This window comes from Gordonia sp. L191, from assembly GCF_030077625.1.
Taxonomy (GTDB): Bacteria; Actinomycetota; Actinomycetes; order Mycobacteriales; family Mycobacteriaceae; genus Gordonia; species Gordonia polyisoprenivorans_A.
Map to the genome: position 1 here is coordinate 1,723,433 of NZ_CP125996.1, position 461,373 is coordinate 2,184,805.

At 67.3% G+C, this 461,373-nt stretch carries 409 protein-coding genes, 5 tRNA genes, 3 rRNA genes, 1 other RNA gene, 8 pseudogenes and 1 riboswitch (1 of these 427 running past the window's edge); of the genes and pseudogenes, 274 read left to right on the forward strand and 152 right to left on the reverse strand.

Annotated features, from left to right (window positions below; translation table 11 throughout):
* From QNM97_RS07735 to QNM97_RS07745, 3 genes are all read left to right on the forward strand, one after another.
* Window positions 1-948, forward strand: the 3' portion of a protein-coding gene (locus QNM97_RS07735) for a DAK2 domain-containing protein (RefSeq protein WP_283822252.1). It extends 696 nt beyond the left edge of the window; 948 of the gene's 1,644 nt are visible here — the last part of the coding sequence; its start codon lies beyond the left edge, outside the window; the stop codon is at window positions 946-948.
* Window positions 948-3,350 carry an ATP-dependent DNA helicase RecG gene (gene recG / locus QNM97_RS07740; RefSeq protein ID WP_283822253.1) on the forward strand — a complete coding sequence of 801 codons (2,403 nt, stop codon included), beginning with the start codon at window positions 948-950 and terminating at the stop codon, window positions 3,348-3,350. Before QNM97_RS07735 ends, recG begins: the two co-directional genes overlap by 1 nt.
* A gap of 76 nt (window positions 3,351-3,426) precedes the next feature.
* Entirely contained in the window at window positions 3,427-4,074 is a 648-nt protein-coding gene (locus QNM97_RS07745; protein WP_502875003.1) for an HNH endonuclease family protein, read from the forward strand.
* 46 nt (window positions 4,075-4,120) lie between these two features.
* On the opposite strand, the gene QNM97_RS07750 is transcribed toward QNM97_RS07745, so the two are convergent.
* A complete protein-coding gene (locus QNM97_RS07750; RefSeq protein ID WP_283822254.1) occupies window positions 4,121-4,792 on the reverse strand; it encodes a fasciclin domain-containing protein in 672 nt (223 codons plus the stop codon).
* A gap of 244 nt (window positions 4,793-5,036) precedes the next feature.
* Between QNM97_RS07750 and QNM97_RS07755 the strand changes: the two genes are divergently transcribed.
* The 12 genes from QNM97_RS07755 to holA all read left to right on the forward strand — a co-directional run bounded on the left by QNM97_RS07755 (window position 5,037) and on the right by holA (window position 17,883).
* Window positions 5,037-6,623: a molybdopterin-dependent oxidoreductase gene (locus QNM97_RS07755; protein WP_283822255.1), complete on the forward strand. Its 1,587-nt coding sequence runs from the start codon at window positions 5,037-5,039 to the stop codon at window positions 6,621-6,623.
* A gap of 138 nt (window positions 6,624-6,761) precedes the next feature.
* Window positions 6,762-8,033, forward strand: coding sequence for a glutamate-5-semialdehyde dehydrogenase (locus tag QNM97_RS07760; RefSeq protein WP_283822256.1), 1,272 nt, complete (start codon window positions 6,762-6,764; stop codon window positions 8,031-8,033).
* A 14-nt stretch (window positions 8,034-8,047) separates the two neighbouring features.
* Entirely contained in the window at window positions 8,048-8,974 is a 927-nt protein-coding gene (locus QNM97_RS07765) for an AAA family ATPase (protein WP_283822257.1), read from the forward strand.
* Window positions 8,974-10,401 (forward strand): vWA domain-containing protein, encoded by a 1,428-nt coding sequence (locus QNM97_RS07770; RefSeq protein ID WP_283822258.1) that lies wholly within the window; start codon window positions 8,974-8,976, stop codon window positions 10,399-10,401. Before QNM97_RS07765 ends, QNM97_RS07770 begins: the two co-directional genes overlap by 1 nt.
* Before the next feature lie 61 nt (window positions 10,402-10,462).
* On the forward strand, window positions 10,463-11,218 hold the full coding sequence (gene nadD, locus QNM97_RS07775) for a nicotinate-nucleotide adenylyltransferase (RefSeq protein ID WP_283822259.1): 756 nt from the start codon (window positions 10,463-10,465) through the stop codon (window positions 11,216-11,218).
* Window positions 11,219-11,279: 61 nt separating this feature from the next.
* The gene (gene rsfS, locus QNM97_RS07780) at window positions 11,280-11,651 is read left to right on the forward strand and encodes a ribosome silencing factor (RefSeq protein WP_283822260.1); all 372 of its coding nucleotides are present in this window, start codon (window positions 11,280-11,282) and stop codon (window positions 11,649-11,651) included.
* On the forward strand, window positions 11,648-12,361 hold the full coding sequence (locus tag QNM97_RS07785) for a histidine phosphatase family protein (RefSeq protein WP_283822261.1): 714 nt from the start codon (window positions 11,648-11,650) through the stop codon (window positions 12,359-12,361). Before rsfS ends, QNM97_RS07785 begins: the two co-directional genes overlap by 4 nt.
* Before the next feature lie 59 nt (window positions 12,362-12,420).
* Window positions 12,421-13,182, forward strand: a complete 762-nt coding sequence (gene octT, locus QNM97_RS07790; protein WP_283823132.1) for a diglucosylglycerate octanoyltransferase — start codon at window positions 12,421-12,423, stop codon at window positions 13,180-13,182.
* A 46-nt stretch (window positions 13,183-13,228) separates the two neighbouring features.
* Window positions 13,229-14,092 carry a DegV family protein gene (locus QNM97_RS07795; protein ID WP_283822262.1) on the forward strand — a complete coding sequence of 288 codons (864 nt, stop codon included), beginning with the start codon at window positions 13,229-13,231 and terminating at the stop codon, window positions 14,090-14,092.
* Window positions 14,093-14,203: 111 nt separating this feature from the next.
* Window positions 14,204-15,379 carry a ComEA family DNA-binding protein gene (locus QNM97_RS07800; RefSeq protein WP_283822263.1) on the forward strand — a complete coding sequence of 392 codons (1,176 nt, stop codon included), beginning with the start codon at window positions 14,204-14,206 and terminating at the stop codon, window positions 15,377-15,379.
* The gene (locus QNM97_RS07805; protein ID WP_283822264.1) at window positions 15,380-16,918 is read left to right on the forward strand and encodes a ComEC/Rec2 family competence protein; all 1,539 of its coding nucleotides are present in this window, start codon (window positions 15,380-15,382) and stop codon (window positions 16,916-16,918) included.
* Complete coding sequence (gene holA, locus QNM97_RS07810; RefSeq protein ID WP_208791755.1) at window positions 16,906-17,883, forward strand: DNA polymerase III subunit delta; 978 nt, start codon at window positions 16,906-16,908, stop codon at window positions 17,881-17,883. Before QNM97_RS07805 ends, holA begins: the two co-directional genes overlap by 13 nt.
* A gap of 170 nt (window positions 17,884-18,053) precedes the next feature.
* On the opposite strand, the gene rpsT is transcribed toward holA, so the two are convergent.
* Window positions 18,054-18,314 carry a 30S ribosomal protein S20 gene (gene rpsT, locus QNM97_RS07815; RefSeq protein ID WP_208791754.1) on the reverse strand — a complete coding sequence of 87 codons (261 nt, stop codon included), beginning with the start codon at window positions 18,312-18,314 and terminating at the stop codon, window positions 18,054-18,056.
* A 347-nt stretch (window positions 18,315-18,661) separates the two neighbouring features.
* Between rpsT and QNM97_RS07820 the strand changes: the two genes are divergently transcribed.
* Window positions 18,662-19,807 carry a sulfotransferase family protein gene (locus QNM97_RS07820; RefSeq protein ID WP_283822265.1) on the forward strand — a complete coding sequence of 382 codons (1,146 nt, stop codon included), beginning with the start codon at window positions 18,662-18,664 and terminating at the stop codon, window positions 19,805-19,807.
* Window positions 19,808-19,893: 86 nt separating this feature from the next.
* Here the strand turns inward: QNM97_RS07820 and QNM97_RS07825 are convergent, their stop codons facing one another.
* A complete protein-coding gene (locus QNM97_RS07825; RefSeq protein ID WP_244332170.1) occupies window positions 19,894-20,061 on the reverse strand; it encodes a hypothetical protein in 168 nt (55 codons plus the stop codon).
* 61 nt (window positions 20,062-20,122) lie between these two features.
* Between QNM97_RS07825 and QNM97_RS07830 the strand changes: the two genes are divergently transcribed.
* Genes QNM97_RS07830 through QNM97_RS07840 form a run of 3 tightly spaced genes read left to right on the forward strand, consistent with a single transcriptional unit; the run spans window position 20,123 to window position 23,573 of the window.
* On the forward strand, window positions 20,123-21,748 hold the full coding sequence (locus QNM97_RS07830; protein WP_283823133.1) for a circularly permuted type 2 ATP-grasp protein: 1,626 nt from the start codon (window positions 20,123-20,125) through the stop codon (window positions 21,746-21,748).
* Window positions 21,745-22,728: an alpha-E domain-containing protein gene (locus tag QNM97_RS07835; protein ID WP_208791751.1), complete on the forward strand. Its 984-nt coding sequence runs from the start codon at window positions 21,745-21,747 to the stop codon at window positions 22,726-22,728. The genes QNM97_RS07830 and QNM97_RS07835 overlap by 4 nt, the downstream gene beginning before the upstream one ends.
* Window positions 22,725-23,573: a transglutaminase family protein gene (locus QNM97_RS07840; protein WP_208791750.1), complete on the forward strand. Its 849-nt coding sequence runs from the start codon at window positions 22,725-22,727 to the stop codon at window positions 23,571-23,573. Before QNM97_RS07835 ends, QNM97_RS07840 begins: the two co-directional genes overlap by 4 nt.
* On the opposite strand, the gene QNM97_RS07845 is transcribed toward QNM97_RS07840, so the two are convergent.
* Complete coding sequence (locus tag QNM97_RS07845) at window positions 23,574-24,038, reverse strand: type II toxin-antitoxin system PemK/MazF family toxin (protein WP_283822266.1); 465 nt, start codon at window positions 24,036-24,038, stop codon at window positions 23,574-23,576.
* Window positions 24,035-24,700: an alpha/beta hydrolase family protein gene (locus QNM97_RS07850; protein ID WP_283822267.1), complete on the reverse strand. Its 666-nt coding sequence runs from the start codon at window positions 24,698-24,700 to the stop codon at window positions 24,035-24,037. Before QNM97_RS07850 ends, QNM97_RS07845 begins: the two co-directional genes overlap by 4 nt.
* A gap of 165 nt (window positions 24,701-24,865) precedes the next feature.
* Between QNM97_RS07850 and lepA the strand changes: the two genes are divergently transcribed.
* The 8 genes from lepA (at window position 24,866) to QNM97_RS07890 (ending at window position 34,411) form a co-directional block, all read left to right on the forward strand.
* Complete coding sequence (gene lepA / locus QNM97_RS07855) at window positions 24,866-26,791, forward strand: translation elongation factor 4 (protein WP_502875004.1); 1,926 nt, start codon at window positions 24,866-24,868, stop codon at window positions 26,789-26,791.
* Window positions 26,788-28,863, forward strand: a complete 2,076-nt coding sequence (locus QNM97_RS07860) for a M3 family metallopeptidase (protein WP_502875005.1) — start codon at window positions 26,788-26,790, stop codon at window positions 28,861-28,863. The genes lepA and QNM97_RS07860 overlap by 4 nt, the downstream gene beginning before the upstream one ends.
* Window positions 28,864-28,867: 4 nt before the next feature.
* Window positions 28,868-29,773 (forward strand): cation diffusion facilitator family transporter, encoded by a 906-nt coding sequence (locus QNM97_RS07865; protein WP_283822269.1) that lies wholly within the window; start codon window positions 28,868-28,870, stop codon window positions 29,771-29,773.
* A 134-nt stretch (window positions 29,774-29,907) separates the two neighbouring features.
* Window positions 29,908-30,108 carry a hypothetical protein gene (locus QNM97_RS07870; protein WP_208791745.1) on the forward strand — a complete coding sequence of 67 codons (201 nt, stop codon included), beginning with the start codon at window positions 29,908-29,910 and terminating at the stop codon, window positions 30,106-30,108.
* Window positions 30,109-30,488: 380 nt separating this feature from the next.
* Complete coding sequence (locus tag QNM97_RS07875) at window positions 30,489-31,541, forward strand: sulfate ABC transporter substrate-binding protein (RefSeq protein WP_283823135.1); 1,053 nt, start codon at window positions 30,489-30,491, stop codon at window positions 31,539-31,541.
* Window positions 31,538-32,422 carry a sulfate ABC transporter permease subunit CysT gene (gene cysT / locus QNM97_RS07880; RefSeq protein WP_208791744.1) on the forward strand — a complete coding sequence of 295 codons (885 nt, stop codon included), beginning with the start codon at window positions 31,538-31,540 and terminating at the stop codon, window positions 32,420-32,422. The genes QNM97_RS07875 and cysT overlap by 4 nt, the downstream gene beginning before the upstream one ends.
* Window positions 32,419-33,414 (forward strand): sulfate ABC transporter permease subunit CysW, encoded by a 996-nt coding sequence (gene cysW, locus QNM97_RS07885; protein ID WP_283822270.1) that lies wholly within the window; start codon window positions 32,419-32,421, stop codon window positions 33,412-33,414. The genes cysT and cysW overlap by 4 nt, the downstream gene beginning before the upstream one ends.
* A 1-nt stretch (window position 33,415) precedes the next feature.
* Window positions 33,416-34,411, forward strand: coding sequence for a sulfate/molybdate ABC transporter ATP-binding protein (locus QNM97_RS07890; RefSeq protein ID WP_283822271.1), 996 nt, complete (start codon window positions 33,416-33,418; stop codon window positions 34,409-34,411).
* Window positions 34,412-34,466: 55 nt separating this feature from the next.
* On the opposite strand, the gene QNM97_RS07895 is transcribed toward QNM97_RS07890, so the two are convergent.
* The 5 genes from QNM97_RS07895 to QNM97_RS07915 are packed head-to-tail and all read right to left on the reverse strand — an operon-like array spanning window position 34,467 to window position 40,027.
* The gene (locus QNM97_RS07895; RefSeq protein WP_283822272.1) at window positions 34,467-35,207 is read right to left on the reverse strand and encodes a sirohydrochlorin chelatase; all 741 of its coding nucleotides are present in this window, start codon (window positions 35,205-35,207) and stop codon (window positions 34,467-34,469) included.
* Window positions 35,204-36,532, reverse strand: coding sequence for a sulfate adenylyltransferase subunit 1 (locus QNM97_RS07900; RefSeq protein WP_283822273.1), 1,329 nt, complete (start codon window positions 36,530-36,532; stop codon window positions 35,204-35,206). The genes QNM97_RS07895 and QNM97_RS07900 overlap by 4 nt, the downstream gene beginning before the upstream one ends.
* Entirely contained in the window at window positions 36,532-37,476 is a 945-nt protein-coding gene (gene cysD, locus QNM97_RS07905; protein WP_244332168.1) for a sulfate adenylyltransferase subunit CysD, read from the reverse strand. The genes QNM97_RS07900 and cysD overlap by 1 nt, the downstream gene beginning before the upstream one ends.
* A complete protein-coding gene (locus QNM97_RS07910) occupies window positions 37,473-38,222 on the reverse strand; it encodes a phosphoadenylyl-sulfate reductase (protein WP_283822274.1) in 750 nt (249 codons plus the stop codon). Before QNM97_RS07910 ends, cysD begins: the two co-directional genes overlap by 4 nt.
* Window positions 38,219-40,027, reverse strand: a complete 1,809-nt coding sequence (locus QNM97_RS07915) for a nitrite/sulfite reductase (protein WP_283822275.1) — start codon at window positions 40,025-40,027, stop codon at window positions 38,219-38,221. The genes QNM97_RS07910 and QNM97_RS07915 overlap by 4 nt, the downstream gene beginning before the upstream one ends.
* A 271-nt stretch (window positions 40,028-40,298) precedes the next feature.
* Here QNM97_RS07915 and hemW point away from each other — a divergent pair, with 271 nt between their 5' ends.
* A complete protein-coding gene (hemW, locus tag QNM97_RS07920) occupies window positions 40,299-41,645 on the forward strand; it encodes a radical SAM family heme chaperone HemW (RefSeq protein WP_283822276.1) in 1,347 nt (448 codons plus the stop codon).
* A 13-nt stretch (window positions 41,646-41,658) separates the two neighbouring features.
* On the opposite strand, the gene QNM97_RS07925 is transcribed toward hemW, so the two are convergent.
* The gene (locus tag QNM97_RS07925) at window positions 41,659-42,117 is read right to left on the reverse strand and encodes a MarR family winged helix-turn-helix transcriptional regulator (protein ID WP_244332166.1); all 459 of its coding nucleotides are present in this window, start codon (window positions 42,115-42,117) and stop codon (window positions 41,659-41,661) included.
* Window positions 42,118-42,143: 26 nt separating this feature from the next.
* Between QNM97_RS07925 and QNM97_RS07930 the strand changes: the two genes are divergently transcribed.
* Window positions 42,144-43,238 carry a substrate-binding domain-containing protein gene (locus QNM97_RS07930; protein WP_283822277.1) on the forward strand — a complete coding sequence of 365 codons (1,095 nt, stop codon included), beginning with the start codon at window positions 42,144-42,146 and terminating at the stop codon, window positions 43,236-43,238.
* Here the strand turns inward: QNM97_RS07930 and QNM97_RS07935 are convergent.
* Window positions 43,229-44,368, reverse strand: a complete 1,140-nt coding sequence (locus tag QNM97_RS07935) for an AAA family ATPase (protein WP_283822278.1) — start codon at window positions 44,366-44,368, stop codon at window positions 43,229-43,231. The genes QNM97_RS07930 and QNM97_RS07935 overlap by 10 nt on opposite strands.
* Before the next feature lie 159 nt (window positions 44,369-44,527).
* Between QNM97_RS07935 and QNM97_RS07940 the strand changes: the two genes are divergently transcribed.
* Window positions 44,528-45,565, forward strand: a complete 1,038-nt coding sequence (locus QNM97_RS07940; RefSeq protein WP_283822279.1) for an aliphatic amidase — start codon at window positions 44,528-44,530, stop codon at window positions 45,563-45,565.
* Between the two features lie 24 nt (window positions 45,566-45,589).
* Here QNM97_RS07940 and QNM97_RS07945 read toward each other — a convergent pair whose 3' ends face one another.
* A complete protein-coding gene (locus tag QNM97_RS07945) occupies window positions 45,590-46,048 on the reverse strand; it encodes a type II toxin-antitoxin system VapB family antitoxin (protein ID WP_283823136.1) in 459 nt (152 codons plus the stop codon).
* Window positions 46,049-46,204: 156 nt separating this feature from the next.
* Here QNM97_RS07945 and hrcA point away from each other — a divergent pair, with 156 nt between their 5' ends.
* From hrcA to QNM97_RS08010, 13 genes are all read left to right on the forward strand, one after another.
* A complete protein-coding gene (gene hrcA, locus QNM97_RS07950; protein WP_283822280.1) occupies window positions 46,205-47,239 on the forward strand; it encodes a heat-inducible transcriptional repressor HrcA in 1,035 nt (344 codons plus the stop codon).
* 138 nt (window positions 47,240-47,377) lie between these two features.
* Entirely contained in the window at window positions 47,378-48,535 is a 1,158-nt protein-coding gene (gene dnaJ / locus QNM97_RS07955; RefSeq protein ID WP_283822281.1) for a molecular chaperone DnaJ, read from the forward strand.
* 10 nt (window positions 48,536-48,545) lie between these two features.
* Window positions 48,546-49,295, forward strand: coding sequence for a 16S rRNA (uracil(1498)-N(3))-methyltransferase (locus QNM97_RS07960; RefSeq protein WP_283822282.1), 750 nt, complete (start codon window positions 48,546-48,548; stop codon window positions 49,293-49,295).
* 34 nt (window positions 49,296-49,329) lie between these two features.
* On the forward strand, window positions 49,330-50,100 hold the full coding sequence (locus tag QNM97_RS07965; RefSeq protein WP_283822283.1) for an alpha/beta hydrolase family protein: 771 nt from the start codon (window positions 49,330-49,332) through the stop codon (window positions 50,098-50,100).
* A 127-nt stretch (window positions 50,101-50,227) separates the two neighbouring features.
* Window positions 50,228-52,402 carry a PhoH family protein gene (locus QNM97_RS07970; RefSeq protein ID WP_502875006.1) on the forward strand — a complete coding sequence of 725 codons (2,175 nt, stop codon included), beginning with the start codon at window positions 50,228-50,230 and terminating at the stop codon, window positions 52,400-52,402.
* Window positions 52,399-53,001 (forward strand): rRNA maturation RNase YbeY, encoded by a 603-nt coding sequence (gene ybeY, locus QNM97_RS07975; RefSeq protein ID WP_208791728.1) that lies wholly within the window; start codon window positions 52,399-52,401, stop codon window positions 52,999-53,001. The genes QNM97_RS07970 and ybeY overlap by 4 nt, the downstream gene beginning before the upstream one ends.
* Entirely contained in the window at window positions 52,998-54,428 is a 1,431-nt protein-coding gene (locus tag QNM97_RS07980; protein ID WP_283822284.1) for a hemolysin family protein, read from the forward strand. The genes ybeY and QNM97_RS07980 overlap by 4 nt, the downstream gene beginning before the upstream one ends.
* Window positions 54,425-54,784 carry a cytidine deaminase-like protein gene (locus QNM97_RS07985; RefSeq protein ID WP_208791726.1) on the forward strand — a complete coding sequence of 120 codons (360 nt, stop codon included), beginning with the start codon at window positions 54,425-54,427 and terminating at the stop codon, window positions 54,782-54,784. The genes QNM97_RS07980 and QNM97_RS07985 overlap by 4 nt, the downstream gene beginning before the upstream one ends.
* Entirely contained in the window at window positions 54,781-55,692 is a 912-nt protein-coding gene (era, locus tag QNM97_RS07990) for a GTPase Era (protein WP_208791725.1), read from the forward strand. Before QNM97_RS07985 ends, era begins: the two co-directional genes overlap by 4 nt.
* A 56-nt stretch (window positions 55,693-55,748) precedes the next feature.
* Window positions 55,749-57,263, forward strand: coding sequence for a YhgE/Pip domain-containing protein (locus tag QNM97_RS07995; RefSeq protein WP_283822285.1), 1,515 nt, complete (start codon window positions 55,749-55,751; stop codon window positions 57,261-57,263).
* A 12-nt stretch (window positions 57,264-57,275) separates the two neighbouring features.
* Window positions 57,276-58,067, forward strand: coding sequence for a DNA repair protein RecO (gene recO / locus QNM97_RS08000; RefSeq protein ID WP_283822286.1), 792 nt, complete (start codon window positions 57,276-57,278; stop codon window positions 58,065-58,067).
* Window positions 58,048-58,869 carry an isoprenyl transferase gene (locus tag QNM97_RS08005; protein WP_283822287.1) on the forward strand — a complete coding sequence of 274 codons (822 nt, stop codon included), beginning with the start codon at window positions 58,048-58,050 and terminating at the stop codon, window positions 58,867-58,869. The genes recO and QNM97_RS08005 overlap by 20 nt, the downstream gene beginning before the upstream one ends.
* Window positions 58,866-59,276, forward strand: coding sequence for a hypothetical protein (locus QNM97_RS08010; RefSeq protein WP_283822288.1), 411 nt, complete (start codon window positions 58,866-58,868; stop codon window positions 59,274-59,276). The genes QNM97_RS08005 and QNM97_RS08010 overlap by 4 nt, the downstream gene beginning before the upstream one ends.
* Here QNM97_RS08010 and QNM97_RS08015 read toward each other — a convergent pair.
* Both QNM97_RS08015 and QNM97_RS08020 read right to left on the reverse strand, forming a co-directional pair.
* Window positions 59,249-59,692, reverse strand: a complete 444-nt coding sequence (locus QNM97_RS08015) for a Fur family transcriptional regulator (protein WP_283822289.1) — start codon at window positions 59,690-59,692, stop codon at window positions 59,249-59,251. The two genes, QNM97_RS08010 and QNM97_RS08015, sit on opposite strands and share 28 nt — an antisense overlap.
* Window positions 59,689-60,099: an ArsR/SmtB family transcription factor gene (locus tag QNM97_RS08020; RefSeq protein WP_502875048.1), complete on the reverse strand. Its 411-nt coding sequence runs from the start codon at window positions 60,097-60,099 to the stop codon at window positions 59,689-59,691. The genes QNM97_RS08015 and QNM97_RS08020 overlap by 4 nt, the downstream gene beginning before the upstream one ends.
* 129 nt (window positions 60,100-60,228) lie before the next feature.
* Between QNM97_RS08020 and QNM97_RS08025 the strand changes: the two genes are divergently transcribed.
* The 4 genes from QNM97_RS08025 to QNM97_RS08040 all read left to right on the forward strand — a co-directional run bounded on the left by QNM97_RS08025 (window position 60,229) and on the right by QNM97_RS08040 (window position 64,572).
* Window positions 60,229-61,095: an oxygenase MpaB family protein gene (locus QNM97_RS08025; RefSeq protein ID WP_283822291.1), complete on the forward strand. Its 867-nt coding sequence runs from the start codon at window positions 60,229-60,231 to the stop codon at window positions 61,093-61,095.
* A 141-nt stretch (window positions 61,096-61,236) separates the two neighbouring features.
* The gene (locus QNM97_RS08030; RefSeq protein ID WP_283822292.1) at window positions 61,237-62,637 is read left to right on the forward strand and encodes a glycine--tRNA ligase; all 1,401 of its coding nucleotides are present in this window, start codon (window positions 61,237-61,239) and stop codon (window positions 62,635-62,637) included.
* Window positions 62,638-62,753: 116 nt separating this feature from the next.
* Window positions 62,754-63,257 (forward strand): cold-shock protein, encoded by a 504-nt coding sequence (locus QNM97_RS08035; RefSeq protein ID WP_208791717.1) that lies wholly within the window; start codon window positions 62,754-62,756, stop codon window positions 63,255-63,257.
* Window positions 63,250-64,572 carry a deoxyguanosinetriphosphate triphosphohydrolase gene (locus QNM97_RS08040; protein ID WP_425324073.1) on the forward strand — a complete coding sequence of 441 codons (1,323 nt, stop codon included), beginning with the start codon at window positions 63,250-63,252 and terminating at the stop codon, window positions 64,570-64,572. Before QNM97_RS08035 ends, QNM97_RS08040 begins: the two co-directional genes overlap by 8 nt.
* Before the next feature lie 42 nt (window positions 64,573-64,614).
* On the opposite strand, the gene QNM97_RS08045 is transcribed toward QNM97_RS08040, so the two are convergent.
* Window positions 64,615-66,882, reverse strand: a complete 2,268-nt coding sequence (locus tag QNM97_RS08045) for a glycoside hydrolase family 3 C-terminal domain-containing protein (RefSeq protein ID WP_283822293.1) — start codon at window positions 66,880-66,882, stop codon at window positions 64,615-64,617.
* A gap of 331 nt (window positions 66,883-67,213) precedes the next feature.
* On the opposite strand from QNM97_RS08045, the gene QNM97_RS08050 reads away from it, so the two are divergent.
* Window positions 67,214-68,527, forward strand: coding sequence for a PE-PPE domain-containing protein (locus QNM97_RS08050; protein ID WP_283822294.1), 1,314 nt, complete (start codon window positions 67,214-67,216; stop codon window positions 68,525-68,527).
* A 67-nt stretch (window positions 68,528-68,594) separates the two neighbouring features.
* Complete coding sequence (gene dnaG / locus QNM97_RS08055; protein ID WP_283822295.1) at window positions 68,595-70,511, forward strand: DNA primase; 1,917 nt, start codon at window positions 68,595-68,597, stop codon at window positions 70,509-70,511.
* Window positions 70,512-70,533: 22 nt separating this feature from the next.
* Here the strand turns inward: dnaG and QNM97_RS08060 are convergent, their stop codons facing one another.
* A complete protein-coding gene (locus QNM97_RS08060) occupies window positions 70,534-70,698 on the reverse strand; it encodes a hypothetical protein (RefSeq protein ID WP_283822296.1) in 165 nt (54 codons plus the stop codon).
* Window positions 70,699-71,255: 557 nt separating this feature from the next.
* Between QNM97_RS08060 and QNM97_RS08065 the strand changes: the two genes are divergently transcribed.
* Genes QNM97_RS08065 through QNM97_RS08075 form a run of 3 tightly spaced genes read left to right on the forward strand, consistent with a single transcriptional unit; the run spans window position 71,256 to window position 76,407 of the window.
* Window positions 71,256-73,502: a glycerol-3-phosphate 1-O-acyltransferase gene (locus QNM97_RS08065; RefSeq protein ID WP_283822297.1), complete on the forward strand. Its 2,247-nt coding sequence runs from the start codon at window positions 71,256-71,258 to the stop codon at window positions 73,500-73,502.
* Window positions 73,499-74,986 carry an HAD-IB family hydrolase gene (locus QNM97_RS08070; RefSeq protein WP_283822298.1) on the forward strand — a complete coding sequence of 496 codons (1,488 nt, stop codon included), beginning with the start codon at window positions 73,499-73,501 and terminating at the stop codon, window positions 74,984-74,986. The genes QNM97_RS08065 and QNM97_RS08070 overlap by 4 nt, the downstream gene beginning before the upstream one ends.
* Window positions 74,983-76,407: a wax ester/triacylglycerol synthase domain-containing protein gene (locus tag QNM97_RS08075; RefSeq protein ID WP_283822299.1), complete on the forward strand. Its 1,425-nt coding sequence runs from the start codon at window positions 74,983-74,985 to the stop codon at window positions 76,405-76,407. Before QNM97_RS08070 ends, QNM97_RS08075 begins: the two co-directional genes overlap by 4 nt.
* A 42-nt stretch (window positions 76,408-76,449) precedes the next feature.
* Here the strand turns inward: QNM97_RS08075 and QNM97_RS08080 are convergent.
* The 5 genes from QNM97_RS08080 to QNM97_RS08100 all read right to left on the reverse strand — a co-directional run bounded on the left by QNM97_RS08080 (window position 76,450) and on the right by QNM97_RS08100 (window position 81,321).
* Window positions 76,450-76,522 (reverse strand) — tRNA-Asn (locus QNM97_RS08080).
* 123 nt (window positions 76,523-76,645) lie between these two features.
* A complete protein-coding gene (locus QNM97_RS08085; RefSeq protein ID WP_079930210.1) occupies window positions 76,646-78,244 on the reverse strand; it encodes a regulator in 1,599 nt (532 codons plus the stop codon).
* Window positions 78,245-78,332: 88 nt separating this feature from the next.
* Window positions 78,333-79,025 carry a cysteine hydrolase family protein gene (locus tag QNM97_RS08090; RefSeq protein ID WP_283822301.1) on the reverse strand — a complete coding sequence of 231 codons (693 nt, stop codon included), beginning with the start codon at window positions 79,023-79,025 and terminating at the stop codon, window positions 78,333-78,335.
* A gap of 39 nt (window positions 79,026-79,064) precedes the next feature.
* Window positions 79,065-80,513 (reverse strand): allophanate hydrolase, encoded by a 1,449-nt coding sequence (locus tag QNM97_RS08095; protein ID WP_283822302.1) that lies wholly within the window; start codon window positions 80,511-80,513, stop codon window positions 79,065-79,067.
* Between the two features lie 115 nt (window positions 80,514-80,628).
* Window positions 80,629-81,321 (reverse strand): GntR family transcriptional regulator, encoded by a 693-nt coding sequence (locus tag QNM97_RS08100; RefSeq protein WP_283822303.1) that lies wholly within the window; start codon window positions 81,319-81,321, stop codon window positions 80,629-80,631.
* A gap of 193 nt (window positions 81,322-81,514) precedes the next feature.
* On the opposite strand from QNM97_RS08100, the gene QNM97_RS08105 reads away from it, so the two are divergent.
* Together QNM97_RS08105 and QNM97_RS08110 are read left to right on the forward strand one after the other, a co-directional pair.
* Window positions 81,515-81,588, forward strand: a tRNA-Ile gene (locus QNM97_RS08105).
* Window positions 81,589-81,639: 51 nt separating this feature from the next.
* Complete coding sequence (locus QNM97_RS08110) at window positions 81,640-82,065, forward strand: pyridoxamine 5'-phosphate oxidase family protein (protein WP_283822304.1); 426 nt, start codon at window positions 81,640-81,642, stop codon at window positions 82,063-82,065.
* An 18-nt stretch (window positions 82,066-82,083) separates the two neighbouring features.
* Here QNM97_RS08110 and QNM97_RS08115 read toward each other — a convergent pair whose 3' ends face one another.
* Window positions 82,084-82,836 carry a GntR family transcriptional regulator gene (locus tag QNM97_RS08115; RefSeq protein WP_283822305.1) on the reverse strand — a complete coding sequence of 251 codons (753 nt, stop codon included), beginning with the start codon at window positions 82,834-82,836 and terminating at the stop codon, window positions 82,084-82,086.
* Between the two features lie 163 nt (window positions 82,837-82,999).
* Between QNM97_RS08115 and QNM97_RS08125 the strand changes: the two genes are divergently transcribed.
* On the forward strand, window positions 83,000-83,857 hold the full coding sequence (locus QNM97_RS08125; RefSeq protein WP_283822306.1) for an Rv1363c family protein: 858 nt from the start codon (window positions 83,000-83,002) through the stop codon (window positions 83,855-83,857).
* Window position 83,858: 1 nt separating this feature from the next.
* Here QNM97_RS08125 and QNM97_RS08130 read toward each other — a convergent pair whose 3' ends face one another.
* Window positions 83,859-85,028 (reverse strand): TetR/AcrR family transcriptional regulator, encoded by a 1,170-nt coding sequence (locus QNM97_RS08130; RefSeq protein ID WP_283822307.1) that lies wholly within the window; start codon window positions 85,026-85,028, stop codon window positions 83,859-83,861.
* Window positions 85,029-85,209: 181 nt separating this feature from the next.
* Here QNM97_RS08130 and QNM97_RS08135 point away from each other — a divergent pair, with 181 nt between their 5' ends.
* The 5 genes from QNM97_RS08135 (at window position 85,210) to QNM97_RS08155 (ending at window position 90,616) form a co-directional block, all read left to right on the forward strand.
* Complete coding sequence (locus tag QNM97_RS08135) at window positions 85,210-86,037, forward strand: enoyl-CoA hydratase-related protein (RefSeq protein WP_283822308.1); 828 nt, start codon at window positions 85,210-85,212, stop codon at window positions 86,035-86,037.
* A gap of 90 nt (window positions 86,038-86,127) precedes the next feature.
* The gene (fadD5, locus tag QNM97_RS08140) at window positions 86,128-87,732 is read left to right on the forward strand and encodes a fatty-acid--CoA ligase FadD5 (protein WP_283822309.1); all 1,605 of its coding nucleotides are present in this window, start codon (window positions 86,128-86,130) and stop codon (window positions 87,730-87,732) included.
* A gap of 237 nt (window positions 87,733-87,969) precedes the next feature.
* Window positions 87,970-89,100, forward strand: coding sequence for an NDMA-dependent alcohol dehydrogenase (locus QNM97_RS08145; RefSeq protein ID WP_283822310.1), 1,131 nt, complete (start codon window positions 87,970-87,972; stop codon window positions 89,098-89,100).
* A 27-nt stretch (window positions 89,101-89,127) separates the two neighbouring features.
* A complete protein-coding gene (locus tag QNM97_RS08150; protein WP_283822311.1) occupies window positions 89,128-89,973 on the forward strand; it encodes a serine hydrolase domain-containing protein in 846 nt (281 codons plus the stop codon).
* A gap of 124 nt (window positions 89,974-90,097) precedes the next feature.
* Complete coding sequence (locus tag QNM97_RS08155; RefSeq protein ID WP_006371495.1) at window positions 90,098-90,616, forward strand: DUF3145 domain-containing protein; 519 nt, start codon at window positions 90,098-90,100, stop codon at window positions 90,614-90,616.
* A gap of 320 nt (window positions 90,617-90,936) precedes the next feature.
* On the opposite strand, the gene QNM97_RS08160 is transcribed toward QNM97_RS08155, so the two are convergent.
* From QNM97_RS08160 to aceE, 6 genes are all read right to left on the reverse strand, one after another.
* Entirely contained in the window at window positions 90,937-92,388 is a 1,452-nt protein-coding gene (locus QNM97_RS08160) for an acyl-CoA carboxylase subunit beta (protein ID WP_283822312.1), read from the reverse strand.
* 29 nt (window positions 92,389-92,417) lie between these two features.
* Window positions 92,418-93,689, reverse strand: a complete 1,272-nt coding sequence (locus QNM97_RS08165) for a KasA/KasB family beta-ketoacyl-ACP synthase (RefSeq protein WP_208791699.1) — start codon at window positions 93,687-93,689, stop codon at window positions 92,418-92,420.
* Window positions 93,686-93,991 (reverse strand): meromycolate extension acyl carrier protein AcpM, encoded by a 306-nt coding sequence (gene acpM / locus QNM97_RS08170; RefSeq protein ID WP_208791698.1) that lies wholly within the window; start codon window positions 93,989-93,991, stop codon window positions 93,686-93,688. Before acpM ends, QNM97_RS08165 begins: the two co-directional genes overlap by 4 nt.
* A gap of 133 nt (window positions 93,992-94,124) precedes the next feature.
* A complete protein-coding gene (locus QNM97_RS08175; protein ID WP_283822313.1) occupies window positions 94,125-95,033 on the reverse strand; it encodes an ACP S-malonyltransferase in 909 nt (302 codons plus the stop codon).
* Between the two features lie 195 nt (window positions 95,034-95,228).
* Entirely contained in the window at window positions 95,229-96,500 is a 1,272-nt protein-coding gene (locus QNM97_RS08180; RefSeq protein ID WP_208791696.1) for a PucR family transcriptional regulator, read from the reverse strand.
* 110 nt (window positions 96,501-96,610) lie between these two features.
* A complete protein-coding gene (gene aceE / locus QNM97_RS08185) occupies window positions 96,611-99,409 on the reverse strand; it encodes a pyruvate dehydrogenase (acetyl-transferring), homodimeric type (RefSeq protein ID WP_502875049.1) in 2,799 nt (932 codons plus the stop codon).
* A gap of 216 nt (window positions 99,410-99,625) precedes the next feature.
* Between aceE and QNM97_RS08190 the strand changes: the two genes are divergently transcribed.
* The 4 genes from QNM97_RS08190 (at window position 99,626) to QNM97_RS08205 (ending at window position 102,374) form a co-directional block, all read left to right on the forward strand.
* Complete coding sequence (locus QNM97_RS08190; protein ID WP_283822315.1) at window positions 99,626-100,321, forward strand: Rv2240c family protein; 696 nt, start codon at window positions 99,626-99,628, stop codon at window positions 100,319-100,321.
* A gap of 142 nt (window positions 100,322-100,463) precedes the next feature.
* Window positions 100,464-100,901: a DUF3052 domain-containing protein gene (locus QNM97_RS08195; protein WP_283822316.1), complete on the forward strand. Its 438-nt coding sequence runs from the start codon at window positions 100,464-100,466 to the stop codon at window positions 100,899-100,901.
* Entirely contained in the window at window positions 100,898-101,380 is a 483-nt protein-coding gene (locus tag QNM97_RS08200) for a peroxiredoxin (RefSeq protein WP_283822317.1), read from the forward strand. The genes QNM97_RS08195 and QNM97_RS08200 overlap by 4 nt, the downstream gene beginning before the upstream one ends.
* A 109-nt stretch (window positions 101,381-101,489) precedes the next feature.
* On the forward strand, window positions 101,490-102,374 hold the full coding sequence (locus tag QNM97_RS08205; RefSeq protein WP_502875050.1) for an SGNH/GDSL hydrolase family protein: 885 nt from the start codon (window positions 101,490-101,492) through the stop codon (window positions 102,372-102,374).
* 26 nt (window positions 102,375-102,400) lie between these two features.
* Here the strand turns inward: QNM97_RS08205 and QNM97_RS08210 are convergent, their stop codons facing one another.
* The 10 genes from QNM97_RS08210 to QNM97_RS08255 all read right to left on the reverse strand — a co-directional run bounded on the left by QNM97_RS08210 (window position 102,401) and on the right by QNM97_RS08255 (window position 117,458).
* Complete coding sequence (locus tag QNM97_RS08210; protein WP_283822319.1) at window positions 102,401-105,295, reverse strand: acyltransferase family protein; 2,895 nt, start codon at window positions 105,293-105,295, stop codon at window positions 102,401-102,403.
* A 542-nt stretch (window positions 105,296-105,837) separates the two neighbouring features.
* Entirely contained in the window at window positions 105,838-107,895 is a 2,058-nt protein-coding gene (locus QNM97_RS08215; RefSeq protein ID WP_283822320.1) for a protein kinase domain-containing protein, read from the reverse strand.
* 52 nt (window positions 107,896-107,947) lie between these two features.
* Window positions 107,948-110,560 (reverse strand): protein kinase domain-containing protein, encoded by a 2,613-nt coding sequence (locus tag QNM97_RS08220; RefSeq protein ID WP_283822321.1) that lies wholly within the window; start codon window positions 110,558-110,560, stop codon window positions 107,948-107,950.
* 169 nt (window positions 110,561-110,729) lie between these two features.
* The gene (locus QNM97_RS08225; protein ID WP_283822322.1) at window positions 110,730-111,647 is read right to left on the reverse strand and encodes a YfaP family protein; all 918 of its coding nucleotides are present in this window, start codon (window positions 111,645-111,647) and stop codon (window positions 110,730-110,732) included.
* A gap of 75 nt (window positions 111,648-111,722) precedes the next feature.
* Window positions 111,723-111,794, reverse strand: a tRNA-Val gene (locus QNM97_RS08230).
* 91 nt (window positions 111,795-111,885) lie between these two features.
* Window positions 111,886-112,638 (reverse strand): CPBP family intramembrane glutamic endopeptidase, encoded by a 753-nt coding sequence (locus QNM97_RS08235; protein ID WP_283822323.1) that lies wholly within the window; start codon window positions 112,636-112,638, stop codon window positions 111,886-111,888.
* A gap of 4 nt (window positions 112,639-112,642) precedes the next feature.
* Window positions 112,643-113,713 (reverse strand): NAD(P)H-binding protein, encoded by a 1,071-nt coding sequence (locus QNM97_RS08240; RefSeq protein WP_283822324.1) that lies wholly within the window; start codon window positions 113,711-113,713, stop codon window positions 112,643-112,645.
* A 96-nt stretch (window positions 113,714-113,809) separates the two neighbouring features.
* The gene (locus QNM97_RS08245; protein ID WP_283822325.1) at window positions 113,810-114,793 is read right to left on the reverse strand and encodes a helix-turn-helix transcriptional regulator; all 984 of its coding nucleotides are present in this window, start codon (window positions 114,791-114,793) and stop codon (window positions 113,810-113,812) included.
* Window positions 114,794-114,856: 63 nt separating this feature from the next.
* Window positions 114,857-116,509, reverse strand: coding sequence for a protein kinase domain-containing protein (locus QNM97_RS08250; RefSeq protein WP_283822326.1), 1,653 nt, complete (start codon window positions 116,507-116,509; stop codon window positions 114,857-114,859).
* A 13-nt stretch (window positions 116,510-116,522) separates the two neighbouring features.
* Entirely contained in the window at window positions 116,523-117,458 is a 936-nt protein-coding gene (locus tag QNM97_RS08255; RefSeq protein ID WP_283823139.1) for a CE1 family esterase, read from the reverse strand.
* Window positions 117,459-117,707: 249 nt separating this feature from the next.
* Between QNM97_RS08255 and QNM97_RS08260 the strand changes: the two genes are divergently transcribed.
* Window positions 117,708-118,526 carry a maleylpyruvate isomerase family mycothiol-dependent enzyme gene (locus QNM97_RS08260; protein WP_283822327.1) on the forward strand — a complete coding sequence of 273 codons (819 nt, stop codon included), beginning with the start codon at window positions 117,708-117,710 and terminating at the stop codon, window positions 118,524-118,526.
* Between the two features lies 1 nt (window position 118,527).
* Here the strand turns inward: QNM97_RS08260 and QNM97_RS08265 are convergent, their stop codons facing one another.
* Window positions 118,528-119,382 carry a spermidine synthase gene (locus QNM97_RS08265; RefSeq protein WP_283823140.1) on the reverse strand — a complete coding sequence of 285 codons (855 nt, stop codon included), beginning with the start codon at window positions 119,380-119,382 and terminating at the stop codon, window positions 118,528-118,530.
* 68 nt (window positions 119,383-119,450) lie between these two features.
* On the opposite strand from QNM97_RS08265, the gene QNM97_RS08270 reads away from it, so the two are divergent.
* Both QNM97_RS08270 and QNM97_RS08275 read left to right on the forward strand, forming a co-directional pair.
* Complete coding sequence (locus QNM97_RS08270; RefSeq protein ID WP_283822328.1) at window positions 119,451-120,083, forward strand: Type 1 glutamine amidotransferase-like domain-containing protein; 633 nt, start codon at window positions 119,451-119,453, stop codon at window positions 120,081-120,083.
* 16 nt (window positions 120,084-120,099) lie between these two features.
* Window positions 120,100-121,056, forward strand: coding sequence for a cobalamin biosynthesis protein (locus QNM97_RS08275; protein WP_283822329.1), 957 nt, complete (start codon window positions 120,100-120,102; stop codon window positions 121,054-121,056).
* Between the two features lie 218 nt (window positions 121,057-121,274).
* On the opposite strand, the pseudogene QNM97_RS08280 reads toward QNM97_RS08275, so the two are convergent.
* The 4 genes and pseudogenes from QNM97_RS08280 to QNM97_RS08295 form a co-directional block, all read right to left on the reverse strand.
* Window positions 121,275-122,943: pseudogene (locus QNM97_RS08280) on the reverse strand (HNH endonuclease signature motif containing protein).
* A 346-nt stretch (window positions 122,944-123,289) separates the two neighbouring features.
* The gene (locus QNM97_RS08285) at window positions 123,290-124,330 is read right to left on the reverse strand and encodes an SURF1 family cytochrome oxidase biogenesis protein (RefSeq protein WP_283822330.1); all 1,041 of its coding nucleotides are present in this window, start codon (window positions 124,328-124,330) and stop codon (window positions 123,290-123,292) included.
* 119 nt (window positions 124,331-124,449) lie between these two features.
* On the reverse strand, window positions 124,450-124,932 hold the full coding sequence (locus QNM97_RS08290; protein ID WP_283822331.1) for a low molecular weight protein-tyrosine-phosphatase: 483 nt from the start codon (window positions 124,930-124,932) through the stop codon (window positions 124,450-124,452).
* Window positions 124,925-125,608 carry an HAD hydrolase-like protein gene (locus QNM97_RS08295; protein ID WP_208791666.1) on the reverse strand — a complete coding sequence of 228 codons (684 nt, stop codon included), beginning with the start codon at window positions 125,606-125,608 and terminating at the stop codon, window positions 124,925-124,927. Before QNM97_RS08295 ends, QNM97_RS08290 begins: the two co-directional genes overlap by 8 nt.
* A gap of 33 nt (window positions 125,609-125,641) precedes the next feature.
* Here QNM97_RS08295 and cobC point away from each other — a divergent pair, with 33 nt between their 5' ends.
* The 6 genes from cobC to QNM97_RS08325 all read left to right on the forward strand — a co-directional run bounded on the left by cobC (window position 125,642) and on the right by QNM97_RS08325 (window position 131,376).
* Window positions 125,642-126,712 carry an Rv2231c family histidinol phosphate aminotransferase CobC gene (cobC, locus tag QNM97_RS08300; protein WP_283822332.1) on the forward strand — a complete coding sequence of 357 codons (1,071 nt, stop codon included), beginning with the start codon at window positions 125,642-125,644 and terminating at the stop codon, window positions 126,710-126,712.
* Window positions 126,699-127,850 (forward strand): Nif3-like dinuclear metal center hexameric protein, encoded by a 1,152-nt coding sequence (locus tag QNM97_RS08305; protein WP_283822333.1) that lies wholly within the window; start codon window positions 126,699-126,701, stop codon window positions 127,848-127,850. Before cobC ends, QNM97_RS08305 begins: the two co-directional genes overlap by 14 nt.
* Before the next feature lie 102 nt (window positions 127,851-127,952).
* Window positions 127,953-128,690 carry a zinc ribbon domain-containing protein gene (locus tag QNM97_RS08310; RefSeq protein WP_283822334.1) on the forward strand — a complete coding sequence of 246 codons (738 nt, stop codon included), beginning with the start codon at window positions 127,953-127,955 and terminating at the stop codon, window positions 128,688-128,690.
* 47 nt (window positions 128,691-128,737) lie between these two features.
* Complete coding sequence (locus QNM97_RS08315) at window positions 128,738-129,355, forward strand: histidine phosphatase family protein (RefSeq protein ID WP_283822335.1); 618 nt, start codon at window positions 128,738-128,740, stop codon at window positions 129,353-129,355.
* Window positions 129,356-129,456: 101 nt separating this feature from the next.
* Window positions 129,457-129,863: RNase P RNA component class A (gene rnpB, locus QNM97_RS08320), an RNA gene on the forward strand.
* A gap of 100 nt (window positions 129,864-129,963) precedes the next feature.
* A complete protein-coding gene (locus tag QNM97_RS08325; protein WP_283822336.1) occupies window positions 129,964-131,376 on the forward strand; it encodes an RNB domain-containing ribonuclease in 1,413 nt (470 codons plus the stop codon).
* A 28-nt stretch (window positions 131,377-131,404) separates the two neighbouring features.
* On the opposite strand, the gene QNM97_RS08330 is transcribed toward QNM97_RS08325, so the two are convergent.
* The gene (locus QNM97_RS08330) at window positions 131,405-132,898 is read right to left on the reverse strand and encodes a CYTH and CHAD domain-containing protein (RefSeq protein ID WP_283822337.1); all 1,494 of its coding nucleotides are present in this window, start codon (window positions 132,896-132,898) and stop codon (window positions 131,405-131,407) included.
* A 49-nt stretch (window positions 132,899-132,947) separates the two neighbouring features.
* Entirely contained in the window at window positions 132,948-133,922 is a 975-nt protein-coding gene (gene pip / locus QNM97_RS08335) for a prolyl aminopeptidase (protein ID WP_283822338.1), read from the reverse strand.
* A 212-nt stretch (window positions 133,923-134,134) separates the two neighbouring features.
* Here pip and QNM97_RS08340 point away from each other — a divergent pair, with 212 nt between their 5' ends.
* On the forward strand, window positions 134,135-134,317 hold the full coding sequence (locus QNM97_RS08340; RefSeq protein WP_283822339.1) for a hypothetical protein: 183 nt from the start codon (window positions 134,135-134,137) through the stop codon (window positions 134,315-134,317).
* A gap of 48 nt (window positions 134,318-134,365) precedes the next feature.
* Here QNM97_RS08340 and panB read toward each other — a convergent pair whose 3' ends face one another.
* Window positions 134,366-135,292, reverse strand: coding sequence for a 3-methyl-2-oxobutanoate hydroxymethyltransferase (gene panB, locus QNM97_RS08345; protein ID WP_283822340.1), 927 nt, complete (start codon window positions 135,290-135,292; stop codon window positions 134,366-134,368).
* Window positions 135,293-135,540: 248 nt separating this feature from the next.
* On the opposite strand from panB, the gene glnA (QNM97_RS08350) reads away from it, so the two are divergent.
* The 4 genes from glnA (QNM97_RS08350) to QNM97_RS08365 all read left to right on the forward strand — a co-directional run bounded on the left by glnA (QNM97_RS08350) (window position 135,541) and on the right by QNM97_RS08365 (window position 141,597).
* Complete coding sequence (gene glnA, locus QNM97_RS08350; protein ID WP_208791658.1) at window positions 135,541-136,881, forward strand: type I glutamate--ammonia ligase; 1,341 nt, start codon at window positions 135,541-135,543, stop codon at window positions 136,879-136,881.
* A gap of 78 nt (window positions 136,882-136,959) precedes the next feature.
* Window positions 136,960-139,968, forward strand: coding sequence for a bifunctional [glutamine synthetase] adenylyltransferase/[glutamine synthetase]-adenylyl-L-tyrosine phosphorylase (locus tag QNM97_RS08355; RefSeq protein ID WP_283822341.1), 3,009 nt, complete (start codon window positions 136,960-136,962; stop codon window positions 139,966-139,968).
* Between the two features lie 2 nt (window positions 139,969-139,970).
* Window positions 139,971-140,906, forward strand: a complete 936-nt coding sequence (locus QNM97_RS08360) for an endonuclease/exonuclease/phosphatase family protein (RefSeq protein WP_283822342.1) — start codon at window positions 139,971-139,973, stop codon at window positions 140,904-140,906.
* Window positions 140,907-140,955: 49 nt separating this feature from the next.
* Window positions 140,956-141,597 (forward strand): biliverdin-producing heme oxygenase, encoded by a 642-nt coding sequence (locus QNM97_RS08365; RefSeq protein ID WP_283822343.1) that lies wholly within the window; start codon window positions 140,956-140,958, stop codon window positions 141,595-141,597.
* A 37-nt stretch (window positions 141,598-141,634) separates the two neighbouring features.
* On the opposite strand, the gene QNM97_RS08370 is transcribed toward QNM97_RS08365, so the two are convergent.
* Window positions 141,635-142,450 carry a TetR/AcrR family transcriptional regulator gene (locus QNM97_RS08370; RefSeq protein WP_283822345.1) on the reverse strand — a complete coding sequence of 272 codons (816 nt, stop codon included), beginning with the start codon at window positions 142,448-142,450 and terminating at the stop codon, window positions 141,635-141,637.
* Window positions 142,451-142,547: 97 nt separating this feature from the next.
* Between QNM97_RS08370 and QNM97_RS08375 the strand changes: the two genes are divergently transcribed.
* The gene (locus QNM97_RS08375) at window positions 142,548-144,083 is read left to right on the forward strand and encodes an MFS transporter (protein WP_283822347.1); all 1,536 of its coding nucleotides are present in this window, start codon (window positions 142,548-142,550) and stop codon (window positions 144,081-144,083) included.
* A gap of 19 nt (window positions 144,084-144,102) precedes the next feature.
* On the opposite strand, the gene QNM97_RS08380 is transcribed toward QNM97_RS08375, so the two are convergent.
* Complete coding sequence (locus tag QNM97_RS08380) at window positions 144,103-144,279, reverse strand: hypothetical protein (protein WP_014360397.1); 177 nt, start codon at window positions 144,277-144,279, stop codon at window positions 144,103-144,105.
* Window positions 144,280-144,463: 184 nt separating this feature from the next.
* On the reverse strand, window positions 144,464-145,897 hold the full coding sequence (gene glnA, locus QNM97_RS08385) for a type I glutamate--ammonia ligase (RefSeq protein WP_208791653.1): 1,434 nt from the start codon (window positions 145,895-145,897) through the stop codon (window positions 144,464-144,466).
* A 341-nt stretch (window positions 145,898-146,238) separates the two neighbouring features.
* Here glnA (QNM97_RS08385) and QNM97_RS08390 point away from each other — a divergent pair, with 341 nt between their 5' ends.
* On the forward strand, window positions 146,239-146,736 hold the full coding sequence (locus QNM97_RS08390) for an RDD family protein (protein WP_283822348.1): 498 nt from the start codon (window positions 146,239-146,241) through the stop codon (window positions 146,734-146,736).
* A 40-nt stretch (window positions 146,737-146,776) separates the two neighbouring features.
* A complete protein-coding gene (locus tag QNM97_RS08395; protein WP_283822349.1) occupies window positions 146,777-148,228 on the forward strand; it encodes a 9-bladed beta-propeller domain-containing protein in 1,452 nt (483 codons plus the stop codon).
* 46 nt (window positions 148,229-148,274) lie between these two features.
* Here the strand turns inward: QNM97_RS08395 and QNM97_RS08400 are convergent, their stop codons facing one another.
* The 6 genes from QNM97_RS08400 to QNM97_RS08425 all read right to left on the reverse strand — a co-directional run bounded on the left by QNM97_RS08400 (window position 148,275) and on the right by QNM97_RS08425 (window position 155,396).
* Window positions 148,275-149,021, reverse strand: coding sequence for a DUF4191 domain-containing protein (locus tag QNM97_RS08400; protein ID WP_208791651.1), 747 nt, complete (start codon window positions 149,019-149,021; stop codon window positions 148,275-148,277).
* 64 nt (window positions 149,022-149,085) lie between these two features.
* Window positions 149,086-150,240, reverse strand: coding sequence for a lipoyl synthase (gene lipA / locus QNM97_RS08405; protein ID WP_283822350.1), 1,155 nt, complete (start codon window positions 150,238-150,240; stop codon window positions 149,086-149,088).
* On the reverse strand, window positions 150,237-151,001 hold the full coding sequence (gene lipB, locus QNM97_RS08410; RefSeq protein WP_283822351.1) for a lipoyl(octanoyl) transferase LipB: 765 nt from the start codon (window positions 150,999-151,001) through the stop codon (window positions 150,237-150,239). Before lipB ends, lipA begins: the two co-directional genes overlap by 4 nt.
* Window positions 150,991-151,878, reverse strand: a complete 888-nt coding sequence (locus QNM97_RS08415; RefSeq protein WP_283822352.1) for a TIGR01777 family oxidoreductase — start codon at window positions 151,876-151,878, stop codon at window positions 150,991-150,993. Before QNM97_RS08415 ends, lipB begins: the two co-directional genes overlap by 11 nt.
* A gap of 6 nt (window positions 151,879-151,884) precedes the next feature.
* A complete protein-coding gene (sucB, locus tag QNM97_RS08420; protein ID WP_283822354.1) occupies window positions 151,885-153,681 on the reverse strand; it encodes a 2-oxoglutarate dehydrogenase, E2 component, dihydrolipoamide succinyltransferase in 1,797 nt (598 codons plus the stop codon).
* Window positions 153,682-153,845: 164 nt separating this feature from the next.
* Window positions 153,846-155,396, reverse strand: coding sequence for a leucyl aminopeptidase (locus QNM97_RS08425; protein ID WP_283822355.1), 1,551 nt, complete (start codon window positions 155,394-155,396; stop codon window positions 153,846-153,848).
* Between the two features lie 138 nt (window positions 155,397-155,534).
* Here QNM97_RS08425 and QNM97_RS08430 point away from each other — a divergent pair, with 138 nt between their 5' ends.
* The 3 genes from QNM97_RS08430 (at window position 155,535) to QNM97_RS08440 (ending at window position 158,512) form a co-directional block, all read left to right on the forward strand.
* Window positions 155,535-156,146 (forward strand): CHAP domain-containing protein, encoded by a 612-nt coding sequence (locus QNM97_RS08430; RefSeq protein WP_283822356.1) that lies wholly within the window; start codon window positions 155,535-155,537, stop codon window positions 156,144-156,146.
* A 50-nt stretch (window positions 156,147-156,196) separates the two neighbouring features.
* On the forward strand, window positions 156,197-157,306 hold the full coding sequence (gcvT, locus tag QNM97_RS08435) for a glycine cleavage system aminomethyltransferase GcvT (protein WP_208791644.1): 1,110 nt from the start codon (window positions 156,197-156,199) through the stop codon (window positions 157,304-157,306).
* Window positions 157,307-157,405: 99 nt separating this feature from the next.
* Window positions 157,406-158,512: a branched-chain amino acid aminotransferase gene (locus tag QNM97_RS08440; protein WP_283822357.1), complete on the forward strand. Its 1,107-nt coding sequence runs from the start codon at window positions 157,406-157,408 to the stop codon at window positions 158,510-158,512.
* Window positions 158,513-158,519: 7 nt separating this feature from the next.
* Here the strand turns inward: QNM97_RS08440 and QNM97_RS08445 are convergent, their stop codons facing one another.
* The 4 genes from QNM97_RS08445 to QNM97_RS08460 are packed head-to-tail and all read right to left on the reverse strand — an operon-like array spanning window position 158,520 to window position 162,384.
* Window positions 158,520-159,056: a hypothetical protein gene (locus QNM97_RS08445; protein ID WP_283822358.1), complete on the reverse strand. Its 537-nt coding sequence runs from the start codon at window positions 159,054-159,056 to the stop codon at window positions 158,520-158,522.
* A gap of 41 nt (window positions 159,057-159,097) precedes the next feature.
* Complete coding sequence (locus QNM97_RS08450) at window positions 159,098-159,886, reverse strand: adenosylcobinamide-GDP ribazoletransferase (RefSeq protein ID WP_283822359.1); 789 nt, start codon at window positions 159,884-159,886, stop codon at window positions 159,098-159,100.
* A 7-nt stretch (window positions 159,887-159,893) separates the two neighbouring features.
* Complete coding sequence (cobT, locus tag QNM97_RS08455; protein ID WP_283822361.1) at window positions 159,894-161,696, reverse strand: nicotinate-nucleotide--dimethylbenzimidazole phosphoribosyltransferase; 1,803 nt, start codon at window positions 161,694-161,696, stop codon at window positions 159,894-159,896.
* Between the two features lie 4 nt (window positions 161,697-161,700).
* Window positions 161,701-162,384 carry a DUF3043 domain-containing protein gene (locus QNM97_RS08460; RefSeq protein ID WP_283822362.1) on the reverse strand — a complete coding sequence of 228 codons (684 nt, stop codon included), beginning with the start codon at window positions 162,382-162,384 and terminating at the stop codon, window positions 161,701-161,703.
* Window positions 162,385-162,498: 114 nt separating this feature from the next.
* Here QNM97_RS08460 and QNM97_RS08465 point away from each other — a divergent pair, with 114 nt between their 5' ends.
* From QNM97_RS08465 to QNM97_RS08475, 3 genes are all read left to right on the forward strand, one after another.
* Window positions 162,499-163,560: a glycerate kinase family protein gene (locus QNM97_RS08465; RefSeq protein ID WP_283822363.1), complete on the forward strand. Its 1,062-nt coding sequence runs from the start codon at window positions 162,499-162,501 to the stop codon at window positions 163,558-163,560.
* 188 nt (window positions 163,561-163,748) lie between these two features.
* Window positions 163,749-164,108, forward strand: a complete 360-nt coding sequence (locus tag QNM97_RS08470) for a HesB/IscA family protein (protein WP_006370552.1) — start codon at window positions 163,749-163,751, stop codon at window positions 164,106-164,108.
* Between the two features lie 136 nt (window positions 164,109-164,244).
* Window positions 164,245-165,210 carry a carbohydrate kinase family protein gene (locus QNM97_RS08475; protein ID WP_283822364.1) on the forward strand — a complete coding sequence of 322 codons (966 nt, stop codon included), beginning with the start codon at window positions 164,245-164,247 and terminating at the stop codon, window positions 165,208-165,210.
* Between the two features lie 12 nt (window positions 165,211-165,222).
* Here QNM97_RS08475 and asnB read toward each other — a convergent pair whose 3' ends face one another.
* On the reverse strand, window positions 165,223-167,148 hold the full coding sequence (asnB, locus tag QNM97_RS08480) for an asparagine synthase (glutamine-hydrolyzing) (protein ID WP_283822365.1): 1,926 nt from the start codon (window positions 167,146-167,148) through the stop codon (window positions 165,223-165,225).
* Window positions 167,149-167,585: 437 nt separating this feature from the next.
* On the opposite strand from asnB, the gene ctaC reads away from it, so the two are divergent.
* Together ctaC and QNM97_RS08490 are read left to right on the forward strand one after the other, a co-directional pair.
* On the forward strand, window positions 167,586-168,653 hold the full coding sequence (gene ctaC / locus QNM97_RS08485) for an aa3-type cytochrome oxidase subunit II (RefSeq protein ID WP_208791635.1): 1,068 nt from the start codon (window positions 167,586-167,588) through the stop codon (window positions 168,651-168,653).
* Window positions 168,650-169,066 (forward strand): cytochrome c oxidase subunit 4, encoded by a 417-nt coding sequence (locus QNM97_RS08490; protein ID WP_208791634.1) that lies wholly within the window; start codon window positions 168,650-168,652, stop codon window positions 169,064-169,066. Before ctaC ends, QNM97_RS08490 begins: the two co-directional genes overlap by 4 nt.
* Window positions 169,067-169,130: 64 nt before the next feature.
* Here the strand turns inward: QNM97_RS08490 and QNM97_RS08495 are convergent, their stop codons facing one another.
* From QNM97_RS08495 to ctaE, 6 genes are all read right to left on the reverse strand, one after another.
* The gene (locus QNM97_RS08495) at window positions 169,131-170,372 is read right to left on the reverse strand and encodes an alpha-amylase family protein (protein WP_283822366.1); all 1,242 of its coding nucleotides are present in this window, start codon (window positions 170,370-170,372) and stop codon (window positions 169,131-169,133) included.
* A gap of 99 nt (window positions 170,373-170,471) precedes the next feature.
* Window positions 170,472-171,989 (reverse strand): bifunctional phosphatase PAP2/diacylglycerol kinase family protein, encoded by a 1,518-nt coding sequence (locus QNM97_RS08500; protein WP_283822367.1) that lies wholly within the window; start codon window positions 171,987-171,989, stop codon window positions 170,472-170,474.
* Between the two features lie 135 nt (window positions 171,990-172,124).
* Window positions 172,125-173,744: a cytochrome bc1 complex cytochrome b subunit gene (gene qcrB, locus QNM97_RS08505; RefSeq protein ID WP_208791631.1), complete on the reverse strand. Its 1,620-nt coding sequence runs from the start codon at window positions 173,742-173,744 to the stop codon at window positions 172,125-172,127.
* A complete protein-coding gene (gene qcrA, locus QNM97_RS08510) occupies window positions 173,741-174,916 on the reverse strand; it encodes a cytochrome bc1 complex Rieske iron-sulfur subunit (protein ID WP_123927811.1) in 1,176 nt (391 codons plus the stop codon). Before qcrA ends, qcrB begins: the two co-directional genes overlap by 4 nt.
* Entirely contained in the window at window positions 174,913-175,845 is a 933-nt protein-coding gene (gene qcrC, locus QNM97_RS08515) for a cytochrome bc1 complex diheme cytochrome c subunit (RefSeq protein WP_208791629.1), read from the reverse strand. The genes qcrA and qcrC overlap by 4 nt, the downstream gene beginning before the upstream one ends.
* A gap of 108 nt (window positions 175,846-175,953) precedes the next feature.
* Window positions 175,954-176,571: an aa3-type cytochrome oxidase subunit III gene (gene ctaE / locus QNM97_RS08520; RefSeq protein ID WP_170320210.1), complete on the reverse strand. Its 618-nt coding sequence runs from the start codon at window positions 176,569-176,571 to the stop codon at window positions 175,954-175,956.
* Between the two features lie 140 nt (window positions 176,572-176,711).
* Between ctaE and QNM97_RS08525 the strand changes: the two genes are divergently transcribed.
* Together QNM97_RS08525 and trpD are read left to right on the forward strand one after the other, a co-directional pair.
* Window positions 176,712-177,233, forward strand: a complete 522-nt coding sequence (locus QNM97_RS08525) for a hypothetical protein (protein WP_283822368.1) — start codon at window positions 176,712-176,714, stop codon at window positions 177,231-177,233.
* 62 nt (window positions 177,234-177,295) lie between these two features.
* Window positions 177,296-178,363: an anthranilate phosphoribosyltransferase gene (gene trpD, locus QNM97_RS08530; protein ID WP_283822370.1), complete on the forward strand. Its 1,068-nt coding sequence runs from the start codon at window positions 177,296-177,298 to the stop codon at window positions 178,361-178,363.
* A gap of 4 nt (window positions 178,364-178,367) precedes the next feature.
* Here the strand turns inward: trpD and QNM97_RS08535 are convergent, their stop codons facing one another.
* Together QNM97_RS08535 and QNM97_RS08540 are read right to left on the reverse strand one after the other, a co-directional pair.
* A complete protein-coding gene (locus QNM97_RS08535; RefSeq protein ID WP_006370539.1) occupies window positions 178,368-178,646 on the reverse strand; it encodes an Lrp/AsnC family transcriptional regulator in 279 nt (92 codons plus the stop codon).
* A gap of 4 nt (window positions 178,647-178,650) precedes the next feature.
* Window positions 178,651-180,495 (reverse strand): DEDD exonuclease domain-containing protein, encoded by a 1,845-nt coding sequence (locus tag QNM97_RS08540; protein ID WP_283822371.1) that lies wholly within the window; start codon window positions 180,493-180,495, stop codon window positions 178,651-178,653.
* A gap of 637 nt (window positions 180,496-181,132) precedes the next feature.
* Window positions 181,133-181,302: riboswitch (cyclic di-AMP (ydaO/yuaA leader) on the forward strand.
* Between the two features lie 16 nt (window positions 181,303-181,318).
* Here QNM97_RS08540 and QNM97_RS08545 point away from each other — a divergent pair.
* From QNM97_RS08545 to QNM97_RS08560, 4 genes are all read left to right on the forward strand, one after another.
* A complete protein-coding gene (locus QNM97_RS08545; RefSeq protein WP_208791626.1) occupies window positions 181,319-181,906 on the forward strand; it encodes a C40 family peptidase in 588 nt (195 codons plus the stop codon).
* A 141-nt stretch (window positions 181,907-182,047) separates the two neighbouring features.
* Window positions 182,048-183,127, forward strand: coding sequence for an NlpC/P60 family protein (locus tag QNM97_RS08550; RefSeq protein WP_283822372.1), 1,080 nt, complete (start codon window positions 182,048-182,050; stop codon window positions 183,125-183,127).
* A 25-nt stretch (window positions 183,128-183,152) separates the two neighbouring features.
* Entirely contained in the window at window positions 183,153-184,631 is a 1,479-nt protein-coding gene (locus QNM97_RS08555; RefSeq protein ID WP_283823141.1) for a peptidase MA family metallohydrolase, read from the forward strand.
* 19 nt (window positions 184,632-184,650) lie between these two features.
* Window positions 184,651-185,778 carry a glycosyltransferase family 4 protein gene (locus QNM97_RS08560; RefSeq protein WP_283822373.1) on the forward strand — a complete coding sequence of 376 codons (1,128 nt, stop codon included), beginning with the start codon at window positions 184,651-184,653 and terminating at the stop codon, window positions 185,776-185,778.
* A 72-nt stretch (window positions 185,779-185,850) separates the two neighbouring features.
* Here QNM97_RS08560 and QNM97_RS08565 read toward each other — a convergent pair whose 3' ends face one another.
* The gene (locus QNM97_RS08565) at window positions 185,851-187,653 is read right to left on the reverse strand and encodes an AMP-dependent synthetase/ligase (protein ID WP_283822374.1); all 1,803 of its coding nucleotides are present in this window, start codon (window positions 187,651-187,653) and stop codon (window positions 185,851-185,853) included.
* Between the two features lie 138 nt (window positions 187,654-187,791).
* Here QNM97_RS08565 and QNM97_RS08570 point away from each other — a divergent pair, with 138 nt between their 5' ends.
* From QNM97_RS08570 to QNM97_RS08595, 6 genes are all read left to right on the forward strand, one after another.
* A complete protein-coding gene (locus QNM97_RS08570) occupies window positions 187,792-188,214 on the forward strand; it encodes a hypothetical protein (RefSeq protein ID WP_208791622.1) in 423 nt (140 codons plus the stop codon).
* On the forward strand, window positions 188,214-188,651 hold the full coding sequence (locus QNM97_RS08575) for an SRPBCC family protein (RefSeq protein WP_283822375.1): 438 nt from the start codon (window positions 188,214-188,216) through the stop codon (window positions 188,649-188,651). The genes QNM97_RS08570 and QNM97_RS08575 overlap by 1 nt, the downstream gene beginning before the upstream one ends.
* Window positions 188,652-188,671: 20 nt before the next feature.
* Window positions 188,672-189,850, forward strand: a complete 1,179-nt coding sequence (locus tag QNM97_RS08580) for an ArsA family ATPase (protein ID WP_283822376.1) — start codon at window positions 188,672-188,674, stop codon at window positions 189,848-189,850.
* A 121-nt stretch (window positions 189,851-189,971) separates the two neighbouring features.
* Entirely contained in the window at window positions 189,972-190,472 is a 501-nt protein-coding gene (locus tag QNM97_RS08585; protein WP_283822377.1) for a hypothetical protein, read from the forward strand.
* On the forward strand, window positions 190,472-191,449 hold the full coding sequence (locus tag QNM97_RS08590) for an ROK family protein (protein ID WP_283822378.1): 978 nt from the start codon (window positions 190,472-190,474) through the stop codon (window positions 191,447-191,449). The genes QNM97_RS08585 and QNM97_RS08590 overlap by 1 nt, the downstream gene beginning before the upstream one ends.
* Before the next feature lie 160 nt (window positions 191,450-191,609).
* On the forward strand, window positions 191,610-192,317 hold the full coding sequence (locus tag QNM97_RS08595) for a lysophospholipid acyltransferase family protein (RefSeq protein ID WP_208791617.1): 708 nt from the start codon (window positions 191,610-191,612) through the stop codon (window positions 192,315-192,317).
* A gap of 41 nt (window positions 192,318-192,358) precedes the next feature.
* On the opposite strand, the gene QNM97_RS08600 is transcribed toward QNM97_RS08595, so the two are convergent.
* Window positions 192,359-193,690 carry a glycosyltransferase 87 family protein gene (locus QNM97_RS08600; protein WP_283823142.1) on the reverse strand — a complete coding sequence of 444 codons (1,332 nt, stop codon included), beginning with the start codon at window positions 193,688-193,690 and terminating at the stop codon, window positions 192,359-192,361.
* A gap of 68 nt (window positions 193,691-193,758) precedes the next feature.
* On the opposite strand from QNM97_RS08600, the gene QNM97_RS08605 reads away from it, so the two are divergent.
* Window positions 193,759-194,250: a polyadenylate-specific 3'-exoribonuclease AS gene (locus QNM97_RS08605; RefSeq protein ID WP_283822379.1), complete on the forward strand. Its 492-nt coding sequence runs from the start codon at window positions 193,759-193,761 to the stop codon at window positions 194,248-194,250.
* 114 nt (window positions 194,251-194,364) lie between these two features.
* Window positions 194,365-195,771 carry a class II 3-deoxy-7-phosphoheptulonate synthase gene (locus QNM97_RS08610; RefSeq protein WP_283822380.1) on the forward strand — a complete coding sequence of 469 codons (1,407 nt, stop codon included), beginning with the start codon at window positions 194,365-194,367 and terminating at the stop codon, window positions 195,769-195,771.
* Between the two features lie 54 nt (window positions 195,772-195,825).
* Here the strand turns inward: QNM97_RS08610 and QNM97_RS08615 are convergent, their stop codons facing one another.
* Window positions 195,826-197,007: a protein kinase domain-containing protein gene (locus QNM97_RS08615; RefSeq protein WP_283822381.1), complete on the reverse strand. Its 1,182-nt coding sequence runs from the start codon at window positions 197,005-197,007 to the stop codon at window positions 195,826-195,828.
* Window positions 197,008-197,107: 100 nt separating this feature from the next.
* Between QNM97_RS08615 and QNM97_RS08620 the strand changes: the two genes are divergently transcribed.
* Window positions 197,108-197,473 carry an Rv2175c family DNA-binding protein gene (locus QNM97_RS08620; RefSeq protein ID WP_283822383.1) on the forward strand — a complete coding sequence of 122 codons (366 nt, stop codon included), beginning with the start codon at window positions 197,108-197,110 and terminating at the stop codon, window positions 197,471-197,473.
* Between the two features lie 3 nt (window positions 197,474-197,476).
* Here the strand turns inward: QNM97_RS08620 and mptB are convergent, their stop codons facing one another.
* Together mptB and QNM97_RS08630 are read right to left on the reverse strand one after the other, a co-directional pair.
* Window positions 197,477-199,030 (reverse strand): polyprenol phosphomannose-dependent alpha 1,6 mannosyltransferase MptB, encoded by a 1,554-nt coding sequence (gene mptB, locus QNM97_RS08625; protein ID WP_283822384.1) that lies wholly within the window; start codon window positions 199,028-199,030, stop codon window positions 197,477-197,479.
* A gap of 3 nt (window positions 199,031-199,033) precedes the next feature.
* Window positions 199,034-200,191 carry a polyprenyl synthetase family protein gene (locus tag QNM97_RS08630; RefSeq protein ID WP_283822385.1) on the reverse strand — a complete coding sequence of 386 codons (1,158 nt, stop codon included), beginning with the start codon at window positions 200,189-200,191 and terminating at the stop codon, window positions 199,034-199,036.
* Between the two features lie 145 nt (window positions 200,192-200,336).
* On the opposite strand from QNM97_RS08630, the gene QNM97_RS08635 reads away from it, so the two are divergent.
* Window positions 200,337-201,296: a methylenetetrahydrofolate reductase gene (locus QNM97_RS08635; protein ID WP_283822386.1), complete on the forward strand. Its 960-nt coding sequence runs from the start codon at window positions 200,337-200,339 to the stop codon at window positions 201,294-201,296.
* A gap of 42 nt (window positions 201,297-201,338) precedes the next feature.
* On the opposite strand, the gene QNM97_RS08640 is transcribed toward QNM97_RS08635, so the two are convergent.
* From QNM97_RS08640 to QNM97_RS08650, 3 genes are read right to left on the reverse strand one after another with little or no spacing between them, the layout of a single operon-like run.
* Window positions 201,339-202,382, reverse strand: a complete 1,044-nt coding sequence (locus QNM97_RS08640) for an LppM family (lipo)protein (RefSeq protein ID WP_283822387.1) — start codon at window positions 202,380-202,382, stop codon at window positions 201,339-201,341.
* Window positions 202,379-204,049, reverse strand: coding sequence for a phytoene desaturase family protein (locus QNM97_RS08645; protein WP_283822388.1), 1,671 nt, complete (start codon window positions 204,047-204,049; stop codon window positions 202,379-202,381). Before QNM97_RS08645 ends, QNM97_RS08640 begins: the two co-directional genes overlap by 4 nt.
* Window positions 204,046-204,774 (reverse strand): GNAT family N-acetyltransferase, encoded by a 729-nt coding sequence (locus tag QNM97_RS08650; protein WP_283822389.1) that lies wholly within the window; start codon window positions 204,772-204,774, stop codon window positions 204,046-204,048. The genes QNM97_RS08645 and QNM97_RS08650 overlap by 4 nt, the downstream gene beginning before the upstream one ends.
* A 305-nt stretch (window positions 204,775-205,079) precedes the next feature.
* Between QNM97_RS08650 and QNM97_RS08655 the strand changes: the two genes are divergently transcribed.
* From QNM97_RS08655 to ileS, 22 genes are all read left to right on the forward strand, one after another.
* On the forward strand, window positions 205,080-205,547 hold the full coding sequence (locus tag QNM97_RS08655; protein WP_283822390.1) for an SAV_6107 family HEPN domain-containing protein: 468 nt from the start codon (window positions 205,080-205,082) through the stop codon (window positions 205,545-205,547).
* Between the two features lie 221 nt (window positions 205,548-205,768).
* Window positions 205,769-206,188, forward strand: coding sequence for an SCO2097 family morphological protein (locus QNM97_RS08660; RefSeq protein WP_208791607.1), 420 nt, complete (start codon window positions 205,769-205,771; stop codon window positions 206,186-206,188).
* 434 nt (window positions 206,189-206,622) lie between these two features.
* A complete protein-coding gene (gene mraZ, locus QNM97_RS08665; RefSeq protein WP_208791606.1) occupies window positions 206,623-207,063 on the forward strand; it encodes a division/cell wall cluster transcriptional repressor MraZ in 441 nt (146 codons plus the stop codon).
* A gap of 324 nt (window positions 207,064-207,387) precedes the next feature.
* Complete coding sequence (rsmH, locus tag QNM97_RS08670) at window positions 207,388-208,347, forward strand: 16S rRNA (cytosine(1402)-N(4))-methyltransferase RsmH (RefSeq protein WP_283823143.1); 960 nt, start codon at window positions 207,388-207,390, stop codon at window positions 208,345-208,347.
* A complete protein-coding gene (ftsL, locus tag QNM97_RS08675) occupies window positions 208,344-209,213 on the forward strand; it encodes a cell division protein FtsL (RefSeq protein ID WP_283822391.1) in 870 nt (289 codons plus the stop codon). Before rsmH ends, ftsL begins: the two co-directional genes overlap by 4 nt.
* A 21-nt stretch (window positions 209,214-209,234) precedes the next feature.
* Complete coding sequence (locus tag QNM97_RS08680; RefSeq protein ID WP_283822392.1) at window positions 209,235-211,130, forward strand: peptidoglycan D,D-transpeptidase FtsI family protein; 1,896 nt, start codon at window positions 209,235-209,237, stop codon at window positions 211,128-211,130.
* A gap of 202 nt (window positions 211,131-211,332) precedes the next feature.
* Window positions 211,333-212,982, forward strand: coding sequence for a UDP-N-acetylmuramoyl-L-alanyl-D-glutamate--2,6-diaminopimelate ligase (locus tag QNM97_RS08685; RefSeq protein ID WP_283822393.1), 1,650 nt, complete (start codon window positions 211,333-211,335; stop codon window positions 212,980-212,982).
* Window positions 212,979-213,626, forward strand: a complete 648-nt coding sequence (locus tag QNM97_RS08690) for a UDP-N-acetylmuramoyl-tripeptide--D-alanyl-D-alanine ligase (RefSeq protein ID WP_283822394.1) — start codon at window positions 212,979-212,981, stop codon at window positions 213,624-213,626. The genes QNM97_RS08685 and QNM97_RS08690 overlap by 4 nt, the downstream gene beginning before the upstream one ends.
* Before the next feature lie 16 nt (window positions 213,627-213,642).
* Window positions 213,643-214,740, forward strand: a complete 1,098-nt coding sequence (gene mraY / locus QNM97_RS08695; RefSeq protein ID WP_208791601.1) for a phospho-N-acetylmuramoyl-pentapeptide-transferase — start codon at window positions 213,643-213,645, stop codon at window positions 214,738-214,740.
* A 4-nt stretch (window positions 214,741-214,744) separates the two neighbouring features.
* The gene (murD, locus tag QNM97_RS08700) at window positions 214,745-216,370 is read left to right on the forward strand and encodes a UDP-N-acetylmuramoyl-L-alanine--D-glutamate ligase (RefSeq protein WP_283822396.1); all 1,626 of its coding nucleotides are present in this window, start codon (window positions 214,745-214,747) and stop codon (window positions 216,368-216,370) included.
* Window positions 216,367-218,340: a putative lipid II flippase FtsW gene (gene ftsW / locus QNM97_RS08705; protein WP_283822397.1), complete on the forward strand. Its 1,974-nt coding sequence runs from the start codon at window positions 216,367-216,369 to the stop codon at window positions 218,338-218,340. Before murD ends, ftsW begins: the two co-directional genes overlap by 4 nt.
* A gap of 84 nt (window positions 218,341-218,424) precedes the next feature.
* Complete coding sequence (gene murG, locus QNM97_RS08710) at window positions 218,425-219,642, forward strand: undecaprenyldiphospho-muramoylpentapeptide beta-N-acetylglucosaminyltransferase (protein ID WP_283822398.1); 1,218 nt, start codon at window positions 218,425-218,427, stop codon at window positions 219,640-219,642.
* A gap of 71 nt (window positions 219,643-219,713) precedes the next feature.
* Window positions 219,714-221,354: a UDP-N-acetylmuramate--L-alanine ligase gene (gene murC, locus QNM97_RS08715; protein WP_283822399.1), complete on the forward strand. Its 1,641-nt coding sequence runs from the start codon at window positions 219,714-219,716 to the stop codon at window positions 221,352-221,354.
* Entirely contained in the window at window positions 221,354-222,052 is a 699-nt protein-coding gene (locus QNM97_RS08720) for a cell division protein FtsQ/DivIB (RefSeq protein ID WP_208791596.1), read from the forward strand. The genes murC and QNM97_RS08720 overlap by 1 nt, the downstream gene beginning before the upstream one ends.
* 184 nt (window positions 222,053-222,236) lie before the next feature.
* Window positions 222,237-223,406: a cell division protein FtsZ gene (gene ftsZ, locus QNM97_RS08725; RefSeq protein WP_006370500.1), complete on the forward strand. Its 1,170-nt coding sequence runs from the start codon at window positions 222,237-222,239 to the stop codon at window positions 223,404-223,406.
* 2 nt (window positions 223,407-223,408) lie between these two features.
* Window positions 223,409-224,176, forward strand: coding sequence for a peptidoglycan editing factor PgeF (gene pgeF / locus QNM97_RS08730; protein ID WP_283822400.1), 768 nt, complete (start codon window positions 223,409-223,411; stop codon window positions 224,174-224,176).
* The gene (locus tag QNM97_RS08735) at window positions 224,173-224,904 is read left to right on the forward strand and encodes a YggS family pyridoxal phosphate-dependent enzyme (protein WP_283822401.1); all 732 of its coding nucleotides are present in this window, start codon (window positions 224,173-224,175) and stop codon (window positions 224,902-224,904) included. The genes pgeF and QNM97_RS08735 overlap by 4 nt, the downstream gene beginning before the upstream one ends.
* A 98-nt stretch (window positions 224,905-225,002) precedes the next feature.
* Entirely contained in the window at window positions 225,003-225,776 is a 774-nt protein-coding gene (locus QNM97_RS08740) for a cell division protein SepF (protein ID WP_283823144.1), read from the forward strand.
* Window positions 225,777-225,912: 136 nt separating this feature from the next.
* Window positions 225,913-226,230 (forward strand): YggT family protein, encoded by a 318-nt coding sequence (locus QNM97_RS08745; protein ID WP_283822402.1) that lies wholly within the window; start codon window positions 225,913-225,915, stop codon window positions 226,228-226,230.
* 274 nt (window positions 226,231-226,504) lie between these two features.
* On the forward strand, window positions 226,505-227,326 hold the full coding sequence (gene wag31, locus QNM97_RS08750; RefSeq protein ID WP_283822403.1) for a DivIVA-like cell division protein Wag31: 822 nt from the start codon (window positions 226,505-226,507) through the stop codon (window positions 227,324-227,326).
* A 24-nt stretch (window positions 227,327-227,350) separates the two neighbouring features.
* Complete coding sequence (locus QNM97_RS08755; protein ID WP_283822404.1) at window positions 227,351-228,190, forward strand: hypothetical protein; 840 nt, start codon at window positions 227,351-227,353, stop codon at window positions 228,188-228,190.
* A gap of 324 nt (window positions 228,191-228,514) precedes the next feature.
* Window positions 228,515-231,784 (forward strand): isoleucine--tRNA ligase, encoded by a 3,270-nt coding sequence (gene ileS / locus QNM97_RS08760; RefSeq protein ID WP_283822405.1) that lies wholly within the window; start codon window positions 228,515-228,517, stop codon window positions 231,782-231,784.
* 84 nt (window positions 231,785-231,868) lie between these two features.
* On the opposite strand, the gene QNM97_RS08765 is transcribed toward ileS, so the two are convergent.
* A complete protein-coding gene (locus QNM97_RS08765; protein WP_283822406.1) occupies window positions 231,869-232,306 on the reverse strand; it encodes a MarR family winged helix-turn-helix transcriptional regulator in 438 nt (145 codons plus the stop codon).
* 372 nt (window positions 232,307-232,678) lie between these two features.
* On the opposite strand from QNM97_RS08765, the pseudogene QNM97_RS08770 reads away from it, so the two are divergent.
* The 4 genes and pseudogenes from QNM97_RS08770 to QNM97_RS08785 all read left to right on the forward strand — a co-directional run.
* Window positions 232,679-232,906: pseudogene (locus QNM97_RS08770) on the forward strand (MFS transporter); the annotation flags it as partial.
* Window positions 232,907-232,985: 79 nt separating this feature from the next.
* Window positions 232,986-233,876, forward strand: a complete 891-nt coding sequence (locus QNM97_RS08775; RefSeq protein ID WP_283822407.1) for an MFS transporter — start codon at window positions 232,986-232,988, stop codon at window positions 233,874-233,876.
* On the forward strand, window positions 233,816-234,262 hold the full coding sequence (locus tag QNM97_RS08780) for a hypothetical protein (RefSeq protein WP_283822408.1): 447 nt from the start codon (window positions 233,816-233,818) through the stop codon (window positions 234,260-234,262). The genes QNM97_RS08775 and QNM97_RS08780 overlap by 61 nt, the downstream gene beginning before the upstream one ends.
* Window positions 234,263-234,292: 30 nt before the next feature.
* A complete protein-coding gene (locus tag QNM97_RS08785; RefSeq protein WP_283822409.1) occupies window positions 234,293-235,237 on the forward strand; it encodes an alpha/beta hydrolase fold domain-containing protein in 945 nt (314 codons plus the stop codon).
* On the opposite strand, the gene QNM97_RS08790 is transcribed toward QNM97_RS08785, so the two are convergent.
* Entirely contained in the window at window positions 235,220-235,957 is a 738-nt protein-coding gene (locus tag QNM97_RS08790; protein ID WP_283822410.1) for a TetR/AcrR family transcriptional regulator, read from the reverse strand. The two genes, QNM97_RS08785 and QNM97_RS08790, sit on opposite strands and share 18 nt — an antisense overlap.
* A gap of 76 nt (window positions 235,958-236,033) precedes the next feature.
* Here QNM97_RS08790 and QNM97_RS08795 point away from each other — a divergent pair, with 76 nt between their 5' ends.
* Window positions 236,034-236,477, forward strand: a complete 444-nt coding sequence (locus QNM97_RS08795; RefSeq protein ID WP_283822411.1) for a PNPOx family protein — start codon at window positions 236,034-236,036, stop codon at window positions 236,475-236,477.
* Window positions 236,478-236,543: 66 nt separating this feature from the next.
* Window positions 236,544-238,100 carry a DNA polymerase IV gene (locus QNM97_RS08800; protein ID WP_283822412.1) on the forward strand — a complete coding sequence of 519 codons (1,557 nt, stop codon included), beginning with the start codon at window positions 236,544-236,546 and terminating at the stop codon, window positions 238,098-238,100.
* Window positions 238,101-238,134: 34 nt separating this feature from the next.
* On the opposite strand, the gene QNM97_RS08805 is transcribed toward QNM97_RS08800, so the two are convergent.
* The gene (locus QNM97_RS08805; RefSeq protein ID WP_283822413.1) at window positions 238,135-239,124 is read right to left on the reverse strand and encodes an asparaginase; all 990 of its coding nucleotides are present in this window, start codon (window positions 239,122-239,124) and stop codon (window positions 238,135-238,137) included.
* 193 nt (window positions 239,125-239,317) lie between these two features.
* On the opposite strand from QNM97_RS08805, the gene QNM97_RS08810 reads away from it, so the two are divergent.
* Window positions 239,318-239,869 (forward strand): WKL family lipoprotein, encoded by a 552-nt coding sequence (locus QNM97_RS08810; protein WP_006370485.1) that lies wholly within the window; start codon window positions 239,318-239,320, stop codon window positions 239,867-239,869.
* A gap of 99 nt (window positions 239,870-239,968) precedes the next feature.
* On the opposite strand, the gene QNM97_RS08815 is transcribed toward QNM97_RS08810, so the two are convergent.
* The gene (locus QNM97_RS08815; protein WP_502875051.1) at window positions 239,969-240,901 is read right to left on the reverse strand and encodes a hypothetical protein; all 933 of its coding nucleotides are present in this window, start codon (window positions 240,899-240,901) and stop codon (window positions 239,969-239,971) included.
* A gap of 99 nt (window positions 240,902-241,000) precedes the next feature.
* Here QNM97_RS08815 and lspA point away from each other — a divergent pair, with 99 nt between their 5' ends.
* The 5 genes from lspA to QNM97_RS08840 all read left to right on the forward strand — a co-directional run bounded on the left by lspA (window position 241,001) and on the right by QNM97_RS08840 (window position 248,647).
* Window positions 241,001-241,831: a signal peptidase II gene (gene lspA / locus QNM97_RS08820; RefSeq protein ID WP_502875008.1), complete on the forward strand. Its 831-nt coding sequence runs from the start codon at window positions 241,001-241,003 to the stop codon at window positions 241,829-241,831.
* Complete coding sequence (locus QNM97_RS08825) at window positions 241,824-242,750, forward strand: RluA family pseudouridine synthase (RefSeq protein WP_208791586.1); 927 nt, start codon at window positions 241,824-241,826, stop codon at window positions 242,748-242,750. The genes lspA and QNM97_RS08825 overlap by 8 nt, the downstream gene beginning before the upstream one ends.
* A 187-nt stretch (window positions 242,751-242,937) precedes the next feature.
* Entirely contained in the window at window positions 242,938-246,486 is a 3,549-nt protein-coding gene (dnaE, locus tag QNM97_RS08830) for a DNA polymerase III subunit alpha (RefSeq protein ID WP_283822415.1), read from the forward strand.
* Between the two features lie 82 nt (window positions 246,487-246,568).
* Entirely contained in the window at window positions 246,569-248,239 is a 1,671-nt protein-coding gene (locus QNM97_RS08835) for an NAD-binding protein (protein ID WP_283822416.1), read from the forward strand.
* A gap of 141 nt (window positions 248,240-248,380) precedes the next feature.
* Complete coding sequence (locus tag QNM97_RS08840) at window positions 248,381-248,647, forward strand: hypothetical protein (protein WP_283822417.1); 267 nt, start codon at window positions 248,381-248,383, stop codon at window positions 248,645-248,647.
* On the opposite strand, the gene QNM97_RS08845 is transcribed toward QNM97_RS08840, so the two are convergent.
* Window positions 248,590-249,591 (reverse strand): SMP-30/gluconolactonase/LRE family protein, encoded by a 1,002-nt coding sequence (locus QNM97_RS08845; RefSeq protein WP_283822418.1) that lies wholly within the window; start codon window positions 249,589-249,591, stop codon window positions 248,590-248,592. The genes QNM97_RS08840 and QNM97_RS08845 overlap by 58 nt on opposite strands.
* Before the next feature lie 275 nt (window positions 249,592-249,866).
* On the opposite strand from QNM97_RS08845, the gene ilvA reads away from it, so the two are divergent.
* Window positions 249,867-251,267 (forward strand): threonine ammonia-lyase IlvA, encoded by a 1,401-nt coding sequence (gene ilvA, locus QNM97_RS08850; RefSeq protein ID WP_283822419.1) that lies wholly within the window; start codon window positions 249,867-249,869, stop codon window positions 251,265-251,267.
* A gap of 9 nt (window positions 251,268-251,276) precedes the next feature.
* Here ilvA and treZ read toward each other — a convergent pair whose 3' ends face one another.
* Window positions 251,277-253,031, reverse strand: coding sequence for a malto-oligosyltrehalose trehalohydrolase (gene treZ / locus QNM97_RS08855; RefSeq protein WP_283822420.1), 1,755 nt, complete (start codon window positions 253,029-253,031; stop codon window positions 251,277-251,279).
* A gap of 401 nt (window positions 253,032-253,432) precedes the next feature.
* On the opposite strand from treZ, the gene QNM97_RS08860 reads away from it, so the two are divergent.
* The 9 genes from QNM97_RS08860 to QNM97_RS08900 all read left to right on the forward strand — a co-directional run bounded on the left by QNM97_RS08860 (window position 253,433) and on the right by QNM97_RS08900 (window position 263,017).
* Window positions 253,433-254,230: an MlaE family ABC transporter permease gene (locus QNM97_RS08860; protein WP_208796196.1), complete on the forward strand. Its 798-nt coding sequence runs from the start codon at window positions 253,433-253,435 to the stop codon at window positions 254,228-254,230.
* A gap of 1 nt (window position 254,231) precedes the next feature.
* Entirely contained in the window at window positions 254,232-255,098 is an 867-nt protein-coding gene (locus QNM97_RS08865; protein ID WP_208791580.1) for an MlaE family ABC transporter permease, read from the forward strand.
* A 9-nt stretch (window positions 255,099-255,107) separates the two neighbouring features.
* Window positions 255,108-256,451 carry an MlaD family protein gene (locus tag QNM97_RS08870; protein ID WP_283822421.1) on the forward strand — a complete coding sequence of 448 codons (1,344 nt, stop codon included), beginning with the start codon at window positions 255,108-255,110 and terminating at the stop codon, window positions 256,449-256,451.
* A complete protein-coding gene (locus tag QNM97_RS08875) occupies window positions 256,448-257,479 on the forward strand; it encodes an MCE family protein (RefSeq protein ID WP_283822422.1) in 1,032 nt (343 codons plus the stop codon). Before QNM97_RS08870 ends, QNM97_RS08875 begins: the two co-directional genes overlap by 4 nt.
* An 8-nt stretch (window positions 257,480-257,487) precedes the next feature.
* Window positions 257,488-258,468 (forward strand): MCE family protein, encoded by a 981-nt coding sequence (locus QNM97_RS08880; RefSeq protein WP_208791577.1) that lies wholly within the window; start codon window positions 257,488-257,490, stop codon window positions 258,466-258,468.
* An 8-nt stretch (window positions 258,469-258,476) separates the two neighbouring features.
* Window positions 258,477-259,583, forward strand: a complete 1,107-nt coding sequence (locus QNM97_RS08885; RefSeq protein WP_502875009.1) for an MCE family protein — start codon at window positions 258,477-258,479, stop codon at window positions 259,581-259,583.
* Between the two features lie 89 nt (window positions 259,584-259,672).
* Window positions 259,673-260,758, forward strand: a complete 1,086-nt coding sequence (locus QNM97_RS08890; RefSeq protein WP_349632360.1) for an MlaD family protein — start codon at window positions 259,673-259,675, stop codon at window positions 260,756-260,758.
* Window positions 260,755-261,927 (forward strand): MCE family protein, encoded by a 1,173-nt coding sequence (locus tag QNM97_RS08895; protein ID WP_014360325.1) that lies wholly within the window; start codon window positions 260,755-260,757, stop codon window positions 261,925-261,927. The genes QNM97_RS08890 and QNM97_RS08895 overlap by 4 nt, the downstream gene beginning before the upstream one ends.
* 109 nt (window positions 261,928-262,036) lie before the next feature.
* On the forward strand, window positions 262,037-263,017 hold the full coding sequence (locus tag QNM97_RS08900; RefSeq protein WP_283822424.1) for a hypothetical protein: 981 nt from the start codon (window positions 262,037-262,039) through the stop codon (window positions 263,015-263,017).
* A 15-nt stretch (window positions 263,018-263,032) separates the two neighbouring features.
* Here the strand turns inward: QNM97_RS08900 and treY are convergent, their stop codons facing one another.
* The 4 genes from treY to QNM97_RS08920 form a co-directional block, all read right to left on the reverse strand.
* Window positions 263,033-265,402, reverse strand: a complete 2,370-nt coding sequence (gene treY, locus QNM97_RS08905) for a malto-oligosyltrehalose synthase (RefSeq protein ID WP_283822425.1) — start codon at window positions 265,400-265,402, stop codon at window positions 263,033-263,035.
* A gap of 4 nt (window positions 265,403-265,406) precedes the next feature.
* Window positions 265,407-268,157, reverse strand: coding sequence for a glycogen debranching protein GlgX (gene glgX, locus QNM97_RS08910; protein WP_283822426.1), 2,751 nt, complete (start codon window positions 268,155-268,157; stop codon window positions 265,407-265,409).
* Window positions 268,158-268,243: 86 nt separating this feature from the next.
* Window positions 268,244-270,436, reverse strand: a complete 2,193-nt coding sequence (locus QNM97_RS08915) for an acyltransferase family protein (RefSeq protein ID WP_283822427.1) — start codon at window positions 270,434-270,436, stop codon at window positions 268,244-268,246.
* A gap of 69 nt (window positions 270,437-270,505) precedes the next feature.
* On the reverse strand, window positions 270,506-271,075 hold the full coding sequence (locus QNM97_RS08920) for a TetR/AcrR family transcriptional regulator (protein ID WP_283822428.1): 570 nt from the start codon (window positions 271,073-271,075) through the stop codon (window positions 270,506-270,508).
* Between the two features lie 178 nt (window positions 271,076-271,253).
* On the opposite strand from QNM97_RS08920, the gene QNM97_RS08925 reads away from it, so the two are divergent.
* From QNM97_RS08925 to QNM97_RS08955, 7 genes are all read left to right on the forward strand, one after another.
* Window positions 271,254-272,546, forward strand: coding sequence for an adenosylmethionine--8-amino-7-oxononanoate transaminase (locus QNM97_RS08925; RefSeq protein WP_283822429.1), 1,293 nt, complete (start codon window positions 271,254-271,256; stop codon window positions 272,544-272,546).
* A gap of 2 nt (window positions 272,547-272,548) precedes the next feature.
* Window positions 272,549-273,739, forward strand: a complete 1,191-nt coding sequence (locus QNM97_RS08930) for an 8-amino-7-oxononanoate synthase (RefSeq protein WP_208791568.1) — start codon at window positions 272,549-272,551, stop codon at window positions 273,737-273,739.
* A 62-nt stretch (window positions 273,740-273,801) separates the two neighbouring features.
* Window positions 273,802-274,569 carry a dethiobiotin synthase gene (bioD, locus tag QNM97_RS08935; protein ID WP_283823146.1) on the forward strand — a complete coding sequence of 256 codons (768 nt, stop codon included), beginning with the start codon at window positions 273,802-273,804 and terminating at the stop codon, window positions 274,567-274,569.
* Window positions 274,566-275,606, forward strand: a complete 1,041-nt coding sequence (bioB, locus tag QNM97_RS08940; protein WP_283822430.1) for a biotin synthase BioB — start codon at window positions 274,566-274,568, stop codon at window positions 275,604-275,606. The genes bioD and bioB overlap by 4 nt, the downstream gene beginning before the upstream one ends.
* A gap of 47 nt (window positions 275,607-275,653) precedes the next feature.
* Entirely contained in the window at window positions 275,654-275,914 is a 261-nt protein-coding gene (bsaP, locus tag QNM97_RS08945; protein ID WP_208796193.1) for a biotin synthase auxiliary protein BsaP, read from the forward strand.
* A complete protein-coding gene (locus QNM97_RS08950; protein WP_283822431.1) occupies window positions 275,911-276,534 on the forward strand; it encodes a DUF2567 domain-containing protein in 624 nt (207 codons plus the stop codon). The genes bsaP and QNM97_RS08950 overlap by 4 nt, the downstream gene beginning before the upstream one ends.
* Window positions 276,535-276,773: 239 nt before the next feature.
* On the forward strand, window positions 276,774-277,490 hold the full coding sequence (locus QNM97_RS08955) for an NUDIX hydrolase (RefSeq protein WP_283822432.1): 717 nt from the start codon (window positions 276,774-276,776) through the stop codon (window positions 277,488-277,490).
* A gap of 43 nt (window positions 277,491-277,533) precedes the next feature.
* On the opposite strand, the gene QNM97_RS08960 is transcribed toward QNM97_RS08955, so the two are convergent.
* Window positions 277,534-277,992 (reverse strand): response regulator transcription factor, encoded by a 459-nt coding sequence (locus QNM97_RS08960; RefSeq protein WP_283822433.1) that lies wholly within the window; start codon window positions 277,990-277,992, stop codon window positions 277,534-277,536.
* A gap of 261 nt (window positions 277,993-278,253) precedes the next feature.
* Here QNM97_RS08960 and nadA point away from each other — a divergent pair, with 261 nt between their 5' ends.
* The gene (gene nadA, locus QNM97_RS08965) at window positions 278,254-279,315 is read left to right on the forward strand and encodes a quinolinate synthase NadA (protein ID WP_283822434.1); all 1,062 of its coding nucleotides are present in this window, start codon (window positions 278,254-278,256) and stop codon (window positions 279,313-279,315) included.
* Window positions 279,316-279,319: 4 nt separating this feature from the next.
* A complete protein-coding gene (gene nadC / locus QNM97_RS08970; RefSeq protein ID WP_283822435.1) occupies window positions 279,320-280,219 on the forward strand; it encodes a carboxylating nicotinate-nucleotide diphosphorylase in 900 nt (299 codons plus the stop codon).
* 92 nt (window positions 280,220-280,311) lie between these two features.
* On the opposite strand, the gene QNM97_RS08975 is transcribed toward nadC, so the two are convergent.
* The 5 genes and pseudogenes from QNM97_RS08975 to QNM97_RS26620 form a co-directional block, all read right to left on the reverse strand.
* Window positions 280,312-280,452, reverse strand: a complete 141-nt coding sequence (locus QNM97_RS08975; protein ID WP_283822436.1) for a hypothetical protein — start codon at window positions 280,450-280,452, stop codon at window positions 280,312-280,314.
* Window positions 280,453-280,463: 11 nt separating this feature from the next.
* Window positions 280,464-281,072, reverse strand: coding sequence for an alpha/beta hydrolase (locus tag QNM97_RS08980; RefSeq protein ID WP_283822437.1), 609 nt, complete (start codon window positions 281,070-281,072; stop codon window positions 280,464-280,466).
* Window positions 281,073-281,221: 149 nt separating this feature from the next.
* Window positions 281,222-282,001, reverse strand: a complete 780-nt coding sequence (locus QNM97_RS08985; protein WP_283822438.1) for an IS3 family transposase — start codon at window positions 281,999-282,001, stop codon at window positions 281,222-281,224.
* Window positions 282,002-282,112: 111 nt separating this feature from the next.
* Window positions 282,113-282,331, reverse strand: a complete 219-nt coding sequence (locus tag QNM97_RS08990) for a transposase (protein WP_502875070.1) — start codon at window positions 282,329-282,331, stop codon at window positions 282,113-282,115.
* A gap of 6 nt (window positions 282,332-282,337) precedes the next feature.
* Window positions 282,338-282,430 (reverse strand): annotated as a pseudogene (locus tag QNM97_RS26620) (transposase); the annotation flags it as partial.
* Window positions 282,431-282,765: 335 nt separating this feature from the next.
* On the opposite strand from QNM97_RS26620, the pseudogene QNM97_RS08995 reads away from it, so the two are divergent.
* Window positions 282,766-282,963 (forward strand): annotated as a pseudogene (locus QNM97_RS08995) (SDR family NAD(P)-dependent oxidoreductase); the annotation flags it as partial.
* An 89-nt stretch (window positions 282,964-283,052) separates the two neighbouring features.
* Window positions 283,053-283,397: pseudogene (locus tag QNM97_RS09000) on the forward strand (SDR family NAD(P)-dependent oxidoreductase); the annotation flags it as partial.
* A 212-nt stretch (window positions 283,398-283,609) separates the two neighbouring features.
* On the opposite strand, the gene QNM97_RS09005 reads toward QNM97_RS09000, so the two are convergent.
* On the reverse strand, window positions 283,610-284,638 hold the full coding sequence (locus tag QNM97_RS09005) for an alpha/beta hydrolase (protein ID WP_283822439.1): 1,029 nt from the start codon (window positions 284,636-284,638) through the stop codon (window positions 283,610-283,612).
* A gap of 245 nt (window positions 284,639-284,883) precedes the next feature.
* Between QNM97_RS09005 and hisD the strand changes: the two genes are divergently transcribed.
* The 21 genes from hisD to QNM97_RS09110 all read left to right on the forward strand — a co-directional run bounded on the left by hisD (window position 284,884) and on the right by QNM97_RS09110 (window position 310,157).
* The gene (gene hisD / locus QNM97_RS09010; protein ID WP_283822440.1) at window positions 284,884-286,224 is read left to right on the forward strand and encodes a histidinol dehydrogenase; all 1,341 of its coding nucleotides are present in this window, start codon (window positions 284,884-284,886) and stop codon (window positions 286,222-286,224) included.
* 98 nt (window positions 286,225-286,322) lie between these two features.
* Entirely contained in the window at window positions 286,323-287,456 is a 1,134-nt protein-coding gene (locus QNM97_RS09015; RefSeq protein ID WP_283822441.1) for a histidinol-phosphate transaminase, read from the forward strand.
* Entirely contained in the window at window positions 287,457-288,107 is a 651-nt protein-coding gene (gene hisB, locus QNM97_RS09020) for an imidazoleglycerol-phosphate dehydratase HisB (RefSeq protein WP_283822442.1), read from the forward strand.
* Window positions 288,104-288,745, forward strand: a complete 642-nt coding sequence (gene hisH / locus QNM97_RS09025) for an imidazole glycerol phosphate synthase subunit HisH (protein WP_283822444.1) — start codon at window positions 288,104-288,106, stop codon at window positions 288,743-288,745. Before hisB ends, hisH begins: the two co-directional genes overlap by 4 nt.
* Entirely contained in the window at window positions 288,742-289,014 is a 273-nt protein-coding gene (locus tag QNM97_RS09030) for a hypothetical protein (RefSeq protein ID WP_006371438.1), read from the forward strand. The genes hisH and QNM97_RS09030 overlap by 4 nt, the downstream gene beginning before the upstream one ends.
* 18 nt (window positions 289,015-289,032) lie before the next feature.
* Entirely contained in the window at window positions 289,033-289,776 is a 744-nt protein-coding gene (gene priA / locus QNM97_RS09035; protein ID WP_208791555.1) for a bifunctional 1-(5-phosphoribosyl)-5-((5-phosphoribosylamino)methylideneamino)imidazole-4-carboxamide isomerase/phosphoribosylanthranilate isomerase PriA, read from the forward strand.
* Window positions 289,773-290,624 carry an inositol monophosphatase family protein gene (locus QNM97_RS09040; RefSeq protein ID WP_208791554.1) on the forward strand — a complete coding sequence of 284 codons (852 nt, stop codon included), beginning with the start codon at window positions 289,773-289,775 and terminating at the stop codon, window positions 290,622-290,624. The genes priA and QNM97_RS09040 overlap by 4 nt, the downstream gene beginning before the upstream one ends.
* Window positions 290,621-291,421: an imidazole glycerol phosphate synthase subunit HisF gene (gene hisF, locus QNM97_RS09045; protein ID WP_283822445.1), complete on the forward strand. Its 801-nt coding sequence runs from the start codon at window positions 290,621-290,623 to the stop codon at window positions 291,419-291,421. Before QNM97_RS09040 ends, hisF begins: the two co-directional genes overlap by 4 nt.
* Before the next feature lie 4 nt (window positions 291,422-291,425).
* Window positions 291,426-291,791, forward strand: coding sequence for a phosphoribosyl-AMP cyclohydrolase (hisI, locus tag QNM97_RS09050; RefSeq protein ID WP_208791552.1), 366 nt, complete (start codon window positions 291,426-291,428; stop codon window positions 291,789-291,791).
* A gap of 52 nt (window positions 291,792-291,843) precedes the next feature.
* Complete coding sequence (locus tag QNM97_RS09055; RefSeq protein ID WP_006371433.1) at window positions 291,844-292,023, forward strand: tautomerase family protein; 180 nt, start codon at window positions 291,844-291,846, stop codon at window positions 292,021-292,023.
* On the forward strand, window positions 292,020-293,606 hold the full coding sequence (locus tag QNM97_RS09060) for an anthranilate synthase component I (protein ID WP_283822447.1): 1,587 nt from the start codon (window positions 292,020-292,022) through the stop codon (window positions 293,604-293,606). Before QNM97_RS09055 ends, QNM97_RS09060 begins: the two co-directional genes overlap by 4 nt.
* On the forward strand, window positions 293,599-294,351 hold the full coding sequence (locus QNM97_RS09065; RefSeq protein WP_283822448.1) for a TIGR02234 family membrane protein: 753 nt from the start codon (window positions 293,599-293,601) through the stop codon (window positions 294,349-294,351). Before QNM97_RS09060 ends, QNM97_RS09065 begins: the two co-directional genes overlap by 8 nt.
* 110 nt (window positions 294,352-294,461) lie before the next feature.
* Window positions 294,462-295,280, forward strand: a complete 819-nt coding sequence (gene trpC, locus QNM97_RS09070) for an indole-3-glycerol phosphate synthase TrpC (protein WP_006371430.1) — start codon at window positions 294,462-294,464, stop codon at window positions 295,278-295,280.
* 47 nt (window positions 295,281-295,327) lie between these two features.
* Complete coding sequence (gene trpB, locus QNM97_RS09075) at window positions 295,328-296,734, forward strand: tryptophan synthase subunit beta (RefSeq protein ID WP_283822449.1); 1,407 nt, start codon at window positions 295,328-295,330, stop codon at window positions 296,732-296,734.
* Window positions 296,731-297,552 (forward strand): tryptophan synthase subunit alpha, encoded by an 822-nt coding sequence (gene trpA / locus QNM97_RS09080; protein ID WP_283822450.1) that lies wholly within the window; start codon window positions 296,731-296,733, stop codon window positions 297,550-297,552. The genes trpB and trpA overlap by 4 nt, the downstream gene beginning before the upstream one ends.
* Window positions 297,553-297,626: 74 nt before the next feature.
* Entirely contained in the window at window positions 297,627-299,153 is a 1,527-nt protein-coding gene (gene lgt, locus QNM97_RS09085; protein WP_349632351.1) for a prolipoprotein diacylglyceryl transferase, read from the forward strand.
* Window positions 299,154-299,338: 185 nt separating this feature from the next.
* A complete protein-coding gene (gltB, locus tag QNM97_RS09090) occupies window positions 299,339-303,910 on the forward strand; it encodes a glutamate synthase large subunit (protein WP_283823147.1) in 4,572 nt (1,523 codons plus the stop codon).
* Window positions 303,903-305,408 (forward strand): glutamate synthase subunit beta, encoded by a 1,506-nt coding sequence (locus QNM97_RS09095; RefSeq protein ID WP_283822452.1) that lies wholly within the window; start codon window positions 303,903-303,905, stop codon window positions 305,406-305,408. Before gltB ends, QNM97_RS09095 begins: the two co-directional genes overlap by 8 nt.
* Before the next feature lie 200 nt (window positions 305,409-305,608).
* Complete coding sequence (gene pyk / locus QNM97_RS09100; RefSeq protein WP_283822453.1) at window positions 305,609-307,042, forward strand: pyruvate kinase; 1,434 nt, start codon at window positions 305,609-305,611, stop codon at window positions 307,040-307,042.
* Between the two features lie 250 nt (window positions 307,043-307,292).
* Window positions 307,293-308,171 carry an acyl-CoA thioesterase gene (locus tag QNM97_RS09105; RefSeq protein WP_283822454.1) on the forward strand — a complete coding sequence of 293 codons (879 nt, stop codon included), beginning with the start codon at window positions 307,293-307,295 and terminating at the stop codon, window positions 308,169-308,171.
* A 153-nt stretch (window positions 308,172-308,324) separates the two neighbouring features.
* Window positions 308,325-310,157, forward strand: a complete 1,833-nt coding sequence (locus QNM97_RS09110) for an AMP-dependent synthetase/ligase (protein WP_283822455.1) — start codon at window positions 308,325-308,327, stop codon at window positions 310,155-310,157.
* Here QNM97_RS09110 and QNM97_RS09115 read toward each other — a convergent pair.
* The 3 genes from QNM97_RS09115 to QNM97_RS09125 all read right to left on the reverse strand — a co-directional run bounded on the left by QNM97_RS09115 (window position 310,115) and on the right by QNM97_RS09125 (window position 312,051).
* Entirely contained in the window at window positions 310,115-310,819 is a 705-nt protein-coding gene (locus QNM97_RS09115; protein ID WP_283822456.1) for a DUF998 domain-containing protein, read from the reverse strand. The genes QNM97_RS09110 and QNM97_RS09115 overlap by 43 nt on opposite strands.
* Window positions 310,820-310,990: 171 nt before the next feature.
* Complete coding sequence (locus QNM97_RS09120; RefSeq protein WP_283822457.1) at window positions 310,991-311,311, reverse strand: SDR family oxidoreductase; 321 nt, start codon at window positions 311,309-311,311, stop codon at window positions 310,991-310,993.
* A gap of 107 nt (window positions 311,312-311,418) precedes the next feature.
* Window positions 311,419-312,051 (reverse strand): TetR/AcrR family transcriptional regulator, encoded by a 633-nt coding sequence (locus QNM97_RS09125; protein ID WP_283822458.1) that lies wholly within the window; start codon window positions 312,049-312,051, stop codon window positions 311,419-311,421.
* Between the two features lie 43 nt (window positions 312,052-312,094).
* Between QNM97_RS09125 and QNM97_RS09130 the strand changes: the two genes are divergently transcribed.
* A complete protein-coding gene (locus tag QNM97_RS09130) occupies window positions 312,095-313,270 on the forward strand; it encodes an oxygenase MpaB family protein (RefSeq protein WP_283822459.1) in 1,176 nt (391 codons plus the stop codon).
* Here the strand turns inward: QNM97_RS09130 and QNM97_RS09135 are convergent.
* Both QNM97_RS09135 and QNM97_RS09140 read right to left on the reverse strand, forming a co-directional pair.
* The gene (locus QNM97_RS09135; protein ID WP_283822460.1) at window positions 313,216-314,160 is read right to left on the reverse strand and encodes an MBL fold metallo-hydrolase; all 945 of its coding nucleotides are present in this window, start codon (window positions 314,158-314,160) and stop codon (window positions 313,216-313,218) included. The genes QNM97_RS09130 and QNM97_RS09135 overlap by 55 nt on opposite strands.
* A 3-nt stretch (window positions 314,161-314,163) precedes the next feature.
* Window positions 314,164-314,982, reverse strand: coding sequence for an SDR family oxidoreductase (locus QNM97_RS09140; protein WP_283822462.1), 819 nt, complete (start codon window positions 314,980-314,982; stop codon window positions 314,164-314,166).
* A gap of 160 nt (window positions 314,983-315,142) precedes the next feature.
* Here QNM97_RS09140 and QNM97_RS09145 point away from each other — a divergent pair, with 160 nt between their 5' ends.
* Window positions 315,143-315,535, forward strand: coding sequence for a YchJ family protein (locus tag QNM97_RS09145; RefSeq protein ID WP_283822463.1), 393 nt, complete (start codon window positions 315,143-315,145; stop codon window positions 315,533-315,535).
* A 31-nt stretch (window positions 315,536-315,566) separates the two neighbouring features.
* Here QNM97_RS09145 and pcaC read toward each other — a convergent pair whose 3' ends face one another.
* From pcaC to pcaH, 4 genes are read right to left on the reverse strand one after another with little or no spacing between them, the layout of a single operon-like run.
* Entirely contained in the window at window positions 315,567-315,914 is a 348-nt protein-coding gene (pcaC, locus tag QNM97_RS09150; protein WP_283823148.1) for a 4-carboxymuconolactone decarboxylase, read from the reverse strand.
* 32 nt (window positions 315,915-315,946) lie between these two features.
* Window positions 315,947-317,152: a lyase family protein gene (locus tag QNM97_RS09155; RefSeq protein WP_283822464.1), complete on the reverse strand. Its 1,206-nt coding sequence runs from the start codon at window positions 317,150-317,152 to the stop codon at window positions 315,947-315,949.
* 3 nt (window positions 317,153-317,155) lie between these two features.
* Window positions 317,156-317,707: a protocatechuate 3,4-dioxygenase subunit alpha gene (gene pcaG, locus QNM97_RS09160; protein ID WP_208791536.1), complete on the reverse strand. Its 552-nt coding sequence runs from the start codon at window positions 317,705-317,707 to the stop codon at window positions 317,156-317,158.
* Window positions 317,707-318,489 carry a protocatechuate 3,4-dioxygenase subunit beta gene (pcaH, locus tag QNM97_RS09165; RefSeq protein ID WP_283822465.1) on the reverse strand — a complete coding sequence of 261 codons (783 nt, stop codon included), beginning with the start codon at window positions 318,487-318,489 and terminating at the stop codon, window positions 317,707-317,709. The genes pcaG and pcaH overlap by 1 nt, the downstream gene beginning before the upstream one ends.
* Before the next feature lie 84 nt (window positions 318,490-318,573).
* Between pcaH and QNM97_RS09170 the strand changes: the two genes are divergently transcribed.
* Window positions 318,574-319,326, forward strand: coding sequence for an IclR family transcriptional regulator (locus QNM97_RS09170; protein ID WP_208791534.1), 753 nt, complete (start codon window positions 318,574-318,576; stop codon window positions 319,324-319,326).
* 57 nt (window positions 319,327-319,383) lie between these two features.
* On the opposite strand, the gene QNM97_RS09175 is transcribed toward QNM97_RS09170, so the two are convergent.
* From QNM97_RS09175 to QNM97_RS09185, 3 genes are read right to left on the reverse strand one after another with little or no spacing between them, the layout of a single operon-like run.
* Entirely contained in the window at window positions 319,384-320,016 is a 633-nt protein-coding gene (locus QNM97_RS09175; RefSeq protein WP_283822466.1) for a DUF2461 domain-containing protein, read from the reverse strand.
* A 36-nt stretch (window positions 320,017-320,052) separates the two neighbouring features.
* Window positions 320,053-320,757 carry an ATP-binding protein gene (locus QNM97_RS09180; RefSeq protein ID WP_283822467.1) on the reverse strand — a complete coding sequence of 235 codons (705 nt, stop codon included), beginning with the start codon at window positions 320,755-320,757 and terminating at the stop codon, window positions 320,053-320,055.
* Between the two features lie 43 nt (window positions 320,758-320,800).
* Complete coding sequence (locus QNM97_RS09185) at window positions 320,801-321,364, reverse strand: GNAT family N-acetyltransferase (RefSeq protein WP_283822468.1); 564 nt, start codon at window positions 321,362-321,364, stop codon at window positions 320,801-320,803.
* 233 nt (window positions 321,365-321,597) lie between these two features.
* Between QNM97_RS09185 and QNM97_RS09190 the strand changes: the two genes are divergently transcribed.
* The 3 genes from QNM97_RS09190 to QNM97_RS09200 are packed head-to-tail and all read left to right on the forward strand — an operon-like array spanning window position 321,598 to window position 324,011.
* Window positions 321,598-321,849, forward strand: coding sequence for a BatC protein (locus tag QNM97_RS09190; protein WP_283822469.1), 252 nt, complete (start codon window positions 321,598-321,600; stop codon window positions 321,847-321,849).
* A 9-nt stretch (window positions 321,850-321,858) separates the two neighbouring features.
* Window positions 321,859-323,094 (forward strand): cupin domain-containing protein, encoded by a 1,236-nt coding sequence (locus QNM97_RS09195; protein ID WP_283822470.1) that lies wholly within the window; start codon window positions 321,859-321,861, stop codon window positions 323,092-323,094.
* Complete coding sequence (locus tag QNM97_RS09200; RefSeq protein WP_283822471.1) at window positions 323,091-324,011, forward strand: ferredoxin family protein; 921 nt, start codon at window positions 323,091-323,093, stop codon at window positions 324,009-324,011. The genes QNM97_RS09195 and QNM97_RS09200 overlap by 4 nt, the downstream gene beginning before the upstream one ends.
* On the opposite strand, the gene QNM97_RS09205 is transcribed toward QNM97_RS09200, so the two are convergent.
* Complete coding sequence (locus QNM97_RS09205) at window positions 323,988-324,677, reverse strand: MBL fold metallo-hydrolase (RefSeq protein WP_283822472.1); 690 nt, start codon at window positions 324,675-324,677, stop codon at window positions 323,988-323,990. The two genes, QNM97_RS09200 and QNM97_RS09205, sit on opposite strands and share 24 nt — an antisense overlap.
* Window positions 324,678-324,914: 237 nt before the next feature.
* Here QNM97_RS09205 and QNM97_RS09210 point away from each other — a divergent pair, with 237 nt between their 5' ends.
* The 3 genes from QNM97_RS09210 (at window position 324,915) to QNM97_RS09220 (ending at window position 326,992) form a co-directional block, all read left to right on the forward strand.
* Window positions 324,915-325,259 (forward strand): hypothetical protein, encoded by a 345-nt coding sequence (locus QNM97_RS09210; protein WP_283822473.1) that lies wholly within the window; start codon window positions 324,915-324,917, stop codon window positions 325,257-325,259.
* 182 nt (window positions 325,260-325,441) lie between these two features.
* Window positions 325,442-326,773: an ammonium transporter gene (locus QNM97_RS09215; protein ID WP_283822474.1), complete on the forward strand. Its 1,332-nt coding sequence runs from the start codon at window positions 325,442-325,444 to the stop codon at window positions 326,771-326,773.
* Window positions 326,774-326,992 carry a hypothetical protein gene (locus QNM97_RS09220; protein ID WP_283822475.1) on the forward strand — a complete coding sequence of 73 codons (219 nt, stop codon included), beginning with the start codon at window positions 326,774-326,776 and terminating at the stop codon, window positions 326,990-326,992. It begins immediately after the preceding gene.
* Window positions 326,993-327,007: 15 nt separating this feature from the next.
* Here QNM97_RS09220 and QNM97_RS09225 read toward each other — a convergent pair whose 3' ends face one another.
* Window positions 327,008-329,041, reverse strand: coding sequence for an amidase (locus QNM97_RS09225; protein ID WP_283822476.1), 2,034 nt, complete (start codon window positions 329,039-329,041; stop codon window positions 327,008-327,010).
* Window positions 329,041-330,072 carry an agmatine deiminase family protein gene (locus QNM97_RS09230; protein ID WP_283822477.1) on the reverse strand — a complete coding sequence of 344 codons (1,032 nt, stop codon included), beginning with the start codon at window positions 330,070-330,072 and terminating at the stop codon, window positions 329,041-329,043. Before QNM97_RS09230 ends, QNM97_RS09225 begins: the two co-directional genes overlap by 1 nt.
* Window positions 330,073-330,277: 205 nt before the next feature.
* Here QNM97_RS09230 and QNM97_RS09235 point away from each other — a divergent pair, with 205 nt between their 5' ends.
* Together QNM97_RS09235 and QNM97_RS09240 are read left to right on the forward strand one after the other, a co-directional pair.
* The gene (locus tag QNM97_RS09235) at window positions 330,278-331,783 is read left to right on the forward strand and encodes a purine-cytosine permease family protein (protein WP_283822478.1); all 1,506 of its coding nucleotides are present in this window, start codon (window positions 330,278-330,280) and stop codon (window positions 331,781-331,783) included.
* The gene (locus QNM97_RS09240) at window positions 331,780-332,418 is read left to right on the forward strand and encodes a TetR/AcrR family transcriptional regulator (RefSeq protein ID WP_283822479.1); all 639 of its coding nucleotides are present in this window, start codon (window positions 331,780-331,782) and stop codon (window positions 332,416-332,418) included. Before QNM97_RS09235 ends, QNM97_RS09240 begins: the two co-directional genes overlap by 4 nt.
* 40 nt (window positions 332,419-332,458) lie before the next feature.
* Here the strand turns inward: QNM97_RS09240 and QNM97_RS09245 are convergent, their stop codons facing one another.
* The 3 genes from QNM97_RS09245 to QNM97_RS09255 all read right to left on the reverse strand — a co-directional run bounded on the left by QNM97_RS09245 (window position 332,459) and on the right by QNM97_RS09255 (window position 335,800).
* Window positions 332,459-333,460 (reverse strand): poly(ethylene terephthalate) hydrolase family protein, encoded by a 1,002-nt coding sequence (locus QNM97_RS09245; protein WP_283822480.1) that lies wholly within the window; start codon window positions 333,458-333,460, stop codon window positions 332,459-332,461.
* A gap of 62 nt (window positions 333,461-333,522) precedes the next feature.
* Entirely contained in the window at window positions 333,523-335,106 is a 1,584-nt protein-coding gene (locus tag QNM97_RS09250; protein WP_283822481.1) for a protease-associated domain-containing protein, read from the reverse strand.
* Between the two features lie 4 nt (window positions 335,107-335,110).
* Window positions 335,111-335,800 (reverse strand): TetR/AcrR family transcriptional regulator, encoded by a 690-nt coding sequence (locus QNM97_RS09255; RefSeq protein ID WP_283822482.1) that lies wholly within the window; start codon window positions 335,798-335,800, stop codon window positions 335,111-335,113.
* A 698-nt stretch (window positions 335,801-336,498) separates the two neighbouring features.
* On the opposite strand from QNM97_RS09255, the pseudogene QNM97_RS09260 reads away from it, so the two are divergent.
* Together QNM97_RS09260 and QNM97_RS09265 are read left to right on the forward strand one after the other, a co-directional pair.
* A pseudogene (locus QNM97_RS09260) lies at window positions 336,499-337,560 on the forward strand (IS630 family transposase).
* Between the two features lie 172 nt (window positions 337,561-337,732).
* Complete coding sequence (locus QNM97_RS09265) at window positions 337,733-337,912, forward strand: hypothetical protein (protein ID WP_283822483.1); 180 nt, start codon at window positions 337,733-337,735, stop codon at window positions 337,910-337,912.
* A 999-nt stretch (window positions 337,913-338,911) separates the two neighbouring features.
* On the opposite strand, the gene QNM97_RS09270 is transcribed toward QNM97_RS09265, so the two are convergent.
* Window positions 338,912-338,988 (reverse strand) — tRNA-Leu (locus tag QNM97_RS09270).
* Window positions 338,989-339,134: 146 nt separating this feature from the next.
* Here QNM97_RS09270 and QNM97_RS09275 point away from each other — a divergent pair.
* The 9 genes from QNM97_RS09275 to QNM97_RS09315 all read left to right on the forward strand — a co-directional run bounded on the left by QNM97_RS09275 (window position 339,135) and on the right by QNM97_RS09315 (window position 349,250).
* Window positions 339,135-339,761, forward strand: a complete 627-nt coding sequence (locus tag QNM97_RS09275; RefSeq protein ID WP_079930031.1) for an ANTAR domain-containing response regulator — start codon at window positions 339,135-339,137, stop codon at window positions 339,759-339,761.
* A gap of 163 nt (window positions 339,762-339,924) precedes the next feature.
* Complete coding sequence (locus QNM97_RS09280) at window positions 339,925-341,151, forward strand: branched-chain amino acid ABC transporter substrate-binding protein (protein WP_283822484.1); 1,227 nt, start codon at window positions 339,925-339,927, stop codon at window positions 341,149-341,151.
* 88 nt (window positions 341,152-341,239) lie between these two features.
* Window positions 341,240-342,286 carry a branched-chain amino acid ABC transporter permease gene (locus QNM97_RS09285; protein WP_283822485.1) on the forward strand — a complete coding sequence of 349 codons (1,047 nt, stop codon included), beginning with the start codon at window positions 341,240-341,242 and terminating at the stop codon, window positions 342,284-342,286.
* Window positions 342,283-343,488 carry a branched-chain amino acid ABC transporter permease gene (locus tag QNM97_RS09290; RefSeq protein ID WP_208791507.1) on the forward strand — a complete coding sequence of 402 codons (1,206 nt, stop codon included), beginning with the start codon at window positions 342,283-342,285 and terminating at the stop codon, window positions 343,486-343,488. Before QNM97_RS09285 ends, QNM97_RS09290 begins: the two co-directional genes overlap by 4 nt.
* Entirely contained in the window at window positions 343,485-344,462 is a 978-nt protein-coding gene (locus QNM97_RS09295) for an ABC transporter ATP-binding protein (RefSeq protein ID WP_244332096.1), read from the forward strand. The genes QNM97_RS09290 and QNM97_RS09295 overlap by 4 nt, the downstream gene beginning before the upstream one ends.
* A gap of 82 nt (window positions 344,463-344,544) precedes the next feature.
* Window positions 344,545-345,273 (forward strand): ABC transporter ATP-binding protein, encoded by a 729-nt coding sequence (locus QNM97_RS09300; protein ID WP_283822486.1) that lies wholly within the window; start codon window positions 344,545-344,547, stop codon window positions 345,271-345,273.
* Between the two features lie 39 nt (window positions 345,274-345,312).
* A complete protein-coding gene (locus QNM97_RS09305; protein WP_208791505.1) occupies window positions 345,313-345,879 on the forward strand; it encodes a GNAT family N-acetyltransferase in 567 nt (188 codons plus the stop codon).
* A gap of 72 nt (window positions 345,880-345,951) precedes the next feature.
* Window positions 345,952-348,693: a DNA polymerase I gene (gene polA / locus QNM97_RS09310; protein WP_283822487.1), complete on the forward strand. Its 2,742-nt coding sequence runs from the start codon at window positions 345,952-345,954 to the stop codon at window positions 348,691-348,693.
* 47 nt (window positions 348,694-348,740) lie between these two features.
* A complete protein-coding gene (locus tag QNM97_RS09315) occupies window positions 348,741-349,250 on the forward strand; it encodes a hypothetical protein (protein ID WP_283822488.1) in 510 nt (169 codons plus the stop codon).
* A 19-nt stretch (window positions 349,251-349,269) separates the two neighbouring features.
* Here the strand turns inward: QNM97_RS09315 and QNM97_RS09320 are convergent, their stop codons facing one another.
* Genes QNM97_RS09320 through QNM97_RS09330 form a run of 3 tightly spaced genes read right to left on the reverse strand, consistent with a single transcriptional unit; the run spans window position 349,270 to window position 353,051 of the window.
* Window positions 349,270-349,881 (reverse strand): TetR/AcrR family transcriptional regulator, encoded by a 612-nt coding sequence (locus QNM97_RS09320; protein WP_283822489.1) that lies wholly within the window; start codon window positions 349,879-349,881, stop codon window positions 349,270-349,272.
* Between the two features lie 35 nt (window positions 349,882-349,916).
* Window positions 349,917-351,512 (reverse strand): amidohydrolase, encoded by a 1,596-nt coding sequence (locus QNM97_RS09325; RefSeq protein WP_283822490.1) that lies wholly within the window; start codon window positions 351,510-351,512, stop codon window positions 349,917-349,919.
* Window positions 351,513-351,533: 21 nt separating this feature from the next.
* Window positions 351,534-353,051, reverse strand: a complete 1,518-nt coding sequence (locus QNM97_RS09330; protein ID WP_283822491.1) for an APC family permease — start codon at window positions 353,049-353,051, stop codon at window positions 351,534-351,536.
* Window positions 353,052-353,209: 158 nt separating this feature from the next.
* Between QNM97_RS09330 and QNM97_RS09335 the strand changes: the two genes are divergently transcribed.
* From QNM97_RS09335 to QNM97_RS09355, 5 genes are all read left to right on the forward strand, one after another.
* Window positions 353,210-354,304 carry an isocitrate/isopropylmalate dehydrogenase family protein gene (locus tag QNM97_RS09335; protein WP_283822492.1) on the forward strand — a complete coding sequence of 365 codons (1,095 nt, stop codon included), beginning with the start codon at window positions 353,210-353,212 and terminating at the stop codon, window positions 354,302-354,304.
* Between the two features lie 125 nt (window positions 354,305-354,429).
* Entirely contained in the window at window positions 354,430-355,359 is a 930-nt protein-coding gene (locus tag QNM97_RS09340) for an ABC transporter substrate-binding protein (protein ID WP_283822493.1), read from the forward strand.
* Window position 355,360: 1 nt separating this feature from the next.
* Window positions 355,361-356,329, forward strand: a complete 969-nt coding sequence (locus QNM97_RS09345) for an amino acid ABC transporter permease (protein ID WP_283822494.1) — start codon at window positions 355,361-355,363, stop codon at window positions 356,327-356,329.
* Window positions 356,316-357,098, forward strand: a complete 783-nt coding sequence (locus QNM97_RS09350; protein ID WP_020171012.1) for an amino acid ABC transporter ATP-binding protein — start codon at window positions 356,316-356,318, stop codon at window positions 357,096-357,098. Before QNM97_RS09345 ends, QNM97_RS09350 begins: the two co-directional genes overlap by 14 nt.
* A gap of 69 nt (window positions 357,099-357,167) precedes the next feature.
* The gene (locus QNM97_RS09355) at window positions 357,168-357,581 is read left to right on the forward strand and encodes a nitroreductase/quinone reductase family protein (RefSeq protein ID WP_283822495.1); all 414 of its coding nucleotides are present in this window, start codon (window positions 357,168-357,170) and stop codon (window positions 357,579-357,581) included.
* A 21-nt stretch (window positions 357,582-357,602) separates the two neighbouring features.
* On the opposite strand, the gene QNM97_RS09360 is transcribed toward QNM97_RS09355, so the two are convergent.
* From QNM97_RS09360 to QNM97_RS09370, 3 genes are all read right to left on the reverse strand, one after another.
* Window positions 357,603-358,448: a class I SAM-dependent methyltransferase gene (locus QNM97_RS09360; protein WP_283822496.1), complete on the reverse strand. Its 846-nt coding sequence runs from the start codon at window positions 358,446-358,448 to the stop codon at window positions 357,603-357,605.
* Window positions 358,449-358,496: 48 nt separating this feature from the next.
* Window positions 358,497-359,738: a lipase family protein gene (locus QNM97_RS09365; protein WP_283822497.1), complete on the reverse strand. Its 1,242-nt coding sequence runs from the start codon at window positions 359,736-359,738 to the stop codon at window positions 358,497-358,499.
* Between the two features lie 208 nt (window positions 359,739-359,946).
* Entirely contained in the window at window positions 359,947-360,510 is a 564-nt protein-coding gene (locus QNM97_RS09370) for a 2'-5' RNA ligase family protein (RefSeq protein ID WP_283822498.1), read from the reverse strand.
* 207 nt (window positions 360,511-360,717) lie between these two features.
* Between QNM97_RS09370 and rpsA the strand changes: the two genes are divergently transcribed.
* The gene (rpsA, locus tag QNM97_RS09375; protein WP_026920065.1) at window positions 360,718-362,193 is read left to right on the forward strand and encodes a 30S ribosomal protein S1; all 1,476 of its coding nucleotides are present in this window, start codon (window positions 360,718-360,720) and stop codon (window positions 362,191-362,193) included.
* Between the two features lie 86 nt (window positions 362,194-362,279).
* Here rpsA and QNM97_RS09380 read toward each other — a convergent pair whose 3' ends face one another.
* A complete protein-coding gene (locus QNM97_RS09380) occupies window positions 362,280-362,462 on the reverse strand; it encodes a hypothetical protein (RefSeq protein WP_283822499.1) in 183 nt (60 codons plus the stop codon).
* A 78-nt stretch (window positions 362,463-362,540) separates the two neighbouring features.
* On the opposite strand from QNM97_RS09380, the gene QNM97_RS26625 reads away from it, so the two are divergent.
* Entirely contained in the window at window positions 362,541-362,795 is a 255-nt protein-coding gene (locus QNM97_RS26625) for a hypothetical protein (protein WP_502875012.1), read from the forward strand.
* On the opposite strand, the pseudogene QNM97_RS26510 reads toward QNM97_RS26625, so the two are convergent.
* A pseudogene (locus QNM97_RS26510) lies at window positions 362,774-363,336 on the reverse strand (linalool dehydratase/isomerase domain-containing protein). The gene QNM97_RS26625 and the pseudogene QNM97_RS26510 sit on opposite strands and share 22 nt — an antisense overlap.
* A 159-nt stretch (window positions 363,337-363,495) precedes the next feature.
* On the opposite strand from QNM97_RS26510, the gene aztD reads away from it, so the two are divergent.
* From aztD to QNM97_RS09400, 3 genes are read left to right on the forward strand one after another with little or no spacing between them, the layout of a single operon-like run.
* Window positions 363,496-364,734, forward strand: coding sequence for a zinc metallochaperone AztD (gene aztD, locus QNM97_RS09390; protein ID WP_283822501.1), 1,239 nt, complete (start codon window positions 363,496-363,498; stop codon window positions 364,732-364,734).
* A gap of 53 nt (window positions 364,735-364,787) precedes the next feature.
* A complete protein-coding gene (gene coaE, locus QNM97_RS09395; protein ID WP_283822502.1) occupies window positions 364,788-365,693 on the forward strand; it encodes a dephospho-CoA kinase in 906 nt (301 codons plus the stop codon).
* A gap of 35 nt (window positions 365,694-365,728) precedes the next feature.
* Window positions 365,729-366,436: a hypothetical protein gene (locus QNM97_RS09400; protein WP_283822504.1), complete on the forward strand. Its 708-nt coding sequence runs from the start codon at window positions 365,729-365,731 to the stop codon at window positions 366,434-366,436.
* A 7-nt stretch (window positions 366,437-366,443) separates the two neighbouring features.
* Here QNM97_RS09400 and QNM97_RS09405 read toward each other — a convergent pair whose 3' ends face one another.
* Window positions 366,444-367,010: a ribonuclease FAU-1 family protein gene (locus tag QNM97_RS09405; RefSeq protein ID WP_283822505.1), complete on the reverse strand. Its 567-nt coding sequence runs from the start codon at window positions 367,008-367,010 to the stop codon at window positions 366,444-366,446.
* A 76-nt stretch (window positions 367,011-367,086) separates the two neighbouring features.
* Here QNM97_RS09405 and uvrB point away from each other — a divergent pair, with 76 nt between their 5' ends.
* Complete coding sequence (uvrB, locus tag QNM97_RS09410) at window positions 367,087-369,249, forward strand: excinuclease ABC subunit UvrB (RefSeq protein WP_208791487.1); 2,163 nt, start codon at window positions 367,087-367,089, stop codon at window positions 369,247-369,249.
* A gap of 136 nt (window positions 369,250-369,385) precedes the next feature.
* Window positions 369,386-369,829, forward strand: a complete 444-nt coding sequence (locus QNM97_RS09415) for a universal stress protein (protein WP_014360229.1) — start codon at window positions 369,386-369,388, stop codon at window positions 369,827-369,829.
* 85 nt (window positions 369,830-369,914) lie between these two features.
* On the opposite strand, the gene QNM97_RS09420 is transcribed toward QNM97_RS09415, so the two are convergent.
* The 4 genes from QNM97_RS09420 to QNM97_RS09435 form a co-directional block, all read right to left on the reverse strand.
* Window positions 369,915-372,236, reverse strand: coding sequence for a HelD family protein (locus tag QNM97_RS09420; protein WP_283822506.1), 2,322 nt, complete (start codon window positions 372,234-372,236; stop codon window positions 369,915-369,917).
* Entirely contained in the window at window positions 372,233-372,823 is a 591-nt protein-coding gene (locus QNM97_RS09425) for a hypothetical protein (RefSeq protein WP_283822507.1), read from the reverse strand. The genes QNM97_RS09420 and QNM97_RS09425 overlap by 4 nt, the downstream gene beginning before the upstream one ends.
* Before the next feature lie 131 nt (window positions 372,824-372,954).
* On the reverse strand, window positions 372,955-373,743 hold the full coding sequence (locus QNM97_RS09430) for a DoxX family protein (RefSeq protein WP_283822508.1): 789 nt from the start codon (window positions 373,741-373,743) through the stop codon (window positions 372,955-372,957).
* Window positions 373,744-373,890: 147 nt separating this feature from the next.
* A complete protein-coding gene (locus tag QNM97_RS09435) occupies window positions 373,891-374,577 on the reverse strand; it encodes an MBL fold metallo-hydrolase (RefSeq protein WP_283822509.1) in 687 nt (228 codons plus the stop codon).
* Window positions 374,578-374,750: 173 nt separating this feature from the next.
* Between QNM97_RS09435 and uvrA the strand changes: the two genes are divergently transcribed.
* On the forward strand, window positions 374,751-377,630 hold the full coding sequence (gene uvrA, locus QNM97_RS09440; RefSeq protein WP_283822510.1) for an excinuclease ABC subunit UvrA: 2,880 nt from the start codon (window positions 374,751-374,753) through the stop codon (window positions 377,628-377,630).
* 48 nt (window positions 377,631-377,678) lie between these two features.
* Here the strand turns inward: uvrA and QNM97_RS09445 are convergent, their stop codons facing one another.
* Window positions 377,679-378,101 (reverse strand): nuclear transport factor 2 family protein, encoded by a 423-nt coding sequence (locus tag QNM97_RS09445; RefSeq protein ID WP_283822511.1) that lies wholly within the window; start codon window positions 378,099-378,101, stop codon window positions 377,679-377,681.
* A 4-nt stretch (window positions 378,102-378,105) separates the two neighbouring features.
* The gene (locus QNM97_RS09450; RefSeq protein WP_283822512.1) at window positions 378,106-378,435 is read right to left on the reverse strand and encodes a PspA/IM30 family protein; all 330 of its coding nucleotides are present in this window, start codon (window positions 378,433-378,435) and stop codon (window positions 378,106-378,108) included.
* 114 nt (window positions 378,436-378,549) lie between these two features.
* Here QNM97_RS09450 and QNM97_RS09455 point away from each other — a divergent pair, with 114 nt between their 5' ends.
* Window positions 378,550-379,350: a carbon-nitrogen hydrolase family protein gene (locus QNM97_RS09455; protein ID WP_283822513.1), complete on the forward strand. Its 801-nt coding sequence runs from the start codon at window positions 378,550-378,552 to the stop codon at window positions 379,348-379,350.
* Here QNM97_RS09455 and QNM97_RS09460 read toward each other — a convergent pair.
* A complete protein-coding gene (locus tag QNM97_RS09460; protein ID WP_283822514.1) occupies window positions 379,283-379,906 on the reverse strand; it encodes a LysE family transporter in 624 nt (207 codons plus the stop codon). The two genes, QNM97_RS09455 and QNM97_RS09460, sit on opposite strands and share 68 nt — an antisense overlap.
* Window positions 379,907-379,974: 68 nt before the next feature.
* Between QNM97_RS09460 and QNM97_RS09465 the strand changes: the two genes are divergently transcribed.
* Complete coding sequence (locus tag QNM97_RS09465) at window positions 379,975-380,409, forward strand: Lrp/AsnC family transcriptional regulator (protein WP_283822515.1); 435 nt, start codon at window positions 379,975-379,977, stop codon at window positions 380,407-380,409.
* Between the two features lie 76 nt (window positions 380,410-380,485).
* On the opposite strand, the gene QNM97_RS09470 is transcribed toward QNM97_RS09465, so the two are convergent.
* Complete coding sequence (locus tag QNM97_RS09470; RefSeq protein WP_079929906.1) at window positions 380,486-380,923, reverse strand: DUF1844 domain-containing protein; 438 nt, start codon at window positions 380,921-380,923, stop codon at window positions 380,486-380,488.
* Between the two features lie 243 nt (window positions 380,924-381,166).
* Here QNM97_RS09470 and infC point away from each other — a divergent pair, with 243 nt between their 5' ends.
* The 38 genes from infC (at window position 381,167) to QNM97_RS09660 (ending at window position 425,198) form a co-directional block, all read left to right on the forward strand.
* Window positions 381,167-381,814, forward strand: a complete 648-nt coding sequence (gene infC, locus QNM97_RS09475) for a translation initiation factor IF-3 (protein ID WP_079929905.1) — start codon at window positions 381,167-381,169, stop codon at window positions 381,812-381,814.
* Window positions 381,815-381,925: 111 nt separating this feature from the next.
* Complete coding sequence (rpmI, locus tag QNM97_RS09480) at window positions 381,926-382,120, forward strand: 50S ribosomal protein L35 (RefSeq protein WP_006371199.1); 195 nt, start codon at window positions 381,926-381,928, stop codon at window positions 382,118-382,120.
* Between the two features lie 34 nt (window positions 382,121-382,154).
* Complete coding sequence (gene rplT / locus QNM97_RS09485) at window positions 382,155-382,535, forward strand: 50S ribosomal protein L20 (RefSeq protein WP_006371198.1); 381 nt, start codon at window positions 382,155-382,157, stop codon at window positions 382,533-382,535.
* Between the two features lie 44 nt (window positions 382,536-382,579).
* The gene (locus tag QNM97_RS09490) at window positions 382,580-383,395 is read left to right on the forward strand and encodes a TrmH family RNA methyltransferase (protein WP_283822516.1); all 816 of its coding nucleotides are present in this window, start codon (window positions 382,580-382,582) and stop codon (window positions 383,393-383,395) included.
* Window positions 383,396-383,599: 204 nt separating this feature from the next.
* Window positions 383,600-384,676: a phenylalanine--tRNA ligase subunit alpha gene (gene pheS / locus QNM97_RS09495; RefSeq protein WP_208791476.1), complete on the forward strand. Its 1,077-nt coding sequence runs from the start codon at window positions 383,600-383,602 to the stop codon at window positions 384,674-384,676.
* Window positions 384,677-384,720: 44 nt separating this feature from the next.
* Entirely contained in the window at window positions 384,721-387,192 is a 2,472-nt protein-coding gene (pheT, locus tag QNM97_RS09500) for a phenylalanine--tRNA ligase subunit beta (RefSeq protein ID WP_283822517.1), read from the forward strand.
* An 87-nt stretch (window positions 387,193-387,279) separates the two neighbouring features.
* Window positions 387,280-388,317 carry an N-acetyl-gamma-glutamyl-phosphate reductase gene (gene argC / locus QNM97_RS09505; protein WP_283822518.1) on the forward strand — a complete coding sequence of 346 codons (1,038 nt, stop codon included), beginning with the start codon at window positions 387,280-387,282 and terminating at the stop codon, window positions 388,315-388,317.
* Window positions 388,314-389,573: a bifunctional glutamate N-acetyltransferase/amino-acid acetyltransferase ArgJ gene (argJ, locus tag QNM97_RS09510; protein ID WP_208791474.1), complete on the forward strand. Its 1,260-nt coding sequence runs from the start codon at window positions 388,314-388,316 to the stop codon at window positions 389,571-389,573. The genes argC and argJ overlap by 4 nt, the downstream gene beginning before the upstream one ends.
* Window positions 389,570-390,565, forward strand: a complete 996-nt coding sequence (gene argB / locus QNM97_RS09515) for an acetylglutamate kinase (RefSeq protein ID WP_283822519.1) — start codon at window positions 389,570-389,572, stop codon at window positions 390,563-390,565. The genes argJ and argB overlap by 4 nt, the downstream gene beginning before the upstream one ends.
* Window positions 390,562-391,767: an acetylornithine transaminase gene (locus QNM97_RS09520; protein ID WP_283822520.1), complete on the forward strand. Its 1,206-nt coding sequence runs from the start codon at window positions 390,562-390,564 to the stop codon at window positions 391,765-391,767. The genes argB and QNM97_RS09520 overlap by 4 nt, the downstream gene beginning before the upstream one ends.
* Window positions 391,764-392,687, forward strand: a complete 924-nt coding sequence (argF, locus tag QNM97_RS09525) for an ornithine carbamoyltransferase (protein WP_123928248.1) — start codon at window positions 391,764-391,766, stop codon at window positions 392,685-392,687. The genes QNM97_RS09520 and argF overlap by 4 nt, the downstream gene beginning before the upstream one ends.
* Window positions 392,684-393,196 carry an arginine repressor gene (locus tag QNM97_RS09530; RefSeq protein ID WP_208791470.1) on the forward strand — a complete coding sequence of 171 codons (513 nt, stop codon included), beginning with the start codon at window positions 392,684-392,686 and terminating at the stop codon, window positions 393,194-393,196. The genes argF and QNM97_RS09530 overlap by 4 nt, the downstream gene beginning before the upstream one ends.
* A gap of 134 nt (window positions 393,197-393,330) precedes the next feature.
* Window positions 393,331-394,533, forward strand: coding sequence for an argininosuccinate synthase (locus QNM97_RS09535; RefSeq protein ID WP_208791469.1), 1,203 nt, complete (start codon window positions 393,331-393,333; stop codon window positions 394,531-394,533).
* Complete coding sequence (gene argH, locus QNM97_RS09540; protein WP_283822521.1) at window positions 394,526-395,968, forward strand: argininosuccinate lyase; 1,443 nt, start codon at window positions 394,526-394,528, stop codon at window positions 395,966-395,968. The genes QNM97_RS09535 and argH overlap by 8 nt, the downstream gene beginning before the upstream one ends.
* 122 nt (window positions 395,969-396,090) lie before the next feature.
* Window positions 396,091-399,078 (forward strand): AMP-binding protein, encoded by a 2,988-nt coding sequence (locus QNM97_RS09545; RefSeq protein WP_283823149.1) that lies wholly within the window; start codon window positions 396,091-396,093, stop codon window positions 399,076-399,078.
* Between the two features lie 58 nt (window positions 399,079-399,136).
* Window positions 399,137-399,352 (forward strand): Trm112 family protein, encoded by a 216-nt coding sequence (locus tag QNM97_RS09550; RefSeq protein WP_283822522.1) that lies wholly within the window; start codon window positions 399,137-399,139, stop codon window positions 399,350-399,352.
* A gap of 64 nt (window positions 399,353-399,416) precedes the next feature.
* Complete coding sequence (tyrS, locus tag QNM97_RS09555; protein WP_283822523.1) at window positions 399,417-400,718, forward strand: tyrosine--tRNA ligase; 1,302 nt, start codon at window positions 399,417-399,419, stop codon at window positions 400,716-400,718.
* A 467-nt stretch (window positions 400,719-401,185) separates the two neighbouring features.
* Window positions 401,186-402,710, forward strand: a 16S ribosomal RNA gene (locus QNM97_RS09560).
* Window positions 402,711-403,153: 443 nt separating this feature from the next.
* Window positions 403,154-406,292 (forward strand): 23S ribosomal RNA (locus QNM97_RS09565).
* A 156-nt stretch (window positions 406,293-406,448) separates the two neighbouring features.
* Window positions 406,449-406,565 (forward strand): 5S ribosomal RNA (gene rrf / locus QNM97_RS09570).
* The 16S, 23S and 5S rRNA genes sit together here, the layout of an rRNA operon.
* Window positions 406,566-406,697: 132 nt before the next feature.
* Entirely contained in the window at window positions 406,698-408,761 is a 2,064-nt protein-coding gene (locus QNM97_RS09575; protein WP_283822524.1) for an HAD-IIA family hydrolase, read from the forward strand.
* A gap of 13 nt (window positions 408,762-408,774) precedes the next feature.
* Window positions 408,775-409,068 (forward strand): hypothetical protein, encoded by a 294-nt coding sequence (locus tag QNM97_RS09580; RefSeq protein ID WP_208791464.1) that lies wholly within the window; start codon window positions 408,775-408,777, stop codon window positions 409,066-409,068.
* 29 nt (window positions 409,069-409,097) lie between these two features.
* A complete protein-coding gene (locus QNM97_RS09585; RefSeq protein WP_208791463.1) occupies window positions 409,098-410,024 on the forward strand; it encodes a TlyA family RNA methyltransferase in 927 nt (308 codons plus the stop codon).
* 30 nt (window positions 410,025-410,054) lie between these two features.
* Entirely contained in the window at window positions 410,055-411,140 is a 1,086-nt protein-coding gene (locus QNM97_RS09590; protein ID WP_283822525.1) for an NAD kinase, read from the forward strand.
* A 2-nt stretch (window positions 411,141-411,142) separates the two neighbouring features.
* Entirely contained in the window at window positions 411,143-412,891 is a 1,749-nt protein-coding gene (gene recN, locus QNM97_RS09595) for a DNA repair protein RecN (protein ID WP_283822526.1), read from the forward strand.
* A gap of 95 nt (window positions 412,892-412,986) precedes the next feature.
* Complete coding sequence (steA, locus tag QNM97_RS09600) at window positions 412,987-414,174, forward strand: putative cytokinetic ring protein SteA (RefSeq protein WP_079929894.1); 1,188 nt, start codon at window positions 412,987-412,989, stop codon at window positions 414,172-414,174.
* A gap of 3 nt (window positions 414,175-414,177) precedes the next feature.
* On the forward strand, window positions 414,178-415,119 hold the full coding sequence (locus QNM97_RS09605; RefSeq protein ID WP_094600640.1) for a copper transporter: 942 nt from the start codon (window positions 414,178-414,180) through the stop codon (window positions 415,117-415,119).
* Window positions 415,120-415,301: 182 nt separating this feature from the next.
* Complete coding sequence (gene pyrG, locus QNM97_RS09610) at window positions 415,302-417,065, forward strand: CTP synthase (protein ID WP_283822527.1); 1,764 nt, start codon at window positions 415,302-415,304, stop codon at window positions 417,063-417,065.
* Window positions 417,062-417,721 (forward strand): NUDIX domain-containing protein, encoded by a 660-nt coding sequence (locus tag QNM97_RS09615; RefSeq protein ID WP_283822528.1) that lies wholly within the window; start codon window positions 417,062-417,064, stop codon window positions 417,719-417,721. The genes pyrG and QNM97_RS09615 overlap by 4 nt, the downstream gene beginning before the upstream one ends.
* Before the next feature lie 59 nt (window positions 417,722-417,780).
* A complete protein-coding gene (xerD, locus tag QNM97_RS09620; protein ID WP_283822529.1) occupies window positions 417,781-418,710 on the forward strand; it encodes a site-specific tyrosine recombinase XerD in 930 nt (309 codons plus the stop codon).
* A 129-nt stretch (window positions 418,711-418,839) separates the two neighbouring features.
* Complete coding sequence (locus tag QNM97_RS09625; protein WP_079929888.1) at window positions 418,840-419,805, forward strand: ParA family protein; 966 nt, start codon at window positions 418,840-418,842, stop codon at window positions 419,803-419,805.
* On the forward strand, window positions 419,802-420,656 hold the full coding sequence (locus QNM97_RS09630; protein WP_283822530.1) for a segregation and condensation protein A: 855 nt from the start codon (window positions 419,802-419,804) through the stop codon (window positions 420,654-420,656). The genes QNM97_RS09625 and QNM97_RS09630 overlap by 4 nt, the downstream gene beginning before the upstream one ends.
* Entirely contained in the window at window positions 420,653-421,501 is an 849-nt protein-coding gene (scpB, locus tag QNM97_RS09635) for an SMC-Scp complex subunit ScpB (protein WP_283822531.1), read from the forward strand. Before QNM97_RS09630 ends, scpB begins: the two co-directional genes overlap by 4 nt.
* Before the next feature lie 3 nt (window positions 421,502-421,504).
* Complete coding sequence (locus tag QNM97_RS09640; protein ID WP_283822532.1) at window positions 421,505-422,584, forward strand: pseudouridine synthase; 1,080 nt, start codon at window positions 421,505-421,507, stop codon at window positions 422,582-422,584.
* Complete coding sequence (gene cmk / locus QNM97_RS09645) at window positions 422,581-423,264, forward strand: (d)CMP kinase (RefSeq protein WP_283822533.1); 684 nt, start codon at window positions 422,581-422,583, stop codon at window positions 423,262-423,264. The genes QNM97_RS09640 and cmk overlap by 4 nt, the downstream gene beginning before the upstream one ends.
* Window positions 423,265-423,269: 5 nt before the next feature.
* Window positions 423,270-424,718: a ribosome biogenesis GTPase Der gene (der, locus tag QNM97_RS09650; RefSeq protein WP_283823150.1), complete on the forward strand. Its 1,449-nt coding sequence runs from the start codon at window positions 423,270-423,272 to the stop codon at window positions 424,716-424,718.
* 47 nt (window positions 424,719-424,765) lie between these two features.
* Entirely contained in the window at window positions 424,766-425,032 is a 267-nt protein-coding gene (locus QNM97_RS09655) for a GlsB/YeaQ/YmgE family stress response membrane protein (RefSeq protein WP_006368449.1), read from the forward strand.
* 92 nt (window positions 425,033-425,124) lie between these two features.
* Window positions 425,125-425,198: transfer RNA gene (locus QNM97_RS09660), tRNA-Pro, on the forward strand.
* 138 nt (window positions 425,199-425,336) lie between these two features.
* Here the strand turns inward: QNM97_RS09660 and QNM97_RS09665 are convergent.
* The 7 genes and pseudogenes from QNM97_RS09665 to QNM97_RS09690 all read right to left on the reverse strand — a co-directional run bounded on the left by QNM97_RS09665 (window position 425,337) and on the right by QNM97_RS09690 (window position 428,791).
* Window positions 425,337-425,675, reverse strand: coding sequence for a hypothetical protein (locus tag QNM97_RS09665; RefSeq protein ID WP_283822534.1), 339 nt, complete (start codon window positions 425,673-425,675; stop codon window positions 425,337-425,339).
* Between the two features lie 108 nt (window positions 425,676-425,783).
* Entirely contained in the window at window positions 425,784-425,999 is a 216-nt protein-coding gene (locus tag QNM97_RS09670) for a MerR family DNA-binding transcriptional regulator (protein ID WP_283822535.1), read from the reverse strand.
* 18 nt (window positions 426,000-426,017) lie between these two features.
* Window positions 426,018-427,076 carry an MFS transporter gene (locus QNM97_RS09675; RefSeq protein WP_349632361.1) on the reverse strand — a complete coding sequence of 353 codons (1,059 nt, stop codon included), beginning with the start codon at window positions 427,074-427,076 and terminating at the stop codon, window positions 426,018-426,020.
* A gap of 64 nt (window positions 427,077-427,140) precedes the next feature.
* Window positions 427,141-427,212 (reverse strand): annotated as a pseudogene (locus QNM97_RS26630) (hypothetical protein); the annotation flags it as partial.
* Between the two features lie 63 nt (window positions 427,213-427,275).
* Entirely contained in the window at window positions 427,276-427,533 is a 258-nt protein-coding gene (locus tag QNM97_RS09680) for a hypothetical protein (protein WP_283822536.1), read from the reverse strand.
* 51 nt (window positions 427,534-427,584) lie between these two features.
* Window positions 427,585-428,019 (reverse strand): MarR family winged helix-turn-helix transcriptional regulator, encoded by a 435-nt coding sequence (locus QNM97_RS09685; RefSeq protein ID WP_283822537.1) that lies wholly within the window; start codon window positions 428,017-428,019, stop codon window positions 427,585-427,587.
* A 193-nt stretch (window positions 428,020-428,212) separates the two neighbouring features.
* Window positions 428,213-428,791 carry a TetR family C-terminal domain-containing protein gene (locus QNM97_RS09690; protein ID WP_283822538.1) on the reverse strand — a complete coding sequence of 193 codons (579 nt, stop codon included), beginning with the start codon at window positions 428,789-428,791 and terminating at the stop codon, window positions 428,213-428,215.
* 75 nt (window positions 428,792-428,866) lie between these two features.
* Between QNM97_RS09690 and QNM97_RS09695 the strand changes: the two genes are divergently transcribed.
* Together QNM97_RS09695 and QNM97_RS09700 are read left to right on the forward strand one after the other, a co-directional pair.
* A complete protein-coding gene (locus QNM97_RS09695; protein WP_283822539.1) occupies window positions 428,867-429,274 on the forward strand; it encodes a VOC family protein in 408 nt (135 codons plus the stop codon).
* Window positions 429,275-429,410: 136 nt separating this feature from the next.
* Window positions 429,411-429,866 (forward strand): pyridoxamine 5'-phosphate oxidase family protein, encoded by a 456-nt coding sequence (locus QNM97_RS09700; protein ID WP_283823153.1) that lies wholly within the window; start codon window positions 429,411-429,413, stop codon window positions 429,864-429,866.
* Here QNM97_RS09700 and QNM97_RS09705 read toward each other — a convergent pair.
* A complete protein-coding gene (locus QNM97_RS09705; RefSeq protein WP_283822540.1) occupies window positions 429,772-430,569 on the reverse strand; it encodes a DUF1684 domain-containing protein in 798 nt (265 codons plus the stop codon). The genes QNM97_RS09700 and QNM97_RS09705 overlap by 95 nt on opposite strands.
* A 170-nt stretch (window positions 430,570-430,739) precedes the next feature.
* On the opposite strand from QNM97_RS09705, the gene QNM97_RS09710 reads away from it, so the two are divergent.
* The gene (locus QNM97_RS09710) at window positions 430,740-431,708 is read left to right on the forward strand and encodes an exodeoxyribonuclease III (protein ID WP_283822541.1); all 969 of its coding nucleotides are present in this window, start codon (window positions 430,740-430,742) and stop codon (window positions 431,706-431,708) included.
* Here the strand turns inward: QNM97_RS09710 and QNM97_RS09715 are convergent.
* Window positions 431,659-432,534, reverse strand: coding sequence for an SDR family oxidoreductase (locus QNM97_RS09715; protein ID WP_283822542.1), 876 nt, complete (start codon window positions 432,532-432,534; stop codon window positions 431,659-431,661). The genes QNM97_RS09710 and QNM97_RS09715 overlap by 50 nt on opposite strands.
* A gap of 204 nt (window positions 432,535-432,738) precedes the next feature.
* On the opposite strand from QNM97_RS09715, the gene QNM97_RS09720 reads away from it, so the two are divergent.
* The 3 genes from QNM97_RS09720 (at window position 432,739) to QNM97_RS09730 (ending at window position 434,954) form a co-directional block, all read left to right on the forward strand.
* On the forward strand, window positions 432,739-433,215 hold the full coding sequence (locus tag QNM97_RS09720) for an OsmC family protein (protein WP_283822543.1): 477 nt from the start codon (window positions 432,739-432,741) through the stop codon (window positions 433,213-433,215).
* Window positions 433,216-433,329: 114 nt separating this feature from the next.
* Complete coding sequence (locus QNM97_RS09725) at window positions 433,330-433,752, forward strand: nitroreductase family deazaflavin-dependent oxidoreductase (protein WP_283822544.1); 423 nt, start codon at window positions 433,330-433,332, stop codon at window positions 433,750-433,752.
* A gap of 44 nt (window positions 433,753-433,796) precedes the next feature.
* Window positions 433,797-434,954, forward strand: coding sequence for a GTP-binding protein (locus tag QNM97_RS09730; protein WP_283822545.1), 1,158 nt, complete (start codon window positions 433,797-433,799; stop codon window positions 434,952-434,954).
* Between the two features lie 43 nt (window positions 434,955-434,997).
* Here the strand turns inward: QNM97_RS09730 and QNM97_RS09735 are convergent, their stop codons facing one another.
* From QNM97_RS09735 to QNM97_RS09745, 3 genes are all read right to left on the reverse strand, one after another.
* The gene (locus QNM97_RS09735; RefSeq protein WP_283823154.1) at window positions 434,998-436,371 is read right to left on the reverse strand and encodes an NADP-dependent succinic semialdehyde dehydrogenase; all 1,374 of its coding nucleotides are present in this window, start codon (window positions 436,369-436,371) and stop codon (window positions 434,998-435,000) included.
* A 151-nt stretch (window positions 436,372-436,522) separates the two neighbouring features.
* Window positions 436,523-437,296, reverse strand: a complete 774-nt coding sequence (locus QNM97_RS09740) for an acetoin reductase (protein ID WP_283822546.1) — start codon at window positions 437,294-437,296, stop codon at window positions 436,523-436,525.
* A 138-nt stretch (window positions 437,297-437,434) separates the two neighbouring features.
* Window positions 437,435-438,529, reverse strand: coding sequence for an alpha/beta hydrolase (locus QNM97_RS09745; RefSeq protein ID WP_283822547.1), 1,095 nt, complete (start codon window positions 438,527-438,529; stop codon window positions 437,435-437,437).
* A gap of 77 nt (window positions 438,530-438,606) precedes the next feature.
* Here QNM97_RS09745 and QNM97_RS09750 point away from each other — a divergent pair, with 77 nt between their 5' ends.
* The gene (locus QNM97_RS09750; RefSeq protein WP_283822548.1) at window positions 438,607-439,482 is read left to right on the forward strand and encodes a hypothetical protein; all 876 of its coding nucleotides are present in this window, start codon (window positions 438,607-438,609) and stop codon (window positions 439,480-439,482) included.
* Window positions 439,483-439,550: 68 nt separating this feature from the next.
* On the opposite strand, the gene QNM97_RS09755 is transcribed toward QNM97_RS09750, so the two are convergent.
* Window positions 439,551-440,657 (reverse strand): threonine aldolase family protein, encoded by a 1,107-nt coding sequence (locus QNM97_RS09755; RefSeq protein WP_283822549.1) that lies wholly within the window; start codon window positions 440,655-440,657, stop codon window positions 439,551-439,553.
* A gap of 74 nt (window positions 440,658-440,731) precedes the next feature.
* Between QNM97_RS09755 and QNM97_RS09760 the strand changes: the two genes are divergently transcribed.
* A complete protein-coding gene (locus QNM97_RS09760) occupies window positions 440,732-441,751 on the forward strand; it encodes an LLM class flavin-dependent oxidoreductase (RefSeq protein ID WP_283822550.1) in 1,020 nt (339 codons plus the stop codon).
* A gap of 20 nt (window positions 441,752-441,771) precedes the next feature.
* Here QNM97_RS09760 and QNM97_RS09765 read toward each other — a convergent pair whose 3' ends face one another.
* Window positions 441,772-443,643, reverse strand: coding sequence for an acyl-CoA thioester hydrolase/BAAT C-terminal domain-containing protein (locus QNM97_RS09765; RefSeq protein WP_283822551.1), 1,872 nt, complete (start codon window positions 443,641-443,643; stop codon window positions 441,772-441,774).
* A 112-nt stretch (window positions 443,644-443,755) separates the two neighbouring features.
* Here QNM97_RS09765 and QNM97_RS09770 point away from each other — a divergent pair, with 112 nt between their 5' ends.
* The 5 genes from QNM97_RS09770 to QNM97_RS09790 all read left to right on the forward strand — a co-directional run bounded on the left by QNM97_RS09770 (window position 443,756) and on the right by QNM97_RS09790 (window position 450,114).
* Window positions 443,756-444,751 (forward strand): hypothetical protein, encoded by a 996-nt coding sequence (locus QNM97_RS09770; RefSeq protein ID WP_283822552.1) that lies wholly within the window; start codon window positions 443,756-443,758, stop codon window positions 444,749-444,751.
* A gap of 83 nt (window positions 444,752-444,834) precedes the next feature.
* The gene (locus QNM97_RS09775) at window positions 444,835-447,276 is read left to right on the forward strand and encodes a Tex family protein (protein WP_283822553.1); all 2,442 of its coding nucleotides are present in this window, start codon (window positions 444,835-444,837) and stop codon (window positions 447,274-447,276) included.
* 7 nt (window positions 447,277-447,283) lie between these two features.
* Window positions 447,284-447,745, forward strand: a complete 462-nt coding sequence (locus tag QNM97_RS09780) for an NUDIX hydrolase (protein ID WP_208791419.1) — start codon at window positions 447,284-447,286, stop codon at window positions 447,743-447,745.
* A complete protein-coding gene (locus QNM97_RS09785) occupies window positions 447,745-448,554 on the forward strand; it encodes a shikimate 5-dehydrogenase (RefSeq protein ID WP_283822554.1) in 810 nt (269 codons plus the stop codon). Before QNM97_RS09780 ends, QNM97_RS09785 begins: the two co-directional genes overlap by 1 nt.
* A 195-nt stretch (window positions 448,555-448,749) precedes the next feature.
* The gene (locus QNM97_RS09790; protein WP_283822555.1) at window positions 448,750-450,114 is read left to right on the forward strand and encodes a glycoside hydrolase family 183 protein; all 1,365 of its coding nucleotides are present in this window, start codon (window positions 448,750-448,752) and stop codon (window positions 450,112-450,114) included.
* 37 nt (window positions 450,115-450,151) lie between these two features.
* On the opposite strand, the gene poxB is transcribed toward QNM97_RS09790, so the two are convergent.
* From poxB to QNM97_RS09805, 3 genes are read right to left on the reverse strand one after another with little or no spacing between them, the layout of a single operon-like run.
* On the reverse strand, window positions 450,152-451,903 hold the full coding sequence (gene poxB / locus QNM97_RS09795; RefSeq protein ID WP_283822556.1) for a ubiquinone-dependent pyruvate dehydrogenase: 1,752 nt from the start codon (window positions 451,901-451,903) through the stop codon (window positions 450,152-450,154).
* A 45-nt stretch (window positions 451,904-451,948) separates the two neighbouring features.
* Window positions 451,949-453,073: a baeRF11 domain-containing protein gene (locus QNM97_RS09800; RefSeq protein WP_283822557.1), complete on the reverse strand. Its 1,125-nt coding sequence runs from the start codon at window positions 453,071-453,073 to the stop codon at window positions 451,949-451,951.
* Between the two features lie 58 nt (window positions 453,074-453,131).
* Window positions 453,132-453,554: a PIN domain-containing protein gene (locus QNM97_RS09805; RefSeq protein WP_283823155.1), complete on the reverse strand. Its 423-nt coding sequence runs from the start codon at window positions 453,552-453,554 to the stop codon at window positions 453,132-453,134.
* 95 nt (window positions 453,555-453,649) lie between these two features.
* Between QNM97_RS09805 and QNM97_RS09810 the strand changes: the two genes are divergently transcribed.
* The gene (locus QNM97_RS09810) at window positions 453,650-454,000 is read left to right on the forward strand and encodes a VOC family protein (protein ID WP_283822558.1); all 351 of its coding nucleotides are present in this window, start codon (window positions 453,650-453,652) and stop codon (window positions 453,998-454,000) included.
* A 19-nt stretch (window positions 454,001-454,019) separates the two neighbouring features.
* Window positions 454,020-454,598, forward strand: coding sequence for a G/U mismatch-specific DNA glycosylase (gene mug, locus QNM97_RS09815; protein ID WP_283822559.1), 579 nt, complete (start codon window positions 454,020-454,022; stop codon window positions 454,596-454,598).
* A gap of 21 nt (window positions 454,599-454,619) precedes the next feature.
* On the opposite strand, the gene QNM97_RS09820 is transcribed toward mug, so the two are convergent.
* The 4 genes from QNM97_RS09820 to QNM97_RS09835 all read right to left on the reverse strand — a co-directional run bounded on the left by QNM97_RS09820 (window position 454,620) and on the right by QNM97_RS09835 (window position 457,442).
* Window positions 454,620-454,919, reverse strand: a complete 300-nt coding sequence (locus QNM97_RS09820) for a DUF503 domain-containing protein (protein ID WP_283822560.1) — start codon at window positions 454,917-454,919, stop codon at window positions 454,620-454,622.
* A 73-nt stretch (window positions 454,920-454,992) separates the two neighbouring features.
* On the reverse strand, window positions 454,993-455,823 hold the full coding sequence (ppk2, locus tag QNM97_RS09825) for a polyphosphate kinase 2 (protein WP_006368082.1): 831 nt from the start codon (window positions 455,821-455,823) through the stop codon (window positions 454,993-454,995).
* A 57-nt stretch (window positions 455,824-455,880) separates the two neighbouring features.
* Complete coding sequence (locus QNM97_RS09830) at window positions 455,881-456,873, reverse strand: malate dehydrogenase (protein WP_283822561.1); 993 nt, start codon at window positions 456,871-456,873, stop codon at window positions 455,881-455,883.
* Between the two features lie 50 nt (window positions 456,874-456,923).
* Window positions 456,924-457,442, reverse strand: a complete 519-nt coding sequence (locus tag QNM97_RS09835; protein WP_283822562.1) for an META domain-containing protein — start codon at window positions 457,440-457,442, stop codon at window positions 456,924-456,926.
* Between the two features lie 166 nt (window positions 457,443-457,608).
* On the opposite strand from QNM97_RS09835, the gene secA2 reads away from it, so the two are divergent.
* Genes secA2 through gcvH form a run of 3 tightly spaced genes read left to right on the forward strand, consistent with a single transcriptional unit; the run spans window position 457,609 to window position 461,223 of the window.
* On the forward strand, window positions 457,609-460,149 hold the full coding sequence (gene secA2 / locus QNM97_RS09840; RefSeq protein ID WP_283822563.1) for an accessory Sec system translocase SecA2: 2,541 nt from the start codon (window positions 457,609-457,611) through the stop codon (window positions 460,147-460,149).
* Window positions 460,146-460,790 (forward strand): CDP-alcohol phosphatidyltransferase family protein, encoded by a 645-nt coding sequence (locus QNM97_RS09845; protein ID WP_283822564.1) that lies wholly within the window; start codon window positions 460,146-460,148, stop codon window positions 460,788-460,790. The genes secA2 and QNM97_RS09845 overlap by 4 nt, the downstream gene beginning before the upstream one ends.
* Window positions 460,791-460,818: 28 nt before the next feature.
* Window positions 460,819-461,223, forward strand: a complete 405-nt coding sequence (gene gcvH, locus QNM97_RS09850; protein ID WP_283822565.1) for a glycine cleavage system protein GcvH — start codon at window positions 460,819-460,821, stop codon at window positions 461,221-461,223.
* The last annotated feature ends 150 nt before the right edge of the window (window positions 461,224-461,373 follow it).

The window sequence follows — 461,373 nt, forward strand, 5'->3', positions numbered from 1 at the left end:
TCGGGGTCCTCGGAGATGGATTTCGAGGTGATGTACCTGCTCGACGGCGCCGCGGGCGAGCACATCGGTGCCCTGCGCGGCGAACTCGACCAGATCGGCGACGCCGTCGTCATCGTCGGCGACAGCTCCAGCGGCGACGGCGAGCGGTTCTCGGTGCACGTCCACACGTGCGAACCGGGCAAGGCGGTGCAGGCAGGTCTGGCCGCGGGGCAGATGTCGGACATCCGGATCAGCTGCTTCGCCCTCGACGCCATCCGGTCTCAGGTCGACTCCGCCGAACCGCCGCCCCGATACAAGCGGGCCATCGTCGCGGTGGTCAAGGGGGAGGGAGCCGCCACCCTGTTCGCCGACGCGGGCGCCGCGGTGGTGCGCGCCGACGACGGGGTGAGCACCGACGTACTGGCGCAGGCGATCCGTGACACCGATGCCGCGCACGTCATCGTCATGGCCAATGGTGCGATGACCAGCCAGGATCTCGTCTCCGTCGCCGCCGACGTCCGATCGCAGCAGCGGTCGGTGGTGTCACTACCGACGCTGTCGATGGCCCAGTGCCTGGCCGCGTTGGCCGTACACGATCCGGGTGAGTCCGCCGACGCCGATGCCTACGCGATGGCCGAGGCCGCGGCCGGTGCCCGATGGGGGTCGCTGCGCCGCGCCGAGGGCCGCATGATGACCCTGGCCGGCACCTGCGAGATCGGCGACATTCTCGGCCTCATCGGTTCCGACGTGCTTGTGATCGCCCCGGATCAGACCGAGGCCGCGACCGCACTTCTCGACCTGATGCTAGCCACCGGTGGCGAGATGGTGACGGTGCTCGCGGGTTCGGAGGTCGACGACGCCGCACTGGACACGCTGGCCGAGCATGTGCGGCGCAACTATGCGGGTATCGAGTTGAGCGTGTACGCCACCGGTCAGGGCGACGACCTGATCCAGGTCGGGATCGAGTAGTGGCGGCCAGGCGCACCGCGACCGGTCGGTCCGGACGTACCCCGGCGGCGACGGACGACGCCGTCACGGTTCCGTCGGTGACCCCCGGGACGGTCACGCTGTCCGACGAGTTGACCGGTGTCCTCGGCCCGGAAACGGCCGCGGGGCTGGCGAGCTTGGGGATCTCGACCGTCGGCGAACTACTCCGTCATGCGCCGCGCCGTTACGTGCGACGCGGCCAGCCATCAGCCTCCGAGGAACTCGAGGAGGGGGAGTGGGTCAGCATCGTCGGCCGGGTCACCAAGGCGAACATGGCGAATATGAAGTCGCGTCCGGGGAAAATCCTGCGGCTGGCGGTGATGGACGAAAAGCGAACCTTTGAGGTGAGTTTCTTCAATCCCTACAGCGTCGCGCGCGCGCTCACCATCGGCACCCGGGTAATGCTGGCGGGGACGGTCAAGTTCTTCCAGGGCCGCCCGCAACTGACGCATCCGCAGTGGCTGGCGCTGCCCGAGGACGGTGACGACGCGGAGAAGGTCATCGGCAGCCCGATGATGGCGGAGATGTTCGAGATAGAACGCGCCGCAAGCGAATCCGATCCCTCGGCGCCCAATCCGATGCTTGCACTGTTTGATCGGTCGATCATTCCGATGTATCCGGCGACGAGTACCTGTCAGACATGGGAGATCTGGAGCGCCATCCGGCGTGTCCTCGACCTCGTCGGGCCCCTGCCCGACGCCCTCGACGACGCGCAACGTCGCGAACGGTCGCTGATCCGTACCGACAACGCGGTTCGTTCGGTCCATTTGCCCGAGGCCGACGGCGAGATCCGCCCGGCCCGTGAGCGCATGAAATTCGATGAGGCACTGGCGATCCAGCTGGTTCTCGCGCAGCGGAGGCTCGCCGGTCGTACCGACAGCGCCCCGATCTGCCCGCGCGTGCCGGGGGGCCTCGAAGATCAACTGCTCGCCCGGCTGCCGTTCACGCTGACGACCGGACAGCAGGCTGTCGGCGAGGAGATCGGTACCGACCTCGGTCGCGGAGAGCCGATGAGCCGGCTCCTGCAGGGCGAGGTCGGCTCGGGCAAGACGTTGGTGGCGTTGCTCGCGATGCTGCGCGTCGTGGACAACGGCCACCAGTGCGCACTGCTCGCGCCCACCGAAGTGCTTGCCGCCCAGCACTATCGAACGATCTCGGCGATGCTCGGCGATCTGGCCTCGGCCGGGCGGCTCGGCGCCGCAGACGGTGCCACCCAACTCGCACTGATGACCGGATCGATGAAGACCAAGGACAAACGCGAAACCCTCCTCGACGTCGTCACCGGGCAGGTGGGCATCGTGATCGGCACCCACGCCCTGCTCGAGGAGAACGTCAGCTTCTTCGATCTGGGCATGTTCGTCGTCGACGAGCAGCACCGGTTCGGTGTCGAGCAGCGCGACACCCTCCGCGGACGTGGCCGCGACGGCGTCGCACCGCACGTGCTGGTCATGACGGCAACACCGATCCCGCGCACCGTCGCGATGACCGCCTTCGGTGATCTCGACACCTCGGTACTCACCGAATTGCCCGCCGGTCGTCAACCGATCACCACCAACGTCGTGCCCATGGGCAAGCAACGGTGGGTCGAACGGGCCTGGGAGCGCGTCGACGAGGAGGTTGCCGCGCACCGTCAGGTCTACGTGGTGTGCTCACGCATCGGCGACGATCCCGACGCGCCGGCGCCGAAGAAGGCGGCGCCGAAAAAGGCGACAGCGCGCAAGGGCCGCAAGCCCGCACGCGCTGCCGCCGCCGACGGTGACGGGCCCGAAGAAGAGACCGTCGCGGTGATCGATCAGTTCCACGAACTGCTCGCGGGTCCGCTCGGTGGGCATCGGATCGCGATGCTGCACGGACGGATGCCGGCAGACGAGAAGGCCGAGACGATGGATGCGTTCGGCCGGGGTGAGATCGACATCCTGGTGTCGACGACGGTCATCGAGGTCGGCGTCGACGTGAAGAACGCGACGACGATGGTGATCGTCGACGCCGAACGCTTCGGGGTCAGTCAGCTGCATCAGTTGCGCGGACGTGTGGGCCGTGGTGGCCTACCCGGCCTGTGCTTGTTGATGACCAGGGTGTCGCCGGGTTCGAAGTCGATGGAACGACTCGGGGCGGTCGCTGCGTCCAATGATGGATTCGAGCTCGCCCAGATCGATCTCCAACAGCGAAGGGAGGGTGATGTCCTCGGTTCGCTGCAGTCCGGCGGCAAGACGTCACTGCACTTCCTGTCGCTGCTCGACGATGCCGAGATCATCGCCGACGCGCGGGATTTCGCGCAGGACATCATCGCTGCGGACCGGACACTGGCCGACCACCCTGCGATGGGTGCTCTGGTGGACGCGATCCTGGTACCGGACAAGATCGCTTACCTGGAAAAGTCGTAACGGACGGGCCGGTCGGCTCCTCGTACCTGCCGGGGTCGCCTGGCCGCTGCGCCGTTGGGTACTCCTTCTCGCGGTGGTGGCCACCGCGGTGGGCGTCGCGGTGGCCGTACATCTGGACCGACCGTCGCCCGATGTGGCCGTGCACGCCGATGCCCGCCGCGCCCTGCACTCGCTGGCCGCGATGACGGTGGTGGCGCACCGACCCGATCGCGACGACTATCATCGCTCGGCGTTCGGTGCGGCGTGGACCGACGCGGTTTCGGTCACCGGCGGACACAACGGCTGCGACACCCGAAACGACATCCTGTCGCGTGATCTGTCCGACGTCACCGTCGGGCCGGTGCGCAGTTGTCCGACGGCCGTGCTGACCGGCGAGTTCCGCAGCCCCTACACCGGTGCGACCGTGGTCTTCCGCCGGGACCGCTCCGCGCTTTCCGTACAGATCGATCACATTGTGCCGCTGTCGCTTTCGTGGGACCTGGGTGCGTGGTCATGGCCGGCGGAGCGTCGCGTCGAGTTCGCCAACGACCCCGCCAACCTGGTCGCGGTCGATGCCGCATCCAATCAGGCCAAGAGTGACGGCGAACCGGCCGTGTGGATGCCGCCGCTGCGGGCATTCCACTGCCGGTATGCGATCGCGTTCGTCGCGGTCGCCGACACCTACCGGCTGGCCGTCGATGCGGCCAGCCGGCGAGTGCTCACCGAGGTACTCGATTCCTGTTGAGGACCGACCCTGTTGGGCGGTCCGGTATTTCGATTCCGCAGCAGGCTCAGCTCGGGGGCATCAGCACCGAATCGACCAGGTAGACGGTCGCATTCGCGGTCTTGATGCCACCACAGACGACCGAGGTGTTGTCGTTGACCTTGATGTCGTTGCCCGACCCGGTGACCGTCACCGTGCCACCCTCGAGCGACTTGTGCTGGCCATCAATGTCGGCCGGCGGAATCTGGCCGGACACAACGTGATAGGTGAGAATCTTGGTCAGCAACGCCGAGTCGGTCTTGAGCTGATCCACGGTGGCCGCGGGGAGTTTGGCGAAGGCGGCATCGGTCGGCGCGAACACTGTGTACTGGCCGTTGTTCAGCGTGTCCACCAGGTTGACCTGCGGATTGAGCTTGCCGGAGATGGCCTGGGTCAGTGTCTTCAGTTCGGGGTTGGCTGCCGCCGCGGTGGCCAACGGCGCCATGGCCATCCCGTTCACCGAGGCCGGGCCACTCGGGTTGGCCTGTGCGTAGGCGGCGCAACCGCTTCCGACGAGATCGGCGGCGGGCGCTGCGCTTTCGCTCATGCTGGTCATGCCGCTCATCCCGGACATGCTGCTCGTCGCGGTCGACGTCGACGAGCTGGAGTCGTCACTACTGGAACATCCGGTCACCAGGCCGGCTGCGAGTACGAAACCCGATGCGGCCAGGGTGATTCGGGTTGCTGCGGTGCTACGCATGTTCTTCCTCACTGTGGACGGAATGAGCCTGCCCGAGTGGGCGTGCTCACACAGTCATTCGCACCCCCCGGCGTCGCGGATGGGTCACGCGCCGAGAAACTTTCCGGTGCATCGCGCGGTGCGTTCCGGGCGGTGCGTTCAGATGCGTTGAGACGCGGACCCATCCGGTGGGTGGCACCGTGCGAACCCTCCGACGACGCGGCCGGCTGATCGGTCGGCGCGCGAACTCGGCGAGAGGTCGATCATGCATCGAACCGCAGGACGATACCTACGGGCGATGACGGTGGGAGTGCTGTCGGTCGGGGTGGGTCTCGGTGCCGGTGAGCTCATCGCGGCCCTGGCCGTGGCGCCCGCATCGCCGGTGGGTGTGGTGGGCGCGCAACTCATCGACCACACACCATCGGCGATCCGCGAGTGGGCCATCGACACTTTCGGCACCTCCGACAAGACCGCGCTACTGAGCGGAATCGCGGTGGCCGTCGTCATACTCTCGGCGATCGCCGGCGTTCTGCAGGTGCGCAGACCGCCGTCGGGCGCAGCGGTGATCGGCGCCTTCGGCCTCGTGGGAGCCGTGTGTGCGATGACCCGACCGACCGGCACCGCGCTCTATGCGGTGCCGTCGTTGTGCGCAGGCGTGATCGGCATTGTCGTGCTCGTCGTCCTGTGTCGGCGTGCGATCGGCAACCGTGGCCAGTCAGAACCCGAGCCCCCCGAACTCGAGCACCCGGTCCCCGACGACGCTCGACCTGTCGCAACCGTCGGGTGGTCGCGCCGTCGCTTCGTCGTGGTGTCGGGTGGGATCGCCGTGTTGATCGCCGCATCCGGCTATGCCGCCCGCCGGATCGCCGCGACCGGCGGCGCGGTCGCCGAACGCATGGGACTACGCCTGCCCGCGGTTCGTGATGGCGCACCGCCCATCGCGGCCTCGATGAACCTGGACGTCTCCGGTGCCACCCCGTTTCTGACATCCGCGGACGACTTCTACCGGATCGACACCGCGCTCGCGGTTCCGCAACTCACGACTCAGGAGTGGCGATTGCGCATCCACGGCATGGTGGCCCGTGAACTCGTCCTCGACTGGGACGATCTGATGGCGATGCCCGCGCGTGAACGCGTCATCACGTTGACGTGCGTGTCGAACGAGGTGGGCGGCGACCTCGCGGGCAACGCCCGATGGCTCGGCTATCCGATGGCCGACATCCTGGCGCGGGTCGGCGTGGAGACCGACGCGGACATGCTGTTGTCGACGAGCGTCGACGGGTGGACCTCGGGCACACCGCTGTCGGCGATCACCGACGGCCGCGACGCGATGCTGGTGATCGGGATGAACGGGTCGCCGCTGCCGCTCGAGCACGGATACCCGGTACGCCAGGTGATCCCCGGCCTGTACGGGTTCGTGTCCGCGTGCAAATGGGTGATCGATTGGGAGATCACCCGATTCGACCGCGCGCAGTCGTACTGGACCAAGCGCGGCTGGGCCGATAAGGCACCGATCAAGACGGCGTCGCGCATCGACCGGCCGGCACCCTTCGCCTCGCTGCCGAAGGGTCCGGTGGTGGTCGCCGGAACCGCCTGGGCCCAACATCGTGGCGTGCGTTCGGTGCAGGTCCGCGTCGACGACGGGCCGTGGCAGGAGGCGACGCTCACCCAGGAGTACTCGATCGACACCTGGCGACAATGGACCTGGACCTGGGATGCCCAACCAGGGCAGCACACGCTCTACTGCCGGGCCACCGACGCCACCGGCGCGACCCAGCCGGACACCCGCGTACCGCCCATTCCCGACGGCGCGACGGGCTGGCACAGCCGGGTGATGACCGTGCAGAGCTGAGGTGTCGTCGGCGGGTGAGCCCGACGTGGGAAGCCGTCGGTGGCCGGACGTACTCTGGTGATCGTCATAGACGCCGATCGTCACCGCCGCACAGGCGACGAGGGAACACGCACCGCCGCACACCTACCGGGAGAATTCATGAGCGCACCCGCCGTCAGTCCCACCGACAGCGGTGTCGAGCAGACCGTCACCGAGTTGGCCACGGCCGCCAAGAGCGCATCCCGCGCGCTCGGCCGGCTGACCACCGCGGCCAAGAACGAGGTGCTCACCGCCGCGGCCGAGCAGATCGAGGCCGCGACCGAGTCGATCATCGCCGCCAACGCCGAGGATCTCGCCCGCGCCGAGGAGTCGGGGATCGAAGCCAGCCTGCTCGACCGGTTGCGGCTGACCCCCGAGCGGGTGGCCGGGATCGCCGCAGGGCTGCGTCAGGTGGCCGCACTGCCCGACCCGATCGGGGAGATCGTCGCGGGCAAGACACTGCCCAACGGACTGCGACTGCGTCAGGAACGTGTCCCGCTCGGGGTGGTCGGCATCGTCTACGAGGCGCGGCCCAACGTCACCGTCGACGCCTTCGGGATCGCCTTCAAGTCCGGCAACGCGGTGCTGCTGCGCGGCTCGTCGTCGGCAGCGGCATCGAACGCCGAGCTGGTCCGAATCCTGCGGGACACCTTGCGCGCCAACGGGGTCACCGCCGATGCGGTGGCGTTGCTGCCCAGTGAGGACCGGGCCAGCGTGACCGCGCTCATCCGGGCGCGGGGACTGGTCGACGTGGTGATCCCGCGCGGCGGAGCGGGGTTGATCAACGCCGTCGTCGCCAACGCCACCGTGCCGACCATCGAGACCGGTACCGGCAACTGTCACGTCTACGTGCACGCGCTCGCCGACGTCGACGTCGCCACCCGCATCGTGCTCAACGCCAAGACCCGGCGGCCCAGCGTGTGCAACGCCGCCGAGACGGTGCTCATCGACAAGGCGATCGCCGCCGAGGCGATGCCCAAGATCAGCCAGGCCCTCCGGTCGCAGGGAGTCGTCATCCACGGCGACGAGGCCGACATGGAACCCGCCAGTGACGCCGACTGGGCCGACGAGTACCTCTCGCTCGACATCGCGATGAAAATCGTCGACGACCTCGACGCGGCCGTCGCCCACATCGACACCTACGGCACCGGCCACACCGAGGCCATCATCACCACCGATCTGGCCGCGGCGCAGGAGTTCACCGACCGCATCGACGCCGCCGCGGTGATGGTGAACGCCTCCACCGCATTCACCGACGGCGAACAGTTCGGATTCGGCGCCGAGATCGGGATCTCGACGCAGAAACTGCATGCGCGCGGTCCGATGGGTCTGCCCGAGCTGACCTCCACCAAGTGGGTCGTCTGGGGCGACGGCCACATCCGCCAGGCGTGAGAGGAGTCCCTGCCGTGAGCACAACACCCACCGACACCGACACCCGCTCGACGGTGCATCCGTCCTTTGCCGACGTTCCCGACGTGGCCGCCCGTCTGCGCGGCACCGGCTACCTCGCCGACGACGCCACCGCGACCGCCACCTTCCTGGCCGACCGGCTCGGCAAACCGCTGCTGGTCGAGGGTCCCGCCGGTGTCGGCAAGACCGAGCTGGCCCGGGCCATCGCCGCCGCCACCGACGCCGAACTGGTGCGGCTGCAGTGCTACGAAGGCATCGACGAGGCGCGGGCGCTCTACGAGTGGAACCACGCCAAGCAGATCCTGCACATCCAGGCGACCGGAACCCGGGACTGGGCGGATGCCAAGACCGACATCTTCTCCGAGGAGTTCCTGCTGCCCCGTCCGCTGTTGACCGCCATCTCGCGGCCCGGTGCCACGGTGCTGCTCATCGACGAGATCGACAAGGCCGACGTCGACATGGAGGGCCTGCTGCTCGAGGTGCTCAGCGACTTCGCGGTCACCATCCCCGAGATGGGTACCGTCGTCGCCGCCCGGCGTCCGATCGTGCTGTTGACCTCCAACGCCACCCGCGAACTGTCCGAGGCACTCAAGCGCAGGTGTCTCTACCTGTACATCGATTTCCCGGATGCCAAGCGGGAGAAGGATATTCTCGCATCCCGGGTGCCCGCGCTCACCGAGTCGCTGGCGGCCGAACTCGTCCGGGTGGTCGGCGTCCTGCGTACCCTCGACATCCGCAAGAAGCCGTCGGTAGCCGAGACCATCGACTGGGCGAACACCCTGCTCGCCCTCGGTGCCGGAGAACCGACCTCCGGGTCGTCGGCCCGGGGCCTGGACAACGGGCTGATCGCTCGCACCCTCGGTGTGGTGCTCAAGCATCGGCCGGATCTGACCACAGCCATCAAAGAACTCAAACTCGGCTGATGTCGGCTGCGCCGGAAACCGCACCGTTCGTCGCACACCTCACCGACTTCGTCGACGAACTGCGCCGACGCGGGGTGGTGGTCGGGCCGTCGAACCTGATCGACGCCGCATGCGCCGTCGAGGTCCTCGACCTGCTCGACCGCAGCAGTCTGCGAGAGGGGCTCGCGGCGACGCTGCTCGACAACCACCTGCACCGGCCGGCCTTCGATCGGCTCTTCGACCTGTGGTTCCCGGCCGCGCCCGGTGCGCGCACCAGCACCGAGGATCTGCCACGCACCGCCGATGGCGAGGTCGACATCGCCGCCACCCGCGACGCGCTGGCCGCCCTGCTGGCCGACCCCGACTCGGAGTCCGACGGCCGTCTCGACGCGATGGTCGCCGAGATCGTCGAAATGCTCGGGCGGTACGAATCCGCCCGCGGTGAGGCGTATTCGGCCTATCAGGCGCTGTCCTCGATCGACCCGCAAACCCTGATCGCCCGGATCGCGGCGGCGATGGCCGGCGGCTCGCCGTCGGATCTCGATCTGGGTACCGAGCCGATGTTCCGCCGTGCCGCCGGTGATCGGGCCGCAGCGGTCCGCGCGGCGATCGAACGCGAAACCCAACGGCGGATGTCGGCGCGCAACGGTCGCGAACGCGTCGGCGAGTACGCGGTGCCCAACCTGCCGGAGAACATCAATTTCCTCACCGCGGGCGCCAGGGAACAGGCCGAACTGCGCCGCACCATCGACCCGTTGGCCCGATTGTTGGCCTCGCGGTTGGAGATCCGGCGCCGACGCGCCCACCGCGGTCCCGTCGACGTGCGGACCACCCTGCGCGCGTCGATGTCGACCGGCGGGGTGCCCATCGAACTGCGCCACCGCAAACCCCGGCCCGGACGGCCCGAACTGATCGTCATCTGCGACGTGTCCGGCTCGGTCGCCGGGTTCTCCCAATTCACCCTCAACCTCGTCTACGCACTGCGCCGGCAGTTCTCGAAGGTCCGGGTGTTCGCCTTCATCGACACCGTCGACGAGGTGACCGACCTGTTCGACCCGCGCAACGACGCCGACGCCGGATTCGGCGGGGATGCCCGGGCGGCGATGCATCGGATGATCTCGACCGCCCGGCTCATCACCCGCGACGGGCACTCCGACTACGGCAACATGCTGCGCGGCTTCGTCGACGAATACGCCGAGACGCTCACCCATCGCGGCGCACTGCTGATCCTCGGCGACGCCCGGACCAACTTCGGCTTCCCCCGCACCGAATTACTCGCCCAGCTCGTCGAACGCGCACGCCACGCCTACTGGCTCAACCCCGAGGCCGGCGCCGAATGGGGCACCGGCGACTCGGCCGCCGACGACTACGCGGAGATCATCGACATGTTCGAATGCCGCAACGCCCGCCAGCTCGCCACCGTCATCGCCGACCTGCTACCGGTATGACGATGCGCCCGCCCGCCGTCGCGACCGGCTCGCCGGGTCCCACCGCGTAGACTCACCCTTCATGTCCACCGACCGCCCGCAGGCGCGCCGTCGCATCGGCGTGATGGGTGGCACGTTCGACCCGATCCACAACGGTCACCTGGTGGCGGCCAGCGAGGTCGCACACCGGTTCTCGCTGCACGAGGTGATCTTCGTACCCACCGGCCGGCCCTGGCAGAAACTCGGCGAGGACGGTGGATCGGAGACCGGCGGGGATGACCAGCGCCGCAGTGCTGATCAGCGCCGCAGTGCCGATCAGCGCCGCAAGGACGACGAGCGCAGCAAACAGGTCTCGCCCGCCGAGGACCGCTACCTGATGACGGTCATCGCGACCGCATCCAACCCGCGCTTCTCGGTGAGCCGCGTCGACATCGACCGCGAGGGATACACCTACACCGTCGACACACTGCGTGATCTGCACGCGATCCTGCCCGACGCGGAACTGTTCTTCATCACCGGCGCCGACGCCCTCGAATCGATCCTCTCCTGGCAGAACTGGGAAGAGCTGTTCGAACTGGCCAACTTCATCGGCGTCAGCCGGCCCGGCTACGAACTCAATGCGAGTCACCTCGCCCAGCATCTGCAGGACCTGCCGCCGGAAACACTGCAGATGCTCGAGATCCCGGCCCTGGCGATCTCCTCGACCGAGTGCCGGGCGCGCGCCGCGCAAGGGCGCCCGGTCTGGTACCTCGTTCCCGACGGCGTCGTGCAGTACATCGCCAAGCGCCGACTCTATCGACCGCTGCGCAACAACTCCGCCCGGGTGTCGGCGCCGTGACCGAACCCGCCGATCGACATCACGTCCCGCTCGGGGCGACCGCCGTAATGAAAGGACCTGTGTGACTGCATCAGCCGAGGCATTGGCGATGGCGCGAGTGGCTGCCCTGGCGGCCGAGGACAAACTCGGTCACGACGTCGCCGTCATCGACGTCTCCGAACAGTTGGTGATCACCGACCTGTTCGTCATCGCATCCGCCGACAACGAACGTCAGGTCAACGCCATCACCGACGAGGTCGAGGACAAGCTGCGCGAGGCCGGCTACAAACCGGCGCGCCGTGAGGGCACTCGTGAAGGCCGTTGGGCGCTCCTGGATTACATCGACATCGTGATCCACATCCAGCACACCGACGAGCGCGCCTTCTATGCGCTGGAAAGCCTGTGGAAGGACTGCCCGACCGTCGACGTGACCGGCGATCAGGACCCCGAGTGAGCGGCGGTCCCGACAGCGGCGACACCTCCGTCGAACGTCTCACGCCGATCGTGCGCCGGTTGATCCTGTTGCGGCACGGGCAGACCGGTTACAACGCCACCAGCCGGATGCAGGGACAGCTCGACACCGATCTCTCCGAACTCGGTGTGCAGCAGGCAAAGTCGGCTGCAGCCGCGCTGGCCGACAAGAATCCGATGGTGATCCGGTCGTCGGATCTACGGCGCGCCCGCGACACCGCCGAGGCGTTGGCACTGGCGACCGGACTGACGGTCGACACCGACGAGCGGCTGCGCGAAACACACCTGGGGCAGTGGCAGGGCCTGACCCATCTGGAGGTCGACGCGCAGGCACCCGGTGCCCGGGCGATCTGGCGTGATGACGCCACGTGGGCGCCGCCGGGCGGCGAGAGCCGCACCGACGTCGCCGCCCGGGCGGTACCGGTCGTCACCGAACTCGTTGCCGCACTGGATGACTGGGGGACAGGCGCATCACCTGAGGCGCCGGTCGTGCTGGTCGCGCACGGCGGGGTCATCGCCGCGATGACCGCCGCCCTGCTGGATCTGCCGGTGGCGCGGTGGCCGATTCTCGGCGGCCTGGCCAACACCAGCTGGGTGCAGTTGTCCGGGCATGCGGCACCCGGGGAGCGTCCGCGGTGGCGCCTGGACGTGTGGAACGCCTCGGCCGAGGTGGCCGACGCGGCAATCCAGTGACCGTGCCCGATCCCGCGGGGCCCGAATCCGCGGGGCCTGATCCCGCGGGGCCCGATCCCATACCGGCCGCGGGCACCGACGGTTGCCTGCTCGTACTGTCGGACTCCCTCGCGTACTACGGTCCCGGTGGCGGCCTGCCCGCCGACGATCCGCGGATCTGGCCGAACCGTCTCGGCGCACACGTCGGCCTGTCGACGCGGCTGTTCGGCCGGGTCGGGTGGACCAGCCGTGACGTGTGGTGGGCGCTGACCCAGGATCCCAACATCTGGTCGGCGGTGCCGTCGGCGCGTGCGGTCGTGCTGGCGATCGGCGGGATGGACAGCCTGCCGTCGCCGCTGCCGACAGCCCTGCGCGAACAGATCCGGTACCTACGTCCGCCGCGCCTGCGGCAGGTGGTGCGCAGCGGATACCAGTGGTGGCAGCCACGCGCGTCGCGTCTCGGCTGGCCGGTGGCGCTCCCACCGAAAGTGACCGTCGAGCATCTACACAAGGTGGTCGACGCGCTCACCCGACTGCGGCCCGATCTGCCGATCGTGGTGTGTCTGCCGCCGACACACCGCAGTCCCTACTACGGGAACGTCCATTCCGGTCGAATCCCGACGACGGCGGCCATGCAGCAGTGGGCATCGTCGGCGGGCCTGCCGACCGTCGAGTTCTACTCGATCACCCGGGCCCACTTCGCCGACCCCGACGCCGAGATGAACCCGGACGGGATTCACTGGGGGTTCGACTGTCACCGGCAGATCGCCGATGCGGTCGCCGGGGTCCTCGATCCGATCCTGACGAACACGGAGCACGGTGGCCGAGCACACCCGGAGTGACCCGCACCGGCGTGGGACGCCCGGATGCAACGGCTAACGTAGAGCCGTGCCTGTCGTCGTCGTCACCGATTCCTCGGCCCGCCTCCCGCAGGCGATCGCCGAGCACTACCGGATCGCGGTGGTCCCGTTGCACCTCGCGCTCGACGGTATCGACTACCGCGAGGGCATCGACGACATCCCCGACGATCTGATCACCCGATCGGGTGTGACGACCTCGGGTGCCAATCCGCAGGAACTCGCCGCGGCATTCGATGCCGCGGTGGCGGCGAGCGACGGTGCCGGGGTCGTCGCGGTGATGATGTCGCGGCGCCTGTCGGGGACGTGGGGTGCCGCGCGGCTGGCCGCCGAGAACCATCCCGGGTTGATCCGGGTCGTCGACAGCCGCTCGGTGGGGCTGGGGCTGGGCTTCGCCGCGATCGCCGCCGCGCAGGCTGCGGCCGCCGGCGCCGACCGCGACCGGGTGTACGAGTCGGCGATCCGGCAGGCCTCCACCGCCGAATCACTGATCTGCGTGCAGAGTCTGGACAACCTGCGCAACAGCGGCCGGATCAGTGCGGCGGGCAAACTCCTCGGGTCGGCGTTGTCGATCAAACCCATCCTCGCCATCGACGACGGCATCCTCACCTTGCGTGAGCGGCAACGGACGTTTTCGCGGGCGGTGGCGAAGATGACCGACACGGCAGTCGAATTTGCCGACGGCCGGGCGGTGACGCTGGGCGTGCAACACTGCCAGATCCCGGACGCCGCACACGATCTCGCCATCGCCGTCCGCGAACGTCTGCGTGTGGTGACCTCTGCGCTGACCGTCGACCTCGGTCCGATCCTCGGTAGTCACATCGGACCGGGCGCACTCGGCCTGACGGTGACCACCCATCTGGATCCGATCGAGGGTGCCGACCAGGTCGACTGACCCGCCGGCTTTTCCCGATCCGCAGTCCACAGATCCGCGACACTGCACAGATCGCCGGCGACGACGGCGCAGGCGACCTCAGGGGCTGTGAATCGACTTAGGCTCGCCGCCATGAGTGACACGTCACGAACACCGCGTCGGGCCGGCGTCGAGGACTCCCACGCCCGCTCCCGGCGTCGTTCGGCACTCGACCGACTCTCCGGGCTCGAGCGCATGAGCGGCGGTGCGCTTGCTCCTGCTGTCGAACCCGATGATTTTGCGCCGCAACGCGATACCTCCGAGACCCCGGAGAGCGACACGTCACCGACGCGGACCGCGGTCGACGACGGGTGGGGTGCGGTGGCACTGCCGGGTTGGCTCGATCCGATCGCCACCGATCCCGCCCCGGTCCGCCCGAACTCCGACGGCGCCGCTCACGCCGGTGCCGGCAACCGTCGTCCGGGTGACGGTGATCGGTATCCCGATGAGGACCTCGTCCCCGATCCCGACGACGACATCGAGGACGGACTCGACGACCGTCCGCGTCGTCGCTTCGCCGTCGCCCCGCCGGCCGCGATCGCCATCATTCTCGTCGGCGTCGTGGCATGTGTGATCGCCGGATTCGGCCTGTTCGGCGATTCCGGGGCGGCACCCGCGGTGGACTTCGGCGCACCGGGCGGGCCGGCCACGTCGTCGAACCCCTCGGATGCCGTATCCGCGCCGTCGCGCGCATCCGCCTCGGACGCGGGGCAGCCGCCCGTCGCCACTCCCGAGGTGGTCGTCAGCGTCGTCGGACTGGTCCACCGGCCAGGTCTGGTCCGGCTCCGCAGCGACGCCCGGATCGCCGACGCACTCGCCGCCGCCGGCGGCACGCGTGAGGGCGCCGACACGGTGTCGTTGAATCTGGCGCAGCCCGTTCGCGACGGCGACCAGATCCTCGTGGGCTACGCGGCCCAGGAGGGCAGGCTCGCATTGCGCAGCGCGGTCGTGCCCTCGGCTGGCACATCCACCGCCGCCGGCACCGCGGTACCGTCGGGGACCGGTGCCATCGCAGGGCAGGCCTCGACAGGTGCGGGCGCGTCGTCCCCGGCCGCCGGCGCCGCCGGGAACGCGGGCGGTCCGGTCAATCTGAACACCGCATCGGAGTCCGAACTCGACGCACTACCCGGTGTCGGGCCGGTCACCGCGCAGGCGATCATCGACTACCGCACGCGCAACGGCACTTTCAGCTCCGTCGAGCAGCTCGGCGAGGTCGACGGCATCGGGCCGTCGCGGCTGGCCAAGCTGCGCGGACTGGTGACGGTGTGAATGCGTGATCAGGATCTGCGCCTGCTGTCACCGGCGGTGGCGGTGTGGATCATCACCGCGGTATGCCTCGGCGCCACGGTGCAGGTGGCGGTGATGATCGCGGTGTCCTCGACGGTTGTCGCGGTCGTCGTCGTGCTGATGTGGCGGACACGGCGTCTGCGGTGGGAGATTGCCGGCCCGGCGGTGGTGTGTGCGGTGCTCGCCGCCACGTGCGCGACGGCGATGGCGTTGCGGCTGGAAACCCGTGACCGTCATCCGGTGCACGAGATGCGTGGCAAGGCGACGATGTGGCTGACGCTGCGTGAGGATCCGGTGGCGTTCGGACCCGCCGCGGCAGGCATGGTGCGGGCCCGCGTCGAGATCGACGCCGTCGCACGGCGATCGGTGTCCACAGCTCCGGCCGAACTCGTCGGACGGATGCAGTCGTGGGCGGGTGTGCTTCCGGGGCAACGTGTTCGCGTCCTGGTGACGGTGCGTCCGCCGCCACCCGGAGAGCTCGTCGTCGCGCGGTTGACCGCGTCGGGCGCGCCGACGCTGCTGGGCCGGCCCCCACCGCATCAGCGGTTCGCCGGCCACATCCGGGAACGGTTGCAGCGCAGTGCCACACGGGCGCTGTCGCCGGAGGCATCGGGATTGTTCCCGGGGTTGGTCCTCGGCGACGAGAGCGCGCTGTCCTCGGAGGTCCGCGACGACTTCCGGGCCGCCGGTCTGATCCACCTGACCGCGGTCTCCGGGGCCAACTTCGCGGTGGTGTGCGGTGCGGTGATCTTCGCGTTCCGGTTGGCCGGCGCGTCACCGAAGGTGGTGGTCGTCGCCGGTGCCCTGACGATCATCGGCTTCGTCATCCTCGTGCGGCCGTCGCCGAGCGTGCTGCGCGCGGCGATGATGGGCGGGGTGGGCCTGCTGGCATTGCTGAGCTCGCGGCGTTCGCAGGCGTTGCCGGCGCTCGGCGCGGCCGTCATCGGGGGTGTGTTGTGGTGGCCGGAGCTGGCCCGAGAACCGGGATTCGTGCTGTCGGTCGTGGCCACGGCGGGCCTCGTGATGGTCGCCCCCGGTATCCGGGATGCGCTGCGGGCCGTTCGGGTGCCCGCCGGGATCGCCGAGGTGACGGCGATGGCTGTTGCCGCCGCGGTGACCACCTGGCCGATGATCGCGTACCTGTCGGGCACCCTCAGCCTGGTGACGGTGGTGGCGAATGTGGCGGTCGCGCCGGTGGTGGCCGTCGTCGGGATCGTCGGCACCGCGGCAGCGCTGATCGGGGCGGCCGGAGGGGCCGATGGCGTGCCGATGATGTTCTCGGAGTTGATGATCCGCGCGATGGCACCCGAGGTGTGGTGGATGATCACGTGCGCCGATCGCCTCGGGTCGTGGCGATGGGCGGTGATCGCGATACCGGAGGGCTGGCCCGGGGTGATGGTGTCGTTGACGTGCTCGGCCGTGATCGTCGCCGTCGCGGCGGTTCTCCGGCGCATCGACGCCGACGCGGTGCGGATCGCGGTGCTCCGGTGTCGGCGGGGTCTGGCACGATGGGGCCCGTGACCGAACGTCTGCATCTGCTCCTGGGGGACGACGACTTCCTCACCGGCCGTGTCATCGACGATGTGGTGGCGCAGCGGTCGGCGGCCACCGGGACCGACGTCCCGGTGACCAGGGTGCGTGCCGGTGACGTCACCGGCCCCGAACTCGCCGAATTGCTGAGCCCGTCGTTGTTCGCCGACGAGCGGGTGGTGGTCGTCGAGTCGGCCGCCGATGCCGGTAAGCAGCCGGCGGCGCTGATCTCCGAGACCGCACGGGAGTTGCCCGAGGGCGTCACGCTGCTGGTGGTACACACGGGTGGCGGCCGCGCGAAATCGCTTGCCGCCGATCTCCGCAAGGCCGACGCCACCGTGCACGAGTGTGTCGCGCCGCGGTGGCCGTCGGAGCGTATGACATTCGTCCGCAACGAGTTCCGGACCCTGGGCGTGCGGGTCTCCAACGATGTGGTGGAGGTGATCGTCGAATCCGTCGGCGCCCAGTTGCGTGAACTGGCGGCCGCGTGCAGCCAACTCGTCGCCGATACCGGTGGCAAGGTCGACGAGGAATCGGTGCGGCTGTACTACCAGGGCCGCCCGGAGGTCAGTGGCTTCGAGGTCGCCGACAAGGCGGTCGCCGGAGACCGTGCCGGTGCACTCGAGTCGCTGGCGTGGGCGTTGCACCACGGTGTCCCGCGGGTGCTGCTGGCCGATGCCCTGGCCGAGGCGGTGCATGCGATCGCCCGTGTGCGTGCGCTCGGGAACGTCGATGCCTCGGCGGCAGCCGAATTGGGGATGTCGCCGCGTCGGGTGAAGAACGCCCAGGCGCAGGGACGGGCGTGGGATTCGGAGTCGATCGCCGAGGCGGTGGTGGTCGTCGCCGCCCTCAACGGGGATGTGAAGGGGCAGGCCGCAGACGCGGACTTCGCGTTGACCGATGCGGTCGCCCGGGTCGCCGGGCTGCGACCCGCGGGTCGCCGGCGCGCGGGCTAGGACCGGGTGCGCCCCACGCACTTCACCCCGGTGACCGCGTGGGGATCACCGGGGTGAGGTACAAGAGCTGCGTCCGAATTCTCCGGACTGCAGCAGCCGTTTCAGGCGCTCGCGGTCGGGAGGGCTCGCCGGCGGTTCGATGCCGCCGGCCGGTCAGGGTTGCCGACGATTCAGAGCTTATTGAGAGCCAGCGCCATCGCCGACTTCTTGTTGGCGGCCTGGTTTGCGTGGATGACGCCCTTGCTGGCGGCCTTGTCGAGCTTGCGACTGGTGGTGACCAGCAGGTCGCCGGCCTTGTCCTTGTCGCCGGCGTCCACGGCCTCACGGAAACCGCGGATCGCGGTGCGCAGGGAGGACTTGACCGACTGGTTGCGCTGCCGACGGATCTCGTTGCTGCGGTTGCGCTTGACCTGGGACTTGATGTTTGCCACGCGTGTGTACCTCGTCTGTGTAGTTCGTGTTCGTGCTCGGTGTTCGTACTTGCGGTCGTGTCTCGTCGGGTTGCGATGAACCCGACGAACCCCGATCGGTGATCGATGGGCTCGGGACGGATCTCCAGACGCTCCCGAGCAGGCCGGACCCGATTCCGAATGGTCGGGGTCGGGCGACACTGCGACAGCGATCGAGTTTACCAGCCGGACACCTGCCCCCAAAATCGCGACGGCGAGGAGCGTGCGTTGCTTCTCCCGCCCGCCTCATCGATGAGCCGACCCCCCAGCCGATACCCAGCATCGCATCACCGGCATCGGAGATTTCGGGCACTATCCTGACGATCATCATGTCCGTCGTCTACATCCACATCGGGTTGCCCAAGACCGGCACCACGCATCTGCAGGACCGGCTCTGGCACAACCGGGACCTCGCCCTGCAGGAGTCGGGTCTGCTCTACCCGGGCAACGAGATCTCCGACCACTTCCATGCCGCGGCACATCTGCAGCCGGACCGCTACCTCGACTGGGTCGATCCGGCCCATGCCCGGACCTGGGCGTCGATGGTCGGGCAGATGCGGCCGTGGCCCCAGACCTCGCTGGTCTCGCACGAATTGTTCGCCACCGCCACCGCCGATCAGGCGCGGCGCCTGGTGGCGGACCTCTCGTTCGCCGACGAGGTCCATGTCATCGCGACCGTCCGAGATCTGGCGCGTCAGTTGCCGTCGGTGTGGCAAGAGAACGTCAAGAACCAGCGGCGCGCCTCGTTCGACGAGTTCGTGACCTCGGTGCGGGCACATGCGGCGTCGCCGGGCGGCGTGGCCGGGGCGTCCGCTGCTCTGCCGGAGGAGGAGCCCTTCTGGGAGTTCCAGGACCATGTGCGCATCCTGGCCCGCTGGGCGGAGGTGGTCGGCGCCGAGCGGGTCCACGTGGTGACCGTGCCACGCACCCGTGGCGTCGGCGACGGACTGTGGGAACGGTTCCTGTCGGTGCTCGGTGTCGACCCGACGCCGTTGACCGTTCCGGTCCCGAACCTCAACACGTCATTGTCGGCGGCCCAGACGGAGATGCTGCGACAGCTCAACACCCGGTTGCAGCCCGACGTCGTGGACTGGCAGCGATACGAGCGGGTCCTCAAGGAACAGGTGGTCGCCCACATCATGTCGGGCCGTTCCGACGGGGCTCCGCACGGCTTGTCACCCGAACAGCGGGCATGGGCCGCCGATCGGTCCGCCGAGATGATCGCCGGGCTGCGATCCGCGGGCTATCCGGTCGTCGGCTCACTCGACGACCTGCAGGTACCACGCGAGCGTGACGACGCCGCGGCGGCACCTCACGCCGACGAGGTCCTCGCTGCGGCGCTCGACACGCTGGCCGAGATGATCATCCGGGCGCCGATGCCGGTGACACGCCCGGCTGCGCAAACGCGTGCGATGAATCTGGTGCGTCGCGCCCGCCGACGGGTCCTGGCCCTACGGCGCACGATCGGCGGCTGAGTCCCGCCTGGGCCGATCGCCCGGGCCGGCAACGGCGTCGGGGTCTGCCGACCACCATGCCGAATCGCGGAATCTGAGGCAACATGTCAGGTTATGAGCCCTGCATCGACGGACACGCCCGCGAAGAAGGCGCGTAAGACCTCTTCGGCGAAGACGACCGCGAATCGCTCGTCGACCGCGAAACCGGACGGCAAGCCGGCGTCGAATGGGCGGGCGGGCAAGGCGAAGACCGCCACCACCTCTGTAAAGCCCACGGAAACAGGGATTTTCGCGGACTATGAGGTGGCCAAGTCGTTCGGCCGGGCCTACGACGAGATGTTCGACCACCAGGGTGAGGTCCGGTCGGCCTACCGCGGGATCTTCAAGGTCATGGCCGAATCCGAGCGCGCCGACATCGAGGGCCGTATCGACGCGCTCGGCCGCGCCTTCATCGACCAGGGCATCACCTTCTCCCTCTCGGGCAAGGAACGACCGTTCCCGTTGGACGTTGTGCCGCGGGTGATTTCGGCATCGGAATGGTCCAAACTCGAAGCCGGTATCACCCAGCGCGTACAGGCGCTCGAGTTGTTTCTCGACGACGTCTACGGCGAGCAGGAGATCCTGCGCGACGGGGTTCTGCCCAAACGGCTGGTGCATTCCTGTGAGCACTTCCATCGGCAGGCCGCAAACATCCGGCCGCCCAACGGCGTCCGGATCCACGTCGCCGGAATCGACCTGATCCGCGACGCCAACGGCGATTTCCGGGTACTCGAGGACAATCTACGGTCACCGTCGGGTGTGTCGTACGTGATGGAGAACCGGCGCACCATGGCGCGCGTGTTCCCGGATCTGTTCTCCTCGCACAAGGTCCGCGCGGTCGCCGACTATCCGAGCCATCTGCTGCGGGCGCTGCGGGCCTCGGCGGCCTTCAACGAGGCCGACCCGAACATCGTGGTGCTCACCCCGGGCGTGGCCAACTCGGCCTACTTCGAGCACTCGCTGCTCGCGCGCCTCATGGGCGTCGAACTCGTCGAGGGCCGTGACCTGTTCTGCCGCGACAACGTCGTCTACATGCGCACCACCGAGGGCGAGCAGCGTGTCGACGTCATCTACCGGCGCATCGACGACGACTTCCTCGATCCGATGCAGTTCCGGCCGGATTCGATGCTCGGCGTCGCCGGCCTGCTCAACGCGGCGCGCGCGGGCAACGTGGTGATCTCGTCGGCGGTGGGCAACGGCGTCGGTGACGACAAGTTGATCTACACCTACGTGCCGGAGATCATCGACTACTACCTCGGCGAGAAACCGATCATCGCCAATGTCGACACACTGCGGTGCTGGCTTCCCGAGGAATGCGAGGAGGTCCTCGATCGCATCGACGAGCTGGTGGTGAAACCCGTTGAGGGATCGGGTGGTTACGGAATCGTCTTCGGTCCCGACGCGACCCGGGCCGAACTCGACACATTGGCCCGTAAGGTGCGCAACGATCCGCGCGGATGGATCGCACAGCCGGTGGTGCAGTTGTCGACCGTGCCGACCAAGGCCGGAGACAACCTCAGCCCGCGTCACGTCGACCTGCGTCCGTTCGCGGTCAACGACGGCGAATCGGTGTGGGTGCTGCCCGGCGGGCTGACCCGGGTGGCATTGCCGGAGGGATCGCTGGTCGTCAACTCCAGCCAGGGCGGCGGATCGAAGGACACCTGGGTGCTCGCAACCCGCAGCTCCGAGGGTGAGCGCGAGCTCGCCGGCGCCAAGGTCGTCACCAAGAGCGGTGTCGCCGCGGCCCGACCGGCCGAGAGCGCGCCGGATCCGTTGGTGGCGCAGACCCAACAGCAACAGCAGCAGCAGGGTGTCGGCACGCACTCGGCACAGACGCACACACTGGGGTCGATGACCCAGACGCAGATGATCCAGAAGCAGTCGTCACGATCGGTGCCGACCCAGGACGGTGATGCCCGATGATGTTGGCCCGCAACGCCGAATCGCTCTACTGGATCGGTCGCTACGTCGAGCGTGCCGACGACATGGCACGCCTGCTCGACGTCGCGATCCACCAGTTGCTCGAGGACGCCACCGCCGACGTCGACTCGTCGGTGCGGCTGGTCATCCAGGTCCTGGGACTCGACGCACCCCCGAGTGGAACCGAACTCGATGTCTGGTCGCTGACCGAACGCGTCGCCTACGCCAAGGAGTCGACCGGATCGATCGTCGACCTCATCCGTTCGGCCCGCGAGAATGCCAGGGGTGCACGCGAAGTCACCTCCAGTGAGATGTGGGAGTGCCTCAACACCACCTACAACGGTCTGGCTGACGCCGAGCGTCGATCACGCCGCCTGGGCCCTCACGAGTTCTTGTCGTATGTGAAGAATCGCGCCGCGATGTTCGCCGGACTCGCCGACGCCACGCTCAGCCACGACGACGGTTACCGCTACCTGCTGTTGGGCCGCTCGGTGGAGCGGGTCGACATGACCATCCGCATGCTTCTCGCCCGAGCCGGGGACCGGGCCGGGTCGCCCGCGTGGGTCAACGTGCTGGTGTCGGCGGGCGCACACGACACCTTCCTGCGCACCTACCGCGGCGTCATCAACGCCGAGAACATCGTCGAATTCATGTTGCTGGACCGGCTTTTCCCGCGATCGGTGTTCCACGCACTCAGCGTTGCCGAACACAATCTGGCCGATCTGGAGAAGGGTCCGAGCCGGACCGGCGCCCAGGCCGAGGCGCTGCTCCTACTCGGGCGTGCCCGCAGTTCGCTGGAATTCCTGGAGCCGGGCGATCTGCTCGACGGGTTGCAGGAGCGGCTACTCGATCTGCAGGACACCTGTCGCGCGGTCAACGAGGCGGTCACCGCCCAGTACTTCCATGTGTCGCCGTACGTGTCGTGGGCCGATGCCCGCGTCAGCGACGGTGAGGAGCATGTCATCGAGGAGAGTGAACTGTGAGCTGGCGACTGAGGGTCGTGCATTCGACGGGCTTCGCCTACCAGAGCCCGGTCACCTCGTCCTACAACGAGGCCCGGCTGACACCGCGCAGCGATAGCAGGCAGAACGTCATCGTCAATCGTGTGGAGACTGTTCCGGCGACTCGCTCGTACCGTTACACCGACTACTGGGGGACCGCGGTCACCGCCTTCGATCTCCATGCGCCCCATGAGGAACTCGAGGTCTCGGGCATGTCGGTGGTGGAGACCGAACCCGGTGAACGACCGGAGGACGACCGCAAACGCGATTGGGACGGCATCCGTAACGAGGAGGTCGAGGACCGCTACGACGAGGCGCTCTCGAACACGCCGTACGTGCCCCGCAACCGCAGTCTGGTGGCGACCGCCAAGCGGCTGACCAAGGGCCTCGATCCCGAAGAGGCCGTCGAGGCGGTATGCCGCTATGTCTACGACGAGATGCAATACGTCCCGGGAACCACCGGTGTGCACACCACCGCGGTCGACGCGTGGAACGAACGCAAGGGCGTGTGCCAGGACTACGCCCACCTGACCCTGCTGATGTTGCGCGGCCTGGGGATCCCGTCTCGCTATGTGTCGGGGTATCTGCATCCGAAACCCAATGCGGCCGTGGACAAGACGGTTGAAGGTCAGAGTCACGCGTGGATCGAGGCCTGGACCGGTGGGTGGTGGGGCTTCGACCCGACCAACTTCACCGAGATCACCGAACAGCACGTCTCGGTCGGCGTCGGCCGCGACTACTCCGACGTCTCGCCGCTCAAGGGCATCTACACCGGTGGTCAGGCCACCGACCTCGATGTCGTCGTGGAGATCACGCGGCTGGCGTGATCACCGCCAGCCGAACCGATCACGCAGTTCCGTTGCGACCCTGTCGAATCGGGCTCGGTCCAGGATCGCGCCCTCGCGTCGGATGCCGTCGGCGTCGACGACGAGAACGCGGTCGAGACGGATGAAGCTCTCGCGATGGTCGGAGTCCCAGCCGCCCACGCCGATCGAGAGCCAGTTGTCGTCGTCACGGTGATGGTCCTTGCTGGACAACATGAGTGCGAGGACCAGTTCCGACGTGACGTCGGTGGAGCCGGCCTCACCCGCGGGGTCCTCGGCCGGGTCGCGGCCGACGACGAGCACCGGGCGATCCTTGCCCTGTGACGGATCCTCCTCGAATTCGACCCAGGTCCAGACGATCTCACCGGGATCGGCATCCCCGTCGAGGTCGGGGGAGTAGCTGATGGCGCGGGCCGCCTCGGTGGTGGGGCGCATCGCGTGGCGGTTCATGCGCCGATCTCCCATCATGCGCCGATCTCCCCGAGCAGGAAGTGCTCGACCGCGTCGGCGGCGAGGGGAGCGGTCGGCTTCTTCGTCGGATCGAGGTTGTGGCCTGCCTTGGCGATCTCCACCAGCCGGGTCGGGGCGGGGATCAGGTCGATCGCCGCCTCGATCTCGTCGGTCGTGGCGAACGGGTCGGTGCTGCCGTGGACGACGAGCGTCGGGACGGTGATCGAGGGCAGATGTTCGGTGCGGGACTTCTCGGGTTTGCCCGGCGGGTGCAACGGGTAGGAGCTCAACATCAGGCCGTCGGCGGCCTCGGCGCCGTCCTCGGCCAGCACCATTGAGGCCTGTCGTCCGCCGTAGGAGTGGCCGCCGACGATCAGCGGGCCCGTCGACAACGACCGAAAGGCCGTGCAGGCGGCGCGCACACCATCACGGTCGGCGGCCGCGGTCGACGGACTCGGCGGCCCCTTGGGGCGGCGCTGACGGTAGGGCAGGTCGATCCGGGCCACGGCAAATCCGCGGCCGGAGAGTTCGCTCGCGTAGGCGAGCAGGATCGCGGTGTCCCGGTTGCCCCCGGCGCCGTGTGCCAGGACGACGGTCGCCCGCGGTGTCTGCTGGGGATGATGGATGGTCGCGACGACCGAGCCCTCGTCGTACGGTTCGGTTCCGGTGTTCTCCGCCACAGCGACACGGTATCGCGGGCGGCGCGCGCCGAGCGCTGTCGAGGGTGGGGAGGGCGCTGTCGGCGGATAGAAGAGCGCTGTCGGCGGATGCAAGAGCGCTGTCGGGGGGTGGGGAGGGCGCTGTCGGGGGTTGTGGGGTGATCGGGTCGGGGCCGCACCGAGGTCGTGACCAAGCGAGGTCATGAGAAACTGGTACGACGCAGCACCGTGTTACCACCGAGGAGTAGTCCGATTCCCACCTTCGCCGACACCACGTTCACCGATCCCGCGCAGATCAGGAACTTCTGCATCATCGCGCACATCGACCACGGGAAGTCCACCCTCGCCGATCGCATGCTGCAACTCACCGGCGTGGTCTCCGATCGGGACATGCGGGCGCAGTACCTCGACCGGATGGACATCGAGCGCGAACGCGGCATCACGATCAAGGCGCAGAACGTGCGGCTGCCGTGGACGGTGACCGGCGCGGACGGCACCGAAGAGAGGTACGTGCTGCACCTCATCGACACCCCCGGCCACGTCGACTTCACCTACGAGGTGTCCCGCGCGCTCGAGGCCTGTGAGGGTGCTGTCTTGCTGGTCGATGCCGCGCAGGGCATCGAGGCGCAGACCCTGGCCAATCTCTACCTCGCGATGGACAACGATCTGACCATCATCCCGGTGCTCAACAAGATCGACCTGCCCGCGGCCGATCCCGATCGCTATGCCGCGGAGATCGCCCACATCATCGGGTGCGAGGCCGACGAGGTGCTGCGTGTCTCGGGTAAGACCGGTGCGGGTGTGCCCGCGCTGCTCGACGAGGTGATCCGCCAGGTACCGGCGCCGCAGGGTGACCCGGACGCACCGGCGCGCGCGATGATCTTCGACTCCGTCTACGACACCTATCGGGGCGTGGTCACCTACGTGCGTGTGGTCGACGGCGCGATCGTGCCGCGCGAGAAGATCGCGATGATGTCCACCGGCGCCACCCATGAACTGCTCGAGGTCGGCATCGTCTCGCCCGAGCCCAAGCCGTCCAAGGGGCTCGGCGTCGGCGAGGTCGGGTATCTGATCACCGGCGTGAAGGATGTGCGGCAGTCCAAGGTCGGCGACACGGTGACCACGGCCCGGCACGGCGCGAGTGAGCCGCTCACCGGATATCGCGAGCCCCGCCCGATGGTCTACTCCGGCCTGTATCCGGTGGACGGATCGGACTACCCGGTGCTGCGCGATGCGCTGGACAAGCTGCAGCTCAACGACGCCGCACTCACCTACGACCCGGAGACCTCGGTGGCCCTCGGATTCGGGTTCCGCTGCGGGTTCCTCGGCCTGCTGCACATGGAGATCACCCGTGAGCGACTCGAGCGCGAATTCGATCTCGACCTGATCTCCACGGCGCCCAACGTGGTCTACCGGGTGGTGATGGAAGACGGCGCCGAGCACATCGTCACCAACCCATCGGACTGGCCGGAAGGCAAGGCACGCAACATCTTCGAGCCCATCGTCAAGACCACGATCATCGCGCCGAGCGAGTTCATCGGCGCCATCATGGAGTTGTGCCAGTCGCGGCGCGGCGAACTCGGTGGCATGGACTACCTCTCGGAGACCCGGGTGGAGATGCGCTACACCATGCCGATGGCCGAGATCATCTTCGACTTCTTCGATTCGCTGAAATCCCGGACCCGCGGATATGCCAGTCTCGATTACGAGGAGGCCGGTGAGCAGGAGGCCGATCTGGTCAAGGTGGACATCTTGTTGCAGGGCGAGGCGGTCGACGCCTTCAGTGCGATCGTGCACCGCGACGCCGCGTACACCTACGGCAACAAGATGGCGATCAAGCTCAAAGAACTCATCCCGCGCCAGCAGTACGAGGTGCCGATCCAGGCCGCCATCGGGTCGAAGATCATTGCGCGCGAGAACATTCGAGCGATCCGCAAGGACGTGCTGGCCAAATGCTACGGCGGTGACATCAGCCGTAAACGCAAACTGCTCGAGAAGCAGAAAGAAGGCAAGAAGCGCATGAAGACCATCGGGCGGGTCGACGTGCCGCAGGAGGCGTTCGTGGCGGCACTGTCCACCGATTCGCAGGGCGACAAGCCGAAGGGGAAATGATGACCGCCGGTGGACTGAGTATGAATCCCGTTCTCGCAGTGAGTGATCTACCGCACGGACTGCCGGACTTCGCGTCGATCTCCGACGAGGATTTCTTGCCCGCCTTCACCGAGGCCATGGGCACCCACCTCGACGAGGTCGCCGCGATCGCCGACAACCCGCAACCGCCGACCTTCGCCAACACCGTTGAGGCGCTCGAGTTGTCGGGCCGCGATCTGGCCCGTGCGGCGGGCGTCTTCTTCAACCTCGTCGGCCCTGACACCAATCCGCGGCGCAACGAGATCTCCCAGGAGTTGTCCACGCGGCTGACCGATCACGCGAACACCATCGCGATGAACCCGGCGCTGTTCGCCCGGATCTCGGAGCTGCACGGTCGCGCCGACGAGCTCGGGCTCACCGAGCCGCAACGCCGCCTCCTCGACAAGAGCTACCGCGATGCCGTGCGCGCGGGTGCGGGTCTCGATGCGTCCGGGCAGGCCCAGATGCGTGAGATCTCTTCGCGCCTGGCGTTTCTGACGACCACGTTCTCGCAGAAGATCCTCGATGACACCAACGCCTCGGCGCTGCTCGTCGACGATGTCTCCGAGCTCGACGGACTCGGTGCCGGCCAGATCACCTCGGCGCGGCGTGCCGCGGCCGAGGCGGGTCACGAGTCCGGCTACCTGATCAGCCTGGAACTGCCCACGAGTCAGTCGGTGCTGACCGAACTGTCCGACGCGCAGACCCGCCGGCGGGTCTGCGACGCCTCGATCTCCCGCTGCGCGCGCGACAACGAGTTCGACACACGGGAGTTGCTGCGCGAGATCGTCGTGCTGCGGGCCCGGCGCGCACAACTGCTCGGCTATCGGGATCACGCCGACTATGTGATCGCCGAGCAGACCGCGCCCGATGCCGCGGCCGTGGAGGAGTTGCTCACCGAGTTGATCGGCTCGGCGACGGCTGCGGGCGAGCGGGAGATCGCCGCGCTGACCGAGTTCGCACGCAGCACCGACCCGGCCGTCCGGATCGGTGCCGCAGATCTCACCTACTGGCTTGCGCGGCAACGTCGTTCACGATCCGAGGTGGACCTCGACGCGTTCGCCGACTATTGCGAACTCGACACCGTGATCACGCGCGGCGTGTTCTACGCGGCCGGCGTCCTCTACGGATTGAGCTTCACCGAGCGCCCGGATCTGCGCGCCTACCACCCCGATGTGCGCATCTGGGAGGTCTTCGACGAGTCCGGCGGCAGCATCGGACTGTTCCTGGGCGACTATTTCGCGCGGCCGTCCAAGCGGGGCGGGGCGTGGATGAACAACATCGTCGATCAGTCGTCTCTGCTCGCGACCCAACCCGTCATCGTCAACGTGCTGAACATCCCCAAACCCGATGCGGGACAACCCGCTCTGCTGAGCATCGATCAGCTGACCACGCTGTTCCACGAGTTCGGCCACGCCCTGCACGGCCTGCTCTCGGCCGTCGCATACCCGTCGCAGTCGGGGACGTCGGTGCCGCGGGACTTCGTCGAATTCCCCTCACAGGTCAACGAGATGTGGGCGCTGCACCCCGACGTCCTCGCCCACTATGCGCGCCACCACGAGACGGGGGAGCCGATCCCCGCCGAACTCGCCGACGCCGCACGGGCCAACGCCGGCGCCGACACCGCCCACGGCACCATCGAGTATCTCGCCGCATCGGCGCTCGATCTGGCCTGGCACCGACTGTCGGTCGCCGACGCCGAGGCAGTCACCGACGTCGAGGCATTCGAGACCGATGCATTGCGTGCGGCGGGTATCGGAACCGACCTGATCCCACCCCGCTACCGCAGCGCCTACTTCAATCACATCTTCGGCGGTGGTTACTCGGCCGGCTATTACTCCTACATCTGGTCGGAGGTGCTCGACGCCGAGACCGAACGCTGGTTCCTCGCCGAGGGTGGTTTGCGTCGGGAGAACGGCACCCGCTTTGCCGCGTCGACGCTGTCTCGCGGCAACAGTGTGGATCCGCTTGTGTCGCATGAGAAGTTGATCGGGCACAAGCCCGAGATCGGGCCGCTGATGCGACGGCGCGGGTTGGTCACCGAGGACGCGTGAACCCATGGCGCGCGGGGATCTGACGCGCTACGCGCTGCTCAGTATCGTCACCGCGATCGTGGTGATCATCATGAAGCTGCTCGCCTGGCGGGTCAGCGGGTCGGTCGGACTGCTGTCGGATGCCCTGGAGTCGCTGGTCAATCTGGCGGCGGCGGTCGCGGCATTCCTCGCGCTACGGGTCGTGGCGCGTCCGGCCGATGCGGAGCACAACTTCGGCCATTCCAAGGCCGAGTACTTCTCGGCGGTGTTCGAGGGTGTGCTCATCATCGCGGCCGCCGTGGCGATCGTGGTCGCGGCCGCCGAGCGACTCGCGCACCCGGCCGAACTCGACTCGGTGGGGCTGGGCCTGGTGATCTCGGTGGTCGCCACGGTCCTCAACGGTGCCGTCGCGGTGCTGTTGCTGCGGGCGGGCAAACGGTACCGATCGATGACGCTGGAGGCCGACGGCAAACATCTGCTGACCGACGTGTGGACGACGGTCGGGGTGGTCGTCGGTGTGTTCCTGGTCATGGTGACCGGATGGCAACCGTTGGATTCGATCGTGGCGATCCTGGTCGCAATCAACATCGTGTTCGTCGGTGGTCGCCTGGTGTGGCGATCCGGTGACGGTCTGCTCGATGCGGCGCTTCCGGCCGCCGACCTGGTGAAGATCTCCGGCGTCCTGGACCGATTCCGTTCGGAGAAGGTCGATTTCCACGACATCCGCACTCGAGAGGCCGGGCACGAGCGCTTCGTCCAGCTCCACATGCTCGTGCCGGGGGAGTGGACGATCGATCGCGGCCACGACCTCGTCGAGGCCGTGGAGGACGAGTTGCACGCGACTCTCGACCACCTCCGGGTGACGATTCACCTGGAGCCGATCGACGACCCGCGCGCCTACGAACCCTGGCGGCTGGACGCGCCGGACTGAGTGGGTCGGGTCGGGGCATATGATGGCGTCCGGCCCGGGGCCGGCGCCGAGCGAGTCCGGATCGCACGATCCGAGAGTTCGAATCACGCTGATCAAAACCCCGGGACGACCGGCGGCGGATGAGGTGATCACTGGTGAAGGGGCTACTCGCCTGGTGGGACGGGGTGGAGGAATGGCTGACCGGCCTGGCCTTCGTTCCGCAGCTCCTGGTCACCCTCGTGGTGTTGGTGCCATGCGCGATCGTCGTGGCCATCGCGTTGAACGCACTGGTAAACGCCGTGATGTCGGTGATCGATCGTCGTCGGTTCGCCGATGACGACAGGAAGGGTTTGTAGTCGGTGATTCGTTCACGTGTGACCTGGGCGTTGCTGGCGCTCATCGTTCTGGTCCTGCTGGCCTGGCTCCTGACTCGATAGCATCGTCGCCCGACGGTGTAAAGAGGCGGTGTGTGACGTGCGGCCCGCCCGTGTCGGCGTTGCTAGCGTGAGTCGGTCCGCCGGACGGTACAGACCCACCGATGTGGTGCGTCTTCGTTGCCCGGCGAGCGCGATTCATGCCCAGCCCGTCATGTCCAGCCCGTCATGTCCAGTCATGGCGACCTCAGTCACGGAGGAACGTGTCAGTGAGTAACGTGCCTGGGACCAGCGTGCCCAGCAGTGCTGCCGCCGTCACGCGACGCAGCGCACCGGTGCTGGTGTGTCTGCTGGCGCTCGCGATGGTCCTGATCTCCGGGTGCGCCGGCGGTTCCACCGACGAACCCGACGGTGTCGACATCTCCAGCGGCAGCCGGCACCTCGATCTGGTGGCGTACGCAACGCCGAAATCGGGGTTCGACCACATCATCCCGGCCTTCCGCGCGACCCCCGCAGGCGCCGACATCGGCTTCTCGGCCTCCTATGGCGCCTCCGGGGACCAGTCCCGCAAGGTCGCGCGCCGCGTGCCCGCCGACGTCGTGAACCTCTCCGTCGAGCCCGACATCACCCGGCTGGTCAAGGCCGGTCTGGTGGACAAGGACTGGAAGACCCAATTCCCATACAACAGCATCCCCTTCGGGTCGGTGGTGGCGCTCGTGGTGCGCAAGGGCAACCCGAAGAACATCCACAACTGGAACGACCTGCTCAAGCCCGGCGTGCAGGTGGTGACCCCGAACCCCGGTAGCTCGGGATCGGCCAAATGGAATCTGCTCGCGCCGTACGCGGCGATGAGCGACGGTGGCCGCAACTCCCAGGCCGGCCTCGACTATGTCGCCCAGCTCGTCCGTGACCATGTGCGCGTGGTCCCCAAATCGGGTCGCGAGGCCACCACGGCCTTCGAGCAGGGGCAGGGTGATGTGCTGATCAGCTACGAGAACGAGGCGATCATGCTCGACCGGGCCAACGCCACCGCGAGTCCACGCAACCAGGTCGAGTACCTCATTCCGCCGCAGACGTTCAAGATCGAGAACCCGGTCGCGATCGTCAATACGACCTCCGACCTCGCCGGCGCCCGCGCATTCGTCGGATTCCTGTTCACCGATGAGGCACAACGGATCTGGGCTCAACAGGGCTTCCGGCCGGTCGCGCCCGCGATCGCCGAGCAGACCCGCGACCTGTTCCCGGGAGCCATCGAGAAGCTGTGGACGATCAAAGAACTGGGCAAGGTTCTCGGTGCCGGGACCGCCGCGAAGAACGACGGCGTGGACCTCACCGGGTGGAAGGCCGTCGACTCGGCGCTCTTCGGGACCAGTGGGGCGATCACCAAGATCTACGACGCAGGGGGCAGACAGTGACCTCGAACGTCTCGACGACCGAACCCGGAGCGGACGCGCCGCCGCCCGGCGCCGCGCCACCCGGCGGATTCCTGGGGCGGGCACGCACGTTCACCGGGGTCAGCCCGGCCACCGTGGGGCTGGCCTGGCTGTGGCTCAGTGTCATCGTGCTGCTGCCGCTGGCGGCGATCACCGTGCAGTCCTTCGACGACGGCTGGAGCGGGTTCTGGGATGCGGTCACCGCGCCCGCCGCACTCGACGCCTTGTGGATCACCGTGCTCGTCTCGGTGTTCGCGGCGCTGATCAACGTCGTCTTCGGGACCATCATCGCCTGGGTGTTGGTCCGGGATGAGTTCCCCGGCAAGGGATTCGTCAACGCGATCATCGATCTGCCGTTCGCCCTGCCGACCATCGTGGCCAGCCTGGTGCTGCTGTCGCTCTACGGCCCCAACAGCCCCATCGACATCCAGCTCAACGCCACCAAACCGGCGCTGGTGATCGCCCTGACGTTCGTCACACTGCCGTTCGTCGTGCGACAGGTGCAGCCGGTGCTGCTCGAACTCGACGTCGACGTCGAGGAGGCCGCCGCGGTTCTCGGTGCGCGCAACTGGACGACGTTCCGCAAGATCGTGCTGCCGGCGCTGCTGCCGTCGATCCTGACCGGGGCGGGGCTGGCCTTCACCCGCGCGATCGGGGAATTCGGTTCGGTGGTCCTCATCGGCGGCAACATCCCCGGCGACACCCAGGTCGCCTCGCAGTACATCCAGCAACAGATCGAGATCGATTCGCCGGTCAGCGCCGCGGCGATCTCGGTGGTGCTGTTGCTCATCGCCTTCGTGACACTGCTGATCCTGCGCATCGCGGGCCGGCGGCAGTCCACCCGGGAGGACGCCGACCGATGAAAGTGTCACCCCTGACCCGATACGGGCTGCGCGCGATCGCGCTGATCTATCTGTTCATCCTGTTGATCGTGCCGGTCGGCACCATCTTCTATCGCTCCTTCGAACACGGCATCGTGCAGTTCTGGGAATGGATCACCACACCGGCGGCGATCTCGGCGTTGCAGCTGAGCCTGCTGATCGTGGTGATCGTCGTGCCGCTGAACGTGGTCTTCGGTGTGCTGACCGCACTTGCGTTGGCGCGCGGGCGATTCCCGGGCAAGGGCGTCCTGCAGGCCGTGGTGGATCTGCCGTTCGCGGTGTCCCCGGTCGTCGCCGGCGTCGCACTGATCCTGTTGTGGGGGTACGGCGGGTGGTTCGGCGGCGTCGAGAGTCTCGGCTTCCGGGTGATCTTCGGGTTCCCGGGATTGGTGCTGGCCACCCTGTTCGTCACGCTGCCGTTCGTCGCGCGCGAGGTCGAGCCGGTGCTGCGGGAGATCGGTACCGAGCAGGAAGAGGCCGCGGCAACCCTGGGAGCCAATGCGTGGCAGGTGTTCTGGCGGATCACCCTGCCCGCCATCCGGTGGGGTCTGACCTACGGTGTGGTGCTCACGGTGGCCCGCGCGCTCGGCGAGTACGGCGCCGTGACCATGGTGTCGTCGAACTATCCGGGTATCTCCCAGACGCTGACGCTGTTGGTCAACTCGCGCTACACCGATGACTACAACGAGTTCGGTGCGTACGCGGCGGCCACGCTGTTGATGTTCGTCGCGATCGTGGTGCTGGTGCTGATGTCGCTGATCGAGCGCCGCGCGAAATCCCGTGTCGCCGACGCCAGTGGCACCGGTGCCGGCGGCCCGGCCTCGCCGGACGCGGTTGTCGAGACCCAGCTGACCGTGCCGCACGGTCCGGAGTCGATCGACGCCCATCAGGTGGTCACCGAGCATGTCCACCACGACGCCGCGCCACACGGTTCGGCCCCCCGAAATGCCTCTGCCCGTGAGAAAGGCGTGTGACATGTCCATCTCGGTGATCGGAGCGAACAAGCGCTACGGCGACTTCGCGGCTCTCGACGACGTCTCGATCGACATCCCCGACGGTCAGTTGACCTCGCTGCTCGGCCCGTCGGGGTCGGGCAAATCGACACTGCTGCGGGCGATCGCGGGCCTGGACACCCTCGACTCGGGCACCGTGATCATCAACGGCAACGACGTGTCCAAGAAGTCACCGCAGAAGCGTGACATCGGATTCGTGTTCCAGCACTACGCGGCCTTCAAACACCTCACCGTGCGCGACAACATCGCTTTCGGGCTGAAGATCCGCAAGAAGCCCAAGGCCGAGGTGGACGCCAAGGTCGACGAGTTGCTCGAGGTCGTCGGGCTCACCGTGTTCCAGCGGCGGTTTCCCGCGCAGTTGTCCGGCGGCCAGCGCCAGCGCATGGCCCTGGCCCGCGCCCTGGCCGTCGATCCCAAGGTGCTGCTCCTCGACGAGCCGTTCGGCGCACTCGACGCCAAGGTGCGCGAAGACCTGCGAAAGTGGTTGCGCCGTCTGCACGAAGAGGTCCACGTGACCACGGTGTTGGTGACCCACGACCAGCAGGAGGCGCTCGACGTCTCCGACCGGATCGCCGTGCTCAACAAGGGCCGTATCGAACAGGTCGGTGCGCCCGACGATCTCTACGACCGACCGGTCAACCCGTTCGTCGCATCGTTTCTCGGTTCGACCGTGCGACTCAACGGCGAACTGGTACGCCCGCACGACATCCGGATCGGGCGTACCCCGGAGATGGCGTGGCCGTCTGCGGACCCGACCCTGGACACCGGGGTCCTCAAGGCCACGGTGCAGCGGGTGGTGAACCTGGGATTCGAAACCCGGGTGGAACTCGTGGCCGTGGCCTCGGGTGAGGAGTTCGCCGCGCAGATCACCCGTGGCGATCAGAACGCTCTGAATCTGGAGGCCGGCGAGACCGTCTACGCGCGGGCCACCAAGGTCGCGGCGCTCTCGGAGAGCTGAGCGGTCCCGGGGCGGTGCGGGTTTCCGGAGTCGAGCGGGTCCCGGGACCGGGCAGTCATCGTGAGTGATCGGCGGTCAGACCGTCGAGAGGGGAGCCCGCCACCGCCGTCGTATAGCGGTCGGCGATCGCCTCGATCACATCCGGATGGGCGCCGAGCGGACCGGCGACCAGGGCGCCCGGCGCCAGCCGGTCCAGTGCGGTCTCGACGCGCTCGGTCAACAGGCCTGCGGACAAGAAGTAGGGGCTGAGGGCGATGCGCTCGGCCCCGGCGCCACGCAGGCGCCGGATCGCGGTGCGCAGGGCGATCTCACTGGTACCGAGCCGGGTCGCGAAGACCACATCGACCGGGCGGTGCAGCCGCGTCGACAGCTCGACGGCACGCCGGCGGACCACCAGCGCGGCAGCGGGATTCGTCGAACCGACGGCCGTGACCAGCAGACCGTCGGAGTCGGCGAGTCCGGCCTGCTCGAGACGATCGGCCAACGCCGCCGACAACGAGGTCGTGCCGATCACGCTGGTGATCACCACATCGCCGGGCGCCCGTGTCGCGGCAACGATCTCGGGCAGATCGATGTCGCTGTGATAGCCGGGAGCCAGCAACAGCGGCACCACGACCACCCGCCCACGCAGTTCCGCCAGCTCGTCGGCGACCAGCGGCTCGTCGAGATCGAGGAACGACAGGCGCACCTCCGTACCCGGGAGACGACGGGCGACGGCGTGCCGCACACGGCGGGCCGTGTCGGCGAACCGGGGGTCCCGGCTGCCGTGCGCGACGAGCAGAAGACTCGCGCTCACACCAACTCTTGGAGGTGCAGGGACCCCAGGGCGTCACCGACCAGCCCGGCAGCCAGCGTGTTGCCGCCCTGCGGGTCGATCAGCAAGAAGCTGCCCGACTCCCGGTTCACCTGGTAGTCGTCGGCCGGAATCGGCTCGGCGGTCTGCACGGTGATGCGGCCGATGTGATTGAGCTCCAACGAGTCCGGTGCATCGGTCAACGCCAGGTTCTGCTCGTCGAACAGCACGTCGAGGGTGCCGACGATGGCCTGGGTGGTCTTGGTGCCGTGCTTGAGCAGCAGACGGGCACCCGGGCGCAGAGGTTTGTCGGCCAGCCAGCACACCGTCGCGGAGAACTGCTGGATCGGCTCCGGCGCATCGACGGCCGAGGCGATGAGGTCACCACGGGAGATGTCGACGTCGTCGGCGAGCAGAAGGGTGACACTGCGACCGGTGTGCGCGGTCGCCAATTGACCGTCCGCGGTGTCGATCTGGGTGACGGTCGTGCGGACCCCGGACGGTGACACGACGACCTCGTCACCGACGGAGACCCGCCCGGCGGCGATCTGCCCGGCATACCCGCGGTAATCCGGGTATTCCGGTGTGCGCGGCCGGATCACGTACTGCACCGGGAACCGCAGACCCACCTCCGACCGATCCGAACCGCTCGCTGCGTCGGTCCCATTCGGGACCGTCTCGAGATGCTCGATGAGCGTCGGGCCGTCGTAGAACGGCGTGTTCTGCGACCGGGTGGCGATGTTGTCGCCGTGCAGCGCCGACACCGGGATCGCGGTGACCTGCTCGTCGGACCAGCCCAGGGTGCGCGTCAGGGAGCGGAATTCGTCGGAGATCTCGGCGAACACGGTGGCCGCATCCTCGACGAGGTCGATCTTGTTGACCGCGAGCACCAGCTGCGGAACACCGAGCAGGGCCATCACCGCCGCGTGCCGACGGGTCTGGGAGACCACGCCGTTGCGGGCGTCGACGAGCAGCATCACCAGCTGCGCGGTGGAGGCACCCGACACGGTGTTGCGTGTGTACTGCACGTGGCCGGGGGTGTCGGCGAGCACGAATGAGCGTGCGGGCGTGGCGAAGTAGCGGTAGGCGACGTCGATGGTGATGCCCTGCTCGCGCTCGGCGCGCAGGCCGTCGACGAGCAGCGACAGGTCCGGTCCGGCCAGTCCGCGATCGACCGAGGCGCGGGTGACCGCGTCGATCTGGTCGGCGAGCACCGATTTGGTGTCGTAGAGCAACCGGCCGACCAGGGTCGACTTGCCGTCGTCGACGCTACCGGCGGTCGCGATGCGCAGCAGGTCGGGGACGTGTCCGAGAGTGTTGTTGGCCATCAGAAGTATCCTTCGCGTTTACGGTCTTCCATGGCCGCCTCCGACACGCGGTCGTCACCGCGGGTGGCACCACGCTCGGTGAGTCGCGATGCGGCGACCTCGGCCAGGACGGCCTCGTTGTCGGCGGCCTCGGACAGCACCGCACCGGTCGACGAACCGTCGCCGACGGTGCGGTAACGCACCGAAAGACGTTGGAGCTCTTCGCCGTCGCGCGGCCCACCCCAGACGCCGGGGGTCATCCACATGCCGTCGCGCTCGAACACGTCGCGCTCGTGGGCGTAGTAGATCGACGGCAGCAGCACCTGCTCGCGGGCGATGTAGCGCCACACGTCGAGCTCGGTCCAGTTCGACAGGGGGAACACCCGGACGTGCTCCCCGGGGGCGTGGCGACCGTTGTACAGGTTCCACAGCTCCGGGCGCTGACGTTTGGGATCCCACTGGCCGAAGGCGTTGCGCAGCGAGAAGATCCGCTCCTTGGCGCGTGAACGTTCCTCGTCCCGGCGCCCGCCGCCGAACACCGCGTCGAAGCGGTTCTCGGTGATCGCGTCGAGCAACGGGATCGTCTGCAGCGGGTTGCGCACCCCGTCGGGACGCTCGGTGAGCCGACCGTCGGCGAGGTAATCCTCCACCTTGGCCACATGCAGCCGCAGGTCGTGGCGGGCCACCACCTGGTCGCGGAACTCGAGGACCTCGGGCAGGTTGTGCCCGGTGTCGACATGCAGCAGCGAGAACGGAAGCGGCGCAGGCCAGAACGCCTTGAGGGCCACATGCAGCAGAACAGTGGAGTCCTTGCCGCCGGAGAACAAGATCACCGGACGTTCGAATTCGCCTGCGACCTCACGGAAGATGTGGATCGCCTCGGACTCGAGGGCGTCGAGGGTGGTGAAGTCGTCGCTGCTGTCCACCTCGCGGTCGGCGCTGGCGACGGGATCGGTGATGGTCATGCGTGCAGCCCACATTCTGTCTTGGCGCGGCCGGCCCAGCGGCCGCTGCGCGGATCGGATCCGGGTTCGGGTTTGGCCGTGCACGGGGCGCAGCCGATCGACGGATAGCCTTCGTCGACAAGAGGATTCACGAGTACGCCGTGAGCGTCGATATAGGACTGCATCTGCTCGTCGGACCATGCGGCGATCGGATTGATCTTCACCAGCCCGAAGCCCTCGTCGAACGAGATCAGCGGCGCATTGGCGCGGGTGGGGGCCTCCACCCGACGGATGCCGGTCACCCAGGCGTCATAGGCGTGCAGACCCAACTTGAGCGGCACCACCTTGCGCAGGCGGCAGCATTCGCCGGGATCGCGGGCGAACAGGTTGCGCCCCAACAGCTCGTCCTGCTCGGCGACGGTGTGCTCGGGGGTCAGATTGATCATGTCGACGCCGTACACCTGTTCCACGGCGTCGCGGGTGCCGATCGTCTCGGCGAAGTGATAGCCGGTGTCGAGGAACAGGACCTTGACCGGATCCCCGCCGAGGAGGTCGCGGTCGATGTGCTTGACGGCCAGATCGACCAGTGCCGCGTCCTGCATGTTGGAGGCGACGACGAAGTTGTCACCGAAGGTCCGGGCGGTCCAGGCGAACAGTTCCTCGGGGGTGGCCTCGGTTCCCAGATCGGCGGCACCCTGCTCGGCGATCGCGCGTAGCTCGTCCTCGCTGAAGCGCCGCCCGGTGGTCGGTGCGGTGGAGATGGTCATCGGAGTGCCTCCTCGTCGGCACGAACGGCCCACTGCGCGAACCGTTCTCCGTCCTGGCGTTGGTCGATGAAGTTGCGGACGACGCGGTCGATGTAGTCGCCGAGCTCGGTGGAGGTCACCTTGTGCTGGCGCAGCTTGCGACCGAATGCGGCGTCCTGGCCGAGGCTGCCACCGAGGTGGACCTGGAATCCCTCGGTCTGTCCGCCCTCGCCGTCCTCGACGAGCTGTCCCTTGAAGCCGATGTCGGCGATCTGCGACCGGGCGCAGGAGTTGGGGCAGCCGTTGATGTTCACGGTGATCGGGACGTCGAGTTGGGAGTTGATGTCGGCCAGACGCTCCTCGAGTTCGGGCACCAACACCTGCGACCGCTTGCGGGTCTCGACGAACGACAGCTTGCAGAACTCGATCCCGCTGCACGCCATCAGGTTCCGACGCCAGTTCGACGCGCGGGCGATGAGCCCCTGCTTGGCGAGGTCGGCGATGAGCACCTCCACCTTGTCGTCGGGGACGTCGAGCACGATCAGTTTCTGGTACGGGGTGAACCGGATGCGGTCGGAGCCGACGCGTTCGGCGGCCTCGGCGACGGCGGTGAGCTTGGTGCCCGACACCCGGCCCGCGATGGCGGCGAAGCCCACCGAGTTCAGTCCGTTCTTGAGCTTCTGGACGCCCACGTGATCGCGCGGCTGGGTCAGCGGGGTGGGCGCCGGGCCGTCGATCAGCTTGCGGTGCAGGTATTCGTCCTCGAGGACCTGACGGAACTTCTCGATGCCCCAGTCCTTGATGAGGAACTTCAGGCGTGCCTTGGTGCGCAGTCGGCGATAGCCGTAGTCACGGAAGATCGATACGACGCCCTCCCAGACGTCGGGGACCTCGTCGAGCGGGATCCACGCTCCCACCCGCTGGGCGAGCATCGGGTTCGTCGACAGGCCGCCGCCGACCCAGAGATCAAGTCCCGGACCGTGTTCGGGATGCTCGACGCCGATGAAGGCGATGTCGTTGGTCTCGTGCGAGACGTCCTGCAGTCCGGAGATCGCGGTCTTGAACTTGCGCGGGAGATTCGAGTACTGCGGGTCGCCGATGTAGCGGCGCACGATCTCGTCGATGGCCGGTGTCGGATCGAGTACCTCGTCGACGGCCTCTCCGGCCAACGGCGATCCGAGGATGATGCGCGGGCAGTCACCACAGGCCTCGGTGGTCTTGAGCCCGACTGCCTCGATGCGCTCCCAGATGGTGGGGACATCCTCGATGCGAATCCAGTGGTACTGCACGTTCTCCCGGTCGGAGAGATCGGCGGTGTCGCGGGCGAACTCGGTCGAGATCTGGCCGAGGGTGCGCAGCTGTTCGACGTTGAGGGCGCCGGCATCGCAACGGATGCGCATCATGAAGTGGCTGTCCTCGAGGATGTCGATGTTCTCGTCACCGGTCCAGGTGCCGTCGTAGCCCTCGGCGCGCTGGGTGTAGAGACCCCACCAGCGCATGCGGCCACGGAGATCCTGTTTGTCGATCGACTCGAAACCCTGCTTGGAGTAGATGTTCTCGATCCGCGCCCGCACATTGAGCGGGTTGTCGTCCTTCTTGACCTGCTCGTTGGGGTTCAGCGGCTCGCGGTAGCCGAGCTTCCACTGCCCTTCGGCGCGCCGCTTGGTCGGGCGGGCCTTCTTGCGAGCCGGACGCTCGCCGGTGTCGGTCTTCGCCGTACCGGCTGTCGCGGACTCGCCGCGTGCCGAACGGGCGCGGGGGGCTGGGGAGGACTCCTCGGGGACGGGGGAGTTGCCCGCCTCGGTGAGGTCCGTCGTTGACGTCATGAACTCTCCTGTACCGGCGCACAGAGCACCGGTGATCGCACGGTCTGGGCTGTGACGTGGCGGCATACCCGCGTCAGATGCGGGGACTCTCCGGGGCCGGAACGTCGTCTAGAGACGACAGGTAGCGCTGCAGACGCGCTTGAGATCGACGTGGCGTCGCGCGGCGAGCCACACCCCGGGGAAATTCACGGGCTCCATAGTGCCACGACCATCCGTCTCGCGTCTACTTGGGAATACTTTGCACCACGGTGAGGCAAAGTGGCCTGCGGCGATGCCGACACCGTTGCCGGGCCCGACGTCGCGAAAGTGGTTGCGTACCGAGAGCAAGGCCCACGCGGCGGTGGGTATTCCCCGATGTGGGGCTGGTGATTCGGGGCCGGGCGGGGTGGGCGCGCATCATGGGGTGGTGACGTCCGTTTCCACCGCCGCCGTGCCGGCCGAGGTCGTCGACGCCTGCGGGGCCGTCGATCCCGGCGTTCCGCTGGGGCTCTACCTGCACGTCCCGTTCTGCGCGTCGAGGTGCGGATACTGCGACTTCAACACCTACACGGCGGGCGAACTCGGGTCGTCGGCGTCCCCGGATTCGTGGTTCGAGGCGGTGGGCCGCGAACTCGACCACGCCGCGGCCCTGATGACCCCGGACCGCCCGGTGTCGACGATCTTCGTCGGCGGCGGCACGCCGTCGTTGCTCGGTGGCGACGGCCTCGCCGGCCTGCTCGATGCCGTACGCAGCCGATTCGATCTCACCGACGACGCCGAGATCACCACCGAATCCAATCCGGAGTCGACCTCGCCGGAGTTCTTCGCGCGGCTGCTCGAGGCGGGCTTCACCCGGATCTCGCTCGGGATGCAGTCCGCGGCCCCACACGTGCTGGCCACCCTCGACCGCACACATACCCCCGGCCGTGCCGTCACCGCGGCCCGCGAGGCGGCCGCCGCCGGCTTCGCCCACATCAACCTCGACCTCATCTACGGAACACCCGGAGAGACCGACGCCGATCTCGACGCGAGCCTCGATGCGGTACTGGCCACCCCGGTCGATCACGTGTCGGCGTATGCGCTGATCGTCGAGGACGGCACCGCGCTGGCACGGCGGGTCCGCCGCGGCGAACTGCCCGCGCCCGACGACGACGTGCTCGCCTCCCGCTACCGGCGAATCGATGAACGCCTGGGCGGCAACGGTTTCGAGTGGTACGAGGTGTCCAATTGGGCGCGATCGACTGCCGCGGAATGTCGTCACAATCTGGCCTACTGGTACAGCCACGACTGGTGGGGAATCGGGCCCGGCGCGCACTCGCATGTGCACGGCGTGCGGTGGTCCAACGTCAAACACCCGGCGCGTTATGCGAGCACCCTGGCCGACGGCACCCTGCCGGTGGCCACGCACGAGGTGCTCACCACCGCTGACCGTCACGTCGAATCGGTGATGCTGACGGCCCGGTGCCGCAGCGGTTTACGCCGCGGCCTCCTCACCGGGGCGGAGGCGTCGTGCGCCGAGGAACTCGTCGCACGTGAATTGCTCCGTCCGGCCGGGGATGGGTGGGTCCTCACCGACCGCGGCCGCCTGCTCGCCGATGCCGTGGTGCGCGACATCCTGATCGCGGGCGAGGACGGCTGAGCCTGCCGGGCGATCAGGTCCCGATCCGGCCGAGCGCCTCGATCATGCCGACGTAGCCGCGTGCGCCGAGTGCGTCGGCGACGTCGCTTTCGACGGCCGCCTCGGCGCGTTGGACGGCAGCGATGCGACGTCGGCCACGGGCGCTCAGGTGCACGACGACCCGCCGCCGGTCGACCGGATCGGCACGCCGATAGGTCAGGCCCAGTGTCACCAGCCGGTCGACCCCGCGTGTGGTGCTCGCCGGTGGTAGAACGGCCAGGCGTGACAGCTCCGACATGGTCCGGCCGTCCTCGGTGGCGAGCACCGAGAGCAGACGCCACTGTTCGGGTGACACCCCCAGTTCGGCGAGGTCGGCCGACAACTGTGACTCGACCCGGTGTGCGGCGCGCAGCAGTTGCAGCAGCAGTGGGTCAGTGGCGGTGCCGTGGTCGTCGCGCCGGGACCCGGCGTCCGGGGTAGCCTGGCGACTCACCGGACAACCCATCGCACGAGGTACCCATGACAGTCCGCCCCATTGCCGTTGGCACCGACTCCGCACGGCGCACCGTGCGGATCGCCTACGTCGTTCCGGTCCAGGGGATCGCGGGCATCTTCGGGCCGTCGTGCGAGGCGTGCGGGGAACTCGCCCTCGCCGAATTGCACTCTGCCGACGGGATTCTCGGCCGGCCCGTGGAGCTGGTCGTCATCGACGGCGGCCGCGCACCCGCGCAGGTCGCCCAGGAGGTGGCGCAGCTGTGGCGGACGGGGCGAATCGACGCGATCGCCGGCTGGCACATCTCGGCGGTGCGCAAGGAGATCCTGCGCCTCGTCGGTGGTCAGCTGCCCTACGTGTACGCGGCTCTGCACGAAGGTGAGTTTCGCACACCGGGCCTGTTCATGATCGGGGAGTCGCCGTCGTCGCAGGTGTTGCCGGCATTGGACTGGTTGCGCCGCAACCGCAGTGCCGAACGCTGGTGCGTGGTCGGCAACGACTACATCTGGCCGCGTCAGCTCGCGAGCCACGCCGTCGCGTATCTGGCGGGATCCGGGATGGCCCACCGCGGTTCGACCTTTGTCCCGCTCGGAACGCGCGATTTCGAGCCGACCCTGCGATGGCTGGAGACGACCGACTGCGACGCCGTGCTGGTTCTGCTGATCGGCGACGACGCGGTGCGGTTCGGCCGCGGGTTCGCCCGTCACGGACTCGACACCGCCATGGTGCGCTTCAGCCCGATTCTCGAGGAGAACCAGGTATTCGCCATGGGTGCGGCGGCCACGGCGAACATGTATGCGGCCGCGGGCTATTTCGACTCGCTGGTCACCGCGGCGACCGCCGATTTCGCCGGCCGCTACCACCGCGTCCTCGGGGACACGGCGCCGGTGCTCAACAGCATCGGCCAATCCTGTTACGAGGCGATCACCCTGCTCGCAGCGCTCGCCGACCGGGCGGGTTCGCTGGCGGTCTCGCAGGTACAGGCCGCCGCCGACGGACTCGTCATGGATGCCACCCGCGGAACCCTCCGTCTGGCCGACAATCGTGTTGACCAGGACATCTACCTGGCCAGCGCCGGTGCGCTCGATCTCGACGTCGTCGACCGGATTCATCACGCCTGACCGTTCGCCGGGGCCGGGTGCGTCGTCTCGCTGAGGGGTCCAGTACTGAGGTGTTCGGTGCCGACGGGTTCGATTGCGACGCGGATCTTTCCGGAGTCCACCGACGTGCGTATGTGCAGTGTGGTTCCGGGCTCGCGGTCCCAGCCGACGATCGCCTCGGCGAGCGGTGCGTGCAGGTGCATCCGGAGGGTGCGCGCGAGGTCACGCGCCCCGTAGACCGGATCGAAACCGACGTCGGCGAGATGTGCGCGGAGCGGGTCGTCGGGTTCCCACTGAATCTGCCGGGCGGCCAATTGTGCTGTCAGTCTGCGTAATTCGACGTCGAGGATCGCTGCGGCGACCTGTGGGCCGAGGGGATCGAACCGCACGATCTCGTCGAACCGGTTGTACAGCTCGGGATCGAAGAACTCCTCGACGGCTCGGTCCACGGCGTCGGAGCCCGCGTCGCGCCGGCGGGAGCCCCGCATCGGCAGCCGCGCGCGCCATCCCCGTGACCGGGCCCGATGATGGGCGGCGATCTCGGCCGAGCCGAGGTTGGAGGTGAGCAGGACAATGGCGTTGCGGAAGTCGATCGTCGAGTTGCCCGCGGCCAGGCGCAGTGTTCCCGAATCGAGGATCTGCAGCAACGAACGCAGCACCGTCGTGTGTGCCTTCTCCACCTCGTCGAACAGGACGATGCCGGGTCGAGACATGTTGCCCTCCACCAGTTCCCGATCGAAGAGGGTGAGCTGTTCCTTCGCCCCCGAATAGCCCGGGGGTGCCCCGGACAGGGAGGCGGCGTAGTGCTCCTGGGCCAGGGTGTTCATGTCGATCCGGCAGAGTATGTCGGCGTCGCCGGTGATCTCCGCGGCCAGGCGGCGGGCCAGTTCGGTCTTGCCGACACCGGTCGGCCCGACGAACAGCAGCGACGCGATCGGACGGCGTGGGTCACCGATCCCGGCGGCCGCGATGGTCAGGGCGCGGACCACCGCATCGATGGCTGCGTCCTGGCCGATGATCGCCGAGCGCAGCGCCGATGAGAGCTGTGCGGGCGAGGACGCCCTCCCCATCCGGAAGGCCCGGTTGTGGCCGGGGGTGAGTTGCTGACCCGAATTGAGGTCGTCGACCTTGCGTGCCAGGTAGCCCGACATCGGCCCTCCTCGTGTGAGCGTCACGTAATGATTCTGAATGAAACCATAAATCTCGGGACTTCGCGGAGCGCGAGGGGGGATCGCCGTGGTATCACTTCCATACGGAAGCAATAACTCGCTGGGCGGTGTGGATGCCCGGCCATTCTCAGGAGGCGTTTCATGCGACATGGCGATATCTCATCGAGTCCGGACACCGTGGGGGTGGCAGTGGTCAACTACAAGATGCCCAGGCTGCACACCAAGGCCGAGGTCCTCGACAACGCCCGTCGGATCGCCGAGATGGTGGTGGGGATGAAGGCGGGTTTGCCGGGGATGGATCTGGTTGTGTTCCCGGAGTATTCGACGATGGGCATCATGTATGACAACGCGGAGATGTTCGACACGGCGGCGGTGATTCCCGGGGAGGAGACCGACATCTTTGCCGCGGCGTGTCGTCAGGCCCGGACGTGGGGGGTGTTCTCGTTGACCGGGGAGCGGCATGAGGATCATCCGAACAAGCCGCCGTACAACACGCTGGTGTTGATCAATGATGCGGGGGAGATCGTGCAGAAGTATCGCAAGATCTTGCCCTGGACTCCGATCGAGGGCTGGTATCCGGGGGAGCAGACGTATGTGACCGATGGGCCGAAGGGTCTCAAGGTGTCGTTGATCATCTGCGATGACGGTAATTATCCGGAGATCTGGCGTGATTGCGCGATGAAGGGGGCCGAGTTGATCGTGCGGCCGCAGGGCTACATGTATCCGGCCAAGGATCAGCAGGTGTTGATGGCCAAGGCGATGGCGTGGGCGAACAATTGTTATGTGGCGGTGGCGAATGCGACCGGATTCGATGGTGTGTACTCATATTTCGGGCACAGCGCGATCATCGGTTTCGACGGGCGCACCCTGGGTGAGTGTGGTGAGGAGGATTACGGGGTGCAGTACGCGCAGTTGTCGTTGTCGACGATTCGGGATGCGCGGGCCAATGATCAGTCGCAGAATCATCTGTTCAAGCTGCTGCACCGGGGTTATACCGGGGTGTATGCCGGTGGGGATGGTGACAAGGGAATCGCGGAGTGCCCGTTCGATTTCTATCGCAATTGGGTCACCGACGCCGAGGCCACCCAGAAGGCGGTCGAGGCGATCACCCGGGAGACGATCGGTGTGGCCGATTGTCCGGTCTACGACCTGCCGACCGAGAAGACCATGGACGCCTGAGGGCGCGACCGGCCGGCGTCGGGTTCACCAGCGCTGCGGTGGCGGGGTCCAGCCGGTACTGCGGGCGGCGCGTCGGTGCACCCCGCCGGCCGGGGACTCCCCGGGCGGCGCGGCCCCGACGGCGGGGAGTTCGTCGGTCTCGGTGCCGAGTTGCTCGTCGAGCGGCGGCGCCCCGGGCCGCAGATCGAGCGCGTCGAGGTCGAGCATCCGGGCGTGGATGACCGTGCGGTTACGCAGCGCCGATCGGACCGCCCGGTGCAGACCGTCCTCGAGGTAGAGGTTCCCCTCGTAGCGCACCACGTGGGAGAACAGATCCCCGTAGAACGTGGAATCCTCGCTGAGCAACTTGTCCAGGGCCAGCACCGTGGTCACCGTGATCAGCTCGTCGAGACGGAACTGCCGAGGCGGGATCTTGGCCCATCCGCGATGGGTCAACGCGTGGTCGGGATACGGTTTGCCCTCCCGGACGCCTTTGAAGATCATCGCGACCTTCCTGTCGTGGGCGGCGTTCGCCGGGGCGGCGGAGATCGTCGGCGCCTCGCCGGTCGAACACGTGCACCCGTACTTCGTGGGCGGTGTTTCGTAGAATGAACCCACCTACTGTAGGGCAGAGGGCGGGTTCGAGAGGAGGTCTGGCCTGTGTCGACCACCGATGATCGGCGGTTCGAGATTCTTCGTGCCATCGTCACCGACTTCGTTTCCACGCAGGAACCGATCGGTTCCAAGGCACTCGTCGAACGGCATCAGCTCGGCGTCTCCAGTGCCACGGTTCGCAATGACATGGCGGTACTCGAGGCCGAGGGTTACATCGCGCAACCCCACACGAGTTCGGGACGAATCCCCACCGACAAGGGGTACCGGATGTTCGTCGACCGCATCAGCGAGGTCAAACCGCTGTCGTCGGCCGAGCGTCGCGCGATCCTCTCGGTACTCGATTCGGGGGTCGATCTCGACGACGTGCTGCGCCGGTCGGTGCGGCTGCTGGCTCAGCTCACCCGTCAGGTCGCGGTCATCCAGTATCCGGTGCTGTCCACCGCGACGGTGCGTCACCTCGAGGTGATCACCGTGTCGCCGTCGCGGCTGCTGCTGATCGTGATCACCGACACCGGTCGCGTAGAACAGCGCATGGTCGCGCTCTCCCAAGACCTCGACGAGGACGAGTTCGTCCGGCTGCGGGACATGTTCTCCGCAGCGCTGCACGGCAAGCGACTCGAGGAGGCGTCGGCGTCGGTGGCCGAATTGGCCAACAACGCACCGGCCGATCTGCGGGACGCGACCGTGAACGTCGCGACCGTGTTGGTCGAGACCCTCGTCGAACGGGGCGAGGACCGGGTGGTGGTGACCGGCACGTCGAATCTCGCACGTGCGGCCGCCGATTTCGCCCCCGTCAACGGCGGGATGGATTCGGTCCTCGAAGCTCTCGAGGAGCAGGTCGTCGTCCTGAAGCTGCTGGCGACGAGTCAGCGGATGGGCCGGGTGACGGTGCAGATCGGGGAGGAGACGCAGACCGAGAACCTGCGTGGCACCTCGGTCGTGTCGACGGGGTACGGTGCTTCGGGCACCGTGTTCGGCGGGGTCGGGGTCGTCGGGCCCACCCGCATGGACTACCCGGGAACCATCGCGTCGGTGGCAGCCGTTGCCAAGTATGTGGGCGAGGTGCTCGCCGAGCGCTGACCTGAAGGCGGCGCAGAGCCGGTCGAGAGGAAATGGACGCGGCCGGCGTCGCGTTCGGTGAGGTAACCGATGCACCGGCTCCGTGAGGGTATCCCCGGAGCCATACGTGAGCTGTGAGAACGAAGGACCGAGACAACCGTGGCAACTGACTACTACGGAATCCTGGGCGTCGCCAAGGGCGCGACCGACCAGGAGATCAAGCGGGCCTACCGCCAGATGGCCCGCAAATTGCATCCCGACGTCAACCCAGGAGAAGAGGAGCGCTTCAAGGAGGTCACGACCGCCTACGAGGTGCTCAGCGACCCGGAGAAACGACGCATCGTCGACGCCGGCGGCGATCCGCTCGGCGGTCCGGGGGCAGGTGGATTCGGCGGAAATTTCGGCGGCGGCGGCCTCGGCGACGTGTTCGAGGCGTTCTTCGGCTCCGGCGGTGGGTTCGGCAGTACTTTCGGTGGTAGCCGCGGGCCGCGCTCGCGCGTGCAGCCCGGTGAGCCCGCCCTCGTCGCCGTCGAGCTCGACCTGGAGGAGTGCGCCTCCGGGGTGAACAAGGAAATCACCGTCGACACCGCGATCCTCTGCGATGTGTGTCACGGGTCGGGAACCAACGGCGACTCCAAGCCGATCAGCTGCGACACCTGTAAGGGTGCCGGCGAGATCCAGGCGGTCCAGCGTTCTCTGCTCGGCCAGGTCATGACGGTGCGCGAATGCCCCACCTGCCACGGCACCGGCGAGATCATCCCCGATCCGTGCCACAAGTGCGGCGGCCAGGGACGGGTGCGTTCGCGCCGCACGATGACCGTGCGCATCCCGGCAGGCATCGAGAGCGGCATGCGGGTCCGGTTGGCCGGCCAAGGTGAGGTGGGTCCGGGCGGCGGACCGGCCGGAGATCTCTACGTCGAGGTCAGCGAACGCCCGCACGAGGTGTTCATCCGCGACAAGGACGACCTGCATTGCACGCTGCGGGTACCGATCGCCGACGCCGCGCTCGGCGGCAGCTTCGAGGTCCCGACGATCCTCGGCGATCTCGCGACCGTCACCATCGAGCCGGGGACCCAGCCCGGGCAGGTCGTCAAACTGCGTGGCCAGGGCATGCCGCATGTGAACACGGGTGCCCGCGGCACCCTCCACGTCCATCTCGACGTCGCGGTTCCGGCCAAGTTGACCGCCCAGCAGACCGAGGCACTGAAAGCCTTCCGCGAGGCCTCCGACGATTCCATCGACCTGGTCACGACCTCGGCGGCAGCAGCTCCGGGTGGGTTGTTCTCCCGGCTGCGCAACGCCTTCGCGGGACGCTGATCGGCCGGACGTGAGCCCGCCCCTGTTCTGGGTCGACGAGGTCCCGCCGGCCGGCACCACCACCCTGCTCTCCGGGCCGGAAGGCCGCCACGCGGTGACCGTGGCTCGGCTGCGGCCGGGGGAGTCCCTGCTGCTCGGTGACGGCGCCGGGTCGGTCGCCACCTGCGAGGTGATCGCGGTCGAGGGCAAGGATGCGCTGTCGGCGCTCGCCCACCGGTTCGTGTTCACCGACCGGCCGCGGCCGTCGGTGACCCTGGTGCAGGCGTTGCCGAAATCCGAGCGCTCGGAGCTGGCCGTCGACCTCGCCACCGAGGCCGGTGTCGACCGGATCGTGCCGTGGCAATCGGCACGGTGCGTCGCCCGCTGGGCGGGCAAGGCCGACAAGGGTGTTGCCAAATGGCGGGCCGCGGCCTCCGCGGCCGCCAAACAGAGTCGGCGCCCGTGGATTCCGGAGGTCACCGACCTCGCCTCCACGATCGACGTGCGCGCCCACGCCGCCGAGGTGATCGCCGCCGGTGGTGTGGTCGCGGTACTGCACGAGGCCGCTGCGGTGTCGCTGCGAACCCTGCCGCTGAGGCAGGCACGCGAGATCATGCTGGTGGTCGGGCCCGAGGGCGGTCTCGACGACAGCGAGATCGCCGACCTCACCGCGCTCGGCGCGCACTCGGTGATCCTGGGGCCGGAGGTGTTGCGGACCTCGACGGCCGCGTCGGTCGCCCTCGGCGCGCTCGGCGTCCTCACCGATCGGTGGACCCGATGAGACGCGATCGGCGGGACCGATGAGGCGCTGTGCGGTGCACCGGACCGCGATCGCCTACGGCGAGGAGAACTCGCAGTTCGGGCACATCTATCACGCTGCCGAGGAGGCCGATCTCCCCGCCACGATGCGGCCGATCGTGCTGATCCACGGCGGCTATTGGACCACCGAGTTCTCGCTGACCATCGAGTCGGCGATCGCCCGGCAGTACGGCGAACGTGGCGCGTTGGTCTGGAACATCGAGTACCGGCGCGTGGGGGAGGACGGCGGAGGATGGCCGCACACCGGCCGTGACGTCGTCGCCGCGATCAATGCGCTCGACGGGCCGGTCCGGGACGCCCTACCCGCAGCCGTCGCCGACCGCGTCGACTGGAATTCGGTTGCGGTCGTGGGACATTCGGCCGGTGGTCAGCTTGCGGTGTGGGCCACCGCGCAGCTGCGGGCACGGACCGCGAACACCCGCATCACCACCGTCGTCGCCCAGTCGGCGGCCCTGGATCTCGTCGCCGCGGGACAGGCAGGCCGGGAGTCGGTGCAGGCGTTGATCGGCCGTCCCTACGCACAGGCCGCGCAGCGCTATCGGGCCGCGTCTCCCATGGAGCAGGATCCGTTCGACGCGCACGTCGTGGTCATCCACGGCGACCGCGACACCGCCATTCCGGTGGAGCTCAGCCGCCGCTACGTCAGCGCGGTATGCGCGCGCGGTCAGTCCGCCGAACTGATCGTCGTGCCCGAGGAGGGGCACGACGCGTTCGTCGATCCGCGCAGCGTGTGCAATCGGCAGACGATCCGGGCGCTGGGACTGTAGGCCCAGGGCCCGAGGAGCGCGAAGGTGCGGCGACGGAATATTCGATCGCGGATCGCCCGTTGGGCAGGGATAGACTTGACCGCACATCGCCGCACGGCGCCCCCGAACTCCAGGAGTGATCTGATACGTGAGTGACGACAACCCCGACGGCCGCGTGCCGGCGCGCGGCTCCGCAGGGGCCGGACCTGTGGTCACCTCCACCATCGATGTCCCTCCCGAGGTGGTGTTCGGGCTGCTCGGCACCAGCGATGTCAATCTGCGCACGCTCGAGCAACTCCTCCCGGCCGACATCCACGTCCGCGGCAACCAGATCACGCTGCGTGGCCGTGGCGCCGACGTCGCCGCCGCCGAGCGCGTCATGGGTGAGCTCGTGGACCTCGTCGGTCGCGGCACCCCGCTGACCCCGGATCTCGTCCGCCACAGCGTGTCGATGCTGTCCGAGGGCGCCACCGAATCACCCGCCGACGTCCTGTCCCTCGACATCCTCTCGCGGCGCGGAAAGACCATCCGGCCCAAGACGCTCAACCAGAAGCGCTACGTCGACGCCATCGACGCCAACACCATCGTGTTCGGTCTGGGCCCGGCCGGTACCGGCAAGACCTATCTGGCGATGGCCAAGGCGGTGCAGGCACTGCAATCCAAGAGCGTGAATCGCATCATTCTCACCAGGCCCGCGGTGGAAGCCGGTGAGCGACTGGGCTTTCTGCCCGGCACACTCAGCGAGAAAATCGACCCGTATCTGCGTCCGCTCTACGACGCACTGCACGACATGATGGACCCCGAGTCGATCCCCAAGCTCATGGCGGCCGGGGTGATCGAGGTGGCGCCACTGGCATATATGCGTGGCCGGGCGCAGCCGGTGTCGACCAGGGTCCTCACGCCACAGGGCTTTCGTCCGATCGGTGACATCGAGGTCGGCGACCACGTCATCGGCTCGAACGGCTCGCCGACCGAGGTCCTCGGCGTCTACCCGCAGGGGTTCAAGGACATCGTGCGGGTCACCACTCAGGACGGTGCGTCCACCCTCTGCTCCACCGATCACCTGTGGTCGGTGTACACGCGAGACGACCGTCGTCGCGGCACCGGCCCGCGGGTACTCGAGACGAAGGAGATGATCGGAAATCTCCGGGCGGCGCACTATCACCGGTTCGAGTTGCCGCTCTTGAGTGGCCCTGCCGAGTTTCCTCGCCAACCGGTGCCGCTCGACCCCTATGCGCTCGGTCTGATGCTGGGTGACGGCTGCATGGCGGGGATGGCCACGCCATCGTTCACGACAGCCGACCGAGAGCTGGTCGATGCGCTGGTCATGGCCGTGCCGGGTATTCGCGCACGGCAGCGATCCGACGTCGACTACGTCCTCAACCGGATCACCGCTCCCGGTGAGCCGATCACGATCGAGAACCCGGTCACCCACGCCATGCGCGAACTCGGATTGTGGGGCACTAAGTCCCCTACGAAGTTCGTACCGAAGCAGTACCTTCTCAACTCGTCCGACGTCCGATTGGCAGTGCTGCAGGGTCTTCTGGACACCGATGGCGGCCCCGTGACCCAGACCGGCCGGTCCTGCCGTGTGCAGTACGTGACAGTCTCGGACCAGCTGCGCGATGACGTGATGTTCCTGGTTCGATCGCTGGGCGGCGTCGTCTACGGAAGAACCCGCGTCGCGCAGGGACGGCCCCCTGGTAAAGCACGGGGTCGAGAGGTGTTGTACCGACACGACGCCCACGTCCTCGACATTCGTCTCCCGGATGGGCTCGCTCCGTTCCGGATGACACGCAAGGCGCAGAAATATGGTGCGACCACGGCCAAGCCGCCCAAGCGCTACATCGAGAGCATCGAATCGGTGGGTACCGACGAAGCCGTCTGCATCCGGGTGGCGGCGGAGGATTCGCTCTATGTCACCGAGGACTTCCTGCTGACCCACAACACGCTCAATGACGCCTTCATCATCCTCGACGAGGCGCAGAACACCACCGGCGAGCAGATGAAGATGTTCCTGACCCGGCTGGGTTTCGGGTCGAAGGTGGTGGTCACCGGCGACACCACGCAGGTCGACCTGCCCGGCGGTGCGCAGAGCGGACTGATGGCCGCCACCCGCATCCTCGATGGCATCGACGACATCCACTTCGCCACCCTGACCAGTCAGGACGTGGTCCGGCACCGGCTCGTCGCCGACATCGTCGACGCCTACGGGCGGGCCGAGGAGGCGGCGCGAGACAACCCGCGATTGCGTGACTCGGATCGCATCGGTGGCCCCAATCGCGCCGCGCGGCGCTCGGCAAGTCAGGGACGACGCTCATGAGCATCGAATTCGCCAACGAGTCCGGCGTGGACGTCCCCGCCGAATTGGTACTCGCCGCAGCACGATTCGCGACCGAGGCGATGGACGTCCATCCCGGTGCCGAACTCTCGGTGCTCTGTGTCGACGAGCCGACGATGGCCGACATGCACGTGCAATGGATGGACCTGCCCGGTCCCACCGACGTGATGAGCTTCCCGATGGACGAATTGGTGCCCGGCGGGCGGCCCGACGCCGCCGAGCCGGGCCCCGCCATCCTCGGCGACATCGTGCTCTGCCCCGAATTCGCGGCCAAACAGGCCCGCGAGGCCCGGCGCTCACTCGAGCACGAACTCGCGATGCTCACCATCCACGGCGTCCTGCATCTGCTCGGCTACGACCACGCCGAACCCGAGGAAGAGAAGGAGATGTTCGGCCTGCAGAACCGTCTGCTCGAGGAGTTCTACGCACAGCGGCACCGTGAAGCACAGCAGCAACGCCAGGCCGATCGGGACACCCGTCTGCTGACCAACATCGGGTTCACCGACTCCCCGTTCCCCGAATTCCCGGGAGGTGACGAGGGCTCCGCGCAGCAGCGGCCCGCGGGCTCGACGGAGCAGTGACCGGCGCCGCCTATCTGTGGTTCGCGCTGTGCGCCGTCGTTCTCGTCGTCCTCAGTGGTGTGTTCGCCGCGGTGGACACCGCGGTCTCGACCGTGTCGATCGCGCGGGTCGAGGACATGGTCAAGGAACGGCGCGCGGGTGCGGTGCGGCTCATGCGGGTGCTCGCCGCCCGCGCGACCTATGTCGGTCTCGCGGTGTTGTTGCGGGTGGTGTGTGAAACCGCCGCCGTCGCGTTGGTCGCGGTGATCGCCGTGTCCGAACTGGGCATCGGCTGGGGACTGACCGTCGCCATCGCGGGGATGGCGGTGGTGTCGTATGTGGCGGCCGGGGTCGGCCCGCGCACGCTCGGTCGTCAGCACGCCTACACCATCGCCCTGGCCTCGGCGGCGGTCCTGCAGATCCTCGGCGTGATCCTCACGCCGCTGACCCGGTTGCTCATCCTCATCGGTAACGCGGTGACGCCGGGCAAGGGATTCCGCAACGGACCGTTCGCCACCGAGGTCGAGTTGCGTGAGGTCGTCGACCTCGCCGAGGCGAGCGGCGTGGTCGCCGCCGACGAACGCCGCATGATCCAGTCGGTCTTCGAACTCGGCGACACCAACGCCCGCGAGGTGATGGTGCCCAGGCCGGAGATGATCTGGATCGAAAGTGACAAGAGTGCCGCGCAGGCGACGAGTCTGGCTGTGCGCAGCGGACATTCGCGTATCCCGGTGATCGGGGAGAATCCCGACGACATCCTCGGGGTGGTGTATCTGAAGGATCTCGTGGAGCGGTCGATGGGCGGCGAGGACGCCCGGACAGTGGGAGTTTCGGCGGTGATGCGTCCGGCGGAGTTCATCCCCGACTCCAAGCCGCTGGACCGGGTTCTGGAGGACATGCGGCGCACCCACAACCACATGGCATTGCTCGTCGACGAATACGGCGGGATCGCCGGACTGGTCACCATCGAGGACGTCCTCGAGGAGATCGTCGGGGAGATCACCGACGAGTACGACACCGGTGAGGTCGCCCCCGTGGAAGACCTCGGCGACGGGCGCTTTCGCGTCTCGGCACGACTGCCGGTGGAGGATCTCGGCGAACTGTTCGACATCGACATCGACGACGACGAGGTCGAGACCGTCGGCGGGCTCGTCGGTCTCGAACTCGGTCGGGTCCCGCTGCCGGGCGCGCGCGTCGCCAGTCACGGCTTGCAACTGGTGGCCGAGGGCGGACCGAATCGGCAAGGCCGCCAGCGCATCACGACCGTGCTCGTCGAGCAGGTCGAGCAGGTCGAGGAGCCCGAGGCCGAGCGGGATCCGCTCGATGCCCGAGACGACGAGCGCAACGACGCGTCGGGCAGGCGCACCGGCTCGCGGGGTGGTGAACGCTCGCGTCGCAACGGCGAATACGCTGAGCGCCGGGACGCCCAGCAGAAGGAGGCCATGTGAGCGAGCCAATGGGTGACGAGGACGCCAAGCTGGTGGTTCTCGCCCGCGGCGCACGTGGTCGGGCGCAGTCGCCGTCGGGTGCGGCGATCCGCGAGGGGGACGGCCGCACCTATGCCGGTGCCGATGTGCGGACCGCCTCGCTGGAACTGTCGGCGCTGCAGGTCGCGGTGGCCACCGCGCTGTCGAGTGGCGCCGAGTCCTTCGAGGCCGCGGTGATCGTCGGCGGTGGTGTCGACGATCCGGGACGCGCGACGCTCGCCGAGATCAGCCCGGATGCGTTGCTGGTGGTCACCGATGCCGCGGGTGCGGTGCTCGACCGGGTCCGCGCCGGCTCCGGGGCGGACGGTATCTCATGACCGAATTCCGTTCGGGCTTCGTGTGTTTCGTCGGCCGGCCGAATACCGGCAAGTCGACCCTGACCAATGCGCTGGTGGGGGAGAAGATCGCGATCACCTCCAATCGGCCGCAGACCACCCGCCACACCATCCGCGGAATCGTGAATCGGCCCGATGCGCAGCTGATCCTCGTCGACACCCCGGGACTGCACCGGCCGCGCACACTGCTCGGTCAGCGGCTCAACGACCTGGTCCGCGATACCTATTCCGAGGTCGACGTCATCGGTGTCTGCATCCCGGCCGACGAGCGGATCGGCCCGGGCGACCGGTGGATCGTCTCGCAGGTCCGCCAGATGGCGCCGGGGACCACGGTGCTCGGCATCGTCACCAAGATCGACCGCGTCGGGCCCGAGCAGGTCGCCGCCCAGCTGCTCGCTCTCTCCGAACTGCTCGGCCCCACATCGGAAGTGGTCCCCGTCTCGGCGACCTCGGGTGCACAGGTCGACGTGTTGACCGACGTGCTGGTGTCGTTGATGGAGCCCGGGCCGGCGTTCTATCCCGACGGAGAACTCACCGACGAGCCAGAACAGGTCCTGATGGCCGAGTTCATCCGCGAGGCCGCGCTCGAGGGTGTCCACGACGAGTTGCCGCATTCGCTCGCGGTGGTCATCGAGGAGATCATCCCGCGCGAGGATCGGGCACCCGAGCAGGCGCCGATGGTCGATGTCCACGCGATCCTCTACGTCGAGCGGGACAGTCAGAAGGGCATCATCATCGGCCACAAGGGTGGCCGCCTCAAGGCGGTGGGCACCACGGCACGACGCCAGATCGAGGCACTGCTGGGTGTCAAGGTGTACCTTGACCTGCACGTGAAGGTGGCCAAGGATTGGCAGCGCGACCCAAAGCAGTTGCGCCGCATGGGCTTCTAGGACACCGCAGCCGGTGTGGGTGAGGTGGGCCCGCACCGCAGACCGGAGGGGTGGCGATGGGCAGGCATGAGGTGACCGGGCACGTCCCCGAGGGGGAGGAACTGGCTCGGCCGGGCGAGCATGAACGTCCGCAGCGTGACGTCCGGGTCACCACCACGATCTCCGGGGTTCTGGGCTCGCCACGGTTCTGGCTGCTCCCGCTGCTGTTGGTGGTGGTCGTGATGTCGTTCATGGCCGCCCTCTACATGGGCGCCATCGCCGATCCGGAGAAGAATTTGCACAACTTCCCGGTCGCGATCGTCGACGAGGACAGTGGCGGCAGCCTCGACAACGGCAACGGCACCACCACGCAGGTCGACTACGGCAAGCAGGTCGCCGACGGCATCATCACCAACGCCGCCAAGAGCGGTATCGCCGTGCACCGCACCGACCGGGTCACCGCACTCAACGAGCTTAACGGCGGCAAGGTCTACGGCGTGGTGGCACTCGGCGCCAACTTCTCCGATTCCGTTCTCGCACTGGGCAAGGCCACCGTGCTGCAGGCGAGGCCGGAGCCGGTCACCATCGACGTCTACATCAACCGCGGGTCGGGAACCTTCGCCTCGGCGGTCACCACGACCTTCGCCGACCGGATCTCCGAGCAGGTCAACGCGCAGATGGGTCAACAACTCACCGACACCGTGCGCGCCCAGCTGGCCAAGGCGAACGTCGCATTCTCCGGGGCGGCGCAACTCGCCCTGTGGCAGCCGGTCAAGGTCGACGTCATCGAGGCGACACCGCTGCCCGACGGCTCCGGAAACGGCTTGTCCGCCTTCTATTTCACGCTGTTGCTGATCCTGGCCGGGTTCACCGGCGCGATGATGGTGAGCATCGTGGTCGACGGCATGCTCGGCCAGACCCCGATCGAGTACGGCCCGTTCTACCAATTGCGGGTCCGGCTGGCGATCTCACGGTGGGGCACGCTGGCCGCCAAATGGACGATCATGGCGCTGGTGGCCGTCATCCAGTCCGCCATGTACATCGGCGTGTGCACCGCGGTCGGGACCTCCCTGCCCAACGCGTTCACCCTGTGGATGGTCTCGGTGCTCGCAATCTTCGCGGTCGGGGTGTCGGCGAGTTCGATGATGGCGGTCTTCGGCAACGCCGGGCTCATCCTGAACCTGGTCTTCTTCGTCATCCTGGGACTGCCGTCCTCGGGTGGGACGGTGCCGCTGGAGGCCAGTCCGCGGCTGTTCTCCTGGATCGCCGCGGTCGAGCCGATGCATCTGGTGTACCTGGGTGTGCGGGCGGTCCTGTACTTCGACGCCGACTGGGACGCCGGTCTGGGGCGATCGGTGATCCAGATGGTGATCGGACTCGTCGTCGGTGCGCTGCTCGGCTGGCTGGGCACCACCTTCTACGACCGCAAGCGGTGGCATCGCTATCCCGGCGGGATGCGTCTGCCCGAGTGGCTGGCGAAGGCCATGGACAAGACCGGCACGCCCACCATCACCACACCGTCGCCGCACCACTCGCCGGTGGGAGTTCCCGATGCCGGGGTGTCACCGCCGGGCTCTGTCGTTGATCGGTGACAGAATGACCCGGTGAGGTTCTACCGTGATGAGGCTGTCGTGCTGCGCCAGCACAAGCTCGGCGAGGCCGATCGGATCATCACGTTGCTGACCGCCGACCACGGGCTCGTGCGCGCGGTGGCCAAGGGAGTGCGTCGCACCCGGTCCAAGTTCGGTGGGCGTCTTGAACCGTTCGCCCACGTCGACATCCATCTCTATCCCGGCCGCAACCTCGATGTCGTCACGCAGGTGCACAGTCTGCACGCCTTCTCCGACGCCATCGTCGCCGACTACGGGCGCTACACCACCGCGTGCGCGGTGCTCGAGACCGCCGAACGGCTCGCCGGCGAGGAGCGCGCACCGGCCACCCAACTGCAGCGACTGACCGTCGGGGCGCTCGAGGCGCTTGCCGAGGATCGACGCCCGCGCCAGCTCATCCTCGATGCATTCCTGTTGCGGGCCATGCATTGTGCGGGCTGGATGCCTGCGTTGGAGTTGTGCGCACGGTGTGCGACCCCCGGACCGCACCGTGCGTTTCACGTCGCCGCCGGGGGAGCGGTGTGTCTGCACTGCCGGCCGCCGGGCGCGGCCACCCCGTCTCCGGGGGTGCTCGACCTGATGGATGCGCTGTTCCGTGGCCAGTGGGAGCACACCACCGACGCCTCCGATTCGCTGCGTCGTCAGGCCAGCGGACTGACCGCCGCGCACCTGCAATGGCATCTGGAACGGCAGCTGCGCACCCTGCCGCTCATCGAGCGTGCCGCCCCTCATAGGGTGATGGAGTCGGGCATGAGAGGAGTCGAAGATGGCGTTGCGGCCGGGTAGCTCCGCGAAGAAGCAGACCGCGCACCGGGCACGCACGCTCATCCGACCGCCCGATCCCCATCCCAGCGGTGCCATCCCACCGAATCTGCCTGCGGAATTCGTACCCAACCACGTCGCCCTGGTGATGGACGGCAACGGACGGTGGGCCACCGACCGCGGTCTGCCCCGAACGGAGGGGCACAAGCGCGGCGAGGCCGTGCTGATGGACACCGTGTGCGGATGCATCGAGATCGGCGTGAAGTGGTTGTCGGCGTACGCGTTCTCGACCGAGAACTGGTCGCGGAGTCCCGACGAGGTCCGATTCCTGATGGGGTTCAACCGTGACGTGATCCGACGTCGGCGCGACGAGATGCACGAGATGGGGGTGCGTGTGCGCTGGGCGGGACGGCGACCTCGGTTGTGGCGCAGCGTCATCAAGGAACTCGAGGTCGCCGAGGAACTCACCAGGGACAACGACGTGATGACGCTGACCATGTGCGTCAACTACGGTGGCCGTGCCGAGATCGCGGACGCCGCAAAGGAAATCGCGCGGCGAGCCGCGGCGGGTGAGATCGACCCGGAACGTATCACCGAGTCGTCCTTCGCGCGATACCTCGACGAGCCGGACATGCCCGACGTCGACCTGTTCTTGCGGCCCTCCGGCGAGCAGCGCATCTCCAACTTCCTGCTCTGGCAGTCGGCCTACGCCGAAATGGTGTACCAGGAGAAGCTCTTTCCCGATTTCGATCGTCGCGACCTGTGGGCGGCATGCCTCGAGTACGCCGCACGTGACCGGCGCTTCGGCGGGGTCACGCCCACATGACCGACGACTCGACATCGGTTGCGCGCGTGCGAGGTTTGCTCACCGAGGTCGGTGACGTGGTGGGCGGTGACGCCGAGTCGGTGGTCGTGCGGGTGGGACGCACCCGTGCCTCGATCCGCGCGGTCGACATCGCCGAGAACCTCGAGGTCCTCAGTGTCACGCAACTGATCGCGGTGAATCTGCCCAACACCCCGGAACTCCGGGACGACGTCGAGACCCACGACGCGAAGCTCAGTTTCGGCAGTCTACGACGCAGTGATCCCGACGGGGTGACCACCGATGTGTTGCTCTACTACACGTTTCCGATCGGTGGCCTCGCGGACATGGGGCTGTTGACCATGCTGCATCTGGTGCTGGTGACCGGGGCCGACATCGCCGGTCACCTCGTCGGCGGCGCCATCTCCTGACGACGGGCCTGGCACTGCGCGCACCGCCCGAAGACCTCGACGGTGTGGTGGATGTCGGAGAATCCGTGTTCCTCGGCGACCTTCGCGGCCCAGCGCTCGACCGGGTCGGCCTGGACCTCCACGGTGGTCCCGCAGTCACGGCAGACCAGATGGTGGTGGTGACCCGACGAGCAGTTGCGATAGCGGGTCTCACCCGTTCCGTCCCACAGCGCGTCGATCTGTCCCGACTGCGACAACGCCTGCAGATTGCGGTAGACCGTGGTCAGGCCGATCGACTCGCCGCGCGCCTTGAGCTGCTCGTGCAGTTCTTGCGCGGACCGGAAGTCCTCACTGTCGGCCAGGGCGTCGGCGATGGCCGCGCGCTGCCGGGTGGAGCGGATGCCGGTGACCGGTCCCGCGGCCGATCGGCTGCTCACGACGCGGCTCCGGTCCGGTCCTCGACCACTGGATCGGCCGGGGTACCGACGGCCCCGGCCGCTTCGGTCTCGACCGACGATTCGGTGGCATGGACCAGGGCGTCGGTCACGATGTGCGCGAGGTGGTCGTCGATGAGTTCGTACATGATCTCGCGCCCGTTGCGGTGCCCTCGCACCACGCCGGCGTCCTTGAGGACCCGGAGATGCTGGCTGACGAGAGGCTGACTCAGCCCGAGTCCGCCGACGAGTTCGTGGACGCATTTCGCGCTCTCCTGCAGGGACAACACGATGGCGATCCGGGTCGGCGCGGCCAGCGCACGGAGCAGGTCGCTGGCGGCCTCACGGGCCTGTGCGTCGGTGCGCCCGGAGAGGGCGTCGCAGGGTCGGGGGGTGTCCATGTCCACCATCTTATGGGAAGTCGTTGTCATTTGGGCTGAGCGTTTTGCGGCTGCCTCGTCGTGCCGGGAGAGACGTCCGCTAGTTTGGATACGTACGTTTCCAGAATGGGGGCGGTTGTGCGGACGAGAGGGTTCGGGATGGCCGACGAGAACGACCCGCATCGCGCGACGATGTCCCGCGCAGAACTCGATGCACTCGATGCGGGCCTGTTCGCCCGGTCCTTGATGTCGATGGGCAACACCATGAGCACCGCGAACGTGATCATGCAACTCGCCGATCCCGCAGTCGGTTACGGCGTCGCGCGCAGCACCGTCGAGAACGGGCGGCTCGATCGGCACCCGGTCAAGCGGGCGCGCACCACCGCGTCGTACCTGGTCGTCGCCATCCTCGGCAACGCCGACGACCGGCGACGATTCCGACGCGCGGTCAACGGCCGGCACGCGCAGGTCCGGTCCACACCGGACAGTCCGGTCGAGTACAACGCCATGAACCCGCAACTGCAGTTGTGGGTCGCGGCATGTCTCTACGTCGGTCTCGAGGACATCTACGAGCGGGTGTACGGGCCGCTCACCGGTGACCTGCGCGACGAGTTCTACCGGCAGGGAATGGTGTGCGGCACCACCTTGCAGATGCCTGCCGAGAGCTGGCCCGCCGACCGCGACGCCTTCGACGAGTACTGGAACCGACGGCTCGCCGAGATCTCGATCAGCGACGAGGTCCGCGAGTTCCTCCTGTCGATCGCCCGCTTCGGGTATGCGCCACGGTGGGTGCAACGCCGCTACGGTCCGGTCAAGTACCGGCGCACGATCGGTTATTTGCCGCCGGCATTCCGGACCGCCCTGCGCGTGGACTGGACCGCCGACGACCAGCGCTGGTTCGACGGGTACATCGCGCGCTGCGTCGCCGCGGAACGTCGCCTGCCGCGATGGCGCTCCCAGTTGGGATTCCGGCTCTTGCTCTGGGACACACGGATACGGCATCGCCTGGGCCGGCCGCTGGTGTGAGCCGGCTGTCGGGTGGGTCGTCGTCGGGGCGGGACCGTCGCCGGATCTGCGATTATTCTCCGCGTGTGATCGACGGCTACCCTGTAGGGGTTGCCGACATCGAAGGTGCCGGTGGCGTGATCCTGTCCCAACGTCTGTGGAGTGCGATTCATCGTGGCCGCCGCCCCGTCCAAAGTCGAAGCCGTCGTCAACCTCGCCAAGCGGCGCGGTCTGGTCTACCCGAGTGGTGAGATCTACGGTGGAACGCGCTCGGCGTGGGACTACGGGCCGCTCGGCGTGGAGCTCAAGGAGAACATCAAGCGGCAGTGGTGGCGCACCATGGTCACCTCCCGGGACGACGTGGTGGGCCTCGATTCGTCGGTGATCCTGCCACGGCAGGTGTGGGAGGCCTCCGGTCACGTCGAGGTGTTCACCGACCCGCTGGTCGAATCGCTCTACACCCACAAGCGGTATCGGGCCGATCACCTCATCGAGGCCTACGAGATCAAACACGGCCACCCGCCGGAGAACGGCCTCGCCGACATCAACGACCCCGAGACCGGCCAGCCCGGAAAGTGGACCGAGCCCAAGGCATTCAGCGGTCTGATGAAGACCTACCTCGGCCCGGTCGACGACGAGGAGGGGCTGCACTATCTCCGACCGGAGACCGCGCAGGGCATCTTCGTCAACTTCAAGAACGTCATGACGACGTCCCGGAAGAAGCCGCCGTTCGGCATCGCCCAGATCGGCAAGAGCTTCCGCAACGAGATCACCCCCGGCAACTTCATCTTCCGCACCCGAGAGTTCGAGCAGATGGAGATGGAGTTCTTCGTCAAGCCCGGCGAGGACGAGCAATGGCATCAGTACTGGATCGACCAGCGATTCAACTGGTACGTCGACCTCGGGATCGATCCGGAGAACCTGCGGCTCTACGAGCACGCGCAGGAGAAGCTCTCGCACTATTCCAAGCGCACCGTCGACGTCGAGTACAAGTTCGGGTTCTCCGGTAACGCGTGGGGTGAACTCGAGGGTGTCGCCAACCGCACCGACTTCGATCTCTCCACCCATTCGAAGGCGTCTGGGGAGGACCTCTCGTTCTTCGACCAGGCTTCCGGCGAGCGCTACACGCCGTTCGTCATCGAGCCGGCGGCCGGCCTGACCCGCTCGGTGATGGCCTTCCTGTGCGACGCACTCACCGAGGAGGAGGTGCCGAATGCCAAGGGCGGCACCGACACCCGCACGGTGCTGCGTCTCGACCGCCGTCTGGCCCCGGTCAAGGTGGCCGTGCTGCCGCTCTCGCGCAACGAGAAGCTCTCGCCGAAGGCCAAGGATCTCGCCACCGAGTTGCGCAAGAACTGGAACGTCGAATTCGACGACGCGCAGGGCATCGGCAAGCGTTACCGCCGCCAGGACGAGATCGGCACACCGTTCTGCGTGACCGTGGACTTCGACACCCTCGACGATCACGCGGTCACCATCCGCGAGCGCGACACCATGAGCCAGGAGCGGGTCGCCCTGGACAAGGTGGCCGAGTACCTGGGTGGCAAACTCCTCGGCTCCTGATCGGCGAACCGCTTTCGATTGGGCCTGACCTGCGGCTGTCTGTCACAATTGGGGACGGAGTCGCGAGGTTCGGGCATGGGGTCCGCCGCAGCGATCAGCAGAGAGTGAGTGGAATCGTGGCAGTCAGTGGCAAGGTCGTCCATTACGACGCGAACCGTGGGTTCGGGTTCTTGGCCCCGGAATCCGGTGGGGCAGATGTGTTCTTGCACATCAATGACATCGACATCGACGAGAACGATCTGAAGCCGGGCGCCAAGGTCTCCTTCGACGTCGAAGAGACCGACCGCGGTTCCAAGGCGATCAACGTCGCGGTCACCGAGGCCGCCCCGGCCGACGAGTCCGGCGGTGGACGGCCGCCGCGCCGTGACGATCACCGACGCGATGATCACCGACGTGACGACCATCGCCGTGACGACCACGGTCGTTCGCACGGCGGCGATCGGGACCGTCCGCGCCGTCCGCGCGCCGGTGGGGGCGGATCGTTGGATGCCGCCGCGTTCACCGAAGAGGTGACCGAACTGCTACTCGATTCCTCCGACGACCTCACGGCCGCGCAGATCGTGGCGATCCGCAGCCGGATCACCGACTTCGCCGTCGCCCGGGGCTGGGTGCTTGACTGACCACCCTCCGACGGGACGGTCCGGGGTGTCCCAGCCCGGGATTCCCCCGACGGCGTTCTACGGCGACGAGGCCACCGAGCGGATGGTGCCGGAAGGTGCCAAGGTCGCGAGCCTGCCCGGAACCCGGACCGACCACCGCAGTGAGTACGCGCGCGACCGTGCGCGCGTACTGCATTCTGCTGCGTTGCGACGTCTCGCCGACAAGACCCAGGTCGTCGGCCCGCGCGAGGGTGACACGCCGCGTACCCGTCTGACCCATTCGCTCGAGGTCGGACAGATCGGCCGTGGGATCGCGATCGGCCTCGGCTGCGAACCCGACCTGGTGGAGTTGGCGGGCCTCGCCCACGACATCGGCCATCCCCCGTACGGGCACAACGGTGAGCGTGCACTCAACGAATTCGCTTCCGACATCGGTGGATTCGAGGGCAACGCACAGAATCTGCGAATCCTCACCCGGCTCGAACCGAAGTTGCTCGACGATCAGGGTCGCAGTGCCGGGCTCAATCTGACCCGCGCCTCGCTCGATGCGACCCTGAAGTATCCGTGGACCCGGCGGCCGCCGAACGTGAAGTTCGGCGCCTACGCCGATGACGCCGCGGCATTGGACTGGGTCCGACGCGGGGCGCCGGGCGATCGGCAGTGCATCGAGGCGCAGGTGATGGATTGGTCCGACGACGTGGCCTACTCGGTTCACGATCTCGAGGACGGTGTCATCGCCAACCGGATCGATCTGCGCACCCTCGCCGATCCCGACGACCAACGCACCCTCGCCGACATCGGGATCAAGGAGTTCCCGGGTCTCGAGCCGGAGCCGTTGATCGATGCCGCACAACGACTCTCGCGCATGGAGATCGTGCGCGCGGTCGGGGTGTTCGACGGCAGTCTGGACGCATCGGTCCGGCTCAAGCGACTCACCAGCGAACTCATCGGCCGGTTCGCCTCGGCGGCGATCACCGGCACCCGCGAGGTGGTGGGTGGACGTTCGCTGTCGCGGTACGACGCCGATCTTGCGGTACCGCCGTTGATCGCCGCCGAGGTGGCGATCCTGAAAACCCTTGCGCTGCGGTTCATCTTCTCCAACGTGCGGCACAAGACGCATCAGGCCCGGCAGCGTGAACGCATCCACCGCGTCGGCGAGTGGCTCAGCGCTGCGGCTCCCGGAGGTCTCGACCCGGTGTTCGTCCCCAGTTGGGAACACGCCGCCGATGATGCCGCCCGCAAACGGGTCATCGTCGACCAGATCGCCTCGATGACCGAGGGCAGGCTCGAACGGATGGACAAGCAGAACTCGGGCGCGCAGGCGCATCTGGGCTGAATGCTCGGGTGTTGCGCCGCGGATGTCCGTGCGCGCAGTGGCTCAGTGGGTGGCGTTGGCCCGATCCAGGATGTCCTGCAACACCTCTCGGGGCAGGGCCCCGGCGGAGAAGTCGACGAGCCGACCCACCGGTACCGAGCCCATGATCGTCACCAGGTCCATACCCTCGCCGGTGTCGGCGCCATCGGTCAGGGCGCCGGCGAGCTGCGTCATCGCCTCGGCGGCAACCGGATCGGCCAGCACCTCGGCGATGCTGGATTCCAGGGTGAGGTCGCCGGTGGTGTCGTCACCGACGACATCGACCTCGGCGGTGAGCCGGATGTCGCGGCTGGAGGCGCCCACCGACACCGTGTACCGTCCGGACCGGACCACGAACGAGTGCGTCCGCAGGTCCCATCGGGACAGGTCGTCGGCCGTCACCGTCATCTCGACCCGGGCGCTGCGGCCCGGATCGAGGTCGACGTCGGTGAAGGCCTTGAGTTCACGTAGTGCGGTCACCGGGGTCGGCATGGTCACGGGGGTCGGCCCGCTCGCCGGCGCGGAGTTGGCCGCGCCGAGATAGACCTGTACCACCTCATGACCGGCCCGTGCGCCGGTGTTGGTGATCGTCGCTGCCACTCGTAGGCCGCCGTCGTCTGTGGTGTGTACCTCGAGGTCCCGGTACTCGAAGGTGGTGTAGGACAAGCCGTGTCCGAAGGGAAACGTCACCGGTAACTCGCGTGCGTCGTACCAGCGGTAGCCGATGAACGGACCCTCACCGTAGAGCACGTGCCCGGATTCGCCGGGGAACGACAGATGATCGGGGGTATCGGAGAGCCGCTCGGGAACCGTCTCGGCCAGCCGGCCCGAGGGATTGACGTCGCCGAACAGTACGTCGGCGATCGCGGCGCCCACCGCCTGGCCGAGTAGTGCACCGTCGAGGAGCGCCGGCGCCGTCAATGACGACAGCCGGAGCACCCCGCCATGGGCCAGGACGATCACGGTGCGCCGATTGGCTGCGACGATCGCCTCGGCCAGGGCGAGTTGGGCAGGCGGCAACTCGATGTCGGACCGATCGAATCCCTCGGATTCCTGCTCGTCGGCCAATCCCAGGAACAGCACCACCGTCGACGCGGATCGAGCCACCGACACCGCCTCGGCGAGCAACGTGCCGTCGGCGTCGGTGTCGCCACCGAGGCGGTAGCCGGCGGCGAATCCGACACCGGTCCCGGCGCGGGCGCGGATCTGGTCGAGGGGAACCTCGACGCGGGTGGCGTGCACATGCGATGATCCGCCACCCTGGTATCGCGGGTGCGTTGCGAGTTCGCCGATGACGGCCAGATCCGCGGTCGGGGTGAGGGGCAAGAGGTCGTCGTCGTTGCGCAACAACACGATTGCGCGACCGGCGACCTCGCGTGCCAAAGCGTGATGCGCGTCGAGATCGGCGGTTTCGGGTGTGGTCGGGGCGTGCGCGGCCGCGGTACGTGCGAGCGCGGCGACCCGGTCGGCTGCCGACGTCAACGCCTCGGGTGCGAGGCGGCCGTCGGCGACCGCATCGACCACCGCGGCATCGGCGTCGGGCCCGGGGGAGGGCATGGTCAGATCCAGACCCGCGGCCAGCGAAGCAACCCGATCGGCGACCGCGCCCCAGTCACTGGTCACCGCACCGGCGAAACCCCATTGATCGCGCAGGATCTCGGTGAGCAACTCCCGATGTTGGGAGGCGTGGACGCCGTTGATCCGGTTGTAGGAGCACATCACCGTCCACGGCTGCTCCCGGGTGACGATCGTGCGGAACGCGCGCAGATACAGCTCGTGGAGGGTGCGCTCGTCGACGTCGGCGCTGATGCGCATCCGGTCGGTCTCCTGGTTGTTGACCGCGAAATGCTTCAGGGACGCGCCGACGCCGCGAGCCTGCAGACCGTGCACCCACGCGCCGCCGAGCTCGGCGGTGAGATGAGGATCCTCGGAGAAGTACTCGAAGTTGCGGCCACCGCGCACCGACCGCTTCAGGTTGACCCCCGGCCCGAGCACCACACCGACGCCGTGGGCGCGTGCCTCGTCGGCGATGGCGGTGCCGACGCGTCGCGCCAAGGCGGGGCTCCACGTTTGTGCCAAGCCGACCGCCGGCGGGAAACACGTCGCGGGCACACTGCCGGAGAGTCCCAGATGATCGGTCGCACCGTCTTGTTTGCGCAGACCATGAGGTCCGTCGGTCATCAGGATCGACGGCACGTCGCCAACGGACTCGGTGGTCCAGAAATCGTGTCCGCTGGTCAGGCGAGCCTGCTCCGTGGCGCTCCAGAGAGCACCGTCCGGCTGCTGTGTCACGGGAGAACTCCTCTGCGGACTCTGATGGGTCGGGGCGGAGCGCGGGAGGCGACCGCTCACCCTCGACCGTAGCCGCAACCGGGAGCATTGATGGGCCGCTCGGCGGTCGGTCCGATGCCGGAAATGCGTGATGGTGTGACCGATTGTGGCGCATTGACAACGGGCCGTCGTACAACTCGGCGTTTCCACAACAATATCGTTGGGGCCTTTGCCGAAAATAATCTGTACGTGGTAACAAGCGTTTTCTATGCTCGAAGCATCACTATGAGGGCGTCCTTGGGGAAGATGAGAATCCACTCATCTCGACGGGGGCCACGAAAGGACACCCGTGATGGTGCATGTTCGGCGCGGCCTGCTCGGAATGATCATTGCCTGCGCCATGCTCGTTGTTCCCGCGGTGTTCGCACCGGCGTTTCCGAACGCCACGGCGCGCGCATCGGTATTCCCGTCGCCGGGATCCGGCACAAAGATCTACACCATCGAGCCATTGGATTTCAATCTGATCGACGCGATGGCATTGCTCTTTGAAGGACGGTGCGCCGCGGCCGGTGCAGCGTGTCAGCAGGTGCCGACCTTGGCGTCGCCGGACCCTTCGCACTTGTTCGGTGTTCCAGGCGAATTCGGGCCCATCTCGCTCGGGGCGGATTCCCTGGATGCCACTCTGCGGGCCAACGGCACCGACGGTGCCGACGCACACCAACCGATTGTGGTTTTCGCATATTCGCAAGGCGCGCAGATCGCCGGATTCTGGTTGCGCAACCTCAGTGCCGATGCCCATTCCTACGCTCCGCCGGCGACCACGTCGTTCCTTCTCGTGGGCGATCCCGAAAACACGTATGGCCCCTGGTGGTTGCCGAAGGTGCCGACCACCATGCCCTATCGCGTCACGGAATTCTGGAAACAATACGACGGCTGGGCCGATTGGCCCTCCGACCCGAATCCGCTCGCCGTCGCGAATGCCCTCGCCGGGATGCTGTTCATTCATCCCACCGCGTATTTCTCGATGGATCCCGATGATCCGAATGACATCACCTGGACCGACGGGAATATGACCTATGTGATGGCGCCGACCGCGAATCTGCCGCTACTCGACCCGCTGCGCTGGCTCGGGCTGACCTCGGTCGCCGATGAACTCAACGCGCAATGGAAGCCGATCGTCGACAGCGCCTACACACGACCGTCGACCCAGGCGGCAGCGAATGCCTACACCGCGGCGGCGTCTGCGTCACAGGCCCGGGCAGCGTCGACGGTCTCGACGGCGAACGCTGCCACTGCGACCGCTGCGGCGGAGTCTCCTGCGCCGGAGTCCCGGCTCGCGGCGGCGGTCACCCCCGCGACCACTTCCACGACCGCGCCGGTCCCGGAGGTGGCTCCATCGAGTTCAGCACCCGTGACGCCTGTGGCGCTCGCCGCAACGACGGCGACCACTCCGACGCCCACCACCGCGACATCCCCGGCCACTGCGCCGCCGGCGATCTCGCCGTCAACGACAGCATCCTCGTCACCGACCCCGACAGCACCGTCGTCGACCCCGTCATCAACGGCATCCTCGGCAGCAGCGACGAGCGATCGCGCACAGCCCGACTCGGCCGCGTCAGGCGCGTCAGGCGCGTCGACTCCGGCGAAGGCCGATTCGGGGAATTGAGGGCGGTTCCTCCTCGCCGGTCACGTCGGTCGCGGTCACCCCGGTCGCGGTCACTACACTGGTCGAAGTGGCAGGCCGAATCCCCGATCGCGACATCACGGCAATTCGTGAGCAGACGCGCATCGAGGACATCATCGGCGAGTACGTGGCGTTGCGGCAGGCCGGTCCCGATCGTCTCAAGGGCCTGTGTCCCTTTCACGATGAGAAGACCCCGTCGTTCCACGTCCGCCCGGTGCACGGTCATTTCCACTGTTTCGGATGCGGTGAGGGCGGCGACGTCTACAGCTTTCTGCAGAAGCAGGAACACATCGGCTTCGTCGAGGCCGTCGAGCAACTCGCCGACCGGATCGGCTATCAGATCCACTACGAGGGCGGCGGACCGAGTGTCCAGCGTGATCGCGGCACCCGTGCACGCCTGGCCGCCGCGAATGCCGGGGCACACAAGTTCTACGTCGACCAGCTGCGCTCACCCGAGGCACAGATCGCCCGCGACTATCTGACCGAACGCAATTTCGACGCGGCCGCGGCGGCGCAGTTCGGCTGCGGGTATGCCCCGGCCGGCTGGGACACGATGACCAAACACCTGCTCGGGCAGGGCTTCGAGTTCGACGAGCTCCGCGAGGCGGGCCTGTCGAAAGAAGGGCGTAAGGGGCCGATCGACCGGTTCCATCGCCGGTTGTTGTGGCCGATCCGCAATCTCGGCGGCGACATCATCGGCTTCGGAGCGCGCAAACTCTTCGACGACGACAACCTCGGCAAGTACATGAACACCCCGGAGACCATGCTGTACAAGAAGTCTCAGGTGCTCTTCGGTCTGGATCTGGCGAAGAAGAACATCGCCAAGGGTCATCAGGTGGTCATCGTCGAGGGCTACACCGACGTCATGGCGATGCATCTGTCGGGTGTGACCACGGCGGTCGCGTCGTGCGGGACGGCGTTCGGTGAGGACCATCTCGCGCTGGTGCGCAGGTTGATGATGGACGACTCGTATTTCCGTGGTGAGGTGATCTACACCTTCGACGGCGACGACGCCGGAAAAGCGGCCGCGCTCAAGGCTTTCGAAGGAGAGCAGTCGATCTCCGGACAGACCTTCGTGGCGATCGCCCCCGACGGCATGGATCCGTGTGAACTCCGGCAGGAGCGTGGCGAGGCCGCGGTGCGCGATCTGATCGCCCGTCGCATCCCGATGTTCCAGTTCGCGATCAAAACACTGATCGCCGCTCATGACCTCGACACCGCCGAGGGCAGGGTCCATGCGCTGCGGGAAGCGGTGCCGGTGGTGGCGCGCATCAAAGACGTTGCCCTGCGCGACGAGTACGCGCGTCAACTCGCCGGCTGGGTGGGTTGGGAAGAGGTACCGCAGGTGCTCGCGCGGGTCCGTGAGGAAGCCGCCCGGCACAACCGCGCCACCGGCCGCGCGCAGACGTCCGGGGCACCCGGCATGCGACGCGACCGACCCGAGGCGGCCAAGGATCCGGGGTCGGCGCGTCCCCGACCCGACGATCCGCGGCTCTGGCCGCAACGTGAGGCGTTGAAGGCGGCGCTGCAGTATCCGGCGATCGCCGGGACGGTGTTCGATTCGCTTCCGTCCGAGTGCTTCACCGAGCCGACCTACACGCGTTTGCGCGAGGCGATGGCCGACCTCGGCGGCACGTCGTCGGGCATGGGTGGTGCGCAGTGGGTGGACGCGGTGAACCACGCGGTCGACGACCCGGTGCTCTCGCCGATGGTCACCGAACTCGCGGTGGAGCCGATGAGTGTGTCCGAGGACAACATCCCGCGATACGTCAACAGTGTGCTCGCGCGCTTGCAGGAGGTGTGGGTCGGTGCGCAGATCGCCGACATCAAGTCACGCCTGCGGCGGATGGCGCCCAGCGAGGACCCCGACGCATACAACGCCGTCTTCGGTGATCTCGTCGCACTCGAGGCCTATCGCCGGAGTCTGCTCGAGCAGGCCGTCGACCCCACCCAGGGCGTCGTCTGACCCGTCGGGGTTGTGGCTGTTCTCAGGCCGCCTCGGTGCGGATACCCGGACGCAACTCGGCCGGATACATCGGTCGATGCGGGTCGTCGGCGTTGTAGACGCAGCCACCCGCATAGGTGTGGGTGCCCGAGCAACGGTCGGGGATCGGGCGCGGACGCCCCCAGATGTGATCGGCGGTCGCAGTCATGGTCGCCTCCCTCGGTACTTCGTGGACGATGCACAGAAGTATGGGGGCATACCTGTCCGAATGGGCAGTGAGCGCGCTGTTTCACTCGCGCTGAGCACAGGTGAGGTGTCTCACAGTGCGCTGGCGGGTGACGCGTCGGCGGACCAAGGAGGCGACGCAGATGCTGTGGCCGCACTCAAACACGTTGAGCCCGAACCGGTGTCATCACCGGTCCGGGCTCAACGTCAGTTGGTTCGGTCTGGTCAGTCTTTTCTGCCGGGAATCCCGATCGCGAATCCGATGCCGATGATCACGCAGGAAACCAGTGCGACGGCCGGCATCACCCACATTGCGTTCATGTCGGGAACGCTACGCTCCGGCGCCCGCGGCGACGGGGCGTTTGCGTGAGATCGGGACCTTGGCCCGCCAAGTGGGGTCTTTGGGCCCGGCATGCCCCGTCCCGAGCGGGGTCGGACGGCGACACGACGCGATTCCCGGCGTTCAGCTGAGCGCGCGGTGTGTTGTGGGCCACAATGGCCGTTGCCCGGAGTCGCCGGGATCAGGGGAGGTGGCGGTCGGTGACAGACATCGTGCTTGCGGAGGTCGGGACGCCGTGCGAGCGGCAGGTGGTGGCGGAGTGGGCGCAGACCGCACATCCCGACGCGTTGCTGCGGACCCTCGACGAGATCGACGCCGAAACCCTCCAACCCGAGACCGCGCTGATCCCCGCACGCGTCGTGTGGCTCCCCCCGGTCCGCAAGGGCGAGCGTCGGGTGTCGGTGGCCGACGTTCTCGTGCTGTCGAATCCGCGGCGACCGCCGGCCTTCCGGCAGAACGCGATCAAGAAACGCCGACCCGATCGGGTGCGGGTGGCCGTCGGAGAGGCGGCCACGGTTGCCGATCTGCGTGCCAGGCACGAACAGTCGTCGGCGGAGGGGGAGGCGTTCACCGCGTTCGTGGGCGTACAGGCGGCGTTGTCCGCCGAGCGGGCCGAACGCCAGATCGTCGGTGACCGATACAAGGTGCCCCGGCTGGTCGCCGAGCAGATCGGTTCCTCGGCGCGTTTCCGCGACAATGCCGCGAAGCTGGCCGCCGATCTCGGCCGGCCGGTCGCCGCGGTGGTGACCGAAGCCACCGACAAGATGTCGGCGTTCGTGGCCACCCAGAGCCGGCTCATGGACGACGTGTTCTCCTCCACGTTCCGAGCGCTCTACGAGCGCGCGTGGACGGTGTCGGTCGACCTGGACACCCTCGGCCGGCTGCGCACGCTGAACAAGAGCCACGGTCTGATCTTCCTGCCCTCGCACCGCTCCTACGTCGACACCCTGGTGCTCTCGGAAGTCCTTCGCAGCCATGACTTCCCACCGAATCTGGTGCTCGGTGGCAACAATCTCGCGATTTGGCCGATCGCCCCGGTGGCGCGCCGCGCGGGAGTGATCTTCATCCGGCGCAAGTTCGGCGGCGACCCGGTGTACAAGTTCGCGATGCGCTCGTATCTGTCGTTCATCGTCGACAAGCGCTTCAACCTCGAGTGGTACATCGAGGGCGGGCGCAGCCGAACCGGCAAACTCCGCCCGCCGAAACTCGGCCTGCTCTCGTATGTGGTCGATGCGATCGAACAACTCGACGACGCCGACATGATGGTGGTGCCGACCTCGATCGTCTATGACCAACTCCACGAGATCGCGGCGATGGCACGGGAATCGGCCGGTGGCGCAAAGAAGCCCGAGGACGTCACCTGGCTGTTGAAGTACGCCAAGGCCCAACGCACCCATCTCGGTGAGGCGCGGGTGCGCTTCGGGACGCCCTTCTCGCTGCGCGAGGCCATCGCCGACGGCGGGGACGATCCGGCGGCACTGGACAAGATCGCGTTCCGCGTGATGGACGAGATCAACGCCGCCACACCGATCTCGGCCACGTCGCTGGCCGGCTTCGCACTGCTGGGCGCGGGGGAGCGAGCCTACACGGCCGGGGAGATCGAGGAGATCCTCGAGCCGCTGCTGGACTACATCGACCGCCGGGGCCTACCCGGCCCGGACGCGCAATTGTGCCGCGGCCTCGGTTTGCTCTCGACCCTGCGCGAACTCACCACCGCGGGAGTGCTCACCCGGTTCGACGGCGGCACCGACACCGTCTGGTCGATCGCGCCGGGCAATCATGCCGTCGCCGCGTACTACCGCAACGGCGCCCTGCACCACTTCGTCGACCGTGCCATCGTCGAGATGGCGTTGGTGGCCGCCGATCGTGGCGATCTCGAGGCCGATGTCGATGCGATGCTGGCAGCGTCGCAGCAGGAGGCACTGCGCATCCGCGATCTACTGAAGTTCGAGTTCTTCTTTCCGACCAAAGAGGTGTTCCTGCATCGCCTCGGCGCCGAACTCGACCTCATCGCACCCGAGTGGCGCGAGACCCCACCGACCCCGGAATGGATTCACCAGACCCTGCTCGCCACGTCCGGTGCGCTGTTCGCGCGGCGCACACTGCAGACGTTCTTCGACGCGCAACTCGTTGTCGCGCAACGGCTCGTCGCCCTCGACGACGCGCCCATCGACAAGGAGCAGGTGCTCGCCGACTGTCTCGGACTCGGCCGCCAGCTGGAATTGCAGGCGGTCATCCGCAGCAAGGACTCGGTGTCGACCGAGCTGTACGACGCCGCATTCCGCCTCGCCGAGAACCGTCATCTGATCAGCCCGGCAGCGGAGTCCGCGGTGGGCATCGATCTGGCCGGGGCGCGGCGGGCGTGGTTCGACGAGGTCGAGGAGATGCGCGAGCGGCTCGCCAAGATCGCGGCGATCGAGGCCGAGCAGGCCGGGGCCACCCGGTGAGCGCGCTCGCGGAGCGGCTGGCGCAGATCCGATCGGCCAAGCGCGGCAAACAGATCGGGGCGTTCTTCGACTACGACGGCACGTTGATCGAGGGATTCTCGGCGACCGCGATCATCGGGGCCCGGGTGCGCAGCATGGAATTCGGACTCGGTGAACTCGCCGACTTCCTGCTCATCGGACTGCGCGGCGTCGAATCCGAGCAGGATTACGCCGAGGTGCTCGACGCAACCCGACCCACGTTCGCCGGCAAGACCTATGACGACCTACTCGCGTTGGGCGAGAGCCTGTTCAAGCATGAGACGGCCGCACAACTGCGACCACAGATGTGGCAGATCCTGCGCGCGCATCGGGCGATGGGTCACCGCATCGTCATCGCGTCGTCGGCGACGCGGTTCCAGATCGCCCCGATCGCCCGCGAGATCGACGCCGATCACGCCCTGGCCACCGACGTGGAGGTGATCGACGGCGTGGTGACCGGCCGGGTGGTGGGCCGACCATTGTGGGGGCCGGGGAAGGCGGCGGCGGTGCGTGCGCTGGCGCGTGAGCACGACATGGATCTCGACGCGTCGTTCGCCTACAGCGACGGCAACGAGGACATTCCGTATCTGGAGTCGGTGGGGCATCCGGCGGCGGTGTCGCCCGGACACGTCCTGCGCGCCGAGGCGCAAGCCCGCGGATGGCCGATCCTGGATCTGCGCAACCCGACCCACAATCGGCTCGAGATGGCGGTGCGCACCGGTGCCTTCTACGGCACCTTTCTCACCTCGGCTGCGGTCGGGGTGCTCGGTGGGCTGGTGCGGCGGGACCGGTCGGCGGAGATGATGCAGTCCGCGGTGTCCGGGGGAATGGACGTCGGGCTCGCGCTGGCCGGGGTGCGTGTCGAGGTCATCAATGGCGCAGAGCATCTCACATCGGCGCGTCCGTGCGTCTTCGTCTTCAACCATCAGTCGAAACTGGATCTGCCGGTGATGATCCACCTGGTGCGCTCCGACGCGACGGGCGTCGCGAAGAAGGAAATCGGCCGGCTGCCGGTCTTCGGCCAGGTCCTCGACGCCGCCGGGGTGGTGTTCATCGATCGGGCCGACGCCGGTAAGGCCATCGAACAACTTGCCCCCGCGGTGGCAAAACTGCGCGACGAGGGTGTCTCGCTGGTCGTCGCACCCGAGGGTACCCGTTCGGCGACACCGCGAATCGGCCCGTTCAAGAAGGGGCCCTTTCACATCGCGATGCAGGCCGGGGTGCCGGTGGTCCCGGTGGTGTTGCGTAATACGGGGGAGCTGATGTGGCGTGGGGCGCAGCTGATCAAGCCCGGGGTGGTGGAGGTCAGGGTGCTCGAGCCGGTGGACACCTCGTCGTGGAGCGCCGAGGACATCGGGCGTCACGCCGAAGAGGTTCGGCAGCAATTCATCTCGACGCTGGCCGACTGGCCGGTCGACCATGGCGAGGACGGCCGGGCGGCGCCGGACGGGGAAGTGATCGGATGAGCGAGGACCGTCCACTCGACTGGGGCACCGAACCGCATATGAGCCCGGTCGACACCGTGATGTGGCGCGGTGACAGTGACCGCCGGCTACGCGGAACGATCTGCATGCTGGAGATCTATGACCGTGTGCCGGAATGGGATCGGCTGATTGCCGCCCACGAGTGGGGGAGCCGCATGGCGCCGCGCTTTCGGCAGCGGGTGATCGACTCGCCGTTCGGCACCGGCACACCGAGCTGGGCGATCGACCCCGAGTTCGACCTGCACTATCACGTTCGCCGGCTACGGTTGGCCGGGGACGGCTCGATGCGCGAATTGCTGTCCACCTGTGAACAATTGGCGATGACCGCGCTCGACCCGGCGCGGCCACCGTGGGAGGGCTATCTCATCGAGGGGCTGCCCGACGGCAAGGCGGCGTACTTCCTCAAGGGCCACCACGCGCTGACCGACGGCCTCGGTGCGATCATCGCACTGGCGCAACTGCATTCGACCACCCGCGATCCGAAACCCGACAAGCCGCAACCACCCGAGCCCGCGCCGGTCGACGTCTCGGCGCTGGAGGTACTGCGTCGGCAGATAGGCGACGAGGTGGCGCGGGTACCGCATCGCGTCGACGTCGTGGTGAGTGGTGCCCGCGCGCTGGTCGATCCGAAGCGCGCGCTGAGTAAGGTACTGCGCTACGGGCGTTCGGTGCCGCGGGTCGCCGGTCTGGTGAGTCCACCCGGGTCACCGCTACTGGCCCACCGCAGTCTGTCGTGGCGGTTCGCGGCGTTCGAGGTGCCCTTCGCCGATCTGCGAGCCGCCGGTTCTGCCGTACGAGCCTCGGTCAACGACGTGTACCTCGGCGGGCTGATCGGCGGATTCCGCATCTATCACGAACGCCTGGGCCGGCCGGTCGAGGCAATCCCGGTGGCGATTCCCATCTCGGTGCGTCGACCCGAGGACCCCGAGGGAGGCAATCGTATTGCGGTGGGCCGCTTGGCCGGTCCGGTCGGCATCGCCGACCCCTTCGAGCGGGTGCTGACGATCCGCGAGCAGGTGCGAGCGGCACGCACCGAACCCGCCGTCGACGTGTTCAACACCATGGGGCCGGTACTGGCCTGGATACCGGGGCGTCTGCTGGGACAGTTCAGCGGCGCCACCAGCGGTAACGACCTGCAGGCCAGCAACGTGCCGGGTATCCCGTGGGAGACCTTCGTCGCCGGCGCCAAGGTGGAACGGATGTATCCCTTCGGCCCGCTGCCCGGCTGCGCGGTGATGGCGACGATGATCACCCACAACGGCATTGCCTGTCTGGGAATCAATTTCGATGCGGCGTCGATCACCGAACCGGAGATCTTCGCCGAGAGCGTCGTCGCCGGGTTTGACGAGGTGCTGGCCCTGTCCGGGGCCGACTCGCCGGCAGGGATGACGCACGTGGTGTGAGCCGAAAAGCAAAAAACCGCCTGTGACCAGGCGGTTTTCTTGCTCCCCCAACTGGACTCGAACCAGTAACCGTTCGATTAACAGTCGAATGCTCTGCCAATTGAGCTATGGGGGACTGCTCGGGTGGCGCCGTTGTCACCCCGTCGGGGCGGCATCAGAACCGAACGCTGACTCTAGCGCATGGATCGGGCAAAGAACAAAACGCCAGTTCGCGCCGCCCGAGCAGTCCTCCGGGCTCTCAGTGACCGGCGACGATGTCGGCCTCGTCGACGACCACCGGTGTGCGGGCTCCCGGGAGGAACCAGTAGGCCAGACAGATCAGGCCGAAGAAGAGGTAACCCAGGGCCACAGCCGGATTGGCGGCCCACGCGACCTCCGGAGCGTGGATGAGCCCGATGAACGACAGCACGGCACCGACGCCGCACGCGATCGCCGCGTAGTGGAACTTCTTGTCGAGGATGAAGGTCACGATGGTGCCCAGGATCAGTCCGACGAGTACCGCACCCTGGCCGAGGGTGGTCAGGCCGCTGTAGACCAGGCCGGCATTGCCGAGAGCGGCGTCGCCGACCTTGTCGGCGGTCGTCCCCGCGGCAGACAGGGCGTTGTCGATCAGTCCGCTGCCCCACTGGGCGAGGTTGGGCAGGATCGCGGCGACCACCGCGACCGCGTGCAGACGTGGCACCGCCTGGAACGCCTGGGCGCCGATGAGCAGGCCGATGTAGAGCAGGATCGGGACGATCGCCGGAACCGGCAGCAACGCCTCCAGCACCCCGAAGAGCCCGGCGAAACACAACACACCGATCGCGAGCCCACTGGCCAGGGAGTACCCGGCCCTACCGCCGGCATCCTTCCAGCCGGGATGACCGATGTAGACCGCGGGCGGGAACGGGGACCCGAACGCCGCACCGATGCACGCACCGGCGCCGTCGGCGAGCAGCACGCTGCGCAGGTTGTAACTGTCGCCGGCCGCCGCGGCACTCTCCACATTGCTCATCGCCTCGGTGAAGTTGTAGACGCCCAACGGAATCGCCGTCCCGAGCAGCGGGGCAAGGTGTCCCAGTCCGGAGAACAGCATGTCGAAGCGCTGATCGGGGATGCCGACCGCGATGTCGGAGACCGCGGCGCTGAGGTCGGGTACCGACATGAAGCCACCGATCCAGCCGATCGCCGTACCGACCAACAGTGCGGCCAGGCCGACGGGGATGTTTCCGGGTAGCCGCACATCGGTGAAGAAACCGATCAGGATGATGCCCAGCACCGGCAGCCCGATCCAGGCGGCGTCCCACATCTGGCCGGCCGGGCGCATCGCGATGAAGGTGAGCGAAATGCCGGCCAGGGTGCCGAGCATCGCGGCGCGCGGGGTCAGCTTTCGGACGTAGGGCCCGACGAACGCCCCGATCATGACGATGACGCCGATCATGAACGCCCACGCGAGACCGGCCTCCCAGGCCTGCATCGCGTCCTTGGTCTTGAGATAGACGGGCAACATCACGACGAAGACGACGATGAACATGTGCGGCACGCTCGGGCCGTACGGCAGCGCGGTCACGTCGGTACGGCCTTCACGGCCGGCCAGGCGGCGGGCCAGGAACGTGTAGTAGACGTTGCCGAGGATCAACGCGACGCCGAGGGCCGGGAGCACCGTCCCCAGGACGTCGTCGGCGGGGATCTTGACCACACCGATCATGAGGCCGGTCAGGGTCAGCACGTTGACCAGGATGTTGAAACCCAGGCCGAAGAACGCGTTGGTGTCGCCACGGGTCCACCAGGGGATCCGCGGGTGTGGTGTCGGGGACGGGTCGGCGGCGGGGGAAGTGGTTTCGGCGGTGGCGCTCATCGCGGTTCCTTCGGATGCTCGGGCGAATGTTGTGTCGGGGGACAGGGAACTGGGGACGACGGTGTCCGGGGTGAAGGGGCGGGGTGAATCAGGAAGCGGCGTTGTCGGTGTCGGGATCGCCCAGGGCGGCGATGACGTCGGCGCTGTGGGCGGTCCACCCGAAGATGCCGCCCTGGGCGGTGATCATCTCCAGGCCGACACGCTGGAATTCGGGGAAATACGAACCGACACAGTCGGACACGACGACGCACTCGTAGCCGCGGTCGTTGGCCTCGCGTGTGGTGGTGTGGACGCAGACCTCGGTGGTGACCCCGGTGACGAGCAGTGAGGTGATGCCGCGATCCTCCAGGGTCTCTGCGAGGCCGGTGGCATAGAAGGCACCCTTGCCCGGTTTGTCGATCACCACTTCGCCTGCGGCGGGCGCGAGTTCGTCGATGATGTCGTGGCCGTACTCGCCGCGGATCAGAATCCGGCCGAACGCCCCGGTGTCACCGATGCGTTTGCTCGGTGCACCACGTCGGAGTTTGGCCGGCGGGCAATCGGAGAGATCGGGTTCGTGTCCTTCTCGGGTGTGGATGACGGGCATGCCCACTCGACGTGCCGCGGAGAGAAGGTCGACGAGCGGCGGGATCACCTTCTGCAGCAAGGTGACATCGTTGCCGAGAGACTCCCCGAAACCGCCGGGGAGCAGGAAGTCGCGTTGCATGTCGATGATCAGCAGTGCGGTGTGATCGAGATCGAGGTCGATCGGGGCGGGTGCGGCAGGGATGGTCACGGCCATGGGGTCTCCGGTGGGTGTGATCGAAGGGGTGGCGGTTGGTTACGGCCTGGGTGTGAGTGCGTCCGAGTCGGAGTCGGCCGGGTGCCGATGCTCGGGGTGCTGTTGCTCGGGGTGATGACGCGGCTCGTCGAGGAGATTCGCCGCCATCTGCAACACCGCGTCGTCGTGCAGGGCGTTGCCGAGCACCATGGCGCTGTGCGGTCGGCCGTCGGCGGTGAGTCCTTGTGGGACAGTCACTCCGGTGAGGTCGAGGAGGTTGCCGAAGTGGGTGTAGTGGCCGAGCATGGTGTTGGTCGCCAGGGGTTGGGCGAGCACCTCCTCGACGGTGAAGGTGCGGCCGATCGTGGGTACGACGACGACGTCGATCCCGTCCCAGATCCGGCTGACCTCGGCGCGCAGTTCGGCGAGTCGCTGCATCGCGGCGAAGGCATCGACCGCGGTGTAGTCGGTTGCGCCCTCGAGGATTTCGCGGACGACCGGATGGATCGAGTCGGGATGGTCGGCGAGGAACTCTCCGAAGACGACGAGTCGTTCGGCGACCCATGGACCCGCGTAGAGCAATTCGCCCGCGGCCAGGAACGGTTCGAGAGAGATTTCCTCGATGGTGACGGGAACCGGGAAGTGCATGTGCGCGAGTCGTTCCCGGAAAGCCTGGTGAGCCTCGCGCAGGGCGTCGTCGCCGAAGAACTCCAGCTGCGACATCGGTGGCAGCCCGACGGTGAGGCCACCGCGGTGGTCCGGCCCGGGCGAGCGGGACCACGGGTCGGCGTCGTCGCGGCCCGTCATCACCGCCATCACGCGGTCGACGTCGTCGATGCCGCCGGCCATCACGGTGATGCAGTCCAACGACTTGCACGCCGGAACGAGTCCGACCGCGCTGATCAATCCCCGCGAGGGCTTGTACCCGACGATCCCGTTGAGCGCCGCCGGCACCCGACCGCTGCCCGCGGTGTCCGTCGCCACCGCGAACGGAACCTCGCCGAGCGCCACCGCGAGGGCGGAACCGGAACTTGAGCCGCCCGAGATCATCTCGTTGCCGAAGACGCTGCGCGGCACCGTATACGGGGTACGCGTGCCGTTGAGTCCGGTCGCGAACTGATCGAGATTGGTCTTGCCGACGTAGAGGGCGCCGGCATCGAGCAGGCGTTGCACCGCAGGCGCGGTCGTGTCGGGTGTGTAGGCGTAGTCGGGGCACGACAGTGTCGTCGGCACCCCGGCGACGTCGATGCTGTCCTTGACCCCGAACGGAACTCCGTAGAGGGGCAGCGCGCGGGCACCGGGGCGTGCCTCGAGGTCGGCGGCGGCGCGCAAGAGGTCATCGCCGGAGACCGTCGAGATCCAGGTTCCGTCGTCTCCGCGGGCGGCGATGGCGTCGGCCACCCGCCGGGCGGTCCGTGTCGGCGATCCGCCGCCGCTGATGTGGCTGTCGAGGATCTCTGCGATGGATGGGCCTCCGTATGGCCCGCGGACTTCGCTTGCAATGTTCATATCGTCGATTGTCGACAGAATCATGGCCGTCGTAGAACAACTGTGTGTCGTTCGTGTTAGGCGGCGTCACACACGGCATACCCGCAGGGGCGTCGGGGCGTGTGCGAGGTGATCGTCAGGCGGATGCGGCGTCGTCGTCGAGCGCGGCCACCAGGTCGAGGTACCGCAGATGGCCGTGATCGCGCAGCGCCGCCACGGTGGCCTCGACGTCGTTGGCCTCGAGTGCGGCGAGGATGTCGTGGTGACGACGCAACCCGTCATGTGAACCGTGATCGGCGGTCTCCGCGCGCAGATTGACCGCCATCGGCAGCTGGAGCTTCAGCAGGATCGGCGCCAGGGCGATGTCGAGTTGCCGGTTGCCGGCAAGCCCCACGACGGCAGCATGAAAACGCCGGTGGGCGTCGTCCTTCTCCAATTCGTCGGAGGCGGTCTCGAGTTGCTCGATCGCCGCGCGAACCGGCGCCAACTGGGTCTGCGGATCGGCCAGCGGCAACGCCGATTCGACGGCGAAGCGCTCGAGCAACTGACGTAGTTCAAACAGCTGCAGGATGTCGCGCGGCGACCACTCGGCCACCCGCGCGCCGCGGCGGGGCAGATGCTCGACGAGGCCTTGCTGCGCGAGCAGGCGGAGCGCCTCCCGAATCGGCGCCCTGCTGAAACCCAAACTCGCGCAGAGATTCTCCTCGACGATCTTCTCGCCCGGCGCCAACGCCCCGGACAAGATGGCGTCGCGAATGCGCCGGGCGGCCACGTCGACGAGGCTTTCCGGGAGCCCTCGCCCCGGTCCTGCGTCATCGACCCCGGCCATGCGCCGTCACTCCTGTTCTGCTGATTCTCGTTCGCTCGCCGGACGCGTCCTCGGTGCTACCGCGTCAGGCACGCCGTCGAGTCTAGTGCCCGGGTGCACCGAGGTCGGTTGTGCCCGAGGCGTCGGGTCGACGCGTGATCCGGGGTTGCCGCACCGTGCGGTATTGTCGCTGCTCGGGCACGACGTGCCCACTGGGGCGGTAGCTCAGTCGGTTAGAGCCGCGGACTCATAATCCGTAGGTCGCGGGTTCGAGCCCCGCCCGCCCCACCGAGATCGAGTTCCGGCAACGCTGTCGGCGCCTGCGCCTACCCTGGTGACATGGCTCTGAGTATCGAAGAACGACAAGCATTTCTGGCCGAACCCCATATCGGGGCGCTGTCGATCGAGGCAGGCGCCAACCGTGCTCCGCTGGTGGTGCCGATCTGGTATCAGTACACCCCCGGCGGCGACCTGTGGTTTCTGACCGGAGCCGATTCACGCAAGATGCGCCTGCTCGACGCCGCCGGACGGTGTTCGCTGATGGTCGAGCGTCTCGACCCGTCGATCCGGTATGTCGCGGTGTCCGGGCCGGTGATCGATACCGCGCCCGGTACGCGTGCCGACCTCGTGGAGATGGCTGCGCGATATCTGCCGGCCGAGAAGGTGGACGGCTATGTCGAGTTCGCCGCCGCCGAGCACGGTAGCCAGACCCACGTGACCGTCCGGGCAGATCAGTGGGTCTCGGCGGACCTGGGCAGCGTCTGACTCTCGGTCCGCCGCGACTCAGCTGTCGACGTCGTCCCAGATGCCGGTCTGCTCAAGGTGTTTCACCAGTCGCTCGGCGCCGTCGTCGAATTGGCGGCGGGTTTGTGTGATCACCTCGTCGCGATCACCGGCTCGGTAGGCCGCGATCAGTCGGTCGTGACTGTCCACGGCGACCTCGCCCCATTCCGGGTCGGAGGCGTAGAGCTGGGTGGGGGTGTAGCGCGCCGCCGAGAGCAGGAACCAGGCGAGTTTCTTGCCGGCCGCGATCACGTTGTGGCGCCGGTGGAACTCGAATTCCGCGTCGATGATGGCCGCTGTGTCGCCGGAGGCCACGGTCGAGCGCAACTTCTGGTTGCACCATTCGAGGTCGGCGAGTTCCTCTGAGGTGATCACCGCGGCGGTGCGCAGGGCAAGCTTCACCGCGATCTCACCCTGTAGCCAGAAGAGGTCGTCGACGTCGATGCGGTCGAGATCGGAGACCCGGTACCCGCGGTGGGGCTCGAGGCTGACCATTCCCTCCCCACGCAGCGTGAGCAGGGCTTCGCGGACAGGGGTCACGCTCACCCCGAGCCGCTCGGCGGTCTCGTCAAGGCGGATGTACTCGCCGGGCCGGAAGTCCGCGGTCATGATCAGATGCCGCAGGTGCGCGGCGACCTCTTCGGACAGCTGCGGTCGTCGACGCAGGCGGGCGCGGTCGTCGGCGCCGCCCGCGCGACCACCCGGACGCTCGGACGCCGAGGGCTGTGCCGATGATGTCGCGCTGGATTTCATTGGTGCCACCGTAGACCGTCGAGGTGAGTGCGCCACGCATCCGGCGCCGGGTCGAATCCGGGTGCGTGCGTCGTCCGTGGATCGGCACGGCCGCCTCTGAATCATATGTTTGATATGTCTACCCGTGACCGGCGCCACAGATACTGCCGCTACATTGGTGGCCATGCCCACATCAGCACGCCGATCCGCACAGAGTTCCCCAGTGGACGGGAGTGCGAGTGCTGTCGACGGCGATGACGTCGTGAACAGGGAAGACGTCGACACTACGGGCGCCGGCGAGGTCTCGGTCGGAGCAGGTGAGCGCGCCGGATCGGGGACCTCGGAAGCCACCCCGCTCGACGGCGACGGCTTCCTCGAGGCCAATCGCCGCGAGCGAGAGCGGTTGCGCGCCGACGCCGAGCGCAAGGCCGCCCGCTCGACGGACCCGGATCGGGTGCCGCGCAAACTCGGCGACGACGAGCCTGCGACTCCGGGACCCATCCGGCGTCGACGCATGACGATCGCCGGGAGTCGTGGTCTGTTCGCGGTGGTTGCGGTGCTCGTCGTGCTCGTGGTCGGACTCGGCGTGTCCACCGGTGTGCTGGCCTACCGCCTGCACAGCGCCGACAGTGCGGCGGCCGCCGGGCCGTCCGATGCCGACCGGAAGGCTGTGATCGACACCGCCAAGAGCTACGCCGCGACGCTGACCACCTACGACTCGTCGAACTACGGTGATCTCGACGCGCGTATCCGTCAGATCTCCACCCCGGACTTCGCCAAGACGTTCATCGCGTCCTCGCAGGACGCCCGGGCGGGAAATGCCAACGCCAAGGGCGTATCCAAGGCCACGGCCGCGCACGGGGGTATCGAGTCGATGAGCGCCGACAACGCCGTGGTGCTCGTCAGCCTGGATCAGACCATCACCTCACCGGAACTGACGAGTGAGGTGCCCCAGGGCATCCCATATCAATCCAGGGTATTGGTGACGCTGACCAGACAGGACGGACGCTGGATGTTGGCGGGCTTCACCGTCGTCGAGTAACTCACGGGGCCAGGAGGATTCGTCGGCCGATCGCGTCGATGCGCACCGGTACGGGTGGTCGGGAGCTGCGTACCAGATCGGCGACCACCGCCAACTCGGCATGGACCAGGAATCGTGCGCGGCCCGCGTCGACCCGGGGGTCCGCCCGACTCACCCAGGCTGCCCACTCCTCCGCGTTGCGACGTTGCTGGGTGCGCAGCGCGGTTTGGGTACGGGCGTCGAGATGGCCGGCCTCGGACAGGTAGACGGTCATCAATTCCGGTGCAGCGCAACAGAGGTCGATGTAGCGTCGCACCATATGCGCCACCGCGTCGGCCGGTGTCTGCGACGCGGCGAGGGCGTCGGCGATACTGGCGGTGGTGCGGTCGGATGCTCGCCAGAACGCTGCCTCCAGGATTGCCACCTTGCTGGTGAAATGCCGGTAGACCCCGGAGGCCGGGATGCCCGCGGCCTGTCCGATCTCCTCGATCGTCACATCGTGGAAGCCGCGCGCGGCGAACAGGGCGATCGATTCGGACAGGATGACCTCGCGTCTGTCCGTCGGCGACAGCCCGGGTCCGGGAACGGGATCCGACGCGGCGGGTTCGAGGAGATCGAGGTCGAGCAGGCTCATCGCCGCGCCGCACAGCAGATGCTGCACCTGCGGTGCTGGCAGGGTGGCCCGATGAGTGGCGGGGCTGGCCACGACGCTGGTCATCGCGGCGGCGAGGATGTCGGCGTCGTCGCGCTCGAGGTCGGTGCGCGAGCGCAGGATCGCCGACCGAATACGACGATGCTGTGCGATCACCACCGCACGCACGTGCGCGGCGTCGGCCCCGCTCAGATACCGCGATTCCCAGCGATAGAGCCCGCCGGTGCGCCGGTTCTCGATCGAGGTGGCCGCGATGGCCGTCAACAGCGCATGCAATTCCCGGCGTGGATCGGTCTCGACCGGGATGACCGAGGTGGCCGCGGTGAGACGGTCGGCCAACACCGTGGTGGCCTCGGCGAACAGGGCGTACTTGTTGGGGAAGTGCCGATACAGCGCCGGTGCGGACACGTCGGCGGCCACGGCGATGTCGTCGAGGCGGACCGCGTGATACCCGCCGTCGCTGAACGCGCGCGCCGCCACCTCGATCAGGTGTCTGCGGCGATCAACCGGCCGCCGCCGGGGCGAACTCCGGATGCTCACCTCGACAGCCTAGCCGGATGGTCTATTCGCAGGATCGATCGCGCAAAATTGCAGCAAAAGTGCTGTTGGGGCGCTTGTTGATAAAATATATGTTAATCGATATTCTCGTGATCCAGATCTCATGATGGTGTACCGTGAGGCCTGCGGCCCGCGTTCGGCGCCGCGGCGAGTCAGGAGAACGGTGAGCGAGAACACGACTATCGACCAGGTCGCAGGCGGGGCGCAGGAGGCCCCCGGCGTGATCGAGTCGCTCGACGACAGGGGAGTCGCGCGGCTGACGATCTCCCGACCCGAGCGGATGAACGCCCTCGATACCGAGGCCAACCGACGCATTGTCGAGGCGCTGACGAAGTGGAGCGCCGACGAGTCGGTTCGCGTGGTCGTGCTCGACGGCGCGGGAGGTAGTTTCAGCACCGGTGCCGATGTCACCTCCATCGCTCACGGGGGTGGCCTCGACGGACTCGGTCGCGAGCAGGCGCACGGGATCATCGCCTCCGGCTCGGATCTGGCACGCGCGCTGCGTGCGGTGCCCGTGCCGGTCGTCGCATCGGTCGACGGGGCCGCGGTGGGGATCGGTGCCTCACTGGCACTGGGCGCCGACTTGATCTACACCACCGCCCGGTCGTACTTCCTGCTCGCGTTCATCAACATCGGTCTGATGCCCGACGGCGGGGCGTCGATGCTGGTGGCTGCCGCGGTCGGTCGGGCGCGCGCCAATGCGATGGCACTGCTCGGCGAAAAGCTCAGGGCGCCTGCGGCATACGACGCCGGGCTGGTCACCGAGGTCCTCGAGGACCGTGCGGCACTCGATGCGAAGGTCGCCGCGGCGGTCGACAAACTCGCGGGTCTGTCGCCCTCTGCGGTGCGACTGACCAAGGCGGCACTCGACGCACACACGATGCCCGGCTTCGAGCCGGCGATCGAGCGCGAACTCGACGGGCAGACGGAGTTGCTCCAGTCGCCGGAGTTCCGCGCGGTGCTCGCCGCCTTCACCGGGCGACGCAGCTGATCCTCGGGCCTGCCGCCGAGCTCAGGACCCGCCCGTAACACCATTGCCGCACAAGCGTATCCGCGAAGCACACCAAGGAGAGAACGCCCGATGACCGCCACGATCGACAACACCGCCGACCTCACGACCGAACCACTCCGGTCTCGTCGTAACCACTGGAACAACCAGGTCCGCCGCCACGCGTTCATGAATCCCGACGGACCGGCCCTGAAGTTCCTGGGCAACGTCACCACGTGGAAGCAACTCGACGAACGCACGCGCGGATTCGCCGCCGCATTGAGCCGCCGCGGCGTGGGCTTCGGCGACCGCATCCTGCTGGTCCTGCTGAACCGCTCTGAGTACGTCGAAGCAGTGATGGGCGCCAACCTGATCGGTGCCATCCCGGTGCCGGTCAACGTCCGGATGAGCCCGGCGGAGATCGCGTTCCTGGTCAGCGATTCCGGTGCCAAGATCATCGTCACCGAGTCCCTTCTCGCGCCGCTGGCCGACGCGGTGAGTGCCTCGACCGGGGCGATCGACGCGACGATCGTCGTCGGCGACACCGACAATCCCGCGCACCTGAAGTTCGAGGACCTCGTCGCCGAGGATTCGTCGGATCTCCCCGAGATCGACGTGCCCGAGGAGTCGGTCGCATTGATCATGTACACCTCGGGCACCACCGGAAAACCCAAGGGCGCCATGCTCACCCACCAGAATCTGCAGGCGCAGGCCGTCACCTGCCTGCAGGCGCTGAGCACCCGCCCCGACGACGTGGGCTCGTGTGTGGCGCCGATGTTCCACATCGCCGGACTCGGCGCGATGGCGCCGCTGATCTACATGGGTGCGCTGTCGGTGATCCACCCGCTCGGGGCCTTCGACCCCAATGACATGCTCGACACCCTCGAGCGGGAGGGCACCACCTCGATCTTCCTGGTGCCCGCGCAATGGCAGGCGGTGTGCGCCGCGCAGCAGGCCCGCCCCCGCACACTGAATCTGCGCGTCATTAGTTGGGGTGCGGCCCCGGCGTCGGACACGGTGCTGCGAGCGATGAACGAGACCTTCCCGGAGGCGCTGAACGTCGCGGTGTTCGGCCAGACCGAGATGTCGCCGATCACCTGTGTCCTCGAGGGCAAGGACGCGCTGCGCAAGATCGGGTCGATCGGCAAGGTGGTACCGGCCGTCACCGCCCGCGTCGTCGACCCGGAGATGAACGACGTCGCCCCCGGCGAGGTCGGTGAGATCGTCTATCGCGGGCCCAACATGATGGTCGGCTACTGGCAGAATCCGCAGGGGACCGCCGATGCCTTCCACGGTGGCTGGTTCCATTCCGGAGACCTCGTGCGTCAGGACGAGGAGGGCTTCCTCTACGTCGTGGACCGCGCCAAGGACATGATCATCTCCGGCGGAGAGAACATCTACTGCGCCGAGGTCGAGAACGTGCTGTTCGGCCACGAGAAGATCGCCGAGGCGGCGATCATCGGTCGCGCACACGAGAAGTGGGGCGAGGTGCCGGTGGCCGTCGTCGTGCTCGCCGAGGGTGTCGACGATCTGACCCTCGACGACCTCGAGCCGTACCTCAACGAGAACCTCGCCCGTTTCAAGCACCCCAAGGATCTCGTCATCGTCGACGAATTGCCGCGCAACGCCGGCGGCAAGGTCGTCAAGCCGTCGCTGCGATCGACCTACGGCAGCAAGGACGCCGGTCTGGCCAACTGAGCCGACTCCTTCCATGAACGCGGGGTGGACCCCGGTCGCGAGGTGGGGTGCAACACGCACGACGCCTCCGACCGGGGTCTTCTTCGTGGTCGGCGGCCGGTCGGTGGTGCGCTCGCCCGTCCGGGATTCACAGACCAGAAAACTGGAACACGTTACTATTCAAAACTGGAACACGTTACAATTCTGCCTATGGAGTGGCATGCGCCACGCCGTGCCGGCACGAGTGGAGGTTCGAGGGTGAAGACCAAAGGTGCACTGCTGCGGGAACTGAACAAGCCGTGGCAGATCGAGGAGATCGAGATCGGGGATCCCAAGGCGCACGAGATCAAGATCCGGATGGAAGCGGCCGGGATGTGCCACTCCGATCATCATCTGATGACCGGTGGCATCCCGATGGCCGGATTCCCGATTCTCGGCGGTCATGAGGGGTCCGGCGTGGTCGAGGTGATCGGCGAGGGGGTCACCGATTTCGAGGTCGGCGATCACGTGGTGCTCTCCTTCATCCCGTCGTGCGGAAAGTGTCCGTCGTGTAAGTCGGGCATGGCCAACCTGTGCGACATGGGTGCCATGCTCCTGCAGGGGCAGGCGGTGTCGGACAACACGTTCCGTATTCACACCGCCGAAGGTGAGAATGTCTACCCGATGACGCTGCTCGGTACGTTCGCGCCGTACATGGTGGTGCACGAGGCGTCGGCGGTGAAGATCGACAAGTCGATTCCGTTCGAGGTGGCGGCGCTCGTCGGCTGCGGGATTCCCACTGGCTACGGCTCCTCGACCCGCAGTGGCGACGTCCGCCCGGGTGAGGACGTCGCGATCGTCGGCGTCGGCGGCGTGGGCACCGCGGCCCTGCAGGGCGCGGTGATCTCCGGTGCGCGCAACGTCTTCGCGATCGACCCGGTCGAGTGGAAGCGCGAACAGGCCATGAAGTTCGGGGCCACCAAGACCTTCGCCTCGATCGAGGAGGCGGCGCCGGCCATCGCGGAGATCACCTACGGGCACATGTGCCACAAGGTGATCGTCACCGTCGGCGAGGTTCACGGCAAGGACGTCGACAGCTGGATGGGGATCACCGCCAAAGGCGGCACGTGTGTGTTGACGGGCATGGGCAACATGCTCGAATCCGACGTGACGCTGAACCTGGCGATGCTCACCCTGCTGCAGAAGAACCTGCAGGGCACCATCTTCGGCGGCGCCAATCCCAAACTCGACATCCCGCAACTGCTGTCGATGTATCGGATGGGCAAACTGAACATCGAGGACATGATCACCCGGCAGTACCGTCTCGACCAGATCAACCAGGGCTACCAGGACATGCTGGACGGCAAGAACATCCGCGGTGTCATCCGCTACACCGACGAGGACCACTGAGCGTGATGCCGCGTAACCTCTGCTGATGTGGCGGTACTGGATGCGTTAGCTGAGTGGCCGGTGGACAATGTCGCGGCCGCGGTGATCGGCGGCTCGGGCATTGTCTCGAGCCATGGCGACATCGACCGGGTGTACGAACTCGCCTCGGTGACCAAGCTTCTGGTCGCCGAGGCCGTCCTGGTCGCGGTGGAAGAGGGTGCGCTCGAACTCGACGACGAGGCGGGACCGCCCGGGGCAACGGTGGCCCACCTGCTGGCGCATGCCTCCGGACTGGCCTTCGACAGCCGAACGGTGATGGCCCCACCGGCCACCCAGCGGATCTACTCCAGTGCCGGATTCGAGGTGCTCGCCGAGACCGTCGATGCCGCGACGGGCATCGACTTCGCCGAGTATCTGCGGCAATCGGTGTGTGAGCCACTGGGGATGACCGATACCGTCCTCGATGGTCCGGCCGGGCACGGCGCACGCTCGTCGGTCGCCGACCTGGCGCGCTTCGCCGCTGATCTGTTGGTGCCGACGGTGCTGTCGTCGGAGATGCTGGACCGAGCGACTCGCGTCGCCTTCCCGGGTCTCGACGGATTCGTGCCCGGTTATGGCAAACACAAGCCCAACGACTGGGGTCTGGGATTCGAGATCCGGGGGCACAAGCATCCGCACTGGACCGGTGCGAACAACTCACCGGAGACCTTCGGTCACTTCGGGCAGTCGGGGACCTTCCTGTGGGTCGACCCACGCTTCGGCCGGGCGTGCGTGGTACTCACCGACCGGCCGTTCGGTGCGTGGGCCAAGCCGTTGTGGAGCGAATTCAACGACAGTGTGTGCGAGGCACTGGGCGACTGGCGGTTGTCCACTCCAACCACACAAGATTCATAAAAGCGCATCAGAAACTGGCGCAACACGTACCTCATAGGGCACAATCGGTGTCACGAGTGTGCTAACCGGTGTTGCGAGGTGTGTTGGGGAAGACGTTCCTCGTCGACAACCGGAGGTGACCAAGGTGCGCAACCTGAATCAGTTTGCGGACGTGACAACAGGAGTGGTGTACATCCACTCGGCGCCGGTGGCGCTGTGCCCGCATGTGGAGTGGGCTCTGTCGTCGACCCTGAATGCGCGCGCGAACCTGAAATGGTCGGCACAGGATGCCGAGCCGGGGATGCAGCGTGCGACGGTCGATTGGGCAGGGCCGGTGGGCACAGGCGCCCGTTTGGTGACCGCGCTGCGCGAGTGGTCGGCGTTGCGCTTCGAGGTGACCGAGAACGCCAGTGAGGGCGTCGACGGCGAACGCTTCTGCTACGTCCCGGGATTGGGTCTGTGGCGCGGTTCGATGAGCGCCAACGGCGACGTGATCGTCGGAGAGACCCAGCTGCGAGCGATGATCGAGTCGCAGCCCGACAGCGCCGGTCTGGCCGGCGAGATCGAATCGGTGCTCGGCACGGCGTGGGATCACGCACTTGAGGCCTACCGCATGGGCGGCTATGGCGCCGAGGTCACCTGGCTGCAGCAGCGCGTCGGATAGCTCACGAGACTCCTCGTTCGGCCCCGGCATCCGCCGGGGCCGAATCGCGTGCACGGGCACCGCGTACCGCGCCACACCGTCAGGACGACGAGCGCCGTCGGCGTCGAGACGAGCGCTGTCGGCGTCGAGACGAGCGCTGTCGGCGTCGAGACGAGCGCTGTCGGCGTCGAGACGAGCGCTGTCGGCGCAAACCCACTCACCACGCCGCCGCGCGCCCGCGTCTGGACTGACGAAGAGCGAGGAGCGCAGCGACAATGCGATGAGGAGGGAAGACGCGGGTTATAGCGCGAGCGGCACCGCGACGGCGGAGCCGGCGCCACTCACAGGGGTATGTTCTTGTGCCGCCCGCGGCGTGCCGGTGCTGCGGCGAGTGCGGCGGTGATGATGCTGCGGGTTTTGGCCGGGTCGATGACGTCGTCGACGACGCCGATGGATTGGGCGCGTCCGACGCCGCCGGCGATGGCTTCGTGTTCGGTGGCGAGGCGGTCGTGGAGGGCTTCGCGTTCGTCGTCGGGGGCGGCGGCGAGTGTTTTCTTGTGCAGGATGCCGACGGCGGCTTTGGCGCCCATGACGGCGACTTCGGAGCCGGGCCAGGCGTAGACGGCGGTGGCGCCCAGTGCGCGGGAGTTCATGGCGATGTAGGCCCCGCCGTAGATCTTGCGGGTGACCAGGGTGACGCGGGGGACTGTGCATTCGGCGAAGGCGTGCAACAGTTTTGCGCCGCGGCGGACGACGCCGTTCCATTCCTGTCCGACGCCGGGGAGGTAGCCGGGGACGTCGGTGATGACGACGAGCGGGATGCCGAAGGCGTCGCAGAGCCGGACGAAGCGGGAGGCTTTTTCGGCGCTCTCGGAGTTGAGGCATCCGCCCATGCGTAGCGGGTTGTTGGCGATGACGCCGACGCTGTGTCCGGCGAGGCGGCCGAATCCGGTGACGATGTTCGGAGCCCATTTCGCTTGCAGCTCTTCGAAACTCGAGATTTCGGTAGCGCCGTCGGCGGCGAGCTGGGTGTCGAGGAGGGCGGTGACGACGGGGTGGACGTCATATGCCCGGCGGTTTGATTCGGGCAGTAGGGCTTTGAGGTCGGTGTCGCCTGCCTCGGCGTGTGCGGTGTCGAATCGGCCGGGGCGGGAGAAAGTGGACACGAGCCGGCGGGCCCGCCAGTAGGCGTCGGCCTCGGAGTCGGCGGTGATGTGGCTGACGCCGGATTTCTTTCCGTGGGTGAGGGGGCCGCCGAGTGATTCCATGTCGACTTCTTCACCGGTGACGCTCTTGACGACGTCGGGACCGGTGACGAAGACACGTCCGGCGGGCGCCATGATCACCACGTCGGTGAGTGCGGGTCCGTAGGCGGCGCCGCCTGCGGCGAAACCGACGACCACCGAGATCTGCGGGATGTAGCCGGAGGCCCGCACCATCGCCTGGAACACTCCGCCGACGGCGTGGAGGGCTTCGACACCCTCGGCCAGACGTGCCCCGCCGGAGTGCCAGATGCCCACGACTGGAGCCTGTTCGGTGATGGCGGTGTCGATGGCGTTGACGATGTGGGCACATCCCACGACACCCATGGCACCGCCCATCACGGTGCCATCGGTGCAGTAGGAGACGGTGCGAACGCCGTTGACCTCTCCGATCGCCGCCTGCACTCCCGATTTGTCTCGGGGGTGCAGCAGCGACACAGAGCCTTCGTCGAAGAAGTTGGTCAACCGCAGCAGCGGATCTCGCGGATCGACTGAGTCCTCACGGCCGGTGATGGGGGCCAATGTGGTCATCGCTGTCTCCTCGGGGGTGTCGCGAATGGTCAGTAGCGACCGAAGGCGAGCGCCACGTTGTGCCCACCGAAGCCGAACGAGTTGTTCAGCGCGTAGTCAATCTGACCATGCCGGGGTTGCCCGTGCACCACTTCGATGTCGCACTCGGGATCCTGGTTCTCCAGGTTCAGCGTCGGCGGGATGACGCTTTCTTCGACGCTCTTGATCGTCAGCACCGATTCGAGTGCACCGACCGCGCCGATGGAGTGGCCCAGGGCCGACTTGGGGGCGTACACCGCAGCGTGATCGCCGATCGCCGACTTGATCCCGACCGCTTCGGCGGTGTCGCCGATGGGTGTCGAGGTGGCGTGGGCGTTGACGTGGGTGATGTCCTTCTTGGTCAGCCCGGCCGTCTGGAGGGCCCGTGTCATCGCTCGGGCGTTGCCCTGACCACTGGGGTCGGGGGCCACGAGGTGGAAACCGTCAGAGGTGATACCGGCACCGAGTACCCGTGCGTGGATATGTGCCCCACGGGCTTTGGCATGCTCCTCGCGTTCGAGGATCAGCATCGCGGCGGCCTCGCCGAAGACGAATCCGTCACGGTCCTTGTCGAACGGACGTGAGGCCGCGGCCGGATCGTCGTTGCGGGTGCTCATCGCGCGCATCATCGAGAACGCGGCGATCGGAATCGCATCGATGTGTCCTTCGACGCCACCGGTGACGACCATGTCGGCGTCGCCCATGACGATGTGGCGCCAGGCGTGCGCGATCGCCTCGGCACCCGACGAGCACGCCGAGACCGGGGTGATCACACCGGCGCGTGCGCCGATGTTGAGGCCGACGACGGCGGCCGGGCCGTTGGGCATGGCCATCGACACTGCCAGCGGGGAGACCTTGCGGTAGTTGCCGGAACTCTCGATCGCCTTGACGGCGTCGACCATGGCGTCACCGCCGCCCTGCCCGGTGCCGAGCACCACGGCGAGGCGTTCGGGGTCGACCTCGGGTTCGCCGGCCTGCGCCCACAGGCGCTTGCTCATGACGTGGGCGATCCGCTCGACGTAGGCCATGCGGCGGGCCTCGACGCGGGTGACCTCGTCGGCCGGATCGGAGAGCAGACGCCCGCCGACACGGCAGGGCAACTCGCCGAACTTGGTGACGAAGTCGTCGGTCAGCTCGCGAATGCCGGTCTTACCGTCGAGCAGCCCCTGCCAGGTCGATTCGAGATCGACACCGAGCGAGGTGGTGGCCACCATCGAGGTGACCACCACACTCGGGAAGTTCCCGCCCAGCGTTGAGTATTCGCGGAGGGACGGCGAGCTCACGAGTTCTGTTCTGCCTCGATCTGGGCCTGGATGGCGGCAGCGGCTTCGGGGTTCTCGGACTCGAGCTTCTGGATGTAGTTCACGGCGTCACCGACGGTGCGCAGGCCGGCGAGATCCTCATCGGGGATCTTCACGCCGTACTTGTCCTCGGTCTGCACCGCGATCTCGACCATCGACAGCGAGTCGATGTCGAGGTCATCGACGAACGACTTCTCCATCGTCACCTCGGACGGCTCGATGCCGGTGACTTCCTCGATGATCTCGGCGATGCCGGCAATGAGTTGTTCCTGGGTGGCAGCCACGTGGGTGGTTCCCTTCTAGTGATTTAGCTGTGGGTGGTGATTGTCCGGAGCTACCCGAGGCACGAAAACACCTCGGGTGCTTGGATATCCGGTGACGACCGGATTTCCGGTGGGGTCGCGTGGGACGCGACCACTATCCAAGTTCGATGACCTTCTCGATGTCGTCGGGGGTTTTCCACGCCACGGCGGGGGTCCCCTTCATCTCGCGCTTGGCGATGCCGGCGAGGGCACCTGCGGGCGGGAGTTCGACCAGAGAGGTGACGCCGGCCTCGCGCATGTAGGCCGAACACAGGTCCCATCGGACCGGGCTGGTGACCTGCGTGACGAGTTTGCTCAGCGCGTCGGCACCGCCGGCGACCGGCCGGCCGTCGGAGTTCGACAGCAGGACCCGGGCCGGGTCGGCGGGGGTGATCTTCGACGCGGCCGCGGCGACGGCGTCGCGCGCCGGGGCCATGTAGTCGGTGTGGAAGGCGCCGGCGACGGCGAGCTTGCGGATGCGTGCCTTCTCCGGCGGGCTCGCGATCAGCTCGTCGATGGCCTCCACCGGGCCGGCGGCGACGATCTGGCCGGCGGCGTTGCGGTTGGCGGGCACGAGTGCGAGTTCGTCGAGCCGGGCGAGGACCTGGGTCTCGTCACCGCCGAGCACCGCGGCCATCGTGGTGGCCTGGCGGGCGCACGCCTTGGCCATCTCGGATCCGCGGATCGCGGCGAGTTTGACGGCCTCGTCGGAGCTGATGACGCCGGTGATGGCGGCGGCGGCGAGTTCGCCGACCGAGTGACCGGCGATCACGGCGTCGTCGGGCAACTCGCCACGCTTGAGGTACTCATCGAAGGCCAGCAGGGCCGCTGCGACGACGAGCGGCTGGGTGACCGAGGTGTCGGTGATCTCCTCGGCGGTGGCGGTGGTGCCGAGCCGCTCGAGATCGAGTTGGATCAGCTTCGACCACGTCGCCAGCTGATCGCGGACTCCGGGGAGTTCCAGCCACGGAATCAACATGCCGGGTGTCTGAGAGCCCTGGCCGGGCGCAAGCATCGAAAGCACGTGACCAGAGAACACCGTTTCGGCCTCGTATGTCGGTGTGGAGGTCGATAGACCTCATCGGAAGGATTTGTGGGGTTCCCACAAAGGTGTCTCTGGCTGGTTCCGCATCGTCATCACTTCGAGATTCGTTACGGAAATGTGTCCGAAAGGCATCTGCCAGCGGAAATGTGGAAACAGCAGTGTTACTGAAGTTCCTCATGTGGCTGAGTGTGGCGATTCGTTCCTCAGATGTGTCAATCGTCCGACGGTTGCCGCGATACGCAAGACGTAGCCGTCGCGAGGGTTAGTTGGGTCACGTCCTGTCACTTCTGCAATTTTCTTCAGTCTGTACCGGACAGTATTTGGATGGATATACAGTTCGCGGGCGCATGCCTCCACGGAGCCGCCGCAGTCCAGATAGGACTCGAGGGTGTTGTTGAGGGTGGAGCCGCCGGTGGACAGCGGACGCACCAGCGTCTCGATGAGTGTTGCGGTCGCCGACGCGTCACCGTTGAGAGCCCGTTCGGGCAAGAGCTCGAGGCTGTGGACCGGGCGAGGTGCTCCGGGCCAGCCGACGACCGCGGCGATCCCGGCCATCGCCTCGGTGGCGCTGGTGTGCGCCGCTCCGAGGTTGGGCATCGTCGGCCCGATGACCACCGGCCCGTCGGCGAAGTGGTCGAGAAGTGCGTTACTGAACGGGTCGGTCATCCTGATCGGCCCGCTGACGATGGTCACCAGCAGGGTGCCCTGCACCACCGAGAGTGCGGCCCGGTCATGGCGTTTGGCGGTGTTGTGGATCGCCAGTGGGACCGACACGTTCTGCTCGGGAGGCGGCGCGCCTACGATGACGGTCGCCGGGGCGTCGGAATCCCAGTTCAGCGCGGCCGCCCGCGACAACAGCTGCGGGCCGGTGTCACCGCGGACGACGGCGTCGACCACGAGGGCCTCCAAACGCGAGTCCCACGCGCCGCGCGACTCGGCCGCCGACGCGTAGATGGCCGCGGCGGCGAACCCGATCTCGCGGCCGTAACGCAGCACCGACTCGGTCAACGCGCGCAGTTGGGCGTCGTTGCGGGCCAGCAGCGGCAACCATTTCTCGAAGAACTCCATCGCCACGCGCACCATCTCCACGGTCTGCAGCAGCGTGATGCGGCGCGCGAGATCCTGCGGGACGACCTGGAAGGCCTGAACGGTGAACTTGACGTTGCCCTCGGGATCCTGAATCCATTCGACGAAGTTCACCACCGCGGTCTGCACGACCAGCTGCACGCTGGCGCGCTGCGCGGCGTCGAGGTCGGCGAAGTAGGGGAGCTGATCCTGCATCGAGTGGACGGCCTCGGTGGCCAGGCGGCCGCTGTACTGCTTGACGCGACGCAGCAGGGTGTCGGGCAGCGCGTCGTGCACGGTGGCGGGGGCGGGCACGTGCGCACCGCGTTCCCCGAAGACGTCGCTGGGCGGCGGCGTCTGATTCACCCGATGCTCCGACATGTTGTTCACAGTAGGCGTCCGCGGTCGCCGGGCCCGACGAATGCGCCGTCAACGACTGCGGCGGCCGCCCGCGAGGGGGCGACCGCCGCAGTCGACGGATCGGTCGAACGCTAGGCGCTGCCGGTGTCGGCGTAGGACACCTCGGCGGCGTTGACGTCGGTGATCTGGTATTTCTCGGCGGCTTGCGCCGCGACCGCGGCGTCGATGTGCCCGTCGCGGGCCAGGGCCACCAGCACCCCGACGACGATGGACTCGGCGTCGACGTTGAAGACCCTACGAGCGGCCGGACGGGTGTCGGAGAACCCGAAGCCGTCGGCACCGAGTGTCAGATACGTGCCCGGCACGTAGGCGCGGATCTGCTCCTGTACGCCGCGCATGTAATCGCTGACCGCCACGAACGGCCCGGCGGTGTCGGAGAGGACCTTGGTGACGTAGGGCAGGCCCGCATCCTGCGAGGGGGTGCGCACCGCGGCACGGTCGATCGCGATGCCGTCGCGGGCGAGTTCGCTCCATGACGTCACCGAGTACACCGCGGCGCCGACGTTCCAGTCCGCGGCCAGGAGTTCCTGGGCGCGCAGCGCGTCGGGCATGGTCACCCCCGAGACGAGGATGTTGGCCGGATACTGCTTGTCCTGCGGGGCCGGGCTGAACCGGTAGATGCCCTTGAGTACACCTTCGACGTCGAGGTCGTCGGGCTTGGCCGGCTGACTGATCGGCTCGTTGTAGACGGTGAGGTAGTAGAAGATGTTCTCCGGATCCTCGCCGTACATTCGACGCAGACCGTCGACGACGATGTGTCCGAGTTCGTAGGCGAATGCGGGGTCGTAGGCCACCACCGCCGGGTTGGTCGCCGCGAGCAGCGGTGACTGGCCGTCGGCGTGTTGCAGTCCTTCGCCGGTCAGCGTGGTGCGTCCCGCGGTGGCGCCGATGACGAAGCCGCGCGCCATCTGGTCGGCGGCCGCCCAGAAGCTGTCACCGGTGCGTTGGAAGCCGAACATCGAATAGAAGATGTAGAGCGGGATCATCGGCTCGTCGTGTGTCGCGTACGAGGTGCCGACGGCGGTGAACGACGCGGCCGAGCCGGCCTCGTTGATGCCCTCGTGCAGGATCTGGCCCTCGCTGCTCTCCTTGTAGGCGAGCATCAACTCGGCGTCGACCGAGGTGTAGAGCTGTCCGTTGCGGTTGTAGATCTTGAGCGTCGGGAACCACGAATCCATCCCGAAGGTCCGCGCCTCGTCCGGGATGATCGGCACGATCCGATGGCCGATTTCCTTGTCGCGCAACAGATCCTTGAACACGCGCACCAGTGCCATGGTGGTCGCCACCTGCTGTTTGCCCGAGCCCTTGGCGGTGGTCGCGAGCGCCTTGCTCACGTCCGGGGACAACGCCTTGGCCGTGGTGCGGCGTGCGGGCAGGAAGCCGCCGAGGTTCTTGCGGCGGTCGAGCATGTACTGGATCTCCGGGGCGTCCATACCGGGGTGGTAGTACGGCGGCAGGTACGGATTCTCCTCGAGCTGGGCGTCGCTGATCGGGATGCGCGTCTCGTCGCGGAAGTCCTTGAGATCGTCGAGGGTCAGCTTCTTCATCTGGTGGGTCGCGTTGCGGCCCTCGAAGTGCTTGCCCAGGGTGTAGCCCTTGATCGTGTGCGCCAGGATGACCGTCGGCTGACCCTTGTGCGCCATCGCCGAGGCGTAGGCGGCATAGATCTTGCGGTAGTCGTGGCCGCCGCGCTTGAGGTTCCAGATCTCGGCGTCGGACATGTTCTTGACGAGTTCCTTGGTGCGCGGATCGCGATTGAAGAAGTGCTCCCGCACGAAGGCACCGTCGTTGGCCTTGTAGGTCTGGAAATCGCCGTCGGGCGTGGTGTTCATCAGATTCACCAGCGCGCCGTCGCGGTCGGCGTGCAGCAGTGCATCCCACTCGCGGCCCCACACCACCTTGATGACGTTCCAGCCCGCGCCGCGGAAGAACGACTCGAGCTCCTGAATGATCTTGCCGTTGCCGCGGACCGGGCCGTCGAGTCGCTGCAGATTGCAGTTGATGACGAAGGTGAGATTGTCCAGGCCCTCGGTTGCGGCGAAACTGGCGAAGCCGCGTGACTCCGTCTCGTCCATCTCGCCGTCGCCGAGGAAGGCCCACACGTGCTGATCGGAGGTGTCCTTGATACCGCGATCGTGCAGGTAGTGGTTGAAGCGCGCCTGGTAGATCGCGTTCATCGGACCGAGTCCCATCGACACCGTCGGGAACTGCCAGAACTCGGGCATGAGCCGCGGGTGCGGGTAGGACGGCAGGCCGCCGCCCTCGCCGGCGTGACTGTGTTCTTGACGGAATCCGTCCATCCGCTCGCCGGTGATCCGGCCCTCGAGGAAGGCGCGGGCGTAGATACCCGGCGAGGCGTGACCCTGGATGAAGATCTGGTCGCCGCCGCCGGGGTGCTCGTGGCCGCGGAAGAAATGGTTGAAGCCGACCTCGTACAGCGACGCCGACGACGCGTAGGTCGAGATGTGCCCACCGACCCCGACACCGGGACGCTGGGCCCGGTGGACCATGATGGCGGCGTTCCAGCGGATGAACTGACGGAAGGTGCGCTCGACGCTCTCGTCGCCGGGGAACCACGGTTCGAGTTCGGTGGGAATGGTGTTGACGTAGTCGGTGGACGTCAATGAGGGGATGGCGACGTGTTTCTCGCCTGCGCGCTCGAGCAGCCGGAGCATCAGATAGCGGGCTCGGGCCGGTCCGGCGTGTGCGACGAGATTGTCGAAGCTCTCCAGCCACTCGCCGGTCTCGTCGGGGTCGATGTCGGGCAGATAGGACGCGACGCCCTCGCGGATGACGCGCACGCGCGGGCCCGACCTGTCGGGGGTGCCGCCGGAGGTCGCGCTGACGTCCTTATCTGCCTGTTCGGTCACGGTGATGCCTACTCCTCGATCGGGCCGGGCGGGGGTGCTGTCCGGCGTGCGATGACACGAGAGTCCGTCGACGACGATGGTGTGCTCGCTCACGGACCCACCCCACATCGTGCCCCATGTCGCCGGTGTTGGCATCGGGGGTGTTCGGATTGGGCGCGCGGTACTTGACCTGCGGTAGCGTTCGGTTTGTGATTACCACGGAGTAAGGAGTGTGCAGTGAGGCGTGCATCGGCCCGTCCGGCATTCCGGGCGGGGCTGCGCAACGTCGGGGGATGCCACAGCGAGACAGAAGAATGCCACCGGTCGGACGCCGACCCGGGGCGCGTCGGGGTGTTGGGTGGCCGAAGAAGCGCACAGGGTGTGACACGGGCGGGTGTCGCCGTGATGGTGACGGCCGTGGTCTTGGTGTTCGCCGGATGTGCGACATCGGTGCTCGGCGCGCCGACCGTCGATTCCTCGCAGGTGTCGATGTATCGGTCCGAGCAATCGGCCTCGACCTCGGCGGCGCGCCGAGGGCTCGCGGCGACCCTGTGTCGGCAGGCCATGTCGTCGATGGTCGTGATGGTCCGTGGATACAACACCTTTGTCGCTCGACTGAACGCGGTGCAGTCCTACGACCGTGTCGGTGACCTCGATGACCGCGCCCGGGCGAGCCTGATCGCCGGTGTGGACCAGATCCGGGCCAAGGTCACCGATGCGGTCTCCGCGGACGTGACCGGGCCGGTGAACGCCTTCCTGACCAGCTCGGGGAGGCTCGGTGACGCCATCGGACGACGTGAACTCGTGGGGTTGAATCCGATCTCCGACACCTGGACGCGCGACAAACAATCGGTTCTGGCTGCCTGCGCGACGTACCTGCCGACCCCGCCCGGATTGGCCTCGACGCCCGCCGGGGCAGCACCGCCCGGGTAGCCCGCGGCGCGCGAGTTCATGAATTCGTGTCGGTGCGCGATCGTGGTGTGCATTACGCTGTCCCAATAGTCGGCTGATGTGCGGTCGGCTGCGATCGAATTGCCGATACGGCGAAACAAGTTGACTTGGGAGGTCTCGCGCGGTGGTAGCCGCCTCAGGGAGCAATGGCTCCGACGGCAGCAGTGCACAGAAACTGGGGTTCGCCCCCGGCATGGTGGTCCAGGAACTCGGCTGGGACGAGGACGCCGATGACGACCTGCGTGCCGACATCGAGGATGCGATCGATGCCGAGATGCTCGACGAAGATGCCGATGACGTCATCGACGCGGTCGTTCTCTGGTGGCGTGACGACGACGGTGACCTCGTCGATCGGTTGATGGACGCCATCGGCCCGCTCGCCGACGACGGATACGTCTGGGTGTTCTCGCCGAAGACGGGCAATCCCGGGTACGTCGACCCGAGCGAGATCGCCGAGGCCGCGCCCACCGCCGGGTTGACCCAGACCTCGGTGGTCAGTCTCGGTGACTGGTCGGGTTCGCGTCTGGTGCAACCGAAGACGCGTTCCGGCAAACGCCCATGAGCGTTCCGGAGATGTCGATCCCGCTGGGGATCGGCGCCACCGCACCGGACTTCGAACTACGCGACCAGAACAACCAGCGGGTCTCGTTGTCGCGGTTGCGTTCCGAGGGCCGCAAGGTTCTCGTCGTGTTCTTTCCGCTCGCGTTCACCGGCACGTGCCAGGGCGAACTCGGGTATATCCGTGACAATCTGCCGCGCTTCGCCAACGACGAGGTGACCACGGTCGCGGTGTCGGTCGGGCCGCCCCCGACGCACAAGGTGTGGTCGGCGGCGCAGGGATTTCTCTTCCCGATCCTGTCGGACTTCTGGCCGCACGGTGAGGTCGCCCGCTCCTACGGTGTGTTCAGCGAGGGTCGCGGGTACGCCGATCGCGGAACCTTCCTCGTCGACACCGACGGACGCATCGTCTTCGCCGACGTCGTCGGCCCGGGTGAGGGGCGCTCGGAGGCGCTCTGGGACAAGGCGTTGGCCACCGTCTGACCGAGCCGTCACGACATTGCGTGCCACAAGTTGGCCGTCAAGTCTTGACCAAGTCGTTGCATGCCTCGGGTTGCGACAGAAGTTACTGCTGTAGTTCAGTGTGACTATTGTGAATAAACTGTCGCTGTCACAGCTCACCAGGATCTGCACCCGTGGTCGCCTTCGCCGCGTCGGCGTCGGCATGCTCGCCGGGGGTGCGCTGGCCTTCGCCGGTGCCGGACACTGCGCCGCCGCGCCCTCGGATGCACTGCCGGACCTCAACGACCTGCCGGGCATCGTCGCAGGTATACCGAACTCTTCGTCGGACATGGGCTTGGGCGATCTGCTGCCAAGCCTGCAGAGCCTGATCCCCGGGACGGGTGCGCAGACCGGCACATCACGATGCACCTCGGTGATCCAAGTCGGCGACTCGACGTCGGTGCGCGCCGACGACCCTGCTTTCGTCCCGGCGGCCGGGGACACCGCCAGTGCCGAGTACCGCAGGGTCGGGGTGAACAGCTTCACCCTCGACGCGGTCAGCGGCCGGGCGATCGTCGGCGGTCCCTCACCCGACGCCGAACACGCCGTCGCGTCCCGGCTCGCGTCCGGCGCCCGCGGCTGCTGGGTGATCGCCATGGGCGTCAACGACGTCGGGGACATCTCGACGGGAAGTTCGATCGACGCCGGTGCCCGCATCGACCGGATCATGCGTCAGCTGTCCGGGCAGCCGGTCCTCTGGCCGACGGTCACCTCGTCGAACCCGAGTAACAAGGCATTCGATTCGGCCGCCATGGCCACGTTCAACACCGCACTGCGCAACGCGACCGCGCGCTACGCCAATCTGGCCGTGGTGGACTGGGCCGGAGCCGCCCAGCCGGCGGAATTCACCGACGGCATCCACTACACCGCCGCGGGCACCGCCGACCGCAACAAGCGATTCGCCGACGCGCTGGCCGCGGCCTACCCGTCGGGCAGCGTCGGCGCCTCTCCCTCGACGCGGTGGGTTGCCGGCTGACGCGGTGGATTGCCGGCTGACGGTCCTCAGATCGGGCAGGTGATGTTGGGATCACGCTTGCCGGTGACGGCTTGCTGCAGGCCCACGGTCACCGCATCGGCATACATCCAGGTGCCCGCTCCCATCGGGTGGACGTCGTCGGGGCCGAGATTCTCCGGATGGGCGGCAGCGGCCTGACACCACGGCGCCAAGAAGACGTTGCGATGTCGTGGTGCGTACTGCAGAACCTGTTGTGCCGCCTGCGGGATGCCGTCAACCGGACCGAACGGGACCAGCAGGACGATCAGGTGACCGGGGCCGATCTCGGAGAGGATCCGGTCGAGCTGTCCGGGGAACGCTTGCCCGTTGGTGCCGAATCCGAGCACCACGTACTTGCGGAGCGCGCCGGACGCCCGAAGATCCTCGATGACGCCCTCGCCGCCGCTGTAGTGACGCGAAACCTGCGCGTCGATGTAGATGCCGGGGAACCGCGCACGAAGCGCCTGTGACGAGGCGAGCATGACCGAGTCGCCGATGCCGGTGATCTCCTGGCCGGTCGGCAGCCGTGGCGCACTGGGCGCGGCGGGACGTGGGGGAGCCGGCGGCGGGCTCGCATTGGCCTGCCGTTGCAACTCGGCGAGGTGGTCGAGTTGCAGTTCCAGCTGCGACTTCGACGGGCTGGTACCCAGCGCGGAACCGGCGAACAGGATCACGACCAGGCCGGCGGCGAACACCGCGGCCGGAATCGGCAGACGTGCCGAATTCCCGAGGTCGCGCAGCACACCGCGGAAACCCTTACGGCGGAACGGTGTCTCGATGTAGCGGTAGGACAGTTCGGACAGGCCGAGCGTGATCACCGCGGCGAGAATGCCGATCATCCAGCCGGGTAGCGAGAACGACGCCGTACCCGTGCCCTCCCGGAACCAGGCGCGCAGGAAGACCACGACCGGCCAATGCCACAGATACAGGCTGAACGATCGCTCGCCCAGGTAACGCAGGGCTTTCACGCGCAGGATCACCGGGACCGGTCCGGTCTCGCCGACCGCGGTGTGGATCACGCCCGCGGTCAGTACCGAAGCCAGCAGGAGCCCGCCCTGATAGGTGAGTGGTGAGGTGTCGGGCAGGGTGAACATGAGGACCAGAAGTCCGACGAAGACGGCCGGTGCGAGGGTCTTGCCCAGGATCTCGGCGGTACGGGGAGAGACCCGACGCGGCCACGAATCGGCGGCGCCGGCGGCCGGGGCGGTGCACAGCAGCGCCAGCGCGGCGCCGATCAGCAGGCCGAAGGAATGGGTATCGCTGCCGAAATAGACCCGGCTCGGATCGGTATCGGGGTTGTAGATCGCAATCATCGCGGCCACCGACGCGGCGTCGAGTGCGATCGTCACCGCGGCGGTGATCCGCAGTTGCGTACGCGTCGAGGTCCGGCGCGCCAACCACAGCACACCGAGCAACAGCAGTGGCCACACCACGTAGAACTGTTCCTCGATCGCCAACGACCAATAGTGCATGAAGATCTGTGGCGTCGTCTCGGCGAAGTAACTGTGCGACTGCGCGATCTGCACCCAGTTGTTGACGAAGAACGCCGACCCGAGGAATTGGCTCTTGAGCTGCACGCCGACGTCGCCGCCGATGAGTCCGGCGACGGCGGTGGCCACGACCAGGACCGTCAGCGCGGCCGGCAGAATGCGGCGGGCACGTCGGGTCCAGAACTGCGACAACGAGATTCGCTTCTTGGCTCCGTACTCGCGAACGAGTAGCGAAGTGATCAGGAAGCCCGACAGGACGAAGAAGATGTCGACGCCGAGGTATCCGCCGCGGACCGCGTCACCGAAGAAGTGATACAGCACCACGGCGAGCACCGCGATACCGCGCACGCCGTCGAGCGCACGGCTGCGCCGGATGCGACCCGGCACCAGAGTGGCTGCGCCGGCCGGTGCCACGGCCGATTCTCGATCAGTTGCCGTCTCGGCAGTCGCCGGGGCGGTCGGTGAGTGGAGCTTCGTGGACAGCGTCCAGACCGGTTTGGGGATACGGACGGTGGGTGCCGACGAATTCTCGGCGGTGTCTGTGCCTGTATCTGGCTCGGCGCTCGTCCGGGACGTGCGCCGGTCCCGCATGTTCGGGATCGCCTTGACCGTCGCGGCTGCGGACACTGTGTCGGCGTCTCCGGCGTCGGTGTTGCCGGCACCGTCGTCGTCCGGCGCGTCCTGGGTCGCCTCGATCGGTATCTCGACGGTGTCGTCGGACGCGGTCTCGGTGCTGTCCTTCGGGGATGTGTCGTCTGCAGGTTCGTCGCTGTCGGGTTCGCCGCTGTCGGGTTCGTCGCTGTCGGGTTCGTCGCTGTCGGGTTCGTCGGAGTCATCGGCGTGGTCGGAGTCCTCCGCTGCGTCGTCGGCGACTTCCTCCTCGTCCTCGTCCGAGGCGTCGGCGTCGGGAGTGTCCTCGACCACCGACGTCTCGTCGGTCTCCACCTCGGCCTTCTCGCCGGCCTCGTCGGAGTCGGTATCAGGGCTCTCGGTGTCAGGGCTCTCGGTTTCGGGGCTTTCGGCGTCGGCTGCCTCCGTCTCAGTTGCCTGTGCGTCGTCCGACTGCGTGTCGGTCGCGACGACGATCGGGAGTTCGGCGGTGACCTCGTGGGTCAGGCGTCGGAGCTCGACGGTGTCGGCATCGCTGATCGCCCGGATTTCCACGGTCTTGGCATCGGAGCCCTCGATGTCGGGTTCGGGCCCGCGCGGCGGCGCCGGGAGCGCGTACACGGGCTCGGTTCCGGGCTCGTGGAGGACCCCGATGGGGCTCAGGCTCGCCATGGGGCCGGTGATCACCACGTTCGCGGGAGGCGGTGCGCCGACCAGCGTCGAGGTCGAGTGGCCCGAATCGTGATGATGGGTGATCGAGGGGATGTGCCGGCGTGTGCGCCAGGTGCGTAGTCGTGCCTTCATGCGTGTGCCCTCCCATCTCTCGATGCTGTCGTCGATGTCGTGTCTTCCTCGGTGACGATCGATATCGCCCTCGTCGTGGCTCGGTCGAAGTGGCTACGAGACCAGGGATCGGTGACGACAAAACCGACGGCATGCGCGCGCACGTCGTCGAGGGCGGGCAGGTGGGCTGACCCTGTGTGGATGGGGCGTGGCATACAGGCAGGTGAGCGTTTCGTTCGGGTGCGGTGGTGACATGACAGCGATGTCGAGGTGCTCGCAGGGGAGCATCAGCCGCTCAGTGTAGCGGTGTGGCGAGACGTTTCTGCGCACGACCGACCGCAGTGTCCTCCGGTTGGGGGAACGATGACCGATTCGCGAATATGGACTGTGGCCCAAAAGAATTCGTTGCGATTGCAACTACTTCCAGGTCAGTTCGACGCCCACACCGTTGCCGGGGACACCGTGACCAGTCCGTCGGCGAAGCGTATGTTGCGTGCCGCCACTGTCCCCACGGAGGTGGTGTTGGGGACGCCCGTCGACAACACGACCGGCCAGCAGGAGCGTCACGGCCGGACGTTCACCTGAGTCGGCACCTTCCTGCTCTGGGTCGTTCCGTCGCCGATCTGGCCCTCGGAGTTGGGGCCCCAACAGAAGAGCTTGTCGTGAGCGATAGCGCAGGTGTTGTCGTTCCAGACGCTCACCGCGGTTACTCCGTCAATACCGCGCACATCAGTGGGGGTGGTCACATCCTGGTAATCGTTGCGGTCCGCGCCCCAGCACTTCAGGGTGCGGGAACGTGTGATGGCACAGGTGGCTCCGCCCTCGGTCACAATGGAGGCGGTGTCTGCAAGGACCTGGGTGGGCACCAATCGATTGGTGGTCGTCCCGTCGCCGATCTGACCGGAGCCATTGTCTCCCCAGCAGAACGCGGTGTAGTCGGCGCGCCGTGCGCAGGCCGAGCCTTTGCCCCAATCACTTCCAGCGCTGAGCGACGCCGTATACCGAAGGTTCTTGACCTCGACGGGCGTGGTGCGCATCGTGGTGGTGCCATCGCCGAGTTGTCCGCTCGCATTCTTTCCCCAGCAGTAGGCGCGGCTGTTGGCCAGCGCGCATGTGGAGTCGTCGGTGACCGAGATCTGGGTTACCGACGACAGGGCTTCGACCTTGGTGGGCGCCGTGCGAGCGGTGGTCGTCCCATCACCAAGCTGGCCCTGGGAGTTCGATCCCCAGCAATAGAGGAAGCTGTCGGCGATCGCGCAGGTCGAGAAGGAGTTGGTAGCGATGTCGGTGACATTTGTCAGTCCCGGAATCTCCTTCGGTGTGAGGATCTTGTCGGTCGTCCCCCAGCAGTAGGCCTTCTTCGAGGCGACCGCACAGGTCGCGGAGTCGCCGACGGAGATGGCGGTGACATCGGTGAGTCCAACGACCTTGGTCGGTGTGGTGCGGTTGGTGGTGGTTCCGTCACCGAGTTGACCGTCGTCGTTCTGCCCCCAGCAGTAGGCAGTGCGCTCGTACACTGTGCACGAATTGAACACGGACGTGCTGACGTCGGTGAACGTCGGGGCGGTGGCTGCGGGCGGCGTCGAGTCGGTGCGGCCGACGGTCGCCACTGTGGCGACGACGGCTACGACGGCAACCACGAGGGCGGCCATTGCCGACAACAACACCGTGCGACTGCGGCGTCGTCTGCGTTGATGCGACTCCACGGTCGCTGCGTCCGGAGAGACGAGTTCACTCGATCCGCCGACCGGATCGGTGGTTCCCCAGGAGGCGATCGCCGATGCCGGACCGCCAGTAGATCCGGCGAGAACTCCGGCGAGTGCGCGGGCGAAGGACTGGCAATCGCGGAACCGTTGGGTCGGGTCTTTGGCGAGAGCGCGCTCGAACACCGGGTCGAGGGCGGCGAGGTCGGGCCGTCGTGAGCTCAGCGGTGGCGCCGGCTTCGACAACAGCGCGGCCATCATTGCCGAAGGCGTCGGAGCTTCGAAAGGCGCAGCACCGGTGAGTAATTCGTAGACGCTACATGCCAGCGCGTACTGGTCGCTGAACGGGCCGGCGGGTTCGGCGTCGATCATCTCGGGGGCGGCGTAGGCCAGGGTGCCGATGAATGCCTGGGTGGCGGTCATCGACGTCGAATCGGCGAGCTTGGCGATGCCGAAGTCGAGTAGTACCACCTGTTCGATCGCCCCGTCCGCCTCACGGGTGACGATGATGTTGGCCGGCTTGATGTCGCGGTGGATCACTTGGTGGCGGTGGGCGTAGTCGAGCGCCTCGCCGGTACGCAGGGCGACGACTCCGATCTCCTGATCCGATAGCCCTCCGGCGGTCAGGTCCTTGCCGTCGAGATAGGTCATGGTGAACCACGGCGAATCGTCCTCGACGCCGTAGTGGTGGATCGCGACGATTCCCGGATGATTCAACGAGGCCACGGTCCGTGCTTCATTGATGAACCGTTGCTGGAATTCGGTGTTGTCGGCGACGTTGACCGAGATGACCTTCATTGCTTCACGTCGGAGTAGGTGCGGGTGTTCGACCAGATACACCTGGCCCATGCCGCCCGCGCCGAGCTTGGCGAGGACCTGATATCCGGCAAAGGTGCTGCCCGCGTCGAGTTGTGCCACTAACAGATCCTCCTTGGTGCTCGTCCCGCGTCGGCGCACCATATGTTCCCGCTCAAAAGGAGACCTCCGTCGGGCCGTTGACGTAGCCGGTGGACCCGAGGCCGAGCTGGCCATCGCTGTTGGAGCCCCAACAGAACGTCTGGTGATCCGTACGTGCGCAGCTGACCGAGGACTCGGTCGTGACGTCGGTGACGGTGCTGTCGATGCCGGTGATCTTGGCGGGAGTGGCGAAGTACCCGCGGGGATCGGAGTTGATCGAGTTGTCTGAGTTGATCCCCCAGCAGTAGGCGGCACCGCCTGCCACCGCACATGTGGTCTGCGAGCCGAGCGCAACCGATGAGACGTCGGTCAGACCAGCGACCTTGGTGGGGACACGGGTGGTACGACGATCGGCATCGCCGGTTTGCTCGTAGGTGTTGTTTCCCCAGCACCACACTGATCCGTCGCTGACGGCGCAGGTGGAGTTGACCGAGGTGGCGATGTCGGTGACATGTGCCAGGCCGCCGATTCGTACGGGCGTGACGCGGTTGTCGAGGGTGCCGTCACCGAGCTGACCGCGCTCATTCGAGCCCCAACAGTAGACATCACCGGGACGGGTCACCGCGCATGTCTGCGCCGAGTCGGTGGTCGCCGACACCACATCGGCGATGTTCTTCACCCTGGTGGGAGTGGGCCGATCCGTGGTAGTGCCGTCACCGATCTGACCGTCGTGATTGGCTCCCCAACAGTAGGTTCCGCCGTCGGCGACGGCGCAGGTGGTGGTGTCGGAGGTGATGGCGTCTCCGACGAGCGTGACGTCGGCGCCCACGGTCACCGATGTCACGTTGTGCAACGAGGCCACCTTGGTCGGGTTGAGACGAGCGTCGGTGGTGCCGTTGCCGAGTTGTCCCTGGGCGTTGCCACCCCAGCAATAGAGTGCGCCGTCGGCGATGGCGCAGGCGGAGGTCCACCCGACGTCGACGCTCGTCACCTTGCCCAGCCCGTTGACCTTGACTGGGATGTTGGAGTCCGTGGTGGTCCCGGTGCCGAGGACGCCATTGGTGTTGGACCCCCAGCAGTACAACTGTGCATCCCGGATTGCGCAGGTCGCATTGTTGCCGGTGGAGATCGACGAGGTGGTCACCTGTGTGAGCGAGGGTTCGCGACCGACGACGAACCACGTTGCGGCGACCGCGATCACTGCGATCACCGCGGCCGCAGCGAGTCCCAGCGCGGACACGAGCACGTGGCGACGGAGTCTTGCGCCTCGACCCGGCGGGTCAGCCGGGAGGTCCATCGGTGGCAGGGTGTCCGGCGAACCGAGGTGTGCGGTCCCTGTCGGTGGCGGTGTGCCCGAGCCCGGCGTCGACGAGCTGGTCGGTGATTCGGCACCCATCGACGTGGGCGAGTCGCCGAATGAGCCCGGTGCCATAGGTGTCCCGGTCGGTATCGGTGTGTCGGGTGTGATGGTCTGACGCGACTGGGAATCCGTTGGGGGCTCCCTGACACCTGGAGGCGACGAGCCCGTTTCGGTCGGCACGACCGTCGGCCGCGCGTCCACGCCGACCGAGGGCTCGGCATCCGTCGGGGCATCCGGAGCGGGTGAGTCAGGTGTCATGGTGTGTGTCGGCGGGACGGTCGCCGCCGAGGACGGGTGTGGTCCGGCCATCCGGTCGGGCACGGGCAGTTGCTGCACCGGCGCCTGCTCCGGCTTCTCCGATGACCTCTCCGTCGAGGTGTCGACGGGCCGGGAGTGCGCCGCGGGCGTCGGCGTGGCCAGTGGCGCAATTGTTTCCGGCGCAGCCGAGTGGGCGCGTTCGCGGAACGAAGTCGGCGGTGTTTCGGGTGCGGAGGGCTGGTGCTGCGCGGCGGCCCGCGTCGCGAGGGTGGCGACCGTTCCGACAAACGCCCGGCAGTCCGGATAGCGCCGAGCCGGGTCCTTGTCGAGTACGTGGCCGAACGCCACGTCGAGTGCGGCGAGATCGGGACGCAGCGCGCTGATCGGCGGTGCCTGCCGGTGCAGGTGACCGCCGATGACCTCGGTCGGCGACGAAGCGGCGAAAGGTGTTGTGCCGGTGAGTATCTGGTACAGCAGGCAGGCCAGCGCGTATTGATCGGACGCGGGACTGGCGGCCTGACCCGCGATGACCTCGGGCGCGATGTACTCCGGTGACCCCGACAGGGGGTTCAGGACCGGGCGGCCGGAGAGTGCCAGAGTTCCGACGTCGAGGACGGCCACCGATCCACCTGCCGTACCCGGTCCGGCGGTGGCGGGGAGCAGGATCTCGCTCGGCCCGAGGTCGCCGTGGACGATCCCGCGGCGATGCGCGTGGTCAAGGACATCGGCGATCTGCCCGGCGATGCCCAGGGCCTCGGAGTCGGCGCGTCGGTCCGTGGTCAGCACGTGGCCGTCGACGAAGCGGCTGGTGAACCAGGTCCGGCCGGACTCCTCGCCGTACTGCAGGAGTCCGCCGAGGCCGGGATGGACCAGCCCTTGCACAACATGTGCCTGCGCGGCGAAGCGGGGCCGGAAGCCGGGGGCATTCGGGTCGACGGCCAGCAGTCGCATCAACACACGTCCGGACGGGCCGGGACGGTCTGCGATGAAGACCTGCCCGAGTGCATCGGTACGGATGGGACCGATCAGGTGATATCCGGCGACCATCCCCGAATTGCCCGCGTTCACACACTTCCCCCTCGGCCAGCCACTGATACGCCACCAGCGATTCCGGGATGACGATACCCAACGCGTCGTCCCGATCGGCGCCGTAGTCGTTCAGGCGGGAGAGGAACAGGCGGCCGACGGCCCGGGCGAGCGGCCGGTTCGCCGGTTCCGGGCGATCCGCGCGAGAAGATCAGCCCACCTGGAAAGTGGTCACCTCACGGATTTCGGAGGTGTCGGCGGTACGCAACCCCGGGCCGGTGAACGTCCCGGTGAAGGTGCGTGGTTGTTGACCGCCCACGCTCACCGTCACCACGTAATCGGTTGCCGGCGTTCCACACGACGAATACAGATTCACGTACACGGTGTAGGTGCCGGAGGGTGCCTGCGGGTAGGTGATGTTCTCGTTGTTCTTTCCGTCGATGTCGCAGTCGGCATTGGAGTCGAGATCCAGAGTGCCGCCCGACGAGGACGTCTTGTTGTTGAAGTAGATCTTGTCGCCCGACGGCTCGACGAGGATGAGATCGAGGTCGCTGTCGACGGTCCATGACGTGCTGACCTGTACCGCGCCGGTCCCGACCTTAAGTGCCTTGACCTCCTGACGCACCATCGGACCCTGCACCCCCGATGCGTCCACACCCGCGAAGTAGAAGGCGAAATCCTCCGACGGCAGTTGCTGGGCCAACGTCATCACCACCGAGGCGGTTGCCGTCGCCGACCCCAGCTTCAGCTCGGTGTATCCGGGTGCGGGTTTGCCGGCCGCCTTGCCATTGTGCTTGGCCTCCAACGCTATTCGCATGGAGGTGATGGGCTTCGACGACGTGGTGTTCTGGAGGACGCTACCGCCGTTGATCGCTGTGACGTTGTCGGGCAACCGCAGAGTCGGTCCTGCCGACTGCCCTGCGCCGAGTGTCCCCGACACCGTCGACGACGACCCGCCGGAGTCGTTGATCGCGGTCACCCCGGTGACGAAGCCGTCGATTGCAGGACCTGCTGCGACTGGTGTGCCGCTGACCGAACAGGCGGTCGTGAGGCCGATGATGACGGTCAGGACGGCGATCGCTGCCCGGCCGGCCCGTGACCGACGGGTGCGAACGTGTACAGAAGGCATGAAAACGATTAAAGCGACCTGAGAGCCGATCCGCGCGACAACAGTCGAACTGCGTCGTTGCGACCTTGTTCACGGTGCGCGCAAAGGGATTCGAACCCCTGACCGCTGGTGTGTAAGACCAGAGCTCTACCGCTGAGCTATACGCGCGTGGTCACGGCCGGGGCGGCCGCACCAACTCACGAATGTAGCGGCTGGGGTGGCCTTCGCCCAAACCGGTTCGGGTTCGCCGGAACCTGGCTCACACTCCGACGATGTGCGGCAGTGCGAACAGCACGATTGCCGACCACACCACGTGGGTACACAGCGGTGCCAGCACCCCACCGGTCGCGCGTCGCAGGACGGCGCACACCGCGCCGAGGATCACCCCGGTGAAGCCGAGCATCACATTACCGCTGGCCATTGTGACGACGACGTAGATGGCCGTCGACACGACCAGCGGGTGCCACGGGCGGGCGGCGGTGTACACCGCCCCGCGGAAGAACAGTTCTTCGGCGACGCCGTTGCCCAGGGTGATCGCCGCGATCGCGACGAGGCTGCCGGAATCGGCGTAGGCCAGCACTCGACCGATCAGGTCGTTGAGCGGGGGGATCAGGCGGGTGCCGAAAGCGCCGACGACGAAGCAGGCGCCGACCAGCAGGCCCACTGACACGCCGAGTAGCGCCGCGTTGCGATGCGGGTGTGCGGGTGCGCTGTTTGCCGAACGTCGACCGATAGCGGGGAACGCCCCGGCCGGGAGCGGGCCGGCGAGGAAACCACCGACGACCCAGACGACGCCGAGCGCGACGGTCAGCGGATAGAACCTGCTGTCGCCCGGGGTCGCCGACAACGAGAAGCCGAGAAGTACCGCGCCGATCACCAGCGTCACGCCGACGATCCATCGCCGGCGTGTCTGCCGCGGGGGCAGCTCGCCGTTGCGGTCGGTGCGGAGTTCGTCGATCAGCTCGGCGATTGCGCCGCGGTGTCGGACAGGGCTCTGGGTTGGTGAGTCCACGTCGTCAGACTGGCAGCAATGCGCGGCCGAGTCGACCCGCCGTCCCGAACACGCCGCGGACGGTGCCGCCGATCCGGCGTCGTACGCGTGGCCAGTCGCCCCCGGCCCATGCCGGATCGGTCAACGCCAGGTGATGCGGGTCATCGAGCGCACAGACCGACCGGGGAGCCGGTGACGCCACCGACGCGGCGACCGCGTCGCGCATCGGCGTCAAGCCTCCGGCAGGTGGCGGTACCAGCTCCCGGATGCGGTGTTCATCGGCGCGCATCGGGTGATCGAGGGAGGTGATGAGCTCTTCGGTGAGCGCGGACGGGATGGGAACGAGTAGTCCGGCAACCTTGCCGGCAAGACGCGTCCCGACGAATGGCACCCAGACCCGCACCTTCGGCATGCGGATCGCATCGAGATAGGCGTCGAGGACCGAGCGATACCGGCAGGCGTCGGGGCCGGCGATGTCGTAGTCGCCCGCGGGTAGATCGGGCTGACAAGCGGCGGTGAGGTAGTGCAAGACGTCGCGAATCGAAATGGGGTCCATGGGGTTTCGCGTCCACGACGGTTCCGGGATGACCGCGAGGCGGTCGCCGACGTAGCGGATGATCTCGAACGACGTCGACCCGGCGCCGAGGATCACTGCTGCGCGCAGCCACACCAGCTCCGGCCCGTCGGCCAGCCGGAGGGCCTCGCCGGCGTCGGCTCGGCTGCGCAGGTGATCGGAGAGGTCGTCGTCATCGGGGACGAAGCCACCCAGGTAGACGATGCGCGTGACTCCGGCGTCACGAGCGCCCGACGCGAGATTTGCGGCGGCGTTGCGGTCGGCGTCGGCGAATCCCGATTGACCGATCCCGTGAACCAGGTAGTAGAGCGCGTCGAGCGGCCCGGCCGCGGCCAGCGCCTGCTTCACCGAATCGGGGTCGTCGACGTCCATCGACACCGCGGTGACCGCGTCGAACCAGTCGAAATCGGTCAAGCGGTGCACATTTCGGGAGGACACGACGACATCATGTCCGGCGGCGAGCAGCGAGCACACCAACCGCGAGCCGACATATCCGCTGGCACCGGTGACAAAAAGCCTCATGAACACCACGGTAGGTACGGTTCCGCTGCCCGCCCAGGGACGCGGCGGGGTCGTGGCGGAGTCGAGACGCCGCCAGCCCGGACGGTCACGAAACGATCACGGCGCCGTGCTGCACGCTCGCCGGTACCGGGCCGCCACGCGTTCGTGGTGTTCGGCGACGCCGGCCAGCTCGTCCCGCAATGCGTCCGGCGAGAGCACCGTGAAGTCGGAGTCGAAGGCGTGCAACCAGCGGGCGATCGAGGTGAGCGACGTGGAGAACAGGGTCAGTTCGCAGGTCTGCTCATCGCCGGATTCCAGGGTGCCCCACGCATCGGAGACCATCGGGCCGATCGTCTCCACCGGGGCGTGGATGCGCACGCGGGCCGAGGATTTGCGGTACACCGCGCCCAGGCTGCGTTCGAGGAACCGAGACGCGCCGCCTTCGGGGAGCTCGCGCGGGGTGAACCGGGGGCCGGTCGGGATCTTGGGCACCATCCGGTCCACCCGGAACGAGCGCCAATCGTCGCGGCCGAGGTCGAACGCGATGAGATACCAACGCATTCCGTTGCGCACCAACCGGTACGGCTCGGCCTCGCGCCGCGACTCGGTCCCGTCGCCACGCCGATAGTCGAACCGCAGCCGCTCGTGCCGATGACACGTCGCCGCGATGTCGGTGAGAACGTCGGCCGACACCGTCGCCTGGCCCCGGGTCTGGGGTACGGCCTCCAGCGACAGCGAATCCAGGCGATGGCGCAAACGCGAGGGCATGACCTGACGCAACTTGGTCAGCGCACCGGCCGAGGCCTCCGCCATGTCGGACACCGGACCGGTCGTGACCGCGTCGAGTCCGAGGGCCACCGCCAGCACCTCCTGGTCGTCGAGGAGCAGCGGCGGCATCTCCGCACCTGCGCCGAGCCGATACCCACCGCCGACACCGACGGTTGCGTCGACCGGATAGCCGAGCTCGCGCAGCTTGTCGACGTCGCGTCGGACGGTGCGCGTGGTGATCTCGAGCCGGTCGGCGAGCTCCCGGCCCGACCACTCCCGTCTCGTCTGGAGCAGCGAGAGCAGGTGCAAGAGCCGAGCCGATGTTTCCAGCATGCGCTCATCTTGCCGGACATTGCGGACGGCGGGTGTCCTCGATAGGCGGAGACGTCGGTCTGCTCACGCCCCGCATTCGCTCGGGGTGATGAACGTGGTCGGGTCGGTGGTGTTGTCGAGCCACTTTCCGTAGGCGGTGCCACCGATCTGGTTGCGGAGGCGGCAGATGTCGGTGGTGGTTCGTCCGGCCACCTGATACACCGCGTAGATCGGATTGCCGTTGTCGTCGCGCGCCCGCAACGACGAGCAGGACCGGTCGGTGCGCAGGTAACTCGAACCGGGGAAGGCGGTGAGATAGCCCTGCACCTCGGCGGCGTAGTTCGACGGATCGACGGCATTGCCGACCACGACGATCCCGGTGCCGTCACACGCGGGGGTACTGATGGGTGTCGACAGGCCGAGATCGAAGGCGGCCCCGGCCGAGCCGGTGGGGGCCGCCGTGGCCACCGATGGCGTGGTCGGGGTCGGTGTGGCCTGGCTCGTGGTGTTGGGAGGCACCGCGGCGGTCGGTGTGGTGGTCAGGCTGGCGTCGGTGCCGTCGGCGACGGTGCGGGCCCCGTCGTCGGAGTCGCGCAACAGCACCCACGCGCCGGCCCCGATGCCGCCCGCGAGCAGCACAGCGATGACGACGAGGATCGCGAGCACGGGTGAGCGGCGTCGTGGCGTCTGCGGATAGTGCTGCGGCGCAAACGGATACGGCTCGAAGCGGGGGGCGCCGGAGGCGGCGGCGATCTCGGTTGGTGAGTACGACGCCGGGTTCACCCCGGGCTTGTCCATGGCGGCCGGGTTCACCCCGGTCGGTCGGTCGGTGGTGTGTCCGATCGGCGGTCTCGTGTGCGGGGCGAGCGTCGCGGGTGCCGCCGACGTGCCGGGGAATGGCGCACCGGGAGATGACGCGCTCGGGGATGCGAGGGCGGCACGCGCCGCGTCGATCAGTGCACCGGCACTCGGGTACCGGTCGTGTGGGTTCTTGGCCATCCCGCGGGCGATGACCGGATCGAGCGCCGTACCGGTCCGCGGCGGTTCGGCCGTGAGGTGGGCGGCGATGAGTCGCTCGAGGTTGGCCGCAGATGCGAAAGGTTGTGTCCCGGCAACGCATTCATAGAGCACGCAGGCCAGTGCGTAGATGTCGCCGGCCGCGCCGACCTCGTCGGCGCCGAAGCGTTCGGGTGCCATGTAGCCGAACGACCCGATGGCGGTGCCCGCGGTGGTCAACCGTGTGTCGGCGGCGCCCTGGGCCAGCCCGAAATCGGCCAGATAGGTGAAGTCACGGGCATCGACGAGCACGTTGTCGGGTTTGACGTCGCGGTGCACCAGGCCGTCGAGGTGTGCTGCGTCGAGGGCGTCGGCGACCTGTCCGAGAATGGCCACCGCCCTCTCCGGTGCCAGTGTTGCCTGTTCGACCAGCATCGCGCGCAGGTCGCGGCCGGTCACCAGGCGCATGTCGATGAACAGCAGCCCGTCGATCTCGCCCCAGTCATGGATCGGGACGACGTGGGGGTCGTTGATCCGCGCGGCGACCCGTGACTCCCGCAGGAATCGGTCGCGGAACACCTGATCGTCGGCGAACTCGGGATTGAGCAGCTTGAGCGCGACCGTACGTCCCTTGCGGGTGTCGGTGGCGCGGTAGACCTGACCCATCCCGCCCCGGCCCAGCAGTTCTTCGATGGCATAGTGCCCGAGCGTGGTCCCGGTCCGGTCGTCGATGGCGCTCATTTCGATCGTCCGCCTACACCGCGAGGGGATGCCGGTTGAAGAACTGCCAGATCAAGGTCGTGGCCGAGACGCTGTCGCTGACGCCGGTCCGTCCCCGGTGGGCCGACGATCCGGGCCACACGTGGGCTCCGCCGGTGATGCGGTAGTGCGAGACTTCGCTGCCGACCGACCGGCACAACGGCCAGAGGAACTGCGTGACAGCCGAATTGACGGGGATCTCCAGAGGCGTCGGTATGCATCCGTTGCGCGCCGCCCACGACCGCACGACGTCGAAGATCGGCGCGTAGTGGCCGCCGAGCCGGGTGCCGCCACCGTAGTGGATCGTGGCGTCGGCGGTGCCATGGAAGTCGATGATCGATGCGGGCGTCTTGGACGCCGAGCAGCCGCGCAGGCTCTGGTCGTAGATGGCTCCGTTGACGATGGCGTAGGCGGCGAACTGACCCGGCATCCGGCACGCGAGCATCGACACCAACCCGCCACCGTTGGATCTGCCGACCGCATAGGTGCGGCTGCGGTCGACGCAGGTCGTCGCCCGCACCTCGCGAAGGATCGGCGCGGTGAACGCGATGTCGTCGGCCCGCGGGGAGGAGTACGGCGCGCCCTGCCAGGACAATGTGCCATCGGACCCGCGCAAGCCGTCGGGGTAGACCACCACCGCCGGTAACGCCGACAGACCGGTGTAGCGCTCAAACGTCGTCGGCGCCTCGGTGTGGCCCGGGAACGCGAGGATCAGCGGCATCGGGGTGCGCCCGGTGTATCCCGCGGGCAGATGCACCCGGTACGTCCGTGTCACACCCCCGACATCGGTGGTGCGGACGGTGTTCGCCGGAGCGTCGGCCCGTGGTGCGCATGCCGCGACCGGGGAGGCGTCGGCGGGAGCGGCGTGCGCGGGCGCCCCGGACGCGGTGAGTAGAGCGGCGGTGACGGTCAGAATGCCCACCACCAGCATCGTGACGATCGACCCTGACCACCTGCTCGCTACCCGCACCCGTGCAAGGATAGGACATCTCCGGCACGCGTCCGTCCCGGATGCCGGTGTCCGAGAAGCACTCGCGGGGCCGTTTGTCGCCGTGCGCGAACCCGGCGGTCACGACGGCGCCACCGGGGTAGCGTCGAAGCCGCCCGTGACGGTCCGGCGCGTTCGACGCCCTTGTCCTTCCTCGGGCGCCCTCGACCAGCCCGCGAATCGGAGACCTTCATGCCCACGACGTCCATCGACCACACCACGTTGACCCCGGACCTGATCGGTGAGTGGGCCGCCTTGCGGGCGTTGGCCGACGACATCGGTGAGCGGTGGACGCAGCCGTCGATCCTGCCGGGCTGGACCAACGCCGACATCATCGCGCACATCATCGGGACCGAGAGCATGCTCGACGGCCGTGATGTCGAGGCACCCGCAGGTCTCACCGATCTCGACCACGTGCGCAATCCGATCGGCGAATTCAACGAGAAGTGGGTCGAACACTTCCGGGGGCGACCCGCCGACGAGGTACTCGCCGCCTTCGACGAGATCATCGCGGTGCGCAGTGCCGCGTTGTCGGCGATGTCGCAGTCGGATTTCGACGTTGCGGCGGCCACTCCGGCGGGCCCGGACACCTACGGTCGATTCATGCGAATTCGGTTGTTCGACTGCTGGATTCACGAGGTCGACCTCCGCGACGGCACCATCGGCGGCAGTCCGTCGACGGCACCGGTGGCCTGGGTGCTCGATGAGGTCGCGGCGTCGTTGCCGTTCGTGGTCGGTAAGCGCGCCAAGGCGCCCGCCGGAAGCGCCGTCGCGTTCGAGATCACCGGCGCTGCACCGCGGACCGTGCGCATCGCCGTCGCCGACCGGGCAGGCCTCGTCGAGGCCTTCGACGGTGGTGACGACGCCGCCGACGTGGTGCTCGAACTCGATGCCGTCAATCTGGTCCGGCTCGCCGGTGGCCGGCGCAGCGCCGATCCGTCGGCGGTGAAGGTTCGCGGCGATCAGGAGCTGGGGCAAGCGATCCTGGGCTCCCTCAACTACATGATCTGATCTACACGATCTGATCCTCGGCGGTCTCCTCGCGGCTGCCGCCGGAGGCGCGCGGTGGATCGTGGGGTGCCTGCCCGGACCCGAATGCCCTGGCCTCGTCGCCGGCGATCACGCGCGCCGGAAGCGGATCGCTGAGGAGTCGCCGGACGAGTGTCGGAGAGGGATCGAGGGGGCCGTCGCTGCCCGCGATGACCACGTTGCCGGTGCGCCGGCCCTTGAACATCGCCGGGTCGGCGATCAGGGCGATGTGGTCGAAGACCTCGGCGAGTGCGGCGGCGTCGGCGCGCACGCGACCGAGATCACGGGTGTCGCCGCAGTTGGCCAGGTACAGACCATTCGGTGTGAGGACCCGCTTGACGGCATGCGTGAACTCCACCGTCGTCAGATGTGTTGGGGTGCGGTCGGATTCGAATGCGTCCCGGATGATCACTTCTCGAGTGTCGGGCTGGAGTGACTCCAGCACCGCGCGTGCGTCACCGACGCGGATGCGTAGACGCGGTGCGCGCGGCAGGTCGAACCACTCGCGGACGAGACGCGCCAGCTCGGCATCGATCTCGACCGCGACGTGTCGTGACTGCGGAAAGGTCGACGCGAGATAGCGGGGGAGCGCGCATGCGGCGCCGCCGAGGTGGAGGACGGAGAGCTTCGCCTGCGTGGGGTGGCGGTCCTCGATGACGGCCGCCATCTGTCGTAGGTACTCGAAATCCAGCACACGCGGATCGTCGTCGATGTGCGAGCTGTGTGTGCCGTTGATCTGCAGGAGCCATCCGCCCGAGATGGGGTCCGGGGCCAGCTCGGCCACGCCGGTGTCGATCGGATAGGTGCCCGCGACGGGAACGGGGCGGGGGCGTGCCATCACGGCGTGAGTGTATCGGGCAAGGGTGGGCCGCCGTGGGTGCTGTGTCCGCGGGTAGCGTGACCACCGTGAATCTGTTGCTCCTGTCGCTGGGTTTCGGGGCCGTGCCCGGTTTCCTGTCGGACACCACGGGAAAAGCGCTGTCGGAGTTGCAGATCGGGTATCTCGATGACGCGCGGATCCCCTATGCCGGCCAGCCGGGTGTGCGCGCCGAACGTGACCGCCTGACGGCCGCCGGGTATGGGGTCGTGGACCTCTCGGCAGCGCGGCAGGATCTCGAGGAGTTCGCCACCACGCTCGACCGGGTCGACGCGGTGTACGTGGCCGGAGGGAACACCTTCGCCTTGCTGTGGGCGCTGCGTCGGGCGGGCGCGGGGGATCTGCTCGCCGAGCGGGTACGAGCGTCGTTGCCCTGCATCGGATGCAGCGCCGGCGCGGTGGTGGTGGGTCCGACCATCGCGCCGGTGGAAGGCCTCGACGATCCGGCCGAGGCACCGGGTCCGGTCGATCCGCGCGGTCTGGAACTCATCGACACGGTGGTGCTCCCGCATGCCGACGGCCAGTTCCCGGTGTATCCCGCCGACGTGATCGAGTCGGTGCGCCGCAAGTACGAGTCGCGCCACCGCGTGACCCCGCTCGCCGACGACCAGGCTCTCTTGGTGCGTGGCGAGCAGCAGACCGTTGTGGCATCGGACTACTGATGCGGGGGTCACTCTGATGCGGGCATGGAGGTGGTGGGCCGCTGCAGTCCGGCCTTCGCCGACAGGGTTACTGGTCGGATACCTGTTGGACCGTGCGCTCGGCGACCCGAGACGTGGGCACCCGGTTGCCGCTATCGGTTCTCTCGCCTTCGCGCTGCAACGACATACGTACGCCGACAGCCGGATCGCCGGCAGCGCACACTGTGCGCTGTGTGTGGGTTCTATCGGAGTGGTCGGGGCACTCGCGGCCCGCCCACTCGCCGCGAATGGCACGGCGCGAACACTGCTCACCGCCGCGGTGACGTGGGCCGTACTGGGTGGGACCACCCTCATCCGCGTCGGTGACGACGTGGCCGACTGTCTCGAGTCCGACGATGTGCCGGGCGCGCGGGAACTCATACCGAGCTTGTGTGGCCGCGACCCAGATGCACTCGACGAACCCGGGATCTGTCGCGCTGCACTGGAATCGGTGGCCGAGAACACTTCCGATGCCACCGTGGGAGCGCTGGTCTGGGGTGCTGTGGCCGGTGTTCCCGGCCTCCTCGTCTATCGGACCGCGAACACACTGGATGCGATGATCGGTCATCGAAATGCCCGCTACAACCGTTTCGGTTGGGCTGCAGCACGATTCGATGATGCGCTCAACATCCTGCCGGCCCGGATCGCGGGGGTGCTCGTCGTGGCCGCCGGGCCTGATCGACGGGGTGCAGTGCGCGCGTGGAAGTGCGATGCATCGGCACATCCGAGCCCCAACGCGGGTGTCGTGGAGGCGAGTTTCGCCGGAGCTCTCGGCATCCGTCTCGGCGGTATCACGGTCTACCCGCACCGCACCGAGAACCGACCCACCCTCGGCGACGGGCGGGCTCCGACCTCCGCGGATCTCCGTGCCGCCCTGGCCTTGTCCCGACAGGTGCAAGTCGGCGCGCTCGCCACCGCCATGGCCATAGCCTGGTGGCGCGCTCGACGCTCGTGATCTGATGTTCGGCTGTCGGGGGTTTCGAGGCCTCGTCGCTGGCGCTCCTGCGCACCTCGACCATCGGGAGGGGGCTTCCTCGCCGGGCGGAGGCGCTCCTTGATCGGGAGGAGGCCTCCCTTGATCGGTGGTCGAGGTGTCGAGGAGCGTTAGCGACGAGCGTCGAGACCTGTTGCACCGCTGCTGGTTTCCGACCCAGGACCGAAGCACGTGACGGTCTAGAACCCGCAGTCGCCGAGCAGTTGGGCGAGTCGGGTGTCGACCGGCGAGTCCGGGTTGGGATCAGGGTGGAGGATTTCGACGAGGTCGTAGTAGCCGTGTCCGATCGGGACCTGGCTGCGGCGGATTCGGTTGGTGGGCAGCATCGAGTCCCGGTCGTCGCGTGTGGCGAGATCGGTATCAGCACTGGCAGCGGCCTGTGGTGGGTCGGGTGGTGGATGCAACTCCGCGCGCACTGTGTCGAGGGTTGCGCGGAAGGTGGCCCCGACATCGGGGAGTGCGTTGGTGCGTTTCGGGTTCGGTTCGGCCGCGCCGACGGGGGTGTTGTTGCGCCACCAGCACCGTCCGGCCCACGGCCCGTCCCGATATATCCCGGTGGTGAATTGTCCGGGTTTGTCGCCGACCATCCGGTTGTGTTTGCCGCAGGCGGGGGCGAGGTCACCGATGTTGGTGAGTCCGCCTTTCGTATGATCTTTGGTGGCGTGATGAATTTCGACGTGCGCGGCGGGTTGGGTGCATCCGGGATACGAGCAGTACTCGCCACCGTCTTTGGCGAACAACGCGATCCGTTGGCCTTGACTCGCCAACCGGGCGCGACCCAAATACAGGGGCAGGCGGGTGTGGTCGTCGAACACCGCCAGCCAGGGTTGGCTGTGGGCGGCCAATGCGATGACATCGGTGATCGGCAGCAGGGTGCCGGTCGCCGTGACGCCCATCCCGGTTTGGGCGATCAACTCTGACAGAGATGCTTTGATGATCAGGTGCGGTGGTAGTCCGCGATGCGATTGGGGGCCGAGACCGACATCGAGTCCGGCGCGTAGGACTGCTTCCAGGGCGTCGTGGTTGCGTTGGACCTGGTCACGGTGATCGCGGGCTGCGGCAGCCGCCAACGCGTCGGGATCAGCGTCGTCGCGACTGCCGGTCGGCGACTCCGGGTCGGCGGGATTGTTCATTCCTGGGGCTGCCCATGCGGCGAGTACTGCTTCGAGGTGTGCGGTGAGAGTCGGGGTCATTTGTCCGGTCAGGCCACTCATTTTTTGGGCGTTCTGGCGCCCGATGCGGATGTGGCGGTGGCGTTGCCGATCAGCATCGTCGGTCAACTCACCGTCGGGGTCGAGGTGCGCCAACACCCGTGCCCCCAAGATCCGCAGATCAGACGGGGGTGTGGGTGCGGGCGAACCCGGCCATCGTGGCGGCGGCCGACATTTTCTCGTCGAACGGCACTGTCGCGGGGACACGGTCCAACACATCGATCACCACTGCGGCATGCGAAGGGCCGGCCGCTCCGGAGGCCATCGCTTCGGCCAACGCCGGATATTTCGGGGCGGCGACCTCGCCGGTGAAGGTGTGGAAGGTGGCGGTCGCTGTGAGTTGTTTCCACCGCCGCCACGGTTCCGACACACGCAACAAGCCGATGATGGCGTCGGTGATCGACCCGAACCCGTATTCGCGGGCCAGATGGCGGTCGGAGAATTCGACGATCTGCCGATCCCCTTGGACGGTGACGCGGGTGATCAACTGTTCGGTGGATTGGGCAACCGACACCAGGTCATCGTTGGACAGACCGGTCACATCATCAGTGGCCAACGAATCGACCAAGCGGTGGGCGAGGGCAAGTTTCTGGGTGGTCGACAACCCGGACACGTCGGGCAGTGCGGTGTCGACCATCATTGCTCACCCCCCGGCGATAAGCGCACATGTGTTTGTGTGCTGTTGTGTTCGAGTATATGCCGGGTTTGTCGGGTTGGCAAGAGGTTGTCGAGAGTTTTTTCGGATGGGTTTGGTGGTGGGTTCCAGCGTCGGTTCGGCAGGGTCTCGAGGCTCGGCGCCTGGGGCGCCTCGCACCTCGACCATCGATGGGGAAGCGTCTCGGCCGTCGATCGGGAAGGACCTCGACCACCGATCGGGGAAGGGCCTGGGGCGCCTCGCACCTCGACCACCGATCGGGGAAGGGCCGTCGATGGGACCGCGCACCCCTGCCGCTGACCGGGAAGTATCCGGTGAAGCGGGGGCCTCAGCCGCCGTAGCGTTCGGTGAGTTTGTCGCGCACCGTGGACGACAAGTGCTCGGTGTCGGGTCCGACGCCGATGCCGGCGGGCGATTGCTCGTCGATGTCGTCGGGGTCGACCGGGGCGGGCGCGGTGGTTGTTCCGGCTGCTGCGCGCAGTTCCTCGCGCACGCGTTTGCGGCGTTCGGATCGCGTCAGCAGATGTGGGGCCGTCTCGGGTTGTGCGGCACCGTTGAGTCCGGAGGTGTCGTCGGGGGACGTCGGGTCGGGACCGGCGGCGGCCTCGGCCGCGTGGGCTTTCTTGGCGGCGGAAGCTCGTCGACGTTGACGAATTTCGGAGTAGATGAAGTATCCGGCTCCCAGCGGTGCCATCACACCGAAGGCCAGCCATTGCAGGCCGTAGGAGAGGTAGGGGCCCGAATCCAGTTGTGGCAGTGGGATCTCGCCGAGTGAGCCGGGTTGATTCGGCGACAGCTGCAGATAGAACGGGTCCATCGGGGTGCCGGTCGCCTTGGCCAGCTGGGTCGGGTCGACCGTGTACATGGTCAGCGCGTTGCCCTCGGCCCGCGCGCCGCGGCCTTCTGACGTGCCCTCCGAAGCCCGGATGCGGGCGTTGATGGTCGTCTCGCCTGTCGGGGGCGCAGGGATCGCGGGCGTGTTGCTCTGATCCGGGCGAACGTAGCCGCGATCGATCGCCAGGACGCGATCGGTGCCCGCGATGCGGAACGGGGTGAGGACCTCGATGGCCGGCCGCTCGTCGACCGAACGCAGGCGGACGAGGGCCTGGTCGTTGACGAGGTAGGTTCCGGTCATCGTCACCTCGCGCCACTCGGTGGAGGGAACGAATCCCTTTCCGGCGGGCGCCACCTCGTTGATCGGTACCGGGGCGGTACCGACGGCACTCTTGATCAGATGGTTGCGCTCGGACGTTGCGGAGTTCTTCCCGAGCTGCCACGGCGCCAGCACCATGAAACATGCCGCCGCGAATGCGGCGACAACGATGATCAGGGCGATCCACCCCGGTCGTACGTTTCGCAGCGCGCGCATGGGACAACGGTACCCAGTGCGCAACCACCGCAGCAGCCCCGGCTGCATCTGATGTCGGTATGCCGGATTCGGCCGTGACGTGCGCCGCAGTACCCGATCACGGCAGCACCGGCGACGGCTCAGCCAGTGGCGTCGTCGAGGTGTTCGCGGGCCCACTGGAGCAGGCCCGGTACCGCGGCCTCGATCTGCTCGCGGGTGACGGCGAAATCGTCGGCGTTGCCGTAGTACGGGTCGGACAGATCGAGATCGTCGCCTGCGTCGGGATCGAAGCTGCGCAACAGTCGGGTGCGCTCACCGAGTCGTTTGCGCTCGAGTTCCTTGACGTGTCCGGCGTCGGCGGCGACGAACAGGTCGGCACCGATGTGATCGGGCCCGAGCTGATCGGCGACGTGGGCGTCGGAGTAGCCGTGCGCCAGCAGCTCCGTGCGCGCGCGGTTGTCGGCCGCCTCGCCGACATGCCAGCCGCTCGTCCCGCAGCTGCTCACCTCGACGCGGTCGGCGAGCCCCGCGTCGTGCAGCGATTTGGCAAAGATGTTCTGCGCCATCGGCGACCGGCAGATGTTGCCGGTGCAGACGAAACAGATGTGTAGTTGATCAGACACCGAGTACCTCGCGCAGATCTGACATCGAATCGACGCTCCATGCAGCAGCGTCGCGCTCCCCGGCCAGAGCGTAACCCCATCCGACGAGGATCGTCGGGATGCCGAATCGGGCTGCGCCCTCGACATCGTGGGATCGGTCGCCGATCATCACCGCCGGACGAGAGGGTCGGTGTGTGTGCGGGTCGAGCGATATGTCCAATTGTGCCAGTGCGTGGGCGATCACGTCGGGTTTGTGACGGCGGGTTCCGTCGTCGCTGGCCCCGGCGATGACACGGAAGTGGCCGGCGAGGCCGAAATGGCCGAGGATGGCGCGCGCGGTCGTCTGGTTCTTCGACGTCGCCACGGCCAGCGTCCGACCCGACGCGCCGAGATCACCCAGAAGTGTGTCCATGCCGTCGAACACCGAGTTCTCCAGCCAGCCGACGTCGGTGTAGCGGGCACGATAGGCGCGCATCGCCTCATCCGCGGTGGCTTCGTCGAGGCCGAGCTCGCGCAAGGTGTCGATCATCGGCGGTCCGGCGATCCCGGCCACCACCGCCTCGGGTGCCGGTGGCGCGCCGACAGCGGTCAGGGCGTGCCGAAAACTGTTGGCGATCCCGGTGAAACTGTCGGTGATCGTCCCGTCGAGATCGACGAGCAGAACGGTGTCGGGATCAGTGGGGTCTGGTCGGGACATCACCAACCCATGGTGCACGTAGGCTCACTCGGTATGACATCCGGGCTGCATGCGCTCGACCGGCACGGCGACCGGGACAGCACCGTGGGCATGCTGGATTTCGCCGTCAACGTGCGCGGAGCCGCACCGCCGTTCGTGCAGGCGGCCATCGCCTCCACCCTCGACGACCTGGCCCGATACCCGACGACCGACCAGACCGATCACACCACAGGGATCATCGCCGACCTGCACGGCCGTCCCACTGACGAGGTGATGCTCCTCGCCGGCGCCTCCGACGGATTCGAGCTGCTGCCGAAACTGGGTGCGGCACATGTGGCCCTGGTGCAGCCGTCGTTCACCGAACCGGAACTCGTGTTGCGGGCCGCGGGGATTCCGATCACCCAGGTCATCGGCCGGCCCGACGCGCCGCTGGCAGAGCTGGCCGCCGACATCCCCGACGACGCCGACCTCGTGGTCGTCGGCAACCCCACGAACCCGACGTCGGTGCTGCACCCTGCGGAGTCGATCGCAGCGCTTCGACGTCCCGGACGCCTCGTCGTCGTCGACGAGGCGTTCGCCGATCTGACCCTCGATCCGGTGACCGGGGCGCGCGAGCCGCAGTCGCTGGCCGACCGGCGAGCCGACGACGTCATCGTGATGCGCAGTGTCACCAAGACTTTCGGACTGGCCGGACTGCGTGCCGGTTACCTGCTCGCGGCGCCCGAGGTGATCGAACGGGCAGCGGCGGGGCGCCGCGCCTGGCCACTGTCCACGCCTGCGCTCGCCGCGCTGGCCGCCTGCTGTGGAACCGACGGGCAACGCTTCTGTTCCGAGCAGGCCGAGCTCGTCGCCATCGAACGCGACCATCTGCTCGCGCGACTCGCCGAGGTCGGAGTGATCCCGTGCGCGCCGCCCGCGGCGCCGTTCGTGCTCGTCGAGATGCCCGGTGCACTCGCGGTGCGAGAAAGCTTGCGAGACCAGGGGATCGCCGTGCGCAGTTGCGCGAACTTCGTCGGACTGACCGACGACCACCTGCGGTTGGCGGTGCGCCCGGCGGCGCAGGTCGACCGGCTGGTCACGGCGCTCGACCGGGCGCGAGAGGAGATCACCGTTGGCAGCGCATGAGCACACGGGTCACGGTCCGATCGAGGTGACTGTCGCCGACGTGGTGGCGGTGCTGGAGGCCGCGTATCCGCCGCGCCTGGCGGAGAGCTGGGACGCCGTCGGGCTCGTATGCGGAGACCCGAGCGAACCGGCCGGGCCGGTCCTGGTGTGCGTCGACGTCACCGACGACGTGGTCACCACGGCATGCGCGCAGGGTTACCGGATGATCGTGGCACACCACCCGTTGCTGCTCCGGGGTGTGGAGTCGGTTGCTGCCGACACACCCAAGGGCCGCATCGTCCACCGACTCATCAGGGCCGGTATCGCCCTGTTCACCGCCCACACCAACGCCGACAAGGCCGATCCCGGTGTGTCCGACGCGCTCGCCGCCGCACTCGGACTCCGTGAGGTCGCGCCCATCGACCCCGAACCGCTGCCGCCCGTCGACAAGTGGGTGGTGATGGTGCCCGAGGGCAACGCCGAACAGGTCAGCGAGGCCATGTTCGCAGCAGGAGCCGGAGCGATCGGCGACTACCGCGACTGCGCGTGGTCGGTGGTCGGCGTCGGCCAGTTCGAGCCGAAACCTGGTGCCAACCCGACCATCGGTGAGATCGGGCAGCGTGAACGCGTGGACGAAGCGCGCGTGGAGATGGTTGCCGCCCGAGGGCTGCGAACCGCGGTCCTCGCCGCATTGCGCGACTCCCACCCGTACGAGGAACCTGCCTTCGACATCCTCGAACTCGCCGCGATCCCGTCGGCGCTCGGTCTCGGCCGCGTCGGTGTGCTGACCGAACCGATGACCGTGGCGCAGTTCGCGCAACGCGCGGCCCACGCGCTGCGTACGCCATGGGGCGTGCGTGCCACCGGCCCGGCCGACCGACAGATCAGGACGGTCGCGGTCTGCGGCGGCGCCGGTGATTCCCTGCTGGCCTCCGTCGCCCGGCTCGGCGTCGACGCCTATCTGACCGGCGACCTCCGCCATCATCCGGTGGACGAGGCGCTGCGGTCCGGCGGCCCGGTGCTCCTCGACGCCGGGCACTGGGCCACCGAGTTCCCCTGGTGCCGGCAGGCCGCCGAACGGATCACTGCCGCCACCGGATGTGTGGCGGAGTGCCACGACGAACCCACCGATCCGTTCACCGTGCACACGTCGGCCTGACACGGCGCGTACCGTAAACGTTCACCGCCCGGTGCAACGGCGCGCCGTGACTCACCCGGCTCACCCGACCACCGATTCCCCCAGTGCACGAGGAGACACCCGATGAAGGTCGATGCCGGACGGCAACGACTCCTGCTCGAACTCGCCGACGTCGACGCCGGCCTGGCCCGACTCGACCATCGAGTCGGCAACCTGCCCGAGGACGCCGAGATCGCCGAGACGGTCACCGCCATCGAGGCCGCCCGCGACGACCTCGTGCGCGCGGAGATCGCCGCGGAGGATCTCGACCGCGAGTACCGCCGCATGGATGGTGAGATCACCGGCATGCGAGATCGGGAACAGAAGGACTCGGCCCAGATGACCGCCGGTGGCCTTGCGCCGAAGGCGTTGTCGGAGTTGCAACATGAGCTGACCGGATTGGGTCGGCGCCGGCAGGTCCTCGAGGACGACATGCTCGAACTGATGGAACGCCAAGAGGCACTCGGGTCCGAACGTGATCGGGCATCGGCGACCATCGCCCATCTCGAGCAGCAACTCGCCGAGCTGCGCGGTCGTCGGGAAGAGGCCGTGACCGCGGTGGACGCCGACAAGGAGGCGCTGGCGGCGCGGCGTACCCAGATCGTCGCCGAGGTGCCCGACGAACTGCTCCCGATCTACGAACGCCAGCGCAGCGCGGGCAAGGTCGGCGCGGGGCTGCTCCGCGCCCGCCGATGTGGCGCCTGCCGAATGGAACTCGATCGCGGGACGCTCTCCGGGATCGCCGCCGCGCCCGACGACGAGGTGATCCGCTGTGAGGAGTGCGGGGCGATCCTGATCCGCACCCACGAGTCGGGACTGTGACCACCCCCTCCGGGAACACCCCCGCAACACCGTCGTGGCAGGGCCAAATGGCCGCCCCGACCCGCATCGTGTTGGTCCGTCACGGTCAGACCGCGCTGTCGGTGGACCGGCGGTACTCGGGGCGTGGCAACCCGCCACTGACCGACCTGGGAAAGACGCAGGCGCTGCGCGCGGCACAGCGGGCGGCGTCCGAACAGCCGATCGCTGCGGTCGTCAGCTCGCCTCTGGACCGGGCCAGGCAGAGCGCGCAGGCGATCACCGACCTCGTCGGCGGCCAGGTGGTGGCCGAGGACGACCTCATCGAGAACGACTTCGGTGCATGGGAGGGACTGACCTTTTCCGAGGCCAAGGCTCGCGACCCCGAGGTCCACGCCCGGTGGCTCGGTGACGAGTCGGTGCCCGCGCCCGGTGGGGAGAGCTTCATCCAGACCGCCCAGCGGGTGATCGCCGCCAAGGACCGTCTGCTGCAGCGCTATCCGGGTCAAACCGTCGTCGTCGTCAGTCACGTCACCCCGATCAAGTCCCTGCTGCGCCACGCCCTCGACGTAGGACCGCAACTGTTGTTCCGGCTACACCTCGACCTGGCGTCGGTGTCGGTGGCCGAGTTCTTTCCCGACGGCGGCGCTGTCGTCCGCTGCGTCAATGACACGGCGCACCTTCGGTGAAGTGACACCTCACACCTTCGGTGAAGTGACGCGGCGCACCTTCGGTGAAGTCAGACCTCGCATCGTGGCCGACACCCCGGACGCTATCCTGTGAGGGCGAACGAGTCGGCCGGGCGGCCGCGGCGCGTGGGACAGCCAGTCACTGGAAACGCCACGCGCCGAGGAAAGTCCGGACTCCGCAGAGCAGGGTGGTTGTCAACGGCAACCCGGGGCGACCCGCGGGACAGTGCCACAGAGAACAGACCGCCGGCCGCAAGGCCGGTAAGGGTGAAACGGTGCGGTAAGAGCGCACCAGCGATGCGGGTGACCGCGTCGGCTCGGTAAACCCCACCCGGAGCAAGGCCGAAGCACGGACCGCTTGCGGTGCGTGTGCGCGGACGTGATGAGGGCTGCTCGCCCCAGTCCGCGGGTGGGCCGCTCGAGGTACCCGGCGACGGTGTGCCCAGATGGATGGTCGCCACCGACCTCACGGTCGGGACAGGATCCGGCTTACACGCCGACTCGTTCGCCCCCCTCCGACACCCCGGCGTCATCGTCGGCCCTGATCACGCCCTGTCACCGCATGCACGTCCCCCCATGCACGCCGAGCGCGGCGTTATGGTCGGGGAGTGCAACGCAGACTGTCGGCGCCCGAGATCGACTTCGATGCCATCCGTGGGGAACTCGGCGTCAGCGAGGACTACGGTGGCGCCGCACTCGAGGAAGCAGGCAACGCGCGCGACCGATATGCCGGGCAGCGCGCGGACCACCGCGATCTACCCCTGGTGACGATCGACCCGCCCGGATCGATGGACCTCGATCAGGCCGTGCACATCGCCACCGACGGCGACGGTTTCGTGGTCGACTACGCGATCGCCGACGTGGCCGCCCTCATCGAACCGGAGGGCGCCCTCGACGCCGAGAGCCGCCGACGCGGCGCCACGGTGTACTTCCCCGACGGCTCGGTCCCGCTGCATCCGCGGGTCCTGTCGGAGGGCAGCGGTTCGCTGCTGCCGGGTGTGGAACGCCCGGCCGTGCTCTGGACCATCCGCGTCGGCGCCGACGGCCGGATCGGCGACGTGGCGGTGCGACGCGCCCTGGTGCGTTCGGTGGCCCGCCTCGACTACGCGGGTGTCACCGCCGACGCCGCTGCGGGCCGGCTGCACCCGTCGATCACGGCGCTACCGGCTTTCGGTGTGCTGCGGCAACGGATCGCCTTGTCGCGCGGCGCAATCGAACTCGACCTCCCCGACCAGGAGGTGGTGCGCGACGCCGACGGATGGAGCCTGCAGATAGCGCCGCACACACCCGCGGACAGGTGGAATGCCCAGGTGTCGTTGCTTGCCGGAATGTGCGCCGGAACCCTGATGGCCGATGCGGGCGTCGGGCTGCTGCGGACCCTGCCACCTGCCGAACCCGGTGCGGTGCAGGCATTGCGTGACACGGCACGCGCGATGGGTGTGGACTGGCCGGACGAGCAGGGGCCAGGAGAGTTCCTGGCCGGTCTACCGGCCGACGCGCCGTCGACCCTGGCGTTGATGTCGCACGCCGGCTCGCTGATGCGCGGTGCCGGGTATCTGGCCCTCGACGGCGGCGAGACGCCGGCCCCGGCGGCGATGGTGCACGCAGCGATCGGCGGGATCTATGCGCACGTCACCGCGCCGCTACGGCGGTTGGGTGATCGCTTCGCGACCGAGGCATGTCTGGCGATCACCTCCGGTGAGCCCGTACCCGACTGGGTGACACGCGCATTGCCCACCCTGCCGAAGATCCTGCGGTCGGCCGACTCCCTGGGAGCCTCGGCCGACCGGCTCTCGATCGACCTGGCCGAGGCGACGGTCCTCGCCGGCCGGGTCGGAGAGGTCTTCGACGCGGTGGTCCTCGCCGACGCCGACGCGAAGAAGCCCGCCCGGATCTTCATCGACGACCCGGCCGTCATCGCCGGCTGCAGCGGAAATCCCACGTCGGCGACCAGGATTCGGGTGCAGCTGACCGCCGCCGACCCGGTACGACGCACCGTGGGGTTCGCGCCGGTCGGCTGAGCCCGAGTACGCAGAGGCCCCCGAGTGCTCAGAGGTCCTTGGCGGCCTTGCGGTAGGCATCGAGGGCGCGTGCTCCGGCGGCCTCCTGCAGGGCGTCGAGACGGCCGAGTAGGAACATGTCGCGACCGGGGAGGTCGGTGCGCTCGGCAAGCTCGGCCAGGCGCGCCCGGTTGATCCGGGTGTCGTTGAAATCGCCGAGCGCCGACTGGATCTTCTTGGCCACGGCGGCGGTCTTCTGATATCGCTTGATGCCCAACGGTTCTCCCGCATCGGTGGCGTAGCGCAACTTCTTGGCCCGCTTGCGGATGACGTGCACCTGCTCCTGCCACTCGTGCGACCCCTCGGGGAAGGTGGCGAGCTCTTCCTGAGCCTTCCGGATCTTCTTGCGGCTCTTGGTAATCGCCGCATCGACCGCCGCGGCCGCGGGCATGTCGGCGTCGGGCCCGGCAGGCGGATCGGTGATCAGGACGTCGATGTCGTCGAGCAGCCGGAAGTAGCGCTCGGAGTTCATCGCAGCATGAGCGGCGCGGATCGCGCGATCATGCGAGTCCGACTCGGTCCCCGTCAGCGCCGAGACCAAGGCCTCCGACGGCGACTCCCCACGCAACAGGGCGGTGTCGATCTCGAGCTGGACCTCCGAATCCCGTGCGTCACCGAGGATTCGGGCGAGCAGGCGCAGCTCGTCGTTGATGTGAGCGGTCCGGTGCGGGTCGAGTACCGTCGGGAAACCCGAGAGCACACTGCGGAATCGGCGGGTGGCCACCCGCATCTGATGCACGGCGTCGGGCGCGTCGACCCGGACCTCGGGGTCGTAGGTGAGCAGGGCATTGCGATGCAGGGTCAGGTCGGTGACCACCAGCTCCAGCGCCGAGGGGCGTTTGGGCAACCGGGGTTCGACGGTCGTCGTCGGGGTGGAACCGATGGCACGGGCCAGCTTCGAGGCACTCGACGGTTCCGATCCGCCGGCCGAGCGCAGCAACTTGTGGGCAGCCTTCAGCAATCGGGGAGTACCGCCGGAGAGCAACTCGAACTCCCACTCGGCCCACTGCGCGACCTCGCCGCCGGGCAGCAGCGACCGCGCGGTCACGAGGTCCTCGGCGAACTCCGCGAGCGGCTCCTCGTCGACCCCGAACAGGGTGGTGATGGTGCGGGAGGTGGAGATCACCGCCACCGGGATCAGGCTGCGGTGCCGGGTGAGCGCGAGCACCGGGATCAACAGGGCATCGGGGAGGTCGCCGTCGGCGGGTGCCTCGTCGAACGCGATCTGCAATTCGCGGCGTGCGCCGGGAATTCCGCTGGGACGCTTGAGATGCCAGCCGCTGTCGTGGCCGCCGGTGCGACGGCGCAGGGTGATCCGATTGCCTGCCAGATCCAGGTTGTCGGTGTCGAAGTACGTGGCGTCGAGGGTGAACGTCTCCGGTTCACGTGCGCCGACGACGCCGGGCAACACCCGCAGGTCGGGGGTGGCGGTTCCGGCTTCGACGTCGAACTTCAGCTCTACCTCGACCTGTTCGGTTGCCACTGGTCCTCCTGCCGGATGTCGGATACGCGTGAAGTGTATATGCGGGCGATCACCTGGCGTCGCCGGCGAAGGCGTCGGTCGCCTCGATGAGTGTGCTCCGGATGCCCGGCTCGAAGGAGGCGTGCCCGGCGTCGTCGACGATGTGCAGCTGTGCCGACGGCCACGCCCGGTGCAGATCCCACGCACTGCGCATCGGGCAGACGACGTCGTAGCGGCCCTGCACGATGACGCCGGGGATGTCGGCGATGCGGTCGATGTCGCGCAGGAGTTGGCCGTCGTCGAGGAAGCCGTGATTCACGAAGTAATGGTTCTCGATCGAGGCGAAGGCGATGTCGAAGCGTGGTCCGGAGTCCTCCTTGATCGCCGCCGCCTCCTCGGGCTTCGGGATGAGGTAGCTGGTGGCCTGTTCCCAGCCGGTCCAGGCACGGGCGGCGGCCGCGGCCACCTCCGGTTCGGGTGAGGTCAACAGCCGGTGATAGGCGGCCACGAGATCACCGTCGCGTTCGGCGGCGGGAATCGGCGCCAGATAGGACTCCCAGATGTCGGGGTAGATGTGCGCCGCACCGCCGTTGTAATACCAGTCGATCTCGCTGCGCCGCAGTAGGAAGATGCCGCGCAGGACCAACTCCGACACCCGATCCGGATGGGTTTGCGCATAAGCCAACCCGAGTGTCGATCCCCAGGAGCCCCCGAACACCTGCCAGGTGTCGATGTCGAGGTGCTCGCGCAGCGCCTCCATGTCGGCGATGAGTGCGCCGGTCGTGTTCACCGAGAGGTCGGCGCCGTCGGCGATGTGCGGGCGGGAGCGGCCGCAGCCCCGCTGATCGAACAGGACGATCCGATAGCGGTGCGGATCGAAGAAGCGACGCTGATCGGGAGCGGTCCCACCGCCCGGACCGCCATGGACGAAGACCGCGGGTTTGCCGTCGGGGTTACCGGAGGTCTCCCAGTAGATTTGCTGACCGTCGGTGGTGGGCAGGTGGCCGGAGGCGTAGGGCTCGATCTCGGGGTAGAAGTCGCGCATGGTTTACGAGCCTAGACACCCGGGCGCCGTGCGGTGGCGCTGCCGCGATGTCCGTTACGCCGGTGATGGCGCAATCCTGCTGTCGCGGTTGGTCATACGAGCGGATGACGTCGGCGCGTCGATCCGTGCGTCGGGGGTGGCCGGGGGGCTAGCGTGACAACTCAGCGCAGGTGAGCACCAGAGATCACCGAATAGAGAAGGGCACGAGAGCGATGATCCAGCAGGTCGAGCACGTCGAGTTGCTGGCCCGACGGAACTCCGTGGGCCACTTCGGTCAGTTCGCCCATCTCGGAGTCTTCGGCGGTCACATCGGGATGACCGCTGTGGTGACCGCTGTGCTCGTCATCCTGCTGATCGCCCTGGTCGTGCTGGTCCTACGCCGCAACGTGCGCTGACACCGACCCCGCCCTGGCGTCGCCGCACCGCACGTCACGGCGATCGGATCAGTAGCTGTGCTCGGGACCGGGGAAGACGCCCCGACGTACCTCATCGGCGTATTGGGCTGCGGCACCGCGGAGTTCGCCGCCGACATCGGCGAAGCGCTTGACGAATCGGGCGGTCTTGCCGTGGGTGAAACCGGCCATGTCCTGCCAGACGAGTACCTGTGCGTCGGTCTCGTGGCCGGCTCCGATCCCGACGGTGGGGATCGTGAGCTTGCGCGTGATCTGGCCGGCGAGCTCGGACGGAACCATCTCCATGACGACGGCGAACGCACCCGCCTCCTGGACGGCGATGGCGTCGGCGATCAACTGGTCGGCACCGTCACCGCGGCCCTGGACACGGAATCCGCCGAGCCCGTTGACGCTCTGCGGGGTGAAACCGATGTGGGCCATCACGGGGATGCCGGCGCCGGTGAGGGTGGCGATCTGGTCGGCGACGCGCTCACCGCCCTCGAGCTTGACCGCGTGCGCGCCCGCTTCCTTGAAGAATCGGACCGCGGTCGCGAGTGCCTGCTGCGGGCCGGCCTCGTAGCTGCCGAACGGGAGGTCGGCGACGACGAGCGCGTGCGGGGCGCCGCGCACGACGGCGCGGGCGAGCGGGATCAGCTCGTCGGTGCTGACCGGGATCGTGGTGTCGTAACCGAGGACGACGTTTGCGGCGGAATCGCCGACGAGCAACACGGGGATCTCGGCCTCGTCGAAGATGCGGGCGGTCGAGTAGTCGTAGGCGGTGAGCATCGACCACTTCTCGCCCTCGGCCTTCATCTGCGCGAGGTGATGGACACGGGTGACGCGGCGGCGCGGGGCGGATTCGCCCGACCCGGCGGGCGTGCCGCCGTAGACGGGGGTTTCGGCCGCGGGGCTGTCAGACGCAGGGGTGTCGGGTGCGGGGATTTCAGACGCGGTGGACACCACAGACTCTGGGGACATCGTTGTCTCTTTTCTTCCTCGAGTCCTGGCTGGCAGGTACCCGGGCGGTTGGGACACTCCATTTTCGCACCGGAGGTGATCGGCCAACACTGGCGTGAGCTGTGCCTTTGATCACACCGGAACCGATGATTCCACTCCGCGGTCGAGGCGTTTCACAATGTGGGATCACTATCGCAAACTCCCAGGGTGAAGAGTTCGACTTGTGAACGTAACACGGATTTAACAGGGCATCCCTAATGTCGGCGTTCATGGATCGCCAAAAGGAATTCGTTCTGCGGACTCTCGAAGAGCGGGACATCCGGTTCGTTCGGTTGTGGTTCACCGATGTTCTCGGATACCTCAAGTCCGTGGCGATCGCCCCCGCCGAACTCGAAGGCGCCTTCTCCGAGGGTATCGGCTTCGACGGCTCGGCGATCGAGGGCTTCTCCCGCGTCTCGGAGGCCGACACCGTCGCCAAGCCCGATCCCTCGACCTTCCAGATCCTGCCGTGGACCACCTCGCAGGGTCGTCACCACTCGGCGCGGATGTTCTGCGACATCGCGATGCCCGACGGCACCCCGAGTTGGGCCGATTCCCGGCACGTGTTGCGCCGGCAGTTGAACAAGGCCGCCGACCTCGGCTTCAGTTGCTACGTCCATCCCGAGATCGAGTTCTTCCTCCTCAAGGAAGCGCCCCTGGACGGCAGCGTCCCGGTTCCGGCCGACTCGGGCGGCTACTTCGACCAGGCGGTGCACGACGCAGCCCCGAACTTCCGCCGACACGCCATCGAGGCGCTGGAGTCGATGGGCATCTCGGTGGAGTTCTCCCACCACGAGGGCGCGCCCGGCCAGCAGGAGATCGACCTGCGCTACGCCGACGCGCTGTCGATGGCCGACAACGTGATGACCTTTCGCTATGTCGTCAAGGAGGTCGCGATCTCCGAGGGCACCTGGGCGACGTTCATGCCCAAGCCCTTCAGCGAGCACCCGGGGTCGGCGATGCACACCCACATGAGCCTGTTCGAGGGGGAGGCCAACGCCTTCCACAACCCCGACGACCCGATGCAGCTGTCGGAGACCGGCAAGAAGTTCATCGCCGGAATCCTGTACCACGCCAACGAACTCAGCGCCGTCACCAATCAGTGGGTCAACAGCTACAAGCGTTTGATCCACGGCGGCGAGGCCCCGACGGCGGCCACCTGGGGTGGCGCCAACCGTTCCGCGCTGATCCGCCTGCCGCTCTACACCCCGAACAAGGCGTCGTCGCGCCGCGTCGAGATCCGCAGCCCGGACTCGGCCTGCAACCCGTACCTGACCTTCGCGGTGCTGTTGGCCGCCGGGCTCAAGGGCATCACCGAGGACTACGAACTGCCCGACGAGGCCGAGGACGACGTGTGGGCGCTGACGCCCGCCGAACGGCGCGCGATGGGCTACAAGGAACTCCCCGGAAGCCTGGCCGAGGCGCTGCACGCGATGGAGGAGTCCGAGCTGGTCGCCGAGGCGCTCGGCGAGCACGTCTTCGACTACTTCCTGCGGAACAAGTGGACCGAGTGGACCAACTATCGCAGCCTGGTCACCCCCTTCGAGCTCAAGAGCTACCTGCCGCTGTAGGTCGAGCGACATCACGACACGCGCCCGGATTCGCCGCCCGGGCACGGACGCGTCGGCGTCAGACGCTATTTTCGTGGGGTGACAACGCTGCACGGCCGTGGTGGCATACCCAGTTCCGGACGCCTGGGGTTGCTCGACGCCACGGCGTCGGCCGATCTCGCGGAATTGGGGTGGAACACCGAGGAATCGGTGGACCTGCTGTGGTCGCTTTCGCGTGCACCCGACGCCGACCTCGCGCTGCGCGCGTTGATGCGCCTACGGTCGGCGGCCGCCGACGAGTGGCCGGCGATCGACGCACTCCTGCGCACCGACAAAGGATTTCGTGGTCGGCTCTTCGGCGTCCTCGGGTCCTCGGATGCCCTCGGTGATCACCTCGCCGCCGAACCGTCGTCGTGGCACCTGCTCGAGACCGACACGCTGCCCGACGTCGCCGAGATCAACGCGACGATGCTCGCCGCCGTCGACGCCGTGGCCGAGCCGGGTGAGCAGGAGAAGGGCAACAAGATCTTCCGCGCGGGGTTCAGCGGGCCGCGTGCCGTGGTCGCCCTGCGTGCGACCTACCGCAGCCTGGTGATGCAACTCGCCGCCCACGACGTGGCGTCGACTGTCGAGGACGAGAAGGTCATGTGGTTCCCCGAGGTCGGGGCCTACCTCGCCGATCTCGCCGACGCCGCGCTGACCGCGGCGCTCGCCGTCGCCTTCCGGGAAGTGTGCGGCGACAAGCCGATCCCGGTGCGCATCGGCGTCATCGCGATGGGCAAATGCGGTGCGCGCGAGCTCAATTACGTCAGCGACGTGGACGTGGTGTTCGTCAGCGAACCCGCCGACGGAGTGGCCGCACGCATCGCCGGGGAGATGATGCGCGTCGGCTCGCTGGCGTTCTTCGAGGTCGATGCCGCGCTGCGCCCGGAGGGCAAGGCGGGGGCGCTGACCCGCACCCTGGAGTCACACGTCGCCTACTACAACCGGTGGGCCAAGACGTGGGAGTTCCAGGCGCAGCTCAAGGCCCGTCCGATGACCGGTGACATGGAACTGGCCACGGCGTATCACGAGGCCATCAACCCCATGGTGTGGCGTGCGGCCGAGCGCGAGGACTTCGTGCACGAGGTGCAGGCGATGCGGCGCCGTGTCGAGGACCTGGTGCCCGAGGATCAGCGTGAACGCAACCTCAAACTCGGCAGCGGAAGTCTGCGCGACGTCGAGTTCGCGGTGCAGTTGCTGCAGATGGTGCACGGCCGGGTCGACGAGGAACTGCGGGTGCGTGCCACCGTCGACGCCCTCGAAGCGCTCACCGCCGGCGGTTACGTCGGTCGCGACGACGGCGCCAACCTCATCGCGTCGTACCAGTTCCTGCGGTTGCTCGAGCACCGCCTGCAGTTGCAGCGCATGTCGCGGACGCATCTGCTGCCCGCGTTCGACGACGACGAGGGCATGCGCTGGCTGGCCCGCGCGGCGCACATCCGGCGCGAGGGTGAACTCGACGCGACCGCGGTCCTGCGCCGGCAGATCAAGCATCAGGCACTGCGGGTGCGCAAGCTGCATCAGAAGCTCTTCTACCGGCCGCTGCTGGAGGCGGCGACCCGGTTCAACACCGAGGAACTCACGCTCTCCGACACCTCGGCCGAACGGCGCCTGGCGGCTCTGGGTTACGCGCAGCCGCAGCGTGCGCTGAGCCACATCCGGGCTCTCGCGTCGGCGCCCGGGCGGCGTGGACAGGTGCAGTTGCTGATCCTGCCGCAGCTGCTCGAACACATCGGGGACACACCGGATCCCGACGCCGGTCTGCTCAACTATCGCCGCCTGTGCGAGGAGATGGACAACGACTGGTTCCTGCGCCTGCTCCGCGACGACGGCGTGGTCGCCGAACGCTTGATGCGCGTGCTGGGCACCTCGGAGTTCATCGCGAACCTGCTCATGCGCTCGCCGGAGGTCATCCACCTCTACTCCGACGGTGCGAACGGTCCCAAGCTGTGCGAGACCCGCCCGGAGGACGTGGCCAAGGGGCTCGTCGCCTCGACGGTCCGGCAGACCGATCTGCGTCGGGCCGTGGCCATCGCCCGCTCGCATCGCCGGGCCGAACTCGCCCGGATCGCCTCGGCCGACATCCTCGGGATGATGGACGTCCCGCAGGTCTGCCATGCGCTGTCGAGTGTGTGGGCCGCGGTCCTCAATGCCGCTCTGGCAGTGGCGATCAAGGCGTCGGAGGCCGAACGGAAGTCGCCGGCCCCGGCGCGTATCGCGGTCATCGGCATGGGTCGTCTCGGCGGACTCGAGCTGGGCTACGGGTCCGACGCGGATGTGCTGTTCGTGTGCGAACCGATGCCCGGTGCCGACGAGGCCGCCGCTGTTCGGTGGTCGCAGACCATCGCCGAGAAGGTCCGCTCGATGCTCGGCTCGCCCAGCGAGGATCCGCCGCTGGTCGTCGACACCGGCCTGCGACCCGAGGGACGCAACGGCCCGGTCGTGCGGACCCTCGCCGCGTATGCGGCCTACTACGAGCAGTGGGCCCAGCCGTGGGAGGTCCAGGCGCTGCTGCGTGCCCATCAGGTTGCCGGTGACAACGAACTCGGCATCGAGTTCCTGTTGATGGCCGACAAGGTCCGCTACCCGGCGGGCGGGGTGTCGTCGGCGGCGGTGCGCGAGATCCGGCGGATCAAGGCACGCGTCGATTCCGAACGCCTGCCTCGTGGCGCGGACCCGGCGACCCACACCAAACTCGGCCGCGGTGGACTCGCCGACGTCGAGTGGACGGTGCAGCTGATGCAGCTGCGTTACGCACACCGCTACACCTCGTTGCACAACACCTCGACGTTGCAGACGCTCGACGCGATCGGCTCGGCCGAACTCCTCGCCGAGACCGATGTGGCGATCCTCAAGGAGGCGTGGCTGACGGCGACCAAGGCGCGTAACGCGCTGGTGCTCGTCCGGGGTAAGCCGGTCGATCAGCTCCCGGCGCCGGGAAAACAGTTGCGCCAGATCGCTTTCGCCGCCGGCTGGCCCGAGGACCAGGCCGCGGAGTTCCTGGAGAACTATCTGCGCGTCACCCGACGCGCGAAGAATGTGGTGCGCAAGGTCTTCGGGGAGTGAGGATGCGGGCCGTGACGACCTTTGTCGGTCTCTCAGTTGGCTGGTTACTCCTGGCGATGACCGGAGCCGCGGTCTGGCTGCACTACACCGCCTCGCGCGGGACGGCGGCGATCTACGCGACCGCAGCGGTGCCGTTGGCTCTGGTGAGTGGTGCGATGGCGGTGATCGTGTTCCTCGGCATGCAGCGTTGGATTGCGCTGTCGCTGTCGGTGATGGCGCTGGCCGGGGTGGTCGTCACGCAATTCCCGCTGTGGGTGTCGCAGAATCCCCCTGCGGGTCAGCGGTTTACCGTCGTCTCGGCGAATCTGCAATTGGGTCTTGCCGATGTTGACGATCTCAGCGCAATTGCGTCCGACGCCGATCTGGTCTCACTACAGGAGGTCACACCCGAGGTGCTTGAGCGGATTCTGCGCAGCGGTCTTGCCGATCGCTTCCCGTACCGATACGCGCGGCCTGCCCCGCTGTCGGTGGGCGCGATGATACTTTCGCGGGCGGAGTTGCGCGACACCGAACGGATTACCGGGACCGCCCACCTGGCCGCTCGCACACAGCTGGCAGGAGCATCCGAGGTGGCGGTTCTCGCGGTGCATCCGGCAGCGCCTATGAGCGGTCATGCCGCCGAATGGAGTGCTGACCTCGCCGCTGTGGGAGGCTATCTCGACAATCTTGCGACCGGTCCGGTGATTGTGGCCGGTGACTTCAATGCCACGCTCGATCATGCCCAGTTCCGAGCCCTATTGCGCAACGATGTCGTCGACGCTGCCACCGATTCGGGATCGGGCTACCAATTGACCTATCCGACCGACAAGCTCGGCGGAATCCCGTTGGTGGGGATCGACCACATCCTCATCCGCGGGTTCGGCGCTGTCCAGGTGACCACTCGTGACCTGCGCGGCTCTGATCATCGAGCACTGATTGCCACGCTGGTGGCCCAGTGATCCCCAACGTGGCCCGCCCACGTACGCCAGTGGTATCACTGAAGTCGTCATGACATCGATTTCCGACGCCCCAGTCACGGTGGCGGCGCGACTTCGCGCCGCTACCGCAGTCGCCCATCAGCAGGCGGAGAACTCGCCGTTCATCGATGATCTAATGTCGGGGCGACTCGACGTCGCCGCGTATCGGCGGCTCGCCGAGCAACTGTTCTTCGTCTATCGCGCGCTGGAGTCGGTCGGCGATGCCCTGGCCGAGGATCCGGTCGGTGGCGCGGTGCACGACGAGCGGCTGCGACGGGTCCCGCGACTGCGCAGCGACCTCGCCGCCCTCGGATCCGACGTCGACGCCGTGTCGCCGTTGCCCGCGGTGGCGGCCTATGTCGAGGCGATCGAGGCGATCCGCTCGGATGCCGCGCGATATGTCGCACACCACTACACCCGCTACCTCGGTGACCTCAGTGGTGGTCAGGTCGTGGCCCATCGGATGCGGCAGCACTACGGTGTCGACGATTCGGCGCTGTCGTTCTACGCCTTCGACATCGACAAGCTCAAGCGCTACAAGGACGCCTACCGCGACCGCCTCGACGCACTGCCCCTCGATGATGCCGGGGTGGATCGTCTGGTGGCCGAGGCGGTCAGCGCCTTCGAACACAACCAGGCGCTGTTCGCCGATCTCGACCGCACCCACGGCTGACCCGTCCGCGGGTCGTACCGTCGGCGGCGGTGCGCAGTCAGTCGAGCGTGTCGATCATGCCGGCGAGGCCGTCGAGGATCACGCCGAGGCCGAACTCGAACTGTTCGCCGTCGAAGTCGTCGTTGCCATCTGCCATCGTCTGCACGGCCGCTGTCAGGGCGGGGAATCGGTCGGCGTCGATCAGTGATGCCACCACGGCCTCGTAGCCCGGTGTCGGTGGTTGTGCCCCTTTTCGTGCCCCCGCCCGTGCCCCGCCGTCGCCCGGCAGTAGGCCCATCTGCGCCGACTGCCGGATGTGCTGGCGGACGAATCCGTCCACCAGGAGCAAGGCGTTCATCTTCTGCGGCCCGGTCAGTGCGGTGGGATCGAAGGCGCGGACGCCCGACTCGGTCCAGGACAGCACGTTGGGTCCGACCGGCGGCCGTGACATCGGGATCTCGGTCAGCCAGGGGCGTGCGCGCAGGGTCGATGCCGCCGCGTGCGCCCAGTCGGTGATCCGTTCGCGCCACGTCCCGCTGGTCGCCAGGTGTGGGTCGGCGGTCCCGTAGGCCTCGTCGACGAGGAGATCGATGACGTCGTCCTTGCTGTCGACGTAGCGATACAGCGACATCGCCGTGAGACCGACGCTCTGGGCGATGGCCTTCATCGACACGGACTCCCAGCCGCGGTCGTCGGCGATGGCAACCGCGGCGCGCGCGATGTCGCGGATGGTCAGAGTTGGTTTGGGGCCTCGGCGCGGGGTGTCGGGGACTCGGCCCCACAGCAGCGCGACCGACGTCGGTAACCGCACGGGCATCGGTGCGGGCGCGGCTGGTCCGCGCTCGGCGGCGTCGGGGTCGTCCGGGGCATCCATGCCGACATCCTACTAATTGCTTGCGCCATATACAGTTCAGTTCTACTATCTGCGTAGGCAATAAACAGTATATGCCGTATATGGAAGGTTTGGTGTCATGCCCCACGTACGAATCGCGCGCTCGCCCTGGGTGGCTTTGACTGCGCTGTGTCTGCCGATGCTCATCGTCTCGATGGACGTGTCGGTGTTGTTCTTCGCGGTTCCGTTCATCGCCGCGGATCTCGATCCCTCACCTGCACAACAACTCTGGATCTTCGACGTGTACGGGTTCGTGCTGGCCGGACTGCTGTTGACCATGGGGTCGCTCGCCGACCGATTCGGTCACCGCCGCGTACTGATGTGGGGTGCGGCCTGCTTCAGCGCCGCATCGTTGCTCGCGGCCCTCTCGAGCACGCCGGAGATGCTGATCATCGCTCGCGCGGTGCTCGCCGTCGCCGGTGCGACGCTGATGCCCTCCACGCTGGCACTCGTCCGACACGTCTTCGACGACGACGCGGCACGCGCGAAAGCAGTCGCGACTTGGAACGCCGTGCTGGCCGGGGGAGTGGCACTCGGCCCGATCATCTCCGGTGTGCTGCTCGAGCACTTCTGGTGGGGCTCGGTGTTTCTCATCAACATTCCGGTCATGGTCGCGCTGTTGATCGCGGCACCCCTGCTGCTACCCGGAGACACCGCCATACCGGGCCGCCGCATCGACGTCCTCAGTGCGCTCCTGGTGTTCGCGACGATCCTGCCGGTGATCTATGCGATCAAGGAGATCGCCGCCGACGGCTGGTCGCTCGGTCGGCTGGGGATCGGCGTCGTCGGTGTGGTGCTCGGGGTGGCCTTCGTGAGACGTCAACGGCGCCTGGAAGATCCGATGCTCGACCTGACACTGCTCGGTGAGCGCCGCTTCGCTGCGTCGATCTGGACCAACCTCATCTGCATGTTCGCGTTGCTCGGCAACTCGATCATGGTGACGCAATACCTGCAGTCGGTCCTCGGATTCAGTCCCCTACGGGCGGCGCTGTGGAGCGTGGTGCCGTCCCTGTTCGTCGCGGTGGCGGCGCCGACCGCGGCCGTGGCGGCCGGGCGGTTCGGTCGTCCTGCGGTGATGATCGGGGGACTGGTGGTGGCGGCCTGTGGCTTCGTGGTGCTCGCGACGCTCATCGGGCAGGACTCGCTGCTCGTGGTGCTCGACGCGTCGACGTTGCTCGCCGGCGGGCTCGTGGCCACGACCTCGGTGATCGCCGACCACGTCGTCGGAATCGCACCGGCCGATCGTGCCGGCGCCACGTCGGGGCTGCTGGAGACATCGAGTGAACTCGGTGGTGCACTGGGCATCGCGCTGCTGGGAAGTGTGCTCAACGCGGTCTATCGCGTGAGCTATCCGGCGGGTGTGGGGCCGGTGGAGGCAGGCCGCAGTCTGGCAGGGGCGAGCGCGGTGGCACACCGCGAACCGGCCGAGGCGGCCGCACAGATTCTCGACGCCGCCCGCCACGCGTTCGTCGACGGGATGTCGGTGGTCGCCTGGGTGGGAGCCGGGGTGCTGGTGGTGACCGCGGTACTGATCGTGTGGGCGGCGCGCACGCCATCGGCCCACGGTCGGCCGACGCGTTCCGGGAAGGCGTCGGCAACGTTCGCTCAGGGGTGAGAGCGGAACGGGGTGGAACTCAGTAGACCTCGACCTTGGAGCCGGACTTCAAGATGAGCTCGCTGCGATCGTCGGAGCTGTGGGCGAGTTCGACGAGGCGTTGGTCGGTGCCATGCGGAACCTGCTTGCGGACGACGGCACGGATGCCGTCCAGGGCGATCCGATCGCCGGGGACGAGATCTTCAACAAAAAGCATACGGGACATGAGAAGAAGATTACGGGCTGAGATGTGATCGCGTGAGAGCACAAGGTCCTCCGTGGCATCATTCACATTTTGTGCTGTGACCTGCGCCATGAGCTGCTGCGATTGTGCGGTCTCACGAACACCGCGGGCCCACCGACTCTGTTGTCGGTGGGCCCGCGGTGCTCTGTGTCAGAGATCAGCAGTCGTAGTAGAGCGCGAACTCGTACGGATGCGGACGGATCTGGACCGGCTCGATCTCGTTCTCACGCTTGAGCGCGATCCAGGTCTCGATGAGATCCTCGGTGAACACGCCACCGGCGGTGAGGTATTCGTGATCCTCTTCGAGCTTGTCGATGACCGCCGACAGCGAGGTCGGGGCCTGCGGGATGTTCTTGGCCTCCTCGGGCGGGAGCTCGTAGAGGTCCTTGTCGACGGGCTCGTGCGGCTCGATCTTGTTCTTGATGCCGTCGAGCCCGGCCATCATCATCGCCGCGAAGGCCAGATACGGGTTGCCCGAGCTGTCCGGGCAACGGAACTCGAGGCGCTTGGCCTTCGGGTTGTTGCCGGTGATCGGGATGCGCACGCAGGCCGACCGGTTGCGCTGGCTGTATACCAGGTTGATCGGGGCCTCGTAGCCCGGCACCAGACGCTTGTAGGAGTTCACCGTGGGGTTGGTGAAGGCCAGCAGCGACGGCGCGTGATGCAGGATGCCGCCGATGTAGTAGCGCGCCAGATCCGACAGGCCCGCGTAGCCGGCCTCGTCGTGGAACAGCGGCTTGCCGTCCTTCCACAGCGACTGGTGCGCGTGCATACCCGAGCCGTTGTCGCCGAACAGCGGCTTCGGCATGAAGGTGACGGTCTTGCCGTTCGCGTACGCGGTGTTCTTGATGATGTACTTGAAGAGCAGGACGTCGTCGGCTGCGTGCAGCAGCGTGTTGAACTTGTAGTTGATCTCGGCTTGGCCGCCGGTACCAACCTCGTGGTGACCGCGCTCGAGCTCGAAGCCCGCGTTGGTCAGGTTGGTCGACATCTCGTCGCGCAGGTCGACGTAGTGGTCGTAGGGGGCCACCGGGAAGTAGCCGCCCTTGGGGCGCACCTTGTAGCCGAGGTTTGGTGAACCGTCGGGGTCGGAGGGCGAACCGGTGTTCCACCACCCGGACTCGGACTCGACCTCGTAGAAGGTGCCGTTCATCTGCGAGTCGAAGGCGACCGAGTCGAAGATGTAGAACTCGGCCTCGGCGCCGAAGAAGCAGGTGTCGGCGATGCCGGTGGAGGCCAGGTAGTCCTCGGCCTTGCGGGCGACGTTGCGCGGGTCGCGGCTGTAGGCCTCGCGGGTGAACGGATCGTGGACGAAGAAGCTGACGTTCATCGTCTTGGCGCGACGGAAGGGGTCGATCCGCGCGGTGGCCGGATCGGGGAGCAGCATCATGTCCGACTCGTCGATCGACTGGAAGCCGCGCACCGACGAGCCGTCGAATGCCAGGCCGTCCTCGAACACCGACTCGTCGAAGGCCGTGGCCGGAATCGAGAAGTGCTGCATCACACCGGGCAGGTCACAGAAGCGGATGTCGACGTACTCGACACCTTCCTTCTTGATGCCCTCGAGTAGTTCTTCGTTGCTGCTGTACACCGTGCGGTGACTCCTTAACTTGTCGGGGTCAGGCCGGCGTGTGCACACGCGGACCTGACGCGCCTGGACCACCGCGCAAGAAACCGCGGCGGATCTCAGCCAGAACCGTATGGACGCGACGTTGCCCGCACGTCAAGGACGTGTTTCCCCTGTGTTACACGGCCGGGGCTGCGTTGTCGTGCCCACGGCAACTATTCCGTATGCACGCCCCGTACGAAAGCGAACGGTGATCTCATCAGTGAACTCACTGCCTCTACCATGGAAAACATGAACGACGCGCGGACCACCGGCAGAATCGAGCATGCGAGCACCGGGAATGTGCGTGCCGGGGGAGATCTCTCATGAGCAGGGCCACCGGCTCCTGGTTGTCGGGCCCGCAGTCGGGCGCACCGGCCGACCTCGAATATCGCGGCGCCGACCTCGGCCTGCCCGAGAGTGGCCCCGGAGCGCTCGTTCCCGGGTGGCCGCGCACGCTGGCGCTGCTCGTCGACTGGATCATCGGCGGCGGGCTGTCGCTGTTCTTCGTCGGCTTCGGGTCACCGAACCTCGGCCTCGCCGTGCTCGCCGTGTGGTTCGTCATCGGCGTGTTCACCGTGACGATGTTCGGTTTCACGCCCGGGCAGTTCGCCGTGGGCATGCGGGTGGCGCGCGTCGACCACGGACCCGAGCGCCTGGCCGACGAGATCGCCGGCAAGGCTCCCGTCGCCGCGGTCGGCGGGATCCGTGCATTGATGCGGCAGGTGCTGATCGTGTTCTTGGTGCCCGCGTTGATGAATGACTACAACGGCCGCGCACTGCACGATCGCGCGACCGGCACCGCGATGGTCCGGAGCCGCTGAACGCAGGGGTCGGGTCGCGCAGGGCAGGGGGTCGGCGAGCGTGCGTGTCGGTGCGAACCGAGGTCGGCGCGAGGCGCTGACGCTGACTGCCGTCCTGAGCATCGGCGCACTGGTGCTCTCCGCGTTTGTTGTGCTGGAGCGCGGTGAGGCCCAGCCGCCGCAGAGCCGCACCCTCGAATCGATGTCCACCCGCCCCGATGCACGTTGGAGAGTCGATGCGGCATCGCTGTTCGGCAAAGACTTCGGCGATGCGAGCGTGTCCGTCGAAGTGGCCGACGACCATCTCCTGGTGCGGGCGTCGCGCAACAGGCTCGGCCGTCCGTCCGCGGTGATCGCCATCGACCCCGACACGGGCAGGCCACTGTGGAGGGCGCCGAGGATCGGGTGGGAGAACTCCTGCGCGATCAGTCGCGACAAGCGGCTCGCGTGTACTCGTACGGCCAGAGTTGGTTCCGCGATCGTGACCAGGGTGTCGTTCGTCGATCCGGATACCGGAGACGACCTCGGCACCGCGACGATCCCGATCCCGGGGTCCTCGCGGATCCTGCGCGCCGGCGACGGCTTCCTGGTCCTGACCGTGGAAATGGAGAACATCGCACTCCCCGAGGAGATCCCCGCGGATTCCGTGTTGGTGCCCGTGGCGGGCCTTGTCACCGACGACGACATACCGCCGCTACAGACGGTCATCACCAGGTTCGATTCCCGCGGGCATGCGTTGTGGACGGTGCGCCCGCCGGTCGATCAGGGGCAACCGGTGGTCACCGAAGCCGGAAACCTGCTGGCGGTGAGCGGTTTTCGCCATGGGGCCACCGTCATGCGGCTCGACTCCGGCCGACTACTGCACTCCGTGGACGATCGGAAGGCGGTGGTCATCCACCGGTCCGGGTTCGTGACGAGCGGTCTCGCCGGGACGGGTCGGGACACCACCGAGTTCTACGATGCCGACGGGGTGCGGACCGGTGAGATCTCGGGAGGGCGTATCTCGTCCGGGGACAGTGCTGCCGACCCGGTGCAGACCATCAACGGCGACATCATCCCTGTGGAAACGAACACCACGATCGGGCTGGCGTCGACAATCGGAACCGACGTGAGGTGGACGCGGCCGTCGCAACGGTCCTCTCCTCTGGTGCTCGGCGATCGGTATGTCGTCACCGTCGTCGACGAATTCAGCGAAGACCTCAGCAACACGCGCAAGTGGACGGTACTCGACGCCCGGTCCGGTTCCCGGATCAGTGGTTTCACCGCCGGTTTCGGACAGGGCTTCGTGGGCTTCGACGGCGCTCGCCTGATCCTGGGCGGAGAGGCCGACGCAGACCAGCGACCGAGTGGCCCTGCGCTCAGCGCGTACGACATTCGGACCGGAGCGCGACTGTGGCACCTGCCGGCGCCGAACACCGCGGCACGCTGGCAGGTCGTGGCCGGCCACCTGCTGCTCGTCGACGATGGGGTAGAAGCAGGCACCCGATCGTCGATCGTCGGTTACGCCTCTTGACCGATGCAGGCGGCGTGACCGGTGTGTTCAGCGGTCGGCGACCCGATCAGGCGCCGCGACGCCGCGCGGTGCGCTGCATGCTGCGCATCTTGGCGTTGCCGGGCAGCGGACCCTTGGGCATGCCCGGGCCGGGCTGCTTGCCGCCGAGCGCCGACAAGCGGCCCTCGAGGGTGTCCATGCGCTTGCGGTCGATGTTGCCCGGCAGCTTGTTGAGGTGCCGTTCGAGCTTCGACAGCGGCACCTGGCCGTCGTCGTTGCCGACCATGATCTGGTAGATCGGGGTGTCGCCGACGACGCGCGCGACCTTCTTCTTCTCTTGTCCCAGAAGGGCGGTGACGCGACTTGCCGAGCCCTCGCCGACGAGGATGACCCCCGGCTTGCCGATCACCCGGTGCACGGCGTCGAGGTGGGAGGTGCCGGTGACCGCCTGCTGTACCCGCCACTGGCCGCGCATGTTCGACAGCGCCCACCCGGCCGCACCCGGTTGCCCCTCGGCCTTGGTGTAGACGGTCTTCTGCACGCGCCGTCCGAAGAGGAGGAAGGCGGCGAGGATGCCGAGCACCACGCCGATGGGAACGAGTAGCCACGGGGAGCCGATGAACAGACCGATGACCACGAAGATCGCCACGATCAGCACGAACAGGCCGACCATATACGGGATCAGCCGCTTGTCTTCCTTGCGCTGCATCTGGAACGCCTGCCAGAGCTGCGTGAACCGCTCCTTGGAGGCCTTCCGTCGGGCCTGTCGTGCGGCCTTCTTGTCCGCTTTGCTCGCCGCTTGCGCCTTTGCCATGCTCACCAGGATACGTCTGCGGGCGCGGTGATCGACAACGCGGTCACCAGCCCAGGTGTCCGGTTCAGCGGGCCAGTCGCGCCATCAACGAGGAGGCCTCCTGGCTGGCCGAACCCTCGTCGGCGAGGTGCGCCAACGACGGCGGCAGTTGCCGTCCGTGGTGGGCCATCGCCTGCGCGTAGAGCCGGCCGGCGCGATAGGACGAACGCACCAGCGGCCCGGCCATCACACCGGCGAACCCGACCTCGCGGGCGAACTCGGAGTGATCGACGAACTCCTCGGGCTTGACCCAGCGCTCCACCGGATGGTGGCGCGCGGAAGGCCGCAGGTACTGGGTGATCGTCAGGATGTCGCAGCCGGCCTCGTGCAGGTCGACGATCGCCGACTGCACCTCGGTCGGGGTCTCACCCATCCCGAGGATGAGGTTGGACTTGGTGACCAGGCCGAAGTCGCGGGCCTGGGTGAGCACGTCGAGGGACCGCTCGTAGCGGAACGCCGGGCGAATGCGCTTGAAGATCCGCGGCACCGTCTCGAGGTTGTGCGCGAGCACTTCCGGCCGGGATTCGAAGACCTCGGCGAGCAGGTCGGGCTTCGCATGGAAGTCCGGGATCAGATTCTCCACGCCGGTACCGGGGTTGAGCCGGTGGATCGCGCGCACCGTCTCGGCGTAGAGCCAGACACCCTCGTCGGGGAGGTCGTCGCGGGCGACGCCGGTGATCGTGGAGTAGCGCAGGCCCATCGCCTGCACGCTCTCGGCGACGCGGCGGGGCTCGTCACGATCGAGTTCGGCGGGCTTGCCGGTGTCGATCTGGCAGAAGTCGCATCGGCGGGTGCACTGCTCGCCGCCGATGAGGAAGGTGGCCTCGCGGTCTTCCCAGCACTCGTAGATGTTGGGGCATCCGGCTTCCTCGCAAACCGTGTGCAGCCCTTCGCGTTTCACCAGACCCTTGAGTTCGGTGTACTCGGGTCCCATCGTCGCGCGCGTCTTGATCCACGAGGGTTTGCGCTCGATCGGGGTCTGCGCGTTGCGGATCTCCAGCCGCAACAACTTACGACCGTTGGGGGCCGGGTCGGTCGGTGCGGCGCTCGATTCGGACGAGGCAGCGGCAGCAGAGGTCGGTGTGGACTCGGTGGGGGCGGACTCGGTGGGGGCGGGGGGCGACCCTTGTGGGGTCGACGCCGGCGCCGTGGGTGCGGTGCGGGTCTCTGACACGGTCACCGCACCGATGCTACGCGCGCGCCGTCGGCGTGCCCGGCCTGCGGGGTGAGGGTGATCTCACTGTGGTCCAGAGTCGAGAGAACGGCGTCGGCGACCTCGTCGGCGAGCGCGCCGACCGAGAGTTCCCGGCCCGCTTCGCGGCTCAGGGAGGTGACCCCGGCGTCGGCGATGCCGCACGGAACGATCGCGTCGAAGGCGCTCATGTCGGGGTCGACGTTGAGGGCGAACCCGTGCAGCGCGACGCCGCGCGCCACCCGGATACCGATCTGGCCGAGTTTGCGTTCCCCGGACTGCCCCGGGTCGGGCGAGTCGTCGACGACCCAGACGCCCGAGCGGCCGGCGACGCGGGTGGTGGCCACGCCGTGCGCCTCGCAGACACCGATGAGCGCCGCCTCGAGTCGGCGGACGTACTCGACGACGTCGAGCGGTTCGGCGAGTTTGATGATCGGATAGCCGACGAGTTGTCCGGGCCCGTGCCAGGTGATCCGCCCGCCACGGTCGACGTCGATCACCTCGGCGCCGTTGGTCGGACGATCGGCGTCCTCGGTTCTCTTGCCCGCGGTGTAGATCGACGGATGCTCGAGCAGCAGCAACAGATCGTGATCGAGTGTGCCGTCTGCACGTTCGCCGGCGAGCCGGTGCTGCAGTTCGTAGGCCTCGCGGTAGTCGAGGACGCCGAGGCGCCGGATCTCGACGGGGGTGGCGACCGCGCGCAGCGATGCCCGTCGGGTACCGATGGCGGCTGGTGTGTCAGCGTCCATTGGCGTACTCCAGTCCCGCGTCGATGGTGGGATGGGTGAAGACGAAGTCGTGGTCGGTGAGCACACCGGGTGCAACGCGCTGGGAGTACAGAACCATTTCCTCGATCATCTCGCCGCCCGCCTTGCGGGCGACGAACGCGGGAACACCCATCAAGGTCGGCCGGTGCACCGACCGGCCGAAGGCGTCGACGAAGGTCGCGAACGGGACCGCCCCGGGCGCGCACAGGTTCACCGGACCGCTGATCGACGAATTCAGCACGAACTCGATCGCACGGATCTCGTCGACCAGTGAGATCCACGAAAAGTACTGCTGCCCATTGCCGATGGTGCCGCCGAGGCCGAGCTTGAACAGCGGCCGGAGTTTGGCCAGCAGGCCGCCGTGCGGTGCGAGCACGGGTGCGGTCCGCAGCAGGACCACGCGAGTCCCGTCGCCGGAGTTGGCGGTCGCCGCGCCTTCCCAATCGACGGTCAGCTCGGCCAGGAACCCCGAGCCGGGTCCGTCGTCCTCGGTGGCCGTCCGTGCGCCGGTGTCCCCGTAGTACCCGGTGGCGCTCGCGCTCACCAGGGTGGGGACACCGGTCCGGCGGACGGCCTCGGCGATGACCTCGGTCGGCGGGATCCGGGAGTCGCGGAGTTCTTGTTTGAACCGTCCGCTCCACCGGCCGTTGCCGACCCCGACGCCGCCGAGGCTCACCACCGCGTCGACGCCGTCGAGCGCCTCGTCGGGAACACCGAATGTCTCGGGGTCCCAACTGAATTCACCGGGTTCGGTCGCCTCGCGCCGAACCAGCCGGCGCACCGAGTGGCCCGCCGATTCCAGCGCGGTGATCAGAGCCGAACCGATGAGCCCCGATGAGCCGGCGACGGCTACCCGCATCGGTGCCTAGAGACCCAGTTCGGCGGCGAACGAACCGGCCTCGAGCCGCTTCTTGATCGTCGTCAGGAAGCGACCGGCGTCGGCGCCGTCGATCAGGCGGTGGTCGTAGGTCAGCGGCAGGTACGACATCGATCGCACCGCGATCGACTCCGAACCGTCGTCGCCGGTGATGACCACCGGGCGCTTGACGATCGCACCGGTACCGAGCATCGCCGCCTGCGGCGGCACCAGGATCGGCGTGTCGAACAGGGCGCCCTGGCTCCCGATGTTGGTGATGGTGAAGGTGCCACCGGCCAACTCGTCGGGCTTGAGGCCGTTGGTGCGGGCACGGGCGGCGATGTCGGCGATGGCCCGGGCCAGCCCGGCGATCGAGAGGTCGTCGGCGTTGTGGATCACCGGCGAGAGCAGGCCCTGCTCGGTGTCGACGGCGATACCGAGATGCACCTTGTCGTAGTAGGTGATCTCCTTCTTGTCCTCGTCGATGGAGGCGTTGACGTTCGGATGCGCCTTGAGCGCCTCCACGACGGCCTTGGCGATGAACGGCAAGAAGGTCAGGTTCACACCCTCGGAAGCCTTGAACGACTCCTTGGCCGCCTTGCGCAGCGACACGATCTTGCTCATGTCGACCTCGAAGACCTGCGTCAGCTGAGCACTTGTCTGCAGCGACTCGCGGGTCTTCTTCGCGGTGATCTGCCGGATGCGGTTGATCTTCTGCGTGGTGCCACGCAGCGCCGCGAGTTCGGGCTTGACCTCCGGCGACGACGACGCGGCCGAAGCGGCTGCGGGCGCCGGTGCGGCGGCCGCAGCCGGGCTCGAGGCCGGCTCGGGGGCCTTCTTCGCCTCGGCGGCGGCGAGCACGTCCTGCTTGCGGATGCGGCCGCCGACCCCGGTGCCCTTGAGGCTCGACAGGTCGATGTCGTTCTCCGCGGCCAACTTTCGGACCAACGGGGTCACGTACGGGGTGGACTGCAGATCGGTGGAATCGTCGGCGGAGGCCACCTTGACCGGTTCGGGTTCCGGCTCACTCGTGGCGGCCGGCTCCTCGGACTTCGCGGGCTCGGACTTGGCGGGCTCGGGTTCGGGCTCCGGCTCCGGCTCTGGTTCGGGCTCTGGTTCGGGTTCCGGCGCGGGCTTCGATTCGGCGGCCGAGGCATCGCCGATCACCGCGAGCTTGCCGCCGACCTCGATGACGTCGTCCTCCTGCGCGAGGATCTCGAGCAGGGTACCGGCCACGGGGGACGGGATCTCGGTGTCGACCTTGTCGGTCGAGACCTCGAGCAGCGGTTCGTCCGCGGCGACCTCGTCGCCGACGGCCTTGAGCCAGTTGGTCACCGTGCCCTCGGTGACCGACTCGCCGAGTTCGGGCATCAGCACATCGGTTCCCGACGCTCCGCTGTCACCGGTGGCGGCGGCGGGCTTCTCGGCCGGAGCCTCCGCCTCGGTCGAGGGTGCCTCGGTGTCCTCTTCGGCCGCACCGGCTTCGGTCGGTTCGTCGCCGCCCGCCGAGTCGTCGGAACCGGCCGAGTCATCGGATCCGGAATCCCCGGAATCGTCGGCGCTCTCCCCGGCGTCACCGATCAGGGCGAGTTCGCCACCGATCTCCACGACGTCGTCTTCCTGGGCGATGATCTTGGTGAGGACGCCGGAGGTGGGGGCGGGGATCTCGGTGTCGACCTTGTCGGTCGACACCTCCAGCAAGGGCTCGTCGGCCTCGACGGTGTCGCCCTCTTCCTTCAACCACCGGGTGACGGTCCCCTCGGTGACACTCTCACCGAGGGCGGGCATCTGGACGGAGAAGGCCATTGCTGTTGACTCCTGAACTCGACGTGGTGGGTCTGCGTGTGAAGCGGGGTGTCGCGGTGTGTGCGCCGCGTCTCCCAGGCGTGTGGCGGGTGGCCCGGCGCCCATCGCTAGACCCTACCCGCCGTGCGCGCCACGGACGTGGTGTGTGGCGCAAAAGTGGCCGATCAGCCGTTGGCCGCGATGTCCTCGAGGACCTTGGTGATCGTCCGGACCGGTACGCCCGTACCACCCTTGGGCGTGTAACCCCAGGGACCGGCGGTGTTGAAGGCGGGACCGGCGATGTCGATGTGGGCCCACTGCACCCCGTCGGGCACGAACTCCTTGAGGAACAGGCCCGCGGCGAGCATGCCGCCCCACCGGTGCGGCGTGACGTTCGCCAGATCGGCGACCCGCGACTTGAGATCGGCACGCAGTTCCGCCGGCAGCGGCATGGGCCAGGCGTTCTCGCCGATCTCGGCCGACAGTGCCGACACCCGGTCGCGGAAGTCGTCGGTGCCCATGACGCCCGGGGTGCGGGTGCCCAGGGCAACCATCTGCGCCCCGGTCAGGGTGGCGGTGTCGATGAGGTAGTCCGGATCGTCCTCGCAGGCGCGCACGATGGCGTCGGCGAGCACGAGGCGTCCCTCGGCGTCGGTGTTGAGGACCTCGACGGTCGTCCCGCCGTACTGGGTCAGCACGTCGCCGGGACGCTGCGCGGTCCCCGACGGCATGTTCTCGGCCATCGGCACGGTGGCGATCACCGACACCGGCAGGTCGAGACGCGCGGCGGCGATGGTCGCCGCGATCACCGCGGCCGCGCCGCCCATGTCGGAGGTCATCTGATCCATGTTGGCGGCCGGCTTGATCGAGATGCCACCGGTGTCGAAGGTGATGCCCTTGCCGACGAGCGCCACCTTCTTGGCCGACTTCTTGCCCGCGTGGGTCAGTCGCACCAGCCGCGGCAACCGGGACGAACCCTTGCCGACGCCGACGATCCCGCCGTAGCCGTCCTTCTGCAGGGAGTCGAAGTCGAGGATCTCCACCTTGAGTCCGGCCTTCGCGCCCAGCTCGCGCGCACGCTCGGCGAACTCCTCGGGGTAGAGGTGGCTCGGCGGGGTGTTGACGAAGTCACGGGCGATGGCCACCGAATCCGCGACCGCGATGGCATGTGCGAGTTCGGCTTTCGCCGCCTTGTCGGCGGACTCGACCACGACGTGCACGGTGCCGGGTAGTTGCTTGGTCGACGCCGAGCGCGACGAGCGGAACTCCTCGAAGCGGTAGGCGCCGAGGAACAGTCCCTCGACCGCGGCACCGATGTCGGTGGAGCCCAGGGTGGTGGCGACGACGTCGAAGCCCTCGAGGGAGCGGATCGCGACGCCGGCGGCCTGGCGGAGTTTCTCCGGGTCGTCGAGCGCCTTCTCGTCGCCGACGCCGACGGCCACCACAACGCGTACGCCGAGTGATTCCGGCGCGGCCAGCCGGGTGACCTCGCCGTGGGAACCGGTGGCGCCCACCGCCGACAGCGCGGCGGTGATCGCCGCCGCCGACGCGTCGTCGAGGACGTCCGCGCCGAGCAGGGTCGGTGCCGCGGGGTTGGCGGTGGTGGCGTCGGCAGTGGTGTCCTCGGAGGAGGCGGCGACGAGGCCGAGCACGAGGGCCTCGTCGTCTTTGCCGATGGAGGTGGTCAGGGTGATCTGGGGACCGCGAGTGCGGTCGACGCTCTCGTTCTTGCTCACCCGACCAACCTTGCCACAGGCGCCTCGTCGGCTGCCCGTCATCCGACCGACCGACGTGCCGTCGGGACCGGGAACCCGCCGCGTCGAGACGGCGTTGCGCTGACGGTGTGACGACGAGGGACGGGGTGGGTAGCGACGATGCGGCGAACCAGGACGGCATGGGTGATCGCGGTGGTGGTGATCGTCGCCGCATGCACGGCGACGGTGATCGGTCTGCGGGCGTATCGCCATGACGACGACGCGGTGTCCCGGGCGGTGAACGGGATGACCGGCCAGTCGAGGCCCCCGTTCCCCGGCGTCGACACCACGGCACTGACGGCCTCCCGGGCCCGCATCATCGAGTCGGTGCGCACGGAATACGCGCGCAACGCGTCGGGTACCACCTATTCCGGCGGCGTCGACGAACCGTGGTGCGCCGACTTCGTCAGCACCGTGATGCACGAATCCGGTGTGCCGCTGGACAATCCGAACTCCGGATCGTGGCGCATCCCGGGGGTGGCGACGCTCTCCGACTACCTGCACACCTCGGGGCGCTGGCGTGGGCCGGGTCATCGTCCGCAGCCCGGCGACATCGTGATCTACGACAAACCCAGCCCGTGGGGCCAACACACCAACATCGTGATCGCCGTCAACGGCGATGAGGTGACGACCGTCGGCGGCAACCAGCCACCGGACGGGGTGACCCTGCACACCGCCGACCTCGCCGCCGATCCTGGGCTGCAGGGGTTCGGGGTTCCCGCCGGGAGCTGAGCTCCCGTGGTGATCGTCCTGGGCCCCGCGCTCGCGGTAGGTTGAGCGCCATGACCGAACTCCTCGCCGGACCCATTGCCGATCGACACGCAGCACTCGGGGCGAGTTTCGCCGAATTCGGCGGGTGGGACATGCCCGTTGCGTACTCGGGGACCGTCGCCGAGCACACCGCCGTACGCGAGGCCGTCGGCATCTTCGACGTGAGCCACCTCGGGAAGGCGTCGGTCGCCGGGCCCGGCGCCGCGGAGTTCGTCAACGCCACCCTGTCCAACGATCTCGCCAAGATCGCGCCGGGCAAAGCCCAATACACGTTGTGCTGCAACGATTCCGGTGGCGTCATCGACGATCTGATCGCCTATCTCGTCGCCGACGACGAGGTGTTTCTCGTACCCAATGCCGCCAACACCGCAGCGGTGGTCGCGGCGTTGACGGCGGTCGCGCCCGACGGTGTCACGATCACCGATCTGCACCGCGAGTACGCGGTGTTCGCGGTGCAGGGGCCGAAGAGTCCCGAGGTGCTCGCCGCGGTGGGACTGCCCACCGACATGGAGTACATGGCGTTCGCCGACGCCGAACTGTCGATCGACGGGGGTAGCGCGCCGGTGCGTGTGTGCCGGACCGGCTACACCGGAGAACGCGGCTACGAGATCCTGCCCCGATGGTCGCAGGCCGGCCCGGTGTTCGACGCGCTGATGGCTCAGGTCACCGCGTTCGGTGGGCTGCCCGCCGGACTCGGGGCGCGCGACACCCTGCGCACCGAGATGGGATATGCACTGCACGGCCACGAACTCTCTCCGGAGATCACCCCCGTCCAGGCCCGCACCGGGTGGGCGGTCGGCTGGAACAAGCCCGCGTTCTTCGGCCGCGAGGCGCTGCTCGCGGAGAAGGAGAACGGTCCGGCCCGTCGGCTCTACGGACTGCGGGCCACCGGTCGCGGGGTACCGCGTGCGGACTGCGACGTGCTCACCGCGGCAGGCGGCGACCGCATCGGCCTGTGCACCTCGGGCACCTTCTCGCCGACCCTCAAACAGGGAATCGCGCTGGCGCTCATCGACACCGCCGCAGGTGTCGGCAAGGGAGCCGAGGTGGTCATCGATGTGCGCGGTCGGGCGTTGCCGTGTGAGGTCGTGATCCCGCCGTTCGTCGAGTCGCACGTCTGAAGCCCGGCACGTCTGATCCCCGGCCCGCCTGAATCCCCGGCCCGGCGGAGACGGGAACCTGGCACCGATCGCCTTGTGCCGCGGCGCTACGATGGGCCCATGACCTTGCAGTTCACCCGTACCGAGCACCCGCACCCGGTGTCGGAGTCGCAGCGCGCGGACATCCTCGCCGCTCCCGGTTTCGGCAAGTACTTCACCGACAACATGGTGATGGTGGACTACGACGTGGACCGCGGTTGGTATGACGCCAAGGTGACCCCGTACGGCCCGATCGCACTCGATCCGTCGGCGATGGTGCTGCACTACGGCCAGGAGATCTTCGAGGGGCTCAAGGCCTACCGTCAGCCCGACGGATCGATCGCCGCGTTCCGTCCGGAGGCCAACGGCCTGCGCCTGCAGCGCTCGGGTGAACGTCTGGCGATGCCGCCGCTGCCGGTCGACGACTTCATCTCCTCGCTGCGGGCCCTGCTCGACGCCGACAACGAATGGGTGCCCGCCGCCGGTGGCGAGGAATCGCTGTATCTGCGGCCGTTCATGTTCGCCTCACAGGCGGGGCTGGGCGTCAACGCCCCGTCGACGCAGTACCGCTACTGCGTGATCGCCTCACCCGCAGGCGCCTACTTCGACGGCGGTATCAAGCCGGTCAGCGTGTGGCTGTCGACCGAATACGTCCGCGCGGCCCCGGGCGGTACGGGCTTCGCCAAGTGCGGCGGCAACTACGCCGCGAGCTTCCTGGCCCAGCAGCAGGCCACCGCAAAGGGCTGTGACCAGGTGGTGTGGCTCGACGCCGTGGAGCGCCGGTTCATCGAGGAGATGGGCGGGATGAACCTGTTCTTCGTCTTCGGCTCGGGCGCCGACGCGCGGCTGGTCACCCCGGAACTCACCGGTTCGCTGCTGCCGGGCATCACCCGGGAATCGTTGCTGACCCTGGCCACCGACGCCGGATTCGCCGTCGAGGAACGCAAGATCACCACCGAGGAACTCCGCAAGGGGGTGACGTCCGGCGACATCACCGAGGTCTTCGCCTGCGGGACCGCGGCCGTCATCACTCCGGTCGGCCACGTCAAGAGCGAGACCGACGATTACTCGATCGGGGACGGCACCCCCGGTGAGGTGACCCTCGCGCTGCGCGACACCCTCACCGGCATCCAGCGCGGCAAGTTCGCCGACACCCACGGCTGGATGACCGAGCTCTACCGGCGCTGAGGCGCTCTCACCACTCGGCGCAGTAGACGAACTCGGCGGCGGGACGCCGCAGGGCCTGCGTGATCGTCATGGCCAAGCGCATGTTGGTGGAGTAGCGGGCGATCCGCAGACCGGTCAGCTGGCCCGGCGAGCAGTCCAGCCGAGCTGCCGTCCGCGCCCACGTGGCGCCGCGACGGGTTCTCGCGGCGTCAAGTGTGGCGTAGAGCCGACCGAGATTCCACCGAAGGCGATGCGCGTCGTCGCATCGTGGGAGTTCGACGCCGACCGTCCCGGGTGCCGGGTCTGTGACGAAGTCCTCCGGGGCCGCGTCCAGCCACCACAGCAGCAACAACGAGTGCTGGCAGCCGGTGTTGCCGTGTGCGCGCAGGCGTGAGATCGCCGACGTGCTGAACGGGTGATCATCGGGGCGCGCAGCGTTGAGTGCCGCCGAGAGGTCCCACACCTGCCGGGCGAGTGCGTTCCAGGTCAACGATTGCTCCCGGCGCCGGGCGTCGAGCGCCGCATACAGTGCGAATCCGTCAAAATTGCAGTCCGGCAATGGCATACGCCAAGGATGCGCCGCGGCTGTGCAGTGTGCAGACCGACTCAGAGGATCAGTCCGACGAGAACGAGCGCGGTGCCGAGTTCGATCACGGCGCCGAGGACGTCGCCGACGATGCCACCCATCCGTCGTGCACAGTGCCGACTGAACAGCCAGGTGAACACGAGCATCACCACGATCGTCGCCCCCGCCTGCAGCCCGGCGGTGATCGAATGGGCGGTGACCGTGTCGGCGAGGCCGCCGATCACGACACCGACGGCGACCGCCACCACCGACCACACGACGACGGCGATGCGTTGTGTCCCGGCGACCAGCGCACCGAAGCCGTCGGGATGGGCCGGCGGCAGCGCCCGACGGCACGCGAGCACCGCGGCGACGCGTGCGACACCGATCGCCAGACCGAGCTCCCACCAACGACTCTGCGCGACCAGCGTCGCAATGCCGACCGCCTGCAGTGCCAGCACCAGGATCAGGGTCGCGGCACCGAACGGGCCGACCGAACCCGAGCGCATCACCTCGGTCACCCGCTCCGGCGGGCCGTAACACCCGAGTCCGTCGGCGGTGTCGGCGAGACCGTCGAGGTGCATACCCCGGGTCGAGACGGCGAACATACCGACGACGAGTACGCCGATCAGCGCATCCGGGGCGGCCGTGTACGACAGCCCCCAGGCGATCAGGGTCGCTCCCGCCGCGAGGAGCACGCCGACCACGGGTACCGCCGCGATGACCGCGCCGCCGAGCCGGCGATCGGGGGGTGCTGCGGTGACCCGCCGGGGTACGGGGAGCACGGTCAGCCACGACAGCGAGACGGCGATCGCGCGTACCGGTGTCATCGGTGTGTCAGGCGGACGACGAGGGTTGTGTCCCAGCCGGTTCCGGGTCGGCAGCGGAGTCCGGCGCGGCGTCGGCATCGCTGACACCGGCGTCGGCGAAGGTCGACATCGACGTCATGATGTCGACGGCCGAGAGCACCGTCGGCAGCGCGGACAACGCACCGGTGCCCTCACCCAGGCGCATCGAATAGGTGTGCAGCGGTTCGAGATCCAGATATTCCAGGGCGATGGCATGCGCCGGTTCGACCGAGCGGTGGCCGGCCAGCCACCACCGCGTGGCGCCCGGGGCCATCTCCACGGCGATGAGTGCGGCCGCCGTGACCACCACGCCGTCGAGGATCACCGGTGTGCGTCGCACCGCCGCCTGGGCGAGAAAACCGGCCATCGCAGCCAGATCGGCGCCTCCGACCGCCGCGATCAGCGCGAGCGGGTCGCTGCGATGACGACGCCCGCGGCGCATCCCGTCGCGGATCGCGGCGGTCTTGCGCATCCATCCGACGTCGTCGATGCCGGTGCCGCGGCCGACCACCTCGACGGGTTCGCGGCGCGCAAGGGTGCCGATGATGATCGCGGCGGGTGTGGTGTTACCGATCCCCATGTCACCGGCGATGAGCAGATCGGCGCCGGAGTCGACGAGATCATCGACGATGGCCCGTCCGGCGGCGAGGCCTCGACGCGCCTCGTCGATGGTCAGGGCGTCGGTGACCCGGAGATCGTTGCTGGAGCGCCGCACCTTGTAGGCCGAGACCTCCGGACCGGTGTCGGCGTCGACGGCGATGTCGGCGACCCGGACCGAGGCACCGCACCGACGGGCGAGCACGTTGACGGCCGCACCGCCGGCCGCGATGTTGGCGACCATCTGCGCGGTCACCTCCGGCGGGAAGGCCGACACCCCACCCTGGGCCACCCCGTGATCGCCGGCGAAGACCACGACGGTGGGCATCTCGATCGGCCGTGGGGGACAGACCCCTTGGCACGCCGAGATCCACACCCCGATCTCCTCGAGCCGGCCCAGCGAGCCGGGCGGCTTGGTCAGTTTGAGCTGGCGTGCCCGGGCCGCCTCGGCGACCTGTTCGTCGGGCAGGTCGATCGCGTCGAAGATCTCGGCGTCGGTCGCGTCGGGAATGTGGCCGGTCATCGGCGTCGCGGCTGCGGGCGTGCTCGCCGGAGCAGGCGGGACCGGTGGGGTGGCGACCGGTGGGGTGGCGGCCGGTGCAGCGGTCGACGCGGGCGTCTCGGCGTCGGTCGATCCCGGGGCCGCGGCCCGGGGTGCGTCGGTCAGGTCGATGACGCGGCCGGCCACGACGAGGACCACGTGATCACACACTGCGGCCACGGCCTCGTTGAGCGCGCCGAGTTGGTCCTGGAAGAGTCGGCCGGCCGGGGTCGGGGCCACCGGAGCCAATCCGACCTCCGGACTGATCAACACCAGATCGCCGGTGAATTCGGCTATCGCCGAACACAATTCGGCATTCTCGGCAGAGCGGTCGACGGGGGCCGTCGCCGACCATGCACCGGTGGCGTCGAGGCCGGCGGCCAGCCAGTTGCCCAGGTCGTCGACGAGTGTCGTCGTGTGCGGGTCGGCCCGCAGTTTCGACGCGAGATCGCTCGTCTCGACCGTCGTGTATCTCGGATCACGCCGTTGCCGATGTTTCTCGACGCGCGCGGTCCACTCGGCATCGGTCGTCAGCGTCGGCCCGGTGGCCACATAACGCACCGATGCGGCCTCGCGTAGCAACTGTTCGCCGTGTACGGACTTGCCCGACCGAACCCCGCCCAGGACCAGCGTCCGGACCCCTCGTGCGGTCATCGGCTCAGACTTCGTCGCCGGGGGAGACCTGCGGTTTGGGCGCGCGCATCTGACGTAGCTGCATCGCGCGGGTGAAGGCGTACCAGCCGAGCTTCAGACCGCCCTCGCCGGCGTCGGGATAGCGCTCGGCCACCCGCTTGTTGACCATGCGGCCGAGAATGACCCCGTCGATGGCCATCAGGATGACGAAGGCCAGCAGCAGGAAGGTCGAATACACCGCGATCGAGGGCACGAACATCACCACGATCAACACGATCGCGAACGGCATGAACAGTCCGGCGAAGTTGCGTCGGGAATCGACGAGGTTGCGCGTGTAGCGACGGGCGTCACCGCGATCACGCGGCATCAGGTAGCGCTCGTCGCCGGCCATCATCCGCTCGCGCTGCTCGAGGCGCTGGGCACGGCGGTCGGCCGACGCCTCCTTCTTGTCCTCCCGTGACATCGAGCTGCGCAGTTCCTTCTTGCGCGCGCGGGCCTCGGCCCGGGTCGTCGGCGGCGGGGCGACCGGTCCGCGGCGACGGCCCTCGGCCTCTCGGCGCGACGGGGTCGGGCGGCCCTTGGCGGGCGTATAAGCACTGCCACGCTGCGATTTCGAGAGATCAACCGAATCCGTCGAGTCGGAATCGTCAAGGGTCTCGACGGCCTCGTCCGCGGGTGCGGAGTCGTCCTTCTTCCATGGCAGTTTCACACCGACGAGCCTAGGTGATCCGCGCTGCCGTGATGCGCCGACCTCCCTATACTTGCCCCGCATGGCGGCCCCCGTGTTTTCCCCGGCCTTTCCGACGTCCCTCGGCGAGGTCCGATGCGCATCCTGATCGCACCCGACTCGTTCGGTGACACGCTGACCGCGGTGTCGGCGGCCGAGGCCGTCGCCCGCGGATGGCTCTCCGCCCGACCCGCCGACGAGGTGATCCGCGCACCCCAGTCCGACGGCGGGCCGGGTTTCGTCGCGGTCCTCGCCGGGCATCTCGGGACGCTGCACACCGAGACGGTCTTCGGGCCGCTCGGTGCCGCGGTAGACGCGCAGTGGCTGCTCGACGAACGCGATCCCGACCGTCCCGTTGCCTACATCGAATGCGCGCAGGCATGCGGCCTGCACCAACTCGGCGGTCGCCCCACGGCGCGCACGGCGATGGCCGCCGACACCTTCGGTGTGGGACAACTCGTCGACGCGGCCCTGCGCGCCGGGGCCGGCTCGGTGGTCGTCGGACTCGGCGGCAGCGCCACCACCGACGGCGGCCGGGGACTCGTCGAGGCCCTCGGCGGCCCGGATCGCGCGGTCGCGCGCTGTGCCGCGATCGAGGTGGTTGCGGCCTCCGACGTGGAGAACCCGCTACTCGGCGCACTGGGCGCGGCCGCGGTGTTCGGCCCGCAGAAAGGGGCCGACGCCGACACCCTCGGGCGTCTCGAAGAGCGCATGACCCAGTGGTCGCGGGTGCTCGCCCGCATGGCCGGGCGCGATGTCGGGGCCGACGCCGGCGCCGGGGCGGCCGGAGGTCTGGGTGCGGCGCTGCTGGCACTCGGTGGTCGGCGCGTCTCCGGCGCGACGGTGGTCGCCGAGGTCACCGATCGTGACGCCCAGGTCGCCGCCGCCGACCTGGTGATCACCGGGGAGGGCAAGTTCGACAGCCAGACCCTGCGCGGCAAGGTCGTCTCCGCTCTCACCACCACCGCTCGTGCGGCGTCGGTGCCGACACTGGTCGTCGCCGGGCAGATCGCGCTGACTCCCGAGGAGATCGCCGACGCCGGGATCGCCGCGGCACATTCGCTCGTCGACCACGCCGGATCGGTGCGCCTGGCGATGGACGATGCCGGCAACCAACTGGAGCGGATGGTTCGCGGAATCGCGGCGGCATGGCCGTGACCGTGCTGGGCCGGAGTCGGTGTGAACGTGACCCCGACGACATGGCCGGGGTCGACCGGCGGCGGGAATATGTCAGGACGGGGTACCGTTGAAGCCGACCGTACGAATGTGCGTTTCCGCGCGTCTGCGCGGGGACTGACCGCAACCGGCCCCACCGAGCCGGCCTCGACCAGCACTGAGGAGCATCGATGACTGTGCAGAACGAATCCGGCGCCGCCACCAGCACCGGAGTCATCCTGACCGACGCCGCCGCGTCGAAGGCCAAGGCCCTTCTGGACCAGGAAGGTCGCGACGACCTGTCGTTGCGCATCGCCGTGCAGCCGGGTGGCTGCGCCGGTCTGCGCTACCAACTGTTCTTCGACGACCGCAGCCTCGACGGTGACCTCACCGCCGACTTCGCCGGCGTCACCCTCGCCGTCGACCGGATGAGTGCTCCTTACGTCCAGGGCGCCACCATCGACTTCGTCGACACCATCGAGAAGCAGGGTTTCACCATCGATAACCCGAACGCGACCGGCAGCTGCGCCTGCGGCGACTCGTTCAACTGAGTCCGCGCGAGATCTCTCTTCTTCCGACCGCATTCCCGGACACCGGGGATGCGGTCGGATGCGTTGTGGCACCGGTCGGTAGCGTGAATGGTCGTTGCCGATCAGTATCGCCGAGCAGATAGGGCTGAAGACCCCCGTGACCATTTATGTGTGTGGCTCGATCGCTACCGACCATCTGATGAAGTTCCCCGGCAAGTTCTCCGAGCAGTTGCTCGGCGACCACCTCGACCACATCTCGCTGAGCTTCCTCGCCGAGGACCTCGTCGTCCGCCGCGGTGGCGTCGGCGGCAACATCTGCTACGCGATGGGCGAACTCGGTGGGGCCCCGGTCCTCGTCGGCGCCGTCGGGTCGGACTTCGACGACTACCGGCGCTGGCTGGAGGATCATGGCGTCGACTGCCGCGGTGTGCGGGTGTCGGACAAGCATCAGACCGCCCGATTCACCTGCACCACCGACGAGGTCATGGCGCAGTTGGCGTTCTTCTATCCCGGTGCGATGAGCGAGGCCCGCGAGATCACGCTTGCCGGGGTCTCCGCGAACGACGCCGAGCTCGTCCTCATCGGCGCCGACGACCCCGAGGCGATGGTCGCGCACACCAACGAATGCCGAGAACTGGGCATCCCCTTCGCCGCCGACCCCTCCCAGCAGCTCGCCCGTCTCGACGGGGAGTCCGCCCGCACCCTGATCGACGGCGCCATCTACCTGTTCACCAACGAGTACGAGTGGGGTCTGCTCCGCGAGAAGACCGGTCTCACCGAGGACCGCGTCCGAGAGATGGTCGGCACCCGCATCACCACCCTCGGCGCCGGCGGTGTCGAGATCATCGGCCGCGACGGCGAGCGTATCCACGTACCGGTGGTTCCCGAGTCGGCCAAGGTCGATCCGACCGGTGTCGGTGACGGCTTCCGTGCCGGTTTCTTGACCGCCGTGAGCAAGGGCCTCGGCTTCGAACGCGCAGCCCAGCTCGGGTCGATGGTCGCGGTGCTCGTCCTCGAGACGGTCTCCACCCAGGACTGGACCTGGGACCACGACTCGGCGATCGAACGCATCGAGGGTGCCTACGGCGCCGATGCGGCCGCCGAGATCAGCAAGGTGTTCTAGGCCGAGCCCGGCTCACAACCGCACCGGATAGGTGCGGTCGGTGATCTCCGGCACCAGCGACTTCTCCACGAAGATCGCGTGCCACACCATGAAGATCAACACCGTCCACAGGCGCCTGCTGTTGTCGACGGCCCCCTCGCGGTGCTCGGCGAGCATCGCGAGGACGGCCGGCTTGTTCAGCAGGTGCTCGGTCTGCGAATGGCTGATCGTCTCGTGCGCCCAGTCGTACATCTCGCCACCGGCCAGCCAATGCCGGATCGGCACCGGGAAGCCGAGTTTCTTGCGGTGCAACACATGTGGCGGCACGATCTGCTCGAGCGCCTTGCGCAGCGCGTACTTGGTGGTGCCGTGTGCGATCTTCTCGTCGAACGGAAGCGTCTCGGCGACGGCGAACACCTCGGGATCGAGGAACGGTACCCGCAACTCCAGGGAATTGGCCATCGTCATCTTGTCGGCCTTGACGAGGATGTCGCCGCGCAGCCAGGTGAACAGGTCGATGTGCTGCATCCGGGCCACCGGATCCCAGCCCTCGCTGCGCGCGTAGATCGGGGCGGTGACGTCGGTGTGCGTCCACTCCGGTCGGTAGTCGACGAGGACCGCACGCAGGCGAGCGTCGTCGAAACTACGGGCGTTGCCGTAATACCGCTCCTCCAGTGTCAGCGATCCGCGATGAAGCAGGCTCTTGCCGCGGGTGCCCTCGGGGATGCGGTCGGAGACCTTGCCCGCCGCCCGCCGCAGCATGCGCGGCAGCTTGTCGAACGCCGAGAGCGACAGCGGCTCCTTGTAGATGGTGTAGCCGCCGAACAATTCGTCGGCGCCCTCTCCGGAGAGCACCACCTTCACGTGTTTGCGGGCCTCGGCGGCCACGAAATAGAGGGGCACGAGTGCCGGATCGGCGACCGGGTCGTCGAGGTACCAGACGATTTTTCCGATCGCGTCGATGAACTCGGTCTCGTTGACGACCTTGATGATGTGACGCGCGCCGATCGCCTCGGCGGATTCGGCGGCGACGTCGATCTCGGAGTAGCCGTCGCGCTCGAAGCCGGTGGTGAAGGTGATGAGATCCGGGTTGTGGCGGATCGCCAACGCGGCGATCGCGGTGGAGTCGATCCCGCCGGAGAGGAACGAGCCGACCGTCACGTCGGCGCGCATGTGCTTGGCGACCGAATCGGAGAGGACGTCGGCGATCTCGTCGTAGCGTTTCTGACGTGTGGCGTCGGTGACCGGACGGACCCCGAATTGCGGGGTGAAGTATCGGGTCACCGAGGGGGACTGACCGGGCCGCACCGTCGCGTGGCATCCGGATTCCAGACGCCGGACCGCGGCATGCAGGGTTTCCGGTTCCGGGACGTACTGCAGTTCGGTGTAGTGCTCGATCGCGCGCGGATCGAGATCGGTCGACAGCTCGAGCCGATCGAGCAGTTCCAGCAGGCTCTTCTTCTCGCTGCCGAAGGCCGTTCCGCCGGGACCGGTGGCGAGGAACAGGGGTTTGATGCCGAACGGATCACGTGCCAGGAACAGCGATCCGGTGTCGGTGTCCCAGATGGCGAAGGCGAACATGCCGCGCAGCCGGCGCACCGCGTCGGGGCCCCAGTGGTGGAAGGCCGCGACGATCGCCTCGCCGTCGCCTTCGGTACGGAAGACCGCCTGTTCGTCGGCGGCGAGCTCGGCACGGATCTCCAGATAGTTGTAGATCTCACCGTTGAAGACGAGTGCGTAACGTTCCGGGCTGTCCGGGGGACCCCACCGCAGCGGCTGGTGCGAATGCTCGATGTCGATGATCGAGAGCCGGTTGAACCCGAAGACGAGGTGTTCGTCATGCCAGGTGCCCGGCTCGTCGGGCCCGCGGTGTCGCATGCAGTGGCAGGCTTCGGCGATGAGGTCGACGGCGGTGGCCGCCGATCCGTCGGGGGTCAGCAGACCGAGCAAGCCACACACAGGGATTCAGGCCTCTTTCGACATCGAGCGGTTCGAATGACAGAACGGGTCCGCAACACCGCGGTTCCGGACGGGTCCGAGTATGCCGCATCGTGGTCGGCAAGGCCGTCCGGCACCGCCGTGCAGAGGGCCGAAACCGCTCCCGAACAGGCGATGTCGGGGTCGGTCACAGGAATTCGACGCGCTGATCCACCCCAACCGAAAAAGTTCCCGTGAGTTGGTCTACGCTGCGTAGTACATAGGCGCGGCCGCGGTGTGACCGCGGTGCCCGCGGGCGTTTCGGCCGGTTGGTCGGATCCCTTCGGAGTCAACGCGTCGAGGCAGGTCATGTGGCATGCGACTCGCACGGCGGGACCGTCGCGGCGAGCGAGCAGGAAGGCGTGAAATTGGCACACGGTGAACGGCCCCGGGCCCGGCGTGTTTCGTCTGCATCGCGGATGATCAAGCGGTTCGGCATCGTCGCGATCCTCGCTGTCGGAGCTGTGGTGATGACGGGCTGCAGTGGCGACGAGATCGTGCGGTTCGGCTGGCCGGTCGGTGTTACCCCGCAGGCCGAGTCGATGCGCCACCTGTGGACCTGGTCGGTCATCGCGGCGTTGCTGATGGGCATCCTGGTGTGGGGTCTGATCTTCTGGACCATCACCTTCCATCGTCACAAGGAAGGCCAGGACGAGTTCCCGCGGCAGACCGCCTACAACGTCCCGCTGGAGCTGACCTACACGGCCATCCCGTTCGTCATCATCGCGGTGCTGTTCTACTTCACCGTCATCGTGCAGACCGACGTGGAGAAGAAGACCAACGACCCGAAGGTCGTCGTCGACGTCACCGCCTTCCAGTGGAACTGGAAGTTCGGATATCGCCAGGCCGAGGTCAACGGCCAGGAGAAGCAGTTCCCGAGCACGCTGGGCAACCCGTTCGACCTGCAGGTCCAGCAGAACACCCACGACGGCGAACCGCTGCCCGGACCGGCCAACGGCCGCGACGACGACATCCGCAACTACCTGCGGTTCGACAAGATCGAGACCATTGGTAGCTCCACCGAGATCCCGATCCTGGTCCTGCCGACCGATCAGCGCATCCAGTTCGAGCTGGCGGCCGCCGATGTCGTGCACTCCTTCTGGGTGCCGGAGTTCCTGTTCAAGCGTGACGTGCTGCCCTTCCCCGAGCAGAACCACACCGACAACGTCTTCCAGATCGAGAAGATCGAGCGGACCGGTGCGTTCGTCGGGCGTTGTGCGGAAATGTGCGGCACCTACCACTCGATGATGAACTTCGAGGTGCGGGCGGTCTCGCCGCAGGACTTCGACCGGTACATCACGTATCGGGATCTTCATCCTCAGGCCACCAATGCCCAAGCGCTGGAATCGATCTGCCAGCAGCCCGAGTCGGTGGTGACGGTTCCGTTCGACACCCGCCGCAAGAGCAATGGCACCGCCACGGCGACCGGCGACCCGAACAACACGCGGCTGGCAGGCTGCACGATCAAGGAGAGTGACTTCCAGTGAAGATCGAAGCCCGGCTCTTCGAGCTCCTGACGGCCTTCTTCTTCCTCGCCGGTGTGATCTACACGCTGTGCACGGCATTCACCTCGCACGGCGTGGAATGGGTCGGCGTGGTCGGCATGTACTTCAGTGCTGGTCTGACCCTGATCGCCGGAACCTACTTCCGGTTCGTCGCGCGACGCGTCGAGATCCGTCCGGAGGACTACGAGGATGCCGACATCGAGGACGGCGCCGGTGAGCTCGGCTTCTTCAGCCCGCACTCCTGGTGGCCGATCCTGCTCGCGGCGTCGGCCGCGATGTTCGCGATCGGCTTCGCCACCGGCAACATCTGGTTCTGCATCTTCGCGGCGGCCTGCATCATCGCCGCCGCCGCCGGAATGGTCTTCGAATACCACGTAGGCCCCGAAAAGCACTGAGAGAGAATCCTTCACGCTGTGATCGGCGCGGTCCACGCTTCTGCGTGGACCGCGCCGAGTGCGTTCAACCCGGAGAGGACCAGAGCGTGACACCGGCGGCGTCGTCGATGCGGACGTGCGGCCGGTCGTCGAGATCGATGTGCACGTCGATCCAGTCGCCACCGGCCACGGCACTGCTGCGGTAGCCGTATCGCGTGTTGGTCAGCGTCAGCGACTCGGTTCTCGCCGTGACGAGCCACGGGTGCCTGCGACGTAACCCGATCAGATCCTGGTGCGCCCGCATGATGTCGTGGCCCCAGTCGGCGAGCCCGGCCGGGGTGTCGGGAAAGGCCGGACGGACGGCGTCGTCGCCGCCGACCCGCTCTTGCTTGAGGCCGGTGAATCCCTGCTCGTCGCCGGAGTACACCGACGGCATACCACCGACGGTCAGCAGTATCGCCGCGGCGACGATCGCGTGATCCGGTCCGACGAGGCTCGCGATGCGGGTGACGTCGTGATTGCCGACAAAGGTGTTCGGCACGAACCGGGCCAGGAAGTCGTTGTGACGCACCAGGGCCCAGTTCAGTTCGAACAGGTTGCGGTCGGTGATGGCCGACCAGATCGCCTTCCACAGTTCGTACTGGGTCACCGAATCGACGCCGGACGCAGCGACGAAGGCGCGGTAGTCGCCGTGGATGACCTCACCGAGGAACCAGGCGTCGCCGTGGCTGCCGCGGACCTCGGGCAGCACCCGAGCCCAGAAGTCGACGGGGACCGAATACGCGGCATCCAGACGCCAGCCGTCGACGCCGCGGTCGAGCCAGTGGTTCATCACGGCCACCGCGTGGTCGGCGGTGCGCGGGGATGCGTGATTCAGTCGCACCAACGACGAATGACCCTCGAACACGCGGGGTCGGGGCCCGCCGTCGGCCGCCCAGTCGATGTCGAACATGTCGGTCTCGGTGCCGGGCCCCTCGTGCAGCGCGCGCAGCACCGCGGGGTGCCGATCGCCGACATGGCTGAAGACCCCGTCGAGGACCACCCGCAGCCCCCGTGCCCGACACTGCGCGACGAGATCGTCGAAATCCTGCTGCCGGCCGAGGCGGGGATCGATCCGGAACGGGTCGACGACGTCGTAGCCGTGAGCCTGCGAGGCGAAGACCGGACCCAGCAACAGCCCGGAGGCACCGAGTTCGACGGCGTAGTCCAGCCAGTTCAGCAGACGGCGTAGTCGGGGAGCCGGGGTCGCGTCGTGGTCCCGGATCGGTGCACCACAGAATCCGAGAGGGTAGACGTGCCACCAGATGGCGTGGTCTGTCCATCGCACGGCGGGCCTCCTGTCGTGATATCGGAAAAGAGCGGCATCGGCAAAGACAGGCATCGGCAAAGATCTGGGACGGATCGGTGTATTCGGGCAGGCGCCCTCTCAGGGCTTGCCGACGACGCTGGAGCCGTACACCTTGAGGGCACGATAGGCGACGGTGAAGGTGGCGTCGCGGTACGACTCGCCGATCTCCCCGTCGTGCGCGACGACCACCGGCTCCTCGGAGGTGAACGAGAACTCCGGGACCTGCATCTCCCGATAGGAACGCGAGCGTTGCAGGCGGCCGCTCAGCAGCCCGAAGACCAGCCGCGCAAAGGCCCAGCGCCCGCCGGCGACGAGGAAGCGGACGTCGAGGAGCCCGTCGTCGAGGCGTTCGCGACGGGCCGGGGCGAACCCGGACGAGCCGTACATCGAGTTGCCGAGCAGGAATAACGTGACGTCGAGTTCCTCGCCGTTGACCCGGATGCGCTGCGGGGTTGAGTGGCGCAGAACGTGCACGATCGCCAGGGTGCTGGCCAGCGCCTTCCCGGTCCGGTTCTCCAGCCGTTCGCGTGCTCGCACGAAGTGGGGGTAGGAGCCGATGCTGGCGGTGTTCAGCACGACCCGATCCGAGCCCAGCCGGGCAGCATCGACGCGGGTCACCCTTCCCTCACGCAGGGCTGCGATCGTGTCGTCGGCGGTCGTGGTCCCGACGTCGCGGGCGAAGTGATTGAACGTGCCGCCGGGAAAGACCGCGAGCGGGGTGTCGGTGGCCAGCGCCGCTGCCGCCGCGGTGGCCACCGTTCCGTCGCCACCGCACACGGCGAGCACGTCGCAGGCATCGGCGGCGTCGCGGGCGATCGCGGCGAAGTCGTCACCCGAGTCGAGTTCCACGATTCGGGCGGCGGGCAACTCGGCACGGATGCGGTCGCGGATCCGCGCACCCCGGCCGTCGCCGGATGCCGGATTCAGCAACACGGTGACATTGGCGCCGTCGGTGACCTCGGGTGCCTCGTCGCGAGTGGGGCGGGGAATCGAGATCCGGCGGCGGGTGATCGGCGGTGCGATCTGACCGCCCGCGGTAGCCACGGCGGCACCGATCCCCAGGCCGATCGCCACGTCTCCCGGATAGTGCACACCGGTGGCCACCCGGGAGAATCCGACCAACCCGGCAAGCGCCGACATCGCCAGTCCCGCAAGAGGGTTCTCGATCGCCACTCCGGTGGCGAAGGCGGCAGCGCTCGCGGAGTGCCCCGACGGCAGGGAGTTGGAGGTCGGGAGCGTTCGGCTTCGGCGGGGAGCGGGTACCAGGGCGGCGGTGGGGCGCGGCCGTCGTCGCACGCGCTTGGCGACCTGGTTGGTGACCAGACTGGTGACGGCCAGCGAGCCGAGCCCGCGAACGGCACCGCGTTGCAGATCCGGCCGGCCGCTGGCGGCGAGCCCGGCAGCGATCGCGATCCACAACTTGCTGTGGTCGGCCGCTCGTGTCAGCGGCGGCATCGTGGCGTCGAGCAGTGGGCTGGGGGAGCGGGCGATGGAGTCGTAGACGGCGGCGTCGAGGGAACCGAGGCCGCGGGTCACGCGGTCGGCTCGCCGCGCGATCGCCCGGGCGCGGAAGCGGTCGACGATGGTGCGGGGCATGGTTGTCACCGTACTGGCCGGGCCGGTGCAGCGGGCGAATCGGACACAACGACATCGGCTGCCGTCACGTGATCCGTGACGACAGCCGATGTCGTTGTGTTCGTTGCACTTCCGGCGGTTACGCCGGCGGCGCGCCTACTCGAGCGGGTTGCCGCCCTTTTCCTGCAACTCGCGCAGGGCCTTGCGTTCGGCGAGCTCCTGCTCGTGCTCGTGCTCGATGTTGCGGTTCTGCTGCTCGGGCGGATCGGCGAGCAGGATCGAACCCGTACCCGGAGCGCCGGCGGAGCCGAGCTTGTTCATCCGCTTCGGGACAGCCGCACCCTCGTAGGGGAGCGGGATCGGGTGACCGTGGCTGTCGACCGGTCCGAGCGGCTGATGCAGCTCGATGTACTCACCCTGCGGCAGGCGCTTGATGATTCCGGTCTCGATGCCGTGGGCGAGGACCTCGCGGTCGCTGCGCTGCAGCGCCAGCGCCCAGCGGTAGGCGATGAAGTACAGCAGCGGCGGGATGACGATCAGGCCGATGCGGCCCGCCCAGGTCGTCGCATTGAGCGACACGTGGAACTTCAACGCGATGATGTCGTTCATGCACATCAGCGTGAGGATGATGTAGAAGCTGAAGGCCATCGCGCCGAGGCCGGTGCGCACCGGGGTGTCACGCGGACGCTGCAGCAGGTTGTGGTGAGCGTCGTCGCCGGTGAGGCGCTTCTCGATCCACGGGTAGGCGAACATCACGCCGAACATCAGGGTGATGATCACGACGCACCAGAACACCGCCGGAATCGTGTAGTGACCCCAGTACAGCTCCCAGTCGGGCATCAGACGCACCAGACCGTCGGTCCACATCATGTAGATGTCGGGCTGCGAGCCCGCCGACACCTGCGCCGGGTTGTACGGGCCGAGGACCCACACCGGGTTGATCTGGAACACACCGGCCATGATCGCGAGGACACCGGTGACCACGGCGAACATCGCACCACCCTTGGCGGCGAAGACCGGCATGATGCGCACGCCGACGACGTTCTTCTCGGTGCGGCCGGGGCCGGGGAACTGCGTGTGCTTCTGGTACCAGACCAGGGCCAGGTGAGCACCGATCAGCGCGAGGATGATTCCCGGGAACAACAGGATGTGCATCACGTACATGCGCGGGATGATGATGTCGCCCGGGAACTGTCCGCCGAACAGCGCCCAGTGAATCCAGGTGCCCACCAGCGGGATTCCGAGGACGATACCGCTCATTGCGGCGCGCACACCGGTTCCGGAGAGCAGGTCGTCGGGCAGTGAGTAACCGAAGAAGCCCTCGAACATCGCCAGGATCAGCAGCAGGCAGCCGATGATCCAGTTGGCCTCGCGAGGCCGCCGGAACGCACCGGTGAAGAAGATGCGCGCCATGTGGATGATGATCGACGCCGCGAACAGCAGGGCCGCCCAGTGGTGCACCTGCCGGACGAACAGACCGCCGCGCACCTCGAACGAGATGTTGAGCGTGGTCTCGTAGGCACGGGTCATCATGACGCCCTTGAGCGGCTCGTAATCGCCGTGGTAGATGACCTCACTCATCGACGGATCGAAGAAGAAGGTCAGATACACACCCGACAGCAGCAGGATGATGAAGCTGTAGAGAGCGACCTCGCCGAGCATGAAGGACCAGTGACTCGGGAAGACCTTGTTGATCTGCCGGCGCATACCGGCGGCGAGGTGGTACCGCGAGTCCACCTCTTCGGCCTGTGTGGCCATGCGGTCGGCGATGGTCATGAGTCACGCTCCCAGAAAGCCGGTCCGACGGGTTCGATGTAGTTGCCCTGGTTGTGGGCACGGTTGGCGACCAGGTACCCCTGATCGTTCACCGTTATCGGCAATTGCGCCAGTGCGCGCGCTGCCGGACCGAAGACCGGTTTGGCCGAGTCGAGCGCGTTGAACTGTGACTGGTGGCACGGGCAGAGGATGCGATTGGTGCGCTGCTCGTAGAGCGAGGTCGGGCAGCCGAGGTGACTGCAGACCTTGGTGTAGGCGAAGTAGTCGCCGTAGTTGAAGCTCTCCTGGCCCTTGCGCTTGATGACGTTGGCCGCGTCGGCCGGACGCAAGCGGATGAGCATGACCGGGTTGCTGACGTAGCGCAGACCCCAGACGAGCTTCTCGCGCGACTCCTCGGTCTCGCCGAGTCCGTCGGAGACACGCCACGGGAAGACGGTTTCCATCGCCCCGGAGTCGAGATCCTCGGGCCGGACGAGGGCCACCCGGTAGGGGTCGCCGACATCGCGACGAAGGAACACCGTCTCGGTCGGGTTCTCCTTGGAGTTGTAGATCGGTGACCAGCCCGAGTTCCACAGGGGAGCGTCACCACGATCGGCCCACGGGTTCTTGATGATGCCGCCCACCGCGGCGATCACACCGGTGAAGGCGAGCGCACCGAAGGCGAAGATGCCCGAGCCGATGATCATCTTGCGGCGGCCGAGGGTGGAGGTGGTCCCGGAGTCCTTCAGCTCGGCGACGATGGTCGCCTTGTCGACGTCACTGGAACCGGGTCCGTCGTGACGGTCCTGCACCGAGATCTCCGAGGGCAGGAACTTCTTGGTGATCAACACCAGTGCGATGCCGATCGACAAGATCGACAGACCGAAGGTGATGCCCAACAGCGGGGTGTTGAGCGTGTACCACCAGTAGTTCGGATCGTCCGGCATGGCGAAGTGCCAGTGATTGAAACAGAAGATGACGAAGCAGGCGAGCGCTGAGATGCCCGAGATCGTCAGCCAGATGGCGACCTGGCGCTCGGCGCGCTTCTCAACACCGGTGCCCGGCTCGGGGTAGCGCTCGCCGCGGTGGATGATCTCCACCCCGTCGAGGTTGGTACCGAGTTTGACCAGCTCGTCGTTGCTCATCTGGTCGAGTTCGTCCTTGGTCGGGACGTCCTTATCGCTGACGGTCATGCTCGAGATCCCATCCACATCGCGGCGGCGACGATCGCCACAACCCCGACAAACCACATCACCATGCCCTCACTGACGGGGCCGAAGCCGCCGATTCCGAGGCCGCCCTGCGGCTTGGATTCGGTGACGTACTTGATGAAGCCGATGATGTTCTTCTTCTCGTCCACCGACAGCTGGCGGTTGGAGAACTTCGGCATGTTCTGCGGGCCGGTCAGCATCGCCGTGTAGATCTGCTGTTCCTTGACGTCGGACAACGTCGGCGCGAACTTACCGCCGGACAGCGCACCGCCACGGCCGGTGAAGTTGTGGCACGACGCGCAGTTCAGTCGGAACAGCTCGCCACCCTGGGCGAGGTTGTCGCCGCGGAGTGACTCCTGGGCAACCACGCGGACACCGTTCTCGGTCTTGATCGAACCGTCCGGGTTGTGCTCGTAGATCACGCTGGGTCCACCACCCATGCCCTGGATGTAGGCACCGAGCTGGTCGATCTGGGCGGTGGTGAACTTCGGCGGCTTGCGCAGCGCCTGCGCCTCACCGCGAGCGGCGGGCATACGGCCGGTCGACACCTGGAAGTACACGGCCGCGTCGCCGACACCGAGCAGCGACGGGCCGCGATCGGGCACACCCTGCAGGTTGGCGCCGTGGCAGGTGACGCACGAGGTCTCGTACAACTGCTTGCCCGCACTGATCAGCGCGGCGTTGTCGACGTCGGCGGTGGCGACCTGCGGCTTGGGCGTCAGCAGCGACGCGATCATGCCGGCCATGAACAGACCGGCGAGCAACAGGATGGTGCCGCTGACACGTCGGCGAAGCTTGCGTCGTGCCTTCGACCGGCGGGCGGAACTCGCCGGGGTCGTCGACGGCGTCGCGACCGATTCGACCGCGTCAGTTGCGTCGCTATCCGACGATCGCGGTGGAGATGAACTCATCTCTAGTCTCTCTACTAGCGGACGGACTCTGGGCTGTGATGCGGGTTCACCCCGCGCAAAGCTCGGTTACTGCGCAGGGACTCCGGGTGCTCCCGGCGTGCCGCGTTCTCATCGAATGAAGTAGATCGTCACGAACAGGCCGATCCACACGATGTCGACGAAGTGCCAGTAATAGGACACGACGATCGCCGCGGTCGCCTGGGCCGGGGTGAACTTCGACAGCTTGGTGCGGATCAGCAGGAAGATGAAGGCGACCAGACCACCGATGACGTGCAGGCCGTGGAATCCGGTGGCCATGTAGAACACCGAGCCGTAGGCGCTCGAGGAAAGCGTCGTGCCCTCGTGCACCAGGTGGTAGTACTCGTAGCCCTGGCCGCAGACGAAGAACGCGCCCATGAAGAAGGTCAGCAGGTACCAGCGGCGCAGACCGAAGACGTCTCCGCGCTCGGCGGCGAACACACCCATCTGGCACGTCACCGACGAGAGGATGAGGACCGTCGTCACCGGGATGGCCAGGGCCAGATTGAGTTCGGTGGGCTCCGGCGGCCATCCGTCGACCGGATTGGCGTTGGCGCGCGCGACGAAATACATCGCGAACAAGCCTGCGAAGAACATCAGCTCACTGGACAGCCAGACGATCGTGCCGACACTCACCATGTTGGGCCGGTTGAGTGAGTGCACGCGCGCGGTGATGGCCGTTCCGGAAGTACCTACAGCGCTAGTCACAAGTTGAAGTATGACGGTTCGTAGTACGCGGTGACCACTTGGGTCCGAGATTGGTGGGAACTTTTTCTCTTCGCGCTGGTCGGCGCCGGTTGCGCGGGTGTCTCGGCGTGTCTGTGGGCCCGTCGTGGTTTGCTCGGGACATGGGTACTTCGCGATCGGACCACGAGCCGAACCCAGCGCCGCGGGATGTGAACGGCCGCCCGGTCTCCCGTTCCCGCTGGCAACGACTCACCGCGCGGATCGGTTCCCGCAGCGTTCCCGAAGCGATCGGCGTCGATGACGACGATCTCGAGGTGATCGCTTCGTGCGACGACGACGCCGCATCGAGTTCGACTGTGCTGGAAGGGTCTTCGTGGCGTCCACAGGATCAGGCCGTGGTCCGTCATCATCTGGTTCTGCCGATCTCGCGGGTGTCCGACGCCATCGCGGTCGCCGCGCTCGACGGGTACCGGCCGGTTCTTCAGGAGCACGACGGCCCGGTGCCGGATGGGCACGAGGCGCTGGTGCTGGCGCGGGTGCAACTCGTCGATGCACTGCACCTGTCGCAGGAGCGTTCGAGGATGGCCAGTCTCGGGTCGCGGCACGACGGCCGCGCGGTGGGGTGGCAGGTGCTGCAACGTGCCGGGAAGACGGACCACTCGGGCGGGCGAACAAGCGGGTGAGCGGCCGGGACGTGGGTGGCCCCACGCCCGGGGAGTGTCGGGTCGGCCCTACAGTTCTTGGGGTGAGCAGCGCGCAGACGTACACGTGGCCGCAGATCCTCGGCCGGGTCACCGACGGCATCGACCTGACCGTCGACGAAGCGGCCTGGGCGATGAACGAGATCATGACCGACGGGGCGACAGGAGCCCAGATCGCGGCCTTCGGGGTCGGGGTCAAGATGAAGGGCGCCGCGCCCGCCGAGTTGCGCGGGCTGGCCGCGGCGATGCTCGAGCACGCGGTACCGGTGACCGTGTCCCGGCCGGCCATCGACGTGGTCGGCACCGGCGGCGACCGTTCCCACACCGTCAACATCTCCACCATGACCGCCGTCGTCATCGCCGCGGCCGGCGTCGCCGTGGTCAAACACGGCAATCGCGCCGCGTCGTCGAAGAGTGGTGGCGCCGACGTCCTCGAGGCGCTCGGCGTGTCGATCGGCCTGGGCGCGGGCGACGTCGAACGTTGCGTCGACGAATTGGGTATCGGATTCTGCTTCGCGCCGGTGTTCCATCCGGCGTTCCGTTTCACCGGGCCGCCGCGCAGGGAGATCGGTATCCCAACGGTGTTCAACGTGCTCGGGCCGCTGACGAACCCCGCCCGACCCTCCCGCGGGCTGATCGGCTGTGCCTTCGCCGACCTCGCACCCGTGCTCGCCGAGGCCTTCGCCGAACGAGGGGCGGCCGTGCTCGTCGTCCGGGGTGACGACGGACTCGACGAACTGACGACAACAAGCACCTCGACGGTGTGGCAGGTCGTCGGCGGCCGGGTCGTCGAACTCACCCTCGATCCGCGCGACCTCGGTATCGAGCTCGTGGAGCTGTCGGCGCTGCAGGGGGGAGACGCCATCGCCAACGCCGCGATCGGCCGCGACCTGTTCGCCGGGGTACGGGGCCCGGTCCGGGACGCGGTGGTCCTCAACGCCGCGGGCGCCATCGTGTCGGCGGAGATGACCGACGCCTACGGCGTCGAAAGCCTCACCGCAGCGATGGTGTCGGCGAAGGCACGCGCCGAAGCCGTCATCGATTCCGGCGCCGCGGCCGCGCTACTCGATCGGTGGGCCGCGCGCTCGCAGGAGCTGGCCGGCCGGCCGTAGCGCGTTACTCCTCGCCGATGGAGAAGCCGCCCTCGACCTCCGAGCTGGAATAGCTGCGGAAGGCGATGTGGGTGGCGGTATGGGTCACCCCCGGTAGCCGGTTGATCCGGCCGGTCACCACATCGGCGATCTCGGCGTGATCGCGCACCTTGATCTTGGCGATGAGATCGACGTCGCCGGCACACGAGTACACCTCGGCGACGCCGCTGATGTCGGCGACCGCCTGCGCGGTCTCCGGGATGCGGTGAACGTCGGCGTGGATGAGGACGATGGCGGTGATCATGGCATCAGCTTAGGGCGTGGATCCCACCGGCCCGTAGCGGCTTTGCGTGCTGCGCCACGGCCTTCGGATGCGGTGCGGGCGTCCGGGTCCGGCGTCGAGGCATGGCGGTCTCGGCGGCCGAGCGGGCCGTGGCGGCCCAGTCGCCGCGGCGCGCCGCCGATCCGACCGGCGACGCGAAACCCTCGGAGCTCGCGACGATTCGCACGCCCGGCTCGCCGAGCCACCGGTGGAGCAGTGCCGATTCCTCCGGGGACGCACCCAGCAGCGGCCCCTCCCCGGGCAGCACCGTCTCCGCGGAGGCGATCAACGCGTCGACGACCGGCATGGGGGCCACTCCCCGTCGGGCGTGTCCGGCCGACGCGAGCCGGCCGTGCCGGATCACGGCCAATTCCCATCCTCCCGCGCCGTCGGTCCGGGCGACGACGATCTCGGCGATCCGGCACAGCGCCGAGAGCCGCTGACAGCGTGCCAGCGTGTCGATGGTCGCGGCGACCCGGTCGCGGTGACGCGCCGCGGTCTCGAACATCTGCGCGTCGGTGAGGCGGTCGAGTTCGTCGATGAGCCCCGACAACATGGCCGAGTCGCGACCGGAGAGCAGATCATGGGCGGCCTGTACCCGGCCGACGTAGTCGGTGACCGTCAACGGACGGTCGGTGGCCGCGGCGCACCCGCCCAGGGCGTCGCCACCGTCGGCGGGGGTCCGGCACCAGTGATGTGTCGCGGCGACCGGCATTCGGGCCCGACAGGTGCGCAGTCCGGCGGCTCGGGAGATCAGCTCGGCGATCTCGGCGGCGCGGGTGCGATTGGCCACCGGTCCGACGGAGTCGGTGCCGGGGGTCCGGGTGATCTGCAGTCGGGGAAATCGTTCGCCGGTCAGCGTGATCCACCAGCCGCGGTGTGGGCGGGTGGAGCGCCGGTTGTAGGCGGGCGTGTGCGCCAGGATCAATCGCAGTTCGCGGACCCCGGCTTCGAGTGCGTGAGCACATTCGACGTGATCGACGCGGACGGCGAGATTCACCATCTCGGCGATCCGGGGTCGTGGGTCGGATCCGTTGAAATACGACATCACCCGGCGTCGCAGATCCGTCGCGGTGCCCACGTAGAGCACCTCGGCGGACGGTCCGCGAAACAGGTAGACCCCCGGTCGTGACGGAAGTCCTTCGGCGAGATGGCGTTTGGCGCGCAGACGGGGGTTCCCACGGGGGAGATAGGCGGTCAGGTCGGCGTAGGTCCGCACCCCCTGATTTCCGATGCGCTCGAGGAGCCGATGCAGGACCTCGACGGTGGCGCGGGCGTCGTCGAGGGCCCGGTGCGTCGGGCGTACCGAGACGTCGAACAGGTCGGCGAGAGCGCTGAGGCGGACGGTGGGGGCCTCGTCGCGGGTCAGCACCCGGCGCGCCAGTCGTACGGTGCACAAGCTGGTGTGAAAGGGCCACGCCATGTCCAGCCGCGTGGCGTTGTGGCGCAGGAATCCCATGTCGAAGCGCGCGTTGTGGGCCACGAGCAGGCACCCGCGCGCGAACTCGATGAAGGAGGACAGCACCTCACCGATCTGTGGGGCGTCGTAGACCATCGCGCTCGTGATCCCGGTCAGGGCGACGATCTGCGGTGGGATCGACCGTTGTGGGTCGACGAGGGTCGCGAACTCACCGAGCACCTCGCCGCCGCGCACCTTCACCGCGCCGATCTCGGTGATGGCGTCGCGGGCCGGATCGCCCCCGGTCGTCTCCAGGTCGACGACCACGATCGTCGTATCGAACAGGGACTGCTCGCCGAATCCCGCGTCGTCGGTGCCGTCCGCTCCTGCGCCGAGGTCGGCGAAGGAGAGCTGAGCCGTATCAACCACCACGCCGCGAACACTAGTTCGACCCTCCGACAGCCTCGGTTGGGGTGCGAGTGACTGCTGTGATGGGTGTGCTCTCGAGCCCCGTCGATGCCGACGCGACGATTCTGTCGGTGGCCACTTCTACTGTCGGCTGCGGTGGTCGACACCGGAGCTCGCCCGGCCCGTTGCGCAACGGGCCGGGCCGGGCAGGCCGGGATGAATCGCCCGCCGACACGTCCAGAGACAGCAAGTGAGATGGAGATCACAATGTACATCGACTGCGCCAGCTGCCCGGGCCGTCACCGCGCGTGTGACGGCTGCATGATGAACCTCTTCGTAGAGCCTGTGACCAGCGGTGATAGGGATGATCTCGGTGGTCGGCGGGTGGTCCGTGAGGTGGGGGATTCCGACGCCGAGATCTGCTCTGCGGTCGATGTGTTCGCCGGCGCTTCGATGGTGAGCACGGAGTCTGCACGATCGGCAAAACTCGCCATCGGCCCTGCGTGCGGACCCGCTTCGCGCCCGGGTCTGCGGATTCTGCGGGCGGGTTAGCCGTCACCGCGAATCGGGCCCTTTGTCCCCTAGTGGACAGACCCGCATCCGATTTCGTAACCTTTCCGAGACCTTCGCAGAGCGTCCCGCTTCAAACCGAAGCGGTCTGGGGAGATCACCGCTCAATCGTCCGACGGACGAACCGGGGAACCACACATTTTCGGAGCAATTCGAATTGGGGTGAGTCGCGCCCTGGGCACGACTGTGTCCGGATCGCGTAGGGCCATTCTCTCGGCCCGAACCCGACAGCTAACTCGGTAGGCGGTCAAGGGAGAACCAAAGGAGAACTCGTTTCGTGGCCAAACATCGTTTGGAACAGCCGAATCGCGGAGGCATCGCCAAGAAGGCGATGATCGCGGGCTCGCTGACCGTCGGCTCGCTCGCCGTGGCCGCAGGTCCGGCCCTCGCCGCACCGGCTCCGGCGCCCAGTGCGACCATCGAGATCCCGAATCTCGGCAAGTTCACGGTGCCCGGCATCGATCAGAATCAGGTTCCGAACCAGTTCCGCCCGGGTGGTGGCGGTATCACCGCCCCGGTGCAGAGTGCTGCAGAAAAGGCCGTTCGTGCCGCGGAAACCAAGATCGGCGCGCCCTACGTGTACGGCGCCGCCGGCCCTAATGCCTTCGATTGCTCCGGCCTCGTCTACTGGTCCTACCAGCAGGCCGGCAAGACGATCCCGCGCGACAGCTACGGCCAGCTGGGTGGCGGACGCGCGGTGAACTACGCCGACGCGCAGCCCGGCGACGTCCTAATCTTCAACGGCGGCAGCCATGCCGGTCTCTACATCGGCAACGGCCAATTCATCCACGCCTCCACCGAGGGTGTCCCGGTGCAGAAGGCGTCGGTCAAGGCATGGTCGCTGACCGGGGTTCGCCGATACTGATCCCGGTCTCGGTGAGAACGTGTGAGCATGTATTCGGGCGGATCGCGCACAGCGCGATTCGCCCGAACGCGTCGAGGACTACGACGCCCCGGTCGAGGCAGAGGTGACGAGCCCGGGTCGGTGGGGAAGTGCAAGGGGAATGTGGTGACAATCGTGGGAGCCGGATCGGCAATCGGTCCCAACCGATCGGCACGCCTGGCGTTGATCACCGTGATCGCGGTGATCGCGGTCGCGGTGACGCAGATCGGCGCGGTGTTCGGGACGCCGCACGCCGTGGCCGACCCGCCGCAATCGGCGGATCAACTGCTTGCGCGATACACCTCGCTGAGCCGTGAAGCCGAGACCTCGGCCGAACAGATGCACAACGCCCAGATCGAGTACGACAAGCAGCGTGGCATCGTCGCCCAGTCCAAGAAGGCCGCCGCCGCCGCGCAGAGTTCACTCGACCGTTCCCAGGTTTCGTTGAACGAGTTGCAGACACGCTTCGACTCCCTCGTGCGCATCAGTTACATGGGCGGTCGCTCCAACCGGCTCTATGCCGTCCTCACCAGCAACTCGCCCCAAACCCTGCTCGACCAGATGTCCGGGTTGGAGATGGTCTCGCGTCGCGCCGCCGCCGATCTGGCGGCGCTGAAGAAGGTGCGCGCCCAGACCGTCTCGGACCGCGACGCCGCGAATTCGACGGCATCGACGGCCACCCGCGCGGTCTCCGACGCCGAGCGTGTACGCGGCGATCTGCAGAAGAAGCAGGCCGAACTGCAACTGCAGGCCGCCCAGATCCGGGTGATCTATGCGAGCCTGACCGGCAAGCAGCTTGCCGCGCTCGCCGGCCCGCGCTTCGACTTCGACCCCGCAGCCGTACCCCGCGGGACCGCCCCCGCACTCGTCGCCGTCCAGGCCGCGCTGACCCGCATCGGCGACCCGTATGTATGGGGCGCGACCGGTCCCGACTCGTTCGACTGCTCGGGCCTGATGGTGTGGGCGTTCAAGCAGGCGGGCAAGCTCCTGCCACGATCCAGTGAGGCGCAACTCGCCGGCGGCACCCCGGTCTCGCGCCAGGATCTGCAGCCCGGCGACCTCATCATCTATTACCCCGACGCCACGCATGTGGGCATGTACGTCGGCGACGGCTACGTGATCCACGCCTCCACCTTCGGTGTGCCGGTCAAGGTCGTCCCGATCGACGACGCGGGACCGTACAACTCCGCGCGTCGGTACTAGGGGCGTGCTCCGCCCGCGGTGGGCGATCGGCGTGCTCCGCCCGCGGGTGGCGCCCCGGCGTGCCGCGGTGACCACGGGCGCCGGAGCGGTGCTCGTCGTCACCTCACTACTGATCACCTCCTGCGGTGGCGACGGTGTCGGTGGCGGCTCCGGTACGAGGTCGTCCTCGGCGCCCGCGTCGACGACCAACGTCTATCTGGACCAGCGCTCCCAGGGCGTGACGCGACTGCTCGACGCGCTGTCGACCGCGCTGCGTTCGGGCACCCCCGATCAGCTTGCGGGGCTGCTCGACCCGTCCATCGCCCCGGCGTTACGCGCCCGGTTGCAGACCGTGCAGGACAACCTGTCGTCGTCGGTGCCTCGCCCGGACTCATCATCGCGTGGACAACGCTTGCAGCTCAAGGAGTTTCGTTACCAGCTCGCTCCCACCGAGGAGGTCGAGACCCTGGTCGGTGCCGACGTCCAGGCACGGCTGGATCAGCAGGGCAGCTCCGACACCTGGGTGGCCCCGGTGGAATTGCACGTGGCGCTCGGCGGTGCGAGCACTCCCGGCATCGATGAGGACGAGGTGGTGATCGATACCCAGCTCGTCGCCGCCCGCTACGACGACACCTGGAAACTGGTCGGCGACTCGACACTCGCCGGTGAGCCCGCACCACCGACACAGATGTGGGATCTGCCGGGGCTGGCCGTTGCCGATGTCCCCACCGCGGGCGGCGCCTCGGTCATCGCGTCCTATCCGGATGGTGCGGACGGTTCTGGCACCTCTTCTCCCGGCTCGACAGCTCCTGGTTCGACAGCTCCCGGCCCCACCGCCGAGATGGTTGCCCGCATCCGCTCGCTGCTCCCCGGCGCGATCGCCGCGGTGTCGGCATTCTGGGGGACCGGGTGGCCCCAGCGTTCGGTGCTGGTGAGTACGGCCGACGACGACCAGTTCCACGCCCTGGCCGCCTCGGCCACCGACACCGCTGCGGCCGCCACCATCTACGCCCACCTCGATCTGTCCGCCGGTTCGGTGACCGGCCAGCGTGTGCTCCTCACGCCGATGGCCCGTGATCTGCCCGCACCGGCACTCGGCGTCGTCCTGCGTCACGAACTCACCCACGTCGCGACACGCGCGCAGACCGCGACCACCGCGCCGATGTGGCTCACCGAGGGGGTGGCGGAGTACGTGGGGCGAAAGGGTACCTATACCCGCCCCGCCGACGCGGCCCCGGATCTCGCGGCCGCGGTGCAGGCCGGTGACACCCCGTCCGATCTGCCGACCGATCAGCAGTTCTCCGTCGACGCCGATTCCGCGCGGATGGCCTATCAGTCGGCGTGGTCGGTGGCGACCTTCGTCGCGGCGGCGTTCGGCGAACCCAGGCTGCGGGCACTGTATGTGGCGGTGGGTGCATCGGGCGACGCCGCGCGGGCCGACGCCGCGTTGTCGGCCACCCTGGGAATCACGCGGGCTCAGTTCGTTGCCCGGTGGCGGGCGTGGCTGACGGCCGAACTGCGATGAGATCGGCAAGGATGATGGCGTGACCCACCGAACGCTCCTGGTGACCAACGATTTTCCGCCACGGCGTGGCGGAATCCAGTCCTACCTCCAGAATCTCGTGGATCTGCTGGACCCGGACGATGTGGTGGTCTACGCCCCGCGCTGGCGTGGACGCAGCCACGAGGAGTTCGACGCCGCGGTACCCTACCGCGTCTATCGGCATCCGACGACGCTGATGCTGCCCACCCCGTTCGTCGCTCGTCGGGCTGCGAAGATCATTCGGGACGAAGACATCTCGACGGTCTGGTTCGGAGCGGCCGCGCCGTTGGCGGTGTTGTCGGGATATCTGCGCCGGGCCGGAGCCCGGCGCATCATCGCCAGCACACACGGACACGAGGTCGGTTGGTCGATGCTCCCGGGGGCGCGCGGCATCCTGCGCTACATCGGCAACCACACCGACGTCATCACCTTCGTCAGCCGCTATACCCGCGGCCGGTTCGCCTCGGCCTTCGGTCCTCGGGCCGCGCTGGAGTATCTGCCCCCGGGCGTCGATGTCGCCCGCTTCGCTCCGGATGCCCAGGCGCGCCAGCGAATTCGTGCCGAGCTGGGACTCGGTGAACGGCCCACGATCCTGTGTCTGTCGCGGCTGGTGCCGCGCAAGGGGCAGGACGTCCTGATCCGCGCGCTGCCATTGATCCGATCGGAGATCGCCGACGCCGCGCTCGTCATCGTCGGGGGCGGGCCCTACGCCGAGAAGCTGCACGACATCGCCCACGCGGAGGGGGTGAGCGAGCACGTCGTGTTCACCGGGCCGGTGCCGGCCGCCGAGCTCGCCGCTTACCACACCATCGCCGACGTCTTCGCCATGCCGGCGCGCACACGTGGCAAGGGCCTCGACGTCGAGGGTCTGGGCATCGTCTACCTGGAGGCGTCGGCCTGCGGTGTGCCGGTGGTCGCCGGCCTCTCCGGCGGCGCCCCGGAGACCGTCCGCGAGGGGGTCACCGGAACCGTCGTCGACGGCACCGATGTCGCCGGGGTCGCGCTCGCGCTCATCGGGATCCTCTCCGATCGCGACGCCGCCGCCGAGATGGGCCGTCAGGGTCGCCGATTCGTCGAGGATCACTGGCAGTGGTCGCAGATGGCCGCACGTCTGCGTCAACTGCTGTGATCGGTCAGCGGCTGTGACCGGTCAACTGCTGTGATCGGCCGGCTGCTGTGAGCGGCTCCGGTCGGGGATGACTCAGCGCTTGGCGTAGAGCGCGTCGATGTCGCCGGCGTACTTGTCGACGACCACATTGCGCTTGACCTTCAGCGTCGGGGTCATCTCACCGGTCTCCTCGCTGAAATCGTCACCGAGAATCCGGAACTTCTTGATCGACTCGGAGTGCGAGACGGTCTTGTTGGCCTCGTCGACGGCCGACTGAATCGCCGCGCGCAGGTCGGGGTCGTCGGCGAGATCGGCCACCGATGCGTCGGCGGGCTTGCCGTTGCGCTCCTTCCACGCCGGGAAGGCCTCGGGATCGACGGTGACCAATGCGGCGATGAACGGCTTCTGATCGCCGACCACGACCGCCTGTGAGACCAGGGCATCGGCGCGGATGACATCCTCGAGGCCGGCGGGCGAGACGTTCTTGCCGCCCGCGGTGACGATGAGTTCCTTCTTGCGCCCGGTGATCTTCAGGAACCCCTCGTCGTCGAGTGATCCGAGATCGCCGGTGTGGAACCAGCCGTCGGTGATGGCGGCGGCGCTGGCCTCCTCGTTGTGCCAGTACTCCTTGAACACCACGCCGCCGCGCAGCAGGATCTCCCCGTCCTCGGCAATCCGAACGTCGTTGCTCGCCAAGGGTTTTCCGACGGTGCCGATCTTGACCGCGCCGGGGGTGTTGACGGTGACCGCCGCGGTCGTCTCGGTCAGGCCGTAACCCTCGTAAACCGGGATCCCGATCCCGGAGAAGAAGAATCCCAGGCGAGAACCGAGCGGCCCGCCCCCGGAGATCGCGAGCTCGCACTCGCCGCCGAGTGCCGCGCGGAGCTTGCCGTAGACGAGCTTGTCGAACAGGGTGTGCTTGGCGCGCAACACGATTCCGACGTCGCCGCGTTCGGCCGCCGCGGCGTGGTCGATGGCGGTGGCCGCCGCCATGTCGAAGATCCGGCCCTTGCCCTCGTCGTGGGCCTTCTGGCGGGCGGTGTTGTAGACCTTCTCGAACACGCGGGGCACCGAGAGGATCAGAGACGGCTTGAACACCGCGAATTCCGGTACGAGGCCCGGAATGTCGTTGGTGAAGCCCACCTCGACCCCGGCCTCCATGGCGACCAGGGTGATCGCGCGGGCCAGCACGTGCGCCAGCGGCAGGAACATCAGCAACCGCTTGCCGGGCGCGAGCAACTGCGACATGTTGCCCTCGAGGACCCCGCGGACCTCGGAGAGCATGTTGGCGTGCGTCAGCTCGCAGCCCTTAGGCCGGCCGGTGGTGCCCGAGGTGTAGATCAGCGTCGCCGGATCATCTGCGTGGACCGTCGCACGACGCTTGGCGACCTCGTCGTCGTCGACCTCGGCACCAGCGGTCGTCAACTGCTCGAGCGCGCCGGGTCCGTCGGCCGGATCGATCTGCAGGACCTGCACCGGATGGTCGAGATTCGCGGCTTCGTAGAGCTTTCGGTGCTCGTCGGCTTCGACGATGATCATCGACGCCGCGGAGTCGGTCATGATCCATTCGATCTGCGAACTCGACGACGAGTCGTAGATCGGGACGGTGATCGCCCCGGCCGACCAGATCGCGAAGTCCAGCAGCACCCATTCCAGTCGGGTCGCCGACAACAGGGCCACGCGATCCCCGGGCTGTACGCCGGAGGCGATCAAGCCCTTGGCCAGAGCGGTGATCCGCGCGGCGATGTCATCGGCGCGGACCGGTTCCCACGTCGCGCCCTCCTTGCGGCGGAAGACGGTCTGGCCCGGCGTGCGTTCGGCGATGCCGAAGATGATCGAGGTGGCGTTCTCATCGGCTTCGATGGTGAACCTCGCGGGAACGCTGTACTCGCTCATATCCTGCACCTTTCGACCGTCAACGATGACCAGACCATCGTAACGACGATCATTGGCACGATGTGCCGGGGTGGGCCCGGACCGGGCGGAGCAGACGTTGCCTACCGATCGGCCGCGCCGATATGTGAAGCTGGAGTCGTGACGAGCATTCAGGTTGCCGACGACACCTTCGTCGCCGCGGACCCGGAGAGTGCGGCCGAGGTGGTGGGGGACCGGACCAGGTGGCGCCGGTGGTGGCCCGACCTGCATCTCGAGGTCGTCGAGGACCGGGCGGCCGCCGGGGTGCGCTGGCGGGTGTCGGGGCCGATCGACGGGACGATGGAGATCTGGTGCGAGCCCGTGCTCGACGGTTTCGTCCTGCATTACTTCCTGCATGCCGAACCGGCCGCGTCGGTGCTCGGCGGCGGGAAATCGGACCGAGAGCGCGCGGACCTGCTCGCCGAACTCAATCGGCAGCGACGGGTGGCCGGCAAGGTGATGGCCTTCGAGTGCAAGGACGTGCTCGAGGACGGTCGCGGCGTCGGTGAGCCCGCGACCACGGCCGGCCGGACGGGTGCGTGATGGCCGACCGGACCGAACGCTCGATTGTCGTCAACGCCGACGCCGGCGACATCATGGCGGTGATCGCCGACTTCGACAACTATCCCGAATGGGTCAGTGCCGCACGCGAAGTCCACGTCACCGAACGGGATTCGGCGGGTCGCGCCCGGCGCGTCCGGTTCGTGCTGGACGCCGGGGTGCTGCGCGACACCTACGAATTGCGGTATGCGTGGGACGCCGACGGCACCGGGGTGTCGTGGGAACTGGTTTCCAGTGACCTGCAACGCGATCAGCGTGGCCGCTACGAGGTCGTGCAGCAGGTGCCCGGCTCGAGCAAGGTCACCTACACGCTGATGGTGGACCTGATGGTGCCGATGATCGGGCAACTCAAGAGGCGCGCCGAGAAGGCCATCACCGACGCCGCCCTCAACGACCTGAAGAAGAGAGTCGAAGGCTGATCGATCTCACTCCCATCCACGTGGTGCTGGGGCCGGGGGGTTCCGGGATTTCCGTGGTCGCGGCCGCCGGAGCACTGCGCCGTGACCGCGGTCGTGGTCGTGCCCGCGCGCCGCTGGCCCGGCCGGACCGCCACACCCTGCTGATCACCGTCGACCGGCTTTCGCCGACGCCGGATCTGTTGGGGGTCTTCCGAATGCCCGGATCGAGCGTCGCGGTCTCCTCGGGTGTGCACCTGTTGACCCTGGACCGGCTGGAGTCGCTGGAGCAGACCTGGGCGGTGTTCGCCGAGGTGCTCTCCGCCGGCATTCGGGGCGCCAAGTCGACGCTGCCGGTGCTGGCCACACTGGCCGGCATCGACGCCGCGGAACTCGCCGCGCTGCCCGGCGTCGAGGAGTTCTTGTTGCTGCGGCGTATTCGTGACGAGGCCACCAGCGGCACCTGGGAGCGCATCGTCGTCGACCTGTCCGGGGTGGCCGATCCGTACTCCCTGCTGCGCGCGCCGACGATCCTGCTGCAGGCCCTCGAGCGGCTGTGGCCGCGCCACCGGCGTCTCGCGGCGGCCGCCGACACACCGATGCTCGCGCAGCTGACCGCCGCCGTCGACGCCATCGCGGGCGACTGCGACGACATCGTGGAGTTGCTCACCGATCCGCACGTCGTCGCCGGACATCTCGTCGTTGCGGCCGATGCGCGCGGTGCGGGTGCGGTGCCCCGTCACCTGGCGATCGCCGACCTGATGGGCTTTCCGATGCGGTCGGTCGTGGTGAACCGGGGTGTCGGCGCCGGCGCGCCCGCCGAGGTGGTCGTCGACGACCCGCAGGTCGCCGTGTCGACCGTCGACCTTGCCGCCGCCCCGGTGGATCGCCCGGCACGATTGCGCAAACTCGCTGTGTCACTTGCCCGTCCGACCGGAGTTGCGCGCGGCAGCGGTGCCGCAGCGGTGACGACGGTATCCGGTACGGGACTCGACTCCGTCTTCGAGATGTCGTGGGAGCAACGGCTGCCCGAGCCCAGCCGGTTCGACCTCGGCCGCAGTGGCGACGACCTGCTCGTCACCGTCGACGGGTTCCGCCACGCGGTGCGGCTGCCGTCGGTGCTGCGGCGCTGCCACGTCGGCACGGCGAGCTGGGACGGCCGACAGGTCCGGGTGCGCTTCACCCCCGATCCCGCCGTCTGGCCGCGGGATCGCCAGGCCTGAGAAGTGCCGGAGCGCGTACACCCGGAATGGAGGCGGGCGCGCCGCAGAGGGTACCGTGCTTGTGCACACGAATCGCCAGATGGAGTATCGACCGGATGAGCCGAGCGTATGAGGCGAGGGTATGAGCACTGACGACACGAGCCGTGGTGCCGACACCGGGTCGGGTTCTGAGCGCGGCGAGTCGACGGGCGACCCGCTGCGCGACCTGCTCCTCGCGCTGGCTGCCCAGATCGACGTCGTCGCGGGATGGTTCGGCACAGGTGGATCGGTGCCCACCGGCAGAACGGGGCCCACCGGCACCGCGCGACCGGCCGGGGCCGGATCGGGTGGTCCCACCGCGGCCGGCGCCTTCCTCGGCGACGGATCGGCCGCGGCCGCCGTCGGTGAGATCACCTCGCTGATGCAGGAGATCGGTGATCTGCTCGCGCGGCTGATCGCCGCACTCATCACCCTGTTGGAGGCGATCGCGGCGGCGCTGCGCAGTGCCCCCGCCGACGCCGGTGCACCGCCGCGGCGCTACCAGCCCATCGAGGTGCGCCTCGAGGCCGCCCCGCAGACACCGCCGCCCGGCGCGTCGCGTGGGCACCACGCGGTCGACCCGACATCGGAAAGTGAGAAGTGATGGGCGAGTTGACAATCGGCATCGACATCGGCGGCACCAGCGTGCGTGCAGCGGTGGTCGACGACTCGGGCGTCATGCTCGACACGCTGCGCGCGGCGACCCCGCCGACGGCCCAAGCTCTCGAACACTGTCTCGACCGTCTGGTCGGGGAGTTGACCTCACGCTGGGCGGCCAAGGCCGTCGGGATGGCGATCGCGGGCTTTCTCACCCCCGATCGCGAGGTGGTGCGATTCGCCCCCCATCTGCCGTGGCGGGAGGCCCGGGTCGCCGAGGAGATGACCACACGCATCGGTATCCCGGTGTTCACCGAACATGACGCGAACTCCGCCGCGGTGGCCGAACGTCACTACGGGGCGGCAGCCCGTGGACACAACGTGCTGGTGCTGGCGATCGGTACCGGCATCGGTGCGGGGCTGCTGATCGACGGGGAGATCTATCGCGGCAGCTTCGGTGTCGCACCGGAACTCGGGCACCTCACCATCGTCCCGGACGGCCGTCAATGCTCCTGCGGCAAGCGCGGATGTTGGGAGAGATACTGCAGCGGAACGGCTTTGGTCGACACCGTGGTCGAGCTCCTGGCCGACGGCGACTGGGGTCGCAGCCAGCTCGCGACCGACGTGGCCGCCGACCCCGGGTCGTTGACCGGCAGACGGGTGGCCGGTGCCGCCGCCGACGGCGACGCGGTGGCGGTGGCCGCCTTCGCCGCCTTCGCCGCCTCACTCGGACAAGGGCTGGCGATGATCGCCGATGTCTTCGACCCCGACCTCATCGTCATCGCCGGCGGTGTCGGGACCGCCTCGGGCCTGTACCTCGACGAGGCCCGCGAACACTATGCGCGTCTGGTCACCGGGGCCGGCCATCGGCAGCTCGCACGCATCCGCGGCACCCAGCTCGGTGAGAACGCCGGGGTGCTCGGTGCCGCCGAGGTTGCCCGCCAGGGGATCGGTGCGCACGGCCGGCACGTCGCCGATGTCTGAGGGCAGGCGGGTATGTGGGGGCCGGAGATGGACGAGGCCACAGTCATGTCCGTCGGGTGGCCGATATCTCACGGGCATCGGCTGGGGTGAGTAGAGTTCACAATCGGATCGAGTGGCCGGAAAGCACTCGTCGGTGCGACGAAGGGTAGTGACACACGCGATGTGGTACCAGGTGTTCAAGTACGTGCTGCTGGGCCCGCTGCTCCGGTTGTTGGGGCGGCCGACGATCGAAGGGCTGGAGAACATTCCGACGCGCGGACCGGCCATCCTGGCCAGCAACCACCTGGCGGTGATGGACAGTTTCTTCTTGCCGCTGATGTGCCCGCGTCGCATCTACTTCCTGGCCAAGGCCGAGTACTTCAGCGGTACCGGACTCAAGGGCGGGTTCCAGCGCTGGTTCTACACCGCGGTCGGACAGATCCCCATCGACCGGTCCGGTGCCGAGGCTGCCGCCGGTGCGTTGACCGCGGCGAGCCGCCAGCTCGAGAAGGGTGAGCTGATGGGCATGTATCCCGAGGGCACCCGATCGCCCGACGGTCGGCTCTACAAGGGCAAGACCGGGCTGGCACGGATCGCGCTGGAGACCGGGGTGCCGGTGATCCCGGTCGCGATGATCGGCACCAACAAGTTCAATCCGCCTGGGACCGTGATGTTTCGGCCGACCAAGGTCACCGTCCGGGTGGGTAAGCCGCTCAACTTCGATCGCTACGAGGGCATGCAGGGCAACCGGTTCATCGAGCGCGCCGTCACCGACGAGATCATGTACGAGCTGATGCGTCTGTCCGGCCAGCAGTACGTCGACGTCTACGCGGCCAGCCTCAAGGATCGCGCGCCCGCCGACGCCGTGGAGTCCAAGCCCGCGGCCTGAGTGGGCCCACAGGCCCGTGTGGCCGCCTCTTCTCGTCCGGGTCAGCTCGTGCGGGTCTGAGCGAGTTCGGCTCGCCCGGTCGCCTCGTCGGCGCTCGGGGCGCGCAAGCCCTCGGCCGGGAAACGCCAGATCACCACGAGTGCGGCGATCCCCCAGATCGAGTACGAACTCCCGACGACCTGCGCGAGCACCGACCACGAGGCCGAACTCTGCGGGAGGAATTGAAAAGGTCCGAGGGAGAACAGGATCAGTCCGACGGCGGCCAACCCCAGATGGGCGATCCGGGTGCTGCGAGACGACGTGCGCGCGGCAACCGTGATGGCGGTCAGGATCAGCGGGATCGCCCACACCCAGTGATGCGCCCACGAGGTGGGGGAAACGAGCAGACCCCAGACCGCGATCGCGCAGGTCGCCAGCACCGCGTTGATCCGCGCCGCGGGACCCGCGCCGGCCCGAAAGGCCTCCCGGGGACGGCAGACGTGCACCGCGCACAACGCCAGCACGGTGACCGCCAACGAACTGAGCACCCAGGCGATCTGACCGTCGACGCCCGGCATCACACGCACCCATGCCGCGTTGAGGTTCTGGTTGATGCGTCCGGCCGGATCGCCGATCCGCGTCGTGTGGAACAGCGTATGCGTCCAGTAACCCAGCGAATCGCGCGGCAGCCAGACCGCCGCGAACGCACCCGCCAGCACGAAGGTGAGACCGGCGGTGGCGGCCGCACGCCAGCGGCGGGCGACGGCGAACACGGGGAGGAACACCAGCGGGGTCAGCTTGATCGCCGAGGCCAGACCCACCAGGATGCCCTGCGCCCGCGTCCAGGGCTTGCGCACGCGGGCGACGACGAAGACGTCGAGCAGGATCATCGCCATCAGGATGACGTTGACCTGACCGAAACCCATCGTCATCCACACCGGATTGAGCCACAGCGCTCCCGCGGCGACGAGCGCCGCCAGCCACCAGCGATTGGCGCGGGCACCGACAGACAACAGCGAGAGCACGATGTGGACGATCAACACCAGCAGCGCGATGGTGAGCACCGACATCACCACCCCGGCCACCGCCAGGGGCATCGCACCGAGCGGGACGAAACCGATCGCGGCGAACGGCGGGTAGGTGAACGGCAACCAGATGCCGTCACTGGTGAACGGCATCGACCCATCGGCATACAGGCTCTGGCCCTGCTGCCAGATCTGCGCGCCGATCCGGTAGACGTCGAGGTCGATGCGGGTCCGGGTGCCGAAGCTGGAGGTGAAGGGCACCCCGAACATCTGCATCCCCGCCGAGGCGAGGAAGATCACGCCGATCACGATGCGCGCGCGCCGGGTCGGCGACCAGCGGCGTAACCGCTCATCCACCGAAGTCAGCATTGTCGTCATGACGGGCTCTTCGTTCCTCTCCGGCGACCCTCGCCGGGCGGCGGGTGATACTTACCAGTATGCGGTTCTTCTACGACTCGGAGTTTATCGAGGACGGCACCACGATCGATCTCGTCTCGATCGGTGTCGTCGCCGAGGACGGTCGAGAATTCTACGCGGTGTCCACCGAGTTCGATCCGGGCCGGGCCGGGGAGTGGGTTCGGGCGAACGTGCTGCCCAAACTGCCGTCGCCGTCGTCACGGGCATGGCGGTCCCGGCGCACCATCCGCGACGACCTCCTGGCCTTCCTCACCGCCGAGCCCGGCGACGTCGAATTGTGGGCCTGGGTGGGCGCTTACGACCACGTCGTGCTGTGCCAGCTGTGGGGTCCGATGACCGCGTTGCCGCGAACGATCCCGCGCTTCACCCGGGAATTGCGCCAGCATTGGGAGTACGCGGGTCGCCCATCCCTGCCGTCGGCACCCGCCGACGCCCACGACGCACTCAGTGATGCTCGACACAACTGGCGGAAGTGGCAGGCGATCGAACAGGCACGGCAGGCGCGGGGCTGATCAAACTCGATCACTCTCGGCCGATGCACGTCCGCGAGGGCGGCCTCGCTGTGTTGCGCCTGATCAATCTCGACCGATGCACGTCCGCGGCACACGCCTCGCTACGCTGGAGCAGTGGTGAACTGGACCGTAGACGTTCCGATCGACGAACTGCCCGAACTCCCGCCGCTGCCCGGCGACCTGCAGGCGCGTTTTGCCGACGCGCTGGCCCGTCCCGCGCTGCAGCAGCCGAGCTGGCCCGCCGAGGACGCGCGGCGCATGCGCACGGTGCTCGAGTCGGTGCCGCCCATCTGCATGCCCGCCGAGGTCCGCACGCTCGCCGGACAACTCGCCGAGGTCGCACAGGGCCGGGCCTTCCTCCTGCAGGGCGGTGACTGCGCCGAGACCTTCGCCGACAACACCGAGCCGCACATCAAGGGCAACATCCGCACGCTGCTGCAGATGGCCGTCGTGCTCACCTACGGTGCGAGCCTGCCGGTGGTCAAGGTCGCCCGCATCGCCGGTCAGTACGCCAAACCACGCTCGGCCGACACCGACGCACTGGGCCTGCCGTCCTATCGCGGCGACATGGTCAACGGGTTCCCGGCCGAGGAGGGCACCCGCATCCACGACCCCTCACGACTGGTGCGCGCCTACGCCAACGCCGCCGCGGCGATGAATCTGGTTCGCGCGCTGACCCACTCGGAGGCCGACCTGCGGCGCGTCCACGACTGGAACCGGGAGTTCGTCCGCACCTCCCCGGCCGGGGCCCGCTACGAGGCGTTGGCCTCGGAGATCGACCGGGGTCTGCGCTTCATGGACGCGTGTGGGGTCTCCGACTCCTCGCTGGGTGCCGCCGACATCTTCGCCTCGCACGAGGCACTGGTCCTGGACTACGAACGGGCCCTGCTGCGCCTGGCCGAGGCGCCCGAGGACCCGAGTGTCGGTGCCGACGGCAAGGTGCTCTACGACCTGTCGGCGCACTTCCTGTGGATCGGTGAGCGCACCCGTCAGCTCGACGGCGCCCACATCGCCTTCGCCGAGCTGATCCGCAACCCGATCGGCATCAAGATCGGCCCGACCACCAGCCCCGAGCAGGCCGTCGAATACGTCGAACGTCTCGACCCGTACAACGAGCCCGGCCGGCTGACCCTGGTGGCTCGCATGGGCAACGGCAAGGTTCGCGATGTGCTGCCGCCGATCGTCACCGCGGTCGAGGCCAGCGGGCACAAGGTGATCTGGCAGAGCGACCCGATGCACGGCAACACCCACTCCTCGCCCACCGGATACAAGACGCGCCACTTCGACCGCGTCGTCGACGAGGTGCAGGGATTCTTCGAGGTGCACCATGCACTGGGAACCCATCCCGGCGGCATCCACATCGAGCTCACCGGTGAGGACGTCACCGAATGTCTCGGTGGTGCACAGGACATCTCCGACCTCGACCTCGCCGGACGCTACGAGACGGCGTGCGACCCGCGCCTGAACACCCAGCAATCGCTGGAGCTGGCGTTCCTCGTCGCGGAGATGTTGCGCGGCTGAGGGTTTCGGGTGTCGGGGGTTTTCGGTTGCCGGGGGTTTTCGGGGCCGGGCTCGTCAGGAGAGCAGTAACTGGGAGCCGACCCACCATCCGGCGCCACCCGCCGCGGCGGCCGCGATGAGCACGATCACCAACCAGATCAGTGTGCGCAGCCGCCGATCGGCGAGATCGTCGAAGGGGTCGGGCATGCCCTGCGCGCCGCCGCGCTCGCCGCTCGCCGGCGTGGACGCGGCACCGCGATCGATGACCGCCGAGGCCTTCGTCGAGGGCGCGTCGGTCGTCGGTCCGGGCCGCGAGGCCACCCGGGTGCCCTGCGGGCTCGCCGCCGCCCGACGGCGCGCCATCGTCTCGCGCTCGGCGGAGCGTCGTGGGGCCGGCACGGTGAACGGCGGCAGATCGAGATCCTCGGCCACGTCGAGCAGCGCCTCCCGCATCTCGAAGGCGTTCGCATAGCGATCGGCCGGGCGACGTTCGGTCGCCCGTAACACCACCTCGTCGAGTTCGACCGGGACCCCGGCGATCACGTCGCCGGGTGCGGGCACGTCATAGGTCAGTCTCTGGTACGCCAGTGCCAGTGGCGTGTCGCCGCGGAACGGCGTACGCCCGGTGAGTAATTCGAAGAGCATGACCCCCATCGAATAGACGTCGCTGCGCGCGTCGGCGGTCGCGGACTCGACCTGTTCGGGGGAGAGGTAGGCGGCGGTGCCGAGGATGACGCTGGCCGAGGTGACCCCCGATTCGGCGACCGCGCGGACCAACCCGAAATCGGCGACCTTCACCTCGCCGGCATCGGAGATCAGCACGTTCTCGGGTTTGATGTCGCGATGCACCAGACCGGCCGCGTGTGCCGTACCCAGTCCGCCCAGCGCCGGATCGGCAACAGCGACCACCGCATGCGGGGGCATCGGGCCCCGCTCGCGCAACAATTCCCGGACGCTGCCGCCCTCGACGAGTTCCATCACCAGGAAGGCGACCCCGTCGTCGATGCCCTGGTCATACACCGCGACGAGCCCGGGATGTTTGAGGCCGGCCACCGCCCGTGCCTCGAACTCGAAGCGGCGCAAGAACTGTGGGTCCGCGGCGTATCGGGTGTCCATCACCTTGACCGCGACGTCGCGGCCCAGTCGAAGATCGAGACCGAGATACACCGCCGACATCCCGCCACGGGCGATGGGCGCGTCGATACGGTAGCGGTCCTCCAGCACCGCCCCGATCAACTCGTCGACCCCTGCCTGCACGACTGTGAATCTACCTGGGTGGCGCGACTGCGCACCGGAACCACGGTGGTGGCGGCGAACGAGGTGAAGACACGGCCCGGGAGACGGTAATCTCTGGGCCGTGAGTTCACTTCCCCTCTCGCGCGACGTCATCCCGGCCGAGGTCGAGACGTATTCGGTCGACGAGGTCTCCCGACTGTTGGGCGTGTCGACCAATCGCGTGCGCACCTTGATCCGCGATCACCGCCTGCTGGCCGTGTCCCGAGACGGCGAGCCCGCGGTGCCGTGTCTGTTCTTCGACGATCTCGGCATCGCCAAGCACTTCACCGGCCTCGTCGACGTGCTGCTCGACGGCGGGTTCACTCGCGACGAGGCGATGCGCTGGCTGTTCACCGAGTTCGACGATCTGCAGATGCATCCCGCGGCGGCGCTGCACACGCATTCGGCCCGTGAGGTCATCCGGCGCGCACAGGCGCAGGCGTTCTAGGCCTCACTCCGGGACCGGTTTGGGTTCGGCGCCCCACAGTCGTCGGGCCAGGGTGCCCAGGCGCAGCGGGTCGGGACGCAGCAGCGAGATGGCGGCCAGTAGCGAGAGCGCGGCGGCCAGTGCCACCTCGGGCAGTTTGTAGAAGACGATCGAGTCGTCGGGCTGGAAGACGATCAGCATGAACGTCGACACCCCGACCACGACGGACCGCACCCAGCCGGGCAGCGTGAAAGCAACCGCGACGACGAGGACCCAGGTGTAATACCAGGGCAGTGTCGACGGTTCGAGCAGCAGCACCGCCAACATCGCCCACGCCAGCCCGGCCATGGCGCTGCGTTCGTCGGCACGATGGCGCCACCACAACGCCACGAGGATCATCGCCAGACACACCGCGCCGATCGCCCGCGTGACGGTCAGCACCGGCCACAGGTTCAGTGCGGTGAACGGTGCCGCCACCAGCGTCACCAGATGTGCTGAGGCGGTGGGCAGCGTGAACCAGTTGATGATCTGGTCGGCCCAGCCCAGACCGGTGAGCCAGCCCAGTCCGAGACCGAGAACGGCGGTCCAGGCGGCGAACACCGCGACCGGAACGGCGATCACCACCGCGAACACCCGCGCGACATCGGCGCCGGTGACCTTGCGTTGGGATCGGGTGTGCGAGAGCCAGATCCACACCACGAACGGGATCGCCACGCCCGCGGTGACCTTGATCGACACGGCCAGCCCCAGTACCGCCAGACCGCTGACGTGCCGGCCGGCGACGGTCAGGGCGAGTCCGGCGGCCAGCACGCCCATCATCAGCAATTCCACGTGCGGGCCGCCGACGAGGTGGATCAACACCATCGGATTGAGCAACGCCAGCCACACCCCGACCTGCGGCGAAGCGCCGAAGTGGGTCGCCACACGTGGAACGGCCCACAGCGACAACAGGAGTCCGGGTAACAGCACCAGACGCATCAGCCAGACGCCGGTGAGGACGTGCTCACCGGATACCGCGACCACACCTCGGGTGATCGCCATGAACATCGGGCCGTAGGGCGCCGTCGTCGACGCCCACACCTGCGCCATGCTGTCGAGGACGGGGCCGGGATGGTGGGCCGGCCCGTCGGCGTAGGGATCGAATCCGGAGGCGAAGACCACCCCCTGCCCGAGGTAGGCGTAGACGTCGCGACTGAACAGTGGCACGGTCACGCACAGCGGTGCGGCCCACCCGATCACGGTCCATCGCAGTGTGGTCAGGCTCGGGAGGGGCCGGCCGGCATCGGGGGAGCAGAGTCGTCGACCCAGCCTCATCCACGCGAACACCATCGCGGCGATACCGAGCCAGAACACGATCGCGCCCAACGTCTTTCCGTGGCCGTAGGTGATCGCGTCGAGTCCCACGTCCTGCAGACCCGGGTGGTTGCGGGGGATGTCGGCGACCGAGAAACCGCCCAGACACACTGCGATCGCCCCGATCCCGCCGAGCCAGATCTCTGCGGGCACGAACGGTGTGGGGGCCGGAGGTGCCGCGGCGGGCCGGCCGGGAGTTGTCGCAACTCGACTGCGCGAGAACATCAATCAGGCCTCGCGGTGGGCGATCCGACCGGCCATCGCGATCAGGTCGGCCCGGATGTCGGTGCCGATCTCGGCGCGTTCGAGCCGGGCCACGGCGGCCTCGAGCAGAGCTGTGACGCGGCGTTCGATCTCCTCGACGGCGCCCACGTCGACGAGTAGCTCACGGATACGGGTCAACTCGTGATCGTCGAGACGCCGGCCGACCGCATCACGCAACACCGCCGCCAATCGCGGATCGCGCTGCTCGGCTCGTTCGAGGCTCAGTGCCACAAGTGCGGTGCGTTTGCCCTCGGCGAGATCGTCGCCGGAGGGTTTACCCGTTCGATTCGGGTCGCCGAACACCCCGAGCAGGTCGTCGCGCAGCTGAAAGGCGATGCCCAGATCGTGGCCCACCGAGCGCAGGTCGTCGAGCAGCACCGCGGGCGCGCCGGCCATGCGGGCCCCCAGTTCGAGCGGACGGGCAACGGTGTAGGCGGCCGTCTTGAATTCCATCACCCGATAGGCGGATTCGACGGTGTCATCGCCGCTGACCTCGTTGACGATGTCGAGGTACTGCCCGCCGAGCACCTCGGTGCGCATCGCCGCCCAGACCGCGGACACCTCGGCCGGAAGCGGATTCGGTGCGGGTGCGCCGGCGTCCGGGCCGGCCGGGCTGTGTCCGCCGACGAGGTCGTCGGCCCAGGCCAGCGCGAGATCTCCGGCGAGGATGGCCGCGGCGACGCCGTGGCCGGCCCCGTCGCCGGACCACCCGGCGTCGCGATGGGCGGTCTCGAAGCGCCGATGCACCGTCGGCCGACCGCGGCGGGTGTCGGAATGATCGATGATGTCGTCGTGGATCAGCGCACACGCCTGGACGAGTTCCAGTGCGGCACACACCCGCAGCGCGTCGGCGGCGGATTGCTCAGGATGGGGCGGACGCCTCTCGGGGCTGCTGGTCGCGGCCAACCAGCCCGCGTAGGCGAACATCGGCCGGACCCGTTTGCCGCCGAGCCGGACGAAGTCGGCGACGATGTCGGCGGCGCGTCCCACGACCGGCGAGATGGCGCCGGCGACCGGCAACGTGGCGTCGAAGAAGCGCTCGAGGACTGCGCCCGTGGCGACGGGTACCTCCGACAACGACGTCGGCTCTGCGTCGGCGGGCGGCGGTGCGGTCGGGCTCATTCCCTCAGGCTAGGGCATGTGGCCCGGGGGCAGACACGCCCCGGAGCGCCTACCGGGCACGGTCCCGCAGCGACGGACCTGCGTGCCACTGCAGCCGGGTGCCACGGCAGCCAACGTGCCACAACGACCTACGTACAATGGCGCGGTGACCTCATCCCCACCGGCGCTCTCCGTTGTCGAACGCCTTGCCGCACCGCCGGCCAACGGCGTCGTGCACTTCTCGGTGGAGTTCATGCCACCCCGCGATCAGGAGGGCGAGGCCCGGCTGTGGCGCGCGGTCCGGGTGTTCGAGCGTCTCGACCCGTCATTCGTGTCGTTGACCTACGGGGCAGGCGGATCGACGAGGGATCGTACGGTTCGGATCGCCGGTGAACTCGCGACGCAGACCACCCTGGTGACGGTCGCGCATCTGACCGCCGTCAATCACAGCATCGCCGAACTGCGTGCCCTCGTCGGGTCCTACGCCGACCAGGGCATCACGAATCTGCTTGCGCTGCGCGGGGATCCGCCGGGCGATCCCCTCGGCGAATGGGTCCGGCACCCGCAGGGTGTGGAGTACGCGCGCGAACTCGTCGAATTGATCTCGGGCCTCGGAGACTTCCACGTCGGCGTCGCTTCGTTCCCCGAGGGGCACCACCGCGCCCGCGATCTCGATCAGGACACCGAGGTGCTCGTCGGCAAACTGCGTGCCGGTGCCGAGTATTCGGTGACCCAGATGTTCTTCGACGTCGAGGACTTCCTGCGGCTGCGCGACCGGGTGGCGCGCGCCGACCCCGAGCAGGCCGCCAAACCACTCATTCCCGGGCTCATGCCGATCACCTCGCTGGCCAGCGCCCGTCGCATGACACAGCTGTCGGGGTCGGTGATCCCACCCGCGGTCGAGCGACGCTTCGCCGAGGCCGCCGGTGACGGACCGGAGGAGGATCGCGCCGCGGTGCGGGCCGTCGGCATCGACTTCGCCACCGAGACCGCGCAGCGACTCATCGCCGAAGGCGTTGCCGGCCTGCACTTCTGCAGTCTGAACTTCGCCAAGGCGACGTGTGAGGTGCTCGACCGCCTCGGCGTCGGCGTGCCCGACGCGCTGCCGACTGTCGGGGCGCGCTGACGGGTCGATCGGCCGGTTCGGGGTGATCCCGCGGGAGTCGGTTCAGGACTTGCCGGTGTTGCCGGCGTCGGGTGCCCCGGCGTCGCGGTGCGCAACTCCCTGATCCGGAGCGGCGTCGGCGGGGACGGTGGCCTTGTCGTCCGTGGCCGCCGCCTTCTTTCCCGCCGCCTTCTTACCGGAGTTCTTCTTTCCGCCCGTCGACGCCGCCCGGGCCGGTCGTCCCGGACGCGGGCTGCGGTCGCGGGAAACATAGGCCAACCGGATGATGACGAGCACCACCGCGGCGCAGATGAGCACCATCAGCCACGTCCAGCCGCCGAATGCGGCGGTCGACGGGTCGGCGTAGGTCGATTCGGCGGTGAAGTCGGCCGACTTGCCGGGCTCGGGCGTCCAGGAGACCGAGGTGTTGGTGTTCTGGTCGCCGTTGGTCGCGGTGATCGGGCCGGCGAACGAGATCGTGAAGCGGACGTAGTCGCGATTCGGGATCAGACCGGTGAGATCGGTCGACCCGCGGAATCGCACCACCGAGCCGCTGCGCTTTGCCGACAGGTCCATGGTCATCGCGGTGTCGCCGAAGGCGTCGGCGATGATGTCGCCGAGCTGGCTGAGCTGACCCGCGGTCAGGTTGCTGAAGGTCGCACGGCTGCCGACCAGCGTGACGTCGTCGCTGCTGTCGCCGGACTGCTCCTGGGGTGTCGGGGCCGCCGATGTGGAATCCGACGGCGCGGAATCCGACGGTGCGGAATCAGACGGCGTGGAATCCGAGGACGGCTGGTCGGTGTCCTCCGACGGCGATGGCTGCGCCGACGCCGGCGCGCCCGAACCCTGTGTCGACGTGCTGGCGCGATAGTCCGAGACCGCGATGTTGCCTGTCATCGACTCGGGGATGTCGAATTTCGGTGCGCCACGCGGATTGTCCGGCGAGGTGGCCACGACCACGCTGCCGGCGAATCGATCACCGACCGTCGTGGACCGTTGCAGGCATCCCGACATCAACGGGGCCGCGATGAGCAGCACGACCGTGAGCACAAAGGCAGACGCGCGGGGTGGGCTCAGGCGAGTGATCGGCGGACGCACGCTGCTCATCGTGCCAGATGCCGGGGTGATAGCGGCCATAGGCGCCGACCGCGTGTATCGCCGGGGTGCCGGCCCGTGCCGCGGGCGATCGCGGCTCGTCCGGCGATACGCCCGCTGGCGCCGGTGACCCCACCGCCGGGATGGGTCGAGGCGCCGGCGAGCAGGATGCCGTCGGCGCCGGGCACCTCGTGGCCGGACAGGTCCGGGTGCGGACGAAGCATGAACATCTGGTCGATCGTCATCTCGACGTGCATGATGTTGCCGCCGATCAGTGCCAGTTCGGATTCCAGCGCCTGCGGGGTCTGGATGTGGCGGTGCTCGATGCCGTCGGCGAAGCCGGGAGCGTGACGCTCGACCTCGGCGATGACCGCGTCGGCGGCGACGGCGGCCACCTCGTCCCACCCGGATCCGTCGGCGAGATGACGCGGATGCCATTGCGCCCACAGATTGACGAGATGATGCCCGGGCGGGCTGAGGGTCGGGTCGATGCCGGAGAATCCCATCGCCAGACACGCAGGCCGCTCGGGCAGTTCGCCGACCGCTGCCGCGGTCTGTGCGCGGCGGAGCTGATCCCGGTCGTTGACGAGCAACCCCAGTGCCGAATGCACGCCGTGCGCGGGGAGGTCTGCGGGCAGATCCCGATACCCGGGCAACTCGCGGGTCCCCAGACGCACGGCCATCCCGATACCCGAGCCGACGATGATCTGACGTCGCCACCGCGCGAGCGCCTCGGGGTCGAATCCGCCGGCCGCGAGCAGGTCGAGGGTGGCCAGGATGTGGCAGGCGCCGATCACCGTGTCGGCACATCGCGGCGCGCCGTCGGCGGTTTCGACCCGCCAGTGGTCGCCGCATCGGGAGATCGAGGTGGCCGCGGCTTCGGTGACCACCTCGCCGCCGTCACCGGTGAGCCGGCGCACGAGCGCATCGGTCAGCGCTCCGCTGCCGCCGACGGCGCGGCCGGGTGGGATCTGGTGCATCAGCGCCGCGAACCCGATCATCGGGGCGGTCGCGGGGGCGCTCATCGGCGGGCCCGACTGGGCACCGAACCAGGCGAGGGCGGCCTTGAGGTGCTCGGAACCGAACCAGCGGTCCAGCAGGGCATCCCCGGACGACATCAGGTCCTGGGTCACCGACATCATCCGGCCCGACCGCGCACCGAACAGGCCGGTCCGCGCGGTGGTGGCGGTGGGGCCGAGACCACCGAAGGCGCGCGCGAACCGCCCCGGCGTGGCCGGTTCGTAGAAGGAGCGCATGAGTGCTCGGGCGCGCGGCGCCCAGGTCGCCACGAAGGCGCGATAGGCGTCGGCGTCGGCGCGTCCGCAGGCACGTTCGATCGAGATGCAGGTGGCGTCGAGGTCGGTGCGGAAGACGATCGGTCCGGCGGTGTCGGTCGCCGGACAGAACGCCCACGGGTCGCAGTCGAGGTAGGTCAGACCCGCGTCGGCGAGTGCGAGTTCGTCGAGGACCGGGGAGTGGCGGATCATCAGGTGCGCCGACGAGCCGCGGTCGACGCGATAGCCGGGAAAGCGCTCGACGGTCGACACCGCACCACCCGGGATGGTGTCGCGTTCCAGGACGGTCACCGAACGCCCCGCCCGGGCCAGGTAGGCGGCCGCGACCAGACCGTTGTGACCGGCGCCGACGACGATCGCGTCGCCCACCGGATGCGTCGTCATCGGGTCCGGTCGGATTCGCCGGGGACGGGTTGCCCGGGGACGATGGGTTCGCCGGGGACGATGGGATCGGCGGTGCCCGGCACGACCGTGGGTGCGACGAGGGGTAGTCGTCGCCCGAGGAAGGCGAACGGGCGCGGGTCGCCGGTGAAGGTGAATCCGCGCAGGACGTCACCGAAGCCCATGCGCCGGTACAACGCCCAGGCGCGGTTGCCCTCGTCGGCGATCTCCGGTGTGGACAACAGGACGTGGTGTTCGGGTCGGTCGGCGAGGAGGCGGTGCAGTAGCCATTCGCCGATCCGATGTCCCTGCGCACTCGGGTGGACGTGGAGTTCGGTCAGCTCGAAGTAGTCCTCGGTGATCTCGTCGATGATCCGCGGGTCCCGACCGGTCGATCGCAGACCGGCGCGGAGTTGCTGATTCCACCATTGGTCGCGCGCTCCGCGGTAGCCGTAGGCGATACCGACGAGCACCTCGTCGCCGCGGGGGGACAGGGGCGGGTCCAGCCGTCGGCGGACGAGATCCAGCGAGCCGTCCTCGGCGGGGGACACGGTCGCGATCGCGCCGTAGGCCTCCCATCCGGGTCGGCGGATGTGCTCACGCCACAGTCCGGCGCGATGCATCTCGGTTCCGCGGGGATAGTTCATCGCTGTGACATAGATCTCGAGTGCCGGGCCCAGCCAGACCGCACAGTCACGTCCGTCGAGACGGGCGATCCGAATCGTCACGTGCGGTCCTTCCTGTTGTCGATCCCGTGCTCGGATGCCCGCCCCCTTTTGTCGGTGGCGTCGGGCATGGTGATGCGCATCGGGTTGCCGAACGCCTTGCCCCGGCGATCAGATCTGACTACCATTGAATCCGTCGAACGGGTGTTCGATGAATGTGCCTCCGCAAGCTGTTCGCCGCCACCCGACGACCGACGCGGTCCGGCGGTGGGCGAGGGAAGCGCCTGCCCTCGGAGCGCGTTGACACCAAAGGGTCGGCCGGCACGGCCCACCTGACCCACGAACACCGCGACAACGGGAGGAGGCCCATGATGACACGTCGAACGACCCCACAGGTCGAGGTGGATCCGATCGTCGTCGGGCGCGCGCGTGACCTGCTTGAACGTGCCGATCTCCTTCTCGAGAACGCCGACGGGATCACCGACGACGCCGAACGCTTCCGGCAGCTGTACCTGACCTCGTTGCGGGCTGCCGGTGCGGCCCTGGCCATCGGTGAGCCGACCAGCGGCCGCTCGACGCGCGGTTTGTCGTCGAACGCATGGAATCGTCTGGCGGTGATCATGCCGGACCTGGCCGAACAGGCCGAACGTTTCGCCGCATGGTCTGGTCTTCGAATGAACATCGAGGCCGGATTGGAGCGACATGTCGATCCGGTTGTCGTCGCCGAACTGCACCGCCTGGTGCTGACATTCCTCGACACCGTCGAGGGCGTGGTGATCGCCTATGAGCAAGGCGGACATGGCGCGCAATCGGGATCGCTGGCACATCCTGCGTGATGTGTCGTAACCCGTCGGGCCTCCCGAGCCGGTGCCGCGCGGCGCCATCGCATCGGCGCCGGTAACGGCCCCGAACACAAAAACGATTCAACGAGTGCGGTTATGGTGGTCGCCGCCGGAATCACCTCGTATCATGGCTGTAGGCCGCGAACACAGTCATCAGGCGAGTATCGCGGCGAACATCTCGTCGATGGCTCGTCGGTTACAGGTAAGGAGGGTCGGTGCCACTCTCGGAGCACGAGCAGCGCATGCTCGAAGAGATCGAAAGCGCTCTGTACGCTGAGGACCCGAAGTTCGCGTCCAGCGTCACTCGTCGCCGCCTCGGGCGGTCGACCGGTCGTCGCCGCATCCAGGCGGCCGTCGTTTTCGTCCTCGGTCTGGCGCTGTTGATCGTGGGACCCATCATCGGGCTCGACGTGGGTGGTTTCCCCATCCTGAGTCTCGTCGGCTTCCTCGTCATGTTCGCCGCCGCACTGCTGGCGCTGTGGGGCGGGCTACCCGGCAAGGGAGCGCCGCCGTCGGCCGATCGCGGCCCGGGCGGACGTGGGTCCGGAGGGCGCGGATCGAAGGCCGCGACGCCCAAGCGCAAGTTCACCGAGCGCATGGAAGACCGCTTCAATCGCCGGTTCGAGCAGGAGTGATCCCGCAACGAACCCACTGAGGTTCCGCGACTGATTTCTCACAGCAGCCGCACACCCCCGCCGGGTGTGCGGCTGCTGTCGTATGTCCACGTCGGGGGCCGCCCCCACTCGGCCCACCGGATTCCCCACACAGCCCCACCGGAGTCCCCACACAGCCCCACAGGCATCCCCACCACGCCCCACCACACCCGGAATCGCGATCTCACCAGCCACAATTATCCTCACAGACCTCACCTGTCAGGCAGGGCCACGCCGGTCCACATGGCTGAGACCTACCGTGTCGCGATCTCAATTGTGCTCTTGACCTGCGTATTCATCCGCGGGTGGGGAATCGGGGCGGTTTTGGGGTGGAAAGTGGTGGAAAGTGGGGTACTGTGGGCGTCACTGGGTGAGGCGATCCGGAACGCCGGACCCGGTGGGCGGGAGGTGCCGACATGTCGACGAGATTTGTCGGTACCTACACGCCCAAGTTGGACGACAAGGGGCGACTCACGTTGCCCGCGAAGTTTCGCGACGCATTGGCAGGAGGGGTGATGGTCACACGCGGCCAGGACCACAGCCTGTCGGTGTATCGGGCCGAGGAGTTCGATGCGATCGCGGAGAAGACGATGGAGGCGTCGCGCAACGATCCCGAAGCGCGCGCTTTCCAGCGGTACTTCTTCGCCAGCACCGATGAGCAACGGCCCGACGGGCAGGGGCGGATCACCCTGGCGGCCGAACATCGGCAGTACGCGGGACTGTCCAAGGAGTGTGTGGTGATCGGCAGCTTCGATCACCTGGAGATCTGGGACGCACAGGCATGGCGTGACTACCAGAGTCAGCACGAGGAGAACTTCTCGGCGGCGAACTCCGCGGCGTTGAGCGCGGTGCTCTAACTCCGCAACGTGGGTGCAGGACAGATGCACAGGGCTTCGGGTGGCACGAGGCCCCGACCCGGTCCGACCCTGGCGTACTTCCCCAACGCCAGGTGCGCGATCGGGTCGGGACCCCGCTCCACCACAAGCCGACGCAAGCAACACACGACAGCCGCCCCTCTTCGAGGCCGGCCCGCGCGACGGGTGCGGCCGCTCGGGGGACGGCGCACTCGGAGGGGCAGGCCGGTGACACCGCAGGACGACGACAACAGTGCGGGTGCGCAGACCCCGCCGTCGCGTCGCTCGGGCGAACGCCGTTCCGGCGAACACGGGCACGTGCCCGTCATGGCTCGACGCATCATCGAACTATTGCGCCCGGCTCTCTCGAATCCCCCCGCTCTCTCGAATTCCACTGTCGCACAACCGGTGTTCGTCGATGCCACGCTCGGCGCCGGCGGGCACACCGAATTGATCCTGCGCGAGTTCGGGTCGGTCCGGGTCATCGGGATCGATCGGGACGCCGCGGCGCTGACCACCGCCGCTGCACGCCTGGCCGACTTCGGGGATCGAATTACGTTCCACCAGGCCAGATTCGACGAACTCCCGGCGGTTCTCGTCGAAGCAGGCGCCGACCGCGTCGATGCCGCCCTCTTCGATCTCGGTGTGTCCTCGATGCAACTCGACCAGGCGGAGCGCGGTTTCGCCTACGCCGTCGACGCACCGCTGGACATGCGAATGAATCCCGAGGCCGGACCCACTGCGGCCGATGTGCTCAACACCTACTCCCATGGCGACATCGCCCGCATCCTCCGCGAATACGGCGACGAGCGCTTCGCCGGCAAGATCGCGTCGGCGATCGTGCGCGAACGCGAGCGTGAGCCCTTCACCACCAGCGCGCGACTCGTCGAACTGCTCTATGCCGCGATCCCGGCGGCCACCCGGCGCACCGGTGGGCACCCGGCCAAGCGGACCTTTCAGGCGCTGCGGGTGGAGGTCAACGGTGAACTCGAGGCGCTCCGACAGGCGCTTCCGGGGGTGTTGGCGTCGCTGCGGGTGGGTGGTCGTGTGGCGATGATGAGTTACCAGTCACTCGAGGACACAATCGTCAAGCGGGAGTTCGCATTACGGACGACCTCGACCTCGCCGCCCGGGCTGCCGGTCGAATTGCCCGGCACGGCACCACGATTCCGACTCATCACTCGAGGTGCCGAGCGCCCCGACCAACAAGAACTCGACACCAATCCGCGATCGACGCCGGTCCGGGTCCGTGTCATCGAACGAATCGCAGAGGAGGAGGTGAGATGACCCTTCTCGACGACATCGAACGCCAGGATCGACTGCGCGACAAGGATTCCGACACCACTGAACACACCCCCCGGCGCACCCGTGGCGGGGTCGGGAGGCCGACCCGATCGCGGGCGGCCCAGCGTGCGATCGATCGGCACAGCAAGCGGACCGCCTCCCAGGAGCGGGGCGCACGACGCGGCTCGGTCTCGGCGCCCGTGGTCGCGGCGTCTGGCGCCCGGCGAATCAGTCTGTCCGAGCGACTCTCCCGCGTGCCCTTTGTCATCCCGGTGCTGCTCGTGCTCGCCTTCGGCCTGGGTCTGAGTCTCTGGCTGTCCACCAAGGCGGCTCAGGACTCCTATCAGATCGGCATCGCCCGCCAGCAGAATCAGGAGTTGCTCGATCGCAGCGACACCCTCAAGCGCACCTTCGAGTCGGGTAACTCCGCACCCGAATTGTCCGATGCCGCAGGGGCGCTCGGGCTCGTGGTGGATCAGAACCCGGCCCGCATGGTGATCGGTCCGGACGGTAAGCCGCGCATCGTCGGCGATCCGGAGCCGGCCACCGGAAAGCGCATGCCCTCGATCAACCCCGACGATCAGCCGAATCCGGCTGCCACGATCGACCCGAAGAAGGTCGATGACTCGGTGGGTCTTGGTGGCGCCCCAACGGCCTCACCGAGTTCCACCGCACCGAGTTCCGGCACGGCGGGTACCGCCACACCGAGTCCCGGTGCCGCGGCACCGGGTGCAACGACTCCGGCACCTGCCGGGACCGGCACGCAACCACCGGCCCCGGCAGCGACCACGCCTGCGCCCAATGTGTTGCCGCAGGCCGCGCCGGCGACAAGCAACCCGCCGAGCGGAAATTCGCCGGAGACGCGTTAGTACGGTGGACAATTGACGATCATGACGACACGTGCGACCAGACCGGCCGCCTCCGGCCATTCGGCCGCCGGCGGAGCAGGCCGTCCACCGCGGACCCCCCGACAACCCCCGAAACGACCGCAGACCTTCGTCGTACGCAGCCGGATCGCGGGTGTGGTGGTGCTGCTCGCGGTCATCGCCGTGGCGGTCCGCATGGTGGTGGTCCACACCATCGAGGCGCCGGCCCTCGCACAGCAGGCCGCAGCCCAGCGTGAATACACGCAGATCATGACCGCCAAGCGTGGCGCGATCCTCGATCGCAACGGGCGGCCGTTGGCCTACACCGACGAGGCGCGGTCGCTGACCTTCCTGCCCAAGGCGGTGCGCAACTCGATCGCCAAGGCGCACAAGGACAATCCCAGCCTGCCCGACGTCGAGACAAGACTGCATCAGATCGCCGACGGCGTCTCGGGTGCGCTCGGCGGATCGATCAGCGCCGACGACCTCTACAAGAAGCTCACCAGCGACGACACGTTCGTCTATCTCGCGCGCTCGATCAGCCCCGACGTCGCGTCGCGGATCACCACCGACTATCCCGAGGTCGGAGCCGACCCGCAGAGCGTGCGGATCTATCCCGGTGGATCGTTGGCCGCCAACATCGTCGGAGACGTCAACTACGACGGCAACGGACTGATCGGTCTCGAGGCGTCACTCGACTCGGTACTGGCCGGCACCGACGGTTCCAAGACCTACGACCGTGGGTCCGACGGCGCGATCATCCCCGGCTCGACGCGCAACGTCCACCCGGCGATCAACGGCGCCAACGTGCAATTGACCATCGACTCCGACATCCAGTGGTACGTGCAGAGCGAGGTGATGAAGGCCAAGGCCGCATCGGGGGCACGGTCGGCGTCGGCGGTGGTGCTCGACGCGAAAACCGGTGAAGTACTCGCGATGGCCAACGACGGCACGTTCAACGCGTCCAAGCCGCTGTCGGATCAGCCCGACGCCAACCTCGGCAACCCCGCGGTGACCTCACCGTTCGAGCCGGGATCGGTCAACAAGGTGATCACCGCGTCGGCGGCGATCCAGTACGGATTGACGACTCCCGAACAGGTACATCAGGTCCCCGGCAGCATCCACATGGCCGGAGTGACCGTCAACGACGCCTGGGTCCACGGTGTCGCCCCGTACACCACGACCGGAATCTTCAGTAAGTCCTCCAACGTCGGCACCCTGATGCTGGCCCAGCAGGTGGGCGAGCAACGATTCGCCGACATGGTCAATCGCTTCGGACTCGGTCGCATCACCGGCGTCGGGCTGCCCGCCGAGAGCGGCGGCGAGGTTCCCGCGTTGAGTCAATGGTCGGGTGGTTCGTTCGCGAACCTGCCGATCGGCCAGGGCCTGTCGATGACGCTGCTGCAGATGACCGGTATGTATCAGGCCATCGCCAACAACGGACTGCGCATCCCGCCACGCATCCTCGAGTCCGAGACGCGAGGGGGCCAGTCACCGTCCGAGGAGCCACGCCCACCGGGAGTGCAGGTCGTGAGCCCGCAGACCGCGACGACGGTGCGCAACATGTTCCGCGGGATCTTCCAGGACGATCCGATGGGCGAACAGGAGGGTACCGGCGCCAAGGGGGCAGTGCCCGGCTATCAGCTCTCCGGCAAGACCGGCACGGCGCAGCAGGTCGATCCCGCGTGTGGGTGCTACTCGAACTCGAGCTACAACATCACCTTCGCCGGGATCGCCCCCGCCGATGACCCGCGGTTCGTCGTCGGGATCATGCTCGACAATCCCAAGCGCAGTTCCGACGGTTCGGGCGGGCAGTCGGCGGCGCCGCTGTTCAAATCCATCGCCTCGTGGATCCTCCAGCACGACCGCATCCCGCAATCACCGCAGCCCACACCGCGTATGGTGCTGCAGGCCTCGTGAGCCCCGACGCCCGGCGCCGACCCTGCACGGGTCGGGGTCGGGCTGACGGTATCGTGAGTGCGTTCACGGGCGTATCAGACAACACCGGCCGGTAGCGGCACCGGACAACTGGTACATGACAGCCGGCACACGACAACCGGCACACGGCGAGGGGCTCGGCCCCGCGCCGTGTTCGACGGGGTGAGAGGAGGGGATCGGCGCGATGGCAGCACGGAGCGGATCGTCTCGGCGACGTCGGTCGACCGACCTGAGCCGCCCCACCCAGCTCGATCCCACCGAGGTCGGCGTCCTGTCACAGGCCACCGGCGCGCGGCTCGACCTGGTGGGCGAGGCGAGCGCGACAACCGCGGTCACCGGGGTGTCACTGCGTGCGCAGGACGTCCGTCCGGGCGACCTGTTCGCGGCATTGCCCGGGGCCCGCACCCACGGTGCCCGATTCGCCGCCGACGCCGTCGAGCGTGGTGCGACCGCCGTCCTCACCGACGCCGCGGGACGAGCCGAACTGACGCGTGTCCTACCCACCGAAGCCACCTGTGCAGTTCTGGTGCATCCCGAACCCCGACGTGTCCTCGGCGGGGTGAGCGCCCGTATCTACGGCAATCCGTCGCAGCGACTCAAGCTCATCGGTATCACCGGAACCTCCGGCAAGACCACGACGTCCTACATGGTCGAGGCGGCACTGCTCGCCGCCGGACACTCGGTGGGGTTGATCGGCACCGTGGAGACACGCGTCAACGGTGTCGCGGTGCCGAGTTCTCTGACCACCCCCGAGGCCCCGACGCTGCAGGGGCTGCTCGCCGCCATGGTCGAGCGCGGCGTCGACACGGTGGTCATGGAGGTCTCGAGCCACGCACTGGCGCTCGGGCGCGTCGATGGCGCACATTTCGCGGTGGGCGCCTTCACGAATCTGTCGCAGGATCATCTCGATTTCCATCCGACGATGCGCGCCTACTTCGAGGCCAAGGCACTCCTGTTCGCCGCCGGGTCCTCGACCCGCGCGGTCCGTTCGGTGATCTGCGTCGACGACGAGTGGGGACGACGGATGGCCGAGATCGCCTCCGCTGGTTCGTCATTCCCGCCGGTGACGGTGTCGACGACCGATGTCGGCGCATCCTGGCGGGCCGAACAGGTGACCGTCGAGGCGGACGGGTCACAGCACGTCACGCTCTCCGGACCCGGGCGCAGCGGCGTCGAGATGGTGCTACCCCTGCCCGGCCGGTTCAACGTGGCGAACGCCGCCCTGGCCGTCGCGATCGCGGTCGCCGCCGGGATCAGCGCCACCGAGGCCGCCACGGCGCTGGCCCACGTATCGGTGCCGGGTCGCCTCGAGCGGGTCGACCGCGGACAGTCGTTCCTGGCGATCGTCGACTACGCGCACAAACCCGGCGCGCTCGATGCCGTGTTGTCGACGCTGCGCGCACAGACCACGGGCCGTATCGGCGTGGTCGTCGGGGCCGGCGGCGATCGTGACCACGGCAAGCGCCCCATGATGGGCGCTGCGGCCGCTCGGGGAGCGGAGTTGGTCATCATCACCGACGACAACCCGCGCACCGAGGACCCTGCGGCGATCCGGGCGTCGATGCTCGCCGGGATCGCCGAGGTATCCGCCGAGGAGTTGCCCGCGGGTGCCGATCACCGCGAGATCGGGGACCGGCGAGCGGCCATCACCGCCGCCGTCGAGTGGGCGCAGCCCGGTGACGTGATCCTCGTCGCAGGCAAGGGACACGAGGCAGGTCAGGAGATCGACGGCGTGAAGCACCCCTTCGACGACCGCGTCGTGCTCGCCGAGGCCCTGGACCGGTTCGCCGGTGAGACCACCGAGGACACCGCGGGCCGAGGGGCTCGCCGGTGAGCGCTGAGCTGACCGTGCTCGCCACCGCGACGCCCGCACGGATCGATGACGTCACCTCGGGTCTGCGGATACTCGTCGAGTCGGCCGACCGGGCCCGACGAGCAGGTGCGGACGATGCGGGCGACGGGCGAAGCCGGCGGACGTGGGCGGTCATCGGCGAGCTCCTCGTCGAGGGCCCCGACAGCGACGACGAGAACCACCGGGCCGTCGAACACGATCGGGTGGGCCGGCTCGCGGTTCGTCTCGCCGTCGACAAGGTGCTGTGCGTAGGCTCCGGCAGGGTTGTGCGCGCACTGCATCAGGGCACCGTGATGGAGGGGTCCTGGGGTGACGAGGTGCGTCAGGTCCAGAGCGTCGAGGAGGTCGTCGACCTGTTCGCCGACGAGCCGCAGTGGCGACCGCAACCGGGCGACACCGTCTTGTGGGCGGTGTCGGAGGCCCCGGCCAGTGAGATCACCGCATTCATCCAGGACGCATTTCATCACCCGGTGAGCCTGCGGACGGTGCAGGCGGAGAAAACGGCGCAGGCCGACAGGACAGCGCAGACCAAGACCGCGCAGACCAAGACAGAGCAGACCGAGAACACCGATCAGGCGGGGCGGGCAGAGCAGCCGGACACCCCGGACGCAGGAGTGAACGAGTGAAGGCGAGGACGTTCAGGTGACCCAGATCCTCATCGCGGGGGCCATCGCGGTGGCGGTGTCGATCATGCTCACCCCGTTGCTGATCCGGTTGTTCTCGCGGCAGGGCTTCGGTCAGGAGATCCGGGTCGAGGGCCCGCAGAGCCACCAGACCAAACGAGGAACCCCGTCCATGGGCGGCGTCGCGATCATCATCGCGCTGTGGGCCGGCTATTTCGGTGCCCACCTGGCCGGGTTGTTCATGGACTCCGACGCCGGGCCGAGCGCATCGGGATTACTCGTGCTGGGACTCGCGACCGCATTGGGCGGTGTCGGATTCCTCGATGACTTCATCAAGATCCGCAAGCATCGCAACCTCGGCCTCAACAAGACCGCCAAATCGATCGGGCAGTTCATCGCCGCGATCCTCTTCGGCATCCTGGTGCTGCAGTTCCGCAACAACTCCGGCCTCACCCCGGCCGGACCGTACCTGTCCTACGTACGCGACATCGACGCGATCTCCATGGTATCGGTGGCCTTCGTCGTCTTCGTCTGGCTGGTGGTCGCCGCATGGTCGAACGCCGTCAACTTCACCGACGGTCTCGACGGCCTCGCCGCGGGTTCGATGGCGATGGTGCTCGGCTCCTACGTGCTGGTGGCGTTCTTCCAGTTCGTCAACGCCTGCTCGGGCGGCGCGAAACCGGCCAACGACATCCCCCAGGGCTGCTACAACGTGCGCGATCCGCTGGATCTGGCGTTGATCGCGGTCGCCGGTGGCGGAGCGTGCCTGGGCTTCCTCTGGTGGAATGCCGCACCGGCCAAGATCTTCATGGGCGACACCGGGTCGCTGGCGCTCGGTGGCATGCTCGCCGGACTGTCCATCACCACCCGCACCGAGTTGCTCGCCGTCGTGATCGGCGCCCTGTTCGTCGCGGAGATCGTCTCGGTGGTCATCCAGATCGCGTTCTTCCGGACCACCGGGCGACGAGTGTTCCGCATGGCGCCGTTCCATCACCACTTCGAGCTCGGCGGTTGGGCGGAGACGACGGTGATCATCCGATTCTGGCTGCTGACGGCCATCGCCTGTGCGCTGGGGCTCTCGCTGTTCTACGGCGAGTTCCTCGCCGTCAAGGGCTGAGACGATGGGTGTGACGCCCCTACCGGGGGCACCGCTACCGGGCCGGTCGGTGCTCGTCGCCGGCGGCGGATCGGCCGGCATGTCGGCCGCCGCCCATCTGCTGGACCTGGGCGCGCAGGTCACCATAGCCGACGACCGCGTCACCACGGCAGGGGTGGGGGCGATTGCCGGGGCCTCGGCCATGGTCGACCGCGGGGCTCGGCTGGTCGCCATCACCGAACTACTCGCCGATCCGACGTGGACCGATCGCACCGACCTGGCCGTCGTGTCGCCGGGCTTCGCGCCCGACCACCCGCTCCCGGTCGCCGCACACGCCGCCGGCATTCCCACCTGGGGTGAGGTCGAACTCGCCTGGCAGCTCGACGCGGCCGGGATCTACGGACCCCCACGCACCTGGCTGGTCGTCACCGGCACCAACGGCAAGACGACGACGACCTCGATGCTCGCCGACATCGTCACCGCGTCCGGGCGTGCGGGCGCGGCGTGCGGCAACATCGGGCTCCCGGTGCTCGACGCGATGGCCGAGAGTCCCCGCGTCGATGTGCTCTGTGCCGAACTCTCGTCGTTCCAGCTGTATTGGGCGCCGTCGATCGCGCCGAGTGCCGGTGTGGTGCTGAACGTCGCCGACGACCACCTCGACTGGCATGGGTCCTTCGACGCCTACGCACAGGCCAAGCAGATCGCCCTGCACGGGGCCGTCGGGGTCGTCGGGCTCGACGACCCGGTCGCCGCAGCTCTACCCGTCGCGGGCCGACGGGTCGGGTTCACGTTGTCGGCGCCCGCCGACGGCGAGCTCGGGGTTCGCGACGGGGTACTGGTCGACCGGGCGTTCGGCGAGGCGGACGGGATGGCAGGAGTCGGGAGTGCGGAAGGCACGACACTCGCCGACGCCACGGGTATCCGGCCACCGGGACCGTCCGGGCTGGCCGACGCCCTGGCCGCCGCGGCGCTGGCCCGGTCGATCGGGGTGGGTCCCGACGCGATCCGATCGGCACTGGCGGCATTCCGACCGGCCGCACACCGTGGTGAGGTCGTCGCCGAGCTCGACGGCATCGCCTTCGTCGACGATTCCAAGGCGACCAATCCGCATGCCGCGCAGGCGGCGATCGCCGCCCATCGCCGGGTGATCCTGATCGCCGGCGGTCTGCTCAAGGACGCCTCGCTGGCGAGCATGCTCGACGCCGTCGGCGATCGCCTCGCGGGCGTCGTCGCGATCGGGCGCGATCGCGGGTTGGTTGTCGCAGCGATCGCGCGACACGCCCCAGAAGTCCCAACTGTCACAGTGTTCACAGGGGACGATGGCTGCGTGACCGTACAGCGAGAGCTCTCCTTCCCGGCGGGTGTTGATGTGCCCGCAGCTCCGGGCGCCCCGGCCATCTCCGATGGGTCGTCCGCACCGGCACCGGCCGACGCCGCCGTGGCGGTGATGGATCGCGCCGTCCACCTCGCGTGGGCCCTCGCCGCCGAATGCCGAGGCGAGGATCGTCCTGACGCGATCCTGCTGGCGCCCGCGGCCGCGTCGCTGGACATGTTCGCCGGCTACGGCCGCCGCGGAGATGCCTTCGCCGACGCCGCGCGGTCGCTCACCGCCGGGGGCGGCGCTGTCGACGAGCAGGCGCAGCGGCGATGAGCGCCGCGTCGACGGACCTATCGTCCGACGATGCCGACGCGCCCACCGACGACCCGGATGTGCACTCGCACACCGACGCCGACGGTGTTGCGAAAGACCGGGCTGCGAATGGGGAGACGACGCCCTCGACGCGACGCTCGCGGTCGCGAGCGGATGCGCGAGCCTTTGACACGCGGACGCACGCCGGTCCGGTCGAGATGGTCGGTACCGCGTTGTCGACGATCGCGGAGGGTACGCGCAGTTTGCTCGGCCGCCCGCTCGCGTCGTATCACCTCATCCTGACCATGGCGTTCCTGTTGACGGCGTTCGGGCTGGTGATGGTGCTCTCGGCGTCGTCGGTGGAGGGCTATTCGCAGGACGGGTCGGCCTACGGCCTGTTCGCAACCCAGGTCGTCTTCGCGCTGCTCGGCGTCGTGGTCTTCTACCTCACGTTGCGACTTCCGGTGCGGTTGTTGCGCCGGATGGCCGCGCCCCTGATGGTGGTCACCACGGTGCTGCTGGCGTTGGTGCTGATCCCCGGGGTGGGCACGCTCAGCCAGGGTGCTCGACGCTGGTTCGTCATCTCGGGGCTGTCGGTGCAGCCGTCGGAGCTGGTCAAGGTGGCGCTCTGTGTCTGGGGAGCGCATCTGCTGGCGTCGCGTCGTCGGGACAACGCCCCGCTGAAGGAACTGTTGATCCCGTTGTTGCCGGTCGGTCTGTTGATCTGTCTGCTGATCATCCTCGAGCCGAACCTGTCGACCACGATCACCATCGCGATCATCATCGGCACCCTGCTGTGGTTCGCGGGTCTGCCGATCAAGGTGTTCTCCGCATTCGCGCTGACCGGTGCGGGCATCGCGATCGTGCTGGCTCTGGTCGAGGGCTATCGCTCGCAGCGCGTGATGAGTTTCCTCGGCGGTATCGACGATCCGCAGGGTGCCGGATATCAGGCACGTCAGGCGACCTACGCCCTGGCCAACGGCGGTGTGTTCGGGGTGGGGCTCGGGCAGAGTCGCGCCAAATGGAACTATCTGCCCAACGCACACAACGACTTCATCTTCGCGATCATCGGTGAGGAACTCGGTCTCATCGGCGGTCTGCTGGTGGTGGCACTGTTCGTGATCTTCACCTTCGTCGGTCTGCGCATCGCCCACCGGTCGACCGATCCGTTCCTGCGGTTGATGACGGCGACGATCACTGTGTTGATCACCACGCAGGCGCTGATCAACATCGGATATGTGATCGGCCTACTGCCGGTGACCGGCATCCAGTTGCCGTTGTTGTCGGCGGGCGGTACGTCGACGCTGACGGTGTTGGCGATGCTCGGGTTGTTGGCCAACGCGGCCCGTCATGAACCGGAAGCGGTGGTGGCGTTGTCGACGAGTAGGCCCGGGCGGCTGGGTCGCATCCTGCGGCTGCCGACTCCGGTGGCCTACAAGCCTTCTCGCGCCGAGGTACTGCGTGATCGACTGGATGTGCGGCGTTCGGGGTCCGGCTCGACGCCCGCGCCGGTGCGTCGCGGCCGGCCGGGTCCGGGCCGTGGTCCGGCTCCGACGCCGGAGGCCAAGCGACCGGTGTGGCGCCGGGTGCTGCCGGGTGGTCGCAGGTCGGGTGCTGCCGCGGAGGCGACGGTGCGCCCGGCGGGGGCGACGCGGGGCGCCGGCAGGTATCGTGCAGGCGCCGGGAGCGAAGCGAGCGGGCCTGGTTTTCGGGGTGCCGGGAGCGAAGCGAGCGGGCCTGGTTTTCGGGGTGCCGGGAGCGAAGCGAGCGGGCCTGGTTTTCGGGGTGCCGGGAGCGAAGCGAGCGGGCCTGGTTTTCGGGGTGCCGGGAGCGAAGCGAGCGGGCCTGGTTTTCGGGGTGCCGGGAGCGAAGCGAGCGGGCCTGGTTTTCGGGGTGCCGGCCATTCGTGGCGGCCCCGGTCGGGGTATTCGGGTACGCCGTCGCGGTCGCAGCTGCGTGGCTATTCCGGTGGTCCGGCCCGTCGCCGCTGAGGTGGGTGTGCGGCGCGTCGGCGTGCGTAGTTGAACGTGATGGTTGACCGCCGAGTGGCGGCGGAACGGAGTTGACGACCCGCGATGGAATCACAGGAGCAGGGTGCTGCCCGGGCCGAGGGATCGGATTCTCGCCCGCTCTCGGTGGTCGTGGCCGGTGGCGGTACCGCCGGGCACATCGAGCCCGCGTTGGCGGTCGCCGATGCGGTGCGGCGGCTGGATCCGCAGGCGAGGATCACCGCGTTGGGCACGAGTCGCGGGCTGGAGACGACGCTGGTTCCCGAGCGTGGTTACGAGTTGTCGTTGATCCCGCCGGTGCCGTTGCCGCGGAAGCCGGGCGTCGAGTTGGCGAAGACCCCGCTGCGACTTGCGCGGTCGGTGGCTGCGGCGCGTAAGGCGTTGGCGGCGGTGGATGCCGACGTGGTCGTCGGGTTCGGTGGTTATGTGTCGATTCCGGCGTATCTCGCGGCGCAGGCGCATCTGCGGGGCAAGCGGCGGTTGCCGGTGGTGATCCACGAGGCGAATGCCAGTGCGGGGATCGCCAACAAGGTGGGTGCTCGGTTCGCCGATGTGGTGCTCGCGGCGGTGGACGGTTCGGGTCTCGCCGATGCGCGGGTGGTCGGTATCCCGGTGCGCGGGCAGATCGCCGAGTTGGATCGGATGGCGTTGCGCGCCAAGGCTCGTCATTATTTCGGTCTCGACGAGGACGCTCCGACGCTGCTGGTGTTCGGCGGCTCGCAGGGTGCGGCGCAGTTGAATGCGGCGGTGGCCGGTGCGGCCGAGGCGTTGGGTCGGGCGGGCATCGGTGTCCTGCACGCGTACGGGCCGAAGAACTCGATCGATCCGGTCTCGCCTGCGGGGGCACCGCAGTATCGCGGTGTCGGATATCTCAAGCGGATGGATCTCGCGTATGCCGCGGCCGACCTCGTCGTGTGCCGCTCGGGTGCGATGACGGTGGCCGAGGTGTCGGCGACCGGGCTTCCGGCGATCTATGTGCCGTTGCCGCACGGCAATGGTGAGCAGCGGCTCAACGCGCTGCCGGTGGTGCGTGCGGGCGGCGGGCTGCTCGTGGACAACGACGATCTCACCAGCGACTGGGTGGCGCGGGAGGTACCCGCGCTGTTGTCGGATCCGGAACGGTTGACGGCGATGTCGGCGGCCGCGGCGGGTACGGGACACCGCGACGCGGCGACCGCGGTGGCGCGGGCGGCGTTGGACCTGGCTGCACGTTTTCGCGCCGGTGAGCATCGCAAGCCGCTGTCGGCCGCGTTTCGTTCGCCGCTTTCGACGCCTGAGCAGTGAACAATTGGGGAGTCGGCATGTCTGGTGCCGACGTGAGTTCTCGTGCGGGATCCGGCGATGGAGGTGAACCGATGACCGGCGATGTCTCGGGGTCGGTGGTCGGTGAGCTGCCCGACCACCTGCGCCGTGTCCACATGGTCGGGATCGGTGGCGCGGGGATGTCGGGTCTGGCGCGCATCCTGCTCGCGCGGGGCTCGCAGGTGTCGGGGTCCGACGCCAAGAGCAGTCGCGGCATCCTGGCGTTGCGCACCCGCGGGGCCCTGATCCAGGTGGGGCACGATCCTTCGGCGCTCGACCAGATTCCCGGCGGTCCGTCGGTGGTGGTCACGACGCATGCGGCGATCCCGAAGACCAATCCGGAACTCGTTGCCGCGCGATCGCGCCGGATTCCGATCCTGTTGCGTCCGCATGTGCTGGCGGAGTTGATGGTCGGGTATCGGTCGGTGCTGATCGCGGGCACGCACGGCAAGACCTCGACCACCTCGATGACGGTGGTGGCGCTACAGCATTGTGGCCTCGATCCGTCGTTCGCGATCGGTGGTGAGCTCAACGAGTCGGGCACCAACGCCCATCACGGCAGCGGGTCGGTGTTCGTGGCCGAGGCCGACGAGAGTGACGGCTCGCTGCTCGAATACGTCCCGGACATCGTGGTGGTCACCAACATCGAGGTCGATCATCTCGACTTCTTCGGCACGGTGGAACGCTATGTCGCGGTGTTCGACGAGTTCGTCGCGCGGATCAAGCCGGGTGGATCGCTGGTGGTGTGTCTCGACGATCCGGGCGCCGCTGCGCTCGCACAGCGGTGTGCGGCGTCCCTGACTCGGCGTGGCGTGTCGGTGCTGGGTTACGGCGCGCCGGAGGTGCAGGTTCCCGACGGTGTGCTGGTGGTGGCGACGATGACGTCGTGGGCGCCGACGGCGGCCGGCAGTGAGATCGGTGTGCGCTTCGGTGCGCCGGTCGTCGGTGCCGGGTCGGTGGAGCCCGAGGCGTCGGCGCCGGACGGCTCCGTAGATCGCTCGGTGGCATTGACGATCCCGGGAATCCACATGGCGCGCAATGCGATTGCCGCGATCGTCGCCGCCACCTGTGCGGGCGGTGATCTCTCGGCGGTGATCGCGGGTATCGAGGCGTTCGCCGGTGTGCGCCGGCGATTCGAATTCAAGGGTCGCGTGGGCCTCGACGACGATGGTGCCGAGGGCGGCGACGCCGCCGAGCGGGGTTCGACGGCTGGGGGAGTGGTCGAGGTCTTCGACGACTACGCCCATCATCCGACGGAGGTGGCCGCGGTGCTCACGGCCGCGCGCGCCATGGTCGATGGCGACGAGTCCGGGCGCCGACGCCGCGTCGTCGCAGTATTCCAGCCCCACTTGTATTCGCGCACAGAGGAATTCGCCGACGAATTCGCTGCCGCGCTCGACCTCGCCGATGCGGTGGTGGTCGCCGACGTGTACGGGGCACGAGAGCAGCCGGTACCCGGTGTCAGCGGCCGGATGATCGTCGAGCGGATGGCGCGTGCGGCACGCTTCGAGCCCGATCTGTCCGCACTTGCCGCCACGGTGGCCGGGTTGGTGCGGCCGGGGGATGTGGTGCTGACCCTCGGCGCGGGCGACATCACCATGCAGGGCCCGGAAATCCTTGCCGCCCTCGCACATCGCGGGTCCGGCGGGGATCGTGCTGCCGATGCCGGGGAAACGGGCGGCGGTGAGCACTGATGCGTGTCCTACCGCAGCGTCGTCGTCCGCGGATCGTTCTCGGCGTGGTCCTGACCGCCGTGGTGGTCGTGGGTCTGGTGCTCATCGCCTACCTGACGCCGTTGATGTCGGTGCGCAACACCGAGATCAGTGACAACCGGACCGTTCCGGGGGCGCAGATCCTCGATGCCGCCGCGGTGGCTCCCGGGACGCCGCTGCTGCAGGTCGACACCGAGGCGGTGGCCAGGCGGATCGCGGCCATCCCGTCGATCGCCTCGGCGCGGGTGCAGCGCGGTTATCCCTCGACCCTGCAGATCACCGTCACCGAGCGGGTGCCGGTCGCGGTGGTTCCCGACGGCGACAAGGTGCACGTGCTCGACCGGTCCGGGGTGGGGTACCTGACGTACCCGAACTCCTCGATTCCGCCGGAGATCAAGAAACTCCCGGTGCTGCAGACCGCGACGCCCGGTCCGGCCGATCCGACGACGCGCGCTGCGCTCGGGGTGACCGCGGGCCTGCCTCCGCAGTTGTCGGGGCTCGTGCTCAGGGTGATCGCGAATTCGCCGGTCGACATCGAATTCGCGTTGACCGGTGACCGCAAGGTCATCTGGGGTGACGACACCCGCAACGACGAGAAGGCGCGCACGCTCGGCTACCTGCTCAGCCAGAAGGCGACCGAGTACAACGTCTCGGCGCCGAATTTTCCCGCCTTTCGCTGAGAATCCGGTGTCGACGCCGTGCGAATCGGTGTCGGAGTACACGAGTTTGGCGACACGCCGGGCCACCTGCTGGCCCACCGGGGTGGTGATGCCTAGCGTCAATCCCAACATCACTACTTGACATAACTCTGAATCTATGGTTGAGGTTTAGGGTTTCGCGATCGATAAGAGGAAGGCGAGCGTCATGACGCCACCGCACAACTACCTGGCCGTGATCAAGGTCGTCGGCATCGGCGGCGGCGGCGTCAACGCCGTGAACCGCATGATCGAGCAGGGACTCAAGGGGGTGGAGTTCATCGCCATCAACACCGACGCCCAGGCGCTGTTGATGAGCGACGCCGACGTCAAACTCGACGTCGGACGTGACTCGACCCGCGGGCTCGGCGCCGGGGCCGATCCCGAGGTCGGCCGGCGCGCGGCCGAGGACGCCCGCGACGAGATCGAGGAACTCCTCAAGGGCGCCGACATGGTCTTCGTGACCGCGGGAGAGGGCGGCGGCACCGGCACCGGTGGCGCACCGGTGGTGGCCCAGATCGCCCGCAAGCTCGGCGCGCTGACCGTCGGCGTGGTGACCCGGCCGTTCGCGTTCGAGGGCAAGCGCCGCGGCGGCCAGGCCGAGGCCGGGATCACCGCGCTGCGCGAATCCTGCGACACCCTGATCGTCATCCCCAACGACCGTCTGCTGCAGCTCGGTGACGCTCAGGTGAGCCTGATGGACGCCTTCCGTAGCGCCGACGAGGTGCTCCTCAACGGTGTCCAGGGCATCACCGACCTGATCACCACCCCGGGGCTGATCAACGTCGACTTCGCCGACGTCAAGGGCGTCATGAGCGATGCGGGTAGCGCCCTGATGGGGATCGGCTCCTCGCGCGGCGAGGACCGTGCGAAGAAGGCCGCCGAGTCGGCGATCAACTCGCCGTTGCTCGAGGCGTCGATGGAAGGTGCGCGTGGCGTGCTCATCTCGATCGCCGGTGGCAGTGACCTCGGTCTGTTCGAGATCCACAACGCCGCGACCCAGGTCCAGGAGGCCGCCCACGAGGACGCGAACATCATCTTCGGCACGGTGATCGACGACAACCTCGGTGACGAGGTCCGGGTGACCGTCATCGCCGCCGGATTCGACGGCGGCTCGCCGCGCAAGCGTGCCGATGCCCCGGCCGCCGGAGCGGGCAAGGTCGGCGCCGCGCAGGCCGGAGACGTGTCCCGACCGGCGAAGAACGACCCGCTGTTCGGCGAGATGCCGTCCGGCCAGGGCGATCCCTTCGCCTCGTCGTCGACGCCGGAGCGGCCGCGTCGCAACAACGTGACCCTCGACGACGACGACGTCGATGTGCCCTCCTTCATGAAGCGATAGTCATGGGTGGGACCGGCGGACCGGCGACGGCGGCCCGGGTGCGTCGGGTGGTCACCACCCGCGCCGGCGGCAGCTCGCAGGCGCCTTACGACAGTTTCAATCTCGGCGATCACGTCGGCGACGACCCGGCAGCGGTCGCGGCCAATCGTTCGCGGCTGGCCCGCCAGATCGGGGTGGACGAGTCCCGGGTGGTGTGGATGGAGCAGATCCACAGCCGCAACGTGACCGTGGTCGACGAGTCGACGTTCACCTCGCCCGATGTCGAGAAGGTGGGCCCCTCGATCCGCGTGCCGGCCACCGACGCACTGGTCACCTCCCTGCCCGGGGTGGCCCTGGCGGTGCTCTCGGCCGATTGTGTGCCGGTGTTGCTCAGCGACGACGAGGCCGGTGTCATCGCCGGTGTCCATGCCGGCCGCGTCGGTGCCCGTATCGGCATCGTGCCGGCCACCTTGCGCGCGATGATCCGGCTCGGCGCGCGTCCCGAACGCATCGGGGCCTTTCTCGGACCGGCCGCCGGTGGTGAGCGCTACGAGGTGCCCGACGCGATGCAACGCGACGTCGAGGAGCATCTGCCCGGCAGCGCGTGCCGGACCGCGAAGGGCACCGCTGGTCTGGATCTGCGCGCCGGAATCCGGCGGCAGTTGCTGGCCGTCGGAGTGAATTCGGTGGCCGTCGACCCGCGGTGCACCATCTCCGACACCGGTCTGTTCAGTCACCGGCGCGGTGCGCCGACTGGTCGGCTGGCGTCGGTCATCTGGATCGACCGGTGAGCGATCCGCGCACCGAGGAGCTCGCGCAGCGCCTGACCACGGTGCGCGGGGAACTCGACGCAGCCGTGGCCCGCGCCGGTCGGGCGCCGGGCGACGTCGAGTTGCTGGTGGTAACCAAGTTCTTTCCGGCCGCCGACGTCGCGCGTCTGATCGAGCTGGGTGAGCGCGAGTTCGGCGAATCCCGCGAACCCGAGGCGAGCCGCAAGATCAGCGAGCTCGGTTCACTTGTCGACGGCAGCGGAGCCGTGTTCGACATGATCGGCAGCGTGCAGACCAAGAAGGCGAAAACGGTTGCGCGATGGGCGCGTTCGGTGCACTCGGTGGATCGTGACAAGCTCGTCGACCAGTTGGCGTCGGCGGCGGGGGTGGCGCTGGACGAGCAGGTGCGCTCCGAGCCGCTCGGGGTGTTCTGTCAGGTCAGCCTCGACGACGACCCGACGCGCGGGGGTGTCGTCGAGGGGCAGTTGCCCGAACTCGCACAGCGGGTGGCCGACGCACCGACGTTGCGGCTGGCGGGCCTGATGGTCATCGCGCCGACGCACGGTGAGGTGCGGCAATGGATGGCGAAGACCGCGCGCATCCGCGAGAAGTTTCTGCAGGAGCATCCGGATGCGACAGAGCTGTCGGCCGGCATGAGTGGCGACATGGCGATCGCCGTCGAATACGGCTCGACATGTGTGCGTGTCGGTACCGCGATCATGGGATCCCGGCCGATACTCTCTCAGTAATCACACAAGTCACATCAGAACCATCGAGAACAGCTCACACACCGGCAACATTTGCACCACCCGCTCGTGAGCGTCGGATGACCAGAGAGGCCCAGCACATGACCACGATGCAGAAGTTCAAGGCATATTTCGGCATGGTGCCTCCGAGCGAGTACGAGGACGATTACCTCGACGAGCCCGGCCCCGGCCCGGTCCGGGCCGCCGCGCGTGAGCGCGCCTACCGCGACGACTACTACGGCGACTCCTCCTACCGCGAGGAAGCGCTCGCCGACTCCGCGTACGGCGACTACCGCGACGCCGGCTACCGGGACCGTGAGGTCGGCGTGGCCGGCCGCGATCGTGAGGTCTACGCCGAGGAGCGGCGATACGCGGTGGGCGGTTACGAGGGATACGAACCCGGCTATGCGGGCGCCGAATACGCCTACGCGGGTGGAGGCGTCCGGGCGGTCACCGAGGTGTCCTCCGACCGGGTGCGGGCCACACGACTCGAGCCGCTGCAGCGGTCGAGCGGCCCGACGCTGCGCGCGACCGGAGCCGGCCGGCCGGGCGGCTCCGATCGGGGAGACCTCGAGCGCGTCTTCGCCGACGGCCCGCTGCACAAGATCACCACCCTGCGTCCGTCCGACTACGGTGAGGCGCGCACCATCGGTGAGCGCTTCCGCGACGGCAATCCGGTGATCATGGACCTGGTCAACATGACCAATGACGACGCCAAGCGTCTCGTCGACTTCGCGGCCGGACTGGCATTCGCGCTGCGTGGTTCCTTCGACAAGGTGGCCACCAAGGTGTTCTTGCTCTCACCCGCCGACATCGATGTCTCGCCCGAGGATCGGCGCAAGATCGCCGAGACCGGGTTCTACAACCAGTCCTGACCGGTACGGATTGCCCGATGTCGCAGCACAATGCGACATGTGCGGCAAATCCCCCGAATCAGCGTCCTCGCGCCCGCGGCGACGTGCCGGAACCCCGGTGCGGCCGCGGGCGCCTCACGTCAGGCACTCTTGAGAAGTGGCGATTGTGTTCGAAGTCATCTGGTACATCCTGTTCGTCTACTGGCTGCTGTTGCTGGCCCGGCTCGTTGTGGAGTTGGTGCGCACCTTCGCGCGGGAGTGGCGACCGACGGGGATCGTCGTGGCGATCATCGAGATCACCTTCACGGTGACCGATCCACCGATCAAACTGTTCCGGCGGATCATCCCGCCGATTCCGCTCGGCCCGGTGCGGCTGGACCTGTCACTGATGATCGTCCTGATCCTGGTGGTGATCGCGATGCAGGTGGTCGGGTCATTCCGCATGGGCGCCGCGACGTCGGCGCTGGGGATGTGACCGGGGACTTGGCCCGAGACCGTATTGCTGATGTCATGGTTGAGTGACTGTTTGATTGCAGGACGACATTGATGTCCTACTACGAACGGTTCTGATGTGACAGGATAAGACGCCAGTTACAGATTTTGACTGGTATGAATGGTCAGTGACAGTCTGTAATGGGACACGTGACAGCGTGTAACTGCTCGACTGACGCTGAACTGCTCGACTGACGCAGTACTACTGGCACAAGGCTCGACCAAGACAAGCTCGAACGACATTGAGGGGAACCGACATGCGGCTGACACCAGCTGATGTGCACAACGTCGCGTTCAGCAAACCGCCTATCGGTAAACGCGGCTACAACGAAGACGAGGTGGATCAGTTCCTCGACTTTGTCGAAGCAGAACTCGCACGTCTGATCGACGAGAACTCGGATCTGAAACAACGCGTCGAAGAACTCGAGGGCGAGCTCACCGAGGCGCGGTCCGGCGCCGCTGCGGCGCCTGCGCCGTCGGAGGACCACACCCAGGTCTTCGCCGCGGTGTCCACTCCCGAACCCCAGGCCCCGCCTGCGCCGGCGGCGGCGCCGGTCGACGGCGACGCCCACGTCCGTGCGGCCAAGGTCTTGGCGCTCGCGCAGGAGACCGCCGATCGTCTGACCAGCACCTCACGCCAGGAAGCAGACTCGTTGCTGGCCGACGCGCGGCAGCGGTCGGACTCGATGGTCGCCGAGGCACAGAGCAAGTCCGAGGCCATGCTCGCCGATGCGCGACAGCGTTCGGAGGCCATCCTGGCCGACGCGCAGACCCGTTCGGAGGCGCAGCTGCGTCAGGCACAGGAACGTGCCGACGCCCTGCAGAGCGACGCCGAGCGCAAGCACGCCGAGATCATGGGCACCATCAACCAGCAGCGTGGTGTGCTCGAGGGACGGATCGAACAGCTCAAGATCTACGAGCGTGAGTACCGTACGCGTCTGAAGACCTACCTGGAATCCCAGCTCGAGGAACTCCAGCAGCGCGGTAGCGCGGCTCCGGTCGAGAGTGGACGCCCGGCCGATCAGTCGTTCTCCACCGATCCCGGCAACGGTGGATTCAGCAGCTACTCGCAGAGCTGAGCGGGACGACACTAGGTCGATGACGTGCTGACCCTGGCGCTGGCTGCCACGCTTGTCGGATTCGTACTACTTGTCGTCGGCCTGATCACCGGCACCCTGTGGCTCGCGATCGCGTGCATCGTCGTCTGCCTCGTCGGCCTGATCTTCCTCGTCGCCGACATCGTCTGGAGTGGTCGGCGCGGTAAGGCCGACGACGAGCAGGCCGGTGGTGGGTTCGGCTTCGGCGCTGCGCGCGAGGACGCCGACGACGACACCGATGATGACCGGTACCCGCCGCGGCCGCCGGACACCGGGGATCCGCAGTCGGAGTCGGTGCACGGCCCCGACACCGACGGACAGTCGACCGAGGATCGTCGTCGGGCCCTCTGGGAGGGCGTCATCGCGTCTCCCGACGCACCCGACACCCCGCCGGACTCACGCGCGACCGATTCCCGTCCGCCCGAGTCCGTGCCGACGCAGGCTACTCCGCCTCCGACCGGGCCCGGTGTCACAGCTCCCGGTCGGCCCGCCGCACCCTCGACCGCCGAGCGGGGATACGCCGACTATCTGCGGTCGGTCGGCGCCGCCGACACCCGCTCACGACCCCCGGTGTCGAACCCCGGCGTTCCCCACCCTTCCGGCCCGAACGCCGGCAACGACCCACGGGGGCGGCAACGCCCTCCCGGCCCGCCCCAATCCGGCCGGTTCGAGTCGGGCCCGCCCCGGTCCGGCGGGTTCCGGCCCGGTCCGGCGCCGACTCCGCAGGGCTCTCGGGGGACGCACTCCGATCCCGGGTCCACGACGCCGTCGGGTGAATCGGAGTCCGCAAAGCGGCCGGAGAAGATCGATCCGTTGCATCCGGACTGGCGCCCGCCCCAGCAGTGACAGCAGAGCGGCCGGTGACGACACCGGCCGTGGGTGACGACAAACGATTTGGTCCGCCCCGGTCGTGCACGGCTACACTGGGTCTCGCGTCGATCCGGCCATCACCGGGGAGCACCCGGAAGAACCGAACGTCCCCGTCGGGTCGTTCCCAGTAGAACCGGGCGGGTGGGCCCGTCACAGCCCGCGTCCCGTGACACGGTCACCACATGCGCGGGACCTGAGTGGCGTCGATCGTCGTCGACGCAAGCGGGGTGGTACCGCGCAACCGGGAACGGTTAGCGTCCCCGTGCCGAGAAGCATCGAGATGGCACGAGGAGACCAGCCGTGACCGACGTGGGTCAGTCCCCGCACACCCCCCAGTCCGCCGAGACCGGTGCGTCGTCGCACGCCGACGACGGGAGCCGGATCTATCCGCGCGTCGACATGACCGGCGGCGAACGTGGTGCGCCGTCGTTTCCCGACGTCGAGCGCACCGTGTTGCAGTACTGGGACGCCGACGACACCTTCCGTGCGTCTGTCGAGGAAAAGTCCCAGGCGGAGGAGTTCGTCTTCTACGACGGTCCGCCGTTCGCCAATGGTCTGCCGCACTACGGGCATCTGCTCACCGGTTACGTCAAGGACGTCGTCCCGCGGTATCAGACCATGCGGGGCAAGAAGGTCGAGCGCCGGTTCGGTTGGGACACACACGGTCTGCCCGCCGAATTGGAGGCCGAACGCCAGCTCGGGATCACCGACAAGTCGGAGATCGAGAAGATGGGCATGGAGCGGTTCAACGACTTCTGCCGTGACTCGGTACTGCGGTACACCGGTGAATGGCGCGAGTACGTGACCCGTCAGGCCCGTTGGGTCGACTTCGACAACGACTACAAGACCCTCGACATCGACTACATGGAGTCGGTGATGTGGGCGTTCAAGCGCCTGTGGGACAAGGGCTTGATCTATCAGGGCTATCGGGTGCTGCCGTACAGCTGGTACGAGCAGACACCGCTGAGCAACCAGGAGTCCAAGCTCGACGACGCCTATCGGATGCGCCAGGATCCGGCGGTCACTGTGACCATGCCGCTCGTGGCGCCCGGCAGCCCGCTCGACGGTGTGAACGCGTTGATCTGGACGACCACCCCGTGGACGTTGCCGAGCAACCTTGCGATCGCGGTGAATCCGAAGGTCACCTACGTCCACGTGCGCGCCGCCGACGGGCATGACTACCTGCTCGCCGAGGCGTTGCTGGGTGCGTATACGGGTGAGCTCGGCGACACCACCGAACTCGGCCGGTACCCGGGCGCGGAGCTCGCCGACCTGCACTACCTGCCGCCGTTCGATTTCTTTGTCGGACACCCGAATTCCCATCGCGTGTTGCTCGGCGACTATGTCACCACCGACAGCGGCACCGGTATCGTGCACCTGGCTCCCGCGTTCGGCGAGGAGGACATGGATCTCGCCACCGCCAACGGTATCGAGGTCGTTCAGCCGCTCGATCCGGGAGGCCGGTTCACCTCGGCGGTGCCGACCTATGAGGGGCAGATGGTCTTCGACGCCAACCCGGCGATCATCAAGGACCTCAAGGCCGGTGGCGGTCATGTCCAGTCCGGACCGGACGGTCGGGCCGGGCGCATCCTTCGGCACGAGACCATCGAGCACTCCTATCCGCATTCGTGGCGGTCGGGAAAGCCGTTGATCTACATGGCCGTTCCGTCATGGTTCGTCGCGGTCACCCCGATCAAGGAGCGCATGCTCGAACTCAACAAGCAGATCACCTGGGCGCCCGATCACATCCGGGACGGTCAGTTCGGCAAGTGGCTCGAGGGTGCCCGCGACTGGAACATCAGCCGAAATCGGTTCTGGGGTGCGCCGATCCCGGTGTGGGTCTCCGACGACCCAGATCATCCCCGCACCGATGTCTACGGTTCGCTCGACGAACTCGAGCGCGACTTCGGGGTGCGTCCGGACAATCTGCACCGGCCCTACATCGACGAGCTGACCCGGCCCAATCCCGACGACCCCACCGGCGCGTCGACGATGCGTCGTGTGCCCGAGGTCTTCGACTGCTGGTTCGAGTCGGGTTCGATGCCATTCGCACAGGTGCACTACCCGTTCGAGAACGCCGACTGGTTCGACGGTGACGCCGAGGCCGGCCTGGCGCCGCACAATCCGGGCGACTTCATCGTCGAGTACAACGGTCAGACCCGGGGCTGGTTCTACAACCTGCACGTGCTCGCCACCGCGCTCTTCGATCGGCCCGCATTCAAAAGTGTTGTCGCGCACGGGATCGTGCTCGGCGATGACGGGCAGAAGATGAGCAAGTCCAAGCGCAACTATCCCGACGTCAACGAGGTCTTCGACCGCGACGGCAGCGATGCGATGCGCTGGTTCCTCATGGCCTCGCCGGTGCTGCGGGGCGGGAACCTCGTGGTCACCGAGAAGGGCATCCGCGAAGGTGTGCGACAAGCGTTGCTGCCGTTGTGGAATGCGTACAGTTTCTTGGCGCTCTACGCCGAGAGGCCGGCGACGTGGCGGACCGATTCGACCAACGTGCTCGACCGCTACATCCTGGCGAAGCTGGCGCTGACCCGCGACGAGATGACCACCGCGCTCGACACCTACGACATCGCCGGCGCGTGTGATTCGTTGCGGCGCTTCGTCGAATCGTTGACGAACTGGTACGTGCGCCGGTCCCGGGCTCGCTTCTGGGCCGGTCAGGACGCCGACGCCGATGCCTTCGACACGCTGTACACCGTGCTCGAGGTGGCCTCTCGCCTTGCCGCGCCGCTGTTGCCGATGGCCACCGAGGCGATCTGGCGTGGGCTCACCGGTGAGCGGTCGGTCCATCTGACCGATTGGCCCACCGCCGACGAGTTGCCCGCCGACGCGGCGCTGGTGGTGGCGATGGACGAGGTGCAGGCGGTGTGCTCGACGGCGTCGAGTGTGCGCAAGGCCAACAAGTTGCGGGTGCGTCTGCCCTTGCCGGGGCTGACGGTGGCCTCGCCGACGGCCGGGCAACTCGAACCGTTCACCGATCTGATCGCCGACGAGATGAACGTGAAGTCGGTGACGCTGTCGACCGACGCCGATGCCTATGGGCGACAGGAACTCGCCGTGAACGCGCGGGCTGCCGGTCCGCGGCTGGGCAAGGACGTGCAGCGGGTCATCAAGGCGGTCAAGGCCGGTGACTGGGCGGTGCGCGTCATCGACGACGGCACCGAGGTGGTCAGTGCCGCCGGTATCGACCTCGAGCCGGGGGAGTACACGCGCCGGCTCGTCGCCGAGGAACCCGAATCGACCGCCGAATTGCCCGGCGGTGCGGGGCTGGTCGTTCTCGACACCGCGGTCACCCCGGAGCTCGAGGCCGAGGGATGGGCCAAGGACCGGGTCCGCGAGCTCCAGGAGGCCCGACGCTCTCTGGGCCTGGATGTGTCGGATCGGATCGAGGTGCGTCTGGTGGTGCCCGCCGAACGTCTGGACTGGGCCCGAAGCCACGCCGACATGATCGCCGGGGAGGTCCTCGCGGTGGTCTTCGAGGTGGTGCAGGCCGGTGCCCCCGGCGCCATCGAACTCGGAGACGGTGTCACCGCCGACGTCACCCGCGCCACGACCTGAGCCGCGCTGCGCGGTACTCCCGATCGCCCGTACGCGTCACGCGTGCGGGCGATCGGCGTTTCGGGAGAGGTACTCGGGGATACCTCAGTGGGCAGCCGACCCGCCCAGCGCGCGCCGGCTCGACTGCAGAGCCGACCGCAGTGCCTCGACCTCGGTGTCGTCGAGATCGGCGACCATCCGGGTCTCGATGGCCGTGATCGCCGGTTCCAGACGTTCGACGGTCTCGTGGCCGTGGTCGGTGAGGTACAGCCGCATCTGCCTGCGGCTGTGCGGGTCGGTCTCGCGTCGGACGAACTGCCGTTCCTCGAGCCCCGCGGTGATCCGGGCCATCGTCTGCGGTCGCACGAACGAATTGCGGGCGAGTTCGGCCGAGGTCAGCCCCGGGCGGCGGGCAAGCACGGTCAGCGCGGTGTATTGCACCGGCGTCAAGCCCTCGCCGCCGACCACCTCGTCCATGCGGGCGCGCACCGCCAACTCCAGCTGCTTGACGAGGTAGAGCAGTGTGGCGTTGCTGCTGGGCATAGGTGACTCTCTCGCGACGGTGACGAAACGGGGCGGGTGGCGGACGTGAAGCGGTGGCGAACTCGACCTTGATTATGCAGAACCGTCGTCCCACGCCGCCGGGCTCCGGGTGAGCCACCCTTCTCCGGAGCGGAGATGAGCGCCACACCCTTGCGCGCACGACAACAAACCGTCAGTATTGCTGTTATCAGCATTACTGATGATGTCGGCAGCACCACACCGCCCTTCTCGGCTCGGAAAGGTCCCCCCATGACCCAGAGAACATTCGTCACCGGAAAGGCCGACGCCGGCGACTCCGACAGGTACGTCCTGGACAGTCGGACGCTGATCGCCGCGGCGGCGGCGATCGCCCTGGCGCAGGCTGCGTTGGCCATGCCCGCCGTGCTCAACGGGCTCTTCCAGGACGATCTCGGCACCAGCGCGTCACAGCTCACCTGGATCTCCGCGGCGTTCCTGGTCCCGGTCACCCTGTTCGAGCTCACCTTCGGGCTGCTGGGAGATCTGTTCGGCCGCAAGCGATTACTGATCATCGGCACCATCGTTCTCGGTGTCGGTCAGCTGATCGGCTTCCTCACCCCGGGTGCCGACGTCGACACCTCGATCCGGGTGGCCGTGCTGCTCGTCGGCCAGGTGCTCACCGGTGTCGGCGCGGCCGCGATCATGCCCAACCACCCTGGCGATGGTCGCAGCGGGCACGCACACGCCCCACGACCGCGCCCGCGCGATCTCGGTGTGGGCCGCGGCTCTGGCCACCGGCAGCTTCGTGTCCCCGGTCCTGGGCGGTTTCCTCGCCCGATATCCCTTCGCGGGCACCGACACCGCGGGCTGGCGGTGGGGTTTCCTGGCTGTGGCGCTCCTCGCGGTCCCGTGCCTGATCGTGACGCTCACGATGGCCACCACGTCCTCGGCACCCACGGGGCGCTCGTTGGACTGGCCGGGCCAGATCACCGTCGCGATCTCGCTGTTCGCCCTGCTCTACGCGGTGATCCAGGGGTCGACGACCGGCTACGGCGGCCCGGACATCATCGGCGCGTTCGTCGTCGCCGCCCTGGCGGCCGTCGCGTTCATCATCGTCGAGCGTCGTGCGCAGTCGCCGCTGCTACGTCTGGACCTGTTCGGCAACCGGGCGTTCGGTGTCGCGGCGATCGCCACCGTGCTGGGCAGTTTCGCGTTGCTCGGTACCGCCTACATCACCAGCATCAGATTGGCTGCGATCCAAGGGTTCTCGCCGCTGATGACGTCGATCGCCTTCGTCATCCTCAACGGCATGACCCTGCTCACCGCACCGCTGGTCGCCCGGCTGTTGGTCCGCCACAACGCGAGATGGCTGATGGCGGGTGGTTTCGGCCTGATCGCGATCGGTGACCTCTGGGCCGCATCGATCCCGGCAGCGACCATGTCGCTCGGCCTGATCCTGCCACCGATCGCGGTCGTCGGGCTCGGCTTCGCGCTCGCCTGCAGGCGGTCACCGCCGTGGCCGTCAACACCGTGCCCACGCACCTGGCCGGGATGGCCAGCGGCACCACGAGTCTGCTGCGCGACTTCGGCTTCACTCTCGGGCCGTCGGTGATCGGTGCGATCGCACTCACCCAGGCCGCCAACGCGATCCAGGCGAAGCTCAACGCATCCGAAGATCTTCGCAATGCCATGCAGGCCTTTGATTCGGCACCCGCACACGCCTCCGGAGCCACCCGCGAGTCCCTCGAGGCGGCCGTCGGCGCGGTCCACTCCGGGCCGTTGGGCGCCAACGGCGTTCCGGCGACGGTGATGGTCGACGGAAAGTCCGTGCCGCTCAATCCTTTGCAGTCGGTTGCCTTTGACGCTCTCGATCATTCATACTCGATGGCCTTCGTGGTGTGCGCCGGCGCGGCACTGCTCGCCACCCTCATCGTCGGCATCGGGTTCACCGGGGTCGAGTCGCGGTCCCGCGTCAGTGGCGAACCCGAAACCGTATGACCGACCCACGATTTCTCCGGAGGACGTCGAATGTCTGTGCTTGCCAACCCGCCTGTGGCCCGGGTGATCGCGCGGGGTATGCAGTGGGGGATGGGTCGGGCGGCGCAGCGCACGACCACTCGCGCGCGGGCGCGATTCCCCGACCACCGAGCCGACACCGAGCCGCTGCGGATACCGAGCACTCTGGGGCCGGTCTCGGCGACGATTTACCGTCGCGCACCCGCCGACCGCACACCACCGGTGTATGTGAACCTGCACGGCGGCGGATACGTCATGGGCGTGAGGGAGCAGGACGATCCGGCGTGCCGGCTGCTGGCGGTGGAGGCCGGCGTCGTGGTCGTCAACGTCGATTACGCGCTCGCCCCGCAGCATCGGTTTCCGCAACCGCCCGAGCAGATCCACGAGATCCTCGTCTGGATCGCCGAGCACAGAGCAGAGCACGGCTGGGACGGCACTCGACTGGTCGTCGGCGGTCAGAGCGCGGGCGGCGCGCTCGCGGCGGCCGGGGCGCGGCTCGCACTCGAACACGGTGGCCCCGCGATCTCGTTGCAGGTCTTGCATTACCCGCCACTGGATCTGACGGTCCCGGCGGGCGCCAAGCATTCACCGTTGGCCCGGCCGATGCTCCGACCGTGGATGGGTACGGTGTTCGACGCCGCGTACGTCCCGGACGTCGCGCAGCGGTCCGACCGGCTGGTCTCACCCGCCGGCGGCGCCGACGAGGCCGATCTCGCCGGTATCGCACCCGCTCTGGTCATCGTGGCGCACAACGACATCCTGGCCGAGGAGGGACGGCGATACGCCCGGCGGCTCGAGGCCGCCGGCGCGCTGCGCGGGCTCCTCGAGGTCCCCGACGCCGATCACGGCTACGACGTCGACGATGACGTCAAGGCGCTCTCGTCGTACGGATGGATCGCCGAGCGGGTACGCGTCGCGACCGCCGTCGAGGAATCTCCGTCAGCGGAACACCGATGACAGGACCGCGTCGATCTGGGCGCTGAGCAGGTGCTCGGGAACGGAGAACGTCTCCGAGCCGTATTGGCCGAACACCTCCAGCGAGGTCGCCCCGATCACGGTGGCCCACAACAGGGTTCCGGTGACGAGGGCGGTATCGGGTAGGTCGTTGCCGAACTCGGTGCGGATGGCGTCGAGATCGGCCGACAGCGTGGGGGAGACCTCGCAGTCCGGGGCGGTGAGGACGCCCGCGTCATGTGCGGCGGCGAGTTCGGCGATGAGCCGTGCGATCACGCGGGTGCCGGGGGTGACGGTACGGTCGGCGGGCGCTGCGTATCCGGGGACGGGGCTGCCGTAGAGCAGTGCCCAGCGTGCCGGATCGTCGACGGCCCAGGCGCGGATTGCCTTGGCGGCAGCCATGATCCGGCCGCGATGATCCCCGGCGTCGATACGGTCGGTGGCGGCGTCGACCGATTCGGCGAGGTGGGTGTACCCCTCGACGAGCAGCCGGGTGAGCAGTTCGTCGCGACTCGGGACGTAGCGGTAGACCGCCGACGAGACCACGCCGAGCTCCCGCGCGATCGCACGCAGCGACAGTCCCGCGGCGCCGTGGGTGCTCAGATGCTCGCGACCGAGCCGCAGGATCTCGGTCTCCATCGTCTGCCGATTCTCGGCTCGGGTGCGGGGCGCGCGCGTCGTCGATCCGGGCATGCCGACCATCATCGCACAATGCGAGAGCATTGCTCTTGTTTTTCGGGCCGGATGTCTGCATACTCGAAAACGAGAGCGGTGCTCTCTATCAACGAAAGGTAGTTCGATGACCCATTACCTCGCGCCCACGACGATGGATTCCCGGATGAATGCCCTCGTCCGCTGGCTCACCGACCGCGGCTTCTCGCTCGCCGGCGCCCAGACCCTGACCGTGATCGGTCGGACATCCGGTGCGCCGCAGAGTATTCCGGTCAATCCGCTCGTTCTCGACGGTGTCGAGTACCTGGTGGCGGTGCGTGGCGTCACCCAATGGGTCCGCAACGCCCGCGCGGCGGGTGTGGGCGAACTGCGTCGTGGCCGGCGCTCACGCCGGGTCGCGCTCCTCGAGGTGCCCGCGACCGAGCGGGCCGCGATCATCCGTCGCTACCTCGACAAATGGGGGTGGGAGGTCGGGCGGTTCCTGCCGGCGGGGCTCGGGGTCGACGCGACGGAGGCGCAACTCGCGGAACATGCCGAACAGATCCCGGTCTTCGTCGTCTCTGCCGCCTAGCCACCCGCTGCCAGGTGTGCCGACGCCTCGACGACCGGTGGTCGGCGCACGTCCTACTCTGCAAGGGTGTCGGAGTTTGCAGGAGTCCCGGGGATCGCTGGTCGGGATGACGCCACCGAGCGCAGCGAGCCCGATGCCACCGAGCGCAGCGAGCCCGATGCCACCGAGCGCAGCGAGCCCGATGCCATCGAGCGCAGCGAGCCCGATGCCACCGAGCGCAGTGCGCGGTGGGTGATGCATCTCGACATGGATGCCTTCTTCGCCTCTGTCGAACAACTCACGCGTCCGACCCTGCGGGGCAGGCCGGTGCTGGTCGGCGGTACGGGCGGGCGGGGCGTGGTCGCGGGTGCGAGCTATGCCGCACGGGCCTACGGCGCGTCGTCGGCGATGCCGATGCATCAGGCGCGGCGACTCGTCGGTGCGTCCGCGGTGGTGCTCCCGCCGCGTGGTGCGGTGTATCGGGTCGTGAGCGAGCGGATCTTCGCGCTCGTCCGCGAGGCCGTGGGTGTGATCGAGATGCTGTCCTTCGACGAGGCGTTCGCCGAGCCCGAGGCGCTCGTCGGATGTAGCGCCGCGCAGGCGCACGCGTTCGCCGACGATGTCCGGCGACGCATCCGCGACGAGGTGGGCCTGGCCGCGTCGGTGGGGTTCGGCTCGGGCAAGCAGATCGCCAAGATCGCTTCCGGAATGGCCAAACCCGATGGGGTGATGGTGATCTCGCCCAGCAGAGAACTCGCGTTCCTGCATGCGTTGCCGGTCCGGAAACTGTGGGGGATCGGCCCGGTCTCCGGGGATCGTCTGTCCCGGTTGGGTATCGACACGATCGGCGATCTCGCGGCGCTGTCGGAAGTCGAGGTCGCCTCGGTGCTCGGTTCCACCGTCGGTCCGGCGCTGCACCGCCTCGCCCAGGGCATCGACGATCGACCTGTCACCGAACGTGCTGCGGCCAAACAGATCTCGGCCGAATCCACTTTCGCCGCCGACATCGTGTCGATGGCGGGGCTGCGGCCGGCGATCGATCGGTCGGCCGCCGATGCGCACCGTCGGCTCGTCGCCGACGGGCGCGGTGCCCGCACCGTCGTGCTCAAACTCAAACGCGCCGACATGTCGGTGCTGACCCGCAGTTTCACGCTGCCCGCGGCCACCAGCGACCTCGACGCACTCACCGCGGTGGCCCGTCGCCTGGCTCTCGATCCCGAGTCGATTGGTCCGATTCGCCTTGTCGGAGTCGGCTATTCCGGTCTGAGTGAGACCGAGCAATACGCGTTGTTCGATGATGTCGCGGCAGCGACCGAGCCGGTGCCCGGCGTGGCGACGCCGACCGCGGATTCGGCGCACGGTGTCGAGGAGACCGACCGCGCCGACCGCACCGAGGGCGCCGAGGGCGCCGAGAGTGCCGAGAGTGCGGTGCACTCGGCGCAGCCCGGTGAGTGGGCCACCGGCAACGACGTGACCCACCGCGAGCACGGGCACGGCTGGGTGCAGGGTGCCGGGCACGGTGTGGTCACCGTGCGGTTCGAGACCAGAACCACCGGGCCCGGCCCGGCGCGTACCTTCGCCGCCGACGATCCCGATCTGCGCCGCGCCGACCCGATCGACAGTCTGGACTGGCCGCGCGGGTGAGCGCACGGCAACGGACGGCGCGACACCCGTCCGATCAGTCGTCCCGCGGCCCGGATGCGGAGAAGAAGTCGGCGACCTCGTCGGCGTCGCAGCCGGTGGTGAGCAGTGCCTGCAGGGCCACGCGCGCCTGAGGTGCACGCAGCCACCGCGAGACGATTGCCCCAGCACGTTCGAGATCCACCGCGCCACCCCCGCCGCCGTAGGTGGCGACCACCGGGCCGTGGGGCACCCGGGTGGTGACGACGACAACCACCCCGCGCTGTCGCGCCAGGCTGACCTCGGCGGTGATGTCGGGATGGGTGTTGCCCGATCCGGTGCCGGCGAGCACGATGCCTGCGGCGTTCTGCGACACCGAGGCGGCGATGAGTCCCGGTGAGACTCCCGGATAGAGGGTGTAGGCGTCGACGCGCGCGGGGTGGCCACCCGGCAGCGGACCGGTCAGCAGTGGCCGTGGGAGCGAGTCGTGTACGGAATCGAAGACGTCGAGGTCGACGGTGGAGACCTTGAATGCGCCGCGCGCCGGGGTGATCCGACCACCGAGGACGATCTGCACCCCGCGTGAGCGCGAGCCCGGGTCGGCGGCATGCGCCAACGCCGCCGCGATGTTGGCGGGGCCGTCGGCGTGCGGGTCGTCGGCCGGGCGTTGCGCGCCGGTGAAGACCACCGGCCGCGGATCGGCGGCGAAGAGGTCGGCGAGGAAGGCGGTCTCCTCCATCGTGTCGGTGCCGTGGGTCACCACCACCCCGTCGATGCCCGGGTCGGCCAACGCGTCGGCGATCGCGGCGACAACGCGGAACTGTTCGGTCGGTGTCATCGCCGAGCTGTCCACCGACATCAGATCGACCGGAACGATCTGCGGCTCGAACGAGGCCCCGGTGGGCACCCCGCGCGCGGCCGACCCTTCGGCCCTGGCCAGCAGGTCGTCGGCGGAGAGCACCGGCACCGCACCGTCGGTTCCGGTGCGAGCCGCGACGGTGCCGCCGGTGGTGATCAGGGCGATGCGTGCGTGCGGCGTCGGTGCCATGGATCACAGGTTGCGGGAACCGGCCGACGGCGTCAACCGTTGCGGTCGTGGTGTCCGGCACTCCGGTGCCGTGCGACGGTTTGGCATAGTGGTGTCACCGTTGACCCATCCGACAGGGTGGGAGCAACCGCGACAAGTCGTAAGGATGACCGCGCCGGTGAGGGCGGGGTCGCACAGACAGTGAGGGAGATCGTTGAAGTTTCCGAAGTTCGTGGGTGCCGTCATGATCACGGCCGCGGTGACCGTCAGCGTTGCAGCGTGTAGCAGCGACGACAGTGCCGACGACATCCCCACCGTCGCCCAGACCACCACCAGCAGCGCCGCTTCGACCGCCGGCGGCGGGACCAACGTCACCGACGCGAGCAACCCGCCCTCGGTGGCGACCCTGAACCAGATGCTGCAGACCGCGCTGGACCCCAACGTGCCGAACGCGCAGAAGACACAGCTGGTGCAGAACTCGCAGAAGGATCCGGCCGTCTTCGACAAGCTGGTGCAGGCGCGCAAGGAGAACCCGGACGTGACCTACCAGATCCGCGGTCCGGTGACCACCGACGGACCGAACCGGGCGAGTGTTCGGGTGCAGGTCAAACTGCCCGATCAGCAGCCGCAGGACATCGACGCGCAGATCGTCTACGACGGTGGACGTTGGAAGCTGGCCAGCAGCTTCGTCTGTCCGTTGATCACCACCAACGGTGTGACCAGCGCGATGTGCCCGACGTCGTCGAGTACCCGCCCGTCGAGCTGAGCTCGCACTCGATCAACACCACCGCAGGGCCCCGACTCGACGAGTCGGGGCCCTGCGGCGTTTCTCGCGGTGTCGGGGGACTTGCGCGGTGCGGACGGGTCACTTCCAGTTCACGCTGAACCCGATGCGTTGCAGTAGCGGCTGGTCGGGGTCGGCGCCGACGAGTTCACGGGCACCGCTGTAGTCGGCATGCCCGCCGACGGGTAACCCCCGGGTCAGGTCGACGACGATCTCCCCGGACCCGGAATAGGAATACCGTGCGATCGTCAGGGTGGTGTTGCCGCCGGGGATCGTGAACACCGAGTTGATCGGTGACTCCTCGGCGGTGAAGGCGATGGTCAGGCGATTGCCGTCCCACGCGCTCAGCCGCGCCTCGATGGTCTGCGTCACCGTTGCCGCGCCGACGACGGTGCGTTCGCTGCGCCAGGTGGCGCTGACGCCGATCGGGTCGGTGGGCAACACGATCGAATCCTGCAGCGTCTGTACGAGCGACTGTTCGAGTGCGCGACGTGCGGGAGCCGACGACGCGTCGGTCGGCCGCAGACGCAGCGACATCGGGCTCAGCGCTGGCCCGAGAGCGATCCCGGCGACGCTGCCCTTGGCCTTGGCGAGCTGGTCGGTCAGCTCCGGTTGCGACGAGGTCGGCGTTCCGAGGACGAGGTGCAGTTCGGAGGTCGCCGTGCATCCGAACCGGGCGGTCAGCGGGGTGGTGACCTCCTGGGTGGTCTGCGCGGTGGTCGACACCTCGCTCGAGGTGGTCGACAGGGTCACCTGCTGTGCCGAACCGACGTCGGGTGCGGGTGTGGCGATGCGGGTGGGAGCCGCGCCGGGGGAGGTGAGCGTGACGGTCGCGGTCGGGATCGGGATCGGTGTGGCCTGGGTCAGACCGATCCCGGGGTCGGTGGCGCACGCCCCGGTCGGGGTCGGTGGTTGCGACGACTCCGCGCTGTCGGCTCCGGAGCCGCAGGCGCTCACCGCGAGGGCGCCGGTGAGGACGGTCGCCCAGACCGTGGCGGTGGACCTGCGTGACAGGCGGCGCCTGCGCCGGATCGGGCGTGCGGCGATCCTGGACGAAGCGGGCGTGGAGGACACGGCAGTCAGCGTATTGCACGCGTCAGGGATGATGGACGGGTGGACGACTCAGCGACCAATGGCACCACCTCGGGTGCCGACGAGCAGATGACGACCGCGACGACGGCCCCTCGCACGCAGCGCGGCGCGAAGGTACTCGCCGTTCTGGCCGCCATCGCCGGCACCGTCGTCGCTCTCGATGTCATCACCAAAACCCTTGTGGTGGCCCTGATCACCCCCGGCGAGCCGGTGCGGGTCATCGGCGACACGGTGACCCTGCGCCTGGTGCGCAACAGTGGTGCGGCGTTCTCGATGGCGACCGGCTACACCTGGGTGCTCACGTTGATCGCCCTGGCGGTCGTCGCGGTCATCATCCGCTATGCCGGCCGGCTCCGATCGGGCTGGTGGATTCTCGGACTGGGCCTGGTTCTCGGTGGGGCGCTGGGCAATCTGATCGACCGGATCTTCCGGGCGCCGGGTCCGTTGCGCGGGCACGTCGTCGACTTCGTGTCGGTGGGCTGGTGGCCGGTGTTCAACGTCGCGGATTCGGCGGTCGTGTGCGGGGCGGTGCTGCTGGTGATCCTGTCGCTGCTCGGATTCGACCACGACGGCACCCGCTCGGGCTGGGCGGCCCGCAACGACCCGGACCCCGACGAGCAGTCGGCGGAGCGCGATCTCGGGGCCGCCGATGCCGGTGCGGACGACACCGACAAGCACACCGACACCGGCAAGGACGCGGCTTCCGGCAAGAACACCGACACCGACAAGCACACCGACACCGGCAAGGACGCGGCTTCCGGCAAGAACACCGATACCGGCGAGCACACCGACACCGGCAAGGACGCCGATTCCGGCCAGGACACCCAGACCGGAAGGAACGCCGATGCGTGAGTCTCGGGCGATGCCCATTCCCGACGGCCTCGACGGGATGCGCGCCGATGCCGGGGTAGCCCGGCTCCTGGGCCTGTCGCGCACGGTCGTGGGCCGTCTCGCTGACGACGGCGAGGTCACCGTCGACGGCGTCGCGGTCGGTAAGTCCCACAAACTCGTCGCCGGCGGATGGCTCGATGTCCTGTTGCCCGCGCCGACCGAGCCGCTGCGGGTCGAGCCCACACCGGTGGAGGACCTCTCGGTCGTCTATCACGACTCCGACATCATCGTCGTCGACAAACCCGTCGGGGTCGCCGCGCATCCCTCGGTGGGCTGGAGCGGGCCGACCGTCGTCGGTGCGCTCGCCGCCGCCGGCTATCGGATCTCCACCTCGGGTGCCTCCGAACGACAGGGCATCGTGTCGCGGCTCGACGTCGGGACGTCCGGGCTCATGGTGGTCGCGGTGTCCGAGCGGGCGTATTCGCTGCTCAAGCGCGCCTTCCGGGACCGCGAGGTCGACAAGGGGTATCACGCGCTCGTGCAGGGTCACCTCGACCCGCCCGAGGGGACCATCGACGCCCCGATCGGCCGCCACCGCGGCAACGACTGGAAGTTCGCGGTCACCGCTGGTGGCAAGCCGAGCATCACCCACTACGACACCCTCGAGATGTTCGCGGCGGCCTCGCTGCTCGACATCCATCTCGAGACCGGGCGCACCCATCAGATCCGGGTGCACTTCTCGGCCCTGCACCATCCGTGTTGCGGTGATCTCACCTACGGGGCCGACCCGGTGCTCGCCGCGCGTCTGGGTCTGGACCGTCAGTGGCTGCACGCACGGTCGCTGGGGTTCGCCCATCCCGCCGACGGCCGGTACGTCGAATACACGAGCCCGTATCCGAAAGATCTCCAGCACGCGCTCGACGTGCTGCGCGAGGGCTGAGGCAGGCCCCGGATCGGCGACCACCACGACACGCCGGGCGTGACACACCGGCGCCGACACTCCGCGTACGACGCCTCACCTGCCACAGCTTTCCCGCAGCGGCGTGCCCGGGCGTGGCTGTCGGTCGCAGCGCCTAGAGTTGGTGACGCCCTATCCAGAAGACTCGCACCAGAGGTGAGAAGCGTCCGTGGCAGACTCGTTTGTTCACCTGCACAACCACACCGAGTACTCGATGCTCGACGGCGCGGCGAAGGTGGCGCCGCTGTTCGCCGAGGCCAAGCGCCTGGGGATGACCGCGATCGGTATGACCGACCACGGCAACATGTTCGGTGCCAGCGAGTTCTACAACACCGCGGTGAAAAACGACATCACCCCCATCATCGGCATCGAGGCCTACATCGCCCCGGAGTCGCGTTTCAACACCAAACGTGTGCTGTGGGGCACCCGCGACCAGAAGGACGACGACGTCTCCGGCTCGGGTGCCTACACCCACATGACCATGGTCGCCGAGAACGCCACGGGACTGCGCAACCTGTTCACGCTCTCGTCGTTGGCCTCGATCGAGGGACAGCTGGGCAAGTGGGCGCGTATGGACGCCGAGATCATCGCCGCGCACGCCGAGGGAATCATCGCCACCACCGGCTGCCCGTCGGGTGAGGTGCAGACGCGGCTGCGGCTCGGCCACGAGCGTGAAGCACTCGAGGCGGCCGCGAAATGGCAGGAGATCTTCGGCAAGGAGAACTTCTACCTCGAACTGATGGAGCACGGCCTCGAGATCGAGCGTCGGGTCCGTGACGGACTGCTCGAGATCGGTCGCAAGCTCGGCATCAAGCCCATCGTCACCAACGACTGCCATTACGTCACCAAGGAGCACGCCGCCGCGCACGAGGCGCTGCTGTGCGTCCAGACCGGCAAGACCCTCTCCGATCCCACCCGCTTCAAGTTCGACGGTGACGGTTACTACCTGAAGTCGGCCGAGGAGATGCGGGCGCAGTGGGATTCGGTCGTCCCCGGTGCCTGCGACAACACCCTCGAGATCGGCGAGCGGGTGCAGAGCTACGCCGACGTCTTCACCCACCGCGACCGGATGCCGGTCTTCCCGGTGCCCGAGGGTGACTCCCAGGAGACCTGGCTGCGCAAGGAGGTCGCCAAGGGCCTCAAGGAGCGCCGCTTCTCCGACTCCGAGGTGCCCGCGGAGTACCAGGAGCGCGCGAACTACGAACTCGACGTCATCATCCAGATGGGATTCCCCGCCTACTTCCTGGTGGTCGGCGACCTCATCCGGCACGCGCAGGAGGTCGGCATCCGGGTCGGCCCGGGCCGCGGGTCGGCGGCCGGGTCGCTGGTCGCCTGGGCGCTGGGCATCACCAACATCGACCCGATCCCGCACGGACTGCTCTTCGAGCGATTCCTCAACCCCGAACGTGTGTCGATGCCCGATATCGACATCGACTTCGACGACCGCCGGCGCGGTGAGATGGTGCGCTACGCGACCGAACGGTGGGGCAGCGACAAGGTCGCCCAGGTCATCACCTTCGGCACGATCAAGACCAAGGCCGCGATCAAGGACTCGGCCAGGGTCCAGTTCGGCCAGCCCGGCTTCGCGATCGCCGACCGCATCACCAAGGCCCTCCCGCCGCCCATCATGGCCAAGGACATCCCGGTCTGGGGGATCACCAACCCCGAGCACGAGCGATTCGGCGAGGCCACCGAGGTGCGCACGCTCATCGAGACCGACCCCGACGTCAAGAAGATCTACGACACCGCCCTCGGTCTCGAGGGGCTGATCCGCAACGCCGGCGTGCACGCCTGCGCGGTGATCATGTCCTCGGAGCCGCTCACCGACGCCATCCCGGTGTGGAAGCGCGCCCAGGACGGCGCGATCATCACCGGCTGGGACTATCCCTCCTGCGAGGCCATCGGCCTGCTGAAGATGGACTTCCTGGGACTGCGCAACCTCACCGTGATCGGTGACGCCCTGGAGAACATCAAGCTCAACCGCGGAATCGACCTCGACCTCGACACGCTGCCGCTCGAGGACCCGAAGACCTACGAGCTCCTCGCCCGCGGCGACACGCTCGGCGTGTTCCAGCTCGACGGCGCGGCCATGCGTGAGCTGCTGAAGATGATGCAGCCCACCGGTTTCGAGGACATCGTCGCGGTCCTCGCCCTGTATCGCCCGGGCCCGATGGGCGTCAACGCGCACACCGACTACGCCAAGCGCAAGAACGGTCTGCAGCAGATCCGGCCGATCCACCCCGAGCTCGAGGAACCGCTCAAGGAGATCCTCTCCGAGACCTACGGCCTGATCGTCTACCAAGAGCAGATCATGCAGATCGCGCAGAAGGTCGCCGGCTACTCGCTCGGACAAGCAGACCTGCTGCGCCGCGCGATGGGCAAAAAGAAGAAGGAGATCCTCGACGAGGCCTACGACGGCTTCGCCGAGGGTATGCGCACCAATGGGTTCTCGCAGGCGGCGATCACCGCCCTCTGGGACACGGTGTTGCCGTTCGCCGGGTACGCGTTCAACAAGTCGCACGCCGCCGGCTACGGCCTGGTCTCCTTCTGGACCGCCTACCTCAAGGCCAACTATCCCGCCGAGTACATGGCGGGTCTGCTCACCTCGGTCGGCGACGACAAGGACAAGGCCGCGATCTACCTGGCCGATTGCCGCAAGCTCGGCATCACCGTGTTGCCGCCCGACGTCAACGAGTCGCAGCGCAACTTCGCCGCCGTCGGCACCGACATCCGCTTCGGTCTGGCCGCGATCCGCAACGTCGGTTCCGGGGTCGTCGGCGCGATCCTCGAGGCCCGGGAGGCGAAGGGGAAGTTCGCGAACTTCTCCGACTACCTCAACAAGATCGACGTCACCGCGTGCAACAAGAAGGTCACCGAGTCGCTGATCAAGGCCGGTGCCTTCGACTCGCTCGGTCATCCGCGCAAGGGTCTGTTCCTGATCCACACCGAGGCGATCGAATCGGTGATCGGCACCAAGAAGGCCGAGGCGATCGGGCAATTCGATCTGTTCGGCGGTGGCGACGAGTCGGCCGACGACAGCCTCGCCGAGGTGTTCGCGGTGCCCGTCCCCGACCAGGAGTGGGACACCAAACACAAACTCACCCTGGAGCGAGAGATGTTGGGGCTCTACGTATCCGGGCATCCGTTGGCCGGCGTCGAGCACGCCATCGCCGCGCAGACCGACACCTCGATCACGCAGCTGCTCGAGGGCAATGTGTCCGACGGTGCCCAGATCACGATCGGCGGCATCATCTCCACGGTCACCCGACGGGTGAACAAGAAGGGCGAACCGTGGGCCGCCATCACCCTCGAGGACATGGTCGGTGGCGTGGAGGTCTACTTCTTCCCACGGTCGTTCCTGGCGTACGGGATGGACATCGCCCCGGACAACATCGTGCTCATCAAGGCTCGCGTGACCCTGCGCGACGACGACAAGATGATGATCAGCGCCAACGACCTCGCCGTCCCCGACCTCGACGTGGCGGGTACGACCAAACCGGTCGCCCTGACGCTGCCGAGCCGACTGTGCACACCGGATCGGGTCGCCGCACTCAAGCAGGTGTTGACCCGCCATCCCGGGACCGCCGACGTGCATGTCACCCTTGTCTCCGACGACCGCTCGACACGGCTGTGCCTGACCGAATCGCTGCGGGTGACCCCGAGTTCGGCGCTCATGGGTGACCTCAAGGCTCTGCTCGGTCCGAGCTGTCTGAGCTGAGCTGAGCTGAGGTGTGCGGGCCGGCCTCTCGGTGGTCGGTGTCGGCACGCGGGCCGGGCACGGCGCGGGTACGCTCTGCGAAATGCCCGGCCACATCATCGTGCACGGTGACGACGCACTGACGCTGCGGGTCACCGAGGAACTCGCCAGTGCCGGAGCGCGGATCGTCGCGCTGGCGGCGCCCGGAGACCTCGCCGACGCCGACGTCGGGCACGCCGCGGCAGTGGTGTGCGCCGGGTCGGACGATGCGGTGAACCTCGAGATCGCGCTTCTGGCACGCACTCTCGATCCGCACGTGCGGGTGGTGGCCAACCTGTCCAACGCGGTGCTGCGGGACGCGGTCGCCTCGGGCAACGGCCCGGGCGCCGTTCTCGACGTCGCCGAACTCGCCGCCCCGTCGGTCGTCGAGGCGTGTCTGGGACGTACGACGCACTCGATCCCGGTGGCGGGCAACGAGTTCGTGGTGTCGGGGGCCTATGCTCCCGGCGCGGGCACGCTGCGCGAACTCTACGGCGACCTCGCGCCGGTGGCCGTGTTGCGCGCCGGCTCCGGGGCGGGCCCGGACTCGGTCGTGCCGTGCCCGGGCCGCGATCTGCCGGTCGACGCGGGGGACTGGGTCGCGATGATTGGCACGGTCGACGACCTCGCCGCGCAGGGGGTGGAGATCGCCACGCCCCGGCGACGCACCCGCTCACGCCGACCGCTGCCGCTGCGCGCGATCGGCGCCGTCCGTGCGTTCCGCGACGACGTCAACCCGAATCTCTTTCGCGCACTGGGGGTGTCGTTGGCGCTGTTGGCCTTCGCCACCATCCTGCTGCGCTTCACCTATCACCGGCCGGGGATGAGTCTGGTCGATGCGCTCTACTTCTCCACCGAGACCATCGCGACCGTCGGTTACGGCGATTTCAGCTTCGTCGGACAGCCGACATGGTTGCGATTGTTCGCCATCGGCCTGATGTTCGCCGGTGTCACCACCACCGCGGTGCTGATGGCCTTCGTCGCCGACCTGTTGCTGTCGCGCCGGATCGGCGCGTCGGCCGCCCGACGGCGCGTGCGCGACATGGCCGGTCACATCCTGGTCGTCGGGCTCGGGTCCTTCGGCATCCGGGTGGCCACCGACCTGCGGGCGCTCGGTCATGAGGTCGTGGTGGTCGAACGCAACGACGACAACCGCTTCCTCGAGGTGGCGGCCGAACTCGACATCCCGGTGGTCATCGGTGACGCGACGTTACGGCGCACACTCGCCGACGCCGGTATCGACCGCGCGCACGCGGTGGCGGTGCTCACCCACGACGACATGGTGAACATCGAGACCGGCATCATCCTGCGCGAGGTGCTCGGACGGCGCTGGTCCCGGTCGGCCGGGAGGGCCGGGGTTCCGGTGGTGTTGCGTGTCTACGACCAGTCGTTGGGAGCGGCGGTGGCGCACCGTTTCGGATTTGAGAACGTGCGGTCCACGGTCGAACTGGCCGCACCCTGGTTCATCGGGGCGGCACTCGGTCTGCAGGTCATCTCCACGTTCTCGGTCGGGCGCTATTCCTTCATGGTCGGCGGCCTGTTCATCCGGCGCGGCAGCGCCCTGGACGGCATGCTGCTCGCCGACCTCCCCACACGAACCCGCATCGTCGCGATCATCCGACGATCGGGGACCGTGCTGCACCCTCGACGCGACGACCGGCTGGCCGCCGAGGACACCGCGTACCTGGTCGGTCCGTATCACGAATTGCTGGACACGCTGCAGCGCAGCCGCTGAGACGAGGTGGTCGCATCGCCTGACAGCATCACCCGAAACCGTCACACGAAACCCTGGTTTCGGCTCACCGAAACCTTAGGTCACGGTGGTGCTATATTCGGTGTCACGGCAGAACGAAGAACCGTCGGCAGGAGTGCACAGATGACCGCGATGATCGAGATGAATCCCGTCCGAGAGCATGTGCGCGCCGTACGTACCGTCGACGTCGCGGGCGTGGCGTGGCCGGTGTACAAGCTGCAGGCGATCGCGGCGGCGGGTGTCGTCGGACTGATCTCGCTGCTGGTCCTCACCCCGGAGCTGACCGCGTGGTTTTCCGGCGTCGCGCTGGTGACGACGTGGCTCGTCGCCCGTCACCTACCCGGGAACGCGGCGACCGCCCCGGCATCGAACCCGCCCGGGATCTCATAGATCCGGCCGTCGAAGCCGGCACGGTAGAGTCGGCCCGCCGCGAAGCCGCGGTCCCCGCGACCGTAACTCAGCACGCTGGACAGTCGAAGGCCTTGGGCCAGAACGCAATACGATCCAGGTGCGGTGATCCGGACAATCTGTCCACCGGAATTGAACGGCACCACCGGACGATCCCGCGAATCGAGCGTCAGACCGTCGGGAGCCGCCAGGGTGTCGGCGCCACCGAGGGTGAGCAGACTCTGCACGACGCGCGGATTCGCCGTCGAGATCCGGCTCACGCCCGGATTGGTGAAGGTACGCGACACATACAGCCACCCATCGCCACGGCCGAGGACGGCGCCGTTGGCGCTCGGTAGCGATCCCCACTGCGCGTTGACCGCGCCGTTCGGTGCGACGCGCCCGATGAGGTTCCCGAAGTCGTTGGTGGCGTACACGGTGCCGTTGGCCGCCACATCCATCCCGTCGGCGGCGGAGAGTCCGCCGACCCAGGGTCGCAGAACGTTTGTCCGGGTATCCAGGCGTGCGATCGCGCCCGGGCGGACCGCGTCACCGATGACCACCCGCGGGTCGGCTCCGTAGCCGACGAGCAGCGTGCCGTCGGGAGCCCAGGCCAGCGCCCCGGCACCACCGGAGGGAACACGGGCGATCGCCCGGCCGGGTGCGCCGGGCCGGTCGAATCGGAACACCTGCCCGCTGATCAGATCGGACGCATAGGCGCGACCGGCGGCATCGACGGTCAGCCCTTCCAGCGCCGCGCCCGGAACCGCTCCGACCAGCCGGGCGGGTGCGCCGCCGCCGGCGCACATGGGCGCCGCCTGGGCCGGCGCGGTACCGAGGGCGCTGAGAAGTCCGGCGGTCAGCACGCCGCCGCAGGCCGCCGCGAGAAGTCGGCGAGACCCGCGCACGTACGGGCGGGCGAACAGGCTCCGGGTGAGCAGGGGCACAGGGGTTCCCTCCGCAGGCATGGTGATCGGTGATGTGACGGCGGGAACCGGTGTTCGAGTCCTGCCGACACGCGCCGACGACCATGTGGTGGATGCGTTCCCGCCCGAGTCTAGGCGCGCGGCGCGGCGCGCCGCAGACAATTGCGTGGCGGGGTCATCGAGCCGGTGCCCGGCGGTGTCACTGTGCCGGTGCCCGGCGGTGTCACTGTGCCGGTGCCCGGCGGGTCATCGAGCCGTCCGCCCCGCCCGGTCCGGGCAGCGCCGCCGGTGAGAACATGGGTGCCGTGAGCACACCGCATGTCAATGAGTCGCAGCAGGAGTCGGTGCCGGGGTTGTCGGCCGCGGCCATCGATGCTGCCGCGGTACGCATCGAGCCCGCGGTCGCCCACACCCCGCTCGAAGCTGCGCCACGGATCAGCCGTGACGTCGGCGCGCAGGTGTACCTCAAACGGGAGGATCTGCAGACCGTTCGGTCCTACAAGATCCGCGGCGCCTTCAACGTGATGGCGCAACTGTCCCCGGAGGAGCGCTCTCGCGGGGTGGTTGCCGCGAGCGCGGGCAACCACGCCCAGGGGGTGGCCTACGCCTGCCGCACCATGCAGACCCCCGGGCGCATCTACGTGCCGACCACCACCCCAAAGCAGAAGCGTGACCGGATTCGTTGGCACGGCGGCGATTTCGTGGAACTACTGGCGGTCGGCGACACCTACGACGCGGCTGCGGCCGCGGCCCAGGCCGACGTGCTGCGCACCGGTGCTGCCTGGATTCATGCCTTCGACGATCCGCGGACCGCGGCGGGTCAGGGCACCATCGCCCGCGAGATCGTCGATCAACTCGGCCGCGCACCCGACGTCGTCGTCGCGCCCGTCGGCGGTGGTGGTTGTCTGGCCGGGATGGCCACCTACTTCCGGTCGGTGTCACGCGAGGTCGTCATCGTCGGGGTCGAGCCGACCGGCGCCGTCTCCCTGGCTGCCGCCCTGGTCGCCGGTGGACCGGTGACTCTCGATCGGATCGACCCGTTCGTCGACGGTGCGGCCGTCAAACGCATCGGCGCACTGGGGCATCGCGCGATGGCCGACCTCGACGCATCGGTCACCGCCCACCCGGTTCTCGACGATGTCCGCGCAGAAGGCGAGGCGCACAGTGCGATTCGGGTCCTGCCCGACGAGCCGGTGTCGTTGCCCGCTGGGTCGGCGCACATCACCCATGTCGACGAGGGCGCGATCTGCACGACGATGCTCGAGCTCTATCAGAACGAGGGCATCATCGCCGAGCCGGCCGGGGTGCTCGCGGTCACCGGGCTCTCGCAGCTCAAGCTGCCCGACGACGCCGTCGTGGTCTGCCTGGTCTCCGGCGGCAACAACGATGTCTCCCGCTACGGCGAGATCATCGAACGTTCACTGGTTCACCAGGGGCTCAAGCACTATTTCCTCGTCGACTTCCCGCAGGAGCCGGGGGCGCTGCGGCGTTTCCTCGACGAGGTCCTCGGTCCCGACGACGACATCACCCTGTTCGAATACGTCAAGCGCAACAACCGCGAGACCGGCGCGGCACTCGTCGGCATCGAGCTCGGCGACCGTGAGGGACTCGCCGGCCTGATGGATCGGATGGATCGCTCGCGGCTCGATTGCGAACGGCTCGAACCGGATTCGCCGGCATACCAGTACCTGACGTGACGGTGGCGGTCACGGGCGGCGGCGGCCGATCACCACGTTGTGGCCGGGGCTGCGTATCCCGCCGTCGACCGATTCCACCGGCTCCCACCACAACACCGGCTCGAGGTCGATGGGCACGGTGAGCGGCTCGGCCAGGACCCAGACGACCGACCACTGCGCCTCGGACGCGTCATCGCCACGGTGCATCGCGAACCATCCCCCGGTGTCGTCGTAGTCGGTGTCGACGGACGCGAAATCGCTGCGGGAGAAGGCCTCCGTGGACTTGCGCAGCGCGATCAGCTCGCGGTAAAAGTCCCGGACGCGGGCGTGCGCCGGCGTGTCGGGTTCGGTCCAGTCCAGCTTGGAGCGCAGGAACGTCTCCGGATCCTGCGGGTCGGGGATGTCGTCGGTATCCCAACCGTGGTCGGCGAATTCGGCCTTGCGGCCGTTGCGGGTGGCCTCGGCGAGCTCGGGCTCGGGATGGGAGGTGAAGAACGCGAACGGCGTGCCGGCGGCCCACTCCTCACCCATGAACAGCATCGGGGTGAACGGCGACAACAACACCAGGGCCGCCTTGATCGCGAGTCGGCCGTGGTCGAGGTACTGACTCGGCCGATCTCCGGTCGCCCGGTTGCCGATCTGATCGTGGTCGCAGGTGTAGGCCACCAGCGCGGTCGTCGGCACCGTGTCCGGAATCGGCCTGCCGTGGTGGCGGCCGCGGAAGGACGAGTACGTTCCATCATGGAAGAAGCCGCCGCGCAACACCTTTGACAGACCCTCGAGGCTCCCGAAGTCCGCGTAATAACCCTGTCGTTCACCGGAGACGGCGGTGTGGATCGCGTGATGGATGTCATCGTCCCATTGAGCGGTCAGCCCGCAGCCGTTGACCGTTCTGGGCAGGATCAGTCGCGGATCGTTGAGATCGGACTCCGCGATGAGGGAGCACGGACGGCCCAGCGCGTCCGAGAGCGCGTCGGCGCCGACGGCGAGGGCCTCGAGCAGCGGATAGGCGCGGTGATCGACGAGGGCGTGCACCGCGTCGAGCCGCAGTGCGTCGACGTGGAACTCGGCGAACCAGCGCAGCGCGTTGCGCAGGATGTAGGTGCGTACCTCGTCGGAGTCCGGACCGTCGAGATTCAGCGACTCCCCCCAGCCGGTCGCACCGGCACCCAGGTACGGCCCGAAGTCGGGGAGGTAGTTGCCCGACGGCCCCAGGTGGTTGTAGACCACATCGAGGACGACGCCCAGCCCCCGGGTGTGACAGGCGTCGACGAAGCGGGCGAAGGCATCCGGGCCGCCGTATGGTTCGTGCACCGCATACCAGCCGACGCCGTCGTAGCCCCAGTTGTACTCACCGTTGAAGGCGTTGAGCGGCATGACCTCCACCGCATCGACGCCGAGCTCCACCAGATCATCGAGGCGCCCGACGGCCGAGTCGAGAGTTCCCTCGGGGGTGAAGGTGCCGATGTGGAGCTCATAGAGCACGGCGCCGCGGATGTCGAGACCGGTCCACTGCGCGTCGTGCCAGATCGACGGGTCCACCACGTGAAGCGCGGACAGACCGTGGACACCGTCGGGCAGACGCACCGACCTGGGGTCGGGCAAGGCGCGTTCCCCGTCGTCGATGAGGAATCCGTATCGCAGGGTGCCGGGATCGGCGTGCCCGAGTTCGTCGAGTGCCGCCGTGGTCAGCACGGCCGGGTCGATCCGGTACCACCCCGGCGCATCGGTGCCGATCATCGGCAGGTCACGGGTGCCGGCCGGGGTGACGACCCTGGTGCGCATCCGCGACGCCGCGGGTGCCCAGACCTGCAGGTCCGCCAGGCTCCGAGGGGGTGAATGGGGAGTCGCATCGATTCTGTTGGAACGATTCCCGCGTTTCTTCTCACCCGGGCGGGGTGACCACGTTACTGTGTCGGCACCCACACATGCGTGGCCCTCCACGTCGGGGGGACCATCCTGAGGCTCGTCCACACACCCCACCGTATTGCGTGGAGTACACGGCCGCAGGCCACGCCGGGTGTGACCCAGGGCATACGCCGATTTGACGGTGCTGTATATTACTTCGGGCCAGGCCTGCCAGGGGGGCACGCGACGGATGACAGACGACGCAGGGACGGGTGTTGAGCAGCACTGATGCAGTGGCCTCGGAGGACGAGGCAACAGGGACGCGCAAGCCCGGGGGGATGCGCAAATGGTTTCGCGAACACATCGTGGCGAGCTTCGAGACCTTCGGTCGTCAGCTCGCGATGTTCGTCGAGGTGTTCAAGGTCCTGATCGAGGACATCCTCAAGCGCCGCTTCCCGTTCGGCGAGTTCATCCGCCAGTGCGCCTTCATGTCGAGCACCTCGGTGTTTCCCACCTTCCTGGTCGCCATCCCGATCGGGGTGATCGTGTCGATCCAGGTGTCCAACATCGCCGGTCAGATCGGTGCGACGTCGTTCTCCGGTGCCGCCACCGGACTCGGTGTCATCCGGCAGGGCGCACCGTTGGTCACCTCGCTGTTGCTCGCCGGTGCGGTCGGCTCGGCGATCGCCGCCGACCTCGGTTCCCGCACCATCCGCGATGAGATCGACGCGATGCGGGTGATGGGCGTGAACCCCGTTCAGCGACTGATCTCACCGCGCCTGCTCGCGACCATGGTCGTCAGCTTCCTGCTCTGCGGCTTCGTGTGTTTCGTCGGCTTCATCACCGGTTACGCGTTCAACGTCTACTTCCAGGGTGGCACCCCCGGTAGCTACACCGGCACCTTCGCCTCCTTCGCCTCCGTCTCGGACCTGCTGTTCGCCCTGATCAAATCGGTCATGTTCGGTGCCATCGTGGCCATCGTCGCCTGTGACCGCGGACTCAACACCAAGGGTGGGCCCGCCGGGGTGGCCAACTCGGTGAACGCCGCGGTGGTCAATTCGGTGCTGTTGCTGTTCACCGTCAACGTGGTGCTCACCCAGTTGTTCGCCATCGTCGTCCCGGCAAAGGTGGTGTGAGATGGCCGCATCCCGGTACGTCCCGCCCGTACTCCGGCCCGTCGAGGCCGCCAAGGGCGTCTACCGCGGGCCGCGCGACGCGCTGGCGCGTATGGGACACCTCATCACCTTCCTGGTCCGGTCGATCGGTTCGGTGCCCATCGCGTTCACCCACTACCGCAAAGAGGTCTGGCGTCTGCTCGCCGACGTCGCGTGGGGCAACGGCGCGATCGTGGTCGGCGGCGGCACCGTCGGCGTCATGGTCATCCTCGGCGTCATGGGCGGGGCGACCGTTGGCATCGAGGGCTACACCGCACTGAACCTCCTCGGGATGTCACCGGTGACCGGCGGCCTGTCGGCATTCGCGACGACCCGTGAGATCGCGCCTCTGCTGGCGGCGACCGCGTTCACCGCGCAGTCGGGCTGCCGGTTCACCGCGCAGCTCGGGTCGATGCGGATCAGTGAGGAGATCGACGCGCTGGAATCCATCGCGATCCGACCCCTGCCGTATCTGGTGACCACCCGGATGTCGGCGGCGGTGCTGGCGATCGTGCCGCTGTACTCGGTCTCACTGGCCGCGAATTACCTTGCGTGCCAGGTCATGTTCCAGGTGCAGAGCGGCCAGGGACCGGGTAACTATCTCGCCTACTTCAACGCCTTTCTGCTGTCGAGCGACATGGTGTATTCGTTCATCAAGGTGATCGTCTTCGTGCTGTTGACCACCTTCATCCAGTGCTACTACGGGTACTTCGCCTCCGGCGGCCCCGAAGGCGTCGGGGTGGCCGCCGGACACGCGATCCGGCTGGCGATCATCGTCATCGTCTTCGCGAATCTGGTCATGACGCTGGTGTTCTGGGGAACATCGCCCGGCATCAAGATCTCGGGGTGAGGGACAGCCATGCTGATAGCCACCGACGGCCGTAACCCTTCACTGGTGCAATATGTGTTGCGCGGCAGTGCATTCCTGATCATTCTGGTGATCCTGTTCGTGCTGCTGTTCATGCGGTACGAGGGCGTGTTCAGCTCCACCGTCGCGGTCAACGCCAAACTCACCGACGTCGGTGACGGCCTGACCTCGGGTGCCGATGTCCGCTACAACGGCCTCATCGTCGGGTCGGTCAAGAACGTCGCCCTCACCGACGAGCCGGGCCAGTCCGGGGTGAACCTGCGCCAGGTCGACATGGACATCACCCCGGCACAGTCCGAGGGCATCCCGGCCAACGTCACCGCGCGCACGGTGCCCTCCAACCTCTTCGGTGTAAACGCCGTCGAGCTGGTGCAACCGGACCATCCGTCTGCCGACCATCTCTCGGCGGGAGCGTCCATCCCCGCGGACCGATCGCTACAGACGATCAAACTGCAGGACGCACAGAACCAGCTGCGGACACTGCTGCAGGCCGTGCCACCGGAGCAACTCGCCGGTGTCCTCGGCACCATCGCCGACGCACTGCGCGGCGGCGGGACCACCTTCGGTCTGTTCGTCGGCGTCCTGCAGAACTATTTCGACACCATCAACGCGCAGTTCCCTCCGGGTGCGCCGTCCGGATTCGACAACTTCAACCAGTCCGTACAGGGCCTGTCGCGATCCGCGCCGCAGCTGTTGGACACCTTGGGCCGCAGCGTGATCCCGGCGATGACCATCGCGCAGTCGCGGGACGACCTGACCGCGTTGCTCTCGGCGGCGCAGGGCCTGACCGACGAGGTGCAGGCACTGTTCGCGGCCAACGGCGACGGCGGTAAACGCATCGTCGCCGACACCAACACCCTGCTCGGCGCGGCGGTCTACGAGCCGAATGCGTTGCCGCAGGCACTGAGTGCGCTGAACAATCTCGCGGCCAAGGTCCTCACGGTCTTCACCGGCGTCAACGGGCACGCCCAGCTCAACATCGGCGTGAGTTTCAGTGCCTTCCAGCGCTACACCCGCCAGAACTGTCCCGTGTACAACGGCGGGCCCTACGGTCAGCTGCGTGGTCCCGGATGTGTCGGTCCGGGCACCGGCACCGGACCGACGAGTTCGGGTCCGCTGATGATCTATCCGTCCGACGGGATGCGGCGGATGTCGCCGGCGGGCATGGTCACCACCGGCGCCGACAACCAGACGCTGACCGCCGCACTCGATCGTGCGCCCAACGCGGCCGACACCCTGATGCTCGGCCCGCTGGTGCAGTCGGTCTCGACGCAAACCGGTTCGACCCTGACCGGCACCGCATCCCAGGCCGGCACCTCGGGAGGGGGACGATGAGCGCCGCGCAGTCGAGTATCCGCAAACCGCTGATCGGTTTCGCGCTGTTCGCGGTCGTCGCGTTGCTGCTGACCTACATCATCTATTCGACGCTGGAACGGTCGGTGTCGGGCAGCACCAACAACTTCAGCACGTTCTTCACCGACGCCTCGGGCCTGGCCACGGGCGACGACGTCCGGATGGCCGGCGTGCGGGTGGGCCGCGTCGATTCGATCGATCTCGTCGACGGCCGCGCCAAGGTCACCTTCGAGGTGCAGGACAACCAGCCGATGTACACCACCACGCAGGCCGCGATCCGGTACCAGAACCTGATCGGCCAGCGGTATCTCGCGCTGTCCCTCGCCGACGGGACCCCGCAACCGCTCTCGGTCGGGTCGACGCTCAAGGAGCCCTCGGAGGACTCCTTCGACGTCACCAAACTGCTCGCCGGGTTCCAGCCGGTCTTCGACACCTTGACCCCCGAACAGGTCAATAATCTCTCCAACGGTCTGGTCCAGGCGTTCCAGGGTGACACGGTGTCGTTGTCCAACACCGTCGCCCAGGTCGGCAAGTTCGCCTCCGACATGTCCAATCGGGACGTGGTGATCGGGGCGATCATCGACAATCTCAGCGGGGTGCTGCGTGATCTGTCGCGTCAGGGCGACCAGATCGGCACCCTCGTCGACAGCGTCTCCGGCGTCATCAAGAGCCTCAACGCGAATTCGGCGGCCTTCGGTACTGCCGTCACCCAGATCGGCAACACCGCAGCGGGATTCGCCGACGTCCTCACCCAATCCCGGGGCAATCTCGCCGACGCGGCCACCTCGGCCAATCAGGCGACCAGGATTCTGATCGGCAACGGCTCCAAACTCGACGGGATGGCCAAGAACCTGCCGATCTTCCTCGGACATTTCCCGCTCGTGCTCGGCCAGGGGGCCTACCTGAACATCTACGCCTGCGACCTCGACATCGCGATCGGTGACGTGTTGTTCCCGCCGGGGATCATCAACAAGATCGGTGGCACCAATCATTCGGTGGTGTGCCGATGAGAAGCCGTATGCGTCGCAGCTTCGACGACCGCCGACTCCTCTGGTACGGGTTGGCCGGCACGGTGGTCATCGTGCTGCTCGTCCTGGGTATCACCGGCATCGGCAAGGCCGACATCGGCAAGAAGACCTATTCGGCGGACTTCGCCCAGGCCGGTGGCGTGCGGCCGGGCGACAAGGTCCGGGTGGCCGGCATCGACGTCGGTGAGGTCGGCTCGACCGAACTGCAGGGCAACCACATCCACATCACCATGAAGGTCGACAAGGACGTCGACGTCACCGCCAACGGATCGGCCGAGATCAAACTCTCGACCCTGCTCGGCCAGCGCTACATCGATATCTCGCTGGGCAATTCGCCCGATCCGGCGGCCGACAACGTGATCACCGAGACCCGGGTTCCCTACGACCTGCAGAAGACCATCGAGAAGGGCACGCCCATCCTGCAGGGCATCAACGACGAGGACCTCGGCCAGAGCATCCGGACGCTGAACCAGCAACTCGCCGGGGCACCCGCGGTCACCAAACCGACGCTCGACTCACTGACGCAGATGTCGGAGATCATCACCGACCGCCGCGATCAGATCAATCAGCTGATCAGCGACACCAAGTCGGTGACGGCGATCGTGCAGGACAATTCGGCGCAACTGGCGATCATCGTGGGCCAGGGCGCGCAGCTGGCGAACAAGATCGTCGCCCGGGAGGCACTGGTGACCCGGTTGCTCGACGGCATCGCCCAGATCACCGAGCAGGCCCAACTCGTCGCCTCCGAGGATGCCGGCCAGTTCGCCCCGATCATGGCCAACCTGAACACCATCACCCAGGGTCTGGAGAAGAACCGCGACAACCTCCGCAAGATGCTCGAGGTCCTGCCGGTCACCGCACGCCTGACCAACAACGTCATCGGCGACGGCCCGTACGCCAACGGCTACCTGCCGTGGGGCATATTCCCCGACAACTGGCTCTGCACGGCACGGGTGGTGGACGGATGCTGAACGCGCACATGGTTTCTCGGAAGGTGACGCGGCGGTCGATGATCCTCGCGGGGCTGATCGTGCTCGCCGTCGGTGTGCTCTCGGGGTGTTCGCTGATCCCGGCCGGCTGGAAAACCGCGACCGGTCAGGCCATCGAGGTCACCGCGTTCTTCCCGAACACCGCGGGCCTCTACACCACCAATGACGTTGCGGTACTGGGAATGCCGGTCGGTCAAGTCACCAAGATCGAGGAACAGGGCAACCGGGTGATGGTGAAATTCACCATCGACAAGAACGTGCCCGTTCCGGTCGACGCGACCGCGGCCATCGTCAACACCTCGATCGTCACCACCCGGCACATCGAGCTGACCCCCGCGTACTCCAAGGGCCCCAAGCTGACCGACGGCGCGGTGATGCGCAACGAGGGCATGAGTCCGGTGTCGGTGGGCGACCTGTTCGATGCGGTCGACAAGCTCGTCAGCAACCTCTCCGGCCAGGCGCCGGGGGAGGGGCCGGTCGCCGACCTGATGGACGTGACCTCGGGCATCACCAGCGACAACGGACAACGGCTGCAGGAGGCGATCAATCAGCTCGGCAGCGCCTCGCAGGTGGTGTCGGGTAACGGCGACGCGATCGTCGACATCGTCAAGTCGGTCCAGCAACTCACCGCAGCCCTCGTCGCGAATTACCCGAAGATGAAGGACTTCTCGAACTCGATCAATCAGGTCAGCGAGATGCTCGGACGTCAGTCGCCGGGTCTGGTGGCGACCCTGGGCGATCTGAATCAGACACTGCTCAACACCTCGGAGTTCCTGCACAACAACGCCGGTACGATCGGTGCCTCCACCGGGCGGCTGGCCGCACTCGCGGAGAACCTGAGCGACTACTCACGTCAGGTCGTCGAGACCATCGACCTCGGGCCGCTGCTCTTCCAGAACCTGAGCAATTCCATCTCTGCCGAACAGGGTGCCTGGCGTGCCCAGGTGCTGCTGGACAAGTCGTTGCTCGACACCCAGCTGGTGTCCCAGTTCTGTAAGGCGATCAATCTGCACAAGAACGGTTGCGAGACCGGTCAGCTCCAGGGCTTCGGACCCGATCTCGGGGTGTTCTCGGCATTGGAGGCACTGACCAAATGACTCCGGCACCCTCCTCCCGCCATCCCTTCACTCGCCGCACTTTCTCCAGACGCCGTCCGGCGCCGGTTCGCTCGTGGACCCGCAAGCTGGTGGTGACCGGGATCGTCGCGACCGTGCTGGCCGTGACCGGCTGTTCGGCGATCCCCGGACTGACCGTCGAGCAGATCCCGCTGCCCGCCCCGGGCAACCTCGGCGACACCATGACGTTGAACGCCAGTTTCGACAATGCGCTGAACCTGCCGACCCGGGCCAAGGTGAAGCTCTACGGCATGGACGTCGGTGAGGTCACCGGAATCCGTGCCGAGAACTACAAGGCGATCGTCACCATGGATGTCAGCACCTCGGCCAAGGTGCCCAAGGGCACCGGTGCCGAACTGCGGCAGGCGACCCCGCTCGGTGACGTGTTCGTCGCGTTGCTCCCGCCGTCGACTACCGACGCCGGCTATATGTCCGATGGTCAGGCGCTGACCGGACCGCGGTCGGCCGCGGCGACCGTCGAGGATCTCCTGGTCAGTTTGAGCGGATTCGTCGACAGCGGTTCGCTCGGTTCCACCCAGCAGATCATCACTGAACTCAGCGCCGCGGTGTCGACCTCGCCGGACAATCCGCAACAACTCAACGGTGCCATCGCCGGATTGACCACGGCCCTACGCAAACTCAACCAGAACTCCGCCGAGGTCGACGCCGCGATGCGCAACACGCAGGTGCTGACCGGGCAGCTCGCGGCGGGCCGCGCGCAGATCATGGCGTCGATCAACAAGCTCTCGCCCGCCTTCGACACCATCAACGACGAGATGCAGACGATCCTGACCACGCTCGACAAGACCAATCAGGTCACCGCCGCCACGAACGACTTCCTCGGCAGCGACGGCCAGAATTTCGTCGAGCTCACCGGCCATCTCGCCACCCTCCTCGACGAACTCAAACAGGGCGCGACGATCCTCGGACCGTTGTCGGACAATGTCGCCGAGTTGACCCCCAAGTGGGCCAAGTCGACCAGTTCGAGTGCGGCGTCGTTGTCGGCGAAGGTGTATTACCTCAACCCGGGCGCCGGGTTCGATTCGGCCAGCCGCCTTCCCGAGCTCGGCGATGTCGGTGCGGCGGGAGAGTCGTTGCAGCAGACGCTGACCCGACTGCTGGCCCGGCTGACTGCGACCCAGGGGTGCTGCGGATGAGTGGATTCATGGGGTGGCTGCGCAAACACTCGATCGTGCTGGGCAACCTGGCGCTGATCGGGGTGATGCTCATCGGGCTGGCCTACTTGTCGTTCGGCGCGCTGCGGTGGGCGCCGTTCCAGGGCCACTACACGCTCACGATCAATTTCCCGATCTCCGGTGGCCTGCAGGACACCTCGCAGGTGACCCTCCGTGGCGTCCCGATCGGCGACGTCAAATCCATTCAGGTGCAACCACAGTCGGTGAAGGTGGTGGTGTCGGTCGACGACGACGTGCACATCAACCGCAACACGACGGTCTCGGCACTCGGCTTGTCGGCCGCGGGTGAACAGTACGTCGATTTCTCCCCGCCCAGCGCCGAGGGGCCCTATCTGCGCGACGGCGACACCATCAACGTCAACCAGACGAAGGTGACCACGCCGTTCCCGCAGTTGCTCGAGACCTCGCTCGGTGTCATCGACCAGATCGATCCGGCCAAACTCGCGTCGATCGTCGACAACCTCGACGTCGCGCTCAATCCCAAGGGCGACACCAACGATCTGCGCGTCCTGTTCGATGCGGGCGGAACGATCTTCGCCGACCTCTACCGCGTGTTGCCGCAGACCACCAAGTTGATCTCCGAGACGGGCACGATCCTGCAGACCACCTCGCAGATCCAGCCCGATCTGCAGGGCACGGTGTCCTCGTTGAGTTCGGTGGTCAACGCGGCGGTTGCCGCCGACCGTGAGCTGCGCACGTTGCTGGGCAAGGGCCCGCAGCAGTTGTCCAGCCTGTCCGGCTCGATCAACGAGATCCAGGATCCGATCACCGATGTGCTCGGTCAGCTGCTGGATGTGACCCGCCAGGGTGCCTTGCGCGCACCGGCGGTGGTCAATCTGTTGCCGTCGATCAGGGACGCGTCGATCAAGTCCCTCACCATGTTCCACGACGGCGCCTGGTGGGCGTTCGGTTCGATCTACCCGCGTCCGTACTGCGACTACGCGGTCACCCCGGTGCGCCCCACCAAGATCCTCGAGTTGTCGGTGCCGACGAATCTGTACTGTGTCACCGAGGATCCCAACCAACAGATCCGTGGCTCGGCGAACGCACCCCGTCCGCCGGGGGACGACACCGCCGGACCGCCGCCGAACTACGACCCGAATGCGCGGACGGTTCCGCTGGACAAGTGACGCCCGCCCTCCGGGGGCTCGCACCGCACTTGACTCCTCGCCGAGGGGAGTCGGGTGGGGTCGGTTCGGTGGGGACCGAGTGGGCGGCGAGTGAGAACGGAAACACGCGATGACAGGTGAGCAGGACGACGTGCGCAACGAGGCGGCCGATGACGGCCGAGAAGGCACGGCGACGGATGAGCCGGGCGCCGTGGAGGATTCCGGCGAACCGGACTCAGCCGTCGCCGACGGGACCGACGCCTCCGATGCCGCGCCGACGAAGGCGTCGCTGACCAAGAAGCCGATCCCGCGTACCAAGAGCGCGCGGTCCGGATCGTCGCGGCGCCCGGATCCGGAGGATGCGGATGCCGACAGGGCGGATGCGGCGAGTTCCGGCGAGCCCACGGCATCGTCTGCCGCCGCCACCGGAGGTGCTTCCGCGCGAGGCGCATCCGCCGGCGGTGCGTCCGCAGCGGCCACACCCGCACGTGGCAAGCAGATCTCGATCACGCTGTCGGCGCGCGCTCTGTGGCGATCGCTGGTGGCCTTGGTGGTCGTCGCCGCGATCGTCGGCGTGGGCTTTCTCGGCTGGTTCTTCTACCGCGATCAACAGCGCCTCAACGCCTTCGACGACGCCAAGAGTGCCTCGGCGATCTTCGCCAAACAGCTGACCAGCAGCATGAACGCCGACACGGTCGCCAACATGAAGGACCTCGTCGGGCCGCTGACAACGGGGGACTATCGCAAACATCTGGAAGCTCAGATGGGTGACACTGTCAAGGCGATCCAGTCGATCAACGTCAAGAACACGGAGATCAAAGTCCAGAAGGTGTCGGTGATCGACTTCGGCACCGACCACGCCTCGACCATGGCCGTGGTACAGGTGACCGGTACGAGTACCCTTGCGCCGCAAGGTGGTACGTCGCTGTTCATGTATTCGCTCAAGCTCGACAAGGTCGACGGCAAGTGGCTCGTGTCCGATCTCGATGCCATGCAGGCCGGCCTGTCCGATGCCGGTGAGGCCGGTGCCGGCGGCGGGTCCACGCCGAACGCAGGGCAGGCGAGTACCCCGGTACCCACCCCTGCGCCCGCTCCGGCACCCGGCGGCTGAGGTCGTCGGGGTCGGTCAGATTCCCGACCGGGTCAGGATCGCCACCGGACCGGCGGCTCGTAGGGCCGCGAGGTCGACCGACCCGGCGTGCTCGGACCGTGACCCGGCATCGATCCAGGTGCCGCGCGGAAGTGCGAGCGTGGTCGTCGCGGCACGGTCGTCGTCGAGACTGTGGGTGAAGCGGGCGGTCACCACGATCACCCGCGGATCGCTCTCGCCGCGCACACCTCGGCCGAAGGCGATCGCGTGGTCGGCGGCCGGCCCGTCGACCTGTAGCGGGCGATAGTCACCGTCGGGGCCGAACGCCGGGCGGTGTGCTCGGCGAACGCGCAGGGCGGCAGCCACCAGCCGCGTCTTGGGATGATCGAGCGACCGGCGGAAGTCCACGGGTCGACGATTGTCGGGATCGACCAGTGAGTCCTCGTACCACTCGGTGCCCTGGTAGATGTCGCCGACACCAGGTCCGAGAAGCGCGATGGCCTTGCGTGCCAACACTTCCTGCTCCCATGCCGGACCGATCCGAGTGACCAGGTCATCGATCATCCCCGCCACCGGTTCGGTGGTGAGCGCGCCGATCCAGGCATCGAGCGCATCCTCGAAGGCCTCGTCGACCTCGGTCCACGTGGTCCGCACACCGGCTTCGCGGGCGGCTTTGCGCGCATAGGCGCGCAAGCGATCTCGCAACTCGTCCTCGACCCGGCCGTCGAGCGGCCATACCCCGATCACGTTCTGCAGCAAGAAGTATCCGGTCAGATGATCCGGTGGCGGAGCGGTGTCCCAGATGTGGCGGACCAGCAGCGACCACCGCTCGGGGACTTGCGCGAGCAATGCGATGCGCGCCCGCACATCCTCGCCGCGCTTGGTGTCGTGGGTCGAGGAGGCCGTCATGGCCCGCGGCCAGTCCTGCGCCCGGACGACGTTCAACTCGTGGAAATGACGTAGCGACAGCGCCGGATTGGCCGGGTCGCCACCGACCTCTTGCGCCGACACGAGGCGGGCCGTGCGGTAGAACAGACTGTCCTCGACGCTCTTGGCGGTGACCGCGCCGCACGTCTGTGCCAGCCGGGAGGTCGGGGCACCGGGCGTGGCGGTGGCGCGCACGATGAGCGTGACGGCGTCGGCGAGATCCGGTCGGCGGCGTGCGATCTCCTCGGCCACACCGAGCAGACGGGATCGAAGCGACGGATAGTCGGCCCGATAGACACCGAGATCGGCGATCATCTCGGCGACGGCGTCGGTGAGGGCGGCCGAGTCGGCGGTCGGATCCGAATGGGTCAGTGCGCGCACGAGCCTGCGGTGTTCGGCGGGGAACATCTGCGCGAGCGTGGTCAGTTTGCGCTGCCGTTCGGTGTCGTGCAGCCAGTGGGCGTCGGCCGGCACCCCGGTGGTGTGTTCGTGGATCTCGCTGAGCTCGACGATCCCCGACGGGGCGGTGAACACCGACTCGATGAGCCGCAACTGGTCGTAGCCGGTGGTTCCCTCGACGGGTAACGTCGGCTCCAGTGCCTCGTCGGCGGCGAGGATCTTCTCGATGTAGAGCAGACGATCGGTGCCGATGTCACCGCGCAATCGCTCGAGATAGGACATCGGGTCCCACAGCCCGTCGGGGTGATCGACGCGGACACCGTCGATCAGGTCGGCGTCGAGGAGTTCACGAATCCAGGCGTGGGTGGCGTCGTACACGGCGTCGTCCTCCTGGCGGAGTCCGGCGAGTTCATTGACGGTGAAGAATCGGCGGTAACCGATGATCCCGGAGTTCCACGGGACGAGTCGATAGTGCTGTCGCGCATGGACATCGGTTGCCGTACCGCCGAGACTTCCCGGTGCGGTGGGGAACTCGTGGTCGTAGTAGCGGAGAATGCCGTGCCGGTCTACGGTCAGCGGAGCCAGGTCACCGTCGGCGGCGAGGACCGGCAGAGCCAGCTTCCCACCACTGCCGTTGTCGGAGGAGAAATCCGCGTCGAAATACCCGGCGTACCGCGAACCGGGGCCGTGCCGCAAGAGGTCGGCGAACCAGGGATTGCGCAGGACCTCGGCCACCCCGGTGTGGTTGGGGACGATGTCGATGAGGATGCCCAGACCGACCGCGCGCGCCGCCGCGCGCAGTGCGGCCAGACCCTCACGGCCACCGAGGACCGGCGACACCTGCGGTGGGGGTACCCAGTCGTAGCCGTGGGTGGAGCCGGGCATCGCGGTGCCGATCGGCGAGAGGTAGACGTGGCTGACACCGAGATCCGCCAGATGCCCAAGGATGCCGATCACCTCGACGACACCGAAGTCCGGGGTCAGCTGAACCCGGTAGGTGGCGATGGGTTCGGGACGGTTGCCGCCGGCGGCGACCGGCGCACCGTCGCCGGTGTGCGAGCCCGGGTGCGAACCGGCCATCGAGTCAGTGCTGCTTTCGCAGGACGAGTAGCGAGCGGGCCTGAACCGCGAATGTGGTGCCGCCACAGGCGTCCTCGATGTCGGAGTCACCCGTGGGTTGGGCGGTGTCGAGGACACCGGTCCATCCCGACTCCAGGATGGCCGGCAGCGTGAACTCGATCGGCTCGTAGTGGGCGTTGAAGCAGATGATGAAGCTGTCGTCGACGATCTTCTCGCCGCGCTCGTCCTTTTCGCCGATCCCGTTGCCGTTGAGGAACACCGCGAGACTCTTGCCGAATCCGCTGTCCCAGTCGGCGGTGGTCATCTCCTCGCCCGAGGGGGTGAGCCAGGCGATGTCGAGATACTGCCGGCCCCACCGGATGGGCTTGCCCGCGAAGAACCGACGTCGGCGGAACACCGGGTGTTTGGTGCGCAGCGCGATGGCCTTGCGGGTGAACTCCAGCAGGTCGGAGTTCTTCTCCGCCAACGACCAGTCCATCCAGGACAACTCGGAATCCTGGCAGTAGACGTTGTTGTTGCCCGATTGTGTGCGCCCGATCTCATCCCCGTGGGCGAGCATCGGCGTGCCCTGCGAGAGGAACAGTGTGGCAAGGATGTTGCGTTGCTGCCGGGCACGCAGCGCATTGACCTCCGGATCGTCGGTGGGACCCTCGACCCCACAGTTCCAGGACCGGTTGTGGCTCTCGCCGTCGCGGTTGTCCTCGCCGTTGGCCATGTTGTGTTTCTCGTTGTAGGACACGAGATCACGCAAGGTGAAGCCATCATGGGCGATGACGAAGTTGATGCTCGCCAGTGGGCGGCGCCCGGTCGCCTCGTAGAGGTCCGACGAGCCGGTGAGGCGAGAGGCGAATTCGCCCAGGGTGGATGGTTCGCCGCGCCAGTAGTCGCGCACGGTGTCGCGATATTTGCCGTTCCACTCGGTCCACAGCGGCGGGAAGTTCCCGACCTGATACCCGCCTTCGCCGACGTCCCACGGCTCGGCGATGAGCTTGACCTGGCTGACCACCGGATCCTGTTGGACCAGATCGAAGAACGCCGAGAGCCGGTCCACGTCATGCAGCTCGCGGGCCAGCGTCGAGGCGAGATCGAACCGGAAACCGTCGACGTGCATCTCGAGTACCCAGTAGCGCAGCGAGTCCATGATGAGCTGCAGGGTGTGCGGATGGCGGCCGTTGAGGCTGTTGCCGGTCCCGGTGTAATCCATGTACATCTCGGGATTGTCGTCGACGAGCCGGTAGTAGGCGGCGTTGTCGATTCCGCGGAAGGCCACGGTCGGTCCGAGGTGGTTGCCCTCGGCGGTGTGGTTGTAGACGACGTCGAGGATCACCTCGATACCCGCCTTGTGGAAGGCGCGCACCATGGCCTTGAACTCGGTGACCGCGCTCCCGGGCTGGTCGTGATTCGACGCATACTCGACGTGCGGTGCGAAGAAGCCGAAGGTGTTGTACCCCCAGTAGTTTCGCAAACCCTTGTCGAGCAGCACGAAGTCCTGCATGAACTGATGTACAGGCATCAGCTCGATGGCGGTCACACCCAACGACTTCAGGTGATCGATGATCACCGGATGACACAGCCCGGAGTAGGTGCCGCGCAACGCCTCCGGGACGTCGGGATGGGTGGCCGTCATGCCCTTGACGTGGGCCTCGTAGATCACCGTCTGGTGGTACGGCAGTCGGGGCGAGTGGTCGTTCTGCCAATCGAAGTAGGGGTTGATGACCACCGACAACATGGTGTGCCCCAACGAATCCAGCTGCGGCATCGACGGCGACGGTTGCGGCTCGGTGACCGGTTCCGGAGCCGGCGGCACGACGTCGGTGGTGTCGTCGGCGGTCAGTGGATCGGCGTCGGAAGTCCCCTCGGCACCAGGCTGTTCGTCACCCGGTGCCCCGGCATCGGCCCCCGCTGCATCGGACGCCTCTGCACCAGACGCTTCTGTATCGGATCCCTCTGCATCGGATCCTGCGGACCCGGCAGCCTGCGTGTCAGCGGCGCGCGAGTCGATTGTTTCCGCGGCGATCGCTTCTTCGGCAACCGTTGTCGCAGAGTCGGTCTCGTCGGCAGGGTCGGACTCGTCGGCAGGGTCGGTCTCGGTGACCTCGTCGGCTTCGATCGCGGCGGTATCCGCCTCGTCGAGGCAACCGTCCGCATCGTCGGAGCTCTCGTCCGTGCCCGCGTCGTCGTGGGTGCTCTCGGGCAGCGGATACGAGAACAGTGACGCGTCGCCGTCGAACTCGCCGTGATAGGCCTTGCCGTAGGGATCGAGCAGCAATTTGCTCGGGTCGCAACGCAATCCGCGTCCGGGATCATACGGTCCGTGGACTCGGTAGCCGTAGAACTGGCCGGGACCCACATTGGGCAGATAGCAATGCCAGCAGTATCCGTCGACCTCCTCGATGCGTATACGGCGTTCGTTGCCGTCGCGATCGATCAGGCACAGGTCCACCGCTTCGGCGGCCTCGGAGAACAGGGAGAAGTTGGTTCCCACGCCGTCGTAGGTGGCGCCGAGCGGGTACGCCTGACCGGGCCACACCGGAATCGGCGCGGGCTCCGGCTCGACCATCGCCTCCGCCTGGGCGCCGTCGGCGACGAGCTTCTCCGTCGGATGCGGTCGGGTGCTGCTGCTGCGCGGCGCCGCGGTGGTGGCGGTACCGGTCCCGGTGGCAGAAGACTCGGTGCCTGCAGTCTCGGTACCCGTGGTGTCGGTACCTGTGGTCTCGGTACCGGGGGCGTCATCGGCGGTTGGCGGTACGGTCATGCCCACCTTCTGTCGGTCATGCACCGACAGTAGTCGCGATACGGCGCGCATTCATCTCGGAAGCAAGCCACTCGCCTCCGGAGCGCTCACCCTCCCACACCGCCGGTCCAGGGCAGCGCTCGTCGGAGCTGCACACCGAGTCCGTCGGTGAGACTGCGCACGTAGGTGGCGCTGAGGTGATGCCAGTCCTTGTACACGATGATGTTGCCGACGATCGCGGGACAGCGCTCGGGAGTGCAGACCCCGTCGGACAGATCGAGGGCATGGAACAGCGGGTCGGTGGCGGCGAGCGCGGCCGCCGGATCGCGGGCGTCGAGAGCCGAGGCGCGATCGGTTCCGCAGGACTCACCGTTGCCACCGTCGGCGAGGCAGGTGGGGGTGTCGATGGCACCCCGCGCGTCATGCGGCCACGGCGTGTCCCGTATACCGAGAACGGGGATACCGGCATCGGTGAATCGTTCGAACACCGGCGCGTACGTGTCCGGCAACACGTCGCCGGCGGCTGCGGTGTCCGGGCGGGTCGAGGTGGTGAACACCGCGTCGGGGCGGTCGGCGAGAATCCGGGGGATCACCCGCTGCACCCAGTCGTGGCACTGCGGATACGGGACGCCGTTCTGCATCGACGGCAGTTCCTCGGTCGAGAGGGGGCACCCCATCTTCAGGTAGGTGGTGACGCGGAAGTGGTGTCTCTTGCCGAGCAGGTGCAATGCGCTGATCCACATCTCGGCATGCGAACCGCCCGCGAGTGCGATGGTGCGTTGCGCGTTCGGGTCGCCGTACACCCCGACGTGGATCGACGGGTCCTCGAAGCTGTTCATGTACCCGTCGGTCGAGGTCTCCGGAAAGTCTTCGATGACCGCGAGTGGCGTCGGCTGCGGATCGAGTGCCGGGACCGGCGCACCGTCGAGCAATGCGCGGGCACCGGGGTAGTCACGCGGATCGAGGTCGGCGGTGTCGACGGTCAGCGTCGCCACGTGTCGCTGCCACATCCCGATCGCGACTGCCCCCGACATGCTGAGCACGAGGAGGCTCGAGGTGAGCACGGCGGTGTAGGAGGGCAGGCGCCGTGTCGCCCGGTCCCGGCCACCGGGTGCGGTCCGGGTGCGCAGCGGGTCCTCGATATAGCGCTTGGTCAGCCATGCCAGACCGATCGAGACCACCAGCAGGCACGCACCGTCGAGGAACGACGCTTGCTCTTTACCGCGCCAGTTGAGGAAGAAGATCAGCAGCGGCCAATGCCACAGATAGAGCGCGTAGGCGATGGTCCCCAACCACACCGGCCCGGGGGAGGCCAGCAGCCGGTTGATCATCGGCAGCGGATGGACCGGACGTGCGTGTCGGGCACCGGAGCGCTGTTCGAGGGCCGCCGCGCCCGCCCAGATGAGGATCAGGGTGGATCCGACCGGCACCAGCGCCCACGGGCCGGGATAGGAGTCCACCCCGTCGATCCACCATCCGCAGGTGATGATCAGTCCGAGTGCGATCGCGCCGGCGAGGGTGCGCACCGCTCGAGGGATACGCCATCGGGGCAACCAGACCGCGAGCAGTCCTCCGGCCAGCGGCTCCCACAGACGGGAGAGCGTGTCGAAGTAGTTCCACTGCTGGTTCACGCCCATGCGCATGTCGGCCCAGTAGAACGAGATCGCCGCCGCGCCGAGCAACGCCACCCCCACGCACACGCGGATGGTGTGCGGTGTGGCGATCGGTGCGATCACCCGCGCGGAGAGTTTGACCAGTCCGGCGAAGCCCAGCGCGACCAGGAGCGTGGCGAGAAAGAACTGGCCCTGCACCGACATCGACCAGATGTGTTGCAGGGGACTGTTCGCCGAGCTCGCCGCGAGGTAGTCCTGCGAGTTCAGAGCCAGATACCAGTTCTGGTAGTACAGGGCGCTCGCCGTGAGCTCGCGACCGATGTTGGCCCATCGGGTCGGCGGGAGTAGGAGCACCGTCAGGATCAGCACCGCACCCAGGACGGTGAGCAGGGCCGGCAGCAGGCGGCGGAGGAGTCGGCGCAGGCGGGGCCACGGATTGATGGTCGCGGCCAGGCCGACGTCGGGGGATTGACTTGCGATGGTGTGGCGCAGGAGTGAGCCGATGAAGAAGAAACCCGACAGCGTCAGGAAGACGTCCACCCCGCCGGAGACCCGGCCGAACCAGATGTGAAAGCACGCCACCAGTGCGATCGCGATCCCGCGTAGCCCGTCGAGATCGGTGCGGTAGGACTGCGCCGCGGGGGTCGCCGACCCGGGCGGGGTACGGACTGCCTGGGTGGTGGCCACGATGCGAGTCGGACTTTCGTGCGGGGGCGGACGTGTGCGCACTCTCGACGCTACCGGCGCCCGGTGGTTCTACAGGTGCCCGGCCACGCGGGCGCGACTGCGGGCGCCGTCGATGATCACCGCGAGTGCGCCGGTGAACTCCGCGTTGAAGTCCCGTTCGGACGGCTCGATGACTCCGAGCCGTTCCATCTGGGCTCGGGTCTGTTCCTCGATCGTCAGTCCGATCACCAGCTGGCAGATCGCGGTCGCGACCGCGCGGGCCCCGTGCTCGTCGAGGCCGCCGAGTGCGGCGGCGGAGGCCACGTCGTCGGCGACGGCCCGCCCGGACAGTGCGCTGGCCCAGCTCGACGAGACGACCTCGGCGCTGTCGGGGACGGCCAGCAGGGCCGTGCGCATGCCGGTCGCCAGTGCCTCGAGGCGTTCGTCCCACCGCAGCTCCGGACCGGGCTCATCGATATCGGCGAGGATGTCGTCGGCCAGTGCCGCCAACAGCGTCTGCTTGTTGGGGAAATGCCAGTACAGGGCGTTGGGGCGGACGCCGACCTCGGTTGCCAGCCTGCGCATGGTCAGGTCGGCGAGGCTGTGTCGGGTGAGCACGTCGCGGGCGGCGGCGAGGACGTCGGCGCGATTGTTGCTCACCCGGACAGCGTAGAGCCCCGTGGCCGGACACCGCCGAGGCGGTCCTGTACACCGTCCAGGGCGGCCCTGTACAGTGTCCAGGCGAGGCTTCGGCGAGGCAGCCCCTCCCGCACCTGTGTGGGCCGCCCGGCCCCGAATCGACACGTCGCCCGCATCGACACATCGAAGGAACGTCCCCGTGGATCAGATGAGCATCAGCCGCATCGATGCGGACCACATCTGGCATCCCTACGGTGCGTTCCCGCCGTCGACCCGGCCGCTCGTCGTCACCGGCGCATCCGGCGTGCGACTGGAGCTGGCCGACGGACGCACGGTCGTCGACGGGATGAGCTCATGGTGGGCGGCCATCCACGGTTATCGTCACCCGGTGCTCGACGCCGCGGTGCGGCGGCAGCTGGACTCGATGTCGCACGTCATGTTCGGTGGACTCACCCACGAACCCGCGGCGCGACTCGCCGAGCTGCTCGTCGAGCTCACCCCCGAACCCCTGCGCAAGGTGTTCTTCTGCGATTCCGGATCGGTCTCGGTGGAGGTCGCGGTCAAGATGGCGCTGCAGTACTGGCGTGGTCGTGGCGAACCGGGCCGCACCCGGTTGCTCACGTGGCGCGGCGGCTACCACGGCGACACCTTCACCCCGATGAGCGTGTGCGACCCCGACGGCGGGATGCACAGCATGTGGACCGACGTCCTGGCCCACCAGATCTTCGTGCCGACGCCGCCGCGGGACGCCGACGACACCTATGACGCCGACGTCGCCTCCGTCGTCGCAGCCCATCGCGACGAACTCGCGGCGATCATCGTCGAACCGATCGTCCAGGGTGCCGGGGGCATGCGCTTTCACGATCCGGCGCACCTGCGCGCGCTGCGCCGCATCTGCGACGAGCAGGGCGTGCTGTTGATCTTGGACGAGATCGCCACCGGCTTCGGCCGCACCGGATCGATGTTCGCCGCCGATCAGGCCGGCGTCGCCCCCGACATCATGTGTGTCGGCAAGGCGTTGACCGGGGGATACCTCACCCTCGCCGCAGCCCTGTGTACGGAGGAGATCGCGGAGGTGATCAGTTCCGGGGAGGCGGGCGGATTGGCCCACGGCCCGACGTTCATGGCCAATCCGCTGGCGTGTGCGGTCGCCGTCGCCTCGACCGAACTGCTGCTCTCGCGCCCGTGGCGTGACGACGTCACCCGCATCCGGGACGGCCTGCGCCGCGGACTCGACCCACTGCGCCACCTCGACGGTGTCCGCGATGTCCGGGTCCTCGGCGCGATCGGCGTCGTCGAACTCGACCGGCCGGTCGACATGACCGCCGCCACCACTGCCGCGCTCGACGCCGGCGCATGGCTGCGACCATTCCGCACCCTGATCTACGCCATGCCGCCGTTCCTGTGCTCCGACGACGACGTCGAGGTGATCACGCGTGCCATGGCATCGGCGGCGCAGGCCAGTATCGCCGCAACCCGAGAGGTGGTGTAGTCGTGACCATTACGGACACGCTCACCGGTACGACCGGACCCGCGTTGGACTGGCTGCACGCGGCCCAACATGCCACCGCACAGGCCGGGCTGCATCGCGACCCGGTGGTCCGCGACGGCGGTTCGGGTCTGCTCGACCTCGCCTCGAACGACTACCTGGGGATGTCGAGGAATCCGGCGGTGCTCGCCGCGGCCCGCACGGCGATCGACGAGTGGGGTGCGGGCTCGACCGCCTCGCGACTGGTCGCGGGCACCACCCGGGCGCACCTCGACCTCGAAGGCGAGATCGCCGAATTCCTGGGATTCCCTTCGGCTCTGGTGTTCTCCTCCGGCTATCTCGCCAACGTGGGGGTGATCACCGCGCTCGCCGGGCGCGGTGACCTCATCGTCAGCGACACCGGTACCCACGCCTCCCTGATCGACGGCTGCCGGCTGTCGCGGGCGCGGGTGGTGGTCGTCGACCGCGGAGATCACGACGCCGTGCGTGCCGCCCTCGCGGCCCGGGACGAGGAACGCGCACTGGTCGTCACCGACTCGATCTACAGTGTCGACGGCGCTGCCGCGCCGGTTCGCGAACTCTACGACGCCGCACGAGCGCACGGCGCGGCGCTGTTGGTCGACGAGGCGCACGGCCTCGGTGTCCGCGGGCCGGGCGGACGCGGCGTCGTCGCCGAGGCCGGGCTCTCGGGTGCACCGGATCTCGTGGTGACCACGGTCGCCTCGAAATCGCTGGGCGCACAAGGGGGAGTGGTACTCGGACCGCAGGTGCTGCGCGGCCATCTGATCGACCGGGCCCGCACCTTCATCTTCGACACCGGACTCAACCCGGGCGCGGTCGGCGCCGCCCGCGCCGCGCTGGGCTTGCTGCGGGCGGATCCGGACATGCCACTACGGTTGCGCGACAACGTCCTACGCATCGCCGATCGCCTCGGCCTGACCCTGCCGCTCGGCCCCGACGGGACACCGCAGACCTCCGCGGTGCTCTCGGTGATCGTCGGTGATCCGCACCCCGCGCTCGCCGCCGCGGCGGCTTGCCGGGCCCGCGGGGTGTTCGTCGGATGCTTCCGGCCGCCGTCGGTGCCGCCGGGTACCTCGCGCCTGCGGCTGACGATGCGCGCCGACCTCGACGCCGCCGACGTCGACCGCGCCGCCGACGTGGTGCTCGCCGCCCTCGAGGAGGTGGGCGTCCGATGACCGCCGGTCGGGTTGTCGCACAGGGCCTTGCGGGTTCACATGACCTTGCGGGCCGTTCCCTGGTGATCACCGGGACGTCGACCGACGTGGGCAAGACCGTCGTCACCGCTGCGCTCGCCGCGACCCTGGCTGCCCGCGGTGTCGATGTCGCGGTGTGCAAACCCGCCCAGACTGGCGTCGGACCCGACGAGCCCGGTGATCTCGCCACCGTCACGGCTCTCGCCGGAACGCTGCCGACCCACGAGTGTGTGCGGTTCGCCGACCCCCTCGCCCCCGAGACCGCGGCCCGCCATGCCGGATCGGCGCAGGCCGACCCCGACACGATGGGCCGTCGGATCGCCGGATTTGTTGCGGCGCACCAGATGACGCTCGTCGAGGGGGCCGGTGGCGTGCTGGTCCGGTTGGCTCCCGAGCACACCATCCTCGACGTGGCCGCCGCCCTCGCCGCCGAGGTCCTCGTCGTCGTCGACCCCGCTCTCGGCACACTCAACCACACCGAACTGACTGTTCGGGCCATCCGATGGGCGGGGCTGCATCCGGCCGGCCTCGTTCTCGGATCCTGGCCGCACACACCCGATCTCGCGATGCGCTGCAATCGCGACGATCTGCCCCGGCTGACCGGGGTGCCGGTGGTCGGCGTGCTGCCCGCCGGCGCGGGCGGGCGCAGCCGGGCCGAATTCGCCGAGTCCGCTCCGGGCTGGTTCGATTCCGGCTGGATCGAGAGTCTCACCCCCGCAACGCCGGTGCCGTCCGTACCGCCGTCCGCACCCTCACCACAGTCCGCACCCGCACCACAATCCGTGCCCGCATATCAAGGAGTTCACCCATGACCCAGGCCCCCGTACAGTCCGACGTCGCGGCCGGGACCGACACCGACGACATCCTCGCCGTCGCCCGCGCCCACGTCCTCGAACGCGGTGAGGCGCTGACCCGCGATCAGGTACTCACCGTGCTCCGGCTCGGCGACGACCGGCTCACCGAGTTGCTGCAACTCGCCCACGACGTCCGCATGCGGTGGTGCGGACCCGAGGTCGAGGTCGAGGGCATCATCTCGCTCAAGACCGGCGGGTGTCCCGAGGACTGCCACTTCTGTTCGCAGTCGGGCCTTTTCGCCTCCCCGGTGCGCAGCGCCTGGATCGACATCCCGTCGCTGGTCGAGGCGGCCAAACAGACCGCCAAGACCGGTGCCACCGAATTCTGCATCGTCGCGGCCGTACGCGGACCTGATAAGCGACTGCTCTCGCAGGTGGCCGCGGGGATCGAGGCCATCCGCAACGAGGTCGACATCCAGATCGCCTGCAGCCTGGGCATGCTCACCCAGGAACAGGTCGACCAGCTCAAGGACATGGGCGTCCACCGCTACAACCACAACCTGGAGACCGCCCGCAGTCACTTCCCGAACGTCGTCACCACCCACACCTGGGAGGAGCGTTGGGACACGCTGCGCATGGTGCGCGACGCGGGCATGGAGGTCTGCTGCGGCGGCATCCTCGGCATGGGGGAGTCTCTCGAGCAGCGTGCCGAGTTCGCCGCCGACCTCGCCTCGCTCGAACCCGACGAGGTGCCGCTGAACTTCCTGAATCCCCGTCCGGGCACCCCGTTCGGCGATCTCGACGTGCTCCCCGCGGCCGAGGCGCTCAAAGCCGTCGCCGCGTTTCGGTTGGCCCTGCCGCGCACGATTCTGCGGTTCGCCGGCGGCCGCGAGATCACCCTCGGCGATCTCGGGGCCAAGCAGGGCATCCTCGGCGGCATCAACGCCGTCATCGTCGGCAACTACCTGACCACGTTGGGTCGCCCCGCCGAGGACGACCTCGATCTCCTCAACGACCTGTCGATGCCCATCAAGGCGCTCAACGACAGCATCTGATCCACACCGACGACGACGTGACTAGGCTCGCCAGCGTGAGTGGTGCGATGACAACAAGCGTGATCTCCGGTGCGGTGCCGATCCCGGGCCCGCTGGATCAGCCGTGCCGGTACGGCGTGTACACCGGGATCGAGGTGGAGATCGAGTCGGCCGACGCGATACCGCCCGCGGCCCGGCTCGGACTCGAGCCACCCCGCTTCTGCGGGCAGTGTGGGCGGCGCATGATCGTGCAGGTCCGCCCGGACGGATGGGATGCGAGATGCTCGCGGCACGGCCGCGTCGACTCCTCCGAACTGGGTCACCGATGACCGCGCCGGGGCCGGTGTCGATCGGACCCCGCAGGCGCCTCACGCACCGCACCCCGGCGACGCTGGCGGCGTGCGCAGCGGTGATCGGAGTGCTCGGGGTGGTCGCCGGCGCCCTGTGGGCTGTGATCACACCGTCGATGAGCGCGCTGAAAGCCGCGCATCAGGTGTATCCGATCGACAGCGTCGCCGGTGTCTCGGCATTCGCCTTCGTCATGCTCGGGTACGGCGCGCTGGCCGGTGTGCTCGGGTGGCTGGTGGCTCCGGGCTGGCGCGGACTCCCCGGGTACGCCACCGTCTTCCTCGCCACGGTGCTCGGGTCGGGCATCGCGGGATGGTCGGGGACGCTGATCGCGGCGCGTCGCTTCACCGACCCCGACTCGGTCGCGGTGGGTGCCCTCTTCCGTGCCGTCCCGCAACTGTGGCTCGACGGCGCCACCCGCGGAACCCCCAGTGGCCCATGGGCGTTGGCGATCTGTGCGCCGCTCGTGGCCACGGTCGTCTATCTCGTGTTCGCCCTGGCGAATCGCCACGGGGATCTCGGCGTGGGGGATGCGCCGCCCGAACTCGTGACGCCACAACCGGTTCCCGCGCAGCCCGGACCACCGGCCCCGCCCGCGTAGTTCGCCGACGGCGCCCGTCATGACGCCGACGGCGCTCGTCATCTCGCCGACAGGGCTCATCACCACCCCGACGGCGCCCGTCACCACCCCGACGGCGCCCGTCACCACGCCGACGGCGCCCGTCACCTCGCCGACGGCGCCCGTCACCTCGCCGACAGCGCCCGTCATGACGCCGACGGCGCCCGTCACCACCCCGACGGCGCCCGTCATGACGCCGAAGCACCCCTACAATCGACGCCATGCCACCAGCCGCACGCGCCGAGGACTCCGCCGAGGCGTCCGTCTCGCCGTTGCGTGTCGAGGTCTTGACCGCGGTGTTCCAGGTCCGCGACATCGATGACGCCGCGCCGGAACTCTGTGTGCTCCTGGCGCGCGGCGAGGGATCGACCTGGTGTCTGCCCGGCGGCCGGGTCGGCGCCGAGGACACCCTGGAAACCTGCGCCCGGCTGGTCGTCGCCGACATGGTCGACATCGGCACCCTCGCGCACCTCGAACAGCTTTCGGTGTTCTCCGCGCCGCATCGCGTGCCGGGTATCCGCACCATCGCGTCGACGTACCTCGGACTCGTACCCAGCGATGCGCGCACCACCTCGCCCGATCGAGCCGACTGGCATCGCGTGGACGCGCTCCCCGAACTCGCCTTCGATCACGGCTCGATCATCACCAAGGCTCGCCACCGGCTGGCCGCGAAGCTCTCTTACACCAACATTGCTTTCGCGTTGGCGCCGAGCCGATTCCCGATGTCGGAACTCTCCGAGATCTACGGCGCCGCCCTCGGCTACCGGGTCGACACCACCAATCTCCTGCGCATCCTCAGTCGCCGCGGTGTCGTCGTCGCCACCGGCACGCTGGGCCGGACGGGCCGGTCGGGGGGACGGCCACCGGCGTTGTATGCCTTCGCCGACAACGAACTCCGCGTCACCGATGAATTCGCCACCCTCAAGCCACCCATGTGAACTTCACGGTTGTCGGCTCTTCCGGCTGCTGTCCGCGGCCGCCTCAGAGCTCGTCGAGCACGACCAGCCCGTCCTGGATGGCGCGGGCCACCAGCGATGCCTTGGTGCGTGCGGTGCGTCCGGCCTGCGCGTACTTGCTGCGAATCCTGGCCAGGTGGGTGTTGACGGTGCCCACCGAGATGTTCAGATCGGCCGCCGCCTCCGACTTGGAGTCCACCAGCAGCCAGGTACGCAACACCTCGACCTCTCGGCACGTCAGGGGGACGGCGGGATACTGCCGTGTGTCGGCCGGTTCGGGTGCGGGGACGGGGCGCAACGCCGCCGGTTGTGGTATCGGGGCGACGACACGACGCGCGGCGAGACGTTCGAGCGCCTCCTGACGGCGGCGAACCGCCTGCAGGGGAGTGGAGTAGGCCCGGCGAACCGGCATCACCGGGCGCGGCGCGGCGATGGGGACGATCGGGGTCCGGGAATCTCCGGCGGGGGTCAGGCTTGCGGTCATTGGGGTCAGGCCTCCTGTGAACATGCAGGTGAGGGAATGTACGGCGACGCAGTACGGACGCTACGGACGACGAGTCTCCGGCAAACGCGTAGTGGACTACTTGGAATGCGCTTGGAACTACTCGCGTGCGACGGAATGTCCCCGTGGGGGCCGGTGTTACGATGATCACCAGGTTTTCGATCAGTAGTCGAAAACCGGTCTCGGAGCACAGCCCGTGCCGCGAGCAGCAATGCCCGAGCGGCATGAAGGACGGAGTGGCAGATGAGCATCACCAGCGACCGTATCGCCGTGGGCGACACCACGCCGGCACTGATCGACGCCCGGTGGGTGGACGGTCCCGGGGGATACACCGGTGTCGAACCGACAGCGGAGTGGGCCGAGGAGATCCGTCGCCTCGCACGGGCCCGCAACGCGACTCTTCTCGCCCACAACTACGAGTTGCCGGCCATCCAGGACGTCGCCGACCATGTCGGCGATTCGCTGGCCCTCTCGCGTATCGCCGCGGAGGTCGATTCCGACGAGATCGTCTTCTGTGGCGTGCATTTCATGGCCGAGACCGCGAAGATCCTGAGCCCCGACAAGCGTGTGCTCATCCCCGACGCCCGCGCCGGTTGTTCGCTGGCGGACTCGATCACCGCCGACGACCTGCGTGCGTGGAAGGACGATTTCCCCGACGCCGTCGTGGTTTCCTACGTGAACACCACCGCCGAGGTCAAAGGACTCACCGACATCTGCTGCACCTCGTCGAACGCCGTCGACGTGGTCGCCTCGATCGATCCCGATCGCGACGTGCTCTTCCTGCCCGATCAGTTTCTCGGCGCTCACGTCAAGCGCGAAACCGGTCGCGACAACATCCACATCTGGGCCGGCGAATGCCACGTGCACGCCGGGATCAACGGCGACGAGCTGACCGCGCAGGCCAACGCCCACCCCGACGCCGACCTGTTCATCCACCCCGAATGTGGTTGCGCCACATCGGCGTTGTATCTCGCGGGCGAGGGCGCGGTCGGCGACGACCGGGTCAAGATCCTCTCCACCGGCGGCATGATCGACGCGGCCCGCGCCACCGGCGCCAAGCAGGTCCTCGTGGCCACCGAGATCGGCATGCTGCACCAGCTGCGAAAGGCCGCTCCCGGTATCGATTTCCAGGCTGTCAACGACCGCGCTTCGTGCCCGTACATGAAGATGATCACCCCGGCGGCGCTGCTGCGCGCGTTGCGGGAGGGTCGCGACGAGGTGTTCGTCGCCGACGATGTCGCCGAGCGTGCACGCCGCAGCGTCGAGCGGATGATCGCGATCGGTAATCCGGGCTCGGGGGAGTAACACGATGAGCGCCACCTTCGTCGGGCAGGAAATGGCCACGGGCCGAGACGAACTCGAGATCACCGACGAGATCCGGTCGCTCATCCGCACCGCACTCGACGAGGACCTGCGTTACGGGCCCGACGTGACCACTTCCGCCACGGTGCCACCGGAGGCAATTACCGACGCCGCGATCGTGTCCCGCCAACACGGCGTCGTCGCCGGAATCCCGGTGGCGCAGGCCGTGTTCGACGCGGTCATCGGCGCAGGCGCGTACACGGTGACCGAGGTCGTTCCCGACGGCACGCGAGTGGCGCCCGGCGACACCGTCCTTGCCGTACACGCGCCGACCGCGGCTCTGCTCACCGCGGAGCGCACCTGTTTGAACCTGCTATGCCACCTGTCGGGGATCGCCACGGCGACAGCGGCGTGGGTCGACGCGGTCGCCGGAACCGACGTCAAGATCCGGGATTCCCGGAAGACGTTGCCCGGCATGCGGTCTCTGCAGAAGTATGCCGTCCGCGCCGGTGGCGGTGTCAACCACCGGATGGGTCTGGGTGACGCCGCACTGATCAAGGACAACCATGTCGCCGCAGCCGGGTCGGTCCGCGCCGCGCTGGAGGCCGTGCGTGCTGCCGCACCGGATCTGCCGGTGGAGGTCGAGGTCGATTCGCTCGAACAGTTCGACGAGGTCCTCGAGTTGTCGCCGCAACTGGTACTCCTCGACAATTTCGAGCCCTGGGCCACCCAGATCGCGGTGCAACGCCGCAATTCTCGGTCGCCGCAGACCAAGTTGGAGAGTTCTGGTGGCCTGTCGCTCGACGTGGCCGGCGAATACGCCCGCACCGGTGTCGACTATCTCGCCGTGGGGGCGCTCACCCACTCGGTGACCGTGCTCGATCTCGGATTGGACATCGCCACCTGAGACGATCGCCACCTGAGACGATCGGGGGCCGTGACCATCGGCAACCGAGGCGAACATCGACAAGCGATACTCACCTCGGTTGCCGGGCGGCGTCACGATGTCGTTGTGCCCCCGAAGAAGTCGAGCAGCAGAGCCGAGGTCTGCTCCGGACGGTGGGCGGGGATCCAGTGGCCGACATGAGACAGCCGCTCGTAGCGCCACGGTCCGGTGACATACCGTGCCGAGTCGGTCATCTGGTGTTCGGTCAGGGCAATCTCGTCCCTCCCCACACGCCCATCACCGGACAGGCGACGGGTGGGAGATCGGCAAGCGCGTACCAGTCGGTGTCGGCGAATTCGGCCGGTGTCAGGTTGGCGCGGTAGTAGTTGAGCCCGGCGCTCAGTGCGCCGTCGCGTTCGAGGTCGGTGAGTTGCCGATCGAGATCGGGGTCCGAGGAGCGTTGCGCACCGTCGTAGGCCCACTCGCGGAACCACTCCCAATCGTTGACCGGGAGCGCCGATTCCGCGACGCCGGGTGTCTGCCACGACAGGATGTACCAGGCCAGCTGCTTCTGCGGGAATCCGGCGCCGGCATACGCCCGCGGGTGGCCGACCGAGAACGCGGCGAGCTTGGTGACCCGATCGGGCAGGCTGGCGGCAAGGACCCAACCGATGAGCGAACCCCAGTCGTGAGCGGCCACGCTGAACTCGCCGACACCGAGGTGATCGAGGAGTCCGATGATGTCGCCGAGCAAGGTCGGTGCCGCGTAGGCCGATGGATCTGCCGGCCGGCTGCTGTCGCCGAACCCGCGCAGGTCGGGCGCGATGACGCGATAGCCGGCATCACGCAGATCGCGGATCTGGGTTCGCCACATGGTTTGCTCGATCCGGAAAACCATGGAGCAGAAGGACAGTGGGGCCCTCGCCGACGTCGATGACGCTGAGTGTCACCTCACCGATCTCGATCGGGGTGGCCGCGATGTCGGCTGTGTCGATTGGGGTTCCCCCGAAAAAATGGACACGGTTAGCTTGATTGCTGACTTGCGTGCGAGCTGATCTCGAAGTCGATGGGTGAGATCATCCCTAACGAACTGTGCCTCCTGTCATGATTGTAGAATCGGATGTAATTGTCAAGTCCTGCAGTAAGATTCGCACGAGTGGTGAAGGCGTGTCGCTTGTAGTATTCGTGCTTGACCGTCGACCACAACGACTCTGCGCCGGCGTTATCCCAGCAGATGCCGGTCTCGCCCATCGAGCGCAGCAACCCGTGGCGTGTGCAGGCCTGTGCCATGTCATGGCTGGTGAATTGACTGCCTCTGTCCGAGTGCAAGATGGTGCCCGTCACCGACCCGCCGCGCGTGGTGACCGCAGCGTCCACGGCGGCCTCGATGAGCTCAGTACGCATGTGATCGGCCAGCGACCAGCCCAGCACGCGCCGCGAGTGCTCATCGCGGATCGCACACAGGTACGCATCCCCCTCACCGCAGGTCAGATAGGTGATATCCGAGGTCCAGACAGCATCAAGACGGCCCTGATCAAAGACCCGCCCCACCCGGTCGGGTGGGAACGACGCCGTCGGATCGACCACGGTCGTCTTGACCTTGAAGGTGCGGGGGCTGATGCCCTCGATACCCATCTCGGCCATGATCTTGGCGACGGTATTCTCCGAGACCGACACGCCCTCGTCGGGCAAGTCGGCGGTGATCCGCAGGGGAGCCGTAGGTGCGTTGCGATCTCTTCCAGTGAGCCACAATCTTGACTTCGAGATCACGGCGACGCTGCTGTCGTGCGGTGAGTTCGCCACGCTGCTGACGACCCGCCCACGCATAGTATCCCGAGCGTGAAACCCCCAGCAGTTCAACAAGAGCAGTGATGTCATGGCCGGCGCACTCCGCGGCGATGAGTTCATAACAGCTCACCGGTGTTGCTGTGCCGCAAAGTACGCCGAGACTTTTTTCAGGAACGCAATGTCGCGGTCCTTCTCGGCGGCCTCGGCACGTAACCGCACCAACTCCGCGCGCTCACCGGCACTGAGCTCACCATCGGGCGGAGCTGCCCGCCCCTCGGTGATCACTCCGTCGCGAATGCGTTCGGCGCGAACCCATTTGCCCAGCAGATTCTCATGCACGTTCAACTCACGAGCGACCTCAGAGATCGGGCGGCCGCCATCAATCACCCGACGAGCAGCCTCCGCCTTGAACTCAGGCGTAAACGACCGACGCGTCCTCGACATAGTGACATCCTTCCAGCAGGGCCCATAGCCCCACTATCTCGGGTGTCCACTCAAACTGGGGAACCTCAGATGGACATGGTCGTTGTCTCCTGTGGCTGGCGGCCGACGATCGGCCTGGGTGGACGGATGAATCGGGTGAATCGATCCCGTGACAACGGGTCGCGCCATCGCTGGGGCGGGTGTCACTACGGTCACACCTGAGTTGGCTCGGTCATATTTTACGAAAGCGCTATTTGTGCTGCCCCCCGTCGGGGAATGTCCAACGCGCACGGCGCTCCCTACGGTATGGGGAGCATCACATGCGTGGTGTCAACAACTGACTGAGGAGGACAACGATGTCGCGGTTCGAAGGCAAGGTCGCGCTGGTCACCGGCGGGGCTTCGGGTATCGGCGCTGCGGTCGGCCGAAAACTCGTCGACGAGGGGGCCTCCGTGGTTCTGCTCGATCTCAACGCCGACGGCGTCGCGTCGGTGGCGACAAGCCTCGGCGACACCGTCGTCGGGGTGGCCGGCAACGTGGCACAGGAGGACGACGTCGCCGGTGCTGTCGCACTCGCCGTCGAGCGGTTCGGCCAACTCGACATCGCATTCAACATCCCGGTATCGCGCGGATCGGCACCATCGTGGACGGGCCGACGTCGGACTGGGACGCCACGATCGATGTCGTGCTCAAGGGCACCTACCTGGTCACTCGACATGCTGCACGAGCGATCCGCGACGGTGGTCGCGGTGGCGCCATCGTCAACGTGTCGTCGCTCAACGCCCATGTGCCGCTGTACGGAGGCAGTTCGTACGCCGCCGCGAAGGCGGGGGTCGAGAGTTTCACCAAGAACGCCGCCCTGGAGCTCGGAGCCGACGGAATCCGCGTCAACGCCGTCCTACCGGGGCTTGTCGACACGCCGATGACCGCACCGTTCCTCGGTATCGAGTCGGTGGCCACGGACTACCTAAATCGGATTGTGATGAACCGGGCGGGCACACCCGAGGAGATCGCCGATGCCTGTCTTTATCTGGCCGGCGACCTCGTGCCGGGCTTCTCGGACCGCACCGCCGAGGTCGGCGACAACACGCGCGGGCTGCGCAATGGCATTGTGGTGATTTCCATCCGGAATTCGGAAAAATGCGGAAATCATGCGTCGAATGAAGGCCTCGGATCAGCAAAATCTGCGACGGTGACGGCTCACGCCCCGATCGCGCGCCCGATCACCGGCCACGAGGCGCGCAGATCCGCGGCGAACACGCCCCAGGAGTGCGATCCCAATGGGCGTGCCGAGAATGTGTGCGCAATCCCCAAGGCGGTCAACTGATTCGACGTGGCCGCAGTGCACACTCGTGTGTACGCCTCGATCTGACCACCGCCGGCAAGCCCGCCGAGGGTCTCTGCCGGGCCGCCGTCGATCGGACCGGGCATGCCGGTGGCCGCCGACAGGAACACCGCTTTTCCGCGCAACTTGCCCGCATTGACGATCGGGTCATTTGTCACCCAGTCGGGCCCGCCCGGCGGTCCCCACATGTTGAGCACGTTGCCGCCGCCGCGGGTGACCACGGCGGTCACCGCGCCGACGCCGAGCAGATCGGTGGTCCCGGGACACCCGCTGTAGGACGCCACGGCGCGATACAAGTCGGGAGCCGATTCGGCGATCGCCAGCGCCGGACCGCCCGACATCGACACCCCGGTGATCGCGTTGATCCCGTTGATGTGGAAGGCGCGGTTGACGATCGGCGGGAGTTCTCGTGTCAGAAAGGTTCGCCACTTGTTGCGGCCCAGGACCGGATCGTCGTGCTGCCAGTCGGTGAACATCGACGCGCGACCTCCGACGGGGAAGACGGCCGTCACGGCCTTGTCTGCGAAAAAGCCACGGGCGCCGCCGTTGTTGATCCAGGAGATCCCGTCCTCGCCGCCACCGAGTCCGGGCAGCATGTAGACGGCGGGTCCCGCAGGTCGTTCGGGCGGGTGCAGCACCTGGCTGGTGATCACCCTGCCCATCGACGACGAGTACACCTCGAGCACCGACTCGGTCGGGGAGACGTCGCGGACGGCGACGAGGTGTGCGGCCTCCGCGCGAGCAGGCACCTGTGCACCGACGGCTGCGCTCAGCAGCACCATCACCGCGATGATCCCGAGACGGCGGGCCCACGAGGCCATGGTGAGTCCGGCACGGTGTGGTCCGGCACCGGGTTGTCGCGGTCTGGGTCGTCGAGTTGTCATCCACGTGCTCCGTTCGCCATTCGAGTGGTTCCCGACGCATCTCTGTGAGGTCGCTGTGAGCATATCCGTGACGGGTGGGACCAGTGTTACTCATGGTGCAATCTTGTTAGAGGTGCGTAATGAATCCGAGTCCTTGCATCCGCAAGGTTCGGGCGGCTCGCTCCGATGAGGTGCAGGTGAAATCCGCTCGCCTCGTGCCCGTATCCTGGATGGGTCATTTCCTCCAGTCACGCCAGGAGAGATCCATGCTCGCCCGAACCGACCTGCGCGGTAGCACGCCGACGCTTGCCGAACTGCGTCGCGCGTTGCCCCGTGGGGGCACCGACGTCAACGCCGTTCTCGACACGGTGGGGCCGGTGGTTCATGCCGTCGCCGAGCGCGGCACGGCAGCGGCACTGGAGTACGGGGAGCGCTTCGACGGTGTACGTCCCGCGTCGGTGCGGGTGCCGTCATCGGTCATCGGTGACGCACTTGCGGCGCTGGATCCGGCGGTGGCCGACGCCTTGCGCGAGTCGATCTCCCGCGCGCGGGCGGTGCACGCCGATCAGCGCAGGCAGACCTCGCGGACGCAGGTCGTCGACGGTGGTGTGGTCAGTGAGAAGTGGATTCCGGTGCGACGCGTCGGGTTGTACGTGCCCGGCGGCAATGCCGTGTATCCCTCGTCGGTGATCATGAACGTCGTTCCGGCGCAGGAGGCCGGTGTGGGGTCGCTGGTGGTGGCCTCGCCGCCGCAGAAGGACTTCGGCGGGTGGCCGCATCCGACGATTCTCGCTGCGTGCGCGTTGCTCGGGGTCGACGAGGTGTGGGCGGTCGGTGGAGCGCAGGGCGTTGCCTTGTTGACCTACGGCGGAACCGACACCGACGCCGCTGATGCACCCGGCGCGGTTCTGGATCCGGTGGACCTCATCACCGGACCGGGGAACATCTACGTGACGGCGGCCAAGCGTTTGTGCCGCGGGGTCGTGGGTATCGACTCCGAGGCCGGGCCGACCGAGATCGCGATTCTCGCGGATGACACGGCGAGGCCCGAACTCGTTGCCGCGGACCTCATCTCACAGGCCGAGCACGATGTCCTGGCCGCCTCGGTGCTCGTCACCGACAGCGTCGACCTCGCCGATGCCGTCGATGCGGCCCTCGAGAATCAGGTGGCACAGACCAAACACCGCGAACGGGTGGCAACCGCCTTGGCGGGCAAGCAATCCGGTGTGGTGCTGGTCGACGATCTCGGGGCGGGACTGGCGGTGGTCGACGCCTACGCCGCCGAGCATCTCGAAATCCAGACGCGCGACGCGGCCGCGGTTGCCGATCGTGTGCACAATGCGGGCGCGATCTTCGTCGGTAACTACGCGCCGGTCAGCCTCGGTGACTACTGTGCGGGTTCCAATCACGTTCTGCCGACCTCGGGTTCGGCGCGCTTCGCGTCGGGGTTGTCGGTACAGACCTTCCTCAAGGGCGTTCACGTCATCGATTACGACGAGGCCGCGCTGCGTGATGTCGCCGACAAGGTCGTCACCCTGGCGCAGGCCGAAGATCTTCCGGCGCACGGGGATGCGATCACCCGGCGCTTCATGGAGGACGCGCGGTGACCGCGGAGAGTGCCGGCGCCGGGAGCGTAGCGAGCGGGCCGAATGTACGCGGCGCCGGGAGCGTAGCGAGCGGGCCGAATGTACGCGGCGCCGGGAGCGTGGCGAGCGGGCCGAGTATTCCCGGCGCGTCGATCTCGGTGGACGAGTTGCCGCTGCGGGACAACCTTCGTGGGAAGAGTGCTTATGGGGCACCGCAATTGACGGTGCCGGTGGTGCTCAACACCAATGAGAACCCGCATCCGCCGTCGGCGGCGTTGATCGCCGATGTCGCCGAGTCGGTCCGGGTCGCCGCGGCCGAGTTGCATCGATACCCCGACCGGGATGCGGTCGCGCTGCGTACCGAGTTGGCCGAGTATCTCAGCCGCGCCACCGGGGTTCGGTTGTCGGTCGAGAACCTTTGGGCGGCAAATGGTTCCAATGAGATCCTGCAGCAGCTGTTGCAGGCCTTCGGCGGGCCGGGGCGGACAGCGTTGGGTTTCGTGCCCAGCTATTCGATGCATCCGATCATCTCCGACGGCACCACCACCATGTGGCTGGAGGCCAAGCGCAACGCCGATTTCTCACTCGACGTCGATTACGCGATCGGTGAGGTCGCCGCGCGTCGCCCCGACGTGGTGTTCCTCACCTCGCCCAACAACCCGACAGGTGCATCGATCCCGAATGCCGGGTTGCGCGCCATCGTCGAAGCGGCGCCGGGCATCGTCATCGTCGACGAGGCGTATGGCGAGTTCTCCGAGCAACCCAGTGCGACCGAATTGATCGAGGAGTTCCCGGCGAAGGTCGTCGTGAGTCGCACGATGAGCAAGGCGTTCGCCTTTGCCGGTGGACGGCTCGGGTATCTGGCCGCGTCGCCGGCGATCGTCGAGGCCCTGCAACTGGTTCGGTTGCCCTATCACCTGTCGGTGCTGACCCAGGCGTCCGCGCGGGCGGCGCTGCGCCACGGCGACGAGACCTTGTCGGGGGTCGCCACGATCATCGCCGAACGCAAGCGCGTCGTCGCCGAGCTCGCCGCGGCAGGTTTCGAGGTGGTCGATTCCGACGCCAACTTCGTGCTGTTCGGACGGTTCGCCGACGCCTCGGCGTCGTGGCAGCGTTACCTCGACGACGGGGTCCTCATCCGTGACGTCGGGATTCCTGCCCACCTGCGGGTGACGGTCGGTCTGCGCGGCGAGAACGATGTCTTCCTCGAGGTCAGTCGACGCCTGGCCGCAACCGATCTGGAGAATGGCTGAGTGAGCACCACACAGGAGTCGAGCGCCACCGGGACCGCGGGGGCCCGTATCGGCAAGGTCGAGCGCACCACCAAGGAGTCGTCGATCGCCGTCGAGATCGACCTCGACGGTACCGGTCGCACCGACATCTCCACCGGCATCGCGTTCTTCGATCACATGCTGACCGCGTTCGGTGCGCATGGCAGCTTCGATCTGACGGTCAAGGCGACCGGTGATGTCGAGGTCGAGGGTCACCACACCATCGAGGACACAGCGATCGTCCTCGGTCAGGCGCTGGGGCAGGCGCTCGGGGACAAGAAGGGCATCCGTCGCTTCGGTGACTGCTACATCCCGATGGACGAGACCCTCGCCCACGCGGTCGTCGACGTGTCGGGCCGGCCGTACTGCGTGCACACCGGCGAGCCGGAGCATCTGCTGACCGCGGTCATCGGCGGCTACCCGGGCGTCCCGTATTCGACGATCATCAACCGGCACGTCTTCGAGTCGATCGCGCTGAATGCCCGTATCGCGCTGCATGTTCGGGTGCTCTACGGACGCGATCAGCACCACATCACCGAGGCGGAGTTCAAAGCGGTCGCCCGGGCGTTGCGCGAGGCCACCGAGGCCGATCCGCGGGTGACCGGGGTGCCCTCGACGAAGGGTGCTCTATGAGCGGGCCCGACGTCGTTGTCCTCGATTACGGGTCGGGGAATCTGCGGTCGGCGCAGCGGGCACTGGAGCGGGCCGGAGCCCAGGTGACCGTGTCGGCCGACTTCGACACCGCCCTGAACGCGACCGGTTTGGTCGTCCCGGGGGTCGGGGCCTTCGCGGCATGTATGGAGGGACTGCGCGCGGTGAAGGGTGACCGGATCATCGGCCGCCGCCTCGCCGGCGGACGTCCGGTACTCGGCATCTGCGTGGGCATGCAGATCCTGTTCGAGCACGGCGTCGAATTCGGGGAGGAGGCCGACGGATGCGGTGAGTGGCCCGGTTCGATCACCCGGCTGCCCGCACCGGTGCTGCCGCACATGGGATGGAACACCGTCGACGCGCCCGAGGGCTCGGTGCTGTTCGCCGGGCTCGACGCCGACACCCGCTTCTACTTCGTGCACTCCTATGCCGCGCAGTCGTGGGAGATGGACAACGACGGCACCGCACTGCGCGCACCGCGGCTGACCTGGGCCGATTATGGTGGGAAATTCCTCGCCGCGGTCGAGAACGGTCCATTGAGCGCCACCCAGTTCCATCCGGAGAAATCCGGCGACGCCGGGGCGCATCTGCTGGCCAACTGGATCAGGGCCCTCTCATGACCGATTCGGGTGCCGGCGGCGATCCGGAGTACCGCTTCTCCTACGGTCGATTCGTCCTGTTCGTCCTCGGCGCAGGTGTCATCGTGCTGGTGATCTGCATCCCGGTGGTGCTGGCGCTGGCCAAATGGAATGCGATCGCCGGGCTGGTCGCGTCGCTGGTCAGCATCGTGCTGATGATCACGGCGATCGGCATCACCTCCAAACGCTTGATCGGCAAGGCCGAACGCGCGCTGCGCGCCCAGCACCGCAGCAATCCCCCGACCTCCTGAAAGGACCCGCGCAACCCCATGGGAACAACCCTCGAACTGCTTCCGGCCGTCGATGTCGCCGATGGTCAGGCGGTGCGCCTGGTCCAGGGTGCCGCCGGTACCGAAACCTCCTACGGTTCACCGCGTGAGGCCGCGCTGGCCTGGCAGAAGGACGGCGCGGAGTGGATTCACCTCGTCGACCTCGACGCCGCCTTCGGGCGGGGCAACAACCGTGACCTGCTCGCCGAGGTCGTCGGCGAACTCGACGTGAAGGTCGAACTGTCCGGCGGCATCCGCGACGACGAGTCGCTCGAGGCCGCACTGGCCACCGGCTGTACACGGGTGAATCTGGGTACCGCCGCGCTGGAGAATCCGCAGTGGTGCGCCACGGCGATCGAGCGATTCGGCGACCGGATCGCCGTCGGACTCGACGTCATCCGGGAAGGCTCGTCGTACCGGTTGCGCGGGCGCGGCTGGGTGACCGACGGCGGTGATCTGTGGGAGGTGCTCGAACGCCTCAACGGCGACGGATGCGCCCGCTATGTCGTCACCGACGTCTCCAAGGACGGCACGCTGGGCGGCCCGAATCTCGACCTGCTCGCCGAGGTCGCCGCGGCCACCGATGCGCCGATCGTCGCCTCCGGCGGGGTGTCGGCGCTCGACGACCTCGTGGCGATCGCCGGTCTGGTGGAGCAGGGCGTGGAGGGGGCGATCGTGGGTAAGGCGCTCTACGCCGGGCGGTTCACCCTGCCCGAGGCATTGACGGCGGTCGGCGGCCGGTGACCGCGGGCGCCGACCTGGATCTGTCCCGACTGCTCGAGGTGGCCGGGGGAGTCCTCGACGGGGTCAGCGACGACTTCATCGCCGGTCTGGGAGCGCCGAGCGCGGTCCGCAAGGGTGCCACCGACTTCGCCACCCAGGTCGATCTCGATCTCGAACGCCGGATCGTCGGCGAGCTGACCGACCTGACCGGCATCGGGGTGCACGGTGAGGAATTCGGCGGCCCTCCGGTCGACGAGGGTGTGGTCTGGGTTCTCGATCCGGTCGACGGCACCTACAACTATTCCGCCGGGATGCCGCTGACGGGCATCCTGCTCGCGCTGCTCGTCGACGGCGAGAGCGTGTTGGGTCTGACGTGGATGCCGTTGTCGCGGCAGCGTTTCGCCGGACACCTCGACTCGCCGTTGCTGTGCAACGGTGAGCCGGTGACCCCTTCCGGCGCAACGTCGTTGGCGCAGTGCGCGATCGGCTTCGGACCGTTCAACGTCGGGCACGGCGGCCGATATCCGGGCGCTCGCCGCGCCGACCTGATCCGGGCGCTGTCCGCGCGGGTGGCCCGGCTGCGGATGACCGGCAGCACCGGGGTGGACATGGCCTACGCGGCGTCGGGGACCTTCGGCGGGTCGATCGCCTTCGGTCGTCACCCGTGGGACAACGCTGCCGGGGCGGCGCTGGTTCGTGCCGCCGGTGGCGTGGCCACCGATCTGTCCGGACGGCGGTGGACCGTCGATTCGCCCTCGTTGGTGGCCGGATCGCCGGGGATTCATTCGGAACTGATGGACGTTGTGTACGAGGTGATCGGTGACGAGTGGTCCACCGATGCGGCCCGACCCGAGGAGACCGACCGATGACTTTGGCCGTGCGTGTGATCCCGTGCCTCGACGTCGACAACGGACGCGTCGTCAAGGGCGTCAACTTCGCGAACCTGCGTGATGCCGGTGATCCGGTGGAACTCGCGGCGCGCTACGACGCGGAGGGTGCCGACGAATTGACCTTCCTCGACGTCACCGCGTCGAGTTCGGGGCGCGCCACGATGATCGACGTCGTCGGGCGCACCGCCGAGCAGATCTTCATCCCGCTGACCGTCGGTGGCGGTATCCGCACTGTCGCCGACGTCGACACGATGCTGCGGGCCGGCGCCGACAAGGTCAGCGTCAACACCGCGGCGATCGCCCGGCCCGAGGTGCTCGAGGAGATGAGCAGGCGTTTCGGTTCGCAGTGCATCGTGCTGTCGGTCGATGCGCGTACCGTGCCCGACGGTGAGCAGCCCACCCCGTCCGGTTGGGAGGTCACCACGCACGGCGGACGCCGTGGTACCGGCATCGACGCGGTCGAATGGGCAAGGCGCGGACAAGAACTCGGCGTCGGGGAGATCCTGTTGAACTCGATGGACGCCGACGGCACCAAGCAGGGCTTCGATCTGCGCATGCTGACTGCGGTCCGTGCGGCCGTCGAGGTACCGGTCATCGCCAGTGGTGGCGCGGGGGCCGTCGAGCATTTCGCGCCCGCGGTCGCGGCGGGCGCCGACGCGGTGCTCGCGGCCTCGGTGTTCCACTTCGGCCAGCTCACCATCGGTGAGGTCAAGGAGTCGATGGCCGCCGCCGGTATCACCGTGCGGACCGCACGCGACACCCCGATGGAGGTGTGAGGCGATGGCTCTCGATCCCGAGTTGGCGGGTCGGCTGACCCACAATGCCGACGGGCTGTTCAGCGCCGTCGCCCAGGAGCGCGAGACCGGCACCGTGCTGATGGTGGCGTGGATGGACGACACCGCACTCGAACGCACCCTGGCCACACGGCGCGCGACCTACTTTTCGCGGTCCCGTCAGGAGTACTGGGTGAAGGGCGAGACCAGCGGTCACACCCAATATGTGCACGACGTCCGGCTCGACTGCGATGGCGACACGGTGTTGTTGATCGTCGATCAGGTGGGGGCGGCCTGCCACACGGGTAATCACAGTTGCTTCGACACCCCGTCGTTGCCGTTCGCCCAACCCGACGCGACCGGCGCGGGCTGATGCCTGGGAGAATCGGGGCGGACACTCATTTGACGAAAGGTGGCGACCAGTCATGCCATTGATCCAGATCTCGCAGACCCCCGGGCTCTCGGACCGGGTGAAGCGCGAGACCATCGCGGCGGTGACCGAGGCGTACGCGCGGGCCACCGGCAAGAGCCCGGATTCGGTGTGGGTCACCATCAACGAGATCCCGCGTACCCAGTGGGGCGTGGGCGGCGAGCCCCTGGGATGAGTACGCCCGCGATGAGCACCTCCACGCACGATCATGCGGCGGGTTCAGCGACGACGAGTCTGGCCGAGTTCCTGGATCTGGCTGCCGACCATCGTGTCGTGCCGGTCACCCGCAAGGTCCTCGCCGACTCGGAGACGCCGCTGTCGGCCTACCGCAAGCTCGCCGGCGACCGCGAGGGCACGTTCTTGCTCGAGTCCGCCGAGAATGGGCGGAGTTGGTCGCGGTGGTCGTTTATCGGCGCGGGAGCGCCGTCGGCGCTGACGGTTGTCGACGGCAAGGCCAGCTGGTGGGGGACGGTGCCGTCGGGCGCACCGGTCGACGGTGACCCGCTGACGGTGCTGGCCGAGTCGCTACGCCTGCTGGCCACCGATCCGTTGCCGGGCATGCCGCCACTGACCGGCGGGTTCGTCGGGTTCATGGCCTATGACATGGTGCGCCGGCTCGAACGGCTACCCGAGACCACCACCGATGATCTGCACCTGCCGGATCTGATGATGTTGTTGGCGACCGATCTGGCCGCGGTCGATCATCACGAGGGCACCATCACCCTGATCGCCAACGCCGTCAACTGGGATGGTTCCGACGAGCGTGCCGAGGAGGCCTACGCCGACGCCGTTGCCCGGCTGGACCGGATGACGCAGGCCCTCGCCGCGCCGGCGCCGTCGACGGTGTCGCATTTCGACCGGCCCGACCCCGACTTTCGGGTGCAGCGCAGCCGCGAGGAGTACCACGAGATCGTGCGCGACCTCGTCGGCGAGATCGAGGCGGGCGAGGCATTCCAGGTGGTGCCGTCGATGCGGTTCGAGATGGACACCGCCGCCGACCCGATCGACGTGTACCGGGTGCTGCGGGCGTCCAATCCGAGCCCGTACATGTATCTGCTGCGCATCCCGGGAATCGAGTCGGACCCGTTCACGGTCGTCGGGTCGAGTCCCGAGGCGCTGGTGACCGTGCAGGACGGCTGGGCGACGACCCATCCGATCGCCGGTACCCGATGGCGTGGGGCGACCGAGGAGGAGGATCAACTGCTCGGGAAGGACCTGATCGCCGACGAGAAGGAGAATGCCGAGCACCTGATGCTCGTCGATCTCGGACGGAATGATCTCGGTCGGGTCTGTCGGCCCGGCACCGTGAAGGTGAGCGATTACCGACACATCGAGCGGTACAGCCACGTCATGCACCTGGTGTCGACGGTGTCGGGGGAGTTGCGTGAGGACAAGCACGCCCTGGACGCGGTGACGGCGTGCTTCCCGGCGGGGACGCTCACCGGTGCGCCGAAGGTGCGGGCGATGGAGCTCATCGACACGCACGAACGGACGCGGCGCGGCCTGTACGGCGGCATCGTCGGCTACCTCGACTTCGCCGGCAACGCCGACACCGCGATCGCCATCCGCACCGCGTTGATCAAGGACGGCACCGCCTATGTGCAGGCCGGCGGCGGTGTCGTGGCCGACAGCGATCCCGACTATGAGTACAACGAGGCCCGCAACAAGGCGACCGCGGTGCTCAATGCGGTTGCCGCCGCCTCGACGATGCGTCGGGTCTCCGGCGGCGCTGCCGAAGGTGGGCCGACAAGTGAGTGAGCAGGCCCCCGATCCGACGACATCCGACGCCGCCGACACCGCCCGCCGGTCCCGGCGGATCAAGGTGATCGCCGCGATCCTGATGGCGTTGGGTGCATTGGCATTCTGGTCGGCCTCGCGCGTGACGTGGGCGACCGTCTACGCCGGTGACGGAATGTCGCCGGACCGATACATGCAGGTCAAGGGCGCCGACTGGAGTCCGTGGCTGACGCCGCTGGCGTTGGTGCTGCTCGCGGCGATCCTGGCGGCGTTCTCGCTGCGCGGGTGGGGATTGCGGATCGTGGCGGTCCTCGTCGCCGCGGGTGGGCTGCTGGCCGCGTTCCCGGCCCTGTCGCTGTTGACCAGCGGCTCGGACTCGCTGTATGCGGCTCGGGCGATCGACCTGTCGGATCGGTACATCGTGCGGTTGACGACCACCCACGGCTGGGTGTCGGCCATCGTGTTCGCGGGGACGGTGTGTTGTGTCGCGGCCGGTGTGCTGTTGCTGCGGTCGGCGTCGGGTGCGGGGATGTCGAGCAAGTACAGGACGCCTGCCGCGCGCCGTGACGAGCTCGAACGTGAGATCTTCGCCGAGCACGAGCGTCGCAAGGCGGCCGGCGATGCGGGGACCGATCCGGCCGGGGCTCCCACCGGCCAGAAGGGTCCGGACGCAGCGGACGCCGCCCGCACGGAACCGCCGCACGTCAACGAACGCATGATGTGGGATGCCCTCGACACCGGGATCGACCCGACCGAACAGCGCTGATCTCTGCGGTGCTCGGCGTGACGTGGGTCTCGACGGACCCGCGCACGGGCCGTTGGGAACCCCGGTCTACCCTGGTGAGGGCAAGGAGCGTCGAAAGGGAACCAGCTGTCGTGAGCACGCCGAACGTCCTCGATTCGATCATCGAGGGAGTCAAGGCCGACGTCGCCGCGCGCGAAGCGGTCGTCGATTACGCGGCCGTCAAGGCGGCCTCGGTCCAGGCGCCCGACCCCAAGGACGTGATGGCCGCGTTCCAGCAGCCCGGCATCGGGGTGATCGCCGAGTGCAAGCGTGCCAGCCCGTCGAAGGGTGAGCTCGCCACCATCGCCGACCCCGCCGAACTCGCGCGTGCCTACGAGGACGGTGGTGCGCGGATCATCAGTGTGCTCACCGAGGAGCGGCGGTTCCGCGGGTCGCTCGCCGATCTCGACGCCGTCCGCGCGGCCGTGAACATCCCGGTGCTGCGCAAGGATTTCATCGTCGGGCCGTACCAGATCCATGAGGCGCGCGCGCATGGTGCCGACATGATCTTGCTGATCGTCGCCGCGCTGGAGCAGAACGTGCTGGCCTCGTTGCTCGACCGCACCGAGAGCCTGGGCATGACCGCTCTCGTCGAGGTGCACACCGAGGAAGAGGCCAATCGCGCGCTGGAGGCGGGAGCCTCGGTGGTCGGCGTCAACAACCGCAATCTCAAGACCCTCGAGGTCGATCGCGACAACTTCTCCCGGATCGCTCCGGGCCTGCCCACCAAGGTGATTCGGGTCGCCGAGTCGGGTGTGCGAGGCACCGCCGACCTGCTGGCGTTCGCCGGCGCCGGCGCCGACGCGGTCCTGGTGGGTGAGGGGCTGGTCACCAGTGGCGACCCCCGTACCGCGGTGGCGGAGCTGGTAACCGCCGGCACCCACCCGTCCTGTCCAAAACCCGTTCGCTGACAATGGCATTCGGCTTCGGCCGAAGCCGCTGACGCGTATGTGAAGCAATGAGGTGTCCTGTGACGACCCATCAGAGCAGCGGCACCGACGCCGCCCCAACCGTCCTGCCCACGGCCAGTCAGGGAGTGGCCACCCGCACCTCCCTCGAGCCCGACGCCGGCGGCCACTTCGGTGTCTACGGTGGGCGGCACGTCCCCGAGGCGTTGATGGCGGTCATCGACGAGGTGACCACCGCCTACGAGAAGATGCGCACCGACGACGACTACCTTGCAGAACTCGACCGGCTGCAACGTGACTACGTCGGTCGCCCCTCGCCGCTGTACGAGGCGACGCGGCTGTCCGACGATGCCGGCGGGGCGCGGGTGTTCCTCAAGCGGGAAGACCTGAACCACACCGGTTCCCACAAGATCAACAATGTGCTCGGTCAGTTGTTGCTGGCCCGCCGGATGGGCAAGTCGCGCATCATCGCCGAGACCGGTGCCGGTCAGCACGGCGTCGCCACCGCCACCGGTTGCGCCCTGTTCGGGATGGAGTGCATCGTCTACATGGGTCGCGTCGATACCGAACGTCAGGCGTTGAACGTGGCGCGGATGCGTCTGCTCGGCGCGACGGTGATCGCGGTGGAGACCGGCTCGGCGACCCTCAAGGATGCGATCAACGAGGCGCTCCGCGACTGGGTTACCAACGCGCACAACACCTATTACTGCTTCGGTACCGCCGCGGGGCCGCATCCGTTCCCGATGCTGGTACGAGATCTGCAGCGCATCGTCGGACTCGAGGCCCGGGCGCAGATCCTCTCGCACGCCGGACGGCTGCCCGATGCGGTGGTGGCCTGCGTCGGCGGCGGATCGAACGCGATCGGGGTGTTCCACCCGTTCATCGACGACGCCGACGTACGGCTCGTCGGATACGAGGCCGCCGGTGACGGTGTCGAGACCGGCCGGCACGCGGCGACGTTCACCGGTGGTACACCGGGCGCCTTCCAGGGTGCCTTCTCCTACCTCCTGCAGGACGAGGACGGCCAAACCATCGAATCCCATTCCATCTCGGCGGGTTTGGACTATCCCGGGGTCGGTCCCGAGCACGCCTACCTCAAGGACATCGGCCGGGCCGAGTACCGGCCGATCACCGATACCGAGGCGATGAACGCGCTGGCGCTGCTGAGCCGGCGGGAAGGGATCATCCCGGCGATCGAGTCGGCGCATGCGGTGGCCGGTGCGTTGAAACTCGGCCACGAACTCGCGCGTACCTCACCGCGCGGGGCGCAGGCCGGTACCGAGGGCGCACCGATCATCGTCGTCAGCCTGTCCGGCCGCGGTGACAAGGACGTCGACACCGCCGCGGAATGGTTCCATCTGTTCGATCCGCCTCCCTCGGAATCCGACGCCCAGACCGGACCGCATACGTCGTCCGAATCCGAAGCGGCCCAATCAGATCCGGGGGAGAGTCGATGACCGCGCCGACCGTCCGACACGCGGGAGCCTCCAAGCTCTCACCGGTCTTCACCCGCTGCCGTGAGCAGGGCCGCGCCGCGCTGATCGGCTATCTGCCCGTGGGCTATCCGACGGTGGCCGGCTCGGTGGAGTCGTTCACCACCATGGTCGAGGCCGGGTGCGACATCATCGAGGTCGGGGTGCCCTACTCGGATCCGGTGATGGACGGGCCGACGATCCAGGAAGCCGCCGATCTCGCACTGACCAACGGGGTACGGGTGCGCGACGTGTTCACCGCGGTCCGGGCGATCACCGAGGCCGGCGGACAGGCCGTCGTGATGAGTTACTGGAATCCCATCCTCGCCTACGGTGTCGAGCGTTTCTCCGCCGATCTCGCCGAGGCCGGGGGAGCCGGACTGATCACCCCCAACCTCATCCCGGAGGAGGGGCATGCGTGGCACGAGGCCTCCGACGCCCACGGGTTGGACCGCATCTATCTGGTCGCACCGTCGTCGACCCCGGAACGACTGGCCTACACCATCGATGCGTGTCGCGGTTTCGTCTACGCGGCCTCCACGATGGGAGTGACCGGTGCTCGTACCGCGGTGTCGAACGCCGCCCCCGAACTCTGTGCGCGGATCCGTGAGTACTCCGACATCCCGATCGGGGTCGGTCTCGGTGTCCGCAGCGGCGAGCAGGCCGCGGAGATCGCCTCCTATGCCGACGGTGTCATCGTGGGTTCGACCCTGGTGACCGCGGCGCAGGCCGGTCAGGGTCAGTTGCGTGATCTGGTTCGCGAACTCGCCGACGGCGTCGCCCATCCGAACCCGCCGAGGTGACCCGCGCGCGTGAGGTCCGATCGGACGAACCGACCGGGTGGTGCGATCGTGTGCCTCCGACGGTCGGTTAGGGTGTGACCGTGATCGCGCCGACGACGACGTTGCTCGCCTATATCCCCAGTCCGCCGCAGGGGGTCTGGCATCTCGGGCCGGTCCCGCTGCGGGCGTACGCGCTGTGCATCATCGTCGGCATCATCGTCGCGGTCTGGTGGGGTGATCGCCGCTGGATCGCACGCGGCGGCCAGCCCGGCGAGGTCCTCGACATCGCCATCTGGGCAGTGCCCTTCGGTCTGATCGGTGGCCGGATCTACCACGTCCTCACCGACTGGTCGATCTACTTCGGCGGCGGTGGCAAGTCCCCGATCGACGTCGTCAAGATCTGGGACGGTGGTCTCGGAATCTGGGGCGCGGTGATCTTCGGTGCTCTCGGCGCCTGGATTGGTGCGCGCCGTCACGGCATCCGGTTGCCCGCGTTCGGCGATGCCATCGCGCCCGCGATCCTGCTCGCCCAGGCGATCGGGCGGCTCGGCAACTATTTCAACCAGGAGCTCTACGGCCGGCCGACGACGGTGCCGTGGGGGTTGGAGATCTACGAGCGCACCAACGGCATCCAGACCGGACCCAATCTGATCAACGGAACCTCGACCGGCCAGGTGTACGAGATCGTCCACCCGACCTTCTTGTACGAGCTGGTGTGGAACGTGCTCGTGGTTCTCGCGCTCGTGGTGCTCGACCGACGATTCCGCATCGGCCACGGTCGACTCTTCGCGCTGTACGTGGCCGGATACTGCGTTGGCCGATTCGTCGTCGAACTCCTGCGCTCGGATACCGCGTACACCTTCATCGCCGGCGTTCGCATCAACGTCTTCACCTCCGCCCTGCTGTTCGTGTGTGCGGCGATCTACTTCGTCGTCGCCACCAAGGGCCGCGAGCGCGGTCTGGAGATGTACTACCCCGACCGTGCCGAGGAACTCGAAGCCCTCGGCGTCGTCGGCTACGTCGACGACCGATACCCGGACCACGAACTCGAGCGCGAGCCCGACGACGAGCCGGACGAGGACGAGCCCTTCGACTCCGACGGCGAGATGACCGACGCAGGCGACGACAGCACCGCGACCGAGGTCATCGACAAGGGCGTCGCCGAACACGACGAGGAAGCCGCCGTCGACCCGGAACTCGACGAGGAAGCCGCCGTCGCACCGGCCACTGCGGCCCCGTCCCCGTGGACGTCCCCTGATCCCGACACCGACGCCGACAGCGCCCCCGATACCCCCGACAGCGCTCTGCCTGATGCCGACGGCGCTTCCCCCGAGGCCGACAGCGCTTCGGAGACCGCCGACAGCGCTTCGGAGGCCGCCGACAGCGCTCCCTCGGATGCCGACCGCGCTCCCACCGACGCCGACAGCGCTCAGTCTGATGCCGACAGCGCCCAGCCTGATGCCGACGGCGCTTTCCCTGAGGCCGAGAGCGCTCCCGCCACCGCCGACGGCGCTTCCCCCGAGGCCGAGAGCGCTCCCGCCACCGCCGACGGCGCTTCCCCCGACGCGGACAGCGCTCCCACCGCCCCCGACTCCGCCAAAGACACCCCACCCACCCGCTGACCGGCTTCGGGGGTCGAGCCGGCGAGGATCACCTCGCCATCGCGGGCACCCCGCTGGGTGGTCGGTTACAGTGGGATTTCACGGTTTGCGGCAGCCCATACCCGCGACCGACGTAGTGCTCCACGGGCCAGCGCTGTCCCAGGACATCATGCATGCGATTCGTCACGAATCCGGTGGAGGTATTGATGTTGTTTTCGGCGCTCCCTGCCAAGCAGGGCCTGTATGACCCCGAGGCCGAGGTCGATTCCTGTGGCGTGGCGATGGTCACCGACATTCACGGTCGACGCTCACATGCGATCGTGTCCGACGGGTTGCTGGCGCTGGAGAATCTCGAACATCGTGGCGCGGCGGGCGCCGAGGCCAACAGCGGTGACGGCGCCGGCATCCTTATTCAGTTGCCCGACGAATTGCTGCGCGCGAGTGTCGATTTCGAGCTTCCTGCGCCGACCGCGTCGGGTGACAACACCTACGCTGCGGGCACCTGCTTCCTGCCGAGGGACCCGGACCTGCGCTCGACGGCGATCGCTCGGGTGACCGACCTCGCGGCCGCGGAGGGCATCACGATCCTCGGTTGGCGCGAGCTCCCGGTCGACGCCGACGGTGCCGATATCGGCGAGACCGCACTCGACTGCATGCCGCACATGGCTCAGCTGTTCGTCACCGTCGACCCCGGGCGGGGAGTCACACGCATCGGTGGCATCGACCTCGACCGGGCGATCTATCCCTTTCGCAAGCAAGCCGAGCGGGTGCCCTCGGACATCGACGCCGAGGGCACCGGCCTCTACTTCCCGTCGCTGTCGAGCCGCACGATCGTCTACAAGGGCATGCTCACCACGATGCAGCTGCCGCTGTACTACCCGGATCTGCGCGACGAACGGTGCATGAGCGCGATTGCCATCGTCCACTCACGTTTCTCGACCAACACCTTCCCGTCGTGGCCGCTCGCGCATCCGTTCCGATTCGTCGCCCACAACGGCGAGATCAACACCGTGCGCGGCAACCGCAACCGGATGCGCGCGCGGGAGGCCCTGCTGGAGACTGACCTGATTCCCGGTGACCTCAAGCGCGCGTTCCCGATCTGCACGCCGGAGGCCTCCGACTCCGCCTCTCTCGACGAGGTGCTCGAGCTGCTGCATCTCGGCGGACGCAGCGTCGCCCACGCAGTGATGCTGATGGTCCCCGAGGCCTGGGAGAACGTGCCGTCGATGGATCCCAAACGACGCGCCTTCCTGCAGTTCAACGGCTCGCTCATGGAGGCGTGGGACGGGCCGGCGTGCGTCACCTTCACCGACGGCACGGTCGTCGGTGCGGTCCTCGACCGCAATGGCCTGCGCCCGGGACGCTGGTGGCAGACCCGCGACGGGCGGGTGATCCTCGCCTCGGAGGCCGGAGTCCTCGACGTCCCGGTCGACGACGTCGTCTCCAAGGGTCGGCTCGAGCCGGGCACGATGTTCCTCGTCGACACCGCCGCCGGTCGGATCGTCCCCGACGAGGAGGTCAAGGGCGATCTGATCAACGCCGAGCCCTACGACGAATGGCTGCACGCGGGTCTGCTCGACATCGCGACGTTGCCGCCGCGACCGGTCTACAAGCCGAATCACGACACCGTCGTGCGGCGGCAGGTCTCGTTCGGATACACCGAGGAGGATCTGCGTGTCCTGCTCACGCCGATGGCGGCCTCCGGCTACGAGCCACTCGGCTCGATGGGTACCGACACCCCGGTTGCGGTGTTGTCCAAGCGTTCTCGCCTTCTCTACGACTACTTCGTGGAACTCTTCGCCCAGGTCACCAACCCGCCGTTGGACGCCATCCGTGAGGAGATCGTCACCTCGATGGCCCGGGTCATGGGACCCGAGCAGAACCTGTTGCGCCCCAACGCGGCATCGTGTCGCCAGATCCTGTTGCACTGGCCGGTCATCGACAACCACGATCTGGCCAAGCTCGTCCACATCGACGACGACGGCGACAACCCCGGACTGTCGGCCAAGGTGCTTCACGGGCTCTACGAGGTCGCCGATGGCGGGCCGGGATTGGCTGCGGCACTGGAGGATTTGCGGTTGCGCGCCAGCCAGGCGATCGCCGAGGGGCACCGGACCCTGGTGATCTCCGACCGCCACACCGATCGCGAACACGCACCGATCCCGTCACTGCTGGCGACCTCCGCGGTGCACCACCACCTGGTCCGTACCAAGGAGCGCACCAAGGTCGCGCTGGTCGTCGAGTCCGGTGATGCCCGCGAGGTCCACCACATCGCCCTGCTCATCGGATTCGGTGCGGCCGCGGTGAATCCGTATCTCGCACTGGAATCAATCGAAGATCTGATCGCGCAGGGCGAGCTGATCGGGGTGGCCGCCAGCAAGGCCATCCGCAACTACGTCGAAGCACTCGGCAAGGGTGTGTTGAAGGTGATGAGCAAGATGGGTATCTCCACCATCAGCTCCTACACCGCCTCGCAGGCATTCGAGGCCGTCGGACTCTCCTCGGCGGTGGTCAAGGAGTACTTCACCCGAACCGTCTCCCGCATCGAGGGTGTCGGACTCGACGAACTCGCCGAGGAGGTCCGGATGCGCCACCACCGGGCGTTCCCGGAGAATCCGACCGAGCAGGTGTATCGCCGACTCGAGGTGGGCGGCGAGTACCAGTACCGCCGCGAGGGTGAACTGCACGTGTTCACCCCGGAGACGATCTTCCTGTTGCAGCACGCCACCAAGACCGGGCGCGACGACGTGTTCCAGAAATACTCCGACGAGGTCGACCGCCTCCAGCGTGAGGGTGGCACGCTGCGCGGTTTGTTCGAACTCGATCTCGGCTCGCGCGACCCGATCCCGCTCGAGGAGGTCGAGCCGGCCGAGGAGATCATGAAGCGCTTCAACACCGGCGCCATGAGTTACGGGTCGATCTCGGCCGAAGCGCACGAGACGATCGCGATCGCGATGAACCGCATCGGTGCCCGGTCGAATTCCGGGGAGGGCGGCGAGGACGTCGACCGGCTCTACGATCCGGAGCGACGCAGTGCGGTCAAGCAGGTGGCGTCGGGCCGATTCGGTGTCACCAGCGATTATCTGATCAACGCCACCGACATCCAGATCAAGATGGCGCAGGGCGCCAAACCCGGTGAGGGTGGCCAACTTCCGGCGTACAAGGTGTATCCGTGGATCGCCAAGACCCGACACTCGACCCCGGGTGTGGCACTCATTTCGCCGCCGCCACATCACGACATCTACTCGATCGAGGATCTCGCCCAGCTGATCCACGACCTCAAGAACGCCAATTCGCAGGCCCGAATCCACGTGAAGCTGGTCAGCGCAGTCGGCGTCGGCACGGTCGCCACCGGCGTGTCCAAGGCGCATGCCGACGTCGTGCTCATCTCCGGGCACGACGGCGGTACCGGGGCCTCGCCACTGACCTCACTCAAGCACGCCGGTACGCCGTGGGAGATCGGTTTGGCCGACGCGCAACAAACGTTGATGCTCAACGGTTTACGTGATCGCATCACCGTCCAGTGCGACGGCGCGCTGCGCAACGGCCGGGACGTGATCATGGCGGCGTTGCTCGGTGCCGAAGAATACGGATTCTCCACCGCGCCGCTCATCGTGACCGGCTGCATCATGATGCGTGTGTGTCACCTCGACACCTGCCCGGTGGGTGTGGCCACCCAGAATCCGCAACTGCGCGCGCGGTTCAGCGGTCAGGCCGAACATATCGTGAACTTCTTCCGTTTCATCGCCGAGGATGTGCGAAAGTATCTGGCGCAGTTGGGTTATCGGACGCTCGACGAGGCGGTCGGCCAGTCGCAGCGGTTGCATACCGATGCCGCCGTCGCACATTGGAAGAGCAAGGGCCTCGATCTCAGCCCGATCTTCCGACGGATCGAGGACAAGGGCCCGACGCGTCGGGTGCGTGGCCAGGACCACGGACTCGACAAGGCACTCGACCAGACGCTGATCCAGCTCGCCGAAGGAGCGCTCGAGGACGCCCATCCCGTCACCTTGGAACTGCCGGTGCGCAACGTGAATCGCACGGTGGGCACGCTGCTCGGCGCCGAGGTCACCCGCCGCTACGGTGCCGCCGGTCTCGCCGAGGACACGATCACCGTCGAGCTGACCGGCTCGGCCGGTCAATCCCTGGGTGCATTCCTGCCGCCGGGGGTGACGATCAAGCTCAGTGGCGACACCAACGACTACGTCGGAAAGGGCTTGTGCGGCGGCAAGATCGTGGTGGCGCCGGACCCTGATGCCTGGTTCATCGCCGAGGATCAGGTGATCGCCGGCAACACCATTCTCTACGGCGCGACATCCGGGCAGGTGTATCTCCGCGGCCGCGTCGGTGAGCGGTTCTCCGTGCGCAACTCCGGTGCCACCGCCGTGGTCGAGGGCGTCGGCGACCACGCCTGCGAGTACATGACCGGTGGTCGGGTGGTGATCCTCGGCCCGACCGGGCGCAACATGGCGGCCGGCATGTCCGGCGGGATGGCCTTCGTCTACGACCTCGACCCCGCCAAGGTCAACATGGCGATGGTCGAGCTGATGCGTCCCGACCCCGACGACCTGCGCTGGCTCCATGAGCACATCACCATCCACACCGAGCTGACCGGGTCGGCGATCGGGGCGTCGATGCTGGCCGACTGGCCACGACGGTGCCTCGCGTTCACCAAGGTCATGCCCACCGATTACAAGCGTGTCCTCGACGCGGCCCAGATGGCCGAAGCCGAAGGGCGCGACGTTGATTCAGCGATCATGGAGGCGGCACGTGGCTGATCCGCGCGGATTCCTGGAGGTCTCGAAGAAGGAGGCCCGATACCGGCCGGTTGCCGAGCGCATCCGCGACTGGGGCGATGTCTACGAGCACGCCGACAACCCGATCAAGGTGCTCTCCGAGGTGAGCGATCAGGCCCGGCGATGCATGGACTGCGGGATCCCGTTCTGCCACTCCGGAACCGCGGGCTGCCCACTGGGCAACCTCATCCCGGAATGGAACGACCTCGTCCGACGCGGCCGGTGGGACGCGGCGAGCGAACGCCTGCACGCGACCAACAATTTCCCGGAGTTCACCGGAATGGTGTGCCCGGCACCCTGCGAGGCGGCATGCGTGCTGTCGATCTCGGAGAACACCACCGGCGGCAGCGTCACCATCAAGCGGATCGAGAAGACGATCGCCCACGAGTCCTGGGCCGAGGGCATCATCGGGCCCGAGCCGCCTGCCCTCAAGACCGGTAAGTCGGTTGCCGTGGTCGGCTCCGGACCGGGCGGCCTCGCCGCCGCACAGCAGCTGACCCGCGCCGGACACGACGTGACCGTCTACGAGCGTGACGACCGGCTGGGTGGACTGCTGCGCTACGGCATCCCCGAATACAAGCTGCAGAAGTCCGACATCGACCGCCGTATCGCCCAGATGCGTGCCGAGGGAACCGAATTCGTCACCAGTTGCAACGTCGGCACCGACCTGTCGGTGGCGCAGCTGCGCGAGCGTCACGACGCCGTCGTCCTCGCGATCGGTGCGATGGCCGCCCGCGACAACCCAGTGCCCGGGCGCGACCTCAACGGTGTGCACCTGGCCATGGAGCATCTGGTCCCGGCGAACCGCGAATGCGAGGGCGACGGCCCCTCGCCGATCACCGCCACGGGCAAACACGTCGTCATCATCGGCGGCGGCGACACCGGAGCCGACTGCCTCGGCACCGCACACCGGCAGGGCGCGGCCTCGGTGGTCCAACTCGACTACAATCCCGAACTGCCCTCCGATCGCGATGACACCCGATCCCCATGGCCCACCTGGCCACTGGTGATGCGCACCTCCAGCGCGCACGCCGAAGGCGGCGAACGCAAGTATCAGGTGGCCGTGCAACGATTCGTCGGCGACGAGCAGGGCAACGTCACCACGATGGTTCTCGCCGAAGTGGCCGTCGTCCGCGAACCCGACGGCCGACGAGTGATCACGCCGGTCAGTGAAGAATTCGAGATCCCTTGCGAACTGGCACTTTTCGCGATCGGATTCGAAGGCGTCGAACGCGGCCCGCTGCTCGACGGGCTCGAACTCGCGCCCAACGGACGGGGTGCGCTGTCCTGCGGCAGTGACTGGCAGACCGAGGCCGACGGCGTGTTCGTCTGCGGCGACGCACATCGAGGTGCATCGTTGGTGGTGTGGGCGATCGCCGAAGGTCGTTCCGCGGCAAGGTCGGTCGACGAATACCTGATGGGTGCCTCCGACCTCCCGTCGCCGGTCCGCCCGGCGGCGCTACCGCTTTCGGTGCGGTGACAATCCGCCGGAGCCGTCGCCGCGATCACGACACAGCCGTCGGGCGGCGCGCCCGGAGTGCGGCACCGACCGAGCTGAACACAATGAAACCGTGGCGTCGCCACTGACCTCGGGGGAGTGGACGAACGCGGTGTGGCCGGGCGATGACCAGTGGCCGCCACCGATAGAGATGCTGATCCGACACGACTAAGGTGAGCACCGTGACACGTCGTACCAAGATCGTCTGCACCCTGGGTCCCGCCACCAACTCCGAGGAGCGTCTCAAAGAGCTCGTCGAGGCGGGCATGGATGTGGCTCGACTGAACTTCAGCCATGGCAGCCATGAAGACCATCGCACCGTCTACGAGCGTGTGCGTCGCGCAGGCGATGCCGCGGAGAAGGCCGTGGGCATACTCGCCGACCTGCAAGGACCCAAGATCCGACTCGGCAAATTCGTCGACGACGGCGCACTCAACGGCCAGGTCGTGTGGGCCACCGGAGAAGAGGTCCGCATCACCGTCGACGACGTCGTCGGCACCCACGACCGCGTCTCGACCACCTACAAACAACTCGCCGAAGACGCCGAAGCCGGAGACCGCCTCCTCGTCGACGACGGCAAGGTCGGACTGAAGGTCACCGCCATCGACGGCAACGACGTCGTCTGCGTGGTCACCGAAGGCGGTCCGGTCAGCAACAACAAAGGCCTGAACCTGCCGGGCGTCAAGACCTCGATCCCCGCCCTGAGCGACAAGGACATCGCCGACCTCGAGTTCGCACTCGAACTCGGCGTCGACCTCGTCGCCCTCTCCTTCGTGCGCAGCCCGGCCGACATCGAACTCGTCCACGAAGTGATGGACCGCGTCGGCCGACGCGTCCCGGTAATCGCCAAACTGGAAAAGCCCGAAGCCGTCGACAACCTCGAAGCCATCGTGCTGGCCTTTGACGGCGTCATGGTCGCCCGCGGTGACCTGGGCGTCGAACTGCCGCTCGAGCAGGTTCCCCTCGTGCAGAAGAAGGCCATCCAGATGGCTCGCGAGAACGCCAAACCGGTGATCGTGGCCACCCAGATGCTGGACTCGATGATCGAGAACTCCCGGCCCACCCGCGCCGAGGCCTCCGACGTCGCCAACGCCGTCCTCGACGGTGCCGACGCCGTGATGCTCTCCGGCGAGACCTCCGTCGGCAAATGGCCGATCGAGACCGTGCAGACCATGACCCGCATCTGCGTGGCCGTCGAAACCGGCTCACGTGACGTGCCCCCGCTCTCCCACGTTCCCCGCACCAAACGCGGCATCATCTCCTACGCCGCACGCGACATCGGAGAACGCCTCGAGGTCAAGGCCATGGTGGCGTTCACCCAGTCCGGCGACACCGTCCGCCGACTGGCGCGGCTGCACTCCCGCCTGCCGCTGCTCGCGTTCACACCCACCCAGGCCGTACGCAGCCAACTCGCCCTGAGCTGGGGAACCGAGACCTTCATCGTCGATCACGTCGACACCACCGACCACATGATCGACCAGGTCGACCACCAGCTGCTGCGCATCGGTCGGCTCAAGGACGGGGACGTCGTCGTCATCGTCGCCGGCGCGCCGCCCGGCACCGTCGGATCGACCAACATGATCCACGTCCACCGGATCGGCGAACAGGACCACTGAGTTGTTGGCGCGGACTCCGTCCGCGCGTGCCCTGCGAGCTGGAGGCACCGCGCCTTCCTCCTCATCGCCCTGTCGCTTCGCTCCTCGCTCGTCGCCGTGCAGGCACGGCGCGCCCGGTGAGCGGGGGGTGAGCCGCTGACGCGGGTCCACCCACTCGTTCGTGCAGGCGTGGCGCGCCCGGTGAGCGGTGGGCTGTGCGCGCCGCGGTCCCGGTGACCGCCGGACACGCGGGGGTCCCTAGTCTGTTCGCATGACTGCGGACCCCACCAGCGACCTCGGCAAGCTGCTCGAACTGCTCGACGTCGAGCAGCGCGACGCCGACCTGTTCATCGGGCAACACCCCGAACAGAAGACGGCGCGGACCTTCGGTGGGCAGATGCTCGGTCAGGGTGTGGTGGCGGCAGCACGCACCCTGACCCGCGGCACTCCGCCGGTCCATGCCCTGCACGCGCACTTCATCCGCGGCGGCAACGTCAACGAGCCGATGGAGTACCACGTCGACCGGTTCCGGGACGGCAAGTCCTTCGCGAATCGGCAGGTCACCGCCAAACAGCATGGTGAAGAGATCTTCACCATGCTGGTGGCGTTCCAGGACAACTCGGCCGGTCTCGAGCACGCGGTGGAGATCCCGCAGGTGCCCTATCCGGAGGAATTGCCGCCCCTCGGTGAGCATTTCAAGGGTTTCGAGGACCGGATCGCGACGTTCGTCGACGCACTGCACCCCATCGACATCCGATTCGCCAACGACCCGTCGTGGAAGATGCGTGAGGCGGGGGAGAAGCTGCGCGACAACCGCGTGTGGATGAAGACCGACGGCCAGATGCCCGACGACCCGATCATGCATGTGGCCGCCATGTGCTACGCCTCCGACACCACCGTCCTCGACTCGATCATCACCACACACGGCTTGTCGTGGGGCATCGATCGACTCTTCGCGGCCACCGTGAACCACTCGATGTGGTTCCACCGCGACTTCCGCTTCGACGAGTGGATGCTCTACGCGACCCGGTCTCCGGTGGCAACCGGATCGCGCGGGATGGGCTCGGGACGGTTCTGGATGAGGGACGGAACGCTGGCCACCTCCGTCGTGCAGGAAGCGCTCATCAAGTACTTCCCGCCCAAGAAGTAGCCTGCGCCGTCCCACTGCACCGGCGTGAAACCCCGGGCGGAGCTGCCGACTTTACCTTCTCATTACCTTTTCCGCCGATCGGCTGTGCGCTCCGACGCCCGCGGCTAGTGTGATGTGCGTCATCACCCACACCAGTCTCGTCGGGGGTCATCCATGTCCGAATCCGATCCGATTTTCTTCCCACACGAGAGTGGCCGCGAGGTGGCCACCCTGCCCGAGGCGTTCCAGGCGACGGTCGGTATGCGTCCGACCGCGATCGCGCTGCGCACCGTCGGCGGCATCCGGGAGATCTCCTGGGCCGAATACGGACGCCGGGTCGAGGCGATCGCCCGCGGTCTGGCCGCACTCGGTGTCGGCCCCGGCGACACCGTGGGCATCATGCTGACCAACCGGCCGGAGTTCCATCTCGTCGACACCGCAGCGCTGCACCTCGGTGCGGTGCCGTTCTCGATCTACAACACCAGCTCCCCGCAACAGATCGAGTACCTGTTCGGCAATGCCGGCAACGCCGTCGTCGTCACCGAGCAGATATTCGTCCCGGCGGTCCGCGCCGCATCCACCGCGGTGACCACCACGATCGTGGTGGACGGGCCGGCCACCGGCGCGATCACGCTGGACGACGTAGAGCAATCGGGCGCAACGGATTTCGATTTCACGGCCGCATGGCAGGCGGTACGGCCCGACGATCTGGCCACCATCATCTACACCTCGGGCACCACCGGTCCGCCCAAGGGTGTCGAGATCACCCACCGCAACATCATCTCCGAGTTGACCTCACTGGCCGAGGTCGTCGACGTCGGCTTCGACGACCGCGTCATCTCCTATCTGCCCGCCGCACACATCGCCGACCGGGTCTCTTCGCATGCGGCCAACATGGTGCGCGGTATCCAGGTCACCACCGTCCCCGATCCGCGGGAGATCGCTGCCGCGCTCCCCGAGGTGCGTCCGACGTTCTTCTTCGGGGTGCCCCGCGTCTGGCAGAAGCTCCGGGCTGGCATCGAGGCCAAACTCGCCGAGGAAACCAGCCCGGTCAAGAAGAAGCTGGGTGCCTGGGCGATGAAAACCGGTGCTGCAGCAGCGCAAGCGCAGCTCGACGGCCGCGCGCCGAACGCGATCGCTGGCGCCCAGCACGCCCTCGCCGACAAGCTCGTCCTGCAGAAGGTGCGGTCGGCGATCGGCATGGACCAGCTCACCTTCGCCGGGTCGGGTGCCGCTGCGATACCGCCGGAGGTGCTGCAGTTCTTCCTCGGCCTGGGGATACCGGTGCTGGAGGTGTGGGGCATGTCGGAGACCACCGGCGTCTCGACGATGACCACGCCGGAGAACATGAGGATCGGAACCGTCGGCAAGCCGGTGTCGGGTGTCGAGGTCACCCTCGCCGACGACGGGGAACTGTTGATCCGGGGGCCGGTGGTCATGCGCGGCTATCGCAAACAGCCCGACAAGACGGCCGAGACGATCGACTCCGACGGGTGGCTGGCCACCGGTGACATCGCCGAGATCGACGCGGACGGCAACGTGCGGATCGTCGATCGCAAGAAGGAACTCATCATCAACGAGTCCGGAAAGAACATGTCGCCCACCAACATCGAGAACGCACTGAAAGCGGCGTCCTCGTTGATCGGTCAGGTCGTCGCGATCGGGGACGCCAAACCGTTCGTGTCGGCGCTGCTCGTACTCGATCCCGACGCAGCGGCCGCCCGTGCGAAAGCGCTGAACATGCCCGACGCCGACGTCGCAGCCCTCACCGGGCATCCGCAGGTTGTCGAGGAGGTCATCGGCGCGGTTCGACTCGGCAACGGTCGACTCTCCCGTGTCGAACAGGTCAAACGATTCACCATCGTGCCCGAGGCGTGGGAGCCGGGCGGCACCGAACTCACCCCCACGATGAAGTTGCGGCGCAAGCCCATCGCCGACAAGTACGCCGAGCACATCGAGTTGCTCTACGCCGCCGACGCCGGTGAGGGCGTGATCGACCTTCGCTGAACGGCCACGGCAGCGCCCCACACCACCAGATACAGCGTCATGCCGCCGATCTGAATGCGTTGTGCGAGCCCCAGCAGCCAATCGCCGGACAGGTTGTCGGCGGCCAACATCCAGACCGTCGCGACAGAGATGACCACCAGGATCGTCAGGCCGACCAGACGCAGCACCGGCCAGATCGGCGTCCGCCAGGCCGCGACCACGCCGAGGATCATCGCGATGAAGATGGCGAACACCGCCACACTGCTGGTGAAGGCATGGATGTGATGCAGTTGGGGCAACAGCCCGCTCGGCTCTGACGGGCAATTCGGGTCGACGTGCGGAATGCACTCGATGGGCGACAACGCATCGGTGATGGTGGACACCCCGAACACCGCGAGCGATACGAGCGCACCTCGGGCGAAGCCGCCGGCCAAGGCGGGACGAGGAACGAACGCCAGCACCCCGGCAAGCATGGCGCACACCGCGGTGATGACATCGCCGTACACGTAGACCAGGCGATGCGGGCGGTGCTCCGCGTCGAGTTCACTCATGAAGCTGCGCAGCGGGTCGAGAGGCGAGGCCCAGAAGAACTCCAGAACCCACGACGAGTAACAGACGCCTGCGGCGGCGATGAGGATGCCGACGACGATCAGGCGCGGCGACAGCTCCCGGACAGACAGCACCTCGTCAGGTTATGTCATCGGTGTTCACCCACTGTCGACGCCACGTTCGCCGGTCGCATGCCGTATCGACGTCCGCCCCGAACCAGCATGCGAATCCGGCCAAGATGGCGACGGTGCGTACGGTGCGGGAGATCTCACGTCACTGAAGGCTGGCACGCGCTCCCCGGCGAGTCAGGCGACCTGGCGATCGGCGGAGTGGACGTCGTGCAGTTGTCCGGCCGGGTCGACGACCATGATCACCGGGCCCATCGTGTCGGTGGCGCGTTCGATCAGCTCGTCGATCTGCGTCGGATCGGCCGGATCGCAGACGACCGCCCAGACCCGGTCGTGGACGGCGGCGTCCACATAGGAGACGAGGTCGCGGGTGTGGCGTCCGGCGACCACGGCGTTGCGGCCCGAGCGCAGGACCTGGTCGATGACGGCGCGAGACCGCAGCGAACCGTCGGTGACGACGAGGACGGTGTCGGTGTAGGCGTGCTTCGTGGTGTGCATACCGATCATCACACTGCGCGTAGCTGGGACGGCACCGCGATCACGCTGGCAGTTGGCTGGACGTCGCGTGGTGGGTCGCCGTGGCGGTACAACGGGGTGATCAACGATCAGGGAATCGCGAAGGCTGCCAACAGCATTTGTGCACAGGTGTCGACCAGTCGCCGGCGATCGGCGGTTGCCGGGCGAGCCAGGGCCACGCGGAGACACAGGCTCGCGGTGGCACCCATGGTGAGGAACACCAGATCGTCGAGCTCCGCGGGCGACAGATCCGGGCGCAAGCGCGTCGGGAGGATGCGTCCCAGCGGGATCAGCGGCGCCTCGATCTGCGCCCATGCCGACCCGAACTCTGCGCTGTCACCTGCCAGCGAGGCCGCGATCACCGGCGCGTGCCGCTCGAACGAAGAAGTGAGGGCATCGACCACGGTGGTGATCGCGGCGAGTGGTTCGGCGTCGATCGCCTGTCCGATGCCGACGGCGAGGTCCGTGCTGATCTGCTGGATCGCTTCCTGCCGGAGATCGAACAGGATGTCGCCGACGTCGGCGAAGTAGCGATACACCGTCCCGATGCTGACATCGCAGTGATCTGCGATGTCCTGGGTTGTCGGGAGACTGTCGGGCCGCTCGGCGAGCAACGTCGTGGTCGCGTCCAACAGGCGCCTGCGCATCGCGATGGCACGCGGCTGACGCGGCGCGACGCGCGTGCGGGCGCCCGTGGCGGAGCGGGCAGGGGTTCGGGCCATGAAATGAACGGTAAGTGAGGATTCCTCGTGTTTGCCTGGTGTCATGACTCTTGTGCCGCCCACCGAGCTCGTGAACACCGACCGAGCCCGCGCGTTGTACGGACACGCGGGAGACACCTGGATCGCCGCCATGTGGCGTGCCGATGATCTCGCCGACGCCGTCGTCGCCGAACGGGGGTCCGCCGCTCTGATCCACCCGGCTCTCGCCGACGGCATCGGCTCCCTGACCGGCGCGCCACCGGCACTGGTAGCGCTGTTCGATTCGCTCGAGCGCGAGCCCGACTGGCTCGACCACGATCGTTGCGACCGCGCCGCCGACGCCCTCGTGCGGCACTTCCCGGCCATGGCTATCGTGCTGGCGGCGGCCTCGTTGCTGCGCGGCGCGGGCAACAGTATCGCGGGCAAACCGTTGTCGCTGACCGGGCGGTACTCGACGATGCCGGGCGTGCGTTCGGTGGAGGTCGGCGAATGGTTGCGCCGGGTGCTGACGACGGGTGGGATGCGGCGCGGCGGTGAGGGTTTCGCCTACACGGTGCGGGTGCGGATGATCCACGCGCACGTCCGGGCACATCTGCTGCGCACTGGCTCGTGGGAGCATGAGGCGTGGGGCGTCCCGATTCCGCAGCCGTACATGGCATTCACGCTCGCCGAGTTCGGGCACATCGCGATCGAGGCGATGGGCACGCTCGGGGTACGTTTCACCGCAGACGAACTCGACGACATCTATCACCTGTGGCGTTACGTGGGTCATGTGATCGGCATGGACGACAACCTGAATCCCCGAAACGAGGCCGATCACCGGCGGATCGAGGAACTGTACCGATTGACCTCGCCCGGCCCCGATGCCTACGACCGCGAATTCGTCACCGCGCTCAACGCCGACTATCTGATTCCCGAGTTCGCCAACACCATGTCGTTGCCGCAGCGGTGGCGGGTGCCGGTCGCCACGGCCGTCATGGAGGGATACGAGCGGGTCTTCCTCGGTGACGCCGACGCCGACGCGCTCGGCATCCGTCGTCGCCGGATCGCCCGGCTGCTACCCCGCTTGTCCGGGATCATGCATCTCATGACCCGTGCACAGATCCGCCGCGCCGGTGGACTCGAGGAGTTCACCCGCCGCGCCTATACCGACCGGGACTCCGAGATGGCGCGCATGCGTGCCGCTTACGCGATGACCCACGACATGGTCGATACCGCGCCGGACCGGGTGTCCGTCTGATCGACGCCCGTATGAAGCCCGGTCTGCCCGCCGCCGATCGCGACCACCGCGCCCGCAGCGTGGAGGCGCTCGAGGTGCAACTGCGCGGTCCGACGCTCCACCGATCGCACCCACGGGGCCTCGACATGTGGCCGATACACCAGCCGGTGTGCCACGATCTCGTCGAAAGTCCTTGGCTGTCGCAGGAACTCGAGTAGCCGTTCCTCGCGCTCGAGGATCCGGTCGCGATAGGCCGCGAGGCGCGTGCCGAACTCGGAGCGCCCGGACACCACACCTTTGTGGTGGAAGGTTCCGTACCAGCGGGCGTCGATCCCGCCGACCCGGTCGATGGAGGCGAGGAAGTCATCGAGACTGGACCCGAGATCGCCGTACATCGGCCCGAACGACGTCAGGTCGATGTCGGCGACGTAGAGAAACCCGGCAGGCTCGATCAGCACGCCGCAGTGACCGGCGGTGTGTCCGGGCAGGTGGATGACCGTTGCGGTCTGGTCGCCGAGGTCGAAGGTGTGGCCGTCGGTCACACCCACGACGCCGTCACGCACGGCCGGCAGGTGGTAGTCGTCGGTCATCACCGTGGTCATCGCGTCGCGGAGATCCGGGTCGAGCCCGTAGCCGGCGATGAGGGTGTCGAGCGAGCCGACGGCGGCCGCGTCGTGACGGTGGGCGAAGGTGTCGGCGGTGAAGTGCCGCAGCCCGGCGATGTGGTCCTCGTGCGCGTGACTGATCATCACCGCGTCGGCGCCGACGGGGTCGTCGTCGAGGGCGAGTGACGGATCGATCACCAGCACCGCGTCCGATCCGCGGACCACGACGGTGTTGCCGTACGGTACGACGCCGCCGTTGTCCGCCGTCAGTACATCGACCGCACCGAAAGCGTTGACACTGTACATTTTTCAGCTCTGAGCGGTCAGGGAGGCGACCACGCCGCCGTCCACGAGCAGGTCGGTGCCGGTGACGAACGACGATTCGGGGCCGAGGAGGAAGGCCGCCGCGGCGGCGATGTCAGACGCGGTGCCCACCCGTCCGGTGCCCGAGCCCTCGATCATCGACCGCATCGTCTCCCCGCTGGCGCCGGCGAGTTCCTGGCGACCCATCGCCGTGGCGATCACTCCGGGAGAGATGCTGTTGATCCGGGCGCCGCGGGCACCCCAGGTGCGGGCTGCCGCGCGCACGCGGATGTGGTTGGCCTGCTTGGCGATCCCATATGCCAGTGCCGGATTCGAGGCGACGTCACCCTGCAGGAAACCCAAGCCGAGCAGGTCCTCTGCGGCGGTGGCGGCCAATGCCGCGGCCTGATCGGCCGGCAGCGGCCCGAACATGTGCCCGGCCATGCTCGCGATCACCACACCCGCACCGCCGGGGGCGATGACCTCGCCGAAGACGTCCAGCGACAGGGCGACCCCGAGGAGATCGACTCGCAGGATCGCCTCCGCGCTCGCCTGCACCGGCGACAAACCGGCCGTGTGGACGACCTGTTCCACCGCGCCGAGCCCGGATGCGTGCTCGGCCAGCGCCCGCAACGAATCCGCCGACGCCACATCGACCGGATGGCCGGAAACGTCGAACCCTTCGCCGTCGAGAGTGTCGACCTGCGCGTCGAGAGCGGTCGCATCGGCATCGGCGAGCACCACCCGTCGTCCGCCACCCTGTCGGCGCGCGATGGCCACACCCATGCCCCCGGTTCCGACGACGACCACGACACTGCGGCTCATTGCAGACCCTCTCACCGTTGACTTCAGATCACCTGGTGTTGCCGAATCTTCCGGCCCCCGGCGGGGATGTCAAGGGGCGGGGTGCCGAGGGCGATGTCCCCGACCGTGGAGCTCGCCGCGACCGCGAGGGCGTTGCGAGAGGGCGGATACGCTGGCACTCATGCCTGTGGTGTCCTCCGATGACCGGTGCCCGTGTACCTCCGGGCTGACTTTCGGCGAGTGCTGCGGACCGCTTCTCGAAGGTCGGCGGCGCGCACCGACAGCACAGGCATTGATGCGGTCACGATTCACCGCGTTCGCCGTCGGTGATCGGGAGTACCTGCTCGCCACGTGGCATCGACGCACCCGCCCCGACGATCTCGAGCTCGACGACGAGATCGACTGGTATCGCCTCGACGTCACCGAGACCTCCGGTGGTGGTCCGTTCGACGACGCTGGAGAGGTGGCCTTCGTCGCACACCACCGAATCGATGGAGCGCGCCGGACGATGTCCGAACACAGTCGCTTCGTCCGACAGAACGGCCGCTGGTACTACGTCGATGCGCTGGCGTGAGGTGATCGGTCGCGACGGCCGCGGCGAAGATTCAGATCTCCTCGGCCAGCACGGATGACGCGATGCGGAATGCGGAATTGGCATCGGGCACCCCGCAATAGATGGCGCTCTGCAGGATGACCTCCTTGATCTCATCGACCGTGAGTCCGTTGCGGCGGGCGGCGCGGATGTGCATGGCGAGTTCTTCGTGATGGCCGCGCGCGATCAACGCGGTGAGCGTGATCATCGACCGGCTGCGACGGTCCAGTCCGGGCCGCGTCCAGACCGTTCCCCAGGCATAGCGGGTGATGAACTGCTGGAATTCCTCGGTGAGGTCGGTGCTGGCGGCGTTCGCCCGATCGACATGGGCGTCGCCGAGAACCGCACGGCGGACCGCCATTCCGGCGTCGTAGGGATCGGTGTACGGATCGGTCACGGGCTGACTCCTTCGAGGTAGCGGTGTGCGCGCGCCACGACGTCGTCGACCAGGGCGGCGGTGGCGCCGAGATAGTCCGGCGACGCCGCGTGCCCGGCCAGACGCGACATGGTCTCCTGCTCGGTCAGAATGCCTTGGGCCGAGACGAGATTGGCCGCGGCGCGGTCGGGATGGAACTGTAAACCGGTCAGCAACTGCGCGGCCTGGGCGGCGGCGGTGACGGTGTGACGGCTCAGGGTGCGCAGCGTCGACCACTCGGCGTGCCACCCTCCGTCGGAGCGTTCGTCGATGCTCGCCGCCGACGCGGCATGCAGGGTCGCGGCGAGGCCCGGTGCGACCAGCGCGGCCCGTCGGAGCAAGACCGTGAGGACGGGATTGTTCTTGTGCGGCATCGTCGACGACCCGCCACCTCCGCCCTCGGTGAACTCGCCGATCTCGGGACGTCCGGCGATCGCCAGGTCGCCTGCGAGGTGGCCCCATGCGTCGCAGCAGGTCGCCAGGGCGTCGCCGATGCGGGTGACGGGGGCGCGTGTGGTGTGCCACGGCGGCGAATCGGCCAGACCGACGGTGTCCGCCGCTGCGGACACCAGTGCACGCGCGGCCTGCACCGAACCGGCCAATTCGACCTGCGCCGCGAGAGTGCCTGCGGCGCCGCCGATCTGGACGGGAATCGGAGGGAGGGCGGCCAGGGTGTCGGCGGCGTCGAGGATGGCGGTGAGCCAGACGCCGAACTTGCGGCCCGCGGTGCCCGGCAGTGCGGGCTGGGTCAGGGTGCGGGTGAGCAGGGGAGCGTCACGGTGCGCGTCGATCAGTGCCAGCAGCGCCCGCACCTGCGACCGCACCTGCTGCTCGATGCGGTGCAGGACGTCACGCACACTCATCATGAGTGCCGTGTCGAGGGTGTCCTGACTGGTCAGTCCGCGATGCAGCCACGCCGAAGCGGCGCCGCCGGTGCGCGAGCGCAACAACGACACCAGGCCGCTGACGGGATTGCCGTCGGCCTCGGCATCCACGGCGATGGTCGTGAGATCGTCCGCCCCGACGAGTGGACGGAGGTCTGCTGCCGCCTCCGCCGGCGCCACACCGTTGCCGACAAGTGCTGCCAGCCAAGCATTCTCGACCTCGATGAGGGCACGAAGGAGTGCTTCGTCGCTCATCAGGTCGCCTGCGCGGTGATCACCCGGCCAGAACAGATCGCTCAACGTCTATTGCCCCGGGTAGTGGAGAAAGACGGTCTCGTCGGCGCCCTGTAGGCGCAGGTCGAAACGGAATCCGTCGGTGTCGGCCGCGGCGATCAGGGTGGCGCGCCGGTCCGTGGGCACGCCGGCGAGGAAGGGGTCGGCCTCGGCGAGTGGACCTGGCAGATAGGCGCGGGTGAACAGCCGGTGCAGCAGGCCGCGACCGAACACGGTGATCAGGAAGTAGGGTGCCGCGCCGTCGATCGGTCCGGGTTGGACTGTGCTGAACGAGTATTCGCCGGCGTCATCGGTGGCGCAGCGTCCCCAGCCGGTGAAGGTCCACCCGTCTCGGCGTAGCGATCCGGCTCGCTGCACGACGGTCCCGTCGGCGTCGGCCTGCCAGAGTTCGAGCAGTACATCCGGGATGGGTTGGCCGTCGCCGTCGGTGACGAGTCCGTGTAGGCGGATCGAGCCGGGGGAGCGTGGCGGCACCAGCTCGTTGTCACCTTCGAACGGCAGTGCATACCCGTAGAACGGCCCGATGGTCTGAGCGGGTGTGGGCGGCAGCAGGGCGGTCATCAGTTCTCCTCGTCGTCGAGCGGGGTGCGATTGCTGCCGGTGAGCACGATGTCCCAACGGTAACCGGTGGACCATTCGTGACTGGTGACGTCGTGATCGTAGGCGGCGACGAGTCGCTCGCGTGCCTTCGCGTCGACGATCGACTGATAGATCGGGTCGAAGGGGAACAGCGGGTCGCCCGGGAAGTACATCTGCGTGATCATCCGCTGCGTGAAATCGGTTCCGAACAGCGAGAAGTGGATGTGCGCGGGCCGCCACGCGTTGTGGTGATTCTTCCACGGATAGGGGCCGGGTTTGATCGTGGTGAAGCGGTAGTTCCCGTCCTCGTCGGTCAGGCAGCGTCCGACGCCGGTGAAGTTGGGGTCGATCGGCGCGTGGTGCTGGTCCCGTTTGTGGATGTAGCGCCCGGCCGAGTTCGCCTGCCAGATCTCCACGAGTTGGCGACGCACCGGCCGGCCCTGACCGTCGAGTACACGACCGGTCACCACGATGCGCTCGCCGATCGGCTCGCCGCGATGCGCGATCGTGAGGTCAGCTTCGAGCTTGTGGACATCACGTTCCCCGAACACCGGCGAGCACAGTTCGAGGGTCTCCGGATCGGCGTGGTGCGGGTCCTTGGTCGGATGGCGCAGCAGGCTGCTGCGATACGGCGGATAGTCCAGACGCGGCTGGGTCTCCTCGACGCCGGCGTGCTGATACGCGGTCTCGATCGCGGTGATCTCACCACTGATCTCCCGCTGGCTCGCCGACGCGCTGTCGGGGTTGGTGTTGAGGGCTGTCATGTGGATCACAGTAGGTCGGCCGAGGCGATCCGGGAAAGGGTAGGCTTCCGCTGAGCGGAAAGCCTCTGTCGGAAGGAGCTCCCCATGGCCGGCAACACGTCCGTCGCCGGGGCCACCGTCACCTCGCGGGTCCTGGCGATCATCGGGGCATTCGACGAGCGCCATCGGGTGCTCACGCTCAGCGAGCTCGCCCGGCGATCGGGGCTGCCTGTGGCGACCACGCACCGACTCGCGGCCGAACTCGTCGTCGGGGACGCGCTGGCACGTCGTCCCGACGGCCGGTTCGTGGTCGGTCGACTCCTGTGGGAGGCCGGCCTGCGGGCACCGGTCTCCGGCCGACTCAAGCAGGTCGCGGAGCCGTTCCTGCACGACGTCTATGCGGCGACGCTGGCGACCGTGCACCTCGCCGTCCGTGACGGAGCCCAGGTGCTCTACGTGGAGCGGATGGCCGGGCGCGCCTCGGTGCCGATCGTCAGCACCGTCGGCAGTCGACTTCCGTTGCACTGTACCGGCGTCGGCAAGGTGCTATTGGCGCATGCGCCGGATGATGTTGTCGCAGAATCGATGTCGACACTGGTGCGGATCACCCCGCACACGATCACCTCACCGGAGGTCCTTGCACGTCAACTCGAGGACATCCGGGTACGCGGATACGCCACCACCAGCGAGGAGATGTCGCCGGGAGCCTGCTCGCTGGCAGTGCCGGTGATGCCGGTCAGCGATCCGGCGTCGGTGGTCGCGGCCATCGGGGTCGTGGTACCCACGCTCAAACGAGACCGCAATCGGCTGCTCGCGGCTCTGCAGGTCGCCGCCAGTGGTATCGGGCGGCACCTGTGATCGCGGCACGAGCCGCGGTCGCAGTGTGGCGGCGCTTCGGACACACCCAGGGTGTCCTCACGCATTGCCGTGTCGCAGAATCCATTCGATCAACGGTGTGGTGGTCCGCCAGTCGACCCGAATGCGGTCGACGAGATCGACGGTGTGGATGACCGGATCGAATCCGTAATCCCGCATGACCGTGATCGTCTTATGGCGCAGGAGATCGATCCGCGGATGATCCCGGTCGAATCCCCGCGGCGCGGTCTTGAGCTTGTCGCCGCCGACTTCCCAACCGGCGTCGGACAACTCATCGACGATCCGCTCCAGCTCGGTTCCGCTGCGCTCGTTGACGATCGCGGCGCGGATGGCGGTGAGCCGATCGGCCGAGGTGTCGTAGATACCCCCGCCGACCCGGACCCCGGGCGCCCCGATCTGCACGTAGTACCCGGTGGCCGGGGCGACCGCGACGTATGCGCCCTGATGGGTCTTGTAGGGCGACTTGTCCTTGGCGAATCGCACGTCCCGATACGGCCGGAACAGCTTGGCCTCGCCGAACTCGTCGGCGAGGTCTGCGGTCAGCGCAGCCATCGGCTCGGCCACGGCCGAGGCGTACGTGGCCTTGTGCGCCGCCCAGAACGCCTTCGTGTTGTCGATCTCGAGATCGTCGTAGAAGTCCAACGCAGCCTCGGGAAAACCTGTGAAGCCCATGACGTCAGCTTAGGACGCCGACCCGGAGCCCGATGGTCACAGTCGTGCGAGCTGGTCGATGTCGTCGAGGAAGTCCGCGACCACATCGGAGGCGACGGTCGCCCGCGTCGCCGAGAGGGCGTTGAGGTAGTCCGCGGTGGACGGGCCGTCGGAGTCCTCCGGCGCGTCGTCGCGCAGAGCCCGTTCGAGGGCGTCCTGCGCTGCTCGCCGGGCCGCGTACTCGATATCGGCAGGTGTCAGACCGTCGCTGGCCACCACGAGGCGTTCCACGTCGACCCCACGAGCCGCGGGCGGCAGATACCTACTCCAGATGGCCGCCCTCGCCTCCCGGTCGGGCAGACCGATCGGGATGACGTAGTCGAAGCGTCCGTGCCGCAGGAACGCGGTGTCGAGGGCACGAATGAAATTCGTCGCGCAGATCAGCAATCGTCCTGGACTGGAACGAAACTCGGGAATGAGCTTGAGCAATTCGATGGTCACGCCCTGTCCGGCATGGGCAGGTTCGCCGGTGCGCCGGGACGCGATCTCCTCGACCTCGTCGATGAACACGACCACCCGGTTGATCTCGGCGATTCGACCGAAGGTGTCTCGTAGTCCTGATGCGAGCCCACCTCCGTCCCCGGCCAGCCGAGAGGGGAAGACCTCGACGAACGACCAGCCGAGCCGTGCGGCGACCGCCTTGGCGAAGGTGGTCTTCCCGGTTCCCGGTGGCCCGAACAGAATCACCGCCCGGGGCGGCACGACACCAACCGCACGGCGAGATCGGGCCGGTCGAGTGGGGTGATCAGACGCAGTTCGAGCAGTTCCTTTCCCGGTGCATGCCGCCGACGGCAGTCCACAGATCCGGTGGAAGAGTGTGGCCGCCCAGCTCACGGAGCACGGCGAGCTCGTGCGCACTGACGGTGACCATCCGCTCCAGATATCGCAGGTTCTCCCGCGCGGAGAAGCCCTCCCGCACGTAGTCGTCGAATCGTGCCTCGTCGCTGGACACGATCGCCGAGAGACGGTCGAGTCCGAGCGGCCCCATCTTGCGAGCCAGATGATTCACCAAAGCGCTTGCCACCGTGGAATCGTGACGACTCGGTGTCACGCCGAAGAACACGATCCACCCCTGAGCGTGCGCGGCCCGGCCGACGATTGCGCCGACGACCGTTTCGTTGTCGTCGACAGCCACCAGAGCATGGTCCTCACGGCAGGAGGCGAGCACCTCCGAGAGTGAGTAGACGGCGTCGGCGGGCCGCGTCACGGTCCTCTCCCAGAGATCGACGATCCCGTCGATGTCTCCCGGGTGGAAATCCCGGGTGTGCGGCGGTGGCGGTGTGGGGTCATCGCTGATCGTGGAACTCATGTTCTGCCTTCCGCTGTGTCGATGAATCGCCACAGCCTAGGGGTTACCCGCGGGTTGGACCAGCGAATTCCGAGGTGCCCGGAGAGCGGCATTCGTGCTGGTGGGCGGTGTCGCGACGAGGAGCCGGACCGTCGGCGTTTCGGGTGGGACGGCCCCATGGGTCGAAAGATGTGCTCATAGTGGAGGTGAGGGCTGTGCCGTTCGGGCATGCCCCATTCGAGGAAGGATCACCGATGGCACTCGATGACGACGACATCACCAGCTCCGGCGCCGGCGGTGAGGGACCGGCCGACGGCGGCTCCAACCCGGATGGCCATGACGGCGGAGCGGACGGCACCGCCGGTGGCGGCGAGGGGCCTGCCGACGGCGGCTCCAACCCGGACGGCCATGACGGTGGCGCCGATGGCACCGCCGACGGTGAAGGTCCGGCCGACGGCGGCTCCAACCCCGGTGGTCACGACGGTGGAGCTGACGGAACTGCCTGAACGACAGTGATGTTGGAACGCTGCATCGCGATCGATCCCGATGTCTTCGCTCGCGAGCATTGGGGTCGATCGCCGTTGCTCAGTCGCGCCGAGAACCTACCGCGCGACTTCGCCGACCTACTCTCGCCGGGCGCCGTCGATGAACTCGTCGCCGAGCGCGGCGTCCGCACGCCATTCATCCGCATGGCCAAGGAAGGCACGCTGCTCGCCCGCGAGAACTATGTGGGTCCGGCGGGCTTCGGTGCCGAGATGCCCGACCAGGTGGACTCGGCAAAGGTGTTGGCGCAGTTCGCCGAAGGAGCCACCATCGTCCTGCAGGGGTTGCACCGCCTGTGGCCCCCGGTCATCGACCTCGTGCGCGGCCTCGTCGACGATCTCGGTCACCCGGTGCAGGCCAACGCCTATGTGACTCCGCCCAGCAATCGTGGCTTCGATCCCCACTATGACGTCCACGATGTGTTCGTTCTCCAGATCTCCGGCGAGAAACGGTGGACCGTGCACGCGCCGGTGCACCTCGATCCGGTGGACTCGCAACCATGGACCGATCATCGCGACGACATCGAACGGCGGACGGATGACCCGCCCGTCATCGACACCGTCTTGCGCAGCGGCGATGCGCTCTATCTACCCCGGGGCTGGGTCCATTCGGCCCGAGCACTGGGGTCCACGTCGATTCATCTCACCATCGGCACCGCCGCACTGACCGCGCTCGACGTCCTCGGAGCAGTTGTCGATGAGCTCACGGAGGTACGCGAGCTGCGCGAATCCTTGCCCATGGGAATAGATCTCACCGATCCCGACGCCACCGCGACGCTGGTCTCCAAGACACTGGCCGCAGCACTCGAGATCGTGCGGGACCGCTCCTCGGAGATCGAGGTGGGGGCCGCCGGCGTGCTCGCCCGCAGGTACGCCGATCGCACTCGGCCGGCACCCGTACGTCCCCTCGCGACGTTGGAGGCGCTGTCATATCCGGCATCGGTGGGGACGGCGCGGTGGAGACAGGGGCTCGCGGGAGCGGTGACCGAGGTGGCCGGCCGCGTTGAACTCCGCCTACCGGATCGGACCGTGAGTTTCCCCGGATTCTGCGCCGACGCGCTCACCGAGGTGCGTCGCGGGGGTGTGGTGCGCAGCGACCGGCTACCGGGACTAGACGCCGCCGACGGAGAGGTCCTGCTGCGCCGACTGCTTCGCGAAGCCGTCGTCGTACCGGTGCCCAGAAGTCCTGAGACAGAACGGGAGTCATGACCGATCGCCACCCGTGCAGCGACCAGTCCCTCGCGCGCAACGACCCGATGTACGGCACGGCTTCGGCGGGCTCCTCGTGGCTGCTGCTCGAACTCTCCGGTCCGTGGGGGCCGTCGGCGTTTCTCACCTCGCCGTCGGTGCTCGATCCCGACCTGGGGCGTGCCATCGTGCGCCGCGCCGAGTCGGCGGGAATGCGAATTGTCGCGATCCGTAGGCCGGGCCGACGACCAGCGACACCGCGCTGGCGGTGGTTCGTCGTTGATGCGCGTCCCGGACACGAATCGGTGCGCCGCGGCGAGGTATCGGATCCGACCGGTTACCTGGACCTGGCGCTCGACGGATCGGCCGGTGAGATATCCGGAGATCCCGTCGTCGCGGTCTGCGCCCATGGCAAACACGATCAGTGCTGTGCGGTGCGCGGTCGCGCGGCCACCGCCGCGATCGCCGAGGCGTATCCCGAATGGACGTGGGAATGTTCGCATCTGGGTGGTGATCGGTTCGCTGCGACGATGCTCGTGTTCCCGCACGGATTGAGTTACGGACGGGTCGACACGGCACCCGATCCCGCGATGGTGATCCGGCGCCACTCCGAGGGACGGCTGGTCGACTCACTGCTTCGTGGTCGCACATCGCTGCCGCACGCGGTGCAGGCGGCACAGCATTTCGTGCGTGATCGGACCGGAGACGATCGGATCGACGCGCTCGATCCGCTCGACGTCCGGCACGACGATCACCGGATCACGGTGACCCTGACCGGTCCGCACGGGCCGATCGAGGTCGTGCTCGCCGAACAACTGACCGATCCGCTCTACTCCAATTGTTCTGCGCGCGCGGCGGGGCGGGTGCGCCAGTTCGTGTTGGTGTCGATCGCGGGGTCGGCGTCGTCGGACCGTTCAGATTCCGGCGAGTTCGCGTGACTCGCCGAGTTCCATCGTCTCCAGCGGTGTCGCGGTCAGTGAGTTCTCACCCAAGAACCTGGCGGTCGTCGACTTGCCCGCATCGCTGAGCATCAGGTCGTGAATGGCGATGCTGCGCTCCGGTTTCACCGCCCGCACATAGTCGATGGCCTGCTCGGTGGAGATCCACGGACCACTCACCGGTAGAAGCAGGGTGGTGATCGGTCGTCCCGGATTCAGATAGGCGTCACCGGGATGGAAGACCGTACCGTCGATCAAGAAACCGATGTTGTCCACCGAGGGGATCTCGGGATGGATCACCGCGTGATCGGTGACGAACGCCTCGACCGTGAATCCGCCGACGTCGAGTGTCTGATTCGTCGAGATCACATGTACCCGGTCGGCGACCTCCGAGAGGGATTCGGCGATCGAGGCGGGGCCGTAGAGGTGCAGTTCGAGGCGATCACGCAGGGCCGCAAGGATTTTCTCGGCATCGAAATGGTCGAAGTGCTCGTGGGTGATCACGACGGCGTCGGCGTCGGCCAACAACTCCGCCGTGTTCGGCGTGAAGGCGCCGGGATCGACGAGAAGCGTCGAACCGTGATCGGTCAACGTGATGGTGGCGTGGGTGTGCTTGGTGAGGAGCATGGCGACCTCCGATGATCGGAAAGCTGGTGGGACCGCCATCGACACTACTTTCGTGCACAAGGCTGTCGAGTGCCGGCCCGGCCGACGAGAAGGTGTGCGATACGGACAAATGACTGGAAAAGGGTTAGGGTAAGCGCTTTTTCGTCATCGTCGTCAGTATGTCCGACCGACGTCGGGCGCCGGCGGTTGTGAGAGGATCGGACGATGAACGACGCGGGCGACGCACGGCGTGTCCGACCGGGTCGCGGTGGCCGGGCCCGCGGCCGTCGAGGTCCGGTGACGATTGTCATCGGCCTGATGATCCCGGTGATCGTGACGGGATGTCTGATCGCCGGGGGAATTAGTATGGTCACCGCGGCGACGACGTGCGCCGGAGAGACGATGACCACCACCGAGGAATGTGTGCACTTCGGCCGGGACGGTGAGGAACTCATCGACAAGGGCCATCCGTTCCCGCCGCATGCGTCCGACGTGACCGACCGGAATCACGAGGCGAGAACGAACCGGGTGTTCGGCGGATTGCTCATCGCGGTCGGGGTGGGCTTCGGCGCGTTCTACCTGACGACAGTGGGTCGGCCGCTTCTGCAGGCCTATCGGCGGCGGCGTAAGCGACGGGGCTGACACCCTCATAGAGGGTCGGTCCCGGGCGTGGTCACGTCGGTGATGCCGGGAAAGCGTACTTTACGACTCGTTTACTTTCGGTGACATCGTCGACCCATCACCGGCCTAGTCTCACCACTGCGTACACCGTCGGTACGCCTTGTCCAGTGAGATGAAACAGTTCGTGTGCCGGGAGGTCCGATTTGTCAACTGAGGTCACCGACGCCATCACCACGATGGGGTCGGTCAACAACGAATTCTTCTACTGGGTGTCCATCGCATTGATGATGTTGATCCACGCCGGATTCCTGGCGTACGAGGTGGGCGCCTCGCGGTCGAAGAACGTGCTGGCCACCGCCATGAAGAATCTGCTCGCCTTCGCCACCATCGTGGCGTCGTTCTACTTTGTCGGGTGGTTCCTCTACAACGCGATGCCCAGCGGTTTCATCGAGTTCAACGACGCCGCGAAGGCCGCGCTTCCGTGGAGCGACAACATGGGACCCAACGTCGAGGACTCGGCCAGCGGCATCTTCTGGGGTGCGTTCGCCCTGTTCGCCGCGACGACCGGCTCCATCATGTCCGGAGCGGTGTTGGAGCGAATCCGCACCAGCGCTTTTCTCGTGCTCACCGTGCTCGTCGGTTCGGTGGTGTGGATCATCGGCGCGGCGTGGGGTTGGCATGGCGCCGGGTGGATGCTGACGAAGCTGGGGTTCCACGATGTCGGGGCCGCGGGCTGCGTCCACATGATTGCCGGATTTGCCACTCTCGGAATACTTCTCAACCTCGGACCACGCATCGGAAGGTTCCGCGCCGACGGGTCGGCGGTCACCATCCGGCCCCACAACCTGCCGTTGACGATGGTCGGGCTGATGTTGATCTTCACCGGGTTCTTCGGTTTCCTCATGGGCTGTGTCATTTACGGGCCCGGCGGCTACGCGACGATCTACGGAAGTCCGACCACCTTGTCCGCGTTCGCCTTCAACACGTTGATGGGCCTGGCCGGTGGCATCATCGGTGCGTATCTGACGTCGCGCGGCGAACCCTTCTGGACCATTTCCGGCGGGCTGGCCGGAGTGATCGGCGTCGCCTCGGGCATGGACCTCTATCACCCGGCACTGGCGTTCATCATCGCGCTGGGCGCCGGAGCGCTGATCCCGTTCATCGGAAAACTGTTGGAGAAGTTCAAGATCGACGACGTCGTCGGTGCGGTGTCGGTCCACGGCGGTATCGGACTGTATTCGGTGATCATGGCCGGGGTGTTCCTGGCCGGCTACCCCAACACCGACGGCAACCCGTCGATCTCGTTCTGGGGGCAGATCGTGGGCGCGCTGACCTTCGTCGCGCTCGGATTCATCCCCGCCTATCTGGTGTCCCTTGCCCTCAAAAAGGTGGGGATGCTGCGTATTCCGCCCGAGGTGGAGGAGCAGGGTCTCGACCTCACCGAGGTTCCCGCCACACCGTATCCCGAGGGCATTCCGGTCACCGTCATGCGCAACACCGACGAGTTGCTCGTCGCCACCGAGGAGGTCAAGTAGATGTTCAGTCCCATTGATTCCTACGACGGGGCCTCGGTCGTGTTCACCTTCGGCGGGTTCTCCGTCGGGGTGTGGATCGTCTTCGTGCTCGCGGTGCTGCTCTTCGTCGCGTTCTTCGTCCGCATGGTGCGTCACGAGAATCACGCGTACAAGTCGATCATCGAGAACACGCCCGTGGAGAAGGGGCCGGCGGCCGAAGGAGAACCGCCGGCCTACTGACCCCGTGGCCCGTCGTCAGCCGGCCGGTTCGTCGACGATTCGGTAGTCGGCGGTGGTTGCCCCGTGCTCGGCCGTCGCGACCACCAGGACCAGCGCACCATAGGGGTCACGCCATGACGAGTGGGTTCGGCGCAGCTCGGCGGTCGGCACATGCGTTGTCGCCGTGAATGACTGGTCGTCGCGGTCGACCGCGACCGCCGAGCCGTCGACGAACACCTGCAGCATCGGGGCATCGGTGCTGCCGGTGACCTCGATGACGGTGACGTCGCCGTCGCCGCGAGCCGAGGCCGTCACCGTGAGTTCGGGGGCGGCACCGGCGGCGACTGTTCCCGGTCGGGTGAGGGCAGGCAGTTCGGGGGTTCGCGGTGGCGCCGTGCGCCGACGGGTCCGATGTTCGAAGGCCCACCCGTAGGCCAGGAGTGCGTTGTCGGTGTAGGCGCGGCCGGCGAAGGTCAGATTCACCGGCATGCCGATGTCGGTCATCGTCCCCATGGTGACGTTGACCGTCGGAATGCCGTAATGCCTGATCATGGTGTTGCCCGTCGACACCCACACCCCGTTGGCCATGGCGCGATCGTGGGCCTGCGGGTTGGTGTCGGCATCGGCGGCCCCGACGTCGAGAGCCGACGGAAACACCAGTGCTTCGAGCCCCAGTTCGTCGAGCCAGTCCTCGAAGTCGATGCGGCGCAGTTCTTCCAGGCCGCGCACGCCGTCGGCGAGGTCGGGGGTGTCGGCCGGCGGTGTGATGCCCTGCGCCGCGCGGTGCGGGTACTCGCCGATGTCGAGGTTGTAGCGTGCGTAGTAGCCGTCGAGCGGGTCAGGGATGGCGCCGTCGGGTAGCGGAAAGATCAGCTCGCCCTTGACCTCTTCGAGGCGTTGCAGATCCGGATCGCCGGTGGCCTGCAAGAAGTCGTCCCACGCCCAGGTGGTGAGATCCCACATCTCGGCGTCGAAGAAACCTGCAGGCAGGATGCCCCGGGCATAGCCGTCTTGTGCGCCGGGACGGTCGAGTTCGTAATTGGTCAGCGCCGGGAAGTCGACGTCGACCACCGTGGCGCCGGCGGCCTCGAGGTCGGCGCGGGCGCGCTCCCACAGCTCCAGCACCGACGGCCGCGGCGTGATCGGCCACCCAGCCTGATCATCCTGGCCGAGAATGATGCGTGGCACACCGAAACGTTTGCCGCGCAACGCGTCGTCGTCTCGTAGGTCGAGGTAGGAGTCAGGCCGAACCGCGGAGGCGGCGGGTAGGCTCACCCACGGCTGGGTCCGCCAGAAGTCGCCGCGGGTGTGCGGATCGTCGTCGACCAGCACGTCGAGCAGCGCCAGCATGTCGTCCATCGTTCGGGTGTGCGGCACCACCACGTCCATGGTCGGGGTCAAGGGCCAGTTACCGCGCACCGAGATGACACCCCGGGAGGGGGTGTAGGCGGCCAGCGCGTTGTTGGACGCCGGAGATCGCCCACTCGACCAGGTTTCCTCTCCGAGGCCGAAGGCGGCCATGCTCGCCGCGGTCGACACGCCCGATCCGTTCGACGACCCCGATAAGTACGCCGCCGCGAGATAGTCACCGTTGTAAGGACTTTCGGCCCGGCCGTAGACGCCGCGCTGCATGCCTCCGTTGGCCATCGGCGGCATGTTGGTCAGACCCACACAGATAGCTCCGGCCGCGCGCAGTCGCTCGATGGTGAAGGCGTCGTCACCTGCGATCAGGTTCTCGAACGCCGGAGAACCTGCAGCCACCGACAACCCCGCAACGCGGTAGCTGTCCTTGGCGGTGTAGGGAATCCCGTCGAACGGGCCGAGTGTCTCACCGCGAGAACGCCGTTCGTCGGAGGCGCGGGCCTCGGCGAACATCGCCGGATTGAGCACGGGGATCGCGTTGAGCGCGGTGCCGTGGCGATCGTAGTACGCGATGCGGTTGAGGTAGGCGGCGACGAGTTCGACGGCGGTCACCCGGCCCTGCGCGAGTGCCGCACTCAGCTCGGCGATCGACGACTCCACCAACGGCGGGGTCTGTGTACGGGGAGTGTTCTCCGGACGGCTGGTCATCACAGATTCCCGACGGTCGGCTGTTGCTGGGTGATGCAGTGGATTCCGCCGCCACGCGCCAGGATCTCCCGCGCGTCGATGGTGACGACACGACGTCCGGGGTACACCGAAGCGAGGATCTCGGCGGCGCGCTCGTCGGCGGCGGGTTCGCCATAGCCGCAGGCGATCACGCCGTCATTGACGACGAGATGGTTGATGTAGCTGTAGTCGACAAATCCGGTCTCGTCGCGAATCGCGTCGGGGGCGGGCAGGTCGACGATGTCCCAGTGGCGTCCCGCGGCGTCGGTGGTCCCGGCGAGGAAGTCCCGGAGCTCGCGCATCACGACGTGGTCGGGGTGCTCGGGGTCGGGCTGCTCGTGCAGGAGCAGCGTGCCGGGGGAGGGGATGGTCGCCACCATGTCGACGTGCCCGCGGGTGCCGAAGCGCTCGTAGTCGCGGGTCAGGCCGCGTGGCAGCCAGATCACCTTCTGTGCGCCGATCGTGCGGGCGAGTTCGGCCTCGACGGTCTCTTTGGTCGCGTACGGGTTTCGCCCGGGATCGAGCTGCACGGTTTCGGTGACCAGGACGGTGCCCACGCCGTCGACGTGGATCGCGCCGCCTTCCTGGACGAGCATCGAACTGATGACCGGCACGCCCGCGGCCTCGGCGACGACGTGGCCGATGCGACGGTCGTTGTCCCACTCGGCCCACTCCTGGGCGCCCCAGCCGTTGAAGGTCCAGTCCACGGCGGCGAGGTGTCCCGCACCGTCGGTGACGAAGGTCGGACCGATGTCACGCATCCAGGCGTCGTCGAGTTCGGCCTCGATGATGTCGATGGATGCGGTGAGCATCGCGCGTGCGCGGGCCACCTCCGTGGGGTCCACGACCACCGTCACCGGCTCGAAATCGGAGACCGTGTTGGCCACCGTACTCCAAGCGGTATAGGCGGTTTCGGCGTCCGCAGCGCTCTCGGCGAGGGTGGTGTTGGGCCTCGGGAAGGCCATCCACACACGGTCATGCCGAGCGGTCTCGGCAGGCATGGTCCACGACACTTGATGTTCCCCTTGCTGGTCCGATATTGATCTAGTGGTCAATAACTGTCGAGGGTAGGCGGTGCTCGCTGCGTGCGTCAAGGGTTTCCGGAAAATATTGATGGGATGATCAATAGCTATTGACTGCGTGATCAACAAGATCCATGATCGCTGTCACACCCCGACCCGATCGGGTCGCGGATCGAACCAGCCGAGGAGCGCCGCCATGACGCCTGCACCATCCGAGCCCGACCAACCCGACGGCGCCGAGGTGATCGCGGACCCGACCGACCGGGTCGGGAGGATCGAGGAGTCCGGCGTCGACTTCCTGCCGGAGAGTCAGCGAGACTCCAACCCCCGCAACGTGTTCGCCGTCTTCGCCGGCGGCAACCTGGGCTGGACGATCGCCGTCTTCGGCTGGGTCTCGATCCAACTCGGACTCGACTTCTGGGGAGCTGTGATCTCGACCGTCGTCGGCACGCTCATCGGGACCGTCGTCGTGCTGCCGCTGGCCGGCGTCTCGCCGCGTACCGGAACCAACATGACCGTTTCCAGCGGGGCCTTCTTCGGCATCCGGGGCCGCCTCATCGGATCGGCGCTCTCGCTGGTGATCGCCATCGTCTTCGCCGCCATCACCGTATGGACCAGCGGCGACGCTCTCGTGGCAGCAGCGCATCGCCTGGTGGGTCTGCCGCAGAACCCCGTCATGCTGGGGGTGGGGTACGCGGTGGTCTCGGTCGTGATCGTGGCCGTCGCACTGTTCGGCCACGCCACCATCGTGGCCATGCAGAAGTTCCTCGTACCCGTGGCCGCGGCGGTCTTTCTGCTCGGGTTCGTGGCCTTCGCGCCGACCTTCGATGTGCACAGCGCCACCGGACATTTCGCGGTCGGCGGCTACTGGTCGACGATGGTGCTCTCGACGGTGCTCGCCACCGCCGGACCGATCTCCTACGCGCCGATCATCGGCGACTACACCAGGCGGATCTCGATCAAACGCCACAGTGATTCGTCGATCCGGTGGGCATTGTTCGCCGGCTTGATGTTCGGCACCCTGCTGCCCGCGGTCCTGGGCGCCTTCACGGGATCGGCGATGACGGTCAACTCGGGGGAGTTCATGGCCGACCTGGTGTCGTCGTCGCCGTTCTGGTTTCTGATCCCGATCCTGATCGTGTCGATTGCGGGTGGTTTCGGTCAGGGCGTGATGTGCATCTACGCGACGGGACTCGACCTGGAGACCTTCTTCCCCCGGCTCAAGCGCGTCCACACCACGGCGCTCGCAGCCGCGGTGTCGGTCGCCTTGCTCTACGTCGGTGTGTTCGTCCTTGACGCCGTCGATGCGATCACCGCCGCGACGGTGGTGGTCAACGCGGTGGCCACACCTTGGGCTGTCGTCATGGTCGTCGGCGCGCTGCGCACCCGCACCTATGACCCGTATGACCTGCAGGCATTCGCTCATGGACGCCGTGGCGGACGGTATTGGTTCGTCCGCGGCTGGAATCCGGCAGCGGTCGCGGCGTGGGTTGGAGGTTCGGCCTTCGGGCTGCTGAGTGTGCAGACGGATCTGTACTCGGGTCCCCTCGCCGGCATCTTCGGGGGCATCGACCCCAGCGCGATCGGGTCGGGCGTGGTGGCGGCCATCATCTACCTTGGACTGGTGATGATGTCGCGACAGCGTATGGAGGTTCTCGACGCCCCCGCCTTGGCGACTCCGGCCGGACCGGAGCCCGCATGAGCAGGTCGTCGAGTGCGGTCCGCCCGCGCGCCGCGCGCAAGTCGCCGGAGGAGCGCGCGGAGGAGATCCGTTCGGCTGCATGTGAACTCGCCCGTAGTGACGGACTCCCCGTGCTGACCTTACGGTCGGTGGCGGCCCGGATCGGTGTCGCCCCGGCGCTCGTGGCCCACTACGAGCCGAGTATGGACGAGCTCGTCGCCGCCACCTTCACCACCGTGACCACCGCCGAGGTCGACGAGATCGCCGACATGCTTGCCGAGGCGCCATCCGCCACCGACAAGCTCCGTCGACTCGTCGCGACACTGCTCGAGCCCTCGCGGGACGACGTGACCACGGTGTGGGCCGATGCCTTCAGTCTTGGCCGCACCAACGACTCACTCGCCGCCGCGGTGCGCGCCGTGATGGACACCTGGCAGACGCTGGTGGTCGGGGTGATCGAGGAGGGCGTCGCATCGGGGGAGTTCACCACCGATGAGCCGGCGGATGTGGCATGGCAGTTCCTCGGCATGGTCGACGGTGTCAACGCGCACGCCTTGGTGCACTACGCCGGTACGCCCGACCGTGGTCGACTCGTGCGGCGAGCGCTGGAGAACGAGCTGAACCTCGCCCACGGCACCTTACGCACCGAGGAGTGACGGCCCGGGAATGGAGTCGAACCTCCTCGTGGGGCGAGGTTCACCGCACCGCTGTGGCGCGCGCGTTACGAATTGCGTACTTGACGCCTGCGGCCCGAGGCAGTTGCCAGGACTGTCCGGTGAACAACTGGGCTGCCCGCGCGTCGTGTTTGAGTGTGTAGTCGAGCCATGCCATCACCGGGCGCAGGAGATAGTTGTGGTCCGGATCATCAACGGGAGTCAGGTGATTGGTACCCTCGAAGCACGCGAGATATGCCGGAACCTGCGCGGCTGTCGAGTACTGGGTCCACATGACCCACAGATAGTGCGGCACGATGATGTCGTTGTATCCCGACAGGTAGAGCGTGGGCACCCTCAACAGTGACCCGAGTGCGACGGGGCCGGGCTCCACGGGTACAGCGCCCCGTATGCGGATCGCGGGATCGATACCGCGCCACACCGACGATGGCAGGCTCACTGCCTGCTGGGTGGCGGCACCACCGGCCGAGTGTCCGCCGACCACCACCCGACTCAGGTCCACCCTGCCTCGCAGAGCCGAGTGGCGATCGTGGTCGGCACGGGCGACGGTCGAGGCCGCGAGCAACGGCAACCACCCGAACGAGTTCACGTAGTCGTAGGAGATCGCGACGACGTAGCCCTTGCTGGCGACGCGCTCGGCAAATGAGTCGTACATGCCCGGATCGGACAGGATTCCGCCGGTCCACAGCAGAACCGGAAACTTCTCGCCCCGTGGGGGCGATCCCTTGGGGTAGTACAGCGCAACTCCGGCGGGGTTGTCGAGGCCGTTGGGAAACGCAGTGGAACAACGGAGGTCCGAGTAGCTGTTTTGCAATCCGTGCATGAGGCCATTGGCGACCATGCCGTAGAGCGACGTGCACGCATGAACATCGATGGTCTTGGCCACCGTGTACGGGCCGGCCGTCGTCCCGAACGAGTTCAGTGTTTCGGTGGCCCGTGCGTCGGGTTGTGCTCGAGCGCCGCCGACGCCGAATCCCATCGCCGAGACGGTGATCAGCACCGCCAGAACATAACTCGCAGCCACGGCACAGCGGTGTCGGCGAGAGCGCGGGGACCGCACGGATGATGGGTGAGTTGTCGGGTTCATCAGTGACCTCCGGAGTTGTTTGCGCCCAGGAGCCCGGCGAAGCCGAGGAACTGGCGCGCGGCCTGCCAGCCGATACCGACAGCCTCGGGGAAGAGCTGACCACCGCCTTGCAGCAGTGTGCCGCCGAGGGCGAGTTCGGAGCGGGGGGTCGCGTCGAGTCGGGTGAGGATTGCGTCGCTGAGCGTGACCTGACGGTGGAAGTGATCGGGATCGAGTTTGTCCAGATGGCCGTTGTCGGCGGAGGAGACCAGGTAGGGCGGGCTGCCGAGGAGGGCGACCGTCGGAACACCGATGGCGTTCAACGACACTCCCACACCGGCCATCCCGGTGTTGGCGACGGCGGGGAGGATGCCGGTGCGCTCCGAGCCGGTCGCGAGGATCGCTTGTCGCGTCACCGCCCAGAGGCTCGGGTTCTGCGATGTCAGGATCGGCATCAGGTCGGTCAGACCGGTGGGGCGGTATCCGTCGGGGCCGTCGACCCACTGCATACCACCGAGATGTTCGATGGTCAGCGCTGATGCCGTCCGCCGGATCCAGTCCGGGTGGTTGCCGATGAAACGCTGGGTGTCGCCGACGTGTGAGGTCATGTGTCCGGTGGAGAAGAGGAACACGTGGGTTCGTCGCCGGGAGCTCTTGGGTATCTGAGACATCCTGCGCGCCAGGGCGAGCAGGGCGATCGGACCGTTTTCTTCGATCGCGTTGGGCCCGTCGGTGTGGGTGTTGACGAGGCTGATCTCCGGTCCGGTGCCCGGGATCACCGCGATGAGGTCGTCGGTGGCCGCGTTGTGTTCGACCTCGGCCAGCAGTGTGACGGTGGCCCGGCGGCGTTGCTGGGCAGCCGTCCGCATCCGTCGACCGGTGTCGCGATCGACGATGACGCCGGGAATTCCGGCCAGCGGCAACAAGAACGGGACGTATTGGCCTGCGGCGTTGGTCGGGGAGGCGTCGAGTACGAGGACCACAGCACGAGCTCCGGCGAGACGGAACGTGGTCAGTGGAAGGCACATACTCAGCGCGAGGAGGCTCACCGCGTCGGAGTCCTTGACCGTGCGACGCGGGTCATTGAGGTACTGCAGCAGGGGGCGGGCCAGTCGCACCGGTACCTCCGGGGAGATCGCGTCGGTGACGACGATCTTGTCGCGCAGATCCGGTGAGGTTGCCGAGGGCGCGCTGGTGCCGAGGTAGACCAATTCGCCGCTGATGCCGCCCGGTGGGGTGGAACCGGAGTACGGGACGTAGGCGGCCACCGGCTGTGGCCGACCCTCGAGGCGGAGGCCGAAGCTCTTCGCCTCCCACCGATCGAACCGCGTGCGATCGCGAAAGGTGGTGATTCCGTATGACTTCAGACGGCTTTCGAGGGAGTCGATGAATTCCCGGTGTGCGGCGTTGCCGGTCAGGCGTGGGCCCAACTGGTTCATTTCCACCAGGCCGCGCCACAGTTCGTTGCGGTCGGCCGGCCCGCGCGACGTCGGTGCGGCCGACGCCGTCGACCGTCCGGCGACCAGTGCGGCCGCGCCGGCTGTGCCGGCCAGAGTCAGTGCTCGGCGTCGGTTGATCCGTCCACCGGAAGCCACGTCGTTCATCAGTTCACCCTTCTTCGGGGATGCGGCGAAAGCCCGCAACCAGCCAGTCCTTGAGTTCGGCCGAGAGTGCGCGGAGATCGGGCTCGGTCGTCGACGAGAGCTCGTCGGAGGCGAGCTGTCGCGTTGCGTAGATCGCCCCCAGGAACGCGGCCACCGGGAGTTCGGCGTTGAGGGTCGGATCGTGCTCGGCCCGCCGCATCTGCTCCAACCGCAACAGCTCGGCCAGTCGTAGGAGTGCGTCGCGCCGGCGGGGTCGGTCGATCACACCGGCGTCCTCCAACTCGCATTGGTATGCCCGGGCGACCACCAGATCGTTGGCGAGGGTGTCGAGGTACCCGTCGAGCACCGCAGCGACCTCGCTGCCGTTGGGCGCGTCACGCAGCCGTCCGGCCAGCGCGGTGATCAGCACATCGATGAACCGGTTGTATCCGGCGTTCGCGCAGGCATCCTTGTTCGGAAACGACTCGTAGAAGGTCGATTTCGAGACAGCAGCGCGTGAGGCGATGTCGGCGACCCGGGTGTTTCGGTAGCCCTGCGCGGCGACAAGTTCGGTCATGGCGATGAGCAGGCGTTCGCGGTGGGCACTGGTCACCACGGTGCGATCGAGACCGTGTGGGCCACGTGGAATCGGTGGCGTCGAGGTGAAGAAGACGCCCGCGCGCACGCGGGGTATGCCCTCCGACGACTTGCTCATCACGCCTCCACATCGACCCCCTCCGCGCCGATGTGGAGGAGTGGTGCTGTTGTGTACCCGCACGTACACAACAGCACAGTGATGTGTCGTGGGTCAACCGCCGGAGGCAGGGAGATGTGATTCATACACCGGTCAATGGCAGCATTGGCGCCGGTCGGCGGCGTGCGTCGGCGTGAGAAAAGCGCGACAATTCCAGTCGTCGGTCGAGGTCGCCGACGGGTCTGTGGTCGAGGGCGCGGATCGGGGCCTATGCGCGGGTCGGTTGTCTGATTGCCGGGCGTTCTCCAGCCGATGATCCCCTGTTCGGTCGCAGTTCGACGATGAATGAGGCAGACGCGCAACCGGTTTCGAGGTCGAGTCGTTCGGGCATCATGATGAAAGTCTCCGAATCACTAGGAGTGGGGAGGCGGTGTCGTTTCAGGGTCGGTCATCGACGACTCCGCATCCCTGGCCAGCCTGTCCAGGGTCTGTTTCCATTGAGCGGCGTAGTGGCGGCCGACCCCGAGCCCGCAGACAACGCCGATGAGACCGGGTGTGATCCATGACTTTGCCGGCTCGGGGACGGTGGATGCGGTGATCACGGCGGCGATGGCGAACGCGATGAGGGTTGCAGTGATGGTGTGCGGGCTGTGTCGGAGCCTCTCTACTGTCGCGCGTCGTTAATTCATTTACATGCGGTGGGGTGGGAAAATTTCCGTATGGCCACTTCGGGGTTGGTTCTCGGTGGTGATTCGCGTGCGGTTCTGGAGTCATGGACTCGTTCGTCAACGGCGAGTGCGGGCCTGGTCGAGCGTGCCCGGATCGTGTTGTCGGTGGCTTCGGGCAACGGCACCTCGGCCACGGCGAGGCAGTTGTCGGTGTCGCGTCCCACGGTGATCAAGTGGCGTGATCGGTTCATCGAGTGCGGGGTGGATGGGCTGCGCGACGAGCCGAGTAGCGGACGGCCCAAGACGATCGACGACGCTGAAATTATCTCTGTGACACTGGAACCCCCGCCGCAGCGGTTGGCTGTCACGCACTGGTCGACACGGTTGTTGGCGACCCAGTCGGGGATCGGGGACGCGACGGTAGCCTGCGCGTGGCGACGCTACGGGTTCAAGCCGTGGCGGCGGGAGACGTTCAAGTTCTCCACCGATCCCGAGTTGGAGGCCAAGGTCGTCGATGTGATCGGGTGTATCTGAATCCGCCCACGAATGCGGTGGTGCTGTGTGGATGAGAAGAGCCAGATCCAGGCGCTCAACCGCACACAGCTGATCTTGCCGATGCGGCCGGGTCTGCCGGAAAAGGCCACCCACGACTACAAGCGCAACGGCACGACGACGTTGTTCGCGGCGTTGGGGGTCGCGACCGGCGCGGTGGTCGACCAGTGTTACGACCAGCACGGCAAGGCCGAGTTTCTCGATTTCATGAAGACCGTCGCCAAGGCGTATCCGCGTCGCCCACTGCACATCCTGTGCGACGACTACCACATCCACAAGCACGCTGACATAGACGCTTGGCTCGCCAAGAACCCGAGAGTAACAATGCATTTCACGCCGACGTCGGGTTCGTGGCCGAATCTGGTCGAGGTGTTCTTCGGCATCATCACTCGCCAGGCGATCCGGCGCGGCTCCTTCGATTCGGTTCGAGAACTCGTCGCCATGATCCGCGCCTTTATCGACGGGTGGAACGATTGCTGTCACCCGTTTGTGTGGACCAAACCCGCCGACGAAGTCCTCGCCCACGCGAAACGCAAACCAACTTCAGACGCGCAACACTAGATGCCGGTTCCGCACGCTATGCAGATGGTGATGGCGTTGACCTATTCGGGCATGCTGAGGAATCCGGTGAAGGCGCCGTGCGGCGGCACGGCGGCGAGGAATGCTGCGAATCTTCGAGCGAAGCTGGCGGTCATCGCGGACACGTCGAGACTGCTATGAGTCGACTATCGATGTGATCGATGTGATCGATGTGATCGATGAGGTCGAGGATGACGTCGATGTTCATGTATTCAATCGTGCATCACAGATGCGTGATGGCAAAGATGCAAGTGGCGCAATCGACGGTTGCGTACGTCACATTGTCCGCTACGTCGACCATACCTTCGTTACCGTCAATTTGTCTGTTTGCTGATGTGGATCGGGGAGTGTTCATGCGCGCGATGCTGAAGGTCATGCTGTTGGTAATGGTCGCGTGTGTGGTGGCTGCCCAGCCCACGAGGGCGTCAGCGGAGCCGACGACAAGTTATGACTCTTGGTCAATCCGGCTGAACAACGCGGACACAAAGCTGCTGGCGTCCTCATCGGCTTCGGCCGACGTGTTGGCCACTGTTGCTGTGCACAGCAACAGTGTTGTGTCGCGTCGCGTTGTGAACGCCGCGATCGATCTATGGGTGTCGACGGTGGCAGCCGACTGGGCGACGCGGGGCCAGCCTGCAGGCTGCGTGGAGCTTCATGTACCAACTGAGGGGCCGGTGCGTACGTGGGCGGACTTGTACGCACGTTGCCCGTGGCGCGTGTCGTCGGCGGCTCACGGCCGAATCGCCGCGCCCGATTACGGGTGAATCGCTGTCTCCCACGGATGATCGGTACGGGACTTTGGCCTGCGCTTTTCGACACCCACCTGGATGACCAACGCCGAAATTGGTGCCGGACATTATCTGCTGCCGGCGGTGACCTCGCTTAGTTGATAACGGTTGTCGTCAGACTCTGGGTGCGGCACGTGCGCTGCGGAGGAAGGGGGGCGAGGTGCGGCATGACCAATCCGCGTGTGGCGATTCGTGAGGCTCTTGTCCGGGGAGTTTGTCCGTGTTCGTGATCTTCCTTGCTGGTCGTTCGGCCTGGGAGAAGGCGGCTTCTCGCCGTCACGCATGGGGAGTTTGTTCGGGGCACGTAGGGGGCGTGAATCGCACTGGAAATGTCGGAGGCTCCTGATCGCTCACCTGCGGGCCATCACTGCGGTGTCCCACTGGACGGATCGGGTGCACAACCGCAGGAGACGACACAGCTCGCTGGGCTAGCTTGACCCGGAAATATTCGAGCACAACCTGATTGACCAGGCGGCTACCGAAACCGCTTAACCGATGTCCGGCAAACGGGGGGGGTGCCCCACCCTGCTGAACAGGGGGTTTCGTGGTGCCCTCGGTGAGACTCGAACTCACACTGGACGGGTTTTGAATCCGTTGCCTCTGCCAATTGGGCTACGAGGGCATGCAACTGCGTCGAGCTGCGAAAGACGAGTCTAGTAGATCGGCCGAGTAGCAATCCAACCGGTACGCTTCCCCTCATCGTCCGTCGTGCGCGACGGGCGTGGCCTGGGTGTTCACGCAGGTCGATCGCTCGACGTGGAGGAGGGGATGGTGACAGTGGTGGACAGTGCGCCGGTGACGCCGGACGGAGCGCAGGTGGGCCACAAGGTTCTCGTGGCCGAGGACGACTCGCTCATCCGGATGGACCTCATCGAGATGTTGCGCGAAGAGGGCTACGACGTCGTCGGTGAGGCACCCAATGGTCAGGCGGCCGTCGAGCTGACCGAACAGCTCGCGCCCGATCTGGTGATCATGGACATCAAGATGCCCGTCCGGGACGGAATCGATGCGGCCGGCGAGATCGCAAGCAAGCGGCTGGCCCCGGTGGTCATGCTCACGGCGTTCAGTCAGCGCGACTTCATCGAGAAGGCCCGCGAGGCCGGAGCGATGGCCTATCTGGTGAAGCCCTTCACCAAGGCCGATCTCGTGCCAGCCATCGAGGTGGCGGTGAGTCGGTATCAAGAACTTCGCGAACTCGAGAAAGAGGTCGCGTCGATGACCGAGCGTCTCGAGACCCGCAAACTCGTCGAGCGGGCCAAGGGTTTGTTGATGGAAAAGCAGTCGCTGTCGGAACCTGAGGCGTTCAAGTGGATTCAGCGCGCGGCGATGGATCGCCGTACCACGATGAAGGCCGTGGCGCAGGTCGTGGTGGAGACACTCGGCCCGCAAGAGTGACCTCGACGGGTCGTTCGTTAAATCTCTGAAACAAGCTCGATGCCGATCTGCGCGGTTTCGCTCAGTTACCCCGCGCAGGTCGGTCGTCGGGTCTATGTTCCTCTCAGGATCTACGGGGTAGATCTCCCGGCGACGCCGGGCGGGCGGATGAGAGGCAACAAGTATGCGACGTCGAATGGCGACCGCAGCGATCGCGGTGACACTGATGGGAATCCTCGCAGTCTCGGCGTGTAGTAGTAAGTCCACTGATTCTGGGTCCGGTGCGAGTGGCTCGTCGGCAAGCAATTCGGGTTTGACGATCGCCGCTCTCAATCAGATCAACACCGAGGGCAAAGAGGTCCCGCCGGCCGCGGAATCGGCGGCCCTGAACCCGGCCCAGCCCGGCGGCGCCAAGTGTGATCCGTCGACCATCGCCATGGCCGGCGCCCTCACCGGCGCCAACGCGGCACTCGGTATCAACATCGTCAACGGTGCGCAGCTGGCCGTCGATCAGCACAACAAGGCGAACCCCGACTGCAAGATCACCTTGAAGCGCTTCGACACCGAGGGAGACCCGCAGAAGGCCACCCAGGTCGCCCCGCAGATCACCAATGACAGCTCCATCATCGGCCTGATCGGCCCGGCGTTCTCGGGTGAGACCAAGGCCACCGGCGGCATCTTCAATCAGGCCGGTCTGGTGTCGGTCACCGCCTCGGCCACCAATGCCGCACTGACGCAGAACGGCTGGAAGACCTTCTTCCGCGGTCTGGCCAATGACGACGCGCAGGGCGCGGCGGTCGGCAAGTACCTGACCAACACCCTGGGCAAGAAGAAGGTCTGTGTCATCGAGGACGACAGTGCCTACGGCGTCGGTCTGGCATCGGTGGTCACCAAGTCGCTCGGCTCGGCTGCCGACTCGGACTGCTCGGGCAACGTCAAGACCGGTGAGCGCGACTTCTCCGCGATCATCTCGAAGGTGACCGCGGCAAGTCCCGACGCCGTGTTCTACGCCGGGTACTACGCCGAGGCGGCTCCGCTGGCTCAGCAGTTGAAGTCGGCCGCACCGAACGTGACCTTCGCCTCCGGTGACGGCACGAACGATCCGCAGTTCGTTGCCCAGGCCGGAGATTCGGCCAAGGGTGCCTACCTGTCATGCCCGTGTGGTCCGGCGCCGGCAACGCTGGCCAAGGAGTACCAGGCGGCGTTCAACCAGGCATCCGGCGTCTACTCGGTGCAGGCCTACGACATCGCGTCGATCATGATGAAGGGCATCGAAGAGGGCAACACGACGCGTCCGAAGCTGCTGGAGTTCATCCGGACCTACAAGGGCCAGGGATTGGCCGGCCCGTACTCGTGGACACCGGACGGCGAGCTCTCCTCGTCGCTGATCTGGGTCTACGAGGTCAAGTAAGTCCTACACATCCGGTGCGCCCGGCCACCGTCCGGTGGTCCGGGCGCACCGCATGTTGCTGCTCTCATCTGGCTGAAGGGGAGGAAACGTGAGCACGCTCTTCGCGGCGGCCCAGACGACCACCGACGTGGCGTCGACCATCGGCTTCGACGTCCACTCGCTCGTCGACGGTTTCTGGGGTCTGACCATCGAGGGATTGACCTATGGATCGGTGTATGCGCTTGTCGCGGTGGGTTACACACTGGTCTACGGCGTATTGAGACTGATCAACTTCGCGCATTCCGAGGTGTTCATGCTCGGTATGTTCGGCACCTACATCGGACTGCTCATCATGGGTTTCAGTCCGTCGGGCAATGTCTACGCCGAGGGCACGCTGATGACCGTGGTGTATCTCGCGCTCGCGGGACTGTGCGGCATGGTCGTGGCCGGCGGTGCCGCCGTCGGACTGGAGTTCGTCGCCTATCGACCACTACGACGTCGCAATGCCAAGCCGCTGGCGTTCCTCATCACCGCCATCGGCATGTCGTTCGTGCTCCAGGAGTTCGTGCATTACGTGCTGCCCAAGGTGCCGGTGGACCCGCCGCTCGGCGGATCGAGCGCGCAGCCGACGATCCGGTTGGCCCAGGCCGTCGAAGAGTTCACCATCTTCGGTGCGCCGGTCACCAACCTCACGATGGTGATCATCCTGTCGGCGATCGTGCTGGCACTCGGCACCGATTTCATGATCAACAAGACACGGCTGGGGCGCGGCATCCGGTCGGTGGCCCAAGACCCCGATGCCGCACTGCTCATGGGGGTCTCGCGGGAGCGAATCATCCTGATCACCTTCTTGATCGGTGGCCTGCTCGCCGGCGCCGCAGCTCTGCTCTACACCTTGCGCGTGCCGAACGGGATCATCTTCAACGGTGGATTCATCCTGGGCATCAAGGCGTTCTGCGCGGCGGTGCTCGGTGGCATCGGCAACGTGCGCGGTGCGCTCCTCGGTGGTCTGTTGCTCGGCGTGATGGAGAACTACGGGTCGGTGGTGTTCGGCAACCAGTGGAAGGACGTGGTGGCCTTCGCCTTGCTGATCCTGGTGCTCATGTTCCGTCCGACGGGCATCCTGGGAGAGAAACTCGGAAAGGCGAGGGTATGACGACAGCACCGACACTGCTCACGTCGCCGGAACGTCATGGACTGGGCGATGCCATCCGCACCTGGTGGGACGGCTTACCGCGGGTCATGCAGTGGCTCGTCGGGGTTCCGCTGATCATCCTGATCGCGCTGCTTCCCGTCATCAATCCACCGCTGATCACCACAACCGCCACCAACTTCGGGGTGGTGATGGCGACCTTCGCGATGACCGCCCTGATCGCCATCGGCCTCAACGTCGTGGTCGGGCAGACCGGTCTCCTCGACCTCGGCTACGTCGGGTTCTACGCCGTCGGCGCCTACGTCGTCGCTTTGATGACCAGCCCGTCGAGCCCGTTGTGGGGCAGCACCGACCACGGATTCTTCTCCGGCCCGTGGGCATGGCTGGCGTGTGTGCCGCTCGCGATCATCATCACCGGTATCACCGGTGTCATCCTGGGTACCCCGACCCTGCGCGTGCGCGGCGACTACCTCGCGATCGTGACCCTCGGCTTCGGTGAGATCGTGCGGTTGCTCGCCGACAACCTCACCGACGTCACCAACGGCGCCACCGGCTTGCAGAGCGTGCTCTACCCGGAGATCGGCCGGTCCGCCGACAGCCCCGGCGGTGTGTTTTCCACCGCCAACAACACCTCGTCGCTCAACTACGGCGTGTGGTGGTACTGGTTCGGCATCGTCGCGGTGATCATCGTGCTCATCGTCATCGGCAACCTCGAACGCAGCCGGGTCGGTCGCTCCTGGGTGGCCATTCGCGAGGACGAGGACGCCGCCGAGATCATGGGTGTACCGACCTTCAAGTACAAACTGTGGGCGTTCGTCATCGGTGCCGGGATCGGCGGTCTGTCCGGGGCGTTCTACGCCGGGCAGGTGCAGTACGTCGACCCCACGGCATTCACCGTCATCAATTCGATGCTGTTCCTGTGTGCTGTGGTACTCGGCGGCCAGGGCAACAAGCTCGGCGTGATCGCCGGTGCGTTCATCATCATCTACCTACCCGCCCGCGTGCAGGGCATCTCGGTGGGCGGAGAAGCGTTGAGCGAGTACAAGTATCTGTTCTTCGGGATCGCCCTCGTGACGCTCATGATCTTCCGTCCACAGGGTCTGTTCCCGGCACGCGCCCGACTGATCACGTTCGGACGCCAGGTGTACGCCGCGATCCGACGCACCCCCAAACCGGCGCCGTCGAGCGAGGAGGCGGCCGCATGAGTCACCGCACGCCCGACGAGCCGAACCCGGCATCCGGTGCACCGGACCTCACCAAGCAGATCGCCGAGGTGCGCGCCGACCCCGAGGCGACCACCCTGGTCAATCCGGCCGACATCGACCCGGATCTGGCCGATCCTGCAGCGGTCGCCGAAGCCGTTGCACCGCAACGCGACATCGCGGTGGACGAGGGTGAAACCCTGCTCAAGGTGGAGGGACTGACCGTCGAATTCGGCGGGTTGGCCGCCCTGGACGACGTCAGTTTCGAGATCCGCCGCGGTGAGATCCTCGGCCTCATCGGACCGAACGGAGCGGGCAAGACGACCTGCTTCAACGCGATCACCGGGGTGTATCGGCCCACCCGCGGCACGGTCACCTTCGACAATGCGCCGCTGGGAAAGCTCAAGCAGCACAAGATCACTCGCCGAGGTATTGCCCGCACCTTCCAGAACGTCCGGCTCTGGGGAGAGATGACGGCGCTGGAGAACGTCTGCGTGGGCACCGATGCGCGCCACAAGACCTCGGTGTTCGGCGGCATCCTGCGGACGCCCCGGCATTACCGGGAAGAGCGTGATGCCGTGGATCGCGGGATGGCGCTGCTCGAGTTCGTCGGGATCGGTCCGCGTGCCGCGGAGAAGGCATCCAACCTGCCCTACGGCGATCAGCGTCGACTCGAGATCGCGCGAGCACTGGCCACCGAACCGAAACTCCTGTGTCTCGACGAGCCGGCCGCCGGCTTCAACCCCAGCGAGAAGACCGCACTGATGGGCCTGATCGAAAAGATCCGACAGGACGGGTACACCATCCTGCTCATCGAACACGACATGCGACTGGTCATGGGCGTCACCGACCGGATCGTGGTGCTCGAGTTCGGCCGCAAGATCGCCGAGGGGGCACCCAAAGACGTCCGCGACAATCCGGCGGTGATCGCCGCCTACCTGGGGGTACCCGATGACCAGATCGACGAACATGTCTGAGCCGCACGAGTTTGCAGCACGAGAGTCAGCAGCACGAGAGTCGGAACCGCGAGAGTCGGAGCAGTCGGCGTCAGGGACATCGTTGTCGGTACCGCCGGTTCTCGAACTTGCCGACGTCGTCATCCACTACGGACGCATCCAGGCGCTGCACGGCATCTCGTTGCGGGTCGAGGCGGGCGAACTGGTGACGCTGCTCGGTGCCAACGGTGCGGGCAAGTCGACGACGATGCGCGGGATCTCCGGGCTGAACAAGTTGACGCGGGGCGACATCCGCTTCAACGGAGAGTCGATCACCCGCCTCGCACCGCATGAGCGGGTCAAACGCGGCATCATCCAGGTGCCGGAGGGTCGACGCATCTTCCCGGGGATGACGGTCCTCGAGAACCTCGACATGGGTTGTTACGGGCGGAAATTCGAGAACAAGACGGCCTACAACGAGGCCCTGGAGCATGTGTTCGAGGTGTTTCCCCGGCTCGGTGAACGCCGAAAACAGTTCGGCGGAACGATGTCCGGTGGTGAGCAGCAGATGCTGGCCATCGGGCGTGCGCTGATGGCGCGACCGAAGCTGCTCCTGCTCGACGAGCCGTCGATGGGGCTGGCGCCCATGGTGATCCAGCAGATCTTCCGGATCATTGCACAGATCAACAGCGAGGGCACCACGATCCTGCTGGTCGAACAGAATGCGCAGCAGGCACTGAGCCGATCTGATCGCGGCTACATCCTCGAAACCGGGTCGATCACCAAGGAGGGGGCAGGTAAGGATCTGCTCGTCGATGACGCCGTGCGCGAGGCCTACCTCGGCGTCGCCTGAGGTCGGTTCGTTCTCGGCCTCGCACGTAGAGTCGGGGATATGGCCGACACGACGATTGTTCCCACTCGCGATCTCGATGTGACCAGTTCGCTTCTGGCGCAAGCTTTTGCCGATGATCCGGTCACCCGGTGGATCACGCCGGATCCGCGCGGCGACGTGCAGATGTTCCGCACCCTGGTCCGGTGGACGCACCGCAGCGGCGTGGCACCGGACCTCGCGATACGTGCCGGGGAGCCGGTCGGCGTCGCAGTGTGGGATCCGCCGGGGTACCGGGTGTCGCGTCTTGACGAGATCCGTGCGCTTCCCGGGTTCGTCCGCTCGCTACGGACGGGAATTCGCCGCGGTGCGGTGGTCGAGTCGACCTTCGCGAGGCTGCGACCCGAGGAACCGCACTGGTACCTCGGGCAGCTCGGCGCGATCCGGCATGGTGAGGGCATCGGCACCGCCCTGCTCGAGGCCGGGATCGCACGCGTCGACGGACCGGCGTACCTCGAGAGTTCCAACGTCGCCAACATCCCGCTGTACGAGCGCTTCGGGTTCGAGGTGGTGCGCGAGGTACGGCTTCCCGGCGGCCCGTCGGTGTGGCCGATGTTCCGCAAGGGATGACCGCCTCGACGGGTTCGGCCGGTGGTTGCGGGCGGCGAAGGTCTGTCAGGGGTCGCCACTAGACTCGTCCGGGTGAGTCCCGCACAGAGTTCGACCGCCACCCGCGGCAAGACCAAGGCCAGCACCCAGCCGACGCTGATGCTCCTCGACGGGCATTCTCTGGCCTACCGGGCGTTCTTCGCGTTACCGGCCGAGAACTTCAAGACCGAGACCGGTCAGCACACCAATGCGGTGTACGGCTTCACCTCGATGCTCATCAACCTGCTGCGCGACGAGGAGCCGACGCACATCGCCGCAGCGTTCGACGTCTCCCGGAAGACCTTCCGCTCGGAGATGTACCCGGAGTACAAGGCGCAGCGGTCGAAGTCGCCGGACGAGTTCAACGGTCAGGTCGACGTCACCAAGGAAGTCCTCGATGCGCTCGGAATCCAGGTGTTCGCCATCGACGGCTACGAGGCCGATGACATCATCGCCACGCTCGCCACCCAGGCCGAGGCACAGGGCTTCAAGGTCCTCGTCGTCACCGGTGACCGTGACTCGCTGCAGCTGGTCGACGATTCGGTGACCGTCCTCTACCCGCGCAAGGGTGTCTCCGACCTGACCCGATTCACCCCGGAAGAGGTCGAGAAGAAGTACGGGCTGACGCCGTCGCAGTACCCCGACTACGCGGCGCTGCGCGGCGATCCGAGCGACAACCTCCCGGGTATCCCGGGCGTGGGGGAGAAAACGGCATCGAAGTGGATTCGCGAATACGGTTCACTGGCCTCTCTCGTCGATCACGTCGATCAGGTCAAGGGCAAGGTCGGCGACGCGTTGCGGGCCAATCTCGCGTCGGTACAGACGAATCGTCAACTCACCGAACTCATTCGCGACATGCAACTGCCTGCCGGGCCTGACGATCTGGCCCGGGTCGGCTGGGACCGTGACCGCATCCACCAGTTGTTCGACGACCTCGAGTTCCGGGTGCTGAGGGATCGGTTGTTCTCCACGCTCAGCTCGGTCGAGCCGGAGGCGGAGGCGGGCTTCGATCTCGACGGTTCGGTGCTGGCGGCCGGACAGATCGCAGGCTGGCTCGACGATCACGCACGCACCGGGCGCACCGGGCTGACCGTGACCGCGCCACATACCGTCGTCGGTGCCGACATCACCGGGATCGCCCTGGCCGCCGCGGACGGTGTGTCGGCATATGTCGACATCACCCAGCTCGATCCGGCCGACGAGAAGGCCCTCGGTGGCTGGCTGGCCGACCCGGACACGCCCAAGGCCCTGCATGAGACCAAGTGGGCGATCCACGCGCTGCGCTCCCGCGGTTGGACGCTGCGCGGCGTCACCAGCGACACCGCGCTGGCCGCCTATCTGGTGCGCCCCGGCCAACGCTCGTTCAACCTCGACGATCTGGCCTTGCGTTACCTGCGTCGAGAGCTGCGCGCCGACGACGGCGCAGGAAACGATCAGCTCTCGCTGCTCGACGAGGACGGTGGGTTGGCCCAGCAGGCCGAGCAGCACATGCTCGAGGCGCGTGCGGTCGCCGAACTCGCCGACACCCTCGACACCGAACTCGATCGCATCGACTCGCGGCCCCTGCTGACCGACATGGAACTGCCGCTGCTGTTCGTCCTGTCGGATCTGGAGGCCGCAGGCATCGCGGTCGACGTCGATCACTTCGGCACCCTGGAGGAAGGCTTCTCCGAGCGCATCCGCGCCGCCGCAGAAGCGGCCTACGAGGTCATCGGGGAGCAGATCAATCTCGGGTCGCCCAAACAGCTGCAGACGGTGCTGTTCGACAAGCTCGAGATGCCCAAGACCAAGAAGACCAAGACCGGCTACACCACCGACGCCGACGCCCTGCAGACGTTGTACGAGAAGACCGAGCATCCGTTCCTCGCGCATCTGCTCGAGCATCGCGATGCCACCCGGCTGAAGGTGACCGTCGATGGGCTGCTGAAATCCGTCGCCGACGACGGCCGGATCCACACGACCTTCAACCAGACCGTCGCGGCCACCGGACGACTGTCGTCGACCGAACCGAATCTCCAGAACATCCCGGTGCGCACCGAGGCCGGCCGCGAGATCCGTCATGGCTTCGTCGTCGGCCGCGCCGAGGACGGGACGCCGTTCGACTGTCTGATGACCGCCGACTACAGCCAGATCGAGATGCGCATCATGGCGCACCTGTCCGAGGACGCAGGGCTGATCGAGGCGTTCAACACCGGCGAGGATCTCCACAACTTCGTCGGGTCCCGCGCGTTCGGCGTGCCGATCGACGAGGTGACCACCGAGATGCGCCATCGCGTCAAGGCCATGTCGTACGGACTTGCTTACGGGCTCAGCGCTTTCGGGCTCGCAGCGCAGTTGCGGATCAGCCGCGACGAGGCCAAGGAACAGATGGAGGCCTACTTCGCCCGGTTCGGTGGGGTCCGTGACTACCTGCACAATGTCGTCGCCGAGGCGCGCCGAAACGAGTACACCGCAACGTTGTTCGGCCGCCGACGCTATCTCCCCGATCTGAACAGCGACAACTGGCAGCGCCGACAGGCAGCCGAACGCATGGCGCTCAACGCGCCCATCCAGGGCACCGCAGCCGACATCATCAAGGTCGCGATGATCAACGTCCACAAGCGGCTCACCGCCGAGGAGTTGCGCTCGCGGATGTTGCTTCAGGTGCACGACGAACTGGTCATCGAGGTCGCCGACGGCGAACGCGGTCAGGTCGAGACCGTGGTCCGCGAGGAGATGGGCAACGCCATCACGTTGTCGGTGCCGTTGGAGGTGTCGGTCGGCTACGGCCGGTCGTGGGATGACGCCGCGCACTGACGATCACCCTCCGACGATGATGAGCAACCGACGATCACGAGTAGCGCATGTATGACGACCGACGCCCGACCCGACCGCCGTGGGTGGTTCCGGTCGTGGTGGGTTGTGTCGTCGGCCTGATCGTCGTCGCTGCGGTCATCGTGGGCCTCAAACTGTCCGGGGGACAGTGGAATAGGGGTTCAGGTACGGCCGCCGCATCGACGACTCCGACGATCGTGGTGACACAGACGACGACCGAGTCGGCCACACCGACCGAGACCACCACCGACGACACCACACCGGCGGACAGCGAGGCGAGCGACGCCCCGACCCCATCGCTTCCGGTCCCACCGGTCGCCGACACCGTCTGGTACGCGCAGTTCGGCGCGTTCGGCAGCTATCGGCGGGCCGAACAAGCCCGCGACAACCACTATGGCTCGTTGATCCTGCCCGGTGAGATGCTCGGATCGGGCAGTCGCTACGTGGTGGCCCGCCCGACCAGCTCACGCACCGACGCCGAAGACGTCTGCGCGCACTTCGACTCCGGATCGTGCGTGGTCAAGCAACGCGTCGAGTGACATGGGTGCGTCGAGGCATTTACCGGAGCAGCCGGCGTTCCAGCCCGTCGAGTAACAGGCCGAGCCCGAAATCGAAGGCGGCATCGGCGCGTTGGCGTCCGCTCGGGGCGGCGGCGACCGCTCTGGCGAGCGCACTGTCGGCGGCGAGGGACTCGACCGACCACACCGTCGCCGGTGCCGCGGCGTCGAGTGCCGAGCCGAGCGCGAAGGTGTCGAGGAGCGTGATGAGGTGCAGGATCTCCGTGTCGGCGAATCCGGCCGCGACGAGGCACTGCGCGAGGTGGTCGTAGCTGTTCAGGATCGCCGGAGCTTCGACCGTCTGCCCGGTGAGCGCTCGCACCAGCGCCGGATGCGCTCCGAAAGCGTCCCGGTAGGTCCGTACCCACGTGGTGACCGCTCCACGCCAGCCGCCGGACCAGTCGACGTCGTCGGCCATCGCCACCGCGATGGTGCCGCGTACGAGCTCGAGTACCTCTTCCCGTCCGGAGACGTGGTGATAGAGCGAGGAGACCGCCACACCCAGCCGTTTGGCCAGCCCGGGCATGGTGAAGGTCTCCTTCGCGTCGAGCTCGGCGAGCGCGGCGCGAGCGATCGAGTCGCGGTCGAGGAGCGGCGAGGTCGGTCGGGGCACGACGTCAGCCTAGGACATCGCCCGGCGCGAACCGATCATGCTCGGAACACGAACCGTCCGTCGACCATCGTCGCGACGACGGGAGCGTCGGCCAGCTCGTCGGGTGGGGCGGTCAACGGGTCGACGGCGAATGCGGTGAAATCGGCGCGGGCGCCGACCCCGATCCAGCCGGCGTCGGCAGATCCCTGGGCGCGGGCGGCGTGAGAGGTGTATCCCTCCAAGGCCATCGAGGCGGTCAGCCCCTGCTCCGGGCACACCGGGATCTCGTCGAGATGGCCTGCGCGACGCCGCAACTGCGCGTCGGCGAGGATCTTGCGCGGGTCGAACGGTGCCACCGGCCAATCCGATCCGAGCGCCAACAGTGCCCCCGAGTCGCGGATGTCGCGGGTGCGGAACGCCCGGTTCGCACGCTCGGTACCGAGCCGGACCGACCAGTTGTCGCTCTGATCGCCACGCGTGTAGAGGGTGCAGTGGTTGGGCTGCATGCTGGCGACGACGCCGGTCGCGGCGAACCGCGACACGAGATCGTCGGGCAGGGTTTCGATGTGCTCGATCCGGTGCCGGACACCGGTGGGTGTCGCCGGGGTGTCGGCGAGGGTGTCGAGGGCATATCGGATACCCGCGTCGCCGATGGCATGGGTCACCGTCGGTACCCCACGTGCGGCGAGATAACGGACGGCTTCGCGATACTCGGCCGGATCGGGCCACAGCGGCGCGGTCGATTCGCCGTGTGCGTCGGCGTGTTCGAGCCACGCGGTCCCGCCGTCGATGGTGCCGTCGATCATGAACTTCACCCCGTCGACCCGCCATCGCCGCCCGCCGTGCCTCTGCAACTCGACGATGTGGTCGAGCTGTGCGCGATCGGTGCCGGGCATACAGAACGGTGCGAACCGCAACCGGATCGGTAGATCTCCCGAGTCCTCCAGGGCGGCAACGAGTTCTCCGCTGTCCGCCTCGAAGTCCATGGCGTTGCCCGAGGTGATCCCGGACTGCGCCATGGCGGTCAGCACCTCGTGCAGTCGCCGACGACGAGCAGTCGCCGGTTCGTTCGGTAGGGTGCCGTCAACGAGCTCGACGGCTTCGAGCTCGAGCAGATGTCCGGTGGGAATCCCGTCGGTGCACACGATCTCGGCGTTGCCCGCAAAGGGGCGCGGCCCGTGAACTCCCGCCGCGTGCAACGCGGCCGGACTCGCGAGCGCCGAGTGCGCGTCGAAGAGATAGATGAACACAGGGACATCGTCACCGAGTGCCTCGACGATCGGCGCATGGGTGATCGGGTGGTCGCCGAAGACGTTGGGATCGAGCCCCCAGCCGAGCACCCACCCGTCGTTGCGGGGTGCGGCACGCAACGCGACGACGAGTTCGTCGAGGGTCGTCACCGACGAAAGGTCATGTCCGGCGGTCATCTTCAAGCCGAGCACCGGATGAATGTGTCCGTCGATGAGTCCGGGCGTCAGGGTTGCGTCACCGAGGTCGATGACCTCGGTGGCGCCACCGATCTCGGACTTGATCGAGCGCGCGTCGCCGACGGCGGTGACCCGGCCGTCCCGGACGGCGAGCGCCTCGACGGGCGCGCCGGTGCGCAGGGTGTGGATGGTGCGGGCGAACAGGACGGTGTCTGCCGGGCTCATTCGGTGATCTCCTCGGTGTTGTCAGCGTTCGGTATCGGCATGGGGGTCGTCGTACAGACCGCCGATGCGGTCGAAGATCCTTGGTCGTCGCAGCCGGAAGTATTGGGCCACTGCGATTCCCGCGAGCAGCACGGCACCGACGAGGCCGACCAGCCAGGTGTTGGTGGTGGCATCGGCATTGGTGAGCAGGTTGATCTTCGAGATCAGGACCGCCAGCGCCACACCGAGTACCACGATGCTGACCATTCCGGCGATGACGGCGACCCGTTCGACTCGTACGAGGCGCTTGCGCGCGAAGTAGGCCACCACGGCGATCGCGGTGATCAGTTGCAGTGCAATGATCCCGACCACTCCGGGGGTGTTCACCAGGAGCAGGAGACGGTAGTAGGGGTCGGCGCCGGCGATGGCGAAGGCGCCCACGACGATTGCGGCGATGACGGTTTGCAGTGCACCGGCGCGCGCCGGCGACCGGAACACCGGGTGTGTGCGGTCGAGGTAGGCGGGCAGCACGCCGTCGCGGGCCAGTGAATAGGTGTAGCGGGTGATCGCGTTGTGGAAAGCGATCTGCGAGGCCAGCGCACTGGTGACGATGAGGACCGACATGACGTCGGTGGCCCACGTCCCGACGTAGTGGGTCATCGCGGAGAAGAACAGTCCCGCAACGTCATCGGTGGCTGCAGCCTGGACCTCGCGAGCACCGAAGGCCTGCACCATCGACCAGACGATGAAGCAATACGCGATGGCCATGAAGCCGACCGCCCAGTACGTCGCCCGGGGGATGGTCCGATCGGGGTCGCGCGCCTCCGAGCGGTAGAGCGCAGTGGACTCGAATCCCATGAACGCGGCGAAGGCGAAGGCGAGGATGCCGCCCATGCCGGGAGCGAACATCGCGGACGGATGGAAGGAGTCGAAGCCGATCCCATGCGCGCCACCCTGCGCCAGCACGGCGAACGCCAATACCAGCAGGATCCCGGTTTCCAGGGAGAGCAGCACCCCGAGGAACTTCGCCCCGACGTCGATTCCGCGCCGACCGACGTACCAGACGATCGCGATCGCGGCGAGTGCGAGATAGGGCCACTCGATGGTGATGCCGAACAGGCGGGTGATCGCGTCCTGGGTCTGGATGGCCATCAAGCCGTAGACACCGATCTGCAGGGCGTTGTAGGCGACGACGGCCAACAGCCCGCATCCGAGTCCGACGGACCGGCCGAGACCGAGCGTGATGTAGGAGTAGAACGCTCCCTTTCCGCCGGTCGCCCTGGTCATCGCCATGAAGGCCACGGCGAAGATCGCGAACGCGGCACCGGCAACCAGGTACGCGACCGGCGCGCCGACCCCGCCGATCGACAGTGCCAAGGGGGCGACGCCTGCCATCACCGTCAGTGGTGCGGCCGCCGCGATCACCATGAAGGCGATGGCGGGTGCGCCGAGAGCATTCTGTTTCAGGCCGATCTCCGGTGGTGGTGGACTGTCGAGGCCCTCGGGGCGCGCCGGTCCGGGCGGAGTGTCAATCGATGGGGTCGCCGGTTGTCGGGTCATGGGAGTGCTCTTTTCGCAAGCTGTGAGATCTGCGGAGGACTAAACGAATCAGATTCGGTTAAGAGAATGAGGCACGTCACACTCGGTGTCAACAGCAGGCGTGGATGGGTCCGCACGCCTGCCCGTTCAGGGTCGGTTCAGCCGATACGCTCGGGCCGATGAACACAACGACGACGCGACGACGCATCGGTGTCATGGACGGCGACGGAATCGGGCCGGAGATCGTCCCCGTCGCCAGGGATGTCGTCTCCGCGGCGGGCGAGCTCGTCGGCATCGAATTCGTTTGGGTGTCACTGCCACTCGGGTTGTCGGCTATCGAGACACACGGGCGTCCGGTCCCCGAGGAGACGCTCGAGGCGCTCGACGATCTCGACATCTGGATCCTGGGCCCACATGACTCGGCGGGCTACCCGGCGCGGTTCGCCACAGACCTCACCCCCGGTGCGATCATTCGCAAGAGATTCGGGCTCTACGCCAACCTGCGCCCATGCCGGGCGATCCCCGGTGTCGGCGCACTCGCTCCCGACCTCGACGTCGTCATCGTCCGGGAGAACTCCGAAGGCTTCTACGCCGACCGAAACATGGCGGTCGGCTCGGGTGAATTCATGCCCACCCCTGACGTCGCGCTCGCCGTGGGGGTGATCTCGCGTGCGGCGACCGAACGGATCGCGCATCAGGCGTGCCGTCTCGCGGGCGAACGCTCGGGTCGGCTCACCATCGTGCACAAGGCGAATGTGCTGCGATTGACCACCGGGCTCTTCCGGGACGTGTGTCGGGAGGTCGCCAGGCAGTATCCGGGACTCGTGGTGGACGACAAACACGTCGACGCCATGGCAGCCCTGCTGGTTCGCCGGCCCGGCGATTTCGACGTCGTCGTGACCGAGAACCTGTTCGGCGACATCCTGTCCGATCTCGCGGGTGAACTCGCCGGATCGTTGGGCACCGCGGGCTCGGTCAACTGCTCCGACACGGTCGTGATGGCGCAGGCCTCGCACGGTGCTGCCCCCGACATCGCCGGACGCGGCGTAGCCGATCCGATCGCGATCATCGCCTCCGCCGCGATGGCGTTGCGATGGTGGGGAACCCGCCACGACGACGGTCGGATGCTCGCGGCCGCCACGGCCATTGACACCGCCGTCGGTGACAGCGTCGCCGCCGGTGCCCGGACACCGGATCTCGGCGGTACGGCCACCACGGCCGATGTCGGCCGCGTCGTGGTCGATCATCTGAGGCGGCAAGGCCGTACCGGTTAATCTCTCGTAACCAACCGGTGAAAGCAGCTCCGAGGAAGTAAGTTCAGACGGCGGGGGACAGCCCTGTCTTCTGATCGGCCGACCTGCCCCGGAGAATGATTCCGAGGCGCGAAGGGATAGTTGTGATGCGCGATCTCCGATCGTTCGGCAGCCTACGACGTCTGCCCGGGATCTTCATGTTGCTCGTGGGGGTGATCGCCCTTGTGGTGGCGGGCTGCTCGAACGATGACAACGACACCGCCACGCTGGGTGCCGACATCAGCCCTACCAATGTGCAAGTCGCCAAGAACGAGGCGATCGCTGCGCTCCTACCCGAGGGCGTTCGGAGCAGCGGCGAACTCAAGGTTGGGGTGAACGTGCCATATTCGCCCAACGAGTTCAAGGACAGCAGCGGCAACATCATTGGTTTCGACGTTGACTTGATGAACGCTGTAACCAAGGTTCTCGGGCTGAAACCGCAATACATCGAGGCGCAGTTCGACAAGATCATCCCGTCGATCGTTGCGGGGACCTATGACGTGGGTATGTCTTCGTTCACTGTGAATCCCGAGCGACTACAACAGGTCGACTTCGTGAGTTACTTCAGCGCGGGCATCCAATGGGCGCAGCGAACTGGCGAAGCCATCGATCCGAATAACGCTTGCGGCAAGAAGGTTGCGGTCCAGTCTCACACGGTCGAAGCCGATACTGAACTGCCCGCAAAGAGCAAGGCGTGCACCGATGCAGGCAAGGACGCGATTGAGATTGTCAAGTTCGACAGTCAGGATCAGGCCACCAACGCGCTCCTGTTGAGCAAGGTTGATGCCATGTCCGCTGACTCTCCGGTGACCGCGTACGCGATCGCGCGATCCAACGGAAAGTTGGCGTTGGCGGGCGGGGTTGCGGAATCCGAACCTTACGGGTGGGCCGTGCAGAAAGGATCGTCGTTGGGGCCAGCCATGCAGAAGGCGCTTCAGTACCTCATCGACAACGGTCAGTACAAGGCCATCGCCGAGCACTGGACAGTCCAAGCCGGGATGATTCAGGCGCCAGTGATCAACCCGCCGGTCAGCTGACGTGACAGCAACCTCGACTTCCGGTCCGTCGTCAATTGACGACGGACCGGGAGAACCGACGGCGATCCAAGCGGTGCCACTGCGCCACTACGGACAGTGGGTGGCAGCTGCGATCGTCCTGATCTTGGTGGTGTTGTTCGTCTACGGTGCGGCAACGAATCCCGCCTACGGATGGGCCACCTACGGCAAGTATTTGTTCGACACTCGGATTCTCGTCGGTGCGGGCTACACGCTGCTGCTCACGGTGCTCGCGATGGTCATCGCCGTCGTCCTTGGCGTCCTCCTTGCGATCATGCGGCTATCACCCAACGTGGTTCTGCGGTCGGTGTCGTGGGTGTACCTGTGGATTTTTCGAGGGACACCGGTCTACGTTCAGCTGGTGTTCTGGGGCTTGTTCCCCTCCATATACAAACGCATCGACCTGGGAATACCGTTTGTGGTGCAGTTCGCGCACCTGAACATGCAGGATCTCTACTCGGCCTTTCTCTTCGCGATGATCGGGCTGGCCCTCAATGAGTCTGCGTACATGGCGGAGATTGTTCGAGCTGGTGTGTCCTCAGTGGGGGAGGGACAGACGGAGGCTTCGATCGCGTTGGGTATGTCGTGGTCGCAGACCATGCGCAGAACCGTTCTGCCACAGGCGATGCGAGTGATCATTCCGCCGACCGGTAACGAGGTGATCAGCATGCTGAAGACCACGAGCCTCGTGGTTGCGGTGCCGTTCACAGGCGAACTGTTCGGTGTGCAAGCAGATATCTCTGGTGTCAACTTCCAGCCAATTCCACTGCTCATGGTGGCCTCGACCTGGTACCTCGCGGTCACCAGCGTGCTCATGGTTGGCCAGTTCTACCTGGAGCGTTACTACTCACGAGGAGCGTCGCGACAGTTGACCGCGCGACAATTGAAGGCGATGGCGGCCGCGCAGAACAAGGTGCTCGCCGTCGACGAGGAGAGTGATGAGCGCCGTTGAGACCGCTGCGCCACCGATGGTTCGCGCCGATCGGGTGTGCAAGAGCTTCGGGACCCTGCAGGTGCTCAAGGGCATCAGCCTCGAGGTCGCCAAGGGTGAGGTCCTCTGTCTGATCGGCCCCTCGGGATCGGGGAAGTCGACGTTCTTGCGGTGCGTGAACCATCTCGAGGTGGTCAACGCCGGGCGGCTCTACGTCGACGGTGATCTGATCGGGTATCGCGAACGCGGCGACAAGCTCTATGAGATGAGCCCGAAGGATGCGGCCAAGCAACGGCGCGACATCGGCATGGTGTTCCAGCATTTCAACCTGTTCCCGCATCGCACCGCGTTGGAGAACGTGATCGAGGCGCCGACACAGGTGAAGAAGCAGAAGAAGGACGCCGCACTCGCGCGTGCCCGTGAACTGCTCGACCGGGTGGGGCTCGCGGACAAGGCCGATACCTATCCGGCCCAGCTCTCCGGCGGACAGCAACAACGAGTCGCCATTGCTCGTGCTCTCGCCATGGAACCCAAGCTGATGCTCTTCGACGAGCCGACCTCGGCGCTCGATCCCGAATTGGTGGGCGAGGTACTCGGCGTCATGCGAGAGCTCGCGGCGTCCGGGATGACGATGGTGGTGGTCACCCACGAGATGGGTTTCGCGCGCGAGGTGGCCGACCAGCTGGTGTTCATGGACGGCGGAGTCGTCGTCGAAAAGGGCGATCCGCGTGAGGTTCTCGCGAATCCGCAGCACGAGAGGACCAAGAGCTTCCTGTCCAAACTCCTGTGAGTCGGTCTGCGACTATCCTCGGCGGGCGTGACGAATGCGAGCCCACGGCCACCGTGGTGGTTGAAACCGATGAACAAAGTGCTGATGGCGGTGACGAGGGTCGGGATACCGATCTTCGGTGACGAGGGTCCGGTGATCCTCACCGTGCCGGGGCGCACGAGCGGTAAGCCCCGATCGACGCCGATCACCCCGATGATCGTGGACGGTGATCGCTACGTCGTGTCCGGTTTCCCCGGCTCGGACTGGGAACGCAATGCCCGTGCCGCCGACACCGCAACCCTGCGCACCCGTCGGCGTTCGGAAACCGTGCGCATGGTGGAACTCGATGCGGCGCAGGCCCGCCCATTGCTTCGACGGTTTCCCGAACTCGTGCCCACCGGTGTCGAGTTCATGACGCGATCGGGTTTGGTCACCGAGGGCACCCCCGACGAGTTCGAGGCGCTCGCCGGCCGGTGTGCGGTGTTCCGGTTCGATCCTGCGTGAGATGACGGCGGCTGATCGACGTCAGCTGTCCGGCTTATGGCAACAGAAGATCGCGGTACCCGGAAAGTATTGTCCCCGAAGCGGACTCCACTGACCCCAGATGCGTTCGAGGTCGTCGGGCCATTCGGGCTCCACGATGTCGTCGAGAATCAGACCGGCGGAACGGATCTCGCGGACGCGATCACCGATGGTCCGATGGTGCTCGACGTAGGTGATGGTGCCGTCGGCATCGACCTCGGAGTACGGGGTGCGATTGAAGTAGGGGATCGCGACGGTGAGACCGTCGGGTCCGGGGTCGTCGGGGAACATCCAGCGCATCGGATGATTGATCGAGAACACCCAACGGCCGCCGGGCACGAGAACCCGTGCGGCCTCGGCCATCACGCGCCCCGAATCGGCGACGAACGGCACCGCACCGAACGACGAGAAAGCGATGTCGAAAGTGGCGTCGGCGAAGGGCAGGGCCTCAGCCGTGGCCTGGACGAGAGGAACCGGCGTCTCGTCGAAGAGTTCCATCGCCGCCAGCCCGTACCCCAGCATGCGCCGCGAGAGATCGGTCGCGACCACGTCGGCGCCCTGCGCGGCAAGCCACCTGGAACACGGCGCCGATCCGCAACCGATCTCGAGCACGGTCTTCCCCCGTACCTCGCCGAGCAGGTGTGCGTCGGACTCCCGAAGATTCTCCGGGCACCACACGAAATCGCCCCCGGGTGTGCCGGCGCCCAGGAAGTCGCCGTGTTCGGCGTGATAGTCGGTGGTCTCGGCGTCCCACCACGCGCGGTTGGCTCGGGCGCTGGTCGCCGAGTCGACGTCATCGAGGACGCGCGGTTGATGAGCGGGGATCGCTGATTCGTCGGAAGAGTCCACGCCCGCGAGTCTAGGGACGTGGACCCTTGCCAGTCAGCGGTGCGCCTGTCAGATCGGTGCGAGGGTGTTTCCGGTCGGGATGCCATTGCAGTACGTCGCCGGTCGGCCGGCGAACCGGTCGGCCAGGAACCGCTCGGCGTCGGCGGCCCACGGAATGAATGCCTCGAAATGGCTGAGCTTCGGATAGGTCTTGTATTGGGTTGCCACCCCTTCGCGGCAGTAGCGCGTTGCCAGACCTGCGACGTCCGCGTCGATCATGATGCCGTCGCCGATCCCGTCGATGTTGCCGACCCCCAGGAAGACCGGACCACGAGGCTTGCCTTTGAGTCCCATGATGTTCTGGTTGAACGCCGCGGGGATGCCTGGGACATCGAGCAGGCTCGGATACTGCGGTTGGAGTAGCTGCGAGTCGGTCAATCCTGGGTATTTCGTCGCGAAATCGATGAGGCATTTGCCCTGGGTCTGGGCGAGGATGGTGGTTCCCTCAGGAGAGAGGTACCGCTCGATACCGAGGTCGAACACGTCGTTGTAGACGTTCATCAGTGCCGGGATGACACCGGCCCACTGCGTGCTGCCATTGACATACGGCAGGTTGTGCGCCGGATCAACAATCACCCCACCCGCTGCGACGGCAATGATGTTGAGCTCGGGCGCGTAGGTCGGCGCGAGATCGGCACCGAATCCGGTGGGGACCGAACCGCCGGAGTAGCCGAACAGACCAACCGGCGTCGATGCCGGAGCGCGCAGGTGTCGCTCGGCGGCGCGGATGCTGTCGAGCGCGGTCTGGGCCGATTCGCGACCCATGGTCCACCGCATCTTCAGGCCTTCGTAATCGGGGGCCACGACGGTGTACCCCTGCGCGAGGAGGGTGCCGATGGTGAGGTCGTCGAATTCCGGTCCGCGGCCGGTGTTCCCCCCACGCAATGCGTAGGACGGATCGCATTGCGAACCGAGTGCATCGTAGGGCGAATGGTAGGAAATGATCTTACGCGGCCCCGGTGTGAGGGGCTCGATGATCGAGGTCACCGCAGCGGTCGGGGCGCCGAACTGATCGGTGGTGCGGAACAGGATCTGGGTGGCCGTCGCGGGAAAGCGCTTGTCGCCGTACGCCAAACCGACAACCCTGGTTTTCAGTGCGGTTCCCGGCTCGACGTGGGTCAGCGAGTGTGTCGTACTGTAAAACGGATCCTGGGAGGGCGGTACCAGCGGTGCCGCCGCTGCCGGTGCCGCCAGGGGAATCGCTAGGAGAATCGACAGGAGCGCTGCAAGTGCAGCACCGACCACTGTCACGGAAAAAGCTCTGGGAATTCGGGCCACCGCCGAATTCTAAAGGTATTCAAAGATCGACGCCAACGATTGCGATAAATCGAGAATTCGACGCTGTCAATGACATTTTCTGGACCCTATCCACGACCATTCGGGTACAAAAGTCTCTGGCGCTCACGTGCCCGGGTGTGGACATCCCCTGAGGTGAACCGCTCGCGCTATCGAGGTCGCGTCAGCAGGCTCTTCCGCCGATGACACGGGCAGTGCGTGTGTCGGAGTCCCAGCGGCGCAGCCCGACGACTGTCATCGGTGCTTCACCGATGACAGTGTCGTAAGGCTCGAGGGCGTGGAAAAGGGCAGGCAATTGTTCGAGTGGAACGCGGCGCGCCAACGTCACGTGAGGGGTCCATGAGCCTGGAACACAATGGTCGAATACCCCTGCCCGCCCTTTGTGGTCCGTCGCGAACGGAGCGCCCAGGCGGACGGCCGCAGCATGGGTGGACAACAACTCGCTCGTGGGCACCACCAGACGTGCGACGACCCGCTTGCGTCCGTAGCCGAAGACGACCACGCCACCGAGTGCGACCGTGAACGGTAGGCGCATGCCGACCGTCGCCAGTGCGGTATCGATACCGGGTGCGATGTGGGCGGCGGCGAGTGCGGTGATATGCGGGCGATTGGTGCTCGAGGCGATGCCGGCCTGAGAGGGGAGCCCGGCGTCGGCGAGCGCTGCCCACTGTGTGCGAATCTGCTGGTCAGAGGCGTCGTCGACGAGGAACTCGACTGAGTGTGCCATCGTGCGTGTCTCCCCGTGTCGGTGCGAATGCGACGGCCCCGGAATGCGGCGGTACGGCATTTGCCCAGCGCAACGCCGCTGGAGTAGGGTTGTTTCCGCGCGTGTGCACCATCTCGCGCGGTTGCGCATGCCCTGAGTATGGGCCGGCGCACTCCCAGCACGACCAAACTGTACCTACTACATATCTGTCCGGAGCAACTCACCAATATGCCGTCCTCCACCATCACCTCGCCGCAAGTAGCCGTCAACGACATCGGCTCGGCTGAGGACTTTCTCGCCGCCATCGACTCCACGATCAAGTACTTCAACGATGGCGACATCGTCGAAGGCACCATCGTCAAGGTTGACCGCGACGAGGTTCTGCTCGACATCGGTTACAAGACCGAAGGCGTGATCCCCTCACGCGAACTCTCGATCAAGCACGACGTGGACCCCAACGAGGTCGTCAACGTCGGTGACGAGGTTGAAGCACTCGTCCTCACCAAGGAGGACAAAGAAGGCCGGCTGATCCTGTCCAAGAAGCGTGCGCAGTACGAGCGCGCGTGGGGCACGATCGAGGAGCTCAAGGAGAAGGACGAGGCCGTCAAGGGCACCGTCATCGAGGTCGTCAAGGGCGGCCTGATCCTCGACATCGGTCTGCGTGGCTTCCTCCCGGCATCGCTGGTGGAGATGCGCCGCGTCCGCGATCTGCAGCCGTATATCGGCAAGGAGATCGAGGCCAAGATCATCGAGCTCGACAAGAACCGCAACAACGTGGTGCTCTCGCGCCGCGCCTGGCTGGAGCAGACCCAGTCCGAAGTGCGCAGCGAATTCCTGCACCAGCTGCAGAAGGGCCAGGTCCGCAAGGGCGTCGTGTCCTCGATCGTCAACTTCGGTGCGTTCGTCGATCTCGGCGGCGTCGACGGTCTGGTTCACGTCTCCGAGCTGTCCTGGAAGCACATCGATCATCCGTCCGAGGTCGTCACCGTGGGTGACGAGGTCACCGTCGAGGTTCTCGACGTCGATCTGGACCGCGAGCGTGTGTCGCTGTCTCTCAAGGCCACTCAGGAAGACCCGTGGCGCCAGTTCGCCCGTACCCACGCGATCGGCCAGATCGTCCCGGGCAAGGTCACCAAGCTGGTGCCGTTCGGTGCGTTCGTCCGTGTCGACGAGGGCATCGAGGGCCTGGTGCACATCTCCGAGCTCGCCGAGCGTCACGTCGAGGTCCCGGACCAGGTTGTCGCCGTCGGCGACGACGCGATGGTCAAGGTCATCGACATCGACCTGGAGCGTCGCCGGATCTCGCTGAGTCTCAAGCAGGCCAACGAGGACTACACCGAGGAGTTCGACCCGTCGAAGTACGGCATGGCCGACAGCTACGACGAGCAGGGCAACTACATCTTCCCCGAGGGCTTCGATCCCGAGACCAACGAATGGCTCGAGGGCTTCGAGAAGCAGCGTGAGGCCTGGGAGGCGCGCTACGCCGAGGCGGAGCGTCGTCACAAGATGCACACCGCGCAGATCGAGAAGTTCGCCGCTGCCGCGGCCGAGGCCGAGAAGGCCCCGACGGACTACTCGTCGGCGTCGGAGAGCCGTAGCAGCTCGTCGACCTCGTCCTCGTCGACCTCTTCGTCGGGCGGCGGATCGCTGGCCAGCGACGAGCAGCTCGCGGCGCTTCGCGAGAAGCTGTCGGGCAACGCCTGATCGCCTGATCTGAACAAACGAGTGCGGCCCCTTCCGGCAACGGAAGGGGCCGCACTCGTTTGCTGTCCACCTGATCGTGTCCGGGTTCAGACGTGCGGGCGGACCTGCACCTCCAGCCGCGCCGACAGGTCGACCTCGATGATCGCCCGGCCGTCGTGGTCTGCGGTGACCTCGTCGGCTATCGCTCCGCGCAACGCGTACGTCGCGCTCGGTCGGAGTCTCGAGAGTCGCAGCGCAGTTCGGGTCGGACCGGCTCCGGGCCGCAGCACGAGTTGGAGTGTCGTGCCGTCGGTGAGCGCCTTGGCGACCAGAACATCCGGATAGCCGGCCGAATCGAGGTGAGGGCCGTGGCGCGCCAGGTGTCGGGGATCTCGCCGGAGGCGAGGTCCCGCATGCCGTCGGGTCTGTTCACACGTCCCAGCACATCGGCGCAGTTGACCCATGTCGAGACGCCGTGGAGTTTGTGCGCGCCGTGCGGAGAGTGGTCGAACCCGATGTCGGCGGTGATCTTCTCGGTGATCGTGTCGGCGACCTCGGTGTCACCCATCTCGCGCGCGGCGATGAGCAGATTTGCCCACGCCTATCCATCACCGGGCCGATAGGACCCGACGTCGAGGTGGTCGACGGGCGTTGTCCGCAGTCCGACGCGCGTCGAGCGGTTGCGAATGCGTGTCCGACGCAGTACGTCCGAGGTGTCGTGCGCGAGATCCGGCGTCAAGGCGTTGAGCCAGTAGGTCATCACGGCGTCGTTGGCGATCATCGGTGGGAAGACCAGGCCGAGTGGCCCGCGTCCGAAGACAAAGCGTCCGTCGCGACGTCGGAACTTGTTGTCGAACAACGATTGCCGCATCTTTCGGGCAGATCGCCAGCGAGATCGCGGTGGTGGAGCCGGTCGTAGGCGCACAGTCCCACCATTGCGACGGCGTTGCACATCGGGTAGATCAGGTGCGGCTCACACGGATGCCCGGGGCCGGCCCCGGGCGGCCGCTCGGAGAGGGCGTCGACAAGTGCCGCGAGATCGGTGTCATCGGGGGTGCTGCGCACTGCAGTCGGCGCGAAGCCGCCGTCGTCTCGGACGGTGCGCCACGGCATGAAACGTGAGCCGGCTCCCAGCACGATCACCATCACCAGGCAACACAGCATCACAGCCTCCTCTCCCCGGACGATGGCCCGGGGCCTCGAACCTGTTGGAACAATATATTAAGTATGTCTCTACGTTCGGGGAATGGGCCGACCCGCTCGGCAACGTATTCGTGTATGGCATTTTGACAATAATTGTCATCAACGGCTTAGCTGTGCGGCGTGCTCATACAACGGACAAAACTGACATTCTCCGTCGCCGCGCTCACGGCGGTGACCGCAACGCTCGTCGCGTGTGGCTCTGATGGCGGCGGTGACACCTCGGCGACGAGTAGTGTGGCGTCGGGATCGCCGGTCGAACAAGGAAGTGCCACAGCGAGGCTCGCGTTGAGTTATGACGGCGGTGTCCTGGTCTACGACGCCGAGACCCTGCAGCAGGTCGGGGATTTCCCTGTCGAGGGTTTCACCCGACTCAACAGCGCCGACAACGGCCGCAATGTCTTCATCAGCGAGTCCGACGGGTTCCGCGTCCTCGACATGGGCACCTGGACCCGCAAGCACGGCGACCACGGCCATCACTACACGACATCGCCGGTACTCACCGACATGCGATTCGGCGGTGCCGAACCCGGTCACGTCGTGTCCTTCGAGGACCGCCTCACCCTCTTTTCCGACGGTACCGGCGAAGTGAACATCGTCGAACCCGTCGAACTGGCACAAGGGAATGCCGCGTCGACGACCTACCGCACACCTGAGCCACATCACGGGGTCGCGGTGTCGCGCGGCGACGGCACTCTGGTGGTCACCGTCGGCAACGAGGACACCCGCTCGGGCATCGTGATCCTGGACAAGGCCCGCAACGAGATCGCCCGCAACGATCAATGCCCGGGCATTCACGGTGAGGCCGAGGCCGCCGGGGGAGTACTCACCTTCGGCTGCCAGGACGGCATACTCATCGTGCGCGGCAACGAGATCCAGAAGGTGTCGAGTCCTGATCCGTACGGTCGCATCGGCAACCAGGCCGGCACGGCCGAGTCCCCGATCGTGCTCGGCGACTACAAGACCGACAAGGACGCCGAGCTCGAACGCCCGAATCGTTTCACCCTCACCGATACTCGGACCGGAACCCTGCGCCTCGTGGACTTCCCGGCCAGCTATAGCTTCCGGTCGATCGAACGCGGCCCCAACGGGCAGGCGGTAATCCTCGGTACGGACGGTGCGCTGCACGTCTACGATCCCGTGTCGGCCACCGAGACTGCGAGCATCCCGGTCATCGCGGCCTGGTCCGAACCCGACGAATGGCAGTCGCCGATGCCGAATCTGTTCATCCAGGGTGACCGGGCCTACGTCAGCGACCCCGCGACGAAAACCCTGTATGCCGTTGACCTGTCCACAGCGAAGGTGACGAACAAGGCGACCCTTCCGGCGCAGACGATCGAGCTGACCGGCGTCACCGGCTGACGGTGAGATGGTCCGGATCGCGGTCCCGTGTGTGGGTTTGCCACACTGGGACCGTGATCCGAGTGGGACTGACCGGCGGCATCGGAGCCGGAAAATCGACAGTGGCCAAGACGTTCATCGAGCGCGGTGGTTTTCACATCGACGCCGACAAGATCGCCCGCGAAGTCGTCGAACCGGGCACCCCGGGTCTCGCGCGACTCGTCGAGGCGTTCGGCGAGGACATCCTGGCCGGTGACGGGTCGCTGGATCGCGCCGCACTCGCGGCGAAGGCATTCGTCGACGACGAGAGCCGCTCCACACTGAACTCGATCACCCACCCGCTCGTCGGGGCGCGCACCCAGGAAATGCTGGAGGCCGCACCCGACGACGCAATCGTCATCCAGGACATCCCACTCCTGGTCGAGGGCAACATGGCCCCGTTCTTCCATCTGGTGATCATCGTGCACGCCGACGCCGAGGAACGTGTGCGCCGCCTCGTCGAGCTGCGCGGAATGCCGGAATCCGACGCTCGTGCACGCATCGCCGCCCAAGCCGACGACGACCAGCGTCGCGCGGTCGCCGACGCCTGGCTCGACAACTCGAGCAGCCCGGAAGCGCTCGCGGCCGCCTCCGCAGAGCTGTGGGCGCGCCGCCTCGTGCCGTTCGAGACCAATGTGCGTACCCGCACTCCGGCGCCCGTTGATCCGGAACTCGTTGCTGCCGAACCGAACTCCTCGACACTTCCCACGCGCATCACCCAACGGTTGTGGGCGTTGGCAGGCGCAAACGCCACGGCGATCGATGCTGCGGCGAGCGGTAGCGCCGATCAGGGGTTCGTGATCACCGCACGCGCCGCCGACGCGTCGGACGCACTCGCCGATGCGCTCCCGCCGGGTGGATTCGCACCGATCGGCGACGGCCGGTTCGGGTCTGCCGACCCCGGTCGGCCTGCGACGGTCGGTATCCGAACAGCCGGCTGAACGGAATCCTCGGCCGGCGGCGTAGTGTCGCAACAATGTTGCGCGACAACCGATCTCAGTCGCCGGGTATGCCGGTTTCGCGACGTGGGCTGCTCGCCGCGGTCGGCCTGGGCGCAGGCGCCGCGGCGATCGCGGGTTGCGCCACGACACCCGACACCCCTGGCAGCGAGATGACTGCCGCCGCGACGGCGAGATCGACGCCGCCGACCTCGTCCGGACCGCCCCTGGTGATGATCGTTCGGCACGCGGAGAAACCGGCGGCGGGTACGCACGGCGTCACCGAGTCCGGGGCCAGGGACTCCGCGTCGCTGACCGTCGCCGGGTGGACGCGTGCCGGAGGGCTCGTCGCCCTGTTCGGTGCCGACGGCCAGGCGCCGCGCGAAGGTCTACGCACCCCGGATCGGGTCGTCGCGTCGGTCGGCGGAGACGGCGCGAGTCGTCGGCCACTGCAGACGATCACCCCACTCGCCGCGCGGATCGGCGTCGAGCCGGTCACCCGATTCACCCCGGACGACCTCAGTGGCGCGGCGGCCTTCGTGCGTGGGCAGACCGGGGTGACGCTGATCAGCTGGGAGCACCACCGAATCCGCGGCCTGGTCCAGGAGTTCGGAAAGGTCACCCCGAGCCCGCGCGACTGGCCCGACGACCGTTTCGACATGGTGTGGGTGCTCCGACCGAGCGAGACCGGCTGGGCACTCGACGAGGTGGCGCAGTTGCTCCTGCACGGTGATCGAGCGGTCTGAGGCGGACTCAGGGGCGATCGAGCCAGAACACGTGCCCGCCGACCGCGGCGTCAAGCCATGCGTCGACGTCATGGGCGTGTTCGGCGACCCCGGCGAGGGCTCGCGTGGCGATCCCCACGGCCGCGACGCAGCTGTCGGTGGGCAGCAACCCGGCGCGATGGGCGCAGAAGAGCTCGTCGACGTCGATCAGCTCCAAGGGGGTTCCGGGTACATCGACGAGATCGAGATACCAGTCCACGGCATGCCAGCGGCCCTCGCCGTCGGGGCCGTCGAATGCACCCACGTCCAGATAGAGTCGCTGACCCGTGCGGTGCCCGTCCACGAAATGAAAGATGTTCGCACGGAGCCCGAGCGCCGGGAGCAGCCACGACTCGAGGTGATCGAACCGCGGATGGTCGGCGGTCCGTGACATGTACAACCCGAAATCGGTCACCTCGTACCGTTCGACCGGCCGCACGAATCCCTTGTTGTCGGTGTTGGTCATCGCCGGGACGTCGAAGGTCTCGCGTTTGGGCGGATGGAGGTCCTCGTGAGACGAGACCTCGCGTGACGGGGGGCCGGCCGAGTCGGACATACATCGACCCTAATGGCGCCGTGGCCCCTCGATCGCCTGGAACACACTTGTCGTAGGGCGCGTTTACCCTGGCGTCATGGCCTTTGCAGCAGAGCGACCGGTGATCGCGCACTCCGAGTACCGCCCGATCGGCGAGATCGAACGTACCGAGGGCCACTTCGAGGTGGTCAGCGAGTACGAGCCCGCCGGTGACCAGCCGGCAGCCATCGACGACCTGGAGAAACGGATCGCCGCGGGCGAGAAGGACATCGTGCTGCTCGGCGCCACCGGTACCGGTAAGTCGGCGACGACGGCCTGGCTCATCGAACGCGTCCAGCGTCCGACCCTGGTGATGGCGCCCAACAAGACCCTCGCCGCGCAGCTGGCCAACGAACTACGCGAGATGCTGCCGAACAACGCCGTCGAGTACTTCGTCTCGTACTACGACTACTACCAACCCGAGGCCTACATCGCGCAGACCGACACCTACATCGAGAAGGACTCGTCGATCAACGACGACGTCGAGCGTCTGCGGCACTCGGCCACCTCGAACCTGCTGTCACGTCGGGACGTGGTGGTGGTCGCGTCGGTCTCGTGTATCTACGGTCTCGGTACCCCCCAGTCCTACCTGGATCGGTCGGTGGAGATCGCGGTCGGCGACGAGATCGATCGGGATGCATTGTTGCGGCTGCTCGTCGACGTGCAGTACGCACGCAACGACACCGCCTTCACCCGCGGCACCTTCCGCGTTCGCGGCGACACCGTCGAGATCATCCCCTCCTACGAGGAGCTCGCCGTACGGATCGAGTTCTTCGGCGACGAGGTCGAGTCGCTGTACTACCTGCACCCGCTCACCGGAGATGTTGTGCGCCAGGTGGATTCACTGCGCATCTTCCCGGCGACCCACTACGTCGCGGGACCGGACCGCATGGAGAGGGCGATGAAGAGCATCGAGGACGAGCTCGAGGAGCGCCTCTCGGAGCTCGAACGCAAGGGCAAACTCCTCGAGGCCCAGCGGCTGCGCATGCGCACCACCTACGACCTGGAGATGATGCGTCAGGTGGGGTTCTGCTCGGGCATCGAGAACTACTCGCGCCACATCGACGGCCGCGGTGCGGGTACCGCGCCGGCGACACTCATCGACTATTTCCCCGAGGATTTCCTCCTGGTGATCGACGAGTCCCACGTCACGGTCCCACAGATCGGCGGCATGTATGAGGGTGACATGTCCCGCAAACGCAACCTCGTCGAGTACGGATTCCGGCTGCCGTCGGCGGTCGACAACCGGCCCCTGACCTGGGACGAGTTCGTCGACCGCATCGGGCAGACCGTCTACCTGTCGGCAACCCCGGGCCCCTACGAGCTCGGCCAGTCCAACGGTGAGTTCGTCGAGCAGGTGATCCGGCCGACCGGACTGGTCGACCCGGAGATCGTGGTGAAACCGACCAAGGGCCAGATCGACGATCTGGTGCACGAGATCCGCGAACGCACCGACCGCGACGAGCGCGTACTGGTGACGACCCTGACCAAGAAGATGTCCGAGGACCTCACCGACTATCTGCTCGAACTCGGTATCCGAGTGCGGTATCTGCACTCCGAAGTCGACACCTTGCGGCGCGTCGAGCTACTCCGGCAACTGCGCTCGGGCGACTTCGACGTCCTGGTGGGCATCAACCTCCTGCGTGAGGGACTCGACCTGCCCGAGGTGTCGCTGGTCGCGATCCTCGACGCGGACAAGGAAGGATTCCTGCGCTCGACGACCTCGTTGATCCAGACCATCGGCCGTGCCGCGCGCAACGTGTCGGGTCAGGTTCACATGTATGCCGACAAGATCACCGACTCGATGCGCAACGCCATCGACGAGACCGAACGGCGACGGGCAAAACAGGTCGCCTACAACAAAGAGCGTGGGATCGATCCGCAGCCGCTGCGCAAGAAGATCGCCGACATCCTCGATCAGGTGTACCGGGAAGCCGAGGACACCTCGGCGGCGGTGGTCGGATCGGGCCGCAGCGCCAGCCGGGGCCGCCGCGCGCAGGGCGAGATGTCCGGGGGCAAGGCCGCCAGCGCCGGTGTGATCGAGAAGCGTGATGTGTCGGCGATGCCGAGAGCCGAACTGGCCGATCTGGTTTCGCAACTGACCGACCAGATGATGGCCGCCGCCCGCGACTTGCAGTTCGAACTCGCCGGGCGGCTGCGCGACGAGATCGCCGACCTGAAGAAGGAGTTGCGGGGAATGGATGCCGCCGGTATCAAGTAACGCACACGGGCGCGCCTCGCCCGATCGTGGGACAAATCGCCCCGCGGCGCACTAGCCTGCACACCCAGGGCTCCCTAAAGTGTGGGGGATGGTTGCGCCCGCGAAGTGCGGGGCCGGACACGTAGTGGAGGTACGAATGAGCGCATATACCACGGTGGTTGTCGGAACCGATGGCTCGGAGTCATCGATGGCGGCGGTCGATCGCGCCGGTGCGATCGCCGGAGAGTCGGCAAAACTGGTGATCGCATGCGCATATTTCCCCAACGACCGTTCCGCCGGTGAGGTGGCCGACGTACTGAAGGACGAGGCCTACCAGGTCACCGGCTCCTCGCCGACCGAGGAGATCCTGCGTCGCGCCAAGGAACGGGCGACCAAGGCCGGAGCCACCCAGATCGTGCAACGTGCGGTCAAGGGCGCACCCGTCGACGCGCTGCTGCAACTCGTCGCCGACGTCCAGGCCGACCTCTTGGTCGTCGGAAACCGAGGACTCAATTCGATCGCCGGACGCCTGCTCGGCTCGGTGCCGGCGGACGCCGCGCGCAAGTCCACCTCGGACGTTTTGATCGTCCACACCACCTAGAGATCATCCCGCACGACCGACAGGGCGCCCCGGCAAGCGGGGCGCCCTGTCGGTTCCGATGGGGTGGCGGTTGTTCGTGTCCGGTTCAGGTCGCCGGCAGATCGGCGAGCTCCGCGGGTAGGTCCCGGCTGTGAATGACGATCAGCCGCTGCGTGCTTCGCGTCAGAGCCACATACAGGTCGCTGTAGCCCCGGGGTGACTGATCGACGAGCTCGGCCGGCTCGACGACGATGGTGGTGTCGAACTCGAGTCCCTTGCACGTGGTGACCGTATGCAACCGTGGCCTCGGTTCGGCGGCCTCCCCGGATGTATCTGTGCCTGCCTCGGTGACATTCCCGAGTGCCTCGGCGATCATCGGGTGGACCGCATCGGGCACGACGATGCCGGTGAGGCCCGTCAGCTCCGGTGCGGTGGCCGCTTCGATGATGGTCGTGGCCAGGTCGCGCGGGTCGGTGCGAATGGCTGCGGGCTCGATTCCGTTCCTGCGCAACGACGTCGGGGCGGTGGCCCCCGGATCGACCCGGCTCAGCACCCGGGCCGCATAGGCCATGATCTCGGCAGGCGTGCGGTAGTTGACGGTCAGTTCCCGCAGTTGCCAGCGGTTGGCGACATACGGTGTGAGTACCTCACTCCACGAGGTGGTGCCTGCCAGGTCCCCGGTCTGGGCGGTGTCGCCGATGATCGTCATCCACCGATTCGGTATGCGACGCATCACCATTCGCCACGCCATCGCGGAGAGTTCCTGCGCCTCGTCGACGATCACATGGCCGAACGTCCAGGTCCGGTCCCCGTACGCACGTTCCGCGGTGGTCGCGCGACTGGTGTGGGTCTGACGTGCGGCGAGTTGTTCGGCGTCGATCAGGTCGTAGGCCATGAGGATCTCGGGGTCCAGCTCGTCCTCGAGATCCTGTGGCGCAGAACCGGTGAGGATATCCAGGGCGTCCTGGGCCTCGGCGAGCTGACGGCGCCACTGCTCCTTCTCCCGCGCCTGGGCCTCGGCCGTGCCGTAACCGATGAGTTCGGCGAGTTCATCGAGCAACGGGACGTCGGCGGGGGTGAGGTCGGAGGCGTCGTCCGCGGGACCTCGATGCAGGACGGCACGCTCCTCGTCGCTCCACCCGGGCGTGCACCGGCGCAGGGCGGCCTTGTCGGCGAAGAGATCTCGCAGAACGTCCTGCGGGGTCAGGGTCGGCCAGAAGTCGAGCAATGTCGCCCGGATGTCGGTGTCACGGGACATATCGGCACGGATGTCGGCGATGTCGGAGGAACTGAGCATCTGGGAACCGTCGAGCAGGCTCGAGCCGATCGCCCTGGCATGGCGCGCCGCCAGTGCGTCGAGCGCGGAGCGCAAGAACACCGACTGTGCCTGGTTGTGGGCGCGTCGGGAGGACCGTGCCTTCCCGCGGGCGGCCTTGATCAGCTCGCTGTCGATCTCGACCGTGTAGCCCTCGAAGTTGACCGGAATCGCAGTGCGCGGCAAGGACTCCCGGGCACGCACCGCCCGTTTGAGGACGTCGAGCATCGCGAGTCTGCCCTTGACCTCACGAGTTGCCCGCGGCTCATCGGCGCGGGCATGGACGTCGGGGAACAACTCGCTGATGGTCGCGAGCAACACGCCCGACTCACCCAGCGACGGCAGCACCTGGCCGATGTAATCCAAGAAGTCGCTGTTCGGCCCGATGATGAGAATGCCGCTCCGCGAGAGGATCTCACGATGGGTGTAGAGCAGATACGCCGCGCGGTGCAGGGCCACGGCGGTCTTGCCGGTACCCGGGCCACCCTGGATCACGGTCACACCACGATGGGTGGAACGGATGATGAGATCCTGCTCGCGCTGGATCGTCTCGACGATGTCGGTCATCTCACCGGTGCGTGCGGTGTTCAGCGCGGCGACGAGCGCCGACTCGTTGACGACATCGCCATGACCGAAGTCCTCGGCGGACGCATCGCCGGCGGTCAGGAGCTCGTCGTTGACCGCTTGTACCGAGCGATTTCGGGTGCGGATGTGCCGGCGCCGGGCGACGTCCTCGGGTGCGGCGGGCGTGGCGAGATAGAATGCCCGTGACAGTGGTGCCCGCCAGTCGAGGAGCAGCGTGGTGTCGGCGTCATCGTCGTCGAGAATCCCGATCCGGCCGATCCGCCGGGTCTCGCCATCCTCCAGATCGAGTCTGCCGAAATACAGATTGTGTTCGGCGGCATCGAATTTGGTGAGATCGTCGACGTACATCCGCTCGTAGGACTCGCGCTCCGACTGCGCCTGCGGCGTCCCGCCGGACTCGCGCAGGGTCGCTGCGAGGCGCTTGCGGGTGGTGGCGCGCATGCGGTCGAGACGTGCGTAGACCAGATCGAGGTGCGCCTGCTCCTCGACGGTGCGGGGATCGTCGGTGCGTGCGGGTGACGAACTCATCGGGCCTCCGCGCAGTCGGTGAGGCCGGCGTCCTGCACGAGGCGTGCCGCGCGGATGCCCGCGACGAGCCGCGCGGCCCGGTGGGTATCGGCCAGCTCGGCGCATGACTCTGCCGCGTCGGTGGACAGGCTCAGGTGAAGGCGCCGGTCCAGCCAGCCGAAGATGTCGGACTGGGAACCGAAGGGCGCCAACGAGTCCGGGCTGTCGCCGAGCACCCCATGCCGGGAGGAGTAGAGGCAGAAGGTTGCGGGGAGGGGGAAATCCGGGGATGGTGCCGGCCCGTGGGGGCGCAGGGAAAGTGACGTCGAGCTCACGGTTATTCGATGGTAGTTGGGTTCGGTGGAGTCGAGCGCCGCGAGGTGTGCGGGTTCGAGCCACGCGGCGGTGGTGGCCAACCGGGCGCCGGCTCGGTGATACGGAGCCGCGGGTATGTACCCGCGTCGGGCAACATCCGCCGAGTGGGTGACGCCGAGGTCGGCGACCCACACCCGCACGAGCCTGTCGATCAGATCGGCGGTGTTGAGTCCTGCGTCAACGAACTTGCCGCGCAGCACCTCTGGCGACGCGTTGGAACCGACGGCCACCACGAGGGTGGCTGTTCCCGGCGTCGTCGGAGGACATACCGACGACGCCGGGACGACGGTCTCGTCGTGCCAGGGGTAGAGATGAGGATCGAGACTCCCCGTGACGGTGGGGGATCGACGCCGGGTCGGCAGGGTCAGGACACGGCCTTTCGCCAGCGGCGACGGCCGGCCTCCGCCTTGTCCTGTGCGGTCGCGGCCAGGGACTTGGCCGAATCCGCCAACTCCGGTGCGCGGTCACCGATGAGTTCGGCGACCTCGGCGGAGCGGTCGCCGATCTTCTCGGCCCATTCGGTGGAGCGTTCGCGTGCGGCTTCGGCGAGTTCGGGGGCGCGGTCGCGCAGCAGTTCGGCGGCCTCCTCGGACTTCTCCCCGAGGACCGATGCACCCTCATGGGTGCGTTCGACGATCGAATCCCACGCCGACGAGCCGGCCTTCGCGCCGACCGGCAGAGCCGCGGTGACAGCTGCCGTCGCGGCGCTGGCCTTGCGCTTTCCGCGCCATGCGAGCGAGGGCTTGCCCTCGGTGTCGGCTGCGGCGATCAGCAGTCCACCGGCGAGGCTGACGTTCTTGAGGAACTGGGTGCGCTGGAGGTTGCGCTTGGCCGGATCGGTCTCCTGCCAGAAGGGATGGCCGGCAAAGGTGGTCGGTACCAGCGACCCGGCCAGACCGAGCGCTGCGATTCGCGGGAACCTGCCCGTCGCGAGCAGCAATCCACCACCGACCTGCACGGCGCCGTTGATCCGCACCAGCAACTCGGGGTCGTGGGGTACAGCGGCGGAGACGTTCTCGGGCAGGGCGTTCAAGGAACTCTCGATGAAATCACCCGCCATCTCGGCGCGGCCGGTCGGCTTGCGCAACGCGTCGACACCCGACGCGATGAACACGGTGGCGAGCATGGGACGGGCGATACGGCGAAGAATCATCAGTGACACTGCCCTTCGTTCGGTCTGCGTGCGGAGCCGGACGCCCGACGGTGGCCGACCCGGGTTCTCGAATCAGCTCGGTCGATATGGCGCCTCATCGAGGCTACCCGTCGTGGGCAGCGCGCCGGGGATTGCGCGCGACGAGAGTCACCAGCCCCGCTCGCGCCACCCGGGCAATGCAGGTCGCTCGGCACCCAGCGTGGTGTCCTTGCCGTGTCCGGGGTAGACGACGGTGGAATCGGGGAAGCGATCGAACACCTTTGTCGAGACGTCGTCGAGGAGGGTGTCGAAATCACCCGGTTGCCAGGTCTTCCCGATACCTCCCGGGAACAGGCAATCGCCGGTGAACAGATGCACGACGCCGTCGGCGGGATCGGTGAGGGCGAGCGCGATGGAGCCCGGTGTGTGGCCGACGAGATGGATCGCCGTGTACGTGAGGTCGCCGACGGTGAGCTGGTCGCGATCGTCGACGAGGGTGTCCGGACGGACCGGCAATTCGTCGGCATCGAGGCGGCCGGCGGCGGTCGGTGCACCGGTGGCGGTGGCGATCTGCTCGAGAGCCTGCCAGTGGTCGAAATGTTGGTGGGTGGTGAAGATCAGGGTGGGGGAGCCGCCGAGTTCGCGCAGGACGGCGAGGATGTCGTCGCCGTCGTTGGCGGCGTCGATGATCAACTGCTCACCGGAGGATTTCGAGGTGATGATGTAGGTGTTGTTGTCCATCGGGCCGACGGACATCTTGGTGATGGTCGCGTGGGACAGCGTGCGGCGCTGAGGGCCACTCTCGGACAAGTCGCCGGTGTAGTCGTCGGAGATCGCCAGATCGTTCGAGGTCATAACACCCAACCCTAGACATTCGGGAGTCCCGCGTATCGTGGATCCGTGGCGTGCCGGGAAGCCTGTCCGGTGCGCACGACCCACTCTCCCGGAATTTGTCGGTGGCTCCCGCTACGGTCATGCGCGCGGGGCGCACTGCGCCCGGACATTCGAGTTCTTGAGATAGGAATGCAGTGGTTGATCGCCTGATCGTCCGCGGAGCCCGTGAGCACAACCTGCGCGGAATCGACGTGGACCTGCCGCGTGACAGTCTGATCGTCTTCACCGGTCTGTCCGGGTCGGGGAAGTCCTCGCTGGCCTTCGACACGATCTTCGCCGAGGGCCAGCGCCGCTACGTCGAGTCGCTCTCGGCGTACGCGCGTCAGTTCCTCGGCCAGATGGACAAACCCGATGTCGACTTCATCGAGGGCTTGTCCCCGGCGGTCTCGATCGATCAGAAGTCGACCAACCGCAATCCGCGGTCGACGGTCGGCACGATCACCGAGGTGTACGACTACCTGCGACTGCTCTACGCGCGCGCCGGTAAGGCGCACTGCCCGGTGTGTGGCGCGGAGATCGCCAAACAAACACCGCAGCAGATCGTCGACCAGGTCCTCGCGATGGGCGAGGGCACCCGGTTCCAGGTGTTGGCGCCGGTCGTCCGCACCCGAAAGGGCGAGTTCGTCGACCTGTTCGCCGAACTCCAGACGCAGGGCTTCTCCCGTGCGCGGATCGACGGCAAGGTCCATCCATTGGCGGAGCCGCCGAAACTCAAGAAGCAGGAAAAGCACGACATCGAGGTCGTCGTGGACCGCCTGGTGGTCAAGAGCAGTGCCAAGCAGCGATTGACCGACTCGGTGGAGACGGCGCTGCGCCTGGCCGACGGCATCGTGGTGCTCGACTTCGTCGACCTCGACGCCGACGATCCGCACCGCGAGCGACGCTTCTCCGAGCGGATGGCCTGCCCGAATGGGCACCCCATCGCGATCGACGATCTCGAACCCCGATCGTTCTCGTTCAACTCCCCGTACGGAGCATGTCCCGAATGCGACGGTCTCGGTGTCCGCAAGGAGATCGACGAGGATCTCGTCGTGCCCGACCCGGACCTCGCATTGTCGGAGGGCGCGATCGCGCCGTGGTCGTCGGGACACAATGCGGACTACTTCCTGCGACTGATGGGCGGCCTGGCCGATCAGATGGGTTTCGCCGTCGACACCCCGTGGAAGAAGTTGCCCGCCAAGGCGCGCAACGCGCTGCTCAACGGCAGTGATCATCAGGTTCACGTCAAGTTCCGCAACCGTTACGGCCGCACCCGCTCGTACTACACCGAGTTCGAGGGCGTGATGGCCTTCCTCAGCAGGCGGATGGATCAGACCGAGTCCGAGCAGATGAAGGAGCGTTACGAGGGGTACATGCGCGACGTGCCGTGCCCCGCGTGTGGTGGGGCCCGCCTGCGACCGGAGATCCTGTCGGTGACCCTCGACCATCCGACCGACGGGCCCCGATCGATCGCGCAGGTCTGCGAACTCTCGATCTCCGAATGTGCGACGTACCTCGACGGTCTGTCCCTCGACGCGCGGCAGAAGGCGATCGCCGGCCGTGTTCTCAAAGAAGTGCAGGCTCGTATCCGGTTCCTGCTCGACGTGGGCCTGGAGTACCTGTCGCTCGAACGCGCGGCCGGGTCGTTGTCCGGTGGCGAAGCACAACGCATCCGCCTGGCCACCCAGATCGGTGCAGGGCTTGCCGGGGTGCTCTACGTCCTCGACGAGCCATCGATCGGGCTGCACCAGCGCGACAACCGACGACTCATCGACACGCTGACGCGGCTGCGCGATCTCGGCAACACGCTGATCGTCGTCGAGCACGATGAGGACACCATCCGCGCGGCCGACTGGATCGTCGACATCGGCCCCCGGGCCGGTGAACACGGTGGTGAGGTCGTGCACTCGGGCAGCTACAAGGAACTGCTCAAGAACCGGAAGTCGTTGACGGGCAACTATCTTGCCGGTCGAGACACCCTTCCGGTGCCGGCGATCCGACGGCCGATCACCAAGAACCGGCACATCACGGTGGTCGGGGCGCGCGAACACAATCTGCGGGGCATCGATGTGACGTTCCCGCTCGGTGTGCTCACCGCCGTGACGGGAGTGTCCGGGTCGGGGAAGTCGACCCTGGTCAACGACATTCTCGCCACGGTCCTCGCCAACAAGCTCAACGGCGCCCGACAAGTCCCGGGCCGGCACACGCGGGTCAACGGGTTGGGAAATCTCGACAAGCTCGTTCAGGTGGACCAGTCGCCGATCGGGCGCACCCCGCGTTCCAACCCGGCGACCTACACCGGCGTCTTCGACAAGATCCGAACCCTGTTCGCAGCCACCACCGAGGCCAAGGTGCGCGGCTATCAGCCGGGCCGGTTCTCGTTCAACGTCAAGGGCGGCCGGTGCGAGGCGTGCACCGGTGAGGGCACGATCAAGATCGAGATGAACTTCCTGCCGGATGTCTACGTGCCGTGCGAGGTGTGCCATGGGGCGCGGTACAACCGCGAAACACTCGAGGTCCACTACAAGGGCAAGACCATCTCGGAGGTCCTCGACATGCCGATCGAGGAGGCCGCCGAGTTCTTCGAACCGGTGACCTCGATTCACCGCTACCTCAAAACGCTGGTTGAGGTCGGGCTCGGTTACGTCCGGCTCGGGCAGCCGGCGCCGACCCTGTCCGGTGGCGAGGCGCAGCGTGTGAAGCTCTCCGCCGAACTCCAGAAGCGGTCGTCGGGACGGACGGTCTACATTCTCGACGAGCCGACCACGGGCCTGCACTTCGAGGACATCAAGAAACTGCTCGCGGTGATCAACGGATTGGTCGACAAGGGCAACACCGTGATCGTCATCGAGCACAACCTCGACGTGATCAAGACCGCCGACTGGGTGATCGACATGGGGCCCGAGGGCGGAACCGGGGGCGGGATGGTCGTCGCGGAGGGCACTCCGGAGGAGATCGCCGATACCCCCGAAAGCCACACCGGCAAGTTCCTCGCCGAGATCCTCGACGACGAACGGGTCGCCTCGGCCGGCTGACGGCGCCCGCCTATTCGCCGACGGCGCCCGTCAGTTCGCCGACAGCGCTCACCTACCCGCCGACGGCGCTCGTGGCGGTCGGTCGTCGTAGTTGTCGAAGGCTTTCATCGAACTCCAGTCCGGCCAGGTCAACTCCCACAGGCGGTGGAGGCGTCCACCTCGGAACGTCGCGACGAACATCACTTCGATGTCGGTGGCAGCTTCGTCGGGACGTTTCGTCGTGATCCAGAGACGCCCGGCGAGGCGATCGGACTCCTCGACCCACGCCTCGTCGTCGTAACGCACCGAGTAGGTGATGGGCGTCGAGTAGACGCGCGCATGGCCGGCGTGGAAGGCATCGTAGTCCTGCGTCTGGCCATTGGTGACGAGGATGAAATCTCGGTCGTAGTACGTATCCACCATCGAGATGTTCTTGGCCTCCACCATTCGCGTGAACATCTCTCGCATCACCGCTTGGAGCGGAGCTGCCATCGCGTCACCCACCCATCGACTTCCGGATCTCCTCGAGTCGTTTCTTCGCGGCCTCATCGCGCTTGCGCATCATCTCGTCCACCTGCCGGCCTTCAGGGGTCCCTTCGGCCAGCTCTTGTGACCCGATCGCCGTCGCGATCCGATTCTCGATCTTGTCGCGCACGAAATCGAATGTGGGAACGCCGGATTCGGTGTAGTCGGGGTCTGGGATCGACGGCGTGCCGCCGAACTGTCCGGGCGTCGTGGGTGGTACGACCACCTCGGCGTCGATGATCTCGTCGTCGGGTCCACCGGGCCCGTTGGGGGAGGATGCCGACTCGCCAGATTCCGTCATGACTTCCACCCTATGCGTGCCCGGGGACGGCTGTATGCGCTTGCCGAGCGGTGACGAACGAACCGGCACCGGCGACGGTGTGCGCACAGGTGCCGAGCGCCTCACACTGAGAAGATGGCGGTCGACGGCTCGGTTCTGCGCGTCGCGGTGGCGCAGCCGGGAGACGGTTCGTCGTCACTGAGGGACAGTGCGCGTCGTCACGCCGGCTTGGTCCGGCGTGCGGGCGCCGACCTGATCGTTTTTCCCGAACTGTCTCTCACCGGGTATCACCTTGACGCGCGCGATGTCGCCGTCGATGCGACCGAACTCGGGGTGATCGCCGACGCCTGCCACGAAAGCGGGTGCACGGCGCTGATCGGCGCGCCGATCAGCGAGAACGGGCAACGTTATATCGCTTTCCTCCGCGTCGATTCGACGACGACATCGGCGGTCTATCGGAAGTGCTTCCCCGGTGCGGACGAGAGTCCGCACTTCGCGGCCGGGCCGGGACCCTGTGCCGTTACGGTGCAGGGATGGTCGATCGGGCTCGGTATCTGCCGTGACACCGGCGTGGCAGCGCACGTGGCCGACACGGCCGCGCTCGACATCGATCTGTACGCGTGTGGCGTCGTCCACCATCGGTGGGAGTTGGACGAACAACGGCGCCGCGCGGCGCGGATCGCCGAGGCGTGTCGGTCGCCGGTGGCGATGGCGAGTGCTGCCGGCAGAACGGGCGGCGGCTACGACCTGTCGGCCGCGCATTCGGCGATTGTCTCGTCCGCAGGGGAGATCGCGGCCGATGCCGGCACCGCCGTGGATGCGGTGGTGGCATGCGACCTCCGGCTGCGCCGGGCTCTTGGCCCCGCGATCATGGGTGAGCCATACCCGCCACGGCCAACACAGCGCCCAGGACACCGACGACGACATACCCCATGATCGTCAGCCCACGCCGGACCCGAGAACCCACTCTGGATCCGAGTAGCGCACCTACGGTCACCAGTCCGGACTGCCAACTCAGCGAGGCCGCGATGACCCCGACGACAAATGCGATCCGCGCCACGGGAGGCAGCGGACCGATAGAGACCGTCACTGCAGAGAAGTAGACGAAGGTCGCCGGGTTGATCGCGGTCAAGCCGAAGAACACCAGGAATCGGCGGCCGGTTCGGGTCCGCCGATTCGGCAACGCCGTCGTCGCTGTCGGGGATCGACGTCGGATGCCCACCACCGCGATGACGATGAGAACCACTCCGCCGAGCACCTCGGGGAGCGCACCGAGTCGGCGGACCTCCGGTGCCACGATGTTTCCGACGACGACCGACGCGAGCGCGTAGAGACCGTCCACCGAGGCGACCCCGACAGCCGCAGGCAGTCCGTGGCGAATGCCCGCGCTGACACCTTCGTGGATCAACAGAATCCCGATCGCCCCGAGTGGCATCGCCACGCCGAGCCCGGCCAGAAGACCCATACCCATCGCACTCGCCACCTCCCTCATGCCGTTGACCCTGAGGCGCCGGACGGACGCAGAGGAGAGATTGAGCAGCGGAGTGCACAATTTTCTGTATGGACGACATCGACAGACAGATTCTCGGCATTCTTGCCACCGATGGCCGAGCATCGTTCAGTCACATCGGTCGAGTCGTGGGCCTGAGTACCAACGGTGCGGCTTCCCGCGTCAGACGACTCGAAGGTGACGGCGTGATCCTCGGGTATCGAGCGGTGCTCGCCGATGCCGCCGAGGTCGACGTCCCGGTCACCTCGATCGAGGCCTTCGTCGACATCCGGTTACGCGAGGGCGTCGACTCGGAGGGATTCCTGGATTGGGCCGGGCACGATCCGGCGGTGCTCGACGCCGTTCACGTGACCGGCTTGTTCGACTACCTGCTGCGCATCCGGGTGTCGGGAACTGCGGACCTCGATCGATTTCTTCGCAGGGTCAAATCAGAGGGCGGGGCCGGTGGCTCACAGACCCGAATCGCGTTGCGCCCCAGGGACTGACGAGTGCGGTGTGAGTCGGCGCAATCGGTTTGGGGGTCGGTGGCGCACGGTGAGCGGAACGCCTCGCGACGCCGTCTCAGCGCCGGCGGTCGCGCACCGGCCCGGTGTACTTCTCGCCCGGTCCTTCGCCGGGCTCGTCCGGGTATGCGCTCGCCTCGCGGAAGGCGAGTTGCAGTTGCTTGAGTCCATCGCGGATGGGTGCGGCGTGGATGCCGAGGTCGGCGCGTGAAGCGTCGACCAGTCCGGCGAGTGCGTGGATGAGCCGCCGGGCCTCGTCGAGGTCCACATCGGACTCCGAAGCACCCTCGGCGAGTCCCAACTTCTCCGCCGACGCGCTCATGAGCATCACGATGGACTTGGTGATGACCTCGATCGCCGGAATATCGGCCAGGTCGCGAATGTTGTCATCGGCGGCAATGGAAGGGTTCGACTCGGTCGGCCCGGTACCTCTCGTCCCGTCGGCAGGCCCGTCACCTGCGGCGTCGGCGGAGGGCGAATAGGTGTTTCCGGTCATGACTGTTAGACTTCCATAGCACGACCGCCCCGGTTCGCCGGGGTTGCAAGTGGAGTCAGGCTCCCACCGCTACGACGCGCCATTGGCGCAGTTGTACGGTCCGGTCCCAAAGGCCCAGGTCAGCCGTATGGCTGCGTGGGCTGGATGCGCCCAGCGTGTTCGAGTGGACCGGTCGGCGTTGGAGCCCTGCCGATGATCTCTCGAAGATCGTCGCCGGGGCTTTTTTGCTGAGGCCTTCTCCTCCTGCGCCCGACTCATCGCGGCGGCCGACCTGTTCGGAATTATCAAGGAGGCCCCATCAGCACTGAGACCCGCATCAACGAGCGCATCCGCGTACCGGAGGTCCGACTCGTCGGACCGAATTCGGAGCAGGTGGGCATCGTGCGTGTTGAAGATGCGCTCCGCCTGGCCTACGAGGCCGATCTGGATCTGGTCGAGGTCGCACCCGACGCCCGCCCGCCGGTGTGCAAGATCATGGACTACGGCAAGTTCAAATACGAAGCCGCCCAGAAGCAGCGCGAGGCGCGTCGTAACCAGCAGATGACCGTCATCAAGGAGCAGAAGCTCCGCCCGAAGATCGACGACCACGATTACGAGACCAAGAAGGGTCACGTCATCCGGTTCTTGAAGGACGGGTCCAAGGTGAAGGTCACCATCATGTTCCGTGGCCGCGAGCAGTCGCGACCCGAGCTCGGATTCCGGCTCCTGCAGCGTCTCGGCAACGATGTCGCCGACTACGGCTTCATCGAGACCTCGGCCAAGCAGGACGGACGGAACATGACGATGGTCCTCGCCCCGCACAAGGGTGCGAAGACCCGCGTCAAGGCGCAGCAGCAGTCGCAACGCCCGCCTCGCCAGGCCGGCGACGACGGCGCCGACGCCACGAGCTAGTCGACACCGGCGTCGACTGCCCCGGGCGTCGACGCACGGACAGACCACTGCGAACCCAGCGCGCCCGCCGGAGCGGGCGCCGCTGGAGTTCGCCCAAACGAAGGAAGACACATGCCGAAGAGCAAAACCCACAAGGGCACCGCGAAGCGCTTCAAGGTGACCGGCAGCGGCAAGATCGTGCGCCAGAAGGCCAACCGTCGCCACCTGCTCGAGCACAAGCCCTCCCGTCGGACCCGTCGTCTCGACGGCACGACCGTTGTGAGCGAGAACGACGCACCGCGCATCAAGCGCCTGCTCAACCGCTGACGCCCTGACCACCACCGAGAAGAGGAGTGACTAAATGGCACGCGTGAAAAGGGCTGTCAACGCCCAGAAGAAGCGTCGGACGACCCTGGAGGCCTCCAAGGGATACCGCGGTCAGCGTTCGCGCCTGTACCGCAAGGCCAAGGAGCAGCAGCTCCACTCGCTGACCTACGCCTACCGGGACCGTCGCGCCCGCAAGGGTGAGTTCCGCAAGCTGTGGATCGCGCGCATCAACGCCGCGGCCCGCGCCAACGACATCACCTACAACCGCTTCATCCAGGGCCTCAAGGCCGCGGGTGTCGAGGTCGACCGCAAGGTGCTCGCCGACATCGCCGTCACCGACCCCGAGGCCTTCACCGGTCTCGTCGAGGTCGCGCGCAAGGCGCTGCCCGCCGACGTCAACGCGCCGGCCGCCTGATCACCACGTAGTTCGAGTTGGTGCAGACCGACAACACACGACCCGTGACGGACGTTCTCTCGGAACGCTCGTCGCGGGTCGTGTCGTTGGCGAAGCTGCACAGATCTGCCACGCGCCGCACCGAGAAGCGTTTTCTCGTCGAGGGCGCCAACGCCGTCGACGCCGCGTTGGCGACCGGCCGCGCGCGCTCGGTGCTGGTCCGCGACGACGCCGAGGATCGTTTCGGCGAACTCCTCGATCGGGCGAGAGCACACTCCGTGCCCGTATACCGGCTGTCCGACCGTGCCGCGGCAAAACTGGCCGAGACCACCACGGCGCCGGGGGTGTTCGCCGAATGCGATCTCCTGACCGTCCATCTCGACGAGGTGCTCGCCGGATCGCCGCGGTTGCTCGCCGTTGCCGTCGAGCCGCGTGAGCCCGGCAACGTCGGCACGCTGATCCGATGCGCCGACGCGATGGGCGCCGATGCGGTCGTCCTGCTCGGTGACGCCGTCGACCCGCACAACGGGAAGGCGGTCCGCGCGAGCGCGGGAAGTGTTTTCCACATCCCGGTGGTGCGCGAATCGGACACGACCGCCGCGCTGAGCGCACTACGCTCCGGCGGCATCCTCACCCTGGCCACCGCGGCCGACGGTGAACTGAGCCTCGACGACGCCGACGACGTGTTCGCCGGACCGGTCGCCTGGCTGTTCGGCAACGAGGCCCACGGATTGCCCAACACCCTGCTCGCCGATGCCGACCACCGCATCGCCATTCCGATCCACGGTCACGCCGAAAGCCTCAATCTTGCTGCGGCCAGCGCGATCTGCCTCTATGCGGCGGCTCGCATCCAGCATCGTCGGTCGGGGTCGCCGGACTGAGGCCGCGCCTTGAGCCGCCGACGTCGTCCGACTGCCCTGCCGACGGACGCGAGCAGTGTCGGGCACCCCGGTGAACGCGGCGACCTGCGCCGCTGGGTCCATACCGGGTCGACTAGTCTGGGATGTCGATGTCCGCCGTCGCGCATTGCGTGATCCGCCAGACGTGACAATCCGGACGTGACGACACCGAGGAGATCACCACCCGTGGCCAGCTCAGCCGACCGCCCCGCCGACAAGGGTTCCGAGGACCTGCGGTTCCCCGAACCATCGGAACTCGACGCCGCCGCCTCCGCCGCGGTGTCGGCGTTCGAGGCGGCGGGCGATCTCGATGCCCTCGCGCTCGCGAAGACCGCGCATCTCGGTGACCGCTCACCGATCGCACTGGCCCGGCGCGCGCTCGGCAGCCTGCCGAAGGACCAGCGGTCGTCGGCGGGCAAGACCGTCAACGAGGTTCGCGGTCGGGTGTCGGCCGCCCTGGACGCGCGGACCGCCCAGCTCGAGTCGGAGCGCGACGCTGCCGTCCTCGTCGCCGAATCGGTCGACGTGACCCTGCCCAGCAGACGACGCCCACTCGGTGCCCGTCACCCGATCACCGTCATCTCCGAGCAGGTCGCCGATGTCTTCGTGGCGATGGGCTGGGAGATCGCCGAAGGTCCGGAGGTCGAGACCGAGCACCACAACTTCGACGCCCTGAACTTCCTGCCCGACCACCCCGCGCGCTCGATGCAGGACACGTTCTACATCGCGCCCGAGGGGTCGCGACAGGTGCTGCGCACCCACACCTCGCCGGTCCAGGTGCGGTCGATGCTCACCCGCGACGTCCCGATCTACGTCGCATGTCCGGGTCGCACCTTCCGGACCGACGAGCTCGACGCCACCCACACGCCGGTGTTCCACCAGATCGAGGGTCTCGCTGTCGACAAGGGTCTGACGCTGGCCAATCTGCGCGGCACCCTCGAGGTCTTCGCGCGGGCACTGTTCGGCCCCGAGACCACGACGCGGATGCGAGCGAGCTACTTCCCGTTCACTGAGCCGTCCGCCGAGGTCGACGTGTGGTTCCCCGCCAAGAAGGGTGGCCCGGGCTGGGTGGAGTGGGGAGGTTGCGGCATGGTGAATCCGAATGTGTTGCGCGCCAGCGGAATCGATCCCGATGTCTATTCCGGGTTCGCATTCGGGATGGGCCTGGAACGCACCCTGCAGTTCCGCAACGACATCTCCGACATGCGCGACATGGTCGAAGGTGACGTCCGCTTCTCCCTGCCGTTCGGCCCTGCGATCTGATCTCGCCACCCGACACCGCAAACGATCGAAAGTAGCTGATTGACGTGCGTGCCCCACAGTCCTGGTACACCGAGGTGTTGCGAGCCGGCGACCCGACCTGGTCGGCGACCGTCGAGGAGATCGACGCCGGATTCGTGCGCGTCGGCTTCGAGATCGAGGACATCGACGTCTTCCCGACGATCACCGGGCCCCTGGTCATCGGCCGGGTGGAGACGATCGAGGAACTGACCGAGTTCAAGAAGCCCATCCGCTTCTGCACCGTCGCGGTCGGCGAGGCCGAGCCCCGCGGAATCGTGTGCGGTGCACGCAACTTCGCCGAGGGCGACCTCATTGTGGCGGCATTGCCCGGTACGGTGTTGCCGGGACCGTTCGAGATCGCCTCGCGCAAGACCTACGGGCGCATCTCTGACGGAATGATCTGCTCGGTCTCCGAATTGGGGATCGGCACCGACCACAGCGGCATCCTCGTCCTCGCACCGGGCACCGCCGAGCCGGGCGCCGATGCGCGTGAGGTTCTCGGACTCGACGACACCGCCATCGACGTCAACGTCACCCCCGACCGTGGCTACGCCTTCTCCGTCCGCGGGCTCGGACGTGAACTCGCAAGCAGTTTCTCGGTGCCCTTCATCGATCCGGGCCTGCCCGGCGAGGCCCTCGTCGCCGGCGGTGATCCGTGGCCGGTGGCCATCGAACCGGGCTCCGCCGCCACCCGCTACACCGCGCGCCTGATCGCCGGGGTCGACGCGACCGCCATCTCGCCGTGGTGGATGCAGAAGCGCCTGATGGTTGCCGGGGTGCGGCCGATCTCGGCGATCGTCGATGTCACCAATTACGTGATGCTCGAACTCGGTCAGCCGTTGCACGCCTTCGACGCCGACAAGCTCACCGGAACCGTCACCGTGCGCAACGCCGTGGCGGGGGAGAAGCTGACCACCCTCGACGGGGTGGTGCGCACACTCGATCCCGAGGACGTCGTCATCGCCGACGACAGCGGTCCGATCGCCCTGGCCGGGCTGATGGGCGGCGCCGACACCGAGGTCGGTTCGGAGACCACCCGGGTTCTGTTGGAGTCGGCCACCTTCGATCCGGTTCGGGTGTTCCGGACCGGTAAGCGCCACAAGCTGACCTCGGAGGCCACCAAACGGTTCGAGCGCACCGTCGACCCCGAGATCACCGCGGTCGCCTCGGATCGCGGTTCGACGCTCATCGTGGAACTCGCCGGCGGTGAGATCGCCTCCCCGCTGTCGGACCTTCGCGTACCTGTCGATGCACCGCAGCCGATTTCGATCGCCGCCGACGAACCCGACCGCACCGCCGGGGTGACCTATGCGCCCGGAACCACCGCGGCCCGACTGACCGAGGTCGGCTGTACCGTCACCGGCACCGACCCGCTCGAGGTGATCCCCCCGTCGTGGCGACCCGATCTGCGTCAGCGTGCCGACCTCGTCGAGGAGGTGTTGCGACTCGAGGGTCTCGAGGACATCCCGGCAGTCCCGCCCACCGCGCCCGCGGGGACCGGTCTGACCCCCGCGCAGCGCCGGCGCCGCGGCATCGGCCGGACACTCGCCCTCGACGGCTTCGTCGAGGTGCTGCCGTACCCGTTCATGCCGGCCGGCATCTTCGACCAGTGGGATCTCCCGGCCGACGACGAGCGACGACGCACGGTGAAGGTGCTCAATCCGTTGGAGTCCGATCGGCCGGAACTCAACACGACCCTGTTGCCCGGTCTGCTGGAAATGGCTGCGCGCAACATCTCTCGTGGTCAGCGTGACCTCTCGTTGTTCACCGTGGGGCAGGTCGTGATCGCCGGAGACAACGTCGTTCCGGTCGGGGCAGTCGATGTGGCCCGGCGCCCGACCGACGAGCAGATCGCCGCACTCGATGCCTCGCTGCCGCACCAGCCGCTGCACGTGGCCGCGGTCCTGACGGGGCTGCGTGACCCGGCGGGCCCGTGGGGCCAGGGCCGCGCGGCGGATCATCTCGACGCCTTCGAGGCGGCTCGCACGATCGGCCGCGCCGCCGGCGTGACGGTGGAGTTGTCGGCCGACGATCATCGACCCTGGCATCCCGGCCGCTGCGCTCGAGTGACCGTGAACGGGACGACCGTCGGATACGCAGGTGAACTACATCCCGCGGTCCTCGAACGCGCCGGGCTCCCCAAACGGCTGTGTGCGGTGGAGATCGACATCGATGCGCTGCCGCTGACAGCGAACCTGCCGGCGCCGAATATCAGTGTGTTCCCGGCCGTATTGCAGGATGTCGCGGTGGTGGTCGGCGAGCCGGTGCCCGCAGCCGAGGTCGAGAAGGCGTTGCGCGACGGTGCTGGGGATCTCCTCGAGGCGATCGAGCTGTTCGACGTCTTCACCGGCGCCCAGGTCGGCGACGGACACAAGTCGCTGACCTTTGCGCTGCGCTTCCGCGCGGCGGACCGTACGCTCACCGAGGACGAGGCGAGCAACGCCAAACTTGCGGCGGTGGAAACCGCGAGCGAACGACTCGGGGCGCGCTTGCGCTGATCGCGTGAGGGCCACGTCTGCGCGCGGTCGCGGTGAGGCCACCAGGGGCGGTGTGAATTGATTTGCACCGCCATGCATAATGATTGCATGACGATCAAGGTGGCGGTCGCCGGTGCGAGCGGCTACGCGGGCGGTGAGATCCTGCGACTTCTGTGCCGTCACCCCCGACTGCGTTCGGGTGAGCTGGAGATCGGCGCGCTGACCGCGGGTGGCAACGCCGGCAGCACGCTCGGCACCCTTCATCCCCATCTGCTCCCGCTGGGCGACCGCGTGCTGCAGGAGTCGACGCCGGAGATCCTCGCAGGCCACGACGTGGTCTTCCTCGGCCTGCCGCACGGGACGTCGGCAGCCATCGCGGATGCCCTTCCGCCCACGACGCTCATCATCGACTGCGGTGCCGACTTCCGGTTGCGCGACAGTGCCGACTGGACTGCGTATTACGGGGGACAACACGCGGGCACCTGGCCGTACGGCATGCCCGAGCTGCCGGGTAACCGCGAAGTCCTCTCCGGTGCCAGTCGTATCGCGGTTCCGGGCTGCTACCCGACGGTCTCGATCCTGTCGCTGCTGCCGGCGGTCGCCGCGGGGCTGATCGAGCCGGCGGTCACCGTGGTCGCCGTCAGCGGGACCTCCGGTGCGGGGCGCTCGCCCAAGGTCGACCTGCTGGCCGCCGAGGTGATCGGGTCGGCACGGGCCTACGGTGTCGGCGGTGTGCACCGGCACACACCGGAGATCGCGCAGGCACTCTCGGCTGTCGCCGACATGCCGGTGACCGTGTCCTTCACCCCTGTTCTGGTCCCGATGTCGCGGGGCATCCTGGCCACCTGCACCGCCCGTACCTCGGCGACTTCTGACGATGTGCGCGCGGTGTATGAAAAGGCTTATGCGGAGGAACCTTTCGTGCACCTGCTGCCGGCCGGTGCCCTGCCGACGACCGGTTCGGTGATCGGATCCAATGCGGTGCAGCTGGCGGTGACCGTCGACGAGCGCGCAGGTACTCTCGTCGCGGTCGGCGCGATCGACAACCTCACCAAGGGCACCAGTGGTGCTGCGGTGCAGTCGATGAATCTCGCGCTGGGCTGGGACGAGACCGAGGGTTTGAGCACCGTGGGGGTGGCACCGTGACCACATCGGATGATCGGATCGACGCCGACGATCGCATCGCCGGCGGTGCGCCGCTGGACGCACCGCGATTGGTGCGGGAGCAGGGCGTCAGCGCCCCGCTCGGTTTCCGGGCTGCCGGTATCGCGGCCGGTATCAAGGCATCCGGCAAGGAGGATCTTGCACTGGTCTTCAACGAGGGCCCCGACTACGCCGCAGCCGGTGTGTTCACCCGCAACCAGGTCAAGGCAGCGCCGGTGTTGTGGTCGCAGCAGGTGCTCACCACGGGCCGACTGCGTGCGGTGATCCTCAACTCGGGCGGCGCGAACGCGTGCACCGGGCCGGGCGGATTCCAGGACACCCACGCCACCGCGGAGGCCGTCGCACAGGCGCTGAGCAACTGGGGCACCGAGACCGGTGCCGTCGAGGTCGCCGTCTGCTCCACCGGCCTGATCGGCGACCGCCTGCCGATGGACAAGGTGTTGGCCGGCGTCACCGAGATCGTCCACGAGATGGGGGGCGGCCTGTCCGGGGGGACCGACGCCGCCTACGCCATCATGACCACCGATACTGTGCCCAAACAGGTTGCGCTGCACCACCCCCAGGGATGGAACGTCGGCGGCATGGGCAAGGGCGCGGGAATGCTCGCCCCGTCACTGGCCACCATGCTGTGCGTGCTGACCACCGACGCTCGCGCGTCCGCCGAGCAACTCGACACCGCCCTGCGGCGGGCCACGGCGCTGACCTTCGATCGACTCGACGTTGACGGTGCCACCTCGACCAACGACACCGTGCTGTTGCTCAGTTCCGGGGCCAGCCAGATCCCGGTCGATCAAGCAGATCTCGACGCCGCCGTGCTGGCGGTGTGCGACGATCTGGCCGCACAGCTGATGGCCGACGCCGAGGGCGTCACCAAACGCGTCACCATCACCGTCGCCGGCGCGCGGACCGAGGACGACGCGATCACCATCGCACGGACCGTGGCCCGCGACTCGCTGGTGAAGACCGCACTGTTCGGCTCCGATCCGAACTGGGGTCGCGTGCTCGCCGCGGTGGGGATCGCGCCGGTCACCATCGACCCCGACCGGATCTCGGTGTCGTTCAACGGCAACGCCGTCTGCATCGACGGTGCCGGCGCACCCGGCGCACGTGAGGTGGACCTGTCCGGAGCCGACATCGACGTGCGCATCGAGCTGGGACTCGGAGGGGCGTCCGGTTCCATCCGCACCACCGACCTGTCGCATGCCTACGTCGAAGAGAACTCGGCGTACTCGTCATGAGCCCCGACGGAGTAAATCCCGGGACCGTGGATGCCGGGGGCGCCGATCGCACCGGCATCGACAAGGCGCAGGTACTCGCCGAGGCGCTGCCGGCGATGCAGGCACTCGCCGGTGCGACCGTGGTGGTCAAGTACGGCGGCAACGCCATGGTCGACGACGAGCTCAAGCGTGCGTTCGCCGCGGACATGGTCTTCCTGCGTGCCTGCGGAATGCACCCGGTCGTCGTGCACGGCGGCGGTCCGCAGATCTCGGCGATGCTGCAGCGGCTGGGGTTGTCGGGGGAGTTTCGCGGCGGGTTCCGCGTCACCACCCCCGAGGTAATGGACGTCGCCCGGATGGTGTTGTTCGGTCAGGTCGGGCGAGAACTGGTGGGACTCATCAACTCCCACGGTCCGTACGCCGTCGGCCTGACCGGTGAGGATGCGCACCTGTTTACCGCTACACGCCGGACCGTGATGGTCGACGGCGTGGCCACCGACATCGGACTGGTGGGTGACATCACGTCGGTGAACACCTCTGCGGTGCTCGATCTCGTTGCGGCCGGACGTATCCCGGTGGTCTCGACGATCGCCCCGGACCGTGACGGCGTCGTGCACAACATCAATGCCGATACCGCCGCCGGCGCGCTCGCCGAAGCGCTCGGTGCGTCGCGGTTGGTGATGCTGACCGACGTCGAGGGGCTGTACACCGACTGGCCCGATCGGGGGTCGTTGGTGTCGCGGATCGACGTCGAGCAGGTCGCGAAGCTGTTGCCGCGCCTCGATTCCGGCATGGTGCCCAAGATGGAGGCGTGCCTGCGGGCGGTGACCGGCGGGGTCGGTGCGGCGCACGTGATCGACGGCCGTGTGCCGCACGCGGTGCTCGCCGAGCTGCTGACGTCGAACTCGGCGGGCACCACCGTCGTGCCGTACCGAACCGGCGCCGGTTCGGTCACCGAACCGGCATCGCGAGCTCACCCCGACATTTCTGATCCGAAGGCCACGACCTCATGACCACTCCCTGGCAGCAGCGGTGGACGACCGCGCTGATGAACAACTACGGCACCCCCGCGCTCACCCTCGAGCGTGGCGCCGGCGCGCACGTGTGGGATGCCGACGGCAACCGCTACCTCGACCTCCTCGGCGGAATCGCCGTCAACTCGCTCGGACATGCCCATCCCGCGATCATCGACGCGGTCGCGAACCAACTGGGAACCCTCGGGCACGTATCGAACCTCTACATCAACGAGCGCGTCGTCGAGCTGGCCGAACGGCTGCTCGACAAGTTCGGGCAGCCCGGTCGGGTGTTCTTCTGCAATTCCGGAACCGAGGCCAACGAGGCGGCGTTCAAACTTGCCCGGCGTACCGGTCGACCGCAGATCATCGCTGCCGACAAAGCATTTCACGGTCGAACGATGGGTGCGCTGGCCATGACCGGACAGCCCGCCAAGCGCGCGCCCTTCGAGCCGATGCCGCCCGGTGTCGACTTCGTGCCCTATGGCGATGTGGCGGCGCTCGAGTCGGCGGTGTCGGAACGAACGGCTGCGGTCATTCTCGAACCGATCCTGGGCGAGTCCGGTGTGGTGGTGCCGCCGGCGGACTACCTCGCGCATGCCCGGCGGATCACGTCCGAGCATGGCGCGTTGCTGATCCTCGACGAGGTGCAGACGGGAATCGCACGCACCGGAACGTTTTTCGCCCACCAAGCGGTGGGCGTCGTCCCGGATGTGATGACCCTGGCCAAGGGGCTCGGGGGTGGTCTGCCGATCGGTGCGTGCCTCGCCACCGGCGACGCCGCCGACCTGTTCACGCCCGGTCAGCACGGCACCACCTTCGGGGGGAATCCAGTCAGCGCCGCGGCGGCACTCGCGGTGCTGCGGGTGATCGACGACGAGGGGTTGCTCGACCATGTCGCCGCGGTCGGTAAGGCGATCGCCACCGGCGTCGAGGATCTCGGGCATCCGTTGATCGACCACGTCCGTGGGTCCGGTCTGCTACTCGGGATCGCACTCACCGCGCCGATCGCCGCGCGGGTTGAGAGCGCCGCGCGCGGCGGCGGCTTTCTCGTCAATGCACCCGCGCCGGACGTCGTGCGCCTCGCGCCGCCGCTGATCCTCACCGAGGAGCAGGGTCACGAATTCGTTTCGGCCCTACCGGGTTTCCTCGATGCCGCAGCGCACGATGCCGCAGCTCACTATGCGAAGGAGAAGGCATGACCCGCCACTTCCTCCGGGACGACGACCTGACACCCGACGAGCAGGCCGAGGTCCTCGCGCTCGCCGCGGAGGTCAAGCGCGACCCGTACGCACGTCGGCCGTTGGAGGGCCCGCGCGGGGTCGGTGTGATCTTCGACAAGAACTCGACGCGCACCAGGTTCTCGTTCGAGATGGGCATCGCCCAACTCGGCGGACACGCCGTCGTCGTCGACGGTCGGACCACCCAACTCGGTCGTGACGAATCGCTCGCCGACACCGGCCGGGTGCTGTCGCGCTTCGTCGACGCGATCGTCTGGCGGACCTTCGGTCAGGATCGTCTCGACGAGATGGCCTCGACCGCAACAATTCCCGTGATCAACGCGTTGTCCGACAGCTTCCATCCGTGCCAGGTCCTCGCCGACCTACAGACGATCATCGAACACAAGGGAGCCGCCGCGGGACTGCGGATGACCTATCTCGGCGATGGTGCGAACAACATGGCGCATTCGCTCGCGCTCGGCGGCGTGACCGCCGGGATGCATGTGACGATCAGTGCGCCGGAGGGCTTTTCGCCGGACCCCACGGTGATCGCTGACACCGAGAAACGTGCGCAGCTGACCGGCGGGTCGGTCCAGGTGATCGAGGATCCGGTGCACGCGGTCGCCGGCGCCGACGTGCTGGTCACTGACACCTGGGTCTCGATGGGGCAGGAGGACGACGGAAGAGACCGCAAGGCCCCGTTCCGGCCGTACCAGATCAACGCCGACCTGCTGGCCCAGGCGGCATCGGATGCCGTTGTGCTGCACTGCCTGCCCGCTCATCGCGGCGACGAGATCACCGACGAGGTGATCGACGGTCCGGCGAGTGTGGTGTTCGACGAGGCCGAGAACCGGCTCCACGCACAGAAGGCGCTGCTGATCTGGTTGCTGGAGCACCGATGACGGCGTCGAGCAGACCCGAACATCCCGAGACGCGGCTGGCCTCCACCAGGGCCGGCCGCCACGCACTGATCGTCGACATCCTCGCCAAGAACCAGGTACGCAGCCAGTCGGAGTTGCAGCATCTGCTCTCCGCCCGCGGCATCGACGCCACCCAGGCCACCATCTCCCGCGATCTCGACGAACTCGGCGCGGTGAAACTGCGTGCCGCCGACGGCGGCGTCGGCGTCTATGTGGTGCCCGAGGACGGGTCGCCGGTACGCGGGGTGTTCGGCGGGACCGATCGGCTCTCCCGGTTGCTGTCGGAACTGCTCGTCTCCACCGACGCCAGCGGCAACCTCGCGGTGTTGCGGACACCGCCGGGTGCGGCCCACTATCTGGCGAGCGCGATCGATCGGGCGAGCCTGCCCGACGTGGTCGGCACCATCGCCGGCGACGACACCATCTTCGTCTGCGCCCGTGACCCGATCGACGGCGCCGAACTGGCCCGACGAATCGAGGGTCTCGTGTGACAACCGCACGTCGCAGGGGACCCGACAACCAGCCCTGATCACCGCGAGTCCGCTTCCGCGGACCCCGATCACCCTCAGCCAACCGCGCATCCGAGAATGGATGTGCACATTCGAAACAGGAGTTCACTGAAGACATGGCCGAACGCGTCGTACTTGCATACTCGGGCGGACTGGACACCTCGGTCGCCATCAGCTGGATCGGCCGGGAGACCGGCAAGGAGGTCGTCGCCGTCGCGCTCGACCTCGGCCAGGGCGGCGAGGACATGGAGGTCGTGCGTCAGCGAGCCCTCGACTGCGGTGCGGTCGAGGCGGTACTCGTCGACGCGCGCAACGAGTTCGCCGACGACTACTGTCTGCCGGCGATCACCTCCAATGCGCTGTACATGGACCGCTATCCGCTGGTCTCGGCGCTGTCGCGGCCGCTGATCGCCAAGCACCTGGTGACCGCGGCGCGCGACCACGGCGGCACCGTCGTTGCTCATGGCTGCACCGGCAAGGGCAACGACCAGGTGCGTTTCGAGGTCGGATTCGCCTCGCTCGCACCGGATCTTGAGGTTATCGCCCCGGTCCGCGACTACGCTTGGACCCGGGAGAAGGCGATCGCCTTCGCCGAGGAGAACGCGATCCCGATCAACGTCACCAAGAAGTCCCCGTTCTCGATCGACCAGAACGTGTGGGGCCGTGCGGTGGAGACCGGGTTCCTCGAGGATCTCTGGAACGCGCCCACCAAGGACGTCTACTCCTACACCGAGGACCCGACGCTCAACTGGTCCTCGCCCGACGAGGTCATCATCACCTTCGACAAGGGCCGCCCGATTGCCATCGACGGCAGGCCGGTGAGCGTGCTCGACGCCATCGAGGAGCTCAACCGCCGTGCCGGGGCTCAGGGCGTCGGCCGGCTCGACGTGGTCGAGGACCGGCTCGTGGGTATCAAGAGCCGCGAGATCTACGAGGCCCCGGGTGCGATGGTGCTCATCACCGCGCACGAAGAGCTCGAGCACGTGACCCTGGAGCGTGAACTCGGGCGATTCAAGCGCCGCACCGACCAGAAGTGGGCCGAACTGGTCTACGACGGTCTGTGGTTCTCGCCGCTCAAGCGCTCGCTGGACACCTTCGTCGAGTCGACCCAGGAGCACGTCTCCGGCGACATCCGCCTGACACTGCACGGCGGACACATCTCGGTCAACGGTCGGCGCAGCGCCGAATCGCTGTACGACTTCAACCTCGCGACCTACGACGAGGGTGACAGCTTCGATCAGTCCGCGGCGCGTGGATTCGTCGAGTTGCACGGTCTGTCGTCGAAGATCGCGGCGCGCCGGGATCTGATCGGTGAGTGAGAAGGCCGGCGGCACCAACGAGGGTTCGCTCTGGGGTGGCCGATTCGCCGACGGCCCGGCCGCGGCAATGGCGGCGCTGAGCAAGTCGACGCATTTCGACTGGGTGCTGGCGCCCTTCGACATCCGCGCTTCCAAGGCGCATGCGCGGGTGCTCAACGCGGCCGGACTGCTCGGCGATGACGACCTCACCGCGATGCTCGACGGTCTGGATCGTCTGGCCGCCGACGTCGCCGATGGCACCTTCGGTCCGGCGCCGTCGGACGAGGACGTCCACGGTGCCCTCGAGCGTGGACTGATCGAGCGGGTGGGCGCGGAGTTGGGCGGACGGCTGCGAGCGGGCCGGTCGCGCAACGACCAGGTCGCCACCCTGTTCCGGATGTGGGTGCGCGAGGCCATGAGTCGGGTCGCTCTCGGCGTGCTCGACGTGGTCGACGCGCTCACCACCCAAGCCGCCGCGCATCCCGATGCGGTGATGCCCGGAAAGACCCACCTGCAGGCCGCGCAGCCGGTCCTGCTCGCGCATCACCTGCTCGCGCACGCCCAGCCGCTGATCCGCGACATCGATCGCCTTCGTGACGCCGATCGGCGGACCGCGGTGTCGCCGTACGGTTCCGGTGCCCTCGCCGGGTCGTCGCTCGGACTCGATCCCGGCGCGATCGCCACCGAACTGGGTTTCGACGCGCCGGCCGAGAATTCGATCGACGCGACATCGGCGAGGGATTTCGCCGCCGAGGCCGCGTTCGTCTTCGCGATGATCGCCGTCGATCTCTCGCGGTTGTCCGAAGAGGTGATCATCTGGAGCACACCGGAATTCGGTTATGTGACTCTGTCGGACGCGTGGTCGACGGGTAGCTCGATCATGCCGCAGAAGAAGAACCCCGATGTCGCCGAACTCGCGCGCGGCAAGGCGGGGCGGCTCATCGGCGACCTGACCGGACTCATGGCCACCCTCAAAGCCCAACCGCTGGCCTACAACCGGGACCTCCAGGAGGACAAGGAGCCACTGTTCGACGCGGTCGCCCAGCTCGAGTTGTTGCTTCCGGCGATCGCCGGGCTCGTGGGTACCCTGCGGTTCCACGAGGAGCGGATGGCCGAACTCGCGCCCGCCGGATTCACCCTCGCCACCGATATTGCCGAATGGCTTGTGCGTCAAGGCGTTCCGTTCCGGGTTGCACACGAACTCGCCGGGGCCTGCGTCCGGGAGGCCGAGAACCGTGGGGTCGGGCTCGACGAACTCGACGACGCGGCCTTCGCGGCAATCGATCCGGCGCTCACCCCGCAGGTCCGTGAGGTGCTCACCGTCCGCGGGTCGATCGAGTCGCGCGACGCCCACGGCGGTACCGCGCCCCGGCAGGTTCGACGACAGCTCGACGTGCTGGCCGAGGAGACCGCCCGAGAGCGCGCATTCTGGCAGGACAGGGTGTCGGTCGGATAGCTCGGCGCGCCCGTTGTCGACGCGCCGGCGGACGGACTGGCCGATAGCGGTCCGTCTGCCGAATCGGGTGGGTAGAGTGAGTGCCCACTGAGGAGGGGTGTCGATTGGGCGGAATTCCGGATGTGGGCGCGGTGGTCGGCCGAGTGGTCGCAACCGCACAGAACGGACTCGAGGTATTGCGCCTCGGAGGTCTGGAGACGGGTACCCAGCCCGCGCCCTTCGCGGTCGTGGAGACCGAGAAGATGTTCAAGCTGCGGCGGTACTTCCCCGGCGACGACGCCGACGGTCCGAACGTGGTCCTCATCCCGCCGATGATGGTGTCGGCGAACGTCTACGACGTCACCGAGCACAACGGGGCGGTGTCGATCCTGCACCGGCACGGGATCGTGCCATGGGTGATCGACTTCGGGTCACCCGACACCGTCGAGGGCGGGATGGAACGCGACCTCGCCGACCACGTGGTCGCGGTGAGCCGAGCGATCGACCTGATCATCGATGCGACGGGCAAGGACGTCCACCTCGCCGGGTATTCGCAGGGTGGGATGTTCGCCTACCAGACGGCTGCGTACCGACGAAGCAAGGGACTCGCGAGCCTGATCACCTTCGGCAGTCCCGTGGACGTGCTCGCGGCGTTGCCGCTCGGACTCCCGGCCGGGCTGGTGGTCCCCGGTGCCGAGATCCTCGCCGATCGCGTGGTCAGTCATCTGTGGGTTCCGGGATGGTTGGCGCGCTTGGGGTTCCAGATGCTCGACCCGGTCAAGACCGCACGCAGCCGGCTGGACTTCCTGCGCCAGCTCCACGACCGCGACGCCCTCCTGCCGCGCGAAGATCAACGGCGTTTCCTCGAATCCGACGGCTGGGTCGCGTGGTCCGGTCCGGCGATCGCGGAGTTGCTGCGGCAGTTCGTCGTTCACAATCGCATGGTGTCCGGTGGATTCGTCATCAACGGCGAACTGGTCACTCTCGCCGAGATCACCTGTCCCATTCTCGCGTTCGTCGGCGAGGCCGACGACATCGGCCAGCCGGCCGCGGTGCGCGGAATCGTGCGAGCGGCCCCGGACGCCGAGGTCTACGAATCACGGGTACCCGTAGGGCATTTCGGGCTCGTCGTCGGCAGCACCTCGGGCGCCCAGACGTGGCCGATCACCGCTCAGTGGATCGGGTGGCAGTCCGGCCTGCGCCCGAGGCCGGCGTCGCTGGAGGAGATGACAGTTCCCGAGCCCGGTAGCGGATCGGGGGTGAGCGTGGCATCGCGGATCACCCACGGCCTCGGCGCCGTCGCCGACGCCGGCGCGGGGGTCTCCCGCGATCTGATGGGCATCGCGTCGTCACTGCAGCGGTCGTCGATCGCCGTCGCCCAGGAGTCCGTGCGTACCGTGCCGCGGCTCTTACGCTTGGGCCAGATCCAGGCCGGAACCCAGATCTCGCTGGGAAAGCTGATGTCGGAGAACGCCAAACGCGGCGCCCAGAAAGAGCTGTTCCTGTTCGAGAACCGTGTGCTCACCCACGCGCAGGTCAACCTCCGTATCGACAACGTCGTCGCCGGCCTGGTGTCCTGCGGGATTCGCCCGGGCCAGCACATCGGTGTGCTGATGGACACCCGCCCCAGTGCCCTGGTGGTGGTGGCGGCGCTGTCGCGCTTGGGTGCGGTGGCGGTGATGCTCTCGCCCGAGGGCGACATCGACGAGATGTTGCGTCTGTCCGACTGCGGTGTGGTCATCACCGACCCGAAGAACCTGGACACTGCTGCGGCGCACAGTGATCGGGTACTGATCCTGGGCGGAGGCGGCGGGGATACCCGAGAGATCGACCGTGCCGACGGCCACCGGATCGTCGACATGGAACAGATCGATCCCGACGAGGTCGAGATGCCGGTGTGGTATCGCGCCGACCCCGGGTTGGCCGGCGATCTGGCGTTCATTCTCTTCACCCGGTCGCAGGGCAAACTCGCCACCTGGCCCATCACCAACCACCGGTTTGCGATGTCGGCGTTCGGTGCAGCGTCGGCGGCGGGCCTGACCGACCGCGACACCGTGTACTGCTTGCCGCCCCTGCATCACGCGTCGGGGCTGCTCACAACGCTCGGCGCGACCGTCGTCGGACGATCTCGGATTGCGCTGTCCAACGGTGTGGATGCCGAGACCTTCGCCATGGAGGTTCGCCGCTACGGCATCACGGTCGTCTCGTACACGTGGACGATGATGCGCGAGATCGTCCGGGCGGAGAACTTCCACATCGCCGAGCACAACCCCATCCGGTTGTTCATCGGGTCGGGCATGCCCGTCGGGTTGTGGGAGGACGTGCAGGTGGCATTTCCGCGGGCACGGGTACTCGAGTTCTTCGCGACCGCCGACGGTTCGGCGATTCTGGCCAATGTGGCCGGCGATCAGGCGGGGTCGATGGGACGTGAACTGCCGGAGACGAATCCGGTCCAGGTGGCCGCGTTCGACATCGAGAATGCACGGCTGGAGGTGGCGCCCAACGGATTCGTGCGGCGTGCCGATGCGGGGGAGGTCGGGCTCCTCCTGGCCCGCACCCGCTATCGATTCGACATCTCCTCGACGGTGTTGCGAGATGTGTTCAGCCGCAACGACCGTTGGGAGGTCTCCGGCCACCTGTTCCGACGCGACTCCGACGGTGACCTGTGGTTCATGGGTTCGGCGGACTCGGCGGTGCGCTCGACCGATGGGATCCTGTATCTCCCACCGATAGAGAACGCGCTGTCCCGGGTGGACGGCGTCGACCAGGTCGTCGCCTACAGCGTGGGTGATCCCGGTGCGCAGCTGGCGATCGCGGCCCTGACACTGAGACCGTCGATGAGGGAGGAGTCGCTGACCGTGACCAAGTTGCGTGTGGCGCTCGGTGAATTGCCGGCGCCGCAGCGGCCCCATCTGATTCGGGTGGTAGACGAGATCCCGGTATCGGACTCATATCGACCGATGGCGACAGGTTTCATCCGTGAGGGGTTGCCGCAGCCGGGCGCCAAGGTCTGGTATCGCGACGCAGAGGGGCGTTACCGCAGGTACACCAGGTCGTCGGCGGCCAAGATCGCGTGGAACACTGTCGCGGCGACGGAAGCGGCGGGCGAAGCCACCGGCACGATACGGTGAGGTCGACACGCAGCAACCGCGGTGTCGCGTGATCGTCGAACGAAGGGAACAAGCGGAAATGTCGTCGCGTGCCGAGGCCATCGATCCGATCGTTCGGGAACGACTCGTGTGTCCGCAGGACCATGGCCCGCTGCTCGACGCAGGCGACGAGCTGTACAACCCGCGCCTTCACGTGGCCTACCGCATCGACGCCGACGGGATCCCCGTGATGCTCGCCGACGAGGCGAGAGCCGTCGATGATGCCGAGCACGCTTCGTTGACCAGCGGTTCCTGACGCGCGGCCGTCCTGCCGCCGGGCCCTCGGACGGAATCCGGGGGCGGGGTGGGAAGATCGTCGGGTGAGTGCGCAGACCTCGGAGAACGCAGTGACCACCAGCGATATCCTCGAAGAGCTCGAATGGCGTGGTCTGATCGCGCAATCGACCGATCTCGATGATCTTCGTACCGCTTTGGACGCCGGTCCCATCACCCTCTACGCCGGGTTCGATCCGACCGCGGCAAGTCTGCACGCCGGCCACCTCGTGCCGCTGCTGACGTTGCGACGCTTCCAACTCGCCGGCCACCGACCTCTCGTACTCGCGGGTGGCGCCACCGGACTCATCGGTGACCCACGCGAGGTGGGGGAGCGTTCCATGAATGCCGCCGATGTCGTTGAGGGATGGGCGGATCGGATCGGCGGGCAACTGAGGCGGTTCGTCACCATCGACGACGCGCCGAACAGCGCTGTTCTCGTGAACAACCTCGACTGGACCGGGCCGATGTCGGTCGTCGACTTCCTCCGGGATCTGGGCAAGCACTTCTCGGTGAACGTGATGCTGGCGCGCGAGACCGTCAAACGACGCCTCGAGACCGACGGAATCAGTTACGCCGAGTTCAGCTACATCCTGCTGCAGTCCAACGACTACCTCCAGCTGCATCGACGACATGGCTGCTCGCTGCAGATCGGCGGGTCAGATCAGTGGGGCAACATCATCGGCGGTGTCGATCTGGTTCGACGAGTCGATGGCGATGCGGTCCACGCGCTGACCGTGCCGCTGGTGACCTCCGCCGACGGGAAGAAGTTCGGCAAGTCCACCGGCGGCGGTAGCCTCTGGCTCGATCCGGAGCTGACCAGCCCGTATGCGTGGTACCAGTACTTCGTCAACACCGCCGACGCCGACGTCGTGCGCTACCTGAGATGGTTCACCTTCCTCGATCGTGAGGAAATCGCCGAACTCGAGCGCGCCACCGAGGAGACCCCGCACCTCAGACTCGCGCAGAAGCGACTGGCAGCGGAGATGACGACGCTGATCCACGGCTCTGAACACACCGCTGCCGTTCAGTTGGCGAGTCAGGCCCTGTTCGGTCGCGGCGATCTCGACGATCTCGACGAACAGACGCTGGCTGCAGCCCTCGGTGAGACGACGGTGGCCGACTACTCCGGGACGCGGCCGACCATCGTCGAGCTGTTGGTGGACACCAAGCTGTGCGACAGCAATAAAGCTGCACGACGCGCGGTCGCCGAGGGCGGGGCGTATGTGAACAATGCGAAGATCACCGACGAGGAGTGGCGACCGGCCGACTCGGATCTGTTGCACGGCCGGTGGCTGGTCGTCCGGCGTGGCAAGAAGTCGTTCGCAGGCGCACGCATCGCCCCTTGACCTGGGGATTTGACGCGATGTTCCAACGCATGTAACTTTCTTGTTGCACCGCAGAGAGCAACTCCCCCGGCGCCGACAGGAATCGGGGGTTGCAGGATGTCCTCACCTCCTCGGAGTGGAGGCAGCCGATCCGCGGTACGTCGGACGCAGCAAGGCCAGACACGATTTGGCCTAACCGCCGCGATCTGGCACACTGGACGAGTTGCCCGTGATTGGGTGGCGAATCCTGAACGACAACTCGCTGGAGTTCGCCCTTGTGTGGGGTGGTGTTGGTGGGTGTGTGTTCTTTGAGAACTCGATAGTGTATTGGTGGATTGTTTGATGCCATTTGTTTTGTGGCATTAGAGTTTGTGCATCGCGCCTCGTTGTGGGGTGTGGTGTGGATTGTTTTTTGCCAGTTTTTTGGATTGTTTTTGTCAGGTTTTGCTTTCCTGGTTTGTGTTGAAACTGTTTGGTTTCGATGTTTTTTCATGGAGAGTTTGATCCTGGCTCAGGACGAACGCTGGCGGCGTGCTTAACACATGCAAGTCGAACGGAAAGGCCCTGCTTGCAGGGTGCTCGAGTGGCGAACGGGTGAGTAACACGTGGGTGATCTGCCCCTGACTTTGGGATAAGCCTGGGAAACTGGGTCTAATACCGGATATGACCATGGGATGCATGTTCTGTGGTGGAAAGCTTTTGCGGTTGGGGATGGGCCCGCGGCCTATCAGCTTGTTGGTGGGGTAATGGCCTACCAAGGCGACGACGGGTAGCCGACCTGAGAGGGTGATCGGCCACACTGGGACTGAGACACGGCCCAGACTCCTACGGGAGGCAGCAGTGGGGAATATTGCACAATGGGCGCAAGCCTGATGCAGCGACGCCGCGTGAGGGATGACGGCCTTCGGGTTGTAAACCTCTTTCAGCAGGGACGAAGCTTTCGGGTGACGGTACCTGCAGAAGAAGCACCGGCCAACTACGTGCCAGCAGCCGCGGTAATACGTAGGGTGCGAGCGTTGTCCGGAATTACTGGGCGTAAAGAGCTCGTAGGCGGTTTGTCGCGTCGTCTGTGAAATTCTGCAGCTTAACTGCAGGCGTGCAGGCGATACGGGCAGACTTGAGTACTACAGGGGAGACTGGAATTCCTGGTGTAGCGGTGAAATGCGCAGATATCAGGAGGAACACCGGTGGCGAAGGCGGGTCTCTGGGTAGTAACTGACGCTGAGGAGCGAAAGCGTGGGTAGCGAACAGGATTAGATACCCTGGTAGTCCACGCCGTAAACGGTGGGTACTAGGTGTGGGTTCCATTTCACGGGATCCGTGCCGTAGCTAACGCATTAAGTACCCCGCCTGGGGAGTACGGCCGCAAGGCTAAAACTCAAAGGAATTGACGGGGGCCCGCACAAGCGGCGGAGCATGTGGATTAATTCGATGCAACGCGAAGAACCTTACCTGGGTTTGACATACACCAGACGCCAGCAGAGATGTTGGTTCCCTTGTGGTTGGTGTACAGGTGGTGCATGGCTGTCGTCAGCTCGTGTCGTGAGATGTTGGGTTAAGTCCCGCAACGAGCGCAACCCTTGTCCTGTATTGCCAGCGGGTTATGCCGGGGACTTGCAGGAGACTGCCGGGGTCAACTCGGAGGAAGGTGGGGATGACGTCAAGTCATCATGCCCCTTATGTCCAGGGCTTCACACATGCTACAATGGCCGGTACAGAGGGCTGCGATACCGTGAGGTGGAGCGAATCCCTTAAAGCCGGTCTCAGTTCGGATCGGGGTCTGCAACTCGACCCCGTGAAGTCGGAGTCGCTAGTAATCGCAGATCAGCAACGCTGCGGTGAATACGTTCCCGGGCCTTGTACACACCGCCCGTCACGTCATGAAAGTCGGTAACACCCGAAGCCGGTGGCCTAACCCCTTGTGGGAGGGAGCTGTCGAAGGTGGGATCGGCGATTGGGACGAAGTCGTAACAAGGTAGCCGTACCGGAAGGTGCGGCTGGATCACCTCCTTTCTAAGGAGCATGCAACATTCCCAGGCCGGCGGCGTCTGTCCGTTGGGTGGGTGTGTGTTCATAGGGTGAAACATCAAACACGCCATGTGGCTGATCGTATGTGCGGTTGGTTGCGGGTGATCGTGCTGGGTGACTGGTGCGGTGCTGCTAATACACTGTCGGGGTTCTGAGGGAACACACTGGTTGTGTTGTCTTGGTGCTTGCAATGGTTGTCGTGTTGGTGAGGTGTCCTGTGGTGGGGCGCGGAGATGCGGTGATGTTGTGGGTGTGTGTTGTTTGAGAAGTGCATAGTGGATGCGAGCATCTTTATTTTTGCAATGCATATCGAATCAATGTTTTTGGTTTGTGTGTTTTGTTCGAGTTGAAAGAAATGTTTGTCAGGCAAATGGCTAAACTGGTGGGCGGCTTCGTTGTTTCGGGGGCGTCTGTGGGTTTAGGTGTTGTTGTAAGTGTTTGAGGGCGTTCGGTGGATGCCTTGGCACCAGGGGCCGATGAAGGACGTGGTAGGCCGCGATAGTCCTCGGGGAGTTGTCAAACGAGCTGTGATCCGAGGGTGTCCGAATGGGGAAACCCAGCACGAGTGATGTCGTGTTACCACCAGCTGAATGTATAGGCTGTGTGGGGGGAACGTGGGGAAGTGAAACATCTCAGTACCCATAGGAAGAGAAAACAATTGTGATTCCGTGAGTAGTGGCGAGCGAAAGCGGAGGATGGCTAAACCATGCGCATGTGATACCGGGTAGGGGTTGTGTGTGTGGTGTTGTGGGGTCTGTCTTCCTCGATCTACCTGTCGGGGCGTGAGTGAGAAAGCTGCATGCTAGGTGAAGTGGCCTGGAATGGTCTGCCGTAGGCGGTGAGAGTCCGGTAGCTGAAAGCGTGTGGTCTTGCGTGATGGTGTCCCCAAGTAGCAGCGGGCTCGTGGAATCTGCTGTGAATCTGCCGGGACCACCCGGTAAGCCTGAATACTTCCTGGTGACCGATAGCGGACTAGTACCGTGAGGGAAAGGTGAAAAGTACCCCGGGAGGGGAGTGAAAGAGTACCTGAAACCGGACGCTTACAATCCGTCAAAGCCTGTGGATTCTTTGGTGAATCGTGGGTGATGGCGTGCCTTTTGAAGAATGAGCCTGCGAGTTAGTGCTCGGTGGCGAGGTTAACCCGTGTGGGGTAGCCGTAGCGAAAGCGAGTCTGAATAGGGCGTTCTATAGTCGCCGGGTCTAGACCCGAAGCGGAGTGATCTACCCATGGCCAGGGTGAAGCGCGGGTAAGACCGCGTGGAGGCCCGAACCCACTTCAGTTGAAAATGGAGGGGATGAGTTGTGGGTAGGGGTGAAAGGCCAATCAAACTCCGTGATAGCTGGTTCTCCCCGAAATGCATTTAGGTGCAGCGTGGTGTGTTTCTTGCCGGAGGTAGAGCTACTGGATGGCCGATGGGCCCTACTAGGTTACTGACGTCAGCCAAACTCCGAATGCCGGTAAGTGAGAGCACTGCAGTGAGACTGCGGGCGATAAGGTTCGTAGTCGAGAGGGAAACAGCCCAGATCGCCGGCTAAGGCCCCTAAGCGTGTACTAAGTGGAAAAGGATGTGGGGTCGCGAAGACAACCAGGAGGTTGGCTTAGAAGCAGCCACCCTTGAAAGAGTGCGTAATAGCTCACTGGTCAAGTGATCCTGCGCCGACAATGTAGCGGGGCTCAAGTACACCGCCGAAGCCGCGGCACTCACATGTGAGCCCGCCGGTTCTCTATGGGGGATCGGCTAGGTGTGTGGGTGGGTAGGGGAGCGTCCTGCATCCGTGGAAGCGCCGGAGTGATCTAGGTGTGGAGGGTGTGGGAGTGAGAATGCAGGCATGAGTAGCGAAAGCAGAGTGAGAAACTCTGCCGCCGGATGACCAAGGGTTCCTGGGCTAGGCTAATCCGCCCAGGGTGAGTCGGGACCTAAGGCGAGGCCGACAGGCGTAGTCGATGGACAACGGGTTGATATTCCCGTACCCGTGTATCCGCGTCCATGCTGAATCATCTGTACTAACCATCCAAATCCTGATCGATACTCTTCGGAGTACGTGAGGGGGCTGCATGGGACCTTGGGTGGTAGTAGGCAAGCGATGGGGTGACGCAGGAAGGTAGTGGGGCCAGGCGATGGTTGTCCTGGTGTAAGCCTGTAGGACGGGGCATTGGTAAATCCGTGCCCCATATAGTCTGAGAGGTGATGCGTAACCGTTGTGGTGAATTCCATGATCCTATGCTGCCGAGAAAAGCCTCTAGTGAGTTGGTACACGGCCCGTACCCCAAACCAACACAGGTGGTCAGGTAGAGAATACTAAGGCGATCGAGAGAACTGTGGTTAAGGAACTCGGCAAAATGCCCCCGTAACTTCGGGAGAAGGGGGACCCATTCTGGTGACGACATTTACTGTTTGAGCTGGTGTGGGTCGCAGAGACCAGAGAGAAGCGACTGTTTACTAAAAACACAGGTCCGTGCGAAGTCGTAAGACGATGTATACGGACTGACGCCTGCCCGGTGCTGGAAGGTTAAGAGGACCGGTTAATCACTTCGGTGGTGAAGCTGAGAATTTAAGCCCCAGTAAACGGCGGTGGTAACTATAACCATCCTAAGGTAGCGAAATTCCTTGTCGGGTAAGTTCCGACCTGCACGAATGGCGTAACGACTTCTCTGCTGTCTCAACCACAGACTCGGCGAAATTGCAGTACGAGTAAAGATGCTCGTTACGCGCGGCAGGACGAAAAGACCCCGGGACCTTCACTATAGCTTGGTATTGGTGTTCGGTTCGGTTTGTGTAGGATAGGTGGGAGACTGTGAAGTGGCCACGCCAGTGGTTGTGGAGTCGTTGTTGAAATACCACTCTGATCGTATTGGACTTCTAACCTCGGACCCTGATCGGGTTCAGGGACAGTGCCTGGTGGGTAGTTTAACTGGGGCGGTTGCCTCCTAAAAGGTAACGGAGGCGCCCAAAGGTTCCCTCAGCCTGGTTGGCAATCAGGTGGTGAGTGTAAGTGCACAAGGGAGCTTGACTGTGAGACGTACATGTCGAGCAGGGACGAAAGTCGGGACTAGTGATCCGGCACCAACGTGTGGATGTGGTGTCGCTCAACGGATAAAAGGTACCCCGGGGATAACAGGCTGATCTTCCCCAAGAGTCCATATCGACGGGATGGTTTGGCACCTCGATGTCGGCTCGTCGCATCCTGGGGCTGGAGTAGGTCCCAAGGGTTGGGCTGTTCGCCCATTAAAGCGGCACGCGAGCTGGGTTTAGAACGTCGTGAGACAGTTCGGTCTCTATCCGCCGCGCGCGTTAGAAACTTGAGGAAACCTGTCCCTAGTACGAGAGGACCGGGACGGACGAACCTCTGGTGTGCCAGTTGTTCCGCCAGGAGCATTGCTGGTTGGCTACGTTCGGAAGGGATAACCGCTGAAAGCATCTAAGCGGGAAGCCTGTTCCAAGATGAGGTTTCTCACCACCTTTGAGTGGTTAAGGCCCCCCACAGACCATGGGGTTGATAGGCCAGAACTGGAAGCCCAGTAATGGGTGTAGGTGACTGGTACTAATCGGCCGAGGACTTACAACAACATCCTTATATTCTTTCGTACTCTCAAAGAATCAAGATGTGTCGCATCCACTATGTACTTCTGAAACAACACGGTAAACAAATAAACCGTCACCACCCACAGTCTTTTTGTGGGGGTGCACGGGGGCGGAGCCCCCGTGGGAGGTTTCACAGAGTTTCGGCGGCTATAGCGGTGGGGAAACGCCCGGTCCCATTCCGAACCCGGAAGCTAAGCCCACCAGCGCCAATGGTACTGCACCCTAATCAGTGTGGGAGAGTAGGACACCGCCGAACACAAATTTGAGGGATGCCCCGCAACACACACCGTGTTGCGGGGCATCACCCATTCAACCCACCTCAGATCGGTCCTTGGTGAGACCGGGGTCGGCTCGGCCCAGGCCGTGAAGAGGGAATAGATTGGCAACCATGAATGACCGTGACCGCAACCGCGGCCGCCGCCAGCGTCCGGACCGATCCGATCAGTCGGGCCGCCCGCCCCGAGAGGGTCGGCAACGCAATGACGGTCCCACCGACCCTCCTCTTCCCGACGATGTCGTTGCCTCCGACCTCGACCCCGATACCCGACGTGATCTGCTGTCTCTGGAGAAGGGGACAGCAGAGCGAGTAGCGCGACATCTGGTGATGGTGGCGGAACTGCTGTATGAAGATGCCGATTTGGCTCTGGAACATGCTCGCGCTGCTCGGCGTCGTGCAGCGCGCGTGGGGGTCGTCCGAGAGACCGCCGGCGTTGCCGCGTATAACGCCGGGCAATGGCAGGAAGCCATCTCGGAGCTGCGGGCCGCTCGTCGGATCACGGGCGGTTCGGCGCTGCTACCGCTGATTGCCGACGCCGAGCGTGGATTGGGACGTCCGGAGCGCGCGATCGAGATCGCCCGCAGTGAGGAGGGTCGTGCTCTCCGCGATGAAGAAGCCACCGAGATGCGCATCGTCGAAGCCGGCGCTCGCCTGGATCTGGGGGAGCCCGAGAAGGCACTGGTGACCCTCCAACTGGAAGACATGAGTCCGAGCCGCACCGGCACCGCGGCTGCTCGACTGTTCTATGCGTACGCGTCGGCTCTGGAGGCCGCCGGCCGCCTCGACGAGGCGACGACCTGGTTCATGAACGCCTCGGCTGCCGATACCGAAGACGCGACCGATGCCGAGTTCCGGTTGATGGAGATCTCGGTAGGTAGTCCCGAGGTGGAGGTCGCTCCAGTCCACGACGACCTGGCAGACACCGAGGCGACCATCGCCGAGCCCGAACCGCAATTCGAGCCGGAACCGCAACCTGAGCCCGAGCCGGAAGCGCAACCCGAACCGGAACCGCAACTCGAGCCAGAACCGCAGCCGAGCGCCGATTCTGTGAAAGGGTCCGCTCGGCAATCGAGCGTTGCGGAGCCGGAGAGCGAGCAGGTTCCCGAGGTTGACGCGGCACCGGCCGTGGAGATCGAGCCGGTGCTCTCGGAGCCTGCGCCCACGTGCGTCGTCGATGCGTACGACGCGTTGCTTCTCGACCTGGACGGCACCGTCTTTGCCGGAAAGAGCCCGATAGCCGTTGCGCCGGAGACGCTGGCGCGCATCGAGGTGCCCACGATCTTCGTCACCAACAACGCGAGTAGGCGCCCGGACGCGGTTGCCGAGCACCTTCGGTCGATGGGCTTCACGGCGACGCCAGAGCAAGTCGTCACCAGTGCGCAATCGGCGGCCCGGTTGCTCTCCGAGCACCTCGAGCCCGGATCGCGCGCCCTCGTGCTCGGCACCGATGGTCTCGCCCAGGAAGTCCGTGAGGTCGGGATCGCGGTGACCCGTAGCGCGGACGATCGTCCACTCGCCGTCATCCAGGGCTTTTCTCCGGAGACGTCGTGGGAGAGCTTGTCGGAGGCCGCTCTGGCGATCCGGGCGGGCGCACTGTGGGTGGCCACCAACGTCGATGCGACGCTGCCGTCCGAGCGAGGCTTGCTCGTCGGCAACGGCTCCTTGGTGGCGGCGGTTGCCAACGCTACTGGCCAGGAGCCGCTCGTTGCCGGAAAACCGGCCGCGCCGCTCATGGCCGACGCCATCAACCGCAGTGGCGCAGATACGCCGCTGGTGGTGGGGGATCGACTCGACACCGACATCCAAGGCGCGCATTCGGTGGGCCTCGACAGTCTCCTGGTACTCAGTGGCGTCAGCACGGCCGCAGACCTTCTGGCCGCACCGCCGCAGCAGCGGCCGACGTTCGTCTGCGCCGACCTGTCCGGTGTTCTCGACCCTGCCGACTCGCTGCGTATCGCCGACAATGACGACTGGCGGATCGAGCAGGCCGGCAACACGTTGACGGTGTCGCCGGTATCCGAGCCGCCCGCGACGCTGCGCCTGCTGCCGTCATTGGCTGCCCGCGTCTGGGCGCTCGCCGACGCCGACGAGATCGACCTGACGGAAATGACCATCACCGCCGATGACCCGACGACCCGAAGTGCGCTGGAGGATCTGGGTCTCGGCGCCGAGTGAAGGGACGAGAGCAATGACCTTGCCCGACGATGCCTCCGCGCGGCCGGCACCGGCGACGGGGCCGACGCCGCAGATGATGCCCGGTGCACGGCCCGGACAGGTGCACGCCGAGACCGTCGATGCCGTCGACCCCGAGTTGGCCGAGTCTGTCCCGGTGCGGGTGCGTGAACTCCTCGGTCAGGTGGACGATATTCGCGAACAATCCGGTGAGGCAATCGATTTGGTGGCACTGGCCCGCCAGACGCAGCTGCTTGAACAAGCGCACGAGGTGCTGACCTCGGCGTTGTCGGACGTGGACCGTCGGTGACCGGGCGCGCACGGACGAGGTGTCACTGAGTGGCCGCGCGAGCGCGCCTCGACGCCGAGCTGGTACGCCGCGGACTCGCACGCTCACGCGAGCAGGCGCGCGAACTCGTGGAGCGCGGCGCGGTGAAGGTCAACGGCACCATCGCCGCCAAGCCGGCCACCAATGTCGGTCGGGACACCCCGATCGTCGTGGTCGAGGAGGACCGCGACGATTGGGCATCGCGGGGGGCACACAAACTGATCGGTGCACTCGAGGCATTCGAGCCGCAGGGACTGACGGTCGCCGGCAGGCGATGCCTCGATGCCGGTGCATCCACCGGCGGATTCACCGACGTGCTCCTGCGCCGCGACGCCCGCGAGGTCGTTGCCGTGGACGTCGGCTACGGGCAGTTGATCTGGCGTCTGCAGAACGACGACCGCGTCGACATCCATGACCGCACCAATGTCCGGCATCTGACCGCTGAACAGATCGGGGGTGCCGTCGACCTCGTCGTCGCCGACCTGTCATTCATCTCACTCGCGTTGGTCCTACCCGCCTTCGTCGCATGTGCGCGTCCCGGGGCCGACATCGTGCCGATGGTCAAGCCGCAGTTCGAGGTGGGTAAGGATCGCGTCGGTTCCGGTGGCGTGGTGCGCGACCCCGACCTGCGGGTGGAGGCCGTCGTCAAGGTGGTCACCGAGGCCGCGCGGCTCGGCCTGGTCACCCGCGCGGTGACGGCCAGCCCGCTCCCGGGACCGTCGGGCAACGTCGAGTATTTCCTCTGGTTGCAGCGGCCGTCGGGCACGGTGTCGGCGTCGGGCGATAGGGTCGGTAGCCGGGGCGTATCGCCGGTCGAGGGCGAGGCGACAGGCGAGAGCCCGGCACGGGATGCCCTCGACGGGAATGCGTCGCAACCGGACGTGGGTCCGGACATCATCCGGATGATCAGGCAGGCCGTCGCCGACGGTCCGCGCTGAATGTCATCGTGCGAGACGAAAGGAGACCAGGTGGGCAACGCATCGGTCGCGGATTCGGATAGCACAGGCGGTGCATCCGATCCGGCCCGCGGGTTCGAACGAACCGGTTCCGCCCATCGCGAGTTCCTCGTCGTCGCGCACACCGGCCGTGAGACCGTGACCCACACCATCGCCGCGATCGCCCGGCACTGCGCCGAGGGCGGGGTGGCGCTGCGGGTCATCGACCACGACACCCACGTCGATCCCGACCCCGCCAGCGAGGCACGCGCCTACCCGCAGTCGGTGGCTGATACCGGACCCATCCCGCGCCCCCCGGAACGCAACCCCCTCGATCCGGCGCACCTGCGAGAACTCGGTGCGCAGGTGGCGGTGACCTCAGGCGCCCCCGATTCGGCGGAGGGATGCGAGATCGTCATCGTGCTCGGCGGCGACGGCACCTTTCTGCGGGCCGCCGAGCTGGCGTATCCCGCGGGCGTGCCGGTTCTCGGAATCAATCTGGGCCACATCGGTTTTCTCGCCGAGGGCGAAGCCAACCGCGTCGACGAGGTGATGGCCCAGCTCGTGTCCGGTGATTATCGGGTGGAACCGCGGATGACACTCGACGTCACCGTCATCGACCCGGCGGACACCGAGGGCACGCCCCAGACCAGTTGGGCGCTGAACGAGGTCGCGATCCTCAACCGCACCAGCACCGGTGTGCTCGAACTGATCACCGAGGTCGATGGGCGTCCGGTGTCGGCTTTCGGGGCCGACGGCGTCCTCGTGTCGACGCCGACGGGCTCCACCGCCTACGCGTTCTCCGCGGGAGGACCGGTGATGTGGCCCGACCTCGAGGCGATCCTGGTGGTGCCGAGCAATGCTCACGCATTGTTCGCCCGACCCATGGTGACCAGTCCGCGGTCGCGGATCGCGGTGGAGGTCGACAAGCTTGGCCGCTCCGGTTTCGCCTTGTGCGACGGCCGACGACGTCTCGACGTGCCCGCCGGTGCGCGAGTCGAGGTGGTGCGTAGCGACCGATCGGTGCAGTGGGTGCGGATCGACTCTGATCCCTTCGCCGATCGCCTCGTCCGAAAATTCGATCTGCCGGTCACGGGCTGGCGGGGGAGGCAGGCCTAGGAGTGCTGGAAGAACTGTCCATCGCCGGCCTCGGCGTCATCGACGGGGCGTCGGCGCAGTTCCCTCCCGGTTTCACCGCGCTGACCGGTGAAACCGGCGCGGGCAAGACCATGATCGTGACCAGCCTGCGTCTGTTGGCCGGCGGACGCGCCGACGCCGGGCGGGTTCGCTCGGGTGCCGCTAAGGCAACGGTCGAGGGGCGCTTCCGCGTCGCCGATCCCGACCAGGGCCCCGACGGGGAGGTCGCCGACCTCCTTGAGTCCACCGGCGCCGACCTCGACGACGACGGCACCGTCATCGCGATCCGCACCGTCAACGCCGACGGCCGATCCCGCGCCCATCTCGGCGGACGTTCGGTTCCGGTGGGTACGTTGGGCAAGCTCGTCAGCTCGGTGCTGACCGTGCACGGTCAAAACGACCAGCTACGACTGCTGCGACCCGACCGTCAGCGCGCCGCGTTGGACACCTTCGCCGGAGCGAAGGCGGCCAAGGCACTCGCCGCCTATCGCAGTGCGCGGGCCGAGTGGCTGGCAATACTCGACGAGCTCGACGAACTCCGCGCCAACTCCCGCGGACTCGCCCAGGAGGCCGACCGACTGCGCTTCGGGATCGACGAGATCGCAGCGATCGACCCCCAACCCGGTGAGGACGACTCCCTCGCGGACACCATCCGCCGTCTCACCGATCTCGAGTCGATCCGGTCCGCCGCATCGGGCTCGCACGAGATCGTCGCCGGCGAGTCGGGGTCGGTGATCGAGGGACTCGGTCAGGTGCGGTCGATGCTCGAGGCGGCCGCCGACGATGAGCTCAAACGTCTCGCCGGCCGCGTCGGCGAAACTCTGACGGTCGTCACCGACATCGGCGACGAACTCACCGCGTACCTGTCGGCGCTCCCGACCGACGCCGATTCGCTCGACCAATTACTTTCCCGCCAGGGCGAATTGAAATCGCTGGTGCGCAAGTACGCCCCCGACATCGACGGGGTGATCGACTGGCGCACGCAGGCGCAGATGCGACTCGAGCAGATCGAGGACCCCCAGGGCAGCGTCGACGACCTCGAGCGGCGCGCCGCCGCGGCGGCCGAGGTCGTCGCCGAGGCCGCGGCCACCCTGCACCGCATCCGTGCGAAAGCGGCCACGACGATGGCCGGCAAGGTGTCCAAGGAACTCGCCGGGTTGGCGATGGGGGACTCGACGCTGTCGGTCGAGGTCGGGCTCGAATCCGCCGATGCCGACGACCGACTGGCCATCGAGGTCGACGGGCAGCGCGCACACGCCGGCGCCGACGGTGCCGACCGCGTCGAATTCGCCCTGGTTCCACACAAGGGCGCCCGCCCGCTGCCCATCGCGACCTCGGCGTCCGGCGGTGAGCTGTCACGAGTGATGCTCGCTCTCGAAGTCGTTCTCGCCGAACCGACTTCAGGCTCGGTGATGGTGTTCGACGAGGTCGACGCCGGAGTGGGCGGGCGCGCCGCGGTGGAGATCGGGCGCCGTCTGGCCCGGCTGGCACGCGCTCACCAGGTCATCGTCGTGACCCACCTCCCGCAGGTCGCCGCGTTCGCCGACAACCACCTCGTCATCGGCAAGAGCGCGAGCAAGGGCGCGGTGCAGACGAGTACCGTGCGTGCGCTCGACCGCGACGAGCGGATCGCCGAACTCGCCCGGATGCTCGCCGGCCTCGGCGAATCCGATACCGGCAAGGCGCACGCTGAGGAACTCCTGACAACTGCTGAGACAGAAAAAGGCTCCTGATTCGTTCGGTGTTCTTGATGCGTGTGTGACAAAAGTTGCCATTGTTGCGGCGCGCCTCCCGCAGTCGATGCGCGGGGCGGTCAATCATTGCCGTCATGAAGATGCCTGCACTGCTCGCGCGGAACACCGAAGAACTGCCTGGCGTCATTGGTATCGCCAGAATCGACAAGAACACCAAGCGCCTCCTCGAACGGGTGGGGCCGGGTGACATCGCGATCCTCGACGAGGTCGATCTTGATCGCGTGACCGCCGACGCGCTCGTGGAGGCGAACGTCGTCGCCGTCGTCAACGCATCTCGGTCGATCAGCGGCCGCTATCCGAATCTGGGTCCCGAGGTGCTGGTCGCCTCCGGCATCGTCCTGCTCGACGAGGTTGGCCCGGAGGTCTTCAAGCGGGTCAAGGACGGCGCCAAGCTCCGTGTCCACGATGACCGTCTGATGGTTGGGGACCGGCGTCTCGCGCGCGGCACCACGCTCGAGGAGCACGACATCGCGAGCATGATGATCGACGCCAAGACCGGACTGGTCGACCATCTGGAAGCCTTCTCCGGCAACACGATCGAATTCATCCGCAGCGAGTCGCCACTTCTGATCGACGGTGTCGGCGTGCCCGACATCGATGTGTCCCTGGCCGGCAAGCATGTGGTCATCGTCGCCGACGGACCCGATCGCGGAACCGAACTGCGTTCACTCAAGCCGTTCATCAAGGAGTACTCGCCGGTTCTCGTCGGTGTCGGCGCAGGCGCCGACACCCTGGTGAAGGCGGGCTACAAACCGGCGATCGTCGTCGGCGACCCGGAACAGATGAAGGCGGCGACCCTGCGGTGTGGTGCACAGGTCGTGCTGCCCGCCGATACCGACGGACACGCCCCCGGCCTCGAACGCATCCAGGACCTCGGCATCGGTGCGACGACTTTCCCGGCCGCCGGAACCGCGGCCGATCTCGCGTTGCTGCTCACCGACTTCCATGGCGCCGACCTCATCGTCACCGCCGGCTACGGCGGATCCCTCGACGACTTCTTCGACCGCTCACGTCGTGAGTCGACGCCGTCGACGTTCCTGACCCGGCTCAAGGTCGGACCCAAACTTGTTGACGCCAAGGCGGTCGCGACGCTGTATCGCAGCCGGGTGTCCGGCGCGGCCATCGCCTGCGTCATTCTCGCCGCGCTGATCGCGGTCATCGCCGCGGTGATGCTCTCGAGCGCGGGACCGGAGATCACCGATTGGGCTGTGGCCCAATGGAACCACTTGTTCGAGTGGGCTCGGGGAGTCTGGAACAGGTAGGACATGATTTCTCTACGCCAGCACGCCATCTCGTTGGTGGCGGTGTTTTTGGCCCTCGCGCTGGGGTTGTTCCTCGGCTCGGGGTTCGTGGGCGATCGCGTCAATTCCCTGACCGGTACGAGTCGCGACCGGATCGGCGACCTCGAGCAGCAGCGCGACGGTCTCAACGATCAGGTGAACGCCGCGAACAGCTTTGACGCCGCGATCGCTCCGCGGCTGATCGCCGATCAGCTCAAGGGCCACGCCGTTCTCGTCGTCACCACGCCCAACGCCGCCGACTCCGACGTCGACGCCGTCAAACAGTCGCTGTCGACTGCGGGCGCAACGTTTTCCGGGCAACTCGGCCTCACCGACAAGCTGGTGCGCGACGACAGCGCCGAACAGGTCCGCACGATCGTCGACCAGACGATTCCCCCGGGCGCGACACTGCGTGCGGAACTGACCGACTCGGGTTCACGCGTCGGGGATCTGTTGGGGACCTTGGTGATGCATCGCAGCGATCAGAACGCTGCCGCGGTCGCCGATCGGCAGACCGGGCTGCAGACCCTGCGCGATGGCGGGTTCCTGACCTATGTCGACAACGCGATCCGGCCCGCCGATCTGGTGGTGTTCGTCTCCGGCGACGCGTTGCCGGAGAACTCCGGCGCCCAGGGGCAATTGGTCGCCCGGCTGGCCGCGGCGATGACCGCCCGCGCACAGGGCGGTGAACTCGTCGGTCGCAGTGGTTCGGCGACGGGCGTGTCACCGATAGCGGTGATCCGTTCGGACCCGGCGTTGCGCAACGCGATCACGACGATCGACAACGTCGATGCGCAGACCGGCCTGATCACCACCGTCCTCGCGCTCGACGAGGAGAGCCAGGGCCGCTCCGGTTCCTTCGGCTCCGGTCCGGGGGCGACCGCGATCACCGTCGGCGCGCAACCGGCCCAGTCGCAACCGGCCTGAGCAGTCGACGCGCCGCGCACCACACGCGCGCATCGTCACCGGTGACCCGACGTCCGCCGCGACACGCGGGGCTGCCCGCCCCGTCGGTGTCGTGGCGGGCGCGAGCCCGCTGTGGTGTTACCCTGGAGTCCCGTAGGTGAGCAGGCTTTCATGACCTGATCCGGCCGACGGGAGAAACGGTTTTGCGACCACTGCGCGTTCATACGGGCACCAAACATATTTTCGTGACGGGCGGAGTCGCCTCGTCCCTGGGTAAGGGCTTGACCGCCTCGAGTCTCGGTCAGCTCCTCACGGCCCGCGGTCTGCGGGTCACCATGCAGAAGCTCGACCCGTATCTCAACGTTGATCCGGGAACGATGAATCCGTTCCAGCACGGTGAGGTCTTCGTCACCGAGGACGGCGCGGAAACCGATCTCGACGTCGGGCATTACGAGCGCTTCCTCGACCGCAACCTGTCGCAGTCGGCGAATGTGACCACCGGACAGGTGTATTCGAGCGTCATCGCCAAGGAACGACGCGGCGAGTACCTCGGCGAGACGGTGCAGGTGATCCCGCACATCACCGACGAACTCAAGTCGCGGGTCCTCGCGATGCGTGAGCCCGGCGACGACGGCGAGGCACCCGATGTGGTGATCACCGAGATCGGTGGCACGGTCGGTGACATCGAGTCGTTGCCGTTCATCGAGGCCGCCCGCCAGATCCGCCACGACGTGGGGCGCGACAACGTGTTCTTCCTGCACGTGTCGCTGGTGCCCTACCTCGCGCCGTCGGGTGAGCTCAAGACCAAACCCACCCAGCACTCGGTGGCCGCGCTGCGCAACGTCGGCATCCAGCCCGATGCGCTCATCCTGCGGTGCGACCGCGACGTCCCCGAAGGTCTCAAGAAGAAGATCGCGCTCATGTGCGACGTCGACATCGAAGGCGTCATCTCCACACCCGACGCGCCGTCGATCTACGACATCCCCAAGGTTCTGCACAGCGAGCAACTCGACGCCTACGTGGTCCGCAAACTCGGTCTGCCCTTCCGCGACGTGGATTGGACCGAATGGGGTGAGCTGCTCAATCGGGTGCACGAGCCCCGCGAGACCGTGCGAATCGCGTTGGTGGGCAAGTACGTCGACCTGCCCGACGCCTACCTGTCGGTGACCGAGGCGATCCGGGCCGGCGGCTTCGCGTGGCGTGCGCGCACCGAGATCAAGTGGGTGCCGTCGGATGAATGTGCCACATCGCAGGGGGCGCAGGCCGCGCTCTCCGACGTCGACGGCGTGCTCATCCCGGGGGGCTTCGGTATTCGAGGCATTGAGGGCAAGGTCGGCGCGATCAGCTATGCCCGCCGTCGCGGCATCCCGCTCCTCGGTCTGTGCCTGGGCTTGCAGTGCATCGTCATCGAGGCGGCGCGCTCGGTCGGTCTCGACCATGCCAGTTCCGACGAATTCGATCCGGACACACCACATCCGGTGATCTCGACGATGGCCGACCAGCACGATGCGGTCGCCGGCGAGGCGGATCTGGGCGGAACGATGCGTCTGGGTGCTTATCCGGCGACGCTGAAAGAGGGTTCGGTGGTCGCCAAGGCCTACGGCACCACCGAGGTCTCCGAACGTCACCGTCACCGCTACGAGGTGAACAACACCTACCGCGACACCATCGCCGAGTCCGGGCTGGTGTTCTCCGGGACCTCGCCCGACGGGCATCTCGTCGAGTTCGTCGAGTATCCCTCCGAGGTGCACCCGTTCCTGGTGGCCACCCAGGCCCACCCGGAGCTGAAGAGCCGACCGACGCGCCCGCACCCGCTGTTCCGCGCGTTCATCGACGCGGCTCTGAAATACAAAGCGGCCGAACGGCTTCCGGTGGACCTCGGTGACTACGACGCGCCGCATGCCGAGAATGACGAGTCCGAGGTCGCGACCGCCGGGGCAGTCGACGCCGGAGGCGATCGCGCTTGAGCGACACCGCTTCCGACGGCGCCGGAACCCACGACTTCGGGGTTCGTGGTTCACGCCTGGTGTACGACGGAGCGATCCTCGCGTTGCGGGTCGACGAGGTCGTCATGCCCGGTGGCCGAACCGCCGAGCGTGAGGTCGTCGAGCATTTTGGGGCCGTGGCCGTCGTGGCGCGTGACGAGCAGCGTCGGATCGCGATGGTCCGCCAATACCGGCATCCGATCGGACACCGCCTGCTCGAATTGCCTGCCGGGCTCCTCGATCAGGCCGGGACGGAAACGGCGGTGGACGCCGCCCGACGCGAACTGGCCGAGGAAACCGACCTCGCTGCCGATCGGTGGCAGGTGCTGGTTGATCTGGATCTGTCGCCGGGTTTCACCGACGAGGCGCTACGCCTCTACCTCGCCGAGGGGTTGCACGCGCTCACCGCGGCCGAGCGCAGCGATGAGGAAGCCGACATGTCGATCGAGTGGATCGCCACCGATGATGCGGTCCGCCAGGTGTTCGACGGTGACATCGTGAATGCGACCAGCGTCGCGGGCATCCTGGCCGTCGCGGCGGCCGATCGGGGTGAGGTCACGTTGCGGCCGGTGGAGGCACCCTGGCGCGACGAGCCGAGTGCTTTTCGTGCCCGGCGGGAGCGCGGCGCGCGCCGGTAGGCGCCGACCGGCGGCCACGCCGGGAGTCGGGGAGTGCGGATCGGAAGCGAGGAGTCGGCATGACCGAGCAGGTGGGCATCGACGTGGCGATCACCCGCTATCTCGATCACCTGACCGTCGAACGTGGCGTTGCGGTGAACACACTGAGCTCCTATGGTCGCGACCTCGGACGCTACCGGCAGTACCTGCGTGCACGGAAGATCGACGATCTCGCCGACGTGGCCGAAGCCGATGTCCGTGAGTTCCTCGTCGCGTTGCGCAGGGGTGCCCCCGAATTCGGGGAACGGCCGCTCGCGGAGAGTTCGGTGGCGCGAACCCTGGTGGCCACCAGAGGTTTTCACAAGTTCGCCGCGGCGGAGGGGCTGGTCGCCGACGACGTCGCCCACGCGGTTCGCCCGCCGAGCCCGGCTCGCCGGCTACCCAAGGCGTTGTCGGTGAGCGACGTCGAACGCATCCTGGACGCCTCCGGAGCCCCCGATCACGCACGCGCGCTCCGTGATCGAGCACTCCTGGAACTCCTCTACAGTTGCGGCGCACGCATCTCCGAGGCCACCGGGCTCGATCTCGACGACATCGACACCGACACCCGGGCGGTGCGGTTACGCGGCAAGGGCGGCAAGGAGCGGGTGGTGCCGGTCGGCGGGCCGGCCGTCGATGCTCTCGAGGCATACCTGGTACGCGGACGCCCGACGCTCGTGCGTAGATCGACCGCGGCACTATTCCTCAACGCCCGCGGGGGCCGGCTCACCCGACAGGGTGCCTGGCAGGTGTTGGCGGCGGCGGCGGAGCGGGCCGGACTCGAGGGCGCGGTGTCGCCGCACACCCTGCGGCACAGTTTCGCCACCCATCTCCTCGACGGCGGAGCCGATGTTCGCGTGGTCCAGGAACTGTTGGGGCATGCGTCGGTGACGACGACACAGGTCTACACGCTGGTGACGGTGAACACGATGCGCGAGGTGTACGCGACCGCGCACCCACGGGCGCGGTGACGCGGTCGGCGACGAACGCTCATGGTTGCGGCGGTGCGCCACGGGATCGTCGGCGCGACCCACTAGGCTTTGGTGGAGGTCCGGGCCGAAACGGCCGGGCCGAGACGACAGAAAGGGGGCTGCGCAGCGGTGAGTATCTCGAGCACCCGGCGACCCAGCGCCCACTTCGACGACCAGTACCGTCTCGAGGTTCCCAGCGGCGCGGACATCGACGAGACCGATCACCGCACCGCACGGGTCCAGGCCGACGATCAGATCGGTCCCACCGGTCGTCCCTACCGTCCCGTTCCCGAACCGACCCAGCTCGATCGGCACGGACCGGCGACGGTCATCGCGGTCTGTAACCAGAAGGGCGGGGTCGGCAAGACCACCTCCACGATCAATCTGGGTGCGGCCCTCGCCGAGTACGGCCGCCGCGTGCTGCTGGTCGACCTCGACCCGCAGGGTGCGCTGTCCGCGGGATTGGGTGTGCCGCATCACGAACTCGACGAGACCGTCTACAACCTGCTCGTGCCGCCGCATGCACCCACCGACGAGGTGCTGATGCGTACCCGGGTCGACGGGCTGGACCTGCTGCCCAGCAACATCGACCTCTCGGCCGCCGAGATCCAACTGGTCACCGAGGTCGGCCGCGAACAGGCTCTGGCCCGTGCCCTGCATCCGGTCCTCGACCGTTACGACGTCGTGCTCATCGACTGCCAGCCGTCGCTGGGCCTGCTCACCGTCAACGCCCTGGCCTGCGCCGACACGGTGCTGATCCCGATGGAGTGCGAGTACTTCAGCCTGCGTGGACTGGCGTTGCTCACCGACACCATCGAGAAGGTCCACGACCGCCTCAACATGCGTCTGGACGTCGGCGGAATCCTGGTGACCATGTTCGACGCGCGCACCCTGCATTCCCGGGAGGTGATGGCGCGGGTCGTCGAGGTGTTCGGCGACAAGGTGTACGACACCGTCATCGCGCGTACCGTCCGCTTCCCGGAAACCAGTGTGGCCGGCGAACCGATCACCTCGTGGGCGCCGAAATCTGCTGGAGCACAGGCTTATCGGGCTCTGGCTCGTGAGGTCATCGCTCGTAACGTCAAGCAGGCATGAGCGAACCGAGCGACGTCGGCGGGGCAGATGCTGCTCCCGACTCGGCACCGGCTGAGCCGGACTCCGGTTTTCGCGTACGTTTGGCGAACTTCGAGGGCCCCTTCGACCTGCTGCTCAACCTGATCAGTCAGCATCGCCTCGACGTGACCGAAGTGGCGCTGCACGAGGTGACCGACGACTTCATCGCCTACACCCGGGAGATGGGTCCGGAGTTGGGATTGGAGCAGACCACCGAATTCCTCGTGGTGGCCGCGACGCTGCTCGATCTCAAGGCCGCCCGTCTGTTGCCGTCCGGGGAGGTCGACGATCCCGAGGATCTCGCGCTGCTCGAGGCGCGCGACCTGCTGTTCGCGCGGCTCCTGCAATACCGTGCGTACAAGCAGGTGGCGGCGCTGTTCGGTGAGTTGGAAGCCGCTGCGCTCCAACGGTATCCGCGTGCGGTATCGCTGGAGGAGCGTTACGCCGATCTGCTGCCCGAGGTGATGTTGGGTGTCACGCCCGGAGGGTTCGCCGAGGTCGCCGCGGCGGCACTGCGACCGCGGCCGATACCGACCGTGGGACTCGACCACCTGCACGACTCGCACCAGGTGTCGGTGCCAGCGCAGGCGCAACGGATGGCGGGACTGCTGGCCGACAGTGCACCCGGCGACGGGTTGACCTTCGGTCAACTCGTTGCCGGCTGCGCCAGCCCGCTGGAGGTGGTCGGCAGCTTCTTGGCGTTGCTCGAACTGTTCCGGGAACGCGCGATCACGTTCTCCCAACCCGAGGCGCTCGGTGACCTGCGGGTGCTGTGGTCGGGGGAGCGAGAACTCGACGATCTGAGTTTCGACAAGGCAGAGGACTACGGATGACCGAGCCGCACGATGCACCATCCCCCGAGCGGGCAGTCGAGGACGAAGGACACGGGGACCAAGGACACGAGGACCAGGGACACGAGGACCAGGGACACGAGGACCAGGAACACGGGGACCACATACTCGAGGGTGCCTCCGAGCCCGGGCAGGGCGCCCTCGACGTTGCCACCGACGAGACCGTCGACGACGCGGAACTCCGCTCCGCACTGGAGGCTCTGCTGCTCGTCGTCGACACACCGGTGACCTCCGACGAACTGGCGAACGCGATCGGCGTCGACGCGCTGCGGGTACGGGAGATGCTCAACGAGATGTCGGCGGAGCTGACCTCGGCGCACAGCGGAATCGATCTGCGCTTCGCCGGGGACGGCTGGCGGTACTACACCCGAGCCGACTACGCACCCTACGTCGAGCGACTGCTGCTCGACGGTGCGCGCTCGAAACTGACCCGGGCGGCCCTGGAAACCCTGGCGGTGATCGCCTACCGGCAGCCCGTCTCGCGGGCGCGGGTCAGCGCGATCCGCGGCGTCAACGTCGACGGTGTCATCCGCACCCTGGTGGCGCGCGGACTGATCAACGAGGTCGGAACCGATCCGCAGACCACCGCCACCACTTACGGCACCACCGAATTGTTCCTCGAACGACTCGGCCTCGCCTCACTGGAGGAACTGCCCGATCTCGCACCCCTGCTGCCCGACGTCGACCTCATCGACGACCTCGACGAAGAACTCAACTCCGATCCCCGATTCGCCAAACTCGCGGGTAAAGCGTCAGACTCAGAGGGGGCACCCGACGGCACATCGCCGATCGGCGTCGCCGACGACGACCTCGAGAATCAGGACTGAGATATGGCAACCGCTGGCCGGGACGGCACACCGGGACGACGCAGGACAGACAAGAACAGCAAGACCGACAAGAACGGCAGGGCGGACAGAAACGCCACACCGCGCGGCAACACCACCGGCGACGGTTCGCGGGCAGACAACGCCGCGAGCGGTCGGCGCGGCGGCAAGCCTGCGGGCAAGGGCGCCGGCGGCGCGGGTGCCCAGCAGCCGGCACACGCCAAGAAGCGGCACCGCAAGGGGAGTTCGCAACCCGATGTGAAGGCCGGTCGGATCCGGCTCAACAACGCCCGGCCCGCACGCCACCAGGGCCCCACACCCGACGTCGAGGAACAGGGCGCCACCTATGTCGCCGACGGGGTGCGCCTGCAAAAGGTGCTCGCGCAGGCCGGTGTGGCCTCGCGGCGCGGCGCCGAGGAGCTCATCGCCGCCGGGCGTGTCGAGGTCGACGGCGAGATCGTCACCGAGCAGGGTCTGCGGATCAATCCCGACACCGCGATCATCCGGGTCGACGGCGCCCGGGTCATCATGGACGAGACACGCCAGTACCTCGCGCTGAACAAGCCCAAGGGCTGGCAGTCCACCATGTCCGACGACCAGGGTCGCCCCTGCGTCGGTGACATCGTCGCCGAGCGGGTCATGTCGGGCCAGCGACTCTTCCACGTCGGCCGGCTCGACGCCGACACCGAAGGTCTGTTGTTGCTCACCAACGACGGTGAACTGGCCAACCGCCTCATGCATCCGTCCTACGAGGTGCCCAAGACCTATCTGGCCTGGGTGCGCGGTGAGGTGCCCCGGTCGCTGGTGCGCACGCTGCGTGACGGGGTCGAACTCGACGACGGGCCGGTCGCCGTCGACGGCTTCACCATCCTCGGTGTGCACCAGGGCGAGTCCCAGGTCCGAATCGTGTTGCACGAGGGCAGAAATCGGATCGTCCGTCGGCTGATGGAGGAAGTCGGTTTCCCGGTGCAGGCGCTGGTGCGGACCCACATCGGCACCGTGGCCCTCGGCGAACAGCGTCCGGGAAGCCTGCGGGTACTCGGGCGCGATGAGATCGGTGCGCTGTACAAGGCGGTCGGCCTGTGAACGGCGGCGTGATCGCGATCGACGGCCCCGCCGGAACCGGCAAGTCGAGCGTGTCGAAGTTGTTGGCGCACAAGGTCGGCGCGCACTATCTCGACACCGGCGCGATGTATCGCGCGGCCACCCTCGCGGTGCAGCGGGCCGGGGTGGATCCCGCCGACGCGGATGCGGTTGCCGCAACCGTCGACGCCGCCGATATCGCCTTGCGTCCCAACGGAGACGGCTCATCGCGGGTGTTCCTCGACGGTGAGGACGTCAGCGGTCCGATCCGCTCCGATGCGGTCACCGCCGCCGTCTCCGCGGTGTCGGCGGTCCCGGCCGTGAGAACCAAACTCGTTGCGCTGCAACGCCGCCAGGCCGAATCGGAGCTCCTGGTGGTCGAGGGTCGAGACATTGGCACCGTGGTGTTCCCCGACGCCGCGATCAAGATCTTTCTCACCGCATCACCCGAGGCGCGGGCCGAACGCCGGCACCGCCAGAACCTCGCCGCGGGACGGCCCAGCGACCACGCCGAGGTCCTTGCCGCGGTGAACCGACGCGACCATCTCGACTCGACCCGTGCGGTGTCCCCGCTGCGGCAGGCCGACGATGCGGTGCTGGTGGACACCAGCGACATGACCCTGGACCAGGTTCTCGACCGGTTGGTCGAACTGGTCCGCGCACGGATCGGAGTTGCCTCGTGACCGACATGTCCGACGCCACCGGCGGCACGGCCGACGCACTCGCCCTGCCCGGCGACGGCACCTGGAGCGACGAAACCGAGTGGGATCTCAGCGACTTCGACGACGTCGAGGAGTTCGGGGAGGCCGAACGGGTCCCCGAGGTGGCCATCGTCGGTCGCCCGAACGTCGGCAAGTCAACTCTCGTGAACCGTATCCTCGGCCGCCGTGAGGCCGTCGTCGAGGACATCCCCGGCGTGACCCGTGACCGCGTCTCGTATTCGGCGACGTGGTCGGGCCGCCGGTTCACCGTCGTCGACACCGGCGGTTGGGAACCGGATGCGAAGGGCCTACAGCAAGCGGTGGCGGCGCAGGCCGAACTCGCGATGCGCACGGCCGACGTGATCGTGCTCGTCGTCGACGGGACCGTCGGGGCCACCACGACCGACGAGGCCGTCGCTCGCACGCTGCGCCGATCGAAGACCCCGGTCATCCTGGTGGCCAACAAGATCGACAGCGAGCGGCAGGAGGCCGAGGCGGCCTCACTGTGGTCGCTGGGTCTCGGTGAGCCGCACCCGGTGTCGGCGGCGCACGGTCGAGGCGCCGGCGATGTCCTCGACGTCATCCTCGAGCGGCTGCCGCATACGCCGCGGGAGGACGCCGGTATCCGGCTCGGCGGGCCGCGCCGGGTCGCGCTCGTCGGGAAACCGAACGTCGGCAAGAGTTCGCTGCTGAACAAGCTCGCCGGGTCGGAACGCTCGGTGGTCGACAATGTTGCCGGTACCACCGTTGATCCGGTGGACGAGCTGATCGAGCTCGACGGCAAGACGTGGCAATTCGTCGACACCGCGGGTCTGCGGCGCAAGGTTCGCACGGCCAGCGGTCACGAGTACTACGCATCGTTGCGGACGCGGTCGGCGCTCGACGCCGCCGAGGTGGCGATTCTGTTGATCGACGCCTCCGAGCCCATCACCGAGCAGGACCTGCGTGTGCTGTCGATGATCATCGACTCCGGACGAGCGCTGGTGATCGCGTTCAACAAGTGGGATCTGGTCGACGAGGACCGTCGGTACACCCTCGACAAGGAGATCGACCGGGAACTCGCGCGGGTGCCGTGGGCGCGGCGGGTCAACATCTCGGCGATGACGGGCAGAGCCGTGCAGAAGCTGGTGCCTGCGCTCGAAGGCGCGCTCGACTCGTGGGACAAGCGGATTTCGACAGGGCCGCTGAACAATTGGCTCAAGGAGGTCATCGCGGCCACCCCGCCGCCGCTGCGCGGCGGACGCCAACCGCGGGTCATGTTTGCCACCCAGGCCGCGGTACGGCCACCCACATTCGTGTTGTTCACCACCGGATTCCTCGAGGCCGGCTATCGCCGCTTCCTGGAGCGCAGACTGCGCGAGCAGTTCAATTTCGATGGTTCGCCGGTGCGGATCAACGTGCGGGTGCGCGACAAGAGGGATCGCCGCAAACGCTGACCAGTCAGGTCCGAGATCGCCGGATTGCCCTGTGACATACTCCTTTCGTGCTCATCTTGGCAATCATCGTGTTCGGAATGGTCATCGGCGCTCTCGCCCAACTGCTCATCGGCGGCAAGAACATGTGGAACATCGACTGGGGTCTCGCGATCGTCGCGGGTCTGGTCGGATCGTTCGTCGGTGGACTCCTGATCAGCTTGATCTCGGGTGACGGGATCAACTTCCGTCCCAGCGGAATCATCGGGTCGTTGATCGGCGCACTGATCGTGACCGGCGGTTGGGTCTGGTACAAGAAGCGCTCTGCTGCTTCCTGATCAGTGCCCTGACCAGCCGATTGGCTCCCTGGGTAGATCGTCGGCTAGTCTCATCTACGCCTTGATGACGAGAGCTTCTCGGATCAGGGCAACGGGCTGTGGCGCAGTTTGGTAGCGCACTTGACTGGGGGTCAAGTGGTCGCAGGTTCAAATCCTGTCAGCCCGACGTATAAGCCCCCAGCGAGGATGGGTTTCTCGCCGGGGGCTTCGTCATGTCCGAAGGTGATTGTCGTAGGCACCGTCGAGGCCGCCGTAACCGCGGAACAGAGGACAGGCTCCTCGCCGGCGCAGACGGTCGTTAGGATCAAGTGTGAGGGGCTCCGGCGAACGAGTGCGCCGCGTCGGACGTCACTTGCGTTGTTCGACCTTTTCGGAAGCGTCCGGTGTTGCGGCCAGGGGCGACGAGGAGTGCGACGTCGGGAGTCAGTTGGCGGACGTGCACCACATCGTGGGTCATCGAGTCGTGACCTAGTGCACCGGACTCGACGGCGGACTCGACGGCGGAGTGGAACTGCTCGGCCGTGACGAGGCCGGGCCGGTCGATGAGGATCCCGTACTCGCGGTAGCAGTAGGGCCGGTCCACGGGGCCGTGGGCGGCGGTGCCGGTGGTGACCTCGCCCGGTACCAGGCCGAAGACCTGCACCAGTTGGTCGTGGGCGGCTCGTAGGACCCGGTAGGTCAGGATAGGGATCCGGCGGCGTGCAGGGCGTTGATCGCGCCCAGCAGGTCCGCGGTCGGGTCGTCGTCGGCTTCAAGGCCCGACAAGTGCGGAGCGGACCGCCTCGCCGGTCCGTTGGAGTTGTTTGATCTCGGTTGGGCCGTAGAGACGGTGACCCGAGTCGGTGCGTGCCGACGGTTGCAACAGCCCGATGGCTTCGTAGTGGTGCAGCGTGCGCACGGTCTGGCCGGTTTCCCGGGCGAGCTCACCGACGCCGATCAACGCGTCATCGTCGGTTCGTCGGCTCATGGCCACGACCCTGAGACCTCACGTTGGGTCAGGTGCAACCTCGGCCGCGGCCTGCGGGGGTACCGGCGAATCGTGGAGTTTCCTTCTCCTTCTGAGGAGGAAGCTGAAAGGCAGCGCGATCAAGATGACGAGGCATGAGACCAGGTAGACATCGTTGATCCCCATGACGTATCCGTTCGCATGGGCTGCGGCGAGCCCGGCAGGTGACGTGGCCCCATGCGAGAGCGCGGAGATGTGATTCGATGCCCTGGAGGTGAGCAGCGAGGAGAACACGCCGATGGACAGACAGGCGAACAGACAGGCGAACATCTGCTTCGTCCAGTTCAGGATGGACGAGCCGTAGCCCGACAATTCCTTTGGCAGAGTGATCATTCCGGCGTTGGAGGCGGGCATCGTCGCGAGTGCCAGTCCGATGTACCGCAGTGCCATCCAGATTCTCACGTAATCATGCGATGTGGTCACCGAAAGCAGGGTCATGCGCCAGGTTCCCAATGCGATCAGGAAGACCCCGACGAGCAGCAGCGGCAGACCTCCGATGCGTTCGTAGACGCTTCCGACGATCGGCATCAGGACAGCCATGCAGATGGTGGCGGGTAGTAGGACCAGCGCCGCGTCCAGTGGGGCCAGTCCCTGGATGTTCTGCAAGAAGATCGGCGTGAGAAATGTGCCGGAATACAGGGCGATGTTGATGATGCAGCCAACGACCACGCCGGCAGTGAAAGTCGGATATCTGAATGTTCGTAGATTCAGAACCGGGCTCTTCGCCCGCAGTTCCCAGAAGATGAACAGAGCCAGGAACACAGCACCGGCGATCAGCGTGCAGACGATGATCGCAGAGCTCCATTCCAGGGCCGAACCCTCGCTGAATGCGAAGAGCAGAACAGTGCTCGAGAGCACGCGCAACACGATGCCGGGTATGTCGAGGGCGCTGCCCGCGGAGAGGCGGTAGCCCGGCAAGAAGATGACTCCCAGGATGAGGGCGAGCAAGCCCAGGGGGATGTTGATGAAGAAGATGGCCTTCCAGTTGAAGTACTGAATCAGGAAGCCGCTGACCGTCGGCCCGACCGCTGGTGCCAGCGTGGGGGGCGATGCTCCAGATGCTGACTGCGGTGATCAGTCTTCTCTTTGGGAGGGCCTGGTAGACGATCGCCATGGTGGCGGGAATCGTGACGCCGCCGAAGAACCCTTGCAGGAACCGGATCGCGATCAACATGTCGATGGTGTTCGAGACGAAGACCAACGCTGATGCAGCAGAGAAACCGGCTATGGCGATCAGTTAGAGACGCTTGTAGCTGATCCTCTCGCCCAAGAACGCCGTCAGGGGCGCTGACGTGCCCATGGTCAGCATGAAGCCGGTGATCAACCATTTCGCCGTGTCGAGATCGGTGTGCAGATTCGTCATGAGATATGGCAATGCGATGTTGATCTTGCTGCTGCGACGACGAACGAGCCCAAGAACATCGTCATCATCATCGGCCAGAACTTGATTTCTCTGGTTGTCTGCACGGTCGCGCTTCCCATCTCTGTCAACCAATCGCCAGATGATTGATATATCAATTATCTGGGCAAAAAAATATCTAGCCCTTCATCGGCCGGATTGCAGTCCATTGCCGAGCTTGCGCAACAGCGCCTTCAGTGTCGCCATCTCGTCGTCGCGCAGCGCCGCTTTGAGCACATCGTTGTACTGCTTCGCGCGCGGCCTCGTCTCTCTCAGGAGTTGCTTCCCGTCCTCTGTGATGAAGACGAGGTATTCCCTTCCGTCGGTCGCCGATCTCCGTCGCTCGACCAGCCCCTTTCTCTCCAGGAGATCGAGCGTCCTGGTGATTGCCGCCGGTTCTTTGAAGCTGTCGACGGAAAGTTCTTTCTGGTTGTACCCGTCTTTCCGGATCAAGCGATTGAGTATTGCCCATTGCTCTGAGGTGATATTGAAGTCCTTCAGGTAGGCCTGCCACCGTCCTCTGAGTATCGTGTTCGTCCTGTACACCAACGAATTGAGGGAATCGTCGATATCTGGATACACCTGACGTACCTCCTCACTCGATCGACAGGCATGATCGTACGCCTAGGTAATTGATACATCAACTATGAGATGGCGTCGGATCGCGTCTCGAGGGCAGTACCGCCGACTGCGTGGACGAACTCGACTGCGCGTACGAACTCGACGGGATCGCACCGAGTGCTGCCTCGCCAGCCGTCGGGAACCTGCGACGCTGTCACGAGAGATAGGCGGCAAGCAGTCTGTCGAGCGCCGAATGTGCTTGGGTGCGAGCCGAATCGGCATTGGCGTGCTGGGCGATCCAGAGGGCGGTTTCGTTCATGGCGCCCGACAGTTGTGCGGTGGTCGCGTCGAGCAGTTCCTCGCCGACGCCGGCGGCAAGCAGGGCATCGCGCAGGTGTGCTGCGGAATTCTCGGCGTCGAGCCGACGCCACTCCTGCCAGCCGACCACCGATGGGGCGTCGATGAGCAGGATTCGTACCGCGGTGCCGGACGTGATCGCGTCGAGGAACGCGTGTGATCCGGCGCGGAGCTGGTCGCCGGGGTTCGCGCCGGCTGCCTCTGCCGCTTGCACGACCGCATCGGCGACGCCCGCCTGCAGCCGTGCGGCAACAGCACCGAACAGCCCGGCCTTGTTCCGGTAGTGGTGGTAGACCGCCCCGCGCGTGACGCCTGCGGCGCCGGCGACATCGTCGAGTGAGACGTCGGCGAAACCGCGTGACGAGAACAGTTCGGTTGCCGAGTCGAGAACGCGCTGGGCGGTCTGAGCGGCGTCGGCCGCGGAGGCGCGTGGCATGGACTCTTCCTTTACGTGCAGTGTGTATGTAATCTGAATTCGTTACATACTCACTGTACGTAAAGGAGAGTTCTGTTGTCAGCCAAGAGCTTCTACCCCGTCCTCATGTCGCGCGACGTCAGCGCCGCGGCAACGTTCTACCGCGAACTCCTCGGGTTCGAGACGACCTTCGAGTCCGACTGGTACGTCAGCCTGCGGCTGGGCGCCTTCGAGGTGGCCGTACTGGCCCACGATCACTCCACGATTCCCGAGGGGTACCGAGCGCTCCCGAAAGGGGTGATCGTGAACCTCGAGGTCGACGACGTCGACGCGGTCCACCGCAGCCTGGCGGCCGATCCGGATACCGAAATCGTCATGGGCCTCAGAGACGAGGACTTCGGCCAACGGCATTTCATCCTCGCCGCACCCGACGGTGTCCTTCTCGACGTCATCCAGCCGCTGCCGCCGAGTGCCGAGTACGCCGACGCCTACGCGTCGGCGTAGCGGTGACACGATGGATCGGTGAGATGACAGGGTGGCTGACACGACAGCCCCCGCGACGAATCGAGACTCGATGACGCTGCCCGATGACCTTGTTGCCCTGTTGCGCCGACCCGCACCGTGCCATGTCGCGACGATCATGCCCGACGGGTCGCCGCAGCTCACCCAGACGTGGGTCGACACCGACGGCGAGCACGTTCTCGTCAACACGGTGCAGGGGTTCCAAAAGGACAAGAACATCCAGCGCGATCCGCGCGTCTCGATCAACGTCTCCGATCCCGACAACCCCGCACGGTACTTCGAGATCCGAGGCCGCGTGATCGGGTCGACGACCGACGGGGGAGCCGAGCACATCGAGGCGTTGTCGCAGAAGTATCTCGGGGCGCCTTATCCCTGGTTCGGCGGATGCGACCAGACAACGCATGATCCTCACCATCGACGCCGACAAGATCCACGGAGTCGGCTGAGAAGGCTTTGTCGCAGAGCTGTCTGCGCAGGTGTCACGCTCGCTCGTGGGGGATCTTCTCGCCGGCGGTCACGTCGAACGGCAGAGTGTTGTCGGCCGGCGGTAGGGGGCAGGTCGCGAAGTCGATGAACGCGCACGGCAGGTTCGTCGCCCGGTTGAAGTCGATGATGACCTCGCCTCCACGTCGCACCACCTCGTCGTCGGCCTCGATGGCCACGCTGCGGTTGGCCGCGTACGTGGTCACCCCGGAGGTACCGTCGGTGAACAGCACGGACAGGCCACCGCCCTTGCCGTTGAATGCGATGAGGCGGTGGTCGACGCCGTAGCGGGTCAGGACGAGCTCGCCGGGCGAAACGTAGACGTGCGCAAGCCCTTCGGCCACGGCACCCACGGTCACCGGGCTGGGTGTCGAGTAGGGCTCGAAGGTGGCCGACAGCGCCCAGGCCGGGTCGGGGTCATAGGCAGGCACCCCACGGAAATCGCGGACGGTGGGCGCGTTCTCGTCATGCACCCGGATCAGATAGCCGTCGCCGCGGCGCGCGACTTCGATGTGCACACCGTCGAGTTCGACGATCTCGCCGGCTCCTGTCGCATCGAGGTCGAAGTCGCGGGCCGCGAATGTCTCGCCGCCGTCGGGTCGAAGGTGGCCGGTTGCGCCGTCGTACCACCAGGTGCCGGGAAGCCCGTCGAATCGGGTCGGCTCGGTCTCGAGCCACTCGAGACGGTTGATGGACAGCCAACCGAGCGGGTTCGCGAGATCGCGCTCGCGAGCGGTATGCCACGCCTGCCACCGGTCGGCGAAATCGGCGTCGGTTGTCAGGGTTTCGGTCATCGCGCACGGCTCCTGAAGGTGGTGGGGGATTCGGGGGTCAGGGTGGTCAACGCAGTGTTGCGCGTACTTGTGGTAACGCCGATTCCGGTCCTCCCCGATGGCATTTCGTTCATGCTTCGCGCAACTCCTGGCCTCGGCCACGGGATACGGCCCGCGTAGTGTTGCCTACCGTGTCTGATCCACCCGGTGTTCACGGGGCCGACGCCGTGTTCACGGTTGCCGCCTTCAACGTCAACGGTATCCGCGCCGCGCGACGCCGCGGATTCGACGAGTGGCTTGCGGCCCGCTCACCGGATGTCGTGGCGCTTCAGGAATTGCGGTGTCCGGCATCGGAGATCGGCGGTTTTCCCGGCTACTCGGTTGCGGCCGACGTCGGATCGATCGCCGGCCGCAACGGGGTGGCCGTATTGACCAGGCGGCCGGGCATCGCGGTGCGCACCTGGCTGACCCACCCGCCGAAAGCGCGCGGTCTCGGTGAATTCGCCACACATGGTCGGTACATCGAGGTCGACCTCGCCGAACAGCCGGTGACCGTGGCGTGCCTCTACCTGCCGAAAGGTGGACTTCCCGCACACCGGCAGCGGCCCGGCTCGATGCGCGAGAAACCCGATGGCGGCCAGAAGTACGAACGCAAACAACGATTTCTCGCGGCATTCGGGCGGGAGTTGCACCGCAATCGTCGTGCTGCGCAACGCGCGGGCCGTGACTTCCTGCTCGTCGGGGATCTCAACATCGCTCACACCCAACACGACGTGACGAACTGGCGTGCTGCCCGCTCGATGGACGGATTTCTTCCCGAGGACCGTGAATGGTTCGAGTCGATTCTCGGGACCCGTCGCCTCGTCGACGTCGTGCGGCGGGTGCACGGCGATCGGCCGGGCCCGCTGACCTGGTGGAGTTGGGCGGGAGAGTCGTTCACCAAGGATGTGGGCTGGCGAGTCGATCACCAGCTCGCGACACCCCGACTCGCCGCGTGCGCAACCGAGGTGACGGTCGACAAGGAACCGTCGGCCGCGCAACGGCTCTCCGATCACGCCGCACTCGTGGTGACTTACCGCACGCAGCTATGCACCGATCCCGAGGTCGGGGTCAGCCCTGGGCGAGTTGCGCCACGTGCTGCCATTTCTCCCACTCGGTGAGCCGGCTCGCGTAGTCGGCCTTGGCGATCTCGAGCGGGGCGGTGCCGAAGAACACTCGCAGCGGCGGTTCGTCGGCGTCGACGATCTGCAGGATCGCTGCGGCCGAGGCGTGTGGGTCGCCGGGTGCGGAGGTGCGCGACCGGCGCGCCCGAGCCGCGGTCTCGCGGACCTCGTCATAGGCGGTGAGCGTCGTGGCGTGCTGGGCCGACGCCCCGGCCCAATCGGTGTCGAATCCGCCCGGCTCGACCAACGTCACGTGGATGCCGAACGCCTCGACCTCGGCGGCCAACGCCTGGGAGAAGCCCTCGAGTGCCCACTTGGACGCGTTGTAGATGCCGATGTTGGCGAATGCGCTGATACCGCCGATCGAGGACACCTGAATGATGTGACCGGAGCGCTGGGCACGCAGGAATGGCAGCGCCGCCTGCGTGATCCACAGGGCGCCGAACACATTGGTCTCGATCTGGTCGCGCGCCTGCGACTCGGAGAGTTCCTCGATGAAGCCGAACTGGCCGTAGCCGGCGTTGTTGACCACCACGTCGAGGCGGCCGAAATGCTCGTGAGCACGAGCAACGGCAGCGATATCCGCGGTGCGATCGGTGACGTCGAGTTCAATGGGCAGGATCGCGGCACCGTAGGCGTCGACGAGGTCGGCAAGACTGTCGAGGTTGCGCGCGGTGGCGGCAACGCGATCGCCGCGATCGAGTGCCGCGATCGCCCATTCTCGGCCGAAGCCGCGTGAGGTCCCGGTGATGAACCAGACCTTGCCGCCATCGGCGTTCGTGGCCTGGTCGCTCGTCTCGGCACCGCTGTCCACGGGACTCATCGGGGTTCTCCTCACATCGTTGATGGGAATGCGTTGGATGGGCTTGGCTCCCGCGTCGGGAGTGCACACACCCTTGGCATCAACGACACCGCGACGCAGGCATTCCTCGGGCGGGGTTGCGATCACCGCGGCCACAACGCTCGTCGGTTGCCGTCTCGGCAACAAAGGTGGGTGGCGACCGCGACCGACCCCCGGGAGGGACCCATGACCGCCACCATCCGTACCACCGTTGTCCCGTTCGTCCTCACCGCAGCGGGAACCGGTGTGGCACAGCACCTCGTCAGCGAAGGGCCGGTGTCACACGAATTCGACACCGATGCCTATCCGGCGTTCGGTGGGCGTGACGCCGCGCCGAGCCCGCTGTTCTACGCACTCGGCGCCCTGACCTCGTGCAACCAGGTGACCGCATCCCTGGTTGCCAAGGACCTGGGAATCTCGCTCGGCGCGTTCGACTTTCGGGTGCAAGGCGACCTGGACACCGCAGTGCTGGTCGCCGGGGCGGACGGCAACGCCAACTTCACCTCGGTCGCCGTGCAGGCCACGGTGCAGACCGACGCCGACGCAAACACGTTCGCCGAGTTCGTGTCGGAGGTGGAGCGACGTTGCCCGGTCAGCCAACTGTTCATCCGGAGCGGACTCGAATTCCGCAACGAGTGGACGAATGCTCCCCTGATCGATTGACCCCTGACCGAGTGACACTGTCGATGGACAATGACCGATCCGTCACCGACCGTTCGCCGGTGGATGCGCCGCGGGCGCGGAAATACCCGACGGGCCCGGGGCGTTGGCTCGGGCATGAGCGATGAACCAGAACTGAGTCCGACCGAGTGGGTGCGCGAGCAGACCGCGAAGATCCTGGAGCAGGGGACCACCGACGGGGTCCAGGTGGCCGACCGGCCGGTCGTGCTGTTCACCACGACCGGGGCGAAATCCGGAAAGAAGCGCTATGTCCCACTGATGCGCGTCGAGGAGAACGGCCGATACGCGATGGTGGCCTCCAAAGGCGGGGCTCCCGAGCATCCGGCCTGGTACCACAACGTCAAGGCACACCCGAAGGTCACCGTGCAGGACGGCCAGAAGGTCGCCGAACTCACCGCCCGCGAGGTCGGCGGAGACGAGCGTGAGCACTGGTGGAATCTGGCCGTGGCCGCCTATCCGCCGTACGCCGAATATCAGGTCAACACCGACCGGCTGATCCCGGTGTTCGTCCTGGAGTGACACCCGCGTGGACACCCACTAATGAAAACAATTATCATTAGCGGGTGTCCTCCTCCGCTGCAGCACAGCTTCCCGTCACGGTCCTGTCCGGTTTTCTCGGGTCCGGTAAGACCACCCTGCTCAACACCTTGCTCGCCAACCGCGAGGGCAGGCGCATCGCCGTCATCGTCAACGATATGAGCGAGATCAACATCGACGCCTCGCTCATCGACCTCGGCGGCTTCGATCGCACCGAAGAGCGCATGGTCGAACTCACCAATGGTTGTATCTGCTGCACGCTGCGCGAGGACCTCATCGATGCGGTCGGTGACCTCGCCCGGGCGGGTCGATTCGATCACCTCGTCATCGAATCGACCGGAATCTCCGAGCCCATGCCCGTCGCCGCAACCTTCGACTGGGTCTTCGAAGACGGCTCGTCACTGGCCGACCTGGCCGTCCTCGACACGATGGTGACCGTCGTCGACTGCTCGACCTTCCTCACAGAACTGGCCCGGGGCGAGCGCCTCGATGACCGCGACCTGCAGGCGGGCGACGGGGACGAACGCACGATCGCCGATCTCCTCGTCGACCAGGTCGAATTCGCCGACGTGGTGATCCTCAACAAGACCGACCTGGTCGGTCCGGATCAACGAGGCCGTGTCGAGGCGACGGTGCGCCGACTCAATCCGCGCGCCCAGGTCATCATCACCACCCACGGCGAGGTGCCACTGGACCGGGTGATCGGCACCGGTCTGTTCGACCACGAGGCCGCCGCGGCGGTGGCCGGCTGGGACGACGAACTCCTCGGCGGCCACGTGCCCGAGACCGAGGAGTACGGAATCGGGTCGGTGGCGTTCCGCGCCGAACGGCCGTTTCATCCGACACGCCTCGCCGAAGCTCTGGACGGTCTCCGGGGCGTACTGCGCAGCAAGGGATTCTGCTGGATCGCGAGCCGGCCCGACATCGTTGCGGTCTGGTCGCAGGCGGGGCCGAACCTCATGATCGAGCCCGCACAGTACTGGACGCCACCCGAGCACGACCCGCTCGCAGGGCCGGGCCAGGAGTTGGTCTTCATCGGGATTCATCTGGACAAGCGCGAACCCGTGCGTCTCCTGGAATCGGCACTACTGACCGACGACGAGATGCTCGCCGGACCCGAGGCGTGGGTCGGTTACCCGGATCCGCTGCCGCGTTGGAACATTCCCGCGCAACACCACCACTGACGGCCGACGGGGTCATGGAACGCAATGTGTCATGGACGCAGCGTCAGCCGATCCATACCGTCTTGATGTTGCAGAACTCGCGAATGCCGTGGGTGGTGAGCTCGCGCCCGTACCCGGAACGCTTGGTGCCGCCGAAACCGAGCTCCGGATACGAGGTGGTCATCCCGTTGATGAACACCTGGCCCGAGTCGATCTCGTCGATGAAGCGTTGCTGCTCGGCGGGATCGGCGGTCCAGGCATTGCCGCCGAGGCCGAAGGTCGTGTCGTTGGCGATCGAGATCGCGTCGTCGATGTCGGCGACCCGATAGAGTGCGGCGACCGGCCCGAATGCTTCGGCGGCATAGAGATCCATCGTGTCGGTGACATCGGTGATGACGGTCGGCTCGTAGAACCAGCCCGGTCGGTCCGGCCGGTGCCCGCCGATCAACACGGTGGCACCGGCCGCCACGGCGTCGTCGACGAGCTTCTCGAGATCCTTGCGCCCCTGCTCGGTGGCGAGCGGTCCGACATCGGTGGCGTCGTCGGTGGGATCGCCGACGACGAGTTCGTCGAAACCGGCGACGAAGGCCTCGGCGAACTCGTCGTAGACATCGGTGTGGACGATGAAACGCTTTGCGGCGATGCAGGACTGGCCGCTGTTCTGCACCCGCGCGGTGACCGCGGTCGCGGCGGCCGCGGAGATGTCGGCGCTCGGCATGACGATGTAGGGGTCGCTGCCGCCGAGTTCGAGCACCGTGTGTTTGACCTCGTCGCCGGCCACCGCGGCCACCGCGCGTCCCGCCGGCTCGCTGCCGGTGAGAGTGGCCGCAGCCACGCGCGCGTCGCGCAGGATCGGCTCGACCATCGACGACGGGATCAGCAGGGTCTGGAAGCAGCCCTCGGGCAGACCGGCACGCCGCAGCACGTCGGAGATGTAGAGCGCAGACTGTGGGACGTTCGACGCGTGTTTGAGCACTCCGACGTTGCCCGCCATCAGTGCGGGGGCGATGAAGCGGACTGCCTGCCACAGTGGGAAGTTCCACGGCATCACCGCGAGAATCACACCGAGTGGCTGGTAACGCATGTACGCGCGGCTCGCCCCGACGGCATCGGCGTCGGCGATCTCGTCGGCCAACATCGCGGCACCGTGGTCGGCGTAGTACCGAAAGGCTTTCGCGCACTTGAGAACCTCGGCCTTCGCTGCCGAGCGGGTCTTGCCCATCTCCTGGGTCATCATCGCCGCGGTGTCGTCCGCCTCGGCCTCGAGCAGATCGGCCGTCGCATGTAGCCACCCTGCGCGCTTCTCGAAAGTCGTTCTGCGGTAACCGGAGAATGCGTGAACCGCGCGGTCGAGCGCGGCGTCGACCTCATCGTCGGTCATGGGCTCGAACTCGCGGATCGTGCTGCCGGTGGTCGGGTCGACGGTGGCGATGGCCATGATCGTCAGTCCCTTCTGCATCGAGGGCGGTGGATATCGTGGGAGATGGAGGAGATCCACCTCCCACGACTGTTCCTCCACGATTACCACCGTCGAGCCGATCGCAAACCCCGTCGAGATCAGCCACGGTGTCTGGCAGGGGCCACCACGCTCAGACGAAGATCATCCCGCCGTCGACGAGCACCGCCTGGCCGGTCATGTAGTCGGAGTCCGGACCCGCGAGGAAGGACACGAGTTTGGCAACGTCATCCCCGGTCGACACGCGTCCGAGCGTGATCCCGGCGGCCATGGCTTTCATCGACTCGCCCTTGCCGACGTGGTTGATCTCGCCGAGGTCGTGGTCGATCTCCTCCCACATGGCGGTGTCGACGATGCCCGGGCAGTAGGCGTTGACCGTGATGCCGTGCGGCGCCCACTCCTGCGCCGCGGACTGGGTCAGGGCGCGTAGTGCGAATTTGGTCGAGCAGTAGACACCCAACAGCGCAAATCCCTTGTGCGCGGCGATGGATGCGGCTCCGATGATCTTGCCGCCGGACCCCTGCGCGATCATCTGGCGAGCGGCCTCGGTGTAGCACAGGAACGCCCCGCGTGAGTTCACGGCATGAATTGCGTCGAACTCCTCCGGGGTGACATCGAGCAGCGCCTTGGTCTGCGCGACACCGGCATTGGCGACCATCACATCGAGTGAACCCAACGCCTCGGCGGTCCCGCTGACCAGGGACGCGACGTCGTCGCGCACCGACACGTCGCCGGTGAGGTCGACCGAGGCGACTCCGGTCGCCTCGATCTCGGCGCGGGTGTCCTTCAGCTCGCCGGCCATGGACGGTAGATCCGAGACGGCCACGTCGTGCCCGTCGCGGGCCAGCCGTAGCGCTATCGCTTTGCCGATTCCCCGTGCGGCCCCGGTGACATGCGCGACGCTCATCGTTTCTCCTCGTTTTCGACATTCCGGGCGCTGATCGGCCCGGTGCGCGCATGACGATACGACCGGCAGTGACGTGGATCATAGGGTTGCACGGCGATGCAACCCCGCACCGGATCGCCTCGCCCGCCGAATCGCCAATCAGCCCTCGGTCTGGCGAGCGGTGGCCGCGGTGATCGGCTGTGCCAGCGCATTGGCCACGATGCGATATGCGATGTCCTCCTCGCGGTGCACGCCGGGAAAGAAGTAGAACCCGTGCGGCATCCCGGCGGGGAAGTACGTGGTCACCGAGGTGCCCGCGGCGGCGAGGCGATCGGCGAAGGCGCGCGCCGAATCGATGATCGGGTCGTGGGTGCCGGTCGCGATCACCGTCGGGGGATACGCGCGCAGATCGCCCTCGATCGGACTGGCGTACGGGTGATCCCACGGGGTGGTCGGCAGGTAGGCGCCACGGATGAACCCGGTGAATGCGGTGTCGTAGACGATGCCGCGCGGAGCCTGCTCACGAAACGATGCCCAGCGTTCGAACCGGAAGTCCACCATGGCACCCAAGAGCACCACCGCGTCGGGGGTGCGAACCCCGTCATCGGCGCACCGCAGCGGTATCGCGGCGGCGAAGTTCGAGCCCGACGAGTCGCCGGCGACTCCGAGGAAACGTGCGTCGCCACCGATACGTGCGGCGTTGCCCGTCACCCAGCGATACACGCCGTAGGCGTCGTCGAGCGGTGCCGGGAACGGGAACTCCGGCGCGAGACGGTAATTGGCCGAGACGACCAGCGCACGGTTGGTGGCGGCGAGTTTGCGGGTGAGGAAGTCGCAATCGTCGGAGCTGCCGACGGTGAAGCCACCGCCGTGGAAGTACACGAGTACCGGCAGGAGTTCCTCGGGATCGGTGCTCGTCGGTCGATACAGCCGACAGCGGGCGACGCCGCCGTCGACCGGCACATAGATCTCGCTCACGTCGACATCCGGTACGGCCTGCGCGCCCGAGGGCGGGACGAGCGCCGGATCGGGCTGATGGCCGTCGCCGATGTAGCCGCTGCGCACCGGCGCGATCATCAAGTCACGCAGGGCGACCGGCGCTCGGTTGTTGGCGATCACCCGATACATGGGCATCGCCGGATCGTCCGGGGCAAAGTGGCTCAGGGCGGCGGCACTCGTTGCCTCGGGCGCGCTCGCCTGGAGGGTGACATCGACGAGTCCGTCGGGAATGGTGCGCGATTCGGGATCGACCATGACCCGATTATTCCGGGCGCGGTGGGCGTGTGTGTCGCTTCGTCACGATCGATGACGGTCACCTACGATCTGCGTCCATGACCACGCGCACGACGCCGACGGCGGACCGGTTGCTCCACGCATTGGACCTGCCCTCACGGACGTGGTGGCGGCTCGTCGGACGGCCGGTCGACCTCGACTCGTCCGAGCATGCCTTCCTGCGCAGCCCGATGAATCGTCGGCACACCGTCGGCGATGCGTGGTTCGACGATCTCGACCACTCGGGGCGGGTCCGCCCGGTATCCGCCGATGACGGACTCTTCGGCGACATGAGTGTGCTCGACGGTCCCGATTTCACTGCGGCACAACTGCATCCGCTGGTTCGGGACTTCTATGAACACACTGCTCGGTGGCGGATGGAGGTGTGGGCGCAATGGAACCCACTGCTCGCGCCTGGTGCCACGGCGATCGCCGGCCTCTTCGGCCGGCGCGTTCGGCAGTTGGCGCTACCCACCTCGCCGTTGTCGGTGAGCCGCGGCATGACCAGTCGTGTGCGGGTGATCGACGACGTCGACGGGCATCGCGCCGGGGCGGCCTGGCTCCGGACGCTGCGTCTGGACGGATCGGCGGTCTACAGCGGCTTCTATCGCAGCGCGGTGCTGCCCGGATCGGCGCAACCGCATGTGGCGGTGGCCTTTCCCCTCGAGGCGGGCAACGTCGGCGTGTACCTGCGGCCGCGCGCCGAACCGGATGGCTCACTGGTGTTGACCTCACGATCGCGGACCTTCGGCGAGGACGGGGCGTATGTCACCGTCGTCGCCGGTCGACGGACCTACGCCGCGCGCGCCCCGTTGCGTGAGCGAATCCATGTGTTCGTCGACGACGAGGGCGAACTGCGCACCGACCACGCATTGGATCTCGGACCGATGCGGGCGTTGCGTCTGCACTACCGCCTCGAGCAGCGACCATCCTGAACCCGCCCGCCCGTAAACCCGGACCGCCCGTGAACCCGGACCGCCCGTGAACCCCGACAGCCCGATCGTCAGGAGTGATCCGCTTCGGTGCCGGTGTCAGCACTGCTTTCGAATGCGTCGGTGATGACGGTGACGAATCGGTCGACGTCGGCGGCGGTCGTATCCCACGACGTCATCCAGCGCACCACTGCCGCGGGACGATCCCAGTCGTAGAAGTGCACCTGCTCGCGAATCCGGTCGGCGATGTGGACGGGGAGCCGCGCGAACACCGCATTGGTGGGACTGTCCTGGGCGAACCCGAGACCGGGGAGCGAGCCGGCCGCGGCGAGGCGTTCCAGTGCCGACCGCAGTCGCGCGGCCATCGCATTGGCGTGTGCGGCGTTGCGGAGGCCGAGATCGGCGTCGAACAGGGCGAGGAGCTGCGCCGAGATGAACCGCACCTTGCTCGGCAGCTGGGTCGTCATCTTTCGCACGTAGGCGGTGCCCACGGACCGGTCCGGGTCGATGACGACGACCGCCTCGGCGCCGAGCGCGCCGTTCTTGGTGCCGCCCAGGCTGACCACGTCGACGCCGGCGTCGGTGATGAAGGCGCGTAGCGGGAGGTCCAGTGCCGCTGCGGCATTCCACAGTCGGGCCCCGTCGACGTGCACCGCCATCCCGTGCTCGTGCGCCACCGCGCAGATCTCGGTGATCTCCTCCGCGGTGTACACGGTGCCGACCTCGGTGCACTGCGTCAGACTCACCGCCGATGGCTGGGCGCGTTGTGCATCGCCGAGTGAGCGGGCCGCGTCGGTGATCTGTGTGGGCCGCAGCTTGCCGTCCGGGGTGGGTACATGCAGGATCTTGAGACCCGAAACCTGCTCGGGTGCAATGCCTTCGGAGCCGTTGACGTGCGCGTCGGAGGTGGCCACGACGGCGCCCCAGCGCGGGGTCGCCGCGGTCAGGGCGACGATGTTGGCCCCGGTCCCGTTGAAGACCGGGAAGATCTCGGCGCGCTCACCGAACTGCGCGACGACCACGTTTCGAAGTCGTTCGGTGTAGACATCGGTCCCGTAGGACCCCAGGTGTCCGCCGTTGGCGGCGACGACCGCGGCCATCACGTCCGGGTGGGCACCGGCGTAGTTGTCGCTGGCGAAGGCGTGCCACGAGGAGTCGTGTATCGAGGGAAGCGTCACGAGTTCAGGCTCTCACAGGGTAGAAGGGGCTCGGGGCCGTGCTCACCACGACGGGGTGCGGCACACTGAGTGCCATGCCGACGACGGATCGACCCCTGCGGTCGCTGGGTTTTCTCACGATCGGGTCGTTCGATGAGGCGGATCCGGCGGCCGGGCACCGCACGACCCTCGAGGTCATCGAGCGTGCCGAGGACCTCGGCTTCGACAGCGTGTGGTTGCGCAACCGGCACCTGCAGTACGGGATCTCCTCACCGGTCGCGGTGATGGCCGCGGCCGCCATGCGTACCAGTCGAATCCAGCTCGGCACCGCGGTGATCCCGCTCGGCTGGGAGAATCCGCTACGACTGGCCGAAGACCTCGCGACCGTCGACGTGTTGTCCGGAGGACGGGTCAATCCCGGTGTCTCCGTGGGCACCCCGATGCGCTATGACGACGTCAAGGCCGCGCTGTACCCGGAGACCCACGACATCGAGAACTTCTCCAAGGACCGCGTCGTCCGCCTGATGTCCTGTCTGCGCGGCGACCCCGTCAGCGACTTCGAGGGTGTCGTCGGCATCGAATCGTTCTCGCGGCGGGTGCAGCCGCACTCACCGGGTCTGGCCGACCGGGTGTGGTACGGCGGCGGGCGCGAGTCGGCGATCTGGGCGGGGGAGCAGGGCCTGAACTACTTGACCTCGTCGGTGGTCACCATCGAGGGCACCGAGTCGCGCGACTTCGCGACCATTCAGGCCGAACACATCGATGCCTACCTGGCCCACCATCGTGATCCGGCGTCGGCGCGCGTGTCACAGGGGCTCGTGGTCATTCCCACCGACACGGCGAGTTCCGAGCAGATCGCCCGGTATCGGGCCTACGCCGAGGCCCGACTGCCTCGCACTCTCACCCCGCAGGGCCCGCGCGGCATGCTCTTCTCCCCGGACTTCGTCGGCCCGTCGGAAGAACTCGCGGAGATCCTATACCAGCACAAGGGTTTTCAGCGTGCCGACGAGGTGGCGTTCGCGTTGCCGTTCAGCTTCGACGACGAGGACTACCGGCAGATCATCACCGACATGGCACAACGCCTCGGGCCGGCGCTGGGGTGGACACCGGCGTGAGGTGAGTCAGGCGGTGCGACTCATACCGTGTGCCGTGCGCCGACGAGGAAGCCCACCAGTTCCTCGGTCAACGACAGGCACGCCGCCGCCTGGTCGGCGGGGCGGCCGCCGAGGGCGATTCCGCCGGTCCTCGACACGGTCGACGGATAGAGCCCGGGCCGCAGGAAATGCCCGGCTCCCTCGTACCGAATGTGTCTGTCCGCCGGGTTGTTCCGGCGCCCGAGCAGGGCATCGGCCATCGACTCCGCGGGCCAGAGCTCGTCGTCGGAGCCGCTGACCGCGAGGACGGGGCACCCGATGGCCTCGGCGGCGATCACCGCGTCGTCGGTGACCTCACGCGCGAGGCCTTCCTCGTAGGCGGGATGCAGGCGGAGCACGGTCGGACGGTGCGCGGCGACGTCGCGCGACAGCCGCCACGCGTTGCCGACGAGTTGTGGCATCAGCGCGCCGCTCGGCAGCGGGGCGTAGGCGCACGGTTGTCCGTGATGGGTCCACGACGAGGTGCCCGGGATCTCCCCGTCGGGCCCGATCGCCTGCCAGGTGACGCTGCTCGGGCTGAGCAGGATCACCGCCGACACGGCGAGGTCGGCCTCGCGGGCCAGGGTGGCCGCGAGCCCCTCGGCGCCGCGCGAGATACCCATCGTGGCAACGGGCCCGCCGCCATGCTCCGACAGCCAGCGCACGGCTGCGGCGAATCGTTCGAGCGGGATGTCGGCGATGGGAGCGGCGTCGGGTCCGTCGTCGAGCCACGCATACGCCAGCGCGGTGACCCCGCGCGACGCGAGAGCGCAGATGGCCGCTCGCTGTGAATCCACGCCGCCTTCGGAACCGCCGAAACAGACGACGGCGGGTCCGGCCGCCGACGCCGGTGCGGCCAGCAGTGCCCGTCGCCCGTCGACGTCGATCTCGGTCAGCTCCACGGCCGGGTCGGTGGCCCGACGCAGGCAGGTCAAGGCCGCGCTCCGACCGTCCACGGAGGCCTCGACCCGGACTTGCCATGGCTGCTCCGGCGGGATGAACAGGTCGGCGCGGTCGGCCGGGCCGTCGAACTGCATCGCCCAGATCGGTTCGTCGGCGATCGTCTGCCCATTCCCGACCGACCCGCGCCAGGTCCAGGTTCGACCGTAGAGATCGGCGCCGGAGACCGTCAGCGCCACCGGCGAGGTCGCGCGGGATGTCACGGTGATCGCGAATGGCTCGTCGTGGCGGGAGGCGTGCGGCACCTGCAATTGCAGATGGGGATCGGTGACCGGTGGTGCAGGAGGCGGCTGGGGTACCGGAGCGCCGGGATCGACGGCCCCCTCACGCTCGGACATCGCGGCGGTCTTCTTGTCGAACCAGGACGGGAACACGCCCGACGCGGTGCCGGCCAACCCCATCAACGTGAACGGGATGACCCAGTAGCACAGCACCGAGGCCACCGAACCGCCGTCGCGAATCGTGGCCTGGCCCTGGATAATCGGGGGTATGCACGAGATGAGGGTCATCAACGCGAAGACTGTGGTCCACATCCACGTCATCGCGGTGGTGATCACCCGGAAACCGTCGCTGCGGGCGGTCGCGGCGTCGACCGAGGCGGCGGCGTATTCGCGGACGAACGGGCGACCGATCATCGCGCCCGTCAACGCGACGAGGAAGATGCCCGCATTACCCAGGGGCTGCAGCCACTGTTCGAGGAATCTGTCGCTGACGGTGAATGACAACACCGCCAGGATCACGAACACCACGACCGCGCCGACCTCGAGGGAATGCCAGGGCTGTTTGCGGATGCGCTGCACGGCCACGGCGATGACCGACAATCCCAGGGCGATGAGCACGGCACCGCGAAACGGTATGTTGCCCACCAGAATCCAGTACACGATCCAGGGGGAGAATCCGATCAGGAAGCCCATGAAAACCCACATTCTTCCGAAGAAACCCGCACGGTGGGAGTTTACGAGCCCGACCCGTTCCCGACCACGAGAATGCGACGAACTCCTCCGACCGGTGTGACACCCTGGTGAGATGTCCGACGATCTCGCCACGCGCCTGCTCGAGGCCCAGATCTCTTTCACCATGCGCGAACTGCGCGACCCCCACCGATACGGCCAACTCGTGGTCGAGGAGGTCGATGCCTTCCTCGGCGATGTGTCCGGCCTGACCCTCGACGACGTCATCACCCGTGACCTGATCAAGCTGACCGCCCACAAGTACACCGTGCAGTTGCCGGTGGAGGGCTCCATCCCGGAGTTGGTCGGTGAGATCGCCGCCCGCCTGTACCGCCATCGCGTCAACGACGAGGTCGTGATGTCGGAGGTTCTCGACGCACGCCATGCCGACGAACTGTTCACCGCGATCGCCGAGACCGGCATCGCCCGTCGTATCGCTGCGGAGATCGCGACCAGCCCCGCCGCGGTCGACGCGTGCGTGGATGTGGTGTCGCATGCCTTCGACGCCGCAGTCGCCGACGGACGCGCGATGGCCGGTGGCCCGGGCGTGGCCGCCTCGGTGGTCCGCGGGGTCACCCGGCTCGCAAGTCCGCTCGTGCCGGTGGTGTCCTCGGCGCTGACGATCCTCACCCGTCGGGGCGCGAGCTACGTGCTGGCGGCGGCCAAGGAAGACGGAGACGCAGTCCTGCTCGACGCGGCGCGCGATCTGTGGCGGTTGCGTTCGGACGACGCGGTCGGCTGGTGGCGCGAACTGGTGACCGACGAGGACATCGACGACCTCGTCGTCGTACTGTTCGAGTTCTGGAAGTCCTTCCGCGACACCGATTATTTTCGTGCACTCCTCGACGAGGGCATCGACCACGTCTTCGACAAGTACGGTGCGGTGACGCTCGTCGATCTCCTCGCCGACCTGGGTATCGGACGAGCGGACCTGATCGAGGAGGGGCTGCGCTTCGGGCCTGCGGTGATGTCGCGGCTCGACGACCGGGGCATGCTCGAGCCGGTGATACGCCGACACTTCGAACCGTTCTACCGCTCCGAGGAGTTCCGCGCGGCGATCGCGGCGCCCTGAGCGGTCGGCGACGACCGACCCGCGACCCGGTGACCCGACACGCATATGCCTGACCCGCCGGGCTGTCACACCCCTTCGGTAGGGTGCTCCGGGTGAGTTCGAGCGCACCGGCAATACCCGGAGTCAAGTCCGTCAACGCACGTCTGGCCGAAGAACTGGCCGTCGGGGAGCACCAGGTCGCCGCAGCCGTCGCGCTGCTCGACGAGGGCTCGACGGTCCCGTTCATCGCGCGGTACCGCAAGGAGGTGACCGGCAGTCTCGACGACGCGCAACTGCGCCAACTCGACGAACGACTGCGGTATCTGCGGGAACTCGACGAGCGCCGCGCCGCCGTGCTGGCCTCCATCTCCGAGCAGGGCAAACTGACCGACGACCTGAAGGCCGCGCTCGTCGCCGCCGACACCAAGTCGCGCGTCGAGGACATCTACCTGCCCTACAAGCCCAAGCGCCGCACCAAGGCCCAGATCGCCCGCGAGGCCGGCCTCGAGCCGCTGGCCCTGCGACTGCTCGACGATCCCACCCTCGTCCCCGAGGACGTGGCGGCCGGATACCTCACCCCGGCGGACGGGGATTCCGCGGGTGTCGCCGACGCCGCGGCAGCACTCGAGGGCGCACGCCACATTCTCATCGAACGGGCCGCGGAGGACGCCGAACTCGTGGGCGCCGTCCGCGAGAAGCTGTGGTCGCAGGGCGCGCTGCGGACCGCGCCGCGCTCCGAGGTGGTTGCGAAAACCCCTGCCGGACAGAAGTTCCGCGACTACTTCGAGTTCTCCGAACCGCTGGAGAAGATGCCCTCGCATCGGGTGCTCGCCGTGCTGCGCGGTGAGAAGGAGGACGTGCTCTCGCTGGATTTCGACGCCGGCGAGGACGACGAGTACGAGACGATGGTCGCGGCCACACTCGGCGTCGACCGGTCGCATCCGGGCCCGGCAACCCCGTGGTTGTCGCAGACCGTGCGCTGGGCATGGCGGACCAAACTGATGGTGTCGGCGGCGGTGGACGCCCGCGTCCGACTGCGTCAGCGCGCCGAGCAGGACGCCGTCACGGTGTTCGCGACCAACCTGAAGGACCTGCTGCTGGCCGCACCGGCCGGCGCGCGCACCACCCTCGGCCTCGACCCGGGATTCCGGACCGGCGTGAAGGTTGCCGTGGTCGACGCCACCGGCAAGGTGCTCGACACGTGCGCGATCTATCCGCATCAGCCGCAGAAGCAGTGGGATCAGGCCAAGGCGACACTCGGTGCGCTCATCGCCCGCCATCAGGTGGAGTTGATCGCCATCGGCAACGGCACCGCTTCCCGCGAAACCGATGCACTGGCAACCGAACTCATCGCCGACATCAAGTCGGCCGGTGCTGCGGCGCCGACCAAGGCGATGGTGAGCGAGGCCGGCGCGTCGGTGTACTCGGCCTCGGAGTACGCCTCGCGTGAACTCCCCGCCCTCGACGTGTCGTTGCGTGGTGCGGTCTCGATCGCCCGACGACTGCAGGATCCGCTGGCCGAACTGGTCAAGATCGAACCGAAATCGATTGGCGTCGGCCAGTATCAGCACGACGTCACCCCGGGCACGCTGGCGCGGAGTCTGGACGCGGTGGTCGAGGATGCCGTCAACGCGGTCGGCGTGGACCTCAACACCGCCTCGGTCCCGCTGCTCGCCAAGGTGTCCGGAGTGACGCCGACGCTGGCCGAGGCGATCGTCACCCACCGTGATTCGGTCGGTGCGTTCCGCAATCGCAGCGCGCTGCTCGATGTTCCGCGACTCGGGCCCAAGGCTTTCGAACAATGTGCGGGCTTCCTGCGCATCCGAGACGGCGACGACCCGCTCGACGGTTCGGGGGTGCACCCGGAGTCCTATCCGGTGGTGCGTCGGATTCTGGATCGCTCGGGCATCGGCCTCGCCGAACTGATCGGGAACGAACGCACCCTGCGGTCCCTGCGCCCGGCCGAATTCGCCGACGAGCGTTTCGGTGTGCCGACGGTGACCGACATCCTCGCCGAGTTGGAGAAGCCCGGACGTGACCCGCGCCCGGCCTTCACCACCGCAACCTTCGCCGACGGTGTGGAGAAGGTCTCCGACCTCACGCCCGGCATGGTGCTCGAAGGGGTTGTCACCAACGTCGCCGCGTTCGGCGCGTTCGTCGACGTCGGCGTCCATCAGGACGGGCTCGTACACGTCTCGGCGATGTCGGATCGCTTCGTGTCCGATCCCCATGAGGTCGTGCGTTCGGGGCAGGTCGTCCGGGTCAAGGTCCTCGAGGTCGACGTCGAACGACAACGGATCGGGCTCACTCTTCGCCTCCAGGATGAGGTCTCCGGCGGTGGTGCGCGACGCGGCGGGGCCAAGGACGGAGCCAAGGACGGGGGAGTGAAATCGCAGCCTCGAAATGCTCAGTCCGGCACCAAGAACGACCGCCGCGGCGGCAAGCCGAAAGATGATGGCCGCCGCGGTGGCAACTCGCGGCGACGCGAGGCGGCCCCCAATGGCTCGATGGCACAGGCCCTGCGGGACGCCGGCTTCGGCCGTTGAGAAGCCGGTGACCGATGATCGGGTGATCACCGTCAGTGCCGTCGTGCTGCGGAACGAATCGGGTGCCCTGCTGATCGTGCGCAAGGTCGGCAGCTCCCGGTTCATGTTGCCCGGCGGCAAACCCGAGCCCGGGGAGGACCCGCGTGAGACCGCGATTCGTGAGTGCGCCGAGGAAACCGGTGTGCGGTTGCCTGCCGAGGATCTGACCGAGCTCGGGACCTTCACCGCCGCCGCGGCGAACGAGGCCGGATTCGCGGTGCGCGCCAACGTCTTCGAGTACCGTCGCGTGGTTCAGGGCGCCACCGCGGCCGCCGAGATTGCCGAACTGCGATGGCTGCCTCTCGACGACGCGGGAAGGTCACGCATCGAGGATTCGTCGGTGCCGCTGGCCCCCCTGCTCGTGGAGCAGGTGATTCCTGCGCTGCGCGGCCGGGATCGGCCGCCGGCCGGCGACGTTAGTCTGAACTGATGCCGATCCTCAACAAGGACATGACCCTGTGCATCTCGCTGGCCGGCCGACCGTCGAACATCGGGACGCGCTTTCACAAATATCTGTATGACGAACTCGGCCTGAACTTCATCTACAAGGCGTTCACGACCGACGACATCGCCGGCGCGATCGGTGGTGTGCGAGCCCTGGGGATTCGCGGGTGTTCGGTGTCGATGCCGTTCAAGGAGGCGGTGATCCCGCTCGTCGACGAGATCGAGAAGTCGGCGTCGGTGATCGAATCGGTCAACACGATCGTCAACGACAGCGGTCGACTGATCGCGTCGAACACCGATGTGGAGGCGGTGTCGGCGCTCCTCGAACGCCACGAGCTCGATCGGGATGCCGCGGTGATGGTGCAGGGCTCGGGCGGGATGGCGCGAGCCGTCGTCGGGGCATTCCGCAGCGCCGGGTTCGGCGACCTCACCATCGCGGCACGCAACGAGTCCGCCGGCTCGGCGCTCGCCGACAAATACGGGTATCGCCACATCAGCGCTCCTGCACCCGGTGCCGACATCATCGTGAACGTGACCCCGCTGGGAATGACCGGCGCCGACGCGGATGCGCAGGCGTTCGACGATGCCACGATTGCCGCTGCCGCAACGGTGTTCGACGTGGTTGCGTTTCCGTCGGAGACGCCGCTGATCGTTGCCGCCCGGACGGCGGGGAAGCGGGTCATCACCGGAGCCGAGGTGATCGCACTCCAGGCGGCCGGGCAGTTCGAGAAGTACACGGGCGTCGCGCTGACCGCAGAGCAGGTTGCTCGGGCATCGGAGTTCTCTCGCCACTGACGGTGCTCATCGCTGCATCGGATCTCACAGACGTCTCCAAGCTGAGACTCATTCGTGATCGCCACCGGTATCCTCGGCGCGTCGCACCTGGTGGAATTGTCTCACCAGCACCACACATCACTTCTGTCACATCCGTAGCTGTCTCCGGAAACGGCGCAGCCCGTGTCGGAACGAACGCCGGGAGAGCCGCGACTCATGAACATCCGTTTTGTTCGACGTGCTCGTGTGGCGGCGGTCGCCGTGGTCGTGTCGACCATGATGGTGGGCGGCGGCATGCTCGCCGGGACCGGCGCCGCGAACGCCGCGCCCTGCGGCAACGGTGGCACCGGGTCGACCGGATCCCTGGGATCGAGCGGCTCGCTGGGGTCGGGATCGGCAGGCTCTGGATCACTGGGTTCGGGATCGGGTGGTTCGAGCAATCCCAACACCGGTCCGCAGGGGAATCTGCCGGTCTACCGGGGACCGAGTACCAACACGGTCGCCTGGATCACCGGGCCGAAGAGTCCGAACCGGACCTTCTCACGGTTCGGCATCTCCGGCACCGATCTCGGGATCAGCTGGGACAACGGTTCCGGGCAGACGCTGATGGCGTTCGGCGATACCTTCGGTGATTGCGCGGTCGCCGGACAACAGTGGCGCCACAACGTGTTGCTCCGCTCCAACGACGACGACTTCACCGACGGGGTCAGCGTGCCCGACGCGGTGCCCGGCGTCACCGAGTCGGGCAGTGTGGTCGGTGCCGACGCCCCGAACTTCGCGACGCAACTGATCCCGGCCATCGGGGTCAGTCAGGTGGAGGTCACCACCATCCCGACCGCAGCCATCTCGCTGCCGGACGGCAACGGCGGCTACACGCAGTACATGAACTACATGTCTGTGCGATCGTGGGGTGGCGCGGGCCATTGGGTCACCAACTTCTCCGCGATCGCCTACTCCACCGACAACGGGCAGACATGGGACACCGATCCCAACACCATCCTGATCAACGCTCCGGTGACCCTCGCGCTCCCGGGCGCACTGCGTGAGGTCACCTACAACAACGGAAAGTTCCAGCAGAGCGCCTACTTCCGTGGGCACGGAGCCGATGCCGGCTACATCTACCAACTCGGCACTCCCAACGGACGATTCGGTGCCGCATTCCTCGCCCGGTTCGTACCGGGGGACATCCGCAATCTCGAGAACTACGAGTACTGGACCGGCAGCGGGCCCGGACGGGGATGGAAACGTGACATCACCGCCATCCCCGACGACGGTTCGGCGCAGATCCTGCCGCCGCCGGTCACCGAGGCGTCGGTCTCCTGGAGCCCCTACCTGAACAAGTACATGATGCTCGACGGGGACAACGGGATTCGCATCCGTACCGCCGATCATCCCGAGGGCCCGTGGAGCGCTCCCACCCACCTGGTGCCGCCCGTCGCACTCGTCGTGTACGGGCCGATGATCCAGCCGCACTCACCGGCGATCCTCGGCACCGGAAAAGACCTGTACTTCAACGCCTCCCGGTGGAGTGACTACAACGTCATGCTGCTGCACTCGGATCTGTCGAAGATCCCGCACTGACAGGCGACCACACGTGTCGCCGGCGCCGATACCCGGGTCAGTCGTCGGGTGTGGCTGCGTCGAACAGGCGGCGGAACAGATTGGTCTCGGCGAGGTCGACGAGCTCGTCACCACGACCGGACAGCACGGTGCGGATGGCGTACAACGTGAAGCCCTTGGCCTGCGCGGCGGTGATGGTCGGCGGGATCGACAACTCCTGGCGCGCAGTCGCGACGTCGAGGACGGCCGGACCGTCGTGGGCGAGGAACTCGCGCACGGCCTCGTCCAACTCGCCGGGATGCTCGACCCGCCGTCCGTAGATGCCCAACGACTGCGCGACGGCGGCGAAGTCGGGGTTCTCGAGGTCGGTGCCGTAGTTGACGAAGCCGGCCGCCTTCATCTCCACCTCGACGAAGTTCAATGACGAATTGTCGAAGATCACGACCTTCACCGGAAGCCGGTTCTGGGTCAGCGTGATCAACTCACCGAACAGCATCGTCAGCCCGCCGTCGCCGGCGAGTGCGATGACCTGCCGGCCGGGAAGCGACGCCTGCGCGCCGACGGACTGCGACAGGGCGTTGGCCATCGATCCGTGTGTGAACGACCCGATCAGCCTGCGGGATCCGTTCATCGTCAGGTAGCGCGCGGCCCACACCACCGGCGACCCGACATCGGGGATGAAGACCGCGTCGGGATCGGCGTACTTGCTGAGCAGCATCGTCAGGTATTGGGGGTGGATGGGTGTCTTGCCGTCGTCGACGGCGAGTTCGTCGAGAGACGTCCGCGCCTTCGCGTAGTGCTCGAGGGCGGTACTCAGATGCTCCGACGGCCGCTCGCGCCTCAGCAGCGGGGTCAATGCCGTGAGGGTGTCGGCGACACTGCCGACCAGCCCGATGTCGACGCGGGTGCGCCGCCCGATCTGCTCGCCGCGGATGTCGAGCTGGATGATGGTCGCCTCGGTGGGGAAGAACTGCTGATACGGGAAGTCGGTGCCGAGCATGACCAGGGTGTCGCACTTCTCGATGGCCCGATAACCGGAGGAGAAGCCGAGCAGCCCGGTCATCCCCACATCGAACGGATTGTCGTACTCGAGGAACTCCTTGCCGCGCAAGGCATGCACGATCGGCGCCTGCAACGCGTCGGCGAACGCCACCACCTGGTCGTGGGCGCCGGCCGTGCCCGCGCCGGCCAGGATGGTCACCCGTTGCGCGCCGTCGAGATGGTCTGCCACTCGGCGCAATTGGTCGTCGGTGGGCCGAATCACGGTGGGAATCGCGCGGATCGGTGAACGATTCTTGCGGCGCGCGGTCTTGGCCAGGAAGATCTCGCCCGGGACGATCAGGACGGCGACGCCGCGCTGTTCCACGGCCGTGCGCATGGCGATGTCGAGCAGCCGGGGCAGTTGTTCGGGTGTCGAGACCATCTCGCAGAACGAACTGCACTCGGTGAACAATCGCTCGGGGTGGGTCTCCTGGAAGTATCCGCTGCCGATCTCGGCGGCGGGGATGTGCGCGGCGATGGCCAGTACCGGCACCCGCGATCTGTGTGCGTCGTAGAGACCGTTGATCAGGTGCAGATTGCCCGGTCCGCAGCTACCCGCACAGACGGCGAGTTCGCCGGTGAGTGCCGCGTCGGCCGAGGCCGCGAACGCCGCGGTCTCCTCGTGTCGCACGTGCACCCAGCGGATCGTGCCGTCTTTTCGCAGGGCATCGGTGAAACCGTTCAACGAGTCGCCGGGGATGCCGTACACGCGCTCGGTACCCGAGGTCCGCAGGGTCTCGACGATTTCGGCAGCGACGGTGTGGGCCAAGGGATCTCCTCAGTTGTGGGTGTCGGTGACGTCGGCCGATCGGCCTCAGGCCGATCGGAATCGGAGCCCGGCGACGGCGGTGCCGTTCCAGAGGGAATTGGTGATCTCGTTGTCGCGCACCGGGATCACCTCGCCGCCGTGGTCGAGTACGGTCACCACGATGTCGGACAGCACATCGTGACCGGAGGCGTCGAACGTGACCTCGCCGGTCCGGCTGTCGACGGTGCCGAGCACATCGACGGTGAAGTCGTAGAGCAGTGTCGACACCGCGCCGGCGGTGGCGGCACGGCTGATGTCGGCCAGGTCGGTTGCCACCAGTCCGGAGGAGACGCCGTCGGCGATGCGATCGAGGACGGCGTTGTTCCGCTCGGCATGGAGCGCGGGCATCTCGGCGCGGATGGCGGCGTCGATGCGGTCGGCGTGCAGTTCGTCGGGTGCGCCCGGTACGGCGACGACACGACGTGTTGACTCGATGTTGCGATACAGATCGAGCAGCGGATCGGCGGCGAACAGGAACAACGGTCGCTCGCCGTGCGGATCTCGGGGCGCCAGTTCGATTTTCACGGCCTCGGCCACACGCTTGGCATACTGCTCGAGCAGAACCTTCTTGCCTTCGTCGCCGACGAGGCGGCGAACATGGCCCCGGTCACGGATGGTGGCGCGATTGGTGGCGTCGGCGGCATCGACGGCGTGCTCACCGCTGAGCTCGAGTTCGGTGGCCACCGTGGTCGCGGTGGCCTCCCACAGATTCCATCCGTTGGCGGAGAGGGTCAACCCGAAGGCCGATTGGGTCGCGGTGACCGCACGTACGATCTGTCCCAGATCGAAGTACGAGCCGACCTGGGACTGGTTCTCCAACCGATTGGGCAGGGCGAAGATCTCGACCTGGTCGGGGGTCAGGAAGATCGCCACCGACCGCGACAAACGCGCCCACACCTCGTCGGAACGGACCTTCTCCCACTGGGCGCGCAGTGATTCCTCGACGGCGTGGCGAATCCCGTTCTCCCGCAGGGTTCGGATGGACTGATCAAAGGCGCTCTTGGCGTTCAGATAGCTGGTGTCGCGGGTATCCGGTGCCGGTGAGGTCTCGGCGTAGATCGTGATCGCGTTCTCGCGCGGTGTCCCGAGCTCCTTGAGATCGTCGAGGGTCGGAAGTGTGAAGCGGGCCATGGTCCGTCCTTTCGGGTCGTCCGTACGGCTGCCCTCTCACTGTAACCACGACAGCAGTTCACTCGTGTGGATTCTGCCGGGTGATCACCGATGGTCCGAGGATCTCTGCGCCGAGATTGGTTACGCGACCGCGCAATTCGCGGTCCGCGGTGACCACTGCGAGCCGATGTGTGCGCAGTCGGCGCACCACGTCGACGATCGCGTCATCACCGGAGCCGTCGGCGTCGACGACGGTGACCGACGCGGTCGAGGCGACACCCCGCGCCCGGCCCTCGACGACCAGGACGATGTTCACGGGCCCCTCGAAGCCCGCGACGCCGGAGTCGGCGACGCCGGCGAGCCGATCCCGCAGGCGTTCGGTGGCCCCGCGCCGATCGCGCCACCATCCGTCGGGCACCGAACCGACGACGTTGGCCGCATCCACGACGAGGACCGGTTGTCCGTCGGCGGGGTGATCGATGTCGGGCTCGCTGCGTGGCATGTCCCATGCACTCACGACGGCTCGCGCCGGTCAACCCGTGACGCCGAACAACCAGGTGAATGCACCATCACGCATGATTCGGCTACGGTCGAGACATGAGCCTCGCCATCGGCATGATCACCTTCGATTCGCTGGACCCGGTACGACTCGGCCGGTGGTGGGCCGACGCGATGGGTGGCACCGTCGTCGCCGAGAACGAGGGCTACTTCGTGATGGTCTCGCTCGGCGAGGGCGCACCGACCTTGGGTTTCCAGAAGGTGGAGGATCCGACACCGGGCAAGAACCGAGTGCACCTCGACCTCACCGCCGACGACCGAACTGCTCAAGCACAACGACTCGTCGACGCCGGCGCGACACGCATCGGGGAACACGAGATCGACGGATTCGCGTGGATCACCCTGGCCGACCCCGACGGCAACCAGTTCTGCGTCGCCTCGGGCCACTGATCGCCACGCATCTCCACCGATGGGCTTCACCAGGGCGCAACTGCTCTCGCACCGGGACGAGCGGATCGACGACCTCCTCGGTCCCGGATGCCGACTGCTGTTCGTGGGGATCAACCCCGGGCTCTGGAGCGCGGCCACCGGCGCACACTTCGCCCGTCCGGGTAATCGCTTCTATCCGGCGCTGCACCGCGCCGGGATCACCGACCACGTGATCGATGCGTCGTCGGGCATGAGCGAGGCCGATCGCGCGGCTCTCCTGAACGCGGGGATCGGCATCACGAACGTGGTCGAGCGGGCCACCGCAGCGGCTGCCGACCTCTCCGCCGACGAATTGCGCTCGGGCGGGCAACGATTGCGCTCGACCGTTGCCCGGATCGCTCCGCGGGTGGTGGCGATCCTCGGAATCACGGCCTACCGCATCGCATTCGGGCAGCGCACCGCAACGCCCGGACGACAGCCCGACACCCCGGACTGGGCCGGGGCGCAGCTGTGGGTGGTACCCAACCCCAGCGGGCTCAATGCCCACGAGACCGTGGACTCGCTGGCTCGGGCCTATCGAGAGGTTGCCGTGGCCGCCGGGGTCGTCACCGACGCCTGAGACCCTGCGGTCGTCGCGGCGTCACTCGATGTCGCCCGACTGCAGCACGCGAATCCGGGCGGAGAGCAACTGCACCTCGGGGCGCGCGGCGGCATAGCGTTCCACCGCATCGAGTATCTCCACCGCATGCGCCCGGTCCGGGGACACGACGGCAACCCCGATCCCCGTGCGCCGGTGCACCTCCCGGTGATCCACCTCGGAGACGGCGACGGAGAACCGCGACTTCATCTCGGCGATGATCGGTCGGATCACCGACCGCTTCTGCTTGAGCGAATGAACATCACCGAGCAGGTAATCGAACTCTGCGAAACCGATCCACATCGTCGGGTGATGCTACGCCCCGCCCGCACGGAGGCGCCACGCGGGGGCGATCCGGGCGTGCGGGTTCGCGGGATCACTCAGGCGAGCCCAGCAGGGTGGCCACGTGGTCGGGAACATATTTCGACAACGACCGCGGGGGCCGGTGGTAGTTGCCGGTCTCGATGGGATGTTTGGGCAGGTTGACCTTGGGGCTCGGGACCTCGTGATACTCGATGGTCGAGAGAAGATGCGAGATCATGTTGAGGCGAGCGTGCTTCTTGATGTCGGATTCGACGACATACCACGGGCAGATCGAGGTGTCCGTGTGCACCATCATCTCGTCCTTGGCGCGGGAGTAGTCCTCCCACCGGTAGACCGACTCGAGATCCATGGGGCTCAACTTCCATTGCCGCACAGGGTCGTTCATCCGTGCTCGGAACCTGCGGAGTTGCTCGTCGTCGGAGACCGAGAACCAGTACTTGCGCAACAGGATTCCGTCGTCGATGAGCATCTGCTCGAAGATCGGTGTCTGACGCAGGAAACGCGTGTGCTCCTCGGGGGTGCAGAACCCCATCACCTTCTCGACGCCGGCACGGTTGTACCAGGATCGGTCGAACAACACGATCTCGCCCGGGGCGGGCAGGTGCGCGACGTAGCGCTGGTAATACCACTGTCCCCGTTCACGATCGGTGGGGGCGGGCAGGGCGGCGACCCGCGCGACCCGCGGACTCAGGTATTCGGTCACCCGCTTGATGGTGCCGCCCTTGCCCGCGGCGTCGCGCCCCTCGAAGATGACGACGACCCGGGCTCCGGATTCGCGCACCCACTCCTGCAGTTTCACCAGTTCGGTCTGCAACCGGAACAGCTCCGCCTCGTACACCGAGGTGGAGATCTTGACCTTGTCCGGCTTGCCCTTCTTTGCCATGCGGAGAAGCTTAGGCCGCGCACGGCTCCCGTGCGCCCGAGACGGCGGAGGCGGTTCTCACGCGGTCGAGAGTTTGGCCACGGCGTCGAGTTCGCCCTCGAGCTCGGCGACGGAGGCATCGATCCGGGCACGGGAGAAGTCGTTGATGTCGAGGCCCTCGACGACTTCCCACCGGCCGCCGACGGCCCGCGCGGGAACCGAGCTGACGAGCCCCTCGCGAATGCCGTACGCGCCGGTCGACGGCATCGCGACCGACGTCCAGTCGTCCCCGGCGGTGCCCAGGACCCAGTCGTGGACGTGATCGATGGTCGCGTTGGCCGCGGAGGCGGCCGAGGATGCGCCGCGCGCCTCGATGATGGCGGTGCCCCGGGTGGCGACGGTCGGGATGAAATCCTCGACGAGCCATCGCTCGTCGGCGGCGATCTCGGCGCCGGGGGTGTCGCCGACCCGGGCGTGGAAGATGTCGGGGTACTGGCTCGCCGAGTGGTTGCCCCAGATGGTGACGCGACTGATCCGGCCGACCGGGGTCCCGGTACGCCGGGTGAGCTGGGCGATCGCACGGTTGTGGTCCAGCCGGGTCAGCGCGGTGAATCTCTCGGCGGGAACGTCGGGGGCGTTGGCGGCGGCGACCGCCGCGTTCGTGTTGGCCGGATTACCGACCACGATCGCCCGGATATCTTGTGCCGCCACATCATTGATGATCCGACCCTGCTCGGCGAAGATCGCCGAATTGGCGGCGAGCAGCTCTGCGCGCTCCATCCCCTTGGTCCGGGGCCGGGCGCCGATGAGAAGCCCGAACTGGGCGCCGTCGAACGCATCGCGGGCGTCGTCGAAGATGTCGATCGACTCCAGCAACGGAAATGCGCCGTCCTCGAGTTCCATGGCCGTGCCCTCGGCGGCGGTGACCGCGGCAGGCAACTCCAGCAGCCGCAGACGCACCGGACGATCGTGGCCCAGCATCGCGCCGGCGGCGATGCGGAACAGCGAGGCGTAACCGATACTGCCGGCGGCTCCGGTCACGGTCACGACGGCGGGACTGGCATCGGGCATGGTGGGTCCTGTCTGCGAGGGGTTGTCGGTGGTTCGGTGCTGCGCGGTACTCAGGGGTGATCTCGGGCCAGGACGACCACGGTCTCCGGGGTGTCGGCGGAGGCGGGTGCGGTCAACGTCAGGGCAGTGGTGTCGAGGTGCCAGACCAGCGGGTGGCCGGTGAAATGTGACAGCCAGGCGTTGGCGCCCTCGCGTGGAGGCGGACACGCCATCATCGTCGATGCCAGTGCACCGACCCGAAGCGTGGTGATCGGTTCCGTGCCGGGTGCGGAACCGGTGTGCAGCGCCGCGCCGCCCACGTGCCGATTGCAGCCGGCGCTCATCGAGATCCGCCCGACATCGCCGAAGGCGATCACCAGCGGTCCGCCGCCGGGGATCGCCGCACCCGACACCGAGACCGATGTGAAGGACGCGCCCGCGGGAAGAGCCTGCGGCGCGGCTGGATCGCCGGGTGCCGAATCCGGCTCGCGCAGAACGGTGATCGCCACCGCGGCGGCCACGACAGCGAGGATCGCCGACATGGCGACGGTGCCGGAGACGGTGCTGCGTCGTGACCAGGGGAAGACCACGATGGCCACCGTAGTCGACGTATTCTCCGCCTGCCGTTCTCGACATCCGGCCGACGGGGATCGGCACGGTGGATTCACCGTCCCACGGTGGGCGTCACGGCGGTGGCACCGGCCGCGTACCGTGGACGGCGATTCGATCCGGGAACAACTGGTAGGAGAACGCTCGGTGGGAAAGCTGACGAACAGCATGTGGCGTTTGCTGGGGGCACAGAGTTCGCGGAACCAGTCCAAGTCGTTGAGCCTGCTCAAGGATGCCGAGGCACACACCGACTGGGCGGCCGACCTCGACGACGCGGACTTCCGCGCGGAGGCGGAGAAACTCGACATCGGCGCCGACGGGGGAGATCGCGCGAAGTTCCTCGCCCTCGCCCGCGAGGCCGCCGACCGGTCGCTGGGACTGCGGCCGTTCGACGTCCAGCTGCAGGGTGCGTTGCGTCTGCTCGACGGTGACGTCATCGAGATGGGCACCGGAGAGGGCAAGACACTCGCCGGCGCGATCGCCGCCGTCGGCCACGTCCTGGAAGGCCATCGCGTCCACGTCATCTCGGTGAACGACTACCTCGCGACCCGCGACGCGGAGTGGATGACCCCACTATTCGCCGCCTTCGGTATCACCGTGCACGCGGTGTCGGAGAACTCGAGTCGCGCCGAGCGCAAACAGGCCTACGACGGCGACGTCACCTATGGCTCGGTGAACGAGATCGGCTTCGACGTGCTGCGCGATCAGCTCGCGATCCATGCCGACGAACTCGTCTCGCCGACCCCCGACGTCGCGATCATCGACGAGGCGGACTCGGTGCTCGTCGACGAGGCGCTCATTCCGCTGGTCCTCGCCGGAACCGCCGACGTCGAGGTGCCCGATCAGGCCATCCACGACGTGGTCTCGCGGATGAAGAACAAGCACTACGAGATCGACGTCGAGGGACGCAACGTCTCGCTCACCGACGAGGGCGCGGCCTTCGTCGAGGAGGAACTCGGCGGCATCGATCTCTACGACGAAGAGCATGTCGGCACGACGCTGGTCCACGTCAACGTCGCCATGCACGCCCACCACCTTCTCGAGCGCGACGTGCACTACATCGTGCGCGACGGCGGCGTGCACCTGATCAACGCCTCCCGCGGTCGGGTGGCGCAGCTGCAGCGGTGGCCCGACGGCATGCAGGCGGCCGTGGAGATCAAGGAGGGTCTCGCCCAGACCGACTCCGGTGAGGTCATCGACACCATCACCGTGCAGGCGTTGATCGGCCGTTACCCGACGGTGTGCGGCATGACGGGCACCGCGCTGGCCGCCGGTGAGCAGTTCCGACAGTTCTACGACCTGCGGGTCTCGCAGATCCCACCGAACACCCCCAACATCCGCAAGGATCTGCCCGACCGGGTCTACGACACCAAGGCCAACAAGGTGGAGGCCGTCGTCGCCTACGTCAAAGAGGTCCACGAGACCGGTCAGCCGGTCCTGATCGGTACCCACGACGTCGCCGAGTCCGAGGAACTCGCGTACTTCCTGGAGAAGGCCGGCGTGGGATGTGTGGTCCTCAACGCGAAGAACGACGCCGAAGAGGCCAAGATCATCGCCGAGGCCGGCACGAAGGACGCCGTCACCGTGTCGACGCAGATGGCCGGACGCGGCACCGACATCCGATTGGGCGGGTCCTCCGACGACGAGACGGCCCGCGAGGAGATCATCGAACTCGGCGGACTGTGCGTTGTCGGCACCGGTCGGCACGACACCGAACGTCTCGACAACCAGCTGCGTGGCCGCGCCGGCCGTCAGGGCGACCCGGGCATGTCGGTGTTCTTCAGCAGCCTCGAGGATCCGGTCGTCACCAAGAATCTCTCGTTCAAGCGTGATCCCGTCGCGCAGTCCGAGGACGGATCGATGGGGTCGAAGGGAATCGACCTCATCGAGCAGGCGCAACGCGTGGCCGAGGGCGTGATGCTCGAACTGCACGCCAACACCTGGCGCTACAACCAGCTGGTGAATCAGCAACGCGAAATCGTGGTCAAACGCCGGATGGAGGTGTTGACCACCGATACCGCGCTGAAGGAACTCCGCGATCTGGAGCCGCAGCGCTACGCCGAACTCACCGGAACCGCCGAGGCCGCCAGCGAGTCGAACGCCGACGAGCCGAACACCGGCGAGTCGAACACCGATGAGTCGAAAGCCGACGAGACGATCGGTGCCGAGAAGAACGATGCCGAGGCCGGGGCGGACGAGAAGGCCGTCGACGCGCAGGAATCCTATGGCCCGGCGACCGAGGACAGTGCCACCGAGGAGACCACGACCGCCGAGCCCGACGCGACCGAGGAGAAGTCGCGGTGGATTCCCGTCGAACCGCTCGCCGATGACGTTCTCGAGCAGGCCGCTCGCGAGATCATGTTGTACCACCTCGATCGCGAATGGGCCGATCACCTCGCCTTCGTCTCCGACGTCCGGGCGAGCATCCACCTGCGGGCGATCGGGCGGGAGAGTCCGCTCGACGAATTCCACCGGCTCATCCTCGCCGAGTTCTCCGAACTGCCGACCCGGGCGATCGACAAGTCGCGCAAGACCTTCCGCGAGGCGGTGATCACTCCCGACGGGGTCGACCTGGGAGCCGCCGACCTGCACCGGTCGACGATGACGTGGACCTATATGGTCCACGACAACCTGTTTGCGTCCGGCGGCGCCAAGACACTGCAGGGAATCATCGGTATCTTCCGGTGACCGGACCCGGGGGAGACGACGACGGCCCGGTGACCGCAGAGGCGTCCGGCGCCGACCGCATCCTCACCGTGCCCAACGCGCTCAGTGTGTTGCGGCTGGTCCTCATCCCGGTCTTCATCTGGCTGGTGATCGTCGAGAAGGCCGACGGATGGGCGTTCGTCGTGCTGTTCGTGTCCGGGGTCACCGACTGGCTCGACGGTAAACTCGCCCGGCTGCTCGACCAGTCGTCACGGCTCGGCGAACTGCTCGACCCCGCTGCCGATCGCCTCTACATCGTGGTCATCCCGATCTGCTTCGGGCTGCGCGACTTCGTGCCGTGGTGGTTGATCGGCGTCATCATCGCGCGGGACGTGCTGCTGTTCGCGAGCGCACCGCTGTTGCGTTCGCGCGGACTGGTGGCCCTGCCGGTGCTCTACGTCGGCAAGGCCGCGACCTTCGCGCTGATGAGTGCCTTCCCGTGGCTGCTTGCCGGACAACTTGATTCGGTGGTCGGCACCATCTGCTATCCGATCGGCTGGGCCTTCCTGATCTGGGGGGTCGGAATGTATCTGTGGTCGTTCGTGCTCTATTGGGCCCAGACGATCATGGTGATGCGCACGATGCCGCGACTCGACCGGGTCTCCTCGGCCGGAGCGGGTTAAAGTCTCGAACGAACAGAAAGGGGGCACAGTGACCGAAACCAACGTGCCGGCCGAATTGACCTACACACCCGAGCATGAATGGGTCCGTCGGGTCTCGCCCACGACCGTCCGGATCGGGATCACCGACTTCGCCCAGGAACAGCTCGGTGACGTCGTCTTCGTGCAGTTGCCCGAGGTCGGGTCGGAGGTGGAGGCCGGCGAGTCGTTCGCCGAGGTCGAGTCGACCAAGAGCGTGTCCGACATCTTCGGGCCCCTCAACGGGACGATCGCGGCCGTCAACGACGAACTCGAGTCGACGCCGGATCTGGTCAATTCCGAGCCCTACGAGGCCGGCTGGCTCGTCGAGATCGCGGTCGAGGAATCCGGCGAACTCGACGCTCAGTTGGGCGACCTGCTCGACGCCGACGGATACCGGCAGGTCATTGACGGCTGAGCGGAGACACCCGGGGCGACGCGTAGATCTCGCCCCGAGGGGCGGCGGCCGGGTCCGATCCACCGGATACGCGGTGGCGTAAGGGGAAACGCGCCCCAACGGTCGTGGTCGTCGGATCCGGGCGGCTATGATCAATCGGTGTCTGCCGGG

Bases quoted from the DNA above. Each gene is read 5' to 3' on its own strand.
- QNM97_RS07750 (WP_283822254.1), bottom strand. From the start codon at position 4,792: ATGCGTAGCACCGCAGCAACCCGAATCACCCTGGCCGCATCGGGTTTC.
- QNM97_RS07755 (WP_283822255.1), top strand. From the start codon at position 5,037: ATGCATCGAACCGCAGGACGATACCTACGGGCGATGACGGTGGGAGTG.
- QNM97_RS07760 (WP_283822256.1), top strand. From the start codon at position 6,762: ATGAGCGCACCCGCCGTCAGTCCCACCGACAGCGGTGTCGAGCAGACC.
- QNM97_RS07770 (WP_283822258.1), top strand. From the start codon at position 8,974: ATGTCGGCTGCGCCGGAAACCGCACCGTTCGTCGCACACCTCACCGAC.
- nadD (WP_283822259.1), top strand. From the start codon at position 10,463: ATGTCCACCGACCGCCCGCAGGCGCGCCGTCGCATCGGCGTGATGGGT.
- QNM97_RS07800 (WP_283822263.1), top strand. From the start codon at position 14,204: ATGAGTGACACGTCACGAACACCGCGTCGGGCCGGCGTCGAGGACTCC.
- QNM97_RS07805 (WP_283822264.1), top strand. From the start codon at position 15,380: ATGCGTGATCAGGATCTGCGCCTGCTGTCACCGGCGGTGGCGGTGTGG.
- holA (WP_208791755.1), top strand. From the start codon at position 16,906: ATGGGGCCCGTGACCGAACGTCTGCATCTGCTCCTGGGGGACGACGAC.
- QNM97_RS07820 (WP_283822265.1), top strand. From the start codon at position 18,662: ATGTCCGTCGTCTACATCCACATCGGGTTGCCCAAGACCGGCACCACG.
- QNM97_RS07830 (WP_283823133.1), top strand. From the start codon at position 20,123: ATGTTCGACCACCAGGGTGAGGTCCGGTCGGCCTACCGCGGGATCTTC.
- QNM97_RS07835 (WP_208791751.1), top strand. From the start codon at position 21,745: ATGATGTTGGCCCGCAACGCCGAATCGCTCTACTGGATCGGTCGCTAC.
- QNM97_RS07845 (WP_283822266.1), bottom strand. From the start codon at position 24,038: ATGATGGGAGATCGGCGCATGAACCGCCACGCGATGCGCCCCACCACC.
- QNM97_RS07860 (WP_502875005.1), top strand. From the start codon at position 26,788: ATGATGACCGCCGGTGGACTGAGTATGAATCCCGTTCTCGCAGTGAGT.
- QNM97_RS07865 (WP_283822269.1), top strand. From the start codon at position 28,868: ATGGCGCGCGGGGATCTGACGCGCTACGCGCTGCTCAGTATCGTCACC.
- QNM97_RS07875 (WP_283823135.1), top strand. From the start codon at position 30,489: ATGGTCCTGATCTCCGGGTGCGCCGGCGGTTCCACCGACGAACCCGAC.
- cysW (WP_283822270.1), top strand. From the start codon at position 32,419: ATGAAAGTGTCACCCCTGACCCGATACGGGCTGCGCGCGATCGCGCTG.
- QNM97_RS07890 (WP_283822271.1), top strand. From the start codon at position 33,416: ATGTCCATCTCGGTGATCGGAGCGAACAAGCGCTACGGCGACTTCGCG.
- QNM97_RS07900 (WP_283822273.1), bottom strand. From the start codon at position 36,532: ATGGCCAACAACACTCTCGGACACGTCCCCGACCTGCTGCGCATCGCG.
- cysD (WP_244332168.1), bottom strand. From the start codon at position 37,476: ATGACCATCACCGATCCCGTCGCCAGCGCCGACCGCGAGGTGGACAGC.
- QNM97_RS07910 (WP_283822274.1), bottom strand. From the start codon at position 38,222: ATGACCATCTCCACCGCACCGACCACCGGGCGGCGCTTCAGCGAGGAC.
- QNM97_RS07915 (WP_283822275.1), bottom strand. From the start codon at position 40,027: ATGACGTCAACGACGGACCTCACCGAGGCGGGCAACTCCCCCGTCCCC.
- hemW (WP_283822276.1), top strand. From the start codon at position 40,299: ATGCCGACACCGTTGCCGGGCCCGACGTCGCGAAAGTGGTTGCGTACC.
- QNM97_RS07930 (WP_283822277.1), top strand. From the start codon at position 42,144: ATGACAGTCCGCCCCATTGCCGTTGGCACCGACTCCGCACGGCGCACC.
- QNM97_RS07935 (WP_283822278.1), bottom strand. From the start codon at position 44,368: ATGTCGGGCTACCTGGCACGCAAGGTCGACGACCTCAATTCGGGTCAG.
- QNM97_RS07940 (WP_283822279.1), top strand. From the start codon at position 44,528: ATGCGACATGGCGATATCTCATCGAGTCCGGACACCGTGGGGGTGGCA.
- QNM97_RS07945 (WP_283823136.1), bottom strand. From the start codon at position 46,048: ATGATCTTCAAAGGCGTCCGGGAGGGCAAACCGTATCCCGACCACGCG.
- ybeY (WP_208791728.1), top strand. From the start codon at position 52,399: ATGAGCATCGAATTCGCCAACGAGTCCGGCGTGGACGTCCCCGCCGAA.
- era (WP_208791725.1), top strand. From the start codon at position 54,781: ATGACCGAATTCCGTTCGGGCTTCGTGTGTTTCGTCGGCCGGCCGAAT.
- QNM97_RS07995 (WP_283822285.1), top strand. From the start codon at position 55,749: ATGGGCAGGCATGAGGTGACCGGGCACGTCCCCGAGGGGGAGGAACTG.
- QNM97_RS08005 (WP_283822287.1), top strand. From the start codon at position 58,048: ATGGCGTTGCGGCCGGGTAGCTCCGCGAAGAAGCAGACCGCGCACCGG.
- QNM97_RS08010 (WP_283822288.1), top strand. From the start codon at position 58,866: ATGACCGACGACTCGACATCGGTTGCGCGCGTGCGAGGTTTGCTCACC.
- QNM97_RS08020 (WP_502875048.1), bottom strand. From the start codon at position 60,099: ATGGTGGACATGGACACCCCCCGACCCTGCGACGCCCTCTCCGGGCGC.
- QNM97_RS08025 (WP_283822291.1), top strand. From the start codon at position 60,229: ATGGCCGACGAGAACGACCCGCATCGCGCGACGATGTCCCGCGCAGAA.
- QNM97_RS08050 (WP_283822294.1), top strand. From the start codon at position 67,214: ATGGTGCATGTTCGGCGCGGCCTGCTCGGAATGATCATTGCCTGCGCC.
- QNM97_RS08060 (WP_283822296.1), bottom strand. From the start codon at position 70,698: ATGACTGCGACCGCCGATCACATCTGGGGGCGTCCGCGCCCGATCCCC.
- QNM97_RS08075 (WP_283822299.1), top strand. From the start codon at position 74,983: ATGAGCGAGGACCGTCCACTCGACTGGGGCACCGAACCGCATATGAGC.
- QNM97_RS08085 (WP_079930210.1), bottom strand. From the start codon at position 78,244: ATGAGCGCCACCGCCGAAACCACTTCCCCCGCCGCCGACCCGTCCCCG.
- QNM97_RS08090 (WP_283822301.1), bottom strand. From the start codon at position 79,025: ATGGCCGTGACCATCCCTGCCGCACCCGCCCCGATCGACCTCGATCTC.
- QNM97_RS08095 (WP_283822302.1), bottom strand. From the start codon at position 80,513: ATGAACATTGCAAGCGAAGTCCGCGGGCCATACGGAGGCCCATCCATC.
- QNM97_RS08100 (WP_283822303.1), bottom strand. From the start codon at position 81,321: ATGGCCGGGGTCGATGACGCAGGACCGGGGCGAGGGCTCCCGGAAAGC.
- QNM97_RS08110 (WP_283822304.1), top strand. From the start codon at position 81,640: ATGGCTCTGAGTATCGAAGAACGACAAGCATTTCTGGCCGAACCCCAT.
- QNM97_RS08115 (WP_283822305.1), bottom strand. From the start codon at position 82,836: ATGAAATCCAGCGCGACATCATCGGCACAGCCCTCGGCGTCCGAGCGT.
- QNM97_RS08125 (WP_283822306.1), top strand. From the start codon at position 83,000: ATGCCCACATCAGCACGCCGATCCGCACAGAGTTCCCCAGTGGACGGG.
- fadD5 (WP_283822309.1), top strand. From the start codon at position 86,128: ATGACCGCCACGATCGACAACACCGCCGACCTCACGACCGAACCACTC.
- QNM97_RS08160 (WP_283822312.1), bottom strand. From the start codon at position 92,388: ATGACCACATTGGCCCCCATCACCGGCCGTGAGGACTCAGTCGATCCG.
- QNM97_RS08180 (WP_208791696.1), bottom strand. From the start codon at position 96,500: ATGTCGGAGCATCGGGTGAATCAGACGCCGCCGCCCAGCGACGTCTTC.
- QNM97_RS08200 (WP_283822317.1), top strand. From the start codon at position 100,898: ATGAGCGTTCCGGAGATGTCGATCCCGCTGGGGATCGGCGCCACCGCA.
- QNM97_RS08210 (WP_283822319.1), bottom strand. From the start codon at position 105,295: ATGAAGGCACGACTACGCACCTGGCGCACACGCCGGCACATCCCCTCG.
- QNM97_RS08225 (WP_283822322.1), bottom strand. From the start codon at position 111,647: ATGCCTTCTGTACACGTTCGCACCCGTCGGTCACGGGCCGGCCGGGCA.
- QNM97_RS08240 (WP_283822324.1), bottom strand. From the start codon at position 113,713: ATGAGGCTTTTTGTCACCGGTGCCAGCGGATATGTCGGCTCGCGGTTG.
- QNM97_RS08245 (WP_283822325.1), bottom strand. From the start codon at position 114,793: ATGCTGGAAACATCGGCTCGGCTCTTGCACCTGCTCTCGCTGCTCCAG.
- QNM97_RS08250 (WP_283822326.1), bottom strand. From the start codon at position 116,509: ATGAGCGCCATCGACGACCGGACCGGGACCACGCTCGGGCACTATGCC.
- QNM97_RS08255 (WP_283823139.1), bottom strand. From the start codon at position 117,458: ATGCTGGTGGTGGGCATTCTGACCGTCACCGCCGCTCTACTCACCGCG.
- QNM97_RS08260 (WP_283822327.1), top strand. From the start codon at position 117,708: ATGCCCACGACGTCCATCGACCACACCACGTTGACCCCGGACCTGATC.
- QNM97_RS08265 (WP_283823140.1), bottom strand. From the start codon at position 119,382: ATGGCACGCCCCCGCCCCGTTCCCGTCGCGGGCACCTATCCGATCGAC.
- QNM97_RS08275 (WP_283822329.1), top strand. From the start codon at position 120,100: ATGCGGGCATGGAGGTGGTGGGCCGCTGCAGTCCGGCCTTCGCCGACA.
- QNM97_RS08285 (WP_283822330.1), bottom strand. From the start codon at position 124,330: ATGCGCGCGCTGCGAAACGTACGACCGGGGTGGATCGCCCTGATCATC.
- QNM97_RS08295 (WP_208791666.1), bottom strand. From the start codon at position 125,608: ATGTCCCGACCAGACCCCACTGATCCCGACACCGTTCTGCTCGTCGAT.
- cobC (WP_283822332.1), top strand. From the start codon at position 125,642: ATGACATCCGGGCTGCATGCGCTCGACCGGCACGGCGACCGGGACAGC.
- QNM97_RS08310 (WP_283822334.1), top strand. From the start codon at position 127,953: ATGAAGGTCGATGCCGGACGGCAACGACTCCTGCTCGAACTCGCCGAC.
- QNM97_RS08315 (WP_283822335.1), top strand. From the start codon at position 128,738: ATGGCCGCCCCGACCCGCATCGTGTTGGTCCGTCACGGTCAGACCGCG.
- pip (WP_283822338.1), bottom strand. From the start codon at position 133,922: ATGCGCGACTTCTACCCCGAGATCGAGCCCTACGCCTCCGGCCACCTG.
- QNM97_RS08340 (WP_283822339.1), top strand. From the start codon at position 134,135: ATGATCCAGCAGGTCGAGCACGTCGAGTTGCTGGCCCGACGGAACTCC.
- panB (WP_283822340.1), bottom strand. From the start codon at position 135,292: ATGTCCCCAGAGTCTGTGGTGTCCACCGCGTCTGAAATCCCCGCACCC.
- glnA (WP_208791658.1), top strand. From the start codon at position 135,541: ATGGATCGCCAAAAGGAATTCGTTCTGCGGACTCTCGAAGAGCGGGAC.
- QNM97_RS08360 (WP_283822342.1), top strand. From the start codon at position 139,971: ATGCGGGCCGTGACGACCTTTGTCGGTCTCTCAGTTGGCTGGTTACTC.
- QNM97_RS08365 (WP_283822343.1), top strand. From the start codon at position 140,956: ATGACATCGATTTCCGACGCCCCAGTCACGGTGGCGGCGCGACTTCGC.
- QNM97_RS08370 (WP_283822345.1), bottom strand. From the start codon at position 142,450: ATGGATGCCCCGGACGACCCCGACGCCGCCGAGCGCGGACCAGCCGCG.
- QNM97_RS08375 (WP_283822347.1), top strand. From the start codon at position 142,548: ATGCCCCACGTACGAATCGCGCGCTCGCCCTGGGTGGCTTTGACTGCG.
- QNM97_RS08380 (WP_014360397.1), bottom strand. From the start codon at position 144,279: ATGCTTTTTGTTGAAGATCTCGTCCCCGGCGATCGGATCGCCCTGGAC.
- QNM97_RS08390 (WP_283822348.1), top strand. From the start codon at position 146,239: ATGAGCAGGGCCACCGGCTCCTGGTTGTCGGGCCCGCAGTCGGGCGCA.
- QNM97_RS08400 (WP_208791651.1), bottom strand. From the start codon at position 149,021: ATGGCAAAGGCGCAAGCGGCGAGCAAAGCGGACAAGAAGGCCGCACGA.
- lipB (WP_283822351.1), bottom strand. From the start codon at position 151,001: ATGGACGCTGACACACCAGCCGCCATCGGTACCCGACGGGCATCGCTG.
- QNM97_RS08415 (WP_283822352.1), bottom strand. From the start codon at position 151,878: ATGCGGGTAGCCGTCGCCGGCTCATCGGGGCTCATCGGTTCGGCTCTG.
- sucB (WP_283822354.1), bottom strand. From the start codon at position 153,681: ATGGCCTTCTCCGTCCAGATGCCCGCCCTCGGTGAGAGTGTCACCGAG.
- QNM97_RS08430 (WP_283822356.1), top strand. From the start codon at position 155,535: ATGCGGCGAACCAGGACGGCATGGGTGATCGCGGTGGTGGTGATCGTC.
- gcvT (WP_208791644.1), top strand. From the start codon at position 156,197: ATGACCGAACTCCTCGCCGGACCCATTGCCGATCGACACGCAGCACTC.
- QNM97_RS08440 (WP_283822357.1), top strand. From the start codon at position 157,406: ATGACCTTGCAGTTCACCCGTACCGAGCACCCGCACCCGGTGTCGGAG.
- QNM97_RS08445 (WP_283822358.1), bottom strand. From the start codon at position 159,056: ATGCCATTGCCGGACTGCAATTTTGACGGATTCGCACTGTATGCGGCG.
- QNM97_RS08450 (WP_283822359.1), bottom strand. From the start codon at position 159,886: ATGACACCGGTACGCGCGATCGCCGTCTCGCTGTCGTGGCTGACCGTG.
- cobT (WP_283822361.1), bottom strand. From the start codon at position 161,696: ATGACCGCACGAGGGGTCCGGACGCTGGTCCTGGGCGGGGTTCGGTCG.
- QNM97_RS08465 (WP_283822363.1), top strand. From the start codon at position 162,499: ATGCGCATCCTGATCGCACCCGACTCGTTCGGTGACACGCTGACCGCG.
- QNM97_RS08470 (WP_006370552.1), top strand. From the start codon at position 163,749: ATGACTGTGCAGAACGAATCCGGCGCCGCCACCAGCACCGGAGTCATC.
- ctaC (WP_208791635.1), top strand. From the start codon at position 167,586: ATGATCAAGCGGTTCGGCATCGTCGCGATCCTCGCTGTCGGAGCTGTG.
- QNM97_RS08500 (WP_283822367.1), bottom strand. From the start codon at position 171,989: ATGCCCCGCACCATCGTCGACCGCTTCCGCGCCCGGGCGATCGCGCGG.
- qcrB (WP_208791631.1), bottom strand. From the start codon at position 173,744: ATGACCATCGCCGACCGCATGGCCACACAGGCCGAAGAGGTGGACTCG.
- qcrA (WP_123927811.1), bottom strand. From the start codon at position 174,916: ATGACCGTCAGCGATAAGGACGTCCCGACCAAGGACGAACTCGACCAG.
- qcrC (WP_208791629.1), bottom strand. From the start codon at position 175,845: ATGAGTTCATCTCCACCGCGATCGTCGGATAGCGACGCAACTGACGCG.
- QNM97_RS08525 (WP_283822368.1), top strand. From the start codon at position 176,712: ATGGGTACTTCGCGATCGGACCACGAGCCGAACCCAGCGCCGCGGGAT.
- QNM97_RS08535 (WP_006370539.1), bottom strand. From the start codon at position 178,646: ATGATCACCGCCATCGTCCTCATCCACGCCGACGTTCACCGCATCCCG.
- QNM97_RS08565 (WP_283822374.1), bottom strand. From the start codon at position 187,653: ATGAGCGAGTACAGCGTTCCCGCGAGGTTCACCATCGAAGCCGATGAG.
- QNM97_RS08575 (WP_283822375.1), top strand. From the start codon at position 188,214: ATGGCCGACCGGACCGAACGCTCGATTGTCGTCAACGCCGACGCCGGC.
- QNM97_RS08585 (WP_283822377.1), top strand. From the start codon at position 189,972: ATGAGCACTGACGACACGAGCCGTGGTGCCGACACCGGGTCGGGTTCT.
- QNM97_RS08590 (WP_283822378.1), top strand. From the start codon at position 190,472: ATGGGCGAGTTGACAATCGGCATCGACATCGGCGGCACCAGCGTGCGT.
- QNM97_RS08595 (WP_208791617.1), top strand. From the start codon at position 191,610: ATGTGGTACCAGGTGTTCAAGTACGTGCTGCTGGGCCCGCTGCTCCGG.
- QNM97_RS08600 (WP_283823142.1), bottom strand. From the start codon at position 193,690: ATGCTGACTTCGGTGGATGAGCGGTTACGCCGCTGGTCGCCGACCCGG.
- QNM97_RS08605 (WP_283822379.1), top strand. From the start codon at position 193,759: ATGCGGTTCTTCTACGACTCGGAGTTTATCGAGGACGGCACCACGATC.
- mptB (WP_283822384.1), bottom strand. From the start codon at position 199,030: ATGTTCTCGCGCAGTCGAGTTGCGACAACTCCCGGCCGGCCCGCCGCG.
- QNM97_RS08630 (WP_283822385.1), bottom strand. From the start codon at position 200,191: ATGAGCCCGACCGCACCGCCGCCCGCCGACGCAGAGCCGACGTCGTTG.
- QNM97_RS08640 (WP_283822387.1), bottom strand. From the start codon at position 202,382: ATGAGCAGCGTGCGTCCGCCGATCACTCGCCTGAGCCCACCCCGCGCG.
- QNM97_RS08645 (WP_283822388.1), bottom strand. From the start codon at position 204,049: ATGACGACGCATCCGGTGGGCGACGCGATCGTCGTCGGCGCCGGTCAC.
- QNM97_RS08655 (WP_283822390.1), top strand. From the start codon at position 205,080: ATGATGACACGTCGAACGACCCCACAGGTCGAGGTGGATCCGATCGTC.
- mraZ (WP_208791606.1), top strand. From the start codon at position 206,623: ATGTCGACGAGATTTGTCGGTACCTACACGCCCAAGTTGGACGACAAG.
- rsmH (WP_283823143.1), top strand. From the start codon at position 207,388: ATGGCTCGACGCATCATCGAACTATTGCGCCCGGCTCTCTCGAATCCC.
- ftsL (WP_283822391.1), top strand. From the start codon at position 208,344: ATGACCCTTCTCGACGACATCGAACGCCAGGATCGACTGCGCGACAAG.
- QNM97_RS08680 (WP_283822392.1), top strand. From the start codon at position 209,235: ATGACGACACGTGCGACCAGACCGGCCGCCTCCGGCCATTCGGCCGCC.
- QNM97_RS08685 (WP_283822393.1), top strand. From the start codon at position 211,333: ATGGCAGCACGGAGCGGATCGTCTCGGCGACGTCGGTCGACCGACCTG.
- murD (WP_283822396.1), top strand. From the start codon at position 214,745: ATGGGTGTGACGCCCCTACCGGGGGCACCGCTACCGGGCCGGTCGGTG.
- ftsW (WP_283822397.1), top strand. From the start codon at position 216,367: ATGAGCGCCGCGTCGACGGACCTATCGTCCGACGATGCCGACGCGCCC.
- murG (WP_283822398.1), top strand. From the start codon at position 218,425: ATGGAATCACAGGAGCAGGGTGCTGCCCGGGCCGAGGGATCGGATTCT.
- murC (WP_283822399.1), top strand. From the start codon at position 219,714: ATGACCGGCGATGTCTCGGGGTCGGTGGTCGGTGAGCTGCCCGACCAC.
- QNM97_RS08720 (WP_208791596.1), top strand. From the start codon at position 221,354: ATGCGTGTCCTACCGCAGCGTCGTCGTCCGCGGATCGTTCTCGGCGTG.
- ftsZ (WP_006370500.1), top strand. From the start codon at position 222,237: ATGACGCCACCGCACAACTACCTGGCCGTGATCAAGGTCGTCGGCATC.
- pgeF (WP_283822400.1), top strand. From the start codon at position 223,409: ATGGGTGGGACCGGCGGACCGGCGACGGCGGCCCGGGTGCGTCGGGTG.
- QNM97_RS08740 (WP_283823144.1), top strand. From the start codon at position 225,003: ATGACCACGATGCAGAAGTTCAAGGCATATTTCGGCATGGTGCCTCCG.
- wag31 (WP_283822403.1), top strand. From the start codon at position 226,505: ATGCGGCTGACACCAGCTGATGTGCACAACGTCGCGTTCAGCAAACCG.
- QNM97_RS08765 (WP_283822406.1), bottom strand. From the start codon at position 232,306: ATGCCCAGCAGCAACGCCACACTGCTCTACCTCGTCAAGCAGCTGGAG.
- QNM97_RS08775 (WP_283822407.1), top strand. From the start codon at position 232,986: ATGGTCGCAGCGGGCACGCACACGCCCCACGACCGCGCCCGCGCGATC.
- QNM97_RS08780 (WP_283822408.1), top strand. From the start codon at position 233,816: ATGGCCAGCGGCACCACGAGTCTGCTGCGCGACTTCGGCTTCACTCTC.
- QNM97_RS08785 (WP_283822409.1), top strand. From the start codon at position 234,293: ATGTCTGTGCTTGCCAACCCGCCTGTGGCCCGGGTGATCGCGCGGGGT.
- QNM97_RS08790 (WP_283822410.1), bottom strand. From the start codon at position 235,957: ATGCTCTCGCATTGTGCGATGATGGTCGGCATGCCCGGATCGACGACG.
- QNM97_RS08795 (WP_283822411.1), top strand. From the start codon at position 236,034: ATGACCCATTACCTCGCGCCCACGACGATGGATTCCCGGATGAATGCC.
- QNM97_RS08805 (WP_283822413.1), bottom strand. From the start codon at position 239,124: ATGGCACCGACGCCGCACGCACGCATCGCCCTGATCACCACCGGCGGC.
- QNM97_RS08825 (WP_208791586.1), top strand. From the start codon at position 241,824: ATGCGTGAGTCTCGGGCGATGCCCATTCCCGACGGCCTCGACGGGATG.
- QNM97_RS08835 (WP_283822416.1), top strand. From the start codon at position 246,569: ATGCCCGGCCACATCATCGTGCACGGTGACGACGCACTGACGCTGCGG.
- QNM97_RS08840 (WP_283822417.1), top strand. From the start codon at position 248,381: ATGACCGCGATGATCGAGATGAATCCCGTCCGAGAGCATGTGCGCGCC.
- ilvA (WP_283822419.1), top strand. From the start codon at position 249,867: ATGGGTGCCGTGAGCACACCGCATGTCAATGAGTCGCAGCAGGAGTCG.
- treZ (WP_283822420.1), bottom strand. From the start codon at position 253,031: ATGCGCACCAGGGTCGTCACCCCGGCCGGCACCCGTGACCTGCCGATG.
- QNM97_RS08860 (WP_208796196.1), top strand. From the start codon at position 253,433: ATGCGCAAATGGTTTCGCGAACACATCGTGGCGAGCTTCGAGACCTTC.
- QNM97_RS08865 (WP_208791580.1), top strand. From the start codon at position 254,232: ATGGCCGCATCCCGGTACGTCCCGCCCGTACTCCGGCCCGTCGAGGCC.
- QNM97_RS08870 (WP_283822421.1), top strand. From the start codon at position 255,108: ATGCTGATAGCCACCGACGGCCGTAACCCTTCACTGGTGCAATATGTG.
- QNM97_RS08875 (WP_283822422.1), top strand. From the start codon at position 256,448: ATGAGCGCCGCGCAGTCGAGTATCCGCAAACCGCTGATCGGTTTCGCG.
- QNM97_RS08880 (WP_208791577.1), top strand. From the start codon at position 257,488: ATGCGTCGCAGCTTCGACGACCGCCGACTCCTCTGGTACGGGTTGGCC.
- QNM97_RS08885 (WP_502875009.1), top strand. From the start codon at position 258,477: ATGGTTTCTCGGAAGGTGACGCGGCGGTCGATGATCCTCGCGGGGCTG.
- QNM97_RS08895 (WP_014360325.1), top strand. From the start codon at position 260,755: ATGAGTGGATTCATGGGGTGGCTGCGCAAACACTCGATCGTGCTGGGC.
- QNM97_RS08900 (WP_283822424.1), top strand. From the start codon at position 262,037: ATGACAGGTGAGCAGGACGACGTGCGCAACGAGGCGGCCGATGACGGC.
- treY (WP_283822425.1), bottom strand. From the start codon at position 265,402: ATGGCCGGTTCGCACCCGGGCTCGCACACCGGCGACGGTGCGCCGGTC.
- glgX (WP_283822426.1), bottom strand. From the start codon at position 268,157: ATGACCGTACCGCCAACCGCCGATGACGCCCCCGGTACCGAGACCACA.
- bioB (WP_283822430.1), top strand. From the start codon at position 274,566: ATGACCCAGGCCCCCGTACAGTCCGACGTCGCGGCCGGGACCGACACC.
- bsaP (WP_208796193.1), top strand. From the start codon at position 275,654: ATGACAACAAGCGTGATCTCCGGTGCGGTGCCGATCCCGGGCCCGCTG.
- QNM97_RS08950 (WP_283822431.1), top strand. From the start codon at position 275,911: ATGACCGCGCCGGGGCCGGTGTCGATCGGACCCCGCAGGCGCCTCACG.
- QNM97_RS08955 (WP_283822432.1), top strand. From the start codon at position 276,774: ATGCCACCAGCCGCACGCGCCGAGGACTCCGCCGAGGCGTCCGTCTCG.
- QNM97_RS08960 (WP_283822433.1), bottom strand. From the start codon at position 277,992: ATGACCGCAAGCCTGACCCCCGCCGGAGATTCCCGGACCCCGATCGTC.
- nadA (WP_283822434.1), top strand. From the start codon at position 278,254: ATGAGCATCACCAGCGACCGTATCGCCGTGGGCGACACCACGCCGGCA.
- nadC (WP_283822435.1), top strand. From the start codon at position 279,320: ATGAGCGCCACCTTCGTCGGGCAGGAAATGGCCACGGGCCGAGACGAA.
- QNM97_RS08975 (WP_283822436.1), bottom strand. From the start codon at position 280,452: ATGACCGACTCGGCACGGTATGTCACCGGACCGTGGCGCTACGAGCGG.
- QNM97_RS08980 (WP_283822437.1), bottom strand. From the start codon at position 281,072: ATGTGGCGAACCCAGATCCGCGATCTGCGTGATGCCGGCTATCGCGTC.
- QNM97_RS09005 (WP_283822439.1), bottom strand. From the start codon at position 284,638: ATGACAACTCGACGACCCAGACCGCGACAACCCGGTGCCGGACCACAC.
- hisD (WP_283822440.1), top strand. From the start codon at position 284,884: ATGCTCGCCCGAACCGACCTGCGCGGTAGCACGCCGACGCTTGCCGAA.
- hisH (WP_283822444.1), top strand. From the start codon at position 288,104: ATGAGCGGGCCCGACGTCGTTGTCCTCGATTACGGGTCGGGGAATCTG.
- QNM97_RS09030 (WP_006371438.1), top strand. From the start codon at position 288,742: ATGACCGATTCGGGTGCCGGCGGCGATCCGGAGTACCGCTTCTCCTAC.
- priA (WP_208791555.1), top strand. From the start codon at position 289,033: ATGGGAACAACCCTCGAACTGCTTCCGGCCGTCGATGTCGCCGATGGT.
- hisF (WP_283822445.1), top strand. From the start codon at position 290,621: ATGACTTTGGCCGTGCGTGTGATCCCGTGCCTCGACGTCGACAACGGA.
- hisI (WP_208791552.1), top strand. From the start codon at position 291,426: ATGGCTCTCGATCCCGAGTTGGCGGGTCGGCTGACCCACAATGCCGAC.
- QNM97_RS09055 (WP_006371433.1), top strand. From the start codon at position 291,844: ATGCCATTGATCCAGATCTCGCAGACCCCCGGGCTCTCGGACCGGGTG.
- QNM97_RS09060 (WP_283822447.1), top strand. From the start codon at position 292,020: ATGAGTACGCCCGCGATGAGCACCTCCACGCACGATCATGCGGCGGGT.
- trpB (WP_283822449.1), top strand. From the start codon at position 295,328: ATGAGGTGTCCTGTGACGACCCATCAGAGCAGCGGCACCGACGCCGCC.
- trpA (WP_283822450.1), top strand. From the start codon at position 296,731: ATGACCGCGCCGACCGTCCGACACGCGGGAGCCTCCAAGCTCTCACCG.
- gltB (WP_283823147.1), top strand. From the start codon at position 299,339: ATGTTGTTTTCGGCGCTCCCTGCCAAGCAGGGCCTGTATGACCCCGAG.
- QNM97_RS09105 (WP_283822454.1), top strand. From the start codon at position 307,293: ATGACTGCGGACCCCACCAGCGACCTCGGCAAGCTGCTCGAACTGCTC.
- QNM97_RS09110 (WP_283822455.1), top strand. From the start codon at position 308,325: ATGTCCGAATCCGATCCGATTTTCTTCCCACACGAGAGTGGCCGCGAG.
- QNM97_RS09120 (WP_283822457.1), bottom strand. From the start codon at position 311,311: ATGCACACCACGAAGCACGCCTACACCGACACCGTCCTCGTCGTCACC.
- QNM97_RS09125 (WP_283822458.1), bottom strand. From the start codon at position 312,051: ATGGCCCGAACCCCTGCCCGCTCCGCCACGGGCGCCCGCACGCGCGTC.
- QNM97_RS09130 (WP_283822459.1), top strand. From the start codon at position 312,095: ATGACTCTTGTGCCGCCCACCGAGCTCGTGAACACCGACCGAGCCCGC.
- QNM97_RS09135 (WP_283822460.1), bottom strand. From the start codon at position 314,160: ATGTACAGTGTCAACGCTTTCGGTGCGGTCGATGTACTGACGGCGGAC.
- QNM97_RS09140 (WP_283822462.1), bottom strand. From the start codon at position 314,982: ATGAGCCGCAGTGTCGTGGTCGTCGTCGGAACCGGGGGCATGGGTGTG.
- QNM97_RS09145 (WP_283822463.1), top strand. From the start codon at position 315,143: ATGCCTGTGGTGTCCTCCGATGACCGGTGCCCGTGTACCTCCGGGCTG.
- pcaC (WP_283823148.1), bottom strand. From the start codon at position 315,914: ATGGCGGTCCGCCGTGCGGTTCTCGGCGACGCCCATGTCGATCGGGCG.
- pcaG (WP_208791536.1), bottom strand. From the start codon at position 317,707: ATGACCGCCCTGCTGCCGCCCACACCCGCTCAGACCATCGGGCCGTTC.
- pcaH (WP_283822465.1), bottom strand. From the start codon at position 318,489: ATGACAGCCCTCAACACCAACCCCGACAGCGCGTCGGCGAGCCAGCGG.
- QNM97_RS09170 (WP_208791534.1), top strand. From the start codon at position 318,574: ATGGCCGGCAACACGTCCGTCGCCGGGGCCACCGTCACCTCGCGGGTC.
- QNM97_RS09175 (WP_283822466.1), bottom strand. From the start codon at position 320,016: ATGGGCTTCACAGGTTTTCCCGAGGCTGCGTTGGACTTCTACGACGAT.
- QNM97_RS09185 (WP_283822468.1), bottom strand. From the start codon at position 321,364: ATGAGTTCCACGATCAGCGATGACCCCACACCGCCACCGCCGCACACC.
- QNM97_RS09190 (WP_283822469.1), top strand. From the start codon at position 321,598: ATGGCACTCGATGACGACGACATCACCAGCTCCGGCGCCGGCGGTGAG.
- QNM97_RS09195 (WP_283822470.1), top strand. From the start codon at position 321,859: ATGTTGGAACGCTGCATCGCGATCGATCCCGATGTCTTCGCTCGCGAG.
- QNM97_RS09200 (WP_283822471.1), top strand. From the start codon at position 323,091: ATGACCGATCGCCACCCGTGCAGCGACCAGTCCCTCGCGCGCAACGAC.
- QNM97_RS09205 (WP_283822472.1), bottom strand. From the start codon at position 324,677: ATGGCGGTCCCACCAGCTTTCCGATCATCGGAGGTCGCCATGCTCCTC.
- QNM97_RS09220 (WP_283822475.1), top strand. From the start codon at position 326,774: ATGTTCAGTCCCATTGATTCCTACGACGGGGCCTCGGTCGTGTTCACC.
- QNM97_RS09225 (WP_283822476.1), bottom strand. From the start codon at position 329,041: ATGACCAGCCGTCCGGAGAACACTCCCCGTACACAGACCCCGCCGTTG.
- QNM97_RS09235 (WP_283822478.1), top strand. From the start codon at position 330,278: ATGACGCCTGCACCATCCGAGCCCGACCAACCCGACGGCGCCGAGGTG.
- QNM97_RS09240 (WP_283822479.1), top strand. From the start codon at position 331,780: ATGAGCAGGTCGTCGAGTGCGGTCCGCCCGCGCGCCGCGCGCAAGTCG.
- QNM97_RS09250 (WP_283822481.1), bottom strand. From the start codon at position 335,106: ATGAACGACGTGGCTTCCGGTGGACGGATCAACCGACGCCGAGCACTG.
- QNM97_RS09255 (WP_283822482.1), bottom strand. From the start codon at position 335,800: ATGAGCAAGTCGTCGGAGGGCATACCCCGCGTGCGCGCGGGCGTCTTC.
- QNM97_RS09275 (WP_079930031.1), top strand. From the start codon at position 339,135: ATGGTGACAGTGGTGGACAGTGCGCCGGTGACGCCGGACGGAGCGCAG.
- QNM97_RS09280 (WP_283822484.1), top strand. From the start codon at position 339,925: ATGCGACGTCGAATGGCGACCGCAGCGATCGCGGTGACACTGATGGGA.
- QNM97_RS09290 (WP_208791507.1), top strand. From the start codon at position 342,283: ATGACGACAGCACCGACACTGCTCACGTCGCCGGAACGTCATGGACTG.
- QNM97_RS09295 (WP_244332096.1), top strand. From the start codon at position 343,485: ATGAGTCACCGCACGCCCGACGAGCCGAACCCGGCATCCGGTGCACCG.
- QNM97_RS09305 (WP_208791505.1), top strand. From the start codon at position 345,313: ATGGCCGACACGACGATTGTTCCCACTCGCGATCTCGATGTGACCAGT.
- QNM97_RS09315 (WP_283822488.1), top strand. From the start codon at position 348,741: ATGTATGACGACCGACGCCCGACCCGACCGCCGTGGGTGGTTCCGGTC.
- QNM97_RS09325 (WP_283822490.1), bottom strand. From the start codon at position 351,512: ATGAGCCCGGCAGACACCGTCCTGTTCGCCCGCACCATCCACACCCTG.
- QNM97_RS09330 (WP_283822491.1), bottom strand. From the start codon at position 353,051: ATGACCCGACAACCGGCGACCCCATCGATTGACACTCCGCCCGGACCG.
- QNM97_RS09335 (WP_283822492.1), top strand. From the start codon at position 353,210: ATGAACACAACGACGACGCGACGACGCATCGGTGTCATGGACGGCGAC.
- QNM97_RS09340 (WP_283822493.1), top strand. From the start codon at position 354,430: ATGCGCGATCTCCGATCGTTCGGCAGCCTACGACGTCTGCCCGGGATC.
- QNM97_RS09350 (WP_020171012.1), top strand. From the start codon at position 356,316: ATGAGCGCCGTTGAGACCGCTGCGCCACCGATGGTTCGCGCCGATCGG.
- QNM97_RS09355 (WP_283822495.1), top strand. From the start codon at position 357,168: ATGAACAAAGTGCTGATGGCGGTGACGAGGGTCGGGATACCGATCTTC.
- QNM97_RS09370 (WP_283822498.1), bottom strand. From the start codon at position 360,510: ATGGCACACTCAGTCGAGTTCCTCGTCGACGACGCCTCTGACCAGCAG.
- rpsA (WP_026920065.1), top strand. From the start codon at position 360,718: ATGCCGTCCTCCACCATCACCTCGCCGCAAGTAGCCGTCAACGACATC.
- QNM97_RS09400 (WP_283822504.1), top strand. From the start codon at position 365,729: ATGTTGCGCGACAACCGATCTCAGTCGCCGGGTATGCCGGTTTCGCGA.
- QNM97_RS09405 (WP_283822505.1), bottom strand. From the start codon at position 367,010: ATGTCCGACTCGGCCGGCCCCCCGTCACGCGAGGTCTCGTCTCACGAG.
- uvrB (WP_208791487.1), top strand. From the start codon at position 367,087: ATGGCCTTTGCAGCAGAGCGACCGGTGATCGCGCACTCCGAGTACCGC.
- QNM97_RS09415 (WP_014360229.1), top strand. From the start codon at position 369,386: ATGAGCGCATATACCACGGTGGTTGTCGGAACCGATGGCTCGGAGTCA.
- QNM97_RS09420 (WP_283822506.1), bottom strand. From the start codon at position 372,236: ATGAGTTCGTCACCCGCACGCACCGACGATCCCCGCACCGTCGAGGAG.
- QNM97_RS09430 (WP_283822508.1), bottom strand. From the start codon at position 373,743: ATGATTCTTCGCCGTATCGCCCGTCCCATGCTCGCCACCGTGTTCATC.
- QNM97_RS09435 (WP_283822509.1), bottom strand. From the start codon at position 374,577: ATGACCTCGAACGATCTGGCGATCTCCGACGACTACACCGGCGACTTG.
- QNM97_RS09445 (WP_283822511.1), bottom strand. From the start codon at position 378,101: ATGGCAGCTCCGCTCCAAGCGGTGATGCGAGAGATGTTCACGCGAATG.
- QNM97_RS09450 (WP_283822512.1), bottom strand. From the start codon at position 378,435: ATGACGGAATCTGGCGAGTCGGCATCCTCCCCCAACGGGCCCGGTGGA.
- QNM97_RS09455 (WP_283822513.1), top strand. From the start codon at position 378,550: ATGGCGGTCGACGGCTCGGTTCTGCGCGTCGCGGTGGCGCAGCCGGGA.
- QNM97_RS09460 (WP_283822514.1), bottom strand. From the start codon at position 379,906: ATGAGGGAGGTGGCGAGTGCGATGGGTATGGGTCTTCTGGCCGGGCTC.
- QNM97_RS09465 (WP_283822515.1), top strand. From the start codon at position 379,975: ATGGACGACATCGACAGACAGATTCTCGGCATTCTTGCCACCGATGGC.
- QNM97_RS09470 (WP_079929906.1), bottom strand. From the start codon at position 380,923: ATGACCGGAAACACCTATTCGCCCTCCGCCGACGCCGCAGGTGACGGG.
- rpmI (WP_006371199.1), top strand. From the start codon at position 381,926: ATGCCGAAGAGCAAAACCCACAAGGGCACCGCGAAGCGCTTCAAGGTG.
- rplT (WP_006371198.1), top strand. From the start codon at position 382,155: ATGGCACGCGTGAAAAGGGCTGTCAACGCCCAGAAGAAGCGTCGGACG.
- argC (WP_283822518.1), top strand. From the start codon at position 387,280: ATGACGATCAAGGTGGCGGTCGCCGGTGCGAGCGGCTACGCGGGCGGT.
- argB (WP_283822519.1), top strand. From the start codon at position 389,570: ATGAGCCCCGACGGAGTAAATCCCGGGACCGTGGATGCCGGGGGCGCC.
- QNM97_RS09520 (WP_283822520.1), top strand. From the start codon at position 390,562: ATGACCACTCCCTGGCAGCAGCGGTGGACGACCGCGCTGATGAACAAC.
- argF (WP_123928248.1), top strand. From the start codon at position 391,764: ATGACCCGCCACTTCCTCCGGGACGACGACCTGACACCCGACGAGCAG.
- QNM97_RS09530 (WP_208791470.1), top strand. From the start codon at position 392,684: ATGACGGCGTCGAGCAGACCCGAACATCCCGAGACGCGGCTGGCCTCC.
- QNM97_RS09535 (WP_208791469.1), top strand. From the start codon at position 393,331: ATGGCCGAACGCGTCGTACTTGCATACTCGGGCGGACTGGACACCTCG.
- QNM97_RS09550 (WP_283822522.1), top strand. From the start codon at position 399,137: ATGTCGTCGCGTGCCGAGGCCATCGATCCGATCGTTCGGGAACGACTC.
- QNM97_RS09575 (WP_283822524.1), top strand. From the start codon at position 406,698: ATGAATGACCGTGACCGCAACCGCGGCCGCCGCCAGCGTCCGGACCGA.
- QNM97_RS09580 (WP_208791464.1), top strand. From the start codon at position 408,775: ATGACCTTGCCCGACGATGCCTCCGCGCGGCCGGCACCGGCGACGGGG.
- steA (WP_079929894.1), top strand. From the start codon at position 412,987: ATGAAGATGCCTGCACTGCTCGCGCGGAACACCGAAGAACTGCCTGGC.
- QNM97_RS09605 (WP_094600640.1), top strand. From the start codon at position 414,178: ATGATTTCTCTACGCCAGCACGCCATCTCGTTGGTGGCGGTGTTTTTG.
- xerD (WP_283822529.1), top strand. From the start codon at position 417,781: ATGACCGAGCAGGTGGGCATCGACGTGGCGATCACCCGCTATCTCGAT.
- QNM97_RS09630 (WP_283822530.1), top strand. From the start codon at position 419,802: ATGAGCGAACCGAGCGACGTCGGCGGGGCAGATGCTGCTCCCGACTCG.
- scpB (WP_283822531.1), top strand. From the start codon at position 420,653: ATGACCGAGCCGCACGATGCACCATCCCCCGAGCGGGCAGTCGAGGAC.
- QNM97_RS09640 (WP_283822532.1), top strand. From the start codon at position 421,505: ATGGCAACCGCTGGCCGGGACGGCACACCGGGACGACGCAGGACAGAC.
- der (WP_283823150.1), top strand. From the start codon at position 423,270: ATGTCCGACGCCACCGGCGGCACGGCCGACGCACTCGCCCTGCCCGGC.
- QNM97_RS09670 (WP_283822535.1), bottom strand. From the start codon at position 425,999: ATGAGCCGACGAACCGACGATGACGCGTTGATCGGCGTCGGTGAGCTC.
- QNM97_RS09690 (WP_283822538.1), bottom strand. From the start codon at position 428,791: ATGCCACGCGCCTCCGCGGCCGACGCCGCTCAGACCGCCCAGCGCGTT.
- QNM97_RS09700 (WP_283823153.1), top strand. From the start codon at position 429,411: ATGCCCGACGGGTCGCCGCAGCTCACCCAGACGTGGGTCGACACCGAC.
- QNM97_RS09705 (WP_283822540.1), bottom strand. From the start codon at position 430,569: ATGACCGAAACCCTGACAACCGACGCCGATTTCGCCGACCGGTGGCAG.
- QNM97_RS09715 (WP_283822542.1), bottom strand. From the start codon at position 432,534: ATGAGTCCCGTGGACAGCGGTGCCGAGACGAGCGACCAGGCCACGAAC.
- QNM97_RS09720 (WP_283822543.1), top strand. From the start codon at position 432,739: ATGACCGCCACCATCCGTACCACCGTTGTCCCGTTCGTCCTCACCGCA.
- QNM97_RS09725 (WP_283822544.1), top strand. From the start codon at position 433,330: ATGAGCGATGAACCAGAACTGAGTCCGACCGAGTGGGTGCGCGAGCAG.
- QNM97_RS09735 (WP_283823154.1), bottom strand. From the start codon at position 436,371: ATGGCCATCGCCACCGTCGACCCGACCACCGGCAGCACGATCCGCGAG.
- QNM97_RS09740 (WP_283822546.1), bottom strand. From the start codon at position 437,296: ATGAGCGTCGCGCATGTCACCGGGGCCGCACGGGGAATCGGCAAAGCG.
- QNM97_RS09745 (WP_283822547.1), bottom strand. From the start codon at position 438,529: ATGGTCGATCCCGAATCGCGCACCATTCCCGACGGACTCGTCGATGTC.
- QNM97_RS09750 (WP_283822548.1), top strand. From the start codon at position 438,607: ATGACCACGCGCACGACGCCGACGGCGGACCGGTTGCTCCACGCATTG.
- QNM97_RS09760 (WP_283822550.1), top strand. From the start codon at position 440,732: ATGCCGACGACGGATCGACCCCTGCGGTCGCTGGGTTTTCTCACGATC.
- QNM97_RS09765 (WP_283822551.1), bottom strand. From the start codon at position 443,643: ATGGGCTTCCTGATCGGATTCTCCCCCTGGATCGTGTACTGGATTCTG.
- QNM97_RS09770 (WP_283822552.1), top strand. From the start codon at position 443,756: ATGTCCGACGATCTCGCCACGCGCCTGCTCGAGGCCCAGATCTCTTTC.
- QNM97_RS09785 (WP_283822554.1), top strand. From the start codon at position 447,745: ATGCCGATCCTCAACAAGGACATGACCCTGTGCATCTCGCTGGCCGGC.
- QNM97_RS09790 (WP_283822555.1), top strand. From the start codon at position 448,750: ATGAACATCCGTTTTGTTCGACGTGCTCGTGTGGCGGCGGTCGCCGTG.
- QNM97_RS09800 (WP_283822557.1), bottom strand. From the start codon at position 453,073: ATGGCCCGCTTCACACTTCCGACCCTCGACGATCTCAAGGAGCTCGGG.
- QNM97_RS09805 (WP_283823155.1), bottom strand. From the start codon at position 453,554: ATGCCACGCAGCGAGCCCGACATCGATCACCCCGCCGACGGACAACCG.
- QNM97_RS09810 (WP_283822558.1), top strand. From the start codon at position 453,650: ATGAGCCTCGCCATCGGCATGATCACCTTCGATTCGCTGGACCCGGTA.
- mug (WP_283822559.1), top strand. From the start codon at position 454,020: ATGGGCTTCACCAGGGCGCAACTGCTCTCGCACCGGGACGAGCGGATC.
- QNM97_RS09820 (WP_283822560.1), bottom strand. From the start codon at position 454,919: ATGTGGATCGGTTTCGCAGAGTTCGATTACCTGCTCGGTGATGTTCAT.
- ppk2 (WP_006368082.1), bottom strand. From the start codon at position 455,823: ATGGCAAAGAAGGGCAAGCCGGACAAGGTCAAGATCTCCACCTCGGTG.
- QNM97_RS09830 (WP_283822561.1), bottom strand. From the start codon at position 456,873: ATGCCCGATGCCAGTCCCGCCGTCGTGACCGTGACCGGAGCCGCCGGC.